At 66.3% G+C, this 447,310-nt stretch carries 443 protein-coding genes, 6 tRNA genes, 4 pseudogenes and 1 riboswitch (1 of these 454 cut by a window edge); of the genes and pseudogenes, 238 read left to right on the top strand and 215 right to left on the bottom strand.

The window, feature by feature from the left end; genetic code table 11:
- Positions 1-701, bottom strand: partial view of an efflux RND transporter periplasmic adaptor subunit gene (locus GGC47_RS16345; RefSeq protein WP_038368118.1) — the 5' portion only. 451 nt of this gene lie to the left of the window's left edge; only the first 701 of its 1,152 coding nucleotides appear in the window; its start codon is at positions 699-701; the stop codon falls past the left edge of the window.
- A 321-nt stretch (positions 702-1,022) separates the two neighbouring features.
- On the opposite strand from GGC47_RS16345, the gene gatB reads away from it, so the two are divergent.
- The 4 genes from gatB (at position 1,023) to GGC47_RS16325 (ending at position 4,520) form a co-directional block, all read left to right on the top strand.
- A complete protein-coding gene (gene gatB / locus GGC47_RS16340) occupies positions 1,023-2,504 on the top strand; it encodes an Asp-tRNA(Asn)/Glu-tRNA(Gln) amidotransferase subunit GatB (protein WP_038368115.1) in 1,482 nt (493 codons plus the stop codon).
- A 140-nt stretch (positions 2,505-2,644) separates the two neighbouring features.
- A complete protein-coding gene (locus GGC47_RS16335; RefSeq protein WP_038368112.1) occupies positions 2,645-3,151 on the top strand; it encodes a GNAT family N-acetyltransferase in 507 nt (168 codons plus the stop codon).
- A gap of 45 nt (positions 3,152-3,196) precedes the next feature.
- Positions 3,197-3,685 carry a GNAT family N-acetyltransferase gene (locus tag GGC47_RS16330; protein WP_133565588.1) on the top strand — a complete coding sequence of 163 codons (489 nt, stop codon included), beginning with the start codon at positions 3,197-3,199 and terminating at the stop codon, positions 3,683-3,685.
- A gap of 127 nt (positions 3,686-3,812) precedes the next feature.
- Positions 3,813-4,520, top strand: a complete 708-nt coding sequence (locus tag GGC47_RS16325; protein WP_038368107.1) for a glutathione S-transferase N-terminal domain-containing protein — start codon at positions 3,813-3,815, stop codon at positions 4,518-4,520.
- 132 nt (positions 4,521-4,652) lie between these two features.
- Here GGC47_RS16325 and GGC47_RS16320 read toward each other — a convergent pair whose 3' ends face one another.
- Positions 4,653-5,039, bottom strand: coding sequence for a DUF2147 domain-containing protein (locus GGC47_RS16320; RefSeq protein ID WP_133565586.1), 387 nt, complete (start codon positions 5,037-5,039; stop codon positions 4,653-4,655).
- A gap of 354 nt (positions 5,040-5,393) precedes the next feature.
- On the opposite strand from GGC47_RS16320, the gene GGC47_RS16315 reads away from it, so the two are divergent.
- On the top strand, positions 5,394-5,663 hold the full coding sequence (locus GGC47_RS16315) for a hypothetical protein (RefSeq protein ID WP_038368102.1): 270 nt from the start codon (positions 5,394-5,396) through the stop codon (positions 5,661-5,663).
- A gap of 43 nt (positions 5,664-5,706) precedes the next feature.
- Here the strand turns inward: GGC47_RS16315 and GGC47_RS16310 are convergent, their stop codons facing one another.
- Positions 5,707-5,841, bottom strand: a complete 135-nt coding sequence (locus tag GGC47_RS16310; protein ID WP_260368324.1) for a hypothetical protein — start codon at positions 5,839-5,841, stop codon at positions 5,707-5,709.
- A 174-nt stretch (positions 5,842-6,015) separates the two neighbouring features.
- Here GGC47_RS16310 and ndk point away from each other — a divergent pair, with 174 nt between their 5' ends.
- On the top strand, positions 6,016-6,438 hold the full coding sequence (gene ndk, locus GGC47_RS16305; protein WP_038368099.1) for a nucleoside-diphosphate kinase: 423 nt from the start codon (positions 6,016-6,018) through the stop codon (positions 6,436-6,438).
- Positions 6,439-6,554: 116 nt separating this feature from the next.
- Here ndk and GGC47_RS16300 read toward each other — a convergent pair whose 3' ends face one another.
- Complete coding sequence (locus GGC47_RS16300) at positions 6,555-7,397, bottom strand: MipA/OmpV family protein (protein WP_051988489.1); 843 nt, start codon at positions 7,395-7,397, stop codon at positions 6,555-6,557.
- Between the two features lie 158 nt (positions 7,398-7,555).
- Here GGC47_RS16300 and GGC47_RS16295 point away from each other — a divergent pair, with 158 nt between their 5' ends.
- From GGC47_RS16295 to GGC47_RS16285, 3 genes and pseudogenes are all read left to right on the top strand, one after another.
- Positions 7,556-9,643, top strand: coding sequence for a molybdopterin-containing oxidoreductase family protein (locus GGC47_RS16295; protein WP_429068520.1), 2,088 nt, complete (start codon positions 7,556-7,558; stop codon positions 9,641-9,643).
- Positions 9,644-9,744: 101 nt separating this feature from the next.
- Complete coding sequence (locus GGC47_RS16290) at positions 9,745-10,107, top strand: hypothetical protein (RefSeq protein ID WP_038368794.1); 363 nt, start codon at positions 9,745-9,747, stop codon at positions 10,105-10,107.
- A 312-nt stretch (positions 10,108-10,419) separates the two neighbouring features.
- Positions 10,420-11,088: pseudogene (locus GGC47_RS16285) on the top strand (helix-turn-helix transcriptional regulator); the annotation flags it as partial.
- Positions 11,089-11,174: 86 nt separating this feature from the next.
- Here GGC47_RS16285 and purN read toward each other — a convergent pair.
- Both purN and purM read right to left on the bottom strand, forming a co-directional pair.
- Positions 11,175-11,792: a phosphoribosylglycinamide formyltransferase gene (gene purN, locus GGC47_RS16280; RefSeq protein ID WP_370954159.1), complete on the bottom strand. Its 618-nt coding sequence runs from the start codon at positions 11,790-11,792 to the stop codon at positions 11,175-11,177.
- A 2-nt stretch (positions 11,793-11,794) separates the two neighbouring features.
- Positions 11,795-12,868, bottom strand: coding sequence for a phosphoribosylformylglycinamidine cyclo-ligase (gene purM, locus GGC47_RS16275; protein ID WP_142020761.1), 1,074 nt, complete (start codon positions 12,866-12,868; stop codon positions 11,795-11,797).
- Positions 12,869-13,099: 231 nt separating this feature from the next.
- Here purM and GGC47_RS16270 point away from each other — a divergent pair, with 231 nt between their 5' ends.
- The 5 genes from GGC47_RS16270 (at position 13,100) to ppx (ending at position 19,442) form a co-directional block, all read left to right on the top strand.
- Positions 13,100-13,675 (top strand): CDP-alcohol phosphatidyltransferase family protein, encoded by a 576-nt coding sequence (locus tag GGC47_RS16270; RefSeq protein WP_142020762.1) that lies wholly within the window; start codon positions 13,100-13,102, stop codon positions 13,673-13,675.
- A 41-nt stretch (positions 13,676-13,716) separates the two neighbouring features.
- Entirely contained in the window at positions 13,717-14,823 is a 1,107-nt protein-coding gene (locus GGC47_RS16265) for an AI-2E family transporter (RefSeq protein ID WP_142020763.1), read from the top strand.
- A 7-nt stretch (positions 14,824-14,830) separates the two neighbouring features.
- Complete coding sequence (locus GGC47_RS16260; protein WP_142020764.1) at positions 14,831-15,529, top strand: HdaA/DnaA family protein; 699 nt, start codon at positions 14,831-14,833, stop codon at positions 15,527-15,529.
- 222 nt (positions 15,530-15,751) lie between these two features.
- On the top strand, positions 15,752-17,932 hold the full coding sequence (locus tag GGC47_RS16255) for an RNA degradosome polyphosphate kinase (protein WP_370954308.1): 2,181 nt from the start codon (positions 15,752-15,754) through the stop codon (positions 17,930-17,932).
- Position 17,933: 1 nt separating this feature from the next.
- Entirely contained in the window at positions 17,934-19,442 is a 1,509-nt protein-coding gene (gene ppx / locus GGC47_RS16250; RefSeq protein WP_370954160.1) for an exopolyphosphatase, read from the top strand.
- 131 nt (positions 19,443-19,573) lie between these two features.
- On the opposite strand, the gene metC is transcribed toward ppx, so the two are convergent.
- Positions 19,574-20,764 carry a cystathionine beta-lyase gene (gene metC, locus GGC47_RS16245; protein ID WP_112762345.1) on the bottom strand — a complete coding sequence of 397 codons (1,191 nt, stop codon included), beginning with the start codon at positions 20,762-20,764 and terminating at the stop codon, positions 19,574-19,576.
- Positions 20,765-21,030: 266 nt separating this feature from the next.
- On the opposite strand from metC, the gene GGC47_RS16240 reads away from it, so the two are divergent.
- The 6 genes from GGC47_RS16240 (at position 21,031) to crcB (ending at position 27,908) form a co-directional block, all read left to right on the top strand.
- Positions 21,031-22,053 (top strand): amino acid ABC transporter substrate-binding protein, encoded by a 1,023-nt coding sequence (locus GGC47_RS16240; protein ID WP_038368079.1) that lies wholly within the window; start codon positions 21,031-21,033, stop codon positions 22,051-22,053.
- Positions 22,054-22,183: 130 nt separating this feature from the next.
- Positions 22,184-23,212 (top strand): amino acid ABC transporter substrate-binding protein, encoded by a 1,029-nt coding sequence (locus GGC47_RS16235; protein WP_142021057.1) that lies wholly within the window; start codon positions 22,184-22,186, stop codon positions 23,210-23,212.
- A gap of 407 nt (positions 23,213-23,619) precedes the next feature.
- Positions 23,620-24,813, top strand: coding sequence for an amino acid ABC transporter permease (locus GGC47_RS16230; protein WP_429068519.1), 1,194 nt, complete (start codon positions 23,620-23,622; stop codon positions 24,811-24,813).
- 11 nt (positions 24,814-24,824) lie between these two features.
- Positions 24,825-26,201, top strand: coding sequence for an amino acid ABC transporter permease (locus tag GGC47_RS16225; RefSeq protein ID WP_038368076.1), 1,377 nt, complete (start codon positions 24,825-24,827; stop codon positions 26,199-26,201).
- Between the two features lie 20 nt (positions 26,202-26,221).
- Positions 26,222-27,016 carry an amino acid ABC transporter ATP-binding protein gene (locus GGC47_RS16220; RefSeq protein ID WP_370954309.1) on the top strand — a complete coding sequence of 265 codons (795 nt, stop codon included), beginning with the start codon at positions 26,222-26,224 and terminating at the stop codon, positions 27,014-27,016.
- A 321-nt stretch (positions 27,017-27,337) separates the two neighbouring features.
- A riboswitch (Fluoride riboswitch) is annotated at positions 27,338-27,400 on the top strand.
- 79 nt (positions 27,401-27,479) lie between these two features.
- Positions 27,480-27,908, top strand: coding sequence for a fluoride efflux transporter CrcB (gene crcB, locus GGC47_RS16215; RefSeq protein WP_142021059.1), 429 nt, complete (start codon positions 27,480-27,482; stop codon positions 27,906-27,908).
- A gap of 28 nt (positions 27,909-27,936) precedes the next feature.
- On the opposite strand, the gene GGC47_RS16210 is transcribed toward crcB, so the two are convergent.
- A complete protein-coding gene (locus GGC47_RS16210) occupies positions 27,937-29,097 on the bottom strand; it encodes a glycerophosphodiester phosphodiesterase (RefSeq protein WP_142020765.1) in 1,161 nt (386 codons plus the stop codon).
- A gap of 216 nt (positions 29,098-29,313) precedes the next feature.
- Positions 29,314-29,454, bottom strand: a complete 141-nt coding sequence (locus GGC47_RS16205) for a hypothetical protein (RefSeq protein ID WP_166653092.1) — start codon at positions 29,452-29,454, stop codon at positions 29,314-29,316.
- Positions 29,455-29,636: 182 nt separating this feature from the next.
- On the opposite strand from GGC47_RS16205, the gene GGC47_RS16200 reads away from it, so the two are divergent.
- Positions 29,637-30,935: an RsmB/NOP family class I SAM-dependent RNA methyltransferase gene (locus GGC47_RS16200; RefSeq protein ID WP_142020766.1), complete on the top strand. Its 1,299-nt coding sequence runs from the start codon at positions 29,637-29,639 to the stop codon at positions 30,933-30,935.
- 108 nt (positions 30,936-31,043) lie between these two features.
- Positions 31,044-32,612, top strand: a complete 1,569-nt coding sequence (guaA, locus tag GGC47_RS16195) for a glutamine-hydrolyzing GMP synthase (RefSeq protein WP_142020767.1) — start codon at positions 31,044-31,046, stop codon at positions 32,610-32,612.
- Positions 32,613-32,628: 16 nt separating this feature from the next.
- On the opposite strand, the gene GGC47_RS16190 is transcribed toward guaA, so the two are convergent.
- Positions 32,629-33,312, bottom strand: coding sequence for a methyltransferase family protein (locus GGC47_RS16190; RefSeq protein WP_142020768.1), 684 nt, complete (start codon positions 33,310-33,312; stop codon positions 32,629-32,631).
- Positions 33,313-33,379: 67 nt separating this feature from the next.
- Entirely contained in the window at positions 33,380-33,805 is a 426-nt protein-coding gene (locus GGC47_RS16185) for a GbsR/MarR family transcriptional regulator (protein WP_370954162.1), read from the bottom strand.
- Between the two features lie 148 nt (positions 33,806-33,953).
- On the opposite strand from GGC47_RS16185, the gene GGC47_RS16180 reads away from it, so the two are divergent.
- The 5 genes from GGC47_RS16180 (at position 33,954) to GGC47_RS16160 (ending at position 37,987) form a co-directional block, all read left to right on the top strand.
- Positions 33,954-34,601 carry a 2'-5' RNA ligase family protein gene (locus GGC47_RS16180; RefSeq protein WP_142020770.1) on the top strand — a complete coding sequence of 216 codons (648 nt, stop codon included), beginning with the start codon at positions 33,954-33,956 and terminating at the stop codon, positions 34,599-34,601.
- Positions 34,602-34,715: 114 nt separating this feature from the next.
- The gene (locus GGC47_RS16175; protein WP_142020771.1) at positions 34,716-35,423 is read left to right on the top strand and encodes a glutathione S-transferase N-terminal domain-containing protein; all 708 of its coding nucleotides are present in this window, start codon (positions 34,716-34,718) and stop codon (positions 35,421-35,423) included.
- A 12-nt stretch (positions 35,424-35,435) separates the two neighbouring features.
- Positions 35,436-35,792 (top strand): ArsC family reductase, encoded by a 357-nt coding sequence (locus GGC47_RS16170; RefSeq protein WP_142020772.1) that lies wholly within the window; start codon positions 35,436-35,438, stop codon positions 35,790-35,792.
- A 240-nt stretch (positions 35,793-36,032) separates the two neighbouring features.
- Positions 36,033-37,208, top strand: a complete 1,176-nt coding sequence (tgt, locus tag GGC47_RS16165) for a tRNA guanosine(34) transglycosylase Tgt (RefSeq protein ID WP_429068518.1) — start codon at positions 36,033-36,035, stop codon at positions 37,206-37,208.
- A complete protein-coding gene (locus GGC47_RS16160; protein WP_051988486.1) occupies positions 37,205-37,987 on the top strand; it encodes a hypothetical protein in 783 nt (260 codons plus the stop codon). Before tgt ends, GGC47_RS16160 begins: the two co-directional genes overlap by 4 nt.
- Here the strand turns inward: GGC47_RS16160 and GGC47_RS16155 are convergent.
- The gene (locus tag GGC47_RS16155; RefSeq protein WP_142020773.1) at positions 37,907-38,890 is read right to left on the bottom strand and encodes a DMT family transporter; all 984 of its coding nucleotides are present in this window, start codon (positions 38,888-38,890) and stop codon (positions 37,907-37,909) included. The two genes, GGC47_RS16160 and GGC47_RS16155, sit on opposite strands and share 81 nt — an antisense overlap.
- 172 nt (positions 38,891-39,062) lie before the next feature.
- Between GGC47_RS16155 and GGC47_RS16150 the strand changes: the two genes are divergently transcribed.
- The gene (locus GGC47_RS16150) at positions 39,063-39,713 is read left to right on the top strand and encodes a hypothetical protein (RefSeq protein ID WP_142020774.1); all 651 of its coding nucleotides are present in this window, start codon (positions 39,063-39,065) and stop codon (positions 39,711-39,713) included.
- A gap of 21 nt (positions 39,714-39,734) precedes the next feature.
- Here the strand turns inward: GGC47_RS16150 and eno are convergent, their stop codons facing one another.
- Positions 39,735-41,018 (bottom strand): phosphopyruvate hydratase, encoded by a 1,284-nt coding sequence (gene eno, locus GGC47_RS16145; RefSeq protein WP_370954163.1) that lies wholly within the window; start codon positions 41,016-41,018, stop codon positions 39,735-39,737.
- A 131-nt stretch (positions 41,019-41,149) separates the two neighbouring features.
- On the opposite strand from eno, the gene GGC47_RS16140 reads away from it, so the two are divergent.
- The gene (locus GGC47_RS16140; protein ID WP_142020776.1) at positions 41,150-41,443 is read left to right on the top strand and encodes a hypothetical protein; all 294 of its coding nucleotides are present in this window, start codon (positions 41,150-41,152) and stop codon (positions 41,441-41,443) included.
- Here the strand turns inward: GGC47_RS16140 and GGC47_RS16135 are convergent, their stop codons facing one another.
- Positions 41,444-41,674, bottom strand: coding sequence for a hypothetical protein (locus GGC47_RS16135; protein ID WP_038368040.1), 231 nt, complete (start codon positions 41,672-41,674; stop codon positions 41,444-41,446).
- 323 nt (positions 41,675-41,997) lie between these two features.
- Here GGC47_RS16135 and queF point away from each other — a divergent pair, with 323 nt between their 5' ends.
- Entirely contained in the window at positions 41,998-42,453 is a 456-nt protein-coding gene (queF, locus tag GGC47_RS16130; protein ID WP_142020777.1) for a preQ(1) synthase, read from the top strand.
- A 133-nt stretch (positions 42,454-42,586) separates the two neighbouring features.
- Here queF and GGC47_RS16125 read toward each other — a convergent pair whose 3' ends face one another.
- Together GGC47_RS16125 and kdsA are read right to left on the bottom strand one after the other, a co-directional pair.
- Positions 42,587-43,783 (bottom strand): MFS transporter, encoded by a 1,197-nt coding sequence (locus GGC47_RS16125; protein ID WP_142020778.1) that lies wholly within the window; start codon positions 43,781-43,783, stop codon positions 42,587-42,589.
- A complete protein-coding gene (gene kdsA, locus GGC47_RS16120) occupies positions 43,776-44,645 on the bottom strand; it encodes a 3-deoxy-8-phosphooctulonate synthase (protein WP_038368036.1) in 870 nt (289 codons plus the stop codon). The genes GGC47_RS16125 and kdsA overlap by 8 nt, the downstream gene beginning before the upstream one ends.
- A gap of 302 nt (positions 44,646-44,947) precedes the next feature.
- On the opposite strand from kdsA, the gene clpS reads away from it, so the two are divergent.
- From clpS to GGC47_RS16095, 5 genes are all read left to right on the top strand, one after another.
- Positions 44,948-45,289 (top strand): ATP-dependent Clp protease adapter ClpS, encoded by a 342-nt coding sequence (gene clpS / locus GGC47_RS16115; RefSeq protein WP_038368775.1) that lies wholly within the window; start codon positions 44,948-44,950, stop codon positions 45,287-45,289.
- 43 nt (positions 45,290-45,332) lie between these two features.
- Positions 45,333-47,885, top strand: coding sequence for an ATP-dependent Clp protease ATP-binding subunit ClpA (clpA, locus tag GGC47_RS16110; RefSeq protein WP_142020779.1), 2,553 nt, complete (start codon positions 45,333-45,335; stop codon positions 47,883-47,885).
- A 14-nt stretch (positions 47,886-47,899) separates the two neighbouring features.
- On the top strand, positions 47,900-48,184 hold the full coding sequence (locus GGC47_RS16105; RefSeq protein WP_038368030.1) for a hypothetical protein: 285 nt from the start codon (positions 47,900-47,902) through the stop codon (positions 48,182-48,184).
- Positions 48,185-48,409: 225 nt separating this feature from the next.
- Complete coding sequence (locus tag GGC47_RS16100; RefSeq protein ID WP_038368028.1) at positions 48,410-49,132, top strand: AzlC family ABC transporter permease; 723 nt, start codon at positions 48,410-48,412, stop codon at positions 49,130-49,132.
- Entirely contained in the window at positions 49,129-49,491 is a 363-nt protein-coding gene (locus GGC47_RS16095) for an AzlD domain-containing protein (RefSeq protein WP_081925639.1), read from the top strand. Before GGC47_RS16100 ends, GGC47_RS16095 begins: the two co-directional genes overlap by 4 nt.
- Here the strand turns inward: GGC47_RS16095 and GGC47_RS16090 are convergent.
- The 8 genes from GGC47_RS16090 to GGC47_RS16055 all read right to left on the bottom strand — a co-directional run bounded on the left by GGC47_RS16090 (position 49,488) and on the right by GGC47_RS16055 (position 55,285).
- A complete protein-coding gene (locus tag GGC47_RS16090) occupies positions 49,488-50,372 on the bottom strand; it encodes a sigma-70 family RNA polymerase sigma factor (protein ID WP_142020780.1) in 885 nt (294 codons plus the stop codon). The genes GGC47_RS16095 and GGC47_RS16090 overlap by 4 nt on opposite strands.
- A gap of 22 nt (positions 50,373-50,394) precedes the next feature.
- The gene (locus tag GGC47_RS16085; RefSeq protein ID WP_133563857.1) at positions 50,395-50,862 is read right to left on the bottom strand and encodes a carboxymuconolactone decarboxylase family protein; all 468 of its coding nucleotides are present in this window, start codon (positions 50,860-50,862) and stop codon (positions 50,395-50,397) included.
- 128 nt (positions 50,863-50,990) lie between these two features.
- On the bottom strand, positions 50,991-51,455 hold the full coding sequence (locus GGC47_RS16080; protein WP_142020781.1) for a carboxymuconolactone decarboxylase family protein: 465 nt from the start codon (positions 51,453-51,455) through the stop codon (positions 50,991-50,993).
- A 62-nt stretch (positions 51,456-51,517) separates the two neighbouring features.
- The gene (locus tag GGC47_RS16075) at positions 51,518-51,946 is read right to left on the bottom strand and encodes an HIT family protein (protein WP_038368020.1); all 429 of its coding nucleotides are present in this window, start codon (positions 51,944-51,946) and stop codon (positions 51,518-51,520) included.
- A gap of 88 nt (positions 51,947-52,034) precedes the next feature.
- Positions 52,035-52,805 (bottom strand): 2'-5' RNA ligase family protein, encoded by a 771-nt coding sequence (locus GGC47_RS16070; protein ID WP_142020782.1) that lies wholly within the window; start codon positions 52,803-52,805, stop codon positions 52,035-52,037.
- On the bottom strand, positions 52,798-54,036 hold the full coding sequence (locus GGC47_RS16065; protein ID WP_429068517.1) for a GNAT family N-acetyltransferase: 1,239 nt from the start codon (positions 54,034-54,036) through the stop codon (positions 52,798-52,800). Before GGC47_RS16065 ends, GGC47_RS16070 begins: the two co-directional genes overlap by 8 nt.
- Positions 54,033-54,812 (bottom strand): glycerophosphodiester phosphodiesterase family protein, encoded by a 780-nt coding sequence (locus tag GGC47_RS16060; RefSeq protein WP_142020783.1) that lies wholly within the window; start codon positions 54,810-54,812, stop codon positions 54,033-54,035. Before GGC47_RS16060 ends, GGC47_RS16065 begins: the two co-directional genes overlap by 4 nt.
- Positions 54,812-55,285, bottom strand: coding sequence for a RidA family protein (locus GGC47_RS16055; protein ID WP_038368770.1), 474 nt, complete (start codon positions 55,283-55,285; stop codon positions 54,812-54,814). Before GGC47_RS16055 ends, GGC47_RS16060 begins: the two co-directional genes overlap by 1 nt.
- 193 nt (positions 55,286-55,478) lie before the next feature.
- Here GGC47_RS16055 and GGC47_RS16050 point away from each other — a divergent pair, with 193 nt between their 5' ends.
- Entirely contained in the window at positions 55,479-56,345 is an 867-nt protein-coding gene (locus GGC47_RS16050) for a cell envelope integrity EipB family protein (protein ID WP_185747829.1), read from the top strand.
- On the opposite strand, the gene GGC47_RS16045 is transcribed toward GGC47_RS16050, so the two are convergent.
- Both GGC47_RS16045 and GGC47_RS16040 read right to left on the bottom strand, forming a co-directional pair.
- On the bottom strand, positions 56,302-57,636 hold the full coding sequence (locus GGC47_RS16045; RefSeq protein WP_142020785.1) for a DNA polymerase IV: 1,335 nt from the start codon (positions 57,634-57,636) through the stop codon (positions 56,302-56,304). The genes GGC47_RS16050 and GGC47_RS16045 overlap by 44 nt on opposite strands.
- A 12-nt stretch (positions 57,637-57,648) precedes the next feature.
- A complete protein-coding gene (locus GGC47_RS16040; protein WP_112762061.1) occupies positions 57,649-57,945 on the bottom strand; it encodes a DUF3572 domain-containing protein in 297 nt (98 codons plus the stop codon).
- A 131-nt stretch (positions 57,946-58,076) separates the two neighbouring features.
- Here GGC47_RS16040 and GGC47_RS16035 point away from each other — a divergent pair, with 131 nt between their 5' ends.
- Positions 58,077-58,445 carry a response regulator gene (locus GGC47_RS16035; protein WP_038368004.1) on the top strand — a complete coding sequence of 123 codons (369 nt, stop codon included), beginning with the start codon at positions 58,077-58,079 and terminating at the stop codon, positions 58,443-58,445.
- A 15-nt stretch (positions 58,446-58,460) separates the two neighbouring features.
- Complete coding sequence (locus tag GGC47_RS16030) at positions 58,461-59,837, top strand: PleD family two-component system response regulator (protein ID WP_038368002.1); 1,377 nt, start codon at positions 58,461-58,463, stop codon at positions 59,835-59,837.
- A gap of 627 nt (positions 59,838-60,464) precedes the next feature.
- Here the strand turns inward: GGC47_RS16030 and GGC47_RS16025 are convergent.
- From GGC47_RS16025 to rnr, 5 genes are all read right to left on the bottom strand, one after another.
- Positions 60,465-60,692 (bottom strand): hypothetical protein, encoded by a 228-nt coding sequence (locus GGC47_RS16025; RefSeq protein WP_142020786.1) that lies wholly within the window; start codon positions 60,690-60,692, stop codon positions 60,465-60,467.
- Between the two features lie 390 nt (positions 60,693-61,082).
- The gene (gene rpmG / locus GGC47_RS16020; RefSeq protein WP_038367996.1) at positions 61,083-61,250 is read right to left on the bottom strand and encodes a 50S ribosomal protein L33; all 168 of its coding nucleotides are present in this window, start codon (positions 61,248-61,250) and stop codon (positions 61,083-61,085) included.
- Positions 61,251-61,418: 168 nt separating this feature from the next.
- Complete coding sequence (locus GGC47_RS16015) at positions 61,419-62,153, bottom strand: NUDIX hydrolase (RefSeq protein ID WP_142020788.1); 735 nt, start codon at positions 62,151-62,153, stop codon at positions 61,419-61,421.
- On the bottom strand, positions 62,150-62,596 hold the full coding sequence (locus tag GGC47_RS16010) for a DUF983 domain-containing protein (protein WP_038367989.1): 447 nt from the start codon (positions 62,594-62,596) through the stop codon (positions 62,150-62,152). Before GGC47_RS16010 ends, GGC47_RS16015 begins: the two co-directional genes overlap by 4 nt.
- Entirely contained in the window at positions 62,593-64,998 is a 2,406-nt protein-coding gene (rnr, locus tag GGC47_RS16005; protein ID WP_142020789.1) for a ribonuclease R, read from the bottom strand. The genes GGC47_RS16010 and rnr overlap by 4 nt, the downstream gene beginning before the upstream one ends.
- Positions 64,999-65,551: 553 nt before the next feature.
- Here rnr and urtA point away from each other — a divergent pair.
- The 5 genes from urtA to urtE all read left to right on the top strand — a co-directional run bounded on the left by urtA (position 65,552) and on the right by urtE (position 71,450).
- A complete protein-coding gene (urtA, locus tag GGC47_RS16000; RefSeq protein WP_370954173.1) occupies positions 65,552-66,841 on the top strand; it encodes an urea ABC transporter substrate-binding protein in 1,290 nt (429 codons plus the stop codon).
- A gap of 199 nt (positions 66,842-67,040) precedes the next feature.
- Positions 67,041-68,660 carry an urea ABC transporter permease subunit UrtB gene (gene urtB / locus GGC47_RS15995; RefSeq protein ID WP_112762064.1) on the top strand — a complete coding sequence of 540 codons (1,620 nt, stop codon included), beginning with the start codon at positions 67,041-67,043 and terminating at the stop codon, positions 68,658-68,660.
- Positions 68,657-69,796 carry an urea ABC transporter permease subunit UrtC gene (gene urtC, locus GGC47_RS15990; RefSeq protein WP_142020790.1) on the top strand — a complete coding sequence of 380 codons (1,140 nt, stop codon included), beginning with the start codon at positions 68,657-68,659 and terminating at the stop codon, positions 69,794-69,796. Before urtB ends, urtC begins: the two co-directional genes overlap by 4 nt.
- A 4-nt stretch (positions 69,797-69,800) precedes the next feature.
- Positions 69,801-70,565: an urea ABC transporter ATP-binding protein UrtD gene (gene urtD, locus GGC47_RS15985; protein ID WP_038368765.1), complete on the top strand. Its 765-nt coding sequence runs from the start codon at positions 69,801-69,803 to the stop codon at positions 70,563-70,565.
- Positions 70,566-70,754: 189 nt separating this feature from the next.
- Positions 70,755-71,450, top strand: coding sequence for an urea ABC transporter ATP-binding subunit UrtE (gene urtE / locus GGC47_RS15980; protein ID WP_038367982.1), 696 nt, complete (start codon positions 70,755-70,757; stop codon positions 71,448-71,450).
- Positions 71,451-71,514: 64 nt separating this feature from the next.
- Here urtE and GGC47_RS15975 read toward each other — a convergent pair whose 3' ends face one another.
- The 3 genes from GGC47_RS15975 to GGC47_RS15965 all read right to left on the bottom strand — a co-directional run bounded on the left by GGC47_RS15975 (position 71,515) and on the right by GGC47_RS15965 (position 72,848).
- The gene (locus GGC47_RS15975) at positions 71,515-71,919 is read right to left on the bottom strand and encodes a carboxymuconolactone decarboxylase family protein (RefSeq protein ID WP_038367979.1); all 405 of its coding nucleotides are present in this window, start codon (positions 71,917-71,919) and stop codon (positions 71,515-71,517) included.
- Positions 71,855-72,283, bottom strand: coding sequence for a MerR family transcriptional regulator (locus GGC47_RS15970; RefSeq protein WP_142020791.1), 429 nt, complete (start codon positions 72,281-72,283; stop codon positions 71,855-71,857). The genes GGC47_RS15975 and GGC47_RS15970 overlap by 65 nt, the downstream gene beginning before the upstream one ends.
- Positions 72,284-72,383: 100 nt before the next feature.
- On the bottom strand, positions 72,384-72,848 hold the full coding sequence (locus GGC47_RS15965; protein WP_112762066.1) for an Lrp/AsnC family transcriptional regulator: 465 nt from the start codon (positions 72,846-72,848) through the stop codon (positions 72,384-72,386).
- Between the two features lie 157 nt (positions 72,849-73,005).
- On the opposite strand from GGC47_RS15965, the gene GGC47_RS15960 reads away from it, so the two are divergent.
- Positions 73,006-74,016: a 1-aminocyclopropane-1-carboxylate deaminase gene (locus tag GGC47_RS15960; protein WP_142020792.1), complete on the top strand. Its 1,011-nt coding sequence runs from the start codon at positions 73,006-73,008 to the stop codon at positions 74,014-74,016.
- Between the two features lie 6 nt (positions 74,017-74,022).
- Positions 74,023-74,322: a hypothetical protein gene (locus GGC47_RS15955; protein WP_142020793.1), complete on the top strand. Its 300-nt coding sequence runs from the start codon at positions 74,023-74,025 to the stop codon at positions 74,320-74,322.
- Between the two features lie 4 nt (positions 74,323-74,326).
- On the opposite strand, the gene GGC47_RS15950 is transcribed toward GGC47_RS15955, so the two are convergent.
- Positions 74,327-74,737, bottom strand: a complete 411-nt coding sequence (locus GGC47_RS15950; protein ID WP_429068516.1) for a DUF2000 family protein — start codon at positions 74,735-74,737, stop codon at positions 74,327-74,329.
- On the opposite strand from GGC47_RS15950, the gene GGC47_RS15945 reads away from it, so the two are divergent.
- The 3 genes from GGC47_RS15945 to GGC47_RS15935 all read left to right on the top strand — a co-directional run bounded on the left by GGC47_RS15945 (position 74,736) and on the right by GGC47_RS15935 (position 77,220).
- Entirely contained in the window at positions 74,736-75,614 is an 879-nt protein-coding gene (locus GGC47_RS15945; protein ID WP_142020795.1) for an AraC family transcriptional regulator, read from the top strand. The genes GGC47_RS15950 and GGC47_RS15945 overlap by 2 nt on opposite strands.
- An 80-nt stretch (positions 75,615-75,694) precedes the next feature.
- The gene (gnd, locus tag GGC47_RS15940; protein WP_370954175.1) at positions 75,695-76,681 is read left to right on the top strand and encodes a phosphogluconate dehydrogenase (NAD(+)-dependent, decarboxylating); all 987 of its coding nucleotides are present in this window, start codon (positions 75,695-75,697) and stop codon (positions 76,679-76,681) included.
- Between the two features lie 5 nt (positions 76,682-76,686).
- Positions 76,687-77,220 (top strand): gluconokinase, encoded by a 534-nt coding sequence (locus GGC47_RS15935; protein WP_370954176.1) that lies wholly within the window; start codon positions 76,687-76,689, stop codon positions 77,218-77,220.
- A gap of 125 nt (positions 77,221-77,345) precedes the next feature.
- On the opposite strand, the gene GGC47_RS15930 is transcribed toward GGC47_RS15935, so the two are convergent.
- On the bottom strand, positions 77,346-78,728 hold the full coding sequence (locus GGC47_RS15930) for a multicopper oxidase family protein (RefSeq protein ID WP_370954177.1): 1,383 nt from the start codon (positions 78,726-78,728) through the stop codon (positions 77,346-77,348).
- 247 nt (positions 78,729-78,975) lie between these two features.
- On the opposite strand from GGC47_RS15930, the gene GGC47_RS15925 reads away from it, so the two are divergent.
- From GGC47_RS15925 to lon, 5 genes are all read left to right on the top strand, one after another.
- Positions 78,976-79,060: transfer RNA gene (locus tag GGC47_RS15925), tRNA-Leu, on the top strand.
- A gap of 192 nt (positions 79,061-79,252) precedes the next feature.
- Positions 79,253-80,683 carry a trigger factor gene (gene tig / locus GGC47_RS15920; protein ID WP_142020798.1) on the top strand — a complete coding sequence of 477 codons (1,431 nt, stop codon included), beginning with the start codon at positions 79,253-79,255 and terminating at the stop codon, positions 80,681-80,683.
- A 161-nt stretch (positions 80,684-80,844) separates the two neighbouring features.
- Entirely contained in the window at positions 80,845-81,465 is a 621-nt protein-coding gene (locus GGC47_RS15915; RefSeq protein WP_038367950.1) for an ATP-dependent Clp protease proteolytic subunit, read from the top strand.
- A 273-nt stretch (positions 81,466-81,738) separates the two neighbouring features.
- Complete coding sequence (clpX, locus tag GGC47_RS15910) at positions 81,739-83,007, top strand: ATP-dependent Clp protease ATP-binding subunit ClpX (protein WP_038367947.1); 1,269 nt, start codon at positions 81,739-81,741, stop codon at positions 83,005-83,007.
- A gap of 365 nt (positions 83,008-83,372) precedes the next feature.
- Entirely contained in the window at positions 83,373-85,796 is a 2,424-nt protein-coding gene (lon, locus tag GGC47_RS15905; protein WP_038367944.1) for an endopeptidase La, read from the top strand.
- Positions 85,797-85,912: 116 nt separating this feature from the next.
- On the opposite strand, the gene GGC47_RS15900 is transcribed toward lon, so the two are convergent.
- The gene (locus tag GGC47_RS15900; protein WP_142021064.1) at positions 85,913-86,308 is read right to left on the bottom strand and encodes a DoxX family protein; all 396 of its coding nucleotides are present in this window, start codon (positions 86,306-86,308) and stop codon (positions 85,913-85,915) included.
- A gap of 559 nt (positions 86,309-86,867) precedes the next feature.
- On the opposite strand from GGC47_RS15900, the gene GGC47_RS15895 reads away from it, so the two are divergent.
- The gene (locus GGC47_RS15895) at positions 86,868-87,680 is read left to right on the top strand and encodes a hypothetical protein (protein WP_429068515.1); all 813 of its coding nucleotides are present in this window, start codon (positions 86,868-86,870) and stop codon (positions 87,678-87,680) included.
- Positions 87,681-87,919: 239 nt separating this feature from the next.
- Here GGC47_RS15895 and GGC47_RS15890 read toward each other — a convergent pair whose 3' ends face one another.
- From GGC47_RS15890 to GGC47_RS15880, 3 genes are all read right to left on the bottom strand, one after another.
- Positions 87,920-88,681, bottom strand: coding sequence for an SOS response-associated peptidase (locus GGC47_RS15890; protein WP_429068514.1), 762 nt, complete (start codon positions 88,679-88,681; stop codon positions 87,920-87,922).
- A gap of 14 nt (positions 88,682-88,695) precedes the next feature.
- Positions 88,696-89,064 carry a hypothetical protein gene (locus GGC47_RS15885; RefSeq protein WP_429068513.1) on the bottom strand — a complete coding sequence of 123 codons (369 nt, stop codon included), beginning with the start codon at positions 89,062-89,064 and terminating at the stop codon, positions 88,696-88,698.
- 316 nt (positions 89,065-89,380) lie between these two features.
- The gene (locus GGC47_RS15880) at positions 89,381-89,608 is read right to left on the bottom strand and encodes a hypothetical protein (RefSeq protein WP_133564036.1); all 228 of its coding nucleotides are present in this window, start codon (positions 89,606-89,608) and stop codon (positions 89,381-89,383) included.
- A gap of 59 nt (positions 89,609-89,667) precedes the next feature.
- Here GGC47_RS15880 and GGC47_RS15875 point away from each other — a divergent pair, with 59 nt between their 5' ends.
- Genes GGC47_RS15875 through GGC47_RS15865 form a run of 3 tightly spaced genes read left to right on the top strand, consistent with a single transcriptional unit; the run spans position 89,668 to position 90,658 of the window.
- A complete protein-coding gene (locus GGC47_RS15875) occupies positions 89,668-89,919 on the top strand; it encodes a hypothetical protein (RefSeq protein ID WP_429068512.1) in 252 nt (83 codons plus the stop codon).
- On the top strand, positions 89,916-90,206 hold the full coding sequence (locus GGC47_RS15870) for a hypothetical protein (RefSeq protein ID WP_051988460.1): 291 nt from the start codon (positions 89,916-89,918) through the stop codon (positions 90,204-90,206). Before GGC47_RS15875 ends, GGC47_RS15870 begins: the two co-directional genes overlap by 4 nt.
- A 17-nt stretch (positions 90,207-90,223) precedes the next feature.
- On the top strand, positions 90,224-90,658 hold the full coding sequence (locus GGC47_RS15865; protein WP_429068511.1) for a hypothetical protein: 435 nt from the start codon (positions 90,224-90,226) through the stop codon (positions 90,656-90,658).
- Here the strand turns inward: GGC47_RS15865 and ligD are convergent.
- Positions 90,655-91,698 (bottom strand): non-homologous end-joining DNA ligase, encoded by a 1,044-nt coding sequence (gene ligD / locus GGC47_RS15860; protein WP_429068510.1) that lies wholly within the window; start codon positions 91,696-91,698, stop codon positions 90,655-90,657. The genes GGC47_RS15865 and ligD overlap by 4 nt on opposite strands.
- Positions 91,699-91,795: 97 nt before the next feature.
- Positions 91,796-92,083 (bottom strand): helix-turn-helix domain-containing transcriptional regulator, encoded by a 288-nt coding sequence (locus tag GGC47_RS15855; RefSeq protein ID WP_429068509.1) that lies wholly within the window; start codon positions 92,081-92,083, stop codon positions 91,796-91,798.
- A 238-nt stretch (positions 92,084-92,321) separates the two neighbouring features.
- Between GGC47_RS15855 and GGC47_RS15850 the strand changes: the two genes are divergently transcribed.
- Positions 92,322-93,623 carry an nSTAND1 domain-containing NTPase gene (locus GGC47_RS15850; protein ID WP_429068508.1) on the top strand — a complete coding sequence of 434 codons (1,302 nt, stop codon included), beginning with the start codon at positions 92,322-92,324 and terminating at the stop codon, positions 93,621-93,623.
- A 143-nt stretch (positions 93,624-93,766) separates the two neighbouring features.
- On the opposite strand, the gene GGC47_RS15845 is transcribed toward GGC47_RS15850, so the two are convergent.
- The 13 genes and pseudogenes from GGC47_RS15845 to GGC47_RS15785 form a co-directional block, all read right to left on the bottom strand.
- Positions 93,767-94,144: a hypothetical protein gene (locus GGC47_RS15845; RefSeq protein ID WP_429068507.1), complete on the bottom strand. Its 378-nt coding sequence runs from the start codon at positions 94,142-94,144 to the stop codon at positions 93,767-93,769.
- Positions 94,122-94,559, bottom strand: coding sequence for a hypothetical protein (locus GGC47_RS15840; protein WP_429068506.1), 438 nt, complete (start codon positions 94,557-94,559; stop codon positions 94,122-94,124). The genes GGC47_RS15845 and GGC47_RS15840 overlap by 23 nt, the downstream gene beginning before the upstream one ends.
- 123 nt (positions 94,560-94,682) lie before the next feature.
- A complete protein-coding gene (locus tag GGC47_RS15835; protein WP_429068505.1) occupies positions 94,683-94,919 on the bottom strand; it encodes a hypothetical protein in 237 nt (78 codons plus the stop codon).
- Positions 94,916-95,470 (bottom strand): putative peptidoglycan-binding domain-containing protein, encoded by a 555-nt coding sequence (locus tag GGC47_RS15830; protein WP_429068535.1) that lies wholly within the window; start codon positions 95,468-95,470, stop codon positions 94,916-94,918. Before GGC47_RS15830 ends, GGC47_RS15835 begins: the two co-directional genes overlap by 4 nt.
- 72 nt (positions 95,471-95,542) lie before the next feature.
- Positions 95,543-95,663, bottom strand: a pseudogene (locus GGC47_RS15825) (glycosyl hydrolase 108 family protein); the annotation flags it as partial.
- Between the two features lie 158 nt (positions 95,664-95,821).
- Positions 95,822-96,331 (bottom strand): DUF4376 domain-containing protein, encoded by a 510-nt coding sequence (locus GGC47_RS15820; RefSeq protein ID WP_429068504.1) that lies wholly within the window; start codon positions 96,329-96,331, stop codon positions 95,822-95,824.
- Positions 96,331-98,469 carry a hypothetical protein gene (locus GGC47_RS15815; RefSeq protein WP_429068503.1) on the bottom strand — a complete coding sequence of 713 codons (2,139 nt, stop codon included), beginning with the start codon at positions 98,467-98,469 and terminating at the stop codon, positions 96,331-96,333. The genes GGC47_RS15820 and GGC47_RS15815 overlap by 1 nt, the downstream gene beginning before the upstream one ends.
- 42 nt (positions 98,470-98,511) lie before the next feature.
- Complete coding sequence (locus tag GGC47_RS15810) at positions 98,512-102,054, bottom strand: host specificity factor TipJ family phage tail protein (protein ID WP_429068502.1); 3,543 nt, start codon at positions 102,052-102,054, stop codon at positions 98,512-98,514.
- Complete coding sequence (locus tag GGC47_RS15805; protein ID WP_429068501.1) at positions 102,051-102,443, bottom strand: hypothetical protein; 393 nt, start codon at positions 102,441-102,443, stop codon at positions 102,051-102,053. The genes GGC47_RS15810 and GGC47_RS15805 overlap by 4 nt, the downstream gene beginning before the upstream one ends.
- A 17-nt stretch (positions 102,444-102,460) precedes the next feature.
- Entirely contained in the window at positions 102,461-102,760 is a 300-nt protein-coding gene (locus GGC47_RS15800) for a hypothetical protein (RefSeq protein ID WP_429068500.1), read from the bottom strand.
- Between the two features lie 2 nt (positions 102,761-102,762).
- Complete coding sequence (locus GGC47_RS15795; protein WP_429068499.1) at positions 102,763-103,275, bottom strand: DUF1833 family protein; 513 nt, start codon at positions 103,273-103,275, stop codon at positions 102,763-102,765.
- Positions 103,276-103,279: 4 nt separating this feature from the next.
- Positions 103,280-103,657 carry a hypothetical protein gene (locus GGC47_RS15790; RefSeq protein WP_429068498.1) on the bottom strand — a complete coding sequence of 126 codons (378 nt, stop codon included), beginning with the start codon at positions 103,655-103,657 and terminating at the stop codon, positions 103,280-103,282.
- Position 103,658: 1 nt separating this feature from the next.
- Positions 103,659-105,638: a hypothetical protein gene (locus tag GGC47_RS15785; RefSeq protein ID WP_429068497.1), complete on the bottom strand. Its 1,980-nt coding sequence runs from the start codon at positions 105,636-105,638 to the stop codon at positions 103,659-103,661.
- Between the two features lie 32 nt (positions 105,639-105,670).
- Between GGC47_RS15785 and GGC47_RS15780 the strand changes: the two genes are divergently transcribed.
- A complete protein-coding gene (locus GGC47_RS15780; RefSeq protein WP_429068496.1) occupies positions 105,671-105,868 on the top strand; it encodes a hypothetical protein in 198 nt (65 codons plus the stop codon).
- Here the strand turns inward: GGC47_RS15780 and GGC47_RS15775 are convergent, their stop codons facing one another.
- The 5 genes from GGC47_RS15775 to GGC47_RS15755 are packed head-to-tail and all read right to left on the bottom strand — an operon-like array spanning position 105,869 to position 107,754.
- Complete coding sequence (locus GGC47_RS15775) at positions 105,869-106,039, bottom strand: hypothetical protein (RefSeq protein ID WP_429068495.1); 171 nt, start codon at positions 106,037-106,039, stop codon at positions 105,869-105,871.
- Complete coding sequence (locus GGC47_RS15770; protein ID WP_429068494.1) at positions 106,039-106,455, bottom strand: gene transfer agent family protein; 417 nt, start codon at positions 106,453-106,455, stop codon at positions 106,039-106,041. Before GGC47_RS15770 ends, GGC47_RS15775 begins: the two co-directional genes overlap by 1 nt.
- A complete protein-coding gene (locus GGC47_RS15765; RefSeq protein ID WP_429068493.1) occupies positions 106,452-106,919 on the bottom strand; it encodes a phage tail tube protein in 468 nt (155 codons plus the stop codon). The genes GGC47_RS15770 and GGC47_RS15765 overlap by 4 nt, the downstream gene beginning before the upstream one ends.
- A 20-nt stretch (positions 106,920-106,939) precedes the next feature.
- Positions 106,940-107,338 (bottom strand): DUF3168 domain-containing protein, encoded by a 399-nt coding sequence (locus GGC47_RS15760; RefSeq protein WP_429068492.1) that lies wholly within the window; start codon positions 107,336-107,338, stop codon positions 106,940-106,942.
- On the bottom strand, positions 107,338-107,754 hold the full coding sequence (locus GGC47_RS15755) for an HK97-gp10 family putative phage morphogenesis protein (protein WP_429068491.1): 417 nt from the start codon (positions 107,752-107,754) through the stop codon (positions 107,338-107,340). Before GGC47_RS15755 ends, GGC47_RS15760 begins: the two co-directional genes overlap by 1 nt.
- 165 nt (positions 107,755-107,919) lie before the next feature.
- On the opposite strand from GGC47_RS15755, the gene GGC47_RS15750 reads away from it, so the two are divergent.
- Positions 107,920-108,099, top strand: coding sequence for a hypothetical protein (locus GGC47_RS15750; protein WP_429068490.1), 180 nt, complete (start codon positions 107,920-107,922; stop codon positions 108,097-108,099).
- Positions 108,100-108,124: 25 nt separating this feature from the next.
- On the opposite strand, the gene GGC47_RS15745 is transcribed toward GGC47_RS15750, so the two are convergent.
- The 6 genes from GGC47_RS15745 to GGC47_RS15720 all read right to left on the bottom strand — a co-directional run bounded on the left by GGC47_RS15745 (position 108,125) and on the right by GGC47_RS15720 (position 112,510).
- Positions 108,125-108,478, bottom strand: coding sequence for a phage head completion protein (locus GGC47_RS15745; RefSeq protein ID WP_429068489.1), 354 nt, complete (start codon positions 108,476-108,478; stop codon positions 108,125-108,127).
- Complete coding sequence (locus GGC47_RS15740) at positions 108,478-109,080, bottom strand: head-tail connector protein (RefSeq protein WP_429068488.1); 603 nt, start codon at positions 109,078-109,080, stop codon at positions 108,478-108,480. The genes GGC47_RS15745 and GGC47_RS15740 overlap by 1 nt, the downstream gene beginning before the upstream one ends.
- A gap of 20 nt (positions 109,081-109,100) precedes the next feature.
- Positions 109,101-109,271 carry a hypothetical protein gene (locus GGC47_RS15735; RefSeq protein ID WP_429068487.1) on the bottom strand — a complete coding sequence of 57 codons (171 nt, stop codon included), beginning with the start codon at positions 109,269-109,271 and terminating at the stop codon, positions 109,101-109,103.
- 63 nt (positions 109,272-109,334) lie between these two features.
- Positions 109,335-110,582, bottom strand: a complete 1,248-nt coding sequence (locus tag GGC47_RS15730) for a phage major capsid protein (protein WP_429068486.1) — start codon at positions 110,580-110,582, stop codon at positions 109,335-109,337.
- Between the two features lie 19 nt (positions 110,583-110,601).
- Positions 110,602-111,318 (bottom strand): head maturation protease, ClpP-related, encoded by a 717-nt coding sequence (locus GGC47_RS15725; protein ID WP_429068485.1) that lies wholly within the window; start codon positions 111,316-111,318, stop codon positions 110,602-110,604.
- A 112-nt stretch (positions 111,319-111,430) separates the two neighbouring features.
- Positions 111,431-112,510, bottom strand: a complete 1,080-nt coding sequence (locus tag GGC47_RS15720) for a phage portal protein (RefSeq protein ID WP_429068534.1) — start codon at positions 112,508-112,510, stop codon at positions 111,431-111,433.
- Between GGC47_RS15720 and GGC47_RS15715 the strand changes: the two genes are divergently transcribed.
- Positions 112,473-112,622 carry a hypothetical protein gene (locus GGC47_RS15715; protein ID WP_429068536.1) on the top strand — a complete coding sequence of 50 codons (150 nt, stop codon included), beginning with the start codon at positions 112,473-112,475 and terminating at the stop codon, positions 112,620-112,622. The genes GGC47_RS15720 and GGC47_RS15715 overlap by 38 nt on opposite strands.
- A 114-nt stretch (positions 112,623-112,736) precedes the next feature.
- Here GGC47_RS15715 and GGC47_RS15710 read toward each other — a convergent pair whose 3' ends face one another.
- The 8 genes from GGC47_RS15710 to GGC47_RS15675 all read right to left on the bottom strand — a co-directional run bounded on the left by GGC47_RS15710 (position 112,737) and on the right by GGC47_RS15675 (position 120,352).
- A complete protein-coding gene (locus GGC47_RS15710; protein WP_429068484.1) occupies positions 112,737-114,440 on the bottom strand; it encodes a terminase large subunit domain-containing protein in 1,704 nt (567 codons plus the stop codon).
- Between the two features lie 2 nt (positions 114,441-114,442).
- On the bottom strand, positions 114,443-115,171 hold the full coding sequence (locus GGC47_RS15705) for a helix-turn-helix domain-containing protein (RefSeq protein WP_429068483.1): 729 nt from the start codon (positions 115,169-115,171) through the stop codon (positions 114,443-114,445).
- An 81-nt stretch (positions 115,172-115,252) separates the two neighbouring features.
- On the bottom strand, positions 115,253-115,582 hold the full coding sequence (locus GGC47_RS15700) for an HNH endonuclease signature motif containing protein (RefSeq protein ID WP_142020620.1): 330 nt from the start codon (positions 115,580-115,582) through the stop codon (positions 115,253-115,255).
- Between the two features lie 125 nt (positions 115,583-115,707).
- Positions 115,708-116,526: a hypothetical protein gene (locus GGC47_RS15695; RefSeq protein WP_429068482.1), complete on the bottom strand. Its 819-nt coding sequence runs from the start codon at positions 116,524-116,526 to the stop codon at positions 115,708-115,710.
- Entirely contained in the window at positions 116,513-117,691 is a 1,179-nt protein-coding gene (locus tag GGC47_RS15690) for a helix-turn-helix domain-containing protein (protein WP_429068481.1), read from the bottom strand. The genes GGC47_RS15695 and GGC47_RS15690 overlap by 14 nt, the downstream gene beginning before the upstream one ends.
- Positions 117,688-117,840: a hypothetical protein gene (locus GGC47_RS15685; protein WP_429068480.1), complete on the bottom strand. Its 153-nt coding sequence runs from the start codon at positions 117,838-117,840 to the stop codon at positions 117,688-117,690. The genes GGC47_RS15690 and GGC47_RS15685 overlap by 4 nt, the downstream gene beginning before the upstream one ends.
- The gene (locus tag GGC47_RS15680) at positions 117,837-118,523 is read right to left on the bottom strand and encodes a DNA-methyltransferase (protein ID WP_429068479.1); all 687 of its coding nucleotides are present in this window, start codon (positions 118,521-118,523) and stop codon (positions 117,837-117,839) included. Before GGC47_RS15680 ends, GGC47_RS15685 begins: the two co-directional genes overlap by 4 nt.
- Positions 118,520-120,352, bottom strand: a complete 1,833-nt coding sequence (locus GGC47_RS15675; protein WP_429068478.1) for a DNA cytosine methyltransferase — start codon at positions 120,350-120,352, stop codon at positions 118,520-118,522. Before GGC47_RS15675 ends, GGC47_RS15680 begins: the two co-directional genes overlap by 4 nt.
- Positions 120,353-120,407: 55 nt before the next feature.
- Between GGC47_RS15675 and GGC47_RS15670 the strand changes: the two genes are divergently transcribed.
- A complete protein-coding gene (locus GGC47_RS15670; protein ID WP_429068477.1) occupies positions 120,408-121,205 on the top strand; it encodes a hypothetical protein in 798 nt (265 codons plus the stop codon).
- Between the two features lie 5 nt (positions 121,206-121,210).
- Here the strand turns inward: GGC47_RS15670 and GGC47_RS15665 are convergent, their stop codons facing one another.
- From GGC47_RS15665 to GGC47_RS15650, 4 genes are all read right to left on the bottom strand, one after another.
- On the bottom strand, positions 121,211-122,515 hold the full coding sequence (locus tag GGC47_RS15665; protein ID WP_429068476.1) for an MT-A70 family methyltransferase: 1,305 nt from the start codon (positions 122,513-122,515) through the stop codon (positions 121,211-121,213).
- Positions 122,508-122,678: a hypothetical protein gene (locus tag GGC47_RS15660; RefSeq protein WP_429068475.1), complete on the bottom strand. Its 171-nt coding sequence runs from the start codon at positions 122,676-122,678 to the stop codon at positions 122,508-122,510. The genes GGC47_RS15665 and GGC47_RS15660 overlap by 8 nt, the downstream gene beginning before the upstream one ends.
- 134 nt (positions 122,679-122,812) lie before the next feature.
- Positions 122,813-123,280, bottom strand: coding sequence for a hypothetical protein (locus GGC47_RS15655; protein WP_429068474.1), 468 nt, complete (start codon positions 123,278-123,280; stop codon positions 122,813-122,815).
- 60 nt (positions 123,281-123,340) lie between these two features.
- On the bottom strand, positions 123,341-123,613 hold the full coding sequence (locus GGC47_RS15650) for a hypothetical protein (protein ID WP_142020631.1): 273 nt from the start codon (positions 123,611-123,613) through the stop codon (positions 123,341-123,343).
- Between the two features lie 89 nt (positions 123,614-123,702).
- Between GGC47_RS15650 and GGC47_RS15645 the strand changes: the two genes are divergently transcribed.
- The 15 genes from GGC47_RS15645 to GGC47_RS15575 all read left to right on the top strand — a co-directional run bounded on the left by GGC47_RS15645 (position 123,703) and on the right by GGC47_RS15575 (position 130,985).
- Complete coding sequence (locus GGC47_RS15645; RefSeq protein WP_185747815.1) at positions 123,703-124,401, top strand: XRE family transcriptional regulator; 699 nt, start codon at positions 123,703-123,705, stop codon at positions 124,399-124,401.
- A 165-nt stretch (positions 124,402-124,566) separates the two neighbouring features.
- Complete coding sequence (locus tag GGC47_RS15640) at positions 124,567-124,737, top strand: hypothetical protein (protein ID WP_162737970.1); 171 nt, start codon at positions 124,567-124,569, stop codon at positions 124,735-124,737.
- 13 nt (positions 124,738-124,750) lie between these two features.
- Positions 124,751-124,957, top strand: coding sequence for a hypothetical protein (locus GGC47_RS15635; RefSeq protein ID WP_113254656.1), 207 nt, complete (start codon positions 124,751-124,753; stop codon positions 124,955-124,957).
- Positions 124,954-125,544 (top strand): hypothetical protein, encoded by a 591-nt coding sequence (locus GGC47_RS15630; RefSeq protein WP_429068473.1) that lies wholly within the window; start codon positions 124,954-124,956, stop codon positions 125,542-125,544. Before GGC47_RS15635 ends, GGC47_RS15630 begins: the two co-directional genes overlap by 4 nt.
- Positions 125,541-126,158 carry a MazG-like family protein gene (locus GGC47_RS15625; protein WP_429068472.1) on the top strand — a complete coding sequence of 206 codons (618 nt, stop codon included), beginning with the start codon at positions 125,541-125,543 and terminating at the stop codon, positions 126,156-126,158. Before GGC47_RS15630 ends, GGC47_RS15625 begins: the two co-directional genes overlap by 4 nt.
- Entirely contained in the window at positions 126,155-126,505 is a 351-nt protein-coding gene (locus tag GGC47_RS15620; protein WP_429068471.1) for a hypothetical protein, read from the top strand. Before GGC47_RS15625 ends, GGC47_RS15620 begins: the two co-directional genes overlap by 4 nt.
- Positions 126,502-126,774, top strand: coding sequence for a DUF2312 domain-containing protein (locus GGC47_RS15615; RefSeq protein ID WP_429068470.1), 273 nt, complete (start codon positions 126,502-126,504; stop codon positions 126,772-126,774). The genes GGC47_RS15620 and GGC47_RS15615 overlap by 4 nt, the downstream gene beginning before the upstream one ends.
- Positions 126,771-127,043: a hypothetical protein gene (locus tag GGC47_RS15610; protein ID WP_429068469.1), complete on the top strand. Its 273-nt coding sequence runs from the start codon at positions 126,771-126,773 to the stop codon at positions 127,041-127,043. Before GGC47_RS15615 ends, GGC47_RS15610 begins: the two co-directional genes overlap by 4 nt.
- Entirely contained in the window at positions 127,028-127,282 is a 255-nt protein-coding gene (locus GGC47_RS15605) for a hypothetical protein (protein ID WP_429068468.1), read from the top strand. The genes GGC47_RS15610 and GGC47_RS15605 overlap by 16 nt, the downstream gene beginning before the upstream one ends.
- On the top strand, positions 127,275-127,517 hold the full coding sequence (locus GGC47_RS15600; RefSeq protein WP_429068467.1) for a hypothetical protein: 243 nt from the start codon (positions 127,275-127,277) through the stop codon (positions 127,515-127,517). The genes GGC47_RS15605 and GGC47_RS15600 overlap by 8 nt, the downstream gene beginning before the upstream one ends.
- 1 nt (position 127,518) lies before the next feature.
- Positions 127,519-128,688: a phage Gp37/Gp68 family protein gene (locus tag GGC47_RS15595; protein WP_429068466.1), complete on the top strand. Its 1,170-nt coding sequence runs from the start codon at positions 127,519-127,521 to the stop codon at positions 128,686-128,688.
- The gene (locus tag GGC47_RS15590) at positions 128,685-129,017 is read left to right on the top strand and encodes a hypothetical protein (protein WP_429068465.1); all 333 of its coding nucleotides are present in this window, start codon (positions 128,685-128,687) and stop codon (positions 129,015-129,017) included. The genes GGC47_RS15595 and GGC47_RS15590 overlap by 4 nt, the downstream gene beginning before the upstream one ends.
- The gene (locus GGC47_RS15585) at positions 129,001-129,237 is read left to right on the top strand and encodes a hypothetical protein (RefSeq protein WP_429068464.1); all 237 of its coding nucleotides are present in this window, start codon (positions 129,001-129,003) and stop codon (positions 129,235-129,237) included. The genes GGC47_RS15590 and GGC47_RS15585 overlap by 17 nt, the downstream gene beginning before the upstream one ends.
- Positions 129,230-129,586 carry a DUF4326 domain-containing protein gene (locus GGC47_RS15580; RefSeq protein WP_429068463.1) on the top strand — a complete coding sequence of 119 codons (357 nt, stop codon included), beginning with the start codon at positions 129,230-129,232 and terminating at the stop codon, positions 129,584-129,586. The genes GGC47_RS15585 and GGC47_RS15580 overlap by 8 nt, the downstream gene beginning before the upstream one ends.
- Before the next feature lie 181 nt (positions 129,587-129,767).
- The gene (locus GGC47_RS15575; protein WP_429068462.1) at positions 129,768-130,985 is read left to right on the top strand and encodes a tyrosine-type recombinase/integrase; all 1,218 of its coding nucleotides are present in this window, start codon (positions 129,768-129,770) and stop codon (positions 130,983-130,985) included.
- A 40-nt stretch (positions 130,986-131,025) separates the two neighbouring features.
- Here the strand turns inward: GGC47_RS15575 and GGC47_RS15570 are convergent.
- Positions 131,026-131,101 (bottom strand) — tRNA-Val (locus GGC47_RS15570).
- Between the two features lie 117 nt (positions 131,102-131,218).
- Between GGC47_RS15570 and GGC47_RS15565 the strand changes: the two genes are divergently transcribed.
- Together GGC47_RS15565 and GGC47_RS15560 are read left to right on the top strand one after the other, a co-directional pair.
- Positions 131,219-131,647 (top strand): hypothetical protein, encoded by a 429-nt coding sequence (locus tag GGC47_RS15565; RefSeq protein ID WP_038368763.1) that lies wholly within the window; start codon positions 131,219-131,221, stop codon positions 131,645-131,647.
- 150 nt (positions 131,648-131,797) lie between these two features.
- Positions 131,798-131,874 (top strand) — tRNA-Asp (locus GGC47_RS15560).
- Positions 131,875-132,567: 693 nt separating this feature from the next.
- On the opposite strand, the gene GGC47_RS15555 is transcribed toward GGC47_RS15560, so the two are convergent.
- The 4 genes from GGC47_RS15555 to GGC47_RS15540 form a co-directional block, all read right to left on the bottom strand.
- Entirely contained in the window at positions 132,568-133,332 is a 765-nt protein-coding gene (locus GGC47_RS15555; protein ID WP_142020799.1) for an HpcH/HpaI aldolase family protein, read from the bottom strand.
- 109 nt (positions 133,333-133,441) lie between these two features.
- Positions 133,442-135,151 carry a hydantoinase B/oxoprolinase family protein gene (locus GGC47_RS15550; RefSeq protein ID WP_185747830.1) on the bottom strand — a complete coding sequence of 570 codons (1,710 nt, stop codon included), beginning with the start codon at positions 135,149-135,151 and terminating at the stop codon, positions 133,442-133,444.
- Complete coding sequence (locus GGC47_RS15545; protein WP_142020800.1) at positions 135,144-137,270, bottom strand: hydantoinase/oxoprolinase family protein; 2,127 nt, start codon at positions 137,268-137,270, stop codon at positions 135,144-135,146. The genes GGC47_RS15550 and GGC47_RS15545 overlap by 8 nt, the downstream gene beginning before the upstream one ends.
- Before the next feature lie 129 nt (positions 137,271-137,399).
- Positions 137,400-138,317, bottom strand: a complete 918-nt coding sequence (locus tag GGC47_RS15540) for a LysR family transcriptional regulator (protein ID WP_429068461.1) — start codon at positions 138,315-138,317, stop codon at positions 137,400-137,402.
- Between the two features lie 203 nt (positions 138,318-138,520).
- Between GGC47_RS15540 and GGC47_RS15535 the strand changes: the two genes are divergently transcribed.
- Genes GGC47_RS15535 through GGC47_RS15525 form a run of 3 tightly spaced genes read left to right on the top strand, consistent with a single transcriptional unit; the run spans position 138,521 to position 141,396 of the window.
- Positions 138,521-139,507, top strand: coding sequence for a TRAP transporter substrate-binding protein (locus GGC47_RS15535; RefSeq protein WP_429068460.1), 987 nt, complete (start codon positions 138,521-138,523; stop codon positions 139,505-139,507).
- Between the two features lie 53 nt (positions 139,508-139,560).
- Positions 139,561-140,082, top strand: a complete 522-nt coding sequence (locus GGC47_RS15530; protein WP_051988455.1) for a TRAP transporter small permease — start codon at positions 139,561-139,563, stop codon at positions 140,080-140,082.
- Between the two features lie 9 nt (positions 140,083-140,091).
- Entirely contained in the window at positions 140,092-141,396 is a 1,305-nt protein-coding gene (locus GGC47_RS15525) for a TRAP transporter large permease (RefSeq protein ID WP_112762363.1), read from the top strand.
- A 53-nt stretch (positions 141,397-141,449) separates the two neighbouring features.
- Here the strand turns inward: GGC47_RS15525 and GGC47_RS15520 are convergent, their stop codons facing one another.
- The 4 genes from GGC47_RS15520 to GGC47_RS15505 all read right to left on the bottom strand — a co-directional run bounded on the left by GGC47_RS15520 (position 141,450) and on the right by GGC47_RS15505 (position 145,205).
- Positions 141,450-142,604 carry an NAD(P)/FAD-dependent oxidoreductase gene (locus GGC47_RS15520; protein WP_429068459.1) on the bottom strand — a complete coding sequence of 385 codons (1,155 nt, stop codon included), beginning with the start codon at positions 142,602-142,604 and terminating at the stop codon, positions 141,450-141,452.
- Positions 142,601-143,962, bottom strand: coding sequence for an FAD/NAD(P)-dependent oxidoreductase (locus GGC47_RS15515; protein ID WP_429068458.1), 1,362 nt, complete (start codon positions 143,960-143,962; stop codon positions 142,601-142,603). Before GGC47_RS15515 ends, GGC47_RS15520 begins: the two co-directional genes overlap by 4 nt.
- Positions 143,955-144,287 carry a (2Fe-2S)-binding protein gene (locus GGC47_RS15510; RefSeq protein WP_142020804.1) on the bottom strand — a complete coding sequence of 111 codons (333 nt, stop codon included), beginning with the start codon at positions 144,285-144,287 and terminating at the stop codon, positions 143,955-143,957. Before GGC47_RS15510 ends, GGC47_RS15515 begins: the two co-directional genes overlap by 8 nt.
- A gap of 93 nt (positions 144,288-144,380) precedes the next feature.
- On the bottom strand, positions 144,381-145,205 hold the full coding sequence (locus GGC47_RS15505; protein WP_370954210.1) for an IclR family transcriptional regulator: 825 nt from the start codon (positions 145,203-145,205) through the stop codon (positions 144,381-144,383).
- 120 nt (positions 145,206-145,325) lie between these two features.
- Between GGC47_RS15505 and GGC47_RS15500 the strand changes: the two genes are divergently transcribed.
- From GGC47_RS15500 to GGC47_RS15475, 6 genes are all read left to right on the top strand, one after another.
- Positions 145,326-146,099: an enoyl-CoA hydratase/isomerase family protein gene (locus GGC47_RS15500; RefSeq protein WP_112762081.1), complete on the top strand. Its 774-nt coding sequence runs from the start codon at positions 145,326-145,328 to the stop codon at positions 146,097-146,099.
- Positions 146,100-146,168: 69 nt separating this feature from the next.
- Positions 146,169-147,236 (top strand): ABC transporter substrate-binding protein, encoded by a 1,068-nt coding sequence (locus tag GGC47_RS15495; protein ID WP_429068457.1) that lies wholly within the window; start codon positions 146,169-146,171, stop codon positions 147,234-147,236.
- 23 nt (positions 147,237-147,259) lie between these two features.
- The gene (locus GGC47_RS15490) at positions 147,260-148,318 is read left to right on the top strand and encodes an ABC transporter ATP-binding protein (protein WP_142020806.1); all 1,059 of its coding nucleotides are present in this window, start codon (positions 147,260-147,262) and stop codon (positions 148,316-148,318) included.
- Positions 148,315-150,078, top strand: coding sequence for an ABC transporter permease subunit (locus GGC47_RS15485; protein WP_142020807.1), 1,764 nt, complete (start codon positions 148,315-148,317; stop codon positions 150,076-150,078). The genes GGC47_RS15490 and GGC47_RS15485 overlap by 4 nt, the downstream gene beginning before the upstream one ends.
- Positions 150,079-150,088: 10 nt before the next feature.
- Positions 150,089-151,624, top strand: coding sequence for an AMP-binding protein (locus GGC47_RS15480; protein WP_142020808.1), 1,536 nt, complete (start codon positions 150,089-150,091; stop codon positions 151,622-151,624).
- A 1-nt stretch (position 151,625) separates the two neighbouring features.
- Positions 151,626-152,717 (top strand): hypothetical protein, encoded by a 1,092-nt coding sequence (locus GGC47_RS15475; RefSeq protein WP_142020809.1) that lies wholly within the window; start codon positions 151,626-151,628, stop codon positions 152,715-152,717.
- A gap of 29 nt (positions 152,718-152,746) precedes the next feature.
- On the opposite strand, the gene GGC47_RS15470 is transcribed toward GGC47_RS15475, so the two are convergent.
- From GGC47_RS15470 to GGC47_RS15455, 4 genes are all read right to left on the bottom strand, one after another.
- The gene (locus GGC47_RS15470) at positions 152,747-155,092 is read right to left on the bottom strand and encodes a xanthine dehydrogenase family protein molybdopterin-binding subunit (protein WP_429068456.1); all 2,346 of its coding nucleotides are present in this window, start codon (positions 155,090-155,092) and stop codon (positions 152,747-152,749) included.
- A 141-nt stretch (positions 155,093-155,233) separates the two neighbouring features.
- On the bottom strand, positions 155,234-156,250 hold the full coding sequence (locus tag GGC47_RS15465) for an ABC transporter substrate-binding protein (RefSeq protein WP_142020811.1): 1,017 nt from the start codon (positions 156,248-156,250) through the stop codon (positions 155,234-155,236).
- A gap of 152 nt (positions 156,251-156,402) precedes the next feature.
- The gene (locus tag GGC47_RS15460) at positions 156,403-157,269 is read right to left on the bottom strand and encodes an ABC transporter permease (protein WP_142020812.1); all 867 of its coding nucleotides are present in this window, start codon (positions 157,267-157,269) and stop codon (positions 156,403-156,405) included.
- A 16-nt stretch (positions 157,270-157,285) separates the two neighbouring features.
- Positions 157,286-158,065, bottom strand: coding sequence for an ABC transporter ATP-binding protein (locus GGC47_RS15455; RefSeq protein ID WP_142020813.1), 780 nt, complete (start codon positions 158,063-158,065; stop codon positions 157,286-157,288).
- A gap of 107 nt (positions 158,066-158,172) precedes the next feature.
- Between GGC47_RS15455 and GGC47_RS15450 the strand changes: the two genes are divergently transcribed.
- Together GGC47_RS15450 and GGC47_RS15445 are read left to right on the top strand one after the other, a co-directional pair.
- On the top strand, positions 158,173-158,838 hold the full coding sequence (locus GGC47_RS15450) for a response regulator transcription factor (protein WP_038367741.1): 666 nt from the start codon (positions 158,173-158,175) through the stop codon (positions 158,836-158,838).
- Complete coding sequence (locus GGC47_RS15445; RefSeq protein ID WP_142020814.1) at positions 158,831-160,189, top strand: sensor histidine kinase; 1,359 nt, start codon at positions 158,831-158,833, stop codon at positions 160,187-160,189. The genes GGC47_RS15450 and GGC47_RS15445 overlap by 8 nt, the downstream gene beginning before the upstream one ends.
- A 21-nt stretch (positions 160,190-160,210) precedes the next feature.
- Here GGC47_RS15445 and GGC47_RS15440 read toward each other — a convergent pair whose 3' ends face one another.
- Both GGC47_RS15440 and GGC47_RS15435 read right to left on the bottom strand, forming a co-directional pair.
- Positions 160,211-161,359 (bottom strand): acyl-CoA dehydrogenase family protein, encoded by a 1,149-nt coding sequence (locus GGC47_RS15440; RefSeq protein WP_370954216.1) that lies wholly within the window; start codon positions 161,357-161,359, stop codon positions 160,211-160,213.
- Positions 161,360-161,370: 11 nt separating this feature from the next.
- A complete protein-coding gene (locus GGC47_RS15435) occupies positions 161,371-162,534 on the bottom strand; it encodes a dihydrodipicolinate synthase family protein (RefSeq protein WP_142020815.1) in 1,164 nt (387 codons plus the stop codon).
- Between the two features lie 165 nt (positions 162,535-162,699).
- Here GGC47_RS15435 and GGC47_RS15430 point away from each other — a divergent pair, with 165 nt between their 5' ends.
- The 9 genes from GGC47_RS15430 to tam all read left to right on the top strand — a co-directional run bounded on the left by GGC47_RS15430 (position 162,700) and on the right by tam (position 171,019).
- The gene (locus tag GGC47_RS15430; protein WP_142020816.1) at positions 162,700-163,767 is read left to right on the top strand and encodes a LacI family DNA-binding transcriptional regulator; all 1,068 of its coding nucleotides are present in this window, start codon (positions 162,700-162,702) and stop codon (positions 163,765-163,767) included.
- Positions 163,768-163,788: 21 nt separating this feature from the next.
- Complete coding sequence (locus tag GGC47_RS15425) at positions 163,789-165,381, top strand: acyl CoA:acetate/3-ketoacid CoA transferase (RefSeq protein WP_429068455.1); 1,593 nt, start codon at positions 163,789-163,791, stop codon at positions 165,379-165,381.
- On the top strand, positions 165,378-166,151 hold the full coding sequence (locus GGC47_RS15420) for an enoyl-CoA hydratase/isomerase family protein (protein WP_142020818.1): 774 nt from the start codon (positions 165,378-165,380) through the stop codon (positions 166,149-166,151). The genes GGC47_RS15425 and GGC47_RS15420 overlap by 4 nt, the downstream gene beginning before the upstream one ends.
- A 1-nt stretch (position 166,152) precedes the next feature.
- Positions 166,153-166,914 (top strand): 3-ketoacyl-ACP reductase, encoded by a 762-nt coding sequence (locus tag GGC47_RS15415; protein ID WP_142020819.1) that lies wholly within the window; start codon positions 166,153-166,155, stop codon positions 166,912-166,914.
- A 111-nt stretch (positions 166,915-167,025) separates the two neighbouring features.
- Positions 167,026-167,694, top strand: coding sequence for an amino acid ABC transporter permease (locus GGC47_RS15410; protein ID WP_142020820.1), 669 nt, complete (start codon positions 167,026-167,028; stop codon positions 167,692-167,694).
- 9 nt (positions 167,695-167,703) lie between these two features.
- Positions 167,704-168,354 (top strand): amino acid ABC transporter permease, encoded by a 651-nt coding sequence (locus GGC47_RS15405; RefSeq protein ID WP_038367723.1) that lies wholly within the window; start codon positions 167,704-167,706, stop codon positions 168,352-168,354.
- A 43-nt stretch (positions 168,355-168,397) separates the two neighbouring features.
- Positions 168,398-169,234, top strand: a complete 837-nt coding sequence (locus tag GGC47_RS15400) for a transporter substrate-binding domain-containing protein (RefSeq protein ID WP_051988452.1) — start codon at positions 168,398-168,400, stop codon at positions 169,232-169,234.
- 89 nt (positions 169,235-169,323) lie between these two features.
- Positions 169,324-170,112 carry an amino acid ABC transporter ATP-binding protein gene (locus GGC47_RS15395; RefSeq protein ID WP_081925630.1) on the top strand — a complete coding sequence of 263 codons (789 nt, stop codon included), beginning with the start codon at positions 169,324-169,326 and terminating at the stop codon, positions 170,110-170,112.
- 118 nt (positions 170,113-170,230) lie between these two features.
- The gene (gene tam / locus GGC47_RS15390; RefSeq protein WP_429068454.1) at positions 170,231-171,019 is read left to right on the top strand and encodes a trans-aconitate 2-methyltransferase; all 789 of its coding nucleotides are present in this window, start codon (positions 170,231-170,233) and stop codon (positions 171,017-171,019) included.
- A 35-nt stretch (positions 171,020-171,054) separates the two neighbouring features.
- Here the strand turns inward: tam and GGC47_RS15385 are convergent, their stop codons facing one another.
- The gene (locus GGC47_RS15385) at positions 171,055-171,771 is read right to left on the bottom strand and encodes a YcbK family protein (protein ID WP_429068453.1); all 717 of its coding nucleotides are present in this window, start codon (positions 171,769-171,771) and stop codon (positions 171,055-171,057) included.
- Between the two features lie 332 nt (positions 171,772-172,103).
- Here GGC47_RS15385 and GGC47_RS15380 point away from each other — a divergent pair, with 332 nt between their 5' ends.
- From GGC47_RS15380 to queA, 26 genes are all read left to right on the top strand, one after another.
- Positions 172,104-172,484 carry an NADH-quinone oxidoreductase subunit A gene (locus GGC47_RS15380; RefSeq protein WP_370954217.1) on the top strand — a complete coding sequence of 127 codons (381 nt, stop codon included), beginning with the start codon at positions 172,104-172,106 and terminating at the stop codon, positions 172,482-172,484.
- Between the two features lie 63 nt (positions 172,485-172,547).
- On the top strand, positions 172,548-173,132 hold the full coding sequence (locus GGC47_RS15375) for a NuoB/complex I 20 kDa subunit family protein (RefSeq protein ID WP_038367718.1): 585 nt from the start codon (positions 172,548-172,550) through the stop codon (positions 173,130-173,132).
- A gap of 41 nt (positions 173,133-173,173) precedes the next feature.
- A complete protein-coding gene (locus GGC47_RS15370; protein ID WP_142020822.1) occupies positions 173,174-173,779 on the top strand; it encodes an NADH-quinone oxidoreductase subunit C in 606 nt (201 codons plus the stop codon).
- The gene (locus tag GGC47_RS15365) at positions 173,779-174,222 is read left to right on the top strand and encodes a GFA family protein (protein WP_429068452.1); all 444 of its coding nucleotides are present in this window, start codon (positions 173,779-173,781) and stop codon (positions 174,220-174,222) included. Before GGC47_RS15370 ends, GGC47_RS15365 begins: the two co-directional genes overlap by 1 nt.
- Positions 174,219-175,409: an NADH-quinone oxidoreductase subunit D gene (locus GGC47_RS15360; RefSeq protein ID WP_429068451.1), complete on the top strand. Its 1,191-nt coding sequence runs from the start codon at positions 174,219-174,221 to the stop codon at positions 175,407-175,409. Before GGC47_RS15365 ends, GGC47_RS15360 begins: the two co-directional genes overlap by 4 nt.
- Before the next feature lie 290 nt (positions 175,410-175,699).
- Positions 175,700-176,917: an NADH-quinone oxidoreductase subunit NuoE gene (gene nuoE / locus GGC47_RS15355; protein WP_429068450.1), complete on the top strand. Its 1,218-nt coding sequence runs from the start codon at positions 175,700-175,702 to the stop codon at positions 176,915-176,917.
- A gap of 11 nt (positions 176,918-176,928) precedes the next feature.
- Positions 176,929-178,233: an NADH-quinone oxidoreductase subunit NuoF gene (gene nuoF, locus GGC47_RS15350; protein WP_429068449.1), complete on the top strand. Its 1,305-nt coding sequence runs from the start codon at positions 176,929-176,931 to the stop codon at positions 178,231-178,233.
- Positions 178,234-178,237: 4 nt separating this feature from the next.
- Positions 178,238-180,301 carry an NADH-quinone oxidoreductase subunit NuoG gene (gene nuoG / locus GGC47_RS15345; RefSeq protein ID WP_429068448.1) on the top strand — a complete coding sequence of 688 codons (2,064 nt, stop codon included), beginning with the start codon at positions 178,238-178,240 and terminating at the stop codon, positions 180,299-180,301.
- Between the two features lie 6 nt (positions 180,302-180,307).
- On the top strand, positions 180,308-181,360 hold the full coding sequence (nuoH, locus tag GGC47_RS15340) for an NADH-quinone oxidoreductase subunit NuoH (RefSeq protein ID WP_142020826.1): 1,053 nt from the start codon (positions 180,308-180,310) through the stop codon (positions 181,358-181,360).
- A complete protein-coding gene (locus GGC47_RS15335; protein ID WP_142020827.1) occupies positions 181,357-181,593 on the top strand; it encodes a hypothetical protein in 237 nt (78 codons plus the stop codon). The genes nuoH and GGC47_RS15335 overlap by 4 nt, the downstream gene beginning before the upstream one ends.
- A 19-nt stretch (positions 181,594-181,612) precedes the next feature.
- Positions 181,613-182,101, top strand: a complete 489-nt coding sequence (nuoI, locus tag GGC47_RS15330; protein WP_038367698.1) for an NADH-quinone oxidoreductase subunit NuoI — start codon at positions 181,613-181,615, stop codon at positions 182,099-182,101.
- 222 nt (positions 182,102-182,323) lie between these two features.
- Positions 182,324-182,947 (top strand): NADH-quinone oxidoreductase subunit J, encoded by a 624-nt coding sequence (locus tag GGC47_RS15325; RefSeq protein WP_133564098.1) that lies wholly within the window; start codon positions 182,324-182,326, stop codon positions 182,945-182,947.
- The gene (nuoK, locus tag GGC47_RS15320) at positions 182,944-183,252 is read left to right on the top strand and encodes an NADH-quinone oxidoreductase subunit NuoK (protein WP_038367693.1); all 309 of its coding nucleotides are present in this window, start codon (positions 182,944-182,946) and stop codon (positions 183,250-183,252) included. Before GGC47_RS15325 ends, nuoK begins: the two co-directional genes overlap by 4 nt.
- Before the next feature lie 29 nt (positions 183,253-183,281).
- Positions 183,282-185,300, top strand: coding sequence for an NADH-quinone oxidoreductase subunit L (gene nuoL, locus GGC47_RS15315; RefSeq protein WP_133564100.1), 2,019 nt, complete (start codon positions 183,282-183,284; stop codon positions 185,298-185,300).
- 4 nt (positions 185,301-185,304) lie between these two features.
- Positions 185,305-186,816, top strand: a complete 1,512-nt coding sequence (locus GGC47_RS15310) for an NADH-quinone oxidoreductase subunit M (protein WP_038367688.1) — start codon at positions 185,305-185,307, stop codon at positions 186,814-186,816.
- A gap of 10 nt (positions 186,817-186,826) precedes the next feature.
- On the top strand, positions 186,827-188,254 hold the full coding sequence (gene nuoN, locus GGC47_RS15305; protein ID WP_142020828.1) for an NADH-quinone oxidoreductase subunit NuoN: 1,428 nt from the start codon (positions 186,827-186,829) through the stop codon (positions 188,252-188,254).
- A gap of 139 nt (positions 188,255-188,393) precedes the next feature.
- A complete protein-coding gene (locus tag GGC47_RS15300) occupies positions 188,394-189,149 on the top strand; it encodes a biotin--[acetyl-CoA-carboxylase] ligase (protein WP_038367683.1) in 756 nt (251 codons plus the stop codon).
- Between the two features lie 261 nt (positions 189,150-189,410).
- A complete protein-coding gene (locus GGC47_RS15295; protein WP_038367681.1) occupies positions 189,411-191,081 on the top strand; it encodes a ribonuclease J in 1,671 nt (556 codons plus the stop codon).
- A gap of 172 nt (positions 191,082-191,253) precedes the next feature.
- Entirely contained in the window at positions 191,254-191,658 is a 405-nt protein-coding gene (mce, locus tag GGC47_RS15290) for a methylmalonyl-CoA epimerase (protein WP_133564106.1), read from the top strand.
- A gap of 3 nt (positions 191,659-191,661) precedes the next feature.
- Positions 191,662-192,054, top strand: coding sequence for a RidA family protein (locus tag GGC47_RS15285; RefSeq protein WP_051988450.1), 393 nt, complete (start codon positions 191,662-191,664; stop codon positions 192,052-192,054).
- Positions 192,051-192,281, top strand: coding sequence for a DUF1467 family protein (locus GGC47_RS15280; protein ID WP_112762111.1), 231 nt, complete (start codon positions 192,051-192,053; stop codon positions 192,279-192,281). Before GGC47_RS15285 ends, GGC47_RS15280 begins: the two co-directional genes overlap by 4 nt.
- A gap of 409 nt (positions 192,282-192,690) precedes the next feature.
- Complete coding sequence (locus GGC47_RS15275) at positions 192,691-193,326, top strand: DUF1062 domain-containing protein (protein ID WP_142020829.1); 636 nt, start codon at positions 192,691-192,693, stop codon at positions 193,324-193,326.
- Positions 193,327-193,859: 533 nt separating this feature from the next.
- Positions 193,860-194,414: a peptidylprolyl isomerase gene (locus tag GGC47_RS15270; protein ID WP_038368701.1), complete on the top strand. Its 555-nt coding sequence runs from the start codon at positions 193,860-193,862 to the stop codon at positions 194,412-194,414.
- Between the two features lie 76 nt (positions 194,415-194,490).
- Positions 194,491-195,135 (top strand): hypothetical protein, encoded by a 645-nt coding sequence (locus GGC47_RS15265; protein WP_112762113.1) that lies wholly within the window; start codon positions 194,491-194,493, stop codon positions 195,133-195,135.
- Positions 195,135-195,605, top strand: coding sequence for a peptidylprolyl isomerase (locus GGC47_RS15260; protein WP_038367672.1), 471 nt, complete (start codon positions 195,135-195,137; stop codon positions 195,603-195,605). The genes GGC47_RS15265 and GGC47_RS15260 overlap by 1 nt, the downstream gene beginning before the upstream one ends.
- A gap of 101 nt (positions 195,606-195,706) precedes the next feature.
- Positions 195,707-196,792, top strand: coding sequence for a tRNA preQ1(34) S-adenosylmethionine ribosyltransferase-isomerase QueA (queA, locus tag GGC47_RS15255; RefSeq protein ID WP_142020830.1), 1,086 nt, complete (start codon positions 195,707-195,709; stop codon positions 196,790-196,792).
- Positions 196,793-196,901: 109 nt separating this feature from the next.
- Here queA and GGC47_RS15250 read toward each other — a convergent pair whose 3' ends face one another.
- Positions 196,902-197,936, bottom strand: coding sequence for a purine-nucleoside phosphorylase (locus GGC47_RS15250; RefSeq protein ID WP_142020831.1), 1,035 nt, complete (start codon positions 197,934-197,936; stop codon positions 196,902-196,904).
- Positions 197,937-198,125: 189 nt separating this feature from the next.
- On the opposite strand from GGC47_RS15250, the gene GGC47_RS15245 reads away from it, so the two are divergent.
- The 3 genes and pseudogenes from GGC47_RS15245 to GGC47_RS15235 form a co-directional block, all read left to right on the top strand.
- A complete protein-coding gene (locus tag GGC47_RS15245) occupies positions 198,126-198,788 on the top strand; it encodes a tetratricopeptide repeat protein (protein WP_113253097.1) in 663 nt (220 codons plus the stop codon).
- 146 nt (positions 198,789-198,934) lie between these two features.
- Positions 198,935-200,332, top strand: a complete 1,398-nt coding sequence (gene der, locus GGC47_RS15240; RefSeq protein ID WP_142020832.1) for a ribosome biogenesis GTPase Der — start codon at positions 198,935-198,937, stop codon at positions 200,330-200,332.
- Positions 200,332-200,451 (top strand): annotated as a pseudogene (locus GGC47_RS15235) (FAD-dependent oxidoreductase); the annotation flags it as partial. The gene der and the pseudogene GGC47_RS15235, both read left to right, overlap by 1 nt.
- 188 nt (positions 200,452-200,639) lie before the next feature.
- Here GGC47_RS15235 and GGC47_RS15230 read toward each other — a convergent pair.
- The 11 genes from GGC47_RS15230 to rpsF all read right to left on the bottom strand — a co-directional run bounded on the left by GGC47_RS15230 (position 200,640) and on the right by rpsF (position 211,104).
- Positions 200,640-201,323 (bottom strand): tetratricopeptide repeat protein, encoded by a 684-nt coding sequence (locus GGC47_RS15230; protein WP_370954224.1) that lies wholly within the window; start codon positions 201,321-201,323, stop codon positions 200,640-200,642.
- A gap of 157 nt (positions 201,324-201,480) precedes the next feature.
- Positions 201,481-202,221, bottom strand: a complete 741-nt coding sequence (locus tag GGC47_RS15225) for an SDR family NAD(P)-dependent oxidoreductase (RefSeq protein WP_142020835.1) — start codon at positions 202,219-202,221, stop codon at positions 201,481-201,483.
- A gap of 14 nt (positions 202,222-202,235) precedes the next feature.
- A complete protein-coding gene (gene purF / locus GGC47_RS15220) occupies positions 202,236-203,708 on the bottom strand; it encodes an amidophosphoribosyltransferase (protein WP_112762120.1) in 1,473 nt (490 codons plus the stop codon).
- Between the two features lie 45 nt (positions 203,709-203,753).
- Positions 203,754-204,371, bottom strand: coding sequence for a CvpA family protein (locus GGC47_RS15215; RefSeq protein WP_038367659.1), 618 nt, complete (start codon positions 204,369-204,371; stop codon positions 203,754-203,756).
- Positions 204,372-204,478: 107 nt separating this feature from the next.
- Positions 204,479-205,879, bottom strand: a complete 1,401-nt coding sequence (gene radA / locus GGC47_RS15210) for a DNA repair protein RadA (RefSeq protein WP_113253102.1) — start codon at positions 205,877-205,879, stop codon at positions 204,479-204,481.
- The gene (gene alr / locus GGC47_RS15205; RefSeq protein ID WP_142021068.1) at positions 205,879-207,006 is read right to left on the bottom strand and encodes an alanine racemase; all 1,128 of its coding nucleotides are present in this window, start codon (positions 207,004-207,006) and stop codon (positions 205,879-205,881) included. Before alr ends, radA begins: the two co-directional genes overlap by 1 nt.
- Positions 207,006-208,493 carry a replicative DNA helicase gene (locus GGC47_RS15200; RefSeq protein ID WP_038367653.1) on the bottom strand — a complete coding sequence of 496 codons (1,488 nt, stop codon included), beginning with the start codon at positions 208,491-208,493 and terminating at the stop codon, positions 207,006-207,008. Before GGC47_RS15200 ends, alr begins: the two co-directional genes overlap by 1 nt.
- A 217-nt stretch (positions 208,494-208,710) precedes the next feature.
- The gene (rplI, locus tag GGC47_RS15195) at positions 208,711-209,274 is read right to left on the bottom strand and encodes a 50S ribosomal protein L9 (RefSeq protein ID WP_038367650.1); all 564 of its coding nucleotides are present in this window, start codon (positions 209,272-209,274) and stop codon (positions 208,711-208,713) included.
- Positions 209,275-209,305: 31 nt separating this feature from the next.
- Positions 209,306-210,253, bottom strand: a complete 948-nt coding sequence (locus tag GGC47_RS15190) for a DUF2232 domain-containing protein (protein WP_112762123.1) — start codon at positions 210,251-210,253, stop codon at positions 209,306-209,308.
- 170 nt (positions 210,254-210,423) lie between these two features.
- Positions 210,424-210,669 carry a 30S ribosomal protein S18 gene (gene rpsR / locus GGC47_RS15185; protein WP_038367644.1) on the bottom strand — a complete coding sequence of 82 codons (246 nt, stop codon included), beginning with the start codon at positions 210,667-210,669 and terminating at the stop codon, positions 210,424-210,426.
- 3 nt (positions 210,670-210,672) lie between these two features.
- Positions 210,673-211,104, bottom strand: coding sequence for a 30S ribosomal protein S6 (rpsF, locus tag GGC47_RS15180; RefSeq protein WP_038367640.1), 432 nt, complete (start codon positions 211,102-211,104; stop codon positions 210,673-210,675).
- 338 nt (positions 211,105-211,442) lie between these two features.
- On the opposite strand from rpsF, the gene fabD reads away from it, so the two are divergent.
- The 7 genes from fabD (at position 211,443) to gmk (ending at position 218,377) form a co-directional block, all read left to right on the top strand.
- On the top strand, positions 211,443-212,387 hold the full coding sequence (gene fabD, locus GGC47_RS15175; protein ID WP_142020836.1) for an ACP S-malonyltransferase: 945 nt from the start codon (positions 211,443-211,445) through the stop codon (positions 212,385-212,387).
- Between the two features lie 63 nt (positions 212,388-212,450).
- Positions 212,451-213,188, top strand: a complete 738-nt coding sequence (fabG, locus tag GGC47_RS15170; RefSeq protein WP_142020837.1) for a 3-oxoacyl-[acyl-carrier-protein] reductase — start codon at positions 212,451-212,453, stop codon at positions 213,186-213,188.
- Between the two features lie 257 nt (positions 213,189-213,445).
- Complete coding sequence (locus GGC47_RS15165; protein ID WP_038367632.1) at positions 213,446-213,682, top strand: acyl carrier protein; 237 nt, start codon at positions 213,446-213,448, stop codon at positions 213,680-213,682.
- 77 nt (positions 213,683-213,759) lie between these two features.
- Positions 213,760-215,031: a beta-ketoacyl-ACP synthase II gene (gene fabF, locus GGC47_RS15160; RefSeq protein ID WP_038367631.1), complete on the top strand. Its 1,272-nt coding sequence runs from the start codon at positions 213,760-213,762 to the stop codon at positions 215,029-215,031.
- 334 nt (positions 215,032-215,365) lie between these two features.
- Entirely contained in the window at positions 215,366-216,712 is a 1,347-nt protein-coding gene (gene mltG / locus GGC47_RS15155; protein ID WP_260368330.1) for an endolytic transglycosylase MltG, read from the top strand.
- A 132-nt stretch (positions 216,713-216,844) separates the two neighbouring features.
- Positions 216,845-217,726 (top strand): YicC/YloC family endoribonuclease, encoded by an 882-nt coding sequence (locus GGC47_RS15150; protein WP_142020839.1) that lies wholly within the window; start codon positions 216,845-216,847, stop codon positions 217,724-217,726.
- Between the two features lie 3 nt (positions 217,727-217,729).
- Complete coding sequence (gmk, locus tag GGC47_RS15145; RefSeq protein WP_038367626.1) at positions 217,730-218,377, top strand: guanylate kinase; 648 nt, start codon at positions 217,730-217,732, stop codon at positions 218,375-218,377.
- Here the strand turns inward: gmk and rsmA are convergent.
- The 5 genes from rsmA to lptF all read right to left on the bottom strand — a co-directional run bounded on the left by rsmA (position 218,350) and on the right by lptF (position 225,270).
- Positions 218,350-219,222, bottom strand: coding sequence for a 16S rRNA (adenine(1518)-N(6)/adenine(1519)-N(6))-dimethyltransferase RsmA (gene rsmA, locus GGC47_RS15140; RefSeq protein WP_038367624.1), 873 nt, complete (start codon positions 219,220-219,222; stop codon positions 218,350-218,352). The two genes, gmk and rsmA, sit on opposite strands and share 28 nt — an antisense overlap.
- Positions 219,219-220,250 carry a 4-hydroxythreonine-4-phosphate dehydrogenase PdxA gene (pdxA, locus tag GGC47_RS15135; protein ID WP_370954226.1) on the bottom strand — a complete coding sequence of 344 codons (1,032 nt, stop codon included), beginning with the start codon at positions 220,248-220,250 and terminating at the stop codon, positions 219,219-219,221. Before pdxA ends, rsmA begins: the two co-directional genes overlap by 4 nt.
- A gap of 130 nt (positions 220,251-220,380) precedes the next feature.
- Positions 220,381-222,933 (bottom strand): LPS-assembly protein LptD, encoded by a 2,553-nt coding sequence (locus tag GGC47_RS15130; RefSeq protein WP_370954227.1) that lies wholly within the window; start codon positions 222,931-222,933, stop codon positions 220,381-220,383.
- Between the two features lie 49 nt (positions 222,934-222,982).
- The gene (gene lptG, locus GGC47_RS15125; RefSeq protein WP_038367618.1) at positions 222,983-224,077 is read right to left on the bottom strand and encodes an LPS export ABC transporter permease LptG; all 1,095 of its coding nucleotides are present in this window, start codon (positions 224,075-224,077) and stop codon (positions 222,983-222,985) included.
- Positions 224,077-225,270 (bottom strand): LPS export ABC transporter permease LptF, encoded by a 1,194-nt coding sequence (gene lptF / locus GGC47_RS15120; RefSeq protein ID WP_370954228.1) that lies wholly within the window; start codon positions 225,268-225,270, stop codon positions 224,077-224,079. The genes lptG and lptF overlap by 1 nt, the downstream gene beginning before the upstream one ends.
- A gap of 157 nt (positions 225,271-225,427) precedes the next feature.
- Here lptF and GGC47_RS15115 point away from each other — a divergent pair, with 157 nt between their 5' ends.
- From GGC47_RS15115 to GGC47_RS15100, 4 genes are all read left to right on the top strand, one after another.
- Entirely contained in the window at positions 225,428-226,921 is a 1,494-nt protein-coding gene (locus GGC47_RS15115; RefSeq protein WP_142020843.1) for a leucyl aminopeptidase, read from the top strand.
- Between the two features lie 49 nt (positions 226,922-226,970).
- A complete protein-coding gene (locus tag GGC47_RS15110) occupies positions 226,971-227,423 on the top strand; it encodes a DNA polymerase III subunit chi (RefSeq protein WP_038367611.1) in 453 nt (150 codons plus the stop codon).
- On the top strand, positions 227,420-227,833 hold the full coding sequence (locus GGC47_RS15105; RefSeq protein ID WP_248311265.1) for a hypothetical protein: 414 nt from the start codon (positions 227,420-227,422) through the stop codon (positions 227,831-227,833). Before GGC47_RS15110 ends, GGC47_RS15105 begins: the two co-directional genes overlap by 4 nt.
- Positions 227,834-227,969: 136 nt before the next feature.
- Positions 227,970-228,680 (top strand): L,D-transpeptidase family protein, encoded by a 711-nt coding sequence (locus GGC47_RS15100; protein ID WP_038367608.1) that lies wholly within the window; start codon positions 227,970-227,972, stop codon positions 228,678-228,680.
- 72 nt (positions 228,681-228,752) lie between these two features.
- Here GGC47_RS15100 and GGC47_RS15095 read toward each other — a convergent pair whose 3' ends face one another.
- Positions 228,753-229,439 (bottom strand): DUF2161 domain-containing phosphodiesterase, encoded by a 687-nt coding sequence (locus GGC47_RS15095; RefSeq protein WP_038367605.1) that lies wholly within the window; start codon positions 229,437-229,439, stop codon positions 228,753-228,755.
- Positions 229,440-229,588: 149 nt separating this feature from the next.
- On the bottom strand, positions 229,589-231,460 hold the full coding sequence (locus GGC47_RS15090; protein ID WP_112762368.1) for an ABC-F family ATP-binding cassette domain-containing protein: 1,872 nt from the start codon (positions 231,458-231,460) through the stop codon (positions 229,589-229,591).
- A gap of 363 nt (positions 231,461-231,823) precedes the next feature.
- Here GGC47_RS15090 and coaD point away from each other — a divergent pair, with 363 nt between their 5' ends.
- The 12 genes from coaD to pyrH all read left to right on the top strand — a co-directional run bounded on the left by coaD (position 231,824) and on the right by pyrH (position 245,765).
- A complete protein-coding gene (coaD, locus tag GGC47_RS15085) occupies positions 231,824-232,324 on the top strand; it encodes a pantetheine-phosphate adenylyltransferase (RefSeq protein ID WP_142020845.1) in 501 nt (166 codons plus the stop codon).
- 211 nt (positions 232,325-232,535) lie between these two features.
- Positions 232,536-233,867: a proline--tRNA ligase gene (proS, locus tag GGC47_RS15080; protein ID WP_142020846.1), complete on the top strand. Its 1,332-nt coding sequence runs from the start codon at positions 232,536-232,538 to the stop codon at positions 233,865-233,867.
- A gap of 28 nt (positions 233,868-233,895) precedes the next feature.
- Complete coding sequence (locus tag GGC47_RS15075) at positions 233,896-235,188, top strand: lipoprotein-releasing ABC transporter permease subunit (protein ID WP_051988446.1); 1,293 nt, start codon at positions 233,896-233,898, stop codon at positions 235,186-235,188.
- Positions 235,188-235,877: an ABC transporter ATP-binding protein gene (locus tag GGC47_RS15070; RefSeq protein ID WP_038367597.1), complete on the top strand. Its 690-nt coding sequence runs from the start codon at positions 235,188-235,190 to the stop codon at positions 235,875-235,877. Before GGC47_RS15075 ends, GGC47_RS15070 begins: the two co-directional genes overlap by 1 nt.
- A gap of 629 nt (positions 235,878-236,506) precedes the next feature.
- Positions 236,507-239,983, top strand: a complete 3,477-nt coding sequence (dnaE, locus tag GGC47_RS15065) for a DNA polymerase III subunit alpha (protein WP_142020847.1) — start codon at positions 236,507-236,509, stop codon at positions 239,981-239,983.
- Between the two features lie 88 nt (positions 239,984-240,071).
- A complete protein-coding gene (pncA, locus tag GGC47_RS15060) occupies positions 240,072-240,800 on the top strand; it encodes a bifunctional nicotinamidase/pyrazinamidase (protein ID WP_429068447.1) in 729 nt (242 codons plus the stop codon).
- 9 nt (positions 240,801-240,809) lie between these two features.
- Positions 240,810-241,505, top strand: a complete 696-nt coding sequence (locus GGC47_RS15055; RefSeq protein ID WP_142020848.1) for a helix-turn-helix transcriptional regulator — start codon at positions 240,810-240,812, stop codon at positions 241,503-241,505.
- Between the two features lie 82 nt (positions 241,506-241,587).
- A complete protein-coding gene (locus GGC47_RS15050; RefSeq protein WP_142020849.1) occupies positions 241,588-241,965 on the top strand; it encodes a VOC family protein in 378 nt (125 codons plus the stop codon).
- Between the two features lie 249 nt (positions 241,966-242,214).
- Entirely contained in the window at positions 242,215-242,598 is a 384-nt protein-coding gene (locus tag GGC47_RS15045) for a pore-forming ESAT-6 family protein (RefSeq protein ID WP_113253139.1), read from the top strand.
- A 242-nt stretch (positions 242,599-242,840) separates the two neighbouring features.
- On the top strand, positions 242,841-243,842 hold the full coding sequence (locus GGC47_RS15040; protein WP_038367582.1) for a 30S ribosomal protein S2: 1,002 nt from the start codon (positions 242,841-242,843) through the stop codon (positions 243,840-243,842).
- A 182-nt stretch (positions 243,843-244,024) separates the two neighbouring features.
- Positions 244,025-244,948 (top strand): translation elongation factor Ts, encoded by a 924-nt coding sequence (tsf, locus tag GGC47_RS15035; RefSeq protein WP_038367580.1) that lies wholly within the window; start codon positions 244,025-244,027, stop codon positions 244,946-244,948.
- A 109-nt stretch (positions 244,949-245,057) separates the two neighbouring features.
- Positions 245,058-245,765 (top strand): UMP kinase, encoded by a 708-nt coding sequence (gene pyrH / locus GGC47_RS15030; protein WP_038367577.1) that lies wholly within the window; start codon positions 245,058-245,060, stop codon positions 245,763-245,765.
- Between the two features lie 95 nt (positions 245,766-245,860).
- Here the strand turns inward: pyrH and GGC47_RS15025 are convergent, their stop codons facing one another.
- Positions 245,861-246,274, bottom strand: a complete 414-nt coding sequence (locus GGC47_RS15025; RefSeq protein ID WP_260368333.1) for a VOC family protein — start codon at positions 246,272-246,274, stop codon at positions 245,861-245,863.
- Positions 246,275-246,525: 251 nt separating this feature from the next.
- Here GGC47_RS15025 and frr point away from each other — a divergent pair, with 251 nt between their 5' ends.
- The 11 genes from frr (at position 246,526) to lpxB (ending at position 258,434) form a co-directional block, all read left to right on the top strand.
- Complete coding sequence (frr, locus tag GGC47_RS15020; RefSeq protein WP_038367572.1) at positions 246,526-247,089, top strand: ribosome recycling factor; 564 nt, start codon at positions 246,526-246,528, stop codon at positions 247,087-247,089.
- Positions 247,090-247,150: 61 nt separating this feature from the next.
- Positions 247,151-247,909, top strand: a complete 759-nt coding sequence (locus tag GGC47_RS15015) for an isoprenyl transferase (RefSeq protein ID WP_051988445.1) — start codon at positions 247,151-247,153, stop codon at positions 247,907-247,909.
- Positions 247,906-248,733 carry a phosphatidate cytidylyltransferase gene (locus GGC47_RS15010; RefSeq protein WP_142020851.1) on the top strand — a complete coding sequence of 276 codons (828 nt, stop codon included), beginning with the start codon at positions 247,906-247,908 and terminating at the stop codon, positions 248,731-248,733. Before GGC47_RS15015 ends, GGC47_RS15010 begins: the two co-directional genes overlap by 4 nt.
- Positions 248,734-248,737: 4 nt before the next feature.
- Entirely contained in the window at positions 248,738-249,919 is a 1,182-nt protein-coding gene (dxr, locus tag GGC47_RS15005) for a 1-deoxy-D-xylulose-5-phosphate reductoisomerase (RefSeq protein WP_142020852.1), read from the top strand.
- A gap of 22 nt (positions 249,920-249,941) precedes the next feature.
- Complete coding sequence (rseP, locus tag GGC47_RS15000; RefSeq protein ID WP_038367566.1) at positions 249,942-251,090, top strand: RIP metalloprotease RseP; 1,149 nt, start codon at positions 249,942-249,944, stop codon at positions 251,088-251,090.
- Between the two features lie 224 nt (positions 251,091-251,314).
- The gene (gene bamA / locus GGC47_RS14995) at positions 251,315-253,819 is read left to right on the top strand and encodes an outer membrane protein assembly factor BamA (protein ID WP_038367565.1); all 2,505 of its coding nucleotides are present in this window, start codon (positions 251,315-251,317) and stop codon (positions 253,817-253,819) included.
- 36 nt (positions 253,820-253,855) lie between these two features.
- Entirely contained in the window at positions 253,856-254,917 is a 1,062-nt protein-coding gene (lpxD, locus tag GGC47_RS14990; RefSeq protein ID WP_142020853.1) for a UDP-3-O-(3-hydroxymyristoyl)glucosamine N-acyltransferase, read from the top strand.
- A 186-nt stretch (positions 254,918-255,103) separates the two neighbouring features.
- On the top strand, positions 255,104-255,562 hold the full coding sequence (gene fabZ / locus GGC47_RS14985) for a 3-hydroxyacyl-ACP dehydratase FabZ (protein WP_038367560.1): 459 nt from the start codon (positions 255,104-255,106) through the stop codon (positions 255,560-255,562).
- 36 nt (positions 255,563-255,598) lie between these two features.
- A complete protein-coding gene (lpxA, locus tag GGC47_RS14980) occupies positions 255,599-256,408 on the top strand; it encodes an acyl-ACP--UDP-N-acetylglucosamine O-acyltransferase (RefSeq protein ID WP_038367559.1) in 810 nt (269 codons plus the stop codon).
- Positions 256,405-257,256: an LpxI family protein gene (locus GGC47_RS14975; RefSeq protein WP_142020854.1), complete on the top strand. Its 852-nt coding sequence runs from the start codon at positions 256,405-256,407 to the stop codon at positions 257,254-257,256. Before lpxA ends, GGC47_RS14975 begins: the two co-directional genes overlap by 4 nt.
- Positions 257,256-258,434, top strand: a complete 1,179-nt coding sequence (gene lpxB, locus GGC47_RS14970) for a lipid-A-disaccharide synthase (RefSeq protein WP_142020855.1) — start codon at positions 257,256-257,258, stop codon at positions 258,432-258,434. Before GGC47_RS14975 ends, lpxB begins: the two co-directional genes overlap by 1 nt.
- Positions 258,435-258,448: 14 nt before the next feature.
- Here lpxB and GGC47_RS14965 read toward each other — a convergent pair whose 3' ends face one another.
- From GGC47_RS14965 to gltX, 3 genes are all read right to left on the bottom strand, one after another.
- Positions 258,449-259,438 (bottom strand): Bug family tripartite tricarboxylate transporter substrate binding protein, encoded by a 990-nt coding sequence (locus GGC47_RS14965; protein ID WP_038367554.1) that lies wholly within the window; start codon positions 259,436-259,438, stop codon positions 258,449-258,451.
- Positions 259,439-259,574: 136 nt separating this feature from the next.
- Positions 259,575-260,864: a citrate synthase gene (gltA, locus tag GGC47_RS14960; RefSeq protein ID WP_038367551.1), complete on the bottom strand. Its 1,290-nt coding sequence runs from the start codon at positions 260,862-260,864 to the stop codon at positions 259,575-259,577.
- Positions 260,865-261,170: 306 nt separating this feature from the next.
- On the bottom strand, positions 261,171-262,589 hold the full coding sequence (gene gltX, locus GGC47_RS14955; protein WP_133564149.1) for a glutamate--tRNA ligase: 1,419 nt from the start codon (positions 262,587-262,589) through the stop codon (positions 261,171-261,173).
- 169 nt (positions 262,590-262,758) lie between these two features.
- On the opposite strand from gltX, the gene GGC47_RS14950 reads away from it, so the two are divergent.
- Positions 262,759-265,038: a ComEC/Rec2 family competence protein gene (locus tag GGC47_RS14950; protein WP_370954234.1), complete on the top strand. Its 2,280-nt coding sequence runs from the start codon at positions 262,759-262,761 to the stop codon at positions 265,036-265,038.
- On the opposite strand, the gene lexA is transcribed toward GGC47_RS14950, so the two are convergent.
- The 9 genes from lexA to GGC47_RS14905 all read right to left on the bottom strand — a co-directional run bounded on the left by lexA (position 265,032) and on the right by GGC47_RS14905 (position 273,411).
- On the bottom strand, positions 265,032-265,742 hold the full coding sequence (gene lexA, locus GGC47_RS14945; protein ID WP_038367545.1) for a transcriptional repressor LexA: 711 nt from the start codon (positions 265,740-265,742) through the stop codon (positions 265,032-265,034). The genes GGC47_RS14950 and lexA overlap by 7 nt on opposite strands.
- Positions 265,743-265,826: 84 nt before the next feature.
- Positions 265,827-267,038, bottom strand: coding sequence for a molybdopterin molybdotransferase MoeA (locus tag GGC47_RS14940; RefSeq protein ID WP_370954235.1), 1,212 nt, complete (start codon positions 267,036-267,038; stop codon positions 265,827-265,829).
- 1 nt (position 267,039) lies between these two features.
- Positions 267,040-267,522 (bottom strand): cyclic pyranopterin monophosphate synthase MoaC, encoded by a 483-nt coding sequence (moaC, locus tag GGC47_RS14935; RefSeq protein WP_142020859.1) that lies wholly within the window; start codon positions 267,520-267,522, stop codon positions 267,040-267,042.
- Entirely contained in the window at positions 267,519-268,331 is an 813-nt protein-coding gene (trpC, locus tag GGC47_RS14930; RefSeq protein ID WP_142020860.1) for an indole-3-glycerol phosphate synthase TrpC, read from the bottom strand. Before trpC ends, moaC begins: the two co-directional genes overlap by 4 nt.
- Positions 268,332-268,342: 11 nt before the next feature.
- Entirely contained in the window at positions 268,343-269,356 is a 1,014-nt protein-coding gene (trpD, locus tag GGC47_RS14925) for an anthranilate phosphoribosyltransferase (RefSeq protein WP_370954237.1), read from the bottom strand.
- A 16-nt stretch (positions 269,357-269,372) separates the two neighbouring features.
- Entirely contained in the window at positions 269,373-269,990 is a 618-nt protein-coding gene (locus tag GGC47_RS14920) for an anthranilate synthase component II (RefSeq protein WP_142020862.1), read from the bottom strand.
- Positions 269,991-270,179: 189 nt separating this feature from the next.
- Positions 270,180-271,214, bottom strand: coding sequence for an aldo/keto reductase (locus GGC47_RS14915; RefSeq protein WP_112762148.1), 1,035 nt, complete (start codon positions 271,212-271,214; stop codon positions 270,180-270,182).
- A gap of 239 nt (positions 271,215-271,453) precedes the next feature.
- Complete coding sequence (locus GGC47_RS14910) at positions 271,454-272,965, bottom strand: helicase HerA domain-containing protein (protein ID WP_142020863.1); 1,512 nt, start codon at positions 272,963-272,965, stop codon at positions 271,454-271,456.
- Positions 272,966-273,093: 128 nt separating this feature from the next.
- A complete protein-coding gene (locus GGC47_RS14905) occupies positions 273,094-273,411 on the bottom strand; it encodes a YARHG domain-containing protein (protein WP_142020864.1) in 318 nt (105 codons plus the stop codon).
- 133 nt (positions 273,412-273,544) lie between these two features.
- Here GGC47_RS14905 and GGC47_RS14900 point away from each other — a divergent pair, with 133 nt between their 5' ends.
- Positions 273,545-274,231: a ceramidase domain-containing protein gene (locus GGC47_RS14900; protein WP_142020865.1), complete on the top strand. Its 687-nt coding sequence runs from the start codon at positions 273,545-273,547 to the stop codon at positions 274,229-274,231.
- On the opposite strand, the gene GGC47_RS14895 is transcribed toward GGC47_RS14900, so the two are convergent.
- The 3 genes from GGC47_RS14895 to GGC47_RS14885 form a co-directional block, all read right to left on the bottom strand.
- Positions 274,212-274,502, bottom strand: coding sequence for a hypothetical protein (locus GGC47_RS14895; protein ID WP_142020866.1), 291 nt, complete (start codon positions 274,500-274,502; stop codon positions 274,212-274,214). The genes GGC47_RS14900 and GGC47_RS14895 overlap by 20 nt on opposite strands.
- Before the next feature lie 68 nt (positions 274,503-274,570).
- The gene (locus GGC47_RS14890; RefSeq protein WP_038367529.1) at positions 274,571-275,584 is read right to left on the bottom strand and encodes an AMP-binding protein; all 1,014 of its coding nucleotides are present in this window, start codon (positions 275,582-275,584) and stop codon (positions 274,571-274,573) included.
- Positions 275,585-275,594: 10 nt separating this feature from the next.
- Positions 275,595-277,313 (bottom strand): extracellular solute-binding protein, encoded by a 1,719-nt coding sequence (locus GGC47_RS14885; protein WP_429068446.1) that lies wholly within the window; start codon positions 277,311-277,313, stop codon positions 275,595-275,597.
- 388 nt (positions 277,314-277,701) lie between these two features.
- Between GGC47_RS14885 and GGC47_RS14880 the strand changes: the two genes are divergently transcribed.
- A complete protein-coding gene (locus GGC47_RS14880) occupies positions 277,702-278,496 on the top strand; it encodes an invasion associated locus B family protein (RefSeq protein ID WP_142020868.1) in 795 nt (264 codons plus the stop codon).
- A gap of 105 nt (positions 278,497-278,601) precedes the next feature.
- Here GGC47_RS14880 and hspQ read toward each other — a convergent pair whose 3' ends face one another.
- Both hspQ and GGC47_RS14870 read right to left on the bottom strand, forming a co-directional pair.
- Positions 278,602-278,931 (bottom strand): heat shock protein HspQ, encoded by a 330-nt coding sequence (gene hspQ, locus GGC47_RS14875; RefSeq protein ID WP_038367525.1) that lies wholly within the window; start codon positions 278,929-278,931, stop codon positions 278,602-278,604.
- Between the two features lie 113 nt (positions 278,932-279,044).
- Entirely contained in the window at positions 279,045-280,094 is a 1,050-nt protein-coding gene (locus GGC47_RS14870) for an HpcH/HpaI aldolase/citrate lyase family protein (protein ID WP_142020869.1), read from the bottom strand.
- Between the two features lie 265 nt (positions 280,095-280,359).
- Between GGC47_RS14870 and GGC47_RS14865 the strand changes: the two genes are divergently transcribed.
- The 3 genes from GGC47_RS14865 to GGC47_RS14855 all read left to right on the top strand — a co-directional run bounded on the left by GGC47_RS14865 (position 280,360) and on the right by GGC47_RS14855 (position 283,752).
- Positions 280,360-281,475, top strand: a complete 1,116-nt coding sequence (locus GGC47_RS14865) for an acyltransferase family protein (RefSeq protein ID WP_142020870.1) — start codon at positions 280,360-280,362, stop codon at positions 281,473-281,475.
- 172 nt (positions 281,476-281,647) lie between these two features.
- Positions 281,648-282,619, top strand: coding sequence for an AEC family transporter (locus GGC47_RS14860; RefSeq protein ID WP_051988442.1), 972 nt, complete (start codon positions 281,648-281,650; stop codon positions 282,617-282,619).
- Positions 282,620-282,630: 11 nt separating this feature from the next.
- Positions 282,631-283,752, top strand: a complete 1,122-nt coding sequence (locus GGC47_RS14855; protein ID WP_429068445.1) for a CaiB/BaiF CoA transferase family protein — start codon at positions 282,631-282,633, stop codon at positions 283,750-283,752.
- Positions 283,753-283,948: 196 nt separating this feature from the next.
- On the opposite strand, the gene GGC47_RS14850 is transcribed toward GGC47_RS14855, so the two are convergent.
- Positions 283,949-285,124 (bottom strand): UbiH/UbiF family hydroxylase, encoded by a 1,176-nt coding sequence (locus tag GGC47_RS14850; RefSeq protein WP_429068444.1) that lies wholly within the window; start codon positions 285,122-285,124, stop codon positions 283,949-283,951.
- A gap of 135 nt (positions 285,125-285,259) precedes the next feature.
- Here GGC47_RS14850 and GGC47_RS14845 point away from each other — a divergent pair, with 135 nt between their 5' ends.
- Positions 285,260-286,234 (top strand): quinone oxidoreductase family protein, encoded by a 975-nt coding sequence (locus tag GGC47_RS14845; protein ID WP_429068443.1) that lies wholly within the window; start codon positions 285,260-285,262, stop codon positions 286,232-286,234.
- Between the two features lie 219 nt (positions 286,235-286,453).
- Positions 286,454-286,780: a hypothetical protein gene (locus GGC47_RS14840; RefSeq protein WP_370954245.1), complete on the top strand. Its 327-nt coding sequence runs from the start codon at positions 286,454-286,456 to the stop codon at positions 286,778-286,780.
- 178 nt (positions 286,781-286,958) lie between these two features.
- On the opposite strand, the gene rimO is transcribed toward GGC47_RS14840, so the two are convergent.
- The 12 genes from rimO to GGC47_RS14780 form a co-directional block, all read right to left on the bottom strand.
- Entirely contained in the window at positions 286,959-288,278 is a 1,320-nt protein-coding gene (gene rimO, locus GGC47_RS14835) for a 30S ribosomal protein S12 methylthiotransferase RimO (RefSeq protein ID WP_370954246.1), read from the bottom strand.
- A 103-nt stretch (positions 288,279-288,381) separates the two neighbouring features.
- Complete coding sequence (locus GGC47_RS14830; protein ID WP_370954247.1) at positions 288,382-289,248, bottom strand: sulfurtransferase; 867 nt, start codon at positions 289,246-289,248, stop codon at positions 288,382-288,384.
- The gene (locus GGC47_RS14825) at positions 289,245-289,682 is read right to left on the bottom strand and encodes an OsmC family protein (RefSeq protein WP_112762160.1); all 438 of its coding nucleotides are present in this window, start codon (positions 289,680-289,682) and stop codon (positions 289,245-289,247) included. Before GGC47_RS14825 ends, GGC47_RS14830 begins: the two co-directional genes overlap by 4 nt.
- Before the next feature lie 127 nt (positions 289,683-289,809).
- Positions 289,810-290,856 (bottom strand): sulfate/molybdate ABC transporter ATP-binding protein, encoded by a 1,047-nt coding sequence (locus tag GGC47_RS14820; protein WP_038367506.1) that lies wholly within the window; start codon positions 290,854-290,856, stop codon positions 289,810-289,812.
- A gap of 28 nt (positions 290,857-290,884) precedes the next feature.
- A complete protein-coding gene (gene cysW, locus GGC47_RS14815) occupies positions 290,885-291,772 on the bottom strand; it encodes a sulfate ABC transporter permease subunit CysW (RefSeq protein WP_038367504.1) in 888 nt (295 codons plus the stop codon).
- Positions 291,765-292,658, bottom strand: coding sequence for a sulfate ABC transporter permease subunit CysT (gene cysT, locus GGC47_RS14810; RefSeq protein ID WP_113252368.1), 894 nt, complete (start codon positions 292,656-292,658; stop codon positions 291,765-291,767). Before cysT ends, cysW begins: the two co-directional genes overlap by 8 nt.
- Before the next feature lie 4 nt (positions 292,659-292,662).
- Positions 292,663-293,706, bottom strand: coding sequence for a sulfate ABC transporter substrate-binding protein (locus GGC47_RS14805; RefSeq protein WP_038367500.1), 1,044 nt, complete (start codon positions 293,704-293,706; stop codon positions 292,663-292,665).
- A 202-nt stretch (positions 293,707-293,908) separates the two neighbouring features.
- Entirely contained in the window at positions 293,909-295,363 is a 1,455-nt protein-coding gene (gene cysG, locus GGC47_RS14800; protein WP_142020881.1) for a siroheme synthase CysG, read from the bottom strand.
- Positions 295,360-295,611 carry a hypothetical protein gene (locus GGC47_RS14795; RefSeq protein WP_112762164.1) on the bottom strand — a complete coding sequence of 84 codons (252 nt, stop codon included), beginning with the start codon at positions 295,609-295,611 and terminating at the stop codon, positions 295,360-295,362. Before GGC47_RS14795 ends, cysG begins: the two co-directional genes overlap by 4 nt.
- Positions 295,608-296,141 (bottom strand): DUF934 domain-containing protein, encoded by a 534-nt coding sequence (locus GGC47_RS14790; RefSeq protein WP_429068442.1) that lies wholly within the window; start codon positions 296,139-296,141, stop codon positions 295,608-295,610. Before GGC47_RS14790 ends, GGC47_RS14795 begins: the two co-directional genes overlap by 4 nt.
- Entirely contained in the window at positions 296,128-297,798 is a 1,671-nt protein-coding gene (locus tag GGC47_RS14785) for a nitrite/sulfite reductase (protein ID WP_142020883.1), read from the bottom strand. Before GGC47_RS14785 ends, GGC47_RS14790 begins: the two co-directional genes overlap by 14 nt.
- Before the next feature lie 3 nt (positions 297,799-297,801).
- On the bottom strand, positions 297,802-298,158 hold the full coding sequence (locus tag GGC47_RS14780) for a DUF2849 domain-containing protein (RefSeq protein ID WP_142020884.1): 357 nt from the start codon (positions 298,156-298,158) through the stop codon (positions 297,802-297,804).
- A 241-nt stretch (positions 298,159-298,399) separates the two neighbouring features.
- On the opposite strand from GGC47_RS14780, the gene GGC47_RS14775 reads away from it, so the two are divergent.
- Positions 298,400-299,566: an acyltransferase family protein gene (locus GGC47_RS14775; protein WP_142020885.1), complete on the top strand. Its 1,167-nt coding sequence runs from the start codon at positions 298,400-298,402 to the stop codon at positions 299,564-299,566.
- Positions 299,567-299,575: 9 nt separating this feature from the next.
- Here GGC47_RS14775 and GGC47_RS14770 read toward each other — a convergent pair whose 3' ends face one another.
- From GGC47_RS14770 to GGC47_RS14735, 8 genes are all read right to left on the bottom strand, one after another.
- Positions 299,576-300,916, bottom strand: a complete 1,341-nt coding sequence (locus GGC47_RS14770; RefSeq protein WP_142020886.1) for an O-antigen ligase family protein — start codon at positions 300,914-300,916, stop codon at positions 299,576-299,578.
- Positions 300,917-301,300: 384 nt separating this feature from the next.
- Entirely contained in the window at positions 301,301-301,627 is a 327-nt protein-coding gene (locus GGC47_RS14765) for a hypothetical protein (RefSeq protein WP_142020887.1), read from the bottom strand.
- A 586-nt stretch (positions 301,628-302,213) separates the two neighbouring features.
- Positions 302,214-302,810: a dCTP deaminase gene (dcd, locus tag GGC47_RS14760; protein ID WP_185747831.1), complete on the bottom strand. Its 597-nt coding sequence runs from the start codon at positions 302,808-302,810 to the stop codon at positions 302,214-302,216.
- 22 nt (positions 302,811-302,832) lie between these two features.
- The gene (locus GGC47_RS14755) at positions 302,833-304,077 is read right to left on the bottom strand and encodes a hypothetical protein (RefSeq protein ID WP_142020889.1); all 1,245 of its coding nucleotides are present in this window, start codon (positions 304,075-304,077) and stop codon (positions 302,833-302,835) included.
- The gene (locus GGC47_RS14750) at positions 304,049-304,480 is read right to left on the bottom strand and encodes a hypothetical protein (RefSeq protein WP_142020890.1); all 432 of its coding nucleotides are present in this window, start codon (positions 304,478-304,480) and stop codon (positions 304,049-304,051) included. Before GGC47_RS14750 ends, GGC47_RS14755 begins: the two co-directional genes overlap by 29 nt.
- A gap of 365 nt (positions 304,481-304,845) precedes the next feature.
- On the bottom strand, positions 304,846-307,767 hold the full coding sequence (gene uvrA, locus GGC47_RS14745) for an excinuclease ABC subunit UvrA (RefSeq protein WP_429068533.1): 2,922 nt from the start codon (positions 307,765-307,767) through the stop codon (positions 304,846-304,848).
- Between the two features lie 365 nt (positions 307,768-308,132).
- Complete coding sequence (locus GGC47_RS14740) at positions 308,133-309,755, bottom strand: ABC-F family ATP-binding cassette domain-containing protein (protein WP_142020892.1); 1,623 nt, start codon at positions 309,753-309,755, stop codon at positions 308,133-308,135.
- A gap of 240 nt (positions 309,756-309,995) precedes the next feature.
- A complete protein-coding gene (locus GGC47_RS14735; protein WP_429068441.1) occupies positions 309,996-311,174 on the bottom strand; it encodes a pyridoxal-phosphate-dependent aminotransferase family protein in 1,179 nt (392 codons plus the stop codon).
- Positions 311,175-311,390: 216 nt separating this feature from the next.
- Between GGC47_RS14735 and GGC47_RS14730 the strand changes: the two genes are divergently transcribed.
- The 6 genes from GGC47_RS14730 (at position 311,391) to GGC47_RS14705 (ending at position 315,751) form a co-directional block, all read left to right on the top strand.
- A complete protein-coding gene (locus GGC47_RS14730; RefSeq protein WP_112762175.1) occupies positions 311,391-311,957 on the top strand; it encodes a biotin transporter BioY in 567 nt (188 codons plus the stop codon).
- A 246-nt stretch (positions 311,958-312,203) separates the two neighbouring features.
- Positions 312,204-313,199 carry an ABC transporter substrate-binding protein gene (locus GGC47_RS14725; protein ID WP_210245586.1) on the top strand — a complete coding sequence of 332 codons (996 nt, stop codon included), beginning with the start codon at positions 312,204-312,206 and terminating at the stop codon, positions 313,197-313,199.
- Entirely contained in the window at positions 313,196-314,053 is an 858-nt protein-coding gene (locus tag GGC47_RS14720; RefSeq protein ID WP_429068440.1) for an ABC transporter permease, read from the top strand. Before GGC47_RS14725 ends, GGC47_RS14720 begins: the two co-directional genes overlap by 4 nt.
- A 217-nt stretch (positions 314,054-314,270) precedes the next feature.
- Positions 314,271-314,822, top strand: a complete 552-nt coding sequence (gene ssb / locus GGC47_RS14715) for a single-stranded DNA-binding protein (protein ID WP_038367469.1) — start codon at positions 314,271-314,273, stop codon at positions 314,820-314,822.
- 147 nt (positions 314,823-314,969) lie between these two features.
- Positions 314,970-315,158, top strand: coding sequence for a hypothetical protein (locus GGC47_RS14710; protein ID WP_370954261.1), 189 nt, complete (start codon positions 314,970-314,972; stop codon positions 315,156-315,158).
- A 176-nt stretch (positions 315,159-315,334) separates the two neighbouring features.
- On the top strand, positions 315,335-315,751 hold the full coding sequence (locus tag GGC47_RS14705) for a DUF1236 domain-containing protein (RefSeq protein WP_370954262.1): 417 nt from the start codon (positions 315,335-315,337) through the stop codon (positions 315,749-315,751).
- A gap of 50 nt (positions 315,752-315,801) precedes the next feature.
- Here the strand turns inward: GGC47_RS14705 and GGC47_RS14700 are convergent, their stop codons facing one another.
- From GGC47_RS14700 to GGC47_RS14685, 4 genes are all read right to left on the bottom strand, one after another.
- On the bottom strand, positions 315,802-316,101 hold the full coding sequence (locus GGC47_RS14700; protein WP_038367462.1) for a hypothetical protein: 300 nt from the start codon (positions 316,099-316,101) through the stop codon (positions 315,802-315,804).
- 211 nt (positions 316,102-316,312) lie between these two features.
- Positions 316,313-317,428: a DNA topoisomerase IB gene (locus GGC47_RS14695; protein ID WP_429068439.1), complete on the bottom strand. Its 1,116-nt coding sequence runs from the start codon at positions 317,426-317,428 to the stop codon at positions 316,313-316,315.
- Positions 317,429-317,537: 109 nt separating this feature from the next.
- On the bottom strand, positions 317,538-318,329 hold the full coding sequence (locus GGC47_RS14690; RefSeq protein WP_370954264.1) for a class I SAM-dependent methyltransferase: 792 nt from the start codon (positions 318,327-318,329) through the stop codon (positions 317,538-317,540).
- A 15-nt stretch (positions 318,330-318,344) separates the two neighbouring features.
- The gene (locus GGC47_RS14685) at positions 318,345-318,761 is read right to left on the bottom strand and encodes an NUDIX hydrolase (protein WP_429068438.1); all 417 of its coding nucleotides are present in this window, start codon (positions 318,759-318,761) and stop codon (positions 318,345-318,347) included.
- A gap of 217 nt (positions 318,762-318,978) precedes the next feature.
- Between GGC47_RS14685 and GGC47_RS14680 the strand changes: the two genes are divergently transcribed.
- The 6 genes from GGC47_RS14680 to GGC47_RS14655 all read left to right on the top strand — a co-directional run bounded on the left by GGC47_RS14680 (position 318,979) and on the right by GGC47_RS14655 (position 322,811).
- Positions 318,979-319,497, top strand: a complete 519-nt coding sequence (locus tag GGC47_RS14680; protein ID WP_370954266.1) for a GAF domain-containing protein — start codon at positions 318,979-318,981, stop codon at positions 319,495-319,497.
- 9 nt (positions 319,498-319,506) lie between these two features.
- Positions 319,507-319,857, top strand: a complete 351-nt coding sequence (locus GGC47_RS14675; protein WP_112762181.1) for a winged helix-turn-helix domain-containing protein — start codon at positions 319,507-319,509, stop codon at positions 319,855-319,857.
- 289 nt (positions 319,858-320,146) lie between these two features.
- Entirely contained in the window at positions 320,147-321,184 is a 1,038-nt protein-coding gene (gene exbB, locus GGC47_RS14670; RefSeq protein WP_370954267.1) for a tonB-system energizer ExbB, read from the top strand.
- A 3-nt stretch (positions 321,185-321,187) separates the two neighbouring features.
- On the top strand, positions 321,188-321,634 hold the full coding sequence (gene exbD / locus GGC47_RS14665; RefSeq protein ID WP_038367453.1) for a TonB system transport protein ExbD: 447 nt from the start codon (positions 321,188-321,190) through the stop codon (positions 321,632-321,634).
- Positions 321,631-322,491, top strand: a complete 861-nt coding sequence (locus GGC47_RS14660) for an energy transducer TonB family protein (protein ID WP_142020899.1) — start codon at positions 321,631-321,633, stop codon at positions 322,489-322,491. Before exbD ends, GGC47_RS14660 begins: the two co-directional genes overlap by 4 nt.
- Before the next feature lie 74 nt (positions 322,492-322,565).
- Positions 322,566-322,811, top strand: coding sequence for a hypothetical protein (locus tag GGC47_RS14655; RefSeq protein ID WP_038367450.1), 246 nt, complete (start codon positions 322,566-322,568; stop codon positions 322,809-322,811).
- Between the two features lie 394 nt (positions 322,812-323,205).
- Here GGC47_RS14655 and GGC47_RS14650 read toward each other — a convergent pair whose 3' ends face one another.
- From GGC47_RS14650 to modA, 6 genes are all read right to left on the bottom strand, one after another.
- A complete protein-coding gene (locus GGC47_RS14650; RefSeq protein ID WP_142020900.1) occupies positions 323,206-324,624 on the bottom strand; it encodes a M20 family metallopeptidase in 1,419 nt (472 codons plus the stop codon).
- A 178-nt stretch (positions 324,625-324,802) separates the two neighbouring features.
- The gene (gene cueR / locus GGC47_RS14645; protein ID WP_112762187.1) at positions 324,803-325,213 is read right to left on the bottom strand and encodes a Cu(I)-responsive transcriptional regulator; all 411 of its coding nucleotides are present in this window, start codon (positions 325,211-325,213) and stop codon (positions 324,803-324,805) included.
- 1 nt (position 325,214) lies between these two features.
- On the bottom strand, positions 325,215-327,710 hold the full coding sequence (locus GGC47_RS14640; protein ID WP_142020901.1) for a heavy metal translocating P-type ATPase: 2,496 nt from the start codon (positions 327,708-327,710) through the stop codon (positions 325,215-325,217).
- Positions 327,711-327,800: 90 nt separating this feature from the next.
- A complete protein-coding gene (modC, locus tag GGC47_RS14635) occupies positions 327,801-328,898 on the bottom strand; it encodes a molybdenum ABC transporter ATP-binding protein (protein WP_142020902.1) in 1,098 nt (365 codons plus the stop codon).
- Positions 328,895-329,593 carry a molybdate ABC transporter permease subunit gene (modB, locus tag GGC47_RS14630; protein WP_038367440.1) on the bottom strand — a complete coding sequence of 233 codons (699 nt, stop codon included), beginning with the start codon at positions 329,591-329,593 and terminating at the stop codon, positions 328,895-328,897. The genes modC and modB overlap by 4 nt, the downstream gene beginning before the upstream one ends.
- Positions 329,594-329,603: 10 nt before the next feature.
- Positions 329,604-330,407 carry a molybdate ABC transporter substrate-binding protein gene (gene modA / locus GGC47_RS14625; RefSeq protein WP_142020903.1) on the bottom strand — a complete coding sequence of 268 codons (804 nt, stop codon included), beginning with the start codon at positions 330,405-330,407 and terminating at the stop codon, positions 329,604-329,606.
- 127 nt (positions 330,408-330,534) lie between these two features.
- On the opposite strand from modA, the gene GGC47_RS14620 reads away from it, so the two are divergent.
- Both GGC47_RS14620 and tsaA read left to right on the top strand, forming a co-directional pair.
- Positions 330,535-330,741, top strand: coding sequence for a TOBE domain-containing protein (locus GGC47_RS14620; RefSeq protein ID WP_113252352.1), 207 nt, complete (start codon positions 330,535-330,537; stop codon positions 330,739-330,741).
- Between the two features lie 5 nt (positions 330,742-330,746).
- The gene (tsaA, locus tag GGC47_RS14615; protein ID WP_142020904.1) at positions 330,747-331,238 is read left to right on the top strand and encodes a tRNA (N6-threonylcarbamoyladenosine(37)-N6)-methyltransferase TrmO; all 492 of its coding nucleotides are present in this window, start codon (positions 330,747-330,749) and stop codon (positions 331,236-331,238) included.
- Positions 331,239-331,381: 143 nt separating this feature from the next.
- Here the strand turns inward: tsaA and GGC47_RS14610 are convergent, their stop codons facing one another.
- The 3 genes from GGC47_RS14610 to GGC47_RS14600 all read right to left on the bottom strand — a co-directional run bounded on the left by GGC47_RS14610 (position 331,382) and on the right by GGC47_RS14600 (position 333,663).
- Positions 331,382-331,897, bottom strand: coding sequence for a cupin domain-containing protein (locus GGC47_RS14610; protein ID WP_142020905.1), 516 nt, complete (start codon positions 331,895-331,897; stop codon positions 331,382-331,384).
- A gap of 26 nt (positions 331,898-331,923) precedes the next feature.
- A complete protein-coding gene (gene sseA, locus GGC47_RS14605) occupies positions 331,924-332,778 on the bottom strand; it encodes a 3-mercaptopyruvate sulfurtransferase (protein WP_142020906.1) in 855 nt (284 codons plus the stop codon).
- Between the two features lie 168 nt (positions 332,779-332,946).
- Complete coding sequence (locus tag GGC47_RS14600; RefSeq protein ID WP_429068437.1) at positions 332,947-333,663, bottom strand: alanyl-tRNA editing protein; 717 nt, start codon at positions 333,661-333,663, stop codon at positions 332,947-332,949.
- A gap of 170 nt (positions 333,664-333,833) precedes the next feature.
- On the opposite strand from GGC47_RS14600, the gene GGC47_RS14595 reads away from it, so the two are divergent.
- The gene (locus GGC47_RS14595; RefSeq protein WP_142020908.1) at positions 333,834-334,619 is read left to right on the top strand and encodes an SDR family NAD(P)-dependent oxidoreductase; all 786 of its coding nucleotides are present in this window, start codon (positions 333,834-333,836) and stop codon (positions 334,617-334,619) included.
- A 7-nt stretch (positions 334,620-334,626) separates the two neighbouring features.
- Here the strand turns inward: GGC47_RS14595 and GGC47_RS14590 are convergent, their stop codons facing one another.
- Together GGC47_RS14590 and GGC47_RS14585 are read right to left on the bottom strand one after the other, a co-directional pair.
- A complete protein-coding gene (locus GGC47_RS14590) occupies positions 334,627-336,081 on the bottom strand; it encodes a cryptochrome/photolyase family protein (protein WP_142020909.1) in 1,455 nt (484 codons plus the stop codon).
- A 120-nt stretch (positions 336,082-336,201) separates the two neighbouring features.
- A tRNA-Cys gene (locus GGC47_RS14585) sits at positions 336,202-336,275 on the bottom strand.
- Between the two features lie 168 nt (positions 336,276-336,443).
- On the opposite strand from GGC47_RS14585, the gene GGC47_RS14580 reads away from it, so the two are divergent.
- The 4 genes from GGC47_RS14580 to GGC47_RS14565 all read left to right on the top strand — a co-directional run bounded on the left by GGC47_RS14580 (position 336,444) and on the right by GGC47_RS14565 (position 339,812).
- Positions 336,444-336,518, top strand: a tRNA-Asn gene (locus GGC47_RS14580).
- A gap of 309 nt (positions 336,519-336,827) precedes the next feature.
- The gene (locus tag GGC47_RS14575) at positions 336,828-337,466 is read left to right on the top strand and encodes a protein-L-isoaspartate O-methyltransferase family protein (protein ID WP_038367419.1); all 639 of its coding nucleotides are present in this window, start codon (positions 336,828-336,830) and stop codon (positions 337,464-337,466) included.
- A gap of 259 nt (positions 337,467-337,725) precedes the next feature.
- On the top strand, positions 337,726-339,042 hold the full coding sequence (locus GGC47_RS14570) for a TolC family outer membrane protein (RefSeq protein ID WP_248311264.1): 1,317 nt from the start codon (positions 337,726-337,728) through the stop codon (positions 339,040-339,042).
- A 182-nt stretch (positions 339,043-339,224) separates the two neighbouring features.
- Positions 339,225-339,812, top strand: coding sequence for a PopZ family protein (locus GGC47_RS14565; RefSeq protein ID WP_142020910.1), 588 nt, complete (start codon positions 339,225-339,227; stop codon positions 339,810-339,812).
- A 6-nt stretch (positions 339,813-339,818) separates the two neighbouring features.
- On the opposite strand, the gene GGC47_RS14560 is transcribed toward GGC47_RS14565, so the two are convergent.
- Positions 339,819-340,049, bottom strand: coding sequence for a hypothetical protein (locus tag GGC47_RS14560; protein WP_133564231.1), 231 nt, complete (start codon positions 340,047-340,049; stop codon positions 339,819-339,821).
- A gap of 243 nt (positions 340,050-340,292) precedes the next feature.
- On the opposite strand from GGC47_RS14560, the gene dps reads away from it, so the two are divergent.
- The 5 genes from dps to GGC47_RS14535 all read left to right on the top strand — a co-directional run bounded on the left by dps (position 340,293) and on the right by GGC47_RS14535 (position 347,517).
- Complete coding sequence (gene dps / locus GGC47_RS14555; RefSeq protein WP_081925619.1) at positions 340,293-340,850, top strand: DNA starvation/stationary phase protection protein Dps; 558 nt, start codon at positions 340,293-340,295, stop codon at positions 340,848-340,850.
- A gap of 147 nt (positions 340,851-340,997) precedes the next feature.
- A complete protein-coding gene (locus tag GGC47_RS14550) occupies positions 340,998-343,817 on the top strand; it encodes a valine--tRNA ligase (protein WP_142020911.1) in 2,820 nt (939 codons plus the stop codon).
- A 150-nt stretch (positions 343,818-343,967) separates the two neighbouring features.
- On the top strand, positions 343,968-344,549 hold the full coding sequence (locus GGC47_RS14545) for a YqaA family protein (protein WP_113252344.1): 582 nt from the start codon (positions 343,968-343,970) through the stop codon (positions 344,547-344,549).
- Positions 344,550-344,837: 288 nt separating this feature from the next.
- Complete coding sequence (gene ilvD / locus GGC47_RS14540) at positions 344,838-346,568, top strand: dihydroxy-acid dehydratase (protein WP_142020912.1); 1,731 nt, start codon at positions 344,838-344,840, stop codon at positions 346,566-346,568.
- A gap of 16 nt (positions 346,569-346,584) precedes the next feature.
- On the top strand, positions 346,585-347,517 hold the full coding sequence (locus GGC47_RS14535; RefSeq protein ID WP_248312667.1) for a tetratricopeptide repeat protein: 933 nt from the start codon (positions 346,585-346,587) through the stop codon (positions 347,515-347,517).
- Positions 347,518-347,523: 6 nt separating this feature from the next.
- On the opposite strand, the gene xth is transcribed toward GGC47_RS14535, so the two are convergent.
- Together xth and GGC47_RS14525 are read right to left on the bottom strand one after the other, a co-directional pair.
- Positions 347,524-348,303 carry an exodeoxyribonuclease III gene (gene xth / locus GGC47_RS14530; RefSeq protein ID WP_142020913.1) on the bottom strand — a complete coding sequence of 260 codons (780 nt, stop codon included), beginning with the start codon at positions 348,301-348,303 and terminating at the stop codon, positions 347,524-347,526.
- A 135-nt stretch (positions 348,304-348,438) separates the two neighbouring features.
- Positions 348,439-348,906, bottom strand: coding sequence for a BA14K family protein (locus GGC47_RS14525; RefSeq protein ID WP_142020914.1), 468 nt, complete (start codon positions 348,904-348,906; stop codon positions 348,439-348,441).
- Between the two features lie 248 nt (positions 348,907-349,154).
- Here GGC47_RS14525 and GGC47_RS14520 point away from each other — a divergent pair, with 248 nt between their 5' ends.
- Positions 349,155-349,730 (top strand): TIGR00645 family protein, encoded by a 576-nt coding sequence (locus tag GGC47_RS14520; RefSeq protein ID WP_038367406.1) that lies wholly within the window; start codon positions 349,155-349,157, stop codon positions 349,728-349,730.
- A 69-nt stretch (positions 349,731-349,799) separates the two neighbouring features.
- On the opposite strand, the gene trpE is transcribed toward GGC47_RS14520, so the two are convergent.
- Both trpE and GGC47_RS14510 read right to left on the bottom strand, forming a co-directional pair.
- A complete protein-coding gene (gene trpE / locus GGC47_RS14515; protein WP_142020915.1) occupies positions 349,800-351,314 on the bottom strand; it encodes an anthranilate synthase component I in 1,515 nt (504 codons plus the stop codon).
- A gap of 2 nt (positions 351,315-351,316) precedes the next feature.
- Entirely contained in the window at positions 351,317-353,230 is a 1,914-nt protein-coding gene (locus tag GGC47_RS14510) for a peptidylprolyl isomerase (RefSeq protein WP_429068436.1), read from the bottom strand.
- Between the two features lie 192 nt (positions 353,231-353,422).
- Here GGC47_RS14510 and tpiA point away from each other — a divergent pair, with 192 nt between their 5' ends.
- The 3 genes from tpiA (at position 353,423) to GGC47_RS14495 (ending at position 356,550) form a co-directional block, all read left to right on the top strand.
- Positions 353,423-354,187, top strand: a complete 765-nt coding sequence (gene tpiA / locus GGC47_RS14505) for a triose-phosphate isomerase (RefSeq protein WP_142020916.1) — start codon at positions 353,423-353,425, stop codon at positions 354,185-354,187.
- A gap of 156 nt (positions 354,188-354,343) precedes the next feature.
- The gene (secG, locus tag GGC47_RS14500) at positions 354,344-354,769 is read left to right on the top strand and encodes a preprotein translocase subunit SecG (RefSeq protein WP_038367399.1); all 426 of its coding nucleotides are present in this window, start codon (positions 354,344-354,346) and stop codon (positions 354,767-354,769) included.
- Positions 354,770-354,921: 152 nt separating this feature from the next.
- The gene (locus GGC47_RS14495; RefSeq protein ID WP_038367398.1) at positions 354,922-356,550 is read left to right on the top strand and encodes a CTP synthase; all 1,629 of its coding nucleotides are present in this window, start codon (positions 354,922-354,924) and stop codon (positions 356,548-356,550) included.
- Here GGC47_RS14495 and GGC47_RS14490 read toward each other — a convergent pair.
- Positions 356,547-356,933, bottom strand: coding sequence for a GFA family protein (locus GGC47_RS14490; protein ID WP_142020917.1), 387 nt, complete (start codon positions 356,931-356,933; stop codon positions 356,547-356,549). The genes GGC47_RS14495 and GGC47_RS14490 overlap by 4 nt on opposite strands.
- A 133-nt stretch (positions 356,934-357,066) precedes the next feature.
- Between GGC47_RS14490 and GGC47_RS14485 the strand changes: the two genes are divergently transcribed.
- The 4 genes from GGC47_RS14485 to GGC47_RS14470 all read left to right on the top strand — a co-directional run bounded on the left by GGC47_RS14485 (position 357,067) and on the right by GGC47_RS14470 (position 360,222).
- The gene (locus GGC47_RS14485; protein ID WP_370954278.1) at positions 357,067-357,456 is read left to right on the top strand and encodes a DUF350 domain-containing protein; all 390 of its coding nucleotides are present in this window, start codon (positions 357,067-357,069) and stop codon (positions 357,454-357,456) included.
- Between the two features lie 9 nt (positions 357,457-357,465).
- Positions 357,466-358,095, top strand: coding sequence for a DUF1190 domain-containing protein (locus GGC47_RS14480; RefSeq protein ID WP_142020919.1), 630 nt, complete (start codon positions 357,466-357,468; stop codon positions 358,093-358,095).
- A gap of 1 nt (position 358,096) precedes the next feature.
- Positions 358,097-359,266 carry a glutathionylspermidine synthase family protein gene (locus GGC47_RS14475; protein ID WP_142020920.1) on the top strand — a complete coding sequence of 390 codons (1,170 nt, stop codon included), beginning with the start codon at positions 358,097-358,099 and terminating at the stop codon, positions 359,264-359,266.
- Positions 359,267-359,340: 74 nt separating this feature from the next.
- Positions 359,341-360,222 (top strand): VOC family protein, encoded by an 882-nt coding sequence (locus tag GGC47_RS14470; protein ID WP_142020921.1) that lies wholly within the window; start codon positions 359,341-359,343, stop codon positions 360,220-360,222.
- A 115-nt stretch (positions 360,223-360,337) separates the two neighbouring features.
- Here the strand turns inward: GGC47_RS14470 and mdoH are convergent, their stop codons facing one another.
- Together mdoH and GGC47_RS14460 are read right to left on the bottom strand one after the other, a co-directional pair.
- Positions 360,338-362,524: a glucans biosynthesis glucosyltransferase MdoH gene (mdoH, locus tag GGC47_RS14465; protein ID WP_429068435.1), complete on the bottom strand. Its 2,187-nt coding sequence runs from the start codon at positions 362,522-362,524 to the stop codon at positions 360,338-360,340.
- Positions 362,512-364,071 carry an OpgD/OpgG family glucan biosynthesis protein gene (locus tag GGC47_RS14460; protein ID WP_113252336.1) on the bottom strand — a complete coding sequence of 520 codons (1,560 nt, stop codon included), beginning with the start codon at positions 364,069-364,071 and terminating at the stop codon, positions 362,512-362,514. The genes mdoH and GGC47_RS14460 overlap by 13 nt, the downstream gene beginning before the upstream one ends.
- Positions 364,072-364,369: 298 nt before the next feature.
- Here GGC47_RS14460 and glmU point away from each other — a divergent pair, with 298 nt between their 5' ends.
- Together glmU and glmS are read left to right on the top strand one after the other, a co-directional pair.
- Complete coding sequence (glmU, locus tag GGC47_RS14455; RefSeq protein ID WP_142021073.1) at positions 364,370-365,737, top strand: bifunctional UDP-N-acetylglucosamine diphosphorylase/glucosamine-1-phosphate N-acetyltransferase GlmU; 1,368 nt, start codon at positions 364,370-364,372, stop codon at positions 365,735-365,737.
- Positions 365,738-365,857: 120 nt separating this feature from the next.
- Positions 365,858-367,684, top strand: coding sequence for a glutamine--fructose-6-phosphate transaminase (isomerizing) (gene glmS / locus GGC47_RS14450; protein ID WP_142020922.1), 1,827 nt, complete (start codon positions 365,858-365,860; stop codon positions 367,682-367,684).
- A 17-nt stretch (positions 367,685-367,701) separates the two neighbouring features.
- Here the strand turns inward: glmS and GGC47_RS14445 are convergent, their stop codons facing one another.
- Positions 367,702-368,088 carry a YbaN family protein gene (locus GGC47_RS14445; RefSeq protein ID WP_318652288.1) on the bottom strand — a complete coding sequence of 129 codons (387 nt, stop codon included), beginning with the start codon at positions 368,086-368,088 and terminating at the stop codon, positions 367,702-367,704.
- Positions 368,089-368,277: 189 nt separating this feature from the next.
- Here GGC47_RS14445 and GGC47_RS14440 point away from each other — a divergent pair, with 189 nt between their 5' ends.
- Complete coding sequence (locus GGC47_RS14440; RefSeq protein ID WP_081925617.1) at positions 368,278-368,988, top strand: DUF502 domain-containing protein; 711 nt, start codon at positions 368,278-368,280, stop codon at positions 368,986-368,988.
- Here the strand turns inward: GGC47_RS14440 and GGC47_RS14435 are convergent, their stop codons facing one another.
- Together GGC47_RS14435 and recG are read right to left on the bottom strand one after the other, a co-directional pair.
- On the bottom strand, positions 368,989-369,822 hold the full coding sequence (locus GGC47_RS14435; RefSeq protein ID WP_142020923.1) for an AraC family transcriptional regulator: 834 nt from the start codon (positions 369,820-369,822) through the stop codon (positions 368,989-368,991).
- A gap of 70 nt (positions 369,823-369,892) precedes the next feature.
- On the bottom strand, positions 369,893-371,992 hold the full coding sequence (gene recG / locus GGC47_RS14430; RefSeq protein WP_142020924.1) for an ATP-dependent DNA helicase RecG: 2,100 nt from the start codon (positions 371,990-371,992) through the stop codon (positions 369,893-369,895).
- A gap of 172 nt (positions 371,993-372,164) precedes the next feature.
- Here recG and GGC47_RS14425 point away from each other — a divergent pair, with 172 nt between their 5' ends.
- The 3 genes from GGC47_RS14425 (at position 372,165) to GGC47_RS14415 (ending at position 376,771) form a co-directional block, all read left to right on the top strand.
- Complete coding sequence (locus GGC47_RS14425; RefSeq protein WP_113252330.1) at positions 372,165-372,461, top strand: FAD assembly factor SdhE; 297 nt, start codon at positions 372,165-372,167, stop codon at positions 372,459-372,461.
- Positions 372,462-372,621: 160 nt separating this feature from the next.
- Complete coding sequence (mfd, locus tag GGC47_RS14420; protein WP_142020925.1) at positions 372,622-376,170, top strand: transcription-repair coupling factor; 3,549 nt, start codon at positions 372,622-372,624, stop codon at positions 376,168-376,170.
- A 154-nt stretch (positions 376,171-376,324) separates the two neighbouring features.
- Complete coding sequence (locus tag GGC47_RS14415; protein WP_429068434.1) at positions 376,325-376,771, top strand: hypothetical protein; 447 nt, start codon at positions 376,325-376,327, stop codon at positions 376,769-376,771.
- A gap of 36 nt (positions 376,772-376,807) precedes the next feature.
- On the opposite strand, the gene GGC47_RS14410 is transcribed toward GGC47_RS14415, so the two are convergent.
- From GGC47_RS14410 to GGC47_RS14385, 6 genes are all read right to left on the bottom strand, one after another.
- Complete coding sequence (locus tag GGC47_RS14410) at positions 376,808-378,562, bottom strand: thiamine pyrophosphate-binding protein (protein WP_142020927.1); 1,755 nt, start codon at positions 378,560-378,562, stop codon at positions 376,808-376,810.
- 145 nt (positions 378,563-378,707) lie between these two features.
- The gene (locus GGC47_RS14405; protein WP_142020928.1) at positions 378,708-379,997 is read right to left on the bottom strand and encodes an NAD(P)/FAD-dependent oxidoreductase; all 1,290 of its coding nucleotides are present in this window, start codon (positions 379,995-379,997) and stop codon (positions 378,708-378,710) included.
- Between the two features lie 95 nt (positions 379,998-380,092).
- Entirely contained in the window at positions 380,093-381,214 is a 1,122-nt protein-coding gene (locus tag GGC47_RS14400) for an enolase C-terminal domain-like protein (protein ID WP_112762218.1), read from the bottom strand.
- 24 nt (positions 381,215-381,238) lie between these two features.
- Complete coding sequence (locus GGC47_RS14395) at positions 381,239-382,018, bottom strand: amino acid ABC transporter ATP-binding protein (protein ID WP_370954285.1); 780 nt, start codon at positions 382,016-382,018, stop codon at positions 381,239-381,241.
- Positions 382,015-382,677 (bottom strand): amino acid ABC transporter permease, encoded by a 663-nt coding sequence (locus tag GGC47_RS14390; protein ID WP_038367365.1) that lies wholly within the window; start codon positions 382,675-382,677, stop codon positions 382,015-382,017. Before GGC47_RS14390 ends, GGC47_RS14395 begins: the two co-directional genes overlap by 4 nt.
- Positions 382,678-382,741: 64 nt before the next feature.
- Positions 382,742-383,575: a transporter substrate-binding domain-containing protein gene (locus GGC47_RS14385; RefSeq protein ID WP_038367363.1), complete on the bottom strand. Its 834-nt coding sequence runs from the start codon at positions 383,573-383,575 to the stop codon at positions 382,742-382,744.
- 174 nt (positions 383,576-383,749) lie between these two features.
- Here GGC47_RS14385 and GGC47_RS14380 point away from each other — a divergent pair, with 174 nt between their 5' ends.
- Positions 383,750-384,679, top strand: coding sequence for a LysR substrate-binding domain-containing protein (locus GGC47_RS14380; RefSeq protein WP_248312670.1), 930 nt, complete (start codon positions 383,750-383,752; stop codon positions 384,677-384,679).
- 212 nt (positions 384,680-384,891) lie between these two features.
- Positions 384,892-385,080: a hypothetical protein gene (locus tag GGC47_RS14375; protein WP_113252323.1), complete on the top strand. Its 189-nt coding sequence runs from the start codon at positions 384,892-384,894 to the stop codon at positions 385,078-385,080.
- An 18-nt stretch (positions 385,081-385,098) separates the two neighbouring features.
- Here the strand turns inward: GGC47_RS14375 and GGC47_RS14370 are convergent, their stop codons facing one another.
- On the bottom strand, positions 385,099-385,716 hold the full coding sequence (locus GGC47_RS14370) for an FMN-dependent NADH-azoreductase (protein ID WP_113252322.1): 618 nt from the start codon (positions 385,714-385,716) through the stop codon (positions 385,099-385,101).
- A 118-nt stretch (positions 385,717-385,834) separates the two neighbouring features.
- Here GGC47_RS14370 and GGC47_RS14365 point away from each other — a divergent pair, with 118 nt between their 5' ends.
- Positions 385,835-386,734, top strand: a complete 900-nt coding sequence (locus GGC47_RS14365; protein ID WP_429068433.1) for a LysR family transcriptional regulator — start codon at positions 385,835-385,837, stop codon at positions 386,732-386,734.
- A 67-nt stretch (positions 386,735-386,801) separates the two neighbouring features.
- Here the strand turns inward: GGC47_RS14365 and GGC47_RS14360 are convergent, their stop codons facing one another.
- Positions 386,802-387,869 carry an aldo/keto reductase gene (locus tag GGC47_RS14360; protein ID WP_429068432.1) on the bottom strand — a complete coding sequence of 356 codons (1,068 nt, stop codon included), beginning with the start codon at positions 387,867-387,869 and terminating at the stop codon, positions 386,802-386,804.
- A gap of 84 nt (positions 387,870-387,953) precedes the next feature.
- Between GGC47_RS14360 and GGC47_RS14355 the strand changes: the two genes are divergently transcribed.
- Positions 387,954-388,538: a TetR/AcrR family transcriptional regulator gene (locus tag GGC47_RS14355; RefSeq protein ID WP_185747833.1), complete on the top strand. Its 585-nt coding sequence runs from the start codon at positions 387,954-387,956 to the stop codon at positions 388,536-388,538.
- Between the two features lie 79 nt (positions 388,539-388,617).
- On the opposite strand, the gene GGC47_RS14350 is transcribed toward GGC47_RS14355, so the two are convergent.
- Positions 388,618-388,707: transfer RNA gene (locus GGC47_RS14350), tRNA-Ser, on the bottom strand.
- 457 nt (positions 388,708-389,164) lie between these two features.
- On the opposite strand from GGC47_RS14350, the gene GGC47_RS14345 reads away from it, so the two are divergent.
- From GGC47_RS14345 to GGC47_RS14315, 7 genes are read left to right on the top strand one after another with little or no spacing between them, the layout of a single operon-like run.
- Positions 389,165-390,268 (top strand): septal ring lytic transglycosylase RlpA family protein, encoded by a 1,104-nt coding sequence (locus GGC47_RS14345; protein WP_113252311.1) that lies wholly within the window; start codon positions 389,165-389,167, stop codon positions 390,266-390,268.
- Between the two features lie 49 nt (positions 390,269-390,317).
- Positions 390,318-391,547 carry a D-alanyl-D-alanine carboxypeptidase family protein gene (locus GGC47_RS14340; RefSeq protein ID WP_142020931.1) on the top strand — a complete coding sequence of 410 codons (1,230 nt, stop codon included), beginning with the start codon at positions 390,318-390,320 and terminating at the stop codon, positions 391,545-391,547.
- A 1-nt stretch (position 391,548) separates the two neighbouring features.
- Positions 391,549-392,199 (top strand): dTMP kinase, encoded by a 651-nt coding sequence (gene tmk / locus GGC47_RS14335; protein ID WP_370954289.1) that lies wholly within the window; start codon positions 391,549-391,551, stop codon positions 392,197-392,199.
- On the top strand, positions 392,199-393,269 hold the full coding sequence (locus tag GGC47_RS14330; protein ID WP_142020933.1) for a DNA polymerase III subunit delta': 1,071 nt from the start codon (positions 392,199-392,201) through the stop codon (positions 393,267-393,269). Before tmk ends, GGC47_RS14330 begins: the two co-directional genes overlap by 1 nt.
- Before the next feature lie 21 nt (positions 393,270-393,290).
- Positions 393,291-394,850, top strand: coding sequence for a methionine--tRNA ligase (gene metG, locus GGC47_RS14325; protein WP_142021075.1), 1,560 nt, complete (start codon positions 393,291-393,293; stop codon positions 394,848-394,850).
- Positions 394,850-395,650: a TatD family hydrolase gene (locus GGC47_RS14320; RefSeq protein ID WP_142021076.1), complete on the top strand. Its 801-nt coding sequence runs from the start codon at positions 394,850-394,852 to the stop codon at positions 395,648-395,650. The genes metG and GGC47_RS14320 overlap by 1 nt, the downstream gene beginning before the upstream one ends.
- Positions 395,651-395,657: 7 nt before the next feature.
- A complete protein-coding gene (locus GGC47_RS14315) occupies positions 395,658-396,461 on the top strand; it encodes an MBL fold metallo-hydrolase (protein WP_142020934.1) in 804 nt (267 codons plus the stop codon).
- Positions 396,462-396,751: 290 nt separating this feature from the next.
- Here GGC47_RS14315 and GGC47_RS14310 read toward each other — a convergent pair whose 3' ends face one another.
- From GGC47_RS14310 to GGC47_RS14275, 8 genes are all read right to left on the bottom strand, one after another.
- A complete protein-coding gene (locus GGC47_RS14310) occupies positions 396,752-398,083 on the bottom strand; it encodes a glycoside hydrolase family 130 protein (protein WP_142020935.1) in 1,332 nt (443 codons plus the stop codon).
- Between the two features lie 39 nt (positions 398,084-398,122).
- On the bottom strand, positions 398,123-400,390 hold the full coding sequence (locus tag GGC47_RS14305) for a glycosyltransferase family 4 protein (RefSeq protein ID WP_142020936.1): 2,268 nt from the start codon (positions 400,388-400,390) through the stop codon (positions 398,123-398,125).
- Complete coding sequence (locus tag GGC47_RS14300) at positions 400,387-401,346, bottom strand: class I mannose-6-phosphate isomerase (RefSeq protein WP_185747834.1); 960 nt, start codon at positions 401,344-401,346, stop codon at positions 400,387-400,389. The genes GGC47_RS14305 and GGC47_RS14300 overlap by 4 nt, the downstream gene beginning before the upstream one ends.
- Before the next feature lie 316 nt (positions 401,347-401,662).
- Positions 401,663-401,920 (bottom strand): hypothetical protein, encoded by a 258-nt coding sequence (locus tag GGC47_RS14295; protein ID WP_142020937.1) that lies wholly within the window; start codon positions 401,918-401,920, stop codon positions 401,663-401,665.
- Between the two features lies 1 nt (position 401,921).
- A complete protein-coding gene (locus GGC47_RS14290) occupies positions 401,922-402,119 on the bottom strand; it encodes a hypothetical protein (protein ID WP_142020938.1) in 198 nt (65 codons plus the stop codon).
- 56 nt (positions 402,120-402,175) lie between these two features.
- A complete protein-coding gene (locus GGC47_RS14285) occupies positions 402,176-402,529 on the bottom strand; it encodes a hypothetical protein (protein ID WP_142020939.1) in 354 nt (117 codons plus the stop codon).
- 192 nt (positions 402,530-402,721) lie between these two features.
- A complete protein-coding gene (locus tag GGC47_RS14280; protein ID WP_142020940.1) occupies positions 402,722-403,081 on the bottom strand; it encodes a hypothetical protein in 360 nt (119 codons plus the stop codon).
- 232 nt (positions 403,082-403,313) lie between these two features.
- Positions 403,314-403,463, bottom strand: coding sequence for a hypothetical protein (locus tag GGC47_RS14275; RefSeq protein WP_185747835.1), 150 nt, complete (start codon positions 403,461-403,463; stop codon positions 403,314-403,316).
- A gap of 74 nt (positions 403,464-403,537) precedes the next feature.
- Here GGC47_RS14275 and GGC47_RS14270 point away from each other — a divergent pair, with 74 nt between their 5' ends.
- From GGC47_RS14270 to GGC47_RS14245, 6 genes are all read left to right on the top strand, one after another.
- Positions 403,538-404,971 (top strand): M24 family metallopeptidase, encoded by a 1,434-nt coding sequence (locus GGC47_RS14270; protein ID WP_142020941.1) that lies wholly within the window; start codon positions 403,538-403,540, stop codon positions 404,969-404,971.
- 36 nt (positions 404,972-405,007) lie between these two features.
- A complete protein-coding gene (locus tag GGC47_RS14265; RefSeq protein ID WP_370954291.1) occupies positions 405,008-406,237 on the top strand; it encodes an ABC transporter substrate-binding protein in 1,230 nt (409 codons plus the stop codon).
- 97 nt (positions 406,238-406,334) lie between these two features.
- The gene (locus GGC47_RS14260) at positions 406,335-407,246 is read left to right on the top strand and encodes a carbohydrate ABC transporter permease (protein ID WP_142020943.1); all 912 of its coding nucleotides are present in this window, start codon (positions 406,335-406,337) and stop codon (positions 407,244-407,246) included.
- Complete coding sequence (locus GGC47_RS14255; RefSeq protein ID WP_142020944.1) at positions 407,243-408,067, top strand: carbohydrate ABC transporter permease; 825 nt, start codon at positions 407,243-407,245, stop codon at positions 408,065-408,067. The genes GGC47_RS14260 and GGC47_RS14255 overlap by 4 nt, the downstream gene beginning before the upstream one ends.
- 2 nt (positions 408,068-408,069) lie before the next feature.
- Complete coding sequence (locus tag GGC47_RS14250) at positions 408,070-409,215, top strand: ABC transporter ATP-binding protein (protein ID WP_142020945.1); 1,146 nt, start codon at positions 408,070-408,072, stop codon at positions 409,213-409,215.
- Positions 409,216-409,242: 27 nt separating this feature from the next.
- Positions 409,243-410,139 carry an ABC transporter substrate-binding protein gene (locus GGC47_RS14245; protein ID WP_142020946.1) on the top strand — a complete coding sequence of 299 codons (897 nt, stop codon included), beginning with the start codon at positions 409,243-409,245 and terminating at the stop codon, positions 410,137-410,139.
- Positions 410,140-410,175: 36 nt separating this feature from the next.
- Here the strand turns inward: GGC47_RS14245 and GGC47_RS14240 are convergent, their stop codons facing one another.
- Complete coding sequence (locus GGC47_RS14240; protein ID WP_142020947.1) at positions 410,176-411,069, bottom strand: MurR/RpiR family transcriptional regulator; 894 nt, start codon at positions 411,067-411,069, stop codon at positions 410,176-410,178.
- 722 nt (positions 411,070-411,791) lie between these two features.
- Between GGC47_RS14240 and GGC47_RS14235 the strand changes: the two genes are divergently transcribed.
- Both GGC47_RS14235 and GGC47_RS14230 read left to right on the top strand, forming a co-directional pair.
- The gene (locus tag GGC47_RS14235) at positions 411,792-412,007 is read left to right on the top strand and encodes an IclR family transcriptional regulator (RefSeq protein WP_429068431.1); all 216 of its coding nucleotides are present in this window, start codon (positions 411,792-411,794) and stop codon (positions 412,005-412,007) included.
- Positions 412,004-412,198, top strand: a complete 195-nt coding sequence (locus tag GGC47_RS14230; protein ID WP_429068430.1) for an IclR family transcriptional regulator domain-containing protein — start codon at positions 412,004-412,006, stop codon at positions 412,196-412,198. Before GGC47_RS14235 ends, GGC47_RS14230 begins: the two co-directional genes overlap by 4 nt.
- A gap of 610 nt (positions 412,199-412,808) precedes the next feature.
- On the opposite strand, the gene GGC47_RS14225 is transcribed toward GGC47_RS14230, so the two are convergent.
- The 8 genes from GGC47_RS14225 to GGC47_RS14190 all read right to left on the bottom strand — a co-directional run bounded on the left by GGC47_RS14225 (position 412,809) and on the right by GGC47_RS14190 (position 419,952).
- Positions 412,809-413,303 (bottom strand): hypothetical protein, encoded by a 495-nt coding sequence (locus GGC47_RS14225; protein WP_142020948.1) that lies wholly within the window; start codon positions 413,301-413,303, stop codon positions 412,809-412,811.
- 42 nt (positions 413,304-413,345) lie between these two features.
- Entirely contained in the window at positions 413,346-414,293 is a 948-nt protein-coding gene (locus GGC47_RS14220; RefSeq protein WP_185747836.1) for a DMT family transporter, read from the bottom strand.
- Positions 414,283-415,095, bottom strand: a complete 813-nt coding sequence (locus GGC47_RS14215; protein WP_142020950.1) for an ABC transporter permease — start codon at positions 415,093-415,095, stop codon at positions 414,283-414,285. Before GGC47_RS14215 ends, GGC47_RS14220 begins: the two co-directional genes overlap by 11 nt.
- Positions 415,096-415,137: 42 nt before the next feature.
- On the bottom strand, positions 415,138-416,100 hold the full coding sequence (locus GGC47_RS14210; RefSeq protein ID WP_370954293.1) for an ABC transporter substrate-binding protein: 963 nt from the start codon (positions 416,098-416,100) through the stop codon (positions 415,138-415,140).
- 102 nt (positions 416,101-416,202) lie between these two features.
- Entirely contained in the window at positions 416,203-417,195 is a 993-nt protein-coding gene (locus GGC47_RS14205; RefSeq protein ID WP_142020952.1) for an ABC transporter substrate-binding protein, read from the bottom strand.
- A 122-nt stretch (positions 417,196-417,317) separates the two neighbouring features.
- The gene (locus GGC47_RS14200; RefSeq protein WP_429068532.1) at positions 417,318-418,196 is read right to left on the bottom strand and encodes a LysR family transcriptional regulator; all 879 of its coding nucleotides are present in this window, start codon (positions 418,194-418,196) and stop codon (positions 417,318-417,320) included.
- Positions 418,197-418,380: 184 nt separating this feature from the next.
- On the bottom strand, positions 418,381-419,136 hold the full coding sequence (locus GGC47_RS14195) for an ABC transporter permease (protein WP_142020954.1): 756 nt from the start codon (positions 419,134-419,136) through the stop codon (positions 418,381-418,383).
- 3 nt (positions 419,137-419,139) lie between these two features.
- Entirely contained in the window at positions 419,140-419,952 is an 813-nt protein-coding gene (locus GGC47_RS14190) for an ABC transporter ATP-binding protein (RefSeq protein WP_429068429.1), read from the bottom strand.
- A 369-nt stretch (positions 419,953-420,321) separates the two neighbouring features.
- Between GGC47_RS14190 and GGC47_RS14185 the strand changes: the two genes are divergently transcribed.
- Positions 420,322-420,822, top strand: coding sequence for a MarR family winged helix-turn-helix transcriptional regulator (locus GGC47_RS14185; RefSeq protein WP_210245588.1), 501 nt, complete (start codon positions 420,322-420,324; stop codon positions 420,820-420,822).
- Positions 420,823-420,831: 9 nt separating this feature from the next.
- Here the strand turns inward: GGC47_RS14185 and GGC47_RS14180 are convergent, their stop codons facing one another.
- The 3 genes from GGC47_RS14180 to GGC47_RS14170 all read right to left on the bottom strand — a co-directional run bounded on the left by GGC47_RS14180 (position 420,832) and on the right by GGC47_RS14170 (position 425,623).
- Positions 420,832-422,619, bottom strand: a complete 1,788-nt coding sequence (locus GGC47_RS14180; protein WP_142020956.1) for a thiamine pyrophosphate-binding protein — start codon at positions 422,617-422,619, stop codon at positions 420,832-420,834.
- 74 nt (positions 422,620-422,693) lie between these two features.
- Positions 422,694-424,157, bottom strand: coding sequence for an aldehyde dehydrogenase family protein (locus tag GGC47_RS14175; RefSeq protein ID WP_142020957.1), 1,464 nt, complete (start codon positions 424,155-424,157; stop codon positions 422,694-422,696).
- Between the two features lie 131 nt (positions 424,158-424,288).
- Positions 424,289-425,623 (bottom strand): Rieske 2Fe-2S domain-containing protein, encoded by a 1,335-nt coding sequence (locus tag GGC47_RS14170; protein ID WP_142020958.1) that lies wholly within the window; start codon positions 425,621-425,623, stop codon positions 424,289-424,291.
- 114 nt (positions 425,624-425,737) lie between these two features.
- Here GGC47_RS14170 and GGC47_RS14165 point away from each other — a divergent pair, with 114 nt between their 5' ends.
- From GGC47_RS14165 to GGC47_RS14145, 5 genes are all read left to right on the top strand, one after another.
- Positions 425,738-426,697 carry a PDR/VanB family oxidoreductase gene (locus GGC47_RS14165; RefSeq protein WP_142020959.1) on the top strand — a complete coding sequence of 320 codons (960 nt, stop codon included), beginning with the start codon at positions 425,738-425,740 and terminating at the stop codon, positions 426,695-426,697.
- A 9-nt stretch (positions 426,698-426,706) separates the two neighbouring features.
- Positions 426,707-427,903 (top strand): Gfo/Idh/MocA family oxidoreductase, encoded by a 1,197-nt coding sequence (locus tag GGC47_RS14160; protein ID WP_142020960.1) that lies wholly within the window; start codon positions 426,707-426,709, stop codon positions 427,901-427,903.
- Positions 427,904-428,104: 201 nt separating this feature from the next.
- Entirely contained in the window at positions 428,105-428,311 is a 207-nt protein-coding gene (locus GGC47_RS14155) for a hypothetical protein (protein ID WP_142020961.1), read from the top strand.
- 124 nt (positions 428,312-428,435) lie between these two features.
- Positions 428,436-429,134 carry a class II aldolase/adducin family protein gene (locus GGC47_RS14150; RefSeq protein WP_370954294.1) on the top strand — a complete coding sequence of 233 codons (699 nt, stop codon included), beginning with the start codon at positions 428,436-428,438 and terminating at the stop codon, positions 429,132-429,134.
- A 46-nt stretch (positions 429,135-429,180) separates the two neighbouring features.
- Entirely contained in the window at positions 429,181-431,139 is a 1,959-nt protein-coding gene (locus GGC47_RS14145) for an FAD-binding monooxygenase (protein ID WP_142020963.1), read from the top strand.
- 228 nt (positions 431,140-431,367) lie between these two features.
- Here the strand turns inward: GGC47_RS14145 and GGC47_RS14140 are convergent.
- Together GGC47_RS14140 and GGC47_RS14135 are read right to left on the bottom strand one after the other, a co-directional pair.
- A protein-coding gene (locus GGC47_RS14140) for an IS3 family transposase (protein ID WP_142020964.1) occupies positions 431,368-432,470 on the bottom strand; the annotation gives its coding sequence in 2 pieces (ribosomal slippage) (positions 431,368-432,209 and positions 432,209-432,470; 1,104 coding nt in all).
- A 292-nt stretch (positions 432,471-432,762) separates the two neighbouring features.
- The gene (locus GGC47_RS14135) at positions 432,763-433,110 is read right to left on the bottom strand and encodes a hypothetical protein (protein ID WP_185747854.1); all 348 of its coding nucleotides are present in this window, start codon (positions 433,108-433,110) and stop codon (positions 432,763-432,765) included.
- Here GGC47_RS14135 and GGC47_RS14130 point away from each other — a divergent pair.
- The 3 genes and pseudogenes from GGC47_RS14130 to GGC47_RS14120 form a co-directional block, all read left to right on the top strand.
- A complete protein-coding gene (locus tag GGC47_RS14130) occupies positions 433,098-433,889 on the top strand; it encodes a family 1 encapsulin nanocompartment shell protein (protein WP_429068531.1) in 792 nt (263 codons plus the stop codon). The two genes, GGC47_RS14135 and GGC47_RS14130, sit on opposite strands and share 13 nt — an antisense overlap.
- A 99-nt stretch (positions 433,890-433,988) precedes the next feature.
- On the top strand, positions 433,989-434,381 hold the full coding sequence (locus tag GGC47_RS14125) for a DoxX family protein (RefSeq protein ID WP_142020966.1): 393 nt from the start codon (positions 433,989-433,991) through the stop codon (positions 434,379-434,381).
- Between the two features lie 269 nt (positions 434,382-434,650).
- Positions 434,651-434,800 (top strand): annotated as a pseudogene (locus tag GGC47_RS14120) (glycosyltransferase family 1 protein); the annotation flags it as partial.
- Between the two features lie 535 nt (positions 434,801-435,335).
- Here GGC47_RS14120 and GGC47_RS14115 read toward each other — a convergent pair.
- The 4 genes from GGC47_RS14115 to GGC47_RS14100 all read right to left on the bottom strand — a co-directional run bounded on the left by GGC47_RS14115 (position 435,336) and on the right by GGC47_RS14100 (position 444,959).
- On the bottom strand, positions 435,336-436,412 hold the full coding sequence (locus tag GGC47_RS14115; protein WP_142020967.1) for a cache domain-containing protein: 1,077 nt from the start codon (positions 436,410-436,412) through the stop codon (positions 435,336-435,338).
- Positions 436,413-436,423: 11 nt separating this feature from the next.
- A complete protein-coding gene (locus tag GGC47_RS14110; protein WP_142020968.1) occupies positions 436,424-438,394 on the bottom strand; it encodes a glycosyltransferase in 1,971 nt (656 codons plus the stop codon).
- Entirely contained in the window at positions 438,394-439,599 is a 1,206-nt protein-coding gene (locus GGC47_RS14105; protein ID WP_142020969.1) for an HlyD family secretion protein, read from the bottom strand. The genes GGC47_RS14110 and GGC47_RS14105 overlap by 1 nt, the downstream gene beginning before the upstream one ends.
- Before the next feature lie 533 nt (positions 439,600-440,132).
- Positions 440,133-444,959 (bottom strand): autotransporter domain-containing protein, encoded by a 4,827-nt coding sequence (locus tag GGC47_RS14100; RefSeq protein WP_185747839.1) that lies wholly within the window; start codon positions 444,957-444,959, stop codon positions 440,133-440,135.
- A gap of 496 nt (positions 444,960-445,455) precedes the next feature.
- On the opposite strand from GGC47_RS14100, the gene GGC47_RS14095 reads away from it, so the two are divergent.
- The gene (locus GGC47_RS14095; protein WP_191125150.1) at positions 445,456-446,265 is read left to right on the top strand and encodes a helix-turn-helix transcriptional regulator; all 810 of its coding nucleotides are present in this window, start codon (positions 445,456-445,458) and stop codon (positions 446,263-446,265) included.
- Between the two features lie 188 nt (positions 446,266-446,453).
- Here GGC47_RS14095 and GGC47_RS14090 read toward each other — a convergent pair whose 3' ends face one another.
- Entirely contained in the window at positions 446,454-446,885 is a 432-nt protein-coding gene (locus GGC47_RS14090; RefSeq protein ID WP_142020972.1) for a hypothetical protein, read from the bottom strand.
- A gap of 87 nt (positions 446,886-446,972) precedes the next feature.
- A complete protein-coding gene (locus tag GGC47_RS14085) occupies positions 446,973-447,191 on the bottom strand; it encodes a hypothetical protein (RefSeq protein ID WP_142020973.1) in 219 nt (72 codons plus the stop codon).
- Positions 447,192-447,310 lie beyond the last annotated feature (119 nt).

Here is a 447,310-nt window from a genome sequence, read left to right as displayed (position 1 = left end):
CTGGCACCGTCGCGCGGATTGGCCATGCGGGCATAGCGCAGATAGTCGGCCTCCGAGACATCGAAGGTGAAGTAGATCGGATCGACCGCGACGATGGTGGTCAGCAGCGTCGCGCCGGACTGGCCGCCCGAGATCAGGTTGCCCGGATCGACGCGGCGGTTCGAGATGCGACCCGCCAGCGGCGCGCGCACCTCGGTCCATTCGAGATTGAGCTGGGCGGTCTTGAGATTTGCCTCCGCGCCCTGCAGCGTGCCGACGGCGCTGTCGAGATTGGCCCGCCGCTGGTCGACGTCGCGCGCCGTGATCGTGCGGTTCTGGGTCAGGCCCTCGGCGCGCTCGACCTCGTTGCGGGCGAGATCGACTTGCGCCTTGGCGCGGGCGATGTCGGCCTGCGCCACGTCGACGGCCAGTTTGTAAGGCCGCTGATCGATGGTAAAGAGGAGGTCGCCCTTCTGAACCAGCGCGCCGTCACGGAAATGGACGCGGTCGATGAAGCCGGAGACGCGCGCGCGCACCTCGACCTGCTCGCTCGCTTCGAAGCGGCCCGTATACTCGTCCCAGTTGGTGACGCGTTTGGCGAGCGGGTTGGCGATCTGGACGGGCGGGGCCGGCGGCGCTCCCTGGGCGGACGCATCCTGCTGAACGAGGATGGTCGACGCGGCGGCAGCGAGCACCAGGCCGATAAAACGGCTGCGTGACATGGAGAAACTCCGGATTGCGGGCCAGGCATATCATCGTTGGTTTCCGGCCGTTGGCGCAAGAAGGGTATGGCAGTGACGAATGTCAAGAACCATCACCCATCATAAGACGCCTTCCTGACACAAATAAGCAATGTTCCCGCCATCTGGTTGCAGGAGTGCAACGCGTTTCGGCCTCCGGATGACGCGTCGAGGCCCTGGCGCGAGGAATGCGTCTTGCGCGCGGCGACCTCCGCGCACTGTGATCCTTGCGCGCCGTGACCCTTGCCGCCCGTTCGCCGAAAGCGTAACGCGTAGCCGAGTTTGAGAGCCGAAAGGTTAGAGATGAACGCGCATGTCCGCCCCGCCGACCCCAAGAAGCTGATCAAGGGCGCGACCGGGGATTGGGAAGTGGTGATCGGCATGGAGATCCACGCCCAGGTCACCTCCAACGCCAAGCTGTTCTCCGGGGCTTCCACCGGCTTCGGCGCCGAGCCGAACGAACATGTCAGCCTCGTCGATGCGGCGATGCCGGGCATGCTGCCGGTGATCAACGCCGAATGCGTCCGCCAGGCGGTGCGCACGGGCCTCGGCCTCAACGCGCAGATCAACAATCGCTCGGTCTTCGACCGCAAGAACTATTTCTACCCGGACCTGCCGCAGGGCTATCAGATCAGCCAGTACAAGAGCCCGATCGTGGGCGAGGGCGAGATCGTGGTCGATCTCTCGCCGACCGAGCAGATCACGGTCGGCATCGAGCGGCTGCATCTGGAGCAGGATGCCGGCAAGTCGATCCACGACCAGCATCCGACGATGAGCTTCGTCGACCTCAACCGTTCGGGCGTGGCGCTGATGGAGATCGTCTCCAAGCCGGATCTGCGCTCGGCCGAGGAGGCGAAGGCCTATGTCTCGAAGCTGCGCACCATCCTGCGCTATCTCGGCACCTGCGACGGCGACATGGAGAAGGGCAATCTCCGCGCCGACGTGAACGTGTCCGTCCGCAAGCCCGGCGACGAGCTCGGCACGCGCTGCGAGATCAAGAACGTCAACTCGATCCGTTTCATCGGCCAGGCGGTCGAGGTCGAGGCGCGCCGCCAGATCGGCATCATCGAGGATGGCGGCACGATCGACCAGGAGACGAGGCTCTACGATCCCGGCAAGGGCGAGACCCGCTCGATGCGCTCCAAGGAAGAGGCGCATGACTACCGCTACTTCCCCGATCCCGATCTGCTGCCGCTCGAATTCGACGACGCCTTCGTCGCGAATCTGAAGGGCGCACTGCCGGAGCTGCCGGACGCCAAGAAGGCCCGCTTCATCGCGGAATACGGGTTGTCGCCCTATGACGCCTCGGTGCTCGTCGCCGAGCGCGAGCAGGCCGATTATTTCGAGGCGGTGGCGAAGGGCCGCGACGGCAAGGCCGCCGCGAACTGGGTGATCAACGAGCTGTTCGGCCGCCTCAACAAGGAAGGCAAGGACATCGCGTCCTCTCCTGTGTCGGCCCTCCAGCTCGGCGGGCTCGTCGACCTGATCGGCGAGAACGTCATCTCGGGCCGCATCGCCAAGGACCTCTTCGAGATCCTCTGGACCGAGGGCGGCGACCCGCGCCAGATCGTCGAGACCCGCGGCATGAAGCAGGTCACCGACACCGGCGCGATCGAGAAGGCCGTCGACGAGCTGATCGCGGCCAATCCCGACAAGGTCGAGCAGGTCAAGGCCAAGCCGACCATGCTGGGCTGGTTCGTCGGCCAGGCGATGAAGGCCTCCGGCGGCAAGGCCAACCCACAGGCCCTCAACGAGATCCTGAAGAAGAAGCTGGGGATCGAGTGATCGAATACGCCGTCATCCCGGACGCTGCGACGCGGAGATCCGGGATCCATGCCTGAAGCTTTTTCGGAAGCGCTCCGGCCTGGATCCCGGGTCAAGCCCGGGATGATCGCGGTGTTTCCTGCGCAAGCTGGACGATTGGGATGACCCCCGCCGATCTCGTCATCCGCGACGCCGAAGCCGCCGACATTCCGGCGGTCAGGGCGCTTCTGGTCGAGACCTGGCACGCGACCTATGACGGCATCTATGGTTGGCAGCGGGTCGCCGAGATCACCAATGCCTGGCATTCGCCGGAGAATCTGCACAGCCAGCTCGGCCGCGACGAGGGCGTCTTCCTCGTCGCGTCGGTCGGTGCGGAGATCGTCGCCACGGCATCCGCCAGACCGGAACGCGACGGCGCGGCGCTGCTGACCCGGCTCTATGTCCTGCCGGCCTGGCAGGGCGTCGGCATCGGCCGCACGCTGCTGCAGGTCGCGCTCGCCTGCTTTCCGAAGGCGCCGGTCGCCCGCCTCGAGGTCGAGAGCCAGAACGAACCGGCGATCGCCTTCTACGAACGCATGGGTTTTTTCCTGCAGCGCCAGGCGCGCTTCGACGGCCGCGACGACACGCCGAACACGCTGCTGATGGCCAAGCGCCTCTTTGCCGAGTGACCTTGCGCCCATTTCCCGTCTTTGCCTGAGCCGAAAGCCGACGCGATGACCAGGACATCTGTCTCCGCCGCAGAAATCACTATCCGCCGCGCGCGGGCCGAGGATGTCGCACGCATCGTGGAACTCATGATGCTCGGCGCGCCGACGCAGACGTTGACGCCGGAGGAGATCGCTGCCGAGGCACGTCACCCCGCCTATGCCGAGGCCTTCGCCGAGATCGCTGCCAGCAGGGACAGCGCGCTCTGCGTCGCCGAGCGGGCAGGGCAGGTGATCGGCACCTTTCAGATCACGCTGATCCCCGGCCTTATCGCGCGCGGGCGCAAGCGCGCCAAGATCGAGAGCGTCCACGTTTCGCCGGAGAGCCGCGGGCTCGGCATCGGTGCGCTGATGATCCGGCACGCCCTGGCCTTTGCCGAGGAGAGCGGCGCCGGTCTCGTCGAGCTGACCTCGAACAAGAGCCGCGTCGATGCCCATCGCTTCTACCGCAAACTCGGCTTCGACCAGAGCCATGAGGGCTTCAAGAAGCCGCTCTGAACCCGAAAAGGTTACACGCGGGGAGGACATGGCGCAGTCGCGCTGGGGGCGGGCGCAACCCCTTCCGGCCCCGCCGGCCTAACCATAGATTGGCGGCTGAAGTCTCGTCGCAGCAAGGAAGCTCCCGATGTCGCAAGCTCCCGCCAATCCGATCGACCTCTATTTCTGGCCGACGCCGAACGGCTACAAGATCAGCATCATGCTCGAAGAATGCGGGCTGCCCTACAACGTCGTTCCGGTGAACATCGGCAAGGGCGACCAGTTCAAGCCCGAGTTCCTCGCCATCTCGCCCAACAACCGCATGCCGGCCATCGTCGATCCCGACGGGCCGGACGGCAAGCCGATTTCCGTCTTCGAATCCGGCGCCATCCTCCAATACCTCGGCCGCAAGACCGGGAAGTTCTATCCGAAGGACGAGCGTGGCCGCGTCGCGGTCGACGAGTGGCTGTTCTGGCAGATGGGCGGTTTTGGCCCGATGCTCGGCCAGACCCATCATTTCCGCCTCTACGCGCCCGAACAGGTGCCCTACGCCATCGAGCGCTACACCAACGAGGCGAACCGCCTCTATGGCGTGCTGAACAAGCGGCTCGCGGGCCGCGACTACATCTGCGGCGATTATTCCATCGCCGACATGGCTTGCATCGGCTGGGCCCGCGGCTGGGAGCGGCAGGGCCAGGACATCAAGCAGTTCCCGCATGTCGGCCGCTGGATCGAGACGATGCTCGCTCGCCCCGCGGTCGAGCGCGGCCTCAAGGTCGGCGAGGAGCTGCGCAGCCCGGCCGGCATCAACACGCCGGAGCAGAAGGCGGTCCTCTTCGGCCAGAAGGCGAGCTGAACTGCTCTCCCTTCTCCCCCGGGGGAGAAGGTGGCAGTGCGAAGCGTTGACGGATGAGGGCCGTCAGCGCCACGCTTTCCTCATCCGTCTGCTTCGCAGACACCTTCTCCCGAGGGGAGAAGGAAAACCGGCTCAATTGGTCCGCGACCACTTCACCGTGCGGCAGATCAAGCCGCCCATGACACAGCCTGCCGTGGTCAGCGCATTGCCCGAGAGCGTCATCGTGCCCGAATAGGTCTTGCCGTCCTCCGGGTTGAAGGCGCTGCCGTTCCACTTGTTCGCGCCGTTCGGCTTCATGTCGAAGAAGATGCGCTGGCCGAGTTTCGCCGGACCGTTCGGATCCTTAAGCCATGAGATCGTGCCGCAGAGCGCATCGCCGCATTTGCTGAAGCGCACGCGCGAGGCGCCGGTGTCGCGTTCCCAGACGCCGACCACCTCCTGCGCCGAGGCGCGCGTGGCCGCGCCGGCCAGAGTGAACGCCGCCAGGCCTGCCAGGCCGAAAGCCGCCAGTGTCCTCATCGTTTCCTCCTGATCGGCCCGTCGGCCGTTATGGTTTACATGTGAACCATAGCGCCGTTTTGCGTCGGCTCCAAGATGCCGCAGCGACAGTTCTTGCCGGCGGTTCCGTGAGGCAAGGTGAATCCATCATCAACGCCGGCATTCCGCCGCTCTGGTCAGGGCATTGAGCGGAAACGCTTTTCCGGCATTCCTTCGTAAACGCCCCGTTGCTTTAACCTGGCGATGACGTCTCGTTGAGACTCGATTCATCGCAAAATTTAGCCCGCGCTTTAACGGTTGCGGCCACTCTCGCACTCATCGGTCGGGGCCTTGGACGGGTGGCTGGCCGCAACGACAGACAGGGTGGGTTCAATCATGGCACGCATGGAGATGAGCGCGATCCCCGCTTCACTGGTGGCACCGGTGGAAGTATCGGCCGAGGCCTATTGCGAGCTCGGGCTGATGCATGCTTCGGGGCGGGCAGGAGCCGTCGATCTGGTCAAGGCTCAGACCTGGTTCAACATCGCCTTCGCACGCGGCAGCGCCCGGGCGGCGGCGCATCGGCAGGAGCTGGCGCTGGAAATGAGCCGTGACGAGATCGCGGAAGCGTTGCGCGAGGCCCGCACTTTCCTGACGCGGCACTGAGTGCCGCGTTCGGCTACTCGGAGACGACGCGGTCTCGCGTCGTTCAGAAGGCCGCGATGCCGCCCGAGGGCGGGGGCAGGTTGCCCCTGCGGTCCTTGCTGATGGAGTCAGGCGTCACGAGCAGCACCTGGCAGAGCAGGGAAACGAAGCCCGCGAAGACGATCGCAACGACAACCATGGATTGGCTCCCTGTTGTTCACGCGCCATCCTAGCACGAAACAGATCAGTCGGCTCATGGATTCCGGTGCGGTAGCCCGGTGTGCGCCCCTTTTGGGGCAAGCCTTGTAGGGTGCGAAGGCGGCAGCTATAAGCGCGCCGCATTCCCTTATTCGACCCTTCCAAGGATCATTCGATGGCTGTCCAGCGTACCTTCTCCATTCTCAAGCCCGACGCGACGAAGCGCAACCTCACCGGCGCGGTCAACGCGGTCATCGAGAAGGCTGGCCTGCGGATCGTCGCGCAGAAGCGCATCCAGATGACCAAGGCCCAGGCCGAGACCTTCTACGCGGTCCATTCGGCGCGTCCCTTCTTCGGCGAGCTCGTCGAGTTCATGACCTCCGGCCCGGTCGTCGTGCAGGTTCTGGAAGGCGAGGACGCCATCGCCAAGTACCGTGACGTGATGGGCGCCACCAACCCGGCCAACGCCGCCGAGGGCACCATCCGCAAGCTCTTCGCCCAGTCGGTCGGCGAGAACACCGTGCACGGCTCGGACGCTGCCGAGACGGCGGCCGTCGAGATCGCCCAGTTCTTCGCGGGCAACGAGATCGTCGGCTGATCGCAGCCGCAGTTCAGGCTGAAAAGCAAAAAGGGCGGACCGGTTTGCCGGTCCGCCCTTTTCTTTTGGGGCGCAAGCCTGACCGGGCGCTTGCCCGGCCATGGCCCTGCCGTTCCTCAGAAACCGAGCGAGTAGTTCGATCCGGTGTCGAAGGAATAGCTCGCCGAGATGCCGACGGTGATCGAGTTGCGCGAACCGAAGGGCCGGACGATCGGCGAGCGGGCGGCGTCGCCGGTCAGGCGCTTGTACTCGACATAGGTCGTGGTCTGGAGTCGGTCGGACCAGTGATAGGTCGCCTGCGCCAGTGCGCCATACGAATGCACGCCGGCATTGAAGCGCTGCAGCAGCCCGCCGGTGCCGGGCAGGGCGCCGCTGGTGCCGAAATAGGTGCGCACGTAATCGGCGCTGGCGATGCGCATGCGCGGGCCGATGCCGAAGGTCCAGGGGCCGAGATTGGTGAAGGCGTCGAGCTTGAGGTCGGCGACGACGCCGTCATGGGCGACGATGCCGCGGCGGACGTCGACGCGGGCGCGCAGCCAGGATGTCGGATAGAATTCGGCGAAGGCGCCGGCCTCGCCACCGAATTTCGTGGGGGGCACCGCGACCAGCGCCGGGTTGACCTTGGCGTTGCGCTTCCAGAGCAGATCGCCCGAGAAGCCGATGCGCCAGCCCTGGCCGGAGAACACGCCGATGCTGAGCATGGCGTCGTCCTCGGCCGCCCACCAGGTGCTCTTCAGCCCCCGGCCGAGCGAGATGATCGGGCGCGCCCGGAAGAGATAGTCGTCGGAGCCGGTATAGTCCGGCTGGTAGCGCAGGCCCGCCCCGACCGTCAGATACCAGTTCTGGGCCGACTGGGGCGAGGTGAGCTGGGTGTAGTCGCTCGACTGGGCCTGTGCGGCTCCGGGCAAGGACAGGGCAAGGCCGAGCACGAGGCCCGCCAGATACGCAACGCAACGCATAGTCGAGAACTCCGGCGCCGTGGCACCTCTCGCAAGGGATCTTGCTGCAATGTCGATCAGGAGGATTAAGACGCGGTTAGCGTTGACGGCTTCTTACGCATGCGGCCTGTCGCGAATTTCGGCTCCCGCGCCGCCACGCGATGGATTAGAACCACTCCATGAACCAGATGCCCCGCGTCGAGATCCGTCCCTCGGTCTGCCCGCATGACTGCCCTTCCGCCTGCTCGCTCGAGGTCGAGGTTCTCGACGGGCGCAGCATCGGCCGCGTGCGCGGCTCCAAGCGCCAGAGCTATACCGACGGCGTGATCTGCGCCAAGGTCGCCCGCTACGCCGAGCGCATCCACCATCCCGACCGGCTGCTGCACCCGCTGAAGCGCGTCGGCCCGAAGGGGGCAGGGCAGTTCGAGCGCATCTCCTGGGACAAGGCGCTCGACGAGATCGCGCGCCGTTTCCTCGCCATCGAGGCCGAGCATGGCCCCGAGGCGGTCTGGCCCTATTACTACGCCGGCACGATGGGGCTGGTGATGCGCGACGGCATCAACCGCCTGCGCCACGCCAAGCGCTATTCGGGCCAGTATTCGACCATCTGCACGACGACCGCCTGGACCGGTTTCATCGCCGGCACGGGCCGTCTCGCCGGCGTCGATCCGCGCGAGATGGCGAAGTCGGACTGCGTCGTGATCTGGGGCACCAACGCCGTGCACACCCAGGTCAACGTCATGAACCACGCCATCAAGGCGCGGAAGGAGCGCGGCGCCAAGATCGTCGCCATCGACATCTACCGCAACGCCACGCTGCAGCAGGCCGATCTCGCGCTCGTCCTGAAGCCCGGCACCGACGCGGCGCTCGCCTGCGCGGTGATGCATGTCCTCTTCCGCGACGGCCATGCCGACCGCGACTATCTCGCTGCCCATACCGACTGCCCCGACGAGCTGGAAGCCCATCTCGCCACGCGCACGCCGGAATGGGCGGCGGCGATCACCGGGCTGAGCGTCGCCGAGATCGAGGAATTCGCCACGCTGGTCGGCACCCGCAAGCGGAGCTTCTTCCGCCTCGGCTACGGCTTCGCGCGCCAGCGTAACGGCGCGGTCTCGATGCATGCGGCGCTGTCGGTGCCGGCGGTGACGGGAGCCTGGCAGTACGAGGGCGGCGGCGCCTTCCACAGCAACAGCGGCATCTACAAATGGCGCAAGAGCCTGATCGAGGGGCTCGACACCATGGAGCGCGGCGTGCGCCAGCTCGACCAGTCGCAGATCGGCCGCGTCCTGACCGGCGATGCGCCGGCCCTGCGCGATGGCGGCCCCGTCAAGGCGCTCTTCATCCAGAACACCAACCCGGTCTCGGTCGCGCCCGAGCAGGAGCTGGTCAAGCAGGGCTTTGCCCGCGAGGACCTGTTCACCGTCGTCCACGAGCAGTTCATGACCGAGACGGCGGCCATGGCCGACATCGTCCTGCCGGCGACGCAGTTCATGGAGCATGACGATCTCTACCAAGGCGGCGGCCACCAGCACATCATGTGGGGCGGCAAGCTGATCGAGCCGCCGGGCGAGTGCCGCTCGAACCATGAGGTCGTCTCGGCGCTGGCGCAGCGGCTGGGCGCCGAGCATCGCGGCTTCGCCATGACCCCGCGCGAAATCGTCGACTGGACGCTGCGCGAGAGCGGGCGCGGTACGCTGGACGAGCTGATCGCGAATGATTTCCTCGACGTACAGCCGGATTTCGAGACGGCGCATTACCTGAAGGGATTCGGCCATCGCGACGGCAAGTTCCACTTCAAGCCGGACTGGCCGAAGGTGCCGAACGCCAATGACGGCCTCGTTGGTCCTTATGACCGGCTGCCGGCGCTACCCGATCAGTGGGACGTCATCGAGCTCGCCGATGACGAGCATCCTTTCCGCCTCGCCACCAGCCCGGCGCGCAGCTTCCTTAATTCGACCTTCAATGAGACGCCAGGCTCGCTGAAGAAGGAGGGGCAGCCGACGCTGATGCTGCATCCGGACGATGCGGCCGGGCTCGGCATCGCGGCCGGCGACGAAGTCGTCGTCGGCAACCGGCGCGGCACGGTCCATCTGACCGCGGCGATCTTCGCAGGGCTGGTACGCGGCGTGGTCATCGCCGAGTCGATCTGGCCCAATGCGGCCCATCAGCACGGTCGCGGCATCAACACCCTGACCGGCGCCGATTCGCCGGCGCCTTTCGGCGGTGCCGCCTTCCATGACAACAAGGTGTGGATCCGGAAGGCCTGACAAGCTTCGGAGCCTCTTGACCTTTCATGCATCTGTGTCATGCGGAGGCGTGGCGGCGCCGGGATCCATGCGACCGCTTCTTCTCGAAGGACGGGCAAGTCATGATGATGCGGCGGTTGGGTGCGGTCGTTCTGGCCGGTGGATTCTCGATGCTGTTGGGCGCCTCGGCCTATGCCGCGAGCAGCTCCACGGCGCTGCCTCCGCCGGACCCGACCGCGAAGAATCTGACGCCCTACATGATTCAGCTCCGTGCCTTCGACGCCTGCCTGATCACCCAGTCGCGCCTGCTCAACACGACGCGCGAGGCGGTGCACACGCCCTGCAGCTGCTACGCCAAGGGCACCGTCAATGCCATGAGCAAGGACGAGATCCAGGCCTTCCGCGACACCGGCTATTTCAACGACACGGCCCGCGAAAAGGGCCTCCGCTTCATCGACCAGTGCAAGCTGAAGCGGCCGATCTGAGCCGAGTGGCGTTTTTGGTCGGTGCGGCAATGCCGTTTCTCGGATAGCGCGGGGAACCCTCTCCCGGAGGGAGAGGGCAGGGTGAGGGGAAGGCCGCTGGACGTTGTGGCCGTGACCTGACGGCTGCTGCTGCGAGGTTTGTGCCTTACTGGTCAAACGACCTACACCTCACCCCTACCCCTCTCCTTTCAGGAGAGGGGATCCCGCGCCTTCGATACCTCCCGCCTTGCTGCTGACACGCTCCTGACAGAAGTTGTCACCCCGGCTGGGCCATGATGCCGCAGCTACGAGGCCGGGTAGGGAGATAATGCCGTGCAGCGCGCCGAACGATTGCTCGACATGATCCAGAGCCTGCGTCGCCGCAGGCGCCCCGTCACCGCCGAGACTCTGGCTTCCGAGCTCGATGTCTCCGTGCGGACGGTCTATCGCGACATCGGCGCCTTGGTGCGCCAGGGCGTGCCTGTGCGCGGCGAGGCCGGCATCGGCTATGTGCTCGACGCCGGTTTCGACCTGCCGCCGCTGATGCTCTCGCCCGACGAGATCGAGGCCGTGCTCGTCGGCATGCGCTGGCTGAGCGAGCGGGCGGACCCGGTGCTCGCGCGAGCGGCCGAGGATGTCGTCAGCAAGGTTGCGGCCGTGCTGCCGGCCCATCTGAAGCCGATCCTGCTCGACGGCGCCTTGTTCGCGGCCTCCCATCCGGGCGAGCTGCCGGTCGATCAGGTCGATGTCGCGGCTGTGCGCGCCGCGATCCGCAACGGCCGCAAGCTCTCGATCGAATACAGCGACGAAAGCGGCCATGCGACGCAGCGCATGATCTGGCCGATCGGCATGACCTTCTACGAGCGCGTCCGCATCGTCATCGCCTGGTGCGAGCTTCGGCAGGCCTTTCGCCATTTCCGCACCGACCGTATGACCGGCCTCGTCGCGCTGGAGGAGCGTTACCCCGCCCGCCGCGCCGATCTCTTCCGCCGCTGGCAGAAGGAGGAGGAGAAGACGCGCGAGGAATGGGAGCGCTGCAAGCGCGAGGGCGGCGGGATGCCGGCGAACGCCGAGGGCGCAGCCGCCTCTCAGCCGCGGATGACGACCCCGCCTTCGAGTCTGGCCCGGCCCGAAGCGACCTCGGCCAGCGCCGCCGGATAGAGCTTGTGCTCCTCGGCAAGGACGCGCTGCGCCAGCTTGTCCTCGTCGTCGCCGGGCAGGACCGGTACCTTCGCCTGCAAGATGACCGGGCCGGCATCGAGCTCCGGCACGACGAAATGAACCGAGCAGCCATGCTCGGCGACGCCGGCTTCCAGAGCCTGTCGGTGCGTATGCGTGCCCTTGAACAGCGGCAGCAGCGAGGGGTGGATGTTGATCATCCGGCCTTCCCAGCGCGTCACGAACCAGGGCGTCAGGATGCGCATGAAGCCGGCGAGCACGACCAGATCGATCTGGTTGACGCGCAGCACCTCGTCCATCGCGCGCTCGAAGGCCTCGCGGTCCTTGCCGAAGGCGCGGTGATCGACGGTCGCGGTCGCGATGCCGAAGCCACGCGCCCGGTCGAGCCCCGCGACGTCGGGAATGTTCGAGAGCACGAGCGCGATCTGCGCCGGATAGTCCGGCGCCTGCGCGGCTTCCGCTAGCGAAACCATGTTGGAACCGCGCCCGGAGATCAGCACTCCGACGAGTTTGCGGCGAGCCGCCATGCTCACAGCGCGAGCTTGCCGCGATAGCTGACCGGCTCCTCGCCTTCCGCGGCCGGCACGATCTCGCCGAGCCTGACCGGCGCCTCGCCGGCGGCCTTGAGCGCCGCAAGAACCTCGTCGGCCTTCGCCGCATCGGCCGCCACGATCATGCCAATGCCGCAGTTGAAGGTGCGCAGCATCTCGCGCTCGGCGACACCGCCGATCTTGGCGAGCCAGCCGAAGACGGGCGGCACCGGGATTGAGGCGAGGTCGAGTGCGACGCCGAGCCCTTCCGGCAGCACGCGCGGGATATTGTCGGGAAAGCCGCCGCCGGTGATATGGGCGAGCGCCTTGATGCCGTCGGTCGCCTTCAGCGCCTGCAGCAGCGGCTTCACATAGATCCGCGTCGGCTCCAGCAGCGCTTCGGCGAGGTTCTTCTCGGGGGCGAAGGGGGCAGGGGCCTCCCAGCCGAGGCCGCTGAGCTCGACGATGCGGCGCACCAGCGAATAGCCGTTCGAATGCACGCCGGAGGAGGGCAGGCCGAAGACCACGTCGCCCGGCTTCAGGTCCTCGCGGGGCAGAAGCGCACCGCGCTCGGCCGCGCCGACGGCGAAGCCGGCGAGGTCGTAATCCTTTTCGGCATACATGCCGGGCATCTCGGCGGTCTCGCCGCCGATCAGCGCGCAGCCGGCCTGGCGGCAGCCATCGGCGATGCCGCGCACGATCTCGACGCCGACCTTCGGGTCGAGCTTGCCGGTGGCGTAATAGTCGAGGAAGAGCAGGGGCTCGGCGCCCTGCACGATCAGGTCGTTGACGCACATCGCCACGAGATCGATGCCGATGGTCGAATGCAGCCCGCTTTCGATGGCGATCTTCACCTTGGTGCCGACGCCGTCATTGGCGGCGACCAAGATCGGGTCGTTGAAGCCGGCGGCCTTGAGATCGAACAACCCGCCGAAACCGCCGATCTCGGCGTCCGCGCCCGGCCGGCGCGTCGCGCGCACCAGCGGCTTGATCTCGTCGACCATGGCATTGCCGGCGTCGATATCGACACCTGCCTGCGCATAGGTCAGTCCGTTTGCGCCGGGCTTGCTCATTGCGGTCTCGCCTTTGTTCCTGTTCGCGGGAGCGATAGGCAAGCACGCCCCGGCTGGCAAGGCTTGGAACGGGCTTTATTGGCTTTATCATCGCCATCTTGCGTCATTCCGGGCGACCGAAAGAGAGACCCGGGATCCATGCCTGGGCCAACGCGGGATGACGGCGCGAGGAAACGGATGTCATGAGTGGCCGGGCTGGCATTGCGCGTGATGCTGAGCGAAGCTGCACCCATGACGATCCCGAATCTGATCACGCTCGGCCGGCTCTTCCTGGTGCCGCTCGTCATCGTGATGATCGTCAATGCGCGCTGGGACGCCGCTTTCGTCATTTTCGTCGTCGCCGGCGTATCCGATGCCGTCGACGGCTTCCTCGCCAAGCGCTGCGGCATGGCGAGCGAGCTCGGCGCCTATCTCGATCCCATCGCCGACAAGGCGCTGATCGTCTCGATCTACATCACGCTCGCGGTGGTCGGCGCGATTCCGTTCTGGCTCGTCGTCCTGGTCGTGGCGCGCGACATCATGATCGTGGCCGCGGTGCTGCTCTCCTGGCTGCTCGACCGGCCGGTCACGATCGCCCCCTTTATCGTCAGTAAGCTCAACACCGCCGCGCAGATCGCCTTTGCCGCGCTGGCGCTCGGCTCGCGCGCCTTCGGCATCGATCCCGGTCCCGCCGGCACGGTCGGCGAGCTGGTTGTCGCCTTGTTGACGCTGGCCTCGATGGCGGCCTATCTCGCCTTCTGGCTGCGGCACATGGCGGGATCGGCCGAGACCGCCCGCGCTGGCCGGGAACCGCCGGACCACGTATAGAGTTGCTCGTCTTCCCGCCGAAGACGCGAAGAGGCTGATGGATGACCTTACAGCGCCAGATCGGCTTTTGGCTGGGTTCCCTCTTCGTCTTCGTGCTGTTCCTGGTGCTGCTCAGGGACATCCTGCTGCCCTTCATCGCGGCGCTGGCGCTTGCCTATCTGCTCGATCCGCTGGCCGACCGGCTGGAGCGCCTCGGGATGAGCCGCCTTGCCGCGACCATCGTCATCCTCGTCGTCTTAATCCTGATCTTCGCGCTGGTGCTGATCCTGCTCGCGCCGCTGCTCGGCCAGCAGCTCGCCGGGCTGGTGGCGCGGCTGCCCGGGGATGCGGCGAAACTGCAGTCGCTCGTGCTCGAAAAGGGCGCGCCCTGGCTCGAGCGCTTCGGCGGCGGCGATCTTGCCAAGCAGGCGCAGAGTTCGCTGGGCGACCTCGTCGGCCAGGCGACGAAATGGGTTGGCGGCCTGCTGCAATCGCTCTGGAGCGGCGGCACCGCGATCGTCGGCGTCTTTTCGCTGCTGGTGCTGACGCCGGTCATCGCCTTCTATCTGCTGGTCGACTGGGATCGCATGGTCGCGACCGTCGATAGCTGGCTGCCGCGCGACCATCGCAAGACCATCCGCGGGCTGGTGCGCGAGATGGACACCGCCATCGCAGGCTTCCTGCGCGGGCAGGCGCTGGTCTGCCTGCTGCTGGGCGCATTTTACGCCATCGGGCTGAGCGTCGTCGGCGTCAATTTCGGCGCGTTGATCGGCATCATCTCGGGTTTCCTCTCCTTCATTCCCTATGTCGGCTCGCTGACCGGGCTCGTGCTCTCGGTCGGCGTCGCGACGGTGCAGTTCTGGCCGGACTGGACCTGGCCGCTGGCGACGCTCGGCGTCTTCCTGGTCGGGCAGTTCCTCGAGGGCAACATCTTCCAGCCGAAATTCGTCGGCGACTCGATCGGCGTCCATCCGGTCTGGCTGATGTTCGCGCTGCTCGCCTTCGGTTCGCTCTTCGGCTTCGTCGGCCTGCTGCTGGCGGTGCCGCTGGCGGCGGTGATCGGCGTGCTCTGCCGCTTCGCCCTCAGGCAGTATCTCGCCAGCAATCTCTATCGCGGCATTCATCCGAACCCGGCGAAGGCCGATGTGACGATCGAGATCGAGCGCTGAGCCGCCCATGTCAGACGCGCCTTCGCGCCCGCGCCAGCTCGCCTTCGACCTGCCGGTCGACAGCCGCCACGGCGTCGAGGATTTCCTCGTCGGCCCCTCGAACGAGGCGGCCTACGGGCTGGTCGAAAGCTGGCCGCGCTGGCCCGATGCCTGGCTGCGCCTGACGGGACCGGAAGGCGCGGGCAAGACCCATCTCGCCGCGATCTGGGCCCGCATGGCCCATGCCTGGACAATTCCCGCGCGTGATCTGGCTGACGAGAAGGTGCCGCATCTGGTCTCGGGCGGCGCGCTCGTGATCGAGGATTGCGATGCCGGCCCCTTCGACGAGCCGGCGCTGTTCCATCTGATGAACGCGATCAAGGCGCGCGGCGGCCATCTGCTGCTGACGGCGCGCACGCCGCCCGATCTCTGGGGCCTGCGCGTGCCGGACCTGCTCTCGCGCCTGCGGTTGGCACCGAGCGCCACCATCGAACCGCCGGATGACGGGCTGCTCTGCGCCGTGCTGGTCAAGCTCTTCATCGATCGCCAGCTCGTGGTCGATACGGCGGTCATCGATACGCTGGCGCTCAGGATGGAGCGCTCCTTCGCCGCCGCGCGGCAGGTCGTGGACCGGCTCGACCGGGTGGCGCTGGAGCGCGGCCGGCGCGTGACGCGCCCGCTGGTGCAGGAGGTGCTGGCCGAGCTGTTCCCGCAGGAGCCGGGCTGAGCGGCCTGCTGACGATCGCGGGGGCTGCCGGGCGCCCCGTGAAGCCTCATATCTATGGCCGGCGGCCGATGCCTGCTAACCTTTTCCGACAGCGATTCATGTCGCTTGTCATCGAACCGTCACGGTAGGATGGCTTCACAACGCCCCATGAGACGCACGAGCAGGACGACGACCAGGGTAAGGGTACGGACCAAGCGCATGACCACGGAGATCGCGGCCGACATGCCCGACATGCCGGATAGGGCGACGGGGGATTCGGACGCATTGCCGCTGCGCCGGCAGCCGGCGCGCTTCATGAATCGCGAGCTCTCGTGGCTGCAGTTCAACCGCCGGGTCATGGAGGAGGCGTCGAACCGCAGCCATCCGCTGCTGGAGCAGCTGCGCTTCCTCTCGATCTCGGCCAACAACCTCGACGAGTTCTTCATGGTCCGCGTCTCGGGCCTGCGCGAGCAGCTCAAGGCCGGCGTCGTCACCCCCAGCCAGGACGGGCTCACCCCGGCCGAGCAGCTCGTCGAGATCGGCAATGCGGTTTCGGCCCTGACCGACGACCAGCAGGCGCGCTGGGTCGAACTGCGCCATGAGCTGCACGAAAATCGCATCCATCTGCTCGGTCCGGCCGATATCGGTTCGCAGGACCGGATCTGGCTGGAGGATTATTTCCTCAATTACGTCTTCCCGGTGCTGACGCCGCTGGCGATCGACCCGGCCCATCCCTTCCCCTTCATCCCGAATCTCGGTTTCACCGTCGCGCTCGCGCTGGAGCGCCTCAGCGACGGGCGCCAGCTCGACGCGCTGATCCGCGTGCCGATCAAGATCGACCGCTTCATCGAGCTGCCCGATCTCGCCCGCGAAGGTTTGCACCGCTTCATCACCCTCGAGGATGCGGTCTCGCTCTTCATCGCCAAGCTTTTCCCCGGCTACGAGGTCAAGGGCACCGGCTCCTTCCGCGTCATCCGCGACTCCGACCTCGATATCGAGGAGGAGGCGGAGGACCTCGTCCGCGTCTTCGAGACCATGCTGAAGCAGCGGCGCCTCGGCGTCGTCATCCGGCTCGAACTCTCGACCGGCATGCCCGACCATCTGCGCCGGATGATCGTGCGCGAGCTCAAGGTCGACAGCGACGAGGTCGTCGAGGTCAACGGCATGATCGGCCTGAACGAGCTTGCCCAGCTCGTCAGCGTCGACCGGCCGGACCTCAAGTTCAGGCCCTACAACGCCCGTTTTCCCGAGCGCATCCGCGAGCATGGCGGCGACTGCTTCGCCGCGATCCGGCAGAAGGACCTGCTGGTCCATCACCCCTATGAGAGCTTCGACGTCGTGGTGCAGTTCCTGCAGCAGGCGGCGCGCGACCCCAATGTCGTCGCGATCAAGCAGACGCTCTACCGCACCTCCTCGAACTCGCCGATCGTCAAGGCGCTGACCGAGGCCGCCGAGGCCGGCAAGTCGGTGACCGCGCTGGTCGAGCTCAAGGCCCGCTTTGACGAGGAAGCGAACATCCGCTGGGCCAAGGAGATGGAGCGCGCCGGCGTCCAGGTCGTCTACGGCTTCATCGAGCTGAAGACCCATGCCAAGCTGTCACTGGTCGTGCGGCGCGAGGCCGGCCAGCTCGTCAGCTACTGCCATATCGCGACCGGCAACTACCATCCGATCACGGCGCGCATCTACACCGACGTGTCCTTCTTCACCGCCGATCCGGTGCTTTCGCAGGACGTCGCGCGCGTCTTCAACTTCATCACCGGCTATGCCGAGCCGGCCGGGCTGGAGCGCATGGCCGTCTCGCCGACGAACCTGAAGAAGCGCCTGCTCGGCGACATCGCCGAGGAGGTCGCGCATGTGAAGGCCGGCCGCAAGGGCGCGATCTGGGGCAAGTGCAACTCGCTGGTCGATCCCGAGATCATCGACGCGCTCTATGACGCCAGCCGGGCCGGCGTCGAGATCGACTTCGTCGTGCGCGGCATCTGCTGCCTGCGGCCAGGCCTGCCCGGTTTGTCGGAGAATATCCGGGTCAAGTCGATCATCGGCCGCTTCCTGGAGCACAACCGCATCTACGCCTTCGGCGCCGGCCATGGCTTGCCTTCGCCCAAGGCGAAGGTCTACATCTCCTCCGCCGACCTGATGCCGCGCAATCTCGACCGTCGCGTCGAGGCGCTGACGCCGATCCTGAACCCGACGGTGCACCAGCAATTGCTCGATCAGATCATGCTCGCCAACCTGCTCGACAATGAGCAGAGCTGGACGATCCTGCCCGATGGCGGCTCGCGCCGCATTGTCCCGGCGCCGAACGAAGAACCGTTCAATGCGCATAATTACTTCATGACAAATCCGAGTCTGTCCGGTCGTGGAAAATCGCTCTCCAGTTCCAGTCCCCGTGCCCTTTCCCGCAAGGGAGGCCGTAAGGCCTGAATTGCAGCACGCGCCCGGCCGTCTGGCGCTCGGCGACACCATCGCCATCGTCGATATCGGCTCGAACTCGGTTCGTCTCGTCGTCTACGAGATGCTCGTTCGGGCACCGTCGCAGGTCTTCAACGAGAAGGAGATGGCCGGGCTCGGCCGGCAGGTCGCCACGACCGGCCGCCTGGCCGAGGACGCCATCGAGAAGGCGATCGCCGCGCTGGTGCGCTTCCGCATCCTCTGCGAGGCGATGCATGTCGGCGAGCTCCGCGTCATCGCCACCGCCGCCGCGCGCTATGCCGAGAACGGCCCCGAATTCATCGCCCGGGCGGAGCAGGCGATCGGCCAGCCGATCGAGCTGATCTCGGGCGGGCGCGAAGCGGTGCTGTCCGGGCTCGGTGTCATTTCCGGCTTCGACGAGCCCGATGGGGTGGTTGGCGACCTCGGCGGCGGCAGCCTCGAGCTGATCTCCGTGAAGCGCGGCGAAGTCGGGAAGGGCGCCAGCGTGCCGCTCGGCGGCCTGGCGCTGCTCGACCGCTCGAAGGGCTCGCTGAAGGCGGCCGAGAAGATCGTCAAGGACGAGCTCGACAAGCTGCCCCAGCTCGCCGCCATGAAGGGGCGGGACTTCTACGCCGTCGGCGGCACCTGGCGTGCCCTCGCGACGCTGCATCAGCGCCGGGCCAATTATCCCCTCAACGTCATGCACGGCTACGCCATCCCGCCCCGGGATGCGGCCGATTTCGTCAGGTTGGTCGAGCGCGCCGACGCCTCGGTGCTCGATGCGATCGACGCCGTCTCCTCGGCGCGCCGCCCGCTGCTGGCCTATGGCGCACTGGTGCTGGACGAGCTGATCAAGCGCGGCAAGCCGCGCAACATCGTCATCTCCGCCCAGGGCGTGCGCGAGGGCCTGCTGCACGAGCAGCTCTCTGCCGAGGAGCGAGCGGCCGATCCGCTCCTGCAGGCGGCGCGCGACTACAATCTCCTGCGCGCCCGCGATCCACGCCACGCGGCCGAGCTGATCGACTGGACCAAGGCGATCATGGAGACGGCGGGTCTGCCGCAGGACGAACCCTCGGCGCGGCTGGTCGAGGCCGTCTGCCTGCTGTCGGATATCGGCTGGCGCGCCCATCCCGACTATCGCGGCGAGCAGAGCATGAACGTCATCGCCCATGCCTATTTCACCGGCATCGACCATGTCGGCCGCGCCTTCCTGGCGCTGACGATCTTCCTTCGCTATGCCGGGCTGAAGGCGTCCTCGCCTGCGGCCGATGGTCTCAGGACGCTGCTGCCGCCGGCTCTGTTCGAGCGGGCGGTCCTGATCGGCGCGATCTTCCGGGTCGGCTATCTGCTCTCGGCCGGCATGGCCGGCATCCTGCCGCGCATTCCGGCGCTCTGCGTCGACAGGCGCCTCGTGCTGCGCCTGCCCGACGATCTCGCGGCGCTGGCGAGCGAGCGCGTCGAGGGGCGGCTGAAGCAGCTCGCGAAGCTCCTGGCGCGGGACTACGAGATCGGGCGGGTCTGACGCCGGGGATCGAGGCTCGCGTCATTCTCGGGCGGAGCGAAGCGCCGACCCGAGAATCTCTTGCAGAACCGGGGTCGAAGCCCCGCTTCGCGTGATGCCCGGGTCAAGCCCGGGCATCACGGCTATTTCTCTCAGCTCGCAGCCTTCAGCCGGGCGAAGCCCGCTTCGAGATCGGCCTTGAGGTCTTCGAGGTTCTCCAACCCGATATGGATGCGCACCGTCGGCCCCTTGTAGTCGGGCGTCGTCGCCGTGCGGTAGGCGCGGCAGTCGAAGGGCAGGACGAGGCTCTCATAGCCGCCCCAGGAGGCGCCCATGCCGAACAGCGTGAGCCCGTCCAACATCGCGGCGACCGCCTTCATCGAGACCGGCGCGAACTCGAAGGCGAAGAGCGAGGAGGCGCCGGTGAAGTCGCGCTTCCAGAGGGCATGGCCAGGATCTTCCGGCAGCGCCGGATGCAGCACGCGGGCGATCTCCGGGCGCGCCTGCAGCCATTTCGCCATCTCGATTCCGGCCGGCATCTGCTCCTTGAGGCGGATCGCCATCGTCCGCATGCCGCGCAGCGTCAGGAAGGCGTCCTCCGGGGCGACGATGACGCCGAGCTCTTCCCAGGCCTTGCGCAGGGTCTTGTAGAGCTCGGGCGTGCGGGCCGAGATCGTGCCGATCAGCACGTCGGAATGGCCGGCATAGTATTTCGTGCCGGCCTGGACCGAGATGTCGACGCCGAAGGCGTGGCTGTCGAAATAGAGCGGCGTCGCCCAGGTGTTGTCCATCATCGTCAGGATGCCGCGCGCGGCGGCGGCCTTGGCGATGGCCGGGATGTCCTGCATCTCGAAGGTCTGGGAGCCGGGGGCCTCGGTCCAGACCGCCTTGGTGTTCGGCTGGAACAGCTTGGCGATGTCGGCCCCGACCAGCGGGTCGTAATAGCTGACCTCGACGCCCATCCGCTTCAGGAAGGAATCGCAGAAATTGCGCGTCGGCCGGTAAACGCTGTCCGTCACCAGCACATGGTCGCCGGCGGAGAGGAAGGCGAGGAAGGGCAGGGTGCAGGCGAGCAGCCCCGAGGGGGTCACCACGACGCCGGCGCCGCCCTCGATGGTGTTGGCCGCGGCCTCGAGCGCGTCGAGCGTCGGGTTGCCATGGGTGCCATAGGTGTAGCGCGCCTTCCGGGCGAGGAAGTCCTCGGTGTTCGGATAGATGACCGTGGAGCCTCGTACGATAGGAGGATTGACAAAGCCGTAGCTGTCGCTGGGGTCGCGGCCGGCGAGGGCGAGGCGGGTCCGTGTGCCGAGGCGGGCAAATTCAGAGGAGGGCAGCTTTTTCATGGAACCGATGCGGCTGGAGCGGAAGGCGAGGCGGCCGGGCTTGACCGTCTTGCCAAGTTCGCATGTGATGATTGTGGCGAACAAGTGGCGGCTGCGGCGGATGGCCGTTGCTTGACGCTCATGGGTCGCTCTGGCAATCGACTTGTTTAAGGGGACGCCGCCTCATTGCTGGGAACGACAGAGCGGTTTGGGAGCCGCCAGCGGCGAACCGGATTTTCGAGCGTGTCCGGATCCTCCGGTATGCTTGTTTCAACGGGAGAGTTACGATGAAAAAGCTTTTGGCAGCCGCCCTCTTTGCAGGAGCCGGGCTCGCGATTTCCGCAACGGGCGCCTCGGCCCAGGCCACACTCGCGCAGGTCAAGCAGCGCGGCATCCTGAACTGCGGCTCGAATCCCGGCCTCGCCGGCTTCGGCGTGCCGGACGCGCAGGGCAACTGGACCGGCCTCGACGTCGACGTCTGCCGCGCCGTGGCCGCTGCGATCTTCAACGATCCGGCCAAGGTCAAGTTCATCCCGCTTTCGGCCAAGGATCGCTTCACCGCGCTCCAGTCCGGCGAGGTCGATCTGCTCGTCCGCAACTCGACCTGGACGATGACCCGCGACGCGTCGCTCGGCATCGCCTTCACTGGCGTCAACTACTATGACGGCCAGGGCTTCATGGTTCGCAAGAAGCTCGGCGTGAACTCGGCGCTGCAGCTCAACGGCGCCTCGGTCTGCACGCAGCAGGGCACGACGACGGAACTCAACCTCGCCGACTACTTCCGCGCCAACAACCTGAAATACGAGGTCGTGGCCTTCGCGACCGCCGACGAGACCATCAAGGCCTATGATGCCGGCCGCTGCGACGCCTTCACCACGGACGCCTCGGGCCTCTATGCCGAGCGCCTGAAGCTCGCCGCCCCGGACGATCACATCGTTCTGCCGGAGATCATCTCCAAGGAGCCGCTCGGCCCCTCCGTCCGCAACAATGACCCGCAGTGGTTCAACCTGGTGAAGTGGGTTGGCTACGCGATGCTGAACGCCGAGGAGCTCGGCGTCACCAAGGCTAATGTCGACCAGCAGGTGAAGTCCGACAATCCGGAGATCAAGCGTCTGCTCGGCACCGAGGGCAAGTTCGGCGAGCAGATCGGCCTGACCACCGACTGGGTCGTGCGGATCGTCAAGCTGGTGGGTAACTACGGCGAATCCTTCGAGAAGAACGTCGGCCAGGGCTCGCTGCTCAAGATCGCCCGCGGCCAGAACGCGCTCTGGACCAAGGGCGGCCTGCAATACGCTCCGCCGGTTCGCTGAGCGTGCCATCGGGAGGCGCCGGATCGTCCGGCGCCTCTTCGCGATATCGCCCGGCGCCATGATCTGGGCCATGGCCCGGGCGGACCGCGACGACATCGGCCGCTCATCGGCTGCAACGACCGGTTTTGCCATGGGAACAGCGAGGATAGCCCATATCTTTGCGCTGACTGCCGCGGCGGCGATTATCGCCCCGGAGGCCCTGGCGAAGGGCGATCTGCTGGCGCAGGTGAAGGCCCGCGGGACGATCCTCTGCGGCGTCGCGCCATCGCTGCCCGGCTTCTCCATGCCTGACAGCCGGGGCAACTGGACCGGCCTCGACGTCGATCTCTGCCGCGCGCTGGCCGCCGCGATCTTCGACGATCCGGCCAGGGTGACCTTCGTGCCGCTCTCCTCGCAGGACCGTTTCACCGCCTTGCAGACGGGGGAGGTCGATCTCCTGTCGCGCAGCTCGACCTGGTCGATGACGCGCGACACGGCGCTGGGGCTGCGTTTCGCCGGGATCAATTTCTACGGCGGCGAGGGCTTCATGGTCCGCAAGGCGCTCGGCATCGCCTCCGCCACGCAGCTCGGCGGCGCCACGATCTGCGCCGAGCAGGGCACCACCACGGAGCTCAACGTCGCCGATTTCTTTCGCCGTCACGGCCTGCGCAGCGAGATCGTCACCTATCGCGGCAGCGACGAGACGGTCGATGCCTATGGGGCCGGCCGTTGCGACGCCTATGCCTATGATCGGGCCGGGCTCGCGATCCAGCGCAGCAGGCTCGCCGCGCCGCAGGATCATGTCATCCTGCCCGAGACGATTTCGAAGGAGCCGCTCGGGCCGGTGGTGAGGCAGGGTGACGAAGGCTGGTTCGGCTTGGTGAAGTGGACGCTGTTCGCGATGCTCGATGCGGAGGAACTCGGCGTAGGCCAGAACAACGTGGAAGCGATGCGGGCCTCCGAGCGGCCGGATGTCCGCCGTTTTCTCGGCCTCGAAGGCGATTTCGGAGGAGCGCTCGGGCTCTCGCGCGACTGGGCCTACCGGATCGTTCGCCATGTCGGCAATTATGGGGAATCCTTCGAGCGCAACCTCGGCCGCGGCTCGCCGCTGGGGATTGAGCGGGGTCTGAACGCGCTCTGGACCGGAGGTGGGTTGCATTACGCGCCGCCGGTGCGCTGAAATCGGCCGGCGCAGGAGGCAGGGGCGCCGAACGGCCGGAAGCCTCGGGCTTCCGGATTGAAACGAGAAGAAGACCGCCAGAAAGGTGGTCCGGGACTTGCTATGAACGCGGCGAGAGCGGGACCAACCCGCTCCGACAGGGGAATGACGATGAAGAGTTCGATCGAGAGGCTGCGAGCGCGGCCGGTTTCTTCGCAGCCGAGCCCGGCGGATGGGCCGGCGAGGCGGTACCCGCACGCCTTGGCGACAGGGCGTCACAGGCGCGGCGCATCCGCCATGGCAGGAAGCGCGATCGACGACGGACAGCAATGACCAGAGACAATCGGTCCGGACCCAACGGCCTTCGGTGGAGTCGCACCGCCGCAGGATCGCCGGCCTCAACAAGCGAAGAAAAAAGGGCGTAACAGGTGTCGAGCATCCCGACCGAAACGGTATCACCCGGCAAGGCGTCGTTATTCTACGATCCGAAGATCCGGGGCTATGTCTATCAGATCGTTCTGCTGCTGGTGGTCGGCTTCCTGATCTGGTCAGCCGCCTCGAACGTCATCGAGAACCTGCGGGCGCAGAAGATCGCCTCGGGCTTCGGCTTCTGGCACAACGCGGCCGGCTTCGACGTCAACCAGAAGCTCATCCCCTTCAGCGCTTCGGGCTCGACCTATGGCCAGGCGTTTTTCGTCGGCCTGCTGAACACGTTGCTCGTCGCCGCGCTCGGCATCGTGCTGGCGACGATCATCGGCTTCTCGGTCGGCGTCGCGCGGCTCTCCAGCAACTGGATCATTGCCAAGCTGGCGATGATCTATGTCGAGGTCATCCGCAACATCCCGCTGCTGCTCCAGCTCTTCTTCTGGTACAACGCGGTGCTGAAGCCCCTGCCGGACGCGCGTAATTCGATCTCGCTGCCCGGCGGCATCTATCTGAACAACCGCGGCATCATCTTCCCGAACCCGCAATTCGCACCGGCCTTCGAGTGGGTGGTGATCGCTTTCCTCATCGGCATTGCGGGCTCGATCGCGTTCTACATCTGGGCGCGCGGGCAGCAGGCCAAGACGGGTAAGCAGTATCCGAACGGCTGGGTGGCGCTCGGCCTGGTCATCGGCATGCCCCTGATCGTCTTCCTGCTGGCCGGCCAGCCGCTTTCCTTCGAGTATCCGCAGCAGGGCCGCTTCAACCTGACGGGCGGCCTGCAGATCTTCCCCGAATTCGTCGCGCTCCTCGTCGGTCTGTCGACCTACACGGCGGGCTTCATCGCCGAGGTCGTGCGCGCCGGCATCCTCGCTGTCTCGAAAGGGCAGACGGAAGCCGCCAACGCGCTCGGTTTGAGGTCGGGGCCGACCCTGAAGCTCGTCGTCGTGCCGCAGGCGATGCGCGTCATCATCCCGCCGCTGACCTCGCAATACCTCAACCTCGTCAAGAATTCGTCGCTGGCGGTGGCGATCGGCTATCCCGATCTCACTCAGGTCTTCATGGGCACGGTGCTGAACCAGACCGGTCAGGCCGTCGAAATGGTCTCGATCACGATGGGGGTCTACCTCACGATCTCGCTTGTGACCTCGTTCGCGATGAACATCTACAATAAGCGCATGGCGCTGGTGGAACGGTGAGGGCGTAAGCGATGACCGACGCAACTCTCGACAACGCACCCAACGCCTTCGTCCGCAGGGAAACGCTCGCGCAGCAGCCGGCGCCGCTCTCGGTGGCCGGCCCGGTGGCGTGGATCCGCTCGAACCTGTTCTCCAGCCCGCTGGGCACGGTCCTGACGCTGGTGAGCCTCTACATCGTCATCGTCGGGGTGGAGGACCTGGTGCGGTTCTACATCCTCGACGCCGTCTGGACCGGTGCGAACCGCGAAGCCTGTCTCGCCGACAAGATCGGCCGGCCGGTCGGCGCGTGCTGGCCCTATGTGGTCGATCGTTTCCAGTATTTCGTCTACGGCTCCTATCCGGTCTCGCAGCGCTGGCGGGTCAACATCGTCTTCGTGATGTTCGCGCTCGGCGTCGTCTGGCTCCTCTGGAACAAGGCGCCGCTGAAGAAGCTCGGCGCCTTCTTCTTCTTCATCATCCTGCCGCTCAGCGGCTTCATCCTGCTGCTCGGCGGCGCGACGGCCGAGGGGTTGCTGCGCAATCTGCTGCTGCTCAGCGCCGCGCTGGCGGTGCTCTACGCCGTGGTGTCCTTCGTGCCCTCGCTGGCGTTCTGGACTCCTGCGCCGCTGCTGGCGGCGGAGCGCGAGGCGTCGCCCTGGCAGCGCTTCTACCGGCCGAAGCGGTTGATCCTGATGGCGCTCGTCGTCTTCGGGCTGATCGCCGTCATCCAGCAGCAGCTCGGCCTGCCGCGGGTCGATACCGGCCTGTGGGGCGGCATGACGGTGACCTTCCTGATCTCGGCGGTCGGCATCGTCTTCTCGCTGCCGCTGGGTGTCGTCCTGGCGCTGGGACGCCGCTCGCGGCTGCCGATCATCCAGCTGCTCTCGGTGATCTTCATCGAGTTCGTGCGTGGCGTGCCGCTGATCACGGTGCTGTTCATGGCGAACACCATGCTGCCGCTCTTCGTGCCGCAGGAATATTCGCCGGACCGGCTGCTGCGGCCGCTGATCGGCGTCGCGGTCTTCGCCTCGGCCTATATGGCGGAGGTTATCCGCGGCGGTCTCCAGGCGATTCCGAAGGGGCAGTTCGAAGGAGCGATGTCGCTCGGCCTCGGCTACGGGCAGATGATGCGCCTCATCATCCTGCCGCAGGCGCTGCGCATCGTCATTCCCGGCATCGTCAACACCTTCATCGGCCTGTTCAAGGACACGACGCTGGTCGCGATCGTCGGCATCTTCGACTTCCTGAACACAATCCAGGCGACGCTGGTCGATCCGACCTGGGCGACGCCGACGACGCGGACGACGGGCTATGCTTTTGCCGCGATCTTCTATTTCCTGTGCTGCTGGGGCATGTCGCGATATTCGATTGCGGTCGAGAAGCGCCTGGCTGCCGGCCAAAGACGTTGAGAGGGACAAAAACCATGGCAATGGCCGAAACCAAGATCACCGACACCCGCCCGGCAGCGCTGAAGCCGACCTCGTTGAAGACCGCGACGGCGGTGGAGATGGTCGGCGTCAACAAGTGGTACGGGGAGTTCCACGTGCTGCGTGACATCAACCTCAAGGTCTCCCGCGGCGAGAAGCTGGTCATCTGCGGCCCGTCCGGTTCGGGCAAGTCGACGATGATTCGCTGCATCAACCGGCTGGAGGAGCACCAGAAGGGCCAGATCGTCGTCGACGGCACGGAGCTCACCAACGATCTCAAGAAGATCGACGAGATCCGCCGCGACGTCGGCATGGTCTTCCAGCACTTCAACCTGTTCCCGCATCTGACGATCCTGGAGAACCTGACGCTGGCGCCGATCTGGGTCCGCAAGATGCCCAAGAAGGACGCCGAGGAGATCGGCATGCACTATCTCAAGCGCGTCAAGATTCCCGAGCAGGCTCATAAATATCCGGGCCAGCTCTCGGGCGGCCAGCAGCAGCGCGTGGCGATCGCCCGCTCGCTCTGCATGAGCCCGAAGATCATGCTGTTCGACGAGCCGACCTCGGCGCTCGACCCCGAGATGGTCAAGGAGGTGCTCGACACCATGGTCTCGCTGGCGGAGGAGGGCATGACCATGCTCTGCGTCACGCACGAGATGGGCTTCGCCCGCCAGGTCGCCGACCGCGTCATCTTCATGGACGCCGGCCAGATCGTCGAGATGAACACCCCCAACGAGTTCTTCAAGAACCCGCAGCACGAGCGCACCAAGCTCTTCCTCAGCCAGATCCTGCACTGAGACGGTCGGGTTAGATCGAATTGCGAAAGCGCGCCGGGAAACCGGCGCGCTTTTCTTTTTCGTCGAGCATTGCGTCGTGGTGGAAGCGCGAGTCATCCCGGACGCAGACTCGGGTCCGATCTTCGATCGGCCCAAGGATAAACTCCGCGCAGATCCGGGATCCATGCCTGAACCTCGATCGGAAGCGCTCCGACATGGATCCCGGGTCAAGCCCGGGATGACGGCGGAGGTTCTGGGTAAAATCACCACGCTCCAATGCGGAAATCATGCGGCCGGCGCCCGCGAACGCCGTTGCGCCGGACCGCGCGGCATCCTATTCTCACCGGCGATGGGGATGGAGTTCCCCCGAAACCGCCCGTGAGGGCTGATGACTCCTACCGCACGAAACTGCGGTGGGAATCCGTCCGGAGCCCGCCGCAAGGCGGGTTTTTTCATGCCCGTCGACAAGGGAGCCGAAGCGAGCATGTCCTTCTCGACCGTCGTTTTCGTCATGATCGGAGGCGCGCTCGGTACGCTGGCGCGCTACCTCATCTCCGTGCTTGCGCTGCCGATCAGCGGGAGCCTGCCCTGGGGCACCATCCTCATCAATATCGCCGGCTCCTTCGTCATCGGCTTCTTCGGCACGCTGACGCTGGCGAGCGGCCGCTTCCCGGTGTCCGAGCCCGTGCGCCTGTTCGTGATGGTCGGCCTCTGCGGCGGCTTCACCACCTTCTCGTCCTTCAGCCTGCAGACGCTCGACCTGCTGCGCAGCGGCGAGACGGTGCGGGCGGCGATCAACGTCGTCGCGTCCGTCGCGCTCTGCGTGACGGCCGTCGCGGTCGGCCACGCCGCCGCCACCCGGTTCAACGGGGATCCGCGCATCGCCCAGATGGTCATGGAGGAGGAGGCCTGAAGCCTCCTCCCTGGGCAAGCCTTGCGGCCTACTTGCCGTCGCGGGCTTTCACGGCGTGGTCGGTGAAGTCGGTGAACATGCCGTCGATGCCGAGCGCCAGATGGGCCTTGTATTCGGCAACCGGGTCGTTGTTGTAGTCGGCCGCGAGCCGGTGCGCCTCGCTGCGATAGGCCCAAGGGTGGACCACCAGCCCGGCCGCATGCGCGTCCTTCACCACATTGGTCGGCGCGATGACGTTGCGGTCGCGCTCGTCGATCTTCCCGTCGCCGTTGAGGTCCTTCGGCTTGCCGTCCGGGCCGATCGTCTGCCGGGCGCCGATCAGATAGACCTTCCAGGGGCCGACGCCGTCGGCATAGGTCGCGATCTCCTTGAGGCCCTCCGGCGACAGCATGTCCGGGAAGGTGCGGTTGTCGCCGAGCACCGCGAAGTCGTAGGGCCGGTCGAAGGGGGCGGCCAGCGTGACCTTGCCGTCCTTGTCGACGCCGTCGCCATCGACGAGCTGCACGAGCCGGAGCTGCGTCTTCTTGCGCAGATATTTCAGGTTCGCCGTCTCGAAGCTCTGGATGAAGACCGGGGAGCTCTTCTGCGTCCAGCCTGCATCCGTGAGCATGTCGAGCAGCTTGTCCTCGAAGGCGAGGCCGAGCGCGGCGTGGTAGGTCGGGTGCTTGGTTTCCGGATAGATGCCGATGGTCCGGCCGGTGCGGGCGCTCTCCGCCTTGGCGAGGTCGATCACCTCCTGGAAGGTCGGGATCTCGTATTTGCCGTTATGCGACTGATCGCGATCGGCGAAGGCCTGCTTGGCCCGCAGCGTCTTGATCTCGGCCAGTGTGAAGTCGTTGGCGAACCAGTCCGTGGTCTCGATGCCGTCGAGCTTGCGGGTGGTCTTGCGGCCGGCGAATTCCGGGCGGTCGGCGACATCGGTGGTGCCGCTCAGCATCGGCTCGTGGCGCACGACCAGCACGCCGTCCTTGGTCGAGACCAAGTCCGGCTCGATGAAGTCGGCACCGAGTGCGATGGCGCGCCGGTAACCTTCGAGCGTGTGCTCCGGCAGATAGCCGCTGGCGCCGCGATGGGCGATGACGAGAGGCGGTTGGCCCGAAAGCGTCGGCGCGGACTGCGCGCCGACGGTCAGCGGTTGCAGCGCCAGGGCGGCGAAAAGCGATGTCGAGAAAAGCAGCGTCTTCTTCATGATGGGCCTCGGCTCGCGAAAGGGCGCGCGAAGCTAGGCCGCGGGATGTGACATCCCCATGAAGTGCGTTCGCGCCTGTGCGCTGCCGGCCGGAGACGACCGACTGCGAACCGGACGTCAGGAATCTGTTTGGAAACTCTCGACCCTGCTCCGAGAGGCCATTCCGGGCGGAATGACGGCTCGGGATGAGGGTTCAGGGCGTTTCCAAACGGAACCTCAGCGGTGATTCTCGAGCGTGGTCTTGGCGTCGAGGCGCTTGGCGGGCGGCGGGGTCAGATCGGCCTGCGGCTGGGTGGCGCAAGCGGCGAGAGCGAAGGCGAAGAGGCCGAGAACGGCAAGGCGGGCGGCATTTTTCATGGTGTCGTGTCCCATTGACCGCGACATGCGGTTGCATCGTCTTTCTGCTTATGAAACGACCGCGTCAAGAACATGCCGCCGCGATACCCATGCCGCAGCGACATGATGGAATGCGTTGAAACTGACCTTGCCCTTGTTTCGCGGCGCCATGCCCCAGCGGCCCGCGCCAGGATCGAACGACCATGACGCCAGCCGCCCGGATCAGCGCCGCCATCGAGGTGCTGCAGGACATCATCGAGCGCCGTCGCCCGGCTGCCGACGCGCTCAAGGATTGGGGCCTGTCGCGCCGCTTCGCCGGCTCCAAGGACCGCGCGGCCGTCGCCTCGCTGGTCTATGACGCGCTGCGTCGCAAGGCCTCCTCCAGCTACGCCATGGCTTCCGAGGAGCCGCGCGCGCTGGTGCTGGGCATGCTGATGGGCCTGCGCGGCCTGCCGCTCGCCGAGATCGCCGCGCTTTGCTCCGGCGAGAACCACGCGCCCGCGCCGCTCAGCGCCGATGAGACGGCCCTGCTCACCGCCTTTTCGGATGACGATGCGCCCGACTGGATTCGCGCGGACGTGCCGGAATGGCTCTGGCCCGCCTTCGAGGCGGCGTTCGGCGCGATGGCGGTGGAGGAGGCGCGGGCCTTGGCGACGCGCGCTCCCGTCGATCTGCGCGTCAACCGGCTCAAGGCCAGCCGCGAGGCGGTGCTGAAGGATCTCGCCCATCTTCAGCCGGAAGAGGGCGCCTGGTCGCCCGACGCCTTGCGCTTCCAGCCCGGCCATGACGGGCGCGGCCCGTCGCTCCAGACTGAAGCCCCCTTCTTTGCCGGTGCCTTCGAAATCCAGGACGAAGGCTCGCAGCTCGTGACCTTGCTCGCCGGCGCGAAGCCCGGCGATACGGTGATCGATCTTTGCGCCGGGGCAGGGGGCAAGACGCTGGCGCTGGCGGCGCTGATGGCCAATCGCGGCAATCTCTACGCCACCGATCTCGACAGCCGCCGCCTTGCCCCGCTGCATGACCGGCTGGCGCGCTCGGGCGCCGACATCGTCGATATCCGCATTCCGCGCTCGCGCGGCCACGAGCCTTTGGCGGATGTCGCCGGACAGGCCGATCTCGTTCTGGTCGATGCGCCCTGCACCGGCTCCGGCACATGGCGGCGCAATCCCGATGCGAAATGGCGCGTGCGCCCCGGCGCGCTCGCCGAGCGGATCAAGGACCAGGCCGAGGTGCTGGCCCGCGCCGCCAGGCTGGTGAAGCCGGGCGGGCGCATCGCCTATATCACCTGCTCGATGCTGCCGGAGGAGAACGACGAGGCGATCCGCGCCTTCCTCGGCCGTCACCAGGGCTTCGCCGCGGTGGCGCCGATTGACGTGCTCACCGGGGCCGAGAGCGACTTCTCCCTGCTCGCCCGCTTCGCCACGGAATTCGGCCTGCAGCTCTCGCCGCGCCGGACCGGGACGGACGGGTTCTATCTGGCTTGCCTGCGACGCGGGGATTGAGGCGGGGGCAGCCATTGCGCGCGCCCGCGTGATCCATACTCTGCGGCCGCATCGGATTGCCCCGAAAAGTGGGTTCCACTTTTCGGTCCGATGCTCTAACGGGACGCGATGACGAGCGCTCAGCCCCATCACGACTCCATCCTCATCATCGATTTCGGCTCGCAGGTGACGCAGCTGATCGCGCGGCGCATCCGCGAGATCGGCGTCTATTGCGAGATCGCCCCGTTCCAGTCGGCGGGCGAGGCGTTCCAGCGGCTGAAGCCCAAGGGCGTGATCTTCTCCGGCGGCCCAGCTTCCGTGCCGGATGAGGGTAGCCCGCGCGCGCCGGAGGCGGTGTTCACCGCGAATATCCCGCTGATGGGCATCTGCTACGGCCAGCAGACCATGGCGCATCAGCTCGGCGGCAAGGTCGAGGGCGGACACGCCGCCGAGTTCGGCCGCGCCGATGTCGAGATCGTCGCGCCCTCGAAGCTGTTCGAAGGCGTCTGGGAGAAGGGCGCGCGCTATCCGGTCTGGATGAGCCATGGCGACCGCGTCACCGAATTGCCGCAGGGCTTTTCGGTCAAGGCGACCTCGGAGAACGCCCCCTTCGCGGTGGCAAGCGATGAAGAGCGGCGCTTCTACACCACGATGTTCCACCCGGAGGTGGTCCACACTCCGGATGGCGGCAAGCTGCTGCGCAATTTCGTCGTCGAAATCTGCGGCTGCAAGCCGGACTGGAGCATGTCGGCCTATCGCGCCGAGATGCAGAAGAAGATCAAGGATCAGGTCGGCAGCGGCCGCGTCATCTGCGGGCTCTCCGGCGGCGTCGACTCGGCGGTGGCTGCGGTGCTGATCCATGAGGCGATCGGCGACCAGCTTACCTGCGTCTTCGTCGATCATGGGTTGATGCGCCTCGGCGAGGCCGAGCAGGTCGTGACCCTGTTCAGGGATCACTACAACATCCCGCTCGTCCATGTTGAGGCCGAGGAGCTTTTCCTCTCCGAGCTGGAGAAGGTCGGTCCCGATCCGGAAGCCAAGCGCAAGACCATCGGCCGGCTCTTCATCGAGGTCTTCGATGCGGAAGCCGCCAAGATCGGCGGCGCCGACTTCCTGGCACAGGGCACGCTCTATCCCGACGTGATCGAGAGCGTCTCCTTCTCCGGCGGCCCCTCGGTGACGATCAAGAGCCACCACAATGTCGGCGGCCTGCCCGAGCGCATGAAGATGAAGCTCGTCGAGCCGCTGCGCGAATTGTTCAAGGACGAGGTCCGCGTGCTCGGCCGCGAGCTCGGCCTGCCCGAGGCCTTCGTCGGCCGCCATCCCTTCCCGGGGCCGGGTCTCGCCATCCGCTGCCCCGGCGAGATCACCAAGGAGAAGCTCGACATCCTGCGCAAGGCCGATGCGATCTATCTCGACGAGATCCGCAAGGCGGGCCTCTACGACGTGATCTGGCAGGCCTTCGCCGTGCTGCTGCCGGTGCGCACCGTCGGCGTGATGGGCGACTACCGCACCTACGACCATGTCTGCGCGCTGCGCGCGGTGACCTCGGTCGACGGCATGACGGCGGATTTCTATCCCTTCGACATGAATTTCCTTGGCCGTGCGGCGACCCGCATCATCAACGAGGTCAAGGGCATCAACCGCGTCGTCTACGACGTGACCAGCAAGCCGCCCGGCACGATCGAGTGGGAGTGACCGCGGGTCAGTCGTCTCACCAGATAAGCGGTATCAGGCGCCAGCGCACGCGGTGCGCATAGTCCTCATAGCCCTCGAGGCCCGTCCGCAGCGCCTGCTCCTCGATGCCGATCCGGATGCCGAACAGGAGGGCGAGGATGGGGACTGTCGCAAGTCCCCACCACGAGCCGAGCACGAGCGACGTGCCGGCGATGTAGAAGAGCGAGCCGAAATACATGGGATGGCGGACAATGGCATAAGGGCCTGTCGAGATGACCGCCTGTCCGCGATCCTTTTGTATTTTCACGACCGGTGCCGCGAAGCTGTTCGTGCGCATGACCCAGTAAACGAAGACCAGCGCCGCCAGAAGAAGGGCGCAACCTGCCCACTGCACGGATGGCGGCATGGTCGACCAGTGCCAGCGCGCCGCATCGGCTGCCATGAAGCCCATGCCTCCGAAGATGAGGAGCAGGATCGGGACGAGAACCAGCTTGTCGGCTAGAGGCTGGTCCTTCTGCATGGGCGACTTCAGGCGTTCTCTGAGGAGCCCGGGATCGATACGCGCCATGATCGCCCCAAACAGGATCGAGAGCGCGACCATCAGGCCGAGATAGAGCCAGCCGCCGGCATAGTCGGTCGTGCCCGCGGCACCGAAGATGATCGCGCCCATGAAGCCGAACCAGACGATCGTCTGGAGGATAAGATTGAGAACGAGACTCATTGCCTGCCTCTCGCGTCGAAGCTGTTGATCCTTCCGCGCGGCATACGCCGCTGCGGGAGTTCGTTTCTCACCGGGGTCGCCGGCCACGCTTCCAGCGGCTCATGGCGTCTTCCATGGCGCCACGCATCACCCGATAGAAATCGGCCATCTCGTCGAGACGCGCGCTTGCCGTTTTGGACGCGGCGATTTCGGCTCCGGCGTTCAGCTGTTCGGCCAAGGCGTCGAGCAGGCGGTTCTGCTGCCGGATCATGACGTCGTAGTCGTCGGCCACGGCATAGAGCGCACGCTTTGTCCCGGGCTGACTGTGGCGACGCGCCAGCGTGTAGCTCTCCAACAGTCGCGCGGCGACGCTTGCACTGCTCTTGCTGATCTCGAGGCCCTCGGTGATCTGGTCGAGGCTGACGGGGTCGGAGCAGAGAAGCAGATAGCCATAAAGGCGAGCCGCGACGGGCGGCACGCCCCAGGGCGTGAGCAGCCGGGCCACGTCCTCCACGAACCGTTGCTCATCCTTGCTGGGCTTGTTTGATATATTCGGCATATTCCGAATATAAGGGAAATGCGGCTGGCGGCAAGCCTCAAGAGCGATGCCTCATGACAGTCTTCGAGCGCAAAATCGCGGTGTGCCCCGGGTCCCGGGCCCGGTGGCGCAAGAGGAAAATCACGATTTACGATCGTTCCTGATTTGTTCTAGAATACTGTCCTCGGCCATCTTTTCGAAGGAGGCGACCATGGAACGGGGTGTCCGGCCGCCCGAACGGGCGAATTACTTCTTCGCGCTCCTGCCCAACCCCGTCGCGGCGGCCGCGGCCGACCATATGGCCCGCGCGCTGCGCAATTGGTTCAATCTGTCCGGCAATCCACGCGGTATCGGCAAATACCACGTCACGCTGTGGGGATGGCCTGAACGTCGCGAACCGGATTCGCAGGAACTCGCCTTGATGCACTGCGCGGCGGGGCGTGTCAGGCAGAATGGCTTCAAGCTGCGGCTCGACGAAGTCGCGACCTTCGCCCAAGGATTGGAGAAACCGGCGCTCGTCATGACCGGCCAGGACAGCGTGATCGGGGCTGACCGGCTTCACGACAGGCTGGATCGGGAACTGCGGGCAGGCGGCTTTCGGGGCAGGCGCTCTCCCTGCCATCCTCATCTGACGCTGCTCTATGCCCGCTTTCGGACGAAGGCGTTCCGCGTGCGGCCGCTGGGCTGGCGCGTGGCGGACTTCGCCCTGATCCGGAGCGTTCCGCACCAGCCTTATGAAATCCTCGGCCGCTGGCCCCTGGCCAATCGCTGATCGTGCACCATCGCAAACCGGCTTTGCGAAGCTAATGCGGTTGCCCCGTTGCCTTGAGCCCATCCGGCTCTATCGTGCCCGCCCGAAGCTCTCCCGATTCAACCGGAGCACCCGATGGCCGATCTTTCCGCTTTCCCGATCACCAAGCGCTGGCCCGCCAGCCATCCCGACCGCATCCAGCTCTATTCGCTGCCGACGCCCAACGGCGTGAAGGCCTCGATCGCGCTGGAGGAGCTGGAACTGCCCTATGAGCCGCATCTGATCGACATCGGCAAGAACGAGACCTGGGGACCGGAATTCCTCTCGCTTAACCCCAACGGCAAGATCCCGGCGATCATCGACCCCGATGGGCCGGACGGGAAGCCCTTCGGTCTGTGGGAATCCGGCGCGATCCTGCTCTATCTCGCCGAGAAGACCGGCAAGCTCCTGCCGAAGGACCCTGCCGCCCGCTACGAGACCATCCAGTGGGTCTTCTTCCAGATGGCGGCGATCGGGCCGATGTTCGGCCAGCTCGGCTTCTTCCATAAATTCGCCGGGCGCGAATATGAGGACAAGCGCCCGCGTGATCGTTACGCGAACGAAAGCAAGCGCCTGCTCGGCGTGCTGGAGGACCGGCTGGGCAGCCGCACCTGGATCATGGGCGACGACTATACCATCGCCGATATTTCCATGCTCGGCTGGGTGCGCAACCTCGTCGGCTTCTATGGCGCCGGCGAACTCGTCGGCTATGCCAGCCTGACGCATGTGCCGATCTGGCTGGAACGCTGCCTGTCGCGCCCGGCGGTGCAGCGCGGCCTCGACAGCCCGAAGCGTCCGGCCTGAGGCGCGCTCGGTATGACGACGACGATCCACGGCATCAAGAACTGCGACACGATGAAGAAGGCGCGCGCCTGGCTCGACAGCCACGGCGTCGCTCACGCCTTCCACGACTACAAGGCGAGCGGCATCGACCGCACCTCGCTGGAAGGCTGGGTGAAGGAGCATGGCTGGGAGACGGTGCTGAACCGTGCCGGGACGACCTTCCGGGCTCTGCCGGATGCCGAGAAGCAGGGGCTCGACGCGGGCAAGGCGATCGCGCTGATGCTGGCGAACCCCTCGATGATCAAGCGCCCGGTGCTCGATCTCGGTAAGGGCAGCACGATCGTCGGCTTCAAGCCGGAGATCTACGAGACGGCGCTGGTGGGGAAGTAGCGACGCCGCTTTAACACGGGGGATGGGCGGGAAGGCGCGGGTCATCCCGGACAAGCTGCGTAGCGGCGCCGATCCGGGATCCATGGCTGAGCCTTTCCGATGAAGGTTCCGGCATGGATCCCGGGTCTCCCTGCGGTCGCCCGGGATGACGATTTGATCGGGATTCCCGGTGAGGGCGCATGGCTCATCCGGCGCGCGGGTCTCTTCCCTAAACCGGCGCGCTGCTCTACCTCGCAGGCTATGACCGTTCAGCCCCAGCCCATGCAGCCGGACATCGCTGCCACTCCCGAATTCACCTTCAAGGTCGCGGCCCGCGACGGTGCCGCGCGCACCGGCGCGATCAGCATGCCGCGCGGCGTCATCCGCACGCCGGCCTTCATGCCGGTCGGCACGGCCGCGACCGTCAAGGGCATGTATCCCGAGCAGGTGAGGGCGCTCGGCGCCGATGTCGTGCTCGGCAACACCTATCATCTGATGCTGCGCCCGGGGGCCGAGCGTATCGCGAGGCTCGGCGGGCTGCACAAGTTCATGAACTGGCCTCACCCGATCCTGACCGACTCGGGCGGGTTCCAGGTGATGTCCCTGTCGCAGCTCAGGAAGCTGACCGAGGAGGGCGTCACCTTCCAATCGCATATCGACGGCTCGAAGCATGTGATGACTCCCGAGCGCTCGGTCGAGATCCAGAACCTGCTCGGCTCCGACATCGTGATGCAGCTCGACGAATGCGTCGCGCTGCCCTGCGAGGACAAGGTGGCCGAGAAGGCGATGCGCCTGTCGCTGCGCTGGGCCGAGCGCTGCAAAACGGCCTTCGGCACCCATCCGGGCCGCGCGCTGTTCGGCATCGTGCAGGGCGGGGCTGTGCCGAGCCTGCGCGTCGAGAGCGCACGCGAGCTCGCCGCGATGGATCTCAAGGGCTATGCCGTCGGCGGCCTCGCGGTCGGAGAGCCGCAGGAGGTCATGCTGGCGATGATCGAGGCCGTCGAGCCGCATCTGCCGCAGGAGAAGCCGCGCTATCTGATGGGCGTCGGCACGCCCGACGACATCGTCGAGGCGGTTTCGCGCGGCATCGACATGTTCGACTGCGTGATGCCGACGCGCGCCGGTCGCCATGGCCAGATCTTCACCCGCTTCGGCCGGATGAACCTCAAGAACGCCAAGCACGCCGAGGATCCGCGCCCGATCGACGAGCAATCCGCCTGCCCGGCCGCGAATGGCTGGTCGCGCGCCTATCTGCACCATCTGGTCAAGGCCGAGGAGATGCTCGGCAAGATGCTGCTGACCTGGGTGAACCTCGCCTATTATCAGGAGCTGATGGCCGGCCTGCGCGCCGCCATCGCGGCCGGGCGCCTCGCCGATTTCATCGCCGAGACGAAGGAAGGCTGGGCCAGGGGCGAGCCCGGAAGCGGCCCGGCGTGACCGTTACCGATCCCGGCCTGCTGCTCGTCAAGATGGCGATCGCGGCCGCTGTGGTGGTCACCTGTTCGCTGATCGCCGAGCGCAGCGGGCCGAAGCTCGCGGCGATGATCGCCACCTTGCCGATCTCGCTCGGCCCGGTCCTGTTCTTCCTGGCGCTCGAGCACGAGCCGGCCTTTATCGCCGAGAGCGCCCGCGGCACGATGCATTCCAACGTCGCCAATGCCGGCTTCGTCCTGGCCTATGTCCTGGCGGCGCAACGCCTTGCGACGCTGCCGAGCCTTGCTGCCGCGCTGACGGCCTGGATCGCGGTGCTGCTCGGGGTGCGAGCCCTGTCGCTGGCGGCTTTGCCCCTGACGCTGCTCGCCACGGTCGCGCTGGTCCTTGTCCATCTCCTGGTGCGGCCGTTTCTCGCCGCGCGGCCCTCCGTCCTGTCAAAGCGGGCCTGGTTCGCAGTCCCGCTGCGCGCCGCTTGCGTCGCCGCCTTGGTCGGCGGCGTCACCGTGGCGAGCCATCAGGTCGGGGCGAACTGGTCGGGCATCCTCGCCGGGCTCCCGCTGGTGCTGTCGAGCCTCGTCCTGATCCTGCAGCCGCGCATCGGCGGGGCCGCGACCGCCGCCCTGATCGGGAATGGCGCGCTCGGCCTGCTCGGCGTCGGCCTCGGCCTGGCCGTGCTCCACTTCACGGCCGTCCCGCTCGGCTCAGGAACGGCGCTGGCTCTCGGATTGCTGTTGTCGATCTGCTGGAATCTCGGGCTCCTGGCGCACCGGCCGGCGCCATGACGCCACGAACAGCCCGCTGACGATCAGACCGAATCCGGCGAGCTGCATTGGGCCGGGGAGCTCGCCCAGCACCGGAATGGCGAGCGTTGTGCCGGTGACAGGGATCAGCGGCGGAAACCGCCCGACCACGGCGGCGCCCAGCACATGCGCGGCCCAGCCCCAGAGCCACAGACCCAGGATGACGTTGACGACGCCCTGATAGAGCGCATGCAGGAGGATAACCCACCAGGGCGCGATGTCGAAGCCGCGGAAGAAGAACAGGAAGTAGATCGGCAGATAGGCGAGCGACAGCACCGAGACGATCACCGCCCCCTTGAGGCCGTCGATCTTCCAGAGCTGGATCAGCAGTGGGTAGAAGCCCCAGAGCAGCCCGACGCCGAGGAAGCAGAGATCGCCCCTGAGCGTCTCGGACGCCGCCCCGCTGCTGCCGGCGAAGGCGAGGAAGCTCAAGCCGCAGATCACGCCGAGGATGCCGACGATCAGCGGCGCGGAGAGCCTTGCTCCGAACAGGACCACGCTGCCGACGATGCCGATCACGGTCACGGTGCCGGGGCCGATCGTGGCGCCATGGGCGGCGGGAGCCATCGTGAGGCCGGTCAGCATCAGGAAGGTCATCGGGAAGCCGCTGGTCGCCGCGAGCCAGAGGCCACGGTTCCAGCCGACGCCGCCACAGGTGGCCAAGCCGCCCCCGCGCAGGAAGAGCGGCATCAGCAACAGGCCCGCCGTCGCGAAACGCAGTGCCATCAGATCATGCGGGCCGACGCCGTTGAGCATGGCGTGCCGGCTGACGACGAAGTTGGAGCCGAAGATCAGCACGCTGAGCAGCATGCCGGCGACGGCGAGCCGGCGTCGGCGTCGTTCCTTGTCCTGAGGTGCGGGAAGGCTGGCGACGCGCTGATCCATGCGCTGGCATAGCGCGATTGCTGCACTGCCGTTACGGGCCGTTGCGCATGGCGCCCGCGCTTGCGGATGCGAACCGCAATTGCGCCCCGGTTCGGCCCTTCTGCCGCCCACAGGGCAGGGCTTGTTGGCTCCCGCGAGCCAAAGGGGCAGCGAGCGATCCGGAGTGGCAGCGATGTCCAGCACCCTCTATCCACCCAGCCCGGCAGCGATGGCGAGCCGGCTCGGCCACCACCTCCTGCTTTCGCTGGGCGTGGTGACGACTGTTGCTTTGCTCGCGGCGCTGCCTGCGCTTCTGTCCGGTACCGCGCCCGGACAGGGAGCCCGCGCCGCGATCGGCAATCAGGCGTCCGTACCGGTGCTGGCGATGCTGCGGAACGGCAAGATCGCCGACCGGCTGGAGCGCATCTCGGCCGGGGGCGCGGAGATCCTGGCCAACGCGCCGGTCACGCCGGCGGCGCTGGCGATGCCGATGTCGTTGAATTGGCCGGAAACCGGGGAATGGGCGCCGCCGCAGCTCGCGATGCTCTCCGAGCGCCGGCCGCGGGCGGGCGACAGCACGCCCCGTGCAGTGTCGCGCCGGAGCGCTTCGCCGACGACCCGCGCCGTTGCGGCATCGGGGCCGCTGGTCATCCTGCCCCCCGCCGCGGCGACGGCGATCGAGGTTGCGACGACGGCCGAGACGTCCCACGACGATTCCTGGAGCCGTCTCGTGATCGCACCGGCGACGAAGGTCGTCGATGCCGTTTCGGGGGCTGCTGGCGGCGTGCAGGCCGTCGGCTCCTGGGGCCTGTCGCAGGCGAGCGGCCTGCTGCCGCGCTGGTGAGCGCGGCAGCGCGGGCCTCGATCAGGCGAGGGCCTTCAGCGCGGCGCGGCCGGCATAGATCGCCTGCGTGCCGAGTTCTTCCTCGATGCGCAGAAGCTGGTTGTATTTCGCGGTCCGGTCAGAGCGGGCGAGCGAGCCGGTCTTGATCTGCCCGCAATTGGTGGCGACGGCGAGGTCGGCGATGGTCGAGTCCTCGGTCTCGCCCGAGCGGTGCGACATCACCGCCGTGTAGCCGGCGCGCTGCGCCATATCGACGGCGGCGAGAGTCTCGGTCAGCGTGCCGATCTGGTTGACCTTGACCAGGATCGAATTCGCCGTCTTGCCCTTGATGCCGCGCGACAGGCGCTCGACATTGGTGACGAAGAGATCGTCGCCGACGAGCTGGCACTTCGCCCCGACGAGGTCGGTCAAAGCCTTCCAGCCCTCCCAGTCATCCTCGGCCATGCCGTCCTCGATCGAGACGATCGGGTAGCTGCCGACGAGCTTGGCGAGGTACTTGGCCTGCGCCTTGGGATCGCGCGTCTTGCGCTCGCCCTCATAGACATAGGAACCGTCCTTGAAGAACTCGGTCGCGGCGCAGTCGAGCGCCAGCGCGATGTCCTCGCCCGGCTTGTAGCCGGCCGCCTCGACCGCCTGCATGACGAAATCCAGTGCCGCTTCCGCCGACTTGATGTTGGGGGCGAAGCCGCCCTCGTCGCCGACATTGGTGTTGTGGCCGGCGTCGTGCAGCTTCTTCTTCAGCGTGTGGAAGATCTCCGAGCCCATGCGCAGGCCTTCCGCGAAGGAGGTCGCGCCGATCGGCATCACCATGAATTCCTGGAAGTCGATCGGATTGTCGGCATGGGCGCCGCCATTGACGATGTTCATCATCGGCACGGGCAGGACGCGGGCCGAGGTACCGCCGACATAGCGGTAGAGCGGCAGGCCGGACGCCTCGGCAGCAGCCTTGGCGACGGCAAGCGAGACGCCGAGGATGGCGTTGGCGCCGAGCTTGCGCTTGTTCGGCGTGCCGTCGAGCTCGATCATCGTCTGGTCGATCGCGGTCTGGTCCTCGGCGTCCATCGCGACGATCGCCTCGGCGATCGCGACATTGACCGACTCGACCGCCTGCAGGACGCCCTTGCCGAGATAGCGCGACTTGTCGCCGTCGCGCAGCTCCACCGCCTCATGCGCGCCGGTCGAGGCGCCGGAGGGAACGGCGGCGCGGCCCATCGAGCCGTCCTCGAGCACCACATCGACCTCGACCGTCGGATTGCCGCGGGAATCGAGGATCTGGCGTCCGATGATGTCGATGATGGCGGTCATGGCAGGCTCCGGAGAAGGGGCAAGCGGGAAGGACAGGCAGCTTCTAGAGGCTGTTCCCGGCCTTGGCTAGACATCGGGTGAGGTCACGCCGGCCGGGACGTCGCGGTCCGGGGTGCCATCATGAGGCCGCCTTGTTGATTGTGCATTGTGGCAAGGTCGATCGCGCTTCTGACCCGAGCGATCCGGCGAAAGAAGACGGTGTGAAGAGCGGCTACTCTGGAACGCGGACCGGCAATGCGTGGCGCGATGATTGCGGATTTTTCGATGGTTTTGGCGCTTCGCCTCATCGGGAAACAAGCATGTTCCAGAATATGTCCGCTCGTCGTCGCCCCTCTCTCGCCCTTGTCCTGTTCTGGTGCGCGCTGACCGTCGCGTGGTGGGTCGGCCTGTGCCTCTACGCCGGCAGGCCGATCTGGTTCTGGTGATCACGCCTCGTCATCCGGCGTGGCGAAATAGCTGCCAAGCAGGAAGCCGCTCTGGAGCGCGAACAGATAGCCGATCCAGATGAAGAGGGTGAAGAAGCTCAGCTCTCCGCGGATCAACCAGAGCGGAAAGAAGAAGAGCGTCAAGGCGGCGCTGGCAATGACGATGGCCGGATAGCCATAGGACAGGCCAATCAGAATACCGAGCAGAAATAATATACCCGCAATTATCATAAAATTATCGGGATCTGATCCGTTACGCTATTGATTTGCACTATGATGTTGCATGGTGCGTCGCAAGGATGCGTGTGGAAGATCGATAAATATTGAGATATCGCGCCCGGTAGGTCTTTAGGGCGATCTCTGCGCTTGTCCGATACGGGCGAGGCTATGCGGCCCGGCCCCGATGCGCGCCGAAGGGTCATGCGCCTGCGCGGGCAGCTCCCACCATCGCGCAAGATGCTCTGGCCAAAGGGTTGGGGCAGGATTCTCGCGAAAAACCGGCTCCCACTGTTTCGCGTCCTGCTCTAGAAGCGGCGCAAACACAGGAGCATCCGATGTCCATCGACGCCTCGACCTTGCAGCTCGGGCAAGCCAGCGCGCTGCCGGCCTCGCCGCAGGAAGCCCGCCTCGACCGCGTGCCCAATCCCCATGCCGGCACGTATTATCTCGCCCGCTTCACCTGCCCGGAATTCACCTCGATCTGTCCGGTGACGGGCCAGCCGGATTTCGGCATCCTCGTCATCGACTATCTGCCGGGCCAGTGGCTGGTGGAGTCGAAGTCGCTCAAGCTCTATCTCGCCTCGTTCCGCAACCACGGCGCCTTCCATGAGGATTGCACCGTCGGCATCGGCAAGACGCTGGTCGATCTGCTGGAGCCGGAATGGTTCCGCATCGGCGGCTACTGGTATCCGCGCGGCGGCATCCCGATCGACGTGTTCTGGCAGACCGGCGAGCCGCCGAAGGGGCTCTGGCTGCCCGACCAGGGCGTCGCGCCCTATCGCGGGCGCTGAGGCCGTCCGGACGATTGGGAGCCGGGCGTCATTCTCGGGCCTGACCCGAGATCTCCGGGCAGAGGGGCGCGGGGAACGTCCTTCGGGAAGACATGCTCGGGTCAAGCCCGAGCATGTCGGCGGCGTATACCTCTCAGGTCCGCGAGCCCAAGGGCGGCAGCAGCTTCGGCGCCATCAGCCCGAGCAGGCCGACGGCGGTGCCGAAGAGGGCGAGCGCTCCTTGCGTGCCGAGCGCTTGAAGGGCCGAGCCCATCAGCAGCGGCCCGGTCGCATGGCCCATGAAGAAGAAGCAGGCGAAGAGGGCCATGGCCGAACCGCGTGCCGTGGGAGCGAGCTCCGTCGCCTGGGCCTGAAACGTGCCGTGGATCAGGAAGAATCCGAAGCCGATTGACAGGAAGACGCCGATCGACGTCCACCATGGCGCTGGCAGGATGAAGGCGAAATCGGCCAGCGCCACGGCAAGCCCGCCAAGGCGCATCATCTGCGCGGGTCCGACGCGCTGGACAAGGATGCGCGTCAGCAGGCCATAGACCAACCCGCCAAGCCCCATCGCGCCGATGGCGATCCCCGCCTCGGATGGGCCGGTGCCCGAGCGCTCGTGCAGGATCGCAGCGACGAAGGGTGGCAAGCCGAAGATCAGCGCGCCTTCCAGTAGCACGAGGCCGTACAGCACCTTGCTGCGCGGATTGGCGAAGACGGCTGCGTAGCTCGTCATGGCGCCGGCGAGACTCAGCGGCGGCCGTTCGGCGAGGGGCCGGGGCTTCAGGACGAGCCGCACCACCAGCGCGCCGCAGGCCGCGAGCGCGGCAGCCACCCCCAGCACCGCCCGCCAGCCGATATGGTCGGCGACCACCCCCGAGAACGAGGCGCCCGCCATCTGGCCGATGATCATGATGACGAGGAAGCGACCGAGCATGATCTGCCGCTCGGCCATCGGAGCCCTATCGCCGATCGCCGCCATCGCGGCGGGGATCACGCCGCCCGCCATCACGCCGGCTCCGGCACGCAGCGCGAACAGCATCCAGTAGTTGGTGGCGAAGGCCGCAAGGCCGGACAGCACGCACAGCAAGGCGAGGCAGGTCGAGATGCTGCGCAGCTTCCCGACCGAGTCGGCGATCGGACCGAGGAAGGGCTGGCCGAGCGCATAGCAGCCGGCGAAGGCCGTCACCAGGAAGGCGATCTGGTGGACGCTCTGGCCGAATTCGGCGGCGAGGGTCGGCACCAGCGGGTCGACCAGCCGCATGGTGAACGTCGAGGCGAAGCCGCACAGCCCCAGCACGGGGATGAGGGCGCCGAGATCATGGCCGGCGGCCGGCTTCGGCTCAGACATAGGCCAGGTTTGGCGATGGACGGCCCTTGGCGAGACGATCGAAACCCTGCAGCTCGGCGATCAGGCTCTGGAACTCCGACAGCGGCACCATGTTCGGCCCGTCGGACGGCGCCTTGTCCGGGTCGGGATGCGTCTCGATGAAGACGCCGGCGACGCCGACCGCCACCGCCGCGCGCGCCAGCACCGGCACGAATTCGCGCTGCCCCCCGGAGGAGGAGCCCTTGCCGCCCGGCTGCTGCACCGAATGGGTGGCGTCGAAGATCACGGGGGCGCCGATCTCGGCCATGATCGGCAGGGAACGCATGTCGGTGACCAGCGTATTGTAGCCGAAGGAAGCGCCGCGCTCGGTCAGCATGACATTCGCATTGCCGCTTTCCGTTACCTTGTTGGCGACGTTCACCATATCCCAGGGAGCGAGGAACTGACCCTTCTTGATGTTGACCACCCGGCCGGTCTTCGCCGCCGCGACAAGCAGGTCGGTCTGGCGGCAGAGAAAGGCGGGGATCTGCAGCACGTCCACCACCTCGGCCACGGGCGCGCATTGACTCGCATCATGCACGTCGGTCAGGACGGGCATGCCGGTGCGCTCGCGGATCTCCGCGAAGACGGGCAGGGCGGCTTCCAGCCCCATGCCGCGCTGGCCGCGCACGCTGGTCCGGTTCGCCTTGTCGAAGGAGGTCTTGAACACCAGCCCGATGCCGAGCGCCGTCGCGATCTCCTTGAGCGCCAGCGCGCATTCCAGCGCATGGCCCCGGCTTTCCATCTGGCAGGGGCCGGCGATCAGCGCGAGCGGCAGGGCGTTGCCGAAGCGCACGGGCCGGGCGAGATCCTCGCCGATGGAGACGATGGCGTGCGGGGTCATGGCATTTCCTTTGCGGGCGGGCAGCCGGGCATATGGCTGCTGCACCGCCCCGGTCAAGTCGCGGTCCGGGGTCAGGGCGGGCGAGGCCAGCGCAGAGTTGATCGGCTGCGACGCGAACAGGCTGGCGAAGCGGAGACGAGGTCTGTAAATTCGGTGACGAAGCACTATCTTGGATCGTGATGCGGGATCGGTTGGGTACGGCGCGGACGGATATGAGCGAGGCAGGCCAGGGCAGAGCGATGCGAGCCGGGATTTCGCAGGGGATGTCCGCGCGCGCTGAGCGTGTCGCGGGCACCGTCGGCATGGCCGACCGCCCGAAACGGGCCGGGCCGCCGGCCGATGGCGGGCGCGAGGGAACCGGGACGGCGGTGCTGACCCGGACTCGCACGCGCAAGCCCAATCTTTATCGTGTCCTGCTCTTGAACGACGACTACACGCCGATGGAGTTCGTCGTTCACGTGCTGGAGCGGTTCTTCAACAAGGATCGCTCCGAAGCCACGCGGATCATGATGCATGTGCATCAGAACGGCGTCGGCGAATGCGGCGTCTTCACTTACGAGGTCGCCGAGACCAAGGTTACGCTGGTGATGGATCTGGCGCGCAAGCACATGCATCCGCTGCAATGCGTGATGGAGAAGAAGTAGCCTTGGGTATTTCACCCTCTCAAAACAGATAGGAGCGCGCCCCTTGCCGAGTTTCTCGCGCAGTCTCGAACAGGCGCTTCACCGGGCTCTGGCTCTGGCCAATGAGCGCCGCCACGAATACGCCACTCTCGAGCATCTCCTGCTCGCGCTGGTCGATGATCAGGACGCGGCCGCGGTGATGCGCGCCTGCAGCGTCGATCTCGACCTGCTTCGTCGCAACCTCGTCGACTACATCGACGCCGAGCTGACCAATCTGGTCACCGACGGCCGTGACGATTCCAAGCCGACGGCGGGCTTCCAGCGCGTGATCCAGCGCGCCGTCATTCATGTCCAGTCCTCCGGCCGCGAGGAGGTGACCGGCGCCAACGTGCTCGTCGCGATGTTCGCCGAGCGCGAGAGCCACGCCGCCTACTTCCTGCAGGAGCAGGACATGACCCGCTATGATGCGGTCAACTACATCAGCCACGGCATCGCCAAGCGCCCGGGCGCCAGCGAGAGCCGTCCGGTGCGCGGCGCCGAGGACGATGCCGAGCCGCAGCGTGAGCAGCGCGCCGAGCAGGGCCAAAGCGACGACAAGGAGAAGAAGAAAAAGGAAAGCGCGCTCGACGCTTACTGCGTCAACCTCAACCGCAAGGCGAGGGACGGGCGCATCGATCCGCTGATCGGCCGCGAGGCCGAGGTCCAGCGCACCATCCAGATCCTCTGCCGCCGCCAGAAGAACAACCCCCTGCTGGTCGGCGACCCCGGCGTCGGCAAGACCGCGATCGCCGAGGGCCTCGCGCTCAAGATCATCCGCGGCGAGGTGCCGGAGGTGCTGCACGACGCCACCGTCTTCTCGCTCGACATGGGCACGCTGCTCGCCGGCACGCGCTATCGCGGCGACTTCGAGGAGCGCCTCAAGCAGGTGATGAAGGAGATCGAGCAGCACCCGAAGGCGATCATGTTCATCGACGAGATCCATACGGTGATCGGCGCCGGTGCGACCTCGGGCGGCGCGATGGACGCCTCCAACCTGCTCAAGCCCGCGCTCGCCTCCGGCACGCTGCGCTGCATCGGCTCGACCACCTACAAGGAATACCGCCAGTATTTCGAGAAGGACCGGGCGCTGGTGCGCCGCTTCCAGAAGATCGACGTCAACGAGCCGTCGATCCCGGACACGATCGAGATCCTCAAGGGCCTCAAGCCCTATTTCGAGGAGTTCCACAAGCTGCGCTACACCAGCGACGCCATCAAGGCGGCGGTGGAGCTCTCGGCGCGCTACATCCATGATCGCAAGCTGCCGGACAAGGCGATCGACGTCATCGACGAGACCGGCGCCTCGCAGATGCTGCTGCCCGAGGGCAAGCGCAAGAAGACCATCGGCGTGAAGGAGGTCGAGGTCGCGATCTCGACCATGGCCCGCATTCCGGCCAAGACCGTCTCGAAGGACGATGCCGAGGTGCTGCGCAACCTCGAGGAGACGCTGAAGCGCTCCGTCTACGGCCAGGAGAAGGCGATCGAGGCGCTGTCCTCGGCGATCAAGCTCGCCCGTGCCGGCCTGCGCGATGGCGAGAAGCCGATCGGCAGCTATCTCTTCGCCGGCCCGACCGGCGTCGGCAAGACGGAGGTCGCGCGCCAGCTCGCCTCTTCGCTCGGCGTGGAGCTGATCCGCTTCGACATGTCGGAATATATGGAGCGCCACACCGTTTCGCGGCTGATCGGTGCGCCTCCGGGCTATGTCGGCTTCGACCAGGGCGGCCTGCTGACCGACCAGATCGACCAGCATCCGCACAGCGTCCTGCTGCTCGACGAGATCGAGAAGGCCCATCCCGACCTGTTCAACATCCTCCTGCAGGTGATGGACCACGGCAAGCTGACCGACAACAACGGCAAGCAGGTCGATTTCAGGAACGTCATCCTGATCATGACGACCAATGCCGGCGCGGCCGATCTGGCCAAGAACGCCTATGGCTTCACCCGCCAGAAGCGCGAGGGTGACGATACCGAGGCGATCAACAAGCTGTTCGCGCCGGAGTTCCGCAACCGTCTCGATGCGACGATCTCCTTCGGCCACCTGCCGAAGACCGTGGTCGCCCGCGTCGTCGACAAGTTCGTGCTCCAGCTCGAGGCGCAGCTCGCCGACCGCAACGTCACCATCGAGCTCTCGGACGAGGCGCGCGACTGGCTGGTAGAGAACGGCTATGACGAGGCGATGGGCGCCCGGCCGATGGCCCGGCTCATCCAGCAGACGATCAAGACGCCGCTCGCCGATGAGGTGCTGTTCGGGCGCCTCAAGGGCGGCGGCGCCGTCAAGGTCGTGGTCGTCCAGTCCGAGACCGGCATCAAGGTGCTCGGCCTCGAGTTCCCCGATGGCCCGGTCAAGCCGAAGCCGGAGAAGGATGTCGTGGCCGCCACCGCAAAGCGCGAGCCGAAGTCGCGCGCCAAGGCGTCGGGCGCCGCTCCGGCCAAGCCCGTTCCGCCTCGTCGTGCTCCCAAAGGTGGTGCAGGGTCAGGCGGTGCGGGGTCGAATGGGGCACCGGGCGGCACGGCCGCGCCGACCAAGGCGTCCGGCCGTGCCGTCCGCACGGTGCCGAAGGTTCCGCTGACCAAGGCGTGAGAAGGCGTTAAGACGTGCTGTTCAGACGGAAGACTGCGACGCTGGCGACCGAGACCGGCGAGGTCGCGACCGAAACCGCCGCGCCACCGCCGCGGCAGAAGGAAAAGCTCGGCTGGTTCGAGAAGCGCAGCCGCCGGCGGCGGCGGCGCATCATTTTCGAGGAGGTGCTGGGCTGGATCCTGGTCCCGGCCTTCATCTATCTGATCTATCTCGGCATCAAGTCGGTCGGCGGCATCCCCAAGGAGCTGGTCGACTTCGCCAACGAGCTGATCGCCATGGCCCTGAAGGGCAAGGGCTGAGGCGGCGCCGTCATCCCGCGCGCGGCGAAGCCATGGCTCGTCGCTGAACCCTGCGGCTGTGCGGTGCTCGCGGATTCCGGTTCGCCGCCTGGTTCCCTTTGCAACTACCGCAGGGCAGGCCGGCTTGCTGATGTCTATGCAAGCGTCGGCTGCGTGAACGATAGAGGAGAGGGCTCCGGATTCGCCGGGACCTGAACCCTCCCGAGCCTTCCCGCCGATGACCGCATGAGCGTATCCGCCGATTGGAGCTGGCAGCGCGTCGCGTTGGCCGGCATGCGCGACGCGCTGTCGCTGCCGGCCTGGATCGTCGGCTTCGGCCTGGTCGGCATCGGCTCTCTGGCGCGCGATGTCGGCTATCCCGTCGGCAGCGCGGTCCTGTCCACCATTCTCGTCTGGGCCGGCCCCTCTCAGGTGCTGTTCTTTGCCTCGATCGCGGCGGGCGCGGCCTGGAGCGCGATCGCCATCGCGATCGGCTTTGCGTCGTTGCGCTTCCTGCCGATGACGGTCGCGATCCTGCCCTTGCTGCGCCGCCCCGGCCAGAGTGTCTGGCTGCAGCTCCTGCTGGCGCATTACGTCGCCGTCACCGCCTGGACCGAGGGCCTGCGGCGGCTGCCGGCGATCCCGCTGCACCAGCGCGTTCCCTATTTCCTCGCCTTCGCCAACACCTGCATGGCGGTGAGCGCGCTCGGCACCTTCGCGGGCTATTATCTCGTCGGGGCGCTGCCCTTGCCGTTCGCCGCCGGGCTGCTCTGCCTCACGCCGATCTTCTTCCTCGTCTCGCTCACGGCGGGGCTGCGCCATCGCGGCGACGTGGTCGCGTTGATCCTCGGCCTCGTGCTGGCCCCGATCTGCGAGCGCTTCATCGGCGGCGGCTTCGACCTCATCGTGGCCGGACTCGTCGCCGGGACCATCGCGCTCTTCGTCGGCAAAAGGCGAAAGACGGCATGACCCAGCCCATCGCCTGGCTCGACGGGCCGTATTGGCCCTATCTCGCGCTCTTTCTGTTCGCGGTGCTGCCGACGGAGATCTGGCGTTGGCTCGCCGTGGTCTTCGCGCGCGGGCTCGGTGCCGAATCGGCGCTGCTCGACTGGGTCCGCGCCGTTGCAACCGCGCTGCTCGCCGGCATCGTCGCCAAGCTCATCGTCTCGCCGCCGGGTGCGCTGGCTCACGCGCCGCTGCTGATACGGATCACGGCGCTGGCCGCCGCCGTCGCCGTCATGGCGATCGATCGGCGGCGCATGATGCTGGCGGTGCTGATGGGAGAGGCGGTGCTGATCGGTGGCGTCTGGCTGTTCGGAGCGGTCTAGCTGCCTTTGAGGCGGTCCCGCACCGGGCCGAGCTTGTCCGGGTTGCGGATGACGTAGATCGCATGGACCTGGCCATCGCGGATATCGAGCACCACGGCCTGCTCGGTGTCGGTTTCCGTGCTGATATAGCCGGGCATCCCGTTGATCAGCATCGGCTCGTAGCGTGGAGCGAAGCCCTGCTGCTCCGATTTGCGGGCGAGGCCGGCGAAGAAGCGGCCGATCTTGTCGCGCCCGAAGATCGGGTTGAGCACCGAGCTCGCCTTGCCGCCGCCGTCGCCATGCAACACCGCATCCTGCGCGAGCAGCCCCTTCAGGGCTGTGGGATCGGTGCTGTGGGCCGCTTCGAAGAAGGCGATGGCGTAGCGGCGGGCCTCGTCCGGCGAGAGCGGGTGGCGAGGCGCATCCTGCCGCGCATGCCGGCGCGCCCGTGAGACGAGCTGCCGGCACGCCGCCTCGCTGCGCCCCAGCGTGTCGGCGATGTCGGAGAACGGCACGTCGAACACGTCGTGCAGCAGGAAGGCGGCGCGCTCGAGCGGCGACAATCGCTCCAGGGCGAGCTGCAGCACATAGGGAATGTCGAGATTGTCCTCGTCGCGGGAAGGGCCGCCGATCTCCTCGATCAGCGGTTCCGGCAACCAGGCTCCGACATAGTTCTCACGCCGCCGCCGGGCCGATTTCATCAGGTCGAGGCAAAGCCGCGTCACCACGCGCCCGAGCCAGGCGCGCGGGTTCGCCAGCGCTTCGGGCGCGGATTCGTGCCAGCGCAGCCAGGCATCCTGCACCACATCCTCGGCGTCGCTGAGCGAGCCGAGCATGCGGTAGGCCAGGCGCGTCAGATAGGGCCGGTGAAGCTCGAAGCCGGCGGCGGTGGCGTCCGTCATGAAATCCCGTGTATACGGATTCCTAGGCTGCCGCAGCCTTCGGCGCCCTGTCATTGGGGTGGTGCAAACGGAAGCCGATCGCGATCCGATTCCAGACATTGATCGCGCCGATCAGCAGGGTGAGCTTCACCATTTCCTCCCCGCTGAAATGGCGCAAGACTTCTTCATAATCGGCATCCGGCGCATGGGTCTGCGACACCAGCGTCAGCGCCTCGGTCCAGGTCAGGGCGGCGCGCTCGCGTGGCGTATAGAGCGCGGATTCATGCCAGGCGCTCAGCAGGTAGAGCCGGGCCTCGCTCTCGCCGGCCTTGCGGGCGTCGGCGGAGTGCATGTGCAGGCAATAGGCGCAGCCGTTGATCTGCGAGGCCCGCATTTTCACGAGCTCGATCAGGCTGTGCTCGAGGCCGGAATTCGCGACCGCCTCCTCGAGCGCCATCATCGGCTTCAATGCATCGGGGGCGGTCGTATAGGGGTTGAGGCGCTTATTCATGGCGGTTCTCGCTGGCATCGGACCGAAAAGTGGAAGCCACTTTTCGGGGAAATCCGATGAGATGACAGAGATAGCGGTTGCCGGCCCGCAGGTTCTGCCTGTGGCCCGGCCCGGTCAAGGCGTGAGCGTCAGGCGGCGGCCTTCGCCGGCTTGTCGGCCGGATGGCGCGTGCGGAAGCCGGCATTGATCCGGTTCCAGCTGTTGATCGCGCCGATGGCGAGCGACAGGTCGACGCATTCCTTCTCGCTGAAATGCGCGCGCAATTCCGCGAAGGCCTCGTCGCTCGGCGCGCCTTGCGAGAGCCGGGTCAGCGCCTCCGTCCAGGCCAACGCCGCGCGCTCGCGCGGGGTGTAGAGTTCCGATTCGTGCCAGGCGTCGAGCAGATAGAGCCGGGCCTCGGTCTCGCCGGCCTTGCGCGCATCGGCGGCGTGCATGAGCAGGCAATAGGCACAAGCGTTGATCTGCGAGGCCCGCATCTTCACCAGCTCGAGCAGGCTGTGCTCCAGCCCGCATTCATTGATGTAGGTCTGCGTCTTCAGCATCGCGTCGATCGCGCCGGGCGCGGCCTGAAAGGCGTTGAGGCGTTGGCTCATGGTTCGTCTCCATCAGTTGATGAAGACAGGACGAGGCAGCCTGCGCCGCTGTGACATGCTCCTCAGGAATTTTTCAACGCGGCGCGAATCTTCTCGGCATGGGCGGCGAGGATCTCCGGTTTTTCCATCGCGCCGGTATGGGGCCTGAGCGCCACGCCCTCGAAGCGCGGCATGACATGGACATGCAGGTGGAACACGACCTGGCCGCCGGCCGACTCGTTGAACTGCTGGATGGTGAGCCCGTCGGCGTCGAAGGCGGCCTTCACGGCATGCGAGAGCTTCTGCGTCGTCAGCGCGACGGCCTTCAGCGCCTCGGGCGGGGCGTCGAAGATGTTGCGGCAGGGGGCTTTCGGGAGCACCAGCACATGCCCGTCGGCGCGCGGCATGATGTCCATGATCGCGAGCGTCTCGGCGTCCTCGTAGACGGTCTGGGAGGGCAGTTCGCCACGCAGGATCTTGGCGAAGACATTGGACGGGTCATAGGCGCTCATGGCGGGTCCGGCTGGTTCGACGAAGGTGTCGCAACCTGTGGCCCGGCCGCCGGGGCGTCAAGGCCGGGGGGCCGCCGGCGCCCCTGCGTCAGCCGCCGAGCGGCAGTGTCTCCGTGATCTGCGAGTCGAGCACGAGATCGTCTTCGGCGCCGAGCAGCCAGAGTTCGCGCAGGGTGAAGCGCAGCAGCGCCATGTCCCGCCAGCGTTCGATGAGAGCGGCGAGGGCGGCCGTCTCCGCCGCATCGAGATCCTCGGTCAGATTGTAGAGTCCGACGAGCCAGAGATCGCCCGGAGGCCGTCCGAACGCCGCCTGGACCTTGTGCAGCATGTTCGCCCCGTCCCGTTTCTGCGGATAGATGGGAAGATAGAGGCGTCCGCGATTGACGTTTCCGGAGAACAGCCCGCGCAGCTCGACCGTGAAAGGAGCGATCGCGGCCAGTGCCCGGCGGGTTTCAGGCGCGATGACGGGCGGCTCCCCCACGCCGAGCGAACCGCAGATGGTCGCATGCAGCTTGTCACGCCGCCTTGGAAGCAGGTCCCAGGCGATCTTGCCGGCGAAAGGCGCCGCTTTCAGCGCGCTTTCCAGTTCGCGGAAGGCCGGTGAGGCTTGCAGGGTCGCGTCGTCGACCGGCAGCACCAGCGAGAACACGCGCGAATGCCGGCCCATCTCGTAGAACTTGCCGTCCTGGCGGGGAATGACGCGCGGATGGTCCGGCGCCGCCAGCGGCAGATGCGCCAGCCGGTAGCTCTCGTCGAGCGTCAAGGCTTGCGAGAAATCGCTCAGGCTGCGGCGATAGCCAAGCTCGGCGTCCGTGCAGAACAGCAGCGGGCTCACAGGCTCGACGGGGCCGTCAGTCATTGTCACCTTCTGTCTTCCGAAACGGTCCGTCCGCCTCCAGCGCCGCCTGCGCGGCTGCGATCTCCGCGCGTTCCTGCGCCAGATAGTTCGCGACCGGCCGGCGCAGGCCGGGATCGGCGATGTGATGCAGCGAGCGGGTGATGACCGGCCGGTAGCCGCGCGCCAGCTTGTGCTCGCCCTGCGCCCCGGCCTCGACCCGGGCGAGCCCATGCGCGATCGCGTAGTCGATGGCCTGATGGTAGCAGACCTCGAAATGCAGGAAGGGGTGGTCCTCGATGCAGCCCCAGTTGCGGCCGTAGAGCGTGTTGGCGCCACGGAAATTGATCGCACCGGCGATATAGCGTCCGGCCCGTTTCGCCATGATCAGCACGACCCGCTCGCCCATCGCCGCGCCGACCCGCGAGAAGAATTCCCGGTTGAGATAGGGCCGGCCCCATTTGCGCGAGCCGGTGTCCTCATAGAAGCCGTGGAAATCGTCCCAGACGGCTTCCGTCAGGTCGGAGCCCGACAGAGCCTCGATGGTGATGCCGGCCGAAACCGCCTCGCGCCGCTCGCGCTTCAGCGCCTTGCGCTTGCGCGAGGCCAGCGTGGCGAGAAAGTCGTCATAGCCAGCGAACCCTTCATTCCGCCAATGGAACTGCAGATCGTTGCGCTCGAGATAGCCGGCCTGCTTCAGCGCCGCGACATCGGGCTCCTGCGCGAAGGTGACATGGACGGAGGAGGCCTGTGTCTGCCCGCGCAGCGCCTCCAGCCCTGCGATCAGGGCTGCGCGCGCTTCCTCGGCGCGCAGCGTATCGGCGACGAGCAGGCGCGGACCGGTCGCAGGCGTGAAGGGCGCGGCGACCTGGAGCTTGGGATAGTAGCGCCCCCCGGCGCGCTCATAGGCATCGGCCCAGCCATGATCGAAGACATATTCGCCCTGGCTGTGGCCCTTCAGGAAGCTGGGACTCGCGGCGAGGATCTGCCCGCTCTCATCCTCGACGACCAGATAGGCCGGCGACCAGCCCGAGCGGCCGCCAATGCAGCGGCTCTCTTCCAGCGCGCTCAGGAATTCATGGCTGACGAAGGGGTTGTCGCGGTCGATGCCGGTTTCCGCGGATGGGGAGCAGGGCGCCGCGAGGGCGTCCTGCAAGGCATGAGGATTGGCGCAGGCGTTCCACGCGCCGGCGGGCACGGCCTTGAGCGAGGTCGCAACGCGGACGCTGAGACTGTCGCCCGGGCCGTCGCTCAAGGGCGAAAGCCCTCGAACACCATCTGGTCGGCGAAATCGGCCGCCCGTTGCCGTTCCTCCGGGGTGCGTACCGTCCAGCTCATCAGCGGCATCCCGATGACGTTGCGGCAGAGATAGGGCGCGGCGCTTTCGAGGTCCGTGACCTTCCAGGACAGGAAGTCCGGCCGGCTTTCGGTGAAGTGGAGCAAATTGGCGAGCGCATGCTTTCGTTCGGGCGAGAGCTTGTCGTAGTCGCCGTAATCATAGGCATTCATCGCGACGATTCCGCGGGGGATCTGCGGCGCGAGCGTGCGCAAGGCGGTCACGATCTCGGGATCGAAGGATTTGATCACGATCGGCTGGCCCGCATGGCCGGCCAGCACCTCCACCGTGCGCCGGGTCAGGGCGAGATTGCCGTCGAAGCGGCTCTTGATCTCGATGACGAGAGGAACGCGCCCGCCGATCAGGTCGAGGAAGGCGGAGAGCGTCAGGATCGGGTCGCTCGAACCCTTGAGCGTGATCTTGCCGAGTTCGGCCGCCGTCTTCGCCACGACCGCCCCGGTCTCGCCCGTCAACCGGTCGAGCACGAAATCGTGGAACACCACCGCCTCGCCGTCGGCGGTGAGCTGCACGTCGCATTCGATGCCGAAGCCGCCGGCGATGGCCGCCTTCGCCGCCGAGGGGCTGTTCTCGATCACGCCGGCGGAGAGATCGTGCAGGCCGCGATGGGCGATCGGCTTTGCCACCAGCCAGCCGAGATCGGGCCGGCTGGCGCCCTTTGCGAGGCCGGCGCTCATCAGGCGATCTCGAACATGGCTTCGACTTCGACCGCGGCATCGGCCGGCAATTCGGCGACGCCGACCGTCGAGCGGGCATGACGGCCCTTGTCGCCGAGAACCTCGACCATCAGGTCCGACGCGCCGTTCATGATCGCCGGCAGGGCGGAGAAATGCGGGGCGGCGTTGATGAAGCCGCCGAGGCGGACGCAGCGCACGATCCGGCCGAGATCGCCGTCGAGCGCGGCTTTCGCCTGGGCGAGCACGTTAATGGCGCAGAGCCGTGCCGCTTCCAACCCCGCCTCGTTGAAGATCTCGGCGCCGAGCTTGCCCTTGTGCTTGTCGGAGAGCTTGCCGTCGAGGCCGAAGCAGAGCTGGCCGGAGATGACCAGCAGCTTGCCCGTGATGACGTAGGGCACGTAGTTGGCGATCGGCGCGGCCGGTGTCGGAAGGGTGATGCCGAGTTCGGCGAGCTTGGTATCGACGACGTTCATGGTCTTGGCTCCGTCTGGCTGCGCGAACGAGGGCAGGGGCCTTTCATGGCCGATGGCCGGACGGCTCGCAAGCGCCGCGGCATGCCGCGCGGGCAGGGCTGCCACGGCACGGAAGCCGAGGCCATTTCGCCTTGTTTGCGCCATTGCCGCAATGCACCTAGATTTCGCTGACAGGAAGCGGACAAGCGACATCATGAGCGGAAGTCTATTCGGCCTTGCGGGGCGGGTTTGCGTGGCGGCGCTGCTGCTGGCGGGCGGGGCGCAGGCGCAGAGCGCCTCGCAGGACACGGCCGCGCCGAAGGGCAATGCGGCCGACCGGGTGGTGCTGGCGCCGCATCGCGCCGTCTACGACCTCGTTCTCGACGGCGCCAAGCCGTCCGGCAACATCGAGGCGGCGAAGGGGCGGATCGCCTTCGAGTTCACCGGCGACGCCTGCGAGGGGTACGCGCTTTCGTTCCGGCAGGTGACGCAGCTCGGCACCGAGGCCGGCCCGCGCGTCGTCGATGCCCGCACCACCAGCTTCGAGGCCGGCGACGGCGCGAGCTACCGTTTCAAGACGGAAAGCTCGTCGGGCGGCGCCCAGCCCGAAACGGTCGACGGCACGGCCGAGAAGGCCGGCGGCGGCTATGAGGTCAAGCTGCGCCAGCCCAAGGCCGAGGCCTATCGCGAGCCGAACGACGCCCTTTTCCCCAATGCGCAGATGAAGGCGGTGATCCAGGCCGCGCGCGCCGGCAAGACCACGCTGAACGTGCGGCTCTATGACGGCGCCAACAGCGGCAAGGAGGTCTACGACACGCTCTCGATCATCGGGAAGCGCATCGAGGCCGCGCCGTCCGAGAAGCCGTTGCAGCGTCCGGAATTCGAGAAGATCGCCCGCTGGCCGGTTTCGATCTCCTACTACAAGGTCGGCGCAGGCGAATCGACGCCGTCCTACACCATCTCCTTCGAGCTCTACGAGAACGGCGTCACCGGCGCGATCCATCTCGATTACGGCAGCTTCGCCCTGCGCGGCACGCTCAGCCGTCTGGACCTTCTTCCTCAGGAGCCTTGCGCGAAATAGCCGGTGCGCTCGACGGGCGCTGTGGCAGCCTGAGGTTCAGGCCCCGGCCGATCGAAGCATCGCCGAAGCGAGCACGCAGCTTGTCGAGCGCGCCCTCCATGGCCTTCAGCCGCGGCGTGGCGGTATCGGCGAGATCGCCATGGTCGGCCTCGGCCGGCGGGCTGAAATCGCTCGCGCCGATGCCGATCAGCCGGTAGCGTGGGCCGGTGCATTCCCGCTTCAGCAGGTCGCGCCCGGCGGCAAAGAGCCGTGCGGCGAGCTGCGTTGGCTCCGGCAGCCGGGTCGCGCGGGTGATGCTGTGGAAGCTCGCGGTCTTGAGCTTCAGGGTGATGGTCCGCCCCGCAAGCTCCTGAGCCTTCAGCCGTTTCGAGGTCTTCTCGCAGAGCCGCCACAGGATCGGCTCCAGCTCCTCGAAACCTGAGAGATCGACATCCAGGGTCGTCTCGCTGGAGACGCTCTTGGTCTCGCGCTCGGGCGTGACCTTGCGCGGGTCGATGCCGTTGGCGAGCTTCTTCAGCCGCGGCCCGTCCTTGCCGGCGAGGCGGAAGAGCTTCTCGTCTTGAGCCTCGCGCAGGTCGCCGATCAGCTTGAAGCCCCCCTCCGAGAGCTTGGCGACACTCGCCGGCCCCATGCCGGGAATGAGCCCGACCGGCTTGTCGGCGAGGAAGGCGACGGCCTCGGCCCGCCCGATGATCGAGAAGCCGCGCGGCTTGTCGAGGTCGGAGGCGACCTTGGCCAGGAACTTCGCATAGGACAGCCCGACCGAGATGGTGATGCCGAGCGTGTCCTCGACGCGCCGGGCAAAGCGCGCCAGCGTCTCGGCGGCGCTGGCATGGTGCAGCCGCTCGGTGCCGGAGAGGTCGAGGAAGGCCTCGTCGATCGAGAGCGGCTCGACCAGCGGCGTGAGCTCCCGCATCATCTGCCGGACCTCGCGGCCGACCGAGACGTATTTCGCCATGTTCGGCTTGACGACGACGGCGTCCGGGCAGGCCTCCAGCGCCTTGAACATCGGCATGGCCGAGCGCACCCCATAGGTGCGGGCGATGTAGCAGCAGGTCGAGACGACGCCGCGCTTGCCGCCGCCGACAATCACCGGCTTGTCCTGCAGGCTCGGATCGTCGCGCTTCTCGATCGTGGCGTAGAAGGCGTCGCAGTCGATATGGGCAAGGCTTAAGCGATCGCGCTCGGCGTGGCGGATCAGCCGTGGCGAGCCGCAGGTCGGGCAACGCCGCAGCGGGCCCACGGCCTCGTGGTCGTTCAGGCAATCGCGGCACAGGCTGCGCACGCGCAAAACCCCGCTCGTTCAGGCGAATTCGCCGGGGCCAGGCGCGTCCCCGGCGAGCCGGCGGCGTGCCTCGGCCACGATTTCCGGATTCAGCCTTAAATTTTCGGCAAATTCGAGCAGGAGCGAATCGCTCGATCCGATATGATCGAGCACGGCGGCGAGGAAGCCGGGTTCACTGGCGGCAGCGCGCAAATTCGCGGGATCAAGCCCGGTCGTGGCCAGGAAAGGCCCGATTCGCTCGGGTTCGGCGGCGAGGAAGCCCAGCGCCTGGACCGCCAGCGCCTCGGCGTCGGGAAAGCTTTGTCGCGGTGCCATCGGCCTCTTGTCGCATATTCGATTTGCGTTTCGTCAACTGCTGTCATGCTAGCACATTTAGCGAACGAAGCCGCCAGGCCGAAGCTCCGACGCAAGTCGGATTTTGGCGGCGCAGCACGAAGGGCGGCCGAATGAAGACGGTTCTGATCGTCGAGGACAACGAGCTCAACATGAAGCTCTTCAACGACCTGCTCGAGGCGCATGGCTATGCCACGCTCAAGACCTCGGATGGGATCGAGGCCATCGAGCTGGCCCGTACCCATCGGCCGGACCTGATCCTGATGGACATCCAGCTCCCGGAGGTTTCGGGGCTCGAGGTCACGAAATGGATCAAGGAGGATGACGACCTCAAGGCCATCCCCGTCATCGCCGTCACCGCCTTTGCGATGAAGGGCGACGAGGAGCGCATCCGCGAAGGCGGCTGCGAGGCCTATCTGTCGAAGCCCATCTCGGTAGCGAAATTCCTGGAGACCGTCCGCGCCTATGCCGGCGCTGCCTGAGTCGAAAGCCCTTCCATGTCCGCTCGCGTCCTCATCGTCGACGACGTTCCCGCCAATCTGAAGCTGCTGGAAGCGAAGCTTTCGGCTGAGTATTTCGACGTGCTCACGGCGACGAGCGGCCCTGACGCGCTGGCGATCTGCGAGCGGGGCGAGCCCGACATCGTGCTGCTCGACGTGATGATGCCGGGCATGAACGGCTTCGAGGTCTGCCGCCGCCTGAAGAGCACGCCGGTGACGGCGCATATTCCGGTGGTGATCGTCACGGCGCTCGACCAGCCGCGCGACCGCCTGCAGGGTCTCGATGCCGGGGCCGATGATTTCCTCACCAAGCCGCTCGACGATGTCGCGCTCTTCGCGCGGGTGCGCAGCCTTTCGCGGCTAAAATCCATGACGGACGAGTTGCGCAACCGCGCCGCCGCCTCGCGCCGCCTCGGCATCGCCGATCCTCTGGTGGCGGCCGCCGCCGAAACCGGCCTCAACGGGCGGGTTCTGCTGGTCGAGGACCGCGTCTCGGTCGCCGAGCGCCTGCAGAGCGCGCTTTCGGCCTTCCATCTCGTCGAGGTCGAGCCCGATTCCCAGCGGGCGGCTGTGCGGGCGGCGGAAGAAGATGTCGACGCGGTCCTGATCAGCCTCGACCTGCAGGGGCAGGACGGCTTGCGCCTGTGCAGCCAGCTCCGCTCGCTCGACCGCACCCGTGACATCTCGGTGCTGCTGATGGGGGAGGCTGAGGATCGGGGCCGCATCCTGCGCGGGCTCGACATCGGTGCGCATGATTTCCTGATCCGCCCGATCGACCGCAACGAGCTGCTCGCCCGCGTGCGCACGCAGGTGCGCCGCAAGCGCTTCACCGACCGGCTGCGCGACAGCCTGCAATCCTCCATGGAAATGGCGGTGCTGGACCAGCTCACCGGGCTGCATAATCGCCGCTTCATGGACACGCGCCTCGCCGCGATGTTCGACGAATCCGCGCTGAGGGCCCGCGCCCTGTCGGTGATGGTGCTCGATGTCGACCACTTCAAGGTGGTCAACGACAGCTGGGGGCACGATGCCGGCGACGAGGTGCTGAAGGAATTTGCCGACCGGGTGCGCGCCTGCACGCGCGGCATCGATCTCGTCGCGCGCATGGGCGGCGAGGAGGTGGTGGTGGTTCTGCCGGAAACCGGCCCCAAGGCGGCCTATGCCGTGGCGGAGCGCATTCGCGAGCGCGTCGAGAACACGCCCTTCGCCATTTACAACAACAGTCGCGAGATCCCGGTCACGGTCTCGATCGGCGTGGCGAGCCGCAAGGCCGGCGACGCCTCCTCCGCCGATATCGTGAAGCGCGCGGACGACGCGCTCTATCGGGCCAAGGCCAGCGGCCGCAACCGCGTGATTGCCGCCAACGCCGCTTGAGGGCGTTTCCGCATCCAGCGGATGAAGTCTTTCCGCTAAGCCGCTGCGCCGATTCGTGAAACGTGACCTTGAGTCAGTGCGTGCAGCCTCAAGCTTAAGCTTAGCAGGTAAGGTTAAAAATCGATGAACAATGGCGAATCGGTCGTATTCGATTGATTCGTTTCAGTCAGATTGTAAGTGTTTCCGCAACGCAGCGGCATCGCTGCTCGGCAATGCCCCTCGGAGACTCAGGTCCGCCGCATCTCCTGGGAAACCGAAGGGCTCGGCCGGTCGGCAGCGGAATTCTGGCCTCCTCAGAACCGTCGCCGACCGGCCACCTCATCTCCGGTAGCGGTGGCAACAGATAAAGCCGCAAGCCCATGCTTCGCCGCTTTCAGCGCGACGGGATGCCTATCCCGGAAAATAGTGCTGGAAGAGCGCAGGCAGCCAATAGCCGGCGGCAGCGAAGCTTCCAAGCAGGCCGATCAATCCAAGCGCCGCTGCGATTCTCTTGCTGAGAAAGCGCGACGAGTCGATCTCGACGAGCAGCTTCAACAAGTGTCGCGCGAGACCGCTCGTCCTGTGATGCGCCTTCCCATCCTCTTGATTCGCCAAAGAAAGCACTCCGTGATCGGTGCCGGTAAAACTCTAGCGGCGCGTGCCAAGCCGAAACAGCGCTGCTCCAGCAAATAGCGTGTCGAGCAGCCGATTAACAGGCTTGCCTGCGAAAGCGTTGCGAGTGGCCGCGTCTTGCGCGGCGCCGGCGCGCTGCAGGCTGGCACCAAGCGGCAAGCGTGGCGGCGGCGGAGCCGCCGACGCATCGGCATCGAACGACAGCCCTAAATTCGCCATGCGCTCGACGATGCTGGTGGCCATGAGGCTCCTTGCTGCATCAACTCTCGTCCTCGCTCTGGGTGCTTGCGCGAGCACGCCCGAGCCCATCGTCGAGGATCGCTCTCGCTGCGATGCCTACGGCTTCCAGCGCGGGACGGACGCCTTCGCGAACTGCGTCATGACGGCCGATCGGGATCGCCAGAAGCGGAGCGAACGGCAGTTCGACCGTGGTGGCTACCCCAATCCCCAGGAAGAATAGCCGGGGGCTCCGTCCCGCGGCGGAGGAGGCGGTCGCCGGTGCCGGCTTCACGCGGTTCCGGAGCGGTCGCCGCGGCCTGGCGGATTGTTTTGCGAAGCTCGGGCCACCCGAAAAGCAAAAGCCGCCCTGGCGGGCGGCTTTGCAAAAAGCATCCAGATCTGAAGGCGGGTGCCTTACTTGATCTTGGTTTCCTTGAACTCGACGTGCTTGCGCGCGACCGGGTCGTACTTCTTCTTCGACATCTTCTCGGTCATCGTGCGCGAGTTCTTCTTCGTCACGTAGAAGAAACCGGTGTCGGCGGTCGAAAGCAGCTTGATCTTGATCGTCACGGCCTTGGCCATGGGCTTATCCTCGAACCATGCGGGCCGCGGATGGCCCTCAGAAAAGAAAATGGCCGGGCAGACCCGGCAAACCGTCAGCGCGGGAGATGCCGCAAAGGGCCGGCGAAGTCAAGGAAGAATAGCGTGGCCGGATGTGCGCTTCATCCGGGAATGCGGCCTCGTCGCGCTTCAAAGCTCCTCGCGCACGAAGCTGCCGCGCTTCTCCCAATAGAACGGCACCGGCAGATAGGGCGCGAATCCGCCTGCGATCCGCGCTTCGACCTCCTGGATGATGACCTTGGTGATGCTCGGCAGGTCGAGCGCCTTGGCCTCGTCGAAATCGACCCAGACCAGGTCGGTCAATTCCGAATCGGGTCCCGTCACCCCGTCGATCTTCTTGGCCAGGGCCGAAGCGTCGATGGTAAAGAATCGCGTGTCGAAGCGCTTCGGCCGGCGCGGCGGTGTGATCGCGCGGGCGACGAAGGTGATGGCGGAGAGATCCGGGAACACGCCATGGCCGGCGAACTCGCTCCAGCTCCCCTCGGGCGCCAATTCGGGCACGCCGAATTCGTCCGAGCCGAAGAGCAGGCCGGTTTCCTCGAACGTCTCCCGGACCGCCGCCAGCGCCAGCGCGCGCGCCTTGCTCGCGCTCGGCCGCACAGCGCGCTTGAGCAGCCGGTCCTCGCAGATCTGCGACAATGCGCCGGTCGCCACCATGCGCCGGTCGCCGTCGTCTAGGCGGCCGCCGGGGAAGACATATTTGCCCGGCATGAATTTGTGGCTCTCATGGCGCTTGCCCATCAGCACCTTGGGCCGGGCGCCGTTGCGATCGATGATCAGCATCGTCGCGGCGTCCTTGGGGCGCAGGTTGACGGTGACGCGCGCGCGTTCGGCCTGGGTCAGGGTGACGGTATGGTCGGTCATGGATTGCGTCCGCGGGAAGGCAGGGGCTGGCGCTCGGGCTGATCGGCTTCGCCGCCGAAGCCATGCATCCGCAAGGCCCATTGCAGGCCGATGACGCCTCCCTTCACCGGCTGCATCAGGGCAAGGCAGAGGATGATCGTCAGGGTGGGCCACAGCGCCATGTGCCACCACATCGGCCAGTCGCCGTATTTCTCGGCGAGCAGCAACCCGCCGACCACGACATGGCCGACGATGGTGATAACGATATAGGGCGGCAGGTCGTCGGCGCGCTGGTGGTAAAGGTCCTCGCCGCAAGCCTCGCAGCGGTCGACGGGCTTCAGGAAGGCGCGGAACAGCCGGCCCTCGCCGCAATGCGGGCAGCGGCCCTTGACGCCGCGCGTGATCGCCCCGCGCCAGTCGCGCAGGCCGGCATCGCCGGCAGGACCGTGAAACTGAACGCTCATCGGCGCCTCTTGCCCGGCCCGCTCTTGCCCGGCCTGGTCTTGCCTGTCCGGCCGAAGGAGGCGGCGGGTCGGCTCGTTCCATATGGCGTGCCGCCACTTCGCTTGCCAGCGCGTCCGGTCGCCACGGTGCGGCCGGCCGAGAGCAGCTCGAAGCGCAGCGCGCCTGCGACCGGCGCCGCCTCGACGAGCTTGACATGGACCTTGTCGCCGAGCCGCCAACTCTCGCCTGTGCGCTCGCCGATCAGCGCATGGGCCGCCTCGTCATAGCGATAGTAGTCGCCGCCCAACGTGGAGGCCGGGACGAAGCCGTCGGCACCGGTGCCGTCGAGCTTCACAAAGAGCCCGGCGCGGTTCACCCCGCCGATGCGCCCGTCGAAGCTCGCGCCGATCTGGTCGGCGAGGAAATGCGCGATCAGCCGGTCGGTGGTCTCGCGCTCGGCCGCCATGGCGCGCCGCTCCGCCGCCGATATGCGGGTCGCGACCTCGCGCAGTTCCGCAAGCGTGACGCTCTTGGGCAGGCCGTCATCGCCCAGCTTCAGCGCCGTGATCAGGGCGCGATGCACGATCAGGTCGGCATAGCGCCGGATCGGCGAGGTGAAATGGGCGTAGCGGCGCAGATTGAGGCCGAAATGCCCGTAATTCTCCGCGACATATTCGGCCTGCGCCTGGGTCCGCAGCACCACCTCGTTGATCAGCGTCTCGTTTTCCGAGCCCTTGATCATCCCGAGGATGCGGTTGAACAGCACGGGCCTCAGCGCCCCGTCCTTCGGCAGCTTGATGCCGATCGAGGCCAGGACCTCGCCGAGCGCGCGCATCTTCTCGAGCGAGGGCTCGTCATGGCAGCGATAGATCAGCAGGCTCCCGGCCTTCTCCAGCGTCTCGGCGGCCGCGACATTGGCGAGGATCATGAACTCCTCGATCAATCGATGTGCCGCCAGCCGCTCCGGCACGATCACGCGCTCGACCGCGCCGTCGGGCTTCAGGACCAGCTTGCGCTCGGGCAGGTCGAGTTCGAGCGGCTGGCGCTGGTCGCGGGCACGCGCCGCGATGCCATAGGCCGCCCAGAGCGGCATCAGCACGCTCTCGCGGATTGGGCCGGTCTTCTCGTCCGGCGTGCCGTCGATGGCGGCCTGCGCCTGCTGGTAGGAAAGCTTCGCCGCCGAGCGCATCAATACGCGGTGAAAGGAATGGCTCTTCTTCGAGCCGTCCGCCTTCAGGACGAGCCTGACGGCCAGCGCCGGCCGGTCCTCGTTTTCACGCAAGGAGCACAGGTCGTTGGAGATCCGTTCCGGCAGCATCGGCACGACGCGGTCGGGGAAATAGACCGAATTGCCTCGTTCCAGCGCCTCGCGGTCGAGCGCCGAGCCGGGCCGCACATAGGCCGCGACATCGGCGATGGCGACGGTGACGACGAAGCCGCCGGGATTATCGGGGCTCTCGTCCGGCGCGGCGTGGACCGCGTCGTCATGGTCCTTGGCGTCGGCCGGGTCGATGGTGACGAGCGGCAGCTCGCGCCAATCCTCGCGGCCCTTCAGGCTCGCGAGCGGCGCCTCGGCGGCTTCCTTGAGGGCCGCCGGCGGGAATTCATGTGGGATGCCGTGGGCATGGATCGCGATCAGGCTGACGGCGCGCTCCGACTTGAGCGAGCCCAGCCGCTCGCGCACCTGCGCCTCCGGCGGGCCGAAGCGGCTCTCGCGGCGGAGCGAAACCGAGACGAGATCGCCGTCCTCGGCCTCTCCGGTGCGTCCCTTCGGGATGATCGCCTCGCGCCCTTGCGCCTTCTTGTCGATCGGGACGAGCCGGCCGGAACCGTCGGGCAGGGCCCGGAAGATGCCGAGCACGGCGGCCTTCGCCTTGCCCATCACTTTCAGCACATGGCCGGAATAGGCGAAGCCATCGACACCGCGCAGCCGCGTCAGCTTGAGCAGGACCTGATCGCCGACGCCGGGGGCAGGGCGTGCATCCTTCGGCTTGCGCCGGCCCTCATGCCGGTTCTCGATCAGGATTCGCGGCGGCGCGCCGTCATCGGCCTCGTTCCATTCGAGCGGCTGCGCCACGAGATCGCCGTCGCGATCCCGGGACTTCACCTCGCAGAGCAGGACCGGGGGCAGGGCGCCGCGCGGATGCACCGGGCGCTCCTTGCCGTCGCCGCCGATCTCGCCTTCCTGTTCCATCTCCCGCAGCAGGCGCTTGAGCCAGATCTTGCCGCCCTGGTCGAGGCCGAAGGCACGCGCGATCTCACGCCGCCCGACCTCGCGGCCGGCGGAACGCTCCTCCTCGATGAAATCGAGGATCGCCTCGCGGCTCGGTTCAGGCACGTTCACGGGGCGCCGCTCGTCAGGATGGGAAGGATATGAACCACACCCGACTGTCTGCCACGGCCGGCGAGCAAGTGCCAGCATTCGCGAGACGAAAAGAAGAAGGGCCGCCCTTTCGGACAGCCCTTCCATTGTCGAACCGCGATCCAGCGAACCGGATCAAAGGTGCGAAAACTCACGCGGAACACGAACCCCAGCAAGAAGAGGTCCAGGTCCACCCGCCTTGCACCAGCGGCTGATGACAATGAGACACTGGATCACCTCCTTTCAGTTGTTACCGACCAGAAGAGGCTAGGGTGATTCTCGGCTCCACGTAAATGCCAAAAAAAGCGCTGTCCGCTGCGCCGTGAGCGGCGTGTTTGCGGGCTAAATTTCAGGCGGATGGTGCGGTGCGCAATTAGCAGGCAGTGGGTTTGCCTGTAAAATGAGCAGAAATGATCGATATGACCTGATCATTGCGTCGGGGCCCCCTCTTTCGCAGGAAATGCGGGGTTTGCTGACCTAGCGGCAGAGATTTGCGCGACGACCCGTTCGGTGAGGCCGGTTGGCATGTGGCTTGCGATACCTGCCTTCGGGCCGGGGAGGCCTGTCGGTGCCGATCGCGGCGCCGCTCAACAGGAATATTCGGGAGCAGCCCGTGAACAGCAATCGTCGCGAATTCCTCGGCACCGCGCTCGCGGGCGCCGCTTTCCTCGGTTCCTCCTATCTGCCGGCGGCGGCGCAGCAGGAGACCATCAAGGTCGGCATCCTGCACTCGCTCTCGGGCACGATGGCGATCTCCGAGACGACCCTGAAGGACGTCATGCTCATGCTCATCGAGGAGCAGAACAAGAAGGGCGGCGTCCTCGGCAAGAAGCTCGAGGCCGTGGTGGTCGATCCGGCCTCGAACTGGCCGCTCTTCGCCGAGAAGGCGCGCGAGCTGATCACCAAGGACAAGGTCGCGGCCACCTTCGGCTGCTGGACTTCCGTGTCGCGCAAATCGGTGCTGCCGGTCTTCAAGGAGCTCAACAACATCCTGTTCTACCCCGTCCAGTACGAGGGCGAGGAGAGCGAGCGCAACGTCTTCTACACCGGCGCGGCCCCGAACCAGCAGGCGATCCCCGCCGTCGACTATCTCGCCAAGGAGGAGAAGGTCGAGCGCTGGGTGCTCGCCGGGACCGACTATGTCTACCCGCGCACGACCAACAAGATCCTCGAAGCCTATCTCAAATCCAAGGGCGTGAAGCCCGAGGACATCATGATCAACTACACGCCCTTCGGTCATTCCGACTGGCAGACCATCGTCTCCGACATCAAGAAGTTCGGCTCGGCCGGCAAGAAGACGGCCGTGGTCTCGACCATCAACGGCGATGCCAACGTGCCGTTCTACAAGGAGCTCGGCAACCAGGGCATCAAGGCGACCGACATTCCCGTCGTCGCCTTCTCGGTCGGCGAGGAGGAACTCGCCGGCATCGACACCAAGCCGCTCGTCGGCCATCTCGCCGCCTGGAACTATTTCGAGTCGATCAAGACGCCGGAGAACGAGGCCTTCATCAAGCAGTGGCAGGCCTTCACCAAGAACCCGAAGCGCGTCACCAACGACCCGATGGAGGCGCATTACATCGGCTTCAACATGTGGGTGAAGGCGGTCGAGAAGGCCAAGTCGACCGACCCCGACAAGGTCATCGACGCGCTGCCCGGCATCGAGGCGCCGAACCTGACCGGCGGCATCTCGAAGATGCTGCCCAACCACCACATCACCAAGCCGGTCTTCATCGGCGAGATCAAGGATGACGGCCAGTTCGACGTGGTCTGGAAGACCTCCGGCCTCGTTCCGGGCGATGCCTGGTCGAAGGAGCTCGACGGCTCCAAGGATCTGGTCGGCGACTGGGTCGAGAAGAAGTGCGGCAACTTCAACGTCAAGACCAACAAGTGCGGTGGCGCCTGAGATCATGAGGGGGAGGGGCGGCACGGGAAATATCCCGGTCGTCCCTCGTATCTCGCCTCGTATCTCGCCGTTCCATCGCGGTTGCTCGTCCCGCTCCGTCATCCCGGCGGAGCGAAGCCTAGAGGCGGGATCGATGCCTGAGCTTTTCGGGGAAACGCCCGGATCCCGGGTCGCCCTGCGGGCGCCCGGGATGACCTGAATGCGGAAGCCGGTCTTGATGTCCTTCCTTTATCGCCTGCTGCATCTCGGAGTGATCGTCGTCGCGCTGGTCGCGGCCTCGATCGCCTCCTTCGCGCAGACTGCCGACGAGGCCTTCACGCGCCTCGCCGCCGACAGCTATTCCGACACGACGCGCGCCGTCGAAATCCTGGTGTCGACCGCCCATCCCAATGCTGCGCTGATCGTCGAAGCCCTGAACGACGGGCGCCTGCTCGCCGGCCCCGGCGGCGTCGTGCTGAAGACCCCGACTGGTGGCTTCGTCGACGCCAGGACCGGCGCTGCGCTTACCGCCGCTCCGGCGGATGTGAAGACCGTTCGCCTCAACAACGCGGTGCGGCGCACCGTGCAGGCCGCGCTCGGCGGCCTGAGCCTGCTCAATCCTGAACCCGCGAAACGGACTGCCGCGGCCGAAGCGGTCTTCAAGTCGCGCGATGCCAGCCTCCTGCCCATCGTCGAAGCCGCCATCGGCAAGGAGACCGATCCGCGCGCGCTCGCCGCCCTGCGCCAGGCCCAGGCCGCGATCCTGATCGCCAAGCCCGATGCCGCCCCGCTCGACCGCCTCGGCGCCATCGACCTGCTGCGCGAGCGCGGCGACCAGGATGCGCTGGCGACGTTGCGCTCGCTCGCAGGCGAGGCGACCCCGGCGCTCAAGGACGCGCAGGCGAGGGCGATCTCTGCCATCGAGGGCCGCCTGCGTCTCTGGGCCATGGCGCAGAACCTCTGGTACGGGCTCTCGCTCGGCTCGGTGCTGCTGCTGGCCGCCATCGGCCTTGCCATCACCTTCGGTGTGATGGGCGTCATCAACATGGCCCATGGCGAGATGGTCATGCTCGGCGCCTACACCACCTTCGTGGTGCAGGAGATCATCCGGGCGAACGCGCCCGGCCTGTTCGATTGGTCGCTGGCCATCGCCTTGCCGGCGGCCTTCATCGTCTCGGGTGCAGTCGGCATCGCCATCGAGCGCGGCGTCATCCGCTTCCTCTATGGCCGGCCGCTCGAAACATTGCTGGCGACCTGGGGCATCAGCCTGATGCTGCAACAGGCGGTCCGTACCGCCTTCGGCCCGACCAACCGAGAGGTCGGCGCCCCTAGCTTCATGTCCGGCGCCTTCGATCTCGGCGGTCTCGCCATCACCTATAACCGGCTCTGGATCATCGTCTTCGCGGGGCTGGTCTTTGCGGCGCTGCTCGCCATCCTGAAGCTGACGCCGATGGGGCTGCAGATGCGCGCCGTCACCCAAAACCGCCGCATGGCCTCTGCGATGGGCATCCGCACCGGCCGCATCGACGCGCTGACCTTCGGGCTGGGCTCCGGTGTCGCGGGTTTGGCCGGCGTCGCGCTCTCGCAGATCGACAATGTCAGCCCCAACCTTGGCCAGAGCTACATCATCGATAGCTTCATGGTCGTGGTCTTCGGCGGCGTCGGGAACCTATGGGGCACGCTGGTCGGCGCGATGACGCTCGGCGTCGCCAACAAATTGCTCGAGCCCTATGCCGGCGCGGTGCTGGGCAAGATCGCGCTCTTGGTCTGCATCATCCTCTTCATCCAGAAGCGCCCGCGCGGCCTGTTCGCGCTCAAGGGCCGGGCGGTGGAAGCATGATCACCCGCTTCCTCCTGCAGAAGATGGACCGTCGCGGCGGCATCTTTCTCGCGATCCTGCTCGGCCTGGCCGTGCTGGTGCCGCTTTCGAACCTGCTGCTGCCGGCGTCCTCGCCCTTCCACGTCCCGACCTCGACCATGTCGCTCTGGGGCAAATATCTCTGCTACGCGCTGCTCGCGGTCTCGCTCGATCTCGTCTGGGGCTATTGCGGCATCCTCAGCCTCGGCCACGGCGCCTTCTTCGCGCTCGGCGGCTACGCCATGGGCATGTATCTGATGCGCCAGATCGGCTCGCGCGGCGTCTATGGCAACCCGATCCTGCCCGACTTCATGGTCTTCCTGAACTGGCAGGAATTGCCCTGGTACTGGTACGGCTTTTCGTCCTTCCCCTTCGCCATGCTGATGGTGCTGGCCGTGCCCGGCCTGCTCGCCTTCGTCTTCGGCTGGTTCGCCTTCCGCTCGCGCGTCACCGGCGTCTATCTCTCGATCATCACCCAGGCGTTGACCTATGCGCTGCTGCTCGCCTTCTTCCGCAACGATATGGGCTTCGGCGGCAACAATGGCCTGACCGATTTCAAGGACATCCTCGGCTTCAACATCCAGGCGCAAGCGACTCGTGCCGCTCTGTTTTCGCTGACCTGCGTCATGCTTGCGGTCGGCTTCCTGATCGCGCGCGGCATCGTCGTCTCGAAGCTCGGCAAGGTCGTGATCGCGATCCGGGACGCGGAGTCGCGCACCCGCTTCCTCGGCTACCGGGTCGACCGCTTCAAGCTCTTCGTCTTCACCGTCTCGGCCTGCATGGCGGGCGTGGCAGGCGCGCTCTACGTGCCGCAGGTCGGCATCATCAATCCCAGCGAATTCGCCCCGGCCAACTCGATCGAAACGGTGATCTGGGTCGCGGTCGGCGGCCGCGGCACGCTGGTCGGCGCAGCGCTGGGCGCGGTCGTGGTGAACTGGGCCAAGACGGTGTTCACTTCGGGCTTCATGGCGCCTTACTGGCTCTTCGCGCTGGGCGGTCTCTTTGTCGTCGTCACGCTCTTCCTGCCCAAGGGCATCCTCGGCACGGCCGAGGCGCTCTGGGCGCGCCGCCGCAAGCCCGATCAGACTCCGGCAGCCGAGCCGGCCCCGGCGGAGTGAAGCGATGAACGCTCCCGTGCCCGGCGCACTCACCTCCTCGCTGCTCTATCTCGACGGCGTCAGCGTCTCCTTCGACGGCTTCAAGGCGATCCGCGGACTGTCTCTGACCATAGAACCGGGAGAGATGCGCGCCATCATCGGCCCCAACGGCGCCGGCAAGACCACGATGATGGATATCATCACCGGCAAGACCAAGCCCGATGTCGGCACGGTGATGTTCGGCGGCTCGGTCGATCTCACCAAGCTCGACGAGGCCGCGATCGCCAATCTCGGCATCGGCCGCAAGTTCCAGAAGCCGACGGTGTTCGACTTCCACACCATCGAGGACAACATCCTGCTCGCGCTGAAATCGAAGCGCACGGTCGGCAGGACGCTGTTCTGGAAGACGGAGGAGCCCCAGCAGAAGCGCATCGACGACATCCTCGGCATCGTGAAACTGGCCGACAAGCGCGACCGGCTCGCGGGCTCGCTCTCCCACGGACAGAAGCAATGGCTCGAGATCGGCATGCTGCTGGCGCAGGACCCGAAGCTCCTGCTCGTCGACGAGCCCGCCGCCGGCATGACCGATGGCGAGACGGCGCAGACGGCGGTGCTGCTCAAGGAGATCGCCAGGGATCATTCGGTGATCGTGGTCGAGCACGATATGGGCTTCATCCGCGAACTCGGCGTGAAGGTCACGGTCCTGCATGAGGGCTCGGTTTTGGCCGAGGGCCCGCTCGACCAGGTCAGCGCCAATGAGCGCGTCGTCGAAGTCTATCTGGGGCGGTGAGATGACGCTGTTCTCATCCGGCTCAGTCCGTCTGCTGATCCTCACCGTCATCCCGGACAAGCCGCGAAGCGGCGCCGATCCGGGATCCATCGGAGGGCTCCGGAGGCTTCCGATGGATCCAGGAGTTCCGCTGCGCTGCGTCCGGGATGACGCGGTGTTTCCTTGCGATTCCGGCGAGGGGGCGTCCTCATGCTGACCGTCGACGCCATCGACCTGCACTACGGCGCGGCCCAGGCACTGCGCCGCGTCTCCGTCACCGCGGAACCGGGCAAGGTCACCTGCGTGATGGGCCGCAACGGCGTCGGCAAGACCTCGCTGATGCGCGCCATCGTCGGCCATCAGCCGATTTCGGCCGGCCATATCCGTTTCGACGGGGAGGACATCTCGACTCTGCGCAGCGAGGATCGCGCGCGGGCCGGCATCGCCTATGTGCCGCAGGGGCGGGAGATCTTCCCGCTGCTGACGGTGAAGGAGAATTTGGAGACCGGCTTCGCGCCGCTGAAGCGCAGGGAGCGCTTCGTCCCGGATGAGCTCTTCGACCTGTTCCCCGTGCTGAAGTCCATGCTGGGCCGGCGCGGCGGAGACCTCTCGGGTGGCCAACAGCAGCAGCTCGCCATAGCGCGAGCGTTGGTCACCCGGCCCAAATTGCTGGTTCTGGACGAGCCGACCGAGGGCATCCAGCCCTCGATCATCAAGGATATCGGCCGCGCCATCGACTATCTCCGCCAGAAGGGCGGCATGGCGATCGTGCTCGTCGAGCAGTATTTCGACTTCGCCCGCGACCTCGCCGACACGATGTTCGTGATGGACCGCGGCGAGGTCGTGCTGTCCGGCCCGATGAACGAGCTCGACGGCAACCAGGTGCAGAGGCTGATTCAGGTCTGAGGGGCGGACCCGCTGATTACCAGATCCGCTGATTAAGAGTCAGCGGCTCCGATGCAGCCTCTCGTCAGGCGGCGAGATCACGCGCCGCGAAGACCTCTTTCGCCGCGAACAGCCCGTTGAGCGCGGCCGGAAACCCGGCATAGACGGCCATCTGGATCAGGACCTCGGTGATCTGCTCTCGCGAGAGGCCGACATTCAGCCCCGCCTCGATATGCACCTTGAGCTGCGGCGCGGCATTGCCCATCGCCGCAAGGGCGGCGATCGTCGCGATCTCGCGCGAGCGCAGGTCGAGACCGGGCCGCGAATAGATGTCGCCGAAGGGAAATTCGAACACATAGTCCGCGAAATCGGGTGCGATGTCGGCGAGCGCCGCGATCACCTTGTGGCCTGCTTCGCCGTCGATCTCAGCGAGCGCGCGCTTGCCGCGTTCTAGCCGGCTGGTTTCGGCGTGAGCGTTGATGTGCGTCATAGTCTTCTATCCTGTTCTCGGCGCCGGCATAGCCGGCGATCTTGGTGTCGAGGACGAGAAGGCAGGCGTTGAGCTCTGCGATGCGGGCGCGGACCTGCTCGCGGTGGCGCTCCAACTGGGCGCGGCGCTCGGGTTCCGTGCCGGCACCCTGTTCCCGCAAGGCGGCGTAGCGCAGCATCTCGCGGATCGGCATGCCCGTGGTCTTGAGCCTGCCCAGGAACTCGATCCAGGTCAGGATCGAGGCATCGTAGTCGCGTTGGCTCGACCGGTCCCGGTCGGCATAGGGCAGGAGGCCGATGCGCTCGTAATAGCGGATCGTATGGGCCGTCAGCCCCGAACGCCGGGCCAGTTCGCCGATCTTCATGCCGTTCTTCTCGTCGTGACGCCCGGGAAGCTACGAGTTCGAGTGCGCTCTAAGTCAATGCCGTCGACGCGCTTTTTTTGGGGGAGGACCGCGCGATCCCTCAGAACACCAGCGGCGCGTTGTCCACGACCTCCTTCATCACGAAGAAGGTGCGCGTTTGTCGCACGCCCGGCAGCGCGATCAGCCTGTCGGCGTGGAGCTTGTTGAAATCGGCCATGTCGCGCACGCGGATCTTCAGGATGTAGTCGAAATCGCCGGCGACGATGTGGCAGTCGAGCACCAGCTTCATCTCGCGGATCGCCTCCTCGAAGGCGCCGAAGCTTTCCGGCGTCGAGCGGTCCAGCACCACCCCGACGAAGGCGAGCGTGCCCATCTCGACCTTCTTCGGCGCGATCTGAGCCCGCACGCCGGTGACGTAACCCTCGGCGAAGAGGCGCTGGATGCGGCGATGGCAGGTCGCGGCGCTGGTGTTCACCCGCTTGGCGATCTCGGCATTGCCCATGCGCCCGTCGCTTTGCAGCAGTCGCAGAATCCTGAGGTCGGTTTTGTCGAGCGTCTGATCCATGAAAGATTCTTCCGAAATATGGCTCAGTTTCTGATTGCAGGAGTCACAGAATTGCTTATTGCGGCGGGAGTGCAATAGAAAGAGGGCTTATTTCGGAAGGACGTTTCGAATCGATTTTGTTAGCTTTCTCCGGTGTTTAACGGAGCAAGCAAGACCCATGCTGGAGAAATTCGAGCGCTATCCGCTCACCTTCGGGCCGTCGCCGATCGAGAAGCTCTCGCGGCTCTCAGCCCATCTCGGCGGCGCCGTCGAGCTCTACGCCAAGCGCGAGGACTGCAATTCGGGCCTCGCCTTCGGCGGCAACAAGCTGCGCAAGCTCGAATACATCGTGCCGGACGCCATCGCCTCCGGCGCCGACACGCTGGTCTCGATCGGCGGTGTGCAGTCGAACCACACCCGCATGGTCGCGGCCACGGCGGCCAAGATCGGCATGAAGTGCCGGCTCGTGCAGGAAAGCTGGGTGCCGCATGACGACGCCGTCTATGACCGGGTCGGCAACATCCTGATGTCGCGCGTGATGGGCGCCCATGTCGAGCTGGTCGATGAGGGCTTCGACATCGGCATCCGCGAAAGCTGGGAGAATGCGCTGGCCGATGTGAAGGCTAAGGGCGGCAAGCCCTATGCGATTCCGGCCGGCGCCTCGGTCCATAAATTCGGCGGGCTCGGCTATGTCGGCTTTGCCGAGGAGGTGAGGGCGCAGGAGGCCGAACTCGGCTTCAAGTTCGACTATATCGTCGTCTGCACCGTCACGGGCTCGACCCATGCCGGCATGGTCGTCGGCTTCGCCAAGGACGGCCGCCAGCGCAACGTCATCGGCATCGATGCCTCCGCCACGCCGGCCCAGACCAAGGCGCAGGTCCTCGAAATCGCGCAGAAGACCTCGGCACTCATCGGCGGCAAGGACATCACCGCCGATGACATCATCCTCAACGAGGACTACGCCTACCCCGTCTACGGCGTGCCCTCGAAGGAAACGATCGAGGCGATCCGCATGTCGGCGCGGCTCGAGGGCATGATGACGGACCCCGTCTATGAGGGAAAATCCATGCAGGGCATGATCGATCTGGTGAAGAAGGGCTTCTTCCCGGCCGGTTCGAAGGTGCTTTACGCCCATCTCGGCGGCGTGCCGGCGATCAACGGCTACAGCTACACCTTCCGCAACGGCTGAGCCGCCATGGAAGGGCTGCTTCTTGTCGAATACGACGCACGGGCTGCGGGCGTCCGGCAGGCCCTGCTCGGCCGGGTTGAGGCGCTCGTTCTGGCCTGCAAGGGTCAATTGCACTTCGTCGCGACCGAGCGGAGGGGCGAGGAGGCCCGCGAGATCATGGCTGTCGATCTCGCCAGGGCGGCCGATGCGGCTGCGATCATCGCCGATTGGCGCGCCGATGCGGCGTTTCCGAACGGCGTGGACGCGCGGGTCCTGATGCGCGAGCCGGTGCGCGCCGCCGGCCCGGTGGAGGCTCTGTTTCCTTGAGCCTTCAATCGTGCAGCTTCAGGCCCTTGACGATCTTGTCGATCTCCTTGCGCTCGGCATGGAGAGCGAGGCCGACGAGATCGAGATCGGCCGTGGCGACCGCCGCCACGGCTTCGCGATTGTCGACATCGTTGCCGGTCGTGAACAGCTCATGCGTGTAGAGATGGGCCCTGACGCCGCGCCCCTGCGCGCGCTGCAGCACCTGCTTCAGAGCCTCGGCACTCGCGGCGAAGATCAGCACGGGCTGGCGGATCAGCGGGCCGTAGAACCGGCCCGAGCCGTCCTGATAAGGCTCTCCCGCGAGTTCGGATGAGGCGCCGACGAGCCCTCCGGCGAGGAAGCTCGCGACATTGAGTTTCTGCCAGGTCGCGAGATTCTCGCGCACCATGATGGCGATCTTGGTATCGTAACGCATGGATGCAGCGTTAGCCGAGGCCGGAAAGGCCAGTCTTGAACGATCGTGCAAGCCGGGTGCCGCGGACTGGGTGCGGCTCGGCACCGGCGCTGATGGCATCGAGCGGATCGAGGCCTTCTTCCACGGCTACGCCTATGATCCGCATCGCCACGACACCTATGCCTTCGGGCTGACGCTTTCCGGTGTGCAGTCCTTCGACTATCGCGGCGCCCGGCGCGACAGCCTGTGCGGCCATGCGATCGTCATCCACCCGGACGAGATCCATAACGGTCGCTCCGGCATCGCCGAGGGCTTTCGCTACCGGATGATCTATGTCGAGCCGCGGCTGATCCGCGAGGCGATGGGAGAGGCCGGCCGCAGCCTGCCCTTCATTCCGGCCGCCGTCTCGCAAGATGCTCGGTTGGTAAGTGCCATTACCGGCGCGCTTCGCGATCTCGATGCGCCGCTCGAAGCGCTCGGGCTCGATGACATCGTGGTTCCCCTGGCTGACGCGCTTGCCGCGATCGATTCTTCCGCGGCGCGCATGCGACGGCAGCGGCTCGATCGTCCGGCGCTGGAGCGGGCGCGGGATTATCTCGATGGCCATCTCGAAGCGCCGGTCGCCTCGGAAGAGCTCGAGAGGCTGACCGGCCTCGACCGCTTCACTTTGGCGCGACAATTTCGGACGACCTTCGGCACGAGCCCCTACAATTACCTCGTCATGCGTCGCCTCGGCCGGGCGCGAAGCTTGCTCACGCTCGGCACGTCTTTGGCGGAGGTCGCGGCCGCCTGCGGCTTCGCCGATCAGAGCCATCTCACCCGCCAATTCCACAGGGCCTACGGCATCACGCCGGGTCGCTGGCGGAGCCTGCAGCAGCGGGCCGCCGCGGCGCGCTGACCCTACCCCGCTTGCTCCGCCCGCTGCCGCCATGCTTCAAGCAGGCAAGAGAGCCGGCTTCCCGGCAGGAGTGATCTGACATGCAGCTCGGAGTGATCGGCCTCGGCCGGATGGGTGGCAACATCGTGCGCCGGCTGATGCGCGCCGGCCATGAATGCGTGGTCTATGACCGCGATCCGAAACCGGGGCAGGCGCTCGCTGAGGATGGCGCCATCGTCGCCGCCGACCTCAAGGACATGGTCGCCAAGCTGAAGGCGCCGCGCGCGATCTGGGTGATGCTGCCGGCCGGCAAGATCACCGAGGGCACGCTCGCCGAGCTCGCCGGCCTCGTCGGCGCAGGCGACGTCTTGATCGATGGCGGCAACGCCTTCTGGAAGGACGATGTCCGCCGCGGCAAGGAGCTGGCGGCCAAGGGCATCCACTACATGGATGTCGGCACCTCCGGCGGCGTGCACGGGCTGGAACGCGGCTACTGCCTGATGATCGGCGGCGCCAAGGAGGCCTTCGACCGGCTGGAGCCGATCTTCAAGGTGCTGGCGCCCGGCAAGGGCGAGGTCGAGCCGACCAAGCATCGCGAAGGCCGCAACCCGACCAGCGAGCAGGGCTATCTGCATTGCGGGCCGACCGGCTCGGGCCATTTCGTCAAGATGGTCCATAACGGCATCGAATACGGCATGATGCAGGCCTTCGCGGAAGGCTTCGACCTGCTGCGCAACGCATCGGCCAAGGAAGGCCTGCCGGCCGATTACGGCTTCGACTTCGACGTAGCCGAGATCGCCGAGGTCTGGCGCCGCGGCTCGGTCGTCACCTCCTGGCTGCTCGATCTCACGGCCGAGGCGCTCGCCTCCGATGAGGCGCTCGCCGCCTATACCGGCAACGTCTCCGATTCGGGCGAGGGTCGCTGGACCGTCGATGCCGCCGTGGAGACCGCGACGCCGGCCGAGGTGTTGACCTCGGCGCTCTTCGCCCGCTTCCGCTCGCGGGTCGATCACACCTTCGGCGAGAAGATCCTCTCCGCCATGCGCGCCGGCTTCGGCGGCCATGTCGAGCCGAAAAAGCAGGGCTGACCGGCGTGAGCGCAGAAGATAAGGGCGGTCGCCCGGCCGTCATCGTCATCATGGGCGTCGCCAGCTCCGGCAAGACCTCGCTCGGCGAGCGGCTGGCGGCGCGCCTCGGTTGGCCGTTCCGCGATGCCGATTCCTTCCACCCGCCCGAGAACGTCGCCAAGATGGCCGGCGGCACCCCGCTGACCGACGAGGATCGCAAGCCCTGGCTCGCCGCCATCGCCGCTTGGATCGACGATCTCAGGGCGACGGGCGCGCACGGCATCGTTACCTGCTCGGCGCTCAAGAAGGCCTATCGCGAGGTCATCATCGGCGATCGGCCGGATGTGAGGCTGGTCTATCTCAGGGGCTCGCGCGAATTGATCGGCCGGCGCATGGCGGCCCGGCAGCACCATTTCATGCCGCCGGCGCTGCTCGACAGCCAGTTCGCCACGCTGCAGGAACCGGGCTCCGACGAGAACCCGCTCGTCGTCTCGGTCGAGGACAGCAAGGACGCCATCGTGCAGGATGTGGTGGAGCGGCTGGGGCTGGACGCGGGCTGATCGGATCAGGCGAGACTGCCGTCATGCTCGGGCTTGACCCGAGCATCTCGGAAACCAGTGTCTTCTCGGCCTGGGCTTCTCGGGTCTCCGCTCCGCTTCGCCCGAGAATGACGGAGCAGAAGACCTTAAACCACCTCGAACCAGCTCCATAGCCCGAGATCGAAGCGTTCCAGCACGGTCGAGGAGATCAGCCAGCGGCCGGGGTTGTCGGCGATGAAGGCGATGTGCAGCTTCTTGCCCTCCGGAATCTGCACCGTGTCGAGGAAGTAGTTTTCCCAGCCGTCGTCGAGCGGGTGCAGCAGGCGGAAGGCGTGGCCGTGCACATGCACGGGCTGGATGAAGGCGGTGCGGTTGTCGATCGCCATCACGACCGGCGTGCCGCGCTTGACGCTGAACAGCGGCTTGCCGTCCTTCGCTCCGATGCCGCCATTGACCAGCCAGGGCCGGGCGAGATCGAGGCCGGTATAGTCGAGCGTCCGCTCCGGCGTCGGCTTGCCGCCGCCCTCGATCACCAGCGTCGGCCGCAGCGCGTCCTGCATCCGGACCGCGGCGGGCAAAGCGGGGTTGAGCTTGAGCGCCGGCACCGCGGCTGGCGGGACCTTCGCTGCGCCATCCGTGACGATCCGCACCAGCGGCAGGCCCGGGCCGATCAGGGCGGTGACGTTGACCGAGGCGCCGGCTTCGATCGGCAGGTCGAGGATGACGTCGTAGCGCGTGCCCGGCGCGAAGGGCAGTTGCGCATGCACCGGCTCGAAGGTTTCGGTCGGCTGGCCGTCCACCGCCACGACCGCAGCCTTCGCGCCGTCGAAGCGCAGTCGCATGATGCGGGCGTTGCAGCCATTGGCGAGCCGGAGACGCACGCGCGATCCGGGCAGCAGCTTGACCGGCTGCGGCGGTGGCTTGCCGTTGACGGTGAGCCAGTTTCCGAGCCGGCCGGCGGCGGCCGAGCTCGTGGCCTGCAAGGCAAAGGGCAGGATCGCCTGGTCGTCGCCGAGCAGCCAGTCGTTCACGAACACCGGCAGGTCGAGATCGACGGCGGGCGGCTCGCGTTCCTCGACGATCAGCAGCCCGCTCAAGCCCCGCCCCGCCGGCTCGGACGAGCCGCCGATGACCAGCGGGCGATACAGGATGGTGCCCGAATCCGGCGGCGTCAGCCGGTATTCGATGCTGTCGCCCGGCGCGACCGGCGGCTGGCTGAAGCCGCCGACGCCGTCCTGCGCCGCTGCGCCGCGCAGGCCCTGCCAGTGTAGCGAGAGCGGCGCGGCCGTCTTGTTCTCCAGCTTCAGTCGCAGCGTCTCGCCCTGCTTGATTCGCAAGCTCGGCCCTGGCGTCGTGCCGTCGAAGGCCCAGATCTCGGTCTCGGCGGCCGGCACCGGGCGCAAGCGGAGCTTGGCGGGGCCGGCGACCAGCGTTCTGACCGGGGGCTCCTCCGGCGGTTTTGTGTTGCCGGGCGGCGTCGGGCTCTGGGCGCGGCCGGGCAGGGGGGCGAGCAGGGCGGTGCTGCTCATTCCCGCCAGCCATTGACGGCGGGTCGCGGTGGTCGGGCGGTCTGGCGGCAGGCTCGTCATTCCCTCCGCATAATCCGGCGGGCGGGCACTGGCGAGAGGGCCTGGCGCGAAGCGTGCCGAAAAGTGGCGGCACCGGCATTTTGCAGAACCGTCATTTTTTTGCTGCAACCGCCGCCTGAAATGCGTATAGCACCGCGGCCCAATGATGGCCGCGCTGCGTTTGCTCGCGCGCAGCGCTATCGGGCCGGCGGGCGTGGCGGAATTGGTAGACGCACTGGTTTTAGGTACCAGCGGCGAAAGTCGTGGGGGTTCGAGTCCCTCCGCCCGCACCATCGGCCGAGATCATCGCGTGTCCTTCCGGATGCGGTAACGGTGATCGATGCGACTGTTATCGCATCGGATTTTCCGGAAAGTGGAAGCCACTTTTCGGTCCGATGCCGGAATTTTTCGCGAGCGCGGTGGCGGCCGGAACCGGCGTCGCGCTTTGGACATTGAGACGTAAACGAGCTGTTGGCGGTACAAAAATGAACGTGACCGAAACCCTGTCCCAGGGCCTCAAGCGCGAATTCCAGGTGGTGCTGAACGCCGCCGACCTGAAGACCAGGCTCGACGACAGCCTGCAGGACCTCCAGGGCAAGGCCAAGATCAACGGCTTCCGCCCGGGCAAGGTGCCGGTCGCGCATCTGCGCCGCCTCTATGGCCGCTCAGTCATGTCCGACGTCCTCCAGAACGCCGTCAACGAGGCGAACCAGAAGATCGTCGCCGACAACAACCTGAAGCTCGCCTTCGAGCCGCAGATCCGCTTCCCCGAGAACAAGGACGAGATCGAGGCCGCGATGGAGGCCAAGGGCGATCTCGCCTTCACCGTCGCCCTCGAGGTTCTGCCGAAGATCGAGCTCGTCGACATCTCCGACGTTTCGCTCGTGAAGCCGGTCGCCGAGGTTCCGGACGCCGATGTCGACGCCGCGCTGCTGCGCATGGCGTCCGGCAACCGCACCTATTCGGCGAAGGGCGAGAAGGCCAAGGCCGAGACCGGCGACCGCCTGATGATCTCCTATGTCGGCACCATCGACGGCAAGGCCTTCGAGGGCGGCACCGGCGAAGGCATCCCGCTCGATCTCGGCTCCGGCCAGTTCATCCCCGGCTTCGAGGAGCAGCTCGAGGGCGTGAAGCAGGGCGAGACCCGCACGATCAAGGTCACCTTCCCCGAGAACTACGGCGCGGCCCATCTCGCCGGCCAGGCGGCCGAGTTCGTGGTCACCGTTACCGACGTCCAGGGCCCGGACGCGATCAAGATCGACGACGAGCTCGCCAAGGCCTTCGGCATGGAGTCGCTCGATGCGCTCAAGACCGCCGTGAGCGAGCAGATCGGCCGCGACTTCGGCGCCCAGTCGCGCCGCAAGCTCAAGAAGAGCCTGCTCGACGCGCTCGACGGCAAGTACACCTTCGAGCTGCCGCCGACGCTGGTCGACCAGGAGTTCAACAGCGTCTGGAGCCAGGTCGAGGCCGACATGAAGCAGGCCAACAAGACCTTCGCCGACGAGGACACCACCGAGGACGCAGCCCGCGCCGACTACCGCAAGATCGCCGAGCGCCGCGTTCGCCTCGGCCTCGTGCTGGCCGAGATCGGCGAGCAGGCCAAGGTGCAGATCTCGGATGACGAGGTCACCCAGGCTTTGATCGAGCGCGCCCGCCAGTTCCCGGGCCAGGAGAAGCAGGTCTGGGAGTTCTACCGCAAGAACCCGCAGGCTCTCGCCGAGATCCGCGCCCCGATCTTCGAGGAGAAGGTCGTCGACCATCTGCTCGGCCAGGTGAAGGTCGAGGATCAGACGGTATCGCGCGAGGCGCTCTACGCCGATGACGAGGTGGAAGCCGCCACCGAGGCCAAGCCGAAGAAGGCTGCCGCCAAGAAGAGCAAGAAGGCCGAAGACAAGGCCGAAGACGCTTCCGCCTGAGCGTTCCGGCAACCTTAATGCCAGCCTTTGCGCCGCCGGCCTTCGCGACCGGCGGCGCTTCCCTTTTCAGCCACGTTCGGCGTGCTTATGTGAGTGTCTTCCGAGACACTGCCGATTCGACCTCGTCGCCCGATACGGCGCTTACTCCCAAGGATTGATCCATGCTTCGCGATCCGATCGAGACCTACAACAATCTCGTCCCGATGGTGGTCGAGCAGTCGAGCCGCGGCGAGCGCGCCTTCGACATCTATTCGCGCCTGCTGCGTGAGCGCATCATCTTCCTGACCGGTCCGGTCGAGGATTTCTCCGCTTCGCTGATCGTGGCGCAGCTCCTCTTCCTCGAGGCCGAGAACCCCAAGAAGGAAATCTCCTTCTACATCAACTCGCCCGGCGGCGTGGTCACCTCGGGCCTGTCGATCTACGACACGATGCAGTTCATCCGCTGCCCGGTGACGACGCTGTGCGTCGGCCAGGCCGCCTCGATGGGCTCGCTGCTGCTGACGGCCGGCGCCAAGGACATGCGCTTTGCCCTGCCGAATGCCCGCATCATGGTCCACCAGCCCTCCGGCGGCTTCCAGGGCCAGGTCACCGACATCCTGATCCACGCCAAGGAAGTCGAGAGCCTGAAGAAGCGGCTCAATGAAATCTACGTGAAGCACACCGGCCGCAGCTACGAGGACATCCACGCTGCGCTGGAACGCGACAACTTCATGACCGCCGAGCAGGCCCGCGATTTCGGCCTGATCGACAAGGTCATCGAGAAGCGACCCGAGGACGCGTGAGGTTGCGACGAGCGGTCCCGATCCTGTGGGTTGGCGTGGGCAGGTTGAAGGCCCATATTGAAAGCGGATCGGCCCCGTGTTTGCATGGGGTCGGGGTGAGCGGACGAGGCGCTTCATCATGATCCGATTTGGATCGACCCAGCGTATCCGGATGTATCGGAACGGGCCGTTAACCTAATCATCGTGATCTGAGCGCTTATTTTATGACGGAGAGACGACGGTTGCATCTGCCTCGGCTGGTGTGGTCCCGGGCTCCGGAACTGGAGATGGACAATGGCTAGCAAGCCCGGCGGCGACTCGAAGAGCACGCTGTACTGCTCTTTCTGCGGCAAGAGCCAACACGAGGTCCGCAAGCTCATCGCGGGCCCGACCGTGTTCATCTGCGATGAATGCGTCGAGCTCTGCATGGACATCATCCGCGAGGAATCCAAATCCGCGCTGGTGAAGTCGAAGGACGGCGTGCCGACTCCCAAGGAGATCCGCAAGGTTCTGGACGATTACGTCATCGGCCAGGAGCACGCCAAGAAGGTGCTCTCGGTGGCGGTCCACAACCACTACAAGCGCCTGAGCCACGCGACGAAGCACAACGACGTCGAACTGGCGAAGTCGAACATCCTGCTGATCGGGCCGACCGGCTCGGGCAAGACGCTGCTCGCGCAGACGCTCGCCCGCATCCTCGACGTGCCCTTCACCATGGCCGACGCGACGACGCTGACCGAGGCCGGCTATGTCGGCGAGGATGTCGAGAACATCATCCTCAAGCTGCTCCAGGCTTCCGACTACAATGTCGAGCGGGCGCAGCGCGGCATCGTCTATATCGACGAGATCGACAAGATCAGCCGCAAGTCGGACAATCCCTCGATCACCCGTGACGTTTCGGGCGAGGGCGTCCAGCAGGCGCTGCTCAAGATCATGGAAGGCACCGTCGCCTCCGTGCCGCCGCAGGGCGGGCGCAAGCATCCGCAGCAGGAATTCCTGCAGGTCGACACCACGAACATCCTGTTCATCTGCGGCGGCGCCTTCGCCGGCCTCGACAAGATCATCTCGAGCCGCGGCAAGGGCACCTCGATCGGCTTCGGTGCCAAGGTCCAGTCTCCGGACGACCGCCGCACCGGCGCGATCTTCCGCGATGTCGAGCCCGAGGACCTGCTCAAGTTCGGCCTGATCCCGGAATTCGTCGGCCGCCTGCCGGTGCTGGCGACGCTGGAGGATCTCGACGAGCCGGCGCTGAAGACCATCCTGACGGAGCCTAAGAACGCGCTGGTGAAGCAGTATCAGCGCCTGTTCGAGATGGAGGACACCCAGCTCACTTTCACCGACGAGGCCGTCAGCCTGATCGCCCGCAAGGCGATCGAGCGGAAGACCGGCGCCCGCGGCCTGCGCTCGATCATGGAGGGCATCCTGCTCGAGACCATGTACGAGTTGCCGGGGCTGGAAGGCGTCGAGCAGGTCGTCATCGGCCCGGAGGCGGTCGAGAACAAGGCCCGTCCGCTCTTCATCTATGCGGAGCGCGAGGACGAGAACAAGACGGCCTCTGCCTGACGCCTGCCGCAACATTGCGACAACAGGACGCGCGCCTCTTGGCGCGCGTTTTGCGTTTTGATGGGATGCGGCCCGGCCGCGGTTTCGTTCCGCGACGGGCCGGTTGAAAATTGAGACGCTGAACTCAAAGCCGAACGGCAGGGATTTCTTCGTATGTCCGACAGGCAGGACAGCAGTGCATAGACCGGCTGCCTCGCTTGAAAGCCAGAAAGGAAGTCTCCACTTTAAGTGCACTTGCGAGAGTCGCATGCCTGATGAGGGTGCGATGCGCGAGGGCGGAAGGGCGAATGGTCCCCTGGCCGCAAACGTCCGATCGTTCCGCCCATCTCGGGGGTTCGCCGGGCGCAACTGCAAAGGATAAGTCAATGACGTCGACGCCCCGCGCTCCCTTCGTCTCTGGCGAGACCGGCACCTACCCGGTCCTGCCCCTGCGCGATATCGTCGTTTTCCCCCATATGATCGTCCCGCTCTTCGTCGGCCGCGAGAAGTCCATCCGCGCGCTCGAGGAAGTCGTGAAGACGGACGGGCTCATCCTGCTGGCGACCCAGAAGAATGCCGGCGACGATGACCCGCAGCCCAACGAGATCTATGAGATCGGCACGCTCGCCCGCGTGCTGCAGCTTCTGAAGCTGCCCGACTCCACCGTGAAGGTGCTGGTCGAGGGTGTCGGCCGCGCCAAGGCCTCCTCCTATTCGGCAGCCGAGTCCTTCTACGAGGCCGAGGCCACGGGCCTTGCCGAGGAAGAGGGCAAGAAGGTCGAGATCGAGGCGCTGGCCCGCTCGGTCGTCTCGGAGTTCGAGAGCTATGTGAAGCTCAACAAGAAGATCTCGGGCGAGATCGTCGCCGCCGTCTCGCAGATCGACGAGCCTGCCAAGCTCGCCGACACGGTCGCCTCGCATCTCGCGGTCAAGATCGCCGACCGGCAGGCCGTGCTGGAGATCACCAACGTCGCCCATCGTCTGGAGAAGGTCCTGTCGCTCATGGAGAGCGAGATGTCCGTGCTTCAGGTCGAGAAGCGCATCCGCTCGCGCGTCAAGCGCCAGATGGAGAAGACCCAGCGCGAGTACTACCTCAACGAGCAGATGAAGGCGATCCAGAAGGAGCTGGGTGACGGCGAGGAAGGCCGTGACGAGCTGGCCGAGCTGGAAGAGCGCATCGCCCGCACCAAGCTGACCAAGGAAGCCCGCGACAAGGCCACGGCCGAGTTGAAGAAGCTGCGCCAGATGTCGCCGATGTCCGCGGAGGCGACCGTCGTGCGCAACTATCTCGACTGGATGCTCGGCATCCCGTGGGGCAAGCGCTCGAAGATCAAGAAGGATCTGAACGCCGCCCAGCTCGTGCTGGACGACGATCACTTCGGCCTCGACAAGGTCAAGGACCGCATCGTCGAGTATCTCGCCGTGCAGCAGCGCGCCAACAAGCTCGCCGGCCCGATCCTGTGCCTCGTCGGCCCTCCCGGCGTCGGCAAGACCTCGCTCGGCAAGTCGATCGCCAAGGCGACGGGGCGCGAGTTCGTGCGCATGTCGCTCGGCGGCGTGCGTGACGAGGCCGAGATCCGCGGTCACCGCCGCACCTATATCGGCTCGATGCCCGGCAAGATCATCCAGTCGATGAAGAAGGCCAAGACCTCGAACCCGCTCATCCTGCTCGACGAGATCGACAAGATGGGCCAGGACTTCCGTGGCGATCCCTCGGCGGCCCTGCTGGAGGTGCTCGACCCCGAGCAGAACTCGACCTTCAACGACCATTACCTCGAGGTCGATTACGACCTGTCGAACGTGATGTTCGTGACGACGGCGAACACGCTGAACATTCCGCCGGCCCTGCTGGACCGCATGGAGGTGATCCGCATCGCCGGCTACACCGAGGAAGAGAAGACCGAGATCGCGCGCAAGCACCTGATCGCCAACGCGATCAAGAAGCACGGGCTCGACGGCAAGGAGTGGTCGATCACCGACGAGGCCCTGCAGACCCTGGTGCGGCGTTACACCCGCGAGGCCGGTGTCCGTAACCTCGAGCGCGAAATCTCCAACACGGTCCGCAAGGGCGTGAAGGACATCGTGCTCGGCAAGAAGGCGAAGGTGGTCGTCGACGAGCCGCTGCTCGAGGAATATCTCGGCCCGCCGCGCTATCGCTACGGCATGGCGGAGACGGAGAATCAGGTCGGTGTCGTCACCGGTCTGGCCTGGACCGAGGTCGGCGGCGAATTGCTGACGATCGAGGGCGTCATGGTGCCCGGCAAGGGCCGCATGACCGTCACCGGCAACCTGCGCGACGTGATGAAGGAATCGATCTCGGCGGCGGCGTCCTATGTCCGCTCGCGGGCCGTCGATTTCGGCATCGAGCCGCCGCTCTTCGACCGGCGCGACATCCACGTCCACGTTCCGGAGGGGGCGACCCCGAAGGACGGGCCATCGGCCGGCATCGCGATGGCCACCGCCATCGTTTCGATCCTGACCGGCATCCCGACCAACCGCGACGTCGCCATGACCGGCGAGATCACGCTGCGGGGCAGGGTGCTGCCGATCGGCGGGCTGAAGGAGAAGCTGCTGGCGGCTCTGCGGGGCGGCATCAAGAAGGTGCTGATCCCCGAGGAGAACGCCAAGGACCTGATCGACCTGCCGAAGTCCGTGAAGGACGGCATGGAGATCGTCCCGGTCTCGCGCATGGAGCAGGTGCTCCAGCATGCGCTGACCCGCCAGCCGGTTCCGATCGTCTGGGAGGAGGACGTCAATGCCGTCCCCCCCAAGGGCACCGAGGACGATGCGGCGGGCGTCGTCGCTCACTGAGCGAAGGCATCGCCTGACATGAGAGGCCGCCGGACCGAGAGGTCCGGCGGCCTTTTTCGTTTGAAGCACGCTTGTTTCGTTGAAGCACGCTTGGCGGTTCGTTAGTGGGCGGCCTGTCAGGCCGTCTTCGTCCGCAAGGCCCGGTCGAGGCTCAGATAGCCGCCGCCGGCCGTCACGAAATACAGGAAGGCGAAACTGAAGACGGCGGCGGCGAAGCCGCCGTTCTCGGTCGGGAAGAAGCTCTTGGGGAAATGCGCGATGAAATAGGCGGCCGCCATCAGGCCGGAGAGCACGAACGCGGCGGCGCGTGTCTGGAAGCCGACGAGAAAGAGAAAGCCCGCGATCAGCTCGATCGATCCGGCGATCCAGGGCAGGGAGCCGACGGGAGGGGTGAAGTTGCCTGGGTGCAGGGGCAGGATTTTCGCCGTCCCGAATGAGAAGACGACGAGGCCGAGCGCGATCCTGAAGGCCGTCAGCGCATAGGGGCGAGCGCTATCGAGTGATCCCATGATGTGCGGTATCCATTTCCGTTGAACGCGACAGGGTTTTGCCCGTAGGGCCGGGCCGTTCAACACACGAATCGAAAACAATGCTGTGAAGGCCGGTCGCGACGGTCCGAAAACCGTGCCGGCAATCGGGCGCGCAACTCGGGCGTGGGGAGAACATCCGCGCCGCACGCGGCGTGAGCCGAAGAGTTTACCGGACGTGGTGATTCAAGCGATGGTGGGCGGTGACGGGCTCGAACCGCCGACATTCTCGGTGTAAACGAGGCGCCAATTCCGCCAGCCCAGTATTTATCGGCGCTTTCGCTTGCGCGCGTTCCCGTCACGTTCCGTGAAGGTTCACGCCAATCGTGGGCATATCATGGGCGCGGGGAGGGTGGTTCCGCTGCCCGTCAGATCGCCGTTGGGGGGGGTAAGTAGCGGGAGGGGACTCATACCCGCCTCCCACACAGAACAAATCGGGTTCAGCTATCGGGTTCGGGCACGGCGCATCTAGCACGGAGACCAACAGAGAGCCCTTGACCGCGAGTGAACGAGTGATACCGCTAGCCTCGTCGTAGGGGGCGCCATGTCTGAAAGAACGAAGAAATTCGCCGAAGAGTTAGACCGACTCATAAAGCAAGGTTCGCAGCTCAATATCGCCATGCACCTTGACTGTTACGGTCAGAAGCAAAAAGACGAGATTTATTCGAAGCTTGGCAAAGAGAAGGGCGAAGAGTTTATTGCTAAGCTTCCGGACTTCAAAAAAGAATATCAAGCTTGGTATTCTGAAGCGCAGGCCGTTATAAAGCAGGTTCTTCCTGACCGCCTGTCGGATTTTCGATCCTATTTCGAATATCAGAAGCCAAGAAAGCAGATCGACTTTCAAAATTACATGATCAGGGACTATTTGCAGGGCCTGCAGATCACCCGCGGCGGGGGGTATGAGGTTATTGCTGATGGCAAGGCCGCAATCCCGGAGTTCACTCAACAGCGCCACATACTCAATGCCGCTAAGGCTACCCTTGGATCGGTCCTTTTAGACTTGAAGCACGTTCTACAGGCCGACCTTTTCGATTCGGAGATTGAAAGTGCGCGTGCGCTTGCGAAAGCCGGCTACCTCCGAGCGGCGGGCGCGATCAGCGGCGTCATAATCGAGAAACATCTGCTGCAGGTCTGTGAGCAGCGATCCATTGCCGTGAAGAAGAAGAATCCAGGTATCTCGGATCTAAACCAGCTGCTTCGAGATGAAACCGTGACAACGGTCCCTCAGTGGCGCTTTGTTCAGCACTTGGCCGACATTAGGAATATATGCGATCACGCTAAAGGACGGGAGCCCACGAAGGAAGAAATCAGCGACTTAGTCGATGGAACCGAAAAGGTCCTAAAGACGATTTTTTAATGCGGTTGCGCAATATAACGTCAGGTTGGGAAGCGGTGCCAACCCGCTCTCGCATAACCGCCGCGTTCCCCATCACCGATTGAGGAACAAGAGCGTCGCAGCGGCGCCGGCAGCAACCCACGCCGCTGCGATGAGTGCGGCCTCGGCGTGCTTTAATAGCGAGCGCCGCCACCATGGCCACGCTGACCGCCGCGCCCGCGCCTCAGCGTTGTCGCGACCGATCTGCTCCCAGTGGCCCATCAGAACAGGTCGCCTTGCCGAGGCGGGGCGACCGCGGGGAACAGCTCCTCGCTTGGGCCATCCTGCTTGACGCCGCGCGCTACGATGTCGAGCGACCCATTTGGGAGCGGGCGTTGCAGCGCCCTGGCCTGTTCCCATGGCGCCGTCATCCAGACCTCACATTCCTCGGGAGTGGTCAGGATCACCGGCATCGCCTTGGGGTGGATCGCACCGACCTCGGCGTTCGGCTCGGTCGTCAGGAAGGCGTAAAGGTCGATCGTCTCTTCGCCGGTCTTGATCTTCCTGACGCTGGTCCATTGGGGACACCAGATGCCTGCGAAGAACGCCGTGGGCCGCTCTTCTCCGAAGGCGAACCAGTGGTTCCCGCCGGGGCCTGGCTCTGCGAAGGAGTTGAACGGGACCAGGCATCGGTTCTCCACGCCCAGCCAGCGCTTCCAGTGCGAGCTCGAGGTGTTGCGGACGTTGGTCGTGCCGCCGTCCGGCTCCATCCGCAGGAGCCAGTCGAAGTCGACTTCCTTGTTCTTCGCCCGCAGCTTGTCGGCTCGCTTCTTCGCAGCTTCGAGCAAGGCCTTCTTCGACGACGGCATGCCCCAGCGCGTCATTGCCAGCCGTGGGCCGCCGTCTTCATTGCGCACGATCGGTGCCGCATAATCGGGATAGATGCCGGGCTGCGGCGGCATGTTGACGCCGCCGCTGTCGAACTTGGCGAACAGCTTCCGTATCGCCTCGACGTTGCGGGTATGGCTGTAGAGATTGCACATGAGGCCTCCCGGCCTCAGCTTACCGCAGCTTCCGCCTTTGGAAACAGGTGGAGGACATAGCGCTCCGGCCGATTGGACTGCCATCCGGCGCAACAGGCCTCAATCGCAGCGCGCTCGGCCTCCTCCCAGACATGCATGTACTCGATCGCCTCGGACGGCACCTTATCCACCCATCCCAGGTCATCGGCTCTCTCAAGCTCGCAGATCGCCCAATACGCCTTGCCGGCGGTGACGCCTGCCCTCTCGAAAACCGCCTGCGCGGCCGCGAGGCCACGGCTGGTTTCCTCTGGGCTCGCGCCTTCAATCTGCAGATAGACGCTCCTAGTCGCCTCCAATGCGGCGGCGGTTCGGCTTTCCGGGTTGCTCAGATGGAAGCTGGGCATCCTTCCCTCCTTCGATCAGGGTGAGCCCGGTCATGCTCGGTGGCAGATCGGGCGGTGAGGTCCGGCCGATATCGGGACAGTAGGCTCCGCACTTCATGCCGTATTTCTGCGGCTTTCGGGCCGGGTTGTGCGGGTCCCATGGGCAGCGCGACATGAAGATGGCGACGATCTGAGCGAGTGTCGCGCCCGCTCCATAGTGCCAGGACAGGACCGCGAGGCGGGCGTCGCCCTTGCGCTGGCAGAAGTGGCAGCGAAGGCGCACGAGGATCCACGGAAAATCCCGCAGCTCGGTGAGGTCGTTCGGAGGCTTCATGGCTCATTCGGTCTCGCGGACTGGCCGCGCTCCCTGCGAAAACAGCCCACGCAGATAGCCTCGCGAAGTCGAGCGGTCGGCATCGGCCAGCAGGATGATGAAGTCATGAGCCAACGCGCGTAGGGCCGCGGCTTCGGTGCCGTGCTCCTCCATCAGCATGGAAACAATGCCCGTAATTTCCGCGTCCAGCGTGGTGTCTTCGACATGTTGGTCGGCCGGCTGGGCTGACATGGCTTGCGTCCTCGTGTATGAGAACATTATGAGAACAAACAGCCCCGGGGAGTCAAGCCATGAACGTCGACACCTTCTTTCTCCAGCCCTTCAAGACATACCGAAAGAAGCTCATTCCGAGCCAGCGCGTGCCGGCGAAAACGAAGCATCACGCGCTCGATGAAGGGGAACGCCTGGGGCGCACGGCCGAAGGCGTCGCCGTCGTGCATGTCGTCGCGGATGACGAGACCGGCGAAGTCGCATCGATCGATGTCCTCGCCCGCCATGGCGCCATCCCGGAGGAGTTCGAGGAGCAGATCCGCGCGCTATGAAACGCAACCCGCGGCGCGCCTATGACAAGGATGGCCGGGAAATTCCGCCCGCCACCGTTGGTAGCCGCCTCGCCTTGGGCCTGCGCTGTGTCGAGATTTTCTGCAACGAGTGCAAGCACAACAAGAACGGCATCGACGTGAGCGACCTGCCGCCCGAAACGCCGATCCCGGATATTTACCTCCGCTATATCTGCTCCCGCTGCGGCTCGAAGAACCTCATCAGCCGGGGCGATACGCATGAGTTCTATGAGCAGATCGATAAGCGCCGAAGGGAACGATCGGATTAGGCGCCGGTTGATGCGCCATGGCCCGCCTCGTCATCCGCAATGAGCAGGATTTGGCCGCTGCGCTGGAGCGGGCCGACGAATTGATGGGCTGCACGACCGACAGCGACGAAGAACGCGAGATTGCGGCGATCGCGGATGCTGTCGAGACCTATCTGCAATCCATCAGCGTGGCCGGCAAAGCGTCAGAGGGATCGCCCGAGGGGACAGGATCGCACATGGAACCCGAAGAACCGATTTCCAACGGAAGGCAACTCGCGCTCCGCATGCAGAAGGCTTACCCCGATCAGGATTGGGTGGCCTTGATAGCGGACCGCTCCGGCGAAACGCGGGATAAGATCGAGTGGCATCTGCAGCAGGAGATCGCGCCGACAGGGGCTATACTTTTCGCGGCCGGAGAACTGCTCGCCGAAGCACATGAGAAGGAAGCCGGTGAAGGCGAGCCGCCGCTCTAGCCAGTCGGCATCTCGTAGACCGTCGCCTCGTCGGCCTCTTCGCGCAGGCCCTTGTAGGAGGCGTGACGGAGCTTGCCGTCATCGGTCCAGCCGCGGAACTGGATCTCGGCGACAAGCGCGGGCGTGAGCCAGCGATAGGAGCGTTTGCGGCCGGTCATGTCGAGGGCCGGGCGCGGAATAATGAGCTTGTCCATCGCCTTGCGCAGCGCCGCACCGCTTTCAAAGGTGAAGCCGGTGCCGACGCCGCCGACATAGACTAGGTGGTCACCCTGCCTCGCGGCGAGCAGCAGCCGGCCGATCCCGCCCAAGGCAATCGTCGACGGTTCATAGCCGACGATGACGAAGCTCTCCGACTGGCTGCATTTGATCTTCAGCCAATCGCCACCCCGTCCCGATCGATAGGGCGCATCGCGGCGCTTGGCGATGATGCCTTCAAGCTTCATCTCGCAGGCGAGCTTGAGGAATGGAGCGCCGTCGGCGTCGATTTCTTCGCTCAACCGAATCGAGCCATGAGGCTCGGCCAGGAGGAGATCCTCCAGCATCCCGCGCCGTTCGCTCAGCGGCATCGGACGCAGGTCATGGCCGTTCAGATAAAGCAGGTCGAAGGCATAAAAGATCGCTTCCGAGGCGAAGCGCTTGCCGCCGCGGCCGCCGAGAGCCTTTTGCAGAGCGCCGAAATCGGAAGCGCCGCGCTTGTCGAGCACCACGGCCTCACCGTCGAGGATGGCGCTGTCCACACCAAGGCTCAGCGCATCATGCCCGATCGTCGGAAAGCGCGGCGTCCAGTCATGGCCACCGCGCGTGATGATCCGGACCCGCTTGCCGACGATGTGGACCGCCAGGCGATAGCCGTCCCATTTCACCTCGAAGGCCCACTCCTGACCGACTGGCGCCCTGACCTTCAGCAGAGCCAGGCATGGCTCGATGCGCTCGGGCATCGGATCGGAAAACAGATCGCGTTCGGGCTTCCGGCGCCGGGTGACCGGTCCCTTCATGGTGTCGACACCCGGCCCGGCTCTCAGAACCCGACGCGCACACATCGAACGCAACTCCGCAACGAAACGAATCGCAAACGGGCCGCTGGCCGAATCGTTCCCTTGCGGCTCCCGGCGCCGCGCAGGCCGGGATGCGCCGCCGCTAGCCAAAGTCTTCTCGGAAATCGACGCCAATCACGTCGAGCGCCCTAAACAGGGTAGTCAGGGTAGGATTTCCGCCATCGCGGACGAAGGCCTTGTAGATCGCTGACCGGCTGAGCCCGGTCTGCGCCGCGAACTCCTTCACGCCGATCTCAAGGATGACATCGCCAACGGCCTTCGCGATGGCGCGCGGATCGCTGTTCTTGAAGGCAGCTTTGATGTGAGCGGCGCGGCCCTCAACCGTGTCAAGATCACGCTCGACGAGGGGCCGGGTCGCTTGAGATGCCATCGAGTTGGTCGCGCTGCTTCGATCGGGAAGGCGCTCAATGCAGAGCGCTGGCGCCCACGTCAACTCGCCGCGGTCGCCTCTGAACCTCGCGTTTGCGCGCAGAGATCGGTCAGTGCGGGTGGGGCTGTGTGTCGGCCGGAAGCCATCAGGCAAGCGACCGCCGCCCAGGCAAAGGTTTGACTATCAACTCGATTGCTATAAGTATGCCATCGATTGCTTCAAGTTGGGGGACGAACCTATGGCAAAGGCTAACCGCAAGTTGCTCGACGATGAGGCGATCCAAGTCAAACGGTTCGAAATAAATGAGCTGTTCACGCCTTCGACGCCGGTGACAACCCGCGAGCTTTTTGCTGGCCGGGCTGGACAGCTGATGCGGATAATGGATGCCATTGCGGAGCGAGGTCGTCATGTCATCCTCTACGGGGAGAGGGGCGTAGGCAAGACATCCTTGGCCAGAATAGTGCAATTCATGATTCCAAGCCAAACAAGGCGGATAAAATACATCCGAATTCAAGCTTATCCTGAAGATACTTATACAAGTTTATTTAAAAATATATTCAGAAGCATGTCATTTAGGCATCCGGGAGACGATGACGGCCCGATCTATAATGTAGCTGACCAATACCCTGGGTCGATAACTCCCGCAGATTTTGTCAGAGAGATGTCGGGGTTCTCGGAAAGCGAAATACCTGTGATCGTCATTGATGAATTCAATGAAGTCCGAGACCCAGACGCGAGGAATGTCATTGCAAACACGATCAAGGCGCTTTCAGATGACGGCGTCAATGTGACCCTCATAATCGTTGGCGTCGCTGACGACGTCTCGGATCTGATCAAGGAACATGCCTCGATCCAGCGCTGCACCGAGGAAATTCCGATGCCGAGAATGGACACCAAGGAGTTGCGTGACGTCCTAGATGTGCGCTTGAAGCAGCTGGATTTCTCCATCGCCGGTGACGCAGCGTGGAAGATCATCAACTTGGCGAAGGGACTACCCGCTTATGTGCACGGTTTGGGCAAACATGCCTGCCTTCAGGCGATAGAAGATGGCGGACAGCTTCATATCGCCGAGAAGCATGTCGATGGGGCAATCACCGCACTGATCGCGGCGACGGAGCGGTCGTTCAAGGACGCATATCACTCAGCGACGAGGAGCAATCAGCCGGGAAATTTGTTGCGGCAAGCGTTGACGGCCTGTGCTTTGGCTAAGCCCGACGATGATGGAGGGTTTTTCACCCCCACCTCTGTCAAGGAGCCCCTGTCAGCAATTCTCGGCCGGCAAATCGAAATCGCAAACTTCCAGAACCATCTGCAGGCATTCATCGACCACGCCCGCGGCGCCGTTCTTCAGCGGCGCGGCGAACCCCGCGCCTATCGTTTCCGGTTCGCCCAGCCAGCCATGCAGCCCTATGTCATCATGCGTGGGATTACGGAGGGGTTGATTGATGAAGAGGCCAAGCGAGTGCTGTCGCATCCTGAACAGCCAGACTTATTTGAGGTCGGGGCTGCCTACGCCGCTTTGCCGATCAAAAAAGGATAGTTGAGACGGGCGATAACAAAAAAGGCCCCGCCAGCCGGAGCTGACGGGGCCAAGTCGTTTTCATCTGCTGTGGCGGATACGCAAACAGCGCCGCTCCGGTTCCCAAAACAAAAGGGCGAGGCGATCAGCGGCCGCAGCCGGATTCAGTTGCGTCTACCCGGCCGAGGCTTGCGCTCGACCCGTTCGATCGTGTCGCGCAGAGAATCCATCTCGCGGGCGTGTCGGTCGGTCATCTCGCCGAGGCGGGCGTTGGTCTTGATCTGCTCGTCGTGCAGATCGTCCATCCGGGCGGCCATGCGCCGGACGCCCTCGGCGATGATGCTGACTTGCGCCAGGATCGAATTCGCCAGGACAACGAGGCCGAAAGGGTCATGTCCCTGCGGCGCGAGATGGCCATCCTTCTTGTTATCCTTCGCGCCGCGCAGCGTCATGAAGATCGCAAGGATGATGACGACGACGCCGCCCGCGAGCTGCAGGAGCGGGAAGGGTTTTAGAATCTCAGCGCCTGCGAAATCCGCCATCTCTCACCGCCCGGTAAACGGAGATCAGCTCTCCGAGTGTCAGCATTCCTAGGAGCGGCACGAAGATCGACACCTTGCCGGATAGCAGGCTGTCGTAGACCAGCGGCAGCATGAGCATCATCCAGACGAAGGCGCCGACGAAGGAGCCGGCATAGCGCATCAGCGGCCCGTAGACGGGCAGCTTGCCATTGGCGAAGAGGGCGACCGCACGCATCGAGCCGATGCAGCCCAGCGTCACCGCCATGGCTTCCTCGCTGGCCCCGTTCTCCGCCAGCAGCCGTAGCGTTCCTCGATCGAGCGAGTCGCCCGGCAGCGCCAGCGTGAAGGCCATGAGCAGCAGCCCCCCGGCCATGATCCACTCGAACAGACGATTCGAGCTGTAGGGTCCGGCCGAAGGCCGGGCGCGCGCGATCATATCCCCGGCGTCCATCCGCAGAGCCGCTTGCCTACAGCGTTGTGCTGCTTCGCCTGGACAATCGTCTGATCCGTGTCCGCATCATCCCAGCGGATCGGCCGGAATTGATCGCACAGCGCCGACTTAGTGGCGTTTCCACCCGTCGTCATCACGCAGCCGGCCAGGGTCAACAGCAGCGTCAGCGCGAGCATCCGCGCCCTGCTTGCGGATGTCATTCGCATCGCGGAGATCCTTCGTTTCGGTCCTGGACTTCTGGTCGGAGCGGCCCTTGCCATAGGCCGTGAGCACCGCCAGAAGAGCAGCGCCGACGGCGGCGAGGTAGGGCCATACGGCGCCAAGCAGAGCGATGGCGACGCTCATGCGGCTACGCCTTCAGGCAGATCGAGCGCATCCGCCCGCGCCTTGGCTTTGCGGCTGACATAGGCGCGGTAGACGAAGCCGCCGATCGCCAGGACCGCGCCGGTGATAACCAGCGCGGTCACGACATAGCCGATGACGGTGGATGTCGAGGCCAGCGGGTCGAGCTGCTGGCGCGCCGCCTCGAGCACGCCGCCGAGGCTGCCCGAGGTGACGCCCGCGCCGGTCGTGGCATCCGCGCCGGCTTTGGCCGGCAGCGGCTTCGCCTGGTCGATCGTCGCCTTGGCATTGCCGCCGGCGAAGAACACCGGCTGCGGCCCGACCGAACCCGTCGCCCAGGCTTGCCCGACCTGCTTGACCTGCGCCACGCGGCGCGACCAGCCGCTGCCGAAAACCCGCCAGGTCTTCAGCGCCTGCAGGAAGGCGAGGCGCCGGCCGATCATCAGCGCGACAAGCTTATCGTGATCCGGATAGGCCTCGATCGCCGCCAGCGTCGCTTCGCCGATGACGCCGTCGACCTTGACCGACCCCAGCGCCCGCTGCAGCCACTTCACCGACTGCGCCGGGCCGGAATTCACCGCGCCGTCAAAGACGACATAATCGACGCCCGCGGGCAGGCGGTCGCCCTTGACCGCATCCCAATACTGCTTGCGGTAGATCGCCTGCAGCTCGGCCTCCTCGATCAGGTGCACCGAGGCCGCGGCGCTTGCGCCAGGCGTCATAGACGCGCTGCGTCACGCCCTTCATCGTGGCGCCGCCCGGATCATCCTTGTGATCGGAAAAGCCGCCCTCATGCACCAGCGCGCGCGAAAGCGCTGGCGCGAAATTCTGCGCAGTCATGGATGATCTCCGGGCATGAAAAAACCCGCCAGAGGCGGGCGGACAGGCAAGCGGTGCGGGAGCGATCAGGCGCCGAATGCGACGTCGATCTGATCGGTTGTGGTGATCGTGCCGGCGTCGATCTCAGCCTTGACTGCGGCGAAGGTCGTGAAGCCTGTGTTGACGTGCTGCTGCACCTGGTCGCTGATCGCGATGATAGCCGCAGCGTCGACGGGATAAGTGTTGCCATCCGCCCCGTGCCAGGTCGTTGACCAGCTCGGATCTGCCATGGCCGCGACGCGCGCGCCGGTGATCATGAGCTTGGCGCGGTCGTCGGTCGCGACGGGGATGCCGGCGACGCTGATGCCACGAACCTCGTTTCGCCACCGTCGATCAGCGGCATAGGCGATCAGATCAATCAGCGGCGGCTGGTATGGCGCGATCTCGCCGCCGGCGGCGAGCCAATCGGCCAACATGCGGCGGAACTGCTCATCTGGCGGAAGCGTAGTGTCGACGAAACACACCTCTCCGCTGTCCATTGTAACGGATGCGCACTTATAGTCGGAAGTAAACACCGCAGAAACGATTTGCATCATCAATACTCCGCGTTGAGTAGTACCGTCGTAGCGTAACCGAAACCACCAGCGCTACCGCATTGTGCAACTACGCGATACCCGTAGATGCTTATCGTGTCATAAGTAAACGAATTAATGTTGTAGCCTGAATAAGCCAAATTAGACAGGGACGGGGCTGCGCGCATCATTGGGGAAATAGGTTTACTTACAGTATCGTACGAAAGCGGATTGCCTGAATAAGCGTCGCGATTTTCTTGTACGATACGGCAAAACCGCATGCATTCAAGGAGATCGCTATGCATAGACGGAAGGACATACGGAGGAACGACGCCGGTTCCGTCGGTGTCAACATATAGAGCGATGTCCATGATTGCCATTTTATTGGCAGCAGAAGCCATGAAGTTCCCCAACCCCGGCGCAGTAAGCTTATTAGATGCCTGCCAACCGAGCGCGCCGACCCAATTACTACCGGCGCCGAATACAAAATTTAACATCAATCCGACGCCGCTGTCGATGAGCCAAGTACCAACGGTGCGCGCGGGAACAAGAATTGATTTAGCCGCGTTATTACCTACTTCGCCGGCATTTACCGTGTAGCTGCCTACATACGTTTGAGTACCATCGGCATTACTCAAGTAAATAGGCCAAGTACCCGCGATGTTGGAATTAACAACAAAATAAATGATAATCGGCCTTGCTAGAGCAGTACCGAGAAAGGCATCCTGTATATTAAGCCCCTCAATGCTATGTCTAATGATATGATAGTCAGTAGCTGCCAGCGCAGGAGCCGCAGTGAACACTTCGACGTACAAGTAGGCGCTTGAGCCCCCCGGTGTCTTGCCGGAAGTCTGCGTAGCTTTAAGGACGCCAGTGCCGCTTTGAAGCAGCGCAAAGCGATCGCACGGAAACGACCCGTTAGTGTTGGCCGTAACAGTGCCGCGTTGATTGGCCCTAAGAGCCCCATTGATGATGCGACTGCGCGGTCGATTGAAGCCGTCGATTTGCATGACGGTGCGCGCTTGAGCGGGCGTCATGGTCTCCTGCGGGCCGGCGCCAGCCGAGGCTCGCCCGATGAAGACGCCGCTCGCGACATCTGCCTGCTTCTCGGGCGTTATCGCCTTGTCCTCAACCTTATCGGTCGTAAGGAAGCCGTCGGCCATCTTGCCGCGGCCTTCCGTGTCGGCGGAGAGGATGCCGTCGGCCAGGTCGGCGGTATCGATGCTGCCGGGGGCAACGACCGACCCCGGCGGGCCACGGAAATCCACGGCATCGGCAATGTCCGTGACGAGCGCACCGTCGCCGAGATAAGCGCCAACTGGTGGCTTGCCGCCTTCGCCGCCGAGCCAATCGGCGACGCGCAGCACGCGCCGTGCGCCATCCGGCACGGCCACGAGCAGCGGAGCCCAGCCCTTGTCGCCGCGATCACCCTTGAGGCCCGTCTCCCCGCGCGTATCGAAGGCGTCGCCAATGGCCGTCGTGAACCCGGCGGGGCCGACATAGACCGGCAGCCCGCCCGAGGTGATTGGCGGCGGAGGGCCTTCGCCGCCGGACCATCCGGCCAGGGCAAAGACGAAGCGCTCGCCATCGGCGACCAGACCGAATACCGGCGCCCAACCCTTGTCGCCCTTGTCGCCCTTCGGCAGGCCGAGATTGAGCTGTTGATTCGGAGCCGCTCCGGTGATCGAGGCCGTCGCAGGCTCGCCAGTCTCGAGGGTGTCGACATCGCCGATCGTCAGGTTGTTGGCCGGCCCCGGCGGACCCACGCCTCCGATCGCGGTGACCACGGCCTGGTTGCCGCCCCACTTCACGGTCGCCTGGTTGCCCTTGACGCCGTAGACCAGCTTGCCGGGCTCGTCATAGACGAAGCGCACCGCCATGATCCGGGTGAAGGTGCCCCCGGTTTCGTCGATGACATCCGCCTCGTATTCGGTGCGCGCCCAGGCCGCCATCAGCCCCTTGGCATAGAAGGCGGTGAGGTTGCCGGTGCCCACCAGCATCAGGTTCGCCGGCGCCTCCAACGAGACCTTGAGCAGGCCGGAATCGCGCTCGCGCACATTGACCTTGAGCACGCGACCGGCCAGGTCGAGCCCGACGAAATCGAGCTGGAAGCGCAGGTCCTCTTCCGTCGAGATCTGAAAGACCGCGATCGTGTTCGTCATGGCAATGTCCTGTGAAGAAAAGGCGATGGCCGAAGGGCGGCGTCAGGTGTCGGTCCCGGACCAGTCGATCCGGAAGAAATCGCTGCGGCTGACATAGGTGAAGCCGGAATTGGAGCCGGTTTGGCTGACGAAGCGGTGCTGGCAGACGTATTGGACCGCGCCGGCCCCCGGCTGGTCGAAGAACCAGCGGAAGAAGCGGAAACCGACGGTATTGAACTGGGTTTCGCCGTAGACGACGGTGTCGACACCGAATTTGCGCCGCACGATCCGGAAGGCGTTAGTTCGGACGCCATTCGAATATCGCGTGCCAGCCGAGCCGATATAATCGAACAGGAAGAGTGCCCGCCCGTCCTTTTGAGGAGCGAGCGAGGCCGTCGCATAGTCGTACCAGGCCGTATCCGAATCGCTGTTGGGCAGGTCGACGGCGCCGGTCGCCGAAGCCCCGCCGAAGCCGACTCCGCCGGAGATGATCCGGTCCGCCGTGATGGTGCCGGCGACGATGTTGCCGGCGACGATCGAATTGGCCGCGATCTTGTCGGCCGTGATCGCTCCGGCCGCGATCTTCGCCGAAGTCACCTGCAGCGCCCCGAGATGCTGGGTGACGATGGCGCCGGCCTGGATGGCAATGGAGGTGATCGTGCCGGCGACGTAATCCTCGGCCGCCTGCGGCAACCATTGGGTGCGATCGTCGGAGAGGTAATACAGGCGGGGCTTTTCGCCGGGCCGGATCAGCGCCACGACCTTCGAGCCCTCATATTCGAACAGGTCGGGCAGTGCGTCGACGAGCTGCGGCGGCTGCAGGCTGTCGAGGAAGGCCTGGATCGCGAGCGAGCCATTCAGGGCGCCGCTAAGATCGATGACCGCCTTCACCGAGGAAAAGGCGTTCTCGACCCAGGCGCCGGCGACGCCCGCCGCGGTGATGCCGCGTGCCCGGATCCTGATCGTGGTGTCGACATCCCGCAGGGGATAGCTGCCGGAGCTCGACGGGCCGAGATAGACCGCCTCCGAGGTCAGCCAGTTGTCATAGCTGATCACCACCTGGTAGCTCGCGGCGGCGCGCGAGCGGCCGACCGCCCAGCGCATATAGACCGCGGCGCCCTGTTGCACCGCCTTGCCCTGCACATAGGCGAGGGTCGCCGAGGCCTCGTTTTCGAGCCCGGAGGAGGGCGGAGGCGGCGGCGGCACGATCGGCTCGGCCAGAGCCGTCCAGACCTCCGGCGCATCCTGCACCGCCGCGAGATTGACCCGCGTCTCGCCGTCGAACTGGATCGACCGGATCAGCCAGGCTTCCTGCAACGTCGGCAAGGTGCCGATGACGAGGTCGGTGAAGCTCTGCGTTTGCGTGTTGAGCACTTGCTCGAGCGCGAGGCCGGTGAGGGATTCCGCCTGCTCGACATCCTCGGCATTGAGCAGCAGCCAATCGCCGTCGCGGCTGATGCCGACCGGCCCCCATTCCAGCCCGTCGCGCCCGCGCAGATAGGCGAAGGGCGCCTCCGGCAGCCTGACCTCGCTGTCGACGATCACCGCGAAGCGCCCGGCCTCGCGGTCGATCTCCGCATCGACGATGCCGGGGCTTTCGAGCGGGTCGAAGAACCAGGCATCGACCAGCGCCGAGTCGTTCGGCTTCAGCATCCGCCCGGCGAATTCCATGGTAAAGCTGCGCTTCTGCCGGCGGTAATAGGCGATGGCCGCCGCCCAGGTCGCGAGATGGATCGCATGCTCGGCTGAGGTCGCGCCGAAAGCCTGCATGCGGCGCGGGTTCGGCGTCTGCGAGCCGAAGGTGACGCGATGCGTGCGCAGGCGCTTCGGATCGCCGTCCGTGTACCATTCGACGACGATATCGGCAGAGCCATCCGACAGGTCGAGGTTGAACTCGATCCCGGTCGTATCCTTCAGGATGCGCCGGCGGCTGATGACATGCTTGCGCACCGCCTGCGGCTCGTCTCGCACCATCGTCCAGGCACGGCCCAGCCGCAGCGGTGAGGCCCGCATGGCGCCGAGGATGGTGGAGAGCGCCTCATAGAGCGAAACCGGCCCGCGCAGAATGCCGGAGAAGGTGTTGAAGGGCGCTCCGGCCGTCGCATAGTGCCGGAAGGTCGAAAGCTCGATCGCGCTCTCGGCGATGCCGCCGCCATGCAGCCCGTCGCGCATGGCATCGACCGCTGCCCAGGCCGCGCTTTGCGTTTCCTGCTCGGTCCAGCCCGTTCCGTCCCAGACCGGCAGGATGCGCGAGACCTCGACCTCGACATCGCCGAAGGAGGTGACGGCAAGCTCCGGCCCGGCATGGATCTTCATCGCCAGCTCGGTGATGCCGGGACGCACCGCCGCTTGCGGAATATGGGTGCGCAAGCCCTCCCATCTCACCGTGTTGGTCACCTCCGCGATGAAGCCGGCCTCGTGGTGGCTTTCCTTCGGCGCGCCGATGTTGCGCGCGCGGTAGGTGTATTGCCCCTCCGCCGGGATGGTGGCGAAGCGCGTGAAGCGCATCGGTCGCGTCGAGAGCACGTTGCTGCCGCCCTCGGTCCAGAGCGTCTGGAAGGGGCCGATCGGATTGCCGTCGAGATCGCAGGGCGCGTATTCGAACAGCACGCCCCAGGTCGTGCCATATTGCTTGCCGTCATACTTGCCGCCCTTGACGATGGCGAAGCAGCCCTCCGGCAGGGAAAAGTCGATCTGGATGACGCGCTGCGCCGGCGCGCCCGGCCCGAAGCTGAAGGGGCCGGCGAAGCTCGGCGTATCGTCGACATAGGGAAGCTGGTTGCTGCCGATGGCGGCGATGCTGGCGACCTGCCCGGGAACGAGGCCGGAGACCGTGCCGGGGTTGATGACCTCGATCTGCGAGCCGGTGAAGGGCGGGGTGATGCCACCCTCCGGCGTCCACATCACCGCCCCGGCGACGCGGATGGTCTTCACCAGATACTTGCCGCAGCCGATGGTCAGGCGCTTGTAGAGCTCCTGGCTGTCGTCGCCGACATAGACCGTGTAATCGGGCTGCGAGAGGTCCGGCGAGGTCCAGCAGCGGCCATAGATCACGGGGATGCGATCGCCCAAGCGCGGCAGGTTGCCGCCGCCGCTGACGCCGTAGACCGGCCGGTCATCCGACTTGTTGGCCTTCGACTTCGTCGCACGCGACATCAGATAGGCGCCACCGGCCAGCGCGGTTGCCGCGACGCCGGCCCAGATCGTGCCGGCGACCGCCATGCTGCCGCCGACCAGCGGCGCAATGGCGCCGATCGCCCAGAACTGGCCGACCGCCGCGAGCGCGATCGTCGCAACTAGCAGGCCGATCGAGGCGCCCTTGCCGCCGCGCGACGAGCCCGAGGCGCCGCCACCGCCGCGCGGCAGATAGGTGATCAGGACCATGTCGCGCGGCCCGACCAGCGTGCGCGACCAGTGCCGGCGCAGCCTGACGGACATGTCGGTGACAACCGGCAGTTCGCCGCGGCGATGGACGCTGACGATATGGGGGCGGCTGTGGTCGGCATGGCGCCGCACGAGCGCCGAGAGCCGGCGGCGCGCGCGCGGAAGCTCGATCGGAGAGCCGGCCGGCTTTCCGTCGCAACGCTGGAAGAGGATGTTCGTCATCGGATCGGGATATGGAAGCTCGGTTCGGACCAGTTGCGCAGCTTCAGCTCGGCGAGGCTTTCGAAGGCGACGCCCTGCGGGTGGTCGACATGGAGAAGGGAACCCGGGCCATCGAGCGAGAGCCAGGTGCCTGAATGGCAGGCGGCATCGGCATCGCCATGACCCTTGCGGGTGAGGAAGCAGACCGCGCCATGGCAAGGCCGGTCGGTCACGATCCAGCCCTCGAAATCATGGCGCCGGCGCATCAGCCGCACCTTGGCGAGGAGGCTTTCGGGCGCCACCAGCACAGCCGGCAGATCGCGCCCGAAGACCTCGCGCTGGCACAGCCGCGTCAGCTCCCAGCAATGCAGGCCGTCGGCCCGCCAGGGCCGGCTGATGACGCTGTTCACGAAGGCCGCCGCGTCCATCACGCCGCCGGCGCCGGCAGCGCGGCGGGGCCGTCATGGTCCACTTCAGCCCAGCTGGCATCCTCGGGAGCCGCAGGCGGCGTCCAGGCGATCGCCTGGTGGCCGGTGATTAGCCACCCCGCATAATCCCGCACCGGGCGCTGTTCCGGGTGGCCGGCCGAGGGCCAGCCAAGCGCCGCGAAGGCCGAGCGTGTCGGCTCCCAGCGCAGCAGCCACAGGCCGCCGGCGGAATCGCACGCAAGGAAAAGCCCCTCCGCACCATCGGGCGGGAGGCCATCGCTGAAACGCGGTTCGATCATCGCTATTGCCCGTAAAGCGCCGAATAGAGGTCGCTGCTGTATGTCCGTGCCGGGAAGCCCTTGAGCTCGATCTCCTCATAGCCGAGCTCGCCCGAGGCGGAGGTAGCGGTGAGATTGGCCGAGCGCATGCGCAGCCTGTCGAAGACCTCCGGATGGTTCGGGTCCTTCGACGAATATTCCCGGTAGATCACGCTGAAGGGCGTGTCGGCCGACACCGCCGCCTTCAACGCCTCCTGGATCTGGCGACTGACATTGTCGATGCGGATGCGGGCCTTGGTCACGCCGCCTTCTTCCTGCCCCGGCCGCTGCCAGGAGAAGTCGACGACGGTGAAGACGGCGGCCGGATTGCCGGCGACCGGCAAAGAGACCGTCTCGTATTCCTCAGGAACCCGCGTGCCCTGCACGAAGCGCAGCGGCGTCTCGAAGGAGATATGGTCGATCTCGAGGGTGTAGAGCAGATCGCCCGAGACGTCGTTCGACGCCCAGGCCTCCGCAAGCGCAGCCGAAACGCTCATCGCTTCACCAGTTGAAGACGATCAGGGTGAAGGAGACGCGGTAGCGCGAGACCGCCGACATGTCGGTCGACCACTTGCCGTCGCTGATCTGGCAGATGCGCATCACCATGCCGCCATCCGGCCGGAACACCGGCATGCGGAAGGGTTGCGTGCCGCGGAACAGCGTGTCGCGCGCGAACTGCTCGAAAGCCGCCCATTCTGCGCGCGTCCACATCGTCGAGACGAAGGGAATCTCGGTGACGCGCGGCCCGGGGCGCGGGCGCATCAGCGGCGGCCCGCCCTCGGTCTCGCTCCGGATCGGTTCGCCATAGGATGCGCCGACCTGCGCGCCGGAGAGCACCGGCCGGGCCGGGATCTGGCTTGGCCATACTGCGAGCGCCATCTCAGCCCCAGTACTGCCGGCCGTTCTGCACGGCGCCGAAGGCCTGCGAGAGCGAGCCTTGCCCGCGCACGAAGCGCTGCGCCATCGCGCCTTCGACCTGCCGGATGATCATGTCGACGCCCCCGTCGCTGCGCGGCTTGGTCTCGACCTGCGCCGGCGTGTTGTTCTGCACATTGACGATGACGCCGCCGCCAGAGCCGGCACGCGGCGCGATCGCCGGCAGGCTTCCGACCAGGCCGCCGGCCGCCATCATCGGCACGCGGCCATTGTTGATCGCCTCGAGCAGGTCGCGATGCTTGCGGGTGGCGCCGGCATTGACGACGAACTCGCCATTGGAGAGCCGCGCCGGCACGGAATCGCTGCGGTTCGAGCCCGGCCCGGAGACGAAGCCGCCCGAGGCGAGTTTCAGCCCGCCGAACAGCCCGAAGATGCCGCCGAGATTGCCGTTGGTCCCGGCGGTACCGAAGATGCCGGCGAGCGGCCCGTTGCCGAGCAGGGCCGCCTGCAGCGTCGCCTTGATCAGCGTCGCGGTCAGGTTCTTCAGCACGTCCTGCGCCTTGGCGCCGTTGACGATCATGTCGGTCAGGCCGTCGGTCACCGCTTCGCCGAAGAACTTCTGCGCGTCGACGAGGCCCTTCTGCGTCTGCTTCAGGCTTTCGAGCTGCGTCCGCTTCTGCTCGGAAAGCTCGATCTCCTTCGTCAGGCTGGCGATGACTTTGGCGCGCGAATCCTCGTCGAGCTTGCCGAGATCGACCTGCGCCTTCGCCAGCTCGACCGCGGCGCGCTTCTCGGCATTGGAGCGGCCGAAGGTGGCGATCTGCGCGTCGAGCACCGAATTCTGGCGCATCAGCGTCTCGATATAGCGGTCGAGACGATCCTCCGCCTGCTCCTCCTCGGACTTGCCGCCACCGCCCCCGCCGCCGCCCTTGTTAAACAAGGACTTTGTATTGGTGCGACCCTGCACCGTGACTTCAAGCGGCTGCCGCTCGGGATTACCCCGACGGCCAGACCGCCTACGCGTCTCCGCGTCGATCTCGTCCAGTTCGCGACCGCGAGCGGCCAAGTCGTCGGGAAGAACCTTCCCGCTTTCCTTAGCGAGGGAGCGGAGATGCGCAATCGTCTCACGGCTGGCACCAGCCGACCCGTTCTGATCTAGGTCTGCTTTAGCCGATAGCCCCCGCGAATAGCGCTCCAGCCCGGCAAACAACCCCGACGCCTTGTCGATGATCGTATCGATCAGACCGATGATCCAGCCCGCATTGGCCTGGAAGGCGGTTGCCCACCGTGTCGTCGCCTCGGCCCAGCTGCGTTCGAACTCCTTGGCCTTCTGGATGATCTCCGTGTCGATCACCCCGCCGGCCGCTTGTGCGGCGGAAGCCTGCTTCTCGATCGCGACCGCCCCCTGCTCGAGGAGCGGCACCCATTCACGGCTCAGACCGACCGCCTCCGCGATCTTGATCTTGTCGAACTCGGTCGCAGCGTTCTGAACGAGCCCCGCGACCTTGCCCAAGGCATCGTTGATGCCGATCACCTGTCCCTTGCGATCCTTCAGCTTCAGGTTGTTGTCGTCGAACAGCTTGGAAAGCGCATTCTCGGTCTGCCTGCTCTCGTTGAGCTTTTCGGCGAGGCCTTCAAGCCCAGTCCCGAACTGCTTTCCGGACAGGCCGTTCAACCGACCGGCGAACTGCAGTTCCTGGAAGCGTTGGACATCGAGCCCGACACGCTTGGCGGTATCACCCATTCGCACGAGCTCGGCATTCGCCGCCGCCAAGCCCTGGATGACCTTGTCCAGAGTGAAGGCGGCGACGAACCCCTTGAGCGCACCGGTCAATGCCGAGGTCGAGAACGTCGGATTCATCCGGTTGAAGCGCGCCTCGATATCGGCCGCAGCCTTTTCGCTCGACGCGGCTGCTGCCCGCATCTGACGCTCCAGCGCCGCGATATTGGCGCCGACCGATACGACGAGATCAGATTGCGCCATTATCGGCCCCGTTTCTGGAGAAAGGATTCGTCATGCTGAAAACCGCGATCATCGGCGCAATGGCCGGAATGGGAGCTTTCGCCGCGGTACTAGTCGGCGGCCGCACGACAAGCGTGGCTGCGGAAGAAATCCGCTGCCGCGTCAATGTCCCCGCATTTCTAAGCGAGCTGCATGCGATCAATGACGTGAACGCCGACCTGATCAAGAACGTGCTCAAGCCCAAGCCCTGATCAGATGATCACGTCGGGAGCCGCGTCGAGGATCGCCTCGATGTCGCTGTAGTCCTCGTCATCGTTTGACCGGGACGCGGCCTTCGGATCGTGGGCACGCGCCCAACCATCGGCGCAGGCCAGGAACTGCCAGAGCGACATGTTCCCGACCTGCTCCGGCGTGAAGCCCATCACGGTTCCGAGGGCGTAGAAATCTCGGAAGTCGAGCTTTCCGTTCGGGCGGCGCGGCGAGCCCGGCTTTTCCGCGCCGCCCGCGATTTTCCCACCGTTTCATCCGGCTTGCCGAAGACAACGGCGCTGATGACGGCGTGCGCGAAGGGGACATTCTCCGCCCAGGGGCGGTCCTCGGCCAGAACATACAGCTTCGTCTTGTGAAGGGCGGCGACCGGCGACATTCCGCCCCCGATCAGGCCGAGCCGCAAGGTGTGGTAGACCTCCTTCGAGGTCCATTGACCGTGCTCGAGCCGCTGCGCAATGACGAGCGGCCCGGCCTCGCACAGCGCCTGCAGCTCCTCGAGCTGCGCGAGCGGCAGACAGAAGGGATAGGTTCCGTCCGCCCATTCCAGATCTATGCGGCAGCGGCTCACGGCACGAGCGCCGCCACGCTGGCACGGGCGAGGGCGCCGTCGCCGACGATAGTAACCTTGACCTCCCATTTGTTGCCGCGCTGGCCGGTGATCTCATGCGAGACATGGCCCTTGCCGGAGAATTCGAGATCCGGCGTCCCGGCGCCGGTGCCGAAGGTAAGCAGGCGCTGGCGCACATTGGTCGAGACGCCGCGATTGGTCGCAGCCCAGAGCAGCGGCTCAGCCTCTTTTGCCATGACGCCCTCAAAGTTCATGCTCCATGAAAGACTGAGCACGTCGGTCGCCTTCCAGGCCGGGTCGTCGGGGTTGTCGCAATCCGGAATGGTGACGTCGTTGGTGTCCTTCTGGATCTGCAAGCCCATGCTGTTGAAGCCGCAGATCTTCTGGAAGACCTCGTCGACGGCGGCGCCGTCGCCAAGGAAGAACAAGCCCTTTCCGAAGGAAAGGACGATCGGCTGTGCCATGGTGGCCTCCGTTTGTGGTGTCAGGCTGCGGCGACGAGCGCCTTGAACGTCAGGACGGCATGGCTGGTGACGCCATCCGGGTCTTTCAGATATCGCGTGTCCTGATGCGCGATTTCGAGGAACTGCCAGTCGGGACCGAGATCGAGCTCGGCTTCACGAAGCGCGCCGCGCATGGCGCCGGCGATGGTCTTGACCTCGACCTGGCCGATGGCGCGCGACCAGGCATGGAGCGTCGCATAGACCTCCATGCCGTCATGGCACTGCGCCCCGTCATCGAGCGTCTGGAACTCGCCCAGCTCGATATAGGGGAAGGCGACATCGGCGGGCACGCGGTCGAAAACGCGGTTGTCGACGGCGGCGATATCGGTCCGCAAGCGCAGATTGATCGCCTTCTGCAGGTCGAGCGACGGGTCGCCCATCAGGCCGGCCCCTGCAGCTTGGCCGCACGTTTGGCCGCCTCGATGATGCCGCGGCGGATATCCTTCCGCAGCAGCCGGTAGGTCGGATAGAAGAAGGACTCGGCCTTCATCTTCTGCGTGCCGTGCTCGACGGCCAGCGCATAGTCATAGGTTGCGCTGATGCCCTCGCGCACTGGACGGGTCGTCAGGGGGCCGCCGGCCTTCACATAAAAGCGGTCGCCGAAGCGACCGCCCTCGATGCGGACCGATTCCTGGAGCTTGCCCTCATCCTTCGGCGCGGCCTGCTGAATGGCCCGGCCGAGCTGCCGCGCCCGCAGCAGCGCTTCCGCCGCCGCTGCCGCCCGCACCTGAAGCGGCACCTTCTCCAGGCGCCGGCGCAGGCGGGCGAGCGAGGCTGCGGTCTTCGGGCTCGGCATCGAGGAGCACTCCGGCGGCGCGGGCGCGCGCGGCATGGGCGGTGGGGATCAGCTTCGGCCCTCCCGCCTTGTAGGCGATGAAGACGCCGGGCTTGGCGGGGCAGTCGAAATCCCGGATGAATGTCACGCGGGGCATTGGATCACCGCATCGACCATGAGGCTGGCATGTCTGATAAAGTTGAAGTGAAGCTTGGCGGGGACTCGCCGGAAGAGGTTGCCTACAAGCTTCTGCTGGATATCGCTAAGAATGAAACAGGCGCAAAGGATCGTGCCTGGATATTGAATACCTATGCCGAATGCCTGTTAACTGTTCGGCACCCAAACATGCGTTCAAAGAAGGACTAATGCCTCGTCGTGCCGGTGCCGACGGTCAGACCGCGGCGCCATCTTCGAGCAAATACTCGATCTCCCGCGCGTTCGGCGTCGGCACGATCGAGCGGATCTGGCATTCCTTACCGGCATAAGGGCCGGTGACGAAAACGACACGATCCTCCGCCGAGACCGCCTTGGTCTCGGCAAAGGCGAGCACGGTCAGGACACCCTTCATCGTGCTTTCCAGCCGGCCGGCCGCGAGCTGCTCGCGTCCGAACTGCGGCTTGAAGCCAGCCCAGCAGGTTACCAGCGTGACCCAGGGCAGGCGCTGCACATTGCCGGCGCCGTCATCGGCACCACGCGGCATCCGCTCGAAGCGGACGCGGAAGGGTCGCTGCCCGGCGCCGAGCATCAGATCTGATACCGGCGGAAGGGCGCGATCAGCCGGTCGACCGTGGTCGACATCGGCACGGCGCTGGAGGCGCCGATCTGGACGCTGTCGCGGAAGCGGTAGAGATCGCCGACCATGAGCAGGATGGCGCTCTTGAGAGCCGGAGGCAGCTTATCCGCCGCCTCGCCATAGCCGGCACTGAAGGTGACGATTACGGCATCCGGGGCATAGGCGAGGCCGGGCAAGTGCGACCCCAGGTCGAACAGGAGGCGCGGCGCGGCGCCGGCGCCGCCGACCAAGCGATAGCTCGCAGGGTCGACGGTCACGGTCTGTCCATCCGCGCCGCGCGCCTCGACCGACACGACGGAGAGGACCGGCGCCAGCGCCAGGTCGACGGAGCGGGAGGCCGGCCAGAAGGGCAGGAACTGCCGCCAGTCCTGCTTCATCAGCGCCCGGCCGAGAATGCCACCGTAACCGTCGAGATGCTGCACCGCCGCGGCGATTGCCGCAGTGATCAGCGCATCCTCTTCGATGCTATCGACGCGCAGATGCGCTCGCGCATCTGCGATCGAGACGCAAGGCTCGGAGGGAGCCGTCACCAGCTCCGGCGGCAGGCAGCGCATGGGCGACGGACCTCGTCGGCTCAGAGCCCGTAGGGCGCGGGGTCGAGGCCCATCGCCTCGAGCTGCTCGCGGGTGAATTGCGGCTTGCTGGCCTGCTCGGCTTCCTTGGCCTGCGTCGCGTCCACCTGCGCCTGATCGACGACCTTGGCCTGCTCGTCCGGCTTCGTGCCCGCTTCATCCTTCTTCGTCATGGCGATGTCTCCGGTTGGAAAGGAAAACGGGCGGCTGATGCCGCCCGCCGTGAATGGCGGCGGTCAGGCGGCCGCCATCTTCAGAACCTTGATCGTCTCGGGGTTCTGGACGCCTCCGCCGACGCGCTTGGTGGTGTAGAAGTGCACGTAGGGCTTGTTGGTGAAGGGGTCGCGCAGCACCCGCACCCCGGCCCGATCGACCACCAGATAGCCGCGCTTGAAGTCGCCGAAGGCGATCGGCAGCGCGTTCGCGGCGAGGTTCGGCATCGCCGGCATCTCGGTCGTCGGATAGTTCAGGATGGTGGCCGGCTGGCCCGCCTGGAAGGAGGGCTGCCAGAGATAGTTTCCGTCGCCATCCTTCAGCTTGCGAATGACGCCCGTGACGGTGCGGTTGAGCACCCAGCGCGCGTTCAAGGTGAACGCCGTGGGAAGCAGGTGGACGAGGTCGACCAACTCGTCGGCAGCAATGGCCGTCGCCGACGCGGCAGTCTTGACCTCGATGGCTCCGAGCGGGTTGACCGCAGCCGCGGCGCCGCCCGTGACGAAGGTCAGGAAACCGCGCGGCTTGTTGGTGCCGTCGCCGGAAATGAAGGCCAGGCCCTCCTGGTAGGAGAACTCGGTATCGACTTCCCCGGCCAGCCACTGCTCGAGGTTGATCTCCGCATCGTCGAGCATCTGCTGCGTCGCCGCAGGGTTTGCGTAGATCTCGCCGGGCGTGAACGTCATCGAACCGAAGGTCGGCGTGTTCGTCTGCGGGCGCGCCGCCGTTTCGCCAACCCAGCCCGACGAGGTGCCGCGCAGGTTGAAGAGCTTGGTGAAACCGCCGGTCGAGATGGTCTGCACCGTCGCGATCTGGCGCATCGGCGAGACCTCGATCAGCTTGTCGGTGATCGTGCGGTCCCATTCGACCGGCGCGAGATAGCCGCCTTCCGCCGCAGCGCCCTTGTTGAGGGAGGCCTGGAGCTCGCCCTTGCGGAAATGGGCACGGAATGCGGAGGTGTACTCCTTGTCCTTCGGCTCATCCTGGCCACTTCCGGCGCCGACCGTCAGAGCCGCGATCTTGGCATTGGCATCGTCGACGGCCTTCTGCAGATCACCGACGCTGGAGTTGATCCGCTCGAGCTTCTCGGTGGTGACGACGTCGTCGAACTTCTTCGCCAGCTCCTTGTCCTTCTCGGCCATCGCGGCCTTGAAGGAGGTCCAGTCCTTGTTGAGATCGGCAATCAGCGCCTTCACGTCGGAGGGCGCCTCGGCGCGCACGGCGAGGATGCCGCGCGCCGCAAGCGCGCGGGTGGAAACATGCTTGGTCATGGGGGAAATCCTCTCGGGGTTATGACCGAATGGTGGAACGGAGTTGCTCGAGCGCAGTCCGGATCTCGTCGTCGCCCGCTACGGCAGGGCTCTGGCCGCGCGCTACGGCGGCGCGGCTCATCAGGTCGCCGATGGCGCTACGGCGCCTATCCCGCGACCATCCGGCCCTCGCGAGGCCGAATTCCACTTTCTGCACCGGCTTCACATCGCCGGCCGCTTTGGCCTTTGCCTGATCTTCCTTGACGGCGTCGGCGGCCAGCAGTCCGGTGGCGAGACCTTCTGCAACAGCCTGCTCGCCCTTGAACCAGGTTTCGGCGTCCATCCATTCGACCGCCTTGACCTTGTCGACCCCGGCGCGATCGGCATAGACGGCCGCCATGGCGTCGTCGAAGGGCTCCATGGTCTTCGCCGCGTCGGCGAGATCATGACGATTGCCGACTGCGACAACCCAGGCGTTGTGCACCATCAGGAAGCCGGCCCGGCCGATCTGGATCTCGTCGCCGGCCATCGCAATCACGGACGCCGCGGACGCCGCGAGACTGAGAATGCGGACGGTGACCTTCTTCGGATGCGCGCGCAGCATGTTGTAAATGGCGACGCCCTCGAAGAAATCCCCGCCCGGGGAATTGAGATCGACGAAAACCTCCTGATCGCCGATTGCCCGCAGCGCCGCCTTGACCCGCTTGGCGGTGACGCCGCCGCCAGACCACCAATCCTCGCCGATCACCTCGAGCATGGAGATCGTATTGTCGTCGGTCTGGGCCGCCTGGACGCCGGGATTCCAGTCGTCGAAGGCGCGCTCGTCCGGCGCGAAGGCGCAGACTTCCGGCATGCGGAAGGCGGCGATCTCAGGAAGTTTGCGCAGGCTCATTCGCCTTGTCCTTGTTCTGGCCGAGAGGGGGCGGAAGGTCGTCGCGGCGCGGCAGGTCGAGCCAGTCGCGCACCTCGTCCTGATGCAGGAACGGCTGCTGTCCGCCGGCTCCGAGGCCCTTGGCGAAGAAGTCCGACTGGTCCTTCATCGAACCGCGAAGCAGGCCGCCGGCATTGAACTTCGGCTCGAACTGGTCGGCCTCCCGCTCGGTCAGGAGCGAGCGCTCGATTGCCTGTTGCCAGGCTTCGAACCATGGGTTGAGCCCATAGCGGACAAAGAACTGTCCGAGCACGTCGATGCCCGAGCCCCAGGATGTATCGTCGACGCTGAGAAGCGGTCGCGGGACCCCGAAGGGGCGCGAAATTTCTTCGTTCTGAAACCTGCGCTGCTCCATGTGCTGCGCTTCCTGCCCAGTCTGGGCGAAACGCTCGGCCTTCATGCCCTCCTCAAGGATCATCCAGCGACCGGAATTCTCAGTCCCGGTCAGACGATCTTCCATGCTCTGTTTCAGACGGTCGTAGGCTTCGGGCGAAAGCTTGTTCTGATGCGACAGCGCGCCACCTACGAGCATGCCATTGCGGAACAGGCGCGCCGCAGCGCGCTCTGTTTGGATCGCGAGGGCGATCGCCTCGGCTGCCTGCTTCACCGTCGACAGGCCGGAAATGCCATCTTCCGACAGGCCGCAGCGCAGATGAAACACATCGCGCTGCTGCAAAATAACCTGGCCGCCATCGGGCCGGTTGTAGACATATTCGAGCGCCCAATCGTTGCGCTGGCGCGGCTTCACCCGCGAGGTCGGCAGTGGCACGAGCTGGAGGGGGCGTTCTCCGCTGCGCACGATGAGCGCGAAGGCATCGCCGCGCTCGCCGTCATCGCCCGCGCCGAGCGCGCGCTGCTGCATCAGGGCCTTGAACTCATAGGCCGTCTGCCAGGCGTTCGGTCGGCGATGCAGGAGGCGGAAGAGCGGGTGGTTCTCAGCCTTCCGGTTCGTACCCTTTTCAAGCAGATGGAGCGGCAACATGCCGATCGAGAAGGCGTGGAGCGAGACGCAACGCATCACCGTCGTGTTGCGCAGCGCTATTCGCGGCGTCACGGAAATGCCAGCCTCTGACATTCCGGCGCCGCCGTTGCGCATGAACTCCAGCAGCCGCGGATCGTCGAGACCGTAGAAACTGGCGGCCTCGCCAACGGAGGCGTTGATGGCCGGTACCGCGTCAGGACCTGCGGCCGTCGGTGCGGCCGGCGTGGAACGGCCGCCGAAGAGCTTCGTGAAGATGCTCATGTCAGACCATCAGGACGCCGCGAGTCTCATAGACCGATGGCCCGCCGGCCGCCTCCGGGTTCCGGCTCATCAAGTCGAAGGCGTTGAACAGCGCGATCATCGGGTCGATCTTTGCCGTGCCGGAGGCCTGCTTCGTCACCAGCACGGCTGAGCCGCGCAGCTCCGAGCGGCAATTTCCGACGCACCAGGCCATCATCGGGCGGGCACCGTGCTTCAAGGTTCCATCCTTCAGCTTGCGGGCAGCGCCCTTGATGACTCCGGAGAGGCGATAGCCCTGCGGCACCGCCGCGATGCAGTCGTCTGGGATCTCGCGCAGGGCGAGCTCGTCGAGGATCGCGGCGATCCCGACGGCGTCGACGCCGATCCCGGCCTTTTCCGGCAGGAGGCCGGCCTTGAAGATGCGCTCGACGATATCCGCGACGCCGCGCACGTCGGCGTTCGCACCGTCGGCTGTCTCGGCGATATCGACGAACGTCAGATCGCCGTCGCGCTCAAAATCCTCGAGGCGAGGCGCGATCTCCTTGCGCAGCAACTTGACACCGCGATCCGCCCAGGCGTGACCCCAATGGTACCAGCGCTTGGTCACGCGATGACGGCCCAGGACGGCAAGGCCCAGAAGATCGTCGAGGCCGCCACCGTCGATCCCGATCGTGCAGACCTCGCACTCGGCCAGGATGAATTCGATCGTGGCGGCCTTGCTGCCGGCACGCTCCCAATGGTCGGCGCCTTCCCAGCGGTTGGAATGCAGCGCGAGGCCGATCTCGATATTGAGATGCTGCGAAGCCCAGCGCCGCTCTTCCTCCTCGCCTTTCTCCTTTGCCGTCGCGTAATCGCGCTCCAGCACAGGCAGGGAGACGGAACGGCCGATATTCGGCAGCACCAGCGGCCAGTTCTCGACCTTGCGCCAGGGCTTGTCGGCCGCGACCTGTAGTGCCTCCGGAAACTCGTACAGGACCGGTAGGATCGATCCCTCGGCGATGCGCCCGTCGCGGACGCCGCGCGCATAATCCAGCTCGGTCTTGAAGGCGCCGGCGGGCGGCTCGTCCGACTGCGTCGTGATGATAACGCCGAAGGATTCCGGAACCGCGACCGAGGCCCCGCGTAGCTGGCCGATGACCCGCTGCGCATAGGAGACCTTGCCGAGCAGGTGCATCTCGTCGAGCAGCCAGCCGGCGAATTTGCCGCCCGTCGCCACCTTCGGGTCGAATGTCATCACCTTGAGCGTCGCCTGCGTGACCCGGTTCACCACCGTCTTCAGGTGGTCGCGGACATGCAGCAGCTTCGCGAGATCCGGATCGGCGTCGATCATGCCGGCGACGGCAGCGAAGGCGATGTCGGCGATCTCCTGCGTCGGCCCGAACAGGGCAAAGGCGGCGCGGGGCCGGTCGTTCATCAGTAGCGCCGTCAGCATGAGCGCCGCGCCGTTGGTCGTCTTCGAGTTCTTCTTCGGCACCAGGACGAAGACGCCCGGCACCATGCGAATGCCGCCGATCAGCGAACCGAAGATCGCGCGGACGATATCGCGGAACCAGTCGCCCGCGGCATCGCCGAGCGTCGGCTGGCCGGGCACATCCGGCAGGTGTAGCCGGTTGAAGATCGCGGCCGCTCGCTCCGCCTCGATGGCATCGAGCGGGAGTAACGGCACGAGGGACCGACCGGCGAGGAGCGTCTGCTCCCAATCCGGCTGGGCGAATGACCAGTCCACCGTCAGGCCTGCCGCGGCGTCCGCACCAGGTTGGCCCAGGGGCCATGCGTCACGACGCTGTGCGCGTCGAGATTGGCCTGCTCCTTCTTACCGAGCGCATCGGCCGGCGGAGGGGCGGAGTGTCCCGACCCGGTCGACGGCGCGGCCTCGGACTTGCCCTTGCCCCGCAGGTGATCCTGCAGCGCCTCGAGGTTCGCGCGGTCCATGATCGCGAGCGCTTCCTTCTGCGCCGCGACATTTCCCTTGAGCGCCGTCTTGTGCAGCGCGACCAGCATCTCGGCGCGCTTGCGGACGGCCCCCGTTTCGAGCTCCGCTTTGAAGGCCCGGCGCAGAGTCGGTTCCGACAGAGCCATGGCGGTCGCGATCTGCTCGACCGTCAGGCCTGAGGAGACGAGCACCGCCACCTTTTCGCGGTCGCGGTCCTGCGGCTCGAAACGCTTGCGGCCGCCCGTGCCGGGACGCTTGCCTTTCGGAGGAGCTGGCCGGGGCGCCGGGATCTCCTCCGCCGCCGCGGCGAAGAGATTGCCGCCCGCAAGCCGGTCTTTCAGTTCTTCGGCGAAGGCCTTCCGCAGCGTTGGAACGCTGATGCCGATCTCAGCGGCGATCACAGGATGGCCCAGGCGCTCCGATGCCATCCGGCGCACGGTCGCGCGCTGATCATCGCTGGCCATGAAGGCAGCGCGACCTCGCTTCGTTTCTTTCTTTCCGCCGCTGGAATTCGCGTCGTCCAAGAAAAAAAACTCCGAATGAGGGGGGCGCCGGTGCGGGCGATCGGGGGCTCGGGAACTTTCGACCACCCCCCGGTCGGTCGATCAGACCGCCTGATGCCCTCGGCGGGTCCGCTCGCGGGCCGTCTTGCGGTTGTGGCAGGCGGTACAGAGGAGGCGAACGTTCAACGGATCGAAGTCCGCGCCGCCATCCTTACGCTCGACAATATGGTCACCGATCAGACCGCGCGGCGTGGCGCTGCAGTCCTTGCGACAGGTGACCTCTTCGCAGACGAAACCGCGCTGTTGCTTGATCGTCCGCACGAACTCGCGCCACTCGCGCGATTCATAGAAGGGATCGACGACCTTCTCCGGCCGCACGATGCGGGAGGGCAGGCTCGACACCCTTAACGGCAGAGCCTTGAGCCGTCCCATCGACACCCCTCAACGACAACGCCCGCAGGCCGTTTCCGGCTGCGGGCGCGATTCGTGCTGATATCTATTTTTGGTCACGCAACTGCGCAGTAGTCAACGGTCAAGTCGTATCGACGCCGGCGATACTACAGGCTTATCCCACGCTTCCGCAGATAGGATTGGTTCGCGACCTCGACCGCCTGCTCGTCATAGATCACGTTGTCTGCCCGCATTCCCGTGATCCGCCCGCGCTCCGGCCCCTTCGCGCCCCAGACCTCTTCGGCCAGGAAGTCGAGCGCCTCCTTGAACCGCATATCGAGATAGTCGAGCCGCTTGCGCATCGCCTCCGGGCTGGGCCAGCGCTCGGCCAGTTCCGATATCGTCATGCCGCGCCCGGCCACGGCCGAGACGATGCGCTCGCCGATGGGGCCGAGTTGCTGCGCCAGCCGCTTCAGCTCGAACTGAGCATGCACCACGCTGTCGGAGAGCGGATCGCCGAGCCGCCCGCCATCCACCTTGATATGGCCGGGATCAATGCCTCGCCCCGGCCCGATGGCCGCCGCCTCATAGATCCGGCGGAAGCGAACGCCGGCCTCATAGAGTGGCCGGTCAAGGCGCTGCCGCGCCAGCATCATTTCGAGGGGATGTTCGGCCAGGTTCACGATGGCCTTCATCTTCGTGCCCGGCTCGACCGCAAGCGGATCATCGACCAGCCGCTCGCCCAGCACGGGCGCCTTTCCGGCCTTGCCCTTCGGCCGCCACTTCTTCGAGGGAGCCGCGTTCGGGATCTCGCCCCGCTCCCGCGCCGCCTTGGCTTCGGCGACGAGACGCTGCTGCTCGGCTTCGATCTTCGCGCGCGCCGCGGCCTCGCGCGCCTCCTGCCGCTCCTGCCGTGCCCGCCGGGCTTCGGCCCGCGCCAGCTTGTCCTGCCGCGCCAGAACCTTCGCCGCATCAGAACCGGACATGATCATCCCCTTCGTCCTTTCGCCCGGAAGGCGGCATCTCGCTCGGCAGGAACACGCGGAAATTCCCCTCGAACACCGGGATGCGGGCGCCGCGCGCCGCCAGCCAGGGCCGCCATGCGTCGATCTCCGGTCCGTCGCAGAGGAAGCTGCGCAACTCGCCGATCCGCTTGGCCGCCGTCGCAAGCTCGCTGGCCGCGACCGAGATGGACTTGCCGGCATCGGCCTGCTGCACCACGAACCCGACGCGCTGCCCGGCGGCGATGCGCGCCAGCAGCACGAGCCACCAATCCTTGGACCAGCCCTTGACCTCGCAGAAGGCGCCGGCCGCCTGCCGTGCCGCCCGTTCGGCGGCCTGCTTCGGCACATGGCGCCAGTTGAAGCCGGAGAGGTATTTCGGGCCGGAAAGCCGGCTGGAGAAGCCCGCCGCCTTGCGCTCGGAGACGAAGCCCGGAATGCCGTCGATCGCCGCCTGCCGCTCGGCAAAGGGCACGGCCTCCCAGGCCGAGGCCAGCGCCGCCTGATCGTCGGCGCCGGCATGCGGATAGGCCCTGCGGAAGTCATCGAGCGTCGCGGTCGGCTTGCGCTCGGGCTCACCCTCGCTCGCTGGCGTGCCTTCGCGCCCCTGCGCACCCTCTCTCTCAAGTGAGGGTTCTAGATAAGGGGTTGGGTGACATCTGGAGTCACCCTTAGCGGCGTCAGATGTTACCCTAACACCATGTAAGGGTGACACCATGTCACCCAAGGATTGCGTATCGCTGGCGGAGGAAGACGCCTCCTGTCCTGCATCCTGTGCATGGCCGGGCTCATCGTCATCGGCCGTATCCGGCAACGGGTCGTGCAGCGCCGCTGCTTCCAGCACCGGCCAGATATCGGCGCGGCGCAGGCGGGCGAGCATGTCGATGTCCATCTCGTAGCGAGCAGTCGAGCCCTTGCCCTTGCCGCCGTCGCGGACCTTGCGCAGCAGCCCAACCTCGCAGAAGCGCTTCAGCTCGCGCCGCACCTGCTGCGTCGAGCAGCCGACATGCTCGGCCACCGTCGCGAGTGCCGGATAGATGTTGCTGCCCTCGTCGTCGCAGCAATCGACGAGTTTCATCAGCACGAGCTTGCGGGTCTTGCTGTCGCCGACCTTGGCGGCCCAGGCGAGGCCGAGAAGGGCGGCGCTCATGGCGTCACCTGCCCGCAGGAGCAGTGCCACATCAGCACGGACCAGGTGCCGTGCGTCGGGCCGAGATCGGCCGCGATCATCCAGCCACGCCGCATATAGGCATCGACTTTAGCATGCCGCACATATCGAAAGAGGCCTGTGCGCGTCATAGCCCGAGCGCCTCCTGCTGGGAGGGCGGCGGCACAATATCCAGCCCCAGGCGAGGGGCGTTCAGCTCATCCGAGATGCGCCGGCAGGCGATGTCGAAGTACCCGGGATCGATCTCGATGCCGATGAAGCGCCGTCCCAGCCGCACGCAGGCAACACCCGTGGTGCCTGAGCCCATAAAGGGGTCAAGCACCATGGCGATGCCCCCCCCCAGTTGCTGAATGCTCCATTCCATGACCGGAACGGGCTTCTGCGTGGGGTGCAATTTCTGGGCATAGTCGCCGCGCGCCAGAGGGTCACGGGTCAGCACGCGCGCATTGCCGTCGATGCTGCACCACGCCAACTCGCACTCGGCAAAGTCCCGATTCTTGAAGCCGGCGCCCTTGTCCCAAACCAAATAGCGGCGGGTCGGCGGGAGCCTGAAATAGTTCATGCCCCACATCACGCAGGCGGGCGCCTTCGCCAGGATAGCGTCGATCACAGACCCATCGGGCGTCGATGCATCCCAGCCCTTGTCGGTCTTCTGGAACTTCTGCCGGCCGTATTTGCCGACACCGGAGCTGGCGCCGATCCCGTAGGGCGGGTCCGTTACCACCGCATCCACCTTGCCGAGCGTCGGCAGGATCTCCCGGCAATCGCCAAGATAGAGCGTCACTGAATCCGAAAGTTGCTCGATCCGGCTCACTCCGCCGCCTCCATGAACAGGGGCGTCGACACGACCGGCGCCGGTTGCTCGCTTTCGCGCGGCTGGTAGTTCGCGGCGACAAGGGCTTGCGCCAGCGGCGGGCAGACGCTGTTGCCGCACATGCGGACCTGCGCCGTCTTCGTGATCGGGATCGGCTCGGCCGGGCCGTCATCCTCGCCCCAGCCTTCGCGCACCTCGACCTTCAGGCCCCGGTCGAGGATGTAGCCCCGCGGGAAACCTTGTGCCCCGAACAGCTCCGGCGGCGCGAGCATCCGCATGGCGATGTCGACGACGATATAGGTGTCGCCGCCAATCTCGACCGTGACGAACTCGCCGCCGCTCCAGAGGTCGTACTGACGAAGAAGCTCCGCAACCTGGCGCGCACGCGCCAGCATTGCAGGCAACAAGGGCGGCACGACGAGGTTGCCCGCTACAACGCCGAGCCTGCCCTTGGTGGGAGCCGTCGCCAACGGCTCGTCGAATGACCTCGCCGTCGCATACCCACTGCCTCCATTGGAATAATAGCCCTGCACAAAGGCTGTCACGAGCCCTTGCGTGCAGCCCTTACCCACGATCGTCGAGACGGGCTCGGTCATGGCATGGCCGACGACAGCGGTCTTTCCGCCTCCGCCAGCCGTCACTGTTCCGACCGGGTCGACAACATCTGAGCCGATTGACGCGCCGAACTGACGGGAGAGATGCACGGCTGCTATACAAACATCGGCCTTGGCCGTGCCCGTGGCGGTCGGTTCGTCCGCGCTGCGCGGCCGCGATTGACCCGCCCGGCCGCCGCAGCCAACGAGGACCGGCGAGACGAGGCCGAGCGGGGCCGCCCCACCGGGCCGCTCCCGGTTCTCGCCATTGGCCGTCACGGTGTGCAGGGGCTCGTCGAGCGAGGAGCCGACGCTGTTCGCCCGGAATTTCGTGACGAAGGGCGTCACAAGACCATGGGCATCGCGCGCGGCGGCGACGGTCTTGAACGGCTCGCCAAGATCCTGCCCTCGGAAGCCGTCGCCGGAATGGTTGCAGGTCACCACAAACGGCTTCGCCGCGTCGATCACGTAGCGCTTCACGCCCCGCGCGATGCGCGCCATCGTCGCGTCTGCCAGCGGCCGGTTGACGCCGACGGCCCGGCCTTCCTCGCGGGGGAGGAAGATCGAATGGCAGGGCAGGGACCAGTCGATGATGCTGGCCGCCGTGCGCCAGGGCAGCTTACGACCGGCGATCACGTCAGGATCGTCCGGCTTGCCATGCGTCGGCTTCGGCCAGACGATCTTTTCGCCGTCGCGCCGGGCGATGACGAAGAGCCGCTTGCGGATCGTCGGCGCGCCATAGTCGCAGGCGCGCAGCTCGCGATGCTCGACCTTGTAGCCGAGCCGCCTCAGCTCTCCGCTCCACCGCTTGAAGTCATGCCCCTTGCGATCCTTGCAGGGTACGCCCTCGGCCGAGATCGGCCCCCAGTCGCGGAACTCCTCGACATTTTCGAGGATGATCACGCGCGGGCGCACTTGTTTGGCCCAGCGCGGCACCACCCAGGCCAGATCGCGGATGTTCCGCTTCACCGGCCTGCCGCCCTTGGCCTTGGAGAAGTGCTTGCAGTCGGGCGAGGCCCAGAGCAGCCCGACAGGGCGCCCCGCCGTCACCGCGACAGGGTCGACCTTCCAGACATTGTGCGGCAGGTGCAGCGTCTCCGGATGGTTCATCCGGTGCAGCGCCAGCGCCTCGGCGTCATGGTTGATGGCGATGTCGGGCGAGCGGCCGAGCGCCATCTCGATGCCGGTGGAAGCCCCGCCGCCGCCGGCGAAGGAATCGACGATCAATTCACGCATAAGTAGGCCTCCCGCTTCGCGCGAGCCGCGCTAAAGTGGGTTGAGGGGGACGACGATGAAGCGAGAAGAGGGCCTTGCCACCGCGCTGTTCGCGGTGGTGATCGGCGCGGCAGTAGCCGCCGCCATAGCAAGCGATGCAGTCGCCCCGCTCTGCGAAGCGGCCAAGATCAAGTCGGCGGCGCCGGAGAAGATCGAATTCGGATGCTTTGAATTCTGGCTGAACCGCTATCAGACAGTGCTTGCCGCTTTCCTGGGTGCCGCGGTCGCCCTGATCGTCGTACGGCCCGTTTTTTTGCAGCTCCGTGAAATGGCGAAGCAAACAGCCGTGAGCGCGAAGACCCTCACGCAGGAATTTGCCGAAGGCATCGACAGCGAAATTGATGCGCTTGCGAAGCTCGACAACACCGTCTTCATAATGAGTCTGGTGCTCTATGATTTTGAGATCGAGGAGATCGACCAAACGACATTTTTTGACTACGCCGACCACCGCGCGCGAATGCAGGAGTTCAGCGCAAATCTCGTCGTACTGCAGAAGAATAGCCGAAGGCTTGTTGGCGGGACCGAGCTGCAAAAGCAACGCAATCTTGCTCTCGCCTGCGCTTTGCAGTTCAGGGGCCGAGCAATGGCCTACGCCCATCAACTGGCCCTGAATCTGGATAGGGCGAAGGAAGATGCCAACCGAAGGCAATGGTTGATCGGGCGACTGAAAGAACCCGGCAAACAGGCCGAGGCCGCAAGGCAAGCGCTCCACGATGAAATGGCGAACCTGCGAAGGCTGCTGGAAGCCCTCAGCCGGGCCAAGTGGGCGTCGGTCCGGACGCACGAAGAAGTTGTGCAGCGCGGAGGGGAATGAGCGCATCAAACCCTCCCACCCATCTGCTCCGCTGCGAAATCATCAAGCTCCGCCGCGACGGGCCGCCCCGTCGGCGCCACGATTTCGGCTTCGGGAAGAAGCTCCGGCGCCTCCGCTCCGAACACATCCCAGCCCGGATAGGCCGCCCGTGCGTTCAGCTCGATCTTCGGCAGGTTCGGGAAATAGCTCTCGATCAGCTCGCGAAAGCGATGCGGCTTTTCGGAATGCCGGCCGACCGGCGCGATGATCAGCGAGGGCCATTGCCTGCCCGGTGCCGGCGCCGGCACGTTGCCGCGTGTGGCGTAGAGCAGGATCTCGCTCTCGTCGGAGAAGATGTAGCCGGGGCCCCGGCCTTCGCCCTCGCGCCGCTTGCCCCAGACGGTGCAGGATTTGTAGGCGAAGCCCCAGGCTTCGACCACGGCCAGCGCCTGCGGCAGCATTGGCCGCGTCGCCCAGAGGAACAACACGCTGTCATGCGCCGCGATCTCGTTGACCGGGCGGGACTTGATCACCTCGAGCGGCGAGGTCGGATAGTGGTTGTCCGCCGCCCGGTCCATGCCGGTGTCACGGGAATAGGGCTCGAAGCGCCATTCCGGATCGGCATAGATCACGCCGTATCGCTTGCCGGCGACGCCGGCCGCGATCAGCTCGGCATTGCCGCCGGCAATCCTCGCACCAAGCTGCTGCTCGCGCTCCTCGCGGCGGACCTTCTTCGCCTCCTGCTTCGCCCGGTGCTGCTCGCTGACGAGCTGATGCAGCGCCGTGACGGGCACCGAGCGCAGCGTCGCCATATGCGCGGCGTTCCGGCCGATCGCCGCCGTGTCCATCTTTGCGACGGTGCCGTGCTTCGTCGTGAAGCTGCGCTCGCTCAAAACGTTATGAGTGAGGCCGCGCATCTTGCCGACGAAGGGCTGCGAGACATGGGCGCGCCGAGCGATCTCGCCATCGCTCCAGCCGGCCCACTCCGGATCGGACAGCAGCAGGATGACGGCCCGGCGCTTGTCTTCGGTCGTGCGCCGCAAGCCATGGGTGGCGTTGGCGCCGCAGGCGAAGAGCACGGCGTCGCGCTGCGTGCCCGTCCTGATATCGGCGGCGATCTCCTCGCAGCCGGCGACGACATGCGCCTCGGTGCGGTGGAAGCCATCGGCCAGCCAGTGGTTCGTGCCATCATGGAAGACGATGACGGGCGGAAAGCCCGCGCCCTCGCGCACGCCGTCGGCATAAGCATCGACAGTTGCCGGGTCGAGCATGGCGCGCGGCTGCGTTCCGCCGTCGCGTCGCAGCTTCGCGATGGCGATCATCTCAGCCATGACGCGGCGCTCCCGTGCGGACCAGCCAGCCGAGCCCGTCGCAGGTGATGCAGGCCGGGCGCGTGCCGTCATCGGTGACGATGCGCCAACCCTGCCCATGGCAGTCCGGGCAGACCGGTGGGCAGAGCGGGCAGCGCCGCTTGCGCCCGTCGCGCTGAACCATGTGGAAGGCAGCACTCTCGCAATGGGGCGATGCGGCGGAAGAAAGAGCCGCCGGCGCGGAATTGGGCCGTGCCGGCGGCAGGTGGCCGGCCGCGTCCGCGACAGCCGGCAGGGGGATTGGGAGGGGGTGGGCGCTCACATCGCGCTCCCGGCCTGAATCTTGGCGTTGATCCGCTCGAAAGCCTCGATCGACTGCTTGAGGTCGGACAGGGCCTTGCCGCAGTTCACCGCATCGGTGGTCGAATAGACCCCGTCATCGACGGCATGCGCGAAGACGCGGGCGACGTCCGCCGCCTCGATCATCACCTGTGCATGGGCCGAGAACGGCGTGCCCAGCGTGGCTTCCGGGGCGCGCGGCGCCGTCCGCTCAAGCCGAAAGCCGAGCAGATCGGCCTCGACGCCGGTCAGGACAGGCGCGCCGCATTCCTTTTCGAGGTCGAGCTTGGCGCGGATGCTGAACATCGCGCCGTCGTCGCGCTGGCAGATGCGGCTGATCTGCTGCTGCGACACGCCGATGATCTCGCCGGCCCGCGCCTGCCCGCCGCAGCGGGAGACGAGATCGGCGGCGCCGGCCTTGAGACGATAGAACGGGGCATCCCGCATCGAAGGAACCTCGGTTGTGAGGCGCCGCGCGATACGCGCTGCGCCGGGACGGGGCAGCGGTTAGGGGTGGCAAGCCGAGACGGCCTCGGCGGCTTTTGAGATCGAAAAAGGTCGTGGAATGTCAGAAGGCCATTCGGCCTCCTCCGGCCAATTGTCGGACAGCCACCGCAGCGCGCTCAGCGAAGTCAGCACCCCGATGTCGCGCCCATCGCGCAGCTGCTTGATGCGACCGCCGCCATTGAAGATCAGCGTCGAGGCGCGAGCCTCGGAGATTCCGCGCGCTGCGCAGTACGCATCCACGACGGTCAGCAGCTGTTCGATTTGGTTCGCCATAGCGGCGATAAATGCGGTTCATTTTCCGCATCTGTCAACGGTTTATTTTCCGCTCACTCGCCTTTTCGCGTGCGGATAGAATTCCGCACATGGGAAAGACCATTGTTGACAGGATTGAGCAGGCGCTTCTGGCAAAGGGGCTGACGCCGCGCGCCGCATCGCTCGCCGCCGGCATGAGCCCGGATGCGATCAGAGGTATCATGCGGAATCCTGATTCTTCGCCGACCGTCGACACAACTCGGAAGCTTGCAGGGGCGCTTTCCGTATCGCCCGAGTGGTTAGCCTACGGAATCGGCGATGGCCCCGGCGCGGCTCCGGAGCTCAGTGTCGTTGGCGTGTACGGATACATCGGCGCCGGGGGATCGATTGACACGTCGAGCGCTCAAGTCGCCCATCATGAGCCGCTCTTTGAGGTTCAGGTGCCGTTTCCGCTGCCTGACGATGCGCTGGCCTTTCAGATTCAAGGCGAGAGCATGTGGCCCAAGTACGATTCGGGCGATGTAATTGTCTGCTCGCGTTTTGCTGATCACCCTGGGGGCGTAATCGGGCATACCGCGGCTGTCGAAACGGCAGAGGGCGCGCGCTATCTGAAGCGTGTTCTTCAAGGGACGAAGCCCGGCTTCTATCATCTCATGAGCTACAACGCCCCGGAGATGATGGATGTCCCGGTCGTATCGTTCAGCGAGGTCATCGCAGCGATCCCTGCAGCGCAGGTCCGCTCGATCGCCAACGAGGCGAGAAGATCGGTGCTGAGGCAGATCAAGTCGGGCAAGGCCCTGCGCAGCTAACCGACAATGAATGCCGCTCCCAGTCATTGCGGTTCCGTCTGCTTGCCGGCTCGCTGCTGGATGGCCTGCCTCCGTCAGTAGTGCGTTTTATTTTCCGCATTCTGTATTGACGCGGTTCATTTTCCGCATCATGTTGCGCCCATCGAAACCCGATGAGGCGTTGCCATGTGCGTTCGTCCCGCCTGCCACATCCCCGCCGCTGACGAATTGTCCCCGCGCGATTACGCCGCCTGGCGCATCGCGCGGCGCAACCTCGCCACCGTTGCGGAGCTTGGCGCGCTCGCGGCCTTTCTAGGCGCCGTCCTCATCTGGTCTTCGGTTCTCTCCGGCGCCTGAAAGGACCAGCCCCATGATCGCCCAGACCGTTGCCCGCCGCCCCGCCGCAGCCCTCCGTTCGGTGCCGGCCCGCATGGCGGATTTCCTCGCCCATCATGCCGCGTCCGCCGGCGGCGTGACCGAGGACGATCTCCTGATCGACTTCACGAAGGAGGAGATCGCCACCCATCTGGAAGCGGCGAAGAAGATCGCGCGCAACGCCGGCAAGGTGCGCCAGTGACGGCGGCGGCGCAGATCGGGGCAGGGCGGCCCTTGCCGCCGCTGACCACGCCGCAGCGTACGGCTTTGCGGCTCATGCGCAGTGGCGCCCTGATCCGCGCCGCCAACGGCGCATGGTACAGCCGCGCCTTTCCGCATCAGCCGGTCAATGACCGCACGGTGCAGGCGCTGGCCGAACGCGGCTTCGCCAGCATCGCCAGCTATCGCGGCCTCTATGACGATGAGCGGCGGTGCGCCGTGCCGACGCCGCTTGGCGAGGCCTTCAATGCCGGGCGCAACTATGCTCCGGCGCCGCCGCCACCGCCCGTCGCGGCGGAGGTTGTGCTGCGCGAGGTTGAGACGGCGCTCGCCGTGCTCGATGCCGAGGCGGAGAAACTGCGCAGCGAGATCCTGCAGGACAGCGCCGCCATCCGCGACGGCCGCCAGGCGCTGGCCCGCGCCGAGGCCAGCCTCGCCGCCGCCGAAAAGCGCCTCGAGCAACGCGAGCACGCCCGCCAGTCGCTGAACGCCCGCCGCACCGAGCTGCTCGCTCTCGTCGCCCATACCTGCGAGCGCATCGGCGCCGTGATGCTGGAGGCGGGACGGTGATCTTTTCCGATCTAAGAGCGGCCAATATCGCCCGCGATAAGGAATGGAACACCGGCAGCGAGCGCGTCTCGCTTTCGTTCCGGGGCAACGAACTCGCTGGCGAGATCGGCGAAGCCTGCAACGTGCTGAAGAAGCTGGAACGCGAACGGATCGGCTTGGTCGGCTCGCGCGCAACGCTTGACGATCTCGCTGAAGAACTGTCCGACGGCATTATCTGCATCGACCTGATCGCTATGGATACGGGGATTGATCTCGGTCCCGCCGTCGAGCGCAAGTTCAACAAGACGTCCGTAGCGCGCGGCCTTGCGACCCGACTGACGACGAGTGCCGCAATCCGAGATGTCGTCGCCGAACGCCATCGCCATGTCGACAAGAAGGGCTGGACCCCTGCGCACGACGATGAGCATGACGCAGGGCAAATGGCGTCCGCCGCCGCAGCCTACACGCTCGCTGCAACTTTTCCCGGCCGCGTCGACCAATGGTTCAAGTCGTTCTGGCCGTGGGAGCGCGCCTGGTGGAAGCCCGGCACTGCCCGGCGAATGCTGGTCAAAGCTGCCGCCCTGCTGATCGCCGAGATCGAGCGCATCGACCGCAGAGATGGGGCGCCCCAATGAGCGGCCCCGGCCTGTTCTACATCGCCGACCTTCGCCCCGAGTGGGTGCGCCGGCCTTGTGTCACGTTCTGGCGCCCTGACTTCGCCGGGTATGCTTATCCGCTGTCGTGGTCAGGCCGCTACGACCTGGCAACAGTGCTTGCGCGCTGGGACTATCTCACGAAGCAGGACAACCGATGGGCCATCCGCTTCCCGATCTCCTGTGAGATCGTCGATGCCATGGCCGTGGCGACGCCCCCGAAGATCGTCGACGGCGACGCCGGCCCGGTGGTCCTCAACACGGCTGCGAACCGCGCGGCGCTGCGCGCCGACCGGTACGTCTGCACCAACCGGGCGGTCGCCCGATGATCTACCCCAGCAATTCCGGAGGCGACATGGACGATCCGGTTCAGGGCGATCAGCTCAAATCCATCGTCGAGCGCATCGAGCGCCTCGAGGAGGAGAAGAAGACGATCGGCGACGACATCAAGGAGGTCTACGCCGAGGCCAAGGGCAACGGCTACAACCCCAAGATCATCCGCCAGGTCGTTCGCCTCCGAAAGATCGACATCGACGAGCGCCGCGAGAACGAAGCCATCCTCGATCTCTACATGCAGGCGGTGGGAGAGGTCGCATGACGACGCCCCTCCCGGTTCATATCGACATGACGCCCGGCCTGCCTGCGCCCGGCGCGCCGGGCCAGTATCTCGGCACCGATGCGACGGGCGCCATGTGGCTGCTGCGCTGGAGCAACCAATATGCCGAATGGCAGGCGCTCGGCTTCGAGCGCGACCTCGGCCCCTCCTTTCCGGTGCTGCGCCGCGGCGCCGACCTCGCAACCCTGATTATCGGCCACGTTCGCGGGCCGGACCCGGCGCCGGAGGCGAAGCCATGCAGATCGGCATAATCGAAGGCGCCACGCGCGTGCTCGGCAAGAGCCAAGGCTATCTCGGCCTGCCGCTGCGCGACGTCGTGATCAACTGCACGGTCGGTGGGCCGGACACGCCGGCCATGGAAACCGCGTGGCTCCCGACCCCGGCCGAGATCGCCGCGATCGTTCAGGGCGCGCCGGTCATCCTGCGCGTGCTCGGCACGCAGCATCCGCCCGTCATGATCGAAGTTGGAAAGGTGCCCGGCCATGGCTAGTCGCTTCAGCTTCGAATCCGACATCGACGCGCACGAGATCATCGGCGCGCTCGCGGGCAATGGCGAAGCCGGCCAGCGCTTCAACGGCAGCCGCCAGCACCCGACGCTCCACGACGAGCGCATGACCGCCCGCTTCGCCCTGCGCTTCCTCGAAAACTGCCCGGATGATGCGTCGGTAATCGACCTCCGCGAGGCGATCCAGTCCGCCTATCCCGGCGTGCTCTCCGGAGGCTGAGATGGGCGATACTTCGATCGAATGGACCGAGCGCAGCTGGAACCCGATCGTCGGCTGCACGATCGTCTCGCCAGGCTGCACGAACTGCTACGCCATGGGCATGGCCGACCGCTTCAAGGACGTCTATCGCGGCCGGAAATGGGCCGGGGCGCCGGCAGAAGCCATGACGAGGCGCGTCAACGGCAAGGCCGTCTGGACCGGGCAGCTGACCCTGGCGCCGGATCACATCCTCATGGAGCCCCTGCGCCGGAGGAAGCCGACCACCTACTTCGTGAACAGCATGGGCGACCTCTTCCACGAGGATACGCCCGAGGAATGGATCGACCGCGTCGTCGCGGTCATGGCCCTGGCCGAGCTGCTGCATCTTTGCCCGCCGGGGGCGGACGGGCGCGACAAGCATATCTTTCAGCTGCTGACGAAGCGCGCCGAGCGCATGCGATCGTATCTCGACCGCCTGCCGAATCGCGACGACATCATTGCTGACGAGGCCGATCGTATCATGGGCGGGAAGCTGCCCGTCGAGCTGCTGGTCGCGGTCAAGCGGTTGGTCCGCATGCCGCTCCCCAACGTCTGGCTCGGCGTCAGCGCCGAGGACCAGAAGCGCGCCGACGAGCGTGTGCCCGAGCTGTTGGCGACGCCGGCGGCGATCCGCTTCGTCAGCGCCGAGCCGCTGCTTGGGCCGATCGATTTCGAGGGCATTCGCTATCCGGATGGTCTCAGGCTCGATGCCCTATCGGGCTTGCATTTCGACAGCGAGGGCGTCGTCGACGGCGTGTATGGCAATCCCGACCATAAGCTCGACTGGATCATCGTCGGCGGCGAAAGCGGGCCGGGCGCCCGGCCGATGCACCCCGCATGGGCGCGCAGCATCCGCGACCAGTGCGCCGCCGCCGGCACGGCGTTCTTCTTCAAGCAATGGGGGGAGTGGTTGCCCGGCGAGGCCAATCGAGGCCAGCTCGACGAGAGGCCACTGTTCGCCTATCGGCGCTGCGATAATCACGGTTACGACTGGCCCGAAATGCATCGGCTGCCAGCGAGCGCTGTCCATAACTTTGGGACGCATCGCGATCCTTGGAGCGGCGACCTAACTTCTCGCCGCGTCGGCAAGAAGGCCGCCGGCCGCCTCCTCGACGGCGCCGAGCACAACGCCATGCCCGAGGCACGGCGATGAAGCAGGAGGATAAGATTCAGATCCGCTTCGTCGATGGCGAGTGCAAGGCCTTCCTGCGCGGTGTCGAGCTGAAGCTTGCCCAGCGCCGGCCGCATCGGCTTCCGCCTCCGATCGACTTCACCTGTGTCGTTTGCCAGGAGCCGCGCGAGGAAGGGCGGCGTAGCGGCGACGGGCCATCGGCAAAGCTCGTCTGCGTTTACTGCGTCAACTATGCGCGGGGCGTCGGCTACAACCTCAATGTCAGCCGCGGCGATCTGTATGTCATGCGCCGCCTCGCCGCGATCACCGATCAGCTCAATCATGAGGCCCGCCATGCGCGCGCGCGATGACACGACGCCGATCTCGGATCGGTTCTCGCTTGAGGATGTGATCGGCGGGCTCGCCACCGACCTGACGGACCTCCGCGCCGGCAAGATCAGCGTGCCCGATGCGATGGCGCGTGCCGAGTTGGCGAAGCAGATCATGAACGGCGTCCGCCTGGTCGTGAACGTCCGCAAAGTGCTCGAAAAGAACGCCAAGCAAATCGGGCAGGGGAACGGCGATGCCTAATCCTGTCCGCCTTCAGCTCTCGCGCCGAAAAGGCTTCGATCTTCAAGCGCTGTCCCAGGCGACCAACGGGCTACCGGCGATCAATGTCGCGCGGCCGTCGCGCTGGGGGAACCCCTTCGTGATCGGCAAGGACGTCGAGACCGCGGCAGAGGCGGTAGACGCCTTCCGTGACCTGACTGCGCCGCATCCTCCGCACATCGTTCCGCTCTACATGGGTCGAGACGACATATTGCGCGATCTGCGCAGCAATAACCTCGCCTGCTGGTGCAAGCCCGGCGCGCCTTGCCATGCCGACGTGCTGCTCGAGCTGGCGAACAGGCCGGTTTGCGAGGAGGTGAGGGGGCCATGAAAGCAGCCTTTGCCGATGATGACGCGATCACGTTGGAAACCGCCGCGATGGTGGCCTTTCCCGACGGGAGCATGACGGTGCGCACCTTGCGGGCAGAGCGGGATCGCGGACGACTTGACACATGGATCACCGGCAGGCGCGAATACACCACGCTCGCCGCCGTCAGGAGGATGATCGAAGCATGCCGCGCCGCCCAAAGGGACCGCGCCTCTATGTCCGCGAACGCCAGGGCCGCGAGCCGGCCTGGGTCATCCTCGATCGAGGCGTTGAAACCAGTACCGGGTTCGGCCTTGCGCAGCGTGCAGAGGCTGAAGCAGCGCTTGAAGACTACCTCGGCCGAAAGCGGCTCACGACGCTCCGCGCCTGTGATCCCTCTCAGGTAACGATCGACGAGATCCTCGGCTTCTATACCGATGGCCGGGGCGAGGAGCTCGCCCGCGCCGACATGGTCGCCGGAATCGTCCCACTGTTGATGGCTCACGCCGGGACCGATAGCTGCGCCGCGATCAACGGCGACTGGTGCCGCGCATATATAAAGAAGAGAACAACCGGCAAGATCGCCCCGGCGCCGCGCCCCGGCCGCAAGCCGAAGTTGCCGAAGGCATCCTCCGTTCGCCGCGACCTTGAGCACCTGTCGGCGGCACTGGGCTACGCCGTCAAGGAAGGCATTCTCGCCTATGCGCCGAAGATCACCTATCCCAAGGCGCCGAAGGCCCGCGAGCGTTTCCTGACGCGGGACGAGGCGGCTAGCCTGCTCTGGACCTGCTGGCGCTACAAGCAGCGCGGCCCGAAGAATCAGGTGCTCTATCCGCTGCGGCATCTCTGCCGCTTCATTCTGATGGGCATCTACACCGGCACGCGGTCGAGCGCGATCCTGTCGGCGAGCTTCACGGCAGCGGCCGATCGCTCCTTCATCGATCTGCATTCCGGCGTGTTCTATCGCCTCGCGGAGGGCAGGGCGGAGACAAAGAAGCGGCAGCCGCCGATCGGCCTTCCCGACCGCATGCTCGCCCATCTGCGCCGCTGGCAACCGAAGTCGAACAGCGGCTGGCTGGTCACCTTCCACGGCGAGCCTGTCGCCTCGGTGACCAAGGGCTTCGGCCGCGCCGTGCAGCTTGCCGGGCTCGGCGAATGGGTCGAGGGCAAGGACGGCGCGCGGGAATGGAAGACCGATGTCAGCCCGCACGTGCTGCGCCACACCTTCATGACCTGGGTACTGACGGCCGGGCTCGATCTGCACACGGCGGCGAAGATCGCCGGCATGTCGGCGAAGACGGCGGATCGCGTCTACGGCCACCTAGATACGAGCCGCCGCGACGGCCTCAACCAGGCGTTTCGGGCCGGCAATCGTGGGCATAACATGGGCGCAAAGAGAACATCGGCGGCCCGCTCGGCCTGACGCAGAGCGAAAAGCCTAGCGATATCAATCAATAAGGGGATGGTGGGCGGTGACGGGCTCGAACCGCCGACATTCTCGGTGTAAACGAGACGCTCTACCGACTGAGCTAACCGCCCTCAGCGCTCGCGTTTAAGGCCTCGGCGCGCGTATCGCAAGCAGGCTCGGCAGCGTTGCCCGCAAAGCGCTGCGGTACGCAGCCGAATTCCGCCATCTTCGTCGGCACTGTTCCGGCCATGAGCTTCCGATCACGACATCCCGGTCTTGCCTTGCGGTGGCTGGCCGGCTTCGCCCTCCTCGCCGCGCAACAGGCGGCCGCGCAGTCGCTCCTGCCCGATTCCTTCTTCGAGGGGCGCCCCGCCTTCTCCCAGCCCGAGCAGCCGGCGACGCCGGCGAGCTGCGAGAGCATCGCGGCCCAGCTCCCGGAATCGGTGCCGCGCGATTCGCGTGTCGATATGGCGATCGCTGGCCCCGTCACCCTGATCCAGACCGATGGCGCGGTCTGGTATGTCGCCGTCTGCGCGGATCCGGGCGTGCGCGTGCTCTGCGTGACCTATGGCGCCAACGACCTGAAGCTCGGCGATATGGCGGTGCTGCGCGGCGGCTACGCCCGCCAGAACGCCCGCCATGTGATGCTCGATCCCTGTCTGGCCTCTCGGGAATGAGTTTTGCGGCCCGGCGCGGGGCGCGTCCTTTCGCGGTGCCGGAGATATTTTTCCACCGATTTGGTTTTGCCGGCATCGGGCGCTTGACACTTCCGGCCCGGGGCCATAATCCACACCTCGCTGACGGCCACCGCGCCTCAGTCGCCCAGCGCGGGCGTAGCTCAGTTGGTTAGAGTGCCGGCCTGTCACGCCGGAGGTCGCGGGTTCGAGCCCCGTCGCCCGCGCCATTTAAATCAAGGGTTTAACTCGGGAACCCTGCCGCTTGTCGCATCGTCTTGCGCGTGGCCCTTACCCTCCTCGCTTCGATTTATTCTGTCCGAGCGTCGCCCGGTCCGCTGGTCGATAGGTATCGACGTCGCGGATCACGGCGGTGTCGATCGGGCAATGACTCTGTTGAATCCGGCTTCCCGCTTGCCTCCATCGATCGAATGAGGTGCTGGCCTCGATCTTGCGGTTTGTTGTCTCGCTACGCCTGTGCCGGCCAAATCGAAACAAACCAGATCACCCGGGGCACATGATGCAGGATCCACGGAATCATCTTCGTTTCATTTCGCGCTTGGCTCTGGCCCGCAAGAGGCGCCGCCTCACCAAACCGACCACAGAGAGCAAAACGCCGACTTTGAAGCTCGTCTGGTCGTCCGACCGCCGCCCATCCGAGCCCAAGAAGTGAGAATCGTCGGCTTGCGCGGAGGAGGGCTCATCGCGTCGGCGCGCGGGCTTGCCGATCTCGAGCGCCGCCGCCCGGTCGTTCCGATCTCGATCCGGACGCCATGTTGGAGCACGCTCGAATGGAGCAAGCTCCAAAAATTGGCGATCTCGATCGACGGTGCCGGCCCGATAAGGCCGGCGATCCGACTGGCGCCATCAGGCGACGACCTCGCCGTGGCAAGGTCATGTGAGAAGGCGAGGCGAGCCGGAGCTCAGCCTCTCATCGTCCGCGAAAGGCTGTCGGCACCACGGGCCAGGAGCACGGCGTCCGATCCGCAGGCGACGAAGGAGAAGCCCTCGGCGACGAGGCTCCTCGCGAAGGCGGGATCGAAGACGAGGGTGCCGACCGGGATGCCGGCTTCGATAAGCTTCCGCGCCGCCGGCCGGATGACATCCCAGACCGCCGGATCGCTCGGCTTCCCCAGCAGGCCCATATCGGCGGCGATGTCGGCAGGCCCGAAGAAGACGCCGTCGACGCCTTCGGTACGCCCGATCTCCAGCACCTGCGCGATCGCCGCCCGTGTCTCGACCTGGACGAGCACGGCCGTTTCTTCCTCGATCCGGCTGAAATAGTCGCTCATGCGCGCGAAGCCATTGGCGCGCGTGCAGCCGCTGACGCCGCGGATGCCGTGCGGCGGGTAGCGCGTTGCTGCGACGGCTCGTGCAGCCTCCTCGGGCGACTGGACCATCGGGAAGAGCAGGCCGGGCGCCCCGATGTCGAGCAGTCGCTTGACCAGGACCGGGTCGTTCCAGTCGGGGCGCACGATCGGGGTTACCGGGTGGGCGGCGAGAACCTGAAGCTGGGTGAGGACGGAGCCCAGGTCGTTCGGCGAGTGCTCGGTGTCGATCAGGAGCCAGTCGAAGCCGGCGCCTGCGACGGCCTCGGTCGCGTACCCGCTGGCAAGGCTGAGCCAAAGCCCGATCTGCGGCTGCCCGCTGCGGATCGACGCCAGGAATCTGTTGGAAGGCAAATTCATCGCTCGGCTTTCATGAAGAAGGTGGAGACCATCCCGCCCGAGCGTTCCCCGAGCGGGCCTGAAGCCGGGTCCGATCAGGCTGAACCAACCTGATCGGATCGCGCATGCTCTAGCGAGGCAGTTCACCACGGCGCGATGTCGCAAGGACATCCGCCGCGCGGCCCTCGGTCAGGCCATAATCGACGCGGGCGGCATCGGCCGAGATGTAGCCCAGCGCCAGGTCACGCTCGATGCTGGCTTGCTCCCGCTCTGCGGGCGCGCCGTAGCCGGCGCCGCCCGGGAAGGCCATGACGACCTTGCGGCCATGCGGCACGAACTGCTTGCCCTTGCCCTTCATCGCGGTGCCGTCGTCGAGCGCGATCGTCGTCGGCGCGCCGCCGCCACCGCCGCGCCGGCCGCGGGCCGGATGGTGCACACGATCGAACATCGCCTGGATGTCGAATTCGTAGCCTTCCCAGGCGCCGACTTCCATATGCTGACCGAGCCCGCCGCGATGCCGGCCCTTGCCGCCGGAATCGGGCCGAAGCTCCTTGCGCCAGACGATGACTGGGCCAACCTGCTCGGTCGCCTCGACCGGCATCGTCATCACGCCGGACGGGAAGGCGGTTGCGTTCATGCCGTCGAGCGCAGGCCGTGCGCCCGAGCCGCCGGAGTTGAAGGTCAGAACCTCGGCGCGCACGGGATCGGCTGGCCAGGGTCCGTCGCTGCGTGGCCGCAGCGAGACCTGGAAGTTGCAGAGGCTGCCGGCGCCTTCGGCCGGGACGAGGCCGGGCAGGAGCTTGTCGAGAGCGTCGTAGATCGTGTCCGGCACCATGTGGCCGATGATGTGGCGCAGGGCCACCGGCGCCGGCCAGACCGCGTTGACGATGGTGTGCTCGGGCGCCGTGATGCGGAAGGGCTCCAGCGAGGCGGCATTGTTCGGGATTTCCGGCGCGATCGCGCATTTCAGCGCGTAGCATGTATAGGCCTTCGTATAGACCAGCGGCACGTTGATGCCGTTCTTGTCGACGCCGGAGGTGCCGGCCCAGTCGCAGAGCACGCCGTCCGGCTCGATCGAGATCTTCACCTTGAGGTCGATCGGCCGGCTGTAGCCGTCGATCCGCATATGACCTTCCGCTTCACCGCGGGGCAGGGCGGCGATCTTGTCGAGCGTCGCCTGGCGGGAATTCGTGAGGATGAAATCGGAGATGCCGGCGAGGTCGGCGAGCTTGAACTCGATCATCATGTCGACCAGCCGGCGATGGCCGATCTCGTTGCAGGTCGCGAGCGCGTAGATGTCGCCGACGAGCTGGTCGGGCTCGCGGACATTGCCGCGGATGATCGTGACCAGTGTCTCGTTGACCGTGCCGCGGTCGACGAACTTCATGATCGGGATGTGCAATCCCTCTTCGTAGACCGAGTTGGCGTCGGCACCGAAGCCGCGCCCGCCGATGTCGACGATATGCGCTGTGCAGGCGAAGAAGCCGACATGGCGGCCCTTGTGGAAGGAGGGGCTGACGACGGTGATGTCGTGCAGATGGCCGGTGCCCTCCCAGGGATTGTTGGTGATGTAGACGTCGCCCTCGGCGATGTTCTCGCGCCCGATCCGGCGGATGAAATGGGCGACGGCATCGGCCATGGCGTTGACGTGGCCGGGCGTGCCGGTCACTGCCTGCGCCAGCATCTCGCCCTTCTCGTTATAGACGCCGGCCGAAAGATCGCCGGCCTCGCGCACCGAGGTCGAGAAGGAGGTGCGGATCAGCGCTTGCGCCTGCTCCTCGACGACCGAGATCAGGCGATTCCACATGACCTGATAGGCGACCTTGGAGATCTCAGACATGGGCGGGCTCCTTCCGCGCGGCGACGGCAGCGGCGGGTGCGGCTTCGGTGAGGCGGATGTCGATGCAGCCGTCGTTCAGCGTGACGGCGAAGCGGCTCGAGGGCAGGACGATGGTGGTCTCGTCCTCGGTGACGATGCCGGGGCCTGCGATCCGGCTGCCGGCCGGCAGGGCGTCGCGGCTATGGGCTTGCGCTTCCACCCGGCGGCCGAGCCCGGCATCGAAGACGGAGCGGCTACCTTCGGCCGGCGCGTCGCGCATCTGAGAGACCGCCGCAACCGGGGTAACCGCTTCCTGCGGCGTATGGGCATTGACCGACCAGACGGTGATCTCGGCGGCGAGGCCCTTCACGGTGCGGCCGAAGAGATTGGCGTATTCGTGCTCGAAGCGCTTGAGGATGACGGCGGGATCGGCGGCGCGGGCTTCCTCCGGCGTCAGCGTGACCGGAATTTCCCAGCCCTGGCCGGCATAGCGCATGTAGATCTTGTATTCGGCCTCGATCGCGCCCGACCAGCCGCAGGAGCGCACCACCCGCGTCGCCTCTTCCTCCATCTCGTCGAAGAGCTTCGTGACGCGGCTCGTGTCGAACTGGGCGAGCCGCATGAACAGGGTGCGGTTGGCCTCGAAGCTGAACGGTGCCCGCAGGAAGCCGATGGCCGAGCCGACGCCGGCACCGGGCGGCACGAGGCAGCGGGCGATGCCGAGCTTCTCGCAGAGGCGGCCGGCATGGAGGGGCGCGGCGCCGCCGAAGGCGATCATCGTGTATTCCGAGAGGTCCTCGCCGTTCTCGACGGCATGGACACGGGCGGCATTGGCCATGTTCTCGTCGACGACCTCGGCCACGCCCCAGGCGCTTTCCAAGGCGTCCATGCCGAGCCTGCCGCCGATCTCGCTCGTCAGCGCGGCAGCCGACTGGTCAGCGAAGAGCGGGATCGTGCCGGCCGCGAAATTGTCCGGGTCGATCTTGCCGAGGATGACGTCGGCATCGGTCACGGCCGGGCGCTTTCCGCCGCGGCCGTAGCAGGCGGGGCCGGGCTCCGAGCCCGCGCTTTCCGGCCCGACGCGGATCTGGTTCATCGAGTCGACATGGGCGAGGCTGCCGCCGCCGGCCCCGATCTCGACCATGTCGATCACGGGAATCGAGATCGGCATGCCCGAGCCCTTCTTGAAGCGATAGGTCCGGGCGACCTCGAAGACGCGCGCGGTCTTGGGCGTGTAGTTCTTGATCAGGCAGATCTTCGCGGTGGTGCCGCCCATGTCGAAGGAGAGCACCTTCTTCAGACCGTGCCGCGCGGCGATATCCGCGGCGAAGACGGCGCCGCCCGCCGGGCCGGATTCGACGAGGCGCACGGGGAATTCCGAGGCGCTTTCCAGCGAGATGATGCCGCCGCCCGAATGCATCAGGAAGATCGGGCAGGCGGCGCCCTCGGCCGCGAGCCGCCCCTTCAGCCGGACGAGATAGCTCTTCATCAGCGGCTTGATATAGGCGTTGGCGATCGTCGTGTTGAAGCGCTCGTATTCCCGCATCTGCGGCGAGACTTCCGAGGAGAGCGAGACCATCGCGCCCGGCAGGCGTTCGGCCAGAACCTCCTGGATCAGGCGCTCATGCGCGTCGTTGACATAGGAATGCAGCAGGCCGACCGCGACGCTCTCGTAACCGGCCTCGCGCAGTTCATCGACCAGGGTTTCGACGGTGGCGCGATCGAGCGGGATCAGGACCTTGCCGCGCGCATCCATGCGCTCCTTGACCGTGTAGCGGCGGTTGCGGGGCAGCAGCGGTTCCGGCAGCGTCAGGTTGAGGTCGTATTGCTCGAAGCGGCTCTCGGTCCGCATCTCGATGACGTCGCGAAAACCCTCGGTCGTGATGAGCGCGGTCTTGGCGCCGCGCCGCTCGATCAGCGCATTGGTTGCCAGCGTCGTGCCATGGATGATCTGCCCGATGGCGGAGGCTGCGATGCCGGCCTTGGCGCAGACCCGGTGCATCCCCTCGATGATCGCATCCTCGGGCGCGGCATAGGTCGTCAGAACCTTGGTCGAGAACCGTTGTCCGCCCTGCTCAAGCACGACATCCGTAAAGGTTCCCCCGATATCGACGCCCAGGCGGGCCCCGAGAATGGACATGGCTTACGCGCCTCCGTTGTTCGAGAGGCGGAGGATGGAACGCGGCGTCGATGTCGTCGAATTATTATTTTCAATACTATTCGATAGAGAATGTTTATCGACACAACGCTTCTGCCCGCTGCCGTCGGGCTATTGTGTCATCGGCTCGACGATGTTGCCGCGATGCTGTCGCGCGGCCCGCTCCCCCGCCAGTTCGGCCGCCCGCTTGAGCAGGAAGCTGGCTGGCGTGTGGGCATATGATGCCGTGAAAATCAGAGGGCTGGGCTTCCATTCATAAGGGAATTCAACCAGCTCTCCGGCGTCCAGGTACTTTTCCACCAGCGTCCGCGACATCGGTGCGATGCCTAGCCCGTCGAGAGTCATCTGCAGGCTGGCGGCGAGGCTGCTCGACGGCACGATCCGGACCGGCCTCTCCCAGTTGTCGCGGAAATGCGCCGAGAGCTCGACGAAATGGCGCGTATTGCGCGCATGGGTCAGGATCGTATGCGAGGCCATCGTCGCAAGGTCGGAACCGCTGAGCCCAAGCCGAGGCGAGGCCACCCAGAGATAGGGCACGGAACCGAGATCGACATTGCTGATGTTGAAGTTGGAGATCGGGCCGTTCAGCAGGCATAGGTCGAGCGACCGCGAAACCAGCTCCTCGCGCAGGTTGATCGTCAGATCGACCCTGAGTTCGACATCGACATTGGGGAAGACCTGTCGCAGGTCGAGCAGATAGTCGCGCAGCCAGGTCTGGGCGATGAGCTCGGCGACGCCGAGCCTGAGGACGCCGACCTGCTGGTCCGAGCGGATCGATTGCTGCGAGAATTCCTCGGACGCTTGCAGCACCCGCTCGGCCTGCCCCAGCAGCGAATGCCCAATTGGTGTCAGCGCGACCGAGCCGGAGTCGCGGTGGAACAACCGCACGCCGAGGACGGATTCGAGCTGAGAGATGCGCACCGAGATATTCGGCTGCGTCGTATTCAGGCGCTCCGCCGTCGCCCGGAAGCTGCCGAGCTTCGCGACCCAGACGAAGCTTTCGAGCTGCTTCAGCGTCCAGTTCGGCATCGGCTCCCACACCCTCAGACAAGCAATTTTTGGGCCGCTTTGCGGGCCGATAAACAAAATCTATCGCAACAACAGATAAATTCAATTGGATGCTATCGCGATAACGCGATGGACTGACCCTTGGCCGTCAATCGGGCTTCGGCACGGCTCCGGCTCCTAAACGCGCACGGTCTCTCCGCAGCGCGACAAGAACGAGGGGAACCATGAACCGTAGAGCTTTGATCGCCTCCGCCGCCCTTGCCCTGAGCATCGGGCTCGCCGCTCCTGCCGCTGCCCAGACCAACTGGACCATGGCCTCGGGCTATCCGGAGAGCAGCTTCTTCACCCAGAACATCCGGCAGATGATCAAGGAGATCGAGGAGAAGAGCGGCGGCAAGCTCAAGATCGACCTGCGCTCTAACGACAGCCTGATCAAACTCGATGCGGTCAAGCGCTCCGTCCAGTCCGGCCAGATCCAGATCGGCGAGATCCGCCTCGGCGTCTATGGCAACGAAGGCGCGATGTACAATCTCGACAACATTCCCGGCGTCGCGAGCAATTACGAGCAGGCGACCAAGCTGACCGAGGCTCAGGCGCCGTTCTTCGACGCCATGTTCAAGAAGGCAGGCATGCGCGCCATCAGCTACGTCGCCTGGCCGGGCCAGGGCTTCTACACGAAGGCGCCGCTGACGGGGCTTGCCGACCTCAAGGGCCAGAAGCTGCGCATCTATTCCAAGCAGACCCAGATCATGGGCGAGAAGCTCGGCATGGAGGCGCTGATCCTGCCCTTCGCCGAGGTGCCGCAGGCCTTCTCGACCGGCATGATCCAGTCGCTCTGGACCAGCGCCCAGACCGGTACGGACGTGCAGATCTGGGATTACGTCAAGCACTTCACCTATACCGGCACGATGCACAACAAGAACGCGATCCTCGTCAATGAGCGCGCCTTCCGCCAGCTCGACCCCGCGACGCAGAAGGTCGTGACCGAAGCTGGCGAGGCCGCGACGAAGCGGGGCTGGGAGCTTTCCCGGAAGGCGGGCGAAGAGCGCGAGGCCGTGCTCAAGAGCCACGGCGTGACGATCGCCCAGTCGCCGAAGGATGTTCTCGACGCCATCGAGGCCGCGGGCAAGGGCATGGTCGCCGACTGGCTGGCCACGGCCAGCGCCGAGGAAAAGGCCGTCTACGAGACCTACCAGAAGAGCCTCAACTAACCGGCCTTCCGCACGCCGCCCTTTCACATGAACCATGGCCAGCGGAGTGACCGGTGATACGTGGAGTTCTGGAGAAATTCTATGAGGCATGCGGCTATCTCGCCGCGGCCTTCCTGGTCGGCATCGGGCTGGCCATCGTCACGCAGATCGTCGGTCGCATGCGTGGCGTCACGCTCGACGCCACCGAGGCTGCGGGCCTGTGCCTGGCGGCGTCGACCTTCTTCGGCCTCGCCCATACCTTCCGGCGCGGCGCGCATGTGCGCATCAACCTGATCGTCGACCGGCTCCCCAAGCGCTGGCGACGCGGCGTCGAGCTTTTCAACTGCCTGCTCGGCGCGGTGGTGGTGTCGTTCCTCGCCTGGCATGTCGCGGCGCTGGCGCTGCAATCGCGCGAATTCAACGATGTCAGCCCGGGCCTGCTCGCCATGCCCTTCTGGATTCCGCAGGCCGGCGTCGCGGTGGGCGTGACAGCGCTCGCGATTGCCTTCATCGACGAACTCTTCTGGCTCATCGGCGGCGGCGAGCATCGTTACGAGACGCCCGATGAGGTCGAGCTCGACCGGCCGGTGGCATAGGGGCCAATGATGGATACGATCGTTCTGGCCTCGCTGGTCCTCGCCGGGACCCTGCTCCTGCTGCTCGCCAGCGGGGTCTGGGTGGCGCTGTCGCTGCTGACCGTCGGCATGGTGATGATGGGGCTCTTCACCACCGCGCCGATGGGCTCGCTGATTGCCTCGACGCTCTGGGATTCGAGCTGGGGCTGGGCGCTGACCTCCCTGCCGCTCTTCATCTGGATGGGCGAGATTCTGTTCCGCTCGAAATTGTCGGCCGACATGTTCCAGGGGCTGGCGCCCTGGGTGTCGCGGCTGCCGGGCCGGCTGCTTCATGTCAACGTGCTCGGCTGCGGCATCATGGCGGCGGTCGCCGGCTCCTCTGCCGTGACCTGCGCCACGATCGGCCGCATCAGCGTGCCCGAGCTGGAGAAGCGGAACTACCCGCTCAACATGACCATCGGCACGCTCGCCGGCTCCGGCACGCTCGGCCTGCTGATCCCGCCTTCGATCATCATGATCGTCTATGGTGTCACGGCGGAGGTCTCGATCGCGCGGCTGTTCATTGCGGGAGTCCTGCCCGGCATCCTGCTGATGGCGCTGTTCATGGGCTATACGGCGATCTGGAGCCTGCTCAACCCTGAGAAGATGCCGCCGGCCGAGCCGGCGGTGCCGTTCCTGGAGAAGGTCTACCGCTCGCGCCGGCTGATCCCCGTGGCGCTGCTGATCGGCTCGGTCGTCGGCTCGATCTATGGCGGTATCGCCACGCCGACCGAGGCCGCGACCATCGGCGTGATCGGGGCGCTGATCCTGGCAGCGGTCGGCGGCGGTCTGACGCGCGCGAGCTTCATGGACGGGCTGATGGCGGCCATGCGGACCTCCTGCATGATCTCCTTCATCATCGCCTGCGCCGCCTGCCTGACCATCGCCGTCGCCTTCGTCGATATTCCCCGCTCGCTGGCGGGCTGGGTCGATGCCATGCATCTGTCGCCCTATGCGCTGCTGGCGGTGCTCGCGGTCTTCATGCTGATCCTCGGCTGCTTCCTCGAAGGCATCTCGATCATCGTGCTGACCTCGTCCGTGATGCTGCCGATGGTGCAGGCGGCCGGCATCGACCTGCTCTGGTTCGGCATCTTCGTGGTGATCCTGATCGAGGCGGCGCAGATCACCCCGCCGGTGGGCTTCAACCTCTTCGTGCTGCAGAGCATCACCGGAAAGGACATCCTGACGGTCACGAAGGCGGCGATCCCCTATTTCTTCGTGCTGATGCTGCTGCTGGTGCTGATCACGCTGTTCCCGCAGATCGTCACGGCGCTGCCGAAGATGATGACGGGGTAGGGGCAAGACCTGTCCCGTCCAGCGCCGGCCGGATCGGCCGGCGCTGGACGCTTTCAATCGAATTCCTTGCGGAACTTCTCGCTCACGGTCGTGGCCGAACGGAAACGCCCGATCGCGAACGGCTCCAGCGGTGTCGGCGTCGCCCCGTCGAGGATCATCTCGCTGAGGCATAGGCCCACGCCGGGCCCGATCTGGAAGCCGTGGCCGCAGAAGCCGAAGGCGTGGAAGAGCCCGGGCGTCGTCTCGCTCGGCCCGATCACCGGGATCATGTCGGGCAGATAGGCCTCGATGCCGGACCAGACGCGGATGACATGGCACTGCGCCAGCATCGGCGCGACGCGCGCGAGCGCCTTCATCGCCGCCAGCGTCTTCAGAGGGGGGACCGGCGCGCGGTTGGCCTGCGCATCGGCCGCCGTGCGCGGATAGCCGGCGAGGATGATGTTGCCGCGCGGGATCTGGCGGAAGATCACCGAGCCGTCGATGGCCTGCACGGACGGGCCGATCAGGTAGGGAAACGGCTCGGTCACGAATTGCGGCGGGCCGGCGGGGAAGACCGGAGCCGTCTCGCCGAAGCGCTCGGCGATCTCCAGCGCCCAGGCGCCGGCGCTGTTGACGAGCGTGCCGCAGCTCAGTGTGGCTCCATCCGCCAGGGTCAGCGTGAAGCCGTCTCCCGAACGATCGACCGCGGCGACGCGCGTGTTCTCGCGGATATCGACGCCGAGCCGCGCGGCGGCGCGGGCCACGGCGGGCGTGACGAGGCGCGGATTGGCGGTGGCGTCGCGGGCCGAGAAGGTCGCGGCGACGGCCCGCTCGCCGAGCCAGGGCCAGCGCCGCCTGAGATCGGCGGGGCCGACGCGCTCGATGGCGAGGCCGTAGGATTCGGAAACCTTGGCGTAGCCTTCGAGCCTGGCGTGCTCCTCTTCGTCATAGGCGAGATAGAGGTGCCCGGTCTGCTCGAACTCGCAATCCTCGCCGATCAGCGCGTCGAAATCCTCCCAGAGTGCCTGCGACCGCAGCGACAGCGGATACTGGCCGGGAAAGCGCCCCTGAAGGCGCAGATTGCCGAAATTGACGCCGCTCGACTGCGCGCCGACGACGCCTTTCTCGATCAGGGTGACGCGCTGGCCGCGCCGGGCGAGGAAGAAGGCGGTCCAGGCGCCGATCAGCCCGCCGCCGATTATGGCGACATCCGTGGTGCGGCCGCTCATGCGCCGTCCCCGGCTGCCGCGAGTGCGATCGGCTTGACCGGGGCCTGGCCGCGCAACCGCCCGGCGGCGGCGTCGCCCCCGGCCTTTGCCGCGACGATCTCCTGCAAGGCGGGGCCGCAGACGCGGCCCTGGCAACGGCCCATCCCGCAGCGCGTCATCGCCTTGACCCGGTTGACCTCGACCGGGCCGAGCTCCTTCGCCATCGCGGCGCGGACCTCGCCGACCGTCACGTTTTCGCAGCGGCACAGTGTCACCGCATCCGGCAAGGCGGCGATCTGCGCCTTCGGCCAGGCGAAGGCGCGCGCCAGCCCGCGCTGGAAGCCGCGCAGGCGCTGGACCTGCCGGGCCAGTGCTCTCGTAGCCTCGATGTCCTGCGCCCGGCCGAGATCGGCGATGATCGCGTGGGCGGCGAGCGCGCCGCTGGCCTCGGCGGCATCGGCGCCGCCGATCCGCACACCGTCGCCGGCGAGATAGAGCCCCGGCCGCGCCCGGCCCATGCCGTCGATCCTGGGCAGGAACAGCCTGAAGTCGGCGTCATAGACAAAGGCGGCCCCGGCGAGGTCCGCAAGCTGCGTCTCCGGCTTCAGCCCATAGCCGAGCGCCACCGCGTCGCATGCGAAGCGGCGCTCGCGGCCCCGGGCGTCGCGCAGGACCAGCGCCTCGACATGGGTGCTCCCTTCGACCGCGACGGGCGTCACCCCGTGCAGCATCTCGGTTCCAGCCCGCAGCGAGGCGCCCATATACCAGAGCCCCCGGAACAGCGTGCGCGGCGCCCGCAGCAGCGCAGGCGTTGCCGCCGCTTTGGCGGCGAACGGCGTCGTATCGGCGATCACCGCGATCTCGGCGCCCATGTCGCGATATTGCTTGGCGGCCAGCGCCAATAGCGGCGAGGAGCCGAGAAACGCGACGCGGTTCCCGATCAGGCAGCCCTGATCCTTCAGAACGGCCTGCGCGCCGCCGAGCGTGAACACGCCGGGCAGGGTCCAGCCGGGCAGCGGTGCGATGCGGTCCATCGCCCCCGTGGCGATCAGGAGCTTGTCGAAGGCGAGCGTCTCCGCCCGCCCGTCGCGCAGCAGATGCAGCGTGTTGCCATCGATCGCCCAGACCAGCGTGCCGGGGCGATAGTCGATGCGCGGCAGCAGGGCTTGGAAGCGCCGGTGGAGCGAAGCGTATTTCGTCGCCTCCGACCCCATCAACCTGTTCATGTCGAGGGCGAGATTCTCCGCTGGCCGGCGATAGCCCTGGCCGCCGGCCCGCGCGCCCTCGTCGATGAGGACGGGCTTCAGATCCTCCGCGCAAAGCACTTCGGCTGCGCCGATGCCGGCCGGGCCGGCGCCGACGATGACGATGTCAGCCATGATTGCGGTCCATGGGCTGGCTGTCGATCGGAGGCTGCGGCTCGGTGAACAGCGCCATCCCGTCGGCGACGGGCGTGGTGCAGGCCCTGATCCGGCCGCCTTCCGCACTCCAGACCCAGCAATCCTGGCAGGCACCCATCAGGCAGAAGCCGGCGCGCGGCTCGCCGCCGAATTCGAGGCGGCGGAGCAGGGCGCCGTTTTCCAGGAGCGCAGCGAGAACGCTGTCGCCCGCTGTCGCGCGAATGGGTGCGCCATCGAAGCTGAGCGTCGCCAGTTGCCCGGTACGGACAGCCACGCGGCGGAACTGGGCTTTCGGAGGCTCCATGCGCACTCTCTGAGTTTTATCTCTATACGATAACTATTCGTGTAATTTGATAAAGCGCGACGTGGCTTGTCAAGCGAGCCGCGCACTTGCGGCTCAGACCCGCGAGATGGCGTGCGCGGTGGCGATGACGAGCGAGGAAAAGCGCTGGACCACCTCGGCATGGCTGAAGCGCGAGGTCGACGTGGCGATGTTGACGGCCGCCTCGGGCCGGCCGTGATGGTCGACGATCGGCGCGGCGATCGAGGCGTCGCCGATATAGACCTCCTCGAAGGCCGTGGCGTAGCCTTGCGCCGCGGCCTGGCGCAGCTTCTCGCGCAGCGCGTCACGCTGCCACGTCGTCGAGGGGGTGTGCGCCTTGAGGTCCGAGGCGTCGATGATTGCCATCGCCTCCTCCTCCGGCAGGCGCGACAGCATCGCGATGCCCGGCGCCGTGCAATAGGCGGGCATCCGCGTGCCGATGATGACGTCGGTGTTCAGCACATGCCGGCTGAGAAAGCGCGAGACGAAGATGATCTCCGTGCCGTCCCGCACCGTCAGGTTGACCGTCTCCTCGGTCTCCTTGCTCAGATGCATCAGATAGGGCATCGCCCGGTCGAGCAGGCGGCTGCTGCGCACGAAATGGTAGCCGAGATCGAGCGTCTTCGCGGTCAGCTCGAAGCGCTTGGTCTGCGCATCCTTGTGGAGATAGCCGAGCCTGGTGAGGGTGTGGGTGAAGCGCTGCGCAGCGCTGACATCCATGCCGGTCTCGGACGCCACCTGCGACAGGTTGAGCGTCTGGTGCTGGCGGCCGAAGGCGGACAGCACCCGGAACGCCTTTTCGACGGAATTGACCATCAGCGCATCGTCCTTGCGCCCCGGCCGGTCGGCTGGCGGTGCCGCGCTCTTGCGGCCGTTCTGTCGCGTCTCGGGCATCGTCATCGGACCTGCTCTCCTCGCTCGATCAATGGCCGTGGCCGGCTGCCTTGACAAGCTGGGCCATTCGCGCAGAATGTTCAATAGAATTTATCGCATTGTGATAAATAGCCATCGGAGGGCGGTATGAAGGATTCAGTTCTGATCGAGGTGCGCGGTGCTGTCGGCATCGTGACCCTCAACCGCCCGCAGGTTCTCAATGCCTGGAACGCGCCGATGCGCGCGCGGCTGGTCGAGTGCTTCGACGAGCTGGAGGCGAACGAGGCGGTGCGCGCTATCATCCTCACCGGGGCAGGCGAACGCGCCTTCGGCGCCGGCCAGGACCTCAACGAGACCAAGACCTTCGATCCCGATCGCGCCGAGGCCTGGATGCATGAATGGGAGCGTCTCTATGACCGCATCCGTTCGCTCTCGAAGCCGTTGATCGCGGCGCTGAACGGCGTCGCGGCGGGCTCGGCCTTCCAGGTCGCGCTGCTCTGCGACCTGCGCATCGGCCATGACGGCGTCACCATGGGCCAGCCCGAGATCAATTCCGGCATCGCCTCGGTGACCGGTCCCTGGATCATGAAGGAGATGATCGGCATCGCCCGCACCATCGACCTCACCCTGACGGGCCGGATGATGGATGCCGAGGAATCGTTCCGCATCGGCCTGATCAACCGGATCGTGCCGAAGGAGAAGGTCATGGAAGCCTCGCTCGCCCTGGCGGAAGAGCTCGCCGCCAAGGCGCCCGTCGCCATGCGGCTCAACAAGGCCCGCTTCCGCGAGGTGACCGAGGCGAGCTTCCGCGAGTGCCTGGCCGCTGGCATCCGCACCCAGCGCGAAGCCTACGCCACCGGCGAGCCGGCGCGGATGATGGAGGCGTTTCTCGCCCAGCGAGCGGCACGCAAAAGCGCCTGAAACTCAGAGCGCCTGACGATCTGATCACCCACGGGGAAATGCGGAAAACCGCTTGAAGGGGAGAAGACGATGACGAGCAGAACCACGAATCCGACGAGGCGTACCCTGCTGCAACTGGCCGGCGGCGTTGCCGCCGGAGCGGTCGCGGCGCCCTATCTCATCGGCACGGCGCGCGCCGCGACGCAGATCACGGTCGCCGATCCCGGCGGTCCGTTCGGCCCCGCCTTCCGCAAGGCCTTTTACGATCCGTTCGAAAAGGCGACCGGCAACAAGGTCGTCAACGTCGCCCGCGAGGCCGAGCCGACCGCGCAGTTCAAGGCGATGGTCGAGACCAAGTCCTATACCTGGGACGTGTGCACGCTGACCTTGTCGGCGCGCGACATCCTGAAGGCGCAAGGGTTGCTCGATCCGATCGGTTTCTCCCATGCCGATGTGCCCAAGCTGATGCCGGAGGCGATCTCGCCCGAGTTCATGGGCACGGACGTCTATTCGACGATCTTCGCCTACCGGACCGACAAGGTGAAGAACGCGCCGGCGAGCTGGACCGACTTCTTCAACGTCGAGAAGTTTCCCGGTCGGCGCTCGATGCGCAAGAACCCGATCGACAGCATCGAGCAGGCGCTGCTTGCCGACGGCGTGCCGCTCGACAAGCTTTATCCGCTCGATGTCGAGCGCGCCTTCAAGGTCCTCGACAAGATCAAGCCGCATATCTCGGTGTGGTGGACGGGTGGGGCCCAGTCGACGCAGCTTCTGCAAAGCGGCGAGGTCGACATGACCACCGGCTGGAACGCCCGCCTTCAGGCCGCGATCGATGGCGGTGCGCCGGCCAAGATCATCTGGAACCAGGGGCTCTACTCGATTGAGGGCTGGGGTCTGCCGAAGGGCGGCCCGAAGGCCGAGGTGGCGCGCCAGTTCATCCGCTTCTGTTCCGACCCGAAGCAGCAGGCGATCTATACCGAGGCGCTGGCCTATGGCCCGACCAATCTGGACGCCTATCAGACGATCTCGCCCGAGCGCGCCAAGCTGCTGCCGACCTCGCCGGAAAACCTGAAGCAGATGGCGATCGCCAATGAGAGCTGGTGGAGCGAGAATCGCGCCAAGGTCACCGAGCGCTTCAATTCCTGGCTCCTGACCTGATGGCGATGGCGACGAGCGCCGGGATGACCGTGACCGAAGCAAAACCGGCGAAGCTCGTGGTCGAAGGGCTGTGCAAGCGCTACGGCGCGACCACGGCCCTCGAGCCGAGCTCTCTCAGCGTTGCCGAGGGCGAGTTCCTGACCTTGCTGGGGCCTTCGGGCTCCGGCAAGACCACCTTGCTCCAGCTCATCTGCGGGCTGGTCGAGGTGAGCGAGGGCAGGGTGGTCATCGACGGCCGCGACCAGTCGGCAACGCCCGTCCACCAGCGCGATATCGGCCTCGTCTTCCAGCATTACGCGCTGTTCCCGCACCTCACCGTGGCGGAGAACATCGCCTTTCCGCTCAAGATGCGCGGTCGTCCGGGCGCGGAGGTCGCCAAGCGCGTCTCCGATGCGCTGGCGATGGTGCATCTCGGCCATCTCGCCGGGCGTTTCCCGCGCGAACTCTCCGGCGGCCAGCAGCAGCGTGTCGCGCTGGCGCGCTGCTTCGTCTACCAGCCCTCGATCATCCTGATGGATGAGCCGCTCGGTGCCCTCGACAAGAAGCTGCGCGAGCATATGCAGATCGAGATCAAGCGGCTGCACCGCGAGAGCGGCTCGACCATCGTCTATGTCACGCATGACCAGGAGGAGGCGCTCGCCATGTCCGACCGCATCTGCCTGATGAATCACGCGAAGATCGAGCAGCTCGGCACGCCGCGGGAGATCTATGAGCGCCCACGCACCGCCTTCGCCGCCGATTTCATCGGCATCTCCAACATCTTCCGCGGCCGCTGGGACGGCAACGGCTCGCTCGAGACCGCGCATGGCCGCTTCGCCCTGCCCAACGGCGCGCATTGCGAGAGCCGGGACGCGGCGCTGGTGATCCGGCCCGAGAACCTGCGCCTCGGCGCGCTGGACGGCAACGCCGTGAACGGCCGGGTCAGCGAGATCGTCTATGCCGGCTCGGAGACGCGCGTCATCGCGGCGCTCGAGGATGGCAGCCAGCTCGTGCTGCGCCTCGGCCCCGACGATGCGGTGCCGGCCATCGACGAGGCCATCGTCGCCGGCTGGCCGCGCGACAAGGCGGTGCTGGTCGCATGAGCGCCGTAAGCGTCACGAGCGCGCCGGCGCGTGCGGGCAGGCTGCGCCTCAACGCGCTCTGGCTGGCGGTGCCCGGCGTCCTGTTCCTCGCGGTCTTCTTCGTCTGGCCGGTCGCGCAGCTTCTGGGCCTGAGCGTCGTCGATCCGGACAATGGAGTCTTTACGGCGAGCTCCTATCAGCGCATTGCCGCGACCGACGTCTATCTGCGCGTGCTCGGCATCACCTTCCGCATCGCCGGTTGGACGGCGCTGTGGTCGCTGCTGATCGGCTATCCGCTCGCCTATTGGCTGGCGCGCCTGCCCGACATGTTCCGCGGCCGCATGCTGCTCTTCGTCATGGTGCCATTCTGGACGAGCTATCTCGTCAAGACCTTCGCCTGGATGCTGATCCTCGGACGCAGCGGCGTGATCAACTCCCTGCTGACCGGCGCGCATGTCGTCGACCAGCCGCTGTCGCTGATCAACAACCAGTTCGGCGTCATGGTCGGCATGGTCCATGCGATGGTGCCGCTGGCGGTGATGACCATGCTGCCGGTGATGACCGGCATCGACCGGCGGCTCGTCCAGGCGGCGCAGACGCTGGGCGCAGCGCCCGCGCGCGCCTTCTGGCTGGTCTATTTCAAGCTCTCGCTGCCCGGCGTCGCGGCGGCGGGGCTGCTCGTCTTCATCTCCTCGCTCGGCTTCTTCATCGTGCCGGCCTTCCTCGGCGGACGGCAGGAGACGATGCTGGCGCAGCTCATCATCACCCAGGTCCAGGAGCTGCTGAACTGGTCCTTCGCGGGAGCCCTGTCGGCGATGATGCTGTTGGCGGCGCTGGTCTCCTGCGTCGTCTATGATCGGCTCTTCGGGCTCTCGACCATCGCCGGCGGCACCGGGCAGGTCGGCACCGGCCGTATCCGCGATCTCGGCCTGGCGATCCTCTCCCTCATCGCGACGGCCGCGGCTGGCCTCGGGACGGTCACGCGATCCCTGCTCGGCAAGCGCGTCTGCGCGATGCTGCTGCCTGGCTTCTGCTGGCTCGTCATCGCTTTCCTGGTGCTGCCGACGCTGCTCGTCATCCCGCTCGCCTTCACCTCCTCGCAATTCCTGGAATTCCCGCCGCCGGGCTACGGGCTGAGCTGGTTCCGGACCTATTTCGAATCGCCGCTCTGGATCCAGGCGACGATCCGCTCCTTCGCGGTCGCCTTCGTTACGGCTTTTGCCGCGACCGCGATCGGCGGCTTCGCGGCGCTGGCGCTGGCGAACAGTCGCACCCGCTGGGCCGGCCTGATCTTCGCCTTCTTCCTCGCGCCGATGATCGTGCCGCGCATCGTCATCGCCGTCGGGCTGTTCTATCTCTTCGCCCGGCTGGGGCTGATCGCGACCGATCTCGGCCTCGTCATCGGCCATACCGTGCTGGCGATCCCGTTCACGCTGGTCACCATCGCCGCCGTGCTGAAGACCTATGACCAGCGCCTCGACCAGGCGGCGGCGACCCTCGGCGCCAACCGGGTGCGGACGCTGACCGGTGTCACCATTCCGCTGGTCAAGGGCGGTCTCGTTGCCGCCTTTCTCTTCGCCTTCATCACCTCCTTCGACGAACTGACCATTGCGATCTTCGTCTCCGGCGGCCTCAAGACGACGCTGCCGAAGCAGATGTGGGACGACATGATCCTGCAGCTCAACCCGACGCTCGCGGCGGTCTCGGTGGTCGTCTTCATCGTGGTGACGGCGATGCTGCTCATCGCGGAACGTTTCCGCTCCTCTTCCCGACTCGACTGAACCGACGACGATGACCTCCTTCGACGATGACGGCTTCGTGAGCCTTCTGACGACACGCGCCGCGGCTGAGCCGGAGCGCGTCTATGCGCGCTTCTGCGGCGAGCCTGTGACCTATGCCGAGGTCGAGCGGCGCTCGGCTGCCTTCGCCGCGCATTTGAGAACGCGGGGCATCGTGGCCGGCGACCGGGTCGCCGTGATGATGCGCAATTCGATCGCGACCATCGCGGTGGTTTTCGGGCTCGCGCGGGCGGGGGTCGCCTGGGTGCCGGTCAACGCGCAGCAGCGCGGCGAGGGGCTGCGATACCTGCTGACCCATTCGCAGCCGCGCCTTGTCGTCGCCGATGCGGAGCTGGCGCCGCAGATCGCCGAGGCGATGGCCTCCGAGGCGGAGTTGCCGCTCCTCACCCATGCGCCGGGCGGAGAGCTCGACGCCATCCTGTCAGGTCGGGAGCTCTTTTCAGAACCGGCTCCGCCGCCAGATGCCGTCTTCGCGATCATGTACACCTCCGGCACGACCGGGCGGCCCAAGGGGGTGATCGTTTCGCACCGCATGCTGCGGCTTGCGGCCGAGAGCGTGGTGCGGCTCTCCGATGCCGGGCCGGGCGACGTCTTCTTCGTCTGGGAGCCGCTCTACCATATCGGCGGCGCGCAGCTTCTGCCCCTGCCGATGATCAGCGGCATCACGCTCGCCATGGTCGAGCGCTTCAGCGCCAGCCGCTTCTGGGATCAGGTCAGGGAGGAAGGCGCGAGCCATATCCACTATCTCGGCGGCATCCTCCAGATCCTGCTGAAGCAGCCGCCGTCGCCGCGCGACCGCGAGCACGGCGTACGCATCGCCTGGGGTGGTGGCTGCCCGCCCGATATCTGGCCGCAGTTCCGCGACCGCTTCGGCATCGATATCCGCGAATGCTACGGCATGACGGAAGCCTCCAGCCTCACGACCTGCAACGTCAGCGGCGTGGTCGGCTCGGTGGGCCGGCCGATGCCCTGGTTCACGGTGCAACTACAGGATACGGAGGGTCGGCCGGTGCCGGCCGGCGAGCGCGGCGAGATTGTGATCGAAACGAGCATCCCCGGCGCGATCTTCCCCGGCTATCTCGACAATCCCGAGGCGACCGCGAAGGCCCTGCGCGCGGATGGCTTCCACACCGGCGATCTCGGCTCCCTCGACGCTGATGGCAACCTCTACTTCCACGGCCGCATGACCGACAGCGTGCGCTGCCGGGGCGAGAACGTCTCGGCCTGGGAGGTCGAACATGTCGCGGCCGAGCATGAGGCGGTCGAGGATTGCGCCATGATCGGCGTCGCGGCCGATGTCGGCGAGCAGGACATCAAACTCTTCGTCAAGCCGCGCGGTGGCGTGATCATCGATCCGCAGGCCTTGTCCGGCTGGCTCGGTCAGCGCCTCGCCCCCTACCAGAATCCGCGCTACATCGCCGTCGTCGACGAGTTCGAGCGCACCGCGAGCCAGCGCATCATGAAGCACAAGCTCTCGCCTCGGCTCGACGACTGCTGGGACCGCGCGGCGATGGCGACGGGGCGCTGACATGGCCGGCTGTGACATCCTCATCTCCGGGACCGGCGGCTTTGCCGCGCGCATTGCCTTCGACATCGCCGCGACGGCGGAGGAGCCTGTCGCGGTCGTCATCGCCGGCCGCAACCGCGAGCGGCTGAGCTGGCTGCGCACGGCCGCCAACGCCCGCGCCGCCTTGTTCGGCAAGAAGGCGCGCTTCACCACCCATGCGGTCGATCTGCTCGCCCCGAACGCATCGGACGAGATGCTCGCGGCGACCGGCCCGCGCATCGTCGTGCAGGCCGCCTCGATCCAGACCTCGCAGGTCATCGCCCAGACCGGCAACGCCTGGACGCAGCTTGTCGCCGAAGGCGGCCTGAGCGCCACGGCGGTCTTCCAGGCGCTGCTCTCCTCGCGCGTCGCCGCGGCGATCACGCGCAGCGGCAGGGCGGTCACGCTGGTCAATTGCGGCTTCCCCGACGTGGTCAACGGCATGATCAAGGCGATGGGCCATGACGTCGCCTGCGGCATGGGCAATGTCGCGATCCTGTCGAACGTCTTCGCTGGCTCGGCCGCCACGCCTCTGGGGGCCGAGGTCAAGGTTCTCGCCCATTACCAGAACCTCGCCGCCTGGCGCCGACGGCCGGAGGAGCGGGGCGGGCGGCCGCCGCGCGTCTGGCTCGACGGCGTCGAGGTCGGGGATGTCTACGCACGCTTCGCCGATATCCAGCTGACGCCCGAGCCGGTGATCGAGATCTCAGGAGCGAGCGGCGTCCCCATGCTGCTCGCCATGGCTTCCGGCCGCGTCTGGCACGGACATGTACCGGGGCCGAACGGCCTGCCGGGCGGCTACCCGGTTCGGCTGACGACGGATGGCGTCCTCGAACTCGACCTTCCCGCTGGATTATCGGAAGCCGAGGCCGTGGCCTGGAACGCTTCCTTCGAGGCGCAGAACGGCCTCGTCGTCTCGCCCGAAGGCCGGATCGGTTTCACCGGCATCCTCGGCGCCAGGCTCGGCGAGCATGTTCCGGCTCTGCGCGAAGGCTTCGCGGTGCGGGAGCTGGAAGCGGTCTGCGAGGAGCTGCTCCGCCTGCGCGATAGGTTGATGGGGCAGCCGCAGAGTTAGACGGCGCTTCCGGAGGGCGCTGGCGGCCCTCAGTCCTTCGTCTGTGCCTCTTGCGCATCCCGGATCGCACGCCAGATCCGCGCCGGAATGGCCGGCATGTCCAGATGCGTGACGCCGAGGGGCCGCAGCGCATCGAGGATCGCGTGGATCACGGTCTGCGGCGCGCCGATGCAGCCGGCCTGTCCCGCCCCCTTGGCCCCGAGCGGGTTGGCCTCAGTCGGCAATTCCACCATCGACAATTCGAAAGCCGGCAGGTCCATCGCGCGCGGCATGGCGTAGTCCATGAAGGTCGCGCTGAGGAGCTGGCCGCCATCGGGGTCGTAGCGGGCTTCCTCCATCAGCGCCTGGCCGATGCCCTGCGCCAGCCCGCCATGGACCTGTGCCTCGGTCAGCAAGGGGTTGATCAGCGTGCCGTAATCGTCGACGGCGACATAGCGCAGCAGGGTCACTTCGCCGGTCTGCGGGTCGACCTCGACCTCGGCGGCTTGCGCGCCGTTGGGAAAGGTGAGCGGCGCATTGCGGCGGGCGCCATGGCTGGCGAGGGGTTTGCCGGTCGTCTCCGCGACATGGCGCGCGACGCTGCCGAGATCGACTTCGCCGGCGCCTGGAGCGAGAAAGCGGCCGTTGTGGAAGCTGACGGCTTCCGCAGCCGCCTGAAGCAGTTCGGCGGCTGCGGGCCTTGCCTTCTCGAGCAGCGCATCGGCCGCCAGGGCCAGCGCGCCGCCGCCCATATGCAGCGAGCGGGCGCCGCCATGGCCGCCGCCGCTGGGGACGCGCGCCGTATCGCCCTGGATGAGGCGGAAACGCTCCACCGGCAGGCCGAACCGGCTCGCGAGAAGCTGGGCGAAGCTCGTCTCGTGACCCTGGCCGTTCGATTGGGTGCCGACCGTCATGTCGATGCCGCCATCGGCGCGGAACGACAGCCAGGCATCCTCGTTCGGCGCGCCGCGCGAGGTTTCCAGGAAGCAGCCGATGCCGAAGCCGCGCAGCTTGCCGCGTCGGCGTGATTCCGCCCTGCGGCGCCGGAAGCCGGCGCGGTCGGCCGCAGCCAGAACCTGGTCGAGATTGCTGCTGAAGCTGCCGCAATCGAGCACGGCGCCGAAGGGCTTGCGATAGGGGAAGCGGCGGATGAAGTTGCGCTTGCGCAAGGTGGCGGAGTCGATCCGCAAGCGGTTGGCCGCCGCCTCCACCAGCCTTTCGATCAGATAGTTCGCTTCCGGCTTGCCGGCGCCGCGATAGGCGTCGATCGGGACGGTGTTGGTGAAGACGCAGCGGACATCCATCGTCATCGCGGGAATGTCGTAGAGCCCGCCCATCGCGGGCGTCGGCGCGGTGGTCGCGCTGCCCGGCCCGAGCGAGGAGACATAGGCGCCGAGATTGGCGGTGGTTTCGACCTGAAGCGCCAGGAACCGGCCCTTGGCGTCGAGGGCAAGCTTGCCGGTGGTCAGATTGTCGCGAGCATGGACGCCACCGGAGAAATCCTCGATGCGCTCGGCGAGCCAGCGCACCGGCCGGCCGAGGCGCTCGGCCGCGACGAGCACCAGCGCATATTCCGGATAGGTGACGTTCTTCATGCCGAAGCCGCCGCCGACATCGGGGCAGGCGACGTCGATCCGTTCAGGCGCGATGCGCAGCACAGCCGCGAGTTCCCGGCGGATGTCGTGCACCGAGGCGCCGCTGAGCGAGAGCCGGTAGCGGCCGCTCGCCTTGTCGAAGCGCCCGAGTGCCGCTCGCGGTTCGAGTGCCGCTGCCGCGATCCGGTTGTTGACGACCCGGCAGGTCACGACATGGGCGGCCTGCGCAAAGGCGGTGGCGACGGCCGCCCCGTCGCCGAGCCGATAGCGCAGGGCGAGGTTGCCGGGCGCCTGCGGCCAGATTTCGGGAGCGTCGGGAGCGTTGGCGGCGGCAAGCTCGGTGACCGAGGGCAGGATGTCGTAATCGACCGCGATCAACTCGCTGGCCTCGCGGGCAAGCTCGGCCGTCTCGGCCACGATGAAGGCGACGGAATCGCCGACATGGCGGACCCGTTCGCCGGCCAGAGGCGATCGGGGCGGCACGATCAGCGGCGCTTCGCCCGCGACCGCCAGCGAGCAGGGCAGGGGCGCGAGATCGGCGATCTCGGCAGCGGTGTAGACGGCGTGGACGCCGGGCAGGCCCCGCGCCGCTTCGGCGTCGATGGAGAGGATCGCGGCATGGGCATGCGGCGAGCGCAGCACCATGGCGTGCAGCGCATCGGGGACTGCCTCGTCGTCGAGATAGAAGCCCTGTCCCGTCAGGAAGCGCTCATCCTCGAAACGGCGCAGCGAGCGCGGATCTGTCGGTGTCAGCGCCGGGCCGAGCGTCTCTGCCCGGTGTCCGGGAATTCTCGCATGCATCAGGCCGTCACTCTTCCGTCGCGCATCGAGGCCCGGTTTCAATTTTCGAGCCAGCGACCATGGCTACCATGCAAAAGGGCGCGGCCCCAGAGGAGACCGCGCCCTTTTGCATCTGAAAACCCGTTGGGGCTCGGGATGCGCTCAGCTTCCCGAGCGGCCGGCGAGCTGCGGCACGAACATGTCGCTCCACTTCGTCGGCTTCACCTTGATCGACCCGGCCTTGTGCATGAATTCGGCGAACTGCATCACGCCTTCGGGCGTGGCGGTGAAGCGGGCGTCCTTGTCCTCGATCATCTCCTGGACCTCGGCGGCGTCGATCTTCACCTTCGAGGCCTTGGCGAAGATCTCGGCCGCCAACTTCTTGTCCTTGGCGATCAGGGCGGTGGCGTCGTCCATCGCGTCGATGAAGGCCTGGGTCATCTTCGGATTGGCATCGACGAACTTCTTCGGCGCGAAGGTGACGTCGAGCGTCAGGTTGCCGAGATAGTCGACCGAGTTGAGCACGCGGTTGATGCCCGGGCTCTTCGCCTCGATGTACTGGAAGGGCGGCGAGGTGAAATGCGCCTTGATCTCGGTCTTGCCGCCGATCAGCGCGGCCAGCGCCTCCGGATGCGGCAGGCTCACCGTCATCGGATCCATCTTGGCGTAGTTCGCGTCGCCGAACTCCTTGGCGGCGATCATCTGCAGCACGACGGCGGCGAGCGAGGTCTTGATGCCGGGCAGGGCGATCTTGTCGCTGCTGGTGAAGTCCTTGAGCGACTTCAGCTCCGGCTTGTTCGACATCAGCCACAGCGAGGTCGAGCTCATGCCGGAGACTCCGACGACCTCGACGCCCGGAATGCCCTTGGCCTTGGCCCAGAGCGTGACGAAGCCCGGCGCGCCGGTGCCGGCGAAGTCGAGCGTCCCGGCCATCATCGCGTCGTTGATGACGTTGCCGCCGTCGAGCATCAGCCAGGTCACCTTGATGTCGCCGAGGCCGGCGGCCTTGGCGCGCTTCTCGAGGAACTGCTGGTCCTGCATCACGAAGAGCGGCAGATAGAGGATGCCGAAGCCCTTGGAGATGCGGACCTCGCTGACCTCGGCGCGGGCCGGGGCGGCGAGTGCGGCGCCCAGTGCCACGGCCGTGAAGGCGGTGCGCAGGAAAGTCTTGAATGCCATGGGTGTTTCCCTCCGAGTGACGGCCGTTCGGCCTTGTGGAACCAGTGCATTTTCGAGCGAAGCGGATGCCGGTTCGCGTGAAGAAAATGCGATAAAGCCAGGAAAATGGAGCATTCCCGCGTTTCAGAAGAAGGCGGAAATGCTCCGGGTCGTCAGTGCTGCATGCCCCAGCGCCGGATCGTCTTGCGCTCGATGGTGGCGAAGATGACGTTCTCGACGAAAAGGCCGATCAGGATCACGGTGAACAGGCCGGCGAAGACGTTGGCCGTCTCGAGCTGGTTGCGGTTCTCGAAGATGAACCAGCCGAGGCCGCCGGCGCCAGACGAAACGCCGAAGACCAGTTCGGCCGCGATCAGCGTGCGCCAGGCGAAGGCCCAGCCGACCTTGAGTCCGGTCAGGATCGCCGGGAAGGCGGCCGGGATCAGGATGAGCCGCACCAGCTTCAGGCTGCGCAGCCCGTAATTCTGCCCGACCATGCGCAGCGTGTTCGAGACCGAGCGGAAGCCCGCATGGGTGTTGAGCGCGATCGCCCAGAGCACCGAGTGGACGAGCACGAAGATGATGCTGCCGGTGCCGAGCCCGAACCAGATCAGCGCCAGCGGCAGGAGCGCGATGGCGGGCAGGGGGTTGAACATCGAGGTCAGGGTCTCGAGCAGGTCGGCGCCGATGCGCGAGCCGATGGCCAGCGTCGTGAGCAGGGCCGCCAGCACGATGCCGATGCCGTAGCCGATCACCAGCGTCTGCAGCGAGACCAGCGTGCGCTGCGGGATGACGCCGCTGACAATGTTCTCGACGAAGGCCGCGACCGTCTGGCCGAAGGTCGGGAACAGCAGGGGATTGCCGAGCCAGCGGCCATAGAGCTCCCAGGCGACGGCGAGCACCGCGAGGATCACCGCCTTGCGGACGAAGCCGAGGCGATAGATGCGCTCGGCCAGGCCGATGGTCTTGGCGACGACCGGCGCGTCGCTGGAATGGACGTCGCGGATGATTTCCGGGCGGAAGCTGACGAGATCGGTCATGTCGGTCACCTCCGGTTCAATGATGCGCGAAGAGCATGTCGTTGATGCGGGTTTCGAGCGCGGCCTGCGTGCCCGTGCCCATCTCCGCGGCCGGCACGCTGTTGAGCTCGGCCTTGACCTCGCCGGGATGCGGCGAGAGCAGCAGGATGCGGGTCCCGATGCGGATGGCTTCCTCGATCGAATGGGTGACGAAGAGCACGGTGAATTTCGTGTCGTCCCAGAGCCGCAGCAATTCGTCCTGCATCTTGCGGCGCGTCAGCGCGTCGAGCGCGGCGAAAGGCTCGTCCATCAGCAGAACGTCGGGCTCCATCGCCATGCCGCGCGCAATGGCGACGCGCTGCTTCATGCCGCCGGAGAGCATATGCGGATAGCTGTCGATGAACTTGGTCAGGCCGACCTTGTCGATATAGGAGCGGGCGCGCTCCCCGGCCTCGGACGGCATCGCCCGGCCGGAGGCGGTCAGCGCGAAGACCACGTTCTCGCGCACCGTCTTCCAGGGCAGGAGCTGGTCGAATTCCTGGAACACCATCATCCGGTCGGGGCCCGGGCCTGAGATCTTGCGGCCCTTCAGGCTGATCTCTCCCTCGACCGGCGTCAGATAGCCGCCGATCGCCTTGAGCAGGGTCGACTTGCCGCAACCTGACGGGCCGAGCAGGACGAAGCGGTCGGACGGGTAGACGTCGAAGGAGACGCGCCGCGTCGCGGTCACCACCACGTCCGGCGTCTTGTATTGCAGCGTCACACCCTCCACCGAGAGCAGCGGAGTCGCGGATGCGGCGTCAAATGGGGCTAACATGCACCGTCCCTTGTTTTCGTTTCCCGAGCGCACTTATGGGCGCTTGCCGACAGTGATAGCCTGCGGGACTGACTCCAGCCTGACTCGATAACCAGAGGCCGATCCGCTTGCGCGTGCTCGTCGTGGAAGACACCGCCGACATCGCCGAAGCCGTGGTGATGCGGCTCGAGAAGATCGGCCATGCCGTCGACTGGGAGCAGGACGGCACCACCGCCGCCGAGCTGCTGGCGGTGCAGGCCTATGACCTCGTCATCCTCGATCTCAGCCTGCCGGGGCAGGATGGCCTCTCCATCCTGCGCCAGATGCGGGCCCGCCGGCTGGCGACGCCCGTGCTGGTCCTGACGGCGCGCTCCGCCGTGGACGAACGCATCGGGGCGCTCGACCTCGGTGCCGACGACTACCTGGTCAAGCCCTTCGACTATGGCGAGCTCGAAGCCCGCGCGCGGGCGCTGTTGCGGCGCAGCGCCGGACAATCCGACAACATGCTGCGCGTCGGGCCGCTGGCCATCGACCGGGCGGGGCGGGTCGCGAGCGTCGGCGACAGACCCCTCAACCTGACCCGCCGCGAATTGACCGTGCTCGAGATCCTCGCCGCGCGCCCGGAGCGGATCGTGCCCAAGGAGGAGCTGATCGAGCAGCTCTTCAACTTCGACCAGGAGGCGAGCCCCAACGCCGTCGAGCAGTTCGTCGCAAGGCTGCGGCGCAAGCTGGCCGACGCCCCGGTGGAGATCCGGACCCTGCGCGGACTGGGTTATCAGCTTGCGGTTGTCTGACCTTCGCCTGTCGCTGCGCTTCCGCATCATTGCCGTGCTCACGGCGGTGCTGGCGGCGGGCGCGGTCGTGCTGGGGGCTGCCGCCTGGCATTCGTCCTCGCTCGCGGCCCAGCAGGCCTATGACCGCTTGCTGCGCGGCGGCGCGGTGCAGATCGCCGAGAACGTCTATGTCCAGGGCGGGGTCGTCACGGTCGAACCGCCGGTTTCCACGATTGCGACGCTCGCCGACTACGATCTCGTCTTCTACAAGGTGGTCGATCCGCGCGGCATCGTCGTCGCCGGCTACGAGGATCTCGTATCGGACGCCGATCCGGTGGAGACCCGCGCTGGCGTCGTTCTCGAAGACGGCACCTATCAGGGCCAGCCGGTACGGATCGCGACGCTTGCCCGGCAGATCGACATGCCCGGAACCAACAACTGGTCGACGATCGTCGTGGCCCAGACGACCGACGCCCGGCGCGCGCTGGCTCGCGACCTGACGCTCAAGGCGCTCGGCGTCATCGCCGTGATGAGCGTGCTCGCGCTGTTGGCGGCCGCCTATGCGGTGACGCTGGCGCTGAAGCCGCTGACCCGCATCGAGCGCGAGATCGCGAGCCGGCGCCCCGACGACCTGCGCCCGATCGAAGCGGAGCCGCCGCTTGAAATCCGCAATCTCGTTCAGGCCATCGACGACTTCATGCGGCGCCTCTCAGAGCGGATGGCGATCATGCAGCGCTTCATCGCCGATGCCGCCCATCAGATTCGTACGCCGCTGGCGGCGCTCGACGCGCAAGTCGAAATCCTGATCGGCACCCCCGCATCGCGGCGCAAGGCGGATACCGTCAAGCGCATCCATGAACGGACGGCTGAGCTCGGCCGTCTCACCGGGCAGCTCCTCGACCATGCGATGGTGATCCACCGCAAGGATGTCGCGGTTGCGGCCGCCGTCGATCTCAACCAGCTCGCCAAGGGCGTTCTGGCAAAGGCGGTTCCGCTGTCGTTGCCGCGCGAGGTCGACATCGCCTTCGTGCCGGCGGAGCAGGCGCCGATCGTCTCCGGCGACGCCGTCAGCCTGCGCGAGGCGCTGAGCAACCTGATCGACAACGCCTTGCGGCATGGCGCCCGCAGCCGGCTCGTCGTGACGGTGGGCGCCGATGGGGACGCCGCCTGGATCGAGGTCGCCGATGACGGCGACGGCTTTGCCGCGCCGCTGGCCGAGTTCACGCGTCCCTTCGCCAAGGGGCCGGAGTCGAGCGGCTCGGGGCTCGGCCTCTCCATCGCCGCCGAGGTGGCGATGGCTCACAAGGGCGAGCTGGCGCTGTCCCGCGACAGTACCATGACGCGCATCCGCCTGATTCTCGCGCGTTCCTGACCCTGTCGCGGCGCCGAAGCGTCAGGCGCCGTTCTTGATCAATTCCTTGGCGATGATGGTGCGCTGGATCTGGTTGGTGCCCTCGTAGATCTGCGTGATCTTGGCGTCGCGATAGAGCCGCTCGACCTCGAAGCCGCGGATATAGCCGGAGCCGCCGAAGACCTGCACGGCGTTCGCCGTCTGCGCCACCGCCGTGTCGCTGGCGAAGCATTTTGCCATCGAGGAGGCAGATGTCGCAGGCTTCTCATGATCGATCAGCAAGGCGGCGCGCTCGACCAGCGCGCGGGCGGCGGCGATGTCCTTGGCCATGTCGGCCAGCAGCCATTGCAGACCCTGATTGTCGAGGATCGGCTTGCCGAACTGGCGCCGGTCGCGGGCATAACCGAGAGCGGCCTCCAGCCCCGCCTGCGCGATGCCGACCGCCAGCGAGGCGATGCCGACGCGGCCCTTCTCCAGCACGCTCATCATGATGTGGAAGCCGCGCCCCTTGGGGCCGAGCAGGGCTTCGCGCGGCACCACGACGCCGTCGAAATTGAGCGCGCCGACCTGGCTGGCGCGCTGGCCCATCTTGTGCTCCTTCGGCCCGCGCGAGACGCCCGGCGCATGCAGGTCGACCAGGAAGATGCTCATGCCGCGATGGCCGGCGGCCGGATCGGTCGAGGCCAGCACGAAGCCGAGATCGGCGACGGGAGCGTTGTGGATCCAGAGCTTGCCGCCGTCGATGACATAGCCCTCTGCGGTCTCGCGCGCGGTGGTGCGGACGTTCGAGAGGTCGGAACCGGCCTCGGCCTCGGTCAGGCAATAGGCGACGCGCGTCTTGCCGGCGAGGATGTCAGGCAGGTGCTTGAGCTGCACGGGCGTGCCGTAGCGGGTCAGCAGCGTGCCGATCAACTCGACGAGACCGCATTGGTCGGCGACGGAGGCATAGCCGCGCGACAATTCCTCCATCACGATGGCATAGGCGTAGGTGTCGAGGCCGGCACCACCATGTGCCTCCGGCACGGTGATGCCGAACAGGCCGAGCGCGCCCATCTGGCGGTAAATCTCGGCGGGAAAGGTCTCGTCGCGGTCGAGATCGTTGGCGGCGGGCCTGACGACTTCCTCGGCAAAGCGCCGGGCGGTCTCACGGATCTGGTCGTAGATTTCGGCGTCGAGCAAGGGGGCGTGCATGGCTTTCCTCCTCAGGCGACGCCGTTGAGGGCGCAAAGATGTGCCATGCGGCGCGCTGCCAATTCCGGCTCGAAGAACAGCCCGGACTGATCGGCGAGGCGGAAAAGATCGGCATAGTGCAGGATGCCGCGCGCGGATTCGGCGCCGCCGACCATGCGGAAATGGCTCTGGAAGCCGTTCAGCCAGGCGAGGAAGACGACGCCGCATTTGTAATGCTGCGTCGGCGCCTCGAAGAGCCGGCGCGAGAGCGCGACCGTGGGATCGAGGATCGCGTGGAAGCCGGCGCGGTCGCCCGCTTCCAGCTTCGCGAAGGCAGCCGCTGCGGCCGCTGCGATCGGATCGAAGATGCCGAGCAAACCGTGCGAGAAGCCTTGCACGTCACCGGCGATCAGCTCCGCATAGTTGAAGTCGTCGCCGGTATACATGACCACGCCTTCCGGCAGGCGGCGGCGCATCGCGATCTCCTTGCCGGCATCGAGCAGCGAGATCTTGATGCCGTCGATCTTGTCGGCGTGCTCGCGGATCAGGGTGAGCACCGTCTCCATCGCCGGCTCGAAATCGCGGTTGCCCCAGTAGCCGGCGAGCGCCGGGTCGAACATCTCGCCGAGCCAGTGCAGGATCACCTTGCCGCGGCACTGCCGGATCAGGCGGCCATAGACGGCGAGATAGTCGTCCGGTCCCTTCGCGACGCGACAGAGCGCGCGGCTCGCCATCAGGATGATCTTGCCGCCGTGCTTCTCGATATGGCCGACCTGCTCCTCATAGGCGCGGATCACGTCGTCGAGGCTGCGCACGGTGTTGGGGTCAAGCTGGTCGGTGCCGGCGCCGCAGGCGAGATCGGCGCCCGGCGTCGCCTTGGCCTCGGCCAGCGAGCGGGCGATCAGTTCGGCGGCGTTGGGCCAGTCCAGCCCCATGCCGCGCTGGGAGGTGTCCATCGCCTCGGCGATCTTGAAGCCGAGGCCCCAGAGATGGCGGCGGAAGGCGAGCGTCGCATCCCAATCCACGGCCGGGACGCGCCAGGGCTCCTGCTGCTTCAGCGGGGCGGCGACGACATGGGCGGCGGCATAGACGGTGCGGATGCCGTTGGGCTTTGCCGTCTGCGGGAACGGCGAAGGCGGCGAAAGCCTGTAGCGCTCGCTGCTGCCGTCCGAGCGGGGCAGGGTGATCTCGGCCATCGCTTCCTCCAAATCGTTTATTGGAACGTTCCAATTTTAGAAACGTGTTTCGAGCCTTATACAGCCGGCATAAATCCTTTGAAAGGGGATATTGCTTCGCTTCTCATTCACTGATAATGGAACGTTCCAAGAAAAGAACAGTGCGATGCGCCCCGGGACGAAACGATGCCGCAGCCGCAGGGCAGCAAGGGCCAAGATACCAAGAAGAAGGTGACGATCATCGAGATCGCGGACGCCGCCGGCGTCTCGAAATCGACGGTCTCGCTCGTCCTCACCGGCCGCGGCGCGGTCAAGCCCGAGACGCGCCAGCACGTCCTCGAGACGATGGACCGGCTCGGCTATGTCTATAATCGCGGCGCCGCCAATCTGCGCAACGCGCAGTCTCGCATCGTCGGGCTCGTCCTCAACGATCTCTCCAACCCGTTCTTCGCCGAATTCGCGATCGGCGTGGAGAAGGTCCTGCAGATGGCGGGCTATGTCGCCTTCATGGCCAACACCGCCGAAAGCGTGGTGCGCCAGGAGCAGGTGATGCGGATGATGCGCGAGCACGGCGCCGGCGGCATCATCCTCTGCCCGGCGCTGGATACGCGGCCTGAGCATCTCGACTGGGTCAGGGCTGCCGGTACCGCCCTGCTGGTGGCGATCCGCCGCCTGCCGGATGTGGCTGTGAGCCATGTCGTGCCGGAAAATCTGGCGGGGGCGAGCCGCATCACCCGCCATCTCATCAATCTCGGCCATGAGCGCATCGCCTTTCTCGGCGGCATGCATTCGATGGTGGTGCGGCAGGAGCGGCATGGCGGCTTCCTCGCTGCGATGGAGGCGACCGGGCGCAATGTCGATCCGGCGCTCAACCTCGAAAGCATGCCGACGCGCGATGGCGGCTTCGGCGCGATGAGCGCCGTGCTCTCGCTCGCCGACCGGCCGACAGCGGTGGTCTGCTACAACGACGTCACCGCCATCGGCGCGATGCTGGCGGTGGCGCGCCACGGCCTCGTCGTCGGGCGCGATATCGCCATCGTCGGATTCGACGACACTAGCGAGGCGCGCCATGTCTCGCCGGCGCTGACCACCGTCGCCGTCGATCCCGTGGGCTTGGGCGAGCGCGCCGCCGCGCTGCTGCTGAAGCAGATCAATGACCCCGCCGCGGAGCCCGAAAGCTTCATCGGCCCCGCCAACCTCGTCATCCGTGAATCCTGCGGCGCCTATCAGCGCGCGCTCGCCGCCGCCGGCTGAGACCTCGAAGAGATAAGAAACATGGCTTTTCCCCGCATCCTCTCCGCCGACGAAGCCGCCGCCCTGATCCCGGATGAGGCGATCGTCACGGTCTCCTCCTCCTCCGGCCTCGGCTGCCCTGATGCGGTGCTTGCAGCCATCGGCCGGCGCTTCGACGCCTCCGGTCACCCGCGCAACCTGACGACGCTGCACCCGATCGCGGCCGGCGACATGTGGGGCGTCAAGGGCGTCGATCACATCGCCAAGCCCGGCCTGCTCGCCCGGATCATGGGCGGTTCCTATCCTTCCGGCCCGTCCTCGGCCGAGCCGCCTGCGATCTGGAAGATGGTCACGGGCGATGAGATCCCGGCCTACAATATCCCGAGCGGCATCCTATTCGACATGCACCGCGAAGCCGCCGCCAAGCGGCCGGGCGTGCTGACCAAGATCGGCATGGACACCTTCGTCGATCCCAAGCACCAGGGCTGCGCCATGAACGCGCGCGCCATGGCCGAGCCGATCGTCAGCCGCGTCGCGTTCGACGGCGAGGACTGGCTCTATTTCCGCAGCATCGTGCCACAAGTCGCGATCATCCGCGCCACCACCGCCGATGAGCGCGGCAATCTCTCCTACGAGCATGAAGGCGGCCTGCTCGGCCCGCTCGATCAGGCACTGGCCGTGCGCAACAATGGCGGCATCGTCATCGCGCAGGTGAAGCGCGTGGTCGAGGCCGGCAGCCTCAACACGCAAGCCGTCTTCGTGCCCGGCATTCTGGTCGATGCCATCGTGGTCGCGCCAGACCAGATGCAGACCACGCAGACTGTCTACGATCCCGCCATTTCCGGCGAGGTGCGCCGGCCGCTGTCGAGCTTCGAGACGCCGGCCTTCGACGTCGCCAAAGTGATCGCGCGTCGGGTCGCGCAGGAACTGCGTTACGGCGACGCGGTCAATATCGGCTTCGGCATCTCGGCCAATGTCCCGCGCATCCTGATTGAGGAAGGCCAGCACGGCGCCGTCACCTGGGTGATCGAGCAGGGCGCCGTCGGCGGCGTGCCGTTGCTCGAATTCCAGTTCGGCTGCGCCTCCAATGCCGAGGCGATCGTGCCTTCGCCCTACCAGTTTACCTATTTCCAGGGGGCGGGCTTCGACATGTCGCTGCTCTCCTTCCTGCAGATCGACAGGCAGGGCTGCGTCAACGTCTCCAAGCTTGGCGTGCGTCCGCATGTCACCGCTGGCGCCGGCGGCTTCATCGACATCACCGCCCGGGCCAAGCGCATCGTCTTCTCCGGCTATTTCAGCGCTGCGGCCAAGCTTGCCATCACTGAGGGCAAGCTCGTCATCGAGAAGGAGGGCAAGGTGAAGAAGCTGGTCGAAGCCGTTGAGCATATTTCTTTCTCCGGCCCTCGTGCCGTCGCCCAGGGCCAGGACGTGACCTACATCACCGAGCGTTGCGTGATGAAGCTGACGGCGGACGGCATCGCCGTCACCGAGATCGCGCCCGGCGTCGATCTTGAGCGCGACATTCTCGCTCAGAGCGAATTCCCGCTGCTGGTCCCGAAGCCGCCGAAGCTGATGGACGCCGCGCTCTTCGAAGAGGCGCTGATCGGCCTCGAACTCCCCGCGAGGGCGGCATGAGCGATCCCGTCCGCCTCCACATCGCCTCGGGCATTGCGACGATCACGCTCGCCCGGCCCGAAAAGCTCAACGCGCTCGACGACGTCATGGTCGGCCTGCTCGGCCGCTTTGCTGACACCATTGACGCCGACCGCTCGGTCCGTGCCGTCATCCTGACGGCCGAGGGCAAGGCCTTCTGCGCCGGCGGCGACATCGTCGCCTGGGGCGGGTTATCGCCGCTGGAGATGGGGCAGGGCTGGGTCCGCTCCGGCCATCGCGTCTTCGACAAGCTCGCGCGGATGAAGCCGCCGGTCATTGCCGCGATGAATGGCCACGCGCTCGGCGGCGGGCTCGAGCTCGCCGTTACCGCCGATATCCGCATCTGCGAGGCGCAGGCCAAGATCGGCCTGCCCGAGAGCGGGCTCGGCATGATTCCCGGCTGGTCCGGCACGCAGCGTCTGGTCAGGCGGCTCGGCGGGCAGGTCGCGCGCCGCCTCGCGCTGACCGGCGAGATCGTCACGGCTGAGACGGCGCTGACGCTTGGGATCGTCGATCAGGTCGTGGAGAAGGGCGGGGCGCTCGCGGCCGCGCAGGCCATGGCCGAGCGCGTCTGCCAGCGCGGGCCGGTGGCGAACCTCGTCGTCAAGCAGCTCATCAATGCGGCCGAGGGCGAGGACAGCGCTGCGATCATGGAGACGCTGGCGAGTTCACTCGTCTCCTACACCGAGGATGTGAAGGAGGGCGTCGCGGCCTTCCAGCAGAAGCGCACGCCACAATACCGGGGAGAATGAGATGAGCCGTCCCGTCGCCCTGATCACCGGCGCAAGGCGCGGCATCGGCCGCGCCATCGGCGTCGCGCTCGCCAAGGCGGGCCATGACATCGCCTTCACCGACATCGTCGAGGACGAGGCTGCGAACGAAGCATTGAAGCTCTTCGAGGCGGCGGGCGCTGCGGCTCGGTTCTTCAGGCACGATGTCGCGGCCGTCGCGAGCCATGCCGACCTCGTGGCGAACGTCAAACAGCGATGCGGCCGGCTCGATGTTTTCGTCTCGAATGCCGGCATCGGTGCGCCGGTGCGCGGTGACATGCTGGAGATCACGCCGCAGAGTTTCGACGTCGTCATGGACGTCAACCTGCGCGGCGCCGCCTTCCTGAGCCAGGAGGTGGCCAAGGCCATGCTCGCCGACAGGCCGGAGCGCCCGGCCATCGTCTTCATCACCTCGGCCTCGACCGAGCTGGTTTCGATCGACAGGGCGCAGTACTGCGTCTCCAAGCTCGGCCTCTCGATGTGGGCGAAGGCGCTCGCCGTCAGGCTCGCGCCGGAGGGGATTCCGGTCTTCGAGGTCAGGCCGGGCGTGATCCGCACCGAGATGACCGCGAAGGTCGCTGCCAAATACGATGCGCGCATCGCCGAGGGGCTGATTCCCGCCGGCCGCTGGGGCGAGGGCGAAGATGTCGCAGCGGTCGTCGCTGCCCTGACGGGTGGACAGTTCGCCTATGCGACTGGAACAGTGATCAACGCCGATGGCGGCTTGCTGATTCCGCGATTGTAGGGATTCTGCTGCGGCCCCGGGCGAGAACCGGCGGCCCGGCCGGCCGGGAGGATTGATGAGGAAGGCATATGAAGGCAGCCCTGCTTTCGCCACCCGGAACGGGCGGCCCGCATGAGCTATGAATTCGATTTCGCCGATGTCTTCTCGGCATGGCCCGAGCTGCTGCAGGGGCTGCTCAATTCGCTGGTGCTGTCGGCACTGGCGATGGCGATCGGCATGGTGGTTTCGGTCGCCGGCGCGCTCGGCAAGACCTCGGGGCCGAAATGGCTGGTCCGGATCATCGACGAATATATAGAGCTGATCCGCAATACCCCGTTCCTGATCCAGATCTTCATGATCTATTTCGGATTGCCGTCCCTGGGCCTGAAGTTCTCCTCCAACGGGGCGGCGCTGCTGGCCCTGGTCGTCAATGTCGGCGCCTATGGCATCGAGATCATCCGCGCCGGCATCGAGAGCATCCAGAAGGGCCAGGTCGAGGCGGGCAAGTCGCTGGGCATGCGCCCGCTCCAGATCTTCCGCTACATCATCCTGAAGCCGGCGATCCAGGCGATCTACCCTTCGCTGACCAGCCAGTTCATCCTGCTGATGCTGAACACCAGCGTCTGCTCGGCGATCGCGGCGAGCGAATTGACGGCGGTGGCGGGCGACATCCAGTCGCGCACCTTCCGCAGCTTCGAGGTCTATTTCGTCGCCACCTGTCTGTATCTCGGCCTCTCCGTCTTCTTCTGGACGGTCTTCGCCGGGATCGAACGCGCCTTCCTGCGCAAGCCAACCCGGTGAGGTGACGACATGCGCACACTCGGATCAGGCGACATCATCTACATCATCATGGCGGTGCGCTGGACGCTGCTGCTCTCGCTCGTCGCCTTCCTCGGCGGCGCGCTGGGCGGGGCGCTGGTGGCGCTCGCCCGCAGCGGCGAATACAAATGGCTGCGCTTCGCCTCGGCTGGCTACATCAAGCTCTTCCAGGGCACGCCGCTGCTGATGCAGCTCTTCCTCGCCTTCTTCGTGCCCGGGCTGTTCGGCTGGTCGGTCGACCCCTGGACGGCGGCGGCGCTCGGCCTGTCGCTGCATGCCAGCGCCTTCCTCGGCGAGATTTGGCGCGGCGCCATCGAGGTCGTGCCGCGCGGACAATGGGAAGCGGCGACCTCGCTCGGCCTGCGCTACTGGCCGAAGATGATGCTCGTCATCGCGCCGCAGGCCGTCCGCATCGCAATTCCCCCGACGATCGGCTTCCTGGTGCAGCTCATCAAGGGCACTTCGCTCGCTTCGATCATCGGCTTCGTCGAGCTGACACGCGCGGCGCAGATCATCAACAACGCGACCTTCCGGCCCTTCACGGTCTTCGCGCTCGTCGCGCTGCTCTATTACGTCATCTGCAGGCCGCTCTCGGCCTACAGCAAAAGGATGGAGCAAAAGCTCCTCGTCGCCGCCCGCTGAAGGCGGCGATGCAATTCAGCCTGTCCCAGAGGAGAACGTCCCCATGTCCCTGTTTAAATCGATTTGCCGCCGCGGCCTCGGCACGCTGGTCTTCGCCGGCCTTGCCGCCGCCGCGCTCAACGTCGCCCCGGCGCAGGCCGCTACCCCTGACGAGATCAAGGCCCGCGGCAAGCTGATGGTCGGCGTGCTGACCGACTACCCGCCCTTCGGTGGCACCGACGCCCAGCAGCAGCCGGCCGGCTACGACGCCGATGTCGCGGCGCTGATGGCCAAGGCGCTCGGCGTCAAGCTCGAGCTCGTCCCGGTCACCGGCCCGAACCGCATCCCTTATCTGCTGACCAACAAGGTCGACCTGTTGATCGCCACCTTCGGCATCACCCCCGAGCGTCAGAAGCAGGTGCTGTTCTCCAACCCCTACAGCACGCTGACGATCTATGTGCTGGCCCCCAAGAGCCTGAACGTCAAGACGCCGGAGGATCTGAAGAACGTCACGATCAGCGTCGCGCGCGCCTCGACGCAGGACATCGCGATCAGCAATGTCGCCCCTCCCGGTACCCCGCTGAAGCGCTATGATGACGACGCGACCGCGCTTCAGGCCCTGATCTCCGGGCAGGTCCAGGGCATGGGCGCCAGCAACACCATCCTCGCCCAGCTCAACAAGGATTATCCGCAGCTCGGCATCGAACCCAAGATCACGCTCAAGGAACAGGCCAACGGCATGGCCTTCCGCAAGGCCGATACCGCGCTGGCCGAGTTCTCGAACAAGTTCATCGCCGAGATCGAGGGCAACGGCGAACTGTCCAAGATCAACCAGAAATGGTTCGGCATGCCGCTGCCGAAGCTGCCGCCGATGCCGCAGTTCGAAGGCACCAAGTGGTGATCGCTCACGGGGCCTGACGGCTTCTGAAACCGGATGCGCCCGGTCCTGTGCCGGGCGCATCTCCAACTGAACCAGAACGGCTTTTGCAGATGTCCGCGACCGCTCCCTCCGCCGGCGACCATGAGATCGGCGACGTGATCATCGAGATGCGTCATGTCGACAAATTCTATGGCGACTTCCATGTGCTGCGCGATATCGACCTCACCGTCTCGCGCGGCGAGCGCATCGTCATCTGCGGGCCCTCCGGCTCGGGCAAGTCGACCCTGATCCGCTGCCTGAACCAGCTCGAGGAGCATCAGAAGGGCGATATCGTCATCGACGGCACGACGGTCCATGCCGGGCTGAAGGGCATCGAGGACATCCGCCGCGAGATCGGCATGGTCTTCCAGAGCTTCAACCTGTTCCCGCATCTGACCGCGCTGGAGAACTGCACGCTGGCGCCGATGAAGGTGCGCGGCATTGCGAAGGCTGAGGCCGAGGCGAACGCCCGCAGGATCCTGGAGCGCGTCCATATCCCGGAGCAGGCCAACAAATATCCGGTCCAGCTCTCCGGCGGCCAGCAACAGCGCGTCGCCATCGCCCGCTCGCTCTGCATGAACCCCAAGATCATGCTGTTCGACGAGCCGACTTCGGCGCTCGACCCCGAGATGGTCTCCGAGGTGCTCGACGTCATGGTCGAGCTCGCCGAGAGCGGCATGACCATGCTCTGCGTCACCCATGAAATGGGCTTTGCCCGCAAGGTCGCCGACCGGGTGATCTTCATGGACGCTGGCGAGATCGTCGAGGTCGCGCCGCCCGAATCGTTCTTCTCGGCGCCGCAAAACGAGCGCACCCGCAAATTCCTCGGCCAGATCCTGAAGCACGGCGAGAGCCACTGAGCGGCGAACCGCGCCCGAAGAACAAGGCGCTGCGATATCGGGCTGGACACGGCATGCGGCCCGCTATTGTAGAGTGCGCCGCCGTCCCATGGCGGCGCACCAGGGAATGGAATGCGACATGTCTGCCAAAGCCGACTGGGATGCCAATCAGTATCTGCGCTTCGAGGACGAGCGGACGCGCCCGCCGCTCGATCTGATCCAGCGCGTCGGGCTTCGGGCGCCGACGCGTTGCATCGATCTCGGCTGCGGCCCCGGCAACAGCACGGAGCTCGTCGCGGCCCGCTTTCCCGATGCCGAGGTGACGGGGCTCGATTCCTCGCCCGACATGATCGAAAAGGCGCGCAAGCGCTTGCCGCAGCTCTCCTTCGTGCTGGCGAATCTCGACGATTGGTCGGCCGGCCCTGACTACGATTTGATCTTCGCCAATGCGGTGCTGCAATGGCTGCCGGACCATGCGAGCCTGTTTCCCCGGCTCGCGGGTGCGCTGAAGCCCGGCGGCCAGCTCGCCGTGCAGATGCCGAACAATCTCGCCGAGCCCTCTCACGTTGCCATGGCCGAGACCGCGGCGGAAGGGCCCTGGGCGGGGCGTCTCGTCGAGGCCGCCGCAGCGCGGGCGCCGACGGGCAGTTTCTCTGATTATCGCCGCTGGCTCGCGGAGGCCGGCTGCACCGTCGATCTCTGGCAGACCACCTATGTCCACGCGCTGGCTGGCCATGACGCGATCGTCGAATGGTTCAAGAGCACCGCTCTGAAGCCCTATCTCGACCCGCTGCCTGCGGATGAGCGCGAGGGCTTCCTCGCACGCTACAAGGAGCGGATCGCGCCCGCCTATCCGGTCGAGCCGGACGGCAAGGTGCTGCTGCGCTTCCCCCGCCTGTTCATCCTCGCGACTAGGGCCGGGGCCTGACCGACAGGCTGGCCCCCGGCCATTGCCGCGCCGACTCACCAGGGCCGGCGCGGCCCGGTGTCGATATGGATCAGCCCGTTCCAGTAGACTTGGTTGCCGCCGACCTCCGGCAGTGACCGCGCCCATTCCAGCACGACGCGCGGCTTCACGCCGGGCACGCGGAAATCCATCGCCTCGCAGCGCTTGTGATAGGAGCCGCGCCGCGCCCGCCAGGGCGGCCGCCAGGTCGAGGTCACCTTCACCGCGCCGTACCTGTCGACGATCTTGCCGAGAATCAGCTTCAGCCGCTGCGGCAGGCAGGCGGTCGACGTGCCTGGATTGGTGGAGATGCCGGGCCTGTCGGCCTTCTCGTTCGGGTCGAATGCCGGCTCCGCGCCGGCCTTCTGCCCGGGGGTGAGCTTCGGCCATTCCGGCCCCTCATCCTCGTCCGGCCCGTCGGCCATGGGCGCGGTACCCTCTGCGGGCGGTGTTTCCGATGCAGGCGTTCCGCCGGCTGCGGGCGTTTCCGTCGATGGCGCGGCTGGCGGCGTCTCTGCGACGGCGGGGCTTGCCGGCGTCTCCTGCGCCGGGCGCGGCGCGGGTGGCACGACGATCGGCGGCAGTTTCGGCGTGCCTGCCAGATCGAGATCGAAGGGACGTTGCGGCGGCTGGGGCGCACGCACGCTTTGACCGTCCTGGGCGCGGGCTTCGGCGGCAAGGAGCAGGGCTACGGCGAACGCCAGGCTCGCCGGCAGGCAGGCGAGCGGCTTCACGCCGGCCGGGCTCCGCGCGGTGTTGCGCCGCAGGATGGCCGGGAGGGGGAGCGCATGGAGGGCCTTTCAAAAAAGCGTCCGCCCGCGGGCGATTCGGGCAGGGTGAACGAATTGCTGTGGGTTCCCAACGCGAAAAACACGCGCTTCCGGCCGAATTTTGCCTCATGGCCGTGGGAGGGAGAGCGGAGGCGGTGCGATTTTGCCGCATCCTGCGCCGCATACAACCCGCCCACGCGATTGTGCGGCGCGGCGGAGTCTTGCTTCATTCTAATCGAGGGTCTAAGCGAACGGGGCGGTGAGCCGTTGTGCGGCCGCGCGAAGCGAGTTCGACGATGCAAGCTCTTCCGGTGCATTCCCTTCTGACCGACTACCTGCCGCTGGTGCTGTTCATCGGCGTCTCGGCGGTGATCGGGCTGGCGCTGCTGATCGCCCCCTTCGCGATCGCCTATTCGAAGCCTGACGCCGAAAAGCTCTCGGCTTACGAATGCGGCTTCAACGCCTTCGACGATGCCCGCATGAAGTTCGACGTGCGGTTCTACCTGGTCGCGATTCTCTTCATCATCTTCGATCTCGAGGTCGCGTTCCTGTTCCCCTGGGCCGTCGCCTTCGGCGGGCTCGGCTGGTATGGTTTCTGGTCGATGATGGTCTTTCTCGGCGTGCTCACCGTGGGTTTCATCTACGAGTGGCGCAAGGGCGCGCTGGAGTGGGACTGACCTGATCGTGAGGCGGTTTTCCGTTTTCTGTCAGGCAGACTAGACGTTCACGAGGATTAGGACATGGCAGTCACAGCGATCGATCGTGGTGATCCGCTCGTCGCGCAGGCGCCGAGGGGTTTGCTCGGTCCGGACGGCAAGCCCGTCGGGGCGCGTGATCCCTTCTTCGTCGAGATCAACAACGAGCTGGCCGACAAGGGCTTCCTCGTCACCGCGACGGACGATCTGATCAACTGGGCCCGCACCGGCTCGCTGATGTGGATGACCTTCGGCCTGGCCTGCTGCGCCGTCGAGATGATGCAGCTCTCGATGCCGCGCTACGATGTCGAGCGCTTCGGCTTCGCGCCGCGCGCCTCACCGCGCCAGTCCGACGTGATGATCGTGGCGGGCACGCTGACCAACAAGATGGCTCCGGCCCTGCGCAAGGTCTACGACCAGATGCCGGAGCCGCGCTACGTCATCTCGATGGGCTCCTGCGCCAATGGCGGCGGCTATTACCACTACAGCTATTCGGTGGTCCGCGGCTGCGACCGCATCGTCCCGATCGACATCTACGTTCCGGGCTGCCCGCCGACGGCCGAGGCGCTGCTCTACGGCGTGCTGCTGCTGCAGAAGAAGATCCGCCGCACCGGCACGATCGAGCGCTGAGCGCTCCATCGGTCGATGCGGCAGGCGATGAAGGTGAGACGATGAGCGAAGCGCTCGAAAAGCTCGGTGAAGAGATCATGACTGCGCTGCCCGGCGCGGTCACGGAGGCGGTCGTCGCTTTCGAGGAGCTGACGATCCATGCCGAGGCGGCTTCGATCGTCGAGGTCCTGCGCACGCTCTACAGCGACCCGCGCTTCCGCTTCGTGAACTTCACCGACATCGCCGGGGCCGACTATCCCGGCCGCGAGAGGCGATTCGACGTCGTCTATCACCTGCTCGCGCCGCACCATAACCGGCGCATCCGCGTCAAGGTCCAGACCGACGAGGCGACGCCGGTTCCCTCCGTCGTCGACGTCTTCCCGGCGGCGAACTGGTTCGAGCGCGAGGCCTACGATTTCTACGGCATCCTGTTCACCGGCCATCCGGATTTGCGCCGCATCCTCACCGATTACGGCTTCGAGGGCTATCCGCTGCGCAAGGACTTCCCGCTGACCGGCTTCGTCGAGGTTCGCTATGACGACGAGCAGAAGCGCGTCGTGTACGAGCCGGTGAAGCTGAACCAGGAATTCCGCAACTTCGATTTCCTCTCGCCCTGGGAAGGCACGGATTACGTGCTGCCGGGCGACGAGAAGGCGAAGGGGGCGTGATGGCGGCGGGCCACCAAACCCTGTCCGGCGGCTGCCTCTGCGGCGCGGTGCGTTTCACCGCGACGCCCGAGAAGCAGGAGATGGATGTCTGCCATTGCGGCATGTGCCGGAAATGGAGCGGCGGCGTCTTCATGGCGGTGCCCTGCTCCGGCGTGTCGGTGGCGGACGAGCAGGCGCTCAGTGTCTATCCGTCCTCCGACTGGGGTGAGCGGGTCTTCTGCAGGACATGCGGGTCGAGCCTGTTCTGGCGCCTGCGCGAAGGTGCGGACGGCCATGTCGCGGTCGCCTTCCAGGCCTTCGACGACCAATCATCCTTCGACTTCGTCGCGGAGATCTTCATCGATGAAAAGCCGGCGCTCTATGCGTTTGCCGGCGATCGGCCACGGCTGACCGGGGACGAGTTCCTGGCCCGCGTCGCGGCAAAGCAGGGCGGCACGGCATGACCGAGCACAATATCCGCAACTTCTCGATCAATTTCGGCCCGCAGCATCCGGCGGCGCACGGCGTGCTGCGCCTCGTGCTGGAGCTCGACGGCGAGATCGTCGAGCGCGTCGATCCGCATATCGGCCTGCTGCATCGCGGCACCGAGAAGCTGATCGAGGCCAAGACCTATCTCCAGGCCGTGCCCTATTTCGACCGGCTCGACTATGTCGCGCCGATGAACCAGGAGCACGCCTATGCGCTCGCGGTCGAGCGCCTCGTCGGCGTGACCGTGCCGCGCCGCGGCCAGCTCATCCGCGTGCTCTATTCCGAGATCGGCCGCATCCTCTCGCATCTGCTGAACGTCACCACGCAGGCGATGGACGTCGGCGCCCTCACGCCTCCGCTCTGGGGCTTCGAGGAGCGCGAGAAGCTGATGATCTTCTACGAGCGGGCCTGCGGCGCGCGCATGCACGCGGCCTATGTCCGTCCGGGCGGCGTGCACCAGGACATCCCGGTCTCGCTGATCCACGACATCGCCGAATGGTGCGATCCGTTCCTCAAGGTCTGCGACGACCTCGAAGGCCTGCTCAGCGACAACCGCATCTTCAAGCAGCGCAACGTCGATATCGGCGTGGTCGATCTCGAGACCTGCTGGAAATGGGGCTTTTCGGGCGTGATGGTGCGTGGCTCCGGCGCGCCCTGGGATCTGCGCAAGTCGCAGCCCTATGAATGCTACGAGGAGATGGAATTCGACATCCCCGTCGGCAAGAACGGCGACTGCTTCGACCGCTATCACATCCGCATGGAAGAGATGCGCCAGTCGGTGCGCATCATGAAGCAGTGCTGCGAGAAGCTGCTGGCGCCCGATGGCGGCGGCCCGGTCTCTTCGCTCGACGGCAAGGTCGTGCCGCCCAAGCGCGGCGAGATGAAGCGCTCGATGGAGTCGCTCATCCACCATTTCAAGCTCTACACCGAGGGCTACAGGGTGCCGGCCGGCGAGGTCTATGCGGCCGTCGAGGCGCCCAAGGGCGAGTTCGGCGTCTATCTGGTCTCCGACGGCACCAACAAGCCCTATCGCTGCAAGATCAAGGCCCCGGGCTTCGCCCATCTCCAGGCCATGGATTTCATGTGCCGCAAGCACATGCTCGCCGACGTCTCCGCGATCCTCGGCTCGCTGGACATCGTGTTCGGGGAGGTCGATCGGTGAGATTGGCCGCTGCCTTGATGGGGCTGGTTGGGTGCGCAATCGCCGCGAGTGGCGCGTCGGCGCAGGGCCGTCCGACCTATCAGCAGCTTGAGAAGGCCGGATTTCGCTATGTTGCCAAGGATCAGCCCGGCTATGTGAGCTGGTGCTCCTGGATTTATGTCCGCCGTTGTACGGATCCGGTCTTCAGCTGCAGCTGCGGCGGCCAGGATCCGAATTACGGGCGTTGTGTGCCGGCTCTGCCGCGTGCCGCCGCCCAATATCGAAGCTATTGCCAGGGTTGAGAAAGCCGAATGTCCGTCCGTCGTCTCGCACCTGATCCTATCCAACCGGCCTCCTTCGCCTTCACTGCGGCGAACGAGAACTGGATCGACCAGCAGATCGCCAAGTACCCGGAAAGCCGCCAGGCTTCCGCCGTCATTCCGCTCTTGTGGAAGGCGCAGGAGCAGGAGGGCTGGGTTTCCCGCGCCGTGATCGAGACCGTTGCGAAGCGCTTGGGCATGGCGCCGATGCGCGTGCTGGAGGTCGCGACCTTCTACACCATGTTCAACCTGCAGCCGGTCGGCGAGTTCTTCGTCCAGCTCTGCGGCACGACGCCCTGCGCGCTGCGCGGCGCCGAGGCGCTGAAGAAGGTCTGCGAGGACGTCATCGGCCCGCAATCGACCGTGACCGCCGACGGCAAGCTCTCCTGGCTCGAAGTCGAGTGCCTTGGCGCCTGCTGCAACGCCCCGATGGCGCAGATCAATGTCGATTACTACGAGGACCTGACGCCGGCGAATTTCCGCCAGCTTCTCGACGATCTCCGCAATGGCCGCGCCACCAAGCCCGGCCCGCAGAACGGCCGCACCGGCTCCGAGCCGGAAGGTGGTCCGCAGACCCTGACCGACAAGGCCCTCTATGACGGCTCGATGATCGGCGCGGGCGACTGGCAGAAGCGCATCGCCGAGCAGCGTAAGGCCGCGGCCGAAGCCGCAGCCGCCAAGGCCGCCGCCGAGGCAGAAGCCAAGAAGGCCGCCGAAGCCGAGGCGAAGAAGGCCGAGGCGACCCCGGCCGCCGTTGCCGAGAAGCCCGCGACAGAGACGGCCGCCGCCGCCCGCCCGCAGCCTTCGGAGCCGGCCCAGCCCTCCAGCGCCGCGAACGACACGCCGGCTGCCAAGGGCAAGGTCGAGAAGAAGGATGTCGCCGAGGCCGCCAAGCCTGCGGCAGCGGACAAGGCCATCGCGACCGACGAGAGCAAGCCCGAACTGCTGACCGCCGCGCGCGACGGCAAGGGCGACGATCTCGAACTGATCTGGGGCGTCGGGCCGAAGCTTGGCAAGATGCTCAACGAGATGGGCGTCTGGCATTACGACCAGATCGCCAAATGGACACCGGCGGAGCTCGCCTGGGTCGATGCACGGCTGACCGGCTTCAAGGGTCGGGCGCTGCGTGACGACTGGATTGCTCAGTCGAAGAAGCTCGCGACGGGCTGGCGCCCGGAGTCGAAGCTTGGCGACAAGCCGGCAGAGTGAGGCACTAGGACATGCTCGCAGATCGCGACCGCATCTTCACCAATCTCTACGGCCTGCATGACCGCTCCCTGAAGGGCGCGATCCAACGCGGCGGCTGGGATGGTACCAAGTTCATCCTGGAGCAGGGCCGGGACTGGATCATCGACGAGATGAAGAAGTCCGGCCTGCGCGGCCGTGGCGGCGCCGGCTTCCCGACCGGGCTGAAATGGTCGTTCATGCCCAAGCAGAGCGACGGGCGCCCGCATTACCTCGTCGTCAATGCCGACGAGTCGGAGCCGGGCACGTGCAAGGACCGCGAGATCATGCGCAACGACCCGCATACGCTGGTCGAGGGCTGCCTGATCGCCTCCTTCGCCATGGGCGCGCATGCGGCCTATATCTACATCCGCGGCGAATACATCCGCGAGCGCGAGGCGCTGCAGCGCGCCGTCGACGAGGCCTATGAGGCCAAGCTCATCGGCAAGGACAACGTCCACGGCTATCCCTTTGATCTCTATGTGCATCACGGTGCCGGCGCCTATATCTGCGGCGAAGAGACGGCGCTGCTGGAGAGCCTCGAGGGCAAGAAGGGCATGCCGCGGCTGAAGCCGCCATTCCCGGCCAATATGGGTCTCTATGGCTGCCCGACCACGGTCAACAACGTCGAGTCGATCGCGGTCGCGCCGACCATCCTGCGCCGCGGCGCGAGCTGGTTCTCCTCGCTCGGCACGCCGAACAATGTCGGCACCAAGCTCTTCTGCGTCTCGGGCCATGTGAACAAGCCCTGCAACGTCGAAGAGGCGATGGGCATTCCGTTCCGCGAGCTGATCGACAAGCATTGCGGCGGCATCCGCGGCGGCTGGGACAATCTCAAGGCGGTCATCCCCGGCGGTTCGTCGGTGCGCATGGTCCCGGCCGAGCAGATCATCGACACGCCGATGGATTTCGACTCGCTCTCGAAGCTGCGCTCCGGCCTCGGCACGGCGGCGGTGATCGTGATGGACAAGTCGACCGACATCGTCCGCGCCATCGCCCGCATCAGCCATTTCTACAAGCACGAGAGCTGCGGCCAGTGCACGCCTTGCCGCGAGGGCACGGGCTGGATGTGGCGCGTCATGGAGCGCATGGCCGAGGGCCGCGCCCAGAAGCGCGAGATCGATATGCTGCTCGACGTCACCAAGCAGATCGAGGGCCACACGATCTGTGCGCTCGGCGACGCCGCGGCCTGGCCGATCCAGGGCCTGATCGCGCATTTCCGTCACGAGATCGAGCAGCGCATCGACGACTATGCCGCCAACCCGCACAGCGAGCCTGTGCGCCTGATGGCGGCGGAGTGAGACCATGACGAAACTCCTCATCGACGGCATCGAGGTCGATGTCCCCGCCGAGTACACCGTGCTCCAGGCCTGCGAGGCCGCGGGCGTCGAGGTGCCGCGCTTCTGCTTCCACGAGCGCCTCTCGATCGCCGGCAACTGCCGCATGTGCCTCGTCGAGGTGAAGGGTGGCCCGCCGAAGCCGCAGGCCTCCTGCGCCATCGGCGTGCGCGACCTGCGCCCCGGCCCCAACGGCGAGCCGCCGGTCGTCCTGACCAAATCGCCGATGGTCAAGAAGGCGCGCGAAGGGGTGATGGAGTTCCTGCTCATCAACCACCCGCTCGACTGCCCGATCTGCGATCAGGGCGGCGAATGCGATCTCCAGGACCAGGCGATGGCCTATGGCGCTGACACCTCGCGCTATGCCGAGAACAAGCGCGCGGTCGAGGACAAGTATATAGGCCCGCTGGTCAAGACGACGATGACCCGCTGCATCCAGTGCACGCGCTGCGTCCGCTTCACCACCGAGGTCGCCGGCGCCTCCGATCTCGGCGCCATCGGCCGCGGCGAGGACATGGAGATCACGACCTATCTCGAGCAGGCGATGTCGTCGGAGCTCCAGAGCAATGTCGTCGATCTCTGCCCCGTCGGCGCGCTGACCTCCAAGCCCTACCAGAACAAGGCCCGGCCCTGGGAGCTCTCCAAGACCGAGAGCATCGACGTGATGGATGCGGTCGGCTCGGCCATCCGCGTCGACTCGCGCGGCAAGGAAGTGATGCGGATCCTGCCCCGCCTCAACGAGGCGGTGAACGAGGAGTGGATCTCCGACAAGACCCGCCATATCGCCGACGGTCTCAAGACCCAGCGCCTCGACCGGCCCTATATCCGCGAGAACGGGCGCTTGCGCCCCGCGAGCTGGACGGAGGCCTTCGCTGCCGTCGCCAACAAGGTGAAGGCCGCGAGCCCAGAGAAGATTGGCGCCATCGCGGGCGATCTCGCGGCCGTGGAGGAGATGTTCGCGCTGAAGGCGCTGATCGCCTCGCTCGGATCGGCCAATCTCGACGCCCGCCAGGACGGCACCAGGCTGCATCCGAAGTTCGGCCGCGCCTCCTACGTGCTCAACGCCGGCATCGCGGGCATCGAGCAGGCGGATTCGCTGCTCATCATCGGCTCGAACCCGCGCCGCGAGGCGCCGATCCTGAATGCCCGCATCCGCAAGCGCTGGCTGCGCGGCAACTTCAAGGTCAGCCTCATCGGCGAGAAGGCCGATCTGACCTATGCCTATGATTATCTCGGCGCTGGTCCGGAGACGCTGGCCGATATCGTGAAATCGGCCCAGGCCGGCGAGGGCAAGGCGATGGTGCTGGTCGGGCAGGGCGCTCTCGCCCGTACCGACGGCGAGGCCGTCCTCTCGCTCGCTGCCAAGGCGGCGCAAGCGCTCGGCGCTGTCCGCGAAGGCTGGAACGGTTTTGGCGTCATCCACACCGCAGCGTCGCGTGTCGGCGCGCTCGATCTCGGCTTCGTGCCCGGCGAGGGTGGGTTGGACGCTGCCGCGATGGTCAAGCCGGGGGCGCTCGATGTGCTCTTCCTGCTCGGCGCCGACGAGATCGAGGTGCCGGAAGGCGCTTTCGTCGTCTACCAGGGTACGCATGGCGATAAGGGCGCCCATCGCGCCGACGTCATCCTGCCGGGCGCGGCCTACACCGAGAAGTCCGGCACCTATGTGAACACGGAAGGCCGTGTGCAGATGGGCGACCGCGCCACCTTCCCGCCGGGCGATGCCCGCGAGGACTGGGCGATCCTGCGCGCGCTCTCGGCGACGCTGGGCAAGACGCTGCCCTTCGACACGCTCGCCGGCCTGCGCAAGGCGCTCTATGAGGCGCATCCGCATTTCGCGGCGCTCGACGGCCTGCCGGCCAATGACGCTTCGGAGATCGGCAGGCTCGCCGGCCTCGGCGGCAAGACCGACAAGGCGGGCTTCGTCTCGCCCGTCGCCGATTTCTATCAGACCAACCCGATCGCGCGTGCCTCCGCCATCATGGCGGAATGCTCGGCGCTGGCCTCGGGCCGGCACCAGCAGGCGGCGGAGTAACCGGCCATGAACTGGGACCTCGTCCTCGATATCGCGATCGTTCTCGGCAAGAGCCTGCTGCTGCTGGTCTGCCTGCTGGTCTTCATCGCCTACATCCTGCTCGCCGACCGCAAGGTTTGGGCGGCCGTGCAGCTGCGCCGCGGCCCGAACGTGGTCGGCCCCTGGGGCCTGTTCCAGAGCTTCGCCGACCTGATCAAGTTCGCGCTCAAGGAGCCGATCATTCCGTCCGGCGCCAACAAGGGCATCTTCCTGCTGGCGCCCTTCATCTCCTGCCTCTTGGCGCTCGGCGCCTGGGCGGTGATCCCGGTGGCGGAAGGCTGGGCGATCGCCGACATCAATGTCGGCGTGCTCTACATCCTCGCGATCTCCTCGCTCGGCGTCTACGGCATCATCATGGCCGGCTGGGCTTCGAACTCGAAATACCCGTTCATGAGCGCGCTGCGCTCGGCGGCGCAGATGGTGTCCTACGAGGTCTCGATCGGCTTCGTCATCATCACCGTGCTGCTCTGCGTCGGCTCGCTCAATCTCTCGGCCGTGGTCGAGGCGCAGCAGAACCGGGGCCTGGCGCACGCGCTCGGCGTGCCGTGGCTCTCGATCCTGAACTGGTACTTCATCCCGCTCTTCCCGATGTTCGTGGTCTTCTTCGTTTCGGCGCTGGCCGAGACGAACCGGCCGCCCTTCGATCTGGCCGAGGCGGAATCCGAGCTCGTGGCGGGCTTCATGGTCGAGTATTCCTCGACGCCGTACCTGCTGTTCATGCTCGGCGAATACGTGGCGATCATGACCATGTGCTCGCTGACCACGATCCTCTTCCTCGGCGGCTGGGCGCCCCCGGTCGCGCTGCCGCCCTTCACCTGGCTGCCCGGCGTGTTCTGGTTCGCGCTCAAGGTCTGCCTCGTGTTCTTCATGTTCGCGCTGGTGAAGGCCTTCGTGCCGCGCTACCGCTACGACCAGCTGATGCGCCTGGGCTGGAAGGTCTTCCTACCGCTCTCGCTGGCCTGCGTGGTGATTGTGGCGCTGGTGCTGCAGCTGACGGGCTGGGGCCCGGTGGCTGGATGAGTTGGGCCGGCCCGCTCGGAGCCCTGATCGGCTTCGGGCTCGGCCTGCTGGAATACCGGCTGATCTCGGCCGTGGTGATCGGGGCGCTGCGGCGCACGGATCGCTCGGAGACGCAGGCCGAGAAGGATGATTACGAGCGCCGTATCCGCATCCTGCGGGCGGCTCTGGTTGTGATGACGATCGGCTTGATGCCGGTCCTGGGTTTCGTGATCGGCCGGACTGTGTTCGGCTGAGGATGGAAGGACGAAGGCGATGTCACTCGCGCAAGCCGCAAGGGGCCTGCTGCTGAAGGAGTTCGTCGGGGCGATCGGGCTCTCGATGCGCTATTTCTTCAAGCCGAAGGCGACGCTGAACTACCCGTTCGAGAAGGGCCAGCTCTCGCCGCGCTTCCGTGGCGAGCACGCGCTGCGTCGCTATCCGAACGGCGAGGAGCGCTGCATCGCCTGCAAGCTCTGCGAGGCGATCTGCCCGGCGCAGGCCATCACCATCGAGGCCGGCCCGCGCCGCAACGACGGCACGCGCCGCACCACCCGTTACGACATCGACATGACGAAGTGCATCTACTGCGGCTTCTGCCAGGAAGCCTGCCCGGTCGATGCCATCGTCGAGGGGCCGAATTTCGAGTTCGCGACCGAGACCCGCGAGGAGCTGTTCTACGACAAGGACAAGCTGCTCGCGAACGGCGCGCGCTGGGAACGCGAGATCGCGCGCAACATCGCGATGGACGCGCCTTATCGGTAGTTGAAGCGCCGTCATGCTCGGGCTTGACCCGGGCATCTCTTGCCGGAGATTCTCGGGTCAAGCCCGAGAATGACGCCCTTAGAACGAGACCAGACCCGCCGTGCGGTTGTCCCGCCCGGCGGGCCTGATTATAGACGCTCCAAATTGCTCGGGGTCTTTTGAGTCCCGGAGCACGAACCAAACGAGGACCGCGCCGAAAAGGGGCGGGAAGGGCTGGCCGAGATGAATGCCGCAGCGGCTTTCTTCTATCTCTTCGCAGGCATTACCGTGGCATCCGCCTTTATGGTGGTGACCTCGCGCAATCCCGTGCACTCGGTGCTCTATCTGATCCTGGCCTTCGTCAACGCGGCCGGGCTGTTCATGCTGCTCGGCGCCGAGTTCCTCGCGATGCTGCTGGTCGTCGTCTATGTCGGCGCGGTCGCGGTGCTCTTCCTCTTCGTGGTGATGATGCTCGACGTCGATTTCGCCGAGTTCCGCCAGGGCTTCCTGAACTACCTGCCGATCGGCGCGCTGATCGGCTTCATCTTCGCCGTCGAGCTCCTGATGGTCGTCGGCGCCTGGGTCATCAACCCGCAGCTCGTCAAGGCGCCGGTCGCCGCGATTCCCGGCGGGATCACGAATACCGAGGCGCTCGGCCGCGTGCTCTACACGCAGTACATCTACTACTTCCAGGCGGCCGGCCTCGTGCTGCTCGTCGCCATGATCGGCGCGATCGTGCTGACGCTGCGCGAGCGCCACGGCATCAAGCGCCAGCACGTCCCGACCCAGAACGCCCGTACCAAGGCCGCGGCGATGGAGGTCAAGCAGGTGCCCTCGCGCGCCGGCGTTCCCGAGGAGATGGCATGATGATCGGACTGGGCCACTATCTCGCCGTCAGCGCGATCCTGTTCACGCTCGGCGTGCTCGGCATCTTCGTCAACCGCAAGAACATCATCGTCATCCTGATGTCGGTCGAGCTCATCCTGCTCTCGGTCAACATCAACTTCGTCGCCTTCTCGAGCTTCCTGGGCGACATCGTCGGCCAGGTCTTCGCGCTGCTCGTGCTTACGGTGGCGGCGGCGGAGGCCGCGATCGGTCTCGCCATTCTCGTCGTCTACTTCCGCAACCGCGGCTCGATCGCGGTGGAAGACATCAACATGATGAAAGGCTGAGCGTCGCAAGGCGCCTGGACCTCACGGACATGTATCACCTGATCGTCTTCCTCCCCCTCATCGGCTTCCTGATCGCCGGGCTCTTCGGCCGGCTGATCGGCGCGCGCGGCTCCGAGATCGTCACGACCTCGCTGCTCATCGTCTCGGCAGTGCTGTCCTGGGTCGCCTTCTTCCAGGTCGGCTTGGGTTCGGGCACGACGCGCATCCAGGTCGCGAACTGGATCTCCTCTGGTGCCCTGCAGGTCGACTGGGCCTTCCGCATCGACACGCTGACGGCGGTGATGCTGGTCGTCGTCAACACCGTGTCGTCGCTCGTGCACCTCTATTCCATCGGCTACATGCACGAGGATCCGCACCGGCCGCGCTTCTTCGCCTATCTCTCGCTGTTCACCTTCGCCATGCTGATGCTGGTGACGGCGGACAACCTCGTCCAGATGTTCTTCGGCTGGGAAGGCGTCGGTCTCGCCTCCTACCTGCTGATCGGCTTCTGGTACCAGAAGCCCTCGGCCAATGCCGCGGCGATGAAGGCCTTCATCGTCAACCGCGTCGGCGATTTCGGCTTCCTGCTCGGCATCTTCCTGATCTTCGTGCTCTTCGGCGCGGTCACCTTCGACTCGATCTTCCCGCGCGTCGGCGAGATGGTCGGCAAGCCCTTCCATTTCCTCGGCTATGACTGGAATGCGCTGACGCTGACCTGCCTGCTGCTGTTCATGGGCGCCATGGGCAAGTCGGCGCAGTTCCTGCTGCACACTTGGCTGCCGGACGCGATGGAAGGCCCGACCCCGGTCTCCGCCCTCATTCATGCCGCGACGATGGTCACGGCCGGCGTCTTCATGGTCGCGCGCCTCTCGCCGATCTTCGAATACGCTCCGGTCGCGCTCACCGTCGTTGTCGTCATCGGCGCCACCACGGCCTTCTTCGCCGCGACGGTCGGCCTCGTGCAGAACGACATCAAGCGCGTCATCGCCTATTCGACCTGCTCGCAGCTCGGCTACATGTTCGTCGCGCTCGGCGTCGGCAATTACGGCGCCGGCATCTTCCACCTGTTCACGCACGCCTTCTTCAAGGCGCTGCTCTTCTTGGGCGCCGGCTCGGTCATCCACGCGATGCACCACGAGCAGGACATGCGCCATATGGGCGGCCTGCGGAAGCATATCCCCTTCACCGCCGCCGCCATGACCATCGGCACGCTGGCACTGACCGGCTTCCCTGGCTTCGCCGGCTACTTCTCCAAGGACGCCATCATCGAGAGCGCCTATGCCTCGGTGGCGCATGGCGGCTTCGCCTCGTCCTACGCCTTCGTCCTGCTGGTCGTCGCGGCCTGCATGACCTCCTTCTACTCCTGGCGGCTCTATTTCATGACCTTCGAGGGCGCGCCGCGCTGGGGCCATGGCCATGGTTCACATGGTCACGACGATCACGCGCACGCCGCTCACGGCCACGATGACCATGCGCATGACGATCACGGCCACGGCCATGATCACACCCCGCATGAGAGCCCCTGGGTGATGCTGCTGCCGCTCGCCCTGCTTTCGCTGGGCGCGGTCGCTGCCGGCTATGTCTTCAAGGAGTACTTCATCGGCCACGACTTCGAGCATTTCTGGAAGTCGGCGCTGTTCATGGGCAAGGACAACCACATCCTGCACACCATGCATGAAGTGCCGGGCTGGGTGGTCTGGTCGCCCTTCGTGGCGATGGCGATCGGCTTCGTGCTGGCCTACTGGATGTATGTCCGCCGGCCGGACATCCCGGGCAGGCTCGCGGCAGCGAACCCGGTTCTGTACCGGTTCCTGCTCAACAAATGGTACTTCGACGAGATCTACGACTTCCTGTTCGTGCGCCCGGCGAAGTGGCTCGGCCGCTTCCTCTGGAAGAAGGGTGACGGCTTCGTCATCGACGGCTTCGGTCCGGACGGCGTCTCGGCCCGCGTCGTCGACGTCACCAACCGCGTCGTGCGTCTGCAGACCGGCTATCTCTACCACTATGCCTTCGCCATGCTGATCGGCGTCGCCGGGCTGGTGACCTGGTATCTCGTGACCCGCGGGTGAGATGATGTTCGGTTTCGGTATTCTCACCGGTCTCCTGATCCTGCCGCTGGTCGGCGCTGCCTTCATCCTGGCGCAGCGCGGCGACGAGGCTTCGGTCGCTTCAAACGCCCGCTGGGCGGCGCTGGTCACGACGGTGCTGACCTTCGTGCTCGCCTGCGTCGCCTGGAGCCGCTTCAACCCGGCCGATCCCGGCTTCCAGCTCGTCGAGAGCCATGGCTGGATCTCGGAGTCGATCCGCTTCAAGCTCGGCGTCGACGGCTTCTCCTTCCCCTTCATCGTGCTGACGGCGTTCCTGATGCCGTTCTGCATCCTCGCTTCCTGGACCTCGGTCGAGAAGCGGGTGGCGGAGTACATGGTCGCCTTCCTGGTGCTGGAGACGCTGATGATCGGCGTCTTCGCGGCGCTCGACCTCGTGCTGTTCTACCTGTTCTTCGAGGCCGGCCTGATCCCGATGTTCCTGATCATCGGCATCTGGGGCGGCAAGCGGCGCGTCTACGCCTCCTACAAGTTCTTCCTCTACACGCTGCTCGGCTCGGTGCTGATGCTGCTGGCCGTGATGGCGATGTACTGGAACGCTGGCACCACCGACATTCCGGCGCTGCTCGCCCACCAGTTCCCGGCCGGCATGCAGAAATGGCTCTGGCTCGCCTTCTTCGCCTCCTTTGCGGTGAAGATGCCGATGTGGCCGGTCCATACCTGGCTGCCTGACGCCCACGTCGAGGCGCCCACCGCCGGCTCCGTCATCCTGGCGGCGATCCTCCTGAAGATGGGCGGCTACGGCTTCATCCGCTTCTCGATCCCGATGTTCCCGGAGGCGTCGCATGATTTCGCGCCGCTGGTCTTCGCGCTCTCCGTCATCGCCATCGTCTACACCTCGCTGGTGGCGCTGATGCAGGAGGACATCAAGAAGCTGATCGCCTACTCCTCGGTGGCGCATATGGGCTTCGTCACCATGGGGCTGTTCACCCTGACCCCGCAGGGCATCCAGGGCGCCATGTTCCAGATGATGAGCCACGGCCTCGTCTCGGGCGCGCTCTTCCTCTGCGTCGGCGTGATCTACGACCGGATGCACACCCGCGAGATCGCCGCCTATGGCGGGCTGGTGAACCGGATGCCGCTCTACGCCGTGGTCTTCATGGTCTTCACCATGGCCAATGTCGGGCTGCCCGGCACGGCCGGTTTCGTCGGCGAGTTCCTGACGCTGCTCGGCGCCTTCCGCGCCAATCCCTGGGTCGCCTTCTTCGCGACGTCGGGCGTCATCCTCTCGGCGGGCTATGCGCTCTGGCTCTATCGCCGCGTCGTCTTCGGTGAACTGGTGAAGCCCGAGCTCAAGGACATCAAGGATTTGAACGGCCGGGAGATCGCGATCCTCGCTCCGCTGGTCCTGCTGACGATCTGGTACGGCATCCAGCCCCACACCATCCTCGACGCCTTCGCGGCGCCGACCGAAATGCTCATCAAGAACTATCAGGCCGCGCTGACCGTCGCGAAGACGGCCATGCTCGCCGCGCAGTAAGGTCTCGGACATGGCTCTGCCCGCTCTCGGCCCGGCCTTGCCGGAAATCATCCTGGCGCTCGGCGCCATCGCCATGGTGCTGATCGGCGCCGTCCGCGGCGAGCGTGCCGGCCGCCTGCTGGAAGGCCTGGCGCTTGTCCTGCTTGCCGTGGCGCTCGTGGTGGTCGTCTCGGGCGAGGGCAGACTCCTGACCTTCAACGGCGGCTTCGTCGCCGACGGCTTCGCCCGCTTCATGAAGGTGCTGACGCTGCTGGGCGCTGGTGCGACCATCCTCCTGGCCTCGGAGACGCTGCGCCGTCAGGGCGTGATGCGCTTCGAGTTCCCGATCCTGATCGTGCTCTCGACCATCGGCATGATGATGATGATCTCGGCCAACGATCTCATCAGTCTCTATGTCGGCCTCGAATTGCAGTCGCTGGCGCTCTATGTCGTCGCCGCCTTCGACCGCGACAATGCCCGCTCCACGGAAGCCGGCCTCAAGTACTTCGTGCTCGGAGCGCTCTCCTCCGGCATGCTGCTCTATGGCGCCTCGCTGACCTATGGCTTCACCGGAACGGTGACCTTCCCGGGCATCGCGGCGGCGACGCAGGGCGGCCATGCCGGCCTCGGTCTCGTCTTCGGCATCGTCTTCATCGCCGCCGGCGTCGCCTTCAAGATCTCGGCCGTGCCGTTCCATATGTGGACGCCGGATGTCTATGAAGGCTCGCCGACCCCGGTCGCCGCCTTCTTCGCCTCGGCGCCCAAGATGGCGGCGATGGCGATGGTGATCCGCGTCTTCATCGGCGCCTTCCCCGGCGCGATCCATGACTGGCAGCAGATCATCATCTTCATCTCGATCGCCTCGATGGCGCTCGGCGCCTTCGCCGCGATCGGCCAGCGCAACATCAAGCGCCTGCTCGCCTATTCCTCGATCGCGAATATGGGCTTCGCGCTGGTCGGCCTTGCCGCGGGCACGGCCGGCGGCGTGCAGGGCGTGATGACCTATATGGCGATCTACCTCGCCACCACGCTCGGCGCCTTCGCCTGCGTGCTGATGATGCGCCGCGACGGCAAGCTGGTCGAGGACATCAACGAGCTTGCCGGCCTCTCCCGGACGAACCCCTGGATGGCTTTCGCGCTCTCGATGATGATGTTCTCGCTCGCCGGCATCCCGCCGCTCGCCGGCTTCTGGGCGAAGTTCTACGTCTTCCTCGCCGCGATCGACGCCAAGCTCTACACGCTCGCCGTCGTCGGCGTCCTGACCAGCGTCGTCGGCGCCTATTACTATCTGCGCCTTGTCAAGGTGATGTATTTCGACGATCCGAAGCCGGCCTTCGAGCGCTCGGATCTCGGCGTGCGCACGGTGCTGTTCGTCTCGGCCGTCTTCGTGCTGGCGCTGTCGCTCGTGCCGGCACCGCTCTTCGACTCCGCTGCGGCTGCGGCGAAGTCGCTGTTTTGAGTGATGCGCGCCGGCATGCTCGGGCTTGACCCGAGCATCTCGCGAAGGAGAGGCGGCTTTTCCGGCCTGAGATTCTCGGGTCCGCGCTTCGCTTCACCCGAGAATGACGGGGGCATGTCGTCTCCGTGCGTTGTGCCCCATGCTCGGTGAAGCCGCCCGCGCTGCCGGCTACCGGCTGATCATCCGCGACGAGGTCGGCTCGACCATGGAGGAGGCCCGCCGCGCCCTGCATCAGGGGGAGCCGGGCAAGCTCTGGATCGTTGCCCGCAGCCAGAAGGCCGGGCGCGGGCGTCACGGCCGGCAATGGGGCTCGCCGCCCGGCAATCTCTACGCCAGCCTGCTGCTGACCGACCCGTGCGAGCCGGCGCTGGCGCCTCAGCTCGGCTTCGTCGCCGGGCTCGCCTTGCATGATGCCGCCTCGCAACTGCTCGGCCCCGCCGCTGGCGGGCTCAAGCTGAAATGGCCGAACGACCTGCTGCTCGGCGGCGCCAAGACGTCGGGCCTGCTGCTCGAAGGCGAAAGCCGGGCAGGGCGGCTCAACGTGATCCTCGGCTGCGGCGTCAACATCGCCTCCTGCCCGACGGACACGCCCTATCCGGCGACTTACCTGAAGACCGCCGCGCCCCGCGCGAATGTCGAGGCGATGCTGCTCGCACTCAGCGACGCCTGGGCGAAGCGCCACGCCGTCTGGTCGCAACCCGGCGGTTTCGGCCCGATCCGCGCCGCCTGGCTCGAACGCGCCGCCTTCCTCGGCGAAACCATCACGATCCGTTTGCCGGAAGGGCCGCTTGCGGGCCGTTTCAACGGCCTCGATCCGACCGGCCGCCTCGAGCTCGAAACCGAAACCGGCCGACGCCTGATCGATGCGGGCGATCTGTTCTTCGGGGCGCCCTGAGGTGGCGGGCGGCAATGCTGGCCTGCCGCGACACGACCGTGCTAAAGGACATTTCCGGTTCAACGCGGCCATCCCGGGCGGCCAAGGGACGACCCGGGATCCATGCCGGAACGCCGACCGGAAAGGGTCCGGCATGGATCCCGGATCTCTGCTTCGCTTCGTCCGGGATGACCTGCGTTTTCCGAAACATCTTCCAGGAAGCTGCGACCGGCGTGCGATGAGGCATGCCGCTGGCGGCTCTCCGTGCCTGCAGGATCATCCGTGACCCGTTCCAGCGACCAGCTTGTTTTCGTTCCCCTTGGCGGCCTCGGCGAGATCGGCATGAACGCTGCCCTCTACGGCTTCGGGCCGGAAGGGCGGCGAAAATGGATCCTGGTCGATTGCGGCCTGTCCTTCGCCGGGCCGGAGGCGCCGGGCGTCGACATCGTCCTGCCCGACCTGCGCTATATTATCGAGGAACGGGCGAACCTCATCGGCATCGTCATCACCCACGCCCATGAGGATCATATCGGCGCGCTCGCGGCGCTCTGGCCGAGCCTGCGCGCCCCGGTTTACTGCACGCGATTCGCCGCCGGCCTGCTCGGCACGCGCCGCCTCTCGGAGCCCGGCGCGCCCAAGGTCGAGATCAATGTCGTGCCGCAGGGCGGGCGCATCACGCTCGGCCCCTTCGACATCGAGTTCGTGCCCGTCGCGCACTCCATCCCCGAATCGAACGCGCTCGCCATCCGCACCCCGGCCGGCCTCGTCGTCCATACCGGCGACTGGAAGATCGACCCGACCCCGCGCGTCGGCCTGCCGACCGATGAGAAGCGCCTGCGCGAGCTCGGCGAGGAGGGCGTGCTCGCCCTGATCTGCGACTCGACCAACGTGATGCGCGACGGCACCAGCCCGAGCGAGGCCGATGTCGCCGCCAAGCTGAAGGAATTGGTCGCTTCCGCGCCGGGCCGTGTCGCCGTCACCACCTTCGCTTCCAATGTCGCAAGGCTGCGCGCCGTCGCCGAAGCGGCGATGGCGAATGATCGCGAGGTCGTCGTCGTCGGACGCGCCATGGACCGCGTCATCGATGTCGCGCGCGAATGCGGCTATCTCGACGGCATCCCGTCCTTCCGCCCGGTCGATGCCTATGGCTACCTGCCGCGCGACAAGGTCGTGGCGCTGGTCACCGGCAGCCAGGGCGAGCCGCGCGCCGCGCTCTCGCGAATCGCCGCCGACGACCATCCCGAGATCGCGCTTTCGGCCGGCGATCGCGTGATCTTTTCCTCGCGCACCATCCCCGGCAACGAGAAATCGGTCGGCAACATCCTGAACGCCCTGGCGCGCGACAACATCGAGATCATCACTGACCGCACCCATCTCGTGCACGTGTCCGGCCATCCGCGCCGTGAGGAGATGGCCAGGCTCTATGGCTGGCTGAAGCCGCAGATCGCGATCCCCGCCCATGGCGAGGATCTGCACCTCGCCGAGCATGAGAGCTTCGCCCGCAGCCTCGGCGTCAAGCATGTGCTGCGCACCGTCAATGGCGATGTCGTCGCGATCTCGGCCGAGGGGGCGCGGAAGATCGACGAGGCGCCGCATGGCCGGCTCTATCAGGATGGCAGCCTGCTGGTGAATTCGCTGGAGAAGACGATTGCCGAGCGCCGTAGGCTCTCTTTCGCCGGCATGGTCTCGGTCGCGGTCGCGGTCGACGAGAAGGGCGGCATCGCCGGCGAGCCGGAGATCGCCATCCTCGGCCTGCCGCCACGCACGCAGGACGGCACGGATTTCGAAGAATACGTCGCCGACACCGTCGCCGAACTGCTCGACGGCATTCCCAAGGCCCGCCGCCGCGACCCCGAGGCTCTGCGCAATGCGCTGGAGCGCGGCGTCCGCAGCGCCGTCAACGAGGAATGGGGCAAGAAGCCCCAGGTGCATGCGCTGGTGATCGAGGTCTAGAGTACGATCTCGTACGGTCACGCACCGTCATTCCGGACGCAGCGAAGCGGAGATCCGGAATCCATCATAAGGCGAGACATCGCCCTTCGATGGATCCAGGATCGGCGCGGCTGCGCCGCTTGTCCGGGATGACGTAGCGTTTCCGAGGATGGGTGTGAGCGGGAAGAGAGACATGATCGGACGCCTCAACCACGTCGCCATTGCCGTGAAGGATCTCGCGGCCTCGACGGCGCTCTATCGCGACACGCTCGGCGCGCGCGTCTCGCAGCCGCAGCCCGAGCCGGAGCACGGCGTCACCGTCGTCTTCGTCGAACTGCCCAATACCAAGATCGAGCTGCTCGAGCCGCTCGGCGCCGATTCCCCGATCGCGAAGTTCCTCGAGCGCAACCCGGACGGCGGCATCCATCACATCTGCTACGAGGTCGACGACATCCTCGCCGCCCGCGACCGGCTGAAGGAGCAGGGCGCCCGGGTGCTCGGTTCCGGCGAGCCGCGCATCGGCGCCCATGGCAAGCCGGTGCTGTTCCTGCACCCCAAGGATTTCCTCGGCACGCTGGTCGAGCTGGAGCAGGCCTGAGCCATGTCGGACATCAGCTTTCTCGGCCAGCCTGAACCCGGCTCGCCGCGCCCCTTCAGCGCCGCGACGGTCGCCGGCGGCCTCGTCTTCGTTTCCGGGCATTCCGCGCCGCATGATCCGGCGCGCGGCATCCATCGCGGCGCGACGCCGGCCGAGGAGGTGCGCAACGCGCTGGGTCGGGTCGCCGAGATCCTGGCAGAGGCGGGCAGCGCTCTCGATCGCGTCGTCCAGATGACGATGCTGATCACCGATCCGGCCGATTATGCCGCTTGCAACGCCGAATATGTGAAGCATTTCCCGAACGGCCTGCCGGCGCGCCACACGGCCCGTTTCGGTGTTCCGACCGAGGCGCGCGTCGCCTTTTCCTGCATCGCGCTGACAGGGACCACGCCATGACCATCGCCAGCGCGCTTGCGGTCTATTTCATCATCTGGTGGACGGTGCTGTTCGCGGTGCTGCCCTTCGGCATCCGCAGCCAGCAGGAAAGCGGGGAGGTCGTCGACGGCACCGAGCCCGGCGCGCCGGTCCTGCCCGGGCTGCTGAAGAAGGCGGCGATCACCTCGGTCATCGCGGCCGTCATCTTTGTCTTCGTCTGGTATGTCTGGGCGAATTACGACTTCTGAAGCGGCCGCTGCGTTCTGAAGCGCGCTTTTCAGCTCGGTCGTCGTCATCGGGCGCCGTTGCAGAATTATCTCATCCGGCGGCTCTTCTCGTCGGACGCTGGGCGGGGCTCCCGCTGACGCCGATCACCTGCTATCGCTGTTGGCGAAGAGCTTTGGTGCCTCGAGGTAGACTTTGCCTAAGTAAGTCCGGTCTCAATCTAGTTCACCCGTACAGCCGGTGGCGGAACGCCGTCGGCGTATGAATGCTTCGTCGGGTGGTGGCGAGAGACCGGTTTGGCACTGTTCAAATGCGCCAGCACAGCTCCCGCTGTTTCTGCTCTTCGACCATCACGACACCGCCATACCGCGCCCGGCAAGGGTCTCTCACGCGCCATCTTGGTGAACTTCCGAACGGAAGACCAAGACAACTATGTGCAGAGCACTTCGGGTCCGTTGGACCATCACGCCCAAAACCGCCCCCCGACCTTGGATTGCTTGTAGCGGTTGCGGCGGGCTGAAAGCCTTCCAATCCAGTGGGAAGATCCGGCTCAACGCCAATGGCCGCAAGCTTGACGCCTGGCTCATCTACAAATGCGTGGATTGCGAAAAAACCTGGAACCGTCCGCTCTTCGAGCGACGCAACCTTCGCGACATCGATCCTTCGGTTCTGGAGGCGCTTCAGTCCAACGATCCGGAATGGATCCAGGTAGAAGCGTTCAATCTCGATGCATTGAGGCGCAAGTCGCAACGCATCGACGAGTTCTCCGAGTACGACATCTTGAAGGATGTCGTATGTGAAGCGCCCTGTTGGACGGAACTGGAGATCGCGCTGACGGTGCCGCTTCAGGTCGGCACGCGCCTCGATCGTCTGCTGGCATCCGAACTGGCGGTATCGCGCACACGGCTTCAGGAACTCCGCGACCTGGGCAGGCTTCGGATCGATACGCAGCGCAGCGATGCTCTGCGACGTCACATCCGAACCGGGACCGTGGCAATTTTTGATCTGTCGCCGGAGCCCGATCGAGAACGGCTCTGGAGATCTCGGGCAACGGGAGCCGTGCTTTAGTTCTTGGCGCGGGGGCCGGTTTTCGAGCCCCCATGCCTTCCACGGCTTCGCCATGATCGAAGAACGGCTCGGGCGACGAAGCGGCAGCGAAAAAGGGGCGGTTCGAGCCCGCCATTCGCAGTCGCCATATCGATTCAGGCTGGGGCGTCGCTCATGCGGCGCCTCAACGGGAGCCCCCAAAGAAAAAAGGCAAGGCCGCAGCCTTGCCTTGGTGAGTCCGCCTTTTTCCGCAGTATCGGCGTACGTCTATGTGCGTACGACTTGCATACTAGCGGGCGTTCGTTCCTCCCGAGACCTGGTCCGCGGCGCCTTGCCTTAACAAAGCGTGCCCAGCGCAAGAAGGATTAGCCGATTGTGACGGAGTTGTCATCAGTTTAGGCACCTCCAGCCTCAACTTTTTGCAAATTCATTCTCGGCTGCACTTGTGCAGTGCAACAAGGCTGGATTCGCGGCCGCCGCATGCCTTGTTCCGGTCAAAGGATATCGCTACTGACCGAAAGGTCGCCGCCCCATTTGCGGCCATGGAGATCTTCATGCTGCGCAGCTCGCTCGCCGCTTTTGCCCTTCTCGCCTCGCTCGGCTTTGCCCAGGCACAGACTGCCGCGCCGAAGCCCGATCCCGACAACACCGTGGTGCTGACCACCAAGGACGGCCCGGTGACGATCCGCCTGCGGCCCGATCTGGCGCCGAAGCATGTCGCGCAGATCAAGGCGCTGGTGAAGCGCGGCTTCTATGACGGCGTCGTCTTCCACCGCGTCATCGACGGCTTCATGGCCCAGACCGGCGATCCGACCGGCACCGGCACCGGCGGCTCCGACCTGCCCAACATCCCGGCCGAGTTCAGCCAGACGCCCTACAAGGTCGGTTCCGTCGGCATGGCGCGCTCGCAATCGCCGAATTCCGCCAATTCGCAGTTCTTCATCTGCTACGAGGGCTGCGGCTCTCTGACCGGCAGCTACACGCTCTTCGGCGAAGTCGTCTCCGGCATGGATGCCGTGCGCAAGATCAAGAAGGGCGCGCCCGGTAGCGGTCAGGTCACGAACCCGGACAAGATCGTCTCCATGCGGATGCAGGCGGACGCCAAGTAAGCGGGCCAAGTAAGCCGGCCAAGTCAGGCGTGAGCGTCTCCGGCGGATGGGGCAGGCTGATGCAAAGGAGCAGGCCATGCGCCCTCTCGTCTTGACGGCCTTTCTCCTCGGCGCGGCGCTCGCGCCGGCGGCCGCGCAGGAAACGCTCGATCTCGGCCGGCCGCCGCCCTCGGGCTCGCAGAATCCGGTTCTGCCTCCGCCTTCCGGCTCGCAGAACCCGATCCTGCCGCCGCAGAGCGGCCAGCGCTACGCTCCGGGCGTTGGCGGGCCGTTCAGCGGCAACGACATCCCCGGCATCGATCAGCGCCGGATCGGCCCGTCTCGCCTCAGGGGCGGCGCGGGCGAGATCGGCCTGATCGGCGACGTCTCGCCCCAGACGCCGAACGAGCCGGGTGAGGCCGTCGACAAGCTCACCGATATCGCGCCGGCCCTGCGCCGCTGCTGGCAGCCGCCGCCGCTGCCGGGCGACCTGACCGGCGCGATGGTCTCGCTCCGCTTCAGCCTGCGGCGTGACGGCACGCTGTTCGGCCAGCCGCGCGTGACCTGGGAAACCCGGCGCGGCGATCCCGCGTTCCAGAGACGCTTCAGCGAGTCCGCCGTTGCCGCCGTGCATGCCTGCACGCCGATGAGGTTGTCGAAGGGCCTCGGAGCGAGTATCGCGGGGCGACCCTTCATCATACGCTTCCACGGCCACGTGCCGCTTAACGAAAGGCAGAGCTGATGTCGCTCGATCCAGAAAACACCATCGTCATGGAGACGACCAAGGGCAAGGTGGTCATCAAGCTGCGCCCCGACCTCGCTCCGGGCCATGTCGAGCGCATCAAGACGCTCGCTCGCGAGGGCTTCTATGACGGCATCGTCTTCCACCGCGTCATCGACGGCTTCATGGCGCAGGTCGGCTGCCCCCATGGCACGGGCACCGGCGGCTCGGACTATCCTGACCTGAAGCAGGAATTCAACGCCGAGCCGCATGTCCGCGGCATCTGCTCGATGGCCCGCTCCCAGAACCCGAACTCGGCCAACAGCCAGTTCTTCATCGTCTTCGACGATGCCCGCTTCCTCGACAAGCAGTACACCGTCTGGGGCCAGGTCGTCGAAGGGATGGAGAATGTCGACAAGATCAAGCGCGGCGAGCCCGTGCGCGATCCCGACTCCATCGTCTCGATGAAGGTGATGGCCGACGCGGCCTGATCGCTTCGCTCAACCCGAGCCCTCGTTCCGGGAGATGCGGCGCCAGCCGCGCTCGACGCCCGGAATGAGGGCTCTTTGCGTTTGAAGAGAGATGTAGACCGATGGATGTCGGCCTCTTCGATTTCGATCTGCCCGAGGACCGTATCGCGCTGAGGCCGGCAAGCCCGCGCGATGCGGCGCGTCTGCTCGTGGTGCGTCCTGACGCAGCCCAGCCCTTCGCCGATCTCGGCATCCGTGACCTGCCGTCCCTGCTGCAGCCGGGCGACGCGCTCGTTCTCAACGATACCCGTGTGATTCCCTCGCGCCTGCGCGGCCGGCGCTATCGCGGCGAGGATTCGGCACGCGTCGAGATCATGCTGCACAAGCGCGAGAGCGAGGATCGCTGGCGCGCCTTCGCCCGCCCGGCCAAGAAGCTGGCATTGGGCGAGACCGTCATGTTCGACGCGGACGGCGCCAGCAATGCCTGCGAGCTCGGCCGCCTGCAGGCCGAAGTCCTGGAGAAGGGCGAGGGCGGCGAGGTCGAGTTGCGCTTCAGCCTGACCGGCGCCTATCTCGACGAGGCGATCGCGCGGCTCGGCGAATTGCCGCTGCCGCCCTATATCGCCGGCAAGCGGCCCGCCGACCACGCCGATGCCAGCGATTACCAGACCTCCTACGCCCGTCATGAGGGTGCTGTCGCGGCGCCGACGGCTGGCTTACATTTCACGCCGGAGCTGTTCTCAGGTCTCGAAGCACGCGGCGTCTCCCGCCATTTCGTCACGCTGCACGTCGGCGCCGGCACCTTCCTCCCGGTCAAGGCTGATGACACCGACGAACACCGCATGCATGCCGAATGGGGCACGGTCTCGGCGGAGACGGCGGCCGCGCTCAACGCGGTGAAGGCGAGGGGCGGGCGCATCGTCGCCGCTGGCACGACCTCGCTGCGCCTCCTCGAAAGCGCGACCGGCGAGGACGGGGCGATCCGGCCCTTCTCCGGCGACACGGCGATCTTCATCACGCCGGGCTATCGCTTCCGCGCGGTCGACGTGCTGATGACCAATTTCCATCTGCCGCGCTCGACGCTGTTCATGCTCGTCTCCGCCTTCTGCGGACTCGACGTGATGAAACGCGCCTATGCCCATGCGATCGCTGAGCAATACCGCTTCTACAGCTATGGCGACGGCAGCCTGCTGTTCAGGGCGGGCTGACCGCAGCCGTCATGCTCGGGCTTGACCCGAGCATGACGGAAACCAGTGCTTTCTCGTCTTGAGATCTCGGGTCCGCGCTTCGCTTCGCCCGAGAATGACGCTTCCAGTCTCAGTTCCCCGGCAGCGGCGGCACGCCCTTCTGCCATTCCGGCCAGTCCGTCACGATGTGATCGACCACGCGCGAGCCGGCCGCTTCGATATTGGCGACGGTTTCGGCGAAGCCGCCGGCGGTCTGACCCGGCGCCGGGTCGAGATGCTGCAACGTCGTCTCGTTCGGGTTGCCCTGGTCGAAATTGACCGCGCCGCGCAGGCTCAGGACACGGTCGGTGCCGAATTGGCGCTTGATCACCAGCGTGATCGCCGCCGCCTCCATCTCGGTGATGACATAGTCGTCGGCGCCGTAGAGCTTGGCGATGTACTGGGCCTCCTTCGACAGGCCGGGGCCGTGGAAGAAGGTGTCGCCGGTCATATGCGTGCCGGTCGTCACGGCCGGCGCAGCCTGCGCGCGCTTCTCCGGATAGCGCATGCGGTATTGCCGCGCCGCATCGGAATCCTGCAGGTTGGTGCCCTGGCTCAGCTTGACGGCCCAGCCGACCAGCGCCGGGTTGAGCTGGAAGACGCGGTAGCTCTCATAGCCCTTGCGCGGCATGAAGACCGGCTCGCCCGGCTTGCCTTCCTCCGGCGCCCAGCGATGGCCGAGATCGTAATCGACGAGCCAGCTCGCCCAGGAGACGTCGCCGATGGTGCCGCGCGAGGGCGGCGTGCCGGCGACGCCGCTCAGGATGAAATAGGCCTGCGAGAAGTCATAGGCCGGATCGAGCAGGATCGCCTGCATCGAGGAGGAGGAGTTGACTTTGCCCATGCCGAGCACGGCCCCGCAGACGCCGTCATCGTTGCAATAGATCGGCTTCAGCGCGCCTTTGACGGCATGGGGCGGGCTTTTCATCCAGTAGCGCTCGTACCAGTGCTGGAATTCGCCGGCGCGATCGCCCGTATTCTCGCCGATCTCGAACATCGCCGCGACGAAGACCTTGACCTTGACCGGCTCCGAGGCGGCTCTCGCCGGCAAGGTGACGGTGCCAAGGGCAAGGGTGGCAAGGGCGAGAGCAGCCATGCCGTAACGCGAAATGATGTTCTGAGCCATGTCGGCCTCCGCAGCGGCGATCTGCCCGCTTTCCAGCGAGTCACAGCAAGCCTCGTGCCGTGTTCTGCCATGGCGGCGGCCGGGCCGTCCATGTCGATGCTGCAATCTGCGACGCCACGGTCGTTGAACCGGCTCGCATTCCGGCCGTGAAAATGCTACCGGGCTCCCAACAGGGATTTTGACAGTCAAATGGCCGATATTTTTCGCGAGATCGATGAGGAAGTCCGCCGGGACAAGGCGGCGCAGTTCTGGAAGAAGTACGGCTGGGCCGCTGTGGCGCTGGCCGTGCTTGCCGTCATCGGCATGGCCGGCTGGCAGTTCTGGCAGCACCAGCAGAATCAGGCAGCGGCGGCCGTTGGCGCGCGCTTCGAGGCGGCGCTGAAATCCTCGCGCGACGGCGATAGCACCCAGGCTGAGTCGATCCTGAAGGAGCTCGCCGCGGGTGCACCGGCCGGCTATCGCGAGATCGCCCGCTTCCGTCTCGCCGCCGAGACGGCCAAGAACGATCCCGCCGCCGGCGCCACCGCCTTCGACGCGCTCGCCAATGACGGCTCGCTCGACCAGAGCTATCGCGACCTGGCCCGGCTGCGCGCCGGCATCCTGCGCGTCGATCTCGTTCCCTATGCCGAGATCAAGCAGGCGCTGGAGCCGCTGGCGACGCCGCAGGGCATCTGGCGCCATTCCGCGCGCGAATTCCTCGGCGTCTCGGCCCTGAAGAACAACCTCTTCGAGGATGCCGGGCGCTGGTTCGACGCCATCGTCACCGATCCGGCGACACCGCAGGCCGAGCGTCAGCGGGCCGACCTCTACCTCGCGCTGGTCCGTGGCGGGCCGGTGACGGTGCAGAACTAGAAAAAACCCTTATCATCGCGCGCGTCATCCCGGCGACCGCAGGGAGACCCGGGATCCATGCCTGAGCGTTTCCAGCTAAGGTTCAGGCAATGGATCTCGGCTCTGCGCTTTGCGTGGCTGGGATGACGACGGAAGATGTGAAGCGAATGACAGCCATCGTTGCCCTCATCGGGCGCCCCAATGTCGGCAAGTCGACCCTGTTCAACCGGCTCGTCGGCAAGAAGCTCGCGCTGGTCGATGACCGCCCGGGCGTGACGCGCGACCGCCGCGAGGGCGACGCCTCGCTCGGCCATCTGCGCTTCAAGGTCATCGACACCGCCGGTCTGGAAGAGGCCGACAAGGATTCGCTTCTCGGCCGCATGCGCGCCCAGACCGAGATGGCGATCGCCCAGGCCGATGTCGTCGTCTTCATGATCGACGCCCGGCTGGGCCTGACGCCGATGGACCAGCCCTTCGCCGAATTGGTGCGCCGCTCCGGCAAGCCGGTGATCCTGCTGGCCAACAAGGCCGAGGGCAAAAAGGGCGCGGACGGCATCATCGACGCCTATTCGCTCGGGCTCGGCGATCCCGTGCCGTTCTCGGCCGAGCATGGCGAGGGCACTTCGGATCTGCTGGAAGCGCTCGCCCCCTTCATCGACGACGAGCCCGATGAGGATGGGGAAGAGAGCGAGGCCGCCTGGGAGAACGTCGCAGGCGAGGGGACCGAAGAGGATATCGATCCGGACCGGCCGCTGCGCGTCACCATCATCGGCCGGCCCAACGCCGGCAAGTCGACGCTGGTCAACCGCATGATCGGCGAGGAGCGGCTGCTCACCGGCCCTGAGGCCGGCATCACCCGCGACACCATCTCGGTCGACTGGGAATGGCGCGGCCGCAAGGTCAAGCTCTTCGACACGGCCGGCATGCGCAAGCGCGCCCGCATCGAGGAGAAGCTGGAGAAGCTCTCCGTCGCGGATTCGCTGCGCGCCATCCGCTTCGCCGAGGTCGTGGTCGTGCTGCTCGATGCGACCATTCCTTTCGAGAAGCAGGATCTGACGCTGGTCGACCTGACCGAGCGCGAGGGCAGGGCCGTCGTCATCGGCCTCAACAAATGGGACCTTGTCGCCGACAAGCAGGGCCTGCTCGCCGAACTCAAGGAGAAGGCCAACCATCTGCTGGCGCAGGTGCGCGGCGTGCCGATCATCCCGCTCTCGGGCCTCGCCGGCGAGGGCATCGACCGGCTGATGCAGGGCGTGTTCTCGGCCTATGAGGTGTGGAACCGCCGCGTCTCGACCGCGCGCATCAACCGCTGGCTCGAAGGCGTTCTCTCGGCCCATCCGCCGCCGGCGGTGGCCGGGCGCCGCATCAAGATCCGCTACATGACGCAGGCCAAGGCCCGGCCGCCGACCTTCGCTCTGTTCGGCAATCAGCTCGACCACCTGCCGGTGTCCTACACCCGCTACCTCGTCAACAATCTGCGCGAGGCCTTCGAGCTGCCGGGCACGCCGATCCGGCTGCATACGCGCGGCGGCCACAATCCTTACGACAAGGAACGCAAGGGCTGATGCGTGTCGCGGTCGTGGGCGCCGGCATCGCCGGTCTTTCGACCGCCTGGTCGTTGAACCGGCGCGGGCATGCGGTGACGCTGTTCGAGCAGGCACCGCAGATCCCCAACCACTACGCCGCTTCCGGCGACCAGCACCGCGTCCGCCTACACCTTCACCGCCGACAAGAAGTTCCTCTCGCGGCAGATCGGCCGGGTCACGGTCGTCTCGGCCTGTTCGGGCCACGGCTACAAATTCGGCGCCGCCGTCGGCAGGCGGGTCGCTGCGGCGGTCGAGAGCGGCGATCAGGCCGGGTTGCTGCGCTGGCTCAGGGCCGAGTGACGCCGGCTGGCTTGCCCGCGTCGCGCGCCGAGAGCTCCTCGGCCTTCGCCTCGTCTGCCCGAGCCCCGTCCTCGTCTTTTGCGGCATGCCGGGCCGCGGCGCGGAACCGGTAATTCGCGTCCGATTCGGGCGCGAGACGGATCGCCTCGCTGAAGTCGGCGATGGCACGGGCCGTGTCGCCTCTGTTGAAATAGGTCAGGCCGCGGACCGTGCGCGCCTTTTCCAATCCCGGGGCGAGGGCGACAGCGCGATCGAGATCGGCGAGCGCCTTGTCCGCTTCACCGAGCGAGGCCTGGATCGAGGCGCGCGTTACGAGGAACTCTGCTTGCGCAGGGTCGAGACGGATGGCGGTGTCGAGATCGCTCAAGGCCCGCGGAAGATCCCGCATGTAGAATAGATGGGCCTTTCCGCGCTTCCAGAAGGCGACCGCGAGCGTCGGCGCAAGCGCGATGGCGCGGTCGTAATCGGCGAGCGCTCGCGCGTAGATTGCGCCCGTTCCCGGCGCCAGCAGGTCTGCGCGATCGAGCAGGGCCGCGGCGAGCGCGTCACCTGCGAGACCGCCCTTGTCGATCAAGGCATTGCAGGCCGCCAGAGCCCGGTCATGGCGGGCGATGCTCTCCAGCGGATCGAGGGCCGCTTCCGTGAGGCCGGAGCGACAGGTTTGGCGCAAGTCCGAAATGGCCGGGCGAGGAGATGCCGCCCCGTCATCGGCAAGAGCATGCCCGGTGGTCAGGACCATAGCCGCGCCGAGGGCCGGGAGGGAAAGCGGACGCCAGACGAAACCTGCGAGCATTCTGCCTCCGATGGTCGGGAGCGGCGAGACGCTCTCAGGCCGGCATCTGCGGCGCCAGCACCTTGCCTTGCGGGAAGTCGAAGATCTTGCCGCTGTCGGCCCAGTCCGGCGAGGCCAGCGTGACGAGATGCGGCGCGAGATCCTCCGGCGTCTTCAGCGTCGCCGGGTCTTCGCCCGGCATCGCCTCGGCACGCATCTTGGTGCGCAGCGGGCCGGGATTGACCAGCATGACCTTGACCGGGGTCGTCGCCGTCTCAGCCGCATAGGTGCGCCCCAGAGCCTCCACAGCCGCCTTGGAGATCGAGTACGGCCCCCAATAGGCCAGGCATTTATGCGCCGCGCCCGAGGAGAGCAGGATGACGCGTCCAGCGTCGGAAGCGCGCAGCGCCGGATCGAGCGACTTGATCAATCGCCAGTTGGCCGTGACGTTGATGTCGAGCACCTTGGCCCAGTCCTTCTCGGTCACGTGGCCGAGCGGGGAGAGGGAACCGAGAACGCCGGCATTGGCGAGCAGGATGTCGAGCTTGCCCCAGCGCTCCAGCAGCGCAGGACCGAGCTTCTCGAGCCCGCCCGCATCGGCGAGGTCGAGCGGCACCAGCGTGGCGCTGCCGCCGAGCGCGTTGATCTCGTCGTCCAGTTCCTCGAGCGCGCCGGTGGTGCGGGCGAGCGCCACGATATGGGCTCCGGCTGCGGCGAAAGCCAGCGCCGCCGCGCGACCGATGCCGCGCGAGGCGCCGGTGACGAGCGCGATGCGCCCCTGCAAAGGCTTGGACATCAGACGCCGCCGGTTCAGCCGGCTTCGGCCAGCAGGGAGATCTGCTGCTTGGCGCTCTCGCCGATCACGTCGGTCAGCGAGGTCGGGTAATCGCCGGTGAAGCAGTGGTCGGTGAATTGCGGCCTCAGCGGATCGCGCCGCTCATGGCCCATGGCGCGATAGAGCCCGTCGACCGAGATGAAGGCGAGCGAGTCGGCGCCGACGAACTGCCGCATCTCCTCGAGCGAATGCGTCGCGGCGAGCAGCTTCTCGCGGTCGGGCGTGTCGATGCCGTAATAGTCGGGATGGGTGATCGGCGGCGAGGAGATGCGGAAATGCACCTCGCGGGCGCCGGCCTCGCGCATCATCTTGACGATCTTGAAGGAGGTCGTGCCGCGCACGATCGAATCGTCGACCAGCACGATGCTCTTGCCTTCGACCACCGAGCGGTTGGCCGAGTGCTTCAGCTTGACGCCGAGCTCGCGGACCTTCTGCGTCGGTTCGATGAAGGTGCGCCCGACATAGTGGTTGCGGATGATGCCGAGCTCGAAGGGGATGCCGCTCGCCTGCGCATAGCCCAGCGCGGCCGGCACGCCCGAATCCGGCACCGGCACGACCACATCGGCATTGGCGGGGGATTCCTGCGCCAGCACGGCGCCCATCGCCTTGCGGCGCTCATAGATGCTGCGGCCCTTCACGATGGAGTCGGGCCGGGCGAAGTAGATGTATTCGAAGATGCAGGGCCGTTCCGCGATCGGCGGGAAGGGCTTGTGGCTTTCGATGCCGCTCTCGGAGACGATAAGCACCTCGCCGTTCTCGACCTCGCGGATGAACTTGGCGCCGATGATGTCGAGCGCGCAGGTCTCGGAGGTCAGGATCGGACAGCCGTCGAGCTCGCCCAGCACCAGCGGGCGGATGCCAAGCGGATCGCGCGCACCGATCAGCTTCTTGTTGGTCATGCCGACGAAGGCATAGGCGCCCTCGATCTGGCGGATGCCCTCGACGAAACGGTCGACGAAATTCTGCTTGCGGCTGCGCGCCACCAGATGCAGCAGCACCTCGGTATCGGAGGTCGACTGGTAGATCGCGCCGTCGCGCACGAGGTTGCGGCGCAGCGTCAGCCCGTTGGTGAGGTTTCCGTTATGCGCCAGGGCGAACCCGCCGCCATGCAGCTCGGCGAAGAGAGGCTGGACGTTGCGCAGGATGGTCTCGCCCGTCGTCGAATAGCGGACATGGCCGATCGCCTGCTTGCCCTTGAGCTTGTCGATGACGCTCGCTTCCGAGAAGGCATCGCCGACGAGGCCGAGCCGCCGTTCCGAGTGGAAGCGGGTGCCGTCGAAAGAGACGATGCCCGCCGCCTCCTGCCCGCGATGCTGGAGCGCATGCAGGCCCAGCGCCGTCAGCGCCGCGGCATCGGCATGGCCGTAGATCCCGAAGACGCCGCATTCCTCCCGCAGCCGGTCGGCGTTGGGATCGAAGGCGGTCTCCGTCTCGGTCGGCGAGATCATGGCGAGCTCCACACGGGGTTTAGAGGCGAACTTTCTACGCGCTAATTAGGGACGGGTTGGGGCAGGCGCAACGGGCGCCGGCGTGCCCGGAGCGCGGGGCTCCTCTGCGGGCGCTTCGGGCGCAGCCTCGGTGCCGGGCTTCTTCAGCAGGTTCTTGATGAAGTCGGCATTCACGTCCTGCGGCAGCATCGCGATCAGCGAGCGTCCGGTTTCCTCCAGCATCGGCTTGGCCTTGGCCTCCTTGGCCCAGACCGGCATCTTCTCGTTGCCGACCAGCGCCGCGAAGAAGACATAGCCGATCACGGCCAGCAGCAGCCCGCGCGCCGCGCCGAAGACGAAGCCCAAGGTGCGGTCGAGCGCGCCGATGCGCGAGTCGAGCACGAAGTCGGAGATGCGCGCCGTCAGCAGCGAGACGACGATCAGCGTGCCGAGGAACAACAACGCGATCGAGGCGACCAGCGCGATCGTGCCCTGCGCCGAGCTTGCCGGAATGTATTGCTGGATGAAGGGCACGAGCTGCGGATGGAACACCCAGGCGACGGCCGCCGCGGCGATCCATGAGACGATGGCGAGCACTTCGCGGGTAAAGCCGCGGACCGCGGCCAGCAAAGCCGAGATCAGAACCACGCCGATGACGACGAGATCGAGAATGGTGACAGGCATTGGGAAGGCCGCTTTGCTGATGACTCACGACGGCCGGCCCGCCGACGGACCACCGTTTCGGTTTTGCTATACGCGTTCCTCGCCCCTGCGTCACCCTGCCGGCGATGTCATTTCACACTCTTGCGTGGCGCGCGGGCGGCGATATCGGCAACGAGTTCCGTCACATGGCCGAAACGGCGCAGCGACAGGCCATTGCCGTCGCCATGATCGGCACCGCCCGCCGGCATGAGCGCCGCCTCGAATCCGAGCTTCGCCGCCTCCCTGAGTCGCGCCGCCGCGACCGAGACCGGCCTGACCGCGCCCGACAGCGCGATCTCGCCGAAATAGACCGCCTCCTGCGGCAGGATCGCACCCGTCAACGAGGAGACCAGCGCCGCCGCCACCGCGACATCCGCCGCCGGCTCGTTGACGCGCAAGCCACCCGCGACATTCAGATAGACGTCGTGCTGGCCGAGTCTGAGGCCGCCGTGGGTTTCGAGCACCGCGAGCACCATGGCGAGCCGGCTGTTCTCCCAGCCCACCACGGCGCGCCGCGGCGTGCCAAGCGCGGTCGGCGCCACCAGCGCCTGGATCTCGACCAGCACCGGCCGCGTGCCCTCGATGCCGGCGAAGACGGCCGCGCCCGGCGCCGGCTGGTCTCGGCCCGCGAGGAACAGGGCGGACGGGTTGGTGACCTCCGACAGCCCCTTGCCGGTCATCTCGAAGACGCCGATCTCGTCGGTCGCGCCGAAGCGGTTCTTCTGGCCGCGCAGGATGCGGAACGAGTGCGCCCCTTCTCCTTCGAATGAGAGAACGGCGTCGACCATGTGCTCGACCACGCGCGGGCCGGCGATCTGCCCGTCCTTGGTGACATGGCCGACCAGGATCAGGCAGACGCCGCTGGTCTTGGCGTAGCGGATCAGCGCCTGGGCCGAGCCGCGCACCTGCGTCACCGTGCCGGGCGCACTTTCGACCTCGCCGGACCACATGGTCTGGATCGAATCGATCACGACGAGGGCAGGGCGCTCACCCTGGCCGAGCGTCGCGATGATATCCTCGACATTGGTTTCCGCCGCCAGATCGACCGGCGCCTCGGCCAGCCCCATGCGCTCGGCACGCAACCTGACCTGCCCGGTCGATTCCTCGCCCGAGACATAGACGACGCGCCGTCCGCCCAGCGCCAGCGCGGCGCAGGCCTGCATCAGGAGCGTCGATTTGCCGATGCCGGGGTCGCCGCCGATCAGCAGCACCGAGCCTGGCACGAAGCCCCCGCCCGTGACGCGATCCAGTTCGCCTATGCCTGAGACGATGCGCGGCGCGTCCTGCGTCTCGCCCTTGAGCGTCTCCAGCGCGAAGACGCGGCCCCGCGCCCTCCCGCCGGACGAGGGGCGCCCGCCGCCCGGAACCGGCGCCGCTTGCGCTTCCTCGACGAGCGAGGACCATGTCCCGCAGGCGTCGCACTTGCCCTGCCAGCGGTGATAGACGGCCCCGCAGGCCTGACAATGATAGGTCGGGCCGCGCTTGGCCATCAGCCGCCCAAATACCGCCGCTGATAGCGCCGACCCAGGCTGGTCAGGATCTCGTAGCCGATCGTCTTGGCGCCGGCGCCGACGGACTCCAGATCGAGTGGCCCGCCGATCAGCGTGACGCTTGCGCCGCGCTGGGCGGCGCCCGCGGGCGCATCGGTGACGTCGATGATGATCAGGTCCATCGAGACCGAGCCGACGAAGGGGCAGGCCACGCCGGCGACGAGGGCCGAGCCGCCGGTGATCGTGTCGGTCCAGCTCCCGTTGCGCGGATAGCCGTCGGCATAGCCGAGGCAGATCGTGGCCAGCTTGCGCTTGCCTTTGGCGGTCCAGCGGCCGTTATAGCCGACCTGGGTCCCATCCTCGACCTCGCGGGTCTGGATGATCGTCGCTTCGAGCCCGATGACGGGCTGCATCGGGTTCGGCCGGCCCGGCGTCGGATTGCCGCCATAGAGCGCGTAGCCCGGCCGGGTGAGCTGGTAGGACGGGCAGTCCTTCAGGAAATGTCCGGACGAGTTGAGGAGCGAGGCCGGCAGCTCCGGGAAGGCGGCGGCGATCTCGGCGAAGGCGGCGATCTGGCGGGCATTGGCCGGGTCGGCTTCGTCCTCGGAAGAGGCGAAATGGCTCATCAGCAGGCCGATATCGGCCGCGGCGAGGGTGCCCGATTTCTCGCGGGCGAGGTTCAGCCCCTCGCCGGGCCAGAGCCCGAGCCGGTTCATCGCCGTGTCGACGTGCAGCGCCGCCGGCCGGACTTTCGCGCCGGTCTGCCGGAACGAGGCCCATTCCAGCAATTCCTCATGCGAGCCGAGCACCGGCGACAATTCATGCTCGGCATAGATCCCGCCGCTTCCGGGCAGCAGGCCGTTCAGGATGTAGACCGTCGCCCCGGGTGCGACCTTGCGGGCGCGGATGCCTTCGGAGAGATGGGCGACGAAGAAATTGCGGCAGCCCGCCCGGCTCAGAGCCGTTACGGCCGGCTCGATGCCGATGCCGTAGGCGTCCGCCTTGACGACGGCGCCCGCCTCCGTGCCGGCGCGCTTGCCGAGAAGCCGCCAGTTCGAGACCAGCGCATCGAGGTCGATGGTCAGTGTCGCGCCATAGGCGCCGGGTTCAGGCGTTTCGACAGACATCATTCACGGTCCGGGAGGCGAAGGTCGTCGGCGCGGTCGGAGAAGCGCGTCACATCGGCGTCGAACTGGAGGGCGATCGTCCCGGTCGGGCCATGGCGCTGCTTGCCGATGATCAGCTCGGCGACGCCATGCGCCGCCTCCATCTCGATCTGCCATTTGTTGTGTTCTTCGGTGCCGGGGCGCGGCTCCTTGCCCTTGAGGTAGTATTCGTCGCGATAGACGAACATGACCACGTCGGCGTCCTGCTCGATCGAGCCGGATTCGCGCAGGTCCGAGAGCTGCGGGCGCTTGTCGTCGCGGCTCTCGACCTGGCGCGAGAGCTGGGACAGCGCGATGATCGGAACCGAGAGCTCCTTCGCCAGCGCCTTCAGGCTGGTCGTGATCTCGGTCAGCTCCTGCACGCGGTTCTGGCTGTTCTTGGAGGAGCCGGACAGAAGCTGGAGGTAGTCGATGAAGAGGACATCGAGCCCCTTCTGCCGCTTGAGCCGCCGGGCGCGAGCGACGAGCTGCGCGATCGAGATGCCGCCGGTCTGGTCGATATAGAGCGGGATTCGCTCGATCTGCGCGGCGACATCGGTCAGCCGGGCGAAATCGGCCTCGGTGATGCGGCCCTGCCTGATCTTGTAGGAGGAAATGCCGGACTGCTCGGCGACGATACGGGTCGCGAGCTGGTCGGACGACATTTCGAGCGAAAAGAAGGCCACGACGCCGCCATCGACCGTCTTGATCGTCCCGTCCGCCTGCCGCTCGCCGCGCCAGGCCTTGGCGATGTTGAAGGCGATGTTGGTCGCCAGCGAGGTCTTGCCCATGGCCGGGCGGCCGGCGAGCACGATCAGGTCGGAGGGCTGCAGGCCGCCCATGCGTTGGTCGAGATCGCGCAGGCCTGACGAGATGCCCGACAGGCCGCCGGCGCGCTGATAGGCGCTCGCCGCCATGTCGATGGCGAGACGCAGCGCCCCGTCGAATTTCTGGAAGCCGCCTTCGTAGCGGCCCTTTTCGGCGAGTTCGTAGAGCTTGCGCTCGGCTTCTTCGATCTGCTCGCGCGGCGCCATCTCGACGGGGGCGTCATAGGCGACGTTGACGAGGTCTTCGCCGACGCCGATGAGCAGGCGGCGCACGGCGAGTTCGTAGATCGTACGGCCGTAATCGCCGGCGTTGATGACGGTCGTCGCCTCGGCGGCCAGTCGTGCGAGATACTGGCTCGGCGTGATGTCGCCGAGATCGAGGTCGTTGACGAAGGTCTTGAGCGTGATCGGCGTCGCAAGCTTGCCGGAGCGAATCAGGCTGGAGCTCAGCTCGAAGACGCGCTGGTGGATCGGCTCGAAGAAATGGTCCGGCAGCAGGAAGTCGGAGACGCGGTAGAAGGCGTCGTTATTGACCAGGATCGCGCCCAGCAGCGCCTGCTCGGCCTCGATGTTGTGAGGCTGGACGCGGTATTCCGCCTCGCGGTTGTCGAGGCGAGCGACGAGGGCTGTAGCGGTGGCCATGGCCGTCCCGATAAATCGATGCTGATTGATACTTCAAGCCGACATTCGGCCGCTGGATACGAAACGCGCGGCGGCTGATTCGGAAGACTCTTAGATTACCACCCCGCCATCTCCTGCCAGCAGCGTGATGCGTGATCCACCCCTTTGCACAGGCCACGGAACGAAAAAGGCGCCGTGTTGCCACGGCGCCCTTGACTCGTCGTCCGAGCGGTTCGGCTCAGCGATCGTCGTCGCCGGCCTCGGCCAGCGCCGCGCCGACCTCGAGGCCGAGATCGTCGAGGTCGAACTCCTCGCGGGCGGTGACGTCCTCGCCGGCGGCCTGGCGATGAGCCTCTTCGGCCGAGCGGGCGACGTTGACAGTGACCGTGACGGCGACTTCCGGGTGCAGCACGACCGGGACGGTGTGCAGGCCGAGCGTCTTGATCGGGGTGTTCAGCGTCACCTGGCTGCGGGCGACGTTGAAGCCGTCCTTGGTCAGGGCCTCGGCGATGTCGCGGGTCGAGACCGAGCCGTAGAGCACGCCGGACTCGCCGGACTGGCGCAGGATGGTGACGCTCTGGCCGTTCAGGCGGGCGGCGACGGCATCGGCCTCCGACTTCAGCTCGAGGTTGCGGGTCTCGAGCTCGAGCTTCTGGCTCTCGAAGCGCTTCTTGTTGTCCTCGGTGGCGCGCAGCGCCTTGCCGCGGGCGAGCAGGTAGTTGCGGCCGAAGCCGTCGCGGACGCGCACGACATCGCCCATCTGGCCGAGCTTGGCGACGCGTTCGAGCAGGATCACTTCCATTTGTCTTCTCCTTACAGGTCTGGTCTGGTTTTCAGGATTGGGTAGGCGGAGGCGGCGACGCTGAACGCTTGCGCAGGCCGAACAGCGTGTCGGCGAGCCCGATGAGCGCGAGCAGCGGCGTTAGCAGGGCCTGCATCACGACGAGCGCGACATAGACCGAGATCAGCATCGGCGCCCGCCAGGGGCGGCCGCGCGAGATGTCGTGGAGCAGGCTCAAGCCGCAGAACATGAAGGCGGCGAGCAGGGCGCCTGTGAGGGCCATCGCCGCGACGCCGACGAAACTGCCGAGCGTGGCAAGGAAGGCAGAGGCGAGCAGCAGCAGCAGCGCGGGGCGCGGCAGCGTCGTGGCCGGGATGAAGGGCCAGGGCCGCGGCAGCCGGCCGGAGACCTTCACCGCGCGGGCGGCGAGCCAGAGATTGGCCGTGATCGTGGTGACGAAGGAAGCGCCGATGCCGAGCGGCACGGCGGGCGCGAGGCTCTGCGCCAGCTCGCCGACCTCGATGCCGGCCGGCAGGGCGATCAGACGGCCGCGCACCATCTCGTTCAGAAGATTCTCGATCATCCGCGCGATCACCGAGCGATAAGTCTCGTAGTCGGTGGTCATCACCAGCGCGCTGCCGACGGTCGCGAGCGCGGCGGTGGCGGCGATCCAGACCATGAGATTGCCGAGCGGGTACCATTCCGTCGTGCCCTGCGCATCGCCGCGTGCGAGCAAGGCGAGATAGCCGATCCACCAGGCCGGCAGGCCGATGATCAGGGCGAAGGCGACGCCGCCCGTCGGCGCCAGCGCCACCGCGACGGCGAGCGCGCCCGCGGCCGTGGCGAACAGCCCGGAGCGGTGGTTCCAGCCCAGCGAGGCGATGAAGATCGGGAGAGGAGCGGCCGAGTACAACAGTGCAGACAGCGGCGATCCGGTGATCACCACTGAGAAGAGCAGGGCCGCAACGAGGCCCGCGCCGATGCCGACAATCGGAATCATGGTCCGTCCTGCTGTCCCGCTGCTCGCTGGCCGTTCTGGCCCGGCAGGGTGAGAGGCTTCTCGCCTCAACGAACCCGGGGGAGTCTCACCGCCGGGCGACTGGTTGATCTTGAACGTGAAAGCCGGAGGCGCCGGGGCGCCTCCGGAAATTCCGAAATCCGCTTAGCGGATCAGCGGATGACGTAGGGCAGCAGGCCGAGGAAGCGGGCGCGCTTGATCGCCTGGGCGAGCTCGCGCTGCTTCTTGGCGGAAACCGCCGTGATGCGGGACGGCACGATCTTGCCGCGCTCGGAGATGTAGCGCGAGAGCAGACGGACGTCCTTGTAGTCGATCTTCGGCGCGCCCTCGCCCGAGAACGGGCAGGACTTGCGGCGGCGGAAGAAGGGGCGGCGGGCGCCGGCAGATGCGGTCGACATGGATCAGGCCCCCACTTCGGCGGTTTCGGTCACTTCGTCGTCACGACGCGGACGGTCACGGCGCGGGCCGCGCTCGAAACGGTCGCCGCCACGCTCGGGACGGTCGTCGCGATCACGCTTCTGGAGCATGGCCGACGGACCTTCCTCCAGCTCTTCGACCTTGATGGTCATGAAGCGCAGGATGTCTTCGTTGATGCGCATCTGGCGCTCCATCTCCAGCACGGCGGCGGAGGGGCCCTCGATGTTCAGCAGCGTGTAGTGCGCCTTGCGGTTCTTCTTGATGCGGTAGCCGAGGGACTTGACGCCCCAGTACTCGACCTTGCGGATGGCGCCGCCATTCGCTTCGATCACGCCCTTGAACTGCTCGACAAGAGCTTCGACCTGCTGCGCGCTGACATCTTGCCGCGCGAGCAGCACATGCTCGTACAATGCCATCTAGATTTGGCCTTTCTGTTTCACCCTGCTTCGCCCGGCGCGGAGCCCTCCGAGCCCTGGATAAGGCCCGACAGGATTTCATCGAAGGCGGAGACACAGGATGACGACTCCATCGAAGTCTGCGCGGCCTCCAAAAAGGCGCGCGCCATCCGTTCAGCCTCCGGCCGAACAAGCAGGAGGCGGTCGTTACAGTGTCCGGACCGCCATGGCAACCGGAATCTGACGGTAAAACCCGCCCACGGAGCGGAAAAGCTGGGCTCCGTGCTTGACTTGGCGGCGAAACCGTTGTGACAGCCGCGTCATAATACAAAAGTTTTGCAGGACGAGGCGTTCCCGACATGACGACAGCGTTGATCTTTCCCGGCCAGGGCTCCCAGGCCGTCGGCATGGGCAGGAGCCTGGCCGACGCCTTCCCGGTCGCGAAGGCGGTGTTCGACGAGGTCGACGCGGCCCTGTCGCAGAAGCTCTCTACCTTGATGTGGGAAGGCCCCGCCGAGGAGCTGACGCTGACGGCCAACGCCCAGCCGGCGCTGATGGCGGTCAGCCTCGCGGTGGTCCGGGTGCTCGAGGCCGAGGCCGGGCTCGATCTCGGGCGCGATGCCGCCTTCGTCGCCGGGCACTCGCTCGGCGAGTATTCCGCGCTGGCTGCGGCCGGGACCTTCTCGGTCAGCGACGCGGCCCGCCTGCTGCGCATCCGCGGCGATGCCATGCAGAAGGCCGTGCCGGCGGGGCAGGGTGCCATGGCGGCGCTGCTCGGCGCCGAGCTCGACCTCGCCCGCGAGATCGCCGCCGCGGCGGCGCAGGGCGAAGTCTGCGAGGCGGCCAACGACAATGGGGGCGGGCAGGTCGTGCTCTCCGGCGCGAAGGCGGCGATCGATCGCGCCATCGCGCTCGCCACCGAGCGGGGCGTCAAGCGCGCCATGCTGCTGCCGGTTTCCGCGCCCTTCCATTGCGCGCTGATGCAGCCGGCTGCCGAGGCGATGCGAGAGGCCCTGTCCAAGATTGCGATGCGGGCGCCGGTCGTGCCGGTGATGGCCAATGTCGGCGCCGCGCCGCTGAGCGACCCGGAGGCGATTCGCGCCTCGCTGGTGGCGCAGGTGACGGGAACCGTGCGCTGGCGCGAATGCGTGCAGGCGATGGCGGCGGCTGGCGTGGACGATTTCGTCGAGCTGGGCAGCGGCAAGGTTCTCGCCGGCCTGGTGAAGCGCATCGCCGCCGGGACCGCCACGGCCTCGGTCGGCACGGCCGAGGACATCGCCGCCTATAAGGCTCGCAAGGGCTGATCGGAAAGGTCCGGAGGAAATCCGGACGCTAAGACGGCAGAACGCCGGAAACGGGGAGTGGACATGTTTGATCTGACCGGCCGCAAGGCCCTGGTCACCGGCGCGACCGGCGGCCTCGGCGGAGCCATTGCGAGAACCCTTCACGCCCAGGGCGCGACCATCGCCATCTCCGGCACCCGGGCTGAAGCGCTGGAGGCCCTGGCGGCCGAGCTCGGCGAGCGGGTCGTGATCACGCCCTGCAACCTCGCGGACAAGGATTCGGTCGAGGCGCTGCTGCCGAGCGCCGAGGAGAAGCTCGGCGGGCTCGACATTCTCGTCAACAATGCCGGCATCACGAAGGACAACCTGTTCCTGCGCCTCAAGGACGAGGATTGGGACGCGGTCATCGCGATCAACCTGACGGCCGCCTTCCGGTTGTCGCGCGCGGCGGTGAAGTCGATGATGCGCAGGCGCTACGGCCGAATCGTCTCGATCGGCTCCGTCGTCGGCACGATGGGCAATCCCGGGCAGGGCAACTACGCCGCCGCCAAGGCCGGTCTCATCGGCATGTCCAAGGCGCTGGCGGCGGAGGTGGCGAGTCGCAACATCACCGTCAATGTGGTCGCCCCGGGCTTCATCGAGTCACCGATGACGCAGGCCCTGAACGAGAAGCAGCGCGAAGGCATTCTCTCGGACGTGCCGATGGGGCGGCTCGGCGCGGGCGCCGATGTGGCGGCGGCGGTCGCCTATCTCGCCAGCACGGAAGCCGGCTACGTGACCGGACAGACGCTTCACGTCAACGGCGGAATGGCCATGATCTGAACGGGTTGCGGCGCATTCTGGAAGCGTTCCAGAAGCCGTTCGACGCTCTCGCCACTGTGGACAGGGTGTGTTAACTAGCGCCGTCGCGCTGCCTTTCCGGCTCCTGGGGACTTGACGAAAACCCGGTTGTTGCGTTTGTGCAGGCTTCAAGCTTTCCGGATCGCGTGCATCATCACGATGGCGCGGCGGGTCGGAATGAAGATCCATATGCGCGTCGCAGCTCTGCGGTGCGTTTTCAGTTTCTAAGGAAGAGACCCATGAGCGATGTCGCCGAGCGCGTGAAGAAGATCGTGGTCGAGCACCTCGGCGTCGAGCCCGAGAAGGTCGTTGATAGCGCCAACTTCATCGAGGATTTGGGTGCGGACAGCCTCGACACCGTCGAGCTGGTCATGGCCTTCGAGGAAGAGTTCGGCGTCGAGATTCCGGACGATGCTGCCGAGACGATCGTGACGGTCGGCGACGCGGTCAAGTTCCTCTCGGCCAAGAGTGCCTGATTAGGCGCCTGATCGGGCGCTGATCGACCCAAGGGTCGTTTCATACAGAAAGTCTCATGGCTCCTCGTAGTGTTTCGATGCGGCGCGTCGTCGTGACCGGGCTCGGCATGGTGACGCCGCTCGGTTGCGGCGTCGAACCGACCTGGACGCGGATCCTTGCCGGCGCCAGCGGCGCCGGCCCCATTACCAGCTTCGACGCCAGCGACCTGCCGGCGCAGATCGCCTGCAACATCCCGCGGGGTGACGGCAGCGACGGGACCTTCAATCCCGACGACTGGATGGAACCGAAGGAACAGCGCAAGGTCGACGACTTCATCGTCTTCGGCATGGCTGCCGCCACGCAGGCGCTGGCGGATGCGGGCTGGAAACCGGAAAGCTACGAGGACCAGACCCGCACCGGCGTCGCCATCGGCTCCGGCATCGGCGGCCTCGGCGGCATCTATGAGGCCTCGCTCCTGCTCAAGGAGCGTGGCCCGCGCCGCCTTTCTCCCTTCTTCATTCCCGGCCGCCTCATCAACCTCGCTGCGGGCTATGTCTCGATCGAGCACGGGTTGAAGGGGCCGAACCATTCGGCCGTCACCGCCTGCTCGACCGGCGCGCATGCGATCGGCGACGCCGCGCGCATGATCGCGCTCGGAGATGCCGACGTCATGGTGGCTGGCGGCGCCGAATCGGCCATCAACCGCATCGGCATCGCCGGGTTCTGCGCCTGCCGGGCGCTCTCCACCAGCTTCAACGACACGCCCGAAAAGGCCTCGCGCCCCTACGACAAGGACCGTGACGGCTTCGTCATGGGCGAGGGGGCCGGCGTCGTCGTGCTCGAGGAGCTGGAGCATGCCCTGGCCCGCGGCGCGCGCATCTATGCCGAGGTTATCGGCTACGGCATGTCGGGCGACGCCTACCATATCACCTCGCCGGCCGAGGACGGCGACGGCGCCTATCGCTGCATGAGCATGGCGCTGGACCGCGCCGGTATCGCGGCTTCCGACCTCGATTACGTCAATGCCCACGGCACCTCGACGCCGCTCGGCGACGAGATCGAGCTGCGCGCTGTCGAGCGGCTGCTGGCGAACGCGCCGAAGCGCCCGTCGATGTCCTCGACGAAATCGGCGACCGGCCATCTGCTGGGTGCGGCGGGTGCCATCGAGGCGATCTTCACCGTGCTCGCCATTCGCGACCAGGTCGCGCCGCCGACGATCAATCTCGACAATCCCTCCGTCGAGACCGACATCGACCTGGTGCCGCATGTCGCCCGCAAGCGCGAGATCGAGTACGCTTTGTCGAACTCCTTCGGCTTCGGCGGCACCAACGCCTCGCTGGTGCTGCAGCGCTATCGGGCCGACGGCTGAAGCTCTCGCCGACCGGCTCCATCGCGACCGGGAGGCGCCGAGCTCGGGCTCACCCCGAGCATCTTGCGGCCTAGAGGCGCCCTTTTCGGCCGGAGATTCTCGGGCGCCGCGATGCGCTGCCCGCGGCCTTGCCCCGTCCCGACAGCGCGGTTTCGCCATAATCTTGGGTAGAGTTCGCGGCTGATGCTGCTGAAGGCGTGATTCCGCGTTCACAGCGGCGACGAAACCGGCTCTAATGCGGCCCCGGAGCCGATATGCCCGGTTCTTCATCCGGCACGATGCGGAGAACGCATCGTGCCGAGGTCGTCTATCCCGTGCTGCGAGCGCTGAAACTGTGAACGATACGCCCCGCGTCGCCCCAAAAAGCCCGAGCGAGGCCCTCAAGCCCGTAGCGCCACCGGCGCCGCCGCCGAAGGTGCGCCACCGGCGACGCAGCCCGTTCCTCTCCATGCTGAGCGGCTTGTTCACGCTCGCCCTCGTCGGCGCCGGCGTGGTCGGGGCCGGCATCGCCATCGTCTCCAACCAGAGCAAGTCGCCGGGTCCGCTGGCAAGCGACCGCGCGCTGATCATCCCGAAGGAGAGTGGGCTCACTGAGATCGCCGAGCTTCTGCAGCGCGAAGGGCTGATCGAGCATCCGCTCACCTTCCGCATCGCCGCCATCATCGGCGGTGACTGGCACAAGCTCCAGGCCGGCGAATACCTGTTCAAGGCGCGCGTCAGCCCGCAGGAGATCCTCGGCATCATTTCGAGCGGCAAGGTGGTCGAGCATTCGGTCACCATTCCCGAGGGGCTGACCAGCGAGCAGATCGTCGAGCGCCTGCGCGAGAACGATCTCCTGACCGGCGACATCACCCAGGTGCCGAAGGAAGGCTCGATCCTGCCCGACACCTATCGTTTCCCGCGCGGCTTCTCGCGGCAGGCCATCCTCGACCGCATGGCGCGCGACCAGCGTGTGATCCTCAGCCGGATCTGGGAGCGTCGCCCCGCCGACCTGCCGATCAAGACACCGCAGGATCTCGTCATCCTGGCTTCGATCGTGGAGAAGGAGACCGGCCGCGCCGATGAGCGTCCGCGCGTCGCCGGGGTCTTCATCAACCGCCTGAACCAGAAGATGCGGCTGCAGTCCGACCCGACGATCGTCTACGGCCTCGTCGGCGGCAAGGGCACGCTCGGCCGCCCGATCCAGCGCAACGAGATCACACAGGCGACGCCTTACAACACCTATGTCATCCCCGGTCTGCCGCCGGGACCGATCGCCAATCCTGGCCGCGCCGCGATGGAGGCGGTGGTCAATCATTCGCGCACGAAGGAGCTCTTCTTCGTCGCCGACGGCACGGGCGGCCATGTCTTCGCCGAGACGCTCGACCAGCACAACCGCAATGTCGGCCGCTGGCGCCAGATCGAAACGACGCGCCAGCAGCAGACCGGCAAGCCCCCGGCGGACAGCGTCGACAAGGTCGAGCCGCCTGCGGGCCCCGACAACCGCACCGAGGCGCCGGCGAGCGCACAGCCAGTCGCCGCGGGCGACGGCTCGGCTCCTGTCGCCCTGCCGGCCGGCGGCGTGGCGGGCACCCGAGCCCGGGCTTTCGACGCCTCGGAAGGCACCCCGCGCGATCCGCTGCTGAACAAGACCTTCGATCTCAACTCGCCCAAGCAGTTGCCGCAGCTCAAGATGCCCTGAGACATTCCCGGGACGGCTCGCCGTCCCCATCTTCCGCGCCGCTATGCTTGCGATGGCTGCGGCGCGCCACTACGGTCCCGCCGCATTGCGCCCGGCAGGGTGGCGGCAAGCGGATCGCAAAGCGGGGATTGAATGGGCATCGAGAGCATGACGGGCTTTGCCCGCGCGGCGGGGACAGCCGGCGTTCACGCCTGGGCCTGGGAAATCCGCAGCGTCAACGGCCGGGGACTTGATCTGCGCGTGCGGGTTCCGCCCGGTTTCGAGGTGCTGGCCGAGGCGGCCCGCAAGCGCCTGACGAGCGCCTTCTCGCGCGGCACGCTCCACGTCAACCTCTCCGTGACCAGCGATGCAGGGCCGCCGCGCCCCCGCGTCAACGAGACGGTGCTTGCGGCCCTGCTGGAGGCCATTGAGAAGCTGCCGCCGGCTGCTGGCATCAATCCGCCGACCTTCGACGGGCTGCTCGGCATCCGCGGCGTGGTCGAATACGCCGATGAGGCTCAGGATGCGCTCGGCGCCATCGAGAAGCCGGCACTCGCCGGCCTCGAATCGATTGCCGAGGCGCTGAAGGAGGCCCGTTCCGCCGAGGGACGGGCGCTGGAGACGATCGTGCTCGGCCAGGTCGAGACGATCTCGCGCCTGACGACGGAAGCCGAGCGACATCCTGCCCGCAGCCCGGAGGCCATCCGTGCCCGGATTGCCGCCCAGGTCGAAGCCCTGCTGGGCGCGGCCAACGGGCTCGATCCGCAACGCCTGCATCAGGAGGCTGCGCTCGTCGCGGTTCGCTCCGATATCCGCGAGGAGATCGACCGCCTCCATGCCCATGTCGGGGCGTTGCGGGAGCTCCTGGCGAAGGGCGGTCCCATCGGCCGCAAGCTCGATTTCCTCTCCCAGGAATTCGGCCGTGAGGCCTCGACGCTCTGCGCCAAGGCGAACGACCCCGGCCTCTCGCGGATCGGCCTCGACTTGCGCACGGTCGTCGACCAGATGCGCGAGCAGGTCCAGAATGTGGAGTGAGAGATGACGGCCGAGAGCCATCGCCCGGCCCGACGCGGCCTCATGCTGATCCTGTCCTCGCCCTCGGGCGCCGGCAAGACGACGCTCACCCGTAACCTCAAGAGCGAGAACAATCTCGACCTCTCGATCTCCGTGACGACGCGGCCGCGGCGCCCGTCCGAGATCGACGGCGTGCATTACCGTTTCATCGACCGCAACGCCTTCGACGCCATGCGCCAGCATAACGACCTGCTGGAATGGGCCGAGGTCCACGGCAACGGCTACGGCACGCCGCGCAAGGAGGTCGAGGCTTCGCTGGCGGCCGGGCGCGACGTGTTGTTCGACATCGATTGGCAAGGCACGCAGCAGATCGTCAAGAAGGCGCGCGCCGACGTGGTGACGATCTTCATCCTGCCGCCGTCGATGGCGGAGCTGCGCTCGCGCCTCGTGCGCCGGGCCGAGGATGCGCCGGAGGTCATCGCCAAGCGGCTGGCCAATGCCCGCGACGAGATCGCGCGCTGGAGCCAGTACGACTACGTCATCGTCAATGACGATCTCGACGCAGCCTACGAGTCGATCAAGGCGATCCTGACGGCAGAGCGCCTCAAGCGCAGCCGCGCGGTGGGGCTCGGTGCCTTCGTCGATCAGCTTCTGGCCGAGGAGCTGCCCTGAAGCTCTGCGGCGAGCGCGTTCGCGAGTCGCACGAAGCCGGAAACCGGCACTTCCTCCGCCCGCGCCGTCTCGGCGAGGCCGGCCGCCGCGAGGATGGGCGCCGGGTCCGGCAGCACGGCCTTCAGGCTCTGTCGCAGCATCTTGCGGCGCTGGCCGAACGCGGCGAGCGTCACCCGCTCCAGCAGGCGCCGGTCGCACGGTTCCGGCTCCTCGCGCGGCAGGAGCTGGACCACCGAGGAGGTGATCTTCGGCGGCGGCACGAAGGCGTCGCGCGGCACGTCGAACAGGATCTTCGTCCGGCAGCGCCAGTTCGCCAGCACGGCGAGCCGGCCGTAATCCGCCCGCTCTTCCGGCGAGGCGACGATGCGCTCGGCGACCTCGCGCTGGAACATCAGCGTGAGCGAGCTCCACCAGGACGGCCAGGGCTCGAGACTGAGCCAACCCACCAGCAGCGGCGTGCCGATATTATAGGGCAGGTTTGCGACGATGCGGGCGCGTTCGCCCTTCAGATGGGACGAGAGATCGACGGCAAGCGCATCGCCATCGACGACCTCCAGCCGCCCCGGATAGCGCGCCGCGATCTCGGCCAGCGCCGGCAGGCAGCGCCGGTCGCGTTCGATGGCGATGACCCGGCCCGCCCCGTTGGCGAGCAAGGCGCGGGTCAGGCCACCGGGGCCGGGGCCGATCTCGACGATCGTCTCGCCGTCGAGCGGGCCGGCGGAGCGGGCGATCCGGCTCGTCAGGTTGAGATCGAACAGGAAGTTCTGGCCGAGCGCTTTCTGGGCCATCAGCCCGTGGCGCTCCACCACCTCGCGCAGCGGCGGCAGATCGTCGATCTGGCTCATGGCTGGCCCGCCGCCTCATGGGCCGCGTCCCGCCGTCCGGCCATGCGCGCGGCAAGCCGCAGAGCGGCGCAGAGGCTGTCAGGCCTCGCAATGCCGCGCCCGGCGATGTCGAAGGCCGTGCCGTGATCGGGAGAGGTCCGGATGAAGGGCAGGCCGAGCGTGACGTTGACGCCCTCGTCGAAGGCGATGGTCTTGATCGGGATCAGCGCCTGGTCGTGATACATCGCCAGCGCCGCGTCGTAGCCCGCCCGCGCCCGCGCATGGAACATCGTATCGGCCGGATAGGGCCCGCGCGCATCGATACCCTCGGCCTGGAGCTGCGCGATGGCCGGCTTCACGATGTCCTCGTCCTCGCGCCCCATCGTTCCGTTCTCGCCGGCATGCGGGTTCAATCCGCTGAGGGCGAGCCGGGGGCTGGCGATACCGAATTGTTGACGCAGACCCGCCGCGACAATCCGGGCCGTGTCGACGATAAGCTTCGTCGTCAGCAGCTCCGGCACCCGTTGCAGCGGCACATGGATCGTGACCGGGATGACGGCGAGCTCCTCGCACCACAGCATCATCACCGGCAGAGGCTCGACCCCGCCCTCGGCTGCGAGATGAGCGAGATATTCCGTATGTCCGGGATGCTTGAAGCCGGCCGCGTAAAGCACTGATTTCGCGATTGGATTGGTTACGACTGCGCCAGCCTGTCCGGCCCGGACCGCCGCCACGGCCCGGTCGATCGAGGCAATCGTGGCCGCAGCCGAAACGGCATCGGGCCTGCCGGGCAGGACATCGACCGCCTGTGCGAGCGGGATCACCGGCAACGCCTCTTGGAAAACCGCGGGGGCCTCCTCCCAGGAGCATTCCCGGATTGGGATCGGCCATCCAAGCCGCTCGGCGGTTCGCGCGAGCTGCTCCGCATTCGCGATGCAGGCGAAGGCCGGCAGCGCGCGCTCTTTGCGTTCTTGCCAGGCACGCAGGCTGAGTTCCGGCCCGATGCCGGCGGGGTCGCCCTGGGTCAGCGCTAGCGGCAGGGTCGGCAAGGGACGCTCCGATGTCGCGGAAGCGCGGGCCATAGGGCTGCCCGCGTCGCTTTGCTTGAGCCGGATCCGATCAGGTCGAAACAACCCGATCGGTGCATCCGCCTCTCAGATATCGATGGGATCACGCGTTCTAGTTCGAGCCGCCCACGCCGTCGCCGGTCGAGGTTCCGCCGAGGTTCTGGGAATAGCTGATCTCGCCCAGAGTCCGCAGCTCGAGCCGGAACATGACGGTGCGCGTATCCTTCGTCGCGCCGGCCTGCCGGTCGGCATAGCTTTGCGAGTAGCTGACGTCGAAGACCGTGCATTCGTCGGTGTAGTTGATGCCGAGCGAGGTCGAGGCGGTCTGGAACGGACCGGTCGTCGGATAGGCCGGGATGGCCGTCGACGCCGCCAGGGCGGCGGCATAGGCGTTCCGCCAGAGCTCGCGGTCGTATTTGTACTTGTCGAGGTCGAACAGCACGCCGGCCCTGACGCGCCAGTTCGGGGTGACGAGCAGGGAGCCGTTCAGCGAAAGGCCTTCGCGGCGGCGGGGGATGCCGAGATCCGGCTGCGGCTCGTAGCGGGCATAGCCGACCGAGGCCGTGACGACGCCGGTCGAATAGGTCGCCGCGGCATCGATGCGCTGCGCCTCGAAGGTCGTCGAGTTCAGGCGCGTGGCACCGGTCAGGAAGAAGCCCTTCATCGGAGAGATCTGCGCCCGGGCAACGATGTCGGAGCTCGCCGTCTGGAGACCGGAATCGAGGCCGGTATTGAGCAGGTCGCCGGTCGCGTAGGAATTGCGCCCGCCGAGCTGGAACGACTGGCCGACCAGGAGGTTGGCATAGGCTTCCTTGCCGAAGCGACCGGTATAGAGCGCGCCGACATTGGCGCGCGTGCCGCCCTCGACGCGGTCGTAGCCGGAGAACTTGCCCTGCCATTCGAACAGGTTGTTGGCGTCGAAGACGAGGCTCTGCGAATCCTCGTTGGCGATCCGCAGGCTGTTCGTCTCGTTCGGGCGGGCGACGATCTGCGCCACCGGCTCGATGATATGCGTGCCCCAGTCGGTCTTGGCGACGAAGGGGTAGCGGTACATCAGGCCGATCGCCGGCATCACCCGGCCGAAGACCTCGTCCGAGCTGTCGGCGATCGTCGAGACGCGCGAATTGATGATGCCGCTGGTATCCGGGTTGATCGCGAAGACGTCGGCCCGCAGCGAGGCATAGGGCGTCCAGATCTGCCCGATCGGATCGATGATGTTGCGCCGCCACGAGACCTGCGCGGTCGCGCGGGACACGTTGCCTGCCAGCCCGCGCACGAGGCAGTTGTTCTTGTCGTAGACCGCGCACCCGTCATAGAGCGAATAGCCCGGTGTGGTGATCAGATAGTTCTTCTGTGCGGGCAGCTGGGTGAAGGCGGCCGTATCGCGGGTCAGGCTGGTGACGTTGACGTTGAACTCCAGCTCGCCGCCCAGGAAGGACGGCTTGTGGATGCGCTTGTCGTAGTCCAGCACCGGCAGCACCACGGGCTGCTGCTTCTGCCAGTCCTGATAGTTGAGCGGCTGGAAATAGTAGCCGCGCAGGTCGAACCAGGCGGTCGGGCTCTGGCCGTTCAGATAGGCCGTCGAGATCGATTCCTGCAGATAGGTGGTGTTGCTGAAGCTCTCGTTCAGGATGCGGTAGTTCTTGTAGAACCAGCGATCCGTCGACATGGCGGCGTTCCAGCCGACGGTCCAGCGCGGGTTGATGTAGAACTTGCCGGTCGTCTCGACCGATCCGCGGAAGCTGTCGTCGCCGGGACCGAGCGGGCCTGCGACGAAGGCTCCCTTGTCCTGCTGGAAGATGCCGGAGGCGCGGATCGTGTAGGAGCCGTTCAGCAGCCGGTGGCGCCACTCGACCTGTCCCAGCACGCCTTGGCGCGTGAGGAAGGTCGGCGTCAGCGTGAGGTCGTAATTCGGCGCGAGATTGAGGAAATAGGGCAGCCCGACGCCGAAGCCGAGAGCCCCGGTATTGATGAATTTTGGCGCCAGGAAGCCGGTCTTGCGCTTCACCGTCGAATCCGGCCCCGACATGTAGGGGATATAGGCCATCGGGATGCCGGCGAATTCGACGCGGGCATCCTCGTAATAGATGGTCTGCTCGGACTTCTTGTGGATGATGCGCGCCGCACGGACCTGCCAGAGCGGCGGCCGCTCCGGGTTGTCCTTGCAGGGCTCGCAGGCCGTGTAGATGCCCTTGTCGAAGACGAAGGTCTCGCCGTCCGTCCGCTCGGCGCGGGGCGCCGAGAAGCGGGTCTTATCGGGGTTCACCACCCTGAGCGAATCGATGAAGCCGTCACGGAAATCGTCGGTCAGGTTGAAGCGGTCGCCGGTGATGACGCTACCGTTCGATTCGGTGATGCGCGCATTGCCGATCGCCGTGACGCGCTTGTTCGCCTGGTCGTAGATGACCTTGTCGGCTTCGATCGTGCGGCCCTGATAAAGGATCTGCACGTCGCCGACGGCGGCGACGGTCTTCTTGTCGTTGTCGTAGACGAGTTCACGCGCATCGACGACCATGCGGTCCTGCGGCTTGGCAGGCGCTGCGGCTCCCGCCGCCGGCTTGCCCCCTGCCGAGGGCTTGCCCTGGGCGAAGCCCGGGCCGGCCAGCAGGAAGGCGAGGCTGGAGGCAAGCGCCGTCGCCGCAGCAAATCGTGCCACGCTCGTCACGCCTTGACCCATCCGTGAAACGCAAAATTAACCATAGGCACAGTAAGATTTACCCGTCTTCCTGATGGAGGAGGGCGAGAGCGCCCAGCATCGTCCCCAATGCTGCGGGCAGCCACGCCGCGACGACCGGATTGACGATTCCCGACGATCCGAGTTCCTCCGACAGTTGTGTCGCCACATAGAGCACGAACCCCGCCGCGACGCCAGCGATCACCAGTTTCGTGACACCACCAAAGCGGAAAAATCTTAAAGAAACGGATGCTGCCACCAGCACCATGGCGATCAGCAGCAGCGGGCGCGCCATAAGCGATTGATATCGCAGCTCATAAGGCGTCGTGTCGAGGCCGGCGCGCTTCGTCCGCTCGATGGCCGTCGGCATGGACCAGAAGCCGACCGCCGCGGGCGGTGTGAAACTTTGGCGCATCTGATCCGGCTCCAGCGTCGTCGCGAGATCGTAGTTCTTGTAATTCTGTGGCTCTTCCGAGGCGGAGATCACACGCGCATCGGAGAGCTGCCAGTGCCCGGGTCGCAGGATGGCCTGGCGGGCATCGATTCGGTCCCTGAAGGAGCCGTCCGGGTTGAAGTTGAAGATCGCGACCTGCGAGAGCCCGTCCTCGTCCGGCAAGGCACCGGCGGCACGGATGATCGCCTGGCCGTCGACGCTGCTCTGCCGCAGCCAGATTTCCGGCACGCTCGCGGCCGCCGGTCCGCCGGTGCGCACGAAGAGCCGGGTCTCGAGGGCGGTGGCGCGGCGCTTCATCTCGGAGGCGAGCGGGTTGTAGACCGTGATCGAGATCAGTCCGATCACCCCCGCCACCACGGCCGCCGGCTGCAGGAACTGCCAGGCCGAGACGCCGACCGAACGGGCGACGACCAGTTCGAGCTTCCGGCTCAGCGTCAGCAGCGCGAACATGCCGCCGAACAAGGCCGCGAAGGGGAAGATCTGCTCGGCGACGCTCGGAACGCGATAGAGCGCCAGCATGATGATGCGCGGCGTGGTGGCGATCGGCGAGTCGCCGGCCCGGCGCATCAGCTCGACGAAGTCGAGCGTACCGATCAGGAAAAAGAAGGTGCCGAACACGCTGATGATCGCGCGGGTGAAGCGCAGCGTCAGATAACGGCCGAGGGTTGTGAAGAGCAGCATCAGGCGCGCCGGAACCGGGCCGCCAGATTGACCAGCGGCAATGTCAGCGGGGCCGTCAGCCGGGCGAGGATGGGCCGCAGCCGCTCGCCGTAATAGATGAGGGCTACCGCCAGGATGATGGCGAGGAGAGGCAGGATATAGAGCATCGCGGCGGCGACGGGCGAGCGCACGCTCGCCGTCCAGGCGGCATAGGCTGCGATGCGCGTCGCGCCGACGATCATGATCGCCGCCTGGATCGCCAGAGCGCGGCCCTGGCGCGTGGTGCGCGCCTCGCCGATGGCTGCGAAGGCGATCAGCATGAAGGCGAAGGGGTAGAGCGGCGCCGAGAGGCGGTTATGCAGCTCGGCCCGGAACCGGCCTTCCTGGATCTTGTAATAGGCCTCGTTCGGGTTCTGGTTGATCAGCTCCCAGGTCGAGCGCTCGCGCGGCTTGTAGACCACCTTGTCGCCGTCGCCTTCGCCGGCCCCGCCGGTCGGATCGCCGGTCAGCGCCGAGAGATTGAGGGCGTAGCGCTCGAAGGAGATGATCGAGGTCGTGTTGGTGTTCTTGGCCTCGCGCTGGATCGTGCCTTTTTCCAGCATCAGGAAGCTCTGGCCCTCCGCCTCGACGGTGCGTCCCCGCTCGGCGAGGTAGATCGAGGGCTGCGTCGGGTCGCGCCGGTCCTGCATGAAGATGCCGACCAGCGAGTCGCCCACCTTTTCGCGGTAGTGGAAGGTCACGCCGGAATCGAGCGAGACGAACTGGCCTTCCTTGACGACGTTGGTGACGAAATCGGCCCGGATCAGAGTGATGAGGTCTCGCAGCATCCGGAAGCTTGCCGGCATCACCGACACCGTCATCCAGGCGACGACGACGGCCGTCGCCACGGTCAGGACCAGGAAGGGGCGCGTGACGCGGTGCGGCGCGATGCCGGCCGCGTTCATGACGATGAGCTCGGAATCGCCGTTGAGCTTGTTCAGCGTGTAGAGCGTCGACATGAACAGCGCGACCGGCGCGATACCCGCGACCAGCGCCGGCAGCGAGAGCAGGGTCACGGTCAGGAAGATCAGGACCGTCTGGCCCTTGCCGGTGATGAGGTCGACCTCGCGCAGCGCCTGTGTCACCCAGATCACGCCGGTGAGGCCGAGCAGCAGCACGATCGCCGCGCCCGCCGCGGTCTTGAGGATGTATCGGTCGAGGCGGTTCAGGAACACGCGTTGCTTTCCGGCAGGCGGGGAACCGAAGGGCCCCGAGGTGGTTCGTCGAACTCACCCTATGGTATAGGCGGATTTGCGGCGCAAACGGGAATCGTCCGCGCCGTGTCCTCCAACTGTCTCTTCCAAGCTATTTTCGCAAGATTGTGAGCGGATCATGTCGCAGCGCCTGAAGCTCGAGATCAAAGCCCCGGATACGGTCGAGGGGCACGATCTCGTCGTCCTCGTTTCCGATGCGCTGACCCTTTCGGGAGCGGCGCAGGAGGCTGCGGGGCCGGGCGCGCAGGCTTTGCTCGCGCGTGCGGCCGCCGCCGAGCGCTTCAAGGGCAAGGCCTATGCCGGGCTGACGCTGCCTGCGCCCGAAGGCGCCGCCTATGAGCGGCTGATCGCGATCGGCACCGGATCCGCCGCCGATCGCGGCGAACTCGATTTCGTGAAGCTCGGCGGAGTGATCGCAGGCCGGCTTGCCGCCGGTCGTAGCGCGGAGATCGTCCTCGCTCTGCCGGAGGGCATGGTGGAGGCGAAACAGGCCGCCGATCTGGCGCTGGGCCTCAGGCTGCGGAGCTATGTCTTCGACCGCTACAAGACGAAGAGTAAGGACAAGGACGAGACCGGCTCCATCGCGGTCACGCTCCGGGTGGCCGATCCCGCGGCCGCGAAGAAGGCTCTGAAAGCGGCGGATGCCATCGCTGCCGGTGTCGTTCTGGCACGCGATCTCGTCAACGAGCCGCCGAACGTCCTTTATCCGGAGGAGTTCGCCGATCGTGCGAAGAAGCTCGAAAAGCTCGGCGTCGAGGTCGAGATTCTCGACGAGAAGGATCTGAAGAAGATCGGCATGCGGGCACTGCTCGGCGTCGGTCAGGGCTCGCGCCGCGAGAGCCGCGTCGTCGTCATGCGCTGGAACGGCGCCGGCAAGGACGAGCAGCCGGTCGCCTTCATCGGCAAGGGCGTCACCTTCGACACCGGCGGAATCTCGCTGAAGCCCGGCGCCGGCATGGAGGACATGAAGGGCGACATGGCAGGCGCGGCCTGCGTCGTCGGTCTCATGCATGCGCTCGCGGCCCGCAAGGCGAAGGTCAACGCCATCGGCGTGATCGGCCTCGTCGAGAACATGCCGGACGGCAATGCCCAGCGCCCCGGCGACATCGTGACCTCGCTCTCCGGCCAGACCATTGAGATCATCAACACCGACGCCGAGGGCCGGCTCGTCCTGGCCGATGTACTCTGGTACGCGCAAGACCGCTTCAAGCCGCGCTTCATGATCAACCTGGCGACGCTGACGGGGGCGATCCTGGTCGCGCTGGCGCAGGAGAATGCCGGCCTCTTCACCAATAGCGACGAGCTGGCGCAGCGCCTGACGGTGGCCGGCCTCGCGACGGGCGAGACGGTCTGGCGCATGCCGCTCGGCAAGGCCTACGACAAGATGATCGATTCGAAATTCGCCGACATGAAGAACTCGTCCGGCCGCTATGCCGGCTCGATCACCGCAGCGCAGTTCCTGCAGCGCCACGTCAACGACACGCCCTGGGCCCATCTCGACATCGCCGGCACGGGCATGGCGGCCAAGGACAGCGAGATCAACCGTTCCTGGGGACCGGGCTGGGGGGTGCGCCTGCTCGACCGGCTGGTGAAGGACCATTACGAAGGGTGATTCGCTTTCTCAGGAAGTAGCGGTAAAGTTTTGGGTCGCAGGGGTTTTTATGGCTGAGATCCTGTTCTTCCATCTGCAGTCGCGCCCGCTCGAGCAGGTCCTGCCGACCATCCTCGACCGGGCGCTGGCGCGTGGTCAGAAGGTCGTGGTCGAGGTTTCCAGCCAGGAGCGGATGAGCGTCGTCGACGACCATCTCTGGACCTATGCCGATGAGAGCTTCCTGCCGCATGTCACGGCGATGGAAGCCGACGCGGCCAAGAACCCGATCGTGGTGACGACGCAGGCGCATAACCCCAATGCCGCGCAGGTGAGAATCTGCGCGGATGGCGTTCGCATTCCGGACGCAATGCAAGACTACGAGCGCGTCGTTCTGATATTCGATGGTGACGATCCCGAGGCGCTCAGTGCCGCTCGCGAGGATTGGAAGAAGGCGAGGGCTTCCGGACATGCCGCCAGCTACTGGCAGCAGGACGAGGCCGGCCGCTGGGAGAAGAAAGCGTGAGACTGCCTGTCCTGTTCCTCTGCGCCGCGGCGCTCGGCGGCTGCTCGGTCGACATGGGCGGCTTCGCCTTCCAGTCGGAGACGAAGGGTGGCGTCACCACCACGACGACCACCACCGGCAGCGCCGGCATCTCGACGCGCGAGCCGGTGCTGACGCCGGAAGGCGAGTGCAGCGTCGGCGTCTCGCTCGACCCCTCGACACGGCCGCTTCCCAAGGAGATCGCGCCCGGCATCACCGAATGCGAGCTGGTCAAGCTCAAGGGCAAGGCCCCGACCGACGTGCTGATCGGCGAGAGCGGCAAGGGCCAACGCGAGGTGCAGGTGCTGTATGCCGAGCCCGGCGGGCGCGAGCTTTATCTGTTCACCGACAACAGGTTGGGCCGAATCGTGAAGCCGGGCGGGGAGGGCTGAGCGGCGTCCGCTCGGCCGTCATCCCCGGGCTTGCCAGGGGAGCCCCGTGACGGCACTCTCAATTCAACAAGACGTTCAGCGGAACTAGACCGGCGTATGTTCTCGTCGGGCAGCAGGACATGGGAAGCGACCAGAGATGATCATGGACGGTAGGAATGCCGATTCCGGCAAGATGGACGAGATTGCTCTGCTGGAGCGTCGCGCGGGGCTTCTCAACCGCCGGTCGTTTCTGGCCGGCTCCGCCATGGGGCTCGGCGCGCTGACGCTGGGCGGTTGCGCGATCTCCGACGGCATGAGCCTCGCCGAGGCGGAGAAGGTCTACGGGCCCGTGCCTGAGGAGAAATTCCCGATCCCGGCGGTCGACGTCACCAAGGTCGATCCGAAATATTTCCGCAAGACCGTGCGCTACGAAACCAAGGAAGCGCCCGGCACGATCATCGTCGATCCCGGCAATTACTACGTTTACCGCATCGAGGAAGACGGGGCCGCCACACGCTACGGCGCCAATGTCGGCCGCGACGGGTTCCGCTGGAACGGCGACGCCTATGTCGGGCGCAAGTCCGAATGGGCGACCTGGACACCGCCCAAGGAAATGATCAAGCGCCAGCCCGAGGCCGCCAAATACGCCCGCGGCATGCCGGGTGGCCTCGACAACCCGCTCGGCGCCCGCACGCTCCATCTCTATCAGAACGGCGTCTACACGCTCTACACGATCTATGCGTCGAGCGATCCCGAGTCGATCGGCTCGGGGGTCACGAGCGGCTGTGTCGGCCTGCTCAGCCAGGACATGATCCACCTCTACAACCGCACGCCGGTCAAGACGAAGGTGGTCGTCCTGCCGGCCTAGGCGACAGCCTCCGGTGCGGGCAGCGGGCATTTGATGCTCGCTGCGGCGCCGTCGATGGCGGATGCCCGGACCTCAGGCAGCCACTCCGCTGCCATCCTGGCCCGCAGGAGGCTCCGGCAGCCATGTCGCCAACGCGCTGCGGCCTGTCTCGGTCAGCGCGTAGACGCCGCGCTCGGAGCGCTCGAACCAGCCATAGACATTCCGGCGCAAGATCTTCTGGGCATCGGGGAAGGATCGCTTGAGATCGCGCGGCCGTTGCGGCGCCGATGTCATCGCTGCCGCGCAGGCGAGCGCCTGCTGGCGATAGGCCGTCATGATCGGCTTGCGCGTGCCTCCGCCGGCGGCGGGGTCGCCCTGGCGTCGTTTATGCTCCTCGACCAATCTCGAGCGCCGGCGCGGATCCTTCCGGGGCGTCGGCGCGGTGGGAGACACCAGGACGTCGACGCGGCCGGATGAGGAGACGCCCAGCAGTCCAAAACCGAGGCGTCGGCAGAGATTGCGATATCGCGGATCGCTTTCGCGGCCCTTGCCCTTGGCGGAAAGCTGGGCGGCCAGCCAGATCTCGTCGCCGAGGCTCATTCTGTCCACACCCTGCAGAATGAGCTCCAGATTGAACGTCAGCTTGAGCTCGCCGATGACCACCACGGCCGGATCGTCATCCCGCAGCCCGACGAGATCGCAATGCCCGATTTCGCCCTTGACGCTATAGCCGAGGCCCTCGAGGAAGCGTTTGACGGGTAGATAAAGGGACGTTTCCACATCGGATCTCCGGGCAACCCGTCGAGCATGCCCCGATAGTCGTTTCAGAGAGGCAAACGCCGCCGCGAACGGGCGCACGACATGCGCCGCTTGCTCGGATAAACGCGTGCCTGGCTCGGACCATGTTCGTTCGGCCCGAAGCGCGTGCTTCAGGCGCTCTCCAGCTCCTCGCCCAGCACCAGCCACTCCTCCTCCGCCGCCGCGAGCGCTTCCGCCAGCTCGGCCCGCTGGCGGGAGAGCTGCAGCGCCTTGTCGGGCTCGCGCGAAAAGGCGCCGTTGGCGAGCGCGGCATCGACCTTCTCGATGAGGCCCGTCAGCTTGGCGATGCGTGCCTCGGCGAGGTTGAGCTTCTGCCGGAGCGGCCCTTGCGCCACGCGCTTCGTCGCCGCTTCCTTGCGCTCGTCCGCTTTCGGCTTCGCAGTGGCCTCCGGCGCCGGCTTGCCGCGCCTTTCGGCTTTGGCTGCGCCGAGCACATAGGTGCGGTAGTCGTCCATGTCGCCGTCGAAATTCTTCACAGTCCCGCCCGCGACCAGCCAGAGCCTGTCGGCGCAGGCCTCGATCAGGAAGCGGTCGTGGCTGACGAGCATGACGGCGCCGGGATAGTCGTTGATCGCATTGACCAGCGCCGTGCGGCTGTCGATGTCGAGATGGTTGGTCGGCTCGTCGAGGATCAGCAGATGCGGCCCGTGGAAGGTCGCGAGCCCGAGCATCAACCGTGCCTTCTCGCCGCCGGAGAGCAGCTTCACCGGCGTATCCGCCTTGGACGCGGGGAAGCCGATCTGGGCCGCCTTGGAGCGCACTTTTGCCTCAGGCGCATCCGGCATCAGGTCGCGTAGATGGCCGACCGGCGTATCCTCGATCCGCAATTCGTCGAGCTGGTGCTGGGCGAAATAGGCGGTCTCCAGCTTGCTCGACTTCTTCATCTCGCCGGACATGGCGTCGAGCCGGCCGCCGATCAGCTTGCAGAACGTCGACTTGCCGTTGCCGTTGGAGCCGAGCAGCGCGATGCGATCGTCCGGCGCGAGGCTGAGATTGAGCCGCGACAGCACCTTGCGCTCACCATAGCCGGCGCTCGCATCCTCCAGCACGATCATCGGCGGCGAGAGCGGCTTCTCGGGGCCCGGGAAGGCGAAGGGCTGGACGTCGCGGTCGACGATCGCCGCAATCGACTCCATCTTCTCCAGCCGCTTGACGCGCGACTGCGCCTGCCGCGCCTTCGAAGCCTTGGCCTTGAAGCGGTCGACGAAGGCCTGGAGATGCTTGCGCTCGGCGTCCTGTTTCTCCTTGGCGCGGGCGAGCTGCATCTGCTTCTCGGCCCGCTGCTTCTCGAAGGAGGAATAGCCGCCGCGATAGAGCGTGAGCTTGCCCTGGTCGAGATGCATGATGTGGTCGACCGAGGTGTCCAGCAATTCGCGATCATGGCTGATGACGATCACGGTATGCGGATAGCGCTCGAGGTAATCGTAGAGCCAGAGCGTGCCTTCGAGATCGAGATAGTTGGTCGGCTCGTCGAGAAGCAGCAGGTCGGGCTCCGAGAACAGCACCGCCGCCAGCGCGACGCGCATGCGCCAGCCGCCCGAGAAATCGGAGCAGGGACGCTGCTGCGCTTCCTCGTTGAAGCCGAGCCCGTGCAGCACCATCGCGGCGCGGGCCGGCGCGGAATGGGCGCCGATATCGGCGAGCCGCGTCTCGATCTCGGCGATGCGATGCGGATCGGTCGCGGTCTCGCTCTCCTTCATCAGGGCGGTGCGCTCGATGTCGGCGGCGAGCACCACCTCGATCAGCGATTCCGGCCCGCCTGGCGCTTCCTGCGCGACGCCGCCGATGCGCCGGCCCTTCGGCAGGCTGATATTGCCGCTCTCGGTGCCGAGATCACCGGTGATGATCTTGAACAGCGTCGTCTTGCCGGTGCCGTTGCGACCGACGAAACCGACGCGCGCGCCATCGGGAATTGCGGCGCCGGTGTGGTCGAGCAGCAGGCGCTCGCCGAGGCGATAGGTGATGTCGTTGATCGTCAGCATTCCGGCGATGTAGGGCGGTCGGCCGGAAAAGCCAATCGAAAGCGCGAAACGGGGCAAACGTCACGATTTCGTCACGATCCTGCCGCGGCGCGGCCCGCTGGCGCCTTCACCCAACGGAAATGCAGTAATTCTTCGATTCGCGAGGCTGTCTTCGATGCATGCCTACCCGTTCCAAGTCGCGTCCCGCCCTGTTTCCTTCCTGGCGCCTCTGATGATCTGCGTCGCGATCATCCTCGGCAGCGTTGCGGCGCTTACGGCGATCGTTCCGTTCTCCTGATCCTGTTGCGGCAACCGATGCGGCGGCGCGCGGCTTTGCAGCCGGCGGTGCTTGTCGCCGGCGATGCCAGCCGCTAACGCTGGATCATGACGCGCACCGCTTTCTACACCGGCTCCTTCGACCCCGTGACCAACGGCCATGCCGACGTCATCGCCGCCGCGGCAGGGCTTTGCGACAGGCTGGTCGTCGCGATCGGCGTTCACCCCGGCAAGGCGCCGCTTCTCCCCGTCGAGCAGCGCGCCGATCTGGTGCGCGCAGTCGCATCCCCGCTGCTGGCGGCGAAGGGGGCCGTGCTCGACGTCGTGACCTTCGACGATCTCGCCGTCGACGCGGCCCGTCGCGCGGGCGCTACGCTCATCATCCGCGGCCTGCGCGACGGAACTGATCTCGATTACGAGATGCAGATGGCCGGCATGAACGGCACGATGGGGCCCGATGTGCAGACGGTCTTCCTGCCGGCCTCGCCCGGCGTGCGCCACATCACCGCGACGCTGGTCCGGCAGATCGCGGCGATGGGTGGCGATGTTTCGGCTTTCGTGCCGCCGCCGGTGCTGGCGGCGCTGAAGGCGCGCTTCGCCAAAGGCTGAAGCATAAACGGCCGTCATTCCGGATCATGGCCCGGAATGACGGATCCGGTTCCAGCTCGGCCGACGGGGCGGGGCGCAAGACACATAACTTCGCCATCTTCCGCCGCTTTCTGCCGATTTTGGTTTGCATTTTGCCGAGAGCGATGGTGTCTCTCAGGTGAAGCGACTCGTCGCGCAGGGCCCTGCGCGACGCCCTCCGACAGGTTTTCCGATGCGTCTTTCCCGCTATTTCCTGCCCATTCTGCGCGACACGCCCAAGGAAGCGGAGATCGTCTCGCACCGGCTGATGCTGCGCGCCGGCATGATCCGTCAGGAATCGGCCGGCATTTATGCGTGGCTGCCGCTGGGCCTGCGCGTGCTCGACAAGATCTGCAAGGTCGTGCGCGAGGAGCAGAACCGCTCGGGCGCCGTCGAGATCCTGATGCCGACCATCCAATCGGCCGATCTCTGGCGCGAGAGCGGGCGCTACGACGCCTATGGCAAGGAGATGCTGCGCATCAAGGACCGGCATGATCGCGACATGCTCTACGGCCCGACCAATGAGGAGATGGTCACCGAGATCGTCCGGGCCTACGTCAAGTCCTACAAGGACCTGCCGCTCAATCTCTACCACATCCAGTGGAAGTTCCGCGACGAGGTGCGCCCGCGCTTCGGCGTGATGCGCGGCCGCGAGTTCCTGATGAAGGACGCCTATTCCTTCGACCTCGACAAGGACACGGCCCGCCACGCCTATAACCGCATGTTCACCGCCTATCTGCGCACCTTCGCGCGGCTCGGCCTGAAGGCGATCCCGATGCGCGCCGATACCGGCCCGATCGGCGGCGACCTGTCTCACGAGTTCATCGTTCTGGCTTCGACGGGCGAGAGCGAGGTGTTCTGCCACAGCGACTATCTGAACTTCCAGACTCCGGCGGTCGACACCGACTTCGACAGCGTTCCGGGCCTGCAGGGCGTCGTCGACAAGTGGACGAGCCTTTATGCCGCCACGGAGGAGATGCACGACAAGGCCGCTTTCGAAGCGATTCCCGAGGAGAAGCGCGTCTCGGCGCGCGGCATCGAGGTCGGTCACATCTTCTATTTCGGCACCAAATATTCCGAGCCCATGGGCGCGAGCGTGGCCGGGCCGGACGGCCAGCCCGTGCTGCTGCATGGCGGCTCCTACGGCATCGGCCCGAGTCGCCTCGTCGCGGCGCTGATCGAGGCCGGACATGACGATGCCGGCATCGTCTGGCCCGAGGAGATCGCGCCCTTCGACATCGCCGTCATCAACCTCAAGGCGGGCGACGCCGCGACCGACGGCGCAGCCGAACGCCTCTACAAGGACCTCCTCGCCAAGGGCTACGACGCGCTGCTCGACGACACCGACGACCGGCCGGGCGCCAAATTCGCCACCGCCGACCTGATCGGCGTGCCCTGGCAGATCATCGTCGGCCCCAAGGGGCTGGCCGAGGGCAAGGTCGAGATCAAGCGCCGTGCCGGCGGCGAGCGCGAGCTCGTCTCGCTGGAGGCCGCTCTCGATCGCTTCAAGGGCAAGGCGGCGTGACGGGATATCGGGCAGCGGGATATTGGGCATGAGCGCCGTCGCCGAAAGTTCGGACATCCCGACCGGCACGAAGCCTTTTGCCGGCTTCGAATGGCTGCTCGCCGGGCGCTATCTCCGGACGCGCCGGCGCGAGGGCTTCGTCTCGGTCATCGCCGGCTTCTCGTTTCTCGGCATCATGCTCGGTGTCGCGACGCTGATCATCGTGATGTCGGTGATGAACGGCTTCCGCAAGGAGCTGCTCGAGAAGATCGTCGGCGTGAACGGCCATATCTTCGCGACCCCGATCGACCGGCCCCTCGACGATTACGACAGCGTGGCCGAGCGGCTGCGCAAGATCACCGGCATCCAGCTCGCCATCCCGCTGGTCGAGGGCCAGGCCCTGGCATCCTCCCAGACCGGCAATAACGGCGTGCTCGTGCGCGGCGTGCGCGAGGCCGACATCAAGGCGATCCCCTTCATCGGCGGCAACATCAAGTCCGGCACGCTCGATGGCTTCGATGCTGCTCCGCCCGGCGTCGCCATCGGCATCCGCCTCGCCAATGCGCTCGGCGTCCAGGTCGGGGACACGATCACGCTGGTGACGCCGCAGGGCGCCTCGACGCCCTTCGGCACGGCGCCGCGCATCAAGGCCTACCCGGTCAAGGCGATCTTCTCGATCGGCATGACCGAGTTCGACGGCACCTTCGTCTACATGCCGCTCGCCGAGTCCCAGGCCTATTTCAACCGCGACGGCGATGTGAACGTCATCGAGATCTTCGTCGACAATCCCGACAACACGCAGAAGGTCCGCGACGCCATCGAAGCGGATGCGCCGCGCCCGCTCGTCCTCTCCGATTGGCGGCAGCGCAATCGCAGCTTCTTCAATGCGCTGGAAGTCGAGCGCAACGTCATGTTCATCATCCTGACGCTGATCGTGCTGGTGGCGGCGCTCAACATCGTCTCCGGCCTGATCATGCTGGTGAAGGACAAGACCGAGGACATCGCGATCATGCGCACCATGGGCGCGACGGCCGGCACGGTTCTGCGCGTCTTCCTGATCACCGGCGCGGCCATCGGCGTCGTCGGCACGCTTGCCGGGCTGATTCTCGGCGTTCTCTTCTCCCACTACATCAAGTCGATCATGGCCGCGCTGAACTGGATCACCGGTGCCAATCTCTGGGACCCGACGGTGCGCTTCCTCAGCGACATCCCCTCGGTCCTCGACTGGCGCGACGTCGTGAATGTCGTCCTGATGGCGCTGACGCTGTCGCTGCTGGCGACGCTCTATCCGGCCTGGAAGGCGGCGCGGCTCGACCCGGTCAAAGCGCTGAGGATGGGCTGATGGCGCAGGAAACGCCCGCGCTCTTCCTGTCGCAGGTCGAGCGTTTCTATCCGCAGGCGGATGCGCCGCTCGAAGTGCTGCGCAAGGCCGATTTCGCGCTCTGGCCGGGCGAGGTCGTCGCGCTGGTGGCGCCGAGCGGCACCGGCAAGTCGACGCTGCTGCATGTCGCCGGCCTGCTGGAGAAGCCGGATGGCGGCGAGGTCTTCGTCGGCGGGCTGGCCACCACCAAGCTCGACGACAAGGGCCGCACGCGGCTGCGCCGCACCGAGATCGGCTTCGTCTATCAGTTCCACCATCTCCTGCCGGAATTCACGGCGCTGGAGAACGTCGTGCTGCCGCAGCGCATCCGCGGGCTGGACCGGGATGTCGCGGAGGAACGGGCGGCGGAACTCCTGAGCTTCCTTGGTCTCGGCCAGCGGCTCGACCATCTGCCGGGCGAGCTCTCGGGCGGCGAGCAGCAGCGCGTCGCCATCGGCCGCGCCGTCGCCAACGGTCCGCGTCTGCTGCTGGCGGACGAGCCGACCGGCAATCTCGATCCGCAAACCGCGCAGCATGTCTTCGGCACGCTGATCGCGCTCGCCCGCGCCTCCGGGCTCGCGGCGCTGATCGCGACGCACAACCTCGATCTCGCCCGCAAGATGGACCGCCAGGTCACCATCCGCGAAGGGCTGGTCGTGCCGCTGGCTTGAGAGCCTGCCGCCATTCCCGGGCGCCGCGGAGCGGCGACCCGGGGCTCTCCTGCCTGATGAACTGCGGAACCACCCCGTCATTCCGGCCGCAGCGAAGCTGAGCGCCGGGATCCATGATAGGGCGCTCCGCTCTACGATGGATCCCGGATCTACGCGGCTTCGCCGCTTGTCCGGGATGACGGGGTGGTTCCGCAGTTCATTTTGCCAGAGATGCTCGGGTCGAGCCCGAGCATGACGCGGTTTTACGCCAGGCGAGGCGCCACAAGCGTCAACCGTTAAGCAATCGTTGACTCTTCAAGAAGGCTGGGCCGGGTCCCTTTCGCCGCGGCAATTGACGAGAACAAAAGATGAACTAACATGAACTTATCGAGAACAACGGAGGTTCGCTATGACTGCAGCGCGTAAATTCGCCGCCGGCCTGGCCGAGATCGCCTCGCTTGCGGTCTTCCTCGGCATGATCTGGCTCTGGGCCGCTCTTCTCTCAGGGCCGCAGGTCTGATCATGGCAGGAGGGGGCGGGAGGCGCGCCGTCCACAGCCGGCCCGAAGAGGCTATCGACGGGCGCCCCCGGGGAGTTCCATAAGAAAAGGCACGGGTGAGCGAGTCGCGGCGCGGCGGCGGGAGAGGGACATGGGACGGGACGCAGGCGAGACACGCATCCTGTCGGACATCGGCTTCGTCCATCTCCATGTCCATTCGAGCTATTCCTTGCTCGAAGGCGCGATGACGGTCACGACGCTCGCCAAGATGGCCGCCGCCGACGGCCAGCCGGCGCTGGCGCTGACGGACACTGACAATCTCTTCGGCGCGCTGGAATTCTCCGAGAAGCTGTCCGGCTCCGGCTTGCAGCCGATCGTCGGTGTGCAGCTCTCGGTCGATTTCGCCGATGAGGGCGAGGGCGGCCGCAGGCCGGTGCAGCCGCAGCGCCTGCCGCATATCGTCCTGCTCGCCATGGACGAGGCGGGTTACGGCAATCTGATGAAGCTCGTCAGCGAGGCCGCGCTGGCGACCGGCGGCGCCGGCCAGCCGGTGACCACGATCGAGCGCCTTGCGACCTATCACGACGGGCTGATCGCGCTGACGGGCGGCAGCGAAGGGCCGGTCGATACGGCGCTGCGCAATGGCCAGATTCCCGTGGCGGCGGCGCGGCTTGCCACGCTCGCTCAAATCTATGGCGACCGGCTCTATGTCGAGATCCAGCGCCATGGCGGCGAGAACGAGGCGGCGCTGGAGGCGCATCTCCTGCGCCTCGCCTATGATGCCGATCTGCCGATCGTCGCGACCAACGAGCCCTTCTACGCCAAGCCCGCCGATTTCGACGCCCATGACGCGCTGCTGGCCGTGGCCGAAGGGCGCCTCGTCTCGGATGGCACGCGCCGCCGCGTCACGCCCGAGCACTATTTCGCTTCGCGCGCCGAGATGAAGAAGCGCTTCGCCGATCTGCCCGAGGCGCTGGCGAGCACGGTCGAGATCGCGATGCGCTGCCACTGGCGCGTCACCACGCGCAAGCCGATCCTGCCGCGCTTCGGCGAGGAGGGCCGCGACGAGGCCGAGGAATTGCAGGAACAGGCGCGCGCCGGTCTTGCCGCGCGGCTCGCCAAGCATGGCCCGGCCGAGGGCTTCTCCGTCGAGGATTACGAGAAGCGGCTCGATTTCGAGCTCTCGATCATCACCCGGATGAAGTTCCCGGGCTACTTCCTGATCGTCTCGGACTTCATCAAATGGGCCAAGGCCCAGGATATCCCGGTTGGCCCGGGTCGCGGCTCGGGCGCTGGCTCGCTCGTCGCCTATGCGCTGACCATCACCGACGTCGATCCGCTGCGCTTCGGCCTGCTCTTCGAGCGCTTCCTCAACCCGGATCGCGTCTCGATGCCGGACTTCGACATCGACTTCTGCCAGAACCGGCGTGAAGAGGTGATCGACTACGTCAAGCACCATTACGGGCAGGAGCGCGTCGCCCAGATCATCACCTTCGGCACGCTGCTCGCCCGCGGCGTGCTGCGCGACGTCGGCCGCGTGCTGGAAATGCCCTATGGCCAGGTCGACAAGCTGACCAAGCTGGTGCCGCAGAACCCGGCCAAGCCGATCTCGCTGAAGGATGCCATCGAGGGCGAGCCGAAGCTGCAGCAGGCGGCCGAAGAGGAGCCGATCGTCGCGCGGCTGCTCGAAATTGGCCAGAAGCTGGAAGGGCTTCACCGCCATGCTTCGACTCACGCCGCAGGCGTGGTGATCGGCGACCGACCGCTCGAGCAGCTCGTCGCGCTCTCGGTCGATCCGCGCACCGGCATGCGCGTCACCCAGTTCAACATGAAATGGGTCGAGCAGGCTGGCCTCGTGAAGTTCGACTTCCTCGGCCTCAAGACGCTGACCACGCTGACCACGGCGGTGAAGCTCATCGCCCAGCGCGACATCCAGATCGACCTCGCCCAATTGCCCTTCGACGACCCGCCGACCTACGCCATGCTGGCGCGCGGCGAGACGGTCGGCGTGTTCCAGGTGGAATCGGTCGGCATGCGCAAGGCGCTGGTCGAGATGAAGGCCGACCGGATCGAGGATCTGATCGCGCTGGTGGCGCTCTACCGTCCCGGCCCGATGGACAACATCCCGACCTATTGCCGCCGCAAGCTCGGGCTGGAGGATCCGACCTATCTCCACCCCGGCATGGAGCCCTATCTGCGCGAGACGCACGGCATCATCGTCTACCAGGAACAGGTGATGCAGGTCGCGCAGGCGCTCTCGGGTTATTCGCTCGGCGAAGCCGACCTGCTGCGCCGCGCCATGGGCAAGAAGATCAAGGCGGAGATGGACGCCCAGCGCGACCGTTTCGTGAAGGGCGCCATCGAGGGCGGCATCAAGAAGGACATCGCCTCCGAGATCTTCGACCTCCTGGCGAAGTTCGCCGACTACGGCTTCAACAAGAGCCATGCGGCCGCCTATGCGGTCGTCGCCTTCCAGACCGCCTATCTCAAGGCGAACTTTCCCGTAGAGTTCCTCGCCGCGTCGATGACGCTCGACATGGGCAACACCGACAAGCTCTCGGAATTCCGCCGCGATGCCGAGCGGCTCGGTATCAAGGTCGAGCGGCCGGCGATCAACCATTCCGGCGTCGAATTCGACGTCGCCGAGGGCAAGATCTTCTACGCGCTCGGCGCCATCAAGGGCGTCGGCCGGGCGGCGGTCGAGGCGCTGGTCGCGGCGCGCCAGTCCGGCGGTCCCTTCCGCGATCTCGCCGATCTCGCGCGCCGCATCGACACCAGGCTGGTCAACCGCCGCACGCTGGAAGCGCTCATCGCCGCCGGCGCGCTCGACGAGCTGCAGGAGGACAGGGCCCGCGCCATGGCCGCCATCGATGGCATGCTGGCGCTCTCCAACCGCACCCGCGACGAGGCGGCCGCCGGCCAGTTCGACCTGTTGAGCGGCGGCGTCGTCCAGGAAGCCTTCCGCATCCCGCAGGTCGAGCCCTGGGCTCCGGCCGAGAAGCTCAAGCGCGAGCACGAGGCGGTCGGCTTCTTCCTCTCGGGCCATCCGCTCGACGATTACGAGCATGTGCTGAAGCGCCTGCGCGTGCAGCGTTATGCCGATTTCGCCCAGACCGTGCGCGCCAACGGCACCGGCGTCGGCAAGGTCGCGGTCTCCGTCATCGACAAGTCGGAGCGGCGCACCAAATCCGGCAACAAGATGGGCATCGTCAATCTGTCGGATCCGAGCGGCCAGTTCGAGGCGGTCCTGTTCTCGGAAGGGCTGATGCGCTACCGCGATTTGCTGGAGCCGGGCAGGGCGCTGGTGCTGCGGCTTTCCGCCGTGCTCGACGGCGAGGAGGTGCGTCCGCGCATCGAGGATGTCGAGGTGCTCGACGATCTCGCCTCGCGCCAGAAGCAGGACCTCCTGATCTATCTGCGCGACGACAAGGCCGTGCCCTCCATCGCCGAGCGCATCCGGCCGCGCGGCGAGGCTTCGCGCTCCGACGGCAAGGTATCGATCGTCATGATTCTCGACGATGGTGCGCAGGAGGTCGAGATCGAGCTGCCGGGCAAATACCCGGTCACCCAGCAGGTCGCCAATGCGGTGCGCGCCGCTCCCGGTGTTGTGAGCGTCGAACTGCGTTGAGACCTGCCGGCCGGCCTGTTTCCCGCCTTGCCGGCACTTGCCCGCGGCATGGGGTTGAAGCACGCTGTAGACCGCAAGGAGGGCGGCCATGGCTGGACCGTTCGAGATCGACAGGCGCATGCTGATCGCGGGGGCGACGGTGCTGACCGTTGCCGGCGTACCGCATGGCGCCCGGGCACAGGAGACACCCGTGATCGACGAGCGCGCCGTTCTCATCGTCGTCGATGTTCAGAACGATTTCTGCCCCGGCGGCAACCTTGCCGTTCCCAGGGGCGACGAGGTCGTCCCGGTCATCAACGCGCTGGCGAAGCGCTTCTCGAACATCGTGCTGACGCAGGACTGGCACCCGGCCGGGCATTCGTCCTTCGCCTCCAGCCATCCCGGCAAGAAACCGTTCGAGACGGTCGAGATGCCTTACGGCCGGCAGGTGCTCTGGCCGGATCACTGCATCCAGGGCTCGAAGGGGGCGGAGTTCCGCGCCGATCTCGACGTTTCCAGCGCACAGGCGATCATCCGCAAGGGCTATCGCCGCGAGGTCGACAGCTATTCCGGCTTCGTCGAGGCCGACCGCAAGACCCCGACCGGCCTCACCGGCTATCTCAGGGAGCGCGGCATCCTGCGCGCCGTCATCGTCGGGCTCGCCACCGATTTCTGCGTGAGCTGGACGGCGCAGGATGCATCCGCCGCCGGCTTCGAGACCTATGTCGTCGAGGATGCCTGCCGCGCCATCGATCTCGAAGGTTCGCTGGAGAAGGCCTGGGCCGAGATGGCCGAGAACGACGTCACCCGGGTCAGGGTGAGCGACCTGCCGGGCTGAGCCGCGTCGGTGTCGCGCGCCCAGCGCCTGCTCGATCTCATCCAGCTCCTGCGCCGCCACCGGCGTCCGGTCTCCGGTCGCCGGCTCGCCGATGAACTCGGCGTCAGCATTCGCACGCTCTATCGCGATATCGTCACGCTGCAGGGGCAGGGCGCCCCGATCGAGGGCGAGCCCGGCCTCGGCTATGTGCTGAAACCGGGCTTCATGCTGCCGCCGCTGATGTTCGGCGAGGACGAGATCGAGGCGCTGCTGCTCGGCTCGCGCTGGGTCGCGGACCGCGCGGACGGCCCGCTCGCTCTCGCCGCGCGCGATGCCATGGCGAAGATCGTCGCCGTGCTGCCACCCGACCTGACGCGCCGCGTCGAGGATGCGGTGCTGATCCTCGGGCCGGGTCGGGCGATCGCCGCCGCAGAGGGCATCGATCTCGCCGCCATGCGGCGCACGATCCGCGCCGAGCGCCGGGCTCGCATGGCCTACGGCGACGGGCAGGGGCGGGCGAGCGAGCGCATCGTCTGGCCGCTGGCGCTGTCCTTCTTCGATCATGTCCGCGTCCTCGTCGCCTGGTGCGAACTGCGGCAGGATTTTCGCCATTTCCGGGTCGATCGTATCGACCGGTTCGAGCCGCTGGATGCGCGCTATCCGCAGCGGCGCGCAGTGCTGCTCAAGGCCTGGCGCGAGAAGGAGGGCATTCCGTCGCCGCAATGACGGACACTGCCGGAAATTGGCAGCATCTGATTCTACGGTCTGCATCGTCGAAACCGCCGAAGACGAGCCCTGGAGGCCAATCATGTTCGATGCTCATTTCATCCTGCTGCATGTCGAGAGCCCGGCAGCGAGTGCGCGCTTCTATGCCGATCTGATCGGTCAGGAGCCGAAGGAACTGTCGCCGACCTTCGCGATGTTCGTGCTGCCCTCGGGCATCCGGCTCGGGCTCTGGTCGCGCCATACGGTCGAGCCTGCCGCGACCGCGCAGGGCGGAGCGGCCGAGGTCGCGATGATGGCGCCGTCTGCCGCGGCCGTCGATGCGACCTGCGCGGAGTGGCGTGGGCGTGGCATCGCGATCCTGCAGGAGCCGACCGATCTCGACTTCGGCCGCACCTTCACGGCGTCCGATCCCGACGGTCATCGCCTGCGCGTGTTCTGGCCGTTTCCCGCGGAAGGCTGAAGCGTCCGACAGGTGTTTCCCGGAACCTGCCTGGCAAGAACCGCTTGGCAGGAACCTGCCTGGGTGGTCGGTCCTTCAGGAGCCGCCCAGCAGCGGTTTCCGGCCTGGCACGAACGGCATGCGTGCCGTTCGGCAGCGGGGGTTGTCGGCATGGGCCGGGGCGGCTAGGCACGAGGCGGGGGGAGGGAGCGCATGTCTCGCATGCGATTGATTTGAAAGCTTGAAGGATACTCCAAAATGATCTCGAAAATGTCATTGAAGGTTGTCGTCGCGGCCGCCACGCTGCTGTCTTCCGCCGTGCCGTCCTTCGCCCAGACCCAGGCCGACCAGCTCAAGCTCGCCTATCAGGCGGCGCGCAATCAGCTCGGCCTTCTCGGTTATTGCGTCGACAAGGGCTACACCGATGGCGGTGCGGTCGAGGTCCAGAAGAAGCTGGTCGCGCTGATCCCGGCCCCGGCCGATCTCAGCGGCGGTGATGCCGCCGAGGCTGCCGGCCGCAAGGGCAAGATCTCCGCCATGGGGATGGAGCAGGACATCGAGGCCATCGCCAAGGCGCAGAACGGCACGTCGGCCGTCTATTGCAAGCAGATCGGCGATCTCGTGAAGCAGATGGGCGCCAAGCTGCCGCAGTAAGGGGCGGATCGGGCACCGATTCCGTCAGGAACGACCCCGCGCGAGCCGCTCGCGCGGGTATTTGCCGGCTCCATCGGCTTTTCTATGCCTTGCCGGCTTGCATTGCGGCGCTATCCCTTGTATGGCGCACGCCATCCCACATGGAGCGCATCGCCTCTGTCCTAAGAGGCGTTCCGGTGACGCGGCAGCCTATGCCTGTTCATTCGCGCTCCAGAGGCTCAACCGGAAGGATAACGAATACCATGGCTCTGCCTGATTTCTCGATGCGCCAGCTCCTTGAGGCCGGCGCCCATTTCGGCCACCAGGCCCACCGCTGGAACCCCAAGATGTCCCCGTACATCTTCGGCGTCCGCAACAACATCCACATCCTCGACCTGTCGCAGTCGGTGCCGATGCTGCATCGTGCCCTGCAGGCCGTGTCGGACACCGTCGCCAAGGGCGGCCGCGTCCTCTTCGTCGGCACCAAGCGCCAGGCGCAGGATGCCATCGCCGATGCCGCCAAGCGTTCGGCCCAGTATTATGTCAACTCCCGCTGGCTCGGCGGCATGCTGACCAACTGGAAGACCATCTCGGCCTCGATCCAGCGCCTGCGCAAGGTCGACGAGCTGCTCAATGGCGGCGGCTCCGGCCTGACCAAGAAGGAGCGTCTGATGCTGTCGCGTGAGCGCGACAAGCTCGAGAAGGCGCTCGGCGGCATCAAGGACATGGGCGGCACGCCGGACATGATCTTCGTGATCGACACCAACAAGGAAGCGCTCGCGATCAAGGAGGCCCAGCGCCTCGGCATCCCGGTCGCCGCCATCGTCGATTCGAACTCGGATCCGGACGGCATCACCTTCCCGGTCCCGGCCAATGACGACGCCGGCCGCGCCATCCAGTTCTATTGCGACCTGATCGCCCGTTCGGCGATCGACGGCATCGGCCGCGCCTCGGGCGACCACGGCGTCGATCTCGGCGCGTCGGAAGCTCCGATCGTCGAGGAGGCCCTGGAGCCGGTTGCGGCCGAAGGCCAGGTCTTCGAGGTGCTGACCACGCCGCGTGGCGCTCCGGACGATCTCACCAAGCTCTCCGGCATGGGCCCCGACGCGGTCCAGAAGCTGAACGACGGCGGCATCTACCACTTCTGGCAGATCGCGGCGATGTCGCCGGCCGACGTGACCAAGATCGACCACGACCTCAAGCTCGGTGGCAAGATCGAGCGCGAGGGCTGGGTCGCCCAGGCGCGTGAGCTCGCCGACGCCTGATCGGCCGAATGAATGATGGCGACGCGTCATTCGCGCGTCGCAATCAGGCTTCTGATGTGATGCCAAACAGCGCCGACGGCCGGAAACGGAGCGTCGGCGTTTCCCCATCGATGGCGTCGCAACGAGAGATCCGCGGCCGGCCTACCGGGCTCGCGCCGCACGACAGCTAAGGATTTGAGACAATGGCAGCGATCACCGCCGCACTCGTGAAGGAACTCCGCGACAAGACCGGCGCGGGCATGATGGATTGCAAGGCCGCGCTCTCCGCCAATGACGGCAACCTCGAGGCCGCCATCGACTGGCTGCGCGCCAAGGGCCTCTCCAAGGCCGCCAAGAAGGCCGGCCGCGTCGCCGCCGAGGGCCTTGTCGCCGTCGCCGTGCAGGGCCATGAGGGTGTCGTGGTCGAGGTCAACTCCGAGACCGACTTCGTCGCCCGCAACCCCGAATTCCAGGCGCTCGCCAAGAGCATCGCCGATGTCGCGCTGGAGCGCGGCGGCGACGCCGAGGCGCTGCTCGGCCATCACTATCCGGGTGGCGGCACGGTGCAGGAAGCCATCGCCAACGCCATCGCCACCATCGGCGAGAACATGACGCTGCGCCGGGTCGCCGCGCTCAAGGTCTCCTCGGGCCTGATCGGCTCCTATGTCCACGGCGCGATCGCCGAGGGCCTCGGCAAGATCGGCGTCATCGTCGCGCTGGAGACGACCTCCAAGAGCGACGAGCTCGTCGCGCTCGGCCGCCAGCTCGCCATGCACGTCGCCGCGACCAACCCGGTCGCGCTCGACCTCGCCTCGGTCGCTCCCGACGTGCTGGAGCGCGAGAAGGCGATCCTGGCCGAGAAGAATGCCGGCAAGCCCGCCCATGTGCTCGAGAAGATCACCGAGAGCGGCCTGAAGAGCTACGCCAAGGAATACTGCCTGCTCGAGCAGGCCTATATCCATGACGGCTCGAAGTCGGTCGCGCAGGTGCTCAAGGAGCTCGAAGGCAAGCTCGGCGCTCCGGTGAAGCTCACGGGCTTCGTCCGCTACGCGCTCGGCGAAGGCATCGAGAAGGAAGAGCAGGACTTCGCTGCCGAAGTCGCTGCTGCCGGCGGCACCACGGGCTGACAAGCCTGTTCAGGAATGACAGAAAGGCCGCGCATCGCGCGGCCTTTTTTGTAGGAAGAAGGGCCGCGCCGATTCCCGGCGGCGGCCCGAATGGACGGAGAGATCATCGATGCGACCCAAACGCGTTCTCGTGAAGCTCTCCGGCGAAGCCCTTGCGGGAGCGCAGGGCTACGGCCTCGACGGCGGCACGCTGGTGGCGCTGGCGGCCGACATCGCCCATGCCTCGCGCGAAGGCGTCGAGGTCGGCATCGTCGTCGGCGGCGGCAACTTCTTCCGCGGCGTGCAGGGGCTCAACAAGGGGCTGGACCGCACCACCGCCGATTCGATCGGCATGCTCGGCACGGTGATGAACGCGCTCGCGCTGGAGCACGCCATCGAGGCGGCCGGCGCGCCGGCCCGCGCCATGTCGGCGGTGCCGATGCCCTCGCTCTGCGAGAGCTATGCCCGCAAGCGCGCCCTCGACCATCTCAGCAACGGCAAGGTCGTCATCCTCGGCGGCGGCACCGGCAACCCCTATTTCACCACCGACACCGGCGCGGCCCTGCGCGCCGCCGAGCTCGATTGCAGCCACCTGCTCAAGGCGACGCAGGTCGACGGCGTCTACAGCGCCGATCCAAAGAAGGATCCGACCGCGACCCGCTACGACACCCTGACCCATGAGGACGCGATCCGGCGCGATCTCAAGGTGATGGACACCGCCGCCTTCGCGCTCGCCCGCGATGCCGGCCTCACCATCGTCGTCTTCTCCATCGCCGAGTCGGGCGCTCTCGCGGCCGTGCTCCGGGGCGAGGGGCGGGCGACCTATGTGACTCCCTGAGCGGGGCGCACCTTCACTGGCCCCGCTTGAAGAGCTCAAGCCCTCATCCTTCGAGCACTTCTCGGGATGAGGGCTGCGGAAGAGCGGACGGATTCTCAGTAAGTACGCCAGAGGCCGGGCGTCACCAGCTCGAGCATGTGCCCGTCCGGATCGCGGAAATAGAGGCTCTTGCCGCCGCCGCCCCACTGCATGCGCCCCTCGACGGCGATGCCGAGCTGTTCCAGCTTCTCTTCCCAGGCGGCCAGCTCCGCCTCCTCGACGGCGAAGGCGATGTGCAGGGGGCCGCTGCCGTCATGCGGCGGGATGCTGCCGTTGTCGGAGCGCTGCGTCTGCAGCGACGCCCCGCGCTGGAACAGCAGCAGCACGCTCTGCCCTCCGACATCATAGGCGAACAGCGTCGCGGTCTTGAGCAGCGGCGCGAGGCCGAGCTTCGTCTCATAGAAGTCGCGGGCGCGTTCGAGATCATCGACATAGAGCGCGGTCTCGATGATGCGGTTCAGGCGGGGCACTCTGTTTCTCCCAAGGTTTCTGCAAGCCGGAACTGGCTCGCCGCAAGGCGAGGCGGTAGGGTGCAGATGGGTTTCCGCGAGCGGTCCGCCAACGGCCTGTCCCGCCGCCCGGCTATGATTTGCCTGCACCGACAGCTTTATCCTTGCCCCTCGGCGGGGAAAATGCTGTTCCGGCAGGTAGTTCTTGACCCTGCGCGGCCGTCCCGCCATGGTCGCGCCGATTTTTGATGTTCCGTAAGGTCTTGATTGAAATGGCCCAGACGACGTTCGACCTCGATGACATAAAGCGCCGCATGGCGGGTGCCGTGCAGTCCTTCAAGAGTGATCTGGCTTCGCTGCGTAGTGGTCGCGCTTCTTCGAACATGCTCGATCCGATTCAGGTCGAGGCCTACGGCGCGCGCACGCCGCTCAGCCAGCTCGCGACGGTGAGCGTGCCGGAGCCGCGCCTGCTTTCCGTCCAGGTCTGGGACCGTTCGATGGTCCAGGCCGTCGACAAGGCGATCCGCGAATCCGATCTCGGCCTCAACCCCCAGACCGAGGGTCAGGTGCTGCGCATCCGCATCCCCGAGCTGAACGAGCAGCGCCGCAAGGAGATGGTCAAGGTCGCGCATAAATATGCCGAGGATTCCAAGGTTTCGGTCCGCCATGTCCGCCGCGACGGCATCGATGTGATCAAGAAGCTGGAGAAGGACGGTCACATCACCAAGGATGACGTGACCCGCCACACCGACCAGGTCCAGAAGGCGACCGACCAGCATATCGCCGAGATTGATCAGGCGCTGGCGGCGAAGGAAAAGGAAATCCTGCACGTCTGATCCGCAGCCCTCCGGGGCTGCGCGCATCGGTTTCTGCCAAGGCCCAACGAGGCTCAATCGCATGTCATCTGGCCAGCGCGACGCAGGCGTTTCCAACCCGGCCCATGTCGCCATCATCATGGATGGAAACGGCCGCTGGGCGCAGATGCGCGGCCTGCCGCGCCAGGAAGGGCACCGGCGTGGCCTCGAGGCCCTGCGCCGCACGGTGCGCAACGCCAGCGATCTCGGCATCGCGGTGCTGACGCTCTACAGCTTCTCGACCGAGAACTGGCGGCGGCCCCATGCCGAGGTCAGCTTCCTGATGGGGCTGCTCAAGCACTTCGTCGAGAAGGATCTGGCCGAGCTCTCCGCCGCCAATGTGCAGGTGCGCATCATCGGCAGCCGGTTGGATCTGGCGCCGGATCTGCGCCGCCTGGTCGAGCATGCCGAGACGCGCACGCGCGGCAATACCGGGCTCATCCTGGCGATCGCCTTCAATTACGGCTCGCGCGACGAGATCGTCCGCGCAGCGCGCCAACTCGCGGCCGATGCCGCGGCCGGGCGGATCGATCCGGCCGCCATCGACGACGCGGCGCTCACCGCCCGGCTCGATACCCATGACCTGCCTGATCCCGAACTGGTGATCCGCACCTCGGGTGAGACGCGCATCTCCAATTTCCTGCTCTGGCAGGCGGCCTATGCCGAATTCGTCTTCACGCCGGTGATGTGGCCGGATTTCGACCGCGCCGCCTTCGAGGACGCGCTGGCACAATATCGGCAGCGCGAGCGCCGCTTCGGCGGCGTCGCGGCGCCGCCAGACCGCAGCGTGGACGTCGCGTGAATGAACCTGCTCCCGCCTCGCCCGGATCGGGCTCGGGCGAACTGAAGCGGCGCGTCGTCTCGGCGCTCGTCCTCGCAGCCGTCGTCCTGGCCCTGACGCTGTGGGGGGGCTGGCCGTTCCGGCTGGTCTGGGTGCTGGTCGCCGGTATCGTCGCCTATGAATGGCTCTCGATCGTCAGCCGGGGCAACGCGGTCGCGGCCGGAGCCGGCGTGGTCGTGGCCGGGCTCGCCCTGTCCTTCCTGCCGATCGCTCCCGCCGCCCTCGCGGGCGCGACGGCCGCCGCCGCTCTCATCGGCGCGCTGGCGGCGCCTTTCGTGCGGGCGCGCCTGGCGCTCGAATTATGCGGCGTCGCCTATGCGCTCGCCTTCGCCCTGATCACGCCGGCCCTTCGCGATTGGCCCGTGGTCGGGCTCGCGCTCATCCTGTGGAGCTTTGCCGTCGTCTGGCTGACCGACATCGCCGCCTATTTCACCGGCCGCAGCCTCGGTGGCCCGAAGCTGATGCCGCGTGTCAGCCCCAAGAAGACCTGGTCCGGTGCCATCGGCGGCACCCTGGCGGGAACGGTCGCGGGCACGCTGATCTGGAGCTTCGCGACCCTCGGCGCGCCGGGCGCGAATGGCTGGGTGATCGCCGCCTCGCTCGCCGCCTCGGTCGCGAGCCAGGCCGGAGACCTGTTCGAATCCGCACTCAAGCGCCGTTTCGATACCAAGGATTCCAGCCATCTCATTCCGGGCCATGGCGGCTTCCTCGACAGGCTCGACGGCTACTGGGCCGTGCTGGTCCTGGCCGGGCTCGCGCTCTTCGCGTTCCAGATCGACATTTGACCCGATGCCGCTTCGCACCATCACGCTCCTGGGCGCCACCGGCTCCGTTGGCCGTTCCGTCCGCGATGTCGTCGCCGAGAATCCGCAGCGCCTGGCGATCGGAACGGTCGTCGGCGGCCGCGATGCCGAGGCGCTGGCCCGTGTCGCGGTCGAGACGGGAGCGCGTTTCGCGGCGCTTGCCGACGCGACCGCCGGCGACGCGCTGAAGCGCGCACTCGCCGGAAGCGGCATCGAAAGCGGGGCAGGGCGTTCGGCCGTGCTCGAGGCTGTCGCCCGCCCGGCCGATATCGTCGTCAGCGCGATCTCCGGGGCGGCGGGGCTGGAGGCGACCTTCGCCGCCCTCCTGCCGGGCCGGACGATCGCGCTCGCCAACAAGGAAAGCCTCGTCTGCGCCGGCGAGGCGGTGATGGCGCGCGCCGCCGCCGCAGGCGCCCGGATGCTGCCGCTCGACTCCGAGCACAACGCCCTGTTCCAGGTGCTCGGGCACGAGCCGCTGGATTCGATCCGGAGCATGACGCTCACCGCCTCGGGTGGCCCGTTCCGCACCTGGAGTGCGGAGGCGATCGCGAATGCAGGCCCCGAGCAGGCGCTGCGGCATCCGAACTATGCCATGGGCGCCAAGATCACGGTCGATTCCGCCAGCCTGATGAACAAGGGGCTGGAGGTGATCGAGGCCCGCTTCCTCTTCGGCCTGGAGCCGGCGCAGCTCGATGTCCTCGTGCATCCCCAGCAGGTCGTCCACGGCCTCGTGACGTTCCGGGACGGTTCGGTGAGCGCCGGCATGGCGGTGCCCGACATGCGGGTCGCGGCCGCTCATTGCCTGGGAATCGACGGCCGGCTCGACGCGCCGCCGGCTCGCTTCCTCAATCTCGCCTCCGGCGAGCCGCTGACCTTCGAACGGCCCGATTTGCAACGCTTCCCGGCGCTGGGCCTTGCGCTGGCGGCTCTGGCCGAAGGCGGGGCCAAGCCTGTCATTCTCAATGCCGTAAACGAGATGGCGGTCGCTGCCTTTCTCGCCGGCCGGATCCGGTTCCCGGGGATCGCCGCGCTCGTCGAGGCGGTCTGCGCGCAGGATTTCGGCGCCGCGCGCGCGCCGCAGGACGTCGCCGAGGCGCTGGCTGTTGACCATGACGCACGCCAGCGGGCTGCCTTGCTCTTGTCGCGAGCGCCATTCGCTGCCACCTAGGGGAACGTAGCAGGAGAGTTCGATGGAAATCTTGGGGTCGATCGGCAGCGCGGGCCATTTCGTGCTCGGCTATCTCGTGCCTTTCCTTTTCGTTCTCACCCTGGTGGTCTTCGTCCACGAACTCGGGCATTTCCTGGTGGGCCGCTGGTGCGGCGTCGATGTGAAGACCTTCTCCATCGGCTTCGGGCGCGAGATCTTCGGGTTCAACGACCGGCACGGCACGCGCTGGCGTTTCGCGCTGATTCCGCTTGGCGGCTACGTCAAGTTCTCGGGTGACGCGGATGCCTCCAGCGCGCCGGACGATGAGGCCGTGAGCCGGATGACCGCGCAGGAGCGCGCCCGCTCCTTCCCGGCGCAGTCGATCGGAGAGCGGGCCGCCATCGTCGCCGCCGGACCGATCGCCAATTTCGTGCTGGCAATCCTGATCTTCGCCGGCTCGGCCTTCATCTTCGGCAAGCAGGTGCTGACGCCGCGAGTCGACGAGATCGTGGCCGGCAGCGCGGCCGAGCGCGCGGGCCTGCGGCCGGGCGATCTCGTGATCGCCATCGACGGGCAGCGGATCGTCAGCTTCTCCGACATGCAGCGTATCGTCTCGACACGGCCCGACGAGCGCCTGTCGGTCACCGTCGAGCGCGGAACGGATACGGTCACCCTGCCGGTGACGCCGGCGCTGCTCGAGATGGATTCCCCGCTCGGCAAGCAGCGCATCGGCGTGATCGGCGTCAAGGCTTCGCCCCGGCCGGAAGACTGGACGACGCAGCATTTCGGCCTGGTCGATTCCGTCAAGCAGGGCGTCTCCGAAAGCTGGTTCATCGTCGCGCAGACTTATGACTACGTCGCCAAGCTGGTGCAGGGGCGCGCCTCGACCGACCAGCTCTCGGGTCCGATTCGGATCGCGCAGGTGTCCGGAGCGGTCGCCCAGAATGGCGGCCTGTTCGGGCTGATCAACCTCGCGGCCATCCTCTCGGTCTCGATCGGGTTGATGAATCTGCTGCCCGTGCCGATGCTCGATGGCGGGCATCTGCTCTTCTATCTCTATGAGGCGGTTCGCGGGCGCCCCTTGAGCCCGCGCGCGCAGGAGATCGGCTTCCGGTTCGGATTGGCGCTCGTTCTGATGCTGATGCTGTTCGTGACCTGGAACGACCTCGTCCACGTCAAGGGCCTGCTCTGACGGTTACCGCCTCGCTGCGTGGCCGCTTTGCGGCGGAATCACGGCAGCGCGCGTGGCGTCCTGGCAACGAGCCATCTAAAAATACTTTATTAACGACGATGGCGGTTTGCACCCCGCGGGAAACTTTGTAGAAGCGATTGCACTGCAAATCTCGCCCTGCCGCCATCTCCCGGATGGCGGACCCCTGTTGGGGTGGTGACCAGAGAAATGGAATAGGCGACCCGATGACGTCGACCCAAAAGAGCCGGACGACCAAGACGCGGCTCTCTCGATCGATCGGACTTTCGGCCTTGATCTTGGCCGTGAGTGGTGGCGTTGCGTTCGCTCAGGCCGTGGTTGTCCACGGCAACCGGCGAGTCGATGCCGAGACGATCCGCTCCTACGCGGTCGGCCGCGACAACCCGCAGGAGATTCGCGAGAGCCTGCTGGCGACGGGGCTGTTCTCCAACGTTCAGGTCAGCCGCCGCGGCGCGCAGACCGTGATCTCCGTCCAGGAGCAGAACGGCACCGTCAACCGCGTCGCCTTCGAGGGCAATCGCCGCCTCAAGAGCGACCAGCTCACGCCGCTGGTGCAGTCCAAGGCCGGCGGCCCGCTGAGCCAGGCCCTGATCGATTCCGACGTCGAGCGCCTGCGTGAGGCCTATCGCCGTGCCGGTTACGGCCTGTCCTCGGTCAGCGGCCGCATCGCGCCGCTGCCGAATGGCCGGCAGGACGTGGTCTTCACCATCAACGAGAGCGGCAAGACCGGCATCAAGTCGATCAACTTCTCGGGCAACAACGTCTATTCGGCGGGTCGCCTGCGCGGCTTGATGACGTCGACCGAATCGAACTTCCTGAGCTGGATCAAGACGTCCGACGTCTACGATCCGGATCGCATCAATTCCGATCTCGAGCTGATCCGCCGTTTCTATCTGAAGAACGGCTATGCCGACTTCCAGATCGTCAACAACACCGCGCGCTTCGACGAGTCTGCCGGCGGCTGGGTCGTCGATGTCCAGGTCGAGGAAGGCCCGCAGTACAAGGTCGGCAACGTCTCCGTCGATTCCTCGGTGCCGGGCGTCGATGCGGCGCGCCTGCAGCGCTATCTGGCGACCTCGACGGGTGACACCTACAATGCCGAGGCGGTCGAGAAGTCGCTCGTCGCGCTGACCACCGAGGTCAACCGCGAGGGGCACGCCTTCGCGCAGGTTCGTCCGCGCGGCGATCGCGACGCCTCCGGCCACCTGATCGGCATCACCTATGTCGTCGATGAAGGCCCGCGGGTCTATGTCGAGCGCATCAATGTGCGCGGCAACACCCGCACCCGCGACTACGTCATCCGCCGCGAGCTCGATCTCGGCGAAGGCGACGCCTACAACAAGGTCATGATCGACCGCGCCGAGCGGCGCCTGAACAATCTCGGCTTCTTCAACAAGGTCCGCGTCACGAACGAGCCGGGCTCGGCTCCGGACCGCGTCGTCGTCAACATCGACGTCGAGGACAAGGCGACCGGCTCCTTCTCGATCGCCGGCGGCTACTCGACCTCGGACGGCATGATCGGCGAGGTCTCGCTCTCGGAGTCGAACTTCCTCGGTCGCGGCCAGTTCGTCCGCATCGCCGGCACGCTCGGCCAGCGTACCCAGGGCATCGACTTCTCGTTCACCGAGCCGTATTTCCTCGGCTACCGCGTCGCGGCCGGCTTCGACCTGTTCTCGAAGTACAATGACAACTACAATGTTGGCCGCTTCCAGAGCCGCGTGACCGGCGGTCAGGTGCGTTTCACCTTCCCGATCACGGAAGAATTCTCGATCACGCCGCGCTATTCGCTCTACGTGACGAACATCAAGATCCCGAACGACGTCAGCCGGCCGTATAACGACTGTACCAACCCGATCCCGGGCATTACTCCCGGTACGGCTGGCGCTGTCGCTTCGGACCAGCTCTACAACTGCGTCACCAACGGCGAGGCCTCGGTCGCGGTCAAGGAAGCGCAGGGCGACACGCTGACCTCGCTCGTCGGCCTGAACTTCAACTACAACTCGCTCGACAGCGTCCAGAACCCGCGCAACGGCTTCATCGCCGAGCTGAAGCCGGAATTCGCCGGTGTGGGCGGCGACTCGAAGTTCCTTCGTGTCGCGGCGGATGCGCGCTACTACCGCGAGATCTTCGACGACGTCGTCGGCTTCGTCCGGCTTCAGGGCGGCCACGTCCAGGCGACCAGCGGCAATCTCCGCATGGCCGATCACTACTTCCTCGGACCGACACTGGTCCGCGGTTTCGCGCCCTCGGGCATCGGTCCGCGCGACGTGCTGAACGATCCGACGGCCAACGCTCTCGGCGGCACGACCTATTTCGGTGGCACGCTCGAAGTGCAGTTCCCGATCTGGGGCCTGCCGCGCGACATCGGCCTGCGCGGCGCGATCTTCGCCGACGCCGGTACGCTGTTCAACTATGACGGCGGCACGAAGACGGCGCTCGGTGGCTGCCCCGCCGGCTCCGAGGCGCGAGCCTTCAACGTCGTCACCGGTGGTGCGCAGTCGAGCATCGCCTGCGTGCGCGACAAGAACGTGCTCCGCTCGTCGATCGGCGCCTCGATCCTCTGGCAGTCGCCTCTGGGACCGATCCGCTTCGACTACGCCTATGCACTCAGCAAGGATGACGGCCAGTACGGCCTCGGCCCGCTCGGCTTCGCCAAGTATGGCGGCGACCGTCTCCAGGCCTTCCGCTTCTCGGGCGGCACGCGCTTCTGACGGGGCGGGGCTTCGGCCCCGCTTCGGATCAATCCGATGGCAGATCCCGTTTTCTTTCCGTTCGCGACCTCGCTCGACTTCGGCGAGGTCGCAAGCATTTGCGGCGCCTCCTTGCCGGAGGGCGTCGAGGCGGGCCGCCGCGTCGAAGGCGCTGCGGCGCTCGAGACGGCCGGCCCGGCCGATCTCGCCTATATGGACAACCCGAAATATGTCGAGGCGCTGGCGGCCACCAAGGCCGGGCTGTGCCTCGTCTCGGCCCGCTTCGCCGATCGGGTGCCGGCCGGCACCGTCGCCCTGATTTCCCCGACGCCTTATCACGCCTTCGCGCGCATCCTCGCACGCTTCTTCCCGACGGCATTGCGGCCTGAATCGGTCTTCGCCTCGCAAGGCGTGGCCCCTGGCGCCATCGTCCATGCCACGGCGGTGCTCGAGGCGGGCGTCACGGTCGATCCGGGCGCCGTGATCGGGCCGGGCGCCGAGATCGGCGCGGGAACGGTCGTGGCTTCGCATGCCGTCATCGGCCCGCAGGTCCGGATCGGCCGCAATTGCTCGGTCGGCGCCGGCAGCACGATCCAGGCGGCGCTCCTCGGCAACCGCGTCATCGTTCATCCCGGTGTCCGCATCGGCCAGGACGGCTTCGGCTTCGCCATGAGCCCGAAGGGCCACATGAAGGTGCCGCAGATCGGCCGCGTCATCATCCAGGACGATGTCGAGATCGGCGCCAACACCACGATCGACCGTGGCGCCAGCCGCGACACGGTGATCGGCGAGGGCACCAAGATCGATAATCTCGTCCAGATCGGCCATAATTGCGTCATCGGGCGCCATTGCGTGATCTGTGCCCAGTCGGGCCTGGCCGGGTCCTCGACGCTGGAGGATTTCGCGGTCCTTGGCGGCCAGGTCGGCCTCGCCGGTCACCTGACCATCGGCGCCGGCGCCCAGATTGCCGCACAGAGCGGCGTTGCCGGCGATGTTCCGCGCGGCGCTCGTTACGGCGGCTACCCCGCGCAGCCGGCGCTGAGCTGGGCCCGCGAAAGCGCCTGGCTCAAGGCGGCCGTGGCGCGACGCGGCCGCAAGCCGGGCGATAACCAGGAATGAGCGGCTGGAAACCCGCATCTCCAGCGTGCTGGCGGGAGATTTCTGTTGCCGAAGGCGTCAGGTTTCCGGCAAAGGGGCATGAATTTCCGAAAACCTGCACGGCGTGAAAAGCCCGCATCAGCAGGACGATAGATCAAACGGCGCGAGCGCTTCGGCGGCGCGCCGCAGTTGTGGAGAACAAGGGCGATGAGCGAGCCGAAGACGACGCTGGATGTGATCGACATCCAGAAGATCATGACCAGCATCCCGCATCGCTATCCGTTCCTGCTGGTCGACCGCGTCGTCGAGATCAACGGCGACGATTCCGGCGTCGGCATCAAGAACGTCACCGCCAATGAGCCCCAGTTCACCGGCCATTTTCCCGGACGGCCGGTCTTCCCGGGCGTGCTGATGATCGAAGGCATGGCGCAGACGGCCGGCGTTCTGGTCGTGAATGCCCGCCCCGACGGCGAGCAGCACGTCAACACGGTGCTCTTCACCACCATCGACAAGGCGAAGTTCCGCAAGCCGGTCATCCCGGGCGATCAGATTCGCTTCCACCTCACCAAGATCGCACGCAAGCGCAACATCTGGTTCTATCGCGGCGAGGCCAAGGTCGACGGCGCGCTCGTCGCCGAGGCCGAGATCTCGGCGATGGTGTCCTGAACCCATTGTCGTGCCACTAAGGTCAGGCAGCTTTCGATGAGCGTTACCATCCACCCCATGTCGATCGTCGACCCCAAGGCACAGCTTGGGGACGGGGTTAGCATCGGCCCCTTCTGCATGGTCGGCCCGGACGTCGTGCTCGGCGAGGGTGTCGAGCTGGTCAGCCATGTCGTCGTCGCCGGCCGGACCACGATCGGCCCGCGCACGCGCATCTACCCCTTCGCATCGATCGGCCACCCGCCGCAGGATGTGAAATATCGCGGCGAGCCATCGACGCTGACCATCGGCGCGGATTGCCAGATCCGCGAAGGCGTCACGATGAACCCCGGCACCGAGGGCGGCGGCATGGTCACCTCCGTCGGCGACCGCTGCTTCTTCCTGGCCAATTCCCATGTCGGCCATGATTGCCGGCTCGGCAACAACATCATCTTCTCGAACAATGTCATGTGCGCGGGGCACGTGACCATCGGCAACTTCGTCGTCGTCGGTGGCGGCGCGGGCTTGCAGCAGTTCATCCGCGTTGGCGACCATGCTTTCATCGGCGGCGGCGCCGGGGTGCTGAGCGATGTCATTCCCTTCGGCACCATCCGCGACAACCCCGCGCATCTGGCGGGGCTGAACCTGATCGGCCTGAAGCGCCGCGGCTTCACACGGGAGCAGATCCATGAGCTGCGCCGGGCCTATCGTCTGCTGTTTGCGGATGAAGGCACGCTCGCGGAGCGTGTCGAGGATGTCGCAAGCGAATTCGCCGCGCACCCGCTGATCCACGAGATTCTCGATTTCATCAGGGAGGGCGGCGACAAGGCGCTGTGCGTGCCGCGCGACGTCACCGCCGCGGACAGGTGAGCGCCGCGGGAACCGCACGCGGCCCTCTCGTCCTGATCGCGGGTGCAGGCGAGTACCCGCTTCGGCTGGCGCGAATCCTTTCCGATCAGGGCGAGGCTCCCTTCATTGCGGCGCTGGAGGGCGCGGCCGACCCGGCTGCTTTCGGCGATGCCGATGTGCGGAGCTACCGTCTTGGCCAGCTCGGCAGCTTGCTGGGCGAATTGCGTCGACGCGGCGTCAGCGACATCGTCATGCTCGGGAGCCTGCCGCGCCCCAGCTTCGGGGCGCTGCGGCCCGAAGCCTCGACCTTGCAATATCTGCCCTATTTCGCCCGCGCCTTCCGGGGCGGTGACGACCACCTTCTGCGCGGCGTCGTACGTTTCTTCGAGGAGCAGGGCTTCCGCGTCCACGGTCCTGCGGAGATCGCACCGGAGCTGACGGCGCCGCGAGGGCCGCTCGGCCGCAAGCCGGCCACGGCAAAGCAGCAGGCTCTGCTCGAACACGGATTCTCGTTGCTGGCGGCGCTGTCGCCATTCGATATCGGCCAGGCGGCAATCCTCGCCGACCATCGCATCATCGCGGTCGAGGCCGCCGAAGGGACCGACGCGATGATCAAGCGCGTGGCGGATCTCGTCGCGCGGGGACGTCTCAAGATCGGCAAGGGCGACGGTGTTCTCGTGAAGGCTCCGAAGAAGGGGCAGGATCTTCGCGTCGACATGCCGGCCATCGGCCCGGACACGCTTCGCAACATTGCCGAAGCGGGCCTGTCGGGCATCGGTCTCAGGGCGGGCGAGGTGCTGGTCGGTGACCGTGCGGCGCTTGGGCGGCAGGCCGATCAGCTCGGCCTGTTCATCGAGGGCAGCGCCTGATGCGGCCCTTCAAGCTCGCCATCATCGCGGGCGAGGCCTCCGGCGACGCGCTCGCCCTGCGTTTTCTTGCGGCGCTGCGAGAGCGGTTGGGGGATCGCCCCGTCGAATTGCGCGGGGTGGGCGATCACGGCCTGCCGCAAGCCGGGCTGCAGCCGTTCTTTCCGCAGGCCGATATCGCGGTGATGGGCTTTGGCCCGGTGATCGCGCGCCTGCCGCTGCTGCTGCGGCGGATGGAGGATGCCGCGCGGGGAATCGCCGCTTTTCAGCCGGATCTGCTGCTGACCATCGACAGTCCTGATTTCTGTTTGCGGGTGGCGAAGAAAGTTCGCGCGCGCGCTCCTCATATCCCGATTGCGCATTGGGTTTGTCCCAGCGTCTGGGCCTGGCGCTCCGGCAGGGCGCGCCGCATGGCGCCCCATGTCGACCGCATCCTGGCGCTGCTGCCTTTCGAGCCGGCGGCTCTCGCGCGGCTGCACGGTCCTGAAACGATCTATGTCGGCCATCCCTTGATGGAGCGTCTCGCCGAATTTCGGCCGGGCCCGGTCGAGCAGGCCGTGCGGGATGATGCATTGCGGCCGCAGGTGCTGGTCCTGCCCGGCAGCCGGCGTTCCGAAATCCATCATCTGATGCCGGTTTTTGGCGAGGCGGTTGCCCGGATCGCGGCATCTGTTCCCGGCGCGCGCTTTATCCTGCCGGCCGTCGCCCGGCTCCAGCCCATGATTGCGGAGGCGGCGGCGCGCTGGCCGGTCGCGCCGGAGATCGTTATCGGCGAGGCGGGCAAGCTCGCAGTGTTCCGCAATGCCCGCGCGGCCCTGGCCGCTTCCGGTACGGTCACGCTCGAACTGGCGCTGTCCGGCGTCCCGACGGTTGCGGCCTATCGCGGGGCAGGTTGGGAGGCCGTGCTGGCCCGACGGCTGGTCAAGCTGCCGAGCGTGATCCTGCCCAACCTGATCCTCGGGCGGAATGTCGTCCCGGAGTTCATTCAGGACGATGCGACGGCCGAGGCCTTGAGCCGGCATATGCTGGCCGCGCTCATCGAGGGACCCGACCGGCAGGTGCAGCTCGACGGCTTCGCCGAGGTCGAGAACATCATGCGCTCGGCCGGCCCGAGTCCGGCCGCCAACGCCGTCGAAGCGGCGCTGGCACTCGTCGCCTCGCGGCCGCGCCGCGAAGCTTGAGCCTGTAAGCCAGCTTACTCGACGACCGCGCCGGACGCCTTGGCGATCGGCCCCCATTTGGCGAGCTCGGTCTTGACGTGCTCGCCAAGCTGCTCCGGCGTCGAGCCGACGATATCGGCGCTGACATCGTTGAGCCGCTTCTTCACGGTCTCGTCCTTGAGCGCCTGGTTCGCGGCCTGGTTGATCCTCTCGACGATGGGGCGCGGCAGGTTCGCCGGCCCGAAGAGAGCGTTCCAAGTGTAGGTCTCATAGCCGGTGAGGCCGCCCTCAGCGATGGTCGGAACATCCGGGAAGGAGGCGACGCGTTCCCGGGTGGTGACGCCGATCGCCCGCAACTGCCCGTTCCGGATGAATCCGGCGGAGGAGGGCAGGTTGTCGAACATGATCGGCACCGCGCCGGCGACGACGTCGTTCAGCGCCGGGCCGGCGCCGCGATAGGGCACATGGTTCATCTGGACGTTGCCGATCGACTTGAACAATTCGCCGGAGAGATGCAGCGGCGTGCCGACGCCGGAGGAGGCGTATGAATATTTGCCCGGATTGTCCTTCAGCACCTGCAGCACCTCCTTGACCGTCTTGGCCGGGAAGCTCGGGTTCACCACCATCACATTAGGGACGATCGCCAGGAGCGAGATCGGGGTGAAGTCCTTCACGGCGTCGAAGGTGACGGTCTTCAGGATCGCCGGGTTGAGGGCGTGCGTTGAGATCGTGCCGAGCAGCAGCGTATAGCCATCGGGCGCCGCGCGGGCGACGGCGGTGGAGCCGACATTGCCGCCGGCTCCGCTGCGATTCTCGATCACGACGTTCTGGCCGAGCAGTTCGCTCATCTTCTGCCCGACCAGCCGGGCGACGATGTCGGTCGAGCCGCCTGCGGCGAAGGGCACGATCAGCGTGATCGGGCGGGTCGGATACTTGTCCTGCGCGCCGGCCGCGGTGGCCGCGAGTCCGGCGGCGCCGGCACCGACCAGGAACGAGCGGCGGTCGATAAAACTATGGCTGGTCATGAAGCGTCTCCCGAAAAGAGAGACGACTGTAGCGGCCTCGTCCGGAGCGTCATCGCCGCCGGCGATATCAATTATCCGAAACAATAAGGGCGCGGCCAGACGGCCGCGCCCTGTCGTTCTTACGCTGGCATTGCTCTCAGCGGCGGCCGATCGGCGTGTAGTCGCGCTTCGGCGAGCCGGTGTAGAGCTGGCGCGGACGGCCGATCTTCTGGGACGGATCCTCGATCATCTCCTTCCACTGCGCGATCCAGCCGACCGTGCGGGCGACGGCGAAGAGCACCGTGAACATCGAGGTCGGGAAGCCCATCGCCTTCAGCGTGATGCCCGAATAGAAGTCGATGTTCGGATAGAGCTTCTTCTCGATGAAGTACTCGTCCGAAAGCGCGATGCGCTCGAGCTCGATCGCGACGTCGAGCAGCGGATCGTCCTTGATGCCGAGCTCGTTCAGCACCTCATGCGTGGTCTTCTGCATGATCTTGGCGCGCGGATCGTAGTTCTTGTAGACCCGGTGGCCGAAGCCCATCAGGCGGAACGGATCGTTCTTGTCCTTCGCCTTGGCGATGAATTTCGGGATGTTGTCGACCGTCCCGATCTCCTCCAGCATCTTCAGCGCCGCCTCATTGGCGCCGCCATGGGCCGGGCCCCAGAGGCAGGCCGTGCCGGCCGCGATGCAGGCGAAGGGGTTGGCGCCCGACGAGCCGGCAAGACGCACCGTCGAGGTCGAGGCGTTCTGCTCATGGTCGGCGTGCAGGATGAAGATGCGGTCGAGCGCGCGCGACAGCACCGGATTGACCTTGTACTCCTCGGCCGGGACGGCGAAGCACATGCGCAGGAAGTTCGAGGTGTAGTCCAGCGAGTTCAGCGGATACACGAAGGGCTGGCCGACCGTGTACTTATAGGCCATCGCCGCGAGCGTCGGCACCTTCGCGATCATCCGCATCGAGGCGATCATGCGCTGCTGCGGGTCCGAAATATCGGTCGAGTCGTGATAGAAGGCCGACATCGCGCCGATCGAGCCGACCATGACGGCCATCGGGTGCGCGTCGCGGCGGAAGCCCTGGAAGAAGCGGGCCATCTGCTCGTGCACCATGGTGTGGCGCGTGATGCGATAGTCGAAATCGGCCTTCTGCGCGGCGGTCGGCAGTTCCCCGTAGAGCAGCAGATAGCAGGTCTCAAGGAAGTCGCCATGCTCGGCGAGCTGCTCGATCGGATAGCCGCGATAGAGCAGCACGCCCGCATCGCCGTCGATATAGGTGATCTGCGACTCGCAGCTCGCCGTGGAGGTGAAGCCGGGGTCATAGGTGAACATGCCCGTCTGGGCGTAGAGCTTGGCGATGTCGATGACGGCGGGGCCGACCGACCCCTCCTTGATCGCCATGTCGACGGTCTTGTCGCCGACCTTCAGCTGGCTGGTGTTTCCGCTCATCGATACCGATCCTTTCAAGGCTCGCTGCTGTTCGGCCGTGTTTTGCGCGCCCCGTCCGCGGTTCTCCGCGGAAGGTCCTTCATCCGAATAGCCTGACGTGACGAGAGCATGTCAACGGAAGGGGCAAAGGCAATCCATGCGACTGATTTACAAGCAATTTTCGTGCCCTGTGCCGTTGTGCGGCGCAATGCACTTGCGCGTCACTAGACCATTTGCCCCATGCATTCAACCGAGCCGAAAGGCGGTTTGTGCCGCCTCCCAAGCATAGCGATCCGGCTGTCGCGCCAGGCACGCGCAGGCGCCGCCTCAACCCTGGTCGGCCAGCCGCGCCAGCGTCTCCTCGCGGCCCAGAACCGCCATGACGTCGAACAATCCCGGCGACATCGCCCGGCCCGTCAGGGCAGCCCGCAGCGGCTGCGCCGCCTGGCCGAGCTTGAGCCCGTTCTCCTCGGCAAAGGCGCGCACGGCGGCTTCCAGCGACGCCGCCGCCCAGTCGCCGACGGCGGCGAGCTTCCCGGCGATCGCGGGCAGGCGGCCGCGCGCGGCCTCGTCGAGCAGGCTCTTGGCCTTGTCGTCGAGCTGCAGCGGGCGCTGCGCATAGAGATAGAAGGCGCTGTCGAGCAGTTCGATCAGGGTCTTGGCGCGCTCCTTCAGCCCCGGCATGGCGGCCAGGAACTTCGCCTCCAGCTCGGGCGAGAGCGTGGGGCCGAGCCCCCGCGCCGGACCGATCTCGGGCAGGATGACCTTGAGGGCCTCAAGCAGATCACGATCGCTCGACTGGCGCATATAGAGCCCGTTGAGGTTCTCCAGCTTGGCGTAGTCGAAGCGAGCCGGCGAGCGGCCGATCGAGGAGAGGTTGAAGGCGTCGATCATCTCCTGCGTCGAGAAGATCTCCTGATCGCCATGGCTCCAGCCCAGCCGCACGAGATAGTTGCGCAGCGCCGCCGGCAGATAACCCATCGAGCGATAGGCATCGATGCCGAGCGCGCCGTGGCGCTTGGACAGCTTGGCTCCGTCAGGCCCGTGGATCAGAGGGATATGCGACATGCTCGGCACGTCCCAGCCCAGCGCATCGTAGATCTGGGTCTGGCGAGCTGCGTTGGTCAGGTGGTCGTCGCCGCGGATGATGTGGGTCACGCCCATGTCGTGATCGTCGACGACGACCGCGAGCATATAGGTCGGCGTCCCGTCCGAGCGCAGCAGCACGAGGTCGTCGAGATTCTCGTTCTGCCAGACGACGCGGCCCTGCACCTCATCGTTCACCACCGTCTCGCCGGTCTGCGGCGCCTTGAGCCGGATCACCGGCTTCACGCCTTCCGGGGCGGTCGCCGGATCGCGGTCACGCCAGCGCCCGTCATAGCGCAGCGGCTTGCCTTCGGCGCGCGCCTTCTCGCGCATCTCCTCGAGCTCGGCCTGGCTGGCATAGCAATAATAGGCCTTGCCGGCGGCGAGCATCTGCTCGGCCACCTCGCGGTGCCGTGCCGCGCGCTGGAACTGGTAGACCGTCTGTCCGTCCCAATCGAGGCCGAGCCATTCCAGCCCGTCGAGGATCGCGGCGATGGCGGCGTCGGTCGAGCGTTCCCGGTCGGTATCCTCGATTCGCAGCAGCATCTTGCCGCCATGCCGGCGGGCATAGAGCCAGTTGAACAGCGCGGTGCGGGCGCCGCCGATATGCAGGAATCCGGTGGGGGACGGCGCAAAGCGCGTGACGACGGCGTTGCTCATGGAAGGCAGCTCCGACCGGGCGATGAAACCGCCCGGGGCAAGACTTGAGGATGTGGCGCCGGCCTTCACGCCAAAGCGTGCATGACAACCGGCGCGCGCCCTGTAACATGGCTTCGCCGGGCGGTTAAGCGTTCAATGCGCAACCGTAAGGCAGGGGCTGGGAAGGGGGATGGCGCGGCAACCTGCATCGCCGGAGCGCCGGAGCGCGCTGAGGGCCGTCGCCGGCATCCTGCCGGCGCGCCTGCCGCCTGTCGCACTGGGAAGCCTGCCGCTGGCCGAGCGCCTCCAGGCGCTGCGGGACTGGCTGGCTGCGTCGCTGGCGCAGGAGGCCGAGCGCCGCCGCCCGTTCCTCTGGCTGCCCGTGGCGATGGGCTTCGGCATCCTGCTCTATTTCGCCGCCGATCGGGAACCCGCACTCTGGGCGCCGCTCGCGGGCTTCGTCCTGTCCGGCGGCCTCGCTGTCGCACTGCGTCTGCGACCCGCCGCTGCCGCAGTCTGCATCGCCTTCGCCGCGGCCTTCGCCGGCTTCGCGGCAGGCGTCTGGCGCACGGCCGATATCGCCGCGCCGATGCTGGAGCGGCCGCGCATCGGCAAGATCACCGGCTTCGTCGAGAGCGTCGAGGCGCGCGATGCCGGCGCCCGCCTCGTCCTGGTGGTGACGGACATCGCCGGCGTGCCGCCCGAGAGCCGGCCGAAGCGCGTGCGCGTCAACATTCGCAGCGGCACGGTCGCGCCCGGCGACCATATCGCCGGCACCGCGCGGCTCCTGCCACCACCGGGGCCGGCCCGCGCCGGAGGCTATGATTTCGGGCGCGACGCCTTCTTCCGCGGAATCGGCGCCGTCGGCAGCATCGCCGGCAAGATCGCACTCGTCCCGGCGCCGCATCCCCTGCCATGGCGCCTCGCGCTCGACGTGGAGATCGACAAGGCGCGCAACGTCCTGACGCAGCGCATCGCCAGCGTCGGCGGCGGGCAAGGCGGGGCGGTCGCGGCCGCGCTCGTCACCGGCAAGCGCGGCCTCATCACCGAGGCGTCGAACAACGATCTGCGCGCCGCCGGTATCTATCATATCGTCTCGATCTCCGGCCTGCACATGGTGCTTGCAGCCGGGACGATCTTCTGGCTCGTGCGGGCTCTGCTGGCGCTGTCGCAGACGCTGGCGCTCGGCTGGCCGGTGAAGAAGATCGCGGCGATCGCGGCGATGATCGGCGCCACCGCCTATTGCATCTTCTCCGGCAGCGACGTCGCGACGGAACGTTCGCTCATCATGACGCTGGTCATGCTCGGCGCGATCCTCGTCGACCGGGCGGCGCTCAGCATGCGCAATCTCGCGCTCGCCGCGATCATCGTGCTGCTGCGCGAGCCCGAGGCCCTGCTCGGACCGAGCTTCCAGATGTCCTTCGGTGCGGTCGCGGCGCTGGTCGCTTTCGCCGAGCGCTGGGAGAAGCGCGACCGGTCTAAGCCGCCGACGGCCTTGCCCTGGCCCTTGGGCACGCTCTGGACGGCCTCGCTCGGCATCGTGGTGACGACGCTCCTCGCCACGGCCGCGACGGCGCCCTTCGGCGCCTATCATTTCCAGACTTTCAATCCCTTCGGCCTGCTCGGCAATGCGATGGCGCTGCCCTTCGTCTCGCTCTTCGTGATGCCGGCGGCGGTGTTCGGCGTGCTGGCCTACCCCTTCGGTCTGGACTGGCCGGCCTGGGCGCTGATGGGGCTCGCTTCCGACATCGTGCTGAAAGTCGCGCATTGGGTCGCCACCATCGACCATTCGACCATGACGGTGGTGGCCTTCGGCCCGGCCGTGCTGCTCTCCTTTGCCGCCTCGCTGCTCTGGATCACGCTCTGGACCACGGGGCTGCGCTGGCTGGCGGCGCTGCCGCTCATCCTCGGCGTCGCCTTCGCCGCGAGGCCGGAGCGGCCCGAGATCCTGATCGAGCGTGACGGCTCCGGCATCGCCGTGCGCGGCAGCGACGGCCGCCTCGCCATCGCCGGCCGGCCGAGCCGCTTCGTCCTGCAGCAATGGCTCGCTTCCGATGGCGACAGCCGCGCGCCGGACGACGCGACCCTGCGTGCCGGTATCGCCTGCGACGCCAATGCCTGCATCGTCCGAACCGCCGACGGGCGCAGCATCTCCTATGCCCGGGATCGGATCGCCATCATCGAGGATTGCCGCCGCGCCGATCTCGTCGTCACCAACATTCCCTGGAGCGCGCCTTGCGAAGCCAGGCTCGTCGATCGGATGGCGCTGTCGCGGGACGGCGCGACCTCGCTCTACCGCGCCGCCTTCGGCTGGCGCAGCCATTCCTCGGAAAACGCCGTCGCAGACCGGCCCTGGAGCCGCCGCAAGCCTTCCGAATCCGCAGCTCGGCCCAGCGCGCCGGCCCCCGCTGCGACACGGGCCTCTGCTGCTCCGGAGGTCGCGTCGGACGAGACCGAGTTCGCTCAGTAGCGGCGCAGCAGGTTGACCAGCCGGCCCTGGATCTTGACGCGGTCGGGGCCCAGGACGCGTGTCTCATAGGCCGGATTGGCCGCTTCGAGCGCGATCGAGGAGCCACGCCGGCGCAGACGCTTCAGCGTCGCCTCTTCCTCGTCGATCAGCGCGACGATGATGTCGCCGGTGTTTGCCGTGTCCTGCTTGCGGATGATGACGGTGTCGCCGTCGAGGATGCCGGCCTCGACCATCGAATCGCCGCGTACCTCCAGCGCATAATGCTCGCCCGAACCCAGCATGTCGGGCGGCAGCGAAACCGTATGGCTGCGGCTCTGGATCGCCGAGATCGGCGTGCCGGCGGCGATGCGGCCCATCACGGGAATCGCGACCGGGGAGCGTGCATCGTCATCGGCCGGGGCAGGGCGCGGCTTGGCGAGAGAGGGCTGCGAGCCGAGGCCGCCCTGCACGACGGCTGGGTTGAAGCGGCGCGGCTGCGGGCCAGCGAGCCCGTCCGGCATCTTGATGACTTCGAGGGCCCGCGCCCGATTGGGCAGGCGGCGGATGAAGCCGCGCTCCTCAAGCGCCATGATCAGCCGGTGGATGCCCGATTTGGAGCGCAGGTCGAGCGCATCCTTCATCTCGTCGAAGGAGGGGGGCACGCCGCTTTCGCGCAAGCGTTCCTGGATGAAGCGCAGGAGTTCGTGTTGCTTGCGTGTCAGCATGATCCCCGCCGGTGCCCCCGCGATACAGATTCGAAACAAAGCCAGAACACTATAACTGTTCGCCTTGTGTTCCGCAAGCGACTGCTACCGCAGCGGCAGAATGCGGCAGATATCGCCTTTGTGAGCCGGCTCTGCATGCGCCGGTCGGATCGTCAGGGCCTTGGCGCGCGCCAGGGTGCCCAGCATCGAGGAATCCTGCCTGTCGAAGGGCGTCGCCACCCAACCGGCCGGCGTCAGGGCAAGATCGGAGCGAAGATAGTCCTCGCGCTCATCATTAGCCGGCATATCTTTTCCGAGAATCGCCAGAATACTGCGGTCGCGATCGGGGTCGTCCATACCCAGCAGCGCCTCGATCAGCGGCAGCAGGAAGAGATGGCCGCAGACGATCGACGAGACCGGATTGCCGGGCAGCCCGAGCACCACCATGCGGCCAAGCCGGCCGGTCATCATCGGCTTGCCCGGTCGCATCGCGATCTTCCAGAAGCCGAGGCTCATGCCGGCCCGCTTCAGCGCCTCCTGCACGAGGTCGTGCTCGCCGACCGAGGCGCCGCCGAGGGTGATCAGCACGTCGGCCTCCGCGGCACGGGCGGCGGCGATCCGCGCCGCGAGGTCGTCGTGATCGTCGCGGGCGATACCGAGGTCGAGCGCCTCGCCGCCGGCCTTTTCCACCAGCGCCATCAGCGAGAAGGAGTTCGAGGCGACGATCTGGTCCGGCCCGGTCGGCTCGCCCGGCGCCACCAATTCGTCGCCGGTGGCGAGGATGGCGACGCGCGGCTTGCAGCGTACCGGCAATTGCGGATGCCCCATCGCGGCGGCGAGCCCGAGCGCGGCGCTGTCGAGCATGCGCCCGGCCGTCAGCGGCACGTCGCCGTCACGGAAATCGAGCCCGGCCACCCTGACGAACTGGCCCTTATGGGCCGGCACGCGCACCGTGATGGTTTCGCTGCCGACGCCATCGGCATTCTCCTGCATGAGGACGCTGTCGGCGCCCTCCGGCATCGGCGCGCCGGTGAAGATCCGCACAGCCTCGCCCGGACGGACGTCGCCATCGAAACGCCGCCCCGCCGCGGATTCGCCGATGACGCGGAGTTGCTTGCCGGCTTCCATGTCGGCGGCGCGGACGGCATAGCCGTCCATGGCGGAGTTGGCGAAAGGCGGCTGGGTGCGCAGCGCCTTCACATCGGCCGCGAGCACGCGCCAGGCGCAGCGCGCCAGGGGCTGCATCTCGCTGCCCGTCGGCCCCGGAACGCTGTCGAGCAGGGCCTTGAGCGCGACGGGAACCGGGGTGAGAGCCATGTCAGAGCGCCTTGGCGTCGTAATCGCCGGATTGTCCGCCGGATTTGTGCAGCAGGCGGATGCCTTCGATCCGCATCGCCCGGTCGACGGCCTTGACCATGTCGTAGACGGTCAGGCAGGCGACGGAGACGGCGGTCAGCGCCTCCATCTCGACGCCGGTCTGGCCCTTCATCTTGACCTCGGCGCGGACGCGCACGCCGGGCAGGGCCTCGTCCAGTTCGAGATCGACAGCGATCTTGCTCAGCAGCAGCGGGTGGCAGAGCGGGATCAGTTCATGGGTGCGCTTGGCCGCCATGATGCCGGCGAGCCGGGCTGTGCCGAGCACATCGCCTTTCTTGGCGTTGCCGTCGCGCACGATCGCGATGGTTTCAGGCGCCATCACGACGCAGCCTTCGGCGATGGCGATGCGCCCGGTCTCGGCCTTGTCGCCGACATCGACCATATGCGCGGCGCCTTGCGCGTCGAGATGGCTGAGCCGGCTCACGCCGCGTTCTCGCGCGCCTTGCCGGTGAGCAGCAGCGCAGTCGCGGCCGCGACATCGGCCTGCCGCATCAGGCTTTCGCCGACGAGGAAGGTTTCGACGCCGACCTTGCCGAGACGCCGGATGTCGGCGTGGGTGAAGATGCCGCTCTCGCTGATGACGATGCGGTCGGACGGCACGCGCGGCGCCAGCCGCTCGGTCACGGCGAGATCGACGTTGAAGCTGCGCAGGTCGCGGTTGTTGATGCCGAGCAGCCGGCTTTCGAGCTTGAGCGCCCGGTCGAGCTCGGCATCGTCATGGATCTCGACGAGGGCATCCATGCCGAGCTCGCGCGCCGTGTCGTTGAGCACCCGGGCGGTGGCGTCGTCGACGCCGGCCATGATGATCAGGATGCAATCGGCGCCCCAGGCGCGGGCCTCGAAGACCTGATAGGGGTCGTAGAGAAAATCCTTGCGCAGCCCCGGCAGGCCGCAGGCCTCGCGCGCTTGCGTCAGGAATTCCGGCTGGCCCTGGAAGGAGGGCGCGTCGGTCAGCACCGAGATGCAGGCCGCGCCGCCCGCCGCATAGGCGCGTGCCAGCGCCGGCGGATCGAAATCGGCGCGGATCAGCCCCTTGGACGGGCTCGCCTTCTTGATCTCGGCGATGAGCGCCGGCGTCCCGGCTGCAACCTTGGCGGCGAGAGCGTCGGCAAAGCCACGCGGCATGCCGGCGCCGCGCGCGCGGCGCTCGATCTCCGCTTGTGGGATCGCAGCCTTGGCGGCGGCGATCTCCTGGCGCTTATAGGCTTCGATCTTCGCGAGGATGTCGGTCATGGCCAGCCTCCTCAGCCGTTCGAGACGGCGATGAGCTTCGCGAGCGTCGCCTTGGCCTTGCCGGAATCGAGCGCGGCCGTGGCCTGGGCGAAGCCGTCCTTCAGATCCCCCGCCTTGCCGGCGATGAGCAGTCCCGCCGCCGCATTGAAGGCCGCGATGTCGCGGAAGGCGGTCTTCTCGCCGCCAAGCACGGCATTGAGGGCTGCGGCGTTCTGCTCGGGCGTGCCGCCGCGCAGATCCTCGGGCTTGGCGAGGGCGAGACCGATATCGGCCGGGCTGATAGAGAAGCTCTCGATCTTGCCGTTCTCCAGCGAAACGACGCGGGTCGGACCGGTGGTGGTGATCTCGTCGAGCCCATCCGAGCCGTGCACGGCCCAGACGCGGGTCGAGCCGAGCGTGGCCAGCACCTTGACCATCGGTTCCAGCCAGGTCTCGGAGAAGGCCCCGACGAGCTGGCGCTTGACGCCGGCCGGGTTGGAGAGCGGGCCGAGCAGGTTGAAGATCGTGCGCGTGCCGAGCTCGGTGCGCACCGGCGCGACATGGCGCATCGAGGCGTGATGCGTCGGCGCGAACATGAAGCCGACGCCGGCCTCGCGGATGCAGCGTTCCGTGCCGGCCGGGTCGAGCCCGACCTTGACGCCGAGCGCGGTCAGCACGTCCGCCGCGCCCGAACGTGACGACGCCGCGCGGTTGCCGTGCTTGGCGACAGGCACGCCGCAAGCGGCGGTGATGATCGAGGCCAGCGTCGAGACATTGTAGGAGCCCGACGAATCGCCGCCGGTGCCGACGATGTCGATGGCATCGGCCGGGGCCTTCACCGGCATCATCTTGCCGCGCATGGCGCCGACGGCGCCGGCGATCTCGTCGATCGTCTCGCCGCGCACGCGCAGCGCCATCAGGAAGGCGGCGGATTGCGCGTTCGTCACTTCGCCTGAAAGAATCGTGTCGAAGGCGTCGCGCGCCTCCTCTCGCGAGAGGCTCGCACCGGTGGCGACCTTGGCGATGAAGGGTTTGAAATCGTCCATGGAAACTCTGCGGAAATCAGGCGGATGGGGACAGGGCGGCAGCTTCGTGCTCGCTGCGCCATCGCTGGGCGAGATCGAGGAAGTTCCGCAGGATCGTGGCGCCATGCTCGGAGGCGATGCTCTCCGGATGGAACTGGACGCCGTGGATCGGCAATTCGCGATGCGACAGCGCCATGATCAGCCCGTCATCGGTCTCCGCCTCGATGTCGAAGACCGCGGGGCAGGTTGCCCGGTCGACGACCAGCGAGTGATAGCGCGTCGCCTGCAGCGGGCCGTTGATGCCACGGAACAGGCCGCGCGACCGGTGCTTGATCGCTGAGACCTTGCCGTGCATGGGTAGGGCTGCCCGCACGACATCGCCGCCGAAAGCCTGTCCCATCGCCTGCAGGCCCAGGCAGACGCCGAAGATCGGCTTCACGCCGGCGCCCTCGCGCACGAGATCGAGGCAGATGCCGGCTTCGTTGGGCGTGCAGGGGCCAGGCGAGAGCACGATCGCGTCGTGCTCGCCATTGAGCGCCTCTTCGACCGTGAGCGCGTCGTTACGCCAGACATCGACCTCGGCGCCCAGCCCACCGATCAGGTGGACCAGGTTCCAGGTGAAGCTGTCGTAGTTGTCGATCAACAGAACGCGCATGGCCGGACCTGTGAATGCGGCTTGAGGTCATGCACGTTCGGGGGCGGGGTGGTCAAGTTTTGCGCGGGGCGCGGACGAGGTTCCAAGTCGGCGGGCAAGCTTCCGAGCCCTCATCCTGAGGAGCCATTCCCTTGGGAATGGCGTCTCGCGGCGCTCATCAGGATGAGGGCTCGGCTTTTTGAAGTCAGCTCAGACCGCAGGCGGGTTGAGGCGCGCGAAACCTTCCTGTCGACGATAGGGGGAATAGGGATAGGGCGCAGGGCGCTCGCTGACGGCGTCCAGCCTCGCGACCTGCTCCGGCGTCAGGTTCCAGCCCACGGCGCCGAGATTGTCGCGCAATTGCTGCTCGTTGCGGGCGCCGATGATGACCGAGGACACGGTCGGCCGTTGCAGCAGCCAGTTGAGCGCGATCTGCGGCACGCTCTTGCCGGTTTCCTGCGCGATCGCGTCGAGCACGTCGACGATGGCATAGAGTTGCTCGTCCTCGACTTGCGGCCCGAATGCGGCGGTCTCATGCAGGCGGCTCGAAGCGGGCAGGGGCTGGCCGCGGCGGATCTTGCCGGTGAGTCGGCCCCAGCCGAGCGGGCTCCAGACCAGGGCGCCGACGCCCTGGTCGAGGCCGAGCGGCATCAATTCCCATTCATAGTCGCGCCCGACGAGCGAGTAGTAGACCTGATGCGCGACATAGCGCGGCCAGCCATGACGCTCGGCCGCAGCGAGCGATTTCATCACGTGCCAGCCGGAGAAATTGGAGACGCCGACATAGCGCAGCTTGCCGGCCCGGACGAGTTCGTCGAGCGTCGAGAGGACCTCCTCGACCGGCGTGCCGGCATCGAAGGCATGCAATTGCAGCAGGTCGATGTAATCGGTGCCGAGGCGGCGCAGCGCATCCTCGGTCGCCTTGATCAGCCGGCTGCGCGAGGAGCCGGAATCGTTCGGGCCGTCACCCATCGGCAGCGTGGTCTTGGTCGAGATCAGCACCTTGTCGCGCCGGCCCTTGATGGCCTCGCCGAGCACCTCTTCGGAGGCACCGTTCGAGTAGACATCCGCGGTGTCGAACAGGTTGAGCCCGGCTTCGAGGCAGATATCGACGAGGCGGCGCGCTTCCTGGGCATCGGTATTGCCCCAGGCGCTGAAGAGCGGCCCCTGTCCGCCGAAGGTGCCCGCACCGAAGCTGAGGGCGGGAACCTTCAGTCCCGAATGGCCCAAACGCCGATAGTCCATGGTCAGAATCTCCTGTGAGGCGCAAACATGGAGGCGCCGTGCCGGCGCGATTAGCCCGTCCAGGGGAACATCATTCGTGAGTTGAAGTCATCGATCCCGCACCACGCGGCGGACATCGGAGCGCGGGTCATCCCGGACGCAGCGAAGCGGAGATCCGGGATCCATCGTCGAGCTGGACGCCTTACGATGGATCCCGGGTCAAGCCCGGGATGACCTGGAGGTTTTGTAGAAAAGGTGGTTCAGCCGCGCGCGCTGCGCGGCATGCCGGCGGTGCGCGGCTGCGCCAGTCCCGGCGCGGTTTCGACGCCGAGCGTCGGCAGGGCCAGCGTGCGCTGGCCGCGGAAATCGACATGGCAGACGATCAGGCCGCGTTCCTCGATATAGCCGAGCAGCCGCCGCGCCCGGCTCGGCGAATGGCTGCCATAGACCCGCGCCAGCTCCGCGTCGCTCGGGCAGGTTCCGCCTTCGATCGCCGTGCGTGCGATGAACAGGAACAGCCCCTGCAGGTCCTCCGGCAAGGTGCCGGAAGCTTCCACCGCCGCTTGCCAGCCCTCGCTCGCTGCGATGCTGTCGTTCACGCCGGCGCGCGCCACGGCGAGCTTGCGGCGAAATTCCTCGAGGCTGAGATGGGTCCGGCCGAGCCGCCGCATCCGGCAGCGCACGGTGAAGTCCTGATACAGCACCGCGACCTGGCGCGAGCGCGCCTCGGGGTCGGCCATCAACTCGCGCAGGATCTCGGCCATGATCGCCTCGCGCTCCGCCGGCTCGAGCTCGATCTCCGGCTCGGGCTCCGGCAGCGGGGCAGGGCGATAGGTCTCGATCTGGCGCAGCACCTCGCTCGGATTCGGGCGCGGGCGTGGAGCCGGGCGGACCGGCCGGGCCATCGGCGGCGGCTCGTCCTCGCCGGGCGTGAAGATCAGCTTGCCGGCATCCTCCGGCGCCTGCTCGGGCAGGGGCATCAGCCCCGGCGCGCTGCCACGGTCGACGGAACTCACCGCGCCGATCCGGATCGGCAGCGGGCGCTTCGACAAAGCGGGGCCGAGCGCGACGAACTGGCCGCGCTCCAGGTCGCGGAACATCTCGGCCTGGCGCCGGTCCATGCCGAGCAGGTCGGCGGCGCGCTGCATGTCGATGTCGAGGAAGGTGCGGCCCATCAGGAAGTTCGAGGCTTCCGCCGCGACGTTCTTGGCGAGCTTGGCGAGGCGCTGGGTCGCGATGACGCCCGCAAGACCGCGCTTGCGGCCCCGGCACATCAGGTTGGTCATGGCGCCCAGTGAGAGCCGGCGCGCCTCGTCGGAGGCCTCGCCCGCCATCACCGGTGCGAAGAGCTGGGCTTCGTCGACCACGATCAGCATCGGGAACCAGAGCGAGCGGTCGACATCGAAGAGCCCGCCGAGGAAGGCGGCGGTGGCGCGCAACTGCTCGTCGGCTTCGAGGTTCTCGAGGTTCAGCACCACCGAGACGCGGTGCTGGCGCACACGCAGCGCGACGCGCTGCAATTCCGCCTCGCCGCATTCGGCATCGACCACGACATGGCCGAACTGGTCGGCGAGCGAGACGAAGTCTCCCTCCGGATCGATGATGGCCTGCTGGACGAGCGGCGCGCTCTGCTCCAGCAGGCGTCGCAGCAGATGCGACTTGCCCGAACCGGAATTGCCCTGGACGAGCAGGCGCGTCGCCAGCAATTCGGCGAGATCGATGAGACCGGGCTCGCCGGTCCGTGTCGTTCCCATCTCGATTGCCGTCGTCATGCCGGTCGTGAATCGCCTTGAATGATGGTGCGCAGAAGCGCGGCCGGCGCTTCTAGCATGGCCTCGTCCCCGCCGGGCGCAGGGCAGGGCTGCATTCCACAGGCAATCGCCGGTGGGGTGAGGTCAGCTCAGCGCGGGCAGCGCAGCTCCCGTTCCTGCCGGACGATGTCGGCGACCGCGCGCCGGTCATTGGCGGAGAGCGGCACGTCCTCGATGGCATCGTACTGGCAGCCGGCATTGCCGAAGGCGTCGATCGCGCGCTGGGTTCGGAAGCAGTAGCCTCGCGCCTTGTAGATCTCGTTGCGCGAAGTCCACAGATCGGCGCAGCGTTCCGACTGGGCCTGGGCCGGGCCGGCGGCCAGCAGGATCGCCAAGACCGATCCAACCACGGCCGATCCGGCCAGTGCGCCGCGGAGCGGCAGGCCCGAAGAAATGCAGCGGCGCATGGCGATATCCTCCTCAGCCGGTTCTCGCGACGTTGTGAAGAAGCCCGGCGCCCGAAACAAGCGGGAAACCGCGACATGACCGTGTCACGGCGACAGGCTCCGCTGGCACAGGCTCGAACCGGGAACCCTGCGGATGCGATTCGGCTATTGCGAGAGGCTGGACGATGGCTTCTGGGCCGAGCCGCTCAACGCCGTGACGAATGCGGCGTTTCTCATCGCCGGTATCGGCGCTCTGTGGCTCTGGCGGCGCCATGGCAGGGGCGAGGCCGCTACGCTCGCGCTGATCCTGCTCGTCCTGACCATCGGCATCGGCTCCTTCCTGTTCCACACCATGCCCGATGGCTGGACGCTGGCGGCCGATGTCGTGCCGATCCAGCTCTTCGCCTTCGGCTATTTCGCTTTTGCCCTGCGCCGCTTCCTCGGCGCTTCCCCGGCCGCGACCGCGGCCGGAACGCTCGCCTTCTTCGGCGTTGCGCTGGCCCTGTCCTGGGCCGGGCGTGCCGTGCTGCCGCCGATCATGGCCGGCTCCGCCGGCTATGCCGCCTTCCTGCTCGGGCTGTTCGGCATCGCCGCCGCATTGCCGCGCCGGCCGGAACTGGGCCGGGTGCGGCGGCTCGTCTCGTTGGCCGGCCTCGCCTTCGCCGTCTCACTGACATTGCGCAGCACGGATGGCGCGCTCTGCGGGGCGCTGCCGATCGGCACGCATTGGCTTTGGCACCTCATGAACGTGCTGGTGCTCTATTGTCTGCTGCGCGCGGCGCTTCCGGGCCGTGAAGCAGTCAGGGGCGCGGAGGCCGGGCCTACATCTCCAAGCAGGTGATCACCTGGACATAGCTCGGCGGCCCGCCGAGCTTCGCCCCCTCGACGCAGGTGTTGCGCTTGGCGACGGGGTATTGCGACCATTTCGCGGTGAGGTCGTTGCGGGCTTTTTCCTCATCCGTGCGGCAGGCGCTGACCGTGCCGCCGACGCTGTTGCTCGACTTGCCGACATCGCGACAGGTCGCCTCGATGTTGAACTTCGGCGGCCCATCGGCGACGGGAACCATCAGGCCGGAGGAGAGCGAAAGCGAAACGAGGCTGACGATGAGCATGGCGAACTCTCCATTGGCGCGCCCGGCCTGATCAACGCGTAGATACGGGCGCTGTTCCGCCTCTGATTCTAACGTCTCGCAACCGTGATGTCCGCCGCCGAGCGGGCATCGATGTCGACGATGGCGAGATCGGGCCTGTCGAGCGCCGGATAGGCGCTTTGGCCGGTCCGTTGCACGAAGACGACGCTGGCCAGCGCATGGTGGCTCGCCAGCCGCGAATGCGCCAGCGCCGGCTCCATCTCGCCGGGCAGGACGAGATGGACATGGCGGCCGCCCTCGATGCAGGCCTGCAGGTCGCCGAGGCTGAACAGGCCGAGCGGTAAAAGCTCGACCCCCGTCAGCATCGCCATGCCCGGCCCGCTGGCCAGCGCCGCGAGGTCGCCCCCGACCAGGGTGGTGACGATGCGCGAGGAGGTGACCGGCTTCAAGAGCCGCGACAGCTCCAGCGCCTTGCCGAGCACGTCGCGCTCGGGCACGACGAGCGGCCCGGCCATCGTCGCCGCATCCACGACCTGGAGCGACGGCCGCTCGGTGATGGTCGGCAGCGGATGCAGCGAGGCATTCGCCATCAGCATGTCGAGCGGTGCGACGCCGTCGGGGATATCGGGGCCGAAGCCGCCGACGAAGCGGGTGCTGAAGGCGCGCATCGCCAGATTCCGCAGCGTCAGCAGGGGGCGCAGCGGACCGACCCGGCTGACGCCGAGCGCCATCACCGCGTCCGATGCCTCGATCAGCCGGAGCAATTCGAGCTCGTTGCCGTGGAGCGGCAGCATCAGGGGCGAAAGACCGGCGCGCAGGCAGGCCAGAATGGAAACGATCGCCTCGGGGCCGAGCGGAGCCAGGATCGCGACACTCGCGCCGGGCTGCCCCTTGTTGATCGAGAGCAGCCTCGCCAGCCGGTCGATGCGCTGGTCGAGCTGCAGGAAGTTGATCGAGGCCGGGTTGACGTCGCTCCAGCCGCGCCGGCCGGGCGGATCGCGCAGGGCCGCCTCGTAGCCGCGCCCGCGGGTCAGCGCCGAAAGCAACGCGTCGAGGTCGAGCCCGTCGAGCAGGGCGGTGGCTTCGTCCTGTTCAGCCCGCATCGACGGTCCTTCAGTTCGCCGCGGGCGGAGCGGCCGGAAGCCGCGCCAGCGTTTCGGTGGACAGGAAATAGGCCGGCTGCCGGCCGCTCAGCACGACGTCGCGTGCAAGGGCGAGCCATGTGTCCGGGAGGTAATAGAGCGGCACCACGTAGAAGCCCGAGATCAGCAGCCGGTCGAGCGTGCGCGCCGCCGCGACGAAATCCTCCCGCTCGCGTGCCTTCAGCAGGCCTTGCAGCGCGGCGTCGATGGCGGGCGACTTGACCCCGGCATAGTTGAGCGAGCCCCGGCGCGCGGCATTGGCGGAGCCCCAGCGGCCGATCTGCTCGTTGCCGGGGGAGGCCGAAGCGGGCCAGGTCCACTGGATCATGTCGAAATCGAAGGCGGACAGTCGCCGCCAATACTGCACGTCGTCGATCAGCCGCACCTGCGCGGCGATGCCGAGCCGGCCGAGCGACTGCGCGAAGTTCAGCGCCAGCCGCTCCTGCGGCCGGCTCGTCACCATGATCTCGAAGCTGAAGGGCTCGCCCTTGCCGTTGCGCAGGGCGCCGTCCTGCAGCGTGAAGCCGGCATCCTTGAGCAGGTCGAGCGCCCGGCGCGCCTGCTCGCGATCGCGGCCGGAGCCGTCCGTCTCGGAGGGCCGCCAGGTTCCGGTCAGGATGTCCTCGCGCACGGCGCCGGGGAAGGCCGCGAGCAGCGCGGTCTCGCGCGCATCGGCGGGTACGCCCAGCGCCGACAGGTCCGAATCGGAGAAGAAGCTGCCCGCCCGGCGATAGGCGCCGTGGAACAGGTTGCGGTTGACCCATTCGAAGTCGAACAGCAGCCCGAGCGCCTCGCGCACCCGGATATCGGCGAAGATCGGCCGGCGCGTGTTGAAGACCAGGCCGGTCATGCCCTTGGGCGTATCGAAATGCAGAGTCTCGCGGCGGATGCGCCCGTCATGGACGGCCGGGATGTCGTAGCCCGTCATCCAGCGGGTCGGATCGCCTTCGAGCCGGAGATCGTAGAGCCCGGCTTTGAACGCCTCGAACAGCGCGTTGGAATCGCGATAGAAATCGTAGCGGATCTCGTCCGCGTTGAAGAGGCCGCGCATCACGGGCAGCTCTTCGGCCCAGAAATCCTTGCGCCGCTTCAGCGTCAGCGATTCGCCGGGCCTGACCTCGCTGACGACATAGGGACCCGAGCCGAGAGCCGGCTTGAAGCTGGTATCGCCGAAGGTCTCGGCGTCGGTGGCGTGCTTTGCGAAGATCGGCATGGCGCCGATCATCAGCGGCAATTCGCGGTTGGCGCCGTCGCCGAGCGCGAAGACGACGCGGCGGGGCGAGGGCGCCGACGCCCCGGTGACGCCGGACAGGCTGGCGCGGTGATACGGCTTGCCCTTCGTCTTCAGCATCTCGAAGGTGAAGAGCACGTCCTCGGCCGTGACCGGCTTGCCGTCGGAAAAGGTCGCGCGCGGATCGATCTCGAAGGCAAGCATCGTCCTGTCGGGATCGAGCTCGACCTGCGAGGCGAGGAGGCCATAGGCGGTGAAGGGCTCGTCGGCCGAGCGGTAGAGCAGGCTCTGCTGGACGTATTTCGGGACGGCGTCGGGCGCGACGCCGAGCACGATCAGCGGGTTGAGGCTGTCGAAGGTGCCCTGGATGCCCAAAACGATGCGCCCGCCCTTCGGGGCTTTCGGATCGGCATAGGGCAGGTGGCCGAAGCCGGGCAGCAGGGCCGGCGTGCCATGCATAGCGATCGCATGGCTGGCGATGGCTTGGCCTGCGGGAACCGAATCGGCGTGAGCGGGCCTGCCCGACGCGGAAGCGAAGGAGCCCAAGGCAAGCAGCAAACTGAATTCGCGACGCGACGGCGTCACGATTAATCGAGGCAAATCCATCGCACGACCTGATTCCCTGCCGAAGAATAGCATGGGGATGGGCTCGTCAGGCAGTTATTCGGGCTGGAATTGGGCGGGCGAACTCGCTAAAGGCGAGGGCGGGTGTCATTCAAACGCCTCAATCGCCCTTGATGTGCACGGCTTGCGGTGGCCGGCGCAACCATGCGATTGGGCCGCCGGCGGTGACGCACGCGGCTTGCGAAGTCGTGATCCCGAATTCGCCTGTGAGGAAAAGCAAGGAATGCCCGCTCCGTTTCGCTTGTCATCGTCTGCCCTGGCGCTCGTGCTCAGCGCGGCCGTGGGCTTTTCGCCCATCGCGGCCTTCGCTCAGGCCCCGGCCCAGCGGCCGGCGCCCGCGCGTCCGGCCGCCCCGGCCCAGCAGCCGGCCGCTCCCGCTCAGCAGCCCGGCGCTGCCGCGCCTGCCGGCCCCACCGTCGTGCAGGTCAAGTCCAATCCGGAGCAGACCAGCTGGACCAAGGTCTGCGGCAAGGACCAGGCCGCCAACAAGGAAATCTGCTACACGACCCGCGACTTCGTCTCGGATCAGGACCAGCCGGTGCTGGCCGTCGCGATCTATGACGTGAAGGGCGATCCGAACAAGATCGTGCGCTTCCTGATGCCGCTCGGCCTCCTGCTCCAGCCGGGCATCCGCTTCGGTGTCGACAGCGCCCAGCCGGTCGGCGGCCGCTATGCGATCTGCTTCCCGAACGGCTGCTTCGCCGAGGCGCAGATCAAGGACGACTTCATCAATTCGATGAAGAAGGGCACCAACCTCAACGTCAGCGTCCAGAACCAGGGCGCCCGCGAGGTGACCTTCCAGATCCCGCTCGCCGATTTCGCCAAGGGCTTCGACGGCGCGCCGATCGACCCGAAGGTGCTCGAGGAGCAGCAGAAGAAGCTTCAGGACGAGGTGGCGAAGCGCCAGGAAGAGCTGCGCCAGCGGCTCGGCGCCGGCGGTGCCAATGCCGCCCCGGGCGCAGCTCCCGGTGCCGCGCCCGCTCCCGGCACTGTCCCGGCGACGCCGCCGAAGCCCTGATCGGGCAACAGGTCAAGAATCGAAAAGGCCGGCCCGAAAGGGTCGGCCTTTTTCTTTTGAGCAAAAGCGTCAGCGCGCAGGGGCTTGGGCGCTGGGGCGTCGCCCTCAGTTCAATCCGGTGCGGTCGATCCGGTAGCGCCCCTTGCGGTCGCGGCGGAAGAACTCGCGCGCCCGCGGATGGCGGACCGGCTCGCCGGAATCGTCGACGACGAGATTCTGCTCGGAGACATAGGCGACGTATTCCGTCTCCTCGTTCTCCGCGAAGAGATGGTAGAAGGGCTGGTCCTTCGACGGGCGCATGTTCTCCGGAATCGCCTCCCACCACTCATCGGTGTTGGAGAAGACCGGGTCGACGTCGAAGATGACCCCGCGAAACGGATAGATGCGGTGTTTGACCACTTGCCCGATGCAGAATTTGGCCGAACGCGCTTCCATGACAAACCTACGCTATCCCCGCCGATCCTTTGCCGGCCGGGGTCGTCGCCGCCCTTGCGAGAGCAATGCGTCGTAAATGCGTCAAAATCAATCGAGCGCAGGACGCAGTCCCATCACAATCCGTAACGTTCTGCTAATGCCGGATCCCTTGCGGCAACCTGCCGCGCCAGATCGACGATCACTTTCGCCTGCTTCCAGGTCGCATCGTCCTGCATCCTGCCGTCGATCATGACCGCTCCCGAGCCGTCCGGCATCGCTTCGAGAATGCGCTTGGCGAAGATCACCTCAGCCGGGTCCGGGCTGAACACCCGCTTGGCGATCTCGATCTGCGAGGGGTGCAGCGTCCAGGCGCCGGCGCAGCCGAGCAGGAAGGCGTTGCGGAACTGCGCCTCGCAGGCGGCCGCATCGGCGAAATCGCCGAAGGGACCGTAGAAGGGCTTGATGCCCGCCGCCGCGCAGGCATCGACCATCTTGGCCAGCGTGTAGTGCCAGAGATCCTGCTGGGCGACGGCGCGCGGCCCGCCATCGGGGGAGGGGTCGGCGATCACCTTGTATTCGGGGTGCCCGCCGCCGACGCGGGTGGTCTTCATCGCGCGCGAGGCGGCGAGGTCGGCGGGGCCGAGGCTCATGCCGTGCATGCGCGGCGAGGCGGTCGCGATCGCCTCGACATTCTTCACGCCCTCGGCCGTCTCCAGGATGGCGTGGATCAGGATCGGCTTGGGCAGCGCATGGCGCGCCTCGAACTGGGCCAGCAACTGGTCGACATAGTGGATATCCCACGGCCCTTCGACCTTCGGCACCATCACGACGTCCAGCTTGCCGCCGATCTCGGCCATGATCGCGATGATGTCGTCGAGGAACCAGGGCGAGTTCAGCGCATTGACGCGGGTCCACAGCCCGGTCTTGCCGAAATCGACCGCCTTGCCCATGGCGATGAAGCCGTCGCGCGCCGCCTGCTTGGCCTCGACCGGGATCGCATCCTCGAGATTGCCGAGCACGATATCGACCTGCCCGGCGAGCTCGCCGACCTTGGCGCGCACCTTTTCCAGGTGGGGCGGCACGAAATGGATCATTCTTTCGAGCTTGAGCGGGAGCTCCCGATAGGGCTCGGGAGCGCCGATGGCGAGCGGCCGGAAGAACTGGCGTGGCGTCTTGCTCGTCATCGGGGGCTCCATGCTGCGATGCAGCGAATGTGAGCATGCCTTGGCGAGGCCGTCCATCATGCCTTTGTCGAGCGGGAAGGGGGGTCCCGAAGGGACCATGCCTTAGGAAAATAAGCTCAATTGGCGAATTAGGTAAATATACCTAGGATCAATATCCTTGATCTGCGGCGGTCTGGCGAAACCATGAAGGCTCCCAACGGTTTGGCGCGCGGCTTGCTGCGTGAGCCGCATCGCCCGGAACCTGTGCCGAAACGTGACGTGAGCCATGAGTCAGCCGAACCACCTCCAGCCCGGTCTTCGCCTCGAAACGCTCGACGGCCTGCGCCTTCTCGCGGCGTTGTCGGTCGCATTGTTCCATTTCGGGTTCTGCGGTCTGGCGATCGGCTTTACGCAGATGTCGCTGCCAGCCGGCGAGAGCGTGCTGAAATACGGCTATCTTGGCGTGCCGCTTTTCTTCGTGATCAGTGGCTTCGTGATCGCCTATTCCGCCGAGGGGCGGACGCCGCTTCAGTTCGCCATTGCCCGCTTCGCCCGGATCTATCCCACTTTCCTGCTCTGCATGACGCTCACCTTTCTGGTGGTGCTCGCCTTGGGCGCGCCGTTCCTGCAGGCCAGCGCTGCGCAATGGGCCGCGAATCTGGTCATCAAGCCCGAGCTGCTCGGCTATCAGGCCATGGATGGCTCCTACTGGTCGATCTTCTACGAAGTGATCTTCTACGGCTGGGTTCTCCTGCTGATGGCGCTGGGAGCTTTTCGGCGCGATCGCTATCCGCTCATCGTTCTCGTCTGGCTTCTGGTTTCCGTTCTCGATCGCGCCTTCCTGTCCAGCAAAATCCTGCGCTATCTCCTCCTGACCGATCAGAGCGCGTTCTTCTGCGCTGGGCTCCTGCTCTATGCCACCTTCCGGGACGGACATGCGCGGCGCAACCTCGCCCTTCTCACGCTCACCACGGCCGTGGCCATCTATCAAGCTCTCGAACTGACGCAGTGGTACAGGGCGAACTACCACGCTGCCTATGACGACTTCGCCGTCGCCGCTTCCTGCGTGGCGATCGTCGCGATCGTGGCGGCTGCGATCAGGTTTCCACGCCTGCCGCTGCCGTCGGGGGTGATGCTGGCCATTGGCGGGCTGACCTATCCGTTCTACCTGCTGCATCAGCACATCGGCTATGTCGCGTTCAACCGGCTGGGCGATGCGCTTTCGCCGGCGGCCCTGATTGCGGCGGTGACGCTGGTGCTGCTGGTTTTGTCCTGCCTGATCTGGCGTTTTGTGGAGCGCCCGGCTCAGAGCTGGACGAAGTCCACCCTGACCGGGCTGGCCGCGGCCGGCGCCTTGCTTCCAGCGAATGGGGCGCGGCCGCGGGCGGGGATTGCCAACTGATCGCGCCCGGGTTTTAGGCTCAGGGCCGATCCTTTGGATTGTTTCGAGGCGCTGCCATCCACTTCGGGGCGTGTGCACGCGCCGGCCCGGAAGCTTTTTGGCCACCTGATCCAGCCATCGACGGATCACCCGGCCGTTCGGTCGGCACCCACAAGGATCCGAACGTTTCGCGATGGCCGACCTTCTCAGCATCTTCAATCTGGTCGCGCCCTTCTTCGGGCTGATCCTGCTCGGCTTCGTCATCGGCCGCTGGAAGCAATTGCCGGAGGAGGGGCTCGCCTGGCTGCAGTTCTTCCTGATCTATGTCGCGCTGCCGCCCTTGTTCTATCGGCTGATCGCCGACAAGCCGCTGAGCGAACTCGCCAATTGGAAGTTCATCGCCTGCACCACCACGGCGACCTTCTGCGCCTTCTGTCTCTCCTTCGCGCTCGGGCTCAAGCATGCGCATGGCAACATGCCCCAGGCCGTGATGCAGGGCGTCGCCGGCGCCTATTCCAACATCGGCTATATGGGGCCGCCCCTGATCCTGGCTGCGCTCGGGCCGGAGGCCAGCGCCCCGGTCGTGCTGATCTTCGTTTTCGACAGCGTCCTGCTGTTTTCGCTCGTGCCGCTCCTGATGGCTTTCGCGGGCGTCGAGAAACGCAGCCTCGCCGCCACGCTGCGCGAGGTGGTCTGGCGGGTGCTGACCCATCCCTTCAATGTCGCGACACTGGCCGGCGTGCTGGCGAGCTATCTCAAGTTCGAGCTCCCCACTGCGATCGACCGGATGACGCTCTGGCTCTCGCAGGCGGCGGCGCCCTGCGCGCTCTTCCTGCTTGGCGTCACGGTGGCGCTGAGGCCGATGAAGTCGATGCCGGGCGAGGTGCCGGGTCTCGTCGTCATCAAGCTCCTGCTGCATCCGCTGCTGGTCTGGCTGCTGCTCTCGGCCGTCGGCGGCATTCCGGCGAACTGGATCTATGTCGCGCTCATCATGGCGGCGCTGCCGCCGGCGCTGAACATTTTCGTCATCTCGACGCAGTACAGGGTCGGCGTCGAGCGCGCCTCGGCCTGCATCCTCGTCGGCACCATCGTCTCGATGATCACGCTGCCGGGCTTCCTGTGGCTGGTGAAGACAGGCAGGATAGCGGCCGATCTCTTCCACTGAGAAAGCCGCCCATGCTGCCGCTGGACGATCTGCTGGTTCTCGATTTCTCGACCCTGTTGCCCGGCCCGCTGGCGAGCCTGTTTCTTTCGGAAGCCGGGGCGCGGGTGATCAAGATCGAGCGGCCGGGCGGCGAGGACATGCGCGGCTTTCCGCCGCGCTTCGGCGAGACGTCCGCTCCCTTCGCCGTGCTCAATCGCGGCAAGCAGAGCGTCGAGCTCGATTTGAAGGCGCCCGATGCGCTGGAGCGGCTGAAGCCGCTGATCGCGCAGGCCGACATCCTGATCGAGCAGTTCCGGCCGGGCGTGATGGAGCGCCTCGGCTTCGGCTACGAAGCGCTGGCCGCGCTCAATCCGCGCCTGATCTACTGTTCGATCAGCGGCTACGGCCAGGACGGGCCGCGCGCGCAGGAGGCGGGCCACGACATCAACTACCAGGCGGTCGGCGGCCTGCTCGGCCAGTCGCTGCAGCGTGGCGCCGCCCCGCCGCTGCCACCGCCGCTGGTCGCCGACATCGCCGGCGGCACCATGCCGGCCGTGCTCAACATCCTGCTGGCGCTGCGCCAACGCGAGCGCAACGGGCAGGGCTGCCACCTCGACATCGCCATGGCCGACGCCATGCCGACCTTCGCCTGGTACGGGCTGGCGCAGGGCCAGGCGACCGGCTCCTTCCCGGATGGCGGCGAGGCGCTGCTGACCGGACAAAGCCCACGCTATGGGCTCTACGCCACGGCCGATGGCTGGTTCCTCGCCGTCGGGGCGCTGGAGCCGAAATTCTGGCAGGGCTTCTGCGAGGGCATCGGCCTCGACGAGACCCTGCGCGACGACCGCCGCAACCCGCAAGCGACGCGCGCCGCCATCGCCGCGATCATCGCCGGCGAGAGCGCCGCGCATTGGCGCACCCATCTGGAGCCGCTGGACTGCTGCTGCACCGTGGTCCGCACGCTGGAGGAGGCGGTCGCCGACCCGCATGTCACGGCGCGCGGCCTGCTCGACGCCCAGGCACAGGAGCCGGGCGGGCGCCGGCTCGTCTCGACGCCTTTGCCGCTGGCGCCGGTGTTTCGGGACAAGGCCGCTGAGATGCGGCGCGTCGCGGCAAGCGGCGCCGATACCAGGATCGTGCTGGGAGAACAGTGACGGAACTCTGGACCGTCATTCTCGGGCGCAGCGAGGCGCAGACCCGAGAAGTTCGGGCTGGAGTCTGTTGCGCTTTCACGGAAGCGCTGCGTCATCCCGGACGGAGCGAAGCGGAGATCCGGGATCCATGCCTGAACCCTGATCGGCAATGCTCCGGCATGGATCCCGGGTCAGGCCCGGGCATGACGCCTGGATCTTACCGCGCCGCGCCGCCCGCCAGCCCTTGCCGCATGACGAAGCGGCGCAACGGCCCGATCCGCGACAGCGCCAGCAGGCCCGCGCCACGCATCAGATCGGCCGGCAGCAGATCGCTCAGGAGGGTTCGGTTGAGCGCATCGACGGCGCCCGTCCGCAACCGGACATCGGTGCGCCGCGCCGCGTCATAGGCGGTCATTGCCCCTTCCGCGCCCGGATCGTCACGCTCTGCGACCGCATCGCGCAGTGCCGCGACGTCGCGCAGGCCGAGATTGAGCCCCTGCGCCCCGATCGGCGGGAAGACATGCGCGGCCTCGCCGATCAGCGCCATGCGGCCGGCTGCGAAGCGATCCACCGAGAGCCCCCCCATCGGGATGCGTCCGCGCGGCCCCGCGACGCTCATCGCGCCGAGCAGCGACTGCACCTGTGTCTCGACCCGCCGGGCGAAGGTGGCATCGTCGAGGGCGGCGGCGGCCTCCGCCGCCTCGGGATCGAGCAGCCAGACGAGCGAGGAGCGCCGGCCGGGCAGGGGAACGAGCGTGCACGGCCCCTGGCGCGTATGGAATTCGGTCGAGATCTCGCGATGGTCACGGGCATGCGTGAAAATGCCGGTCAGCGCCACCTGCGGATAGCGCCAGTCGCGGCTTGCAATCCCCGCGACGGCGCGGACCTGCGAGTTGCGCCCATCCGCACCGACGACCAGACGCGCGCTGAGCGGCGCAAAGCCGTCTCCGGAAAGCCGCACGGAATCGGCGGCGGGCTCGATCGAGCGGACAAGGCCCGGCAGCAGCCGCAGGCCGGCGCGTTGCCCGGCGGTCTCGGTCAGCACCTCGGTCAGATCGGCGTTCTCGATATTCCAGCCGAAGGCCTCGAGCCCGATCTCCGAAGCGCGGAACTCCACCGGCGGCTGCCGGAACAGGCTGCCGCTGTCGTCGACCAGCCGCATCACGGCAAGCGGCGCCGCCTTCTCCAGCAACGCATCCTGCAGGCCGAGTTCGGCGAGCAGCCGCCACGAACTGTCGAGCAGCGCGACGGTGCGCCCATCGCGGGGCGTCGCCAGCAGGCCGAGCAGCGCGACGCTGCGGCCCTCGCTCGCCAATGCGAGCGCCGCGGCGAGCCCGACCGGGCCCGCTCCCACGATGGCGATATCGACCGAGGCCTCGGCATGCATGCTCATGATCCCTCGCTATCCGATGCACGGCGTTTTGGCCACGGGCCGCAAAGTCGCAAGGTGCGTCTGCATTTGCCGAGGATGCTGCTTTCCCGCGCGATGAACTATGGTCGGTGCATTCATTCGAGGGAGATGTCTTCCATGGTCAAAGCCATTCGCGTGCATAAAACCGGCGGCCCGGACGTTCTGGCGTTCGAGGACGTCACGCTGCCGCAGCCCGGGCCGGGCGAGATTCTCATCCGCAACCGCGCCATCGGCCTCAATTTCATCGACACCTATTTCCGCTCGGGGCTCTATCCTGCGCCGCAACTGCCTTTCACCCTGGGCAATGAGAGCGCCGGCGACGTGCTGGCGGTCGGGCCGAACGTCACCGAGTTCAAGGTCGGGGATCGCGTCGCGGTCGTCGCGGCGCACGGCGCCTATGCCGAGGAGCGCATCGTGCCGGCGGCCTCGGTCGTCGCGCTGCCGGAGGGCATCTCCTACGAGGCCGCCGCCAGCATGATGCTGAAGGGGCTGACCGCCGAGTACCTGCTGCACCGGACCTACAAGGTGAAGCCGGGCGACACCATCCTGGTCCATGCGGCGGCCGGGGCGACCGGCCTGATCCTCTGCCAATGGGGCAAGGCGCTGGGCGCAACCGTGATCGGTACGGCCGGTTCGAAGGAGAAGGTGGAACTGGCGAAGGCCCATGGCGCCGACCACGTCATCAACTATCGCGAGGAGGATTTCGCGGCGCGGGTGAAGGAGATCACCGGCGGCGCGCTTTGCGACGTGGTCTATGACGGCGTCGGCAAGGACACCTTCATGAAGTCGCTCGACACGCTGAAGCCCTTCGGCCTGATGGTCTCCTTCGGCAACGCCTCCGGCCCGGTCGACGCCTTCAATCTCGGCATCCTCTCGGCCAAGGGCTCGCTCTATGTCACCCGCCCGACGCTGAACACCCACACCGCGAAGCGCGAAACCATGGTGGCGATGGCGAAGAACCTGTTCGACGCGGTGCTCTCCGGCAAGGTCACGGTACCGGTCAACGCCACCTTCCCATTGAAGGACGCGGCGGATGCCCATCGCGCGCTCGAATCGCGCGGCACGACCGGCTCGACGGTGCTTCTCCCCTGATCCTGCTCGTCATTCTCGGGCTTGACCCGAGAATCTCATGACCAGAGGAAGCTGGTTTTCGAGATGCTCGGGTCGAGCCCGAGCATGACGTCAGACGACGGTCACATCCTGCGCCCGGTCTTGCCGGGCGCATTTTTGTTGGCGTCGTGAACCCGCCGGCACGACGCCGCGACGAATGGATGCCAGCGCAATGCTGACGATCTTTTCGGGACGACGGTCATGTCGACCAGGTTTCAGGCAACTGTTTTTCTTCTGGGTATTTTGAGCCTTTCCGGCGTTGCGCTGGCGCAGCAGCTCCGGGGCCAAGGCGGGCAGGCCACCGTTCCGGCCGCCATCCTGAACGGCGCCGAGCAGGGCCGCCTCCGCGTTCCCGGCGCAGCGCGCCTGCGTTACGCCGAAACGGGTTGTGCCGCCGGCATCTGCAGCGAGCCGCCGAAGCGGAGCGAGCAGGGCGAGGCGGCTCCCGTCGCCGATGCCTGCAGCAGCCTCGGCACGGCGCGCGACCGCAACGGCCGCACCATCCGTCGGCTCTGCACCTTCAACTGAGGGAAGTCGGACGCGCTGGAGCGCATTCCGAGGAAACGCGGGTCATCCGGCCGGAGCAAAGCGGAGAGCCGGGATCCATGCCCGAACCTTCGTCGGAAACGCTCTGGCATGGATCCCGGGTCAGGCCCGGGATGCCTCTGTGTTTCCGCCTAAAATCAGCAAGCTCTAAAGGCGCGGCTCAGACCGTGACGCCGTGCAGGTCGTAGGCGTCGGCGCGCTCGATCTTCACGGTGACGATGTCGCCCGGGCGCAAGGGGCGCCGGCTTGCGACATAGACATTGCCGTCGATCTCGGGGGCGTCCCATTTCGAGCGGCCCTTGGCGACGGTCGGCCCGGCCTCGTCGATGATGACTTGAATGCGCTTGCCGACCCTGGCCTTGACGATGCGGGTGGAAATCTCGGCCTGCGCCTTCATGAAGCGGTGCCAGCGCGCCTCTTTCTCCTCCTCGGGGACGAGGGCGAGGCCGAGGTCGTTGGCGGGCGCGCCCTTGACCGGCTCGTATTTGAAGCAGCCGACGCGCTCCAGCTTCGCTTCCTTCAGCCAGTCGAGCAGGAACTGCACATCCTCCTCGGTCTCGCCGGGGAAGCCGACGATGAAGGTCGAGCGGATGGCGAGGTCCGGGCAGATCTCGCGCCATTTCCGGATGCGGTCGAGCGTGCGGTCCTGATGGGCCGGGCGCTTCATCGCCTTCAGGACGTTCGGCGAAGCGTGCTGGAACGGAATGTCGAGATAGGGCAGCACCAGCCCCTCCTGCATCAGCGGGATGACCTCGTCGACATGCGGATAGGGATAGACATAGTGCAACCGCACCCACATCCCCATCTGGCCGAGCTCGCGGGCGAGCTCGAAGAAGCGGGTGCGGATCTCGCGATCCTTGAACATCGACGGCGCGTATTTGATGTCGAGGCCGTAGGCGCTGGTGTCCTGCGAGATCACCAGCAATTCCTTGACACCGGCCTTGGCCAGCTTTTCGGCCTCGCGCAGCACGTCGCCGATCGGCCGCGAGACGAGGTCGCCGCGCAGCTTCGGGATGATGCAGAAGGTGCAGCGATTGTTGCAGCCCTCTGAAATCTTTAAGTATGCATAGTGCCGCGGCGTCAGCTTCACGCCCTGGTCCGGCACGAGATCGACGAACGGGTCGTGCTTCGGCGGCACCGCCTGGTGCACCGCCGAGACCACGCTCTCATAGGCCTGCGGGCCGGTGATCGCGAGCACGTTCGGGAAGGCGTCGCGGATCTGCTCGGGCTCGGCGCCCATGCAGCCGGTGACGATGACCTTGCCGTTTTCGGCCATGGCCGAGCCGATCGCCTCGAGCGACTCCGCCTTGGCGCTGTCGAGAAAGCCGCAGGTATTGACGATGACGAGGTCGGCCCCGGCATGGCTCTTCGAGAGCTCATAGCCCTCGGAACGCAGCGAGGTGATGATCCGCTCGGAATCGACGAGGGCTTTCGGACAACCCAAGGAAACGAAGGAGATTTTCGGCGCGACGGCGTTCATCGGCTGATGGCTTATGTCCAGAATGTCAGGAAGCGCCGCGCGCGTGACACGCGATCGGCGCTTCCTTTGAACCTTTTCAGCCTGATTTGCAATCGAAAGCGGCTCAGGCCGCCGCGCCCGTCGCGACCGGCCGCTCGGGATCCTGCGTCCAGTCGGTCATCGAGCCGTCATAGAGCGCGATCTCGTCGCGACCGAGCAGTTCGGAGAGCACGAACCAGTTCGCCGCCGCCGAATGGCCGGTGTTGCAATAGGAGATCGCCGGCCCCTGCGGCACCACGGCAAAGATCTTTTCCAGCTCGGAGCGCGGCTTGAGCTTGCCGGAGCTGGGCTCAAAGGCCCCCGCATAGTCGCGCGCGATCGCGCCGGGGATATGGCCGCCGCGCGTCGCCTCGGCCGCCTTCTCGCGGCCTTCGAAATAGCTCGGCCCACGCGCATCGACGAGGCTCGCCTGCTTGCTGCGGGAGGCGATGAGGGTCGCATCCGTCGTGCTGCGCAATTGCTGCTGGGCGACGACCGGATAGGGCTCGGTGCTCTTCGGCTGCGACGGGCCGCTCTCGACCGGCCGCTTCGGATCGCTCGTCCAACCCCTGAATCCGCCATCCAGGATCGCCTGTTGGCCGTGGCCGATGAATTTCAGCGTCCAGTAGACGCGCGCCGCCGCCGCGAAATCGGTCGGCGCCGTGCCGGCCGAGACGATGACGACATCGTCATGCGGCTTGATGCCGAGGCGGCCGACCAGCGCGGCAAGGTGATCGGCGGCAGGCAGCATGCCGGGCGCGTTGCCGACCTTGGCGCGCCAGCCATCGGCGGCATAGTCGGAATGAACGGCACCGGGGATATGCCCGGCCTCGAAGGCTTCCTTGCCGCCATCCGCCGCGGTGCGCACGTCGAGAATGACGAGGTTCTTGTCGCCGAGACGCGCGGCGAGGGCGTCGGGCGTGATCAATCCTGCGAATCCGGGCTGGCTCATGCAGCTTCATCCTTCTGCAGTTCGTCGATCACATCGAGCTCGTAGCTCATCTCGGCGGTCGCCCCGAGCATGATCGAAGCCGAACAGTATTTTTCCTTCGACAATGTGACGGCCCGCTCGGCCTTGGCATAAGCGAGGCCCTTGCCGGTGATGCGGTAGCGCAGATGGATCCTGGTGAAGACCTTGGGGTCGCTGGCCGCGCGTTCGGCCTCGACCTCGACTTCGCAGCCGGTCACCGCCTCGCGCCCCTTCTTGAGGATGCTGACGACATCGAAGCCGGTGCAGCCGGCGAGCCCGATCAGCAGCATCTCCATCGGCCGGATGCCGATATTGCGGCCGCCATAATCCGGCGCGCCGTCCATCATCACCGCGTGGCCGCTGCCGGCCTCGCCCATGAAGGCCATGCCTTCCACCCATTTCGCGCGTGCTTTCATCGCGATCTCCTGTCCGGATCGAGGACCGGCCGCCCTTGTCGCGGCGGGATTCGGGGGCGGAGGCTAGGGCATCGGGCCGAAAAGTGGAAACCGGTTTTCGGCACCACCGGATGCCCCGAGAGCGGGATCAGGCGGCGGCGAACAGGTTGCCATGCGTGATGCGCAGCCGCACCCGCTCGCCGATCGCGGGAGCGACCTGGCTGGCGAGATCGACGTCGAGCCGCTTCTTCAGCCCCTCGACAGCGACCTCAGCCCGGCGCAGCGGCCCGTTGCGGCGCAGATGCTCGACCGTGCCGGGCAGGGCGAGCGGCGTCTCGTCAACGATGCGCAGATGCTGCGGCCGGACATAGAGGGAGGCCGGGCCGCCCTGGTTCTGCGACAATCCGCCCAGCACCGGCCGGTCGCCGAAGAAGGCCTGGCTGCCGACGACCTTGACCGGCAACTTGTTCACCTCGCCCAGGAATTCGCAGACGAAGGGCGTCGCCGGATGGTCGTAGACGTCGTCGGCCGAGCCGACCTGCTCGATCTTGCCGGCGTTGAGGATGGCGACGCGGTCTGCAAGCTCCAGCGCCTCTTCCTGGTCATGGGTGACGAACACGGTGGTGTGGCCGACGCGCCCGTGCAATTCGCGCAGCCAGGCGCGCAAATCCTTGCGGACCTTGGCGTCGAGCGCACCGAAAGGCTCGTCGAGCAGCAGCACGCGCGGTTCGATGGCGAGCGCGCGGGCGAGCGCGACGCGCTGGCGCTGGCCGCCGGAGAGCTGGCTCGGATAGCGCTTTTCCAGACCCGGCAGTTGAACCAGTTCGAGCAGACCTTTGACGCGCTTGCTGATTTCGCTCGCGATGGGGCGCTCCTCGCGCGGGCGGGACCGCAAGCCGAAGGCGATGTTGTCGGCGACGTTCATCGTCTTGAACAGCGCATATTGCTGGAAGACGAAGCCGATGCGCCGGTCGCGCAGCGACAGCGCCCGCGTGTCGATGTCGCCGAACAGGACCCGGCCCCGGTCGGCCTCCTCCAGCCCCGCGATCAGGCGCAGCAGCGTGGTCTTGCCCGAGCCGGAAGGGCCGAGCAGCGCGACGAGCTCGCCCGGCTGGATGTCGAGCGAGACGCCGCGCAGCGCCGGGAAATTCTCGAAACGCTTCTCGATGGCTTCGATGGTGACGGCGACCGACATGGGTTTTCGTCCTTCGTCCAGGCTTGGGTCAGTGCCGGCGGCTGGCGGCGATCGCATCGCCATAATGCCATTCCAGCAGGGTCTTGAGCACGAGGGTGACGAGAGCCAGCCCCGCCAGCAGCGAGGCGACGGCGAAGGCGGCCGGTCCCATGTACTCGTTGTAGAGGATCTCGACATGCAGCGGCATGGTGTTGGTCTCGCCCCGGATCTTGCCGGAAACCACCGCGACAGCGCCGAATTCGCCCATCGCCCGGGCATTGCAGAGCAGTATGCCGTAGAACAGGCTCCACTTCACGTTCGGCAGGGTGATGGTGAAGAACACCCGCCAGGGCGAGGCTCCCAGCGTCAGCGCCGCTTCCTCGTCGGCTGAGCCGAGCGACTGCATATGCGGAATCAGTTCGCGCGCCACGAAGGGGAAGGTGACGAAGACCGTGGCGAGGATGAGCCCCGGCAGCGCGAAGATGATCGAGACGCCATGCGCCTGCAGCCACGGACCGAAATAGCCCTGCGCGCCGAAGAGCAGCACGAAGACCAGGCCGGAGATCACCGGCGAGACCGAGAAGGGCAGGTCGAGCAGGCTGATCAGCAGGTTCTTGCCGCGGAACTCGAACTTGGCGATGGCCCAGGCTGCGGCGATCCCGACGACGGTGTTGAACGGCACGGCGATGGCCGCGACGATGAGCGTGAGCCGGATCGCCGCTTGCGCGTCGGGTTCGGTGATCGCGGCGCGATAGGCTTCCCAGCCCCTGGCGGCAGCCTCGACGAAGACCGTGACCAGCGGCAGCAGCAGGAAGAGCAGCAGGAAGGCGAGCGAAACCGCGATCAGCACGAACTGGACGAACCGGCTCTCGCCGCGGGCGCGGCTTCCATCGCGCCGGGCCGGCGCGGTCGCGGCAGGCAAGGTGGCGTCAGACATCGCCGAACCTCCGGCGCGCCCGCGCCTGCACGAGGTTGACCGCCAGGATGAGCGCAAACGAGATCAGCAGCATCATCGTCGCCATCACGGCGGCGCCCGCATAGTCGAACTGCTCGAGCCGGATCACGATCAGCAGCGGCGCGATCTCGGAGACCATCGGGATGTTGCCGGCGATGAAGATCACCGAGCCGTATTCGCCGACGGCCCGCGCGAAGGCCAGCACGAAGCCGGTCAGCAGCGCCGGCAGCACCGGCGGCAGGATGACGCGGAAGACGGTGCGCAAACGGTTTGCGCCGAGCAGCGCCGCCGCCTCCTCGACGTCGCTCTGCAGCTCTTCCAGCACGGGCTGGACGGTGCGGACCACGAAGGGCAGGCCGATGAAGATCAGCGCCACCATGACGCCGAGCGGCGTGTAGGCGACCTTGCCGTCGAAGCCGATCGAGATATCGGTGAAGGGGATGGTGAACCGGAAGGCCAGCGGCGCCAGCCACGAGCCGACCCAGCCGTTCGGCGCATAGATGGCGGCGAGCGAGATGCCGGCGACCGCGGTCGGCAGGGCGAAGGGCAGGTCGACCGCCGCGTCGATCAGGCGCCGGCCGGGAAAGTCGTAGCGCACCAGAACCCAGGCGAGGATCAGCCCGAACACGGTGTTCACCAGCGCCGCGAACAGCGCGCCGAGGAAGGAGAGCCTGAGCGCGGCCAGCGTCCGGGGCGAGGTCGCCACCGCCCAGATATCGGCCGGGCCGGCGCTGGCGGCCTTCACGAACAGGCCCGCCAGCGGGATCAGCACGATCAGCGACAGCGCCGTCACGGTGATGCCCATCGCCAGGCCGAAGCCGGGCAGGATACTGGGCTCTCGCCAGCGGAAGGACGCCGTCGTTGTCATAGACTTACCGTGCCGGCTTGTAGAGTTGGTCGAACGTGCCGCCATCGCCGAAATGCGTCGGCTGCGCCTTGGCCCAACCGCCGAAATCCTTGTCGATGGTGACGAGCTCGAGCTTCGGGAACAGAGCGAGGTCCTTGGGGTCGGCCGCCTCGGTGTTGCGTGGACGGTAGTGGTTCTTGGCGATGATCGCCTGAGCCTTCGGCGTATAGAGGAATTCGAGATAGGCCTGCGCGGCCTCGCGGGTCTTCTTGGCGTCGACATTGCCGTCGACCAGGGCGACCGGCGGCTCGGCCAGGATCGACAGGCTCGGCACGACGATGTCGAACTTGTCCTTGCCAAACTCGTCCTGGGCGAGGAAGGCCTCGTTCTCCCAGGCGAGCAGCACGTCGCCGATGCCGCGCTGGGTGAAGGTCGTGGTCGCGCCGCGCGCGCCGGTGTCGAGCACCGGGACATTGCCGAGCAGCTTGGCAATATAGTCGCGGACCTTGGCGTCGTCCTTGTTGAAGGCTTTTTCGGCATAGGCCCAGGCGGCGAGATAGTTCCAGCGCGCGCCGCCCGAGGTCTTCGGATTCGGCGTGATGACCTGGATGCCAGGCTTCACGAGGTCGCCCCAGTCCTTGACCGCCTTGGGATTGCCCTTGCGGACGAGGAACACGATGGTCGAGGTGTAGGGAGAGGAGTTGTCCGGCAGGCGCTTCTGCCAGTCGAGCGGCAGCTTCTTCGAGCGCTCGGCGACGGCGTCGATGTCGCCGGCCAGCGCCAGCGTCACCACATCGGCGTTGAGCCCGTCGATCACGGTGCGCGCCTGCGCGCCCGAGCCGCCATGCGACTGGCGGATGGTCGTGATCTTCCTGTCCGGATGCTTGGCGTTCCAATCCGCCAGAAAGGCGGCGTTGATGTCGCGGTAGAGCTCGCGGGTCGGATCGTAGGAGACGTTGAGCAGCTCGATGGACTGGGCGCGGGCTCCCGCGACCACGCCGAAGCAGATCGTGAAGGCTCCCAGAACCAGTCCGGCCCGAAGCAGGCGGCGAAACGCGGGTCGTGTCATGTCAGGGCTCCGTTGCGATCCGGGCGGAGCCCGATTGAGGAAGCTCCGCCCGTTCTGAATAACAAACGAAACGTACTGAAATCTCGATCTTGCCACAATGTGGCCGGGCAGCGGTCCCGTTCCAAAGTTTCGACGCCGGGGAGAACACGCATCTCCCCGCATCGTTACGGGCCAAGACGAGGATGCTTCTCCTCGCCCGCTCTCAGGCGCGGCGGCGATCCGCCGCCGCCTCGGCCTCAGCCAGGGCCGAGCCGAAGGCACGTCCCAGCAGGACCAGAACCGGCCCGGTCGCGGAAAGTTCCGCGAGCCGTTCCGGCAGGGTTTCGATCGTCGCCGCGATCCGTAGCTCGTCGGGCCGTGTCGCCGCAAGCACGGCGACGGCCGGCGTCTGTGGATCGAGCCCGGCGGCGAGCGCCTTTTCCCGGAAGCCGGGCAGGGTGGCGCGCGCCATGTAGATCACGGTCGAAGCAGCCGGGTCGGCCATGGCGCGCCAGTCGAGATCATCGGGCAATTCGCCCTTGCGCGAATGGCCGGTGACGAATTGCAGCCGCCTTGCATGGTCGCGATGGGTCAGCGAGAGGCCGAGCGAGGCGGCTGCGCCCTGTGCCGCCGAGATGCCGGGCACGATCGCGACCGGGATGCCAGCGGCCTGGCAGGCCTCGATCTCCTCGCCGGCTCGGCCGAAGATTCCGGGGTCGCCGCCCTTGAGCCGCACGACATGCTTGCCCTGCGAGGCCAGCGAGACGATCAGTGCGTTGATGTCGCCCTGTTTCACCGAGGGCCCGTAACCGGTCTTGCCGACCAGCATGCGCTTGGCCTCGCGCCGGGCGAATTCCAGCACGCCCGGCGAGACGAGATCGTCATAGAGGATGATGTCGGCGCTCTGCAGCGCGCGGATCGCCTTGAGCGTCAGCAGTTCCGGATCGCCCGGCCCGGCGCCGACCAGCGTGACCCGGCCCTTGCCGTCGAAGGACGATTCGAGCTGTGCGAGCTTCGCGAAAAGCTCGGCCGCGTCCTGTTGCGTCGGTTCGCGCTCGGGCTCGGCCATCGCCTTGCCGGCGAAGAGCTCCCAGAAGGCACGGCGCAGGGCGAAGGGCAGTTCGCGCGCCTGAACGCTCGGGCGCCAATCGGTCGCGGCCTGCGCCCAGCCCTTCAGCCCGGCCGGCAGCAGCGCCTCGATCTTGGCCCGGATCGCTTGCCCGAAGACGGGCGCGGCCCCGTCGGTCGAGACGGCGACGACGAGCGGCGAGCGGTTGACCAGCGCACCGAAGGCGAAATCGCAGAATTCCGGCTTGTCGACGATGTTGACCGGGGCGCCGGCAGCGCGTGCGGCCGCGACGAAGGCGCGAATCTCGTCCGTCTCATCGAGATCGGCGACGGCAAGCGCGGCCCCATCGAAATCTTCCGGCGACCAGCGCCGGGCGTGGATATGGATGCGCGCGGCGGGATCCTCGGCGAGTGCCGCGAAAGATGCCGAATCGCGGCCAGCGAAGATATGCAGCTCCGCTCCCGCGGCCGCGAGCAGTTCGGCCTTCCACAGCGCGCCTTCGCTGCTCCCGGCCAGCACGGCCTTGCGGCCGGCCAGCTTGTGGAACAGCGGCAGCGTCGCCAGCGGCTCGATGCGCCGTGCGGTCGTCTCGGGGCGTCTTTCGCTCATCGCGTGGTCGCTATCGCCTTCCCATCCGTCGCCATCGGCGCCCCGCCAGCGGGCGGCACCAGCAGCCACAACGCCGCCAGCGCGAGGATGATAAGACGAAAGCACAGATCGAGCCAACGGCTGCGAGCCGTTTGGTCGGGCTGCAGGAGCATTTCGACCTCACCAGCCATGCTGTCCTCCTCGATCGCGACCGGCGCGATGCGCCGGCTCGCGCCGGTTTGCCCGCTGGCCGGTGTGGTGATGCTCATGGCGTTGCCGCTGATGTGGCCGCCGCGTCGGTACGCGCCGCGCGCCGCCGATCCAGGATGTTGCGCTCCGGCGTGCCATAGCCGCGCTGATAGGTCCGGCTGAACGAATCCCGGGCGCGCAGCCATTGTTCGACAGGCTGCCGCATCGCGCTGGCCTCCGGCAGCTCGACCGTGTCGAAGCCGCAGGAGAGGGCATAGGCGAACTGGTCGGCGATGAGCGGCCCGCTGGCGCGCAACTCCCCGCCGAAGCCCGCGCGCCGGATCTGGCGGGCCTGGCTGAAGCCGCGCCCATCCGAATAGGCGGGGAAGGCGATGGCGACGAGCGCGAGGCGCGGCAGGAACGGGGCGAGCTCCGCCGTCGGGAGGTTGTTCGGGATCAGGACGCCGATGCTCTGCCCGGGCACCTGCCGTTCGAGCGCCTCGGCGAGGAACTCCCACGGCACGATCGCGGCGGGAATATTGTCGATCGCCGCCCCTTCGCTGCGGGTCCAGCGATCCGCGCGGGCGCCGTTTCGGTCAAGCAGCGGCACGGGTCGTCTCCTGGAAGGCGGCCTTGAAGGGGGCAAGCCCGATCCGGCGGACATTGTCGATGAAGCTCTCGCCCTCCGCCCGCTCGGCGAGATAGACCGCGATGATGCGCTCGATCGCGTCCGGCACGTCTTCCGCGGCGAGGCCGGGGCCGAGGATCTCGCCGATCGCCGCGTTCTCGGTGGCGTCGCCGCCCAGCGTGATCTGGTAGGATTCGATGCCGCGCTTCTCCAGCCCGAGAATGCCGATATGGCCGACATGATGATGGCCGCAGGCATTGATGCAGCCGGAAATCTTGATGCCGAGCGGCCCGATCTCGCGCTGGCGGGCCTCATTGGCGAAGCGCTGCTGGATCGCCTGCGCGATCGGGATCGAGCGGGCCGTCGCCAAGGCGCAGTAATCGAGGCCGGGGCAAGCGATGATGTCGGTGACGAGGCCGATATTGGCCTCCGCCAGCCCGGCTTCGCCGAGCTTCTGCCAGATCGCGAAGAGATCGCGCTGGCGCACATGCGGCAGGACGAGGTTCTGCGCATGGGTGACGCGCAACTCGTCGAAGGAATAGCGCTGCGCCAGATCGGCGACCACGCGCATCTGCTCGGACGTCGCATCGCCCGGCGCCTGGCCGATCGGCTTCAGCGAGATCGTCAGCGCGGTATAGCCCGGCGCCTTGTGCGGCGCCGTGTTGACATCGACCCAGCGGGCGAAAGCCGGGTTGCTGGCCTTGGCCGCCTCCAGCGTGTTGCTAACGGCCGGGAGCGTCTCATAGGCCGGCGGCGCGAAATAGGCGGCGATGCGCGCGACCTCTTCCGGATCGGCATTGATCGAAGGGCCGTCGAGCTGCGCGAATTCGGCCTCGACGCGGCGGGTGAATTCCTCGGCGCCGATCTCGTGGACGAGGATCTTGACGCGGGCCTTGTACTTGTTGTCGCGCCGGCCCTCGAGATTATAGACCCGCATGATCGCCTCGAGATAGGCGAGCAGGTCCTTCTTGGGCAGGTAGTCGCGCACCACCTTGCCGATCATCGGCGTGCGGCCAAGCCCGCCGCCGACGCTGACCTCGTAGCAGACCTCATGCGTGTCAGGATGGCGACGCAGGCGCAGGCCGATATCGTGGGCCTTGATGACCGCCCGGTCGGCTTCGGCGCCCGTCACCGCGATCTTGAACTTGCGCGGCAGGTAGCTGAACTCGGGATGCGCCGAGGACCATTGCCGGATCAACTCCGCCGTCGGGCGCGGATCTTCGATCTCGTCCTGCGCGACGCCGGCGAAATGATCGGCCGTGACGTTGCGGATGCAGTTGCCGGAGGTCTGGATGCAGTGCATCTCGACATCGGCGAGCAGGCCGAGGATCTCCGGGATATCGCGCAGCTTCGGCCAGTTGAACTGCAGGTTCTGGCGCGTGGTGAAATGGCCGTAGCCGCGATCGTACTTCTCGCCAATCAGCGCGAGCTGACGAAGCTGCCTGGAATTCAGCGTGCCATAGGGAACGGCGATCCGCAGCATATAGGCGTGGAGCTGGAGATAGACGCCGTTCTTGAGCCGCAGCGGCTTGAACTCGTCCTCGGTCAGCGAACCGTCCAGCCGCCGCGAGACCTGATCGGTGAACTGCGCGACCCGCTCGCGGACGAAGCGCTCGTCGAATTCATCGTAACGGTACATCGATCAACCCTTCGGCGCGGACGCGATACCCTCGCCGGCCTGCTTGCCGAGATCGGGACGATTGCTGGGACCGAGCGTCTTGAAGCGCTCGCGGAAATGGCGCGGAACCGGATGGCCGCCCTCGATAGCGACATCGACGAGATAGGCGTCGACGACGGTGTTGCCGCGCAGCCCGGCCGCGGCGAAGGCTTCGAGCCCATCGGCCGCAGCATCGTCGTTCGCGACCAGTGCCTGCGCCGGATCGCGAGTCCAGACGAGGGTGCCAGCCGCGTCGGCCGTCGCGAAAACGACATCGCCGTCGAGCAGATCGTTGGCCAGCAGGATCGCCGGCAGCGGAACGCGCTTGGCTGCCGCAGCCATCAGGCGAACTCCGTGCCGCTGGCTTCAGCCGGTCGATGATCGAGGGTCAGGCTCGCCAAGGCTCGCGTCCGATACGTTCGTTTTTCCGAACGCATAAAATAAAGCAGCCTTCGACACGCTTCAATTCACGTCAGATAGCGTGATTTTCTCTATTACCATCCATTTGGAGTAATTTTATCCGGAGGCCGTCTCGGCGCCTCGCTTGCAGGAGCGGCGAGACCCGGATGTGGAATGGCCGAAGATGACACGCAACGTTCTGAAATCGAACACTGAGCCGATGCGCGCAGGCGCTTCCGGCGGCTTTTTCGCGTCATGGCCGAGCGCGGCCGACATTCTCGATCGCAATGGCGGCGAGGGGCCCGGTTTCAATGCCTTGCGTCTCACCCTGTCGCTGACCATTCTCGCCGTCCATTCCGGCTGGGTCGCCGGCGCCGATACCGGCAAAGACTGGACCGGCTGGCATGGCCTCTTCCTGCTCAGTCTCGTCCCGGCGTTCTTCGCCCTGAGCGGCTTCCTCGTCACCGGCAGTGCGTTGCGTACTGGCGCGGTGCGCCCCTTCATCACCCTGCGCGCCATCCGCATCGTCCCGGCGCTCTTCGTCGAGATCGCCCTCTCGGCGCTGGTGCTCGGGCCGCTGCTGACGACATGGGCGCTGCGCGACTACGTCAACGACATCCGGTTCTGGGAGTATTTCGGCAATGTCGTCGGCCGCATCCGCTTCGAGCTGCCCGGAGTCTTCGAGAGCAATCCCGTGGCGAACACGGTCAACCAGAACCTCTGGACGCTGAAGCCCGAATTCTACTGCTACATCGTGATGGCCTTGATGATCGCCGCCGGCCTGCTGCGCCGACGCGTCCTCTTCGCGGCGCTCACGATCGGCATCATCATCGCAGCGACAGCCTGGGCCTATCTGCGCGGATTCGGCGTCACCGAGGGCAATTACCACTGGACCGTCGTGGTGTTCTATTTCCTGGTCGGTTGCCTCTATTTCCAATGGCGCGACCGGCTGAAGATCCATTGGAGCCTGTTCGCCGCGGCGCTCGCAGCCTCGATCGCCCTGATGTCGGCGCCGCGCGAGCTCTCCTTCCTGGTGCCGCCCTTCCTGACCTATTGCGTCGTCTATATCGGCCTGCTGCCGCTCAAGCTGCCGCAGCGCATCCGCAAACTCGACGTCTCCTATGGCATCTATCTTTATGGCTTCCCGATCCAGCAGGCGCTGGTCAGTCAGCTCGATGTCGTTCACGGCAGCGGGCTCGTGCTGTTCGCGGTTTCCGCGCCGCTCGTGGTGCTGTTCGCGCTGTTCTCCTGGCTCTGGATCGAAAAGCCTTTCCTGGCGGTGAAGCCCTATGTGCTCGGCCAGAAGTCCTGGCGCCGCCAGCCCCGCCCGGTCGTGCTGCCGGCCGGGTGACGGGCGGCCTCAGCCCGTCCTCACCCGCATCCGCCGCAGCAATTCGAGCCCCATCACCGCCGTGGCGAACAGGGTCCAGAGCGGATCCGAGCGGTTGAGCAGGAAGGCTTCGAGCATCCCGACATAGGTCATGAAGATGACCATCATGACGAAGAGATCGGCGAGCCTGGCCCTGTCCGGCGTTCGGGCGGCGGCGAGATAGCTCCCCAGCGGGCGGATCATCAGCAGCCAGATCATGACGACGGCGCCGGGGACGCCGAACATCAGCATCGCGTCGAGATAGCTGTTATGGCCCGAGCCGATGCCGCGCACGTCCCAGCTCGCCTCGAAATTCTCCTCCAGCCCGGTCACCACCGGGGTCTGCCAGAAGCTGGCATAGCCGTAGCCGAGCCAGGGCTTCTCGGCGATGCGGGCGAGGGCGAATTTCCAGATCTCGTCACGGCCGGTATAGGTCGGGTCCGAGATCAGCGCCGCGCCGAGCTTGTAGAGCTGCGGCGACATCACCGTGCCGACGGTGAGGCAGGCGATCACGGCGACGAGCAGGATGTGCAGGGCGACGGCCAATCCCGGACGCCCGCTGAACCGCCCGAGGACAACGAGCCCGATCGCCATCGGCAGGAAGCCGAGCGTCGTCTTCGAGCCGCTGTTGAGCACGAAGACCACGCACAGCGCCACGATGATCGCGCCGCGCCATTTCAGCCCGCTGCGCCAGCAATAGATCCCGATCATCGCCATCATCGAGAAGACCGGCGCGGCGAAGTTCTTGTGCGAGAGATGCCCGCGCCAGTCGCCGGCATGGACGCCCTCGACGCCCTCGGCGCTGTGCACGGCGAGATGGGGCGCGACGAGCAGCACGCCATAGACGATGGCGAGCACGGCGAGGCAGGCATTGGCCGCCGCGAGCGCGAAGCCCGGCTCGTCCTCCGGCAGCACCAGCACGCCCGCCACCAGGATCATCGCGATCGCGCCGAGGAGCAGGCCGCGCAGCGCCGCCGCCTGGTCGAGCGCCTGGAGGGTCGAGAGCGCCGCGATGGCGAAGACCGTGAGCCAGGTCCCGAGCCCGAGCCGCGCCAGCACCGGCCGCGGCTTCAGCCGGAGCATGGCCGCGAGATAGAGCCCGCCCAGCACGAGATAGCCGATCTGGTTGACGATATTGCCGCTGCTGGGCGCGCCGATCTGCGACGGGTCCGGCGGCGGCGCGAAGGGCTGCAGCGTCAGGATCAGGATGAACAGCGCGAGACCGGAGAGGAAGGTCGCCAGCCGGCGCAGGCGCAGGGCCTCCTGCGCGCCCCCGGATGCGCTCCCGGCCGGGCCTGCGGCGGCCTGCGTGATGCTCCCTGTCTGGCTCATGGCGTCGCGGCGGTCCGTGTGCCCTGCGGCCCGCAAGGGCCCCCACGCGCCATCCTATGACAGAGGCTCGTTAAGAGCCCGTCATTCCCTGCTCATGACGCCGACCGCCCCGTCCCGGCGGTCACGTCTCCCGCCGCCGGCGTCATGCGCGGCCCCGGAGGATCCCGCGACGACGAGGCTGCGGCGCCCCGGATCGACGGCGTGCCCGGGAACCCCGCGGTCATCCCGGGCTTGACCCGGGATCCATGCCGGACCCCATCGGAGCAAGGCTCAGGCCCGGATCCCGGATCTCCGCGGAGTTTTCAAATCCCTGGGCCGATCGAGGATTGGACCCGAAGGCTCCGTCCGGGACGACCCGCGTTTCCAAGAACATGCGGCGAGCGTCTACCCGCCGTGGCGCGCGCGCTCCGCCGCGATGCGGGCCTCGGCCTGCGCGATCGCCTCGTCGGGGTCGAGCCCATTGGCGCGGTTCTGCATCGCATAGGCGAACGATCTGCGGACCTCGTCCGGCATGGCCTGCAAGACGGCGTGGAAGCAGGCGCCGCGCGCATCCTGGCAGGCGTGCATCCGCTTGCAGTTTCTGTTCGGGCAGACGCGAAAGATTTCGAGCTGGTCGGTCAGCCGGCGAAACAGGGCGTGCCGCGCCCTCTGGCAGCTCTCGAAATCGGTGATCGGCGGGATGGCGGCTGGGGTGTTCTGGCGTTTCGGCATGGCGGGGCTCCGGTCGGGTGAGGCAGGCGGGATCGTCCGCCCGCGGGGATGCGCAGCGGGGTCGCAAGGGTGGCTAGGCAGGGCTGGCGGAGCGCCGCGAGGCGCAAGGGAATCCGCAACCGTTGAGCCAGGCTGCGGCGCGGCGGGATTGAGCCACCCGTCGCACGCCCCGTGGCGCTCCGCCTTCGGCGATTTCGGACTCCGGGCCGCGCTTATCGGGCTTGGACGGTTCAGGATGGCGGGTTTCGACGCCAGTTCCCCTCATCGGGTTGTCGCGTCGTCGCCGCACCCGTCGTCAACCGCCGGCCGTTCCCAGCGAGCTCCTCGCACAGGGATCGTAATGTCCCCAGGGCGGTGCCCCGAAGCCTCCCGGGAGCAGGGCGTAACCCCCGCCCGCAGGCGCCGACCCTCACCCAACCTCCAGCATACCTCCGGACGGCCGCCCCGTTTGGGTGATAGGCGAGGGCAGGATAGGGCGGGTGAGAAGGGGCGGGGATAAGTTTGCGATCAGGACGGGACGACGAGGGCGCTGTGACGCTTTCACATTAGCTTGGGCTGCTGCTGTTCGCGTTTTGAAGAAAGCCTCTCAAAACAAGGTATTCGCCTCATCGGGCCGCATGGCTTCGAGAATCTTATCGGGTGTGTATGAGCCGAATGCAGGTTTCCGTCTGCCGCCAAACGAGGTATTCTTCACAATTTTTTCGCCAGCTACCTCGTGGAAGAAGAGTTGGCATATACGCATGCCGGGATAAATTCCGACCGGAACTTCACCGCAATTGAATAGCTCTAAAGTTATTGTTCCCGAGAAGCCCGGATGGATACCTGCTGCGGTCTCGATAATTAAACCCATGCGTCCAAGCGCAGATTTTCCTGAAATATAGGCTGCGACATCCGACGGGAGCGCTAGCCACTCGAATGTGCTGGCCAATACGAAGCGGTTGGGGTGAAGAACGAACTTCTGGCCGAATGGGACGAAGGAAGTCTTCCCTTCGCGAGCCGAAAATTGTCCTTCATCGCGCGGTTTGGCGAAGTCGATCAGGCTTGTTCTTGTCTGCTGTAGTAAAGTAAACCATCGGCCCAGTCGAAGGTCGACCGACGTTCGCCCGATTTGGGCGTCATCCACCTCAAAGGGGTCTGGCACCAAAACAATGCGCTCGTTGGTATCGAGCGAGCTGTCTACCATACGCTTTCTAACTTCTAGGGTGCTAAGCATTTCGGAAGCTCGCAAACTCTAGATTTTCAGCTGACTTAATAACTAAATCGGTCAAGAATGGAATCAGGTCGACGCCGTGGTCAGCTAGTCGCTGCGCCTTTACAGGGTCGTTGTAAACGGCCCACGCGGCGTTGATAAGAGCGCCCAGTTGAGTTTGATCGCCAACAGGGCGCCCATGCTCGAAGCAGGAAAGCGCCTTTTCACTGCCGGCCAAATCAGTATTAACCGACGCATGCCTAGCCACGTACGAGTATGCAGCACCAAAAACATCAGCAGCGAGTTGCCCAACCGCATCATCTGCCATTCGAATTATGAAATCCGAAGTGGCTATGCCTGAAAACGACTCGTCAGTGAAACGAGCTGAAATATTCGGAACAACAAGATTGATGCCTGAAGAAAATTTTTGAATATATTCAACGCGGGTTTTAGTGTTTGGGTAATCTCCTGAGCGTCTGCCGCTGACTGTGGGCGCAATTAAATAATCAAAAGCATATAGGTAAGAGGCGCCGAATAGTATAGCCCCAACCGCATCGCAGAAAATCTCCTCTAGCTGCCTCATGGTTGAGGCAAGACTCTTGTAAATAATTGGCTGAACGAACATATCATTTCTAATGTCGGCGCCTCTAATTTGAAATATCATCTCGAAATCAGCGCGGTGCTTTTCGTATGCTTGGTAGGTTGCTTCTTCCGCAACAGTCTGAAATTTATCTTTGAAGTCCTTGGCTCGCCAGATGTTATGGCCGAGCTCGTGCCCGGCTGTAGGAAATACGAGCGCATTCTCAGATTCTGATGCGGGAAGGCCAATTAGTACAAATTTAGGAAGCTCCTCCAACCCGAAAGGGTACGTAAAAGGAGAATACCGCCAGTCGGAGGAAATGATCAGCCTAACGTCTTGGCCTACCAAGCGCTGAGAAATTTCTCGGAACGGAAAGTACAATTCAAAGAGATTTCTCGTTGCAGTGGAGCGGACAATGAAGCCCAGGAGCTCCATTATTCGGGTAAGTGTAAAATTTGCCTGTCGTAATAGAGAATTCTGCAGGTTGGCCGGGAATTGAGAGAAAGACGAGAGCCGTCGCTTGGCCGTTTCCGCCTGCGCTTTTAATTCAATAGCTGCCGCTTTACTATCGATATTGGGGTGTTCAGAGCTGATGATTGCATCAGCCTGAGCGATGAGCCTATCAAGTTTTAAAGAAGCATTCGTTGAGAGATCAATAGGCTCGAATTGCCATTCCGTCATGATAGGCCGATGCTCGGAGAAGATCGATACGTTGAGACAGCGATTGGTCGTGTATAGCTACGCAAAAATCTCTTAACCGCGTCAGAAATTCGGAGCCCTTTGAAGGATCGGCTTCGACGAACTTCTCGAGGATATCATAAACGCCGCGTCGAAAATCACCGACTTTGTCTGGCTTGCTCCCCATGACATCGAATGCCGATTCATAGATCGGCAAAAGCGCCAAATCGAGCGGAGCTTGTGAGGTTGTCGGATTTTGGAGCGAGCTGAGGAGAGCCTCCATCAACTCTTTTACGGAAGTCAGGCGCATAGCCCGGCCGTGGATCACGTCCTCGACCTGAATGGCTGCATCCAGCGCTAACTCCCCCAGCTCCGAGGAGGACATGCGACCGGCGATCTTGCTCATATGGCTCTCCCTGTCCCAGCTGACAAAGAACCAGGCTGATTAAGAATCGATCCCTCGACGACGATTTGAAAGGGTCTTCGCACGCCTTGGATCTTGCTGCAATCAGTATGGCTAACGATTCGTTACCAATTTACGTATGGTACGCTTGCGAGCCGAGGAATCCTGTACGCACACTGACGCCAGCTAGGGCTTATTGCAGCGAACCAACAATCGCTGCAACGCTTTCGTAGCCGGACTGCCAGGTCAGGCTGCCCCGTGCTCTGTCTCGATAAGCGTCATATGACGGGTCGCTAAAACGAGTCGAGCGCAGAAGTTTCTCTAATGCATCCGAGATTGGCGGGGATATTTCTTCCCCGTTGGCGCGCCTACTCCGCCGCCTGCCTCGCCACGGTCTTCCCCTTCTTGATCGGCCGGCGCTCCAGCACGTCCTTGAGGAAGCGCGCGGTGTGGCCCTTGCCGATGCGGACGATGTCCTCCGGTGTGCCTTCGGCCACCACTTGGCCGCCGCCGTCGCCGCCTTCGGGGCCCATGTCGATCACCCAGTCGGCGGTCTTCACCACCTCGAGATTGTGCTCGATCACCACCACCGAATTGCCCTGGTCGACCAGCTCGTGCAGCACCTCCATGAGCTTGGCGACGTCGTGGAAATGCAGGCCCGTCGTCGGCTCGTCGAGGATGTAGAGCGTGCGGCCGGTGGCGCGCTTCGACAGTTCCTTGGAGAGCTTGACGCGCTGCGCCTCGCCGCCCGAGAGCGTCGTCGCCTGCTGGCCGACCTTGACATAGTCGAGGCCGACGCGCGCCAGCGTCTCCATCTTGTCGCGGATCGAGGGCACCGCCTTGAACAGGCCCTTCGCCTCCTCGACCGACATGTCGAGCACGTCGGCGATCGACTTGTCGCGATACTTCACCTCGAGGGTCTCGCGGTCGTAGCGCTTGCCCTTGCAGACGTCGCAGGTGACGTAGACATCCGGCAGGAAGTGCATCTCGATCTTGATGACGCCGTCGCCCTGGCAGGCCTCGCAGCGGCCGCCCTTGACGTTGAACGAGAAGCGCCCGGCCTGATAGCCGCGCGCCTTCGCCTCCGGCAGGCCGGCGAACCATTCGCGGATCGGCGTGAAGGCACCGGTATAGGTCGCCGGGTTCGAGCGCGGCGTGCGGCCGATCGGCGACTGGTCGATGTCGATGACCTTGTCGAGATGCTCGATGCCCTCGATCCGGTCATGCGGGGCCGGATGGTCGATCGCGCCGTTCAGCTTGCGCGCCACCGCCTTGTAGAGCGTGTCGATCACCAGCGTCGACTTGCCGCCGCCGGAGACGCCGGTGATGCAGGTGAACATCCCCAGCGGAATCTCGACATCGACATTGCGCAGGTTGTTGCCGCGCGCGCCGACGATCTTGAGGCTGCGGCCCTTCGTGGCCTTGCGACGCTTGGCCGGCACCGCGACCGACATCTCGCCGGTGAGGTATTTGCCGGTGAGCGAATTGGGATCGTCCAGAATGTCCTGCGGGGTGCCCTTGGCGACGATCTCGCCGCCATGGATGCCGGCGCCGGGGCCGACATCGACGACATAGTCGGCCGTCAGGATCGCGTCCTCGTCATGCTCGACCACGATCACCGTGTTGCCGAGGTCGCGCAGGCGCCGCAGCGTGCCGAGCAGGCGCTCATTGTCGCGCTGGTGCAGGCCGATCGAGGGCTCGTCCAGCACATAGAGCACGCCGGTGAGCCCCGAGCCGATCTGTGACGCCAGCCGGATGCGCTGGCTCTCGCCGCCGGACAGCGTGCCCGACGCGCGGGCGAGCGTCAGGTATTCCAGCCCGACATCGAGCAGGAAGGTCAGCCGGTCGCGGATTTCCTTGAGGATGCGCGGGGCGATCTCGTTCTGCTTCTTCGAGAGCCGGGCAGGGAGGTTCGTGACCCAGTCCAGAGCGTCCTTGACCGAGAGCTTCGAGACCTCGCCGATATGGCGCATGTCGATCTTCACCGCCAGCGCCTCGGGCTTCAGGCGATAGCCGTTGCAGGCGGCGCAGGGCGTCTCGGACATGAAGCGGCCGATCTCCTCGCGCGCCCAGTCCGACTCCGTCTCCTTCCAGCGCCGCTCCATATTGGTGATGACGCCCTCGAAGGGCTTCTTCACCTCATAGCTGCGCAGGCCGTCATTATAGGCCATGCGGACGGGCTCGGTGCCGGTGCCGAACAGGATCGCCTTGCGCGCGCTTTCCGGCAGCTCCGACCAGGGCTTGGTCATCGAGAAGCCGAAATGCTTCGCCAGCGATTCCAGCGTCTGGCCGTAATAGGGCGAGGTCGACTTGGCCCAGGGCGCGATCGCGCCCTTCTTCAGGGTGAGCGAATGGTCCGGCACGATCATGTCCGGATCGATCCGCATCTCGTGGCCGAGGCCGTCGCAGACCGGGCAGGCGCCGAACGGGTTGTTGAACGAGAACAGCCGCGGCTCGATCTCGGGAATGGTGAAGCCGGAGACCGGGCAGGCGAATTTCGAGGAGAAGGTGACGCGCTTGGCCTCGCCGTTCTCCTCCTTCTCGTCGGCATATTCGAAGACCGCGATGCCGTCGGTCAGCTCCAGCGCCTGCTCCAGCGAATCCGCCAAGCGCGCGCCGAGATCGGGCCGGATCACGATCCGATCCACGACCACGTCGATGTCGTGCTTGAACTTCTTGTCGAGCGGCGGCGCGTCCGGGATCTCGTAGAACTCGCCATTGACCTTGACGCGCTGGAAGCCGCGCTTCAGCCACTCGGCCATCTCCTTGCGGAACTCGCCCTTGCGGCCGCGCACGACCGGCGCGAGCAGGTAGCCGCGCGTCTTCTCCGGCAGCTCGGTCATGCGGTCGACCATCTGCTGGACGGTCTGGCTCTCGATCGGCAGGCCGGTCGCGGGCGAATAGGGAATGCCGGCGCGCGCCCAGAGCAGGCGCATATAGTCGTGGATCTCGGTGACGGTGCCGACGGTCGAGCGCGGATTCTTCGAGGTCGTCTTCTGCTCGATCGAGATCGCCGGCGAGAGCCCGTCGATCTGGTCGACATCGGGCTTCTGCATCATCTCCAGGAACTGGCGGGCATAGGCCGAGAGCGACTCGACATAGCGGCGCTGGCCTTCGGCATAGATCGTGTCGAAGGCGAGCGAGGACTTGCCCGAGCCGGAGAGGCCCGTGAACACCACGAGCTTGTCGCGCGGAATGGCGAGATCGACATTCTTCAGATTGTGCTCGCGCGCCCCGCGCACCGTGATGGCGCGGCTGTTCGGATCGGCCGCGCGGTTGCGGTCGAACATGTCTTCCAGCGCAGCAGCCTGGGCAGCGGCGGTTTCGGTCTTGCGGGCCATCGGGGCGTCCGTCTCGGAGAAGGCCTAGAGATAGGGCAATTGTCGCGCCATACCAGCCCGGTCCTCCGGGCAGCGGGAATGTTTAGCATGCGGGACGGCCCGGACGGGAGGCAGCCAAGAGCGATGCTGACAGGGGATGGCAGGAACGCAGCTCTTCGGCCACGACCTTCACAAGCCCTCATCCTGAGGAGCCGCGTCAGCGGCGTCTCGAAGGATGCTCCAGTTATCTCAGGCGCCTCCTGGAACATCCTTCGAGACGGGCCTTCAGGCCTCCTCAGGATGAGGGCTGAGGGTAAAGCGCGGCCAGCAGCACCTCAGTGCCGCAGTCCCGGCGCCTCCTGTCCGGTCCGCGCGACATATTCGGTGTAGCCGCCGCCATAGGCGTGGACGCCGTCGGGCGTCAGTTCCAGCACGCGGTTCGACAGGGCCGCGAGGAAATGCCGGTCGTGGCTGACGAACAGCATCGTGCCCTCGAAGGCCGCGAGCGCCTCGATCAGCATCTCCTTGGTGGCGATGTCGAGATGGTTGGTGGGCTCGTCGAGCACGAGGAAATTCGGCGGGTCGTAGAGCATCAGCGCCATGACGAGGCGCGCCTTCTCGCCGCCGGAGAGCACGCGGCAGCGCTTTTCGACATCGTCGCCCGAGAAGCCGAAGCAGCCGGCCAGCGCCCGCAGCGAGCCCTGATTGGCCTGCGGGAAGGCATCCTCCAGCGTCTCGAACACGGTGCGCTCGCCATCGAGCAGCTCCATCGAATGCTGGGCGAAATAGCCGAGCTTGACCCCGGCGCCGAGGGTGACGATCCCGCTATCGGGCTCGGAGGTGCCGGTGACGAGCTTCAGCAGCGTCGACTTGCCGGCGCCGTTGACACCCATGACGCACCAGCGCTCGCGCCGGCGGATCTGGAAGTCGAAGCCATCATAGATGACCTTCTCGCCATAGCGCTTGGCGACGCCCTTCAGGCCCGCGACATCGTCGCCGGAGCGCGGCGCCGGCTGGAACTCGAACTTCACGGTCTGGCGGCGCTTCGGCGGCTCGACGCGCTCGATCTTGTCGAGCTTCTTGACCCGGCTCTGCACCTGCGCGGCATGGGAGGCGCGGGCCTTGAAGCGCTCGATGAAGGCGATCTCCTTGGCCAGCATCGCCTGCTGGCGCTCGAACTGCGCCTGCTGCTGCTTCTCCGAGAGCGCGCGCTGCTGCTGATAGAATTCGTAATCGCCGGAATAGGTGGTGAGCGAGCCGCCGTCGATCTCGACGATCTTGCCGACGATGCGGTTCATGAAGGAGCGGTCATGCGAGGTCATGAGGAGCGCGCCCTCATAGCCCTTGAGGAACTCCTCCAGCCAGATCAGGCTCTCGATGTCGAGATGGTTCGACGGCTCGTCGAGCAGCATGGCGTCCGGGGCCATCAGCAGGATGCGGGCGAGCGCGACGCGCATCTTCCAGCCGCCGGAGAGCGCGCCGACATCGCCCTCGACCATCGCCGGGCTGAAGCCGAGGCCGTCGAGGACCTCGCGGGCGCGGCCGTCGAGCGCATAGCCGTCGAGCTCCTCGAAGCGGCCCTGCACCTCGCCATAACGCAGGACGATTTCCTCCATCTCGTCGGCGCGGTCGGGATCGGCCATGGCGGCTTCCAGCGCGGCGAGCTCGGCCGCGACGCTCGAAACCGGGCCGGCGCCGTCCATCACGGCCGAGACGACGCTCATGCCGGCCATCTCGCCGACATCCTGGCTGAAATAGCCGATGGTGATGCCGCGATCGATCGAGACCTGGCCCTCATCGGGCGCTTCCTCGCCGGTGATGAGGCGGAACAGCGTGGTCTTGCCGGCGCCGTTGGGGCCGACGAGGCCGATCTTCTCGCCCTTCTGCAAGGCCGCGGAGGCCTCGATGAAGACGATCTGCTTGCCGTTCTGCTTGCTGATGTTTTCGAGCCGGATCATGGGGTACTGCGAGCTGCTGTGATTGTTCGACCGGGATGAATTTGCCGGTCATTTCGGGACAGGCTCCAGGCTCGAACCTGAGGCCTATGAATGGAAGGCTTGCCGCGTCATGGTCGGGCTTGTCCCGACCATCCACGTCTTCTCTGGTCGAGTGTCGCGTTCAAGACGTGGATGCTCGCCACAAGGGCGAGCATGACGGCCGCGGAAGGGCGTGGGAGCGTTCGGCGGGTGTCGGTCGCCTCAGGCCGCTTCCGCCAGGCTCGCCACCGCCGCCGCGACGCCGCCGGAGCCGTGCGGGATGTCCTTGGCCTGCAAGGCCATCTCGACGGCGCCGAGCGTGCCCAGCAGCGAGGCCGCGTTGAAATGGCCCATATGGGCGATACGGAAGGCCTTGCCGCTATAGTCGCCGATGCCGAGCCCGAGCGAGACGCCGCAGACGTCGCGCGTGAAATCGGTGATGGTGGCGACATCGAAGCCCGGCGTCAGGATCGTCGTCACCGAGGGCGCGCGCTCCTGCGGCTCGGCAACGCCGAAGCCCAGCGCCTGGCCGCTGGCCCAGGTTTCGACCGCCGCATGCGTCGCCTTCGCCAGCGCGGCATGGCGACGCCAGATTGCCTCCAGCCCTTCCTCGAAGATCATGTCGAGCGCGGCGCGCTGGCCGAGGAGCAGATGCTCCGGCGCGGTGCCGCAATGCTTCATATAGGCCAGCGTGTTCATGCGGCCGCTCCAGTCCCAGTAGCCGCTGCGCATGTCGGCGCGGGCATGGGCCGCCAGCGCCTTTTCGTTGGCCGCGACGAAGGCCAGGCCGGGCGAGGACATCAGCCCCTTCTGCGAGGCGGAGACGGCGACGTCGATCCGCCAGGCGTCCATCTCGAATTCCATGCAGCCGACCGAGGCGACGCCGTCGACCATGAACAGGGCAGGGTGCCCGGCGGCATCGATCGCCCGGCGGATCGCCGGGATGTCGTTGACGACGCCGGCGGCGGTGTCGATCTGCACCACCATCACCGCCTTGATCGCGTGGGCCGTATCGGCGCGCAGCCGGGCCTCGACGGTGGCGGGATCGACCGCGCGACGCCAGCTTCCCGCCAGCATCTCGACATCGGCGCCCATGAACCGCGCCATCTCGCCCCAGCCGGTCGCGAAGCGCCCGCTCTCCAGCACCAGCACCTTGTCGCCGCGCGACAGCACATTGGTGAAGGCTGCCTCCCAGCCGCCATGGCCGTTGGCGGCATAGACGAAGGTCTCGCCGCCGGTGCGGAAGATGCGCTTGAGATCGGCCAGCACCGAATCCGTCAGCCTGACGATGCTGGCCGAGCTCAGTTCCTCGGCCGGGCGCATCATCGCCTGCAGCACGCGGTCGGGGATATTGGTCGGGCCGGGCATAGCGAGCAGCGGCCGGCCATTGGCCAGGGTCATCGGAGATCCTCGGGCTGGGAAAAGCGGACTTCCGCAGCCAATCCGACATATCGGCGTCGCGCGCAAGCGGCTGCGCGGCATTGCGCGCCCTCCCGCGGCGCATGATGCGGGGCGCACGGCTTTCGCGGTCGGGCCTTGCATCCGGCGCGGGAAAGCGCTCACAAGGCGGCACCGGAGTCGCGGCGACGCGGCGCCGATCATGCTTACGGAGCAACCATGACCGATCTCGTTCTCGCTCGCCCGTTCAGCCCGCTGCGCCTGGAAAGCCGCTCGCTCGCCTGGCGGACGGCCGCTGTGCTCGTCGGCACGCTGCTGCTGGCGCTCTCCTCGCAGATCAAGGTGCCGATGGTGCCGGTGCCGATGACGATGCAGACCTTCGCCGTCACGCTGATCGGCGCGCTCTATGGCTGGCGCCTCGGCGCCGTCACGGTGATCGCCTGGCTGCTCGAAGGCGTGGCGGGCCTGCCGGTCTTCGCGGGCGCGCTCGGCGGTGCCGCCTATGTCGCCGGCCCGACCGGCGGCTATCTGCTGGCCTTCCCCTTCGCCGCGGCTTTGACGGGCTTCCTCGCCCAGCGCGGCTGGAACGGCCGCCGGATCGGCCTCGCGACGCTCTCCATGCTCGCCGGCAACGCGCTCTGCCTCGTGCTGGGCACAGCCTGGCTCGCGACCTTCATCGGCATGGAGAAGGCCATCGCGGTCGGCGCGACGCCCTTCCTGCTCGGCGCGATCCTGAAATCCGCCCTGGCGGCCGCGACGCTGAAGGCTTTCGCGCCGCGCGGCTGAGCGAGCGCTTCGTTCAACAAGAACTGCGCCGTCATTCCGGGCTTGCCCCGGAATGACGGCCTCCTCCGGTCCTGACAGACGCTGACAGGACCGGAACTGGCTTCGCCCGCCATCCTGCGCGATGCTGAGGGCACGGAGCCGGGTCCCCGTTCGCCCTGTGGTGGAACTTTTGGCGGACTTCCGCGCTTCGTGGACATGACCGATCGTCAGGTGCACGATCGGGGTCACAGCCAGCGGGGGAATGCGATGATGAAAGCCCTATTGCGAGGCGCAGCCCTGATGCTCGGCCTCGGCCTGGCCGCTCCCGTCCTCGCCTGCGAGCTCGACCGGCCGCTGAAGATCGCCGGGCTCGACTACGACTCCGCCGCCTTCCACACCGCCGTCGCCAGCGCCATCGCGGAGAAGGGCTTCGGCTGCAAGGTCGAGCGCGTGCCGGGCGCCATCGCCCCGCTGGTCAACGGCATGGGGCGCGGCGATGTCGATATCGTCATGGAGATCTGGCTGGCGAACCCGGTCGAGGCCTGGGTGAAGGAGGCCGCGGCCGGCAAGGTCGAGCCGCTGGGCACGACCTTCCCCGATGCGAGCGAGGGCTGGTTCGTGCCGCGCTATCTGGTCTCCGGCCCGGATGCGAAGGCCCCCGAGCTGAAATCGGTCCAGGATCTCAAGCGCTACAAGGATCTCTTCGCCGACCCCGACGAGCCCGGCAAGGGCCGCTTCTACAACTGCGTCGCCGGCTGGGTCTGCGAGGGTATCAACACCAAGAAGCTCGCGGCCTACGGGCTGGCGCAGGATTTCACCAACACGCGTGGCGGCTCGGGCGAGGCGCTGGTCGCCGCGATCGAGGCCTCGCTGAAGCGCAAGCGGCCGGTGGTGTTCTATTACTGGGGGCCGAGCTGGCTGCTCGGCGCCTATGATCTCGTCAAACTCGAGGAGCCACCCTTCGATCCCAAGATCTGGGAGGAACTCAAGACGAGCGACGCGCCGAAGCAGGCGACGGCCTATCCGACGAGCCGCGTCGTCATCGGCGCCAATATCGATCTGGCGAAGAAGGCGCCGCAGCTCGCGAGCTTCCTGAAGAACTACACCACCACCAGCGACCTGACCTCGAAGATGCTGGCCGAGGCGCGCGAGAAGGGCGTGACGCCGGAGCAGCAGGCGCTCGTCTTCCTCAAGACGAAAGCCGATGTCTGGAAGGCGTGGCTGCCGGCCGATATCGCCGCCAAGGTCGCATCCGGCCTGTGATTCCGGACTGGCTGCCGGAATTCGGCAAGGCGCTGCAAAGGCTGGTCAACCGCGCGGTCGATGCCGTCGTCACCGGCTATGGCGACGATCTCGACGGTTTCAGCGCGCTGCTGACGGCCCCGGTGCGCGGTGTCGAGACGGCTCTCCTTCACGTCCCGGTGCCGGTCTTCGTCTTGGCCATCGCGGTCGGCGCCTGGCTCGCGGGGCGCAAGATCGGCTTCGCGCTGGCGATGGCGCTTCTGCCGCTGGTCCTCGCCGGTCTTGGCGTCTGGAACGAGGCGATGCAGTCGCTGGCGCTCGTCGTCGTCGCCGTGTTGCTGGTCGCCATTCTCGGCCTGCCGCTCGGCATCGCCGCCGCGCGGCTGCCGCGGCTGGGGCGGGCGCTCGCGCCCTTCTACGACCTGATGCAGACCATCCCGAGCTTCGTCTACCTGATCCCGGTGGCGATGGTGCTGGGGCTGGGACGGGCGCCGGCGCTGGTGGCGACGCTGATCTACGCCTTGCCGCCCTTCGCGCGACTGACCGAGCTTGGCCTGCGCGGCATCGACGCCGGGCTGGTGCAGGCGGCCCGCGCGCTCGGCCTCGGCCCGCGCCAGACGCTCTGGCTCGTCGAATTGCCATTGGCGCGGCCGACCATCCTGCAGGGGCTCAACCAGGCGATCATGATGGCGCTCGCCATGGTCGTGGTCGCCTCGATGATCGGCGCGAAGGGGCTGGGCGAGATCGTCCTTCTCGGCCTGCAGCGGGCCGATCCCGGCCTCGGCTTCGTCGGCGGCATGGCGATCGTCGTGCTCGCCATCCTGCTCGACCGGATGGCGCAGGCGGTTCTGGGCGCGCGGCGTCCGCTTGCCTGACCGAGCCCGGCCGGCCGCTGCGGGAACTTCGGCGGAGCGGCGAATCAGCCGGGGAAAACCTCGCTTGAGCCCCTTGAACAAAACAGGAACATCATTGATATTGGGTGAACAGGCCGATAGGGTTCGGCTCCGGTCGATCGGCCGGATGTGATTGGAGCTCCCGACGAGACCCGGAAGGCCTCGACGGGCGCTTGGTGCGCAGGAAATGGAGCCTGTCATGGCTGGTAGCGTCAACAAGGTCATTCTGGTCGGCAATCTCGGGCGCGACCCGGAGGTGCGTCGCCTCGGCAGCGGCGAGCCTGTCGTCAATCTGCGGATCGCCACCTCGGAAACCTGGCGCGACAAGCAGTCCGGCGAGCGCAAGGAGCGCACCGAGTGGCACTCGGTCGTGATCTTCAACGAGAATCTGGCGAAGATCGCCGAGCAGTACCTGAAGAAGGGCTCGAAGATTTACATCGAGGGCCAGCTCCAGACCCGCAAATGGCAGGACCAGTCCGGCGTCGAGAAATACACCACCGAGATCGTGCTGCAGCGTTTCCGCGGCGAGCTCACCATCCTCGACAGCCGCCAGGGCGGCTCGGAGGAGTATAGCGAAGGCGGCAGCGGTGGCGGCTATGGGGAAGAGCGCTCCGGTGGCGGCGGCTCCTTCGGTCGCTCCAGCGCGATGGGCGGCAGCGGCGGCGGCTCGCGCCAGCCGGCCATGTCGAGCGGCGGCGGTGGCGGCGGACGCTCCTCGTCGAGCCATCTCGACGACGATATCCCGTTCTAAACTGCGGTACTTGCAGGCTTGCAAGCTGTCCTCGTAACGAGTTGGTCCGATTGATGAAATCGGGCCAATTTGTTGAGGGAAATGCAACCCGCCCCTTGTGCGCTATGCGGGTCTTTGGTCTCGTCAACCAAGGGCTCCTAAGGGGCTATGTATAAGCACGTTGTACCTTACCGGGTCATGCAGAGCCGGCTTCCGTCCGGCGAGCGCGTCCCGCGCATCGTCGATGGCGCCGGCATCGTCGCGTTCGATCCGACGATCGACGCGGTTCATGTCCTGCGTGTCTTAAGAGGCTCTGCCGGCACCATGGAAGCCCATTTCCGCACGATTTGGTCCTGACCCCGGCAACGGCTTCCGGCATCGCGTTCGCGTGGTTTGAGGATCACTGGGCTCCCCCGCAATGTGCGGGGTCGTGACCATAATGTGCAGTTTCCGGGGCATTTTTGCAGCGTGCGGAACCGCCGGCGATCCGGGAGGTTTGCGATCTCAACTGGGGGCAACCAGGAGATCGATCGATGAGAAAGATCATTCTTGCTGCTGCGGTCACGCTGGCTCCTTTGACGGCGCTCGCGCAGAACCCTGAAGGGGCTCGCGGCGGTGCCGCGGCCGGCGCCGCGGCTGGTGCGGTCGGCGGGGCTGTTGTTGGCGGTCCGGTCGGTGCCGTGGTCGGTGGAGTCGGCGGCGCCGTGGTCGGTGGCATCACGGGCGACGCCACGCCCCGCTTCAAGACCTACGTGACCGAACACGAAGTGCCTTCATACACCTACCGCGAGGATGTGCGGGTCGGGGCTGTTCTGCCCGAGCGCGGCGTGACCTATCGGGAAGTTCCGCCCGAATATGGGGCCGCCAAAGGCTATCGATACACGATCGTGAATGACCGTACCGTCATCGTTGAGCCGAAAACGCGGAAAATTATCCAAGTGATCGAATAGCGAGCGATGGCGATGGCCCGGTCTCATCCTTGAGACCGGGCTTTATTGTTTCAGGCGACATCGTGGCAGTGACGAGCCTGTTCCTCGACATACCGCCGCCTCGTCTCGGCCGTGTTGGGAAGACCTTCCCTTTCGAGCCAAGCGACGAACTCATGCGGTCGAATGGTGACGATTTCGAGCGCTCGCCCTCGGGCCAGCCACGCATTCATCACAGCGACGGCCTGGCGATGCCACGTCTCGTAATCGGTCGGCATCTCGTCCCGATCTTGAGCAAGCTTCAACAGCGCGGCGAAGTCCTCCGGCTCGTACCAGGGGAGGGCGACCGTATAGGCATCTACCGTAGGTTTCATGGCGACACCGGCCTCCCTGAATCAGGGGGAAGGTAAGAAGGGGACACCACAACCAGAGTGTCCCGATGACGTTGGGAAATGTCAACCGCATCCGACTGCCGAGCGCGGCCTTCGTGCCTCTGCGCATGCATCACCCGGTCCGTGATGTTCGTGGGCGTCACAACGAGACATAAGAGCTGCGATATCGCACGCAGATGTCAGGGTGCCTTCATCAGGCCGCGAGCTGGCCCAAGGCCCGCTCGATGCGAGAGCAACGCGCCGAGGCGCGCACTTTCGCGTAGCTGCTCTGCAGGCGGCCGCTCGCATAGGCGTCAATGACGATGGCGTGGACATAGCTTTTCCGCACGACGGCTGGCGTGTTGACGAGCCGCTCCGAAATTATGCGCATGATGTCGGCGATCTGCCGCTTGCGGCCCATCTCGCTGACGGCCTCTTCACCGCCGAGGAGCAGCTCGGCAGCAGCCGCATTGGCCGCGAGCATCCTCAGATCCTTGCTGCTGATCCGCTGCCCGCTAGCCCTCCTGAGATATGCGTTGATCTCGTCGGCGCTGATCGGCGCGACGCTGCCGTCCTCGCGCAGATATTGCAGCAGGCGCGCGCCTGGGAGGGCGGATATCCGCCCGATGGCACGCGCGAGAGCTGGAGCCTCGACGGTGCAGGCGATATCCTTGCTGCTCTTGCCGCGGAAGTGCAGCGCAATTCGTGGGCCGGTGATGTCGACATGTCGCTTCAGCAAGGTCGACGCGCCACGGCTTCCATTGGCCTTGGCATAGGCCTCGTTGCCCACACGGATATGGCAGCGGTCCATGATGGCGGCGGCGCAGGCCAACGCCTTGTCATGGCCAAGCTGTCGTGAGCGCAAATCCTTGGCGATCCGGGCTCGCAGCTTGGGGAGCGCCGCGATCAGGCACGCCAGCCGCTTGAGCTTGCGACGCTCTCGCACCTTCTCCCAGTCCGGATGATAGCGATGCTGGATGCGCCCCGCCTCGTCACGCCCGATCGCCTGAAGATGCGCTGCCGGATCGTCCGCGATGCGGACATCCTCGTAAGCGGGGGGAATGGCGAGAGAACGGATGCGAGCCAGGATCTCTTCATCCGTGATCCTGTTGTCGTTCGCATCTCGATAGCTGAAGAAGCGGCCGCGCCGTACGCGGCGGATGACAAGTTCGTCCGAGGAGACCCGCCGCAGGCGTTTCACGGCGGGGCGTTGCTTGGCATGTCGGGAAGCGGCCATGGGCGCGGACTCACGGATTGTCGCGAGACAATGCCCGGGGGCTGGAGATGGTTCCGAATGGGAGCCGTCTCGCTCTGCGCCGGAAAGATCCACCGTCCCTTCAGCCGGGCCTCGCCCTGCCAATTCGCCGGCAGCCATTCCGAAAGCCGTCTTCCACTTTGCGAGCCGATGTTATCGCGTCGCGCGATAGCATCGGCTCGCCTCACGCCGGGCGCGACATCACCAGCCGCAGCGAGCCGTCGAAGCTCGGCTGGCCGCGCAGGGCGCCGTAACGGGCATCCCAGGCGCCGGTTTCGAGGTCGCGACGCAGCCGCTCCACCGAGGCCGCGTTTTCCGCTGGATCGACGAAGCTCCAGGCCGAGCAGGCCGAGCGCGCGCCCTCGTCGAGGAAGCATTCCGGCCGCCCGTAATAGGCTTCGTTGAAGCCGTCGCGGCAGGCGAGGGGGATCGCGACCGGCACGATCTCGACCTGGCCGCCGAGCACTGCGCCGATATGGTCGAGCGCGGGATAGCGCCTCGCCTCGGTCGCCAGTACCTTCGGCGCGTAGTCGGCGAGCCAGAAGGCTTCGACCAGCGCGGGGTCGCAGGACAGGATGACGACCGGCCCGCGCGTCACCCGGCGCATTTCGCGCAGGCCCGCATCGAGATCCTGCCATTGATGCACCGTGAAGGTCGCCATGGCCGCGTCGAAGGACCGGTCGGGGAAGGGCAAGGTCTCCGCCGTCGCGTCGATGGCAACGGCGATCTCGGCCGGGCGCTGCGCCCTCATCGAGGCGGAAGGCTCGACGGCGGTGACGTCGCGGCCGCGCGGTTCATAGGAGCCCGCACCGGCGCCGACATTGAGGATGGTTCCGGCCGGGCCGAGCGCAGCCTCGATCTGCGCCGCAATGGCGGGCTCGGGCTGGCGATAGGAGGCGTAGCCGCGTCCGATCCGGCCGTAATCGGCATCGCCGGCACTGCCATCGGCATGGCGCGCCGCAGCGGTCGCGTTCATATCCATCTCGTCACCTCAATCACCGGAGCCGGAAAGCCAGAGCGGCAGCACATGGTCGCGCGTCAATGGCGCCAATGTGACAGTCGCCGCGACGCCCGGCATCAGCCAGGCGATCTCGGCGATTTCTGCCGCCGGCCGTGGTGTCTCGTCGGAAACGAGCCGGAAGATCTCGGCCTCCACCGTGAAGCCCGGCTCGTTGGCCGCGGGCGCCGCAAATCGGCCCAGAAAGGCCAGCGCTTCGCGGCGCTCCGTCAGCCCCAATTCCTCCTGCAACTCGCGCAGCAGCGCGGCTCCCGGCTCCTCCCGCGCCTCGATCTTGCCGCCCGGCTGCATGAAGCTTTCCGTGCCGCGCTTGCGGACCAGCAGGAGGCGATTGCGGCTGTCGGTCAGCAATGCGGCGGCGATGCGGATGGGGCGGCTGGGGTGGGGCATCGCGAGCAGTGAACTCTCGGTTGCGGCCAGGCGGGGCGAGGGCGGTTCGCTTGCCGCGCATGGCGAAGCCCGGCCGATGGTGCTATAGCATCGCGCGAAAAGTGGACGCCACTTTTCGGGACAATCCGATGCGATAACAAATGCATAGATCGCCGCTGCCGCATCCGCAGGACGCGTGGCGATCTGGGAATCGCGAAAATTCCGGAGGCGCAGGGTCATGTTCGAGGCGCGCGACATCGAGACCGAAGACAAGGCCACGTTCTACCGCGAACTGGCCCAGCAGCTCGAAGCCCTGCTGCATGGCGAACCCGATCCGATCGCCAACGCCGCCAACACCGCCGCCCTGCTGTTCCAGACGATGCCCGGCCTCAACTGGGCCGGATTCTACCTGATGCGCGGCGGCGAGCTGGTGCTCGGCCCCTTCCAGGGCAAGCCGGCCTGCGTGCGCATCGCCGTCGGCGCGGGCGTCTGCGGCGCAGCCGTGGCGCGGCGCAGCTCGGTCCTGGTCGAGGATGTGCATGCCTTTCCGGGGCATATCGCCTGCGACGCGGCGTCGCGTTCCGAATTGGTCGTCCCGCTGATCGGGCCCGACGGTGTCATCGGCGTCATCGATCTCGACAGCCCCTCCGTGGCCCGTTTCGACGCCGCCGATCAGGCCGGCATCGAGCGCGTCGCGGCGATTTATCTGGCGGCTTGCGCGCTGGCCGCGACTCCCGCGCTGGCCGCGGCCTCCTAGGGCCGGGCCGTGCCTTCGCTCAGCCTGCGCATCCAGCTCGACCCCGAAGGCCGCATCGGCCCGGGCAAGATCGAGTTGCTGGAGAAGATCGCGGCGCTGGGCTCGATCTCGGCCGCGGGGCGCGACATGGCGATGTCCTATCGGCGCGCCTGGGAGCTGGTCGAGGAATTGAACACGCTTTTCGGCCAACCGGTGGTGCAGCGCCAGGTCGGCGGCAAGAATGGCGGCGGCGCCAGCCTGACCAGCCTCGGCCAGGTGCTGGTGAGCCGGTTTCGCGCGGTGGAGCAGGCCGCGACCGCAGCCGCAGCCGAGCATCTGGCGGCCATCCAGGCGGAAATCGACCCGTCCGCCACGGGCTGAAGCGAGCCGCATCGACGGGCGGGTCGCGGCCGCCCGACACCCATTCGAAAAAGGCAGCCCGGCCATCTGGCGGCCCGTTCAAGCCTTGACAGGAGGGTGTGATTCAAACACTCGTTCTGCTCGCAACTCGCTGATAAAGCGTGCTTTTTTTATTTATTCCAATGTGAGGTTCGCCGCTTTCGCTTGGCTTGGCCGGTACGCGCCGGGGTTGTTCGAGAGCGATCCTCGCTCCCCGATGGCGGGGAGAGCGGGGCCGGGTGGCGATCACGCGGCGGATGTAGGACTGGTCATGACGAGACTGCTTCGTTCGGCTTTTCTGGCGCTGAGCCTGTTGCTGCCCGCTTCTGCCGCGCTGGCCCAGATTCAGGGCGCTCCGCAGGTTCCGGCGCAGCCGGCCTCTCCGCCGGCCATGCAGCCGGCTCCCCCGCTCGCAGCGCCGGCGAATCCCTTGCCACCGGCGGCCTCGCAGATGGGGATCGCTCCGCCGAGCGCCGCGCATCCGCCGCTGCAACCGGGCGATACGCCCGCCAGCCTCCCCGTCGCTCCGGCGCCTCAGGCTGCCGCGACGCTGCCGCACGACCTGTCGCCCTGGGGCATGTTCATGGCGGCCGACATCGTCGTGAAGGCGGTGATGATCGGCCTCGCCTTCGCCTCGCTGGTGACCTGGACGATCTGGCTCGCCAAGGTGATGGAACTCGCCGCCGCCAAGACCGGCGCGCTGCGTTCGCTCCGCCGGATCGAGGCCGCCGACAGCCTCGGCGATGCGGCCGAAACCGTCTCGGGCAAGGACGGCAAGCTGCGCGGCGCGGTCGGGGCGCTGCTGTCCGCTGCGCTGGAGGAGACCCGCCGCTCGGTCGATCTCGGCGAGGACGGCATCAAGGAGCGGGCGGCCATCGCACTGTCGCGGATCGAGGCTCGCGCTGGCCGGAACATGGCGCGCGGCACCGGGCTCCTGGCGACGATCGGCTCCACGGCGCCCTTTGTCGGCCTGTTCGGCACGGTCTGGGGCATCATGAATTCCTTCATCGGCATCAGCCAGGCGAAGACGACCAATCTCGCCGTGGTCGCGCCGGGCATCGCCGAGGCGCTGCTGGCGACCGCGATCGGCTTGGTCGCGGCGATCCCGGCCGTCATCATCTACAACGTCTTCGCCCGCGCCATCACCGGCTATCGCGCGACGCTGTCGGACGCCTCGGGCGAGATCTTGCGCCATCTCTCGCGCGATCTCGAGCGGCGCCAGCGCCTGGTTGCGAGCGCGCCGGCGCGTTCGGTCCTGCAGGCGGTGCCGCCGGCCGCCGCCGCGATGCCGCGTGTCCGGGCGGAGTGAGCCATGGCCGTCTCGCTCAAGGACCCGCAGGACGGCGATCTCGGCGAAGTCGCGGACATCAACGTCACGCCCTTCATCGATGTCATTCTGGTGCTGCTGATCATCTTCATGGTGGCGGCGCCGCTTTCGACGGTCGATGTCGCGGTCGACCTGCCGGTCTCGAACGCGCAGCCGCAGCCCCGGCCGGACACGCCGGTCTTCCTGACGGTGAAGGGCGATCTGTCGCTCGCGCTCGGCAACGACGCCCTGCCGCGCGAGGCGCTGCAGGCGACGCTCGACCAGCGCACCGGGAATGACCGCGAGCAGCGCGTCTTCCTGCGCGCCGACGGTGCCGTCGCCTATCGCGAGCTGATGGAGGTGATGAACCTCCTGCGCAAGGCGGGCTATCTGAAGATCGCGCTCGTCGGCCTCGAGGATACCGGGCAGGGCGCGGCGGCGGCCAAGCCATGAGCATCGGGCGCTCGCCGCAGACACGTTTCTGGCCCGCCGCGCTGCGCTGGGGCGTCGCGGCGCTGGTCATCGCCGGCGCCCATGGCACGGCCGGCTGGATGATCGCGACCTGGCAGCCCGCCGAGGCCGCGGCCGGCGCTCAGCCCGCCGCCGTGATGATCGAGCTCGCGCCGCTCGCGGTTGCGCCGGAAACGCCGCAGCAGGATATCGCGCCCGGACCCGAGATGGTCGAATCCGAGCCCGAACCGCCGCCGCCCGAGCCTGTGGTCGAGCGACCTAGGGAACCCGAGCCGCCGCCGGAGCCGGCGCCCGTCGCGGTGCCTGAACCGGACATCAAGATCCCCGAGCTTCCGCCCTTGCCGGACGCCGCCGCCGTGCTGTCGCCGCCGCCGAAGCAGGAGCCGCCGCCTCCGCCGAAGGAGGTGAAGAAGCAGCCGCCGCCGAAGCCCAAGGTCGTGCAGCGACGCAAGCCGGTGAGCCCGGACAAGCCGCGCTCCGAGCAAAGCTCGGCCCCGACCGCGCAGGCGCAGATTGCCCAGCGCACTGCCGCCCCCGCATCGGGCGCGTCCTCCGCCTCGCCGGCGGCGACGGCAAGCTGGCGCGGCACGCTGATCGCCCATCTCAACCGCTTCAAGCGGTTCCCGAACGGGGCGAATCCCGGCACCGCGCAGGTCGCCTTCAGCATCGACCGCGGCGGGCGGGTGCTGTCGGCGCAGCTCGTGCGCGGCTCCGGCGATTCCGCGCTCGACGAGGAGGCCGTCGCGATGATCCGGCGGGCGAGCCCCGTCCCGGCACCGCCGGACGGGCTCGGCGGCGGCTCGGTTTCCCTGTCCGTGCCGATCAGGTTTTCGCGATAGATCGTTGCAGCGATTGAACTGCCGGAGATTCCGGCGGTTAATCGGTCGTCGCGGGCGCGGACAGGAGATGGGTCATGATCGCACCGAAACTCGCAGCCGGGCTTCTGCTGGCGCTGGCCTGCAGCGGCTGCGTCACGCTCGAGGAGCGGCGGGCGGCCGACGAGGCGCGTTGCCGTTCCTACGGCTTCAAACCCGGCAGCGAAGGCTTCTCGAACTGCCTGCTGCAGATCGATCTCGATCGCTCGGCAGAGCGCCGTTACCAGTTCGACCGCTTCGATTCAGGCTTCGGCGGCCCGCCCTATTACTGGCGGCGCTGGTAGCCCTCGCCGGTTCCAGCAATTCCGGCGTGAGGATCGGCCGCAAGAAAAAAGGGCCGCGCGTGAGCGCAGCCCAAGTCTAGGGAGGAAACGCCCAAGGAGGGCGACGCAACATCTCTGCTGCGCTGCACCTTAGATAGGACGGCAATCGTTTGCCTGCAAGGGTAAAAGGGAAGCAAAGCTGACTTAAATTGCGCCTGAGAAATATCACCGCGAAATCAGGGTATTGAGCGGGTTTCTCGAATGCATTGCCCGTTTCGTGGGCAATTTTGCCGGCACCGGCTCAGGAGCCTCTCGATGCGGCATCTGCGAGGCGAAACGCCCAGGGAAGCGCAAGCCCGATCGAGCAGCCCGGCCGCGGCATCGCGCCATGGCCGGGCCTATCGAGGCGGAAGGGTCAGCCCAGCGACATCGTCAGCGGCGGCTTGACCTCGGGCGGCAGCGGCGAGGTGTAGCCTTCCTTGCCGAGCCGGGCCTTGTGGTCGGCCTTGGCCGCTTCCATCAGGGCCGGGTCGCTCAGCACGGCAGCGCCGGTCGCCGCCATCGCCTTGGCGACATGCACCATGGCCTTGTGCGCCGCCGGCGCCTTGCCCTGCGCCACGACCTGCCAGGTGTGGAAGGGCGTGCCCATCGCGACGGTCGGCGCATGCGCCTGCACGGTCGGCACGGCCCAGCTCACATCGCCGATATCGGTCGAGCCGATCGCCGGATTGCGCTTGGCGCTGCGCGGCACGAGGAAGTCGGCCAGCGGGGCGCCGCTGTCCTGCATTCCGACCGTGCGCCAGATCGCGGCGATGTCCTGCGGCGAGAGCGTCTTGCGGATCTCCTCGGCGAAGGCCTTGTCGGCATCGTCGAAATGCGGCGGGCCGAGATCCTCCATCACCTTGTGCATGGCTTCTTCGAGCGGCGTGTTGGCGACGAGGTCGGAGACGGCACTGACGATGCGCATCTCCATCTTGGTTTCCGTCATCAGCGCGGCGCCTTCGGCGATCTTCTTCACGCGCTGGACGAGCTCCAGCATGCCGCGGAGATCGCGGGCGCGGATCGAGTAGCGCACGCGGGCATGGGCCTGCACGACGTTCGGCGCGATGCCGCCAGTGTCGAGCAGGGCGTAATGCACGCGCGCGTCGCTCGGCATGTGCTCGCGCATGTAGTTCACGCCGACATTCATGAGTTCCACGGCATCGAGCGCCGAACGGCCGAGATGGGGCGCGGCGGCGGCATGCGAGGCGCGGCCGGTGAAGACGAAATCGGCGCGGGTGTTGGCGAGCGCGAGCGCCGGAGCGACCTCCCAGAAGCTCGACGGGTGCCAGCTGATCGCGACATCGGCGTCGTCGAAGGCGCCAGCGCGGACCATGAAGGCCTTGGCCGCGCCGCCTTCCTCGGCCGGGCAGCCATAATAGCGAACGCGGCCGGGAATCTTGTTCTCGGCCAGCCAGTCCTTCATGGCCACGGCGGCGAGCATGGCGGCGGAGCCGAGCAGGTTGTGGCCGCAGCCATGGCCGTGGCCGCCGGTCTCAATCTCCTTGTGTTCGGCGACGCCAGCCTCCTGCGACAGGCCGGGCAGGGCGTCGTATTCGCCGAGGAAGGCGATGACCGGGCCGCCTTCGCCCGCCTCGCCGATCACGGCGGTCGGAATGTCGGCGACATTCTCGGTGATGCGGAAGCCTTGATGCTTCAGCTCGGCGACATGCTCGGCGACGGAGCGCTTCTCGGTGTAGCACACCTCCGGCATGCCCCAGACCCGGTCGGAGAGAGCGATCAATCGCTCCTTGTTCGCATCGACGTGACGCCAGAGATCGTTTCGATTGTCCATGATCTATTGCCTTGTCGGATCGCGGCGCGCCGCAGCGGCGCACCATGGCGATCTATCCCCTTGGGAGGCATCGATCCGTCGGAGACCGGCTGTGATCGCCGACCCGATGCCTCGCGGCCGCATATGAGCAAGCCTCTCGGCCCGCGTCCAGAAGCGCGGCGCATGGCGGAGCGGCGTCTCAGGCCTTTTCGGTGAGAAGAGGCTGCGCGGCGAAATCGCTCAGGATCGGGCAATCGGGCCGGTGGTCGCCATGGCAATGCGCCGCCAGATGCCGAAGCGTGTCGGCCATGGCCTGGAGTTCGGCGGCCTTGGCCTCGAGGTCGCGGATATGGGCCATGGCGAGCTTCTTCACATCGGCGCTGGCGCGGCTGCGGTCATGCCAGAGCGCCAGCAATTCGCGCGTTTCCTCCAGCGAGAAGCCGAGATCGCGCGCCCGCCGGACGAAGCGCAGCGTATGCACGTCGTCATCGGCATAGACCCGGTACTGCGCCGCCGTCCGCGAGGGCGCCTCGATCAGCCCGATGCTCTCGTAATAGCGGATCATCTTGGCGCTGACGCCGGAGCGGGCCGAGGCTTCGCCGATATTCATCCTATGCCTCCACCTTGAAGCGCCTGAGCCGGAGTGCGTTGGCCAGCACGCTCACGCTCGACAGCGCCATGGCAAGCCCGGCGAAGACCGGCGAGAGCAGGACGCCCCAGAGCGGATAGAGCAGGCCGGCCGCCACCGGAATCAGGATGGCGTTGTAGCCGAAGGCCCAGGCGAGATTCTGGCGGATATTCGTGATCGTCGCCTTGGACAGCGCAATCGCGCGCGGCACGCCCATGACATCGCCCGACATCAGCACGACATCGGCGCTTTCGATGGCGATGTCGGTGCCAGTGCCGATGGCGATGCCGACATCGGCCTGGGCGAGGGCAGGCGCATCGTTGATGCCGTCCCCGACGAAGGCGACCTTGCGGCCATCCTTCTGCAAGGCCTTCACCACCTCGGCCTTGTCGGTCGGCAGCACCTCGGCGCGGATTTCATCGATGCCGAGCTGCCGGGCCACGGCGGCGGCGGTGCGGCTGTCGTCGCCGGTCACCATCGCGACCTTGAGGCCGAGCTGGTGCAATGCCGCGATGGCTGCCGGCGTCGTCTCCTTGATTGCGTCGGCGACGGCGATGACGGCGGCGAGCTTGCCATCGATGGCGGCATAGAGCGGGGTCTTGCCAGCTTCCGCCAGTGCCTGGGCCCGGCCCGCGAAGGCCGAGACGTCGATTCCTGCCTGCTCCATCAGCCTGTGGCCACCGATGGCGACGCGCCGGCCCTCGACGGTCGCCGTGACGCCACGGCCGGCATCGCTGACGAAATCGGCCGGCTCGGCCAGCGCAAGGCCACGCGCCTTCGCCGCCGCGACGATGGCCAGCGCCAGCGGGTGTTCGGAACGGTTCTCGGTCGAGGCGATCAGGCGCAGGATCTCGTTGGCCTCGAAGGTCTCAGTCGGCTCGATATCGGTCAGCTCGGGCTTGCCCTTGGTCAGCGTTCCCGTCTTGTCGAGGGCGACGACCTGCACATCCCGCAACGCCTGCAGCGCATCGCCCTGGCGGAACAGGATGCCGAGCTCGGCGCCGCGCCCGGTGCCGACCATGATCGAGGTCGGCGTCGCCAGCCCCATGGCGCAAGGGCAGGCGATGATGAGCACCGCGACCGCGTTGACCAACGCATAGGACAGGGCCGGACTCGGGCAGAAGGCGAGCCAGACCAGGAAGGTCGCGAGCGCCACCGCCATCACCGCCGGCACGAACCAGAGGGTGATGCGGTCGACGGCGGCCTGGATCGGCAGCTTGGCACCCTGCGCCGCCTGCACCGTGCGCACGATCTGGGCGAGCAGCGTGTCGGAGCCGACCTTGCGGGCGGTGAAGCTCAGCGCGCCCGAACCATTGACCGTGCCGCCGGTGACGAGGCTGCCGGCTTCCTTGCGGACCGGGGCAGGCTCGCCGGTGATCATCGATTCGTCGACGAAGGAGGTGCCGTCCCGCACCTCGCCATCGACCGGTACACGCTCGCCCGGCCGCAGGATCACGGTGTCGCCCGGCTTGACCTCGTCGACCGGGATATCGGTCTCGCTGCCCTGGCGCAGGATGCGCGCCGTCTTCGGCTGAAGCGCGATCAGGCTGCGGATCGCCGCGCCGGTGCGGCCCTTGGCGCGGGCCTCGAACCAGCGGCCGAGCAGGATCAGCGTCACGATGACGGCGCCCGATTCGAAATAGGTCAGCGCGGTGCCTTCCGGCAGCAGGCCGGGCAGGAAAGTCGCGACGCTCGAATAGAGCCAGGCAGCACCGGCCCCGAGCATGACCAGCGTATTCATGTCGGGCGCGGCCCGCAGCAGGGCGGGGAAGCCCTTGCGCAGGAAGACCAACCCCGGCCCGAACAGCACGATCGTGGCGAGCACGAAGGAGAAGATGCGCAGATTTCCCTCGCCGAAATTGCCTGCAAGCCAGTGGTGCAGGGCCGGGACCATGTGGCTGCCCATCTCGATCACCAGCAGCGGGATCGTCAGTACGCCGGCGAGGATGACCGAGCGCAGCAACCGCGCCTGTTCTTCCTCCTTCAGCATCTGCATATGGTCGTGCTGGCCGGCTGCATGGCCGTCATCGGGCGTCACCGGGCTCGCCTCGTAGCCGGCCTTCTCGACCGCCTTGATCAGCTCGGGGCCAAGATCGCCGCCGGCCACAGCCTTCACGCTGGCGCGTTCGGTGGCGAGGTTCACGGTGGCCCCGACGACGCCGGGCACGCCGCGCAAAGCCTTCTCGACATGGCCAACGCAGGACGCGCAGGTCATGCCGCTGACCGACAGGTCGATCGTCTGCTCCATCGGCTGGTAGCCTGCTTGGCGCACTGCCTCCTCGACCTGCCTCAACACGTCGCCGCCTTTGGCGAAGGTCACATGGGCGCGCTCGGTCGCGAGATTGACCGCGACCGAATCGACGCCCGGCACCGCCGCGATGGCGCGCTCGACCCGGCCGACGCAGCTCGCACAGGACATGCCCTCCACGGCCATGTCGAGCGTCGCCAGCCCATCCTTCGTCCTGTCGATGACCGTCATCGCCGTCTCCTTCATCGTGATGACGGTTCATATGGGGCTTCCCATGATGGGAAGGTCAAGGGCGCGGCTGTGCCTTTTTTGCAGATGACCTCAGGGCGTCTCGACAGAGACGCTCTTGATGATGGCGTAGACCGGCTTGCCGACAGACAGGGAGAGGCTCGCCACCGATTTCGCCGTCAACCGCACGATGAGATTCGCATCGCCGCAATCGAGCCGCAGGTGCACGGTGCTGCCGCCTTCGCCCGTCCGCTCGCCGATCTCCGCGACCCTCCCGGGCAGGGCGTTGAGCGCGCTGGTCCCTTCAGGCGGCGCGAGGCTGAGCATGACGTCGCTCGCCATGATCCGCACGCGCAGCTTCTGCCCCAGCCTGAGCGCGCCGCGGGCAATGGCGAGTTCGCCCGCCGGCGTCGCCAGCCGGGCGAGGCCGAAGGCTTCGTCGAAGCCCGTCACCGCAGCGGAGAGCACCGCACTCGCCTCCGGCGCACCGGGCCGCGAGGCGAGGTCGACGCGCGCGAGGATCTCGGCCGTCGGCCCGCAGGCGGCGATCCGCCCGGCATCGACGATGGCGACGGTGGTCGCCAGCCGCGCCACCTCGGCGAGCGAATGCGAGACATAGACGATGGGGATGCCGACCTCGTCGCGCAGCCGCTCGATATGCGGCAGGATCTCGGCCTTGCGGGCCTCGTCGAGCGCGGCGAGCGGCTCGTCCATCAAGAGCAGGCGCGGCTGCGCCAGCAGGGCACGTCCAATGGCGACGCGCTGCTTCTCGCCGCCGGAGAGGGCTCCGGGCCGCCGCTTCAGCAGATGGCCGATGCCGAGCAGCTCCAGCACCTTGTCGAGCTCGGCCGGCTTGCGCACCGCATGCGGCACGAACCAATGCCCGAAGAGCAGGTTCTGCCGCACGGTGAGATGCGGAAACAGCCGTGCCTCCTGGAAGACGTAACCGATCCGCCGGCGATGCTTGGGCAGGAAGACGCCGCGCGCTGTATCGAGCAACGCCTCGCCCTCGACCCGCACATGGCCCGCCCGCGGGCGGATCAACCCGCCGATCACGTTCACCAGCGAGGTCTTGCCCGAGCCCGACGTGCCGAACAGCGCCGTCAATCGCCCTTGCGACTGGAAGGCCGCATCGAGCTGGAAGTCGCCCAGCCGGTGCCGGACGGCGATGTCGAGGACGGGCGTCGTCATTCGACGGCGATCCGCCGGCCGACCAGACGCGCCATCCATTCGGAGAGGAAGAGGGCGGCGACCGAGATCGCGATGGAGATGATCGTCAATCGCATCGCGCCGGTCTCGCCGCCGGGAACCTGGGTGAAGGTATAGATGGCGGAGGGCAGGGTCTGCGTCTCGCCCGGAATGTTCGAGACGAAGGTGATGGTCGCGCCGAATTCGCCCATCGCCTTGGCGAAGCACAGGATCATGCCGGCGAGGATGCCTGGCACGCAGAGCGGCAGCGTCACGACGAGGAAGACCCAGAGCGGATTGGCGCCGAGCGTGCCGGCGGCCGCCTCCAGCTTGCGGTCGACGGCCTCGATCGAGAGCCGGATCGCCCGCACCATCAAGGGAAAGCCCATCACGCCGCAGGCCAGCGCCGCGCCGGTCCAGCGGAAGGAGAGAACGATCCCGAACCAGTCATAGAGGAACTGGCCGATCGGCCCGCGCCGGCCGAAGCCGATCAGCAGCAGATAGCCGGTGACGACGGGTGGCATGATCAGCGGCAGATGCACCGCCGCATCGAGCAGCGACTTGCCCCAGAAGCGTCCGCGCGCCAGCAGGAGCGCGACCACGAGCCCGAGCGGCAGGCTCGCGAGCGTGGCGGTCGTGGCGACGATCAGGCTCAGCCTGACCGCCGTCCATTCCTCGGGAGTCAGCCAGTGGCTCAAGCCGACAGGCTCACGACGACGAGGCGGGCTTGTTGAGGACGGTGAAGCCCTGCTTCTCGAAGACCGGCTTGGCCGCGGGCCCGCGCAGATAGGTCAGGAAAGCCTGCGCGTCGGGATTGGCCGAATCCCTGGTCACGGCGACCGGATAGACGATCGGCGGGTGCGAGCCCTCGGGGAAGGTCGCGACGACCTTGACCTGCGGGTCGGCGGCAGCGTCGGTGGCGTAGACGATGCCGAGCGGCGCCTCGCCGCGCGAGACGAGGAGCAGGGCGGCGCGAACATTGTCGGCCTGCGCGATCTTGTCCTTCACCTTGTCCCAGCCGCCGAGCTTCTCGAGCGCGGCCTTGCCGTATTTGCCGGCCGGCACGGAATCGACATTGCCCATGGCGAGGCGGCTCGAACCCAGCGCGCCGCTCAGATCGACGCCCGGCGCCAGCTCGACCTTGAGGGTCGTATCCTTGGCGCCGACCAGGACGATCTTGTTGCCGAGCAGGCTGACGCGGGTATCCGGCTTGATCAGGTTCTTGCTCGCCGCATAGTCCATCCAGTCGAGATCGGCCGAGACGAAGAGGTCGGCCGGCGCACCGCTCTCGATCTGCTTGGCGAGCACGTTGCTGGCGGCATAGGAGATCTTCGGCGCCGGCTTGCCGGTTTCCTTGACCCAGTTGGCGGCGGCCTCGTCGAGCGCGTTCTTCATGCTCGCCGCAGCGAAGATCACGAGATCCTTCGTCTGCGCCTGGGCGGCGTTGAAGCTCGGGGCGAGGCCCATCGCAAGAGCCAGGCCCATCCCGAGCATCGTCCGGCGGTCGATCATGCTGTCCCTCGCTGCGCTTATCGTTGTATATCGTTGGATATAGCGATGGTTGCCGTGCGCCCTCGGCCAAGTCAAGGACGCCCGGCTGCGACCGCGTGACCGACACATCACCAAAGAGAGAGCGACGATGAAGATCAGCGCACGCAACCAGCTCAAGGGCCGAATCGTCGAGATCACCAAGGGCGCCACCACCGCCCATGTCCGCATCGACATCGGCGGCGCGGTCGTCACCGCCTCGATCACCAATGCGGCCGTCGACGATCTCGGCCTCACCGTCGGCAAGGAAGCCTATGCCGTGGTGAAAGCGTCCGACGTGATGATCGCGATCGACTGATTTCGATGGTCCGCGAGAACGAGATCCGCGACAAAGAGGTCGCCGTCGCGCCGCCGCAGGCGACCGATGCCGGCCTCGCTTTCATCGGAACGATCTGCACGCCATGGACCTCGCGATTGGCGTGCCCACGCCAGGGCAGGGCGGATGGACCGATCTGCCGCATCGAACTCTTCGCGCCCTGGGATCAGGCGCTCGACGGCATCGAGCGCTTCGAGCGGCTGGAGGTGCTGTACTGGCTGCACCAGTCGCGCCGCGATCTCGTCCGCCAGAGTCCGGCCAACAATGGCGAGACCCGCGGAACGTTCGCCTTGCGCACGCCGGTCAGGCCCAATCCGATCGGCACCTCGATCGCGACGCTGGTCGCGCGCGAAGGCCCGGTCCTGCTGGTGCGCGGGCTCGACTGCCTCGACGAAACGCCGCTGCTCGACATCAAGCCGGATCGCACCCTGTTCAAGCCGATCGCCCCGCCGCAGCCGGGCGATTTCGAGACGGGGTGAAAATTCGCAATCGAACCAAGCCGTCATTCCGGGCTTGACCCGGAATCCATCCTAGAGCGTTGGCGCCCTTCGATGGATTCCGGATCGGCGCGGCTTCGCCGCTTGTCCGGAATGACGGCGCGGTTCGATGGGAACCCTCCCGCTCACCCGTGCGGGTGCTTGTGGATCGGGTCGACCCAATAGACCTCTTCCGGCTTCTCGACCGGGTCGACATCGGTGATGTTGACCACCACCGCCTCGTTGTCCGAGCGCACCAGCACGCATTGCAGCGGGTTATTGGGATCGGCGTTGATCTCCTGGTGCGGCACGAAGGGCGGGACATAGATGAAATCGCCCGGCCCGGCCTCGGCGACGAATTCCAGCCGGTCCCCCCAGCGCATCCGGGCCTTGCCGCTCACCACATAGATCACGCTTTCGAGCGCGCCGTGATGATGCACGCCGGTCTTGGCGTTGGGCTCGATCGCGACCGTCCCGGCCCAGATCTTCTGCGCGCCGACGCGGGCGTGGTTGATCGCCGCCTGCCGGAACATGCCGGGCGTCTGGGCCGTGTTGGGATCGAGCTTGTCACCGGTGATGACGCGCACGCCGTCATGCTTCCAGCGCGGCTCGTCATGGGAGTGATCGTGCGGATGGTCGTGGTCGTGCGAATGATCGCTCATGGCGCCCTCCTGTTGTCCGTCCGAATTCAGGCCGTCTTCACCGGCCCGGTCGCCAGCGGCCGGTCGCTCGCACCCCATTCGGCCCAGGACCCGTCATAGAGCGCGCGGCCCGGCTTGCCGATGCTTTCCAGCGCCGTCGACAGTATCGCGGCGGTGACGCCCGAGCCGCAGCTCGTGATCAGCGGCTTGTCGAGATCGACGCCCGCCTCGGTAAAGGCGGCCGCGATCGCGGCCGGGTCCTTCAGGCTGCCATTGGCGATCAGCGCGGTCGCCGGCACGTTGCGCGCACCCGGCATATGGCCGGAGCGGACACCCGCGCGCGGCTCCGGCGCCTCGCCGCGGAAGCGGTCGGCCGGGCGGGCATCGACGACCTGCGTGCCATTGGCGAGAGCCTTGGCGACATCCTCGGCGCTGGCGACGGCGGAATGGTCGAGCCTCGCGGTGAAGCTGCGGTTGGAGCGGGCGCGCGGCGGGCCGTGCTCGATCGGCCGGCCCTCGCTCTCCCATTTCGGGAAGCCGCCTTCGAGGATCACCACGTCCTTCGCGCCGAAGGTGCGGAAGGTCCAGCGCACGCGCGGCGCCGAGAACAGGCCGAGCCCGTCATAGACGACGATGCGCATGCCGTCGCCGATGCCCATGGCGCCGACCGCCGCCGCGAAAGCCTCCGGCCGGGGCAGCATATGCGGCAGGTCGGAGCCGGTATCCTTGACCGCGTCGATGTCGAAATGCACCGCGCCGGGAATGCGCCGCTCGGCAAATTCGGCATGCGGATCGCGGCCATGGGCCGGCAGATACCAGGAACCGTCGACCACGATGACGTCTGGCGCGTTCAGGCGCTCGGCGAGCCAGTCGGTCGATACGAAAACGTCTTCGCGGGCCATGTGATGTCCTTGGGGATATTCGAGGTTTGTTGGTTATTGGAACCGCGCCGTCATTCCGGGCTTGACCCGGAATCCATCGTAGAGAGCATCGCCCGACAATGGATTCCGGATCGGCGCGGCTTCGCCGCTGGTCCGGAATGACGGTGTGCTTCCGTCGAAAACCGCTTCTCAGGCCAGCGCGATGCGGACGCGCCGGTTCTGCTTGCCCTTCTTCTCGATGTCGGTGACGGCGACAAGGCCGATCTCGGCGGTGTTGCGCACATGCGTGCCGCCGCAGGGCTGGAGGTCGATATCGCCGATCGCCACCAGCCGGACGCGGCCGGAGCCGCGCGGCGGCTTCACCGACATGGTCTTGACCAGCCCCGGATTGGCGTCGAGCTCCGCGTCGGTGATCCAGCGCTCGGTCACGCCGGCATTGCGGGCGACGAGGGCGTTGAGCTTCTCCGCCAGCTCGACCTTGTCGAGGCCGCCTTCGGGGATGTCGAAATCCAGCCGGCCGTCGCCGTCGCCGATCGAGCCGCCGGTGACGGGGAAGGGCAGCACGACGCTCAGCAGATGGAGCGCGGTGTGGATGCGCATGCGCTTGAAGCGCCGCTCCCAGTCGAGAATCGCGGTCACAGCCTCGCCGGGCGCGGGCGCCGGCTGCCCTTCGAGCGGAACATGCAGGACGCGGCTCTTGTCCTCGGGATCGTATATCGTCGTGCCGATCGCGATCAGGCTGCCGTCGGCCCGGCGCAGATGCCCGGCATCGCCGGGCTGACCGCCGCCGGTCGCGTAGAAGATCGTCCGGTCGAGGACGATGCCGCCGCGCTCGTTGACGGCTTCCACGGTCGCCGGCGTCTCCTTCAGATAGGCATCCTGGCGGAACAGCAGTTCGGTCGGCATGATCTCGTCGTCTCGCTCGCGGTGCTCGCGGCACCTTCGGCCCGCAGACTGCACCGATTGCCGGGCGGGTGCCACCTCATTGGCGGGATAACGGGGATGACGCAGCCTGCGAGGCTTACCGCCCCCCGATTCAATGCCTAGATGGCGGTCTCGACCAATCCGGAGCCGCCATGGCCTTGCCCCGCATGAAACCGACGGACGGCGTCGCCTGGATCACCGGCGCCAGCTCCGGCATCGGCGCCGCCGTCGCGCTGGAACTCGCGCGGCGCGGCTGGACGGTCGCGGTCACCGCCCGCCGGACCGACGCGCTCGAGGCCGTCGCACGCGAGGCCGAAAGCCTGCCCGGCCGGATCGTCGCCCATGCCGGCGACGTGACCGATGAACAGGCGATGCGGGACATCGTCGAAGCCGTCGAGACCGTGCACGGGCCGATCGCGCTCGCTTTCCTCAACGCCGGCGTCGCCCCCGGCCCTACGGGCGGCCCGTTCGAGCCCGCAAACGTCGAAGCGGCGATGGCGGTCAATCTGTTCGGTGTCGCCAAGGGCCTGTCGGCGGCGCTGGGCCCCATGACGCAGCGCGGTCGCGGGCAGATCGCCGTCAACGCCTCGCTCGTCGGTTATCGCGGCCTCGTCGGCGCGGCCGCCTATGGCGCCTCCAAGGCGGCGGCGATCCATCTCTGCGAGGCCCTGTATCTGGACTGCCGCCGCGCGGGGATTCGGCTTCAGCTCGTCAATCCGGGCTTCGTCGACACGCCAATGACCCGGCGCAACCGCTTCGCCATGCCCTTTCTGATGAGCGTCGAGGAGAGCGCGCGGCGAATCGTCGACGGCTTCGAGCGCGGCGGCTTCGAGATCACCTTTCCGCGCCGTCTCGCCTGGATACTGAAGGCGGCCCGGCTGTTGCCCTATCCGGCCTATTTCGCGCTGCTCTCCAGGGTCGTCGACCGGCAGCGTTGAACCGACGTCAACGGCCGCGGATCGTGGCGAAAGCGTCGAGCGCGCGCTGGCGCCCGAGGGCGAGATCGATGAGCGGGGCAGGGTAGGTCTCGCCGATCCGGATGCCCGCTGCACGCAGGGTCTCCTCCGAGGCTTTCCACGGCGCGTGGATCTCTGTGTCGGGAAGCCCGGCCAGCTCGGGCACCCAGCGCCGGACATAGGCGCCTTTCGGATCATGGGCCTGCCCCTGCGTGACGGGGTTGAAGATCCGGAAATAGGGCGCGGCATCGGCCCCGGACCCCGCCACCCATTGCCAGCTCGCGGCATTGTTGGCCGGATCGGCATCGACCAGCGTGTCCCAGAACCAGGCTTCGCCCTCCCGCCAGTCCTGCAGGAGATGCTTGATGAGGAACGAGGCCACGACCATCCGCACGCGGTTGTGCATCCAGCCCGTGGCCCAGAGCTCGCGCATCCCGGCATCGACGAGCGGAATGCCGGTCCGGCCACGCTGCCAGCGGCGCAAGGCCTGCTGGTCCGCCTTCCACGGAAAGGCATCGAAGCGCGCATCGTAATTCCGCGTCGCCAGTTCGGGATTGTGGAAAAGCAGGTGATAGGAGAATTCGCGCCAGCCGAGCTCGGACAGGAATTTCTCGGCATCCGCCGCCGAGCCAACCGCCTCGCCATTGTCACGCGCCGTTCCGAGCGCATGCCAGATCTGGCGGGGGCCGATCTCGCCGAAGCGCAGATGCGGCGAGAGCCGCGATGTCGAGTCGCGGTCGGGGCGGTCGCGTCCGTCCGCATAGCCAGCAAGCGAATCGCCCAGGCAATCCTCCAACCGCTCCCGCGCGCCGTCCTCGCCCGGTGTCCAGGCGTCGCGCAGGCCGCCGGCCCAGTCCGGCCGCGTCGGTTCGAGAGCGAGCTCTTCCAAGGCAAGCGCGCGTTTCCCGAACGAATCGGGCAGCGGGAAGGAACGGATTCGGGAGGGCGCGGGCAAAGGCGCTGCCGGCTCGCCGCGCTCGCGCGCCGCGCGCCAATAGGGCGTGAAGACCTTCATCGGCTGGCCGGTGCGCGTCGTCACCTGCCACGGCTCGTTCAGCAGGCTGGCGTTGAAGCTGCGGACCTCGATTCCCGCGCTGGAAAGCCTTTCCTTGAGTCGCGTATCGAGCGCGATCGATCCCGCCTCATAGCGGCGGTTCCAGGTAACGCGCTCGATTCCCGCCGCCTCGGTGAGGGCCGGCAGCAGCGTCGTCGGGGCGCCGCGCAGGATGTCCAGCCGGCCGCCCTTGCGGGCCAATGCGGCGGAAAGCGCCGCGAGCGAGCGCGACAGCCACCAGCGCGCCGCGCCGCCGAGAGGGCGCCGCGCGCCGTCTTCATCGAGAATATAGAGGCACAGGACAGCGTCCGATTCCGCTGCGCAGGTGAGGGCGGGGTTATCGGCGAGCCGCAGATCGTCCCGGAACCAGTGCAGGCTGCGCTGCGTCATCGGACCTCGCCAGAGCTTCGCGGGGGACGGGCGGTGGCCTGCCGAACGGCGCGGCAGCCATCGCAATCGCCCCGTACGCTATACGCGGAAGCCAGACGATCGGTTTTCAAGAAGATTATTTGGAGGCCTCGCCCGGAATCGAACCGGGGTGCAAGGATTTGCAGTCCTCTGCGTAACCACTCCGCCACGAGGCCTTCCGGCGAAAACGGCCCAGCCGCATCCGCGAGAGCGGCTATAACCACAAGCCGGGACGCACCGCAACCCGGCATCGCATCTTTCACCTGTCCGACATGAAGATGTGTTTTGCGGTCGCAAAGGGGGTTGCGCTGTCGGGATCACGCCGCTATTACCCCGGCCACCGTTCCCGGATAGCTCAGCGGTAGAGCAATCGACTGTTAATCGATTGGTCGCAGGTTCGAATCCTGCTCCGGGAGCCAGCGAATTCAAGGGCTTGAGCGAAAGATCGCTCAAGCCCTTTTTCGTTCCCGGGCAGGGCAGGTCGTGCCGGACCTGCCCCCCGGCCCGCACAGGCTCAAAGCTTACGAGACGATGGCCGCATTCTTCGGGAAATTCCGCCGCCTGTCGCTCGATCCGGCAGGCGCATGCGACGCTCGCGGGATGCGAGCGCGCTTGCCTTTTGCGCCGCACTCGAACAGAAAGCTGCCATGAGCGGCGGTGCCGCGCCGGCTTCGGGCAAGAGGTCTGAGGCTACGGCCGGACCGCGTCGCGGACGGAGAGTTCAGGGCATGGAAGGTTTCACCGGGCTTCGCCGCAACATGGTGGATTGCCAGTTGCGGACCTATGACGTCACGGACCGGGCCGTGCTGGCCGCTGCGGACGAGGTCCCCCGGGAGGCTTTCGTCCCCGAGAGCCTGGCTCATCTCGCCTATCTCGACCAGGCCATCGGGCTGCCGGGCACGGGCCGGGCCCTGATGACGCCGATGGTGATCGCACGCATGATCCAGACGCTGGATATCGAGCCGGGCGAGGATGTCCTCGAATATGGCGGCGGCACGGGCTATGGCGCCGCGCTGATCGACCGGATGGGGGCGAAGGCGACATTGTGGGAGCCCGATGGCGAGGCCCGCGCCCTGGCTGCCACCGCACTCGCGGCCGCCGGCAGCGGCGCCTCCGTCGCCGACAAGGAGCCCGCGGCGGGATCCTTCGACGCCATTCTCGTCAGCGGCTCCTGCGAGCTCGAACCGCGGAATCTGTTTTCGCTCCTGCGTCCCGAAGGTCGCTTGATCGTGGTGGAGGGGCAGGGGCGCGCCGCCCGCGTGAAACTCTACCAGAAATCGGCAGATGTTGTTGCCGGGCGTACCGTTTTCGACGCGGCAGCGCCGGAACTGGCGGAGTTCCGGCGTCCGCCGGCCTTCGTTTTTTGATTTTAAGGTGTCGCATTTTTACGGCACCTGTTCACGGAAACCAGTCCGGCGCGGCCATTGCATTGGCTCGAAGCGCCGGTAAGGGTATGAAATGACAACTTATGCCGAGGCTGGGGCGATGCCTGGGCGCGACTTTAGTGCGCACGAGAGGCGTCCAGTGGAACGACGAAGCGATAAGAAGAGTTTCGGATTCGGCGTCAGCGCCGTTCTGGCTTTGGTGCTTGCAGGCGGCTGGAGTGCCGCCGCGCAAGCCCAAACCATGGACGCGGCCTTGGCCCGCGCCTATGCGGGCAATCCGACCTTGAACTCCCAGCGCGCCTCGGTGCGCGCAACAGACGAGAACGTCCCGCAAGCGCGCGCCGGCTATCGGCCCCGAATCACGGCCTCCGCCGATATCGGCGCCAGCGTCCTCGATTCGTCGGTTCCCGCCGGGGCGGCTTCGTCCGCCTTCCATAACAACCTCACGACCCGGCTCAATCCACGCGGCGCCGGCGTGCAGATCACCCAGAACATCTTCGACTCGGGCAAGACCCGCAATTCGATCAGCCAGTCCGAATCGCAGGTCCTCGGTGCGCGCGAAACGCTGCGCAACACCGAGCAGAACGTGCTGCTCGATGCCGCGACCTCCTATATGAACGTGCTGCGCGACACGGCGATCCTCAATCTCAACCGCAACAACGTCGAGGTTCTGGAGGAGCAGCTGCGCCAGACGCGCGACCGATTTCAGGTCGGCGAAGTGACCCGCACCGACGTGGCGCAGGCGGAAGCCCGCCTGTCCTCGGCGCAGTCCCAGGCGATTCTCGCTGAATCGAACCTGAAGACCTCGGTGGCGCGCTACCGGCAGAATGTCGGCACCGAGCCGCGCTCGCTCGCCCCCGGCCGCCCGGTCGAGAACCTTCTGCCGAAATCGCTGCCCGTGGCGGTGAACCAGGCGCTCGCGGGCCATCCGGCGATCATCGCGGCGCTCCATGGCGTCGACGCGGCCGAGCTCCAGGTCAAGGTGACGCAGGCCGATCTCGGGCCGACCATCGGCCTGACCGGCTCGGTCCAGCAGCGTTACGACAACCAGTATTTCGGCGATAACCGCACCTCGGCCAGCATCGTCGGCTCCCTGACGATCCCGATCTACGAGGGCGGCCTGGTCTATTCCCGCACCCGCCAGGCCAAGGAGACGGCCGGGCAGCGTCGCATCGACGTCGACACGCAGCGCGACACGGTGCGCGCCGCGGTCATCTCCGCCTGGGGCGGGCTCGAAGCCGCCAAGGCGCAGATCATCGCGGCTCAGGCCCAGGTCGAGGCTTCCTCGACGGCGCTCGCCGGCGTGCGTGAGGAGGCCAAGGTCGGCCAGCGCACCACGCTCGATGTCCTCAACGCGCAGCAGGAACTGGTCAGCGCCCGGTCGAACCTGGTGTCGGCCCAGCGCGACCGTGTCGTCGCCTCCTATTCCGTGCTCTCGGCGGTCGGCAAGCTTTCGGCCCAGACCCTGAAGCTGAAGACGGCCAACTACGACTCGCGGCAGCATTATGACCAGGTCAAGGACCTCTGGTGGGGCACCCAGACCCCGGACGGGCGCTGAGCCCCGGCAGAGTTCCGCGCAAGGCCGCCCCCGGGCAGGGGCGGCACATTCGGGCAACAGCGCTGTTTTCTCCTGTGGGATAAGGCTTTGCCGCCTTGTCTGCCCGGAGTCTCATGGAATACTCCGCTTTGGAGCGGCGTTGATTCCATCGGCGCGCGCGCTGTCCAACGGTCCAGACTGTCATGAACGCGCAAGCCAAGCCCAATGAACCGTCGATGGAGGAGATTCTCGCCTCCATCCGCCGGATCATTTCCGACGACGAAGCCAAGCCCGCCGAAGCCGAGGTTGAGGCTCCGGCCCCCGAGCCGGTGCCGGCTTCGATCGACGACGACGTGCTGGATCTCGGCACGGAGGCCGCGTTCGTCGCGCCTCCTGCCGTCGAGCCGCCACCTGCGCCCACCGCCCCGGCCGAAGCCGAGGCTGATGTCGATTTTCGCGAGACCGAGGAGTCCGAGCCGCCGGCTCCGGTCGCGACCATGGCCCCCGTCGAACCGACGCCGGCCCCTGTTGCCGCACCCCAGCCGGAACCGGCGCCGCGGCCCGTCGACATGGCGAGCCTCCTGTCGGATCAGGCGAGTTCCGCCGTCACCAGCGCGTTCGGGCAGCTTGCCAACACCGTGCTCAGCAGCAATGCGCGGACGCTCGAGGATCTCGTCAAGGACATGCTCAAGCCCATGCTGAAGACCTGGCTCGACGACAACCTGCCGTTGATGGTCGAGCGTCTGGTCCGGGCCGAGATCGAGCGTGTCGCGCGCGGCGGGCGCAGTTAGTCAGCTTTATTCGGTGCTGCGAGCGCGTCTCGCGGCCGGACGTGATGCCCGCAAGCCGTCGAAGGCCCCTGCCTCGTCGAGGCGCTTGAGCGCGAAACCTGCCATCGCGAGCGCGGCCGTCGGTGCGCCGAGACGCGAAACCAGCATCGTCAGGCCGATCGCGAACGGGCGCGGGTAGCGGCCGGATGCGGCTTCCACGGTGATCCAGGCGCCCAGGGCGTGAACCAGTAATCTCATCTGCCTGTCCTCACAATCTGACCTTGCGGTTGCGCGGTGCCGCCGAGCGCGCGACAGCAATGCCCGGCGCGGCGGGCGGGCTCTTCCCGTGCTGATCTTGTGGGTGCAACCGTCCGGCGCGACGGAGGTTCCGTGCCATCGCGGCGATGCGGGGCGGGAACAACCGATCGTCTGAGGCGTAGGAGGGGCGCGAGCCGCGCAACCCGGCGCAGGCCCCGCTTCCTTCCTCAGGGGATCTCACCCATGGCCAAGTCCGGCAAAAATCCCGCAACCAAGACAGCGCCTGCCACCAGGGCAGTGGCGAAGACATCGGCTCCCGCGAAAATCGTCAAGTCGAGCAGAATCGAGCTGGCATCGAACACCAAGGCGAAGGTCGTGGGGCTGCTCAATGAGCGCCTTGCCGACGGCATCGATCTGGCGCTGGTGACCAAGCAGGCGCATTGGAATCTGAAGGGGCCGGGCTTCATCGGCGTCCATCTGATGCTCGACGGCTTCCGTGCCGATCTCGACGAGCATGTCGACACCGTGGCCGAGCGCATCGCCCAGCTCGGCGGCATTGCGCTCGGAACCGTGCAGACGACGGCCGATGCGACGTCGCTCAAGCCCTATCCGACGGATATCGTCCCGGTTCAGGACCATCTCAAAGCGCTGATCGAGCGTTACGCGGATGCCGGCAACAAGGTGCGCGAGGCGATCGATGCCTGCGACGAGGCCGGCGATGCCGATTCCGCCGACATCCTCACCGCCTATTCCCGCATGCTCGACAAGTCGCTCTGGTTCCTGCAGTCGAACCTCGCCTAAGGTCCATGCTGGCCTTGCAGGGTGCGGCGCATCATCGAAAACGTTGACGCGCGGCCCGTGCATGGGCTCTTAAGGGCCGAGACCTTTTGGCCCGTGATTTTTCCGGCCGGGGCAGGTTCCCCGGCCTTTCTGCGTTCGAGCGATGCGATGATGGACAAGACTTTCGAGCCGGCAGCCGTCGAGGCCCGGATCAGCAAGGCCTGGGACGAGGCCGGAGCCTTCAAGGCGGGCAGGGGAGCTCAGCCTGGCGCGGAGCCCTATTGCATCGTGATCCCGCCGCCGAACGTGACCGGCTCGCTGCATATGGGCCACGCGCTCAACAACACGCTGCAGGACGTGCTCTGCCGCTTCGAGCGCTTACGCGGCAAGGACGTGCTCTGGCAGCCCGGCACCGACCATGCCGGCATCGCGACCCAGATGGTCGTCGAGCGCAAGCTCGCTGCCGAGAACAAGACCGACCGCCGCACGATGGGCCGCGAGGCCTTCCTCGCCGAGGTCTGGAAGTGGAAGGAGGAGTCGGGCGGCACGATCGTCAACCAGCTCCGCCGCCTCGGCGCCTCCTGCGACTGGTCGCGCGAGCGCTTCACCATGGATGAGGGTCTGTCGGCCGCCGTCCTCAAGGTCTTCGTCAGCCTGCACAAGCAGGGGCTGATCTACCGCGCCAAGCGCCTCGTGAACTGGGACCCCAAGTTCCAGACCGCGATCTCCGACATCGAGGTCCTGCAGATCGAGAAGACCGGCTCGTTCAAATGGGAGCGCGGCGGCGAGGAGGCCTTCGACCTGGCCAAGCTCGACAAGGTGCTGAATCGCGACCCGAACGGCCATCTCTACTATTTCAACTACCCGCTCGAAGGTGCGACCTACGACGCGGACGACGCCTCGACCTTCATCACCGTCGCGACGACGCGCCCGGAGACGATGCTGGGCGACACCGGCATCGCCGTGCATCCGGACAACGAGACGATCGGCCATCTGATCGGCCGCAAGGCGGTGCTGCCGCTGGTCGGCCGCATCATCCCGATCGTGCCCGACGATTACGCCGACCCGGAGAAGGGCACCGGCGCGGTCAAGATCACACCGGCGCATGACTTCAACGATTTCGAGGTCGGCAAGCGCCACCAGCTCGACGTCGTCAACATCCTCGACGGCGAGGCGCGCATCCTGCTCGCCGGCAACGAGGATTTCCTGGCCGGCGCCAAGCCGGACGGCGAGACGCTGGCGCTCGATGGGCTCGACCGCTTCGCCGCCCGCCGTCGCGTCGTCGCGATGATGGCCGAGCGCGGCTTCCTGGCGAAGGTCGAGCCGCACGGCCATACGGTTCCCCATGGCGACCGCTCGGATGTCGTGATCGAGCCCTGGCTCACCGACCAGTGGTATGTCGACGTCAAGCCGCTGGCGGAGCGCTCGATCAAGGCGGTCCGGGACGGCCGCACCAAATTCACGCCCGAGAACTGGACCAAGGTCTTCTACGACTGGCTGGAGAACATCGAGCCCTGGTGCGTCTCGCGCCAGCTCTGGTGGGGTCATCAGATCCCGGCCTGGTACGGGCCGGATGGCGAGGTCTTCGTCGCCGAGTCGGAGGCCGAGGCGCAGACGCTCGCAATGGCGCATTACGGCGACACCGTCGCGCTGACGCGCGACGAGGACGTGCTCGACACCTGGTTCTCCTCGGCGCTCTGGCCGTTCTCGACGCTGGGCTGGCCCGAGCAGACCGCCGAGCTGAAGCATTATTACCCGACGGCGACGCTCGTCACCGCCTTCGACATCATCTTCTTCTGGGTCGCCCGGATGATGATGATGGGCCTCAACGTCATGGACGAGGTGCCGTTCAAGGACGTCTACATCCACGCCATCGTTCGCGACGAGAAGGGCGCGAAGATGTCGAAGTCGAAGGGCAACGTCATCGATCCGCTGGTGCTCGTCGACCAGTACGGCGCCGATGCGCTGCGCTTCACCCTGGCGGCGATGGCGGCTCAGGGGCGCGACATCAAGCTCAGCACGCAGCGTGTCGAGGGCTATCGCAACTTCGCGACCAAGATCTGGAACGCAGCGCGCTTCGCCGAGATCAATGGCTGCGCGCGGGCGGACGGCTTCGATCCGGCCAATGTCAGGCAGCCGCTCAACCGCTGGATCCTCAGCGAGGCGGCGCAAGCGGCCGAGGACATTGCCGCCGGCATCCCGAGCTTCCGCTTCAACGAGGCGGCGGGCGCGGCCTATCGCTTCGTCTGGAACCAGTTCTGCGACTGGTATCTCGAACTCGCCAAGCCGGTGCTGCAGGGCGAGGGCGTCGATGCCGCCGCACGCGCCGAGACGCAGGCGACGGTCGCTTACGTCATCGACCTGATCTGCCAGCTCCTGCACCCCTTCATGCCGTTCCTCACCGAGGAGCTCTGGGCGCAGAAGGCCGAGGCCGGCGCGCCGCGCAAGCTCGCGGATGGCGATGCCTCGCTGGTCTGCCTGACCCGCTGGCCGGATCTCTCGGCGCTCAAGGACGCGGCGGCGGAAGCCGAGATCGGTTTCGTTGTCGACCTGATCTCGGACATCCGCTCGGTCCGCTCCGAGGTGAACGTGCCGGCCGGTACACAGGCGCCGCTCGTTCTCGTCAACGCCTCGGCCGCGACGCGGGCGACCATCGAGAGCTGGCGGCCGATGATCGAACGGCTCGCCCGCGTCTCCGACATCGCTTTCGAGGCGGCGGCTCCGGCGCAGTCGGCGCAGATCATCGTGCGCGGCGAGGTCGCGGCGCTGCCGCTGGCCGGCCTGATCGATCTCGAAGCCGAGCGCTCCCGCCTGACCAAGGAACTGGTCAAGCTCGACCAGGACATCGCGGTGGTCGAGAAGAAGCTCGGCAACCCCGATTTCATGGCCCGCGCGCCCGACGAGATCGTCGAGGAGAATCGCGAGCGCAAGGCCGCGGCGGAAGCGCGCAAGACGAAGATCGCGGAGGCGCTGGCGCGGCTGGCCTGACCCGCCACCGCATTCCGGCCACCGCTGCGTCTTCAAATTGACGTTACCGTAAGAGAGGACTCGCCTTCTCCTTGGACATCGCTTAGATGCGCATGGCGCAACTCCGCCATGCGCGATATGGCGGCAATTCGGATTGGCTGATCAGGACCCATGCTGAAGCGGGCTTATGACTGGTGTGTTTCCTACGCCTCGCACCCGGCCGCTCCCTGGCTGCTCTTCGCGCTGACCTTCGTCGAGAGTTCGATCAGCCCGCTGCCGCCCCTGCCGCTGCTCCTGCCGATGTGCATCGCCAGGCCGGATCGCGCCTGGTTCTACGCCGGAATCTGCTCGCTGGGCGCCGTGCTCGGCGGCTATCTCGGCTACGCCATCGGCGCGCTGCTCTATGAATCGCTTGGTTCCTGGCTGATCGGGATCTACGGGCTGCAGGACAAGGCCGCGCACCTCATCGCCACCTCGCAGGATTACTGGTTCTGGGTGCTCGTCACCAAGGGCCTGACGCCGATCCCGTTCAAGATCGTCACGATCATGTCGGGCTTCCTGCATTTCGACCTGTGGAAGTTCACGGTCGGCATGGTCGTCTCCCGCGTCACCTTCTTCCTGATGATCGCGGTGGCCCTGCGCTTCTATGGCGACGACATCCGCATCTTCATCGAGAAGCACCTGCCGCTGGCAGCACTGACCCTACTGGTGGTTGTGGTCGGCGGCTTCTTCGTCCTGCCGATGGTGCTCTGAAGCGCGTCGCTCCGCCGTCGCATCGGCCTTTTCGTGTCATCGCTGCAACACTGTGGCGGGAACGCTCCCGGCGCCATGTCCATGCCCGCGCTCGCCGCGAAGCCGCCACAAAGAGCGCCCAGCACAAGGGCACGTTAAGTCTTTGAGATATAGACAAATTGAAACTTCGTAGGGCCGTGGATCGCAATATCCCGGCCGAAATCGGGGTTTCGAGGCCGGCGTTGCGATCGGCCTGATCGGCGTGGCATTTTCCGGCCGGGCTGGTCTGGGAGGACAGGGCGAGTGGCGATGGATGCGCGTGTGTTCGACAAGTCGAGGCTGCCGAGCCGCCATGTGAGCGTCGGCCCGGCCAAGGCCCCGCACCGCTCCTATTATTACGCGATGGGCATGACCGCGAAGCAGATCGCGCAGCCCTTCGTCGGCGTCGCCTCCTGCTGGAACGAGGCCGCCCCCTGCAACATCTCCCTGATGCGCCAGGCCCAGGCCGTGAAGAAAGGCGTCGCTTCCGCCAGCGGCACGCCGCGCGAATTCTGCACGATCACCGTCACCGACGGCATCGCCATGGGCCACCAGGGCATGAAGTCGTCGCTGGCCTCGCGCGAGGTCATCGCCGACTCGGTCGAGCTCACCATGCGCGGCCATTGCTACGATGCGCTGGTCGGCCTCGCCGGCTGCGACAAGTCGCTGCCCGGCATGATGATGGCGATGGTCCGCCTCAACGTCCCCTCGATTTTCATCTATGGCGGCTCGATCCTGCCCGGCACCTTCAAGGGCCGTCCCGTGACCGTCCAGGACGTGTTCGAGGCCGTCGGCAAGCATTCGGTCGGTGCGATGTCCGACGAGGATTTGAAGGAGCTCGAGGAGGCGGCATGCCCCTCGGCCGGCTCCTGCGGCGCCCAGTTCACCGCCAACACCATGGCGACGGTCGCCGAGGCGATCGGCCTGGCGCTGCCCTATAGCTGCGGCGCTCCGGCCCCCTACGATGTCCGCGACACCTTCTGCTACACCGCCGGCGAGATGGTGATGGAGCTGATCGCGCGGAACATCCGCCCGCGCGACATCGTCACCCGCAAGGCGCTGGAGAACGCCGCAATGGTCGTCGCCGCGACTGGCGGCTCGACCAATGGCGCGCTGCACCTGCCGGCGATCGCGCATGAATGCGGCATCGATTTTGACCTGTTCGAGGTCGCCGAGATCTTCAAGAAGACGCCCTATATCGCCGATTTGAAGCCGGGCGGAAAATACGTCGCCAAGGACATGTTCGAGGTCGGCGGCATTCCGCTGGTGATGAAGAGCCTGCTCGATGCCGGCTATCTTCACGGCGACTGCTTGACCGTGACCGGCCGCACCATCGCCGAGAACATGGCCTCGGTGAAGTGGAACGACCAGCAGGACGTCGTCTACCGCGCCGACAAGCCGATCACGGTGACCGGCGGCGTCGTCGGCCTGCGGGGCAATCTCGCGCCCGAGGGCGCCATCGTGAAGATCGCCGGCATGCCGGAGGACCAGCTCGTCTTCACCGGCCCGGCGCGCTGCTTCGACCGCGAGGAGGATGCCTTCGAGGCGGTCAGGAACCGGACCTATAATGTCGGCGACGTCCTCGTCATCCGCTACGAGGGCCCCAAGGGCGGCCCCGGCATGCGCGAGATGCTGTCGACCACCGCGGCCCTCTACGGCCAGGGCATGGGCGACAAGGTAGCCCTCATCACCGACGGCCGTTTCTCGGGCGCGACTCGCGGTTTCTGCGTCGGCCATGTCGGGCCTGAAGCCGCCGTCGGCGGCCCGATCGGCCTGATCCGCGACGGCGACATCATCGAACTCGACGCCATCACAGGAAAGCTCGCAGTCCGCCTTTCTGATGCCGAACTTGAGGAGCGTCGTAAGGACTGGAAACCGCGGAAGACCGACTACAATTCCGGCGCGCTGTGGAAATACGCGCAGACGGTTGGCTCCGCCAAAGGCGGCGCCGTCACCCACCCAGGAGGGGCGGCCGAAACCCATTGCTATGCGGATATCTGACGTCACCATAGCTTGCATGTTGCTGATGCTCGGCGGCCCCCAGGTCGCCCGGGCACAGGACTATGCCAATGGGCAGCCCATGCTGCCGCCGAGGCCGATTCCCGGAATCGCTCTCCCGGAACCCGATTCCTCGCGCCCGACCTCGCCCGACACGGCCACGATTGCGCCGGCTCCGAACACGCCGATGGCGCATTCAGCCCTGCCGCTCGTCCCCTTCAACAGCGCGCGCGACGCGCTGCGCGCCTGGATGCGCGATTCCTCCGCCGGGGATCAGGTCGGTGCCGTCCGCGCACTCGAATACGCCGCCTCGCAGGGGCATCTCACCGCGCAGTACAAGCTCGGCCGAATGTATGCCGGCGGCGAAGGCGTCCCGACCAACGATCTCAAGGCCTTCGAATATTTCTCGAAGATCGCGGATGAAAATGCCGACGCCATTCCCGGCACGGCGGACGGCCGCATGGTCGGCAGCGCCTTCGTGGCGCTCGGCAGCTATTTCATCGACGGGATCAAGGGCAGCTATGTGAAGCCCAATCCCGACCGCGCCTTCGACATGTTCAACTACGCCGCTTCCTATTTCGGCGACCCGGACGGCCAGTACAATCTGGCGCGGCTCTATATGAAGGGGCAGGGCACCGCCCGCGATCCGCGTCAGGCGGCGCGCTGGATGAAGCTCGCTGCCGAGAAGGGCCATGCGCCGGCTCGCGCCGCCTTCGGCGAGATGCTGCTGCGTGGCGGCGAGGGCGTGCCGCGCCAGCCCGTGCTCGGCCTGATGTGGCTCGCGCTGGCCCGCGAGAGCGCCGATCCGGCGCGCGAGGCCTGGATCCTCGAGCGCAACGATGCCGCCTTCGCGTCGGCGTCGCCGGCAGACCGTACGGCCGCCCTTGCTTTGGTGGAGCGCCAGCAGGTCGCAACCGGCGCCAGCCCGAGCCGCGGCGCCGGCCGGCCTTAGAGCCTCTTAATTCAACTCGATCATCACCGGCACATGGTCCGACGGCTTCTCCCAGCCGCGGACATGCTTGGCGATCTTCACGCCGGCGAGCCTGTCGGCCGCCTGCGGCGACAGCAGCAGATGGTCGATGCGGATGCCGTTGTTCCGCTGCCAGGCGCCGGCCTGATAATCCCAGAAGGTGTAAAGCCCGCCGGCTTCGGTGGTGCTGCGCAAGGCTTCGGTCAGGCCCAGATTGAGAAGCTCCCGGAAGGCGGCGCGTGTCGGGGGCAGGAACAGCGCATCGCTGACCCAGGCCGCGGGGTCGCGTGCGTCATGGGGCTCGGGGATGACGTTGTAATCGCCCGCCAGCACCAGCGGCTCTTCATGCGCGAGCAGCATCTGCGCATGGGCGGTCAGCCGCTTCATCCAGCCGAGCTTGTAGGGATATTTCTCGGTGTTCGGCGGGTTGCCGTTGGGCAGATAGATCGAGGCCAGCCGCACCACGCCGTTGCCTAGCGGCAGCACGCCTTCGAGATAGCGCGCCTGCTCGTCGCCCTCGTCGCCGGGCAGGCCGCGGCGCACATCTTCGAGCTTGCTGCGGCTGAGGATCGCGACGCCATTGAAGGTCTTCTGCCCGTGCGTCTCGACCTGCCAGCCTGCCGCCTCGATCTCGGCCCGCGGGAAATCGGCATCGAGGCATTTGATCTCCTGCAGGCAGAGCGCGTCCGGCTCGGCCTCCTTCAGGAAATCGAGCAGATGGCCGAGCCGCTGGCGGACCGAGTTCACGTTCCAGGTGGCGATGCGCACGAGATGCTCCGGTATCAGGCAGGCCGCAGATAAGCGGAATCGCAATCGCGATGGCAAGCCGCTTTCCACCGCAAACAAAAACTCCCCGCATCGCTGCGGGGAGCCATTGATTGCCGGTCGGGCTGTCGGGCCCTGTCAGGGGCAGGCGCGGACGACACCGCCCGAGGCGATATAGGTTCCGGTCTCGGGATTGTAGGACCGGAAGCGGCGCGAGCAGTAGGCGACCGCGTCGGTGTCCTCGACGCTGTAGCCATAGGCGCGCGGAACGGGCGGAGCATAGACCACCGGCGGCGCGACATAGACCGGGGCCGGCTCGTAATAAACTGGCGGCGGCGGAGGCGCGGCCAGCGCACCGGCCGCCAGAGCACCGCCAATGACACCGGCGGCGATGCCGGCGCCGATGGCCGGGCCGCGGCGGTAACCACCGTAATAGCGGGGGCCGTAATAGCCATAGCGGCGCCATTGCACGGTCTGGAGCAGGCCGGCATCCGCCTTGGCCGAGGCGACCGCGGCAGAGGCCGGCGCCAGCGGCGCCGCGATGGCGGGAGCAGCGAGAGCGGCGCAGCCGGCGAGGGCGGCGGCGACGGCAAACGTCCTGATCATGGCGAAACTCCTTTACTGTCCCGTGCGAGTGGAACTTCGCATGTTCCCCCGATTGGGCGTGATTGTAGCGATTTATCGAGCCGGCGGAAAGACTAGTCCGCAATCCCGGCGTAAATGCGCCGTCACAACATTGTGGCTGTTGAGGCTCGGAGCCTCATCCGGCGTCTTGCGTCGACGGGTTTTCCTCGCCATCTAGCGCTTCGCCTCACAGAAACCTCCTCATGCATTCGAAGGATCAGGACCCTACCATGGCCCAGACCGGCAGCTCGCCCTCCCGTTCCGCCCCGCCTGGCGCGATGAAGCCCCTGCCGGCGCTGATCTTCAGCTCCCGCTGGCTGCAGCTGCCGCTCTATATCGGCCTCATCGTGGCCCAGTGCGTCTACGTCTTCCTGTTCCTCAAGGAGCTCTGGCACCTCGTCACCCACGCCTTCGACTTCAGCGAGCAGCAGATCATGCTGGTCGTGCTGGGACTGATCGACGTGGTGATGATCTCGAACCTGCTGATCATGGTGATCGTCGGCGGCTACGAGACCTTCGTCTCGCGGCTGCGGCTGGAAGGCCATCCGGACCAGCCGGAATGGCTGAGCCACGTCAATGCCAGCATCCTCAAGATCAAGCTCGCCATGGCGATCATCGGCATCTCGTCGATCCACCTGCTGAGGACCTTCATCGAGGCCGGCAATATCGGCGGGCTCGGCCGGACGACGAACTACACCGAATCCGGCGTCCTGCTGCAGACGCTGATCCATGTCGTCTTCATCCTGTCCGCCGTCGGCATCGCCTGGGTCGACCGGATGACGGCCCATCCCAGCAAGGGGCACTGAAGCGGCACGCAAGACCGCAAAAGAAAACCGCCCGGCTGCTTCCAGCCGGGCGGTTCGCATGCGGCAGTCTTACTGCCCGCGCCCGCTGCGCGCGGCGAAGCGGATCGCTTCCTCGGCCGCCCGGAACAGGGCCTTGGCCTTGTTGATGCACTCCTCCTGCTCGGAGGCCGGGTTCGAATCGCAGACGATGCCGGCGCCGGCCTGGACATGCATCCTGCCGTCCTTCACCACGGCGGTCCGCAGCACGATGCAGGTGTCCATCTCGCCATTGGCGCCGAAATAGCCGATGCAGCCGGCATAGGCTCCACGTGCATCGCGCTCCAGCTCGTCGATGATCTCCATCGCCCGCACCTTCGGCGCGCCCGAGACGGTGCCGGCCGGGAAGCCGGCGATCAGGGCGGCCAGCGAATCGTGCTTCGGGTCGATCTTGCCCTCGACGTTCGAGACGATGTGCATGACCTGGCTGTAGCGCTCGATGAAGAAGGAATCGGTGACCTTGACCGTTCCGATCTCCGCGACGCGCCCGACATCGTTGCGGCCGAGATCGAGCAGCATCAGGTGCTCGGCGCGCTCCTTCGGATCGGCGAGCAGCTCCGCGGCGAGGGCGTCGTCCTCGGCAGGCGTCGCGCCGCGCCGGCGCGTGCCGGCGATGGGGCGGATCGTGACCGTGTCGTCGCGCCGCCGGACCAGGATCTCGGGGCTCGAGCAGACGATCTGGAAGCCGCCGAAATCGAGGTAGCAGAGGAACGGCGCCGGGTTGACGCGGCGCAGCGCCCGGTAGAGCGCGAAAGGCGGCAGCGCGAAGGGGGCCTCGAAGCGCTGCGACAGCACGACCTGGAAGATGTCGCCGGCGCGGATGTACTCCTTCGCCTTCGCCACCATGTCGAGATACTCGGCTTCGCTGGTGTTCGAGGTCGTGACCGGCTCGGGCAGATTGGCGATGTCGATGTCGGCCTCGGCGGGCAGGGCGCCTTCAAGGACACGGACGACGCCGTCGAGCCGCTCCTGGGCGCTCTCATAGGCGTGCCGCGCCGCGATGCCGGGCTGGTGACGCACCGGCGTGACGATGTGGATCTCGTCGCGCACGGCGTCGAACACGACCATCAGCGTCGGCCGGCTCAGGATCGCGTCGGGAACGCCGGTGCCGGTCTCCTTCGGCTCGGGCAGGCGCTCCATCAACCGCACCATGTCGTAGCCGAGATAGCCGAAGACGCCGGCCGCCATCGGCGGCAGCCCCTCCGCCTCGGGGATCGCGCTTTCGGCCAGCAGCGAACGCAGGCTCTCGAAGGCCGGGCGCGGATCGTCGAGGAAGGCGTCGCCGAGCGCAGGCCGGCACATCGCGGCCTGCCCCTGATGGCAGCGCCAGATCAGGTCGGGCTCCAGCCCGATCATCGAGTACCGACCGCGAACGGCGCCGCCCTCGACCGATTCCAGCAGGAACGCCGGCCCGGAGGTGGCGTGCCGCAGCTTCAGGAAGGCGGCGACCGGCGTCTCGCAATCGCCGACCAGGACTTGCCGCAGGAGCTGCGGTGCGCCCGTTTCGTAGATCTGCGCGAAGCGTTCGAATTCGTCGAGGTGCTGCATCGTCAATTCTGCACCCCGCCAGTGGCGTTGCGGAACGCCGCGTCATTGATGCTCACGCCGAGCTTGGCCTGGCGCTCGGCGACATATTGCAGCAGGAGCCCCTCGCTGAGATTGGCGGAGAGCAGGCGGACGAAGTTGTCCGCCTCCTGCGTCGTGCGGACGTAAGGCGGCACCGTCGCCGAATCGACCTTGAACAGGATGCGGCCGCCATCGGCGCCGGCCGCCGAATTGGCCTTGCCGGCGACCGTGCCGAACACCTGGGTGACGACGTTGGCCGGCAGATCCGTGCGCTGCTCCTGTCGCCCGATGCCGGCGGCCGTCTCCATCGTCAATCCGCTCGACGTCGCGACCGTCGCGAAGGCCTCGCCCTTGTCGAGCCTCTGGACGAGCTCGCGCGCCTTGGCCGAGAGCTTGTTCGCGGTCTCGTCGGCGCGCCACTGCGTCGCGACCTCGCCCTTGACCTCGTCGAAGGAGCGGTCGCGGGACGGGTCGATCTTGGCGATGTCGAACCAGACATAGCCGGCGTTCTGGGGCAGGCGGATCGCCTCGTTGTCGACGCCGATATCGGAGGCGAAGATCGCGCGCAGCGTCGCATCGCCGCCGGGCAGGGCGGCTTCCTGGGCGCCGTCGGGCTTGGTCATGCCCTGGCTCATCGGGCCGACGACACGCAGCTCGAGGTTGAACTGCTTGGCGATCTCCGCCAGCGGCTTCGCCGAGGCACGCTCATCCTCAATCTTGTCATGCAGCTCGGTGATCCGGCTCGAGGCACGGCCCGCCGCGATCTCCTTCTTCACCTCCTCGGCGACCTCCTCATAGGGGCGCACATGCTGGCTATCGACCTTGGTGACGCGCAGCAGCACGGTCCCGAAGGCGCTCTGCACGGGCGCGCTGACGGCGCCTTCCTCCAGCGCGAAGGCGGCCTCGCGCACGGCGGGGTCGAAGATCTGCTCGCGGGTGAAGGTGCCGAGCGTGAGGTCCTTGAAGGCGACGTTCCGCTCGGTCGCGATCTCGTCAAAGGTCTCGCCACCGTCGATCTTGGCTTTGGCGGCCTGTGCCTCCTCGGCATTGGGGAAGGGGATCTGCTCGACGGTGCGCGTCTCAGCCGTGGTGAACCGCTGCGCTTTCAGCGCCTCGTAGCGTGCCTTCGCCTCGTCATCGGTGACCTTGGCCGGGTCGGCGACAGCCTCGGCCGTGATCGCGAGCACGGAGGCGGTCCGGTATTCCGGGGCGCGGAAAGCAATCTTGCGCTCGTTGTAGAAGGCCTTGAGCTGGTCCTCGGTCGGAGCCGCGATCTCGCCGGCGGCGCTCGCCGGCATGCGGGCGAAGGTGACGGTGCGCTTCTCGTTGCGCAGCCGGTTGCCGATCTCCTGCAGGGCGACCGGAACGGTGAAGCCGCCGCTGATCATCTCGGCGATCTGCTGGCGCAGGATGGTGGCGCGCTGGAGCGCGACATAGCTCTGCTCGCTATAGCCGTTCGAACGCAGCAATTCGTTGAAGCGCGCCGCCGAGAACTGGCCGGACGCGTCGCGGAAGACCGGGTCGTCGAAGATCAGGTTGCGGATCGTGTCGTCGGAGACGGCCAGGTGCAGGTTCTTGGCCGTCTGGTCGAGCGTCGCCTCGCTGACCAGCCGCGAGAGCACCTGCCGGTCGAGGCCGAGCGCGCGCGCCGTCTCCGGCGAGATCTGCCGGCGCTGCTGGCGGATCAGGTTCTGGAGGTCGTTCTGATAGGCGGTGCGCATCTGCTCGATGCTGATCTCGGTCTTGCCGACCCGCGCGACCTCGTTGCGGCCATAGCCACGGAAGATGTCGCCCACGCCCCAGATCGCGAAGGCGAGGATCAGGACGCCGAACAGGACGCTGATGACGAGCTTGCCGAGCAAACCCTGACTCGCCTTGCGGATGCCCTGCATCATCATGGAAGCTGTCTTTCCCTGAACCCGTTCGTGGCGCGGAGACGGGCCCGCGCGCGTTTTTGTCGGCGCTGCTTATAGGAACCGGCGGCGAAAGCCGCAATCGCCGCGGCGGCTTCGTGTTTCCGGTTCACATGAGATTGCGGCGCCAGCCGGGCATTGATAGAGCCCGGACAGCACAATTTCCGGAGGAACGACGTGACGCGCAGCATCAGGCCGCTGGTAGCCGGCAACTGGAAGATGAACGGGCTGAAGGCCGATCTCGCCATCGCGACGGAGGTCGCCCGCGGCTATGACGCCTCGCTCAAGGCCGCCGTCGACCTCGCGATCTGCCCACCCTCGACACTGCTGTTCACCGCCACCGCCGCGCTGATCGGCTCGCGCATCGCGACAGGCGGGCAGGATTGCAGCGTTCAGCCCGCCGGCGCCTTCACCGGCGAGGTCTCGGCCGCGATGCTGGCCGATGCGGGGGCGAGCTTCTGCATCGTCGGCCATTCCGAGCGGCGCGCGCTCCATGGCGAGGACAACGCCACCGTCCGCGCCAAGGCCGAGGCCGCGCGCAAGGCATTGCTCGTGCCGATCATCTGCGTCGGCGAGACGCAGGGCGAGCGCGAGGCCGGCAAGGCGCTGGCCGTGGTGCGCAGGCAGCTCAAGGGCTCGGTGCCGGAAGGCCTCGACGCCGCAAGCCTGGTCATCGCCTATGAGCCGGTCTGGGCGATCGGCACGGGCCTGACCCCGACGGCAGCCGATGTCGCCGAGATGCACGCCGCGATTCGCAGCGACCTTGCGCGGATCGTCGGCAAGAACGCCGCAGCCGGCGTCCGGCTGCTCTATGGCGGCTCGGTGAAGCCCTCGAACGCGGCCGAGCTGATGAATGTCGCCAATGTCGACGGCGCGCTCGTCGGTGGCGCCAGCCTGAAGGCCGAGGAATTCCTGGCGATTGCGCGCGCTTGCGCCGGCTGAGGCGTCATCCGAGCCCCGGTCATGCAAGCCGGCGGGCCTTCAGGGGTGGCGCAGCCGCAAACCCCGTGCTATGTGCGCCGCCGAATTCGCCTCGACCTTTCGAGGAGGAGCGGGTAGCCCTTGCGGCGGCCCGCGCCATCCCCATTTCGTGAGATCATGCAGAACGTTCTCATCGTCATTCATCTGATCATCGTCGTCGCGCTCGTCGGCGTCGTGCTGCTGCAGCGCTCCGAAGGCGGCGGGCTCGGCATGGGTTCCGGCGGCGGTGGCGTCGGCGGCTTCATGACCGGGCGCGGCCAGGCGAACGCGCTGACCCGGGCGACGGCGATTCTCGCCGGCCTGTTCTTCCTGACCTCGATCGTGCTCGCGATCATGGCCACTCAGGGCCGCGTGCAGCGTTCGATCATCGACGGCGCCCCGGCGACGACGGCTCCGGTCACTCCGGGCCAGCCCGCCGCGCCGAACGCCCCGAGCGCGCCCAATGCCGGCGGCGTGCTCGACCAGCTCCGTCAGCTCCAGAACCAGACGCAAGGCGGCGCACAGCCGCCGACCCCGGCGCCGCCAGCGGCACCGCAGCAGTAACCAGGGCAGGGCCGGGAAACCGGCCCTTCTCTTTTGTGTGGAGACGGGCCGGGCGACCGGCCCTCTCTTTTGTGGACAAGCGCGCAGAGCAAGGCGGGACTGCACTGCATGCGCTTAGCGAATCGAACCCGTGGCGATAGAGGTGAACTCCCATGACGCGGTATGTTTTCATCACCGGCGGCGTGGTGTCCTCGCTTGGCAAAGGCCTGGCGGCGGCGGCTCTCGCAGCCCTTCTGCAGGCACGTGGCTACAAGGTCCGCCTGCGCAAGCTCGACCCCTATCTCAATGTCGATCCGGGCACGATGAGCCCGTATCAGCACGGCGAGGTCTTCGTCACCGATGACGGCGCCGAGACCGACCTCGACCTCGGCCATTACGAGCGCTTCACCGGCCGGCCCTGCAACAAGGGCGACAACATCACCACCGGCCGCATCTACATGGACATCCTGACCAAGGAGCGTCGCGGCGAATATCTCGGCGCCACGATCCAGGTCGTCCCGCACGTCACCAATGCCATCAAGGAGTTCATCCTTTCCGGCAATGAGGGCTACGACTTCACGCTGGTCGAGATCGGCGGCACGGTCGGCGACATCGAGAGCCTGCCCTTCCTCGAGGCGATCCGACAGGTGAACCAGCAACTGCCGCGCGGGCAGTGCATCTTCATCCACCTGACGCTGCTGCCCTATATCCCGACCGCCGGTGAGTTGAAGACCAAGCCGACCCAGCACTCGGTCGCCGAATTGCGCTCGATCGGCATCCAGCCCGATATCCTGCTCTGCCGCACGGACCGCGAGATTCCGCGCGAGGAGCGCCGCAAGCTCGCGCTGTTCTGCAATGTCCGCGAGACCGCCGTGATCGAGGCCCGCGACGTCGCCTCGATCTACGACGTGCCGCTCTCCTACCATGCGGAAGGGCTCGACAACGAAGTGCTAGCCGCCTTCGGCCTCGACGCCTCGAGCGAGCCGGACGTCACGAACTGGAAGCATATCTCCGACCGGGTGAAGAACCCCGAGGGCGAGGTCACCATCGCCGTCGTCGGCAAATACACCGGCATGAAGGACGCCTATAAGTCCCTCATCGAGGCGCTGACCCATGGCGGCATCGCCAACAACGTCAAGGTCAATCTCGACTGGATCGAGTCCGAGGTCTTCGAGAAGGAGGACCCGGCACCGTTCCTGGAGCATGTCCACGGCATCCTGGTGCCCGGAGGCTTCGGCCATCGCGGCGCCGAGGGCAAGATCAAGGCCGCGACCTTTGCTAGGCAGCGCAAGGTGCCCTATTTCGGCATCTGCTTCGGCATGCAGATGGCGGTGATCGAGGCGGCGCGTTCGCTCGCCGGGATCGAGGCGGCAAGCTCGACCGAGTTCGGCGAGACCAAGGAGCCCGTCGTCGGCCTGATGACGGAATGGCTGCGCGGCAACGAGCTGGAGCAGCGCGCGGCCGGCGGCGATCTCGGCGGCACCATGCGGCTCGGCGCCTACGCCTCCGTCCTCTCGCCGGACACCAAGATCGCGAAGATCTACGGCTCGACCGAGATCTCGGAACGCCACCGCCATCGCTACGAAGTCAACATGAACTACCGCCAGCGGCTGGAAGAGCAGGGCATGCGCTTCAGCGGCGTCTCGCCGGACGGGCTCTTGCCTGAGACGGTGGAATATCCGGACCATCCCTGGTTCATCGGCGTGCAGTACCACCCCGAGCTGAAGTCGCGCCCCTTCGAGCCGCATCCGCTGTTCGCGAGCTTCGTCGAAGCGGCCGTGGTGCAGAGCCGTCTGGTCTAATCGCTGTCGAGGGCAACCGCCGCCCAGGGATGGCGGTGCTCCTCGAAGACCGCCTTTCGCGGGGCGGGAAATGCGGGATCGGCGAAGGCGCCGACCGCCACGGCGATCATCTCCGGCCTGCGAGACGGCTCCCAGAAGACCGTGCTGCCGCAGGCCGGGCAGAAATGATGCAGGACGCGAAAGCCGCTATCGGCAGGGCGGTCATAGTCGGTATGATCCCCGGACACGGCGACGGCCTCCCGCGCGAAGAAAGCCGCCACGCCATAGACGCTGCCCGTTCGCCTCTGGCATTCATGACAATGGCACAGGGCGACGATGGCCGGCTCTCCCCGGCAGGTGACTCGCAACTGGCCGCAGCTGCAGCAGGCTTCCCGGATCTTCATGCGGCGCATCCTCGTTTTAGATGACGGCTGACGCAGCTTTTTCGGCTAGCTTCGCTGGTGCCCGACAATGCCTCACCTATGATGAGGCTGCGAGGCATCGGATGGGCTGGGGGGCGGGGGCATGATGATCTCGATGGCGGGCTTGCCCGCGTTCCTTCTCTATTTCGTCGTCGGCGCGGCGCTGATCGCAGCCTTCGCCGTGATCTATCTGCGCATGACGGCCCATGACGAGATCGCCCTGATCCGAGGTGGCAATCTCTCGGCCGCGATCGCACTGGGCGGCAACCTCATCGGCTTCACCGTGCCGCTCGAAAAGGCGATCTCGCAGGCCAGCAGCATCCCGGACTGCGTGCTCTGGGCCGTCGCGGCGATGCTGGTCCAGTTCGCGGCCTATGGCCTCGCGCGGATCGTCATCCCGGAGCTCTCGCGGAAGATCGCGGAAGACCGCCTGCCATCGGCCGGGATGCTGGCGGTGATCGCGGTGATTTCGGGTACGCTGGCCGCAGCCAGCATGACGATCTGAGGGCATGCCATGAAGCGCTCGACACAGATCGGGCTGGCCGCGGTCGGGGTCGTGCTCGTCGCCTCGTTCTGGCCACGCTCCAGCGAGGAAACCCAGGAAAGCCTCGTCTATAACAGCCTGAGCGATTGCCGCGCCGGCGGGCAGCTCAGCGCGCAACAATGTGAGACCGCCTTCTCCGAGGCGACCGCCGCACGCCTCAAGGATGCGCCGAAGTTCAACAACCAGAACGAATGCGAGGCGCAGTACGGCGCCAATGGCTGTTCCAGCGCCAGCATCGGCGGCGCCCAGTATTTTGTCCCGGCGCTCGCGGGCTTCATGCTGGCGCGGGGCCTGGCCGGTTCGCAGGCGCAGCCCCTGCTGCCGCCGACAACCGCCGCTTGCCCGCCGGGCTCCGCCCAGCCGGAATGCCAGCAGGCGCGTGCCGCCGGCTCCTCTTCCTCGTCATCCGGCGGCGGCGGCTCCTATGGCAGCAGCAGCTCCTCGAGCAGCAGCCGCTCGCGCGCCTATTCGACGACGACCGGCGGCAGCGTCGCGGTGTCGCCGACGAGCACGCGCGGCGTGAGCACGACGACCAGCGTCTCGTCGCGGGGCGGCTTCGGCTCCATCGCCCGTTCCTTCTCCTCGCATTCCTCGTCCTGAGATGCGCCGCGTCACGCTTCCGCCCCGTCCCGACTGGGCCGCGCAGGTCGAGCGGCTGGGCTTCGCCTTCCACACCATCGACGGCGAGACCTATTGGGACGAGAGCGCTGCGTTCGCCTTCACGCTGGAGGAGATCGAGCGCGACATCGAGGCGCCGACCGAGGCGATCGAGGAGCTCTGCTTCGCCTTCATCGAGAAGGCACTCGCCAGCGAGGAGATCCTGACCAGCCTCGCCATCCCAGCCGCGCATTGGGACTATATCCGGCGGAGCTGGCAGAGCGGCGAGCGCAATCTCTATGGCCGGCTCGACCTCGCCTATGACGGGCATGGGCCGGCCAAGCTGCTGGAATACAACGCCGATACGCCAACCGCCCTGTTCGAATCGAGCGTCGTCCAGTGGGACTGGCTCGAGCAGGCGATGGCGCGTGGCGCGCTTCCCCCAGGCAGCGACCAGTTCAACTCCCTGCACGAGCGGCTGATCGCGGCCTTCGCCGGCCTGCGCACGCCGTCGCCCTATCGCCTGCATCTCACCTGCGTCGAGGGCAGTGCCGAGGACAAGGGCACGGTCGACTATCTGACGGATTGCGCCGTTCAGGCCGGCCTCGATGCGCGTTTCACTTATATCGAGGAGATCGGCCTGCTCACGGACGGGCGCTTCTGCGACGGCGCCAACCAGCCGATCGAGACCCTGTTCAAGCTCTATCCCTGGGAATGGCTGTTCCGCGAGCGCTATGGCGAGGCGCTGGCCGGCTCGCGCTGCCAGTTCATCGAGCCGCCCTGGAAGGCGCTGCTCTCCAACAAGGGCCTGCTCGCCTGCCTCTGGGAGATGGAGCCCGGCCATCCCAACCTGCTGCCGGCCTTCTTCGAGGGCGACCCGCGCTGCGCGACGCTGTCGGCCCGCCGCGTCCGCAAGCCGCTCTATTCGCGCGAGGGCGCCAATGTCACGCTGATGGAGCGCGACCGCGTCCTCGACAGCGATGATGGCCCCTATGGCGCGGAAGGCTATGTCCTGCAGGATGCCGCGACCAATCTCTTCTCGGCCGGCGGCAATTACGCGGTGCTGGGCTCCTGGCTCGTCGCCTCGCAGGCCTGCGGGCTTTGCGTCCGCGAGGATACCTCGCCCATCACGAAGAACACCTCGCGCTTCCTGCCGCACTATATCGAGCCGTGACCGCGACGCGACATGACCGCGCCGTGAAGAATTGCTAGCCTTCCGGCCCGATAAGCCTGCCGAAAGAGTCTGCCATGCCTGCATCAGCCTCCACGCCTCGCGGCCTCGACCATCTCGTCATCGGCGTCCGCGATCTCGACGCGGCGGGAGCCTTCTACGAAAAGCTCGGTTTCAGGGTCGGTGCGCGCAATCGCCACCCCTGGGGCACCGAGAATCGGATCGTCCAGTTCCCCGGCTCCTTCCTCGAACTGGTGACGATCGCCGATGCGGGCGCGATCCCGCCAGCCGGTGAGCGGACCTTCTCGTTCGGCGCCTTCGTGCGTGACGCCCTTGCGGGGCAGGGCGAGGGCCTCTCGATGCTGGTGCTGGAAAGCACGGACGCCAAGGCCGACGCCGCCGCCTTCAAGGCCGGCGGAATCGGTGATTACGAACCCTTCTTCTTCGAGCGGCAAGGCAAGCGGCCGGACGGTTCGACGGTCAGGGTCGCTTTCGAACTCGCCTTCGCTGCCGATCCGAAGGCGCCGGAATGCGGATTCTTCGTCTGCCGGCAGCTCGAGCCGCAGAATTTCTGGAACCCGGCCTTCCAGCAGCATCCGAACGGCGCCACGGCGTTGTCGTCCGCGGTGATGCTGGCCGAGGACCCGGCGGCGCACCGCGCCTTCCTCACCGCTTTCAGCGGCGGGGCCGAGGTGCTCGAAGGCAACGAGGATTACGTGCTGGCGCTGCCGCGCGGGCGCCTCGACGTGCTCGATCCCGAAACCGCGCAAGGCGCCTATCAGGTCGAGCCCGACACGACGCCGGCGCGCTTTCTCGGCTTCTGCGTCGCGGTGCCGGATCTGGACGCGGTGGCGGAGCGGCTGACGGCTGCGGAAATTCCGTTCATCCAGAACGAGGAGCGGCTCTTCGTGCAGGCGGAAGACGCCATGGGCTGCATGGTCGCCTTCGAGCCGGTCTGAACGGCTCAACGGAGAGCCACGACTTTCCGGCTGAAATCCCTCAGCCCTCGTCCTTCAAGACGTCGCTGACGCCGCTCCTTAGGATGAGGGTTGAAGGGGGTGCCGTGCCGACCTCTCAGGCCGCGTTCTCGGAGCGTTCCGCCGGCAGCGATGCGAGCAGGCCGATCAGCGCGCGGTCATGCAGCACGACCATGCGCTCCTTGGGCTTCAGCCAGATCACGGCGTCATCGACCGTCTCCGCATCGACGAGCTTGGCCTGCGCCACCGCGCGCTCGGGGTCGATCTCGCCGCGCCGGCGCGGATGGCTGTCGGGCAGCATCAGCTCATGCGCATGCCGAAGCTCGGGATCGGCATGGATCGCTTTCAGCCCGTCGGCATCGTCGAAGCCGGCCTGGGCGAACTCGGTCTGCAATTCATTGGCGCGAAGGGCGACCGATGGCGGATCGCCTTCCTCCGGCGTCAGCAGGAGCCCGCGGCGCTTCAGCCAGAGTCCGATGCCGAGCTGGCCCGAGGCCCATGACAGCGGGATCGCCAGAACGAGACCGACGATCGTCGGCGACATCCAGGCAAAGAGCGCAGTCGCGATCATGAAGGCCGAGAGGCCCGTCACCACGCCGAGAACCGTATGGGTTCGATGCCGGCGGATGATGTCGTTGAGCGGGATCGAGCCGTCGTCGCGACGCTGCGGATTCCAGCCGGTGTCGCGCCCGAGCAGTATCTGGAAGACCGAACCGGACTGGATCAGCATCATGATCGGCGCGAAGAAGGCCGAGAACAGCACCTCGATCAGCGAGGACAGGATCAGCCGGATGGCGCCGCCGCCGGCCCGGCGCAGCTTGTTGTTGAACAGCGTCAGCAGGAGGCCGAACAGCTTCGGCGCCAGCAGGATCGCCATGGTCAGCGCGAACAGCCGCAAGGCGCGCTCGGGGTCGAACCGCGGCCAGACCGGGAAGAGCGTGAATTCCTGCGTGAAGTACTCGGGCCGCGCGTAGTTGACCTGCAGCACGATCAGGATACCGACGACGAGCTGCATCAGCCAGAAGGGCGAGGCGAGATAGCCCATGATGCCGGTGGCGAAATGCTGCCGCGTCGGCAGGACGAAGCCCTTCGCGCCGATGATGCGCGAATGCTGGAGATTGCCCTGGCACCAGCGCCGGTCGCGCACGGAGATGTCGATCAGCGAGGGCGGGCTTTCCTCATAGGAGCCCGTCAGGTCCGGCAGCATGTAGACCGACCAGCCGGCGCGACGGATCAGCGCCGCCTCGACGAAATCGTGGCTGAGCACATGGCCGCCGAAGGGCGGCTTGCCCTTCAGATCCGGCAGGCCGCAATGCTCGGCGAAGGCGCGCGTCCTGATGATGGCGTTGTGGCCCCAGTAATTGCCGTCGCGGCCCGACCACATGGCGAGCCCGGTGGCGATGACCGGGCCGTAGACCCGCGCCGCGAACTGCTGGAGCCGCGCGAAGAAGGTGTTGCGGTTGATGATCAGCGGCAGCGACTGGATGATACCGGCGTCGGGATCGTTTTCCATCGCGGCGGCGAGGCGCACGATGCAGCTGCCGGTCATCAGGCTGTCGGCATCGAGGACGATCATCTGCTCGTAATGCCCGCCCCAGCGCGTCACGAAATCGGCGATGTTGCCGGCCTTGCGGTGATGGTTCTTAGGCCGGTGGCGGTAATAGACCCGCGAATTCGGGCCGAGCCGCTCGCGCAAAGCCAGGAAGGCGCGTTCCTCGGAGACCCAGATGTCGGGATTGGTCGTGTCGGAGACGATGAAATAATCGAAATGCTCGCCGAGCCCGGTCGCCTCGACGGATTCGCGGATCGCGGCGACCGCGGCGAAGGTCCGTGCCGAGGACTCGTTGTAGATCGGCATCACCACGACGGTGCGATGCTTCAGGCTTTCGGCCCGCTCCGCCCGCCCGACGCCGAACAGCACGCCGAAGAAACCGAGGAGCGCGCTGGTGAAGGCCAGCGCGATCCACGAGAAATTGATCGTGAACAGCAGGAGCAGGACGTACTGCAGCGAGGTCGTGCGGCTGACCGACACGACATGGTACATTTCCCAGGCGCCATAGGCCGTGAGCGCCAGCCCGCCGCCGAAGACGAAGAGGCGCTTCAGCCACGGCGTCTTCCAGTCGCGCGGAGCGGCCGGCTCGCGGCGGTCCGACGCCTTCCAGCTCCGGAAGGACTGCACGGGCATGACGAGGCGGCTCTCCGGCGGCGTCGCCGGCTCGCGCGAGACGAGTGCGCGCATGTCGGTGCCCGCGGCGCTGGGGCGGGGCGCGGCTACCACGTCCATCGGTCCAACCAGGTTTCAGAGACGGCCTGACCGCCTGCTTGCAGGACGAGCCGCAGCTCGCAGAGATTGTCGTTGCCGGGGTCGACCTCGAAGCCGACGCGCATCTGCTTGCGTTCGGGATAAGGCCAGAGGCGGATGTTCTGGATCGAGCCCGGAGCGGTCGAGACCGCGGCGCGGATCGCGGCTACGGTTGCGGCATCCCCCAGCTTGCCCCCGGTGAACTCGAGCAGGAAGCGGCGGCGGCGGCCTTGCGAGCCTTTGCCCTGTCTCATCCGGGTTACGACGGCGAGGTCCGGGCGATCCGGCGGTTGCCAGCACCAGGCCTGCCGATAGCTCATCGAGACTTCGCTGCCGGCGGCCAATGGCTGCTTCGGCCGCCAGTACATGATGATGTTTCTGTTCGCCTCGGAATCGCTAGGAATCTCGATGAGCTGGATCGAACCCGCGCCCCAGTCGCCGAGCGGCTCCATCCAGACGCTGGGCCTCAGCTCGAAGCGCTGATCATCGTCCTGGAAGGCGGCCGCGTCGCGCTCGCGCTGCATCAGCCCGAAGCCCTTGGGATTCTGGTCGACGAAGGAGGAAACCTGGAGATTGGCCGGGTTGTTGAGCGGCCGGTAGATCCACTCGCCCGAGCCCGACTGCATCTGTACGCCCGAAACCTCGTAGATCGCCGGGCGGATGTCGTCGAAGGTTCGCCGGCTCTGCGGGCCGGAGAGGAAAATGCCGGTCGCGCAGCCGAAGCCGACATGGTCGAGCGCCTGACGCGCGAACAGCGTCATCTCGACATCCATGAAGGTGACGTCGCCGGGCCGCAGGGTCATCCGCACCGCGCCGCTGACGCTCTCCGAATCGAGCAGGCCGTGAATGACCAGCGCGGCGGTGGCGGGGTTCGGTCGTTCGATCCAGAAGGCGCGGAAGAAGGGGATTTCCTCGCCGCGCTGCTCGCCGGGCCGCAGGATCAGGGCGCGCGCCATCGCGCCGAAATTCTGCCCGCGGGCGAGGGCGCGGAAGAAGGTGGCGCCCTGGAAGCTCGCGACCTCGAAGGGGCGCTCCAGCCCCGCCGAGATTCGCATGCCGGAAAACTGCAGATCGGCATTGTCCGGGGGTGGGGCGACCCGCCCATAGTCGAACTTGCTCCGGTCGAAGGCGACCCGGCGCACCATGTCGTCCTCGACGGTGAAAAGGCTGACCGGGTTCGCGAAGACGTAGCCGCGATGCAGGGGCTCGACGGTGAAGCCGCGATTCTCGCCGGCCCAGATCGCGGCAGCGGGCTGCATCCGGATGCCGGAATACTGGTCGAAGGGCAGCGTGGCGTAGCCCTCGGGCAGATCCGTCGCCGTGAGCGGTATTAGCGGTTTTTGCGCCAGCATGCGCGCGGCATCGACGACCAGCGAAGGGTCGAAGCGCTGCCCGTCGGCGAGGCTGGGAATGTTGAAGGCTGCGGCGCCTGTCGGAGTTTGGGCGGACGCGGAAGCAGCCAGCGACGCCAGCGCTACGCCGCCAGCGGCGGCTTCCAGAAATTGCCTGCGATTCAATGACTTCGCCATGTGGTCCAAACTACGCGGACGACGCCCTCGTCCTCCGCGCTTCTAGAGCATTTCCAAGGCCGGTGAAAAGCGGTGGCGAGCGGAAAAATCTCGCCGGCCATGCTTTTGACGGATGCGGTTGCCGGTCGGTCGGCGGGCTATGTGCCGTTGGTCATGAGAATGGCCCCTTTTTATCGTGCGATGACTTTGGCAAATGCTGTCTGGATCGGCTATCCACGCGGCCTGCAATGCCATCATGCGATGAAACGACCGCGGATATCGCGGCTCGCACAGACAGGAAACGAGAAACATGACCGAAATGCAGCCCACCCGGTCCTGTCTCGCCATTGTTCTGGCAGCCGGCGAGGGAACGCGCATGAAATCGCAGCGCCCGAAAGTGCTGCACGAGGTCGGCGGACGGTCGCTGCTCGGGCATGCCCTCTCGGCGGTCGCCGAAGCCGGCGCCGAGGCGGCCGTGGTCGTGATCGGGCCGGACCGGTCGGAGGTCGGGCGCGAAGCCCAGCATTGGTTCCCGACGGCCGAGCTCGTGATCCAGCAGGAGCGGCGCGGCACCGCCCATGCCGTTCTGGCGGCACGCGAGAGCCTGCGCCGCGGCTATGACGACGTCATCGTCGCTTTCGGCGATACGCCCCTGGTGCTGCCCGAGACCTTCGCCGCGCTGCGCGCCGGCCTGGCCGCGGGCGCGGCCGTCGTCGTGCTCGGCTTCGAGGCGCAGGATCCGACCGGCTATGGCCGGCTCATTGAGCGGAATGGTGAGCTCGAGGCCATCGTCGAGCACAAGGACGCGACGGAGCAGCAGCGCGCGATCACGCTCTGCAACGCCGGGCTGATGGCATTGTCAGGCGCCCGCGCGCTGGAGATTCTCGAAGCGATCGGCGACGACAACGCCCAAGGCGAGTTCTACCTGACCGATGCCGTCGCGGTCGCCCGTTCGCGCGGGCTTTCCGCCACCGTGTTGCGCGCGCCGGAGAGCGAGGTCCACGGCGTCAACGACCGCGCTCAACTCGCTGTCGCCGAAGCCGAATTCCAGCGGCGCAAGCGCCTTGCCGTGATGGCGGAGGGAGCGACGCTGATCGCGCCCGAAACCGTCTTCTTCAGCTTCGACACGCAAGTCGGCCGCGATGTCCTGATCGAGCCCAACTGCTTCTTCGGCCCCGGAGTCAGCATCGCTGACGGCGCCGTGATCCATGCCTTCTCGCATTTCGAGGGCGCCGAGATCGGGCCCGCCGCCATGGTCGGCCCCTTCGCCCGCCTGCGTCCCGGCACGAAGCTCGCGGAAAAGGCCAAGGCCGGCAATTTCGTGGAGATCAAGGCCGCCGAGATCGGCGTCGGGGCCAAGGTCAACCATCTGACCTATATCGGCGATGCTTCGGTCGGCGCGGCAGCGAATATCGGCGCCGGCACGATCACCTGCAACTATGACGGCTTCCTCAAGTCCCGGACGACGATCGGCGCCGGCGCCTTCATCGGCTCCAATTCCGCGCTCGTCGCGCCCGTCACGATCGGCGACGGCGCCTATGTCGGCTCCGGCTCGGTCATTACCAATGATGTGGCTCCGGATGCGCTCGCCATCGGCCGCGGCCAGCAAGTGGAGAAGGCTGGCTGGGCCAAGAGGTTCCGGGAAGCGTCGCTCGCCCGCAAAGCGGCCAAGAAAGCGGCGGAATAGGTCGCGAATCGCGTCAAAGCGGCAAGTCGCCGTTCACAGTTCGTCATGCATAGTGATTGGGTCCGCGCGCGTTTCGCGGCTATGCGCTTTGCCTATAGCAATGGCTGAAGGGGATCGCCCATGTGCGGCATCGTCGGGATTCTGGGCAAGGAAGCAGTGGCGACGCAGGTCGTCGAAGCGCTCAGGCGGCTGGAGTATCGCGGCTACGATTCAGCGGGCGTCGCGACGCTCGAGGGCGGCCAGCTCACCCGCCGACGCGCCGAGGGCAAGCTCAAGAATCTCGAGATTCGCCTGTCGAACGAGCCGCTCGAAGGCTTGGTCGGCATCGGCCACACCCGCTGGGCGACCCACGGCAAGCCCAACGAGGTCAACGCCCACCCACACGCGACGTCGAAGCTCGCGGTGGTCCATAACGGCATCATCGAGAATTTCCGCGAATTACGCGCCGAGCTCCAGGCCGATGGCTATGTCTTCGAGACGGAGACCGACAGCGAAATCGTCGCGCATCTCGTCACCCGCGAGCTTGATCGCGGCAAGTCTCCGTCTGATGCGGTGGCTGCGAGCCTCCCGCTTCTGCATGGCGCTTTCGCGCTCGCCTTCCTGTTCCAGGGCGAGGAAGACCTGCTGATCGGCGCCCGCAAGGGCTCGCCACTGGCGGTCGGCATCGGCGATGGCGAGATGTATCTCGGTTCGGATGCGCTGGCGCTCGCGCCCTTCACCAACCTCATCGCCTATCTGGAAGAGGGCGACTGGGTCGTGCTCCACCGCCGTGGCGCGACCTTCTACGACAAGAGCAACACGCAGGTGGAACGCCGCGCCCAGCGCGTCGCCGCCGGCGCCTTCCTGGTCGAGAAGGGCAATCACCGCCATTTCATGGCCAAGGAGATCTACGAGCAGCCGGAGGTCGTCGGCCACACGCTGACGCAGTATCTCGACATGGTTGCCGGCAAGGTGCGTCTGCCCTTCGGCGACAAGATCGACTGGAAGGGCCTCTCGCGACTGACGATCAGCGCCTGCGGCACCTCCTATTATGCCGGCCTCATTGCGAAATACTGGTTCGAGAAGCTGGCACGCCTGCCGGTCGAGATCGATGTCGCCTCGGAATTCCGCTACCGCGAGGCGCCGCTGCCGGAGCAGGGCCTGGCGCTGTTCATCTCGCAGTCCGGCGAAACCGCAGATACGCTCGCCGGGCTGCGCTACGCCCGCCAGAACGGGCAGGCCATTCTCTCGGTCGTCAACGTTCCGACCTCGACCATCGCGCGCGAAAGCGACGCGGTCGCGCAAACGCTCGCCGGCCCCGAGATCGGCGTCGCCTCGACCAAGGCATTCGTCTGCCAGCTTGCGGTTTTCGCCTCGCTCGCGCTCGCTGCAGCGCGGGCCCGCGGCACGCTCTCGGCCGAAGAGGAAGCTGTCCATGTGCAGCACCTGATCGCGCTGCCCGGCCTGATCGCCAAGGCGCTGGAGCTGGAGCCCGAGATCGAAAAGCTCGCCCGCGAGCTCTCCAAGGCCAAGGACGTGCTCTATCTCGGCCGCGGCACCAGCTTCCCGCTGGCGCTCGAAGGCGCGCTGAAGCTGAAGGAAATCAGCTACATCCACGCCGAAGGTTACGCGGCGGGCGAGCTCAAGCACGGGCCGATCGCGCTGATCGACGAGGATATGCCGGTCATCGTCGTCGCGCCTCACGATGCGCTCTTCGAGAAGACAGCCTCCAACATGCAGGAGGTCGCGGCGCGCGGCGGGCGCATCATCCTGATCACCGATGCCAAGGGCGCCGCCGAATGCGGCATCGAGCCCGAGGCGACGATCGTGATGCCGGATATGGACCCCACCTTCGCGCCGATCGTCTACGCCCTGCCGATCCAGATGATCGCCTATCAGACGGCGGTTTTCATGGGCAAGGACGTCGACCAGCCGCGCAATCTGGCGAAATCCGTCACGGTGGAGTGAGGGTGCGGCCGGGGCGCTCAGCGCTCCGGCCGGCTCGCCACATAGGCGCCGGAGGCGATCAGGCAGAGCGCCGTCGTCGCCAGCGCGATCGGCGGCGCCGAGGTCAGCGTCAGCAGCAGGAAGCTCGCCGCCATCGAGCCGCAGGCGAGGAGTTTCGCCCGCCGCGCGATGGCTCCCGTCTCGCGCCAGCGCAGCACATGCGGCCCGAGCTTCGGATGCCCGGTGAGCCAGGCCTCGAAGCGCGGCGATGAGCGCGAGAAGCACCAGGCCGCCAGGATCAGGAAGACGGTTCCGGGCATGACAGGCAAGACCAGCCCGATCGCGCCGAGCACCGTGAAGAGCCAGCCTGCGACGATCAGCACGGGCCGCGTCAGGCGGCGTGGCGGCTGATTGTCGTTCGGCACGGGCTCGATCCTTGCTTGCGGCCGGAAGGGCAGGTACTGGCGGATGCCGCCGTCTCGCCTATCATGTCATATCGCGGCACCGACCGGTGCCGGCAAGGCGACCGGAGAGCGCATCGTTGCCACAGCATTTTCAAGCGAAGTGGATGCCGGTTCGCGTGACGAAAATGCGAGAGGACAAAGAACGCGACCATGACCGCCGGCCCGCCTGATCCGCGCCTCGTCCTGCCGACCGAATTGACGCGCCCGACGCTGGGCACGCGCCTGCGCCGCTATTTCCTGACGGGGCTCGTCATCGCGGCGCCGCTCGCCATCACGGCTTCGGTGACCTGGTGGTTCATCAACTTCATCGACGGGCTGGTGAAGCCGCTCATTCCGAACTCCTACCTGCCCGATACCTATCTGCCGTATCCGATTCCCGGCTTCGGCCTCGTCATCGCGCTGGTCGGGCTGACGCTGCTCGGCTTCCTGACCGCCAATCTCGTCGGGCGCTCGCTGATCAGCGCCGGGGAATCGATCCTCGGCCGCATGCCGGTGGTTCGCGGCCTCTACAAGGGGGTCAAGCAGGTCTTCGAGACCATCTTCTCCCAGTCGGGCACCTCGTTCCGCAAGGTCGGCATGGTGCAGTTCCCGCAACCGGGCATGTGGTCGATCGTCTTCATCGCGCAGGAGGCGGCGCCCGAGATCGCCGACCGCCTGCCGGATGGCGACCAGCAGATCGGCGTCTTCCTGCCCTGCACGCCGAATCCGACGACAGGCTTCTTCTTCTACCTGCCCCGCCGCGAGATCGTGGAACTCTCGATCTCGATCGAGGACGGAGCCAAGCTCATCATGTCGGCCGGTCTGATCCAGCCGGGCGAGGCGGCGCCGAAGCTCGCGCCGCAGCCGGGCTCGATCGTCTGATCAGGGCTGAAGCGCCAGCCAGATCTCCAGCACGCCATTGCCTGTCGTCGGATCGAAACGCTGGTCCATGCGCTCCAGCGTCGGGCCGTCGGCGGGCTTGCGGCCGGATTTCGGCAGCCAGTCGCGCCAGATCGCCTCATAGGTCCGCTTGATCGCCGTGACATGGCCACGGTGCTCGAAGATCGCATAGGTCTGGGCCGGGACGCGGGTGCGGGCGAATTCCGCCGGCAGATTGTCGAAATCCGAAACCGCGACGCCGGCGATGTAATCGAAATTGCCGTTGTCGTCGCAATTATAGCTGACGCCATAGGTCGTGTAGCCGAGCTGGCCGGGAACGTGACCGATATGCGGGGCGAAGCGCTGCCAAAGCGCAGGAATGCCTTCGACCTTGCCGACGGAGAACGAGCCGCCGAGCCCGGCGATCAGCATGGGCTTGCCTTGTTCGATCCGGGGTTCGGGCAACGTGATGGATGTTTCTGCCTGCATGGGAAGGGGTTCCGAGAGACGGATGATGGAGAGATCGCGCCTCGCGCGCAGGGCCTCCGGCGTCATGCCGAACTGCTCGCGGAAGGCGCGGGTGAAGGCTTCGTGCGAGCCATAGCCCCAGCTCAGCGCGACCGAGAGGATATCGGGCGCGCCGTCAGCCAGTTGCCGCGCCGCTTCCGTCAATCGCCGCTCGCGCACATAGCGCATGACGGAGCGCCCGGTGGACGCCCCGAAGGCACGGCAGAGATGGAAGCGCGAGACGCCGCTGACCTCCGCGATCTCGTCGAGCGAAAGCTCGGAGGCGAAGCGGCTCTCGATGCACCAGATGGCTGTCTTGACCGGGTCCATGGTTCCTCCACGAAGCGGCCGAACACTGACGCGAGCGCAACCGGCCCGCTTGATCGGGATTGCTCCGGGCTCAGCCGGCCCTGAGCAAACGGATCGCGACGTCGCGCTCGAACAGATAGAGCAGCACCCGGATCGCCTGGCCGCGCGGCGTCTCCAGATGCGGGTCGCGTTCGATCAGGAGGCGTGCATCATCGCGCGCCGCCGCGAGCAGATCACCATCCGTTTCCGGCCGGGCGATGCGCCAGTCGGGCGAGCCGGATTGCTTCGTGCCGAGCACCTCGCCTTCGCCGCGCAGGCGCAGATCCTCTTCCGCAATACGGAAGCCGTCCTCGGTCTCGCGCATGATGGTGAGCCTGGCCTCGGCGATCGGCCCGAGCGGCCCCTTGTAGAGCAGCAGGCAGGTCGAGGCGGCTGAGCCGCGCCCGATCCGCCCGCGCAATTGATGGAGCTGGGCGAGGCCGAAGCGCTCGGCATGCTCGATCACCATCACGCTGGCATTGGGCACGTCGACGCCGACCTCGATCACTGTGGTCGAAACGAGGATGCGGGTCTGCCCGGCGACGAAGGCAGCCATGGCGGCGTCCTTCTCGCGGCCGGGCATCTGGCCGTGCAGCAGCCCGACCTTGTCGCCGAAGATCTCGCGCAGCGCCTCATAGCGCTCCTGCGCGGCAGCAACGTCGAGCGTGTCGGATTCCTGCACCAGCGGGCAGACCCAGTAGACCTGCTGGCCGTTCTCGACGGCGCGGCCGATGGCGCCGACGACCTCGTCGTAACGCTCCGAGGAGATGGCGCGGGTGACGATCGGCTTTCGGCCCGCCGGCTTCTCCGACAGGATGGAGATGTCCATGTCGCCGAACCAGGTCAGCGAGAGCGTGCGCGGGATCGGCGTCGCGGTCATCACCAGCACATCGACCGCCTCGCCCTTGGAGCCGAGCAGCAGGCGCTGATGCACGCCGAAGCGGTGCTGCTCGTCGACGACAGCCAAGGCGAGGTCATGGAAGGCGACGCCCTCCTGGAACAAGGCGTGGGTGCCGACGGCGATGTCGATGCTGCCATCCGCCAGCCCTTCGAGCACCTGCCGGCGGCCGGCGCCCTTCTCGCGTCCGGTCAGCAAGGCGAGCTTCAGCCCGGCTTGCTCCGCCAGCGGCGCCAGCCTCTCGGCATGCTGGCGAGCGAGGATCTCGGTCGGTGCCATCAGCACCGATTGCCGGCCGGCTTCGGCGGCGGCAGCCATCGCCATCAATGCCACCACGGTCTTGCCGGAACCGACATCGCCTTGCAGCAACCGCAGCATCCGCTCGGGCTTCGCCATATCGCCATGGATATCCGCGATCGCCTTCCGCTGGCCCTCCGTCAATTCGAAGGGCAGGGCGGACTGGATGCGGAAGCGCAAGCCGCCATCGCCCGTGGTGGCGCGACCGGCGATCTTCTTCTGCTGGCGGCGCACCAAAGCGAGCGCGATCTGGCTCGCCAGCAATTCGTCATAGCCGATGCGCCGACGCGCGACGGTATCGCCCTCGGCGGCCTTGCGGTCGACAGGGTGATGCAGGGCTTCAATCGCTGCATGGAAGGAGGGAAAATCGCTTTTGGCCAGGAAGCCGGAATCCTGCCATTCCGGCATGTCGGGGCAGCGCTCGGCCGCCGCCTGCGCGATGCGCATCATGACGCGCGCGCCGATACCTTCCGTCAGCGGATAGACCGGCTCGAAGGCCGGCAGCGTCGCAGCGAGCTTGGGATCGAGGATGCGCTCGGGATGGACCATCTGGCGCATGCCTTCCCAGAGTTCGAGCTTGCCCGAGATGATGCGGTAGGCTCCAACCGGCAGAGTCTGGGCGAGATGGCGTGAATCGGCGTGGAAGAAGACGAGCGTGACGTCGCCGGTCTCGTCCTCGACGATGATCCGATAGGGCGCCTTCTTGCCGGCCGGGGCAGGGCGGTGCTCGCTGACGCGGGCCGCAAAGGTCGCGATATCGCCGATCGGGGCTTCGGCAATCGAAGGGCTCGGCCGGCGGTCGACCGCGCCGGTCGGCAGATGGAACAGGAGGTCGATGACGCGCGCAGGCCTTGTCTCGTCGCCGAGGAAGCGGTCCAGAACCTTGCCGAGCTTCGGCCCGACGCCGGAGAGCGTCGTGGCGGAAGCGAAGAGCGGATCGAGGATCGAAGGGCGCAAGACGTCTCAGCGATATGTCAGGAGCGCGAAGATCGCGGCCGCTTGGCCGCTGACTTCGCCGGGTTGGGTCGTTATATAACGCGCTAAGGCAGGCTCCGCGACGGGGCCGGCCCGTTCGTCATTGCGCCATCCCCCAGGTTTTCGGACCTGATCTTTTCTTGCCGAGGTTCCCATGTCCGGCTCGACCCGTTCCAGCGCCGATCTCGACCCGCGCCGCCGCAAGATCCTGTTCCGCGCCTGGCATCGCGGCATGCGCGAGACGGACCTGATCATGGGCCGCTTCGCCGACGAGGCGATCGCCGGCTTCAGCGAGGCGGAGCTCGACGAGTTCGAGCGGCTGATCGAGGTGCAGGATCGCGACCTACTCGGCTGGATCACCGGCGAGATCGCCGTGCCGGAAAACTACGACACGGAACTGTACCGGCGGCTGAAGGCGTTTCACCACCACGACAAGCCGATTCATGTGTGAGCACCGATGAAGTGTGCGCCGTCATCCCGGGCGTAGCGAAGCATAGACCCGGGATCCATTCCGGAACGCTGCCGATAGAGATTGAGGCATGGATCCCGGCTCGGCGCCGCTTCGCGGCTTGTCCGGGATGACCTGAGATTTTTGGACGAACGACGATCGAATGAGCATTCCTCCTCCCAGCCAGGTTGCCAAGCCGCAGCTCGACCGCCTGCTCGACGCACTGAACCGCGGCGACAAGCCGACGCTCGCCGGCGTGCCCGATGGATTCGACGCCGTCGTCCTCGCCGATCTCACCCGCGCCCGGGCGAAGAAGGCCGAGGGGGCAGCGCTGCTCGTCTTCGTCGCCCGCGACGGCCAGCGCCTGCAGGTGCTGGAGAACGCGCTGCAATTCGTCGCGCCCGATCTCGAGGTGATGAGCTTCCCGGCCTGGGACTGCCAGCCCTATGACCGTGTTTCCCCGGCGCCGGCCATCGTCGCGCACCGGATGACGACGCTCTCACGCCTGGCCAAGACCAAGTCGGGTGACCGGCCGCGCCTGCTGCTGACAACCGTCAACGCCGCGCTCCAGCGCGTACCGGCTTTCGGCAAGGTCGCGTCCGAGAGCTTCTCGGCGGCGCCGGGCAACATGGTCGATATCGAGGAGCTGGCGCGCTGGCTCGACATCAACGGCTATCTGCGCACCTCGACCGTCCGCGAGACCGGCGAATTCGCCGTGCGCGGCGGCATCGTCGACCTGTTCCCGCCGGGCATGCCGGCGCCGATCCGGCTCGATTTCTTCGGCGATACGCTGGAATCGATCCGCACCTTCGATCCGGAGACGCAGCGCACCACCGGGCAATTGCGCGGACTCGACCTCGTGCCGATGTCCGAAGCGCAGATGACGAGCGAGAGCATCCGTCGCTTTCGCCAGTCCTATATTTCCACATTCGGCACGCCCGGCCGCGACGACACGCTCTATGAGGCCGTCAGCGAAGGCCGCCGTCCGGCCGGGCTGGAGCACTGGCTGCCCCTGCTGGCCGAAAAGCTCGATACGCTCTTCACCTATCTGCCCGACGTCCCGCTCGTACTCGACCATCAGGCCGAGGACGCGGTCGGCGAGCGCATCAGCCTGATCAAGGACTATTACGACGCCCGCAAGGCTGCGCTCGACCAGGGCGGGGCGGGCGGCATCCCCTACAAGCCGCTGCTCCCCGATGCGCTCTATCTCTCGCCGGCCGAATGGCGCGGCATCGTCGATGCCGCGGGCGTCGCGACACTCACGCCCTTTCAGTTGCCGGACAGCGAGGGCAAGCTCATCCTCGATCTCGGCGGCAAGCAGGGCCGCAGCTTCGCGGCCGAGCGCGCCGGCGAGTCCGGCAGTGTCTTCGAGGCCGCCGTCGCCCATGTCCGCGCGCTGGAAGCCGACGGCAAGCGCGTCATCCTCGCCGCCTGGTCGGAAGGGTCGCGCGAGCGCCTGGCCCATGTCCTCGAGGATCACGGGCTGAAGAGCGTCCAGATGACCGGCTCGCTGCGCGCGGCCTTCGATCTCAAGCCCGGCACGGTCGCGCTCGCGGTCTGGGGTTTCGAGAGCGGTTTCGAGGCCGGGCGCCTTGCCGTCATCGGCGAGCAGGACATTCTCGGCGACCGCCTCGTGCGTCCACGCCGCAAGACCAAGCGACCGCAGGATTTCATCGCGGAGCTGTCGTCGCTCGTGCCGGGCGATCTCGTCGTCCATGTCGATCACGGCATCGGCCGCTTCATCGGCCTGCAGTCGATCACGGCCGCCGGCGCTCCCCATGATTGCCTGGAGATCCATTACGCCGGCGATTCCAAGCTGTTTTTGCCGGTCGAAAACATCGAGCTTCTGTCCCGCTACGGCTCCGAGGACACCGAGGTCCAGCTCGACCGGCTCGGCGGCGGCGGTTGGCAGGCGCGCAAGGCCAAGCTCAAGCAGCGCATCCGCGAGATGGCGGGCAAGCTCATCCAGATCGCGGCGGCGCGCGCGCTCAAGGACGCGCCGCGCCTCGTGCCACCGGATGGGCTCTACGACGAATTCGTCGCCCGCTTCCCCTTTGAGGAGACGGAAGACCAGCAAAACACCATCGATGCGGTGCTGGACGATCTCGCGGCCGGGCGCCCGATGGACCGGCTCGTCTGCGGCGATGTCGGCTTCGGCAAGACCGAGGTCGCACTGCGGGCCGCTTTCGCGACCGCGCTCAACGGCAAGCAGGTCGCGGTCGTGGTGCCGACGACGCTGCTGGCGCGTCAGCATTACCGCAACTTCGCGGATCGTTTTGCCGGCTTACCTGTCAATGTCGGGCAGGCCTCGCGCTTCGTCGGCTCGGCCGATCTCAAGGCAGTGAAGCAGGGCGCGAGAGACGGCACGATGGACATCGTCGTCGGAACCCATGCCCTGCTCGGCAAGGGCGTCGACTTCAAGGATCTCGGCCTCGTCATCGTCGACGAGGAGCAGCATTTCGGCGTCGCCCATAAGGAGAAGCTGAAGGAATTGCGCGCCGAGGTGCATATGCTGACGCTCTCGGCGACGCCGATCCCGCGCACGCTCCAGCTCGCCATGACCGGCGTGCGCGAGCTCTCGATCATCGCGACGCCGCCGGTCGATCGTCTCGCCGTGCGCACCTTCGTCACGCCCTTCGACCCGCTGATCGTGCGGGAGGCCTTGCTGCGCGAGCGCTACCGGGGAGGGCGCTCCTTCTATGTCGTGCCGCGCATCGAGGACATCGCCGAGGTCAAGGATTTCCTCGACAAGCAGGTGCCGGAGGCCAAGGTCGGCATCGCCCATGGCCAGATGGCGGCGGGCACGTTGGAGGACGTGATGACGGCCTTCTATGACGGCCAGTACGACATCCTGCTCTCGACCACGATCGTCGAGTCGGGCCTCGATATCCCGACCGCGAATACGCTGATCGTGCATCGCGCCGACATGTTCGGCCTCGCCCAGCTCTACCAGCTCAGGGGCCGCGTCGGTCGCTCGAAGACGCGGGCCTATGCGCTCTTCACCGTCCCGGCCAACCGCAAGCTCACCGAGCAGGCCGACAAGCGGCTGAAAGTGCTGCAGTCGCTCGATACGCTCGGCGCCGGCTTCCAGCTCGCCAGCCACGACCTCGACATTCGCGGCGCCGGCAATCTCCTCGGCGACGAGCAGTCCGGCCATATCAAGGAGGTCGGCTACGAGCTCTACCAGCAGATGCTGGAGGAGGCCGTGGCAGCGCTCAAGGCCGGCATCGAGTTCGAGACCGAGACGCAATGGTCGCCGGCGATCCAGGTCGGTGCGCCCGTCATGATCCCCGAGCACTATGTCGCCGACCTGACGCTGCGGCTGACGCTCTACAAGCGCCTCTCGACCATGGACGACGATGCCGAATTGCAATCCTTCGGCGCCGAACTGGTCGATCGCTTCGGCCCGCTGCCGGAGGAGGTCAACCAGTTGCTGGAGATCGTCGCGATCAAGGCGCTCTGCAAGCGCGCCAATGTCGAGAAGGTCGAGGCCGGGCCGAAGGGCATCATCGTCGCCTTCCGCAACAACGAATTCGCCAATCCGGAAGGGCTGGTTTCGTATGTCGCGAAGATCGGCACGCTGGCGAAGGTGCGCCCCGACATGCGTGTCGTCTTCATCGACGATTTCGACAGCGTCGAGCAGCGGCTGAAGGCGACGCGCCGCCTGCTCACAGATCTCGCCCGCATCGCCGAACGCAAGAAGGCAGCCTGAGATCGGGGCCGGACCGCAGACTGTTCCGGCAGCCTGCGGTTGACCCAGAGCGGTGCATCGGTCGATAGTGCCGCCAGTCATGTTCCGTGAGCATCGGCCCGAACAGTCGGAAAACGCCGATGCAAAGCAAAAACCACAGCAAGATGGGGCGATCATGCTGTCGATTTCGAACCGGACTGCCCTGTGCCTGACAGGGATCGCGCTATCGGGCTGCATGCAGTCCATGCCGACGGCGGAAAGCTTGACCAAGCCGACGGTCGAAGCCTTTGCGCGGCTGAGTTCCTGGACGCCGTGGAAGCCGACGCCTGAGCAGGCGCCGCCTCTGGTGATCGCAGACACGCCTCCCGCCCGGCAGGAGATTGTAGCCGTGCCGCTCTCCGAGCCCGCCATCCAGCTGAAGGAACTGCGCCGGCCGGTCGAACGGCACCGGCCTCAGCAGACCGCAAGGCTGTCGACGGCCCGGACTGTGCCGGTTTCGGCGGGGCCGGTCCGCGCGACAGTTCCGCAGGAGAGCGCGCCGCTGCTCCCTGCCAAGGTGTCCTGCCAGACGACGAACCAGCCGGGCGAGCGCGTCAGGATGGAATGCAAGGCCGTCGAGTGAGGCGGTCGCGCCGCCGCCTCGATGCATGTCTGCCTGTCAGAAGTAGCGCACGTCCTCGGCCTCGACACTGAGCGGATCTTTGCCGCGCTTCGTCAGCCATGAGTAAACCGGCGGCACCCGGTCCGCGATCGATTCGACGTGGATGTCGATCAGGCACGGCCCGTCGGTGTAGGCGAAGGCTTTGGCCAGCGCCGCGTCGAGTTCCTCTGAGTTCGTCGCGGTCCAGGCTTTCACATCGAAGGCTTCGGCGATGGCCTGCCCGCGCGGCGGCGTAAAATCGACGCCGAAGCACTGGTTATGGCCTTTCAGGCGATGCAGGCCCTTGATCCATCCGAAAGTGCCGTTGTTGAACAGCAAGAGGATGGCTGGAACCTGCAACCGGACCAGCGTCTCCAATTCGCCGACCGACATCCCGAATGATCCATCGCCGAACATGCCGATGGGCCGGCGTTCCTTGTCCGCGAACCAGGCGCCGACAGTCGCCGGCAGCGCCGAACCGAGGCCGCCGAAGGCGCGCGGGATGGCGAAGCGCGTTCTGCGATCCTTGAGCTTGAGGAAACGCGTCATGTGAGGCGTCGGCGTGCCCGCATCCGAATAGATGTGAGCCGGCTTGCCGTAGAGCTCCAGAGCCTCGTTGAAGCAGCGCACGGCCCGTTCCGGCCGCAGAGGCGTCGCCTCCGAGCTCAACAGGGCTTCGGCATTCGCCCAGAAATTCGCGCGCAGCTCGTTGAGCTGATCCACCCAACCCTGCGTCCGGCCGGCATCGTTCTCGGCGGGAGCCATCTCGATCAGGCGTCGCAGGACGAGGCTGGCGTCGCCCTGGACCGACACCACGTTCTGATAATTGTTCGCCATGACCTCCGGATCGATATCGATCTGGGCGACGCGCTTGTTCAGCGTGATCTTCGGGAAGGTCCAGCCGATGGTGACGACCGAACCCATCCGCGAGCCCACGAAGAGCACGAAGTCGGCATGTTCCAGCGCCCAATTGGCATGCGGATGGAAGCCGTTGTCGCCGATGACGCCGACCGCGAGGCGATGGTCGTCGGGCATGGTGCCCTGTCCGGTCATCGTCGTGCAGACGGGGATGTTCAGGCGCTCGGCCAGCTCGGTGACGTCCGGGCCGGCGCAGGAGCGGTTGACGCCGCCCCCCGAGACGATCAGCGGGCGCTTGCTGCCGGTCAGCAGCGATATCAGCGTGTCGAGCTTTTCCGGGGCAGGGAGCGTCGGATAGGCCGGAAACTCCATGCATTCCGTCTCGACATGCATGGAGATGCGGGCCGGATCGACCTCCGCCATCAGCATATCCTCCGGAATCTGCAGGTGAACGGCGCCGGGCTTGCCGGAGGTCGCGACGCGAAAGGCGCGGCGGATGATCTCCGGCAGCTTTTCCGCCGACTTGACCTGCACGGACATCTTGGTGATCGGCTCGAAAAGACGTGCGCAATCGAGCTCGGTCAGGACGCCGCGGCCCTCGCCCGGCAGGGGAATGTCGATCGTCAGGAGAATGACGGGAACCGAGGAGGCGTTGGATTCCGCGACCGGCGGCAGCGAATACATGGCACCGGCGCCCGACGGGCACTCGAAAACGCCCGGCTTCCTGGTGAAGCGGCCATAGGCGTCGGCCATGTAGCCCGCCGAACGCTCGTCGCGCGCCATGACATGGCGAATGCGGCCCTCGTTCTGTTGCAGCGCTTCATAAAGCGGCACGTTCGTGTCGCCCGGCACGCCGAAGATCACCTCGACGCCATAGCCGATCAGCATCTCGACCAGGATATCCGCGCCACGCATGTCCGAGTTCTCCTTCAATGTCCTGCAATGTCTTGGTATCGACCGGGCCGTTGAGCCGGGAAGCGGGCGGTTCGTTTCGCATTCATTAGCCGCCTGTCCGGGACGGCGGGTTGGCTCGAGCTGCCGCAACCGACGATGCCGGCCCTCATGGCTCGATCCGTCCGAGCCTGAAGCGCCGGGGCGAGTACGGGCCGATGTCGAAGGCGCCTGGCAGCCCCGCCAGATGCTCGGCCACGATGCGGCCTGTCACAGGCCCTGAGGCAAAGCCGACATGACCATGTCCGAAGGCGTAGAAGACATTCGGGGATCGCGTGGATCTTCCGATGACCGGGAGGCCGTCCGGCGTCGACGGGCGATGCCCCATCCATTTGTCGACGCTCAGTTCCTGCATCCGGGCCAGCGCAGGGTAGGTCCGGCGGGCATGGCCGATCAGGATATCGACGCGGCTCCAGTTCGGGGGCGTATCGATTGATGCCAGCTCGACCTGGCCGGACAGGCGCAGGCCCGCCAGCGTCGGCGTGTTCGCCATCTTGCCGTCGCTCGGCATGACCGGGTGGCGCGGTCCTCCCGCATTCAGGGGAATGACGCCGTGATAGCCCCGCTCGCTTTCAAGCGGGATCTCGTCGCCGGCACCGCTGGCCAGTCTCTTCGACCATGCCCCTGCGGCCACGACGGCCTGATCGCATGCGATCAGGCCGATATCGGTTCGGACGCCGACGAGCCGTTCGCCGGCGAACACGAATCCGCCCGCCTTGGCCCGGATCACCTTTGCTCCCCGGGCGGCTGCCATCTCGACGATCTTCGAGACGTAGCGGCCTGGATCGACGCAATGCGCGCCGTCCTCGGCGAGAATCCCGAACCCGTAATGCCGATCGAGATCCGGCTCCCTTTCGGCCAGAGCCGTGGCGTCGAGTTCCCGCCACCGAAGCCCGGTCATCCGCCGCAGATGCCAGGACAGCGCCTCCGCCTCGAAGGCACGCCTGTCCGGATAGGCGTAGAGCAGCCCTTCGCAGCGGATCAGTTCCGGCGTGCCGAGCTCATCGCTCAAGGCTTGGTGGCGCTGCGGGCTGTCATGGAGCAGTTGGCTCAGCGCCTGGGCGGTTGCCTCGACGCGCGGGACGGAGGAGCCCGCCCAGAGGAAGCGAAGCAGCCACGGCAGCAGCCGCGGGACATGCCGCCAGCGAATGACGAGGGGGCTGTCGGGATTCAGCAGATAGCCGGGGATCTTTTTCCAGAGGCCGGGCATCGACATCGGGACGACGGATGCCGGGCTGATCCAGCAGCCATGGCCATAGCTCGCGGACTGCCTGCCCGCCGGCTCGCCGATGTCGATCAGGGTCACCGCATGGCCCGCGCGCACGAGTTCGAGCGCGCTGCAGGCGCCGACGATGCCGCTGCCGATGACCAATGTGTGCGTTCTGGCGGCGTTGGGCATAACCATATCCCCTGGAATTTGGGCAATAGTTCTCGTCTCCGTCACGGCGGGGCCGTGAGCGGCTCAGGAAAAGCGGTGGTGCTTTCAGTCGGGCGTCAGCGCTCGGCGAGGATGCGCGCGTTCGATCTCAGCGAGCGCTCGGACACGCGAATTCCCAGACCTGGTCCATCGGGCACGACGACCTCGCCGTTGCGGTTCTCGATCTTCTCCTCGAGCACGTCTTCGGTGAGGACGTGATGCGGCATGTAGAATTCGCAGCCCAGCGAGATGCCCGGCGTCGCCGCGATGAACTGCGTCCCGGCCGCGAGGGCGATGCCGCCCTCGTAAAGCGTTCCGCCATAGCCGGGGATGCTGGCGAGATCGGCCAGCGCCATCAGCGCCTGCGCGTTGAGCATGCCGCCGGTCTTCATCAGTTTCACCGAGATGGCGTCGGCGGCCTGCAGCCTGATGATCTCCTGCAGATCGCGGGCATCGAAACAGCTCTCGTCGGCGAGGATCGGGGTGTCCAGGTCCGCGGTGAAAGAGGCCATGGCCGCCAGGCAATCGCGCGGCACAGGCTGCTCGATGAAGGTCGGCTTGAACTGGTCGACGTCGCGCAGCTTCTTGATGGCGCCGAATGGCTGGAGCGCCTGATTATAGTCGATGCGCAGGTCGATCCGGTCGCCGAATGCGTTCCGCATCGCCTCGAGATGAGCGACGTCCTCGGCATGGCTCTTCACCCCGGTCTTCACCTTGAAGATCCGGTTGCCCTTCGGAACCATCTCCTCCATGCGCCGCATATCCGCGTCGAAATCCGGATCGGCGATGGAGAAGGAGAGGGGGATGGTGTCGCGAACCCGGCCGCCGAGCAGATCCGCGATCGAGAGCCCCGACGACTGCCCGAGAATGTCGAACATCGCGGTCTCGATCGCGAGCTTGGCTTCGCCATGTCCGACGAGCGCCTTCTTCATCTGCAATGTCAGAGCGCGGATGCGATCGACCCGGGCGCCGATGACGAGCGGGCGCAGATAGATGTCGAGGGCCGCGACGGCGGCCTCGGCCGTGCCGGTGAAGACCTCCCACGGCGCAGCCTCGCCCCAGCCGACGATGCCCGAGGAGGAGGTCAATTCGACGAGGACGCGCTTCACCGTGCCCTTGACGTCGCCGACGCCCTGTTGCCTCGCCATCTTGATCGGGCTTTCGATCAGGAAGACGCGCAAATTGCTGACTGTTTCCATCGTATCGAACTCTTGTGCAGGCGTTTACCGGGGCGACGCGCCCTTATGGAAATGGCTCAGGAACGTCTTCGTCGCGTCCATCCTCGGCGTGTCGATCACCTCGCGCGCCGGGCCCTCTTCCACGACGTAGCCGTCGCGCATGAAGACCACGCGGTCCGCGACATCGCGCGCGAAGGTGATCTCGTGCGTGACGATCACCATCGTCATGCCGTCGGCGGCGAGCTTCTGCATCGCTTGCAGGACTTCGCCGACGAGCTCGGGGTCCAGCGCCGAGGTCACCTCGTCGAACAGCATGACCTCCGGCTCCATGGCCAGAGCGCGGGCAATCGCGACGCGCTGCTTCTGGCCGCCCGACAGCGTGTCGGGCATCTGCGAGGCACGGTCCGCGAGCCCGACCTTTTCGAGCTGCGCCATCGCCTGGTCGGTCGCCGTCTTCCGGTCCAGCCCCTTCACATGGATGGGGGCCTCGATGACGTTGCCCAGCACCGACATGTGCGGGAACAGGTTGAAGCTCTGGAACACCATGCCGGTGCGGGTGCGGAACGCGGCCAGCGATCTGGTCTTGGGCTGCTGGACCGATTTCCCGAACTGGAAGCTGGCTTCCCCGACGCGGATGGTTCCGTCATCGGGGGTCACCAGCAAGTTGATGCATCTCAGCAGCGTCGACTTGCCCGATCCCGACGGCCCCAGCAAAGCGACGACGCCGCCTTGCTCGACCTGCAGGTTGATGTCCTTCAAGACCTCCAGCTGGCCGAAGCATTTCCGCAACCCGGAGATCTCGATCATCGGCGTTTTCGCTGTCATCGGGCCTCTCCCAGGCGGCGCTCGCGGCGGCGGACATACAGCGTCAGGGGGAAGAGGATCATGAAATAGGCGACCGCCACGGCCGAGTAGGTTTCCAGCGGGCGGAAGCTGTCATGGGCCGCGATCTGGCCCTGATAGACCAGGTCGGGAACAGCGAGAACCGACACCAGGGAGGTGTTCTTGAACTGCAGGATCGACTGGTTCATCAGCGCCGGGAGCATCCGGCGCAGAGCCTGGGGCAGGATGATGCGGCGCATGGCCAGCGCAGGCGTCATTCCCAACGCCGAAGCGGCTTCGGACTGACCGGGGTCGATCGAGACGATGCCGCCACGGATGATCTCGGCGTAGAACGAGCCGCCATAGCAGGAGAGGGCGAGAAGCGACGCGGTGATCGGGGTCATTTCGATGCCCGCGATCATCGGCAGCGCATAGTAGCACCAGATCAGCTGCACCAGGACCGGCGTGCAACGAAAGACCTCGATGAAGCCGAGCGCGAACCCGCGCAGAATCCTGAAGCGGGACAGCAGGCAGATGGCCGCGGTCATGCCGATGGCCAGGCCGCCGACGACCGTCGCGGCCGTGAAAGCCACAGTCACGCCCAGACCCTGCAGGAGCAACCAGCGGTAGCCCCACAGGATGGAGAAATCCCATTCATACATGGTGGTGAAGTCCCGTGATCGAAATCGAGCATGGAGGGGCTTAAAGCCCCGCCATATTAGACCATCAGATTTCGAATCCGGGGGGGAAGTCGCTTTCCTTGACGCCGACGAGTTCCATGTTCTTCACGACGGCGTTCTTGATGAAGCCGCTGTCGCGTTCCTTGCTGATCCAGCCATCCACGAATTCGCGCCAGGACTGATCGGCCTCACGCCGGAAGCCCGCATTCGAGGTGGTGAAATCGGCCGGAGTCGGCATGACGATCTCGCCGAGCGCGGCGTTCTTGGCGCGCAGCGAGAGCGAGAGGATCAGAACCAGACACTGCGCATCGACGCGCCCGGCCTGCAAGGCAGCGGTCGCGTCGCTGGCCGTCTTCAATCGCGAGATCTGGGCATTGGGCGCGAGGCGGGTGACGGCGGCGTCATGCGACGAACCGGCATCGACCGCGATCCGCATTTCCGGCTTGTTGAAGTCGCTCCAGCTCTTCGCTCCCAGGCCCTTCTTGGTGACCATCGTGAAGGCGTTCTTGAAGACCGGGCCGGAGAAATCGATGACCTTCTGCCGTTCCGGCGTGGGGTTGAGGCCGAAGAAGACGTCGATCTTGTCGGCCTGGAGATCCAGCACCGAGTTGCCCCACGTCGTTTCCAGGATCGACATCTTCACGCCGAGATCGTCCGCGAGCTTCTTGCAGATATCGATGTAGAATCCGCGCCAGCTGCCGTCGGTGACGCTCTTCTGATAGTAGGGAGCCCCGTCCGCCACGGCTGCGATCCGAAGGGTGCCTGACGCTTTGATCCGCTCCAGGGAACCGGCCGCCAAAGCGCCTTTCCCCGTATAGAGACCGGCTGCTCCGGCAACCGCGCCAAAGCCGATCAGCTTGTTGAACTCACGCCTGTCCATACTCTTCCCCTCTCCAGTTCACATCCGGCGGCTCTGGCTTTCTGCGCCTGAGCTGTTGCCTGTCCCCTCGGATCAGTCGCTCAGGCTCTCTTTATCGAGCCGGACGGACCGAGTTTGACCGGCTCCCCGATGAAACAAAAACGTTGAAAATTTCATCTAGGATGACTTTTAATCATGATGGCCACCGAGGTTCTCATGAGACGTTACCTACCGTCGCTCTCAGCTTTGCACGCATTTGAGGCGGCAGCGCGATTCATGAATTTCACCAAGGCGGCGGAGGATCTGGGCCTCACGCAGAGCGGCATCAGCAGGCAGATCCACAATCTGGAGAAATTTCTCGGCGTGCCGTTGTTCCACCGGTCGGGACCACGTCTGGTTCTGACGGAAGTCGGCGCGAACTATTACCGGGACCTCGCGCTGACGCTGGACAAGCTCCAGGAAATCACCATCGACGCCGTGCGGGGGCGCTCCGTCGATAGCTCCCTCATGATCGGCACCCATCCGACATTGGGCGCGCGCTGGCTCCCCAGGCGGATCGAAACATTCATCCGCGCGCATGCGGAGATCCCGATCGAAGTCACGCTGGCGCCCGCGGATCTGGACTTCGAAACCACGCGCCTCGACATCGCCATTCTGCGAGGGGTCGGGACCTGGCTGAACGCCAGGTCGGTCGAATTGTTTGCCGAAGAGATTGCCATTGTGGCTTCGCCCAAGCTGGTGGAGCTCGGAACGAAGCTTGAAAACGAGGATTTCGCGAAATTCCCGATGCTGCAGAACGCCAGCCGCCCCAGCATGTGGCTGCATTGGCTGCGGCTTTCCGGGCTCAACTATCAGGGCCGAATTCAGGGAACCCGGTTCGCGCACACCGAGATGCTCATCAATGCCGCGGTCCAGGGCATCGGCATTGCCATCGTGCCCGTCTGCTACATCGAAGCCGAGCTCGCTCGAAACGAACTCCATATGCCGTTTGGACCGCCGATCTTGTCGGGCGACTCCTATTATGCGGTGTATCCCGAAAGAAAGGCGCAATTGCCGAGCGTGGTGGCGTTCCGCGGCTGGGTCACGCGCGAGACGCGAACCTATCGAAAGCTGAAGACGCAGTAATGCGCGTCGCATCCGTCGTTCGGCAGGGCGGCTGAAGGTACCGGGCGATGATCTGACCGGCCTTCCGAAAAGCGACCCGCCGTGAAGTAGGCTTTTGAGCTTTTGGAAGATGCCCTGTGGCTGCCCATACCGGCCGGCGCAACGCGCCTCCCGACGACGGCCCTGGAACGCAGCTTGCCCCGGTAGCCCGCACAGGACCGGGAGATGTCATCGTGGGTCAGACTAAGTATCGTCACGACACAAGCCGCACCGCGGTTGTCTCGTTTCAAGCCTCTGAGCGGCATGAGCAGATCGCTTGGCTCAAGGACTTTGCTGTCGGCCTGGCGGTCGCCATCGGCGCCGGAACCGTGTTCGCCCTGGCGATGTCCTTGTGTCACGCGGTCTGGACCGCGCTGAGCTGACTTCGATCGATAGCGGCCTCAGGCTGCCGCAGCACGATCGAGTTTCGGAACGACGGCGTCGATGAACCTGTCCATCGTTGCTTCACCCATATCCACGGCCTTGGCACCTTCACCGTGGATGATCCTCACATCGGTGATGCCGAGGACGTTGAGAATGGCCGTGAGGTATCGCGGGGCAAAATTGAGGTGGTCGATGGGCGAGGCCTCGCCATAGATGCCGCCGGATGCCAGCACCACGGTGGCCTTCTTGCCGATCAGCAGTCCCTTGCCGTCGAAGCCAAGTGTTACGCCCTTGCGCACGATGTGATCGATCCAGGCTTTGAGGCTGGCCGGGATATTGTAGTTGTAGACCGGCGTGGCGATGACAAGCTCGTCAGCTGCCAGCAATTCGGCAACCAGCGCGTCCGAGAGGCGCAGTTGCTCGGCCATGTCCGAGGTATGGGCATGCGGTGGCGTGAAATAAGCCGATAACCACGGCATGGTCACGTGCGGCAGCGCATCCACGGCCAGGTCGCGCCGCACGATCGCGCCATCGGGGTGCACCTCGAGCCAATTGGCGACAAGGCGTTTGGTCAGCTGACGGGAAATCGAAGCCTCGCCGCGCGCGCTGGTTTCGACAACGAGAAGGTTGGGCATGGCGTCCTCAAGGCTTGGGCTGAACAGCCGGAACAGATGTGGACGATATGTAGGGCTTTCTATTCAGCGGCGAGAGCGATAATAAAGTGATCATCTCTATCGGCTAATGAGATGGATTATGATCGGCAGTCTCAGCCTCGACCAATTGCGCGTCCTGGTGACGATTGCTGATACCGGCAGCTTTTCAGCGGCCGGGCGGCAATTGCGCCGCGCGCAATCGGCAATCAGCCAGTCGGTAGCGACATTGGAAGCCGCGCAGGGCGTCCAGCTCTTTGACCGCAGCACCCATCGCCCCCGCCTGACTGAAACGGGCCGGGTTCTGGTCGATCAGGCCCGGCTGGTGCTTTCGAGCGCGGCACGCTTCGAGGCCGTCGCCATCGGTGCGCGAGGCGGGATCGAGCCCGAGCTCGCCCTGGCCATAGATCCGCTGGTGCCCACCGCCCCGCTCATCGAAAGCCTGCGCGCTTTGCACCAGGCCTATCCGCATCTTCCCATCAGCTTCTCGACCGAGGGGCTGGGCGGGGCGCTGCGTCGTTTGCGCAGCGGCGACGTCGCACTGGCCTTCTGCCTGCTGCTGCCGGTGGTGCCCGAGGACGTCGTGGCTTCGCCGATCCTGCGCGTGGCGCTGACGCCCGTGGTCAGCGCCGAACACCCATTGGCAGTGCTTGGTCGTCCGGCAACCCGCGACGACCTGGAGCGCCATATCCAGCTCGTCCTGTCCGATCCGGTCGATCGGGAAGCGAACAATTACGGCCTGGCCAGCGCCACGCGGTGGCGCTTTGTCGACCTCGGCCGCAGACTGGATTTCCTGCTGGCCGGCTTCGGCTGGTGCCGCATGCCGGAGTATCTGATTGCCGATCATCTCGCAGCCGGCAATCTGGTTCGGCTCGAGCTGGCCGAAGATGCCCGTGACCCGGCGAACGCCCTGACCATCTACGCCGCCCGCATGGCGGACCATGTACCTGGCCCGGCTGGCCGGTGGCTCCTTAACGACCTGCAGGCCCGGCTGTCGCTCTGATCCGGTCAAACAGTTTTCGTCAGTATCGCCTCGAAGATGACATGTCAGTCGCCAGAACCAGCAAGGTTCATGTCACCTTGCTCAGTTCACGGACGGGGAGACGGCTGATGCTGTATCCTGTGGCTGTTTCAGCCGCGCGGCGCAGCATGGCCGGGTCTGACACTCCCTGATGGTCCAGCCGCGGCGTATAGGGCGCCTCCAGCCGTGCCGCCTCCTCGTCGGTGAGGCTGATCGACAGGGATGCCACGGCGTCGTCGATATGCTCTGCTTTCAGCGCACCGACGATCGGAGCTGCCACCACAGGATTGCGACGCAACCAGGCCAGCGCAATCATGGGCCGGCCGACGCCCCGTTCTTCCGCAATCGCCCCCACCGCATCGACAATCAGCTTGTCGCTGTCGGCCGTGGCTGCTCCTAGCTTGTAGACCGCTTCGCTTTCCGCTCGTGCAGTGGTCACACCCCACGGCCGGGCCAGCCGGCCGCGGTTGAGAGGGCTGTAGATGATGGTCTGCACCCCTTCATCGATGCAAAGCGGATGCATCTCGCGCTCTTCCTCGCGGTCGAGAAGATTGTAGCTATCCTGCATCGACACGAAGCGGGCCCAGCCATTGGATTCCTGCAGGTGTAGCGCTTTGCCGAATTCCCAGGCCTTCATGGACGATGCGCCGAGATAGCGGACCTTGCCGGCCTTGACGACATCGTTCAGGGCCGCGAGCGTTTCTTCCCAGGGGGTGGTCCTGTCACGACGATGGATTTGGTAGAGGTCGATATAGTCGGTGCCCAGGCGCCTGAGGCTCATATCGACTTCGGTCATGATCGCCTTGCGCGATAGCCCCATACTATTGGGTCCGTCGCGCATGGGGGCGCTGAGTTTGGTGGCGATCACCACGTTTTCGCGGTGTGCAAAGTCCTTCAGGGCCCGCCCGAGGATCTCCTCGCTGGAACCGTTCGAATACAAATTGGCGGTGTCGAAGACATTGATGCCCGCCTCGAGTGCATGGCGAACGAGACGTCGACTTGCTTCCTCGTCGAGCGACCAGGAAGGGTAACCGCGCGACGGGTCCCCGAACCCCATACAGCCAATAGCGATAGGCGAAATATCGAGGCCCGTCCGGCCGAGCTTGGCATATTGCATGTCCGTCTCCACATGCACTATATTCGGACAACTGTCCGCTTATTGCCAAATAACGGACAATTGTCCGCTTAGTCAAGAGGCGATATGGCTGCACAAGAGGATGGATTGCGAGCGGACGCCCGCGCCAACCGTGATCGCATCCTCGAGGTGGCACGAAAGGCCCTGACCGCCGATCCCGAAACGCCGCTCAGCGCCATCGGCAAGGCAGCCGGAGTCGGGCAAGGCACGCTCTATCGGCACTTCCCGACGCGGGAAGCTCTGGCCCTGGCGATTTATCGCAAGGAGATCAACGCCCTTGCGGCTCTCGCATCCACGCTTCTGCAGGAGCATCCGCCGCTGGAGGCATTTCGTCTGTGGTGCGCCCAGGTGGCGGATTCCAGCGCCATGAAGCGCGGCGTGGCAAAACTTCTGCAAGGGGCCACGTCCGAGGATGACGAACGCGAAACCTATCAGCAGATGCTGTTGGCAGTGCGTTCACTCATCGCTGCATGCGAGACCGCCGGCGCGATTGATCGCGATGCAAATGCCGATGATGTTTTGATGCTTCTCGGAGTCCTCTGGCAAATCCCATCCCATCGCGGCAGGGATGCTCAGGCAGCGAGGATCATAGCGCTCATCTTCAGGGGGTTGGGTGCCGAAGACGAGCCAGGCAGCCTCGCTGGACCATGAAGCTCGTTCTGTGTTGGAGCGCGTGTCGGGGGTATGGTTCGCTATGCCAGTTGGCGGCGATGCAGTGATCGGCAACCAATGGCGGAAGGGGTGGGATTCGAACCCACGGTGGGCTTGCACCCACGGCGGTTTTCAAGACCGCTGCCTTAAACCACTCGGCCACCCTTCCGGTGGCCCGTTCAATGCCGCTCGCCCACAGATTTTGCAAGTGGCCCGGAAGCTGTCCCGTGCACAGCCGTTCGGCTCAAAATCACGCCGATCCGGCGATTTTCGACCGCTTTCGAGGCCCGGCGACCACCCTGTTCCGAGCGTGGCATAGGCGCAACGTTCCCCCGAAAAAACCGAAGGGTCGGCGGATCGGGTTGACACGTGTCCGTTTTCCGACACTTTTGTGCCCGCTCCAAGGCAGGGGATGGCCCTCCGATGGCGGCGCGTCGCGCTGTCTTCGTTTAACGATCCCTTAATGGAATTAGCCGAAAACTCGGCAAGGTCGCGCTTGCGACTTTGGTCCGGCGCGACGTTTTTGGCTTGAAAGACGGAATGACGGCATGATTCGAGGCGCTCGCTTGTCGACCATGGAAACGTCCTCCGAAGACTCCGGGTCGATCACGGCGCCCTCTGGCTCCATGTCCATTGCAAGACTCGGCTGCGTGGTTCTCGCCGGGCTGCTCGTCGCCAACTGCGCCGGAAATCAGGTTGCCGGTCGCCGCTCCAAGGAAATCGGCGCCTTTCCGCAGTCGAAATACGGCGCCGCCAGCCCGCGCGTCATCGCCGATGGCGAGCCGGTACCGAAGGGCGGGGGGCGCCTGCTGGTCGGAAAAGCCTATTCGGTCGCGGGCAAGCGCTACGTCCCATTCGAAAAGCCCGTCGGCTACAGCGCCGTCGGCACGGCCTCCTGGTATGGCGAGGCTTTCCACGGCCGCCGAACCTCGAACGGCGAAGTCTACGACCGCAACAGCATCACCGCCGCGCACCCGACCATGCCGCTCCCGGCATATGCGCGCGTCACCAACCTCCTCAATAACCGTTCGATCATCGTGCGCGTAAACGACCGCGGACCGTTCCATGGCGGCCGCCTGATGGACGTTTCGCAGAAGACGGCCGAGGCGCTGGCCTTCCGCCATCTCGGCACGGCCCGCATCAAGATGGAATATCTCGGCCAGGCCTCGCTGGCGGGCTCGGACGATAATCTCCTGCTTGCGACGCTGCGCACGGACGGCTCGCCGGCTCCGATCCCCGGAACCAGCGCGCGCACCATGGTCGCGAGCGCGAGCGGGGTGTCGACCACGCGCACGCCGACCCCGGACCTGGACACACAGCCCGCATTCGAGCCTGAACCGGCCCCGGTCAGCGCGCCGCCAGCCAGCCAGCCGGTCGCGCAGGCTTATGCGCCGCCGCAGCCGCGCGTCGTCGCGCCGAGCGACCCCGTCGTCGCCAGCTTGGCCTCGGCGAGTTCGAGGCCGCTGAATACGCCGGTTTCGACGGCTGCGGGTACGCCGGTTCATGCCGCGCCGCTGCCGCCCAACCGTCCGTTCGATCTCGACACCATTGCCAACGCAGCCCGGCCGGTCGCGGTTCCCGCGACCCTGCGTACGACCTTGCCGCCGGTGCGGGGCAATGTCGCAAGCCTGTTCGCCACGCCCGAGAAGGCGCCGGGCGAGCGCTTCTCCGGCAATCACCCGCTGAACCGGCTGGCACCGCAGACGCTGCAATCGCTGGCACGGAATTGACGCTGGCCCGGCTTGACTTCGGCCGGGGCGCTCTGCTTCAGATCGGAGTATGAGCGCGACGTTTGACCCGACATCGCAAGGCAGGCCGTTCCCCCTCGCGGGAAGGTTTCTGCGCGGGTTGGCGCTGCTGCTTCTCGTCTTCGTCGCGGCTCCCGAAGCGCGAGCCCAGAATTTCCAATCGCAGGCGCCCTTCGCCTTCCTGCTCGATTCCGACAGCGGCGCGGTTCTCTACGAGAAGTCGGCCGACGATCCGATGGTGCCGGCCAGCATGGCCAAGATCGCGACCGCGCTCGTCGCCTTCCAGGAAATCGGGGCAGGGCGGCTCAATCTCGATAGCGAGATCGGCATTTCCGAGAATGCCTGGCGCAAGGGCGGCGCCCCGGCGCGCGGCACGACGATGTTCGCGATGGTGCGCAGCCGGATCAAGCTCTCCGACATCCTGCAGGGCTTGATCGTCCAGGCGGGCAACGACGCGGCCATTGCGCTGGCCGAAGCGATCGCCGGCGACGAGGCGACCTTCGGCCGTATCATGACCGAGCGGGTGAGGGCGCTCGGCCTGACGAAATCCGTCTTCCGCAACGCGACCGGCATGCCCGATCCCGAACAGCGGGTCACGGCGCGCGAGCTCGCGCTGTTGGCGAACCACATCGTCAAGACCTACCCCGAGCTCTACAAAATCTTCGGCCAGAAGGAATTCACCTGGAACAAGATCCGCCAGGTCAACCGCAATCCGCTGCTGACGATGGAGATCGGGGCGGATGGATTGCAGACCGGCGATCTGGAGGAATCCGGCTATGGGCTGGTCGGCTCGGCCATCGAGAACGGCCAGCGGCTGATCGTCGTGGTGAACGGGCTCAAGAACGGGCGGGACCGCGCCGCCGAGGCCCGCAAGCTGCTCGAATGGGGTTTCCGAGCCTTTGAGAAGCGCCAGCTCTTCGCCGATGGCGAGGTGATCGGCGAGGCCAGCGTCTATGGCGGCGAGAAGGGCCGCATTGCCCTGCGGACCAAGGGCGCGGTCAGCCTGCTGTTGCCGCGTGGCACGGGCGAGCGCCTCTCGGCCCGGATCGTCTATCAGGGCCCCTTGAATGTGCCGGTGCAGGAAGGCGCCGCGGTGGCGCAGCTCGTCGTCTCGCGCGGCGATGTGAAGACGCTGGAGGTTCCGCTCTACGCCGCGGAGACGGTCAAGGCGGGGAGTTTGCAGAGCCGGGCGCTCGATGCCTTGCTCGAAGTCTCGACCGGCTGGGTTCGTCAGGCGCTCGCCCGGATCACGCGGTCCTGACGTGCAGCACGGTCATTTCATCACGCTGGAAGGCGGCGAGGGCGCCGGCAAGTCGACGCTGGCGAGGACGCTGGCGCAACGGCTGCGCGATGGCGGCGCGAGCGTCGTCACGACGCGCGAGCCCGGCGGCTCGCCAAAGGCGGAAGCCATCCGCGAGGCCATCCTGGCCGGCCGCATCAAACAATACGGCGCCTTTGCCGAGGCGCTGATGTTTTCGGCGGCGCGGATCGACCATATCGACCGCCTGATCCGCCCGGCTCTGGCGCAGGGCAACTGGGTGATCTGCGATCGCTTCATCGATTCGACCCGCGTCTATCAGGGCGTCCTCGGCGATATCGACGCGAGTTTGCTCGGCGAGCTCGAACAGGTCACCATCGACGGGCTGATGCCGGAATTGACGCTGATCCTCGATCTCGATCCCGAAATCGGTCTCGCCCGCGCCGCCAAGCGTCGCAGCCCCGGCGAGAGCGTCGATCGTTTCGAAGGCGAGGCGCTCGCCTTTCATCGCAAGCTCCGCGGGGCCTATCTGGACATCGCCAGGCGCGAGCCGCAACGTTGCGTCGTGATCGATGCGGCGCTGCCGGCGGAAGAACTCGCCGACGCCGCCTGGAACGCCCTGCGCGACCGCCTCCCAATCGGACCGGAATCCTGATGCGCGAGACCAGCGACGAACCAGACCGGCTGCCCATCGCGCCGCATCCGCGCGAGACCCTGGCCCTGATCGGCCACGCGTCGCAGGAACGCGCCTTCCTCGATGCGCTGCGCGGCGGCCGGATGCATCATGCCTGGCTGCTCGGCGGCCCGGAGGGCATCGGCAAGGCGAGCTTCGCCTATCGTGCCGCGCGCTTCATGCTGGCGGCGGGCGATCCCTCGGAGCGGGCGGCCCGTAGCGACAGCCTCGCCATGCCGGAGAACGACCCGGCGACGCGGCGCGTCATGGCCCGCTCGCATCCGGATCTGCATCTGCTGCGCCGCAGCCTGAAGCCGGACGGCAAGAGCTACACCAGCAACATCCCCGTCGATGCGGCTCGCCGCGTCATCGACCGCTTCGGCGCCAGCGCGGCGGAAGGCGGCTGGCGCATCTGCATCGTCGATTCCGCCGAGGATATGGACCGGCCGACCGCGAACGCCCTGCTGAAACTGCTGGAAGAGCCGCCGCCAAGGGCGCTGTTCCTCATCGTCGCCCATGCGCCGGGAAGGCTGCTGCCAACGATCCGTTCGCGCTGCCGGCTCCTGAGCTTCGAGCCTTTGCCGGCCGAGCAGGTGCTCGAGGCCGGGAGCATCGCCCTGGAGCGCATGGAGACGCCGTTCGACGCGTCGGCCCTGCTGCGGGCGTCCCATCTCGCGGAAGGCTCGGTCAGGCGCGCCCTGACCTATGTCGATCCCGAGACGCTAGCGCTGGTCGAGGCGGTGCGGGCACGGCTCGATGCCTTGCCGCAGATCGACCTTGCTGCCCTGCTGGCGCTGGCCGAGGACGTCGCCGGCAAGGCCGGCGAGCGCGACTTCGCCGTGATGATCGAGACGGTGCAGGGCTGGCTCTCCGACCATCTCCACGCGCATGCTGCGGCGCAACCGGCGCGCCTTGCACCGCTGGCGGAGGTATGGGAAAAGCTGGAACGTTCGGCGCGCGAGGTCGAGACCTATAATCTCGACCGCCGCCCGCTGGTGATGTCGATGTTTCATGATCTGTCGGCTGCGGTTTCCCGCTCGCGCGCAGCGTGAAGCGAAGCTCTCGGACAGATGATGGCCACGGCCCCGAAATTCTACCTGACGACCGCGATCCACTATACCAACGGGCCGCCGCATATCGGCCACGCCTATGAGATGGTGGCCGCGGACGCGATCGCGCGCTTCAAGCGGCTCGACGGCTACGACGTCTTCGCCATGACCGGCACCGACGAGCACGGCCAGAAGGTGCAGCGCACGGCCGCTCAGAACGGTCTTTCGCCGAAGGCGTTCGTTGACGGGATCGCGGCCCGCTTCCACGAGATGGAGCAGGCGCTCGGCTGTTCCTTCGACCGTTTCATCCGCACCACCGATCCTGACCACAAGATCTCGACCGACGAGCTCTGGCGCCGGATGGAGGCCAATGGCGACATCTATCTCGCCAAATATTCCGGCTGGTATTCCGTCCGCGACGAAGCCTTCTACGGCGAAGAGGAGACCACCCTCCAGCCCGACGGCACGCGGCTGGGCGGGCAGGGGACCCCGGTGGAGTGGGTCGAGGAGGAGAGCTATTTCTTCCGCCTCGCCAAATACCAGGACGCGCTGCTGAAGCTTTATGCGGACGTGCCGGACTTCGTCTCGCCCGAGACGCGGAAGAACGAAGTCGTCTCCTTCGTCAAAGGCGGGCTCGAGGATCTCTCGATCAGCCGCACATCCTTCGACTGGGGGCTGCCCGTTCCGGGCGACCCGAAGCATGTCATGTATGTCTGGGTCGACGCGCTCAACAACTACCTGACCGGAACGGGCTTTCCCGATCCGGCGAGCCCGCGCGCCCATTACTGGCCGGCCGACGTCCACATCATCGGCAAGGACATCGTCCGCTTCCACACGGTCTATTGGCCGGCCTTCCTGATGTCGGCAGGGCTGCCGCTGCCCAAGCGCGTCTTCGGCCACGGCTTCTTGCTGAACAAGGGCACCAAGATGTCGAAGTCGCTCGGCAATGTGGTCGACCCGTTCGACCTCGCCGCGACCTATGGCGTCGACCAGTTGCGTTATTTCTTCCTGCGCGAGGTCTCCTTCGGCCAGGACGGCAATTACAGCCATGACGCCATCGTCGGGCGGATCAATGCCGACCTCGCCAACGATCTCGGCAATCTCGCGCAGCGCTCGCTCTCGATGATCGCCAAGAACTGCGAGGGCAGGGTGCCGCCTTGCGGGACGCTGACCGAGGCCGACGACGCGATGCTCGCCATGGCCGACGGCGCGCTCGCCAGGGCGCGCGAGGCGATGAAGGATTTCGCCCTGCACAGCCTGCTCGCCGAGATCTGGGCCGTGGTGGCGGAGGCGAACCGCTATTTCGCCGCCAACGAGCCCTGGCGCTTGACCAAGACCGATCCGGCCCGCCGTGACACCGTGCTCTATGTCACGATCGAGGTGATCCGGCAGGTCGCGATCCTGGTGCAGCCGGTGATGCCGGTGGCCGCGGGCAAATTGCTCGACCTGCTTGGCGTTCCGGCCGAGGCGCGCAATTTCGCGGCACTCGGCAAGGCCGGTCGTCTGGGCAGCGGGACAGCGTTGCCGGCGCCGAGCGCGGTCTTCCCGCGCTATGTCGAGCCCGAGGATGGTCAGGCCGCGTGATGCTGATCGATACGCATTGCCATCTCGACTTTCCGGATTTCGCCGAGGACCTGCCGGCCTATGTCGCGCGGGCCGAGGCCGCCGGCATCGGCCGGATGGTGACGATCTCGACACGGGTGGCGCGTTTCGCGGACTATGCCGGAATCGCCGAGCGCTTTCCCTCGGTCTGGTTCTCGGTCGGCACCCATCCGCATCAGGCGCATGAGGAGCTCGACGTCACGGCCGAACGGCTCGTCGAGCTGTCCCGTCACCCACGCTGCGTCGCCATCGGCGAAGCCGGGCTCGACTATCACTACGATTCGAGCCCGCGCGAGGCGCAGGCGCAGGGGTTCCGCACGCACATCGCCGCGGCGCGCATGACGCAGTTGCCGCTCGTCATCCATTCGCGCGAGGCCGATGACGACATGGCGGCGATCCTGCGCGAGGAAATGGGGAAGGGCGCCTTCCCCGCCATCCTGCATTGTTTCACGGCCGGCGAAGCGCTGGCGATGACCGGCGTCGAGCTCGGCCTCTATGTCTCCTTCTCCGGCATCCTGACCTTCAAGACCTCCGAGAACCTGCGCCGGATCGCCCGCATGGTTCCGCGCGAACGGCTGCTGGTCGAGACGGACGCGCCCTATCTTGCGCCCGTGCCGTTCAGAGGCAAGCGTAACCAGCCCGCTTATGTCGCTGAGACAGCGAAGGTTCTGGCCGATACGATCGGCGTCGACTTCGACGAGGCCGCCCGGATCACCACGGAAAACGCGCAGCGTTGTTACTGGAAGATGGATCACGCCGCGCCCGTGGCGCAGGTCGCCTGATCCGGCCATGGCGCTGACGGTCACGATCCTCGGCTGCGGCTCCTCCGGCGGTGTGCCGCGGCCCGGCTCCGGCTGGGGCGCCTGCGATCCTGCCGATCCGAAGAACCGCCGCCGGCGCTGCTCGATCCTGGTGACGCGTTCCGGTCCGGACGGCACGACGCGGGTGCTGGTCGACACGTCGCCGGATCTGCGCGAGCAGCTTCTCTCGGCCGAGGTTCCGGCGCTCGACGGCGTGCTGATGACGCATGACCACGCCGACCATACCCACGGCATCGACGATTTGCGCGCGCTGGTCCTGCACATGCACCGTCGCATCCCCATCTATGCCGACAAGCCGACGCAGGCTTCGCTGCATGGACGCTTCGGCTATCTCTTCGAGATGCCGCCGGGCAGCTACTATCCGCCGATCCTCGATCTGAATGAGATCAGCGCCGGGCGCAGCCGGACGATCGACGGCCCCGGAGGCCCGATCGAGGCGCTGCCGTTCCGCGTCGAGCACGGGCCGAATTACGAAGCGCTCGGCTTCCGTTTCGGCGATCTGGCTTATCTGCCGGATGTCAGTCTGATCCCGCCGGCCGCCCTGGAGGCCATGGCGGGGCTTGATGTGCTGATCCTCGATTGCTTGCGCGAGACGCCGCATCCGAGCCATTTCCATCTCGCGCAATCGCTTGAGACGATCGCAGCGTTGAAGCCAAAGCGCGCGATCCTGACGAACCTCCATGCCGATCTCGATTATGCGAGCCTGTCCAAACGTTTGGAGGGAAATATCGAGGTTGCGTATGATGGACTGATCATCGAGACACGGGCCTGACATCCGGCCCTGGCCGTGTTTCGGCATGAGTTTATGTTCCAGATCGAGCGGTTTCGGCAACTGTTGCACTTCGATACTCTCGTAAGTGCAATGTCTTACGTGTAACTTGGAGAATTCTGCAGTTGCAGCTTCATGCAACAACGGTCTGTTGCATAACGCAAATTCGAAAAGGCAACACACGAGGATCTGTTGCAAAAAACAACGATCGACGTGTTGCATTGTGAAGCTATCGGCGAGTGCCCGTGCACAGGAATGGGCCGGCGCGCCCTAAAACTGGCGCTGTAGCCGGCCTATTCCTGTGCGCCGGCACGCATCCAGCTATCTTCAGCTTCTATGGCTTCAAGGAGGGCTGCGACCTTCACCGTGGCGAAATGGCAGAAGGTGTCCGAGACCGCATAAGGCAGGACGATCAAGTCGCGGTGGCGTATCGCGCCGCAGGTGTAGACGACGTTCGGCACGTATCCTTCCCGTTCCGAAGGCTCGGGCTGGACGAAAGGCTGGCGCAGGCGTCCCAACACTTTCGATGGGTCCGCCTTGTCGAGCAGAACCGCCCCGATCGTATATTTTCGGACCGCTCCGACGCCGTGGATCAGGAGGAGCCAGCCCTCGTCGAGTTCGATCGGCGAGCCGCAAGTGCCGATCTGCACGAACTCCCACGGGTATCGCGGCTTCAGGAGCGCGACCCCGCCGTCCCAGGTCAGGAGATCATCCGAATAGATCAGATGGAGGTTCTCATTGTCCTGCCGGGAGATCATCGCGTAGCGGCCGCCGAGCTTGCGCGGAAACAGCGCCATGCCCTTGTTCACGGCAGCCGCCCCCCGCAACGGCGACAGCCGGAACGACAGGAAGTCTCGGGTCTCGATCAGCTCGGAGCGGATCGACCTGCCGTCATAGGCCGTATAGGTGGCGCGATAGACGATGCCGTCATCCTCCTCGAAGGCGACGAAGCGCGCATCCTCGATGCCGTTCGACTGTGCCGCGGTCACGGGAAAGATCACCCGCTCGCTGATGTCGCTATCGGCTGCGAAGACGACCTCGACATCCTCGCCATCGAGCCGCGCCATCCGGTTGTGCAAGGTGGCGATCGTCGCCAGGCGCGAGGTCGGGTCGACGCTGACCTCGCCATCCGCCGCGATCGATCCGGACCGGAACGTCAGGGACGAGATATGCCCCTCGCCAACCGCGCGAACGCTGAGGATGAAGCGAAGCCCGCCGGCTGGAGCATTGGATTGGTCGGGATGCGCGATGATGCTCGGGTTGAAGAGCGCGGCCGCCTCAAACGAATACTCGTGCAGGAAATAGGCTCCGACCAGCTGGCGCTGGACCTTGGTGAAGGCGCCGTGAGCGGCAAAGGCATCCTCCATCTCATCGGCGCGCGCCTCGAATCTCTCCAGCAGATTGCGGTGCCGGCCGTTGAAGTTTTCGAGCACCTCGGCCAGCAGATTCGCCGCCTCGTCCGGGTCGAGCGATAGAACCCGGTTGACGATATGGTTCGCCTTGGCCTTCTCGGCGGGATTGAAATCCTGTGGCTCACCGGCGGGACCGAACCGACGCACGACGACCCGAGACGGGTCTGGACGCAGATGCAGGGTCTGTCGGTTTAGGAAACTGGGCTGGGACAAGACGTCCGCCGATCTGTTTTGAGCAAGGTCGCCGAAGGCTCAGGCATGCAAGGCCCGAAGCGGCGCCAGTTTCGGGCGATCCCCGCTGACGCGGGCAAGCTGGCGAATCTCGGCGAGGCTGAGCAGGTAGGATACCACGGATTCGCCACCGCGGTTCTCGTTCGGTCGGTCGCGATGCAGGCCGTCACGACAGGCGCCGGTGTCGAGATCGACCAGGGGCGTGGAGAGGTCGTTGTCGCCCAGGAACCAGGCGAAAGCGCGCGCGGCTTCGCTGCGCCATTGCGGGTCGTTATCGGCCCGCCAGGCTGCGAGGCAGGCCGAAATCGCCGCCGTCGCCTCCAGCGGCTGCTGGTCGAAAGCCTTCGGAGAGCTGCGCCGGTCGCCGAAGCTTTCCGAGCCGACCGGCCTGAACAGGCCTGCCCGCGTCGTCTGTAGATGCGTGAGCCAACGCAGCGAGCGCAGGCCGGCCTCGATATAGGCCGGCGCCTTCATCGCCAGTCCCGTCGCGATCAGGGCCTGGGACAGGCGCGCATTGTCATAGGAGAGCCCCTCCTCGAACCAGACCCAGTCCGGCGTTTCGACCGCCGTGATGAGGCCGAGCAAGCGGTCGGCGAGAAGCGTGCGCACGGACGCGGCCACCGCAGTGGCGCAATGAGCGTCGAGGCCCAGCAAGGCAAAAGCCCAGGCGCGCGGGGAACTGAAACGCTCGATGATGGGCAGGGCCTCGGCGAAGAGCGCGGCAGCCCATTGCCGCCGCGAAGTGCTCGCATCGTCACGGGCGCAGACGCCGAGCGCCCAGAGCGTGCGGCCATGGCTGTCTTCCGACCCGGCCTCCTCGAGCCAGCGCCGATCGAAGCTCATGAAATTGCGGAAGCGCCGCCGATCCGGATTCCAGGCGTGCTGGATGAAGGAGGCGAACCGTGTCGCAAGTGCGTCCGGCAGACCCGTCTCGCCGGTACCGCTCAGGGTGTTGGCGAGAAGCAGAGCGCGGGCGTTGTCATCGACGCAATAGCCATGCGAGCGGTCCGGCACGGAGTGAACGGCGTGCTGGAACAGCCCGGTATCGTCGCACATGGACAGGAGGTGGCCGGTCTGCATCTCCGGCGGCGGGACCGTCGCCGGAAGGGCACTCGGCTGGCTCAAGCCCGCAACGGCGCTCAGTACACGACCTCGGCGGTCCGTCTCGAAGGCGGCGAGGTAGCGTTTCGCGGTCCGCTCCCAGGTCATCGAGCGGCTGCTCGCATAGGCACGCAGCCTCATGGCCTGGCGCCGGGGCGCATCGGTCAGCAGACCCGCGATCTCGTTGCCGATGGCGACGACGTCGCCGAAGGGCACGAGGATGCCGCGCCCGTCGGCGAGCAATTCCATGGCGTGCCAATAGGGCGTCGAAACCACGGCCTTACCCAGACCGAAACTGTAGGACAGCGTGCCCGACGTCATCTGCGCCTCGTTGAGATAGGGCGTGACATAGACATCGCACATGGAGATGAAGCCGAGCAGCGTCGCCTGATCGACGAACTGGTCGAGAAAGACGACGTGATCCTCGACCCCGAGCTCGCGAACACGCGCCATCAGGCTTTCGCGATAGGCCTCGCCATGCTCGCGGACGAGATGGGGATGCGTGGCGCCCAGAACGACATAGATCGCATCGGGACGCCGCCTCAGGATCGAGGGCATCGCGTCGATCATCACCTCGATGCCCTTGTTGGGTGACAAGAGGCCGAAGGTCAGGATGACGGAGTGATCGGCGAAGCCCAGCCTCTCCTTGGCTTCATCGGGCTCGACAAAGGTGAATTCGGGAATGCCATGCGCGATCACCTCGATCTTGTCCGCCGGCAATCGATAGACGGTCCGCAACAGGTCGCGCCCCTTCTCCGCCATGACGACCACGCGGGCCGAGGCATCGATGATCCGCTCCATCACGTCGCGCTGCGCGGCATTCGGTTCGGCCAGGACAGTGTGGAGCGTCGTGACGACGGGCATGGTCAGGCGCGACAGCAGCGCCATGATATGGCTCCCGGCCTCGCCGCCGAAGATGCCGAACTCGTGCTGGAGGGAGACGACATCGAAGCGGCCCTCGTTCAGGAAATCGGCCGCACGCGCATAGTCTTCGAGCCGCTGGTCGGAAATCTGGCAGTGCACGGAAAACGGATAGTCGTAGCTCTCGCCCACGTCATTCATGGCGACGATGGAGGTGTCGACGTCGGAGGATGCGATCGCCTGCTGCAGATCCGTGGTGAAGGTCGCGATCCCGCAGCGGCGGGGCAGCGAGTTGCCGATGAAGGCGATGCGTTTGGTCGGGCTCATGATCGTGCCTCCGTGGACGGAACTGGCGAACTCGCAACGGCCTGTGGCGGCCCGGTCGGCGGAGAAACCGTCTCGCGGAACCGGGGCATGCCCTCCCCGTCGACCCGTTGCAGGAGATCGCGGTTGGGCGTTGCGGCGTCATAGGCGACGAGGCAGGACAGGCCGGCTTCGCCCGGCGCGATGCGCGCGGCCTGCGCCTCGATGAAACAGCATTGGCCAACGCCGATTTCGAACGCGCCGATCCTGGCGTCGCCGGCGATGGCAGCCAGCCAGGTCTCGCACCGGACATCGAGCTCCCAGATCGATCCGGCAGGCAGGTCGATCCGCTCGAAGACGAAATAGGGATTTGCGACGAGCAGGGTCCGGACGCCGCTCAGGCGCCGTGCCGGCGCGGTGCGTTCCGCAGGCCCGGCATAAGCCACGGCAACGCCCTGCTCGATATGAAGGTCGCGGGCACGGCCATGATCGAAGAGACGGAACGTCGTGTCGCTGCGCTGCTGGATCTCGGCGAGCACGAGGCCTGCGCCGATCGCGTGGATCGTCCCGGCCGGGACGGCGATGATCTCGCCTGCGGCCGGCTTGTGCCATGCGACGAGCTGGGCGATCGAGCCATCCGCAATGGCCGCCCGCAATCGCTCCGGATTGACGGCAGCCTCGAGACCGACTCCGACCGCCGCGTCGGATGCAGCGGACAGGATGTACCAGGCTTCCGTTTTCCCGCGCGGCAGCCCCATCGCATGGGCGGCGGCATCGTCCGGATGTACCTGAATCGACAAAGCCTCCTCCGTGAACAGGAGCTTGAGCAGCAGGGCCGGTTCCGGTGCGTGCTTGTCGCAGCGCTGGAACCGGAGTTCGCCGATCGGAATGCCGGGATGCCCGGTTCCGCTCCAGGGAAGCAGGTCGGTCGATCCCCAGGGCTTGGGGATCAGTTCCATGCAGGCTTGTTCGAGCGCCATGATAGGGCTCCTGGTTCGTGCGGCCGGCCATCGACGACGGATCGTCCCACGCCGGTCTTGGGTAGCGGCCGTTCGCTGGCGCCGGCGCGAGCGATCGCCTATCGCAAGCGGCCTCGGCTGGCTGGCGCGGCTCGGAAGGACGCCACAGCCGCACTCCTGGTTTTGGAGCAATCTTACGAGCGATCGGATCGATCCGGTCGTTCGACTCGGGATCGAAACGCGCGATGGCGGAGTGACGCATCGCGTTCCTCCGCCGCGCATATCGCATGTGCCGGCGCTGCGGAGGCTGTCGCGCGGGCCTCCACACCGGAATGCTTCAAGCGCTGAGGTCAGCCTCCAACGCGCTGGCCAGTTCGCCCGGGCTCACCGCGAACACCTGTGAGCTGCCCGACGAAGACAGCGACGGCGTGTGCAGCATGGTGGCGATCTGGCGATAGGCCAGGAACGAGGCGGCTGGAATCTCCTCCTCGTCGACCACCACGCGGTAGGTGCCGGCAGGCTGCGTATGGTCCAACACGCTCAGCCTGAACGGCTTCCTGAATGTGACCGTGGTTTCCCGGCTGCGGGTATTCATGTCAGCTCTTCTTCTTCGGTTTTCCCGCGAGTTCGAGCGCTACTGGCAGGCCCTTTGCGGACACGGGCACTGCCGCCGCTTCCTTTTTCTTCTTGGGCTTCTTGGCCTCTCGATTGCCGCGCGTCTGTCCCTTGGCCATATGAAACTCCTCTTGCGGAGCAGGAGGCGACATGATCGCCACCATCTCCGCGCTGCTCACGCGGAATGGCTCGTGATCGTGAGCGATGTCGCTGCGTGCGGCTGTCGCCGATCGTCTCAGGTCCTGGCCGTGCCGAGCGTTTCGGCGCAGGCCTTGGCGACGGCAGCGTCCGGCGACGGGCTGCCGATCATCGTGGCCCAGCCGCCCTTGGCGATGAAATCGCCCTGGCTCCACGAACTGATCTTCTTCAGCTCGGCAAGGGCGGCATCGGCATTGGGCTGCTTTTGGAAGTTGCTCACGCAGATCGGAGACAAGGCCGCGACAACGGCATTCTCGGCCCTGAGCTTCGCCAAGCGTTCGCTCGACGACGCCGTCGACCAGCCACCCCAGGTGAATCCGACAACGGCAAGGGCAATCGCGCCACCAACGGCACCCCAGATGGCAGGCTTGGTTTGCAAGGGGATTTTCATGGAAAACCCTTCCGATTTGCGGAATGAAAATCTTCCGTTAAATAATATAGCACGGAAACAGAAAATAATTCAGGTTATTTTTCTCACCAAGGCGAGGTCGAATATCAATTTTATTTCACGCATTATATGAGTTTATGACGCTGGAAATTCCAATTAATATTCAGTTAGTTCAGACTATTCATCTACAAATCTCTACTCATTTGAGATGAGGCGTTTGATCGTCTGCTGTGCCTCTTTTTTCTGCGAACTGAAGGCACAACCTGCAGATGCCTCGAAGAGAGGTTTCCACTTCGTCGGCAAGGGGCCTTTGATATCCGCCAGGGGACTGGGAACCGGCGACAATTTACCAAGCACGAGGATCGCCATCGACAGGCGGCGGCGAAGGCGCCTGAGGGCATACTTCATGTGAGCGGCGTTGTGCGGCCCGATATAGCATAGGCAGATCAGTGCCGGACCGCGCTCGGCAAGGCGCTCCATGCCGGGAGCCAACAGCGCGGTTGGAGGTAACGCTTCGGCCGCCAGTCCATGCTTCTCTAGGATTTGGCCCAGCATCAGCGCGGCCGCCTCATCGAGTTGCGATTGCGCGCCGACGGCCTGAGCCTGCCACGAGTTCGAATTCGTTTCCTTGTCCAGCAGGCAATCAACGTGACACCACCGGGAAAGAGCTCCGCAGCCGGTGCGTGTCGCCCGTCATGCGTGGGAGGCGCGGCTTATTCCGTAATCAGCTGCGCCTCGGTTGGCGGGCCCGGGTGAAGCATTTTCGCGTGAAGGCGTGCGTTTTTTTTCACACTGCGGGAGCCGACTGTGAAGGAGCACCGCAGAATTCGCGGTATTTCCGGCCGGCGCGGTGTTCGACCCAGTTTCTTTTTTTCATGACCTCGCCGATTTTTTCCAAATGGCGTTTTAGCGGGCTCATTGCCGCGTCAAGCGGCATGATGTGAGCTTCACCCCCCCAGTTTTCATCGTAATCTTGCCTGACGGGACTATCGAGATTGCGGACAGATACTCATGAACCGGGCCGTCGTAAGTCTGAACTCTGCTGCAGGGATCGATGCGAGGCGCCTCGAGCGGCTTCTCGACGGGTTTGAGCCTAGCTTCATCTTTCAGCCGGTCGATCCGCTGCCGGAGGCCGAATATGTCGACCGGCTGCGCCGCATCCGCCGCGAGGCTACCGTCGCAGGCCACGATGTGACGCTGGTGCATGCCGACGGCATCGGCTGGTATCACGTCTCCAATTCCTACCTCCGCTATATCTGCGACTGGGCGCGGGAAGGCGTGCTGGTCATTCCGACCGATGAGGACAAGCCCCTCACGCTGTTTTCGTTCTTCTCCTCCTCGGTGTTGCTGCCGCCGGCCGGCGAACCGCTGCTGGTCGAGGACATCTGGCAGGTCGGGACCTGGGGGCGCGAGAGCTATAACCGCCCGGGCAGGATGGTGGATCGCGTCGTCGCGGCAGTCGCGGGTTTCCTGCAGGATCAGGGCTTCGCCCGCGCGCAGATCGGCACGATCGGCGACGCCACCTCCGCAGGGTACTGGAACGGGCTGAAGGCGGAGCTGCCGAAGGCGAGCTTCATCGCTGCACAGGATATCGTCGACCGGATGCAGCGCCTGCGCAGCCCGGCCGAGCAGAGGCTGGTGCGCGCCGCCGCCCAGCTCGCCGATATCGGCATCCAGGCGGCCTATCACGTCACCCGGCCGGGTGTGACGGATCATGAAATCTACGCCGCCTTCACCTATGCCCAGCTCGCCCGTGGCGGCGAAAGCGGCGATGGCTACCAGATCGGCATCAATCGCTGGGGCACGGCTTGCGGCAAGCCCTACGGCCATGTCGTTCGCGATGGCGACCTGATCAATCTCTATATCTCCGCCACGACCTATCGCGGCTACAACGCGCAGATCGCGCGCATGATCGCGATCGGCACGATCACGCCGAAGCAGGAGGAGGTGCTGGAGATGTGCGTGGAGGGCGTGCGCGCCGCGGCTGTGCGCGTCAAGCCGGGCGCGCTGGTTTCGGAGGTCGCGAACGCGTCCTTCGAGCCCTATATCCGGCGCGGCTATCTCAGTTCCGCCGACAGCCGCACCATGCCCTACAACTGGAAGGCCAACGAGGACGGCTCGCCGCGGCTGGTGCCGCGCCAGGCGGTGCCGGACGAGGATTGGGAGCGGCAGGGGCGCCGGCTGATGCATGTCTATCCGGCGACGCTGGGCCCGCACAATCCCAATGTCGGCCATCAGGTCTCGATGCCGAAATTCACGCATTACAACATCGCTTCGAACAACCACGACCGGCTGGAGCCGGGCATGACCTTCGTGCTCCATTCGCAGTGGCTCGATCCGATGGTGGCCGGCTGCAATGTCGGCGACTGCTATCTCGTCACGGCCGATGGGGCGGAGAACCTGTCCTGCCACACGCCGCTGGAACCTCACCGGGTCAAGCTCTGAAAGCCAGCGCCTGCGCTGCAAAAAAGGATTGCGATGATGCTGACGCGCCGTAGCCTCGTTTCCGCACTCGGCGTGACCTGCGCTGCCGCCGCGCTCCCGGCGCGGGCACAAGCGAAGCCGGTCACGCTCGTCGTCGCCAATTCGCAATGGCTCGACGCCCTGCGCGGCAAGAGCCTCTGGGCCGCACTGCAGAAGTACCAGCAGGTCGCGCCCCATGTGACATTCCAGCAGGAGGCGATCCCCTCGGCCGATTTCAACGACAAGATCACGACCGAGCTCGGCGCCGGGCAGGGCCCTGACATCGCGTTGATGCAGGAAGGTCTGTTCTTCTCGCTCGCCGATGCCGGCTTCCTGGTCCCGCTCGACAAGGCGGCCGAGGGCATTGCGCTCAACGTCACCAACGAGCAGGGCGTCTTCAAGGGCAAGCGGCTGGGCGTGGCCTGGCAGCGCGCTCCCTATGCGCTGATCTACAACAAGAAGCTGGTCGAGGCCGCCGGCGTTGCGATCCCCCGCGACATCGACGGGCTGATCGCCGCCGCCAGGGCGATCCAGGACAAGACTGGCGCGGTCGGCTTCTCCTCCCGGCACCAGATGGCGGATTTCTCCGGCTGGTTCATGGATTTCCAGAACTGGGCCTATGGCTACGGCACCAACTGGGTGGACGGCCAGGGCAAGCTGACATTGAACACCCCCGAAGCGGTCGCGGCTGTCGCGGCCTTCAAGAAGGTCTATGACGCCAGCATCGTGCCGATCGGCGATGACATGCCGACCCAGCGCATGCGTTTCAAGCAGCGCCAGATCGGCCTCAGCATCGACAATAGCGGCGGCACACTCAACATCGCGTCCGGAGGGCCGCTCGCCGCCGGCGATGTCGGCGCCGCCGCCTTGCCCTTCCCGCAGCCGGGCGCCTATCAGCAGATATTCGTCGGCATCTCCCGCCATTCGAAGAACCAGAACGAGGCACTTGCCTTCCTGTCCTGGCTTCTCGGCCGCGAGGGTCAGCAAGCCTTGCGCGAGGCATCCGGACCGGACACGCTGGCGACTGACGTGCCGCTGACCGACGCCTTCCGCGCCGCCAATCCCTGGGCCGACACCTTCGCCGCGCTCGCACTGAAGGCACGCAGCACGCTGATCCCGGGCTACGAAACCAAGACGCCGTCGATCATGCGTCTGGTCATGGAGGCCGTCGAGAAGGTGATCGTCGCGGGCGTCGCCCCGAAGACCGCGCTGGACGAGGCCCAGAAGCAGGCACTCGCGCGCTTCTAGGACGGGTAGGGACGCAGGCCTCTCACAGGGCGCGCGACAGGCGAAGGCAAAGCAGCAAGCCGAGCGACGAAACGGTCGCGGGGAGGGGCGTGAATCGATGTCCGCAAGGGCGCTATCCGCAGCGAGGCCGTTCGGCACGAGGGCTCTGCCCTACGCCTTCATTCTGCCGCCGATCACCTATCTCGGCCTGTTCATGTTCTGGCCGCTCGCCCGCCAGATGTGGATGAGCCTGACCAATGCCAAGCTCGCCACGCCGAACGAGGGAGACTTCGTCGGACTGGCGAATTACGCGCGACTGATCGAGACGCCCGCCTTCTATGCCTCGCTCAAGGCGACGATCCTCTACGCGAGCTGCGCCGTCGTGCTGGGCGTTGCGCTAGGTGTCGTCTCAGCCTTCGCGATCAACCGGCCCTTCCGCGGGCGGGCGGTCATCCGCGCGGTGCTGCTGTTCGGCTGGGCGGTCCCGAACGTCGCGGCAGCGCTGATCTGGCTGTGGATGTTCAACGAACGCTCCGGCGTTCTCAACCAGATCCTGACCGGCATCGGCCTTTCGCGCCTGCGCTGGCTGACCAGCATCGACTGGGCGCTGCCTTCCATCCTCCTGGTCACGATCTGGCAGGTGGCGCCCTTCGTCATGCTGGTGGTGCTGGCGGCGCTGCAATCGGTGCCGGAGGAGGTGCGGGAGGCGGCGCGCGTCGACGGCGCCGACCCGCTCAACGTCTTCCGCGCCGTGACCTGGCCTCACATCCTGCCGGCGGTGCAACTCGCCAGCCTGCTGGTGGCCGTGTGGTCGATCCGGCGCTTCGATATCATCTATCTGCTCACCGGAGGCGGTCCGCTCGGCAGCACCTCGACGCTGGTGGTCCGCATTCGCCAGACTGCCTTCGAGGCGCATGAACTCGGCATGGCGAGCGCCTATGGCGCCGTCGGGCTCCTCCTCGCCCTTCTCATTGCCGCGATTCACCAGACGGTCGACAGGCGGCGCGCACGCTGGATGGCGGATCGATGACATCTCTGGGCAAGCTTCCACGCTTTCTACTCGTCGTCTTGCTGGCCTTGCTGGCGGGCTTCCCGGTCTACTGGATGGCGACCACGGCGCTGTCCGACCAGGCCCAGCTCTATGTGGGCCGCCAGGTGCCCTGGCCGCAGCTCGGCAATCTCGGCAGCCTGCTCGCCGCGATACGGGAGGTGCCGGCCGGGCGCTGGATGGTCAATTCGCTCGTCATCGCCGCCGGCACCACGGTCGTGAGCCTGCTGCTCGGCTCGCTGGCGGGCTACGCGCTCAGCCGCTTCCGTTTCCGCGGGCGCGGCCTGGTCGGCTTCCTGCTGTTCATGACGCAGGTAGTGCCCGAGGCGCTGATCCTCGTGCCGCTCTATGCGATGTTCATCACGCTTGGCCTGCTGAACGATCTCGCCGGTCTGGCACTGGCTAACGCGGCCTTTTCCCTGCCGGTCGCCACCTTCATCATCAAGGGGGCCATCGACACGGTGCCCTATGAGATCGAGGAATCGGCGCAGGTCGACAACTGCCCGCGCTTCGGCATCCTCTGCATGATCGTGCTGCCCCTCGTGGCGCCGAGCCTCGCTGCCGCGGCGGTCATCGCCTTCTTCGCCGGCTGGAACGAATATCTCTTCGCCTCGACCTTCCTGATGAATCGCGAGCTGTGGCCTGCCAGCGTCGGGCTTGCCTCCTTCATCGGGCAGTACGAGACGCCGCTCTCGGTGGTCATGGGCACGGCGCTGCTGTTCAGCCTGCCGGCGATCACCTTCTTCCTGCTCATCCAGCGCCGCATCGTCTCCGGACTGACCTCCGGAGCCGTCAAAGGATAGCCATGCCGGAACTCGTTCTCGATAAGCTCTCGAAATCCTTCGGAGAAGCCACGATCATTCCCTCGCTGTCGGCTTCGATACCGGACGGCGAGTTCCTGGTGCTGCTCGGCCCTTCGGGTTGCGGCAAGTCGACCTTGCTGCGGATGATCGCCGGCCTGACCGAGATCTCTTCCGGAGAGCTGCGCTTCGACGGGACAAGGGCGAACGACTGGACGCCGAAGCAGCGGGGGATAGCCTTCGTCTTTCAGTCCTATGCGCTCTATCCGCATATGACGGTGCGCGGGAATATCAGCTTCCCGCTCGTCATGGATGCCTTCCGGCCCTGGCATCATCTGCCCGGACTGAACTCCGTCATGCGCCGGCGCCTGATGCGCAGCCCCGACATCGCCCGGCGGACCCAGGCCATCGCCCGCCAGCTCGAGCTCGAACCCTTGTTGGAGCGTCGGCCGGCGGGGCTATCGGGCGGGCAACGCCAGCGCGTGGCGCTCGCCCGCGCCCTCGTCCGCGATCCCTCGGTGTACCTGCTCGACGAGCCGCTCTCCAATCTCGACGCCAAGCTGCGCATGCAGATGCGCGCCGAGATATCCTCGCTCCACCACAAGGTGGGCAAGACCTTCGTCTACGTGACCCACGATCAGATCGAAGCGATGACGATGGCGACGCGGATCATCATCCTCGACCGCGGCGTCGTGCAGCAGATCGGCACGCCCGACGAGATCTACGCGGAGCCCGCCAATACATTCGTGGCCAGGTTCATCGGCTCTCCGGCGATGAACCTGATTCCCGTCGTCGCCGGCAGGGGCCGCCTGACCGTGCCGCCCTCCCTCGGCTTCGCCTATGCCGGCCCGGTGCCGGGCGGAAGCAAGCAGATCCTCGGCATCCGCCCGGAAAAGCTGCGGCTACTCCCCGAAGGCGAAGGGGCGCTTCCGGCGGAAGTGGCAGTCGTGGAAAGCCTCGGCGCCGAGACGGTCATCGGCTGCCGGCTGCTCACGGGCGCGTCGGAGGAGCATTTGCTCGACCACGACCTCATCTTCGTGCGCATGCCCGGCGTGCGGCGCATCGCGATCGGCGCACGCTGCACGCTCGGTTTCTCGACCGAGGATGTGACCTGGTTCGATGCCGAAACCGGCCGACGCCTCACGGTCTGATCTCTCCAGCCAGCGGGATTTCCTGCCATGCAACGCTTCCACATCAGCGCGACCGGCCACAGCCTGAACTATCTGCCGGAATATGTCGCAGCTCGACAGGGGTACTTCGCCGAAGAGGGCCTCGAGGTCACGGTCAGCGTGCCCAAGCCCTGGGATCTGGTGCTGGACGAGCTCGGCAACGGCACGGCCGATGCCGTGCTGGGCGGCATCTGGGTGCCGTCCATGTTCCGCGGCCGGGGCAAGCATTACGTGCCTTTCGCGCAGATGGCGGCGCGCGCGCCGCTCGCCCTCCTCGGCCGCCAGCCGAGAGCGTCCTTCTCCTGGCGTGACCTGCCCGGCAAAGTCATCGCAATGAAGGGCAGCAACGGTGCGAGCGTCGGGCTCTTCGTCAAGCTCCTCCTGCGCGAGAACGGTATCGACCCGCGCGAGGTCGGCTTCATCCAGGATCTCGACGGCGCGATGCTGTCCGACCTGTTCCGCGGTGGCATGGCCGACTTCCTGGCGATCGACTATCCCAACGCCGCGGCGCTTGAGCTCGCCGGCGTCGGTCATGTGGCCGCCCCGCTCGCCATCGTCGGAGGCGACGTGCCATGGAGCGTCTACTACGCCGAGGGCGAGGCCTCCCCCGAACGGCTCGACCGGCAACGGCGCTTCATGCGCGGCCTCGGACGCGGCATGGAGCAGGTGCTTGCGCATGATGCCCGCGAGATTGCGGAGTTTCTGGCACAGACCTTCCCGCGTCTTTCGCCCGATCTCCTCGTCCGCCTCACCAACGAATACCGGGCTTGCGGCATGTGGACGACGCCGCGCATCGATGCCGCCAGCTATGAGCGTTGGCAGCGCGGCATCGCGGACGGTCATTTGACCGCAGCTCCGATCCCCTACGACGCACTGATCGACGCGCGCCCGGCTGCGCCGGCCTGAGGGCCCGCAGCAAGACGGCTTCGGCCGCGGCCCGCCTCAGCGACGCGGATCGAGCTTCGGCGTCGCGACGTCGTCGAGCAGGCTCACCAGGCTGTCGACGCGCCGGAAGCGCGCCAGGCTGGCTTCCCCCGACGCCGCCGCGACGCTCCATGCCAGGAAATTGATGATCGGCACCGCCGCGACGAAGGAGTTGAAGGGGGAGGGCGACTGGCAGCGGCAGCGCAGCACGTGATGGGCGGCGGCAGAACGCTCGTCGATGCTGAGATCGGTGATCAGTACGGTGATCGCCCCGCTGGCCGCCGCCTCGGCGAGAATCACCGGCAGAAGTCGGGGGCGCCTGCGAAAGGCGATGATCATGAAGACGTCGCCGGGAGCGATCGAGGCGATCTCGTGGGAATAGGAGGATCCGCCGGCAGGCAGGACCTGGACGTCGTCCTTGACCAGCGTGAAATAGTGAGCGGCGTGATGGGCAAGCCCGTAGCCGCTGCGCAGGCCCATGATCCAGAGCCGGCGCGCGGCGACGATCGCCTCGGTGATCTGGACCAGTGCCTCCTCGGACAGGGTTGCCGCCGTATCCCGGATATTGACGAGATCAGACTCGATGACGTGCTGCAACGAAACCTCGCTGGACGGCGCCCGGTCGGGATCGGTGAGGCCGGCGCGCGGCGAACCCCAGAGCTGGTCGGTTCGAATCTGGTGCTTGGCCGCCGGGACGGAGGTGTATCCGAGGGCTCGGAACAACCGCGCCGCCGTTGCCTTCGAGACCCCGGCCATCCCTGCGAGTTCGCCCGCCGTGAGGTCTGAAATAGTCATCTGATGGCGCAGCAGCACATCCGCGAGCCGACGCTCGGACGGTGTCAGGCCGGCATAAGCAGCAAAGATGCGTGCTTCCAGCGAGCGGGGGAGCGAGGAAGCATCCGGTTTCGTCATGGAGATATGAGTACCGATCAACCGCGATGGTCCTCAACGTTGCATCGTAAACCGGCCGTCTCGTCAACGGCACGATCATGGGCATGGGTCGGGATGATGTGAGGAACCGCTGCTCCGGTCGCAAACCGGCGTCTCAATCCGGCGAAAAGTGAAGCTCGCGGTTCGCGACGGCTCCATTCTAGGTATAAACTTACGTCTCGCCGCGTACTCCACTCATAATCCAATTACGGTTCACCTTGGCCCCAGGATCCTGGGATCAAAATGTGTTGGTCTTCGCGGCGGAAATCCGGCGAAGACCGCAGAAGCAGCGTGGTGCGCCCGCACGGCATGGCGGCGATGTCGAACGACCCTGTGCATGCCGAAGTCACTCGCATTCATCATCGCGATTTCGCCGTCTCTTTTCACCCGACGGGACTTTCGCCATCATCGGCTCCAATCAGGCTTGGTGATTGGACAGTCGGTAGAACGGCCGAAACGACGGGGTTTCCGCTGGTGTCCGGCCAAGCCAGGAACAACTCGGCCTGGGTGCTTTCGGCGCCCGCCAACGGCCGCAAAGTCACCTCAGCCGGACAGCAAGCAAGAGCGCCTCGCTCGAACACACACGCTTCCTGACGCGCGGCAGCAATGGCAATTTTCGCTTCGGGCCTGAACTCTGGCGGCTCGGCTCGCTCTATCGACGTAGCTTCGATCTTGGCGAGTATGTCCGTCCGACTCAACGCGCTTTGGTCGAGGCCACACAGGAGACGGCTTCATTTTATATCCGCGACGGCGATCAGCGCATCTGTGGCTATCGGCTGAATTCGCCGCGCTCGGCTCGGCATCATCTCGATGAGGGTGTTCGCCTGCCGCTTGGCCGCGGGGCGACGAGACGCGTCCTGCTTGCCTTCACCGAGCCGGCGACGCGTCGCTGCAGGCAATCCGAGACGCCGGCCTCGTGATCTCGCGCGGCGAGCGCGATCCGGAGGTCGCGGCAGTATCCGCCCCGGTGATCGACAGCACCGGGCATCTGCGCGGCGCCCTCTCGCTCTCGACGCTGATGAGCCGCTTCGACGCGGCGGCCGAGCGCAAACTGACCGATGCCATCGTGCCTGCGGCAATGCATCTCGTAGCACGGCTGCCGGCCGAGTGAACACCCGCACGCAAACTGGACAGCTGGCGGAGACTTTTTGGCCATACCAACCCTCACGACGATGACGAACGCGTCACTTCCGGACATTGGCTCGTTGCCGGAAAGCAGACCTTGCCGCGCGGCAGGTGGCGTGGCGACCGCAATCGACCCTAGCGCCCCAGCCGTAATTTAAAGCATCTGGAGGTGTTCCATAGCATTCATGAATGCTGGCGACGTGATCAGTCGCGCAAGCCAAACCCGACGAACGCTGGCGCCCTGTCCAGGCAGGATTAATGGCTGAGCCGACTGAGCTGCCCGAAATCGATCTCGACGTGGTCGACGTGAAGCGGATCGTGCTGACGACCGATCCGCAGGGCGAGACGATGATCAGCTACGGGCTGATGGGCAGGTGATGAACCTCGTGTTCCAGCCGGACATATTCGCGAAGCTCGAGGCCATGCTGGCCAAGGCTAATGAGGCGCAGGCTGAGGTTGCACCGATCCAGTAGGGCGGCAGCGGGCGTGCCCTCCCGCGCGCGGTGGGTTCATCACCAACACGCCCGTCATCCACCGGGCGCACCAGATCCGTGGCGGTAGTCTGATCCGAGGCGTTCGAACAGCATGGGCAAGCCTCAATCCGAAGGCTTCGCCTGCCAGAAGCGAGCGCTGAAGTTGTCCAGATGCCCTTGGGAGTCCGGCACAACTCGAAACGTCTCAGGAATCCTGCTTCCGTCCCCGCCTTCCCGAAAATAGTCCCTGAGGGTGCAAAGCGCAGTCAGGCGAAAGTGTTCCCAGGTTCCCGCCATTTTGTCCTGGAGCGCAGCGGCTTGCTTGGCCGCGCTGGGCTTCCTCTTCGGGCTAGACTCCCAGTAGGCAGGCTGATGCCTACAAACGTGGGTGAAGGTAATGCTTCCGAACGTCCAATCGTCCGCGGCAGATTTTCTCCATCGATAAGAGACCCGGACGTCCATTTCGGCGTGAAATCGAAAGGGAGGGAAGATGTGGTCTTCGATACGGAAAAGCTCGCCTTCCTGCTCCTCTTCCTTCATACGCTGCTTCATTGCCCCGAAGGCCTGGGACAGCCGATGTCCGGCGCGCCGGGCCCAGTCATGCGTGTCCGCCACCATTCGAGACGATTCCGCGTCGCGATAGGCGAATGATGAGCGCAGCTACGATCCAGTTCCGCGCGGCGCGGCAGTGACGAGCCAAATGCCGACGGTGATGATGGCGAAGCCTGCGAGGTGGAACCAGGTGATCGTCTCGCCGAGCACGACGAAGCCGAGCAGCGCGCTGCTCGGTGGCAGAAGGTGCATGAACATGCCGGTCTTACCGGGGCCGAGTGTGGCGACCGAGCGGTTCCAGAAGATATAGGCCAGAACCGACGGGAAGATCGCGAAATAGAGGAGCGCTCCGGCAATCGCCGCGGTCGGCGCGAAGCCGCCCTGTGTGCTGTATTCCCAGCCGACCCCCGGGAGGTGGAAGAGGACGCCAAAGCAGACGGTGACGCCGAGAAGCGCGATCGGCGGCAGCCCTGCCGGCCGCCAGCGGATCAGCACGGTGTAGAGCGCCCAGCAACTCATGCCGGCAAAGACCAGGAGGTCGCCGCCGTTGAGCGCGAGCCCGGCGAGCCTGGTTGGGTCTCCCCGGCCGATCACCAGGACGGCCCCGCAGAGCGAGAGCGCGATGCCGGCGAGCTGTCGTGGCTTCAGCGTCTCCCTCAGGATGAGATAGGCCAGCAGGAAGGTGACGACGGGGAGCAGGGAATTGACCAGCGCCGCGTTGGCTATCGACGTGTAGTGCAGCGCTGCATAGACGAAGCAGTTGAACGCGGTCACGCCGATCGCGCCGAGCAGCGCCAGGAACGGCATGTTGCCGCGGATGCGTGGCCAGGAGTCGGCGATGGGCCGCCAGCAGAACGGGGCCAGGATGAGAAGCGCCAGGCTCCAACGGCAGAACGACATCTGCACCGGCGGGATCGCGTCGCGCATCAGCCGCGCGATCAGGAAATTGCCCGACCAGAACAGAGGCGGCAGCACCGCCAGCCAATAGGCCGAGGCGGGCAGCCCAGCCTGTTGCCTTGCGGTGAGGGCAGGGCCGCCGGCAGGTTCAGTGCGCATGGGAATGCCGCCGGGTGGCGCGCAGCTCGACATAGCGCCCGAGCACCGCGTTCACGCCAACGGCCAGCAGGAAGACGACGATCAGCAGGGCGTACATGCGCGGCATGTCGAAGGTCGCGTAGGTCTGGATCACCGCATAGCCCAGCCCCTGATTGGATAATTTGGTCTCCGCCAGCAGCGTGCCGATGATCGCGACCCCCAGCCCGATGCGCAGGCCGTTGATGACCGGCGCGCGCATCGCCGGCAGATAGATCTTCGCGATCATCTGGCCGACATTGAGCCGGAAACTGATGCCGACCCGGATCAGCACGGTGTCGATCTCGCGCATCGCGGCGGCGACGCTGATCGCGACCGGGAAGAACGAGGATAGCGCTCCCATCGCGACCTTCGAGCCCGGCCCGACACCGAACCACATGATCAGGAGCGGAAAGAAGATGATCTTCGGAGTCGGCCCGAGATAGTGCAGCAGCGGCTCGTAGGCACGCTGCAGGAAGCGATTGCTCCCGAGCAGGATGCCGACGGCGACCCCTGCGCCGCCACCGATGAGGATGGCGAGCGCGACCTCGCCCGCGGTAACGCCGAGATTGGCATAGAAGCTCGGCTCGATCAGGAGATGGGCGAGCGCGCCGACGATGAGGAGCAGCGACGGCACGACGTCGCGATAGAGCAGTCCCGAGCGCGCCGTGACCTCCCAGAGCGCCAGAATCGCGACGATGATGCCGATCCGCGTCAGCAGCACGGCTCGCGCCTGGCTCATCTTTGCCGGGTGGGCATCTGTCCGCCCGAGGATCGCTGTCGTCATCGCGCCATCACTCCTGGTCGATGGGGCCACCGGGAGACGGGCTCATTTGCGCGGTGGGATCTGGATCAGCTCGCCGAGCTGTTCCTTGGTCAGGGGCTGGGCGGTGTATTTGAGCGCAACCGCGTCGGGAACGATTTCGTCCAGGCCGACGATCTTGTCCGGGTTGAGCGCTTCCTTGGGGAAGAAGTCGTCCCGCGTGCGCCTGGCGATGGCCTCCGGGATGCCGACGAAATCGGCATAGGCCTTGATCGCGGCGTCGCCGGAATACATGGCATCGATGGTCTCGCGATAGGCGGCCATGTAGCGGTCGATCAGCGCCTTCTTGTTCTGCAGTGTGGCGGTGTTGACGATCAGCAGGCGGACCGTCTGGTTCTTGAAGGTCGAGGAGTCGTTGCCGGTCGCGACGACGCGGATTTCGCCCTTGTCGAGCTGCGGCAGGCCGAAGGGTGGCGCCGCCCAGCCGACATCGATCTGGCCGGACATCACCTGGGTCAGCGTCGGCGCCGGACCTCCGGTCGCCGTCGGCTTAATCTTGAGATTGTTCTCCTTGACGAAGGCGTTGACCACGCCATGGGTCGAGGAGCCGTTGGTCGAATAGGAGACCGTGCGGCCCTCCATGTCCTTCAGCGTCTTCACCGGCGAGTCGCTTTTGACATACCAGTAGAGATCCTTCGCGCCGGTGGTCTCCCCGCCGATAATGCGGATCGGAGCGCCCTTCGAAAAGGCTGAGAGCGCGCCCATGATGCCGCCGGCGACACCGATATCGACGCTGTTCGAGAGCACGGCCTGCTGGGTCTCGCCACCCCCTTGGGTGTAGAGCATCTCAAGCTCGAGATTGTGCTTCTTGAAGATGCCGAGCCTGGTGCCGACCTCGGAGATCGAGGTGTCCCAGTTGCCGCGCTGGCCGATCGCCAGCTTGAGCTTGTCCTGCGCGGCCGCCTCCTGCGCCAGCGACAGCGCGAAGCCGATCGCGGCGAGCGTCAACGTAACCGTCTTGAATGTCACGATCCGGTCCTCCCTTATCGCCAGCTCAGTGCGGCTGGCTTTGTCGTCGTCTTGCCTTCGCTTCTGCGGCGAAGTCGAAAGTCTGGCGGCCATCCGCCCTTGTCAGATCTTGAAGGCCTCCAGCGTGCTGGAATGAAAGAGATCCTCGACCGAAAGCCGCCGTGCCGACAGTCCCTGGCTGTGATGGGCCTCGAGGAACGCCTCCAGCGTATGCCGGTTGGGGCCGACACCATAGGACCAGAAATCCTGCCCCATAAGGGCGCGGGCTGCCTGCAATTGCTCCTCGATGAAGGGCAGCGTGACCTTGGTGGCGGAAGTGTCGGCGAGTTTGGCAAGCGCAGCCGCCTTCGACTGCTCGAAGGCCTTCAGCAAGGCGGCCGGCAGCCAGGGCTGCGCCTCGACGATGCTGCAGCGCACGCAGAGCACATGCATGATCGGGAAGATGCGGGTGCGGCGGAAATAGTCCGCGGCGGCGGCTGTCGGGTCCGGGAAGAGACGCGCGATCTTGGGATGGCCGGCCTCGAAGGCCGGCGGCGAGCGCGGCCCGATATAGCCGTCGATCTCGCCGTCCATCAGCATCTCGTTGAGCGAGCGATCGGCCGGTGCCTGCACGACCGTGATGTCCGGCGGCAGTTCGACGCTGATCTTCTCGGCGCGGCCAGGCTGCTCCAGGCCGCCACGGACCCAGGTCACCTCGGAAGGCTTGACGCCATAGTCGCTTTCGAGGATCGCGCGGATCCAGACGCAGGCCGTGAGCTGGTATTCCGGGCAGCCGATACGCTTGCCCCGCAGATCTTCGGGGCGGGCGATGCCGCGATCGGTCCTGATGAAGATGCCGGTGTGGCGGAACGCCCGCGACAGGAAGGCGGGCACGCCGACATAGGGGTTATCGCCGCGCGCCGTCTTGAGGGTGAAGCTGGAGAGCGAGGCCTCGCAGACGTCGAACTCGGCATGGCGGAAGGCGCGGAAGAAGATCTCCTCCGGCACCAGCTTCATGAAGACGGGGTCGACACCGTCGATCTGGACCGCTCCGTCGATGAGCGGGCGGTTGCGATCATAGTCGCCGATGGCGATGGACAGGCGCAAATTGGACACGCATTCCTCCCAGCCGGCGCGACATGGCGCGCCATCATTTTGTGGGAGAGTGCGCCGCGCTGGGCGAGGGCACAAAGACTTCCGCGAAATGAGAACAAGACGCGCGCCGTATGGCAAACGTTTCAGGTGCCGACGCGACGCGCGAGCGTGCCCAGGGATTCGAGCAGGTGATCGGTGACCGAAGCGAAAAAGCGGTCGACCGCCTCCTGCTGACGGAAGACCGGTGCGCCGCTGGGTCTGATCAGGTAGAGCGTCCGCTTCGGCGGCAGGTCCGAGATGCGCTGCATGGCAAGCTTTCCGGCCCGCAATTCCTCGATGGCCGTTCCATAGGGTATGATGCTCGCCGCCACGCCGCGCACCACGAGCGCACGCATGGCCGGGATGGACTGCGCCTCGTAGACGATGCGCAGCGGCAGCGAGAATTTCTCGGCCGCCGCCCTGAGCAGGCGCTGGACCATGTCGCGCTCGCCGGCCTGCACGAGATCGTGGCTCAGGGCTTCCGCGAGGGTCACCGTCTCCGGCAGCGGCCCGTCGCCCACCGGTCTGATGAGAATCAGCTCCTCCTCGAACAGCGCGGTCCGCTCGATCCCCGGGCGTGGCTCGTCGACGCCATAGGCGAAGGCGGCATTGAGCTCGCCGCGCTCCATCGCGGCGATGAGAACATGGCTCAGCTCCTCGACCAGGCTGAGCGAGACCGAGGGCATGCCGTTCTTGGCGTCGATCAGCAAATCGGGGCCGATCTGGAGCATGATGCTCGGCGTCAGGCCCATCGTCAGCATTTCCTGGTCGTTGCCGGCCAGCGCCCGGACGTCGCGCTTTGCGTCCTCGACCTCCTGCAGGATGCGCCGCGCGCGCTCGAGCAGGAGTTCTCCGGCCTGGGTCAGGACGACGCCACGCGAATGGCGCAGCAGAAGCTCGGTCTGAAGATCTTGCTCGAGCTGACGAATCTGCAGACCCAAAGCGGGTTGCGCGACATTGAGCTGCTCGGCGGCCTTGGTGATGTTCCCGACTTCGGCGATCCCGACGAAATAGCGGAGCTGGCGGAGATTGATCGCGGCCTCCCGGGCGTTTTTTCTTGAAGCCCATCATGCGGCGCTTCAGCCAGCGGGACAAGGCGTGGGGCGAGTGGCGGACGGCGCACTCCAGTCTCGATCGGGCCGGTTTGCCATCTGTGCAGCGTGTCGTTCAGTGCCTTGGCCGGAACCAGCGCTCCATGCGCTCGAGCACCGCAAAAATCACGACGCTGACGAGGATGACGAACACGATCGTTGCGAAAACACCGGCAAGATCATAGCGTTCCGCGAGATCATTGATGAGCTGGCCGAGGCCACCGAAATTGATGAGGAACTCGACGCCGATCAGGTTGATCAGCGCGAAGACGAGGCCGAGGCGCACGCCGACGAAGATCGTCGGGATCGCGGCGGGGAATTCGATTTTCCAGAACTGCTGCGCGGGGGTCAGGTTGTAGCTGAGCCCGACATTGATCAGGCTCTTCCTGACGCCTTTCAGCCCTTCCAGGGTCTTGAGAATGACCGGCGCGATGCCGGCAACGAAGCCCATCGCGATGATCGTGACGGTGCTGCGCCCGAAGATGACGAGGAAGAGTGGGTAGGCGAGCACTACGGGCGCGGCGGCAATGCCGGCCACCCAGGATTCAGTCGCGAGCGCGAGGATGCGGGCCTTGTACAAGAGCACGCCGAGCGCGACGCCGATGACGGCGACAAGCACGCTCGCGGCCAAAGCCTCGCCGCCGGTGGTCGTCAGCCGCTCCAGCAACTGCTCCTCGGCGAAGAGCCGACCGAAGCTGCCGAGGACGGTCGACGGCAGCGGGATCACATACTGGTTGAGCACGCCCAGCAGCAGTAGAATCTCGACGACGCCCAGGCCGAGGGCGACCGTGGCGAAGCCGATCGCGAGCGGCGGGATTCTGGTGAGCCACATGGCTCAGGCCCCCCTGCGACGGGCGCCGGCCTCGGATTCGGCCATGCCGCGCGAGGCTTCCTCGCGCAAATCGTTCCAGATCTCCGCGACATGGCGGCCGAAGGCCTCGCTGCCGACGACATCGCCCGTGCGCGGCCGTGGCAGGCGAATGTCGACGATGCGCTTCACCTTGCCGGGGCGGAAGGTCATGATGATGACCCGATCGGAGAGCTGCACGGCCTCGGTGATGTTGTGCGTGATCAGCAGGGTGGTCTGCTTCAGCTCTTCCTGAATCTTGAGAACCTTGTCGCCGAGCAGGAGGCGGGTCTGCTCGTCCAGCGCGGCAAAGGGCTCGTCCATCAGCAGGATCTTGGGCTCGAACACCAGCGTGCGGGCGATGGCGACGCGCTGGCGCATGCCGCCGGAAAGCTCGGCGGGATAGCGCTGCTCGAAGCCGTTCAGGCCGACCATGTCGATGAAGCGCCGCGCCGTCTCGTAGCGCTCGGCCTTGCGCACGCCCTTGACCTCGAGCGGGAAGGCGACGTTGTCGAGCACGGTCCGCCAGGGAAAGGTCGATTCCTCCTGGAAGACCATGCCGATCGAGGGGTGCGGGCCCGAGATCAGGTCGCCGCCGACGCTGACTTGGCCCTCATAGCCGCGCACCAGCCCGCCCAGGATGTTGAAGACGGTCGATTTGCCGCATCCGGACGGGCCGATGATCGAGACGAATTCGCCGCGCTCGACCGAGAACGACATGTCGTCGACGGCGGTGACGACGCCCTCGCGCGTCTGGAACCGCATCGTCACGCGGTCGATGACCAGGTCGGCCTCTTTCACGGTCTCGGCTAGACGCAATTTGGTGGCAGAAGCGGGCATTGCGCGCTCATCCCCTGGCTGGCCATCGCTCATCGCCCCGACCTTCGCCCGGCAGCCTTCGCAAGCGGCCGATGCGCGGCGCGCGGGCGCCGGATAGGATCGAGGACCGACGGAGTCGGCGGCATGTCGTTCTTCCCTCGCGCAGCCGTCTTGGTTGCGGTTCGCAGCCGACGCGACCGCAACGATAGTGAAGCGCTACCGGTCAGGTCCAAGATTATCTTGCTTGGCCTGACAAACTTTTCGCGATGGGCGCGGATGTTCCCGGACACTCTATCGGCTGTCGGGTTGCGGCCTATACTGTTCCCGAGGCAGCCGGAGACGCGAGCGACCGTGGCGAGCATAGCGGAGGACAAGGGCGAGCCGATCGCGGAACCGCGGGAACTGCCCTTCGAAGGCAGCGTGGGCTACCAGTTGCGGATGGCGAACCGCGCGACGCAGCGCTACCTGCAGGGCAAGATCGAGCCGCACGGCGTCACCACCGGCATGTGGTATTTCCTGCGCGCGCTCTGGCAGGAGGACGGGCTGACGCAGCGCGAGCTCTCCCGCCGGATCGGTACGATGGAGCCGACGACACTGACCGCGCTGGCGGCCATGGAGAAGGCTGGCTTCATCAGCCGCGAACGCGACCCGCAGGATCGGCGCAAGCTGCACGTCCTGCTGACGCCGAAGGGGCGGGCGCTCGAGGCCGCCCTGCTGCCTATGGCGCAGGAGGTGGTCCAGCAAGCGACTGCCGGCTTCTCGCCGGACGATCGAGCCCGCTTTCTCGGCTACCTCGCCGCCGTCCAGCGCAATCTCGCCGATGTGCCGGATACGCCGACCGAGACCGGCTGAGCCCGGCGCTCAGCCCTTCGGCTTTTCGCCGGCATGACGTGTCAGGCCGGCCGTCATCGCGGGATTGTAGCCCGGCATGACCCGGGCATCGATCAGAACCGAGGCGCCGGCCTTGGCCGCCTTCACAGCCTCGGCGACCGCATCGCGCAGGTCGTTCACCGTCCTGATCGGACCGATGCCCCGGAGACCCTGGGCGGTGGCGATGGCGGCGATGTCGATATCCGGCTCGTCGATGCGCTGGCCGATCCATTTGTTCTCGACCGGGCGCTGGCGTTGCTTCGCGACGCGCTCCTGATGGATCTCGTCGTTGAAGAAGGAGCGGTTGTTCGAGACGATGGCGATGAAGGGCAGCTTGTAATGCGCCGCGGTCCATAGCGCGGAAGCCGCCATCATGGTGTCGCCGTCGCCCAGCACCGCCACGGGCAGCCGGCCTGAGTCCTTCAGGGCCAGAGCCGCGCCGATCAGCATTCCCGGTCCCGAGCCGATGCCGGCGCCGCCATCGATGCCGAGATAGTCGAGCGGATGCCGGAAATGCCAGGATTCCGTCGCCCAGCCGAGCGGCAGGCGAACGAGGCTGATCACTTCGTCCTGCAACGCCTCGCCCAGGGCTGCGGCAAGCGACACGACATCCAGCGGGCTTTCTCCGTCGAAGGCCAGCGCGGGCAATGTCGGGCGAATGGCCGGCGCCGTACCGGGCCCGACTCCGAGCGCATCGGCGATCAGGTGCAGGGTCGCGTCGGGCTCGGCGGCGAGATGCAGGTCGGCCGGCGCGAGCGCCTGATGATCCATGCTCCAGCCATTGTGCAGATGATGGTCCAGCGAAACGCTGATTACCTGCGCCGACAGTGGTCCGCCCGCCTGACGCAAGGTGCCCCCGAGGTCGATCCAGTCGAAGGCGAGGATGACGTCGGCGGCGCGAATGGCTTCGCCCGCCTGCGCGTCGAGGAAGAAGGATGGCTTGGCCGCATGCAGGCGATGGTCGGTGGGGAAGGTGGCTGCCGTCTTGATGTCGGTCAGCACGGCGGCGTCGAGATGCTCGGCCAGCGCGACGCGGCGGCCCCAATCGGTTTCATCGCGCGACATGCGGCCGAACAAGATGAGCGGCGCCTTGGCGTTGCGCAGCAATTCCGCCGCCCGCGCGATCTCCGCGGCGGCCGGGACGCCGGGCGAAGCGACCGCGAAGCGCTTCGGTTCGGGCAGCGGCGGCATCTCTTCGAGCCGCTTCTCCTGCATGGATACGTCGAGGCAGACATAGGTCGGGGCCTGCGGCGCGCTGCGCGTCAGGTTGGTCGCGCGGATCAGCGAGTCGATCGCGGCGGCGACCGAGACGGGCTGGTCGTCCCATTTCACATAGGGCCGGATGAGGGCGCCCTGATCTTTTGCCGTGTGCAGCCAGTCGATCCAGGGCCGGCGCTCGGCCGCGTCGACAGGCCCGGTTGCGCCCAAGATCAGCATCGGCACGCGGTCGCACCAGGCGTTGTAGACCGCCATCACGCCATGCATCAGGCCGACATTGCTGTGCAGGATGACGCCCATCGGCTTGCCTGTGACCTTGGCGTAGCCATGGGCGATGGCGACGGCATGCTCCTCATGCAGGCAGAGCAGCATCTGCGGCTGCTGGTTGCCGAGATGGTTGACCAGGCTGTCATGCAGGCCGCGGAAGCTGGAACCGGGGTTCAGGGCGAGATAGGGGATATCGAGCGCGCGCAGCATCTGCGCGACCACGTCGCTGCCCCAGATGCCGTTGTCGCTCGATGCCACGGGCACATCGATGCCGGACAGCGTCATGTCGTTCATGGCGTTTTCTCCGAGTGTTTTTATCTGGTGCACGCGCGGCCGGGTTCAGGCCGCGATCGCGCACCCTCGCGGCCTCAGCCCGGCAGCTTCAGGCTGACATGGATGTTCTTTTCCTGGGTGAAGGCGATGAGCTCGCCGAGGCACTCCTCGCGGCCGATGCCCGACTGCTTCCAGCCGCCGAAGGGCGTGCCCAGGAAATGCTTGGCGACCTCGTTGATCCAGACGAAGCCGGCCTCCGCCGCCAGCGCGGTGCGGTGCGCCTTGACGAGATCGTTGGTCCAGATCGAGCAGGTCAAACCGTATTCGACGGCGTTGACCGTCTCCAGCATCTGCGCCTCGTCGCTCCAGGGCATGACCGAGAGCACCGGGCCGAAGATCTCCTCGCGCGCGATCCGCATCTGCGGCGTCACATCGGCGAAGATCGTCGGCTCGACATAGAACCCCTTGGTGAGCCCGGGGGCATCCGGCACGCCTCCGCCGCAGACCAGCCGCGCCCCTTCGGCCTTCGCCGAGGCGATGAAGTCGAGGATGCGCCCGTGCTGCGTCTGGCTGACGATCGCGCCCATGGTGGTGGCCTCGTCGGTCGGAATGCCCGGCACGTAGCCGGAAAGCTTCGCCGGCAGCCGGGCGAGGACCGCCTCGTAGATGTCACGATGGATGAAGGCCCGGCTGGTCGAACCGCAGGACTGGCCGCACCAGGTGAAATTCATGCCGGCGACAACCGCCGAGGCGACCCGCTCTGGATCGGCATCGCCATAGGCGATCAGCGCGTTCTTGCCGCCGAGTTCCAGCAGCACCGGCTTGATCGTGTCGCTCGCCGCCTTCATCACGGCGCGACCGGCCCGGACGCTGCCGATGAGCGCGACCTTGTCGATGCCCGGATGGCTCGCCAGCGCCGCGCCGGCCTCGCGCCCGCCGGGCACGACGCTCAGCACGCCCTCCGGCAACAGGCCGCCGACGAGTTCCGCGAGTCTCAACGACGATAGCGGCGCCTGCTCGGGCGGCTTGATGATGACGGCGTTTCCGGCCGCCAGCGGCGCGGCCATCTTGCCGGCGCAGAACATGAAGGGGTGGTTGAAGGCGAGGATGCGAGCGACGACGCCAAGCGGCTGGCGCACCGTCAGATTGAGCGCATCCGGCCCCATCGGGATGGTGTCGCCCTTCATCTCGGTGACGAGGCCGCCGAAGAAGTCGAGCTGGGCGGCGGCGATCGCGGCATCACCGAGCATCTCCCGCACCGGATTGCCGCAGTTGGCCGCATCGAGCCCGGCAAGCTCGCGGGCGTTTTCGCGCACGATGGCGGCGATCGCCTTGAGGATGCGTCCGCGTTCGAGGGGCGGGACCTGGCGCCAGGTCTTGAAACCCGCCCGCGCCGCTGCGACCGCGGCATCGACATCGGCGGACGAGGCCTCGGCGACATCGCAGATCGCCTCGTTCGTGCCGGGATTGAGCGTGGCGACATAGCGTCCCGACAGCGGATGCCGCCAGCTTCCGCCGATATAGAGGCTGCGGCCTGTCGGTGCGGGTTTGTCGAGCATGGCGGATCTCACGGCGAGGGTGCACGTCGTCGCCGCGAACACTCGCGCAGCCCTGGCCGGTGTTCAAAGACTTTCCCGCTTTGGCGGCGATGCCGAAAAGCTTCTTCGCAGTTGCGAAGACTACGAATTCTCTAGCCCCGCGCCGCCGCCATCTCGGCTTCGGTCTCGTCCTGCTCCATGCCGTCGAGCGCGGCGACCTCCTCGCTCGACGCACCGAGCTTGCGCCAATCCTCGCTCTTGGGAACGATGCCCTGATAGGAGCGCAGCTTGGCCTGCGGGATATGCGGCTCGATCAGGCCGAGCGGCTCGCCGCCGGCGATGTGCTTGCGGGCGGCATCGATCATCACGCGGCGGAACTGGACGATGGCGATGTCGCTGGCGCCAAGGCGCTCGCTGGTGCGATCGGCGATCGGCCCCATCGACTCCCACATCATGATGTCCTGGTTCGGGATGCCCGGCACGCCGGTGAAGTCGCCGAGCTTCATTGCCTTGCGGTCCTGCAGGTAGTTGTTCGCCTTGTTACGCAGCATCGGCTTGTAGGTCTTGTCGAGATCGATGCCGACCTGCGCGACGCAGAACTTGCGCCAGCTTTCCTGGTCGATGCAGTCGTCATTGCCCCAAGCGATGAAGTGGAAATAGCTGGAGACGTCGTCCTTGGGCACGATCACAGTCGCGACATTGTAGGAGGCGTTCGGCGGGATCAGAGCTGCGAAGGGCGCGACGAACACCGTCAGCCGGATATAGTCATGCGTCTGCGCATTGACGATCGGCCGGCGGATCGCGGCGTAGCGGAAGCCGTAATTCGTGAGCTGGACCTGGATGCGCGGGTTCTTATCGGTCGAGGGCCGCGTCCAGTGCGTCGCGTTGGCACCGGCCGTCGTCACGCGGGCGGGCTTCATATCCGATGAATGCAGGCTGGAGGAATGGGCGGAATCGATCTGCCCCTCCATGATCTGCGCCCAGTTGCAGGGTAGGTCGATCTTCACGATCGAGACCTTGGCTTCCGGTGTCGGCGCCCAGGGCGGCGCCTCGAACTCTGGCATCAGCTCCTTCGGCCCCATATAGACCCAGATGAAGCCGCCAGCCTCCTGCGTCGGATAGGCCTTGTGCTGGACCTTCTCGGCAAAGCCGCTCTCGGCCGGCTCGGAGACCATCTCCAGCACCTTGCCGTCCACGTCGAACTTCCAGCCATGGTAGAGGCAGCGCAGTCCGCATTCCTCGTTGCGCCCGAAGAAGAGCGAGGCCTTGCGGTGCGGGCAGAACTCGCCGAGCACGCCGATGCGCCCGTCCGTATCGCGGAAGGCGACAAGGTCCTCGCCGAAGAGCCGGACGCGAACCGGCGCGCCGTCGCTCTCGACGAGCTGCTCGGAGAGCAGCGCCGGCACCCAGTGGCGCCGCATGAGAGCGCCCATAGGGGCTTCGCCCTCGACGCGGCAGAGCAGTTCATTTTCCTCACGGGTCAGCATGGACGATCTCTCCAGTCGCGGGTCGGGGCTAGCCAATCGTCAATTACTTAGATATCTAAGTCTTAGATTATTCCGGTTTCAAGCCCTTGTCGAGAGAGGCGGGCGGAGGCGCACATGACCGAGGAAACAGCGACCATACGGGTCACGATCGCTGACAAGCGGATGGTCGCGCAGGACATCTGCCTGTTCGAGCTGTGCCCGGTAAACGGCGTTGCGCTGGCGCCATTCACGCCCGGTGCGCATCTCGGCGTTCGGGTCCCAAATGGCGAGATGCGGAAATATTCGCTCTGCAACGACCCCGACGAGACCGACCACTATGTCATCGCCGTCAAGAAGGAGCTCGGCGGCCGGGGCGGGTCGATCAGCCTGATCGACGAGACCCAGGCCGGGGACGAGATCGAGATCACGTTCCCGAAGAACGACTTCGCGCTGAAGCCCGGTCCCTCGAGCTATATCTTCATCGCCGGCGGCATCGGCATCACGCCGATCCGCGCGATGATCAAGCATTTGATCGCGACGCGGGCGAAGCCGTTCAAGCTCTACTATTTCACGCGCTCACCCGAGATGATGGCCTTCCGCGACGAGTTCCTGAGCCCGGAATTCCGCGGCAAGGTGGTGATCCACCATGACGGCGGCGATCCGGAGAAGGCCTATGACCTCTGGCCGGTGCTGGAGGAGCCGAAGGGCGCCCATCTCTATTGCTGCGGGCCGCGCGGCCTGATGGAGGCGGTGCGCGACATGACCGGGCATTGGTCGTCGTCGGCGGTGCATTTCGAGGATTTCGGTGCGGCTAAGGCCCGGCCGGAAGACAGCACCCCCTTCACGGTCGCGCTGGCGAAAAGCGGCGAGCGCTTCGAGGTCCCGGTCGACAAGTCGATCCTCGAAGTCCTGCGCGAGGCCGGCAAGGTGCTGCCGTCCTCCTGCGAGAGCGGAACCTGCGGCACTTGCAGGACGCGGCTCGTCTCGGGCGAGCCCGAGCATCGCGATCTGGCGCTGGCGGAGCACGAGCGCGCCCGCAACATCATGATCTGCGTGTCACGAGCGAAATCCGCCGAACTCATGCTCGATCTCTAGGGGCTTGCCATGAACGAACCGCTCCGTCTCGGCGTCGTCGGCCTGGGCCGCGCCTTCATGCTGATGCTGCCGACGCTGGCGCATCATCCGCTCGTGCGGCTGGTCGCCGCCGCCGATCCGCGCGCGGAGGCGCGCCGGCAGTTCGAGAGCGATTTCTCGCGGCCTGATGCCCCGGCACGCAGCTATGACAGCGTCGAGCAGCTTTGCGACGACGAGGCGGTCGAGGCGCTCTACATCGCCTCGCCGCACCAATTCCATGTGGCCCATGTCCGGCTCGCGGCGGCCCGTAGCAAGCATGTCCTCGTCGAGAAGCCAATGGCCCTGACCCTCGCCGGTTGCCGGGCGATGATCGAGGCGGCGCAGGCCGGCGGCGTGCATCTCCTGGTCGGGCACAGCCATTCCTTCGACGCGCCTTATCTGAAGGCGGCGGAGCTGATTCGTTCGGGCTGTTTCGGCCGCGCGCGCATGATTACGGCGTCCAACCACACCGATTTCCTTTACCGGCCGCGCCGTCCGGAAGAGCTCGACACCGCGCAAGGGGGCGGCGTCGTGTTCAGCCAGGGTGCCCATCAGGTCGATATCGCCCGGCTGCTCGGGGGCGGGCAGGTTGCGACCGTGCGGGCCACCACCGGACGGTTCGATCCGGCACGCCCGACCGAGGGAGCTTACCAGGCGTTCCTCGTCTTCAAGGACGGGGCCAGCGCGATGCTGACCTATAGCGGCTATGGCCGCTACGACAGCGACGAGCAACTCGGCTGGATCGGCGAGATGGGCCAGCGGCGCGACCCTGAGAGCTATGGCAGCGCGCGGCGCGGGTTGGCGCAGGTCTCGACGCCGGAGGAGGAAACCGCGCTCAAGAACACCCGCACCTATGGCGTGGCGAAGAGCCCCGTCGCGGCGCCCGTGACAGCCGCGCATAATCACTTCGGGCCGATCACGGTCTGCTGCGAGCAGGCCGATCTGCGCCCCCTCGCTGAGGGCGTGATGGTCTATGCCGATGACAAACGTTGGCTCGAGCCGGTGCCGGCGCCAACCGTGCCGCGCGCCGAGGTGGTTGACGAGCTCCATGCCGCGGCGAAGGGCGGCATTCCGCCTCTGCATTCTGGCGCCTGGGGCATGGCGACACTTGAAGTCTGCCTCGCGATCCTCGAATCCGCGCGTAGGGGACGGGAGGTCATCCTTCGCCACCAGGTCGCAGCGGCTTGAGCCGATATCGCAAAGCTGGAGACGAGTTTGCCGACCGGTCGGCTCGGCCCGGGCGGATCCAGTTGGGCCCGGCCGCCAGTAACATCGTCCCGCCTGGCATGAAAAAGCTTGGCAGGAGAAGTCTTTTTGTCTTGGACCGGCCAGGCGGCGCACGGTCTAGTTCAGCCTACGCACAGCAGCCGCGCCGCCAGGGAATCCGCCATGCCGCTCATCCGCATCGAGCCTGTCGAGGACCACGCCACGGGTCGTTTCGCGATCGAGATCTATTATCCGGCCGATGCCGAGCGCCCGCTGGTCACCACGGCGCCCCGCTATAAGAGCGCCGCTGCGGCGGAGCAGGACACCATCGCGATCCTAGCCTCCACCGCGAACAATCCGGCTCCGGAAGAGCCGGCCAACCGACGCTAGGCTCTCGACCGGCGATTTTGGGAGGAACCGAACTATGTGCGCGTCAGATCATGGCGAACATCATCATCCAATCGCGGTCGACGTCGCCGATACGGCCGACGCCTCCGTCTCCCCATCGCAGGAGATGATCGAGGAGCTCGTCGCTGCCAATCACATCCTCTTCGACCAGGGCGTCGTCGACGCTTTCGGCCATATCAGCGTGCGCCACGACAAGCGCCCAGACCGTTTCCTGCTGGCCCGCAACATGGCGCCGAGCGGAGTCACGGCCGAGGACATCGTTGAATTTTCGCTCGACGGCCAGGCCGTGAACGCAGCCGGCCGCAGGGTTTATCTCGAGCGCTTCATCCACGCCGAGATCTTTCGCAGGCGTCCCGATGTGATGGCCGTGGTCCATAGCCACTCACATTCGATCGTGCCGCTCAGCGTCGTGAAGGGGGTGCGGCTAAGGGCGATGTTCCACATGGCCGGCTTCATCGGGCAGGGCGCGCCGGTTTTCGAGATCCGCGAAGCCGGTGGCGACGCAACCGACCTCCTGATCAGCAACAGCCACCTCGGCGGCTCCCTGGCCGAACATTTCGACGGCCACGACATCGTGCTTATGCGGGGTCATGGCTCGACGGTAGTGGGCGGCTCGATCAAGCAGGCGGTCTATCGCGCGGTCTATGCCGAACTTAATGCACGCTACCAGTTGCAGGCGATGCAGCTCGGCGAGGTAACCTATCTCACCGAGGGCGAAAGCCGCTCCTGCGTTGCGAATATCGAAGCGCAGGTTCATCGCCCCTGGGAGATGTGGCTGGAACAGGCGCGCGCCCGGCGAAGCTGAACGGTCTCGCTGGCATCAATCGTCCCAAGCGCCGAGGGTGGCCTCCATGCAGTTTCATCTGAATGGCTTTCGGGCCGGCGATCCGAACGTTTCCGAACGCCCTGAGGGCAACGAGCCCCCCCCGACCTTCGAAACCATGCCGGCGGAGGTCGATGTCCTCATCGTCGGCTGCGGGCCGGCCGGCCTGACGCTGGCGGCGCAACTTGCTGCTTTCCCCGATATCAAGACCCGGATCGTCGACCAGAAGAGCGGGCCCCTGGAACTCGGACAGGCCGACGGCATTGCATGCCGGACGATCGAGATGTTCCATGCCTTCGGCTTTTCCGAGCGGGTTCTCAAGGAAAGCTACTGGGTCAACGAGGTTTCGTTCTGGAAGCCCGACGCGGAGCGGCCGGAGAACATCATCCGCCATGGCCGGATCCAAGACGTCGAGGACGGACTCTCCGAATTTCCCCATGTGATCCTGAACCAGGCGCGGGTGCATGACTTCTTCCTGGACGTCATGCGCAAGGCGCCGACACGGCTGGAGCCGAGCTATTCGCGGCGTCTGGTTGATCTGCAGATCGATATAGGCAGCGCGGCCGAGTCGGGCGCGTCGCCGCATCGTGTGACGGTGCAACTGGAGCGTCTCGATCCTGGGCAGGAGGGCGAGATCGAGACCGTCCGGGCGCGCTACGTCGTCGGCTGCGATGGCGCCCGTAGCGCCGTGCGCAAAGCGATCGGGCGCGCCTTGCACGGCGATTCCGCCAATCAGGCCTGGGGTGTCATGGACGTGCTGGCCGTGACCGATTTCCCGGATGTGCGGTTGAAGACGTTGATCCAGTCGGCCGGCGAGGGTTCGATCCTGATCATCCCGCGCGAAGGCGGCTATCTGATCCGGATCTATGTCGAGCTCGACAAGCTCAGCGAAAATGAGCGGGTCGCGAACCGCAATTTCGGCGTCGAGCACCTGATCGCCGCGGCGCAACGTATCCTACATCCCTACGCGTTCGAGGTTCATGAGGTTGTCTGGTGGTCCGTCTATGAGATCGGGCAGCGCCTTTGCGACAAGTTCGATGATGTGCCGGCCGAAGAGGTGGAAGGCCGCCCGCCTTGCGTCTTCATCGCCGGCGATGCCTGCCATACCCACAGCCCGAAGGCGGGGCAGGGCATGAACGTCTCGATGCAGGACAGCTTCAACCTGGGCTGGAAACTCGCGGCCGTCCTTCAGAGGCGATCCGGGCCGGAACTGCTGCACAGCTATTCGTCCGAACGACGGGCGATCGCGCGGGAGCTGATCGATTTCGATCGTGAATGGGCGAAGATGCTCAGCGCGCCCTTGAAGTCATCGGCATCGGACAGCGAAGGTGTCGACCCGAAGGAGGTCCAGGCCTATTTCGTCAGACACGGGCGCTATACGGCCGGGACGGCAACCCGCTACGCTCCGTCATTGCTTACAGGCGAGCCGACGTATGCCGATCTGGCCCGGGGGCTGTCGATCGGCACCCGCTTCCATTCCGCGCCGGTGGTGCGTCTGGCCGATGCCAAGCCGGTCCAACTCGGTCATGTCGCGCTGGCCGATGGCCGATGGCGGCTCTACGCTTTCGCAGATCGGAGCGATCCGGCGACGCGGTCTTCGCGGTTGCGTGCGCTCTGTGACTTCCTGGCGAATTCGCCCTCGTCGCCGGTCCGGCGATCCCGGCGGGCCGGGGACGATGTCGACGCCGTCATAGATTTGCGTGCGATCGTCCAACAGGGGCATCGCGATCTCAAGCTGGAGGCGATGCCGGAGCTACTTCTGCCCCGGAAAGGGCGCTTAGGTCTGCGCGACTACGAGAAGATATTCTGTCCCGATCTCCACTCCTGCCAGGACATCTTCGACATGCGCGGCATCGACCGCGAGCGCGGCTGCCTTGTGATCGTGCGACCAGACCAATACATCGCCCATGTGCTGCCGCTGGATGCTTACGCGGCGCTGGCGGCTTATTTCGAAGGCGTCATTTCGGATGTCGAGCAGGTGAACTGAGTCAAGCGGGCATGGTTCTGCGCCAGCCGCGGCGCCGGAGCGCAAAGATCGCGAATGCCACCAGTTGCGCTGCGACAGTGACCTGAGACCCTGATCTTTCTCCAGATTTGAGTAGAGTCTGTCACTCACGGAGACGGACGATGCGCCTCGACGGTGCGCTACATGAGCACCCGGCCTGATCCGAGACCATTTGCTGGAGCGTCGGACGGTAGAGTTTCCGGCCTTCAATCACGGCGGCGGGCTGGGTGCTCCGCCGGGATTTTGCAGCAGGATCGGTGGCTTGTTGCCGATGGCCCCGTGCGGCCGATCCTCGTTGTAGTATCTGGGCCAAGCCTCCATCTTTTCGCCCGCATCCGCAAGGGTCAGGAACCAATGGGTGTTCAGGCACTCGCTGCGGAAGCGTCCGTTGAACGCCTCGATGAAGGCATTGTCCGTCGGCTTGCCTGGCCGCGAGAAGTCGAGCGTGACGCCCTTGGCATAGGCCCACAGGTCAAGATCGCGGCTGACGAACTCGGAGCCCTGATCGACCCGGATCGTCTTCGGATAGCCCAGTTTGGCGCAGACCCTTTCCAGCGTGGCGACGACGTCCTCGGCCCGGTAGCTGAAGCGCGGATCGACCGCCGGCGAGAAGCGCGAGAAGGTGTCGACCAGGGTCAGAACCCGGACCTTACGGCCCGTCGCCAACTGGTCATGGACAAAATCCATCGCCCAGACATCGTTCGGCCGCGTCGCCGGCGCGCGATCCTCGCGCAGCTTCGCCTTGACCCGACGCTTGGGCGTCTTGTTCCGAAGTTGCAAGCCTAACTCATTGTAGATCCTTCGAATCCGCTTCTGATTGACCTGCCAGCCCTCGCGCCGCAGGAGCACGTCGACACGGCGATAGCCATAGCGAATGCGCGTCTCGCAGATCGCCTTGATCCGGGCTGCCAAGGGGGCCTGATCGGGCCGGCACGACTTGTAGTGATAGCTGGACGTGTCGAACTCCAGGACCGCACAGGCCCGTCGGATCGATACCTGCCATTCGCCACACATCACGCCGACGAGCTCGCGCTTGCGACCAGGCCTCAGAGCTTTCGGCGAATGACGTCCTGCAGCATCTCGCGGTCCAGCGCGAGATCGGCGACCAGCTTGCGCAGCTTCAGGTTCTCGTCCTCAAGCTGCTTCAGCCGGCGCATCTCGGCCGGCAGCAGCCCCTCATACTTCTTCTTCCAGTTGAAATAGGTCGCCTGGCTGATCCCGGCTCGCCGGCAGATCTCCGCCACCGGAATCCCGTCCGCGCCCTGCTTCAGGATGAACGCCTTCTGGGCGTCCGAGAACTTCGAATCCTTCATCGTCTTCCGCTCCTCCCAGCCCATGGGAAACGACACGGAAAACTCTAACCCAAAGCGATCCAGTTTTAAGGGCTCAGATCATGGCCTTCACGTCCGCCAGATTCACGCTAAGGGCGACCTCACTCAGGCTGAATGCCGCAAGCGTAGCAGATGCACACCCTGACCAAATAACAGGGGGATCCTATGGCGGAGGTGATGAGGTCGGATGCGGGCGCGCCGTGTGCGGCCTATCCGCACCTGCCGGGCGACCGGGAAAATCGAGGCTCCGATCCGCGCTGCGCTGTCGAGGTTTTCAGTGACCTGAGGAATCGCGTTTCGCCTGGGCGACATGGGATGCCTTGCGAAGGCGTCCCCGTTCCGCCGGGCGGATCAGCGAATTCACCTCCTTGTCCGGAATGTCGTGCATGCCCCGATTGGCGTGCCGGGTGTTGAACGGGATGTTGTTCTGCTGCGCGTGCATCTTGAGTTCGAGCGCGCGCTGGGCGTTCTCGATCAGGCTATGGTTCTTCGCCATCTCGGCGCGACGCTGAATCTCGGCATTCAGTCGTTTCAGGGCAGCCGACAGCGTTGTTGCCTTCAGGCTCGACCCGGCATGTCCGCTGCTGGGCTCCGCACCTTTGGGAGGCGATTTGCCGCGCATCTCGCGCCGCTGCTGGTTGGCGTGGGATCGGGGACGAGGCCTCGCGCACGCTGAAGCGCTATCTGGCGGCGCGGCGCGTCGTCGACGTGGACGGGCCGAAGGGGACGGCTTACGCCGCCGTCGGGACCGGGCATACGCGCCCGATCGAGGCGCCGGGCGAGGGCATCCGCTCCCTGCTGCGCGAGGCGCAGCCGCTGGTCGAACTGCGCGTTCCCTTCACGCTGACGCGACAGGCGATCGACGATGTCGAGCGCGGCTCGGAGGATTCCGACTGGCAGCCGCTGAAGGATGCGGCCAGGACGATCGCCTTCGCCGAGGACCGTGCCGTCTTTGAAGGCTATGCCGCGGCCGGGATCGGCGGCATCCGCGCCGGCAGCAGCAATGCCGCGGTACCGCTGCCGGCTGATCTCGACGACTATCCGGAGGCGGTCGCCAGGGCGCTGAGCGACCTCAAGCTCGCCGGCTGCAACGGTCCCTATGCGCTGGTGCTGGGCGGCGAGGCCTATCGGGCGGCGAGCGGCGGCAACGAGGAGGGCTACCCGATCTTCCACCATCTCGAGCGCATCGTCGATGGCGGGGTGATCTGGGCGCCGGCGATCGAGGGCGGTTTCCTGCTCACCACCCGCGGCGGCGATTTCGCACTCGATATCGGCCAGGACCTCTCGATCGGTTATCTCAGCCACTCCGCGACCACGGTCGAGCTTTATCTCCAGGAGAGCTTCACCTTCCGCATGCTCACCTCGGAGGCCGCCGTCGCGCTGATGCCGCGCAGTCCGTGAACGGCGGGACGGAGCGTCGGGTCGCCAGCGCCTCGGTGCTGACCTTGCCGATCATGGCCTTCTCTTACGGGAAGGGCGGCAATACGGGAGGAAATCAATATGTCCGATGCAGGTCTTGTTCTCGCACGGTTGTTTCTGGGCATGCCGTTCGTCGTTTGGGGAATCCTGAAGCTGCGGGGCGGGGAGGCCAAGCTTGTTCCAGGCTTGCAAGCGCTTGGTTTACCCGATGCCGTGTTCTTCGCGTATCTGATCGGCTTCTGCGAACTTGTTGGGGGGCTCGCTGTCGTTCTTGGGTACCCGGTGCGCACCGCAAGCACATTGTTGGGTCTCTGGTGTCTCGTCACGGGCTATGACGCCCACAGGAACAATATCACCGAGGTTCTGAAGAACCTGACGATGGCGGGCGGCTTCTTTGCCTTGACCGTTGTTGGCGCAGGTTCGATGGCTCTTTTTGGAGGCGCTCCTACCGGCCTGTTCGCTTACTTGCCTTAGAACATAGGGCCGAAAATCAAATCGATGTTTCGAAGAGATCTGACGCCGAAACAAAGAGATAGGTCGTCGCTTTGCGTCTAGCAGGGCGTACAGACCCGGGCTGAGCGCCAATTCAACCTGGGCCTCTCCGTTTTCAGGATGGTGGCGTGCACGGGAGCCTCCACACCTTCGGCTGCAACTGGAACGGTGAATCGATCCAGCGCATCATCAACCCGCCAGTCGATTTCGTCGTCCAGCCGGGCGCGCCGTTTAGGCTTTCATCGACTCCCAACGTCCTCCTCCATCGCTGCGTCAAGGATTCCGTTGCCGTCAGCGGGCTCGTCCTGATGGAGACGCTGGTCCATCGCAGCCTCGGGCTCTATCGCGGCACGCTCGACCGCCTGATCACGCCGAGCCGCTTCTATCGTGACAAGCTGGCGCGGACGGATCTCGGCGCGCGCATCCGGTTCGATCAGCGACATCAGGCCTCGCTCGTTGGAACCAGGTGGAATGGGTTTGACGCAAATGCGCGGCGGCTGGACATCGTTATCCTTGTCATCGCGTGGCCCCAGTGCCGGATGGGGCAGGGAAGAGACCATCTCGGATCGAGAGGCTATTCCATTTACGCAATCTATGCGTGTAAAAAAGAGAGAATGGTAAAGATAGGACGGGCTGTCCCTGCGCTGCCGCGTAGATAGCGCAACCCGCGGTGAGGTCAGCCAAGATGACTGGGCCCTCGACAGGATGAGGCCCCCAAGCGACGGGCAGAGCCGTTCTTCACTCCCGGAATTCATGCACCATGCCGCCAGAACAGGCGCAGCGAGCGATATCGATCAGACGGTAGTGATGGGTTGCGACAATGACCTGAGAGGAGCTATGCGCCACAACCGGACATTCGACCCAGTCCCAAAAGCGGACCTTCAAGGCGCAGAGCATGCTTGAACGCCGCGAGGGGTCTGCCTTCGAGTTGATTTTTCAGTGCCGGTGCAGCCGCGTTTGTAGCCGGACCAGTGCGGTGGAGAGACGCTCGGCCTCGGCGTAGCGCGTTTCGGGATGAGGTGGCTTCTGTTCGCCGTCACCCAGCATGCCCTCGGCCGCAGACACCAAGCGCGTCATCGGGGTTGCCAGCCAGTTTGCTGCGAGCCAAAGCAAGGCGAGAGCAACCAGCGCCCCTCCACCGAGTGTCATCCAGAAATTGCGGACCAGCTCGCGCGTCGGAGCGAGAGCAGCGTCGATGTTCTGACGGATCAGGAGGGACCATCCGAAGCTCGGCAGATCGGCATAACCAATCGCCGGGACGACGACGGTTACGTAATCCTTGCCATCCGGCCAGCGTTCGTCGAGCACACTCGACGTCGTGCGGTTCGCAGCCTGGGCCGAACCGATCATTAGGGGCTTATCGGTTAGTTCCGGCGGCCCGATCAGGACGGTGCGATCACGGGACAGCAGCAGGACGTCGATGCCAGGAGCCTGAAAGCCTTGGAGACTGTCGATAATCCAGCTCCAATTGAGATGCGCCCCGACGACGCCACTCGGCGATTGGCCGGCCTTCTGAATGGGAGCGGATAGATCGATAAAGCGATAGGGCTCTGTCCGTGCCGGGAGCAGCTTCGCCAGCAATTGCGCTTCATGGACGTCGATCGCGGTCGGCCCGCTCAAGCCGCGGCGAAACCAGGGACGTTGCGCCACGCTTTCCCGTTCCAAGAGGCCGTTGGCGGCCGCGAGCACGGTTCCCTCGACATCGGCGACGCCAATCCACGAATAGCGATTGTCGAGCCGCGCGACCAGGTTGATGGCGGTGCGTGCCTCCGGCAGCGCCGATGGATCCAGGGTTTTGGCGAGCGCGTCGACCTCGCCCCATAGTTGATGCAGGCTCTTGGCGAGGAGATTGGCACTTAATTCGCCACGCCCCTTCAAGCGATCGACCAGCATCTGCTCGGCGCGCTTCTGCAAGGCGCCGGTATATGTGGAACCGGCGATGAGCGCTGGAACCAGCATCAGAATGCTGCCTCCGACGAATGCGATGGTGCGCAGGCTGAGACGGCTGCTCATCCGTTCCTCCGTCAACGTGTCAACGTGCGGGCCAGCTCGCGGATCATGAGCGCGATGTTGCCCTGATTGGTTCCAGGCGCAGCGCTGGCCGTATGAAGCCGCGCGATGATGCGGTCCCGCTGGTCGGCCGTGGGCGCAAAACCGACCCGATAGCCGTCTTGTGTCGGAGCGATGATGCGCGCCTCAATGTCCCCGATAATTGGCAGGCGCAGCCGCCCCGTCATGCCCGGCTCCAAATCGTTCAGCCCGCTGATGCGCGCGCCACCGACGCCAAGATTGACCAGCCAGCCGCGTTGTTCGCGCCCTGCCATTAGCAGGGTTACGGGCTCGACGATCTGGCGCTGCGGGCGGTTGGGCCGCGGCCGCTCGATGCAGGCGGCGATCGCGACCAGCAGGACGAAGAGGTTGTAGACCGTCCAGAACATGACGACAGCCATGCCGTCGCCTGCGGTGGCGGCGTGATTGAAAATAAAGTCCGAGGTCAGCGGCACGACCATGCCGCCGACGGTGAGCGCGAAGAGCAGCAGGAACGGCATCATCAGCGGCCATTGCACAACGACCTTCGTGCGATCGCCGCCCTTGGCAGTCACCGAGAATTTATGCGGCCCGGGCGTCAGCAGTCCGAGCGCGACCGCCCGCGTGATCGGCCAGGCGGCGACCAATTGGGCCACGTCGTTCAGGATAGCGATGAACAGGCCTTTCGACAGCCAGTTCAACACGATCATCACCGCCAGATAATAGGGCAGATAGTAGACGAGAATATCTGTGACCGAAGCGTTCACGACGGCGACGCCGCCCCACCAATAGAGCAGCGGGCAAATCAGGCTCGCCAACCTGAACGGGAAGGTGGTGCTCCAGTAGAGCAGAGAATCGAAGATGCTGAGGCGTTGTAGGAAACTCAGCCGGTTTTCGCCGAAGGGGCTGTAGACATTGCGCACGATCTGCATCATGCCCAGGCACCAACGACCACGCTGGACGATGTACTCCTGCAAACCCTCGGGAGCCAGGCCTTCGGTTAGGGGCTCGTTGAGGTAGACGGTGCGCCAGCCGTTCTCCGATAGGCGCAGGGTCAGCAGGAAATCTTCGGTGACGCTCTCCGTCGGAAAGCCCCCGATGATTTCTACGGCACGGACGCGCACCATCGACGAGGTTCCGCAACAGACCGCGATGCCCCACGCATCGCGCGATGGCTCGACATTATCGAAGAAATGGCGCTGCTCGTCGGGATAGGCCGAGCTAATCCCAAGATTGTGCTGGATCGGGTCCGGGTTGAAGAAGTGCTGCGGCGTCTGGACCAGGCCGACATCAGGCGCATGGAACAGCGCAAGCACGCGCTCGACGAAGTCGATATGCGGCACGAAATCAGCGTCGAGCACGGCAATGAAATCAGGCGCGTCCGGATCTCCGGCACGCAACTGCAAGGCATGGTTGATGTTACCGGCCTTGGCATGGGCGTTGTCGGGACGGATCAGATATTCGACGCCGTGATGCTCGCAAACCGCGCGCAGCCAGTCCCGCCGGCCGTCGTCGAGGATAAAGATCCGAAGGGCGGGATAGCCGAGCGCCTTGGCGCCAACGATGGTGCGCTCCAGCACCTCAAGCTGCTCGTTGTAGGTCGCTATGAAGATATCGACCTGTGGCGGTGGGCCAGGCTTCCACCAATCGCGATGACGGTCGGCCTCGAGGCTGCGCTCCTTGACCCGCGACAGGATGATGAAGGCGATGGTCGAGGACAGGACGGTAAGTGCTTCGAGGATCGCGAAGCCCCAGCTGAAGAATGCATCGGCCGTCCAGCCCAGCGGCGCGACCGTGTCGGTGAAGCGCCAAATTATGTAACGCCAAGCCAGGAACATGGTTGCACCGAGCAGAAGAGCCCGCCACTGCCACATTTTGGGATTGAGAAGCGGAAGAACGAGCAACCGCAGGCCGACCACCACCGCCGCTCCGGCAAGGGCAGACAGCCATGCAGGGAGCGTCAGCATCAGATACCGTAACGGGTCAGGAAGCGCCGCAGGGTGGCGATGGGGCCGTTCGAAAAGATGACGCGGCCGGTGCGGCCGATGGCGCAGGAGAGGTCAGACTGGTTCGAAAGTTCGGGCACGCTGACGGTGACGTCGAACCGTTCGAGATGCTCGGCGCTCGGTCCCACCGCAAGATTGGTATACAGCCCCGAGGCGCCAGAACCGCCGAGACGCGTCACCGTGCCCTCAAAGATGCGATCGTCGCCGAACAGCCGGAATTGGACCGGCGTACCAATGGACAGGTCATCATAGAGACTTTCGGTCACGCTGGCGGTGACGACGAGGCTGCGGCAGTCGACGAGCTTGACCAGATCCTGACCCCGGCGAGCATATTCGCCATCGTCGACTAGAAAGTCCCAAGCCATGCCGGCGACGCGGGCCGTCAGCACGGCTGAAGTCAGCTTGTTGAGCCTCAGACGCTCGGCACGGATTTGTTTCTCGAACCCCGCGATCCGGGCCTCGATCTGCTCTTGTTCGGAAGCAAGTTCGGCCAGCCGCAGGTCGAGTTCCCTGACACGCTGCGAGGAGAAGGGCGCGTCGTTGTAGGAGTCGCCGATGAAAACGCCGGTGCGGGCGGCAGCCAGTTCGGTGTTCAAATAGCTGCCACGCTGGCGGGCACTCTCAAGCTCTTGCTGCGCCACGTCCTGTGCGGCGCGGGCGCGTTCGAGATTGGCTGCGGTCTGTACGCCCCGATCGCTCAGGTCGTTGGCGCGCTTGAGGGTGCCATCGGCTTCGCGCAGGCGGGCCGCCGCGGCATCCTGATTGGCCTTCGCCTCGGCGATCCGCGCCTCGATCTGGCTGACGCGCCCTTTCTGGTAATTATCGAGCTGTGCGGCAAAGCCAGCGCGAGCATTGCTGATCGCTTCCTTTTGCGTGGCCACCCGCTTCAGCTCGATCTGCTGGTTGTCGCGGTCGCGCTCTAGATCGATAAGGCGTGCGGTGTCGAAGCGCTCATCCGTGATGTCGGCGACGAGTTCACCCGCATTCACGCGCGCGCCGATGCTCCGGACGGCAAGATTGACCTGTCCCTCGATCGGGGCGCGGATCACGTTGATGCGGGCATTCACCGTCGCGTCGGCCGAGGTTCCAGCGAAATGCTCGCCGATCAAGACGTAGAGGCCACCAACGAGCAGCAGCAGGCCGACGGCGATCCGAAAGATCTTCATGATCCCTATCCCGAACGCGTGTCGCGGACGGGCATTGGCGCGGACCGAGTCTTACCAAATCGTTACCAGACAAGAGTCCCCAGCTGCGGATGGATGTCCAAGCTTCTGGCGCCGCAAAAATCGAGGACTTACGAAACCATCAATGCACTTCGAATGCGCACATTGGTAGCTTGCGTCAGAAGCGGCCTCGGACGCACCGGCCGCCTGGAAACAAGGCGTTATCCGCCGGGCTGGGTTTCCACAGCTTTCGCTGTCGAGCGATCGGAGAGGACCAAAAACAGGCCAAACACCGAGGACCGCCATGGAAATCCAAGCTTACGCCGACGGCCTGGCCGATATGTTCTGCGCCTATCTCACTGCCCAGGGAAATTCTTCGCCGAAGGGTGGAGGCTAGCGCAGACCAGCAACTGCGATGCGCCGACAGCGGAACTTTGCTCATCGCCTGTAAGCGGACCTCTAGAACGCTGAAACGGCATGACCTCAAACGTCCCATGTCGGACCTTCAGCGGGTTCGCTGCGGAGCCAGGGTAACCTCAGAATCTGACGGCGAGGACGCCCTTGAAGGCGTGGTCCTGCGCGTCCTGGGCGAGCTGCCCGGTATAGGAGAGGCCGAGCGAGGCGCTCTGGCCGATGGCCAGGTCGAGCCCCGCCTCGAGCAGGGCGGCGTCCTTCGCGATCGGGACACCAGCGACCGAGAACGGTGTACTGCCGGCAAAGGCCAGCGTTGCGGTCGGGGTGACGTCTCCGAAGGCGTGGCGCCAGGCTAATCCGCCGCGCAGGGTCAGGCCCACGCCCCGCAGATCGAAGCTGGTCGCGGCACGCAGTCCAAGCGTGGAATATCCTACATTGGTGTCGCCGCCACGGCTTGAGAGCGCCGCGGCGCCGCTGGTCTCGCGGAAGCCATCGGTATGCAGGTTGACATAGGCCAGGCCGGCAAAGGGCTCGAACGCCACCCGGCCGAGATCGACCCGGTAGCCGAGCTCCCCAAAAACCTGGGCGGTGCCGGCATTGTAGTCGGCCTTGAGGCTATTGCCGAAACCGGCGAAGGCGACAGTGCGGCTGATCTCGACGTCGTGCCAGGTGTAGCTCGCGCCAGTGCGCAGGTTGAGCGCGCCCCATTGCCCGCCACCATAGAGGCCGAGATGGTAGTTGTCGCTCTCGCCCGAGGAGCGCCGGCCCTTCACATCGAACTCGGAGCGGCTGTAGCCGGCAATGACGCCGACGCGCAGGGTGTCGAACACCGCAGCATCGGCACCGATGAGGAAGCCGCCGGTCGAGCGCGTCAACTTGGCAGCGTTGCGGTCGCTGTCCGTTGTGCCCCAGGAGCCGTAGCCCTGGCCCCAGACCGCGAAGCGGTCGGACCTGAGCTCGGGCATCGGACCTTTCACGCTTGGGGCGAGATCGGCAGTGAAGCCGTAGTTCAACGTCGTCATGGGTTGCGCGCCGACCGCGCCGAAGGCCGAACGCAGTCGGTCGTTGACGGCGTTGCGCAGGAGCCAGCTCTCGTCGATCAGCGCCGTCTTCGCCGAGGCGTGAACCTCGCCGGAGAGCGAGTCGAAGGCGGCGCGCGCACCTGGCGCGTCGAGCATCAGCAGGCTGTTGTAGAGCGCCAGCGTGCCGCCGACCTGCAGCAGCGTGTCGAGAGCGCCAGCGGTGGCAAATTGGTTGCGCGTCTGCGCCACGGTCTCGAAAATCGCTGGCGGGGGTGTCGGCGTTGGGCCAGAGCCGGGAGGAGTGACCGGAGGCGTCCCCTTGACCGCGATGATGAGGTCGATCTGGTCCGGCTGCTGGTCGACGGAGAGGTCGAGGAAGGCCGAGCGCGAGACCGCACCGGGGGCGCTACCGGTGACACCGCCTGTCGCGGTGAGGATCGTGTAGCGCTCGCCGTTGACGTAGCTGGTCTGCGGATCAAGCGCGGTCACGCCGACCTGGCTGCCCGTGACGATGGCGCTTCCGGTCACGGCGATGCGGTCGGAGGTGCCGTTGCCGGCGATCTCGGCCTCGTAGGTCGAGCCCGGCGCCAGCGTCAGGTTGCCATTGACGTTGAGGGTGCCGATCGAGTTGCCCGGGGCAATGGTCGCCCCCGATTGGATCGTGGTGGAGCCGACCGTGCCGCTGCCGCCGAGCGCTGCGCCCGAGAGCACGGTGACGGCCGAGTTCTCGAACGAGGCATTCACCGAGAGCTTGCCGTCCTCAACCGTCGTCGCGCCGATCAGATTGCCGTCGCCGGTCAGATTGAGATTGCCTGCCCCGCGCTTGGTGAGGGTGCCGGTGCCGTTGATCGCCTGGGCGAAGGTTGCGTCGCCTGGCTGGTCGAAGACCAGCGCGGCGTTGTTGTGGATCGGACCGAGGCCGAAGCTCATCGCCGAGCCGATCAGCGTGCCGGCCTGGATCAGTGTGCCGCCATAGCTGTTGGTCCCGGTCAGGGTGAGCGAGCCGGCCCCCAGCTTCTGCACGTCGCCGCCGCCCGAGATGGTGCCGGCGAAAGTGATATCGTCCGAACGGTTGAAGGCGAGCGTGCGATTGTTGACGACGTTGCCGATGATCGAACCGCTCGTGCCGCCATTGCCGATCTGCAAGACGCCGCCGCTGATCGTCGTGCCACCCGTATAGGTGTTCGCCCCGGTCAGGATCTGCGTGCCAGCACCGAGCTTGGTCAGGCTGCCCGCCCCGGAGACGGTGCCGCCGAGTTCGAACTGCGTGCCTGCCGCCACGTCGAAGCCGCCGGGGCCGTCGAGCGCCACGGGACGAAACGAGGCGAAGCTGGCCGTGGTCGCGAGCGTGCCGCCGTTAAGGCTCAAGCCACCGGAGGCCGCCCCGAGATTGGCATTGGCAGAAATCTGCAGCACGCCGCCTTCGACCGCCGTGCCGCCGCTGTAGCTGTTGCTGCCAGAGAGCACGAGCCGGCCGTTGCCGGCCTTGGCGATGGCCGTGCCGCTGCCATCGGCAATCGTCGAGGCGATGTTGGCTATGACGCCGTTATCGACGTTGAATGTACCGGACGTGCCGCCCGCGGGCAGGATTGAAAGCGTCCCGCCGCTCAGCGCGTAGCCATTGGCCGAGAATTGCAGGGTGTCGAAACTCGCCGTGCCGGCAACGCTGACCGCGCCGCCGGCCGCGCCGGCGAAGACGCCGACCGAGCCGCCCCAGCCGGCATTGGAGCTGCCGGCGCTATTGGTCCAGTTGGTGCCGAAGGGAGCCCAGGTGCCGGCCCCGCCATTGACGGTGCCGTTGCCGATTGTGTTCGTGCCGTCCCAGAACTGCAGGGTCTGGCCGGTGCCGAACACGGCGAGGTTGACCTGTCCTGCCGTCGCCGTCTCGACCTGCGCGCTGGCGATGGTGAAACCGCTCCGGGTCGAGGTCACGCCTTGGCTGGCGAAGCTGCCCGCGAGCGTGCCGCCATAATCGAACAACCGATAATAGCCGGCGGCAGCCGCGCGGGCATCGAGGGTGCCGCCGAGCGTGAGATTGCCGGTGACCTCGACGAGGTCGTTGCCGGCGATGGGATCGCTGCCGCCGACCACGCCCGGCGAATTCAGCTCGAAGACCGAGGTCGAGCCGCCGTTCAGCGCAAGCGAGCCAACCGTCAGTGTGCCGGGGCTATGCCCCGCCGACAGGGTACCGTTGACGGTCACGGCACCGGCAATGCTGCCTGTGCCAGACAGCGTCGCACCGGCCGCCACGGTCAGCGCTCCCGGCCCGTTCAGCGCACCGTCGACACGCAGCTCACCGGCCGAGACCAGCGTCGTGCCACCATAGGTGCTGGTACCGGTCAGTGTCTGCCTGCCGGAGTACTGCTTGTTGATGCCACCGTCACCATCGATCGAACCAGCGAAAATCTGGTTCGTCACGTCGCCAAAGGTCAATCTGTTGAAGCCGAGCGCGATGGTGCTGCCGGCGACACCGGACAAGGAACCGATAGTCCGGTCACCGCCTGCGAGGCTGATGTCGAAAGTGGCACCGGCCCCGGCAAGCGAGACAGCGGAGATTGCAGACAGGCTGCCGCCCGCGCCGAGCGCCAGCGTGCCGGTATTGATCGTCGTCCCCCCGACATAGATGTTCGCACCGGTCAGCGTCTGCGTGCCCGCGCCCTGCTTGACGACGCCACCGGTGCCGCCGATCGAGCCACCGAAGGTAGCAGGCCCGTTATCGCCGAGGGTCAGCGTGTTGGCGCCGAGCGCGACGCTGGTGCCCGCAGCGCCTGTCAAAGCCCCGATCGTCTGGTTTGCACCCGATCCGCTGATGTCGAAAACCGCGCCCGCGCCGAACAGGTTGACACCGCTGGTCGCGGCAAGGCTACCGCCCGGCCCCAGCGCCAGGGTGCCGGCATTGATCAGGGTGCCGCCGGTGTAAGTATTGACCGCCGAAAGCGTCAGCGTGCCCGTGCCCTGCTTGACCAGGCCATCCGTGCCGGACAATGCGGGGGCGAGGCCGATATTGTACGCCTGCGTGTCGATCGTGCTGCTTCCCGAAAGACGCACATCGGTCGGCCCGAAGTTTGCGATAAAGTTGCTGTTGTCCCGCGTGGCCCGAAGCACCCCACCTTGGAGATTGAAGATGCCGGTTCCGTCGCTTTTCTGAACGCTGCCGGTTTCAAGCACGCCGCCCGCGCCGAGGTTCAGCGTGCCCGAGGCCCTTGCCGTCGAATCGCCCAGCACTAAGTTGGTGGTAACGACAGTGCCCCCGCTGTCGATGGTCAGTGCACCGGGGCCGTTGACGCCGACCCGGAGTTCGTTGTTCGTCCAGGTCGAACCCGAACCCGATACCGTGACGGCGCCAGAGGCGACGGTAGAGTTCACCAGAACGTAGCCGATCATGCTGTAACCGCTGGAGACCTTGCCGCCACCTTGAATGGTGAGTGTGCCGACGCCGCCAGCGCCGACATACAGGACACCGGCATTCGTCCAGGTCGAGCCCGGGCCGGACACCGTGACAGAGCCAACGCTTCCTACGCCGTAGCCGACCCCACCATTGAGGTTGGACGCCTTGCCGCCGTTCTGAATGGTGAGCGTACCATTACTGGTCTCGCTGCCGCCGACATAGAGGTTACCGCTATTCGTCCAGGTGGAGCCCGGACCGGACACCGTGACAGAGCCAACGCTTCCTACCCCGTAGCCGATTACGCCTTCGACGTTGGATAGCGTGCCGCCGTTCTGAATGACGAGATCGCCGGGATTGGACCAGCCAAAGGTCAAGTTGCCGAAAATCGTCACGGTGCTCGTATTGAGGAAAACGCCCATATCCGTGATGACTTGGGTGATGGCCGGCGTTGCGCCATCGATGACGTTCCCCCTCAGACTGATATCGTCAGCCCACCCACGCTCCGCCGGGACGAGCAGCAGGACGCCTGTGCTCGCCAAGGAAATCTTTTTGGATAGCCGTCTGCCTAGCGGGGCAGGGGGCATGATAGAACCAGTGCGGCGGACATGCTTCACATCGCTTTCCTGACGGCGAGCGCCATGCTGCCGAGCAACAGCGCGGTCCGCCCACCGCGCCGACTCGCACCAAGCCGCAATGCCGCTGCTCCAGCAGCTTCCCCTTTCCGAGACGAGGCGAGAACGGCAGACGGTGTCTCGGCGACAAGCGCAGATCTCACGAAATCCCCCTGGACGGCCACACAACCTGCAGGTGGACCTGCAGCGGTTTCCTCGTCGCGCCGCCGCTCGCGACCGCCGAGTGTGTTGCTAATATCTCAGGTGAATCGCGGCTCGCCCACTACCCGAACGGGTATGGCCCCGCGTCATGCGACGCAGAAGATGCAGGCTTTCACTTTAACGCATACCCCACCGATCGCCGTTAGAGCATGATCGCCAGACGCGCTCGCCTGGAGAACTGGGCGCGACGAGCCGAGGAACCATGGACGGCGACCTTAGAAACGAGATCATTGCTCTCTATGAAGCCCAGCCGGACCTGCTCAGCCTGCCCGGTCTTGTCTTCGCCAGTGTCGGCCGCCTGATCGACGCCGAGGTGGTGAGCTTTTCGGAGTTCCACCAACCAAGCCGGGACTTCCGTTCGATGATCTCCGTGGAGGACGATCCCGAGCGTCGCAGCCAGGCCATGCAGGCCTTCGCCCGCCACATGCATTCGCATCCGTTCTGGCAATATGATCCTGGCTTCTTCGGCGAGCGGGCTCTGCGTGAATCGGATTTCTTCTCGGAGGAGGAGTTCCTGGCGCTACCCATCGCCCGAGAGGTGTTCCTGCCGTCCGGTGCGCGCCACATCATGGCGGTCGTCCTGGCGCATGAGCACTACGTGGTAACCATCGCCGGCCACCGCGTCCTGGGTCGACCGCCCTTTGGGGACGAGGAGCGGGACAGGCTGGAAGCCTTCCGCGCGCATGTGCTGCGCAGCTATCGGCAGGCGCAGGAACGCACGCTCGCCAAACTCACGCCAGGCGAGCGGCTGCGGCTCGCCTTCCCCGAACTGACTCCCCGGCAGCTTGAGGTCGCGGCCTTGATCGCGTCGGGCAAGTCGAACGAGGAGATCGCGATCATTCTCGGTACGGGCATCAACGCGGTCAAAGCCCACATCAAGGCGATCTACGGCAAGGTCGACTCGGACAACCGCCGTGCGATGGCAGCCATCGCCCATACCGTGTCCCCATTCGCGAAGCTGCCGCCCCTCTGGAAGCTTGGTCTGGAAGCCTGGAGTGGCCGGGTAAGATAGCAAGAAGGCACGCCGTCGGAAGGCAAATACTCGGGACGGCGGCTAAAACTAAAGCTCTCCGCCCGTTGCCGTAATTCGACTGCCCGAAAGCGGACGATGTGGGCGTCAGCAATGGGCCAGTTCCGGTTATCCGGCTGCCGGCCTTCGCAGAGCGCCGGAAGCAGACATTTTAGCCTGACATGCACGAGTCAGTGATGAAGCTCGTCGTCTTCGACCTCCTCGACATCCGTCATTCGAGCCCCAGCGGAGGCGCTGTTAAATCGCTCGATGTCCCGTACGAAGGTTACGGCAGAAGCCCAAGCTGCTGATCGATCTTGCGCCGCATGCGCTGCCTCGTTTCTGAGACGTACCAAGAAGCCTGCCAAGACGTCCTCGATCGCGTCCCAATCGGCGTCGGCGAGCAATCGGTCGAGACAATCCGTTCCATGACGACGATGCGCAGCATCATACAGTCGGTCGATTGCTGACAGATAAGATCTTCGCGTCGAACGCGCGAGCGACCCTTTGAGGATATCGAGCCAAATCAACGCCCAGAATCTCGGGACACCAGAGCGTCGCACGCCGACGGTGCCTCTAAGACTTGGTGGGATGATCGCCGATCTCAGGGTCGCAGCAGGCATATCGGTAATCCCAATGCCTTTGCCATTGCTGTTGAATCTGTGAGACCGACGTCAGTTGCGCAATCGGCCAGTCTGGGTTTTTGCACATCATTTTGCGATCAGTGCTTTTTGAACCGCCAAGGCCGAATGCTGCGCAATCCTGACCAGCTGCGCATTCGGCCTCGGCTTGCGTCGCGCACGATATTCCCGCGAAACGGGCTGCTTCTGCAACACGCCAAATCGCTCGTTACCCGCAAGCGCCGTTGCGCAGAAAACGGCGGTTTGCGTGCAGAATGCAACACACTCCAAACCGCTTCTGAGTTCCATAATATGTCTTATGCGAATCATAGATGTAGGCCCCCGTTAGAAAGGTCACCGGTCTCCCCGTTAGAGATGTCACTCGTGCTGAGTGCTGGCTTGCTGGGAGCTTTGCGTGATGACGGTGG

The sequence above is a fragment of the Allobosea sp. OAE752 genome (assembly GCF_050433265.1).
Classification (GTDB): domain Bacteria; phylum Pseudomonadota; class Alphaproteobacteria; order Rhizobiales; family Beijerinckiaceae; genus Allobosea; species Allobosea spartocytisi.
The sequence above is the reverse complement of the archived record's forward strand: the minus strand, read 5'-3'. Positions and strand labels throughout refer to the sequence as shown.

Excerpts from the sequence above, each read along its gene's own strand:
- GGC47_RS14805 (WP_038367500.1), bottom strand. The coding sequence starts at position 293,706 with ATGACACGACCCGCGTTTCGCCGCCTGCTTCGGGCCGGACTGGTTCTG.
- GGC47_RS14390 (WP_038367365.1), bottom strand. The coding sequence starts at position 382,677 with ATGTATGAATGGGATTTCTCCATCCTGTGGGGCTACCGCTGGTTGCTC.
- GGC47_RS14360 (WP_429068432.1), bottom strand. The coding sequence starts at position 387,869 with ATGCAATATGCCAAGCTCGGCCGGACGGGCCTCGATATTTCGCCTATC.
- GGC47_RS15335 (WP_142020827.1), top strand. The coding sequence starts at position 181,357 with ATGAGTTGGGCCGGCCCGCTCGGAGCCCTGATCGGCTTCGGGCTCGGC.
- pyrH (WP_038367577.1), top strand. The coding sequence starts at position 245,058 with ATGCGACCCAAACGCGTTCTCGTGAAGCTCTCCGGCGAAGCCCTTGCG.
- lpxB (WP_142020855.1), top strand. The coding sequence starts at position 257,256 with ATGCGGCCCTTCAAGCTCGCCATCATCGCGGGCGAGGCCTCCGGCGAC.
- GGC47_RS14240 (WP_142020947.1), bottom strand. The coding sequence starts at position 411,069 with ATGACGAAACCGGATGCTTCCTCGCTCCCCCGCTCGCTGGAAGCACGC.
- GGC47_RS16010 (WP_038367989.1), bottom strand. The coding sequence starts at position 62,596 with ATGAGCGTTCAGTTTCACGGTCCTGCCGGCGATGCCGGCCTGCGCGAC.
- GGC47_RS14380 (WP_248312670.1), top strand. The coding sequence starts at position 383,750 with ATGATGGCCACCGAGGTTCTCATGAGACGTTACCTACCGTCGCTCTCA.
- GGC47_RS15575 (WP_429068462.1), top strand. The coding sequence starts at position 129,768 with ATGCCGCGCCGCCCAAAGGGACCGCGCCTCTATGTCCGCGAACGCCAG.
- GGC47_RS14395 (WP_370954285.1), bottom strand. The coding sequence starts at position 382,018 with ATGACAGCGAAAACGCCGATGATCGAGATCTCCGGGTTGCGGAAATGC.
- GGC47_RS15455 (WP_142020813.1), bottom strand. The coding sequence starts at position 158,065 with ATGTTAGCCCCATTTGACGCCGCATCCGCGACTCCGCTGCTCTCGGTG.
- GGC47_RS14510 (WP_429068436.1), bottom strand. The coding sequence starts at position 353,230 with ATGATGATGCAGGGCATCCGCAAGGCGAGTCAGGGTTTGCTCGGCAAG.
- GGC47_RS15675 (WP_429068478.1), bottom strand. The coding sequence starts at position 120,352 with ATGCGTGAATTGATCGTCGATTCCTTCGCCGGCGGCGGCGGGGCTTCC.
- GGC47_RS14490 (WP_142020917.1), bottom strand. The coding sequence starts at position 356,933 with ATGAAGATCCGGGAAGCCTGCTGCAGCTGCGGCCAGTTGCGAGTCACC.
- GGC47_RS14255 (WP_142020944.1), top strand. The coding sequence starts at position 407,243 with ATGACATCTCTGGGCAAGCTTCCACGCTTTCTACTCGTCGTCTTGCTG.
- GGC47_RS15865 (WP_429068511.1), top strand. The coding sequence starts at position 90,224 with ATGGCCCGCCTCGTCATCCGCAATGAGCAGGATTTGGCCGCTGCGCTG.
- urtE (WP_038367982.1), top strand. The coding sequence starts at position 70,755 with ATGCTGACCGTCGACGCCATCGACCTGCACTACGGCGCGGCCCAGGCA.
- dnaE (WP_142020847.1), top strand. The coding sequence starts at position 236,507 with ATGGGACGGGACGCAGGCGAGACACGCATCCTGTCGGACATCGGCTTC.
- GGC47_RS14965 (WP_038367554.1), bottom strand. The coding sequence starts at position 259,438 with ATGACCAGCCATAGTTTTATCGACCGCCGCTCGTTCCTGGTCGGTGCC.
- GGC47_RS15430 (WP_142020816.1), top strand. The coding sequence starts at position 162,700 with ATGCCGCAGCCGCAGGGCAGCAAGGGCCAAGATACCAAGAAGAAGGTG.
- GGC47_RS15225 (WP_142020835.1), bottom strand. The coding sequence starts at position 202,221 with ATGTCCAAGCCTTTGCAGGGGCGCATCGCGCTCGTCACCGGCGCCTCG.
- GGC47_RS15595 (WP_429068466.1), top strand. The coding sequence starts at position 127,519 with ATGGGCGATACTTCGATCGAATGGACCGAGCGCAGCTGGAACCCGATC.
- tsaA (WP_142020904.1), top strand. The coding sequence starts at position 330,747 with ATGGTCCGCGAGAACGAGATCCGCGACAAAGAGGTCGCCGTCGCGCCG.
- GGC47_RS15050 (WP_142020849.1), top strand. The coding sequence starts at position 241,588 with ATGTTCGATGCTCATTTCATCCTGCTGCATGTCGAGAGCCCGGCAGCG.
- GGC47_RS15280 (WP_112762111.1), top strand. The coding sequence starts at position 192,051 with ATGACCATCGCCAGCGCGCTTGCGGTCTATTTCATCATCTGGTGGACG.
- GGC47_RS16055 (WP_038368770.1), bottom strand. The coding sequence starts at position 55,285 with ATGAACGTCGTCGATACCAAGCTCGCCGAACTCGGCATCACCCTTCCG.
- GGC47_RS15780 (WP_429068496.1), top strand. The coding sequence starts at position 105,671 with ATGCTGAAAACCGCGATCATCGGCGCAATGGCCGGAATGGGAGCTTTC.
- GGC47_RS16095 (WP_081925639.1), top strand. The coding sequence starts at position 49,129 with ATGACCCAGCCCATCGCCTGGCTCGACGGGCCGTATTGGCCCTATCTC.
- GGC47_RS16270 (WP_142020762.1), top strand. The coding sequence starts at position 13,100 with ATGACGATCCCGAATCTGATCACGCTCGGCCGGCTCTTCCTGGTGCCG.
- GGC47_RS16075 (WP_038368020.1), bottom strand. The coding sequence starts at position 51,946 with ATGAGCGCCTATGACCCGTCCAATGTCTTCGCCAAGATCCTGCGTGGC.
- GGC47_RS14475 (WP_142020920.1), top strand. The coding sequence starts at position 358,097 with ATGCGCCGCGTCACGCTTCCGCCCCGTCCCGACTGGGCCGCGCAGGTC.
- ssb (WP_038367469.1), top strand. The coding sequence starts at position 314,271 with ATGGCTGGTAGCGTCAACAAGGTCATTCTGGTCGGCAATCTCGGGCGC.
- GGC47_RS14850 (WP_429068444.1), bottom strand. The coding sequence starts at position 285,124 with ATGAGCATGCATGCCGAGGCCTCGGTCGATATCGCCATCGTGGGAGCG.
- GGC47_RS14525 (WP_142020914.1), bottom strand. The coding sequence starts at position 348,906 with ATGATCAGGACGTTTGCCGTCGCCGCCGCCCTCGCCGGCTGCGCCGCT.
- GGC47_RS15495 (WP_429068457.1), top strand. The coding sequence starts at position 146,169 with ATGACGAGCAGAACCACGAATCCGACGAGGCGTACCCTGCTGCAACTG.
- GGC47_RS16320 (WP_133565586.1), bottom strand. The coding sequence starts at position 5,039 with ATGAGGACACTGGCGGCTTTCGGCCTGGCAGGCCTGGCGGCGTTCACT.
- GGC47_RS14595 (WP_142020908.1), top strand. The coding sequence starts at position 333,834 with ATGGCCTTGCCCCGCATGAAACCGACGGACGGCGTCGCCTGGATCACC.
- tam (WP_429068454.1), top strand. The coding sequence starts at position 170,231 with ATGTCTGCCAAAGCCGACTGGGATGCCAATCAGTATCTGCGCTTCGAG.
- GGC47_RS14690 (WP_370954264.1), bottom strand. The coding sequence starts at position 318,329 with ATGAACGCGACCGCTGCGGCGCGCCATGCCGATGGCAGTGCCGGCGAT.
- GGC47_RS15580 (WP_429068463.1), top strand. The coding sequence starts at position 129,230 with ATGCCTAATCCTGTCCGCCTTCAGCTCTCGCGCCGAAAAGGCTTCGAT.
- GGC47_RS16060 (WP_142020783.1), bottom strand. The coding sequence starts at position 54,812 with ATGAGCGCCGGCCTCGCAAAGGGCGCCAGCCGGCCCGATCTCGGCTGG.
- GGC47_RS14890 (WP_038367529.1), bottom strand. The coding sequence starts at position 275,584 with ATGCGGGCTGAACAGGACGAAGCCACCGCCCTGCTCGACGGGCTCGAC.
- GGC47_RS15260 (WP_038367672.1), top strand. The coding sequence starts at position 195,135 with ATGTCGCTCGATCCAGAAAACACCATCGTCATGGAGACGACCAAGGGC.
- GGC47_RS15750 (WP_429068490.1), top strand. The coding sequence starts at position 107,920 with ATGTCTGATAAAGTTGAAGTGAAGCTTGGCGGGGACTCGCCGGAAGAG.
- GGC47_RS15190 (WP_112762123.1), bottom strand. The coding sequence starts at position 210,253 with ATGATTCCGATTGTCGGCATCGGCGCGGGCCTCGTTGCGGCCCTGCTC.
- queA (WP_142020830.1), top strand. The coding sequence starts at position 195,707 with ATGGATGTCGGCCTCTTCGATTTCGATCTGCCCGAGGACCGTATCGCG.
- GGC47_RS14550 (WP_142020911.1), top strand. The coding sequence starts at position 340,998 with ATGATGGACAAGACTTTCGAGCCGGCAGCCGTCGAGGCCCGGATCAGC.
- GGC47_RS16100 (WP_038368028.1), top strand. The coding sequence starts at position 48,410 with ATGAGCGTATCCGCCGATTGGAGCTGGCAGCGCGTCGCGTTGGCCGGC.
- GGC47_RS14870 (WP_142020869.1), bottom strand. The coding sequence starts at position 280,094 with ATGACGAGCAAGACGCCACGCCAGTTCTTCCGGCCGCTCGCCATCGGC.
- GGC47_RS14105 (WP_142020969.1), bottom strand. The coding sequence starts at position 439,599 with ATGAAGATCTTTCGGATCGCCGTCGGCCTGCTGCTGCTCGTTGGTGGC.
- fabD (WP_142020836.1), top strand. The coding sequence starts at position 211,443 with ATGACGACAGCGTTGATCTTTCCCGGCCAGGGCTCCCAGGCCGTCGGC.
- GGC47_RS15655 (WP_429068474.1), bottom strand. The coding sequence starts at position 123,280 with ATGCGGGATGCCCCGTTCTATCGTCTCAAGGCCGGCGCCGCCGATCTC.
- GGC47_RS15505 (WP_370954210.1), bottom strand. The coding sequence starts at position 145,205 with ATGACGATGCCCGAGACGCGACAGAACGGCCGCAAGAGCGCGGCACCG.
- rpmG (WP_038367996.1), bottom strand. The coding sequence starts at position 61,250 with ATGGCCAAGGCCGTGACGATCAAGATCAAGCTGCTTTCGACCGCCGAC.
- bamA (WP_038367565.1), top strand. The coding sequence starts at position 251,315 with ATGACGTCGACCCAAAAGAGCCGGACGACCAAGACGCGGCTCTCTCGA.
- rplI (WP_038367650.1), bottom strand. The coding sequence starts at position 209,274 with ATGGAAGTGATCCTGCTCGAACGCGTCGCCAAGCTCGGCCAGATGGGC.
- GGC47_RS16335 (WP_038368112.1), top strand. The coding sequence starts at position 2,645 with ATGACCCCCGCCGATCTCGTCATCCGCGACGCCGAAGCCGCCGACATT.
- fabG (WP_142020837.1), top strand. The coding sequence starts at position 212,451 with ATGTTTGATCTGACCGGCCGCAAGGCCCTGGTCACCGGCGCGACCGGC.
- GGC47_RS15425 (WP_429068455.1), top strand. The coding sequence starts at position 163,789 with ATGGCTTTTCCCCGCATCCTCTCCGCCGACGAAGCCGCCGCCCTGATC.
- GGC47_RS14725 (WP_210245586.1), top strand. The coding sequence starts at position 312,204 with ATGATGAAAGCCCTATTGCGAGGCGCAGCCCTGATGCTCGGCCTCGGC.
- metG (WP_142021075.1), top strand. The coding sequence starts at position 393,291 with ATGGCCACGGCCCCGAAATTCTACCTGACGACCGCGATCCACTATACC.
- GGC47_RS16035 (WP_038368004.1), top strand. The coding sequence starts at position 58,077 with ATGAAGACGGTTCTGATCGTCGAGGACAACGAGCTCAACATGAAGCTC.
- GGC47_RS15815 (WP_429068503.1), bottom strand. The coding sequence starts at position 98,469 with ATGACGAACACGATCGCGGTCTTTCAGATCTCGACGGAAGAGGACCTG.
- GGC47_RS15405 (WP_038367723.1), top strand. The coding sequence starts at position 167,704 with ATGCGCACACTCGGATCAGGCGACATCATCTACATCATCATGGCGGTG.
- GGC47_RS14275 (WP_185747835.1), bottom strand. The coding sequence starts at position 403,463 with ATGCCGCTTGACGCGGCAATGAGCCCGCTAAAACGCCATTTGGAAAAA.
- GGC47_RS15635 (WP_113254656.1), top strand. The coding sequence starts at position 124,751 with ATGATCGCCCAGACCGTTGCCCGCCGCCCCGCCGCAGCCCTCCGTTCG.
- GGC47_RS15855 (WP_429068509.1), bottom strand. The coding sequence starts at position 92,083 with ATGGCATCTCAAGCGACCCGGCCCCTCGTCGAGCGTGATCTTGACACG.
- GGC47_RS14785 (WP_142020883.1), bottom strand. The coding sequence starts at position 297,798 with ATGTACCGTTACGATGAATTCGACGAGCGCTTCGTCCGCGAGCGGGTC.
- GGC47_RS16155 (WP_142020773.1), bottom strand. The coding sequence starts at position 38,890 with ATGGATCAGCGCGTCGCCAGCCTTCCCGCACCTCAGGACAAGGAACGA.
- GGC47_RS14845 (WP_429068443.1), top strand. The coding sequence starts at position 285,260 with ATGGTCAAAGCCATTCGCGTGCATAAAACCGGCGGCCCGGACGTTCTG.
- GGC47_RS14915 (WP_112762148.1), bottom strand. The coding sequence starts at position 271,214 with ATGGACTATCGGCGTTTGGGCCATTCGGGACTGAAGGTTCCCGCCCTC.
- GGC47_RS15265 (WP_112762113.1), top strand. The coding sequence starts at position 194,491 with ATGCGCCCTCTCGTCTTGACGGCCTTTCTCCTCGGCGCGGCGCTCGCG.
- GGC47_RS14425 (WP_113252330.1), top strand. The coding sequence starts at position 372,165 with ATGTCCGGCTCGACCCGTTCCAGCGCCGATCTCGACCCGCGCCGCCGC.
- GGC47_RS16315 (WP_038368102.1), top strand. The coding sequence starts at position 5,394 with ATGGCACGCATGGAGATGAGCGCGATCCCCGCTTCACTGGTGGCACCG.
- GGC47_RS15365 (WP_429068452.1), top strand. The coding sequence starts at position 173,779 with ATGGCGGCGGGCCACCAAACCCTGTCCGGCGGCTGCCTCTGCGGCGCG.
- GGC47_RS16300 (WP_051988489.1), bottom strand. The coding sequence starts at position 7,397 with ATGCGTTGCGTTGCGTATCTGGCGGGCCTCGTGCTCGGCCTTGCCCTG.
- GGC47_RS15965 (WP_112762066.1), bottom strand. The coding sequence starts at position 72,848 with ATGGATCAGACGCTCGACAAAACCGACCTCAGGATTCTGCGACTGCTG.
- exbD (WP_038367453.1), top strand. The coding sequence starts at position 321,188 with ATGGCCGTCTCGCTCAAGGACCCGCAGGACGGCGATCTCGGCGAAGTC.
- GGC47_RS14680 (WP_370954266.1), top strand. The coding sequence starts at position 318,979 with ATGTTCGAGGCGCGCGACATCGAGACCGAAGACAAGGCCACGTTCTAC.
- GGC47_RS14880 (WP_142020868.1), top strand. The coding sequence starts at position 277,702 with ATGCCCGCTCCGTTTCGCTTGTCATCGTCTGCCCTGGCGCTCGTGCTC.
- GGC47_RS14175 (WP_142020957.1), bottom strand. The coding sequence starts at position 424,157 with ATGCTCGACAAACCCGCACCGACAGGCCGCAGCCTCTATATCGGCGGA.
- GGC47_RS14570 (WP_248311264.1), top strand. The coding sequence starts at position 337,726 with ATGGACGCGGCCTTGGCCCGCGCCTATGCGGGCAATCCGACCTTGAAC.
- GGC47_RS15245 (WP_113253097.1), top strand. The coding sequence starts at position 198,126 with ATGGCCGATATTTTTCGCGAGATCGATGAGGAAGTCCGCCGGGACAAG.
- tgt (WP_429068518.1), top strand. The coding sequence starts at position 36,033 with ATGACCGTTCAGCCCCAGCCCATGCAGCCGGACATCGCTGCCACTCCC.
- GGC47_RS14220 (WP_185747836.1), bottom strand. The coding sequence starts at position 414,293 with ATGCGCACTGAACCTGCCGGCGGCCCTGCCCTCACCGCAAGGCAACAG.
- GGC47_RS14245 (WP_142020946.1), top strand. The coding sequence starts at position 409,243 with ATGCAACGCTTCCACATCAGCGCGACCGGCCACAGCCTGAACTATCTG.
- coaD (WP_142020845.1), top strand. The coding sequence starts at position 231,824 with ATGACGCGCACCGCTTTCTACACCGGCTCCTTCGACCCCGTGACCAAC.
- GGC47_RS14295 (WP_142020937.1), bottom strand. The coding sequence starts at position 401,920 with ATGAATACCCGCAGCCGGGAAACCACGGTCACATTCAGGAAGCCGTTC.
- GGC47_RS16255 (WP_370954308.1), top strand. The coding sequence starts at position 15,752 with ATGCCCGACATGCCGGATAGGGCGACGGGGGATTCGGACGCATTGCCG.
- GGC47_RS16330 (WP_133565588.1), top strand. The coding sequence starts at position 3,197 with ATGACCAGGACATCTGTCTCCGCCGCAGAAATCACTATCCGCCGCGCG.
- nuoL (WP_133564100.1), top strand. The coding sequence starts at position 183,282 with ATGTATCACCTGATCGTCTTCCTCCCCCTCATCGGCTTCCTGATCGCC.
- lptG (WP_038367618.1), bottom strand. The coding sequence starts at position 224,077 with ATGCTGCTCTTCACAACCCTCGGCCGTTATCTGACGCTGCGCTTCACC.
- GGC47_RS14620 (WP_113252352.1), top strand. The coding sequence starts at position 330,535 with ATGAAGATCAGCGCACGCAACCAGCTCAAGGGCCGAATCGTCGAGATC.
- GGC47_RS14755 (WP_142020889.1), bottom strand. The coding sequence starts at position 304,077 with ATGACGGAATGGCAATTCGAGCCTATTGATCTCTCAACGAATGCTTCT.
- GGC47_RS15970 (WP_142020791.1), bottom strand. The coding sequence starts at position 72,283 with ATGAAGATCGGCGAACTGGCCCGGCGTTCGGGGCTGACGGCCCATACG.
- GGC47_RS15975 (WP_038367979.1), bottom strand. The coding sequence starts at position 71,919 with ATGACGCACATCAACGCTCACGCCGAAACCAGCCGGCTAGAACGCGGC.
- GGC47_RS15765 (WP_429068493.1), bottom strand. The coding sequence starts at position 106,919 with ATGGCACAGCCGATCGTCCTTTCCTTCGGAAAGGGCTTGTTCTTCCTT.
- GGC47_RS14910 (WP_142020863.1), bottom strand. The coding sequence starts at position 272,965 with ATGACGACGGCAATCGAGATGGGAACGACACGGACCGGCGAGCCCGGT.
- glmS (WP_142020922.1), top strand. The coding sequence starts at position 365,858 with ATGTGCGGCATCGTCGGGATTCTGGGCAAGGAAGCAGTGGCGACGCAG.
- GGC47_RS14750 (WP_142020890.1), bottom strand. The coding sequence starts at position 304,480 with ATGAGCAAGATCGCCGGTCGCATGTCCTCCTCGGAGCTGGGGGAGTTA.
- proS (WP_142020846.1), top strand. The coding sequence starts at position 232,536 with ATGCGTCTTTCCCGCTATTTCCTGCCCATTCTGCGCGACACGCCCAAG.
- GGC47_RS16225 (WP_038368076.1), top strand. The coding sequence starts at position 24,825 with ATGACCGACGCAACTCTCGACAACGCACCCAACGCCTTCGTCCGCAGG.
- GGC47_RS16050 (WP_185747829.1), top strand. The coding sequence starts at position 55,479 with ATGAGCGGAAGTCTATTCGGCCTTGCGGGGCGGGTTTGCGTGGCGGCG.
- GGC47_RS15515 (WP_429068458.1), bottom strand. The coding sequence starts at position 143,962 with ATGGCTGACATCGTCATCGTCGGCGCCGGCCCGGCCGGCATCGGCGCA.
- GGC47_RS16030 (WP_038368002.1), top strand. The coding sequence starts at position 58,461 with ATGTCCGCTCGCGTCCTCATCGTCGACGACGTTCCCGCCAATCTGAAG.
- purF (WP_112762120.1), bottom strand. The coding sequence starts at position 203,708 with ATGATCTCGCCGACCGAGACGGAGACCGCCTTCGATCCCAACGCCGAC.
- GGC47_RS16135 (WP_038368040.1), bottom strand. The coding sequence starts at position 41,674 with ATGATAATTGCGGGTATATTATTTCTGCTCGGTATTCTGATTGGCCTG.
- GGC47_RS15545 (WP_142020800.1), bottom strand. The coding sequence starts at position 137,270 with ATGTCCATTCTCGGGGCCCGCCTGGGCGTCGATATCGGGGGAACCTTT.
- lexA (WP_038367545.1), bottom strand. The coding sequence starts at position 265,742 with ATGCTGACACGCAAGCAACACGAACTCCTGCGCTTCATCCAGGAACGC.
- urtC (WP_142020790.1), top strand. The coding sequence starts at position 68,657 with ATGATCACCCGCTTCCTCCTGCAGAAGATGGACCGTCGCGGCGGCATC.
- rnr (WP_142020789.1), bottom strand. The coding sequence starts at position 64,998 with ATGCTGGCACTTGCTCGCCGGCCGTGGCAGACAGTCGGGTGTGGTTCA.
- GGC47_RS15475 (WP_142020809.1), top strand. The coding sequence starts at position 151,626 with ATGGCCGGCTGTGACATCCTCATCTCCGGGACCGGCGGCTTTGCCGCG.
- GGC47_RS16260 (WP_142020764.1), top strand. The coding sequence starts at position 14,831 with ATGTCAGACGCGCCTTCGCGCCCGCGCCAGCTCGCCTTCGACCTGCCG.
- GGC47_RS14830 (WP_370954247.1), bottom strand. The coding sequence starts at position 289,248 with ATGAGCCAGCCCGGATTCGCAGGATTGATCACGCCCGACGCCCTCGCC.
- GGC47_RS15870 (WP_051988460.1), top strand. The coding sequence starts at position 89,916 with ATGAAACGCAACCCGCGGCGCGCCTATGACAAGGATGGCCGGGAAATT.
- GGC47_RS14710 (WP_370954261.1), top strand. The coding sequence starts at position 314,970 with ATGTATAAGCACGTTGTACCTTACCGGGTCATGCAGAGCCGGCTTCCG.
- ligD (WP_429068510.1), bottom strand. The coding sequence starts at position 91,698 with ATGTGTGCGCGTCGGGTTCTGAGAGCCGGGCCGGGTGTCGACACCATG.
- GGC47_RS14115 (WP_142020967.1), bottom strand. The coding sequence starts at position 436,412 with ATGAGCAGCCGTCTCAGCCTGCGCACCATCGCATTCGTCGGAGGCAGC.
- GGC47_RS15555 (WP_142020799.1), bottom strand. The coding sequence starts at position 133,332 with ATGAATTTGCCTTCCAACAGATTCCTGGCGTCGATCCGCAGCGGGCAG.
- GGC47_RS14150 (WP_370954294.1), top strand. The coding sequence starts at position 428,436 with ATGATCGAGGAGCTCGTCGCTGCCAATCACATCCTCTTCGACCAGGGC.
- GGC47_RS15640 (WP_162737970.1), top strand. The coding sequence starts at position 124,567 with ATGTGCGTTCGTCCCGCCTGCCACATCCCCGCCGCTGACGAATTGTCC.
- GGC47_RS15740 (WP_429068488.1), bottom strand. The coding sequence starts at position 109,080 with ATGCGCTGCCTGCCGCCGGAGCTGGTGACGGCTCCCTCCGAGCCTTGC.
- GGC47_RS15600 (WP_429068467.1), top strand. The coding sequence starts at position 127,275 with ATGGCTAGTCGCTTCAGCTTCGAATCCGACATCGACGCGCACGAGATC.
- pncA (WP_429068447.1), top strand. The coding sequence starts at position 240,072 with ATGGCTGGACCGTTCGAGATCGACAGGCGCATGCTGATCGCGGGGGCG.
- GGC47_RS16170 (WP_142020772.1), top strand. The coding sequence starts at position 35,436 with ATGACGACGACGATCCACGGCATCAAGAACTGCGACACGATGAAGAAG.
- GGC47_RS14770 (WP_142020886.1), bottom strand. The coding sequence starts at position 300,916 with ATGAGCCAGACAGGGAGCATCACGCAGGCCGCCGCAGGCCCGGCCGGG.
- GGC47_RS15040 (WP_038367582.1), top strand. The coding sequence starts at position 242,841 with ATGGCTCTGCCTGATTTCTCGATGCGCCAGCTCCTTGAGGCCGGCGCC.
- GGC47_RS14400 (WP_112762218.1), bottom strand. The coding sequence starts at position 381,214 with ATGGAAACAGTCAGCAATTTGCGCGTCTTCCTGATCGAAAGCCCGATC.
- GGC47_RS15885 (WP_429068513.1), bottom strand. The coding sequence starts at position 89,064 with ATGCCCAGCTTCCATCTGAGCAACCCGGAAAGCCGAACCGCCGCCGCA.
- GGC47_RS15440 (WP_370954216.1), bottom strand. The coding sequence starts at position 161,359 with ATGCACGCCCCCTTGCTCGACGCCGAAATCTACGACCAGATCCGTGAG.
- GGC47_RS16025 (WP_142020786.1), bottom strand. The coding sequence starts at position 60,692 with ATGGCCACCAGCATCGTCGAGCGCATGGCGAATTTAGGGCTGTCGTTC.
- dcd (WP_185747831.1), bottom strand. The coding sequence starts at position 302,810 with ATGGTAGACAGCTCGCTCGATACCAACGAGCGCATTGTTTTGGTGCCA.
- GGC47_RS15730 (WP_429068486.1), bottom strand. The coding sequence starts at position 110,582 with ATGACCAAGCATGTTTCCACCCGCGCGCTTGCGGCGCGCGGCATCCTC.
- GGC47_RS15585 (WP_429068464.1), top strand. The coding sequence starts at position 129,001 with ATGCGCGCGCGCGATGACACGACGCCGATCTCGGATCGGTTCTCGCTT.
- urtD (WP_038368765.1), top strand. The coding sequence starts at position 69,801 with ATGAACGCTCCCGTGCCCGGCGCACTCACCTCCTCGCTGCTCTATCTC.
- GGC47_RS16290 (WP_038368794.1), top strand. The coding sequence starts at position 9,745 with ATGATGATGCGGCGGTTGGGTGCGGTCGTTCTGGCCGGTGGATTCTCG.
- GGC47_RS15915 (WP_038367950.1), top strand. The coding sequence starts at position 80,845 with ATGCTTCGCGATCCGATCGAGACCTACAACAATCTCGTCCCGATGGTG.
- gmk (WP_038367626.1), top strand. The coding sequence starts at position 217,730 with ATGACGGCCGAGAGCCATCGCCCGGCCCGACGCGGCCTCATGCTGATC.
- GGC47_RS16295 (WP_429068520.1), top strand. The coding sequence starts at position 7,556 with ATGAACCAGATGCCCCGCGTCGAGATCCGTCCCTCGGTCTGCCCGCAT.
- GGC47_RS15845 (WP_429068507.1), bottom strand. The coding sequence starts at position 94,144 with ATGGCGGATTTCGCAGGCGCTGAGATTCTAAAACCCTTCCCGCTCCTG.
- GGC47_RS16210 (WP_142020765.1), bottom strand. The coding sequence starts at position 29,097 with ATGAAGAAGACGCTGCTTTTCTCGACATCGCTTTTCGCCGCCCTGGCG.
- GGC47_RS14865 (WP_142020870.1), top strand. The coding sequence starts at position 280,360 with ATGAGTCAGCCGAACCACCTCCAGCCCGGTCTTCGCCTCGAAACGCTC.
- GGC47_RS14125 (WP_142020966.1), top strand. The coding sequence starts at position 433,989 with ATGTCCGATGCAGGTCTTGTTCTCGCACGGTTGTTTCTGGGCATGCCG.
- GGC47_RS15950 (WP_429068516.1), bottom strand. The coding sequence starts at position 74,737 with ATGCGTTACGATACCAAGATCGCCATCATGGTGCGCGAGAATCTCGCG.
- lon (WP_038367944.1), top strand. The coding sequence starts at position 83,373 with ATGACGTCGACGCCCCGCGCTCCCTTCGTCTCTGGCGAGACCGGCACC.
- GGC47_RS14170 (WP_142020958.1), bottom strand. The coding sequence starts at position 425,623 with ATGCTGACCCGTGAGGAAAATGAACTGCTCTGCCGCGTCGAGGGCGAA.
- GGC47_RS14560 (WP_133564231.1), bottom strand. The coding sequence starts at position 340,049 with ATGAGATTACTGGTTCACGCCCTGGGCGCCTGGATCACCGTGGAAGCC.
- GGC47_RS14895 (WP_142020866.1), bottom strand. The coding sequence starts at position 274,502 with ATGCTCATCGTCAGCCTCGTTTCGCTTTCGCTCTCCTCCGGCCTGATG.
- GGC47_RS15840 (WP_429068506.1), bottom strand. The coding sequence starts at position 94,559 with ATGATCGCGCGCGCCCGGCCTTCGGCCGGACCCTACAGCTCGAATCGT.
- gatB (WP_038368115.1), top strand. The coding sequence starts at position 1,023 with ATGAACGCGCATGTCCGCCCCGCCGACCCCAAGAAGCTGATCAAGGGC.
- GGC47_RS14110 (WP_142020968.1), bottom strand. The coding sequence starts at position 438,394 with ATGCTGACGCTCCCTGCATGGCTGTCTGCCCTTGCCGGAGCGGCGGTG.
- GGC47_RS14575 (WP_038367419.1), top strand. The coding sequence starts at position 336,828 with ATGGAAGGTTTCACCGGGCTTCGCCGCAACATGGTGGATTGCCAGTTG.
- GGC47_RS14780 (WP_142020884.1), bottom strand. The coding sequence starts at position 298,158 with ATGGCTGCGGCAGCCAAGCGCGTTCCGCTGCCGGCGATCCTGCTGGCC.
- GGC47_RS14730 (WP_112762175.1), top strand. The coding sequence starts at position 311,391 with ATGACCGATCTCGTTCTCGCTCGCCCGTTCAGCCCGCTGCGCCTGGAA.
- GGC47_RS14355 (WP_185747833.1), top strand. The coding sequence starts at position 387,954 with ATGGCTGCACAAGAGGATGGATTGCGAGCGGACGCCCGCGCCAACCGT.
- GGC47_RS14470 (WP_142020921.1), top strand. The coding sequence starts at position 359,341 with ATGCCTGCATCAGCCTCCACGCCTCGCGGCCTCGACCATCTCGTCATC.
- GGC47_RS14795 (WP_112762164.1), bottom strand. The coding sequence starts at position 295,611 with ATGAGCATCACCACACCGGCCAGCGGGCAAACCGGCGCGAGCCGGCGC.
- GGC47_RS15615 (WP_429068470.1), top strand. The coding sequence starts at position 126,502 with ATGATCTACCCCAGCAATTCCGGAGGCGACATGGACGATCCGGTTCAG.
- GGC47_RS15270 (WP_038368701.1), top strand. The coding sequence starts at position 193,860 with ATGCTGCGCAGCTCGCTCGCCGCTTTTGCCCTTCTCGCCTCGCTCGGC.
- GGC47_RS15550 (WP_185747830.1), bottom strand. The coding sequence starts at position 135,151 with ATGTCTGAGATCTCCAAGGTCGCCTATCAGGTCATGTGGAATCGCCTG.
- GGC47_RS15670 (WP_429068477.1), top strand. The coding sequence starts at position 120,408 with ATGAAGCGAGAAGAGGGCCTTGCCACCGCGCTGTTCGCGGTGGTGATC.
- GGC47_RS15650 (WP_142020631.1), bottom strand. The coding sequence starts at position 123,613 with ATGGCGAACCAAATCGAACAGCTGCTGACCGTCGTGGATGCGTACTGC.
- GGC47_RS15490 (WP_142020806.1), top strand. The coding sequence starts at position 147,260 with ATGACCGTGACCGAAGCAAAACCGGCGAAGCTCGTGGTCGAAGGGCTG.
- GGC47_RS14950 (WP_370954234.1), top strand. The coding sequence starts at position 262,759 with ATGGCGCGGCAACCTGCATCGCCGGAGCGCCGGAGCGCGCTGAGGGCC.
- GGC47_RS15665 (WP_429068476.1), bottom strand. The coding sequence starts at position 122,515 with ATGGCTGAGATGATCGCCATCGCGAAGCTGCGACGCGACGGCGGAACG.
- GGC47_RS14160 (WP_142020960.1), top strand. The coding sequence starts at position 426,707 with ATGAACGAACCGCTCCGTCTCGGCGTCGTCGGCCTGGGCCGCGCCTTC.
- nuoI (WP_038367698.1), top strand. The coding sequence starts at position 181,613 with ATGTCACTCGCGCAAGCCGCAAGGGGCCTGCTGCTGAAGGAGTTCGTC.
- tsf (WP_038367580.1), top strand. The coding sequence starts at position 244,025 with ATGGCAGCGATCACCGCCGCACTCGTGAAGGAACTCCGCGACAAGACC.
- GGC47_RS15370 (WP_142020822.1), top strand. The coding sequence starts at position 173,174 with ATGAGCGAAGCGCTCGAAAAGCTCGGTGAAGAGATCATGACTGCGCTG.
- GGC47_RS15435 (WP_142020815.1), bottom strand. The coding sequence starts at position 162,534 with ATGGCCGAGATCACCCTGCCCCGCTCGGACGGCAGCAGCGAGCGCTAC.
- GGC47_RS15610 (WP_429068469.1), top strand. The coding sequence starts at position 126,771 with ATGACGACGCCCCTCCCGGTTCATATCGACATGACGCCCGGCCTGCCT.
- GGC47_RS14900 (WP_142020865.1), top strand. The coding sequence starts at position 273,545 with ATGCGATTCGGCTATTGCGAGAGGCTGGACGATGGCTTCTGGGCCGAG.
- GGC47_RS14215 (WP_142020950.1), bottom strand. The coding sequence starts at position 415,095 with ATGACGACAGCGATCCTCGGGCGGACAGATGCCCACCCGGCAAAGATG.
- GGC47_RS15890 (WP_429068514.1), bottom strand. The coding sequence starts at position 88,681 with ATGTGCAATCTCTACAGCCATACCCGCAACGTCGAGGCGATACGGAAG.
- fabF (WP_038367631.1), top strand. The coding sequence starts at position 213,760 with ATGCGGCGCGTCGTCGTGACCGGGCTCGGCATGGTGACGCCGCTCGGT.
- GGC47_RS14280 (WP_142020940.1), bottom strand. The coding sequence starts at position 403,081 with ATGCTGGGCCAAATCCTAGAGAAGCATGGACTGGCGGCCGAAGCGTTA.
- GGC47_RS16190 (WP_142020768.1), bottom strand. The coding sequence starts at position 33,312 with ATGAGTCTCGTTCTCAATCTTATCCTCCAGACGATCGTCTGGTTCGGC.
- GGC47_RS16220 (WP_370954309.1), top strand. The coding sequence starts at position 26,222 with ATGGCCGAAACCAAGATCACCGACACCCGCCCGGCAGCGCTGAAGCCG.
- cysW (WP_038367504.1), bottom strand. The coding sequence starts at position 291,772 with ATGTCTGACGCCACCTTGCCTGCCGCGACCGCGCCGGCCCGGCGCGAT.
- GGC47_RS14920 (WP_142020862.1), bottom strand. The coding sequence starts at position 269,990 with ATGCGCGTTCTGTTGATCGACAACTACGACAGCTTCACCTGGAACCTG.
- nuoF (WP_429068449.1), top strand. The coding sequence starts at position 176,929 with ATGCTCGCAGATCGCGACCGCATCTTCACCAATCTCTACGGCCTGCAT.
- GGC47_RS16150 (WP_142020774.1), top strand. The coding sequence starts at position 39,063 with ATGTCCAGCACCCTCTATCCACCCAGCCCGGCAGCGATGGCGAGCCGG.
- clpX (WP_038367947.1), top strand. The coding sequence starts at position 81,739 with ATGGCTAGCAAGCCCGGCGGCGACTCGAAGAGCACGCTGTACTGCTCT.
- GGC47_RS14320 (WP_142021076.1), top strand. The coding sequence starts at position 394,850 with ATGCTGATCGATACGCATTGCCATCTCGACTTTCCGGATTTCGCCGAG.
- GGC47_RS14705 (WP_370954262.1), top strand. The coding sequence starts at position 315,335 with ATGAGAAAGATCATTCTTGCTGCTGCGGTCACGCTGGCTCCTTTGACG.
- GGC47_RS14300 (WP_185747834.1), bottom strand. The coding sequence starts at position 401,346 with ATGGCGCTCGAACAAGCCTGCATGGAACTGATCCCCAAGCCCTGGGGA.
- urtB (WP_112762064.1), top strand. The coding sequence starts at position 67,041 with ATGCGGAAGCCGGTCTTGATGTCCTTCCTTTATCGCCTGCTGCATCTC.
- GGC47_RS14090 (WP_142020972.1), bottom strand. The coding sequence starts at position 446,885 with ATGCCTGCTGCGACCCTGAGATCGGCGATCATCCCACCAAGTCTTAGA.
- GGC47_RS15835 (WP_429068505.1), bottom strand. The coding sequence starts at position 94,919 with ATGAGCGTCGCCATCGCTCTGCTTGGCGCCGTATGGCCCTACCTCGCC.
- GGC47_RS15800 (WP_429068500.1), bottom strand. The coding sequence starts at position 102,760 with ATGATCGAACCGCGTTTCAGCGATGGCCTCCCGCCCGATGGTGCGGAG.
- GGC47_RS14415 (WP_429068434.1), top strand. The coding sequence starts at position 376,325 with ATGCTGTCGATTTCGAACCGGACTGCCCTGTGCCTGACAGGGATCGCG.
- GGC47_RS15690 (WP_429068481.1), bottom strand. The coding sequence starts at position 117,691 with ATGAGCGCCGCCCTTCTCGGCCTCGCCTGGGCCGCCAAGGTCGGCGAC.
- rpsF (WP_038367640.1), bottom strand. The coding sequence starts at position 211,104 with ATGGCATTGTACGAGCATGTGCTGCTCGCGCGGCAAGATGTCAGCGCG.
- GGC47_RS15955 (WP_142020793.1), top strand. The coding sequence starts at position 74,023 with ATGGAAGGGCTGCTTCTTGTCGAATACGACGCACGGGCTGCGGGCGTC.
- GGC47_RS14840 (WP_370954245.1), top strand. The coding sequence starts at position 286,454 with ATGTCGACCAGGTTTCAGGCAACTGTTTTTCTTCTGGGTATTTTGAGC.
- GGC47_RS16325 (WP_038368107.1), top strand. The coding sequence starts at position 3,813 with ATGTCGCAAGCTCCCGCCAATCCGATCGACCTCTATTTCTGGCCGACG.
- trpD (WP_370954237.1), bottom strand. The coding sequence starts at position 269,356 with ATGGACGATTTCAAACCCTTCATCGCCAAGGTCGCCACCGGTGCGAGC.
- rsmA (WP_038367624.1), bottom strand. The coding sequence starts at position 219,222 with ATGAGCCAGATCGACGATCTGCCGCCGCTGCGCGAGGTGGTGGAGCGC.
- GGC47_RS15620 (WP_429068471.1), top strand. The coding sequence starts at position 126,155 with ATGAGCGGCCCCGGCCTGTTCTACATCGCCGACCTTCGCCCCGAGTGG.
- GGC47_RS15790 (WP_429068498.1), bottom strand. The coding sequence starts at position 103,657 with ATGGCGCTCGCAGTATGGCCAAGCCAGATCCCGGCCCGGCCGGTGCTC.
- modC (WP_142020902.1), bottom strand. The coding sequence starts at position 328,898 with ATGACGACGCCCGTCCTCGACATCGCCGTCCGGCACCGGCTGGGCGAC.
- GGC47_RS16310 (WP_260368324.1), bottom strand. The coding sequence starts at position 5,841 with ATGGTTGTCGTTGCGATCGTCTTCGCGGGCTTCGTTTCCCTGCTCTGC.
- GGC47_RS15275 (WP_142020829.1), top strand. The coding sequence starts at position 192,691 with ATGTGCAGAGCACTTCGGGTCCGTTGGACCATCACGCCCAAAACCGCC.
- gltA (WP_038367551.1), bottom strand. The coding sequence starts at position 260,864 with ATGAGCGGAAACACCAGCCAGCTGAAGGTCGGCGACAAGACCGTCGAC.
- mce (WP_133564106.1), top strand. The coding sequence starts at position 191,254 with ATGATCGGACGCCTCAACCACGTCGCCATTGCCGTGAAGGATCTCGCG.
- GGC47_RS15395 (WP_081925630.1), top strand. The coding sequence starts at position 169,324 with ATGTCCGCGACCGCTCCCTCCGCCGGCGACCATGAGATCGGCGACGTG.
- GGC47_RS15645 (WP_185747815.1), top strand. The coding sequence starts at position 123,703 with ATGGGAAAGACCATTGTTGACAGGATTGAGCAGGCGCTTCTGGCAAAG.
- GGC47_RS14855 (WP_429068445.1), top strand. The coding sequence starts at position 282,631 with ATGCTGCCGCTGGACGATCTGCTGGTTCTCGATTTCTCGACCCTGTTG.
- GGC47_RS15420 (WP_142020818.1), top strand. The coding sequence starts at position 165,378 with ATGAGCGATCCCGTCCGCCTCCACATCGCCTCGGGCATTGCGACGATC.
- GGC47_RS15325 (WP_133564098.1), top strand. The coding sequence starts at position 182,324 with ATGAATGCCGCAGCGGCTTTCTTCTATCTCTTCGCAGGCATTACCGTG.
- GGC47_RS14820 (WP_038367506.1), bottom strand. The coding sequence starts at position 290,856 with ATGTCGGTCGCCGTCACCATCGAAGCCATCGAGAAGCGTTTCGAGAAT.
- GGC47_RS15415 (WP_142020819.1), top strand. The coding sequence starts at position 166,153 with ATGAGCCGTCCCGTCGCCCTGATCACCGGCGCAAGGCGCGGCATCGGC.
- GGC47_RS14640 (WP_142020901.1), bottom strand. The coding sequence starts at position 327,710 with ATGACGGTCATCGACAGGACGAAGGATGGGCTGGCGACGCTCGACATG.
- GGC47_RS15760 (WP_429068492.1), bottom strand. The coding sequence starts at position 107,338 with ATGGGCGACCCGTCGCTCGACCTGCAGAAGGCGATCAATCTGCGCTTG.
- kdsA (WP_038368036.1), bottom strand. The coding sequence starts at position 44,645 with ATGACCCCGCACGCCATCGTCTCCATCGGCGAGGATCTCGCCCGGCCC.
- GGC47_RS15400 (WP_051988452.1), top strand. The coding sequence starts at position 168,398 with ATGTCCCTGTTTAAATCGATTTGCCGCCGCGGCCTCGGCACGCTGGTC.
- GGC47_RS15015 (WP_051988445.1), top strand. The coding sequence starts at position 247,151 with ATGTCATCTGGCCAGCGCGACGCAGGCGTTTCCAACCCGGCCCATGTC.
- GGC47_RS14305 (WP_142020936.1), bottom strand. The coding sequence starts at position 400,390 with ATGAGCCCGACCAAACGCATCGCCTTCATCGGCAACTCGCTGCCCCGC.
- GGC47_RS15070 (WP_038367597.1), top strand. The coding sequence starts at position 235,188 with ATGGCGCAGGAAACGCCCGCGCTCTTCCTGTCGCAGGTCGAGCGTTTC.
- glmU (WP_142021073.1), top strand. The coding sequence starts at position 364,370 with ATGCAGCCCACCCGGTCCTGTCTCGCCATTGTTCTGGCAGCCGGCGAG.
- GGC47_RS14435 (WP_142020923.1), bottom strand. The coding sequence starts at position 369,822 with ATGGACCCGGTCAAGACAGCCATCTGGTGCATCGAGAGCCGCTTCGCC.
- lpxA (WP_038367559.1), top strand. The coding sequence starts at position 255,599 with ATGAGCGTTACCATCCACCCCATGTCGATCGTCGACCCCAAGGCACAG.
- GGC47_RS15660 (WP_429068475.1), bottom strand. The coding sequence starts at position 122,678 with ATGGTTCAGCGCGACGGGCGCAAGCGGCGCTGCCCGCTCTGCCCACCG.
- GGC47_RS16040 (WP_112762061.1), bottom strand. The coding sequence starts at position 57,945 with ATGGCACCGCGACAAAGCTTTCCCGACGCCGAGGCGCTGGCGGTCCAG.
- GGC47_RS14345 (WP_113252311.1), top strand. The coding sequence starts at position 389,165 with ATGTCCATTGCAAGACTCGGCTGCGTGGTTCTCGCCGGGCTGCTCGTC.
- GGC47_RS14520 (WP_038367406.1), top strand. The coding sequence starts at position 349,155 with ATGGCCCAGACCGGCAGCTCGCCCTCCCGTTCCGCCCCGCCTGGCGCG.
- mdoH (WP_429068435.1), bottom strand. The coding sequence starts at position 362,524 with ATGGACGTGGTAGCCGCGCCCCGCCCCAGCGCCGCGGGCACCGACATG.
- GGC47_RS15165 (WP_038367632.1), top strand. The coding sequence starts at position 213,446 with ATGAGCGATGTCGCCGAGCGCGTGAAGAAGATCGTGGTCGAGCACCTC.
- ndk (WP_038368099.1), top strand. The coding sequence starts at position 6,016 with ATGGCTGTCCAGCGTACCTTCTCCATTCTCAAGCCCGACGCGACGAAG.
- cysG (WP_142020881.1), bottom strand. The coding sequence starts at position 295,363 with ATGAGCGAAAGACGCCCCGAGACGACCGCACGGCGCATCGAGCCGCTG.
- GGC47_RS15285 (WP_051988450.1), top strand. The coding sequence starts at position 191,662 with ATGTCGGACATCAGCTTTCTCGGCCAGCCTGAACCCGGCTCGCCGCGC.
- GGC47_RS14685 (WP_429068438.1), bottom strand. The coding sequence starts at position 318,761 with ATGCCCCACCCCAGCCGCCCCATCCGCATCGCCGCCGCATTGCTGACC.
- GGC47_RS14940 (WP_370954235.1), bottom strand. The coding sequence starts at position 267,038 with ATGGCTCTCACCCCGGTTCCCGTCGCGCTCAAGGCCCTGCTCGACAGC.
- nuoE (WP_429068450.1), top strand. The coding sequence starts at position 175,700 with ATGTCCGTCCGTCGTCTCGCACCTGATCCTATCCAACCGGCCTCCTTC.
- GGC47_RS14740 (WP_142020892.1), bottom strand. The coding sequence starts at position 309,755 with ATGATCCGGCTCGAAAACATCAGCAAGCAGAACGGCAAGCAGATCGTC.
- GGC47_RS15930 (WP_370954177.1), bottom strand. The coding sequence starts at position 78,728 with ATGAGCAGCACCGCCCTGCTCGCCCCCCTGCCCGGCCGCGCCCAGAGC.
- GGC47_RS15695 (WP_429068482.1), bottom strand. The coding sequence starts at position 116,526 with ATGTCCGGTTCTGATGCGGCGAAGGTTCTGGCGCGGCAGGACAAGCTG.
- gltX (WP_133564149.1), bottom strand. The coding sequence starts at position 262,589 with ATGAGCAACGCCGTCGTCACGCGCTTTGCGCCGTCCCCCACCGGATTC.
- metC (WP_112762345.1), bottom strand. The coding sequence starts at position 20,764 with ATGAAAAAGCTGCCCTCCTCTGAATTTGCCCGCCTCGGCACACGGACC.
- GGC47_RS14885 (WP_429068446.1), bottom strand. The coding sequence starts at position 277,313 with ATGCATGGCACGCCGGCCCTGCTGCCCGGCTTCGGCCACCTGCCCTAT.
- fabZ (WP_038367560.1), top strand. The coding sequence starts at position 255,104 with ATGAGCGAGCCGAAGACGACGCTGGATGTGATCGACATCCAGAAGATC.
- mfd (WP_142020925.1), top strand. The coding sequence starts at position 372,622 with ATGAGCATTCCTCCTCCCAGCCAGGTTGCCAAGCCGCAGCTCGACCGC.
- GGC47_RS15250 (WP_142020831.1), bottom strand. The coding sequence starts at position 197,936 with ATGGCTCAGAACATCATTTCGCGTTACGGCATGGCTGCTCTCGCCCTT.
- GGC47_RS15360 (WP_429068451.1), top strand. The coding sequence starts at position 174,219 with ATGACCGAGCACAATATCCGCAACTTCTCGATCAATTTCGGCCCGCAG.
- GGC47_RS16090 (WP_142020780.1), bottom strand. The coding sequence starts at position 50,372 with ATGACGGACGCCACCGCCGCCGGCTTCGAGCTTCACCGGCCCTATCTG.
- frr (WP_038367572.1), top strand. The coding sequence starts at position 246,526 with ATGGCCCAGACGACGTTCGACCTCGATGACATAAAGCGCCGCATGGCG.
- trpE (WP_142020915.1), bottom strand. The coding sequence starts at position 351,314 with ATGCAGCACCTCGACGAATTCGAACGCTTCGCGCAGATCTACGAAACG.
- GGC47_RS15820 (WP_429068504.1), bottom strand. The coding sequence starts at position 96,331 with ATGATGCAAATCGTTTCTGCGGTGTTTACTTCCGACTATAAGTGCGCA.
- GGC47_RS14135 (WP_185747854.1), bottom strand. The coding sequence starts at position 433,110 with ATGCGCGGCAAATCGCCTCCCAAAGGTGCGGAGCCCAGCAGCGGACAT.
- GGC47_RS14825 (WP_112762160.1), bottom strand. The coding sequence starts at position 289,682 with ATGAAAGCACGCGCGAAATGGGTGGAAGGCATGGCCTTCATGGGCGAG.
- GGC47_RS14700 (WP_038367462.1), bottom strand. The coding sequence starts at position 316,101 with ATGAAACCTACGGTAGATGCCTATACGGTCGCCCTCCCCTGGTACGAG.
- GGC47_RS14180 (WP_142020956.1), bottom strand. The coding sequence starts at position 422,619 with ATGAACGACATGACGCTGTCCGGCATCGATGTGCCCGTGGCATCGAGC.
- GGC47_RS14385 (WP_038367363.1), bottom strand. The coding sequence starts at position 383,575 with ATGGACAGGCGTGAGTTCAACAAGCTGATCGGCTTTGGCGCGGTTGCC.
- guaA (WP_142020767.1), top strand. The coding sequence starts at position 31,044 with ATGACGAGCGCTCAGCCCCATCACGACTCCATCCTCATCATCGATTTC.
- GGC47_RS14330 (WP_142020933.1), top strand. The coding sequence starts at position 392,199 with ATGCGCGAGACCAGCGACGAACCAGACCGGCTGCCCATCGCGCCGCAT.
- purM (WP_142020761.1), bottom strand. The coding sequence starts at position 12,868 with ATGAGCAAGCCCGGCGCAAACGGACTGACCTATGCGCAGGCAGGTGTC.
- nuoH (WP_142020826.1), top strand. The coding sequence starts at position 180,308 with ATGAACTGGGACCTCGTCCTCGATATCGCGATCGTTCTCGGCAAGAGC.
- secG (WP_038367399.1), top strand. The coding sequence starts at position 354,344 with ATGCAGAACGTTCTCATCGTCATTCATCTGATCATCGTCGTCGCGCTC.
- GGC47_RS15465 (WP_142020811.1), bottom strand. The coding sequence starts at position 156,250 with ATGGCATTCAAGACTTTCCTGCGCACCGCCTTCACGGCCGTGGCACTG.
- GGC47_RS15960 (WP_142020792.1), top strand. The coding sequence starts at position 73,006 with ATGCTGGAGAAATTCGAGCGCTATCCGCTCACCTTCGGGCCGTCGCCG.
- GGC47_RS14410 (WP_142020927.1), bottom strand. The coding sequence starts at position 378,562 with ATGCGTGGCGCGGATATCCTGGTCGAGATGCTGATCGGCTATGGCGTC.
- GGC47_RS15310 (WP_038367688.1), top strand. The coding sequence starts at position 185,305 with ATGTTCGGTTTCGGTATTCTCACCGGTCTCCTGATCCTGCCGCTGGTC.
- queF (WP_142020777.1), top strand. The coding sequence starts at position 41,998 with ATGTCCATCGACGCCTCGACCTTGCAGCTCGGGCAAGCCAGCGCGCTG.
- GGC47_RS15480 (WP_142020808.1), top strand. The coding sequence starts at position 150,089 with ATGACCTCCTTCGACGATGACGGCTTCGTGAGCCTTCTGACGACACGC.
- GGC47_RS15045 (WP_113253139.1), top strand. The coding sequence starts at position 242,215 with ATGTCATTGAAGGTTGTCGTCGCGGCCGCCACGCTGCTGTCTTCCGCC.
- GGC47_RS15795 (WP_429068499.1), bottom strand. The coding sequence starts at position 103,275 with ATGAGCGTTTCGGCTGCGCTTGCGGAGGCCTGGGCGTCGAACGACGTC.
- GGC47_RS14365 (WP_429068433.1), top strand. The coding sequence starts at position 385,835 with ATGATCGGCAGTCTCAGCCTCGACCAATTGCGCGTCCTGGTGACGATT.
- GGC47_RS15810 (WP_429068502.1), bottom strand. The coding sequence starts at position 102,054 with ATGACGAACATCCTCTTCCAGCGTTGCGACGGAAAGCCGGCCGGCTCT.
- GGC47_RS16200 (WP_142020766.1), top strand. The coding sequence starts at position 29,637 with ATGACGCCAGCCGCCCGGATCAGCGCCGCCATCGAGGTGCTGCAGGAC.
- GGC47_RS14340 (WP_142020931.1), top strand. The coding sequence starts at position 390,318 with ATGAGCGCGACGTTTGACCCGACATCGCAAGGCAGGCCGTTCCCCCTC.
- alr (WP_142021068.1), bottom strand. The coding sequence starts at position 207,006 with ATGTCTGTCGAAACGCCTGAACCCGGCGCCTATGGCGCGACACTGACC.
- GGC47_RS14905 (WP_142020864.1), bottom strand. The coding sequence starts at position 273,411 with ATGCGCCGCTGCATTTCTTCGGGCCTGCCGCTCCGCGGCGCACTGGCC.
- GGC47_RS14260 (WP_142020943.1), top strand. The coding sequence starts at position 406,335 with ATGTCCGCAAGGGCGCTATCCGCAGCGAGGCCGTTCGGCACGAGGGCT.
- GGC47_RS15380 (WP_370954217.1), top strand. The coding sequence starts at position 172,104 with ATGCAAGCTCTTCCGGTGCATTCCCTTCTGACCGACTACCTGCCGCTG.
- radA (WP_113253102.1), bottom strand. The coding sequence starts at position 205,879 with ATGGCCAAGCGCGGCCCGACCTATCATTGTCAGGCCTGCGGGGCCGTC.
- rseP (WP_038367566.1), top strand. The coding sequence starts at position 249,942 with ATGGAAATCTTGGGGTCGATCGGCAGCGCGGGCCATTTCGTGCTCGGC.
- dxr (WP_142020852.1), top strand. The coding sequence starts at position 248,738 with ATGCCGCTTCGCACCATCACGCTCCTGGGCGCCACCGGCTCCGTTGGC.
- GGC47_RS15525 (WP_112762363.1), top strand. The coding sequence starts at position 140,092 with ATGGATACGATCGTTCTGGCCTCGCTGGTCCTCGCCGGGACCCTGCTC.
- gnd (WP_370954175.1), top strand. The coding sequence starts at position 75,695 with ATGCAGCTCGGAGTGATCGGCCTCGGCCGGATGGGTGGCAACATCGTG.
- GGC47_RS14660 (WP_142020899.1), top strand. The coding sequence starts at position 321,631 with ATGAGCATCGGGCGCTCGCCGCAGACACGTTTCTGGCCCGCCGCGCTG.
- GGC47_RS15875 (WP_429068512.1), top strand. The coding sequence starts at position 89,668 with ATGAACGTCGACACCTTCTTTCTCCAGCCCTTCAAGACATACCGAAAG.
- uvrA (WP_429068533.1), bottom strand. The coding sequence starts at position 307,767 with ATGTTCGACCGCAACCGCGCGGCCGATCCGAACAGCCGCGCCATCACG.
- GGC47_RS15520 (WP_429068459.1), bottom strand. The coding sequence starts at position 142,604 with ATGAGCGGCCGCACCACGGATGTCGCCATAATCGGCGGCGGGCTGATC.
- trpC (WP_142020860.1), bottom strand. The coding sequence starts at position 268,331 with ATGACCGACATCCTCGCGAAGATCGAAGCCTATAAGCGCCAGGAGATC.
- GGC47_RS14165 (WP_142020959.1), top strand. The coding sequence starts at position 425,738 with ATGACCGAGGAAACAGCGACCATACGGGTCACGATCGCTGACAAGCGG.
- nuoN (WP_142020828.1), top strand. The coding sequence starts at position 186,827 with ATGGCTCTGCCCGCTCTCGGCCCGGCCTTGCCGGAAATCATCCTGGCG.
- GGC47_RS15115 (WP_142020843.1), top strand. The coding sequence starts at position 225,428 with ATGTCGCAGCGCCTGAAGCTCGAGATCAAAGCCCCGGATACGGTCGAG.
- GGC47_RS16015 (WP_142020788.1), bottom strand. The coding sequence starts at position 62,153 with ATGACCGACCATACCGTCACCCTGACCCAGGCCGAACGCGCGCGCGTC.
- GGC47_RS16205 (WP_166653092.1), bottom strand. The coding sequence starts at position 29,454 with ATGAAAAATGCCGCCCGCCTTGCCGTTCTCGGCCTCTTCGCCTTCGCT.
- eno (WP_370954163.1), bottom strand. The coding sequence starts at position 41,018 with ATGACCGCCATCATCGACATCATCGGACGCCAGATCCTCGATTCCCGC.
- GGC47_RS16265 (WP_142020763.1), top strand. The coding sequence starts at position 13,717 with ATGACCTTACAGCGCCAGATCGGCTTTTGGCTGGGTTCCCTCTTCGTC.
- GGC47_RS15100 (WP_038367608.1), top strand. The coding sequence starts at position 227,970 with ATGATCATGGACGGTAGGAATGCCGATTCCGGCAAGATGGACGAGATT.
- GGC47_RS14440 (WP_081925617.1), top strand. The coding sequence starts at position 368,278 with ATGACCGCCGGCCCGCCTGATCCGCGCCTCGTCCTGCCGACCGAATTG.
- GGC47_RS14195 (WP_142020954.1), bottom strand. The coding sequence starts at position 419,136 with ATGTGGCTCACCAGAATCCCGCCGCTCGCGATCGGCTTCGCCACGGTC.
- GGC47_RS14735 (WP_429068441.1), bottom strand. The coding sequence starts at position 311,174 with ATGACCCTGGCCAATGGCCGGCCGCTGCTCGCTATGCCCGGCCCGACC.
- GGC47_RS14250 (WP_142020945.1), top strand. The coding sequence starts at position 408,070 with ATGCCGGAACTCGTTCTCGATAAGCTCTCGAAATCCTTCGGAGAAGCC.
- GGC47_RS15590 (WP_429068465.1), top strand. The coding sequence starts at position 128,685 with ATGAAGCAGGAGGATAAGATTCAGATCCGCTTCGTCGATGGCGAGTGC.
- GGC47_RS15745 (WP_429068489.1), bottom strand. The coding sequence starts at position 108,478 with ATGCTCGGCGCCGGGCAGCGACCCTTCCGCGTCCGCTTCGAGCGGATG.
- lpxD (WP_142020853.1), top strand. The coding sequence starts at position 253,856 with ATGGCAGATCCCGTTTTCTTTCCGTTCGCGACCTCGCTCGACTTCGGC.
- GGC47_RS15460 (WP_142020812.1), bottom strand. The coding sequence starts at position 157,269 with ATGACCGATCTCGTCAGCTTCCGCCCGGAAATCATCCGCGACGTCCAT.
- GGC47_RS15200 (WP_038367653.1), bottom strand. The coding sequence starts at position 208,493 with ATGGCCACCGCTACAGCCCTCGTCGCTCGCCTCGACAACCGCGAGGCG.
- GGC47_RS14315 (WP_142020934.1), top strand. The coding sequence starts at position 395,658 with ATGGCGCTGACGGTCACGATCCTCGGCTGCGGCTCCTCCGGCGGTGTG.
- GGC47_RS16240 (WP_038368079.1), top strand. The coding sequence starts at position 21,031 with ATGAAAAAGCTTTTGGCAGCCGCCCTCTTTGCAGGAGCCGGGCTCGCG.
- GGC47_RS14485 (WP_370954278.1), top strand. The coding sequence starts at position 357,067 with ATGGCGGGCTTGCCCGCGTTCCTTCTCTATTTCGTCGTCGGCGCGGCG.
- GGC47_RS15715 (WP_429068536.1), top strand. The coding sequence starts at position 112,473 with ATGCCGATCGAGAAGGCGTGGAGCGAGACGCAACGCATCACCGTCGTG.
- GGC47_RS15215 (WP_038367659.1), bottom strand. The coding sequence starts at position 204,371 with ATGCCTGTCACCATTCTCGATCTCGTCGTCATCGGCGTGGTTCTGATC.
- ilvD (WP_142020912.1), top strand. The coding sequence starts at position 344,838 with ATGGATGCGCGTGTGTTCGACAAGTCGAGGCTGCCGAGCCGCCATGTG.
- GGC47_RS15410 (WP_142020820.1), top strand. The coding sequence starts at position 167,026 with ATGAGCTATGAATTCGATTTCGCCGATGTCTTCTCGGCATGGCCCGAG.
- GGC47_RS15685 (WP_429068480.1), bottom strand. The coding sequence starts at position 117,840 with ATGACGCGCACAGGCCTCTTTCGATATGTGCGGCATGCTAAAGTCGAT.
- GGC47_RS14095 (WP_191125150.1), top strand. The coding sequence starts at position 445,456 with ATGGACGGCGACCTTAGAAACGAGATCATTGCTCTCTATGAAGCCCAG.
- GGC47_RS15725 (WP_429068485.1), bottom strand. The coding sequence starts at position 111,318 with ATGCTCGAGGTGATCGGCGAGGATTGGTGGTCTGGCGGCGGCGTCACC.
- nuoG (WP_429068448.1), top strand. The coding sequence starts at position 178,238 with ATGACGAAACTCCTCATCGACGGCATCGAGGTCGATGTCCCCGCCGAG.
- GGC47_RS15880 (WP_133564036.1), bottom strand. The coding sequence starts at position 89,608 with ATGTCAGCCCAGCCGGCCGACCAACATGTCGAAGACACCACGCTGGAC.
- GGC47_RS14535 (WP_248312667.1), top strand. The coding sequence starts at position 346,585 with ATGTTGCTGATGCTCGGCGGCCCCCAGGTCGCCCGGGCACAGGACTAT.
- GGC47_RS15895 (WP_429068515.1), top strand. The coding sequence starts at position 86,868 with ATGTCTGAAAGAACGAAGAAATTCGCCGAAGAGTTAGACCGACTCATA.
- clpS (WP_038368775.1), top strand. The coding sequence starts at position 44,948 with ATGGCCGACCGCCCGAAACGGGCCGGGCCGCCGGCCGATGGCGGGCGC.
- GGC47_RS14590 (WP_142020909.1), bottom strand. The coding sequence starts at position 336,081 with ATGACGCAGCGCAGCCTGCACTGGTTCCGGGACGATCTGCGGCTCGCC.
- rimO (WP_370954246.1), bottom strand. The coding sequence starts at position 288,278 with ATGAACGCCGTCGCGCCGAAAATCTCCTTCGTTTCCTTGGGTTGTCCG.
- GGC47_RS14765 (WP_142020887.1), bottom strand. The coding sequence starts at position 301,627 with ATGCCGAAACGCCAGAACACCCCAGCCGCCATCCCGCCGATCACCGAT.
- tig (WP_142020798.1), top strand. The coding sequence starts at position 79,253 with ATGAACGTGACCGAAACCCTGTCCCAGGGCCTCAAGCGCGAATTCCAG.
- GGC47_RS14610 (WP_142020905.1), bottom strand. The coding sequence starts at position 331,897 with ATGAGCGATCATTCGCACGACCACGACCATCCGCACGATCACTCCCAT.
- hspQ (WP_038367525.1), bottom strand. The coding sequence starts at position 278,931 with ATGGAAGCGCGTTCGGCCAAATTCTGCATCGGGCAAGTGGTCAAACAC.
- GGC47_RS14775 (WP_142020885.1), top strand. The coding sequence starts at position 298,400 with ATGACACGCAACGTTCTGAAATCGAACACTGAGCCGATGCGCGCAGGC.
- GGC47_RS15485 (WP_142020807.1), top strand. The coding sequence starts at position 148,315 with ATGAGCGCCGTAAGCGTCACGAGCGCGCCGGCGCGTGCGGGCAGGCTG.
- cueR (WP_112762187.1), bottom strand. The coding sequence starts at position 325,213 with ATGAATATCGGCGAAGCCTCGGCCCGCTCCGGCGTCAGCGCCAAGATG.
- GGC47_RS15090 (WP_112762368.1), bottom strand. The coding sequence starts at position 231,460 with ATGCTGACGATCAACGACATCACCTATCGCCTCGGCGAGCGCCTGCTG.
- GGC47_RS15700 (WP_142020620.1), bottom strand. The coding sequence starts at position 115,582 with ATGGGACGGCTCAAGGCTCTGCCGTTAAGGGTGTCGAGCCTGCCCTCC.
- GGC47_RS16070 (WP_142020782.1), bottom strand. The coding sequence starts at position 52,805 with ATGACTGACGGCCCCGTCGAGCCTGTGAGCCCGCTGCTGTTCTGCACG.
- GGC47_RS16235 (WP_142021057.1), top strand. The coding sequence starts at position 22,184 with ATGGGAACAGCGAGGATAGCCCATATCTTTGCGCTGACTGCCGCGGCG.
- exbB (WP_370954267.1), top strand. The coding sequence starts at position 320,147 with ATGACGAGACTGCTTCGTTCGGCTTTTCTGGCGCTGAGCCTGTTGCTG.
- GGC47_RS14480 (WP_142020919.1), top strand. The coding sequence starts at position 357,466 with ATGAAGCGCTCGACACAGATCGGGCTGGCCGCGGTCGGGGTCGTGCTC.
- GGC47_RS14460 (WP_113252336.1), bottom strand. The coding sequence starts at position 364,071 with ATGGCGAAGTCATTGAATCGCAGGCAATTTCTGGAAGCCGCCGCTGGC.
- GGC47_RS14145 (WP_142020963.1), top strand. The coding sequence starts at position 429,181 with ATGCAGTTTCATCTGAATGGCTTTCGGGCCGGCGATCCGAACGTTTCC.
- GGC47_RS14545 (WP_113252344.1), top strand. The coding sequence starts at position 343,968 with ATGCTGAAGCGGGCTTATGACTGGTGTGTTTCCTACGCCTCGCACCCG.
- GGC47_RS14270 (WP_142020941.1), top strand. The coding sequence starts at position 403,538 with ATGAACCGGGCCGTCGTAAGTCTGAACTCTGCTGCAGGGATCGATGCG.
- GGC47_RS15110 (WP_038367611.1), top strand. The coding sequence starts at position 226,971 with ATGGCTGAGATCCTGTTCTTCCATCTGCAGTCGCGCCCGCTCGAGCAG.
- GGC47_RS14495 (WP_038367398.1), top strand. The coding sequence starts at position 354,922 with ATGACGCGGTATGTTTTCATCACCGGCGGCGTGGTGTCCTCGCTTGGC.
- cysT (WP_113252368.1), bottom strand. The coding sequence starts at position 292,658 with ATGACAACGACGGCGTCCTTCCGCTGGCGAGAGCCCAGTATCCTGCCC.
- GGC47_RS14085 (WP_142020973.1), bottom strand. The coding sequence starts at position 447,191 with ATGGAACTCAGAAGCGGTTTGGAGTGTGTTGCATTCTGCACGCAAACC.
- GGC47_RS15150 (WP_142020839.1), top strand. The coding sequence starts at position 216,845 with ATGGGCATCGAGAGCATGACGGGCTTTGCCCGCGCGGCGGGGACAGCC.
- crcB (WP_142021059.1), top strand. The coding sequence starts at position 27,480 with ATGTCCTTCTCGACCGTCGTTTTCGTCATGATCGGAGGCGCGCTCGGT.
- GGC47_RS16175 (WP_142020771.1), top strand. The coding sequence starts at position 34,716 with ATGGCCGATCTTTCCGCTTTCCCGATCACCAAGCGCTGGCCCGCCAGC.
- GGC47_RS15500 (WP_112762081.1), top strand. The coding sequence starts at position 145,326 with ATGAAGGATTCAGTTCTGATCGAGGTGCGCGGTGCTGTCGGCATCGTG.
- GGC47_RS15375 (WP_038367718.1), top strand. The coding sequence starts at position 172,548 with ATGGCAGTCACAGCGATCGATCGTGGTGATCCGCTCGTCGCGCAGGCG.
- GGC47_RS16080 (WP_142020781.1), bottom strand. The coding sequence starts at position 51,455 with ATGAGCCAACGCCTCAACGCCTTTCAGGCCGCGCCCGGCGCGATCGAC.
- GGC47_RS14565 (WP_142020910.1), top strand. The coding sequence starts at position 339,225 with ATGAACGCGCAAGCCAAGCCCAATGAACCGTCGATGGAGGAGATTCTC.
- GGC47_RS15535 (WP_429068460.1), top strand. The coding sequence starts at position 138,521 with ATGAACCGTAGAGCTTTGATCGCCTCCGCCGCCCTTGCCCTGAGCATC.
- GGC47_RS15755 (WP_429068491.1), bottom strand. The coding sequence starts at position 107,754 with ATGCCGAGCCCGAAGACCGCAGCCTCGCTCGCCCGCCTGCGCCGGCGC.
- rpsR (WP_038367644.1), bottom strand. The coding sequence starts at position 210,669 with ATGTCGACCGCATCTGCCGGCGCCCGCCGCCCCTTCTTCCGCCGCCGC.
- GGC47_RS14370 (WP_113252322.1), bottom strand. The coding sequence starts at position 385,716 with ATGCCCAACCTTCTCGTTGTCGAAACCAGCGCGCGCGGCGAGGCTTCG.
- GGC47_RS15565 (WP_038368763.1), top strand. The coding sequence starts at position 131,219 with ATGAGCTTCCGATCACGACATCCCGGTCTTGCCTTGCGGTGGCTGGCC.
- GGC47_RS15605 (WP_429068468.1), top strand. The coding sequence starts at position 127,028 with ATGCAGATCGGCATAATCGAAGGCGCCACGCGCGTGCTCGGCAAGAGC.
- GGC47_RS15785 (WP_429068497.1), bottom strand. The coding sequence starts at position 105,638 with ATGGCGCAATCTGATCTCGTCGTATCGGTCGGCGCCAATATCGCGGCG.
- GGC47_RS14650 (WP_142020900.1), bottom strand. The coding sequence starts at position 324,624 with ATGGACAATCGAAACGATCTCTGGCGTCACGTCGATGCGAACAAGGAG.
- GGC47_RS15850 (WP_429068508.1), top strand. The coding sequence starts at position 92,322 with ATGGCAAAGGCTAACCGCAAGTTGCTCGACGATGAGGCGATCCAAGTC.
- GGC47_RS14285 (WP_142020939.1), bottom strand. The coding sequence starts at position 402,529 with ATGAAAATCCCCTTGCAAACCAAGCCTGCCATCTGGGGTGCCGTTGGT.
- GGC47_RS14155 (WP_142020961.1), top strand. The coding sequence starts at position 428,105 with ATGCCGCTCATCCGCATCGAGCCTGTCGAGGACCACGCCACGGGTCGT.
- GGC47_RS14655 (WP_038367450.1), top strand. The coding sequence starts at position 322,566 with ATGATCGCACCGAAACTCGCAGCCGGGCTTCTGCTGGCGCTGGCCTGC.
- GGC47_RS15735 (WP_429068487.1), bottom strand. The coding sequence starts at position 109,271 with ATGACGAAGAAGGATGAAGCGGGCACGAAGCCGGACGAGCAGGCCAAG.
- GGC47_RS14225 (WP_142020948.1), bottom strand. The coding sequence starts at position 413,303 with ATGGTGGCGGACACGCATGACTGGGCCCGGCGCGCCGGACATCGGCTG.
- GGC47_RS15300 (WP_038367683.1), top strand. The coding sequence starts at position 188,394 with ATGCTCGGTGAAGCCGCCCGCGCTGCCGGCTACCGGCTGATCATCCGC.
- GGC47_RS16125 (WP_142020778.1), bottom strand. The coding sequence starts at position 43,783 with ATGTCTGAGCCGAAGCCGGCCGCCGGCCATGATCTCGGCGCCCTCATC.
- GGC47_RS15075 (WP_051988446.1), top strand. The coding sequence starts at position 233,896 with ATGAGCGCCGTCGCCGAAAGTTCGGACATCCCGACCGGCACGAAGCCT.
- modA (WP_142020903.1), bottom strand. The coding sequence starts at position 330,407 with ATGATCGACCGCCGGACGATGCTCGGGATGGGCCTGGCTCTTGCGATG.
- dps (WP_081925619.1), top strand. The coding sequence starts at position 340,293 with ATGGCCAAGTCCGGCAAAAATCCCGCAACCAAGACAGCGCCTGCCACC.
- GGC47_RS14265 (WP_370954291.1), top strand. The coding sequence starts at position 405,008 with ATGCTGACGCGCCGTAGCCTCGTTTCCGCACTCGGCGTGACCTGCGCT.
- sseA (WP_142020906.1), bottom strand. The coding sequence starts at position 332,778 with ATGGCCCGCGAAGACGTTTTCGTATCGACCGACTGGCTCGCCGAGCGC.
- der (WP_142020832.1), top strand. The coding sequence starts at position 198,935 with ATGACAGCCATCGTTGCCCTCATCGGGCGCCCCAATGTCGGCAAGTCG.
- GGC47_RS15775 (WP_429068495.1), bottom strand. The coding sequence starts at position 106,039 with ATGGGCTTCACGCCGGAGCAGGTCGGGAACATGTCGCTCTGGCAGTTC.
- GGC47_RS14405 (WP_142020928.1), bottom strand. The coding sequence starts at position 379,997 with ATGCCCAACGCCGCCAGAACGCACACATTGGTCATCGGCAGCGGCATC.
- nuoK (WP_038367693.1), top strand. The coding sequence starts at position 182,944 with ATGATGATCGGACTGGGCCACTATCTCGCCGTCAGCGCGATCCTGTTC.
- GGC47_RS15470 (WP_429068456.1), bottom strand. The coding sequence starts at position 155,092 with ATGCATGCGAGAATTCCCGGACACCGGGCAGAGACGCTCGGCCCGGCG.
- GGC47_RS15510 (WP_142020804.1), bottom strand. The coding sequence starts at position 144,287 with ATGGAGCCTCCGAAAGCCCAGTTCCGCCGCGTGGCTGTCCGTACCGGG.
- GGC47_RS15945 (WP_142020795.1), top strand. The coding sequence starts at position 74,736 with ATGGATGCAGCGTTAGCCGAGGCCGGAAAGGCCAGTCTTGAACGATCG.
- GGC47_RS15720 (WP_429068534.1), bottom strand. The coding sequence starts at position 112,510 with ATGCGTTGCGTCTCGCTCCACGCCTTCTCGATCGGCATGTTGCCGCTC.
- GGC47_RS14600 (WP_429068437.1), bottom strand. The coding sequence starts at position 333,663 with ATGCCGACCGAACTGCTGTTCCGCCAGGATGCCTATCTGAAGGAGACG.
- GGC47_RS15540 (WP_429068461.1), bottom strand. The coding sequence starts at position 138,317 with ATGCCGAACTGGACGCTGAAGCAGCTCGAAAGCTTCGTCTGGGTCGCG.
- GGC47_RS16085 (WP_133563857.1), bottom strand. The coding sequence starts at position 50,862 with ATGAATAAGCGCCTCAACCCCTATACGACCGCCCCCGATGCATTGAAG.
- GGC47_RS14860 (WP_051988442.1), top strand. The coding sequence starts at position 281,648 with ATGGCCGACCTTCTCAGCATCTTCAATCTGGTCGCGCCCTTCTTCGGG.
- purN (WP_370954159.1), bottom strand. The coding sequence starts at position 11,792 with ATGGCGGCTCGCCGCAAACTCGTCGGAGTGCTGATCTCCGGGCGCGGT.